Annotated in this window: 431 protein-coding genes, 6 tRNA genes, 1 pseudogene and 3 riboswitches (2 of these 441 only partly in view); of the genes and pseudogenes, 189 read left to right on the top strand and 249 right to left on the bottom strand. The window is 58.8% G+C overall.

Annotation, left to right across the window (positions count from 1 at the left end; translation table 11 throughout):
* The 8 genes from RAE21_RS06810 to RAE21_RS06775 all read right to left on the bottom strand — a co-directional run.
* Positions 1–87, bottom strand: partial view of an NAD(P)/FAD-dependent oxidoreductase gene (locus tag RAE21_RS06810; RefSeq protein ID WP_313880713.1) — the 5' portion only. The gene continues 987 nt to the left of window position 1, outside the view; 87 of the gene's 1,074 nt are visible here — the first part of the coding sequence; it begins with the start codon at positions 85–87; its stop codon lies off the left edge, out of view.
* Between the two features lie 13 nt (positions 88–100).
* Positions 101–430 carry a ferredoxin FdxA gene (gene fdxA / locus RAE21_RS06805; RefSeq protein WP_313876095.1) on the bottom strand — a complete coding sequence of 110 codons (330 nt, stop codon included), beginning with the start codon at positions 428–430 and terminating at the stop codon, positions 101–103.
* Positions 431–538: 108 nt separating this feature from the next.
* Positions 539–1,912: a sulfate adenylyltransferase subunit 1 gene (locus RAE21_RS06800; RefSeq protein ID WP_313880712.1), complete on the bottom strand. Its 1,374-nt coding sequence runs from the start codon at positions 1,910–1,912 to the stop codon at positions 539–541.
* Entirely contained in the window at positions 1,912–2,844 is a 933-nt protein-coding gene (gene cysD, locus RAE21_RS06795) for a sulfate adenylyltransferase subunit CysD (protein ID WP_087493768.1), read from the bottom strand. Before cysD ends, RAE21_RS06800 begins: the two co-directional genes overlap by 1 nt.
* Positions 2,841–3,641, bottom strand: coding sequence for a phosphoadenylyl-sulfate reductase (locus RAE21_RS06790; protein ID WP_428983989.1), 801 nt, complete (start codon positions 3,639–3,641; stop codon positions 2,841–2,843). Before RAE21_RS06790 ends, cysD begins: the two co-directional genes overlap by 4 nt.
* On the bottom strand, positions 3,638–4,027 hold the full coding sequence (locus RAE21_RS06785) for a DUF934 domain-containing protein (protein WP_313880711.1): 390 nt from the start codon (positions 4,025–4,027) through the stop codon (positions 3,638–3,640). The genes RAE21_RS06790 and RAE21_RS06785 overlap by 4 nt, the downstream gene beginning before the upstream one ends.
* Positions 4,028–4,057: 30 nt before the next feature.
* Entirely contained in the window at positions 4,058–5,875 is a 1,818-nt protein-coding gene (locus tag RAE21_RS06780; protein ID WP_313880710.1) for a nitrite/sulfite reductase, read from the bottom strand.
* A 20-nt stretch (positions 5,876–5,895) separates the two neighbouring features.
* Complete coding sequence (locus RAE21_RS06775; protein ID WP_313880709.1) at positions 5,896–6,687, bottom strand: sulfite exporter TauE/SafE family protein; 792 nt, start codon at positions 6,685–6,687, stop codon at positions 5,896–5,898.
* 335 nt (positions 6,688–7,022) lie between these two features.
* Between RAE21_RS06775 and RAE21_RS06770 the strand changes: the two genes are divergently transcribed.
* The 4 genes from RAE21_RS06770 to RAE21_RS06755 all read left to right on the top strand — a co-directional run bounded on the left by RAE21_RS06770 (position 7,023) and on the right by RAE21_RS06755 (position 9,766).
* The gene (locus RAE21_RS06770; protein WP_313880708.1) at positions 7,023–7,541 is read left to right on the top strand and encodes an Rrf2 family transcriptional regulator; all 519 of its coding nucleotides are present in this window, start codon (positions 7,023–7,025) and stop codon (positions 7,539–7,541) included.
* Between the two features lie 112 nt (positions 7,542–7,653).
* The gene (locus tag RAE21_RS06765; RefSeq protein WP_313880707.1) at positions 7,654–8,964 is read left to right on the top strand and encodes a hemolysin family protein; all 1,311 of its coding nucleotides are present in this window, start codon (positions 7,654–7,656) and stop codon (positions 8,962–8,964) included.
* A 75-nt stretch (positions 8,965–9,039) separates the two neighbouring features.
* Positions 9,040–9,456 (top strand): hypothetical protein, encoded by a 417-nt coding sequence (locus tag RAE21_RS06760; RefSeq protein ID WP_313880706.1) that lies wholly within the window; start codon positions 9,040–9,042, stop codon positions 9,454–9,456.
* Entirely contained in the window at positions 9,449–9,766 is a 318-nt protein-coding gene (locus RAE21_RS06755) for a hypothetical protein (RefSeq protein ID WP_313880705.1), read from the top strand. The genes RAE21_RS06760 and RAE21_RS06755 overlap by 8 nt, the downstream gene beginning before the upstream one ends.
* A gap of 318 nt (positions 9,767–10,084) precedes the next feature.
* On the opposite strand, the gene RAE21_RS06750 is transcribed toward RAE21_RS06755, so the two are convergent.
* Genes RAE21_RS06750 through RAE21_RS06740 form a run of 3 tightly spaced genes read right to left on the bottom strand, consistent with a single transcriptional unit; the run spans position 10,085 to position 12,924 of the window.
* Positions 10,085–10,930 (bottom strand): 2OG-Fe(II) oxygenase family protein, encoded by an 846-nt coding sequence (locus tag RAE21_RS06750; protein ID WP_313880704.1) that lies wholly within the window; start codon positions 10,928–10,930, stop codon positions 10,085–10,087.
* 26 nt (positions 10,931–10,956) lie between these two features.
* Positions 10,957–11,955: a nucleoside hydrolase gene (locus RAE21_RS06745; RefSeq protein ID WP_313876108.1), complete on the bottom strand. Its 999-nt coding sequence runs from the start codon at positions 11,953–11,955 to the stop codon at positions 10,957–10,959.
* 36 nt (positions 11,956–11,991) lie between these two features.
* The gene (locus tag RAE21_RS06740; RefSeq protein WP_313880703.1) at positions 11,992–12,924 is read right to left on the bottom strand and encodes a ribokinase; all 933 of its coding nucleotides are present in this window, start codon (positions 12,922–12,924) and stop codon (positions 11,992–11,994) included.
* Between the two features lie 82 nt (positions 12,925–13,006).
* On the opposite strand from RAE21_RS06740, the gene RAE21_RS06735 reads away from it, so the two are divergent.
* The 7 genes from RAE21_RS06735 (at position 13,007) to RAE21_RS06705 (ending at position 20,565) form a co-directional block, all read left to right on the top strand.
* Positions 13,007–13,948 carry a PfkB family carbohydrate kinase gene (locus RAE21_RS06735; RefSeq protein WP_313880702.1) on the top strand — a complete coding sequence of 314 codons (942 nt, stop codon included), beginning with the start codon at positions 13,007–13,009 and terminating at the stop codon, positions 13,946–13,948.
* 2 nt (positions 13,949–13,950) lie between these two features.
* Positions 13,951–14,874, top strand: coding sequence for a pseudouridine-5'-phosphate glycosidase (locus RAE21_RS06730; RefSeq protein ID WP_313882668.1), 924 nt, complete (start codon positions 13,951–13,953; stop codon positions 14,872–14,874).
* A 217-nt stretch (positions 14,875–15,091) separates the two neighbouring features.
* A complete protein-coding gene (locus RAE21_RS06725; protein ID WP_313876111.1) occupies positions 15,092–16,075 on the top strand; it encodes a BMP family lipoprotein in 984 nt (327 codons plus the stop codon).
* A 149-nt stretch (positions 16,076–16,224) separates the two neighbouring features.
* Positions 16,225–17,727: an ABC transporter ATP-binding protein gene (locus tag RAE21_RS06720; protein WP_313880701.1), complete on the top strand. Its 1,503-nt coding sequence runs from the start codon at positions 16,225–16,227 to the stop codon at positions 17,725–17,727.
* Positions 17,724–18,839: an ABC transporter permease gene (locus RAE21_RS06715; protein ID WP_313880700.1), complete on the top strand. Its 1,116-nt coding sequence runs from the start codon at positions 17,724–17,726 to the stop codon at positions 18,837–18,839. The genes RAE21_RS06720 and RAE21_RS06715 overlap by 4 nt, the downstream gene beginning before the upstream one ends.
* Complete coding sequence (locus tag RAE21_RS06710) at positions 18,832–19,800, top strand: ABC transporter permease (protein ID WP_313880699.1); 969 nt, start codon at positions 18,832–18,834, stop codon at positions 19,798–19,800. Before RAE21_RS06715 ends, RAE21_RS06710 begins: the two co-directional genes overlap by 8 nt.
* Before the next feature lie 24 nt (positions 19,801–19,824).
* Positions 19,825–20,565, top strand: coding sequence for a hypothetical protein (locus RAE21_RS06705; RefSeq protein WP_313880698.1), 741 nt, complete (start codon positions 19,825–19,827; stop codon positions 20,563–20,565).
* Positions 20,566–20,582: 17 nt separating this feature from the next.
* Here the strand turns inward: RAE21_RS06705 and RAE21_RS06700 are convergent, their stop codons facing one another.
* Complete coding sequence (locus RAE21_RS06700) at positions 20,583–22,349, bottom strand: FAD-dependent oxidoreductase (RefSeq protein WP_313880697.1); 1,767 nt, start codon at positions 22,347–22,349, stop codon at positions 20,583–20,585.
* A 1-nt stretch (position 22,350) separates the two neighbouring features.
* On the bottom strand, positions 22,351–22,623 hold the full coding sequence (locus RAE21_RS06695; RefSeq protein ID WP_296510743.1) for an oxidative damage protection protein: 273 nt from the start codon (positions 22,621–22,623) through the stop codon (positions 22,351–22,353).
* 171 nt (positions 22,624–22,794) lie between these two features.
* Here RAE21_RS06695 and RAE21_RS06690 point away from each other — a divergent pair, with 171 nt between their 5' ends.
* Complete coding sequence (locus RAE21_RS06690; RefSeq protein ID WP_313876281.1) at positions 22,795–23,286, top strand: disulfide bond formation protein B; 492 nt, start codon at positions 22,795–22,797, stop codon at positions 23,284–23,286.
* Here the strand turns inward: RAE21_RS06690 and argA are convergent.
* On the bottom strand, positions 23,273–24,619 hold the full coding sequence (argA, locus tag RAE21_RS06685) for an amino-acid N-acetyltransferase (protein ID WP_313880696.1): 1,347 nt from the start codon (positions 24,617–24,619) through the stop codon (positions 23,273–23,275). The genes RAE21_RS06690 and argA overlap by 14 nt on opposite strands.
* Positions 24,620–24,759: 140 nt before the next feature.
* Here argA and hrpA point away from each other — a divergent pair, with 140 nt between their 5' ends.
* On the top strand, positions 24,760–28,824 hold the full coding sequence (hrpA, locus tag RAE21_RS06680) for an ATP-dependent RNA helicase HrpA (protein WP_428984056.1): 4,065 nt from the start codon (positions 24,760–24,762) through the stop codon (positions 28,822–28,824).
* Positions 28,825–28,850: 26 nt separating this feature from the next.
* On the opposite strand, the gene RAE21_RS06675 is transcribed toward hrpA, so the two are convergent.
* From RAE21_RS06675 to lptF, 7 genes are all read right to left on the bottom strand, one after another.
* Positions 28,851–29,420: a hypothetical protein gene (locus tag RAE21_RS06675; protein WP_313880695.1), complete on the bottom strand. Its 570-nt coding sequence runs from the start codon at positions 29,418–29,420 to the stop codon at positions 28,851–28,853.
* Between the two features lie 78 nt (positions 29,421–29,498).
* Positions 29,499–30,674 carry a PQQ-dependent sugar dehydrogenase gene (locus RAE21_RS06670; protein WP_313880694.1) on the bottom strand — a complete coding sequence of 392 codons (1,176 nt, stop codon included), beginning with the start codon at positions 30,672–30,674 and terminating at the stop codon, positions 29,499–29,501.
* A gap of 76 nt (positions 30,675–30,750) precedes the next feature.
* Entirely contained in the window at positions 30,751–31,911 is a 1,161-nt protein-coding gene (locus tag RAE21_RS06665; protein ID WP_313880693.1) for a pyridoxal phosphate-dependent aminotransferase, read from the bottom strand.
* A 4-nt stretch (positions 31,912–31,915) separates the two neighbouring features.
* Positions 31,916–32,881, bottom strand: a complete 966-nt coding sequence (locus RAE21_RS06660; protein ID WP_313876121.1) for a CysB family HTH-type transcriptional regulator — start codon at positions 32,879–32,881, stop codon at positions 31,916–31,918.
* A gap of 44 nt (positions 32,882–32,925) precedes the next feature.
* On the bottom strand, positions 32,926–33,312 hold the full coding sequence (locus tag RAE21_RS06655) for a sirohydrochlorin chelatase (protein WP_313880692.1): 387 nt from the start codon (positions 33,310–33,312) through the stop codon (positions 32,926–32,928).
* The gene (gene lptG, locus RAE21_RS06650) at positions 33,309–34,415 is read right to left on the bottom strand and encodes an LPS export ABC transporter permease LptG (RefSeq protein WP_313880691.1); all 1,107 of its coding nucleotides are present in this window, start codon (positions 34,413–34,415) and stop codon (positions 33,309–33,311) included. Before lptG ends, RAE21_RS06655 begins: the two co-directional genes overlap by 4 nt.
* On the bottom strand, positions 34,412–35,515 hold the full coding sequence (gene lptF, locus RAE21_RS06645; protein WP_313880690.1) for an LPS export ABC transporter permease LptF: 1,104 nt from the start codon (positions 35,513–35,515) through the stop codon (positions 34,412–34,414). Before lptF ends, lptG begins: the two co-directional genes overlap by 4 nt.
* 23 nt (positions 35,516–35,538) lie before the next feature.
* Between lptF and RAE21_RS06640 the strand changes: the two genes are divergently transcribed.
* The 4 genes from RAE21_RS06640 to RAE21_RS06625 all read left to right on the top strand — a co-directional run bounded on the left by RAE21_RS06640 (position 35,539) and on the right by RAE21_RS06625 (position 37,962).
* Positions 35,539–36,984, top strand: a complete 1,446-nt coding sequence (locus tag RAE21_RS06640) for a leucyl aminopeptidase (protein WP_313880689.1) — start codon at positions 35,539–35,541, stop codon at positions 36,982–36,984.
* Positions 36,981–37,415, top strand: a complete 435-nt coding sequence (locus RAE21_RS06635) for a DNA polymerase III subunit chi (RefSeq protein WP_313880688.1) — start codon at positions 36,981–36,983, stop codon at positions 37,413–37,415. The genes RAE21_RS06640 and RAE21_RS06635 overlap by 4 nt, the downstream gene beginning before the upstream one ends.
* Positions 37,416–37,444: 29 nt before the next feature.
* Positions 37,445–37,780, top strand: a complete 336-nt coding sequence (locus RAE21_RS06630) for a hypothetical protein (protein ID WP_313880687.1) — start codon at positions 37,445–37,447, stop codon at positions 37,778–37,780.
* A gap of 92 nt (positions 37,781–37,872) precedes the next feature.
* Positions 37,873–37,962 (top strand) — tRNA-Ser (locus RAE21_RS06625).
* A 59-nt stretch (positions 37,963–38,021) separates the two neighbouring features.
* On the opposite strand, the gene RAE21_RS06620 is transcribed toward RAE21_RS06625, so the two are convergent.
* Together RAE21_RS06620 and RAE21_RS06615 are read right to left on the bottom strand one after the other, a co-directional pair.
* Positions 38,022–38,930 (bottom strand): SPFH domain-containing protein, encoded by a 909-nt coding sequence (locus RAE21_RS06620; RefSeq protein ID WP_313876128.1) that lies wholly within the window; start codon positions 38,928–38,930, stop codon positions 38,022–38,024.
* A 12-nt stretch (positions 38,931–38,942) separates the two neighbouring features.
* Positions 38,943–39,368 carry an NfeD family protein gene (locus tag RAE21_RS06615; protein ID WP_313880686.1) on the bottom strand — a complete coding sequence of 142 codons (426 nt, stop codon included), beginning with the start codon at positions 39,366–39,368 and terminating at the stop codon, positions 38,943–38,945.
* Between the two features lie 131 nt (positions 39,369–39,499).
* Between RAE21_RS06615 and RAE21_RS06610 the strand changes: the two genes are divergently transcribed.
* Positions 39,500–41,770, top strand: coding sequence for an arginine/lysine/ornithine decarboxylase (locus RAE21_RS06610; protein ID WP_313880685.1), 2,271 nt, complete (start codon positions 39,500–39,502; stop codon positions 41,768–41,770).
* A gap of 116 nt (positions 41,771–41,886) precedes the next feature.
* Here the strand turns inward: RAE21_RS06610 and fabI are convergent, their stop codons facing one another.
* Positions 41,887–42,672: an enoyl-ACP reductase FabI gene (fabI, locus tag RAE21_RS06605; RefSeq protein WP_313880684.1), complete on the bottom strand. Its 786-nt coding sequence runs from the start codon at positions 42,670–42,672 to the stop codon at positions 41,887–41,889.
* A gap of 42 nt (positions 42,673–42,714) precedes the next feature.
* On the opposite strand from fabI, the gene RAE21_RS06600 reads away from it, so the two are divergent.
* The 12 genes from RAE21_RS06600 to RAE21_RS06545 all read left to right on the top strand — a co-directional run bounded on the left by RAE21_RS06600 (position 42,715) and on the right by RAE21_RS06545 (position 58,735).
* Positions 42,715–44,517 carry an extracellular solute-binding protein gene (locus tag RAE21_RS06600; RefSeq protein WP_428983988.1) on the top strand — a complete coding sequence of 601 codons (1,803 nt, stop codon included), beginning with the start codon at positions 42,715–42,717 and terminating at the stop codon, positions 44,515–44,517.
* 2 nt (positions 44,518–44,519) lie between these two features.
* Entirely contained in the window at positions 44,520–45,545 is a 1,026-nt protein-coding gene (locus tag RAE21_RS06595) for a microcin C ABC transporter permease YejB (protein ID WP_313882666.1), read from the top strand.
* Complete coding sequence (locus RAE21_RS06590) at positions 45,523–46,566, top strand: ABC transporter permease (protein WP_428984055.1); 1,044 nt, start codon at positions 45,523–45,525, stop codon at positions 46,564–46,566. Before RAE21_RS06595 ends, RAE21_RS06590 begins: the two co-directional genes overlap by 23 nt.
* Positions 46,563–48,167: an ABC transporter ATP-binding protein gene (locus tag RAE21_RS06585; RefSeq protein ID WP_313880681.1), complete on the top strand. Its 1,605-nt coding sequence runs from the start codon at positions 46,563–46,565 to the stop codon at positions 48,165–48,167. Before RAE21_RS06590 ends, RAE21_RS06585 begins: the two co-directional genes overlap by 4 nt.
* A gap of 134 nt (positions 48,168–48,301) precedes the next feature.
* Positions 48,302–48,901 (top strand): ribosome maturation factor RimP, encoded by a 600-nt coding sequence (gene rimP / locus RAE21_RS06580; RefSeq protein WP_313880680.1) that lies wholly within the window; start codon positions 48,302–48,304, stop codon positions 48,899–48,901.
* Positions 48,902–48,960: 59 nt separating this feature from the next.
* Positions 48,961–50,457, top strand: a complete 1,497-nt coding sequence (gene nusA, locus RAE21_RS06575; protein ID WP_313876136.1) for a transcription termination factor NusA — start codon at positions 48,961–48,963, stop codon at positions 50,455–50,457.
* A 24-nt stretch (positions 50,458–50,481) separates the two neighbouring features.
* Complete coding sequence (gene infB / locus RAE21_RS06570) at positions 50,482–53,403, top strand: translation initiation factor IF-2 (protein WP_313880679.1); 2,922 nt, start codon at positions 50,482–50,484, stop codon at positions 53,401–53,403.
* A gap of 14 nt (positions 53,404–53,417) precedes the next feature.
* Positions 53,418–53,786, top strand: coding sequence for a 30S ribosome-binding factor RbfA (gene rbfA / locus RAE21_RS06565; RefSeq protein ID WP_293661605.1), 369 nt, complete (start codon positions 53,418–53,420; stop codon positions 53,784–53,786).
* A gap of 4 nt (positions 53,787–53,790) precedes the next feature.
* Positions 53,791–54,792, top strand: coding sequence for a tRNA pseudouridine(55) synthase TruB (gene truB, locus RAE21_RS06560; RefSeq protein WP_313880678.1), 1,002 nt, complete (start codon positions 53,791–53,793; stop codon positions 54,790–54,792).
* Between the two features lie 15 nt (positions 54,793–54,807).
* Positions 54,808–56,631: a translational GTPase TypA gene (gene typA / locus RAE21_RS06555; protein WP_313876139.1), complete on the top strand. Its 1,824-nt coding sequence runs from the start codon at positions 54,808–54,810 to the stop codon at positions 56,629–56,631.
* Between the two features lie 122 nt (positions 56,632–56,753).
* On the top strand, positions 56,754–57,626 hold the full coding sequence (locus RAE21_RS06550) for a DMT family transporter (RefSeq protein WP_313880677.1): 873 nt from the start codon (positions 56,754–56,756) through the stop codon (positions 57,624–57,626).
* Complete coding sequence (locus tag RAE21_RS06545; protein ID WP_313880676.1) at positions 57,623–58,735, top strand: enoyl-CoA hydratase/isomerase family protein; 1,113 nt, start codon at positions 57,623–57,625, stop codon at positions 58,733–58,735. The genes RAE21_RS06550 and RAE21_RS06545 overlap by 4 nt, the downstream gene beginning before the upstream one ends.
* A 73-nt stretch (positions 58,736–58,808) precedes the next feature.
* On the opposite strand, the gene smpB is transcribed toward RAE21_RS06545, so the two are convergent.
* Positions 58,809–59,282 (bottom strand): SsrA-binding protein SmpB, encoded by a 474-nt coding sequence (gene smpB / locus RAE21_RS06540; protein ID WP_313873007.1) that lies wholly within the window; start codon positions 59,280–59,282, stop codon positions 58,809–58,811.
* An 80-nt stretch (positions 59,283–59,362) separates the two neighbouring features.
* Between smpB and RAE21_RS06535 the strand changes: the two genes are divergently transcribed.
* Positions 59,363–59,806, top strand: a complete 444-nt coding sequence (locus RAE21_RS06535; protein WP_313880675.1) for a type II toxin-antitoxin system RatA family toxin — start codon at positions 59,363–59,365, stop codon at positions 59,804–59,806.
* On the top strand, positions 59,799–60,161 hold the full coding sequence (locus RAE21_RS06530) for an RnfH family protein (protein ID WP_313880674.1): 363 nt from the start codon (positions 59,799–59,801) through the stop codon (positions 60,159–60,161). The genes RAE21_RS06535 and RAE21_RS06530 overlap by 8 nt, the downstream gene beginning before the upstream one ends.
* Before the next feature lie 12 nt (positions 60,162–60,173).
* On the opposite strand, the gene RAE21_RS06525 is transcribed toward RAE21_RS06530, so the two are convergent.
* Positions 60,174–60,683: a DUF4124 domain-containing protein gene (locus RAE21_RS06525; protein ID WP_313880673.1), complete on the bottom strand. Its 510-nt coding sequence runs from the start codon at positions 60,681–60,683 to the stop codon at positions 60,174–60,176.
* 73 nt (positions 60,684–60,756) lie between these two features.
* Between RAE21_RS06525 and guaB the strand changes: the two genes are divergently transcribed.
* The 3 genes from guaB (at position 60,757) to RAE21_RS06510 (ending at position 65,361) form a co-directional block, all read left to right on the top strand.
* Positions 60,757–62,226 carry an IMP dehydrogenase gene (guaB, locus tag RAE21_RS06520; protein WP_313873010.1) on the top strand — a complete coding sequence of 490 codons (1,470 nt, stop codon included), beginning with the start codon at positions 60,757–60,759 and terminating at the stop codon, positions 62,224–62,226.
* Between the two features lie 13 nt (positions 62,227–62,239).
* A complete protein-coding gene (gene guaA / locus RAE21_RS06515; protein WP_313880672.1) occupies positions 62,240–63,886 on the top strand; it encodes a glutamine-hydrolyzing GMP synthase in 1,647 nt (548 codons plus the stop codon).
* Positions 63,887–64,143: 257 nt separating this feature from the next.
* Positions 64,144–65,361: a tyrosine-type recombinase/integrase gene (locus RAE21_RS06510; RefSeq protein ID WP_313880671.1), complete on the top strand. Its 1,218-nt coding sequence runs from the start codon at positions 64,144–64,146 to the stop codon at positions 65,359–65,361.
* 6 nt (positions 65,362–65,367) lie between these two features.
* On the opposite strand, the gene RAE21_RS06505 is transcribed toward RAE21_RS06510, so the two are convergent.
* Complete coding sequence (locus RAE21_RS06505; protein WP_313880670.1) at positions 65,368–65,937, bottom strand: tyrosine-type recombinase/integrase; 570 nt, start codon at positions 65,935–65,937, stop codon at positions 65,368–65,370.
* A gap of 758 nt (positions 65,938–66,695) precedes the next feature.
* Here RAE21_RS06505 and RAE21_RS06500 point away from each other — a divergent pair.
* The 9 genes from RAE21_RS06500 to RAE21_RS06460 all read left to right on the top strand — a co-directional run bounded on the left by RAE21_RS06500 (position 66,696) and on the right by RAE21_RS06460 (position 79,396).
* Positions 66,696–68,243: a class I SAM-dependent DNA methyltransferase gene (locus RAE21_RS06500; protein WP_313880669.1), complete on the top strand. Its 1,548-nt coding sequence runs from the start codon at positions 66,696–66,698 to the stop codon at positions 68,241–68,243.
* Positions 68,233–69,552, top strand: a complete 1,320-nt coding sequence (locus RAE21_RS06495) for a restriction endonuclease subunit S (protein WP_313880668.1) — start codon at positions 68,233–68,235, stop codon at positions 69,550–69,552. The genes RAE21_RS06500 and RAE21_RS06495 overlap by 11 nt, the downstream gene beginning before the upstream one ends.
* 2 nt (positions 69,553–69,554) lie before the next feature.
* Positions 69,555–72,650 (top strand): type I restriction endonuclease subunit R, encoded by a 3,096-nt coding sequence (locus tag RAE21_RS06490; RefSeq protein WP_313880667.1) that lies wholly within the window; start codon positions 69,555–69,557, stop codon positions 72,648–72,650.
* 44 nt (positions 72,651–72,694) lie between these two features.
* The gene (locus RAE21_RS06485; protein ID WP_313880666.1) at positions 72,695–73,981 is read left to right on the top strand and encodes a DUF6161 domain-containing protein; all 1,287 of its coding nucleotides are present in this window, start codon (positions 72,695–72,697) and stop codon (positions 73,979–73,981) included.
* Between the two features lie 65 nt (positions 73,982–74,046).
* The gene (locus tag RAE21_RS06480; protein WP_313880665.1) at positions 74,047–74,712 is read left to right on the top strand and encodes a hypothetical protein; all 666 of its coding nucleotides are present in this window, start codon (positions 74,047–74,049) and stop codon (positions 74,710–74,712) included.
* A 36-nt stretch (positions 74,713–74,748) separates the two neighbouring features.
* Complete coding sequence (gene istA, locus RAE21_RS06475; protein ID WP_428984048.1) at positions 74,749–75,822, top strand: IS21 family transposase; 1,074 nt, start codon at positions 74,749–74,751, stop codon at positions 75,820–75,822.
* Positions 75,819–76,646 (top strand): IS21-like element helper ATPase IstB, encoded by an 828-nt coding sequence (istB, locus tag RAE21_RS06470; protein ID WP_313879687.1) that lies wholly within the window; start codon positions 75,819–75,821, stop codon positions 76,644–76,646. Before istA (RAE21_RS06475) ends, istB (RAE21_RS06470) begins: the two co-directional genes overlap by 4 nt.
* A 151-nt stretch (positions 76,647–76,797) precedes the next feature.
* Positions 76,798–78,099: a hypothetical protein gene (locus tag RAE21_RS06465; protein WP_313880664.1), complete on the top strand. Its 1,302-nt coding sequence runs from the start codon at positions 76,798–76,800 to the stop codon at positions 78,097–78,099.
* Positions 78,092–79,396 (top strand): hypothetical protein, encoded by a 1,305-nt coding sequence (locus tag RAE21_RS06460; protein ID WP_313880663.1) that lies wholly within the window; start codon positions 78,092–78,094, stop codon positions 79,394–79,396. Before RAE21_RS06465 ends, RAE21_RS06460 begins: the two co-directional genes overlap by 8 nt.
* Before the next feature lie 9 nt (positions 79,397–79,405).
* On the opposite strand, the gene RAE21_RS06455 is transcribed toward RAE21_RS06460, so the two are convergent.
* Entirely contained in the window at positions 79,406–79,573 is a 168-nt protein-coding gene (locus RAE21_RS06455; protein ID WP_313880662.1) for a hypothetical protein, read from the bottom strand.
* Between the two features lie 118 nt (positions 79,574–79,691).
* Positions 79,692–80,267 carry a hypothetical protein gene (locus tag RAE21_RS06450; protein ID WP_313880661.1) on the bottom strand — a complete coding sequence of 192 codons (576 nt, stop codon included), beginning with the start codon at positions 80,265–80,267 and terminating at the stop codon, positions 79,692–79,694.
* Between the two features lie 137 nt (positions 80,268–80,404).
* Here RAE21_RS06450 and RAE21_RS06445 point away from each other — a divergent pair, with 137 nt between their 5' ends.
* The 3 genes from RAE21_RS06445 (at position 80,405) to RAE21_RS06435 (ending at position 81,431) form a co-directional block, all read left to right on the top strand.
* A complete protein-coding gene (locus tag RAE21_RS06445) occupies positions 80,405–80,842 on the top strand; it encodes a DUF6641 family protein (RefSeq protein WP_313880660.1) in 438 nt (145 codons plus the stop codon).
* A 65-nt stretch (positions 80,843–80,907) separates the two neighbouring features.
* Positions 80,908–81,066 carry a hypothetical protein gene (locus tag RAE21_RS06440; protein WP_313880659.1) on the top strand — a complete coding sequence of 53 codons (159 nt, stop codon included), beginning with the start codon at positions 80,908–80,910 and terminating at the stop codon, positions 81,064–81,066.
* Positions 81,063–81,431, top strand: a complete 369-nt coding sequence (locus RAE21_RS06435; protein ID WP_313880658.1) for a DUF6876 family protein — start codon at positions 81,063–81,065, stop codon at positions 81,429–81,431. The genes RAE21_RS06440 and RAE21_RS06435 overlap by 4 nt, the downstream gene beginning before the upstream one ends.
* 105 nt (positions 81,432–81,536) lie before the next feature.
* Here RAE21_RS06435 and RAE21_RS06430 read toward each other — a convergent pair whose 3' ends face one another.
* Positions 81,537–82,361, bottom strand: coding sequence for a hypothetical protein (locus RAE21_RS06430; protein ID WP_313880657.1), 825 nt, complete (start codon positions 82,359–82,361; stop codon positions 81,537–81,539).
* 413 nt (positions 82,362–82,774) lie between these two features.
* Here RAE21_RS06430 and RAE21_RS06425 point away from each other — a divergent pair, with 413 nt between their 5' ends.
* Genes RAE21_RS06425 through RAE21_RS06415 form a run of 3 tightly spaced genes read left to right on the top strand, consistent with a single transcriptional unit; the run spans position 82,775 to position 86,659 of the window.
* A complete protein-coding gene (locus RAE21_RS06425; RefSeq protein WP_313880656.1) occupies positions 82,775–84,532 on the top strand; it encodes a putative bifunctional diguanylate cyclase/phosphodiesterase in 1,758 nt (585 codons plus the stop codon).
* A 10-nt stretch (positions 84,533–84,542) separates the two neighbouring features.
* Positions 84,543–85,724, top strand: a complete 1,182-nt coding sequence (gene tadA, locus RAE21_RS06420; protein WP_313880655.1) for a tRNA adenosine(34) deaminase TadA — start codon at positions 84,543–84,545, stop codon at positions 85,722–85,724.
* A complete protein-coding gene (locus RAE21_RS06415; RefSeq protein WP_313880654.1) occupies positions 85,721–86,659 on the top strand; it encodes an LD-carboxypeptidase in 939 nt (312 codons plus the stop codon). The genes tadA and RAE21_RS06415 overlap by 4 nt, the downstream gene beginning before the upstream one ends.
* A 2-nt stretch (positions 86,660–86,661) precedes the next feature.
* On the opposite strand, the gene RAE21_RS06410 is transcribed toward RAE21_RS06415, so the two are convergent.
* Positions 86,662–87,006 carry a hypothetical protein gene (locus RAE21_RS06410; RefSeq protein WP_313880653.1) on the bottom strand — a complete coding sequence of 115 codons (345 nt, stop codon included), beginning with the start codon at positions 87,004–87,006 and terminating at the stop codon, positions 86,662–86,664.
* 213 nt (positions 87,007–87,219) lie between these two features.
* Here RAE21_RS06410 and RAE21_RS06405 point away from each other — a divergent pair, with 213 nt between their 5' ends.
* A complete protein-coding gene (locus RAE21_RS06405) occupies positions 87,220–88,134 on the top strand; it encodes an FHA domain-containing protein (protein WP_313880652.1) in 915 nt (304 codons plus the stop codon).
* A 196-nt stretch (positions 88,135–88,330) separates the two neighbouring features.
* A complete protein-coding gene (locus RAE21_RS06400; RefSeq protein WP_313880651.1) occupies positions 88,331–88,765 on the top strand; it encodes a hypothetical protein in 435 nt (144 codons plus the stop codon).
* On the opposite strand, the gene RAE21_RS06395 is transcribed toward RAE21_RS06400, so the two are convergent.
* The 19 genes from RAE21_RS06395 to RAE21_RS06305 form a co-directional block, all read right to left on the bottom strand.
* Complete coding sequence (locus RAE21_RS06395) at positions 88,762–88,914, bottom strand: hypothetical protein (protein WP_313880650.1); 153 nt, start codon at positions 88,912–88,914, stop codon at positions 88,762–88,764. The two genes, RAE21_RS06400 and RAE21_RS06395, sit on opposite strands and share 4 nt — an antisense overlap.
* Positions 88,911–89,096 (bottom strand): hypothetical protein, encoded by a 186-nt coding sequence (locus tag RAE21_RS06390; protein WP_313880649.1) that lies wholly within the window; start codon positions 89,094–89,096, stop codon positions 88,911–88,913. The genes RAE21_RS06395 and RAE21_RS06390 overlap by 4 nt, the downstream gene beginning before the upstream one ends.
* Positions 89,093–89,263, bottom strand: a complete 171-nt coding sequence (locus RAE21_RS06385; protein WP_313880648.1) for a hypothetical protein — start codon at positions 89,261–89,263, stop codon at positions 89,093–89,095. The genes RAE21_RS06390 and RAE21_RS06385 overlap by 4 nt, the downstream gene beginning before the upstream one ends.
* A gap of 14 nt (positions 89,264–89,277) precedes the next feature.
* The gene (locus RAE21_RS06380) at positions 89,278–89,685 is read right to left on the bottom strand and encodes a hypothetical protein (RefSeq protein WP_313880647.1); all 408 of its coding nucleotides are present in this window, start codon (positions 89,683–89,685) and stop codon (positions 89,278–89,280) included.
* A complete protein-coding gene (locus tag RAE21_RS06375; RefSeq protein WP_313880646.1) occupies positions 89,682–90,398 on the bottom strand; it encodes a glycoside hydrolase family 24 protein in 717 nt (238 codons plus the stop codon). The genes RAE21_RS06380 and RAE21_RS06375 overlap by 4 nt, the downstream gene beginning before the upstream one ends.
* Before the next feature lie 3 nt (positions 90,399–90,401).
* Positions 90,402–91,145, bottom strand: a complete 744-nt coding sequence (locus RAE21_RS06370) for a hypothetical protein (RefSeq protein ID WP_313880645.1) — start codon at positions 91,143–91,145, stop codon at positions 90,402–90,404.
* On the bottom strand, positions 91,142–91,624 hold the full coding sequence (locus RAE21_RS06365) for a hypothetical protein (protein ID WP_313880644.1): 483 nt from the start codon (positions 91,622–91,624) through the stop codon (positions 91,142–91,144). The genes RAE21_RS06370 and RAE21_RS06365 overlap by 4 nt, the downstream gene beginning before the upstream one ends.
* A 3-nt stretch (positions 91,625–91,627) precedes the next feature.
* Positions 91,628–91,996 carry a hypothetical protein gene (locus RAE21_RS06360; protein WP_313880643.1) on the bottom strand — a complete coding sequence of 123 codons (369 nt, stop codon included), beginning with the start codon at positions 91,994–91,996 and terminating at the stop codon, positions 91,628–91,630.
* On the bottom strand, positions 91,969–92,289 hold the full coding sequence (locus tag RAE21_RS06355) for a hypothetical protein (RefSeq protein WP_313880642.1): 321 nt from the start codon (positions 92,287–92,289) through the stop codon (positions 91,969–91,971). The genes RAE21_RS06360 and RAE21_RS06355 overlap by 28 nt, the downstream gene beginning before the upstream one ends.
* Before the next feature lies 1 nt (position 92,290).
* Positions 92,291–92,707: a hypothetical protein gene (locus tag RAE21_RS06350; protein WP_313880641.1), complete on the bottom strand. Its 417-nt coding sequence runs from the start codon at positions 92,705–92,707 to the stop codon at positions 92,291–92,293.
* Between the two features lie 76 nt (positions 92,708–92,783).
* Complete coding sequence (locus RAE21_RS06345) at positions 92,784–93,626, bottom strand: major capsid protein P2 (RefSeq protein ID WP_313880640.1); 843 nt, start codon at positions 93,624–93,626, stop codon at positions 92,784–92,786.
* 313 nt (positions 93,627–93,939) lie between these two features.
* On the bottom strand, positions 93,940–94,587 hold the full coding sequence (locus tag RAE21_RS06340) for a hypothetical protein (RefSeq protein WP_313880639.1): 648 nt from the start codon (positions 94,585–94,587) through the stop codon (positions 93,940–93,942).
* A gap of 3 nt (positions 94,588–94,590) precedes the next feature.
* The gene (locus RAE21_RS06335) at positions 94,591–94,998 is read right to left on the bottom strand and encodes a hypothetical protein (protein ID WP_313880638.1); all 408 of its coding nucleotides are present in this window, start codon (positions 94,996–94,998) and stop codon (positions 94,591–94,593) included.
* A 32-nt stretch (positions 94,999–95,030) separates the two neighbouring features.
* On the bottom strand, positions 95,031–95,324 hold the full coding sequence (locus RAE21_RS06330; RefSeq protein ID WP_313880637.1) for a hypothetical protein: 294 nt from the start codon (positions 95,322–95,324) through the stop codon (positions 95,031–95,033).
* A 2-nt stretch (positions 95,325–95,326) separates the two neighbouring features.
* A complete protein-coding gene (locus RAE21_RS06325) occupies positions 95,327–95,482 on the bottom strand; it encodes a hypothetical protein (RefSeq protein WP_313880636.1) in 156 nt (51 codons plus the stop codon).
* Positions 95,483–95,507: 25 nt separating this feature from the next.
* Complete coding sequence (locus tag RAE21_RS06320) at positions 95,508–97,070, bottom strand: replication endonuclease (RefSeq protein ID WP_313880635.1); 1,563 nt, start codon at positions 97,068–97,070, stop codon at positions 95,508–95,510.
* An 86-nt stretch (positions 97,071–97,156) separates the two neighbouring features.
* Complete coding sequence (locus tag RAE21_RS06315) at positions 97,157–97,369, bottom strand: hypothetical protein (protein WP_313880634.1); 213 nt, start codon at positions 97,367–97,369, stop codon at positions 97,157–97,159.
* Between the two features lie 86 nt (positions 97,370–97,455).
* Positions 97,456–97,911 carry a hypothetical protein gene (locus RAE21_RS06310; protein WP_313880633.1) on the bottom strand — a complete coding sequence of 152 codons (456 nt, stop codon included), beginning with the start codon at positions 97,909–97,911 and terminating at the stop codon, positions 97,456–97,458.
* 3 nt (positions 97,912–97,914) lie between these two features.
* On the bottom strand, positions 97,915–98,136 hold the full coding sequence (locus RAE21_RS06305) for a hypothetical protein (RefSeq protein WP_313880632.1): 222 nt from the start codon (positions 98,134–98,136) through the stop codon (positions 97,915–97,917).
* Positions 98,137–98,344: 208 nt separating this feature from the next.
* On the opposite strand from RAE21_RS06305, the gene RAE21_RS06300 reads away from it, so the two are divergent.
* Entirely contained in the window at positions 98,345–98,743 is a 399-nt protein-coding gene (locus tag RAE21_RS06300; protein WP_313880631.1) for a DUF3693 domain-containing protein, read from the top strand.
* Between the two features lie 130 nt (positions 98,744–98,873).
* Here the strand turns inward: RAE21_RS06300 and RAE21_RS06295 are convergent, their stop codons facing one another.
* From RAE21_RS06295 to mltG, 6 genes are all read right to left on the bottom strand, one after another.
* The gene (locus tag RAE21_RS06295; protein ID WP_313880630.1) at positions 98,874–99,542 is read right to left on the bottom strand and encodes an ankyrin repeat domain-containing protein; all 669 of its coding nucleotides are present in this window, start codon (positions 99,540–99,542) and stop codon (positions 98,874–98,876) included.
* 2 nt (positions 99,543–99,544) lie between these two features.
* On the bottom strand, positions 99,545–100,330 hold the full coding sequence (locus RAE21_RS06290; RefSeq protein ID WP_313880629.1) for a TatD family hydrolase: 786 nt from the start codon (positions 100,328–100,330) through the stop codon (positions 99,545–99,547).
* Positions 100,331–100,396: 66 nt separating this feature from the next.
* The gene (locus RAE21_RS06285) at positions 100,397–100,759 is read right to left on the bottom strand and encodes a PilZ domain-containing protein (protein ID WP_313873019.1); all 363 of its coding nucleotides are present in this window, start codon (positions 100,757–100,759) and stop codon (positions 100,397–100,399) included.
* Positions 100,756–101,763 carry a DNA polymerase III subunit delta' gene (locus RAE21_RS06280; protein ID WP_313880628.1) on the bottom strand — a complete coding sequence of 336 codons (1,008 nt, stop codon included), beginning with the start codon at positions 101,761–101,763 and terminating at the stop codon, positions 100,756–100,758. The genes RAE21_RS06285 and RAE21_RS06280 overlap by 4 nt, the downstream gene beginning before the upstream one ends.
* Positions 101,760–102,416, bottom strand: a complete 657-nt coding sequence (gene tmk / locus RAE21_RS06275; RefSeq protein WP_313880627.1) for a dTMP kinase — start codon at positions 102,414–102,416, stop codon at positions 101,760–101,762. The genes RAE21_RS06280 and tmk overlap by 4 nt, the downstream gene beginning before the upstream one ends.
* 10 nt (positions 102,417–102,426) lie before the next feature.
* A complete protein-coding gene (gene mltG, locus RAE21_RS06270; RefSeq protein WP_313880626.1) occupies positions 102,427–103,407 on the bottom strand; it encodes an endolytic transglycosylase MltG in 981 nt (326 codons plus the stop codon).
* Between the two features lie 46 nt (positions 103,408–103,453).
* On the opposite strand from mltG, the gene ygfZ reads away from it, so the two are divergent.
* Together ygfZ and RAE21_RS06260 are read left to right on the top strand one after the other, a co-directional pair.
* On the top strand, positions 103,454–104,383 hold the full coding sequence (ygfZ, locus tag RAE21_RS06265) for a CAF17-like 4Fe-4S cluster assembly/insertion protein YgfZ (protein ID WP_313880625.1): 930 nt from the start codon (positions 103,454–103,456) through the stop codon (positions 104,381–104,383).
* 104 nt (positions 104,384–104,487) lie between these two features.
* Positions 104,488–105,123, top strand: coding sequence for a protein phosphatase CheZ (locus RAE21_RS06260; protein WP_313873024.1), 636 nt, complete (start codon positions 104,488–104,490; stop codon positions 105,121–105,123).
* A 21-nt stretch (positions 105,124–105,144) separates the two neighbouring features.
* Here the strand turns inward: RAE21_RS06260 and RAE21_RS06255 are convergent, their stop codons facing one another.
* Positions 105,145–106,011: a YbgC/FadM family acyl-CoA thioesterase gene (locus tag RAE21_RS06255; protein ID WP_313880624.1), complete on the bottom strand. Its 867-nt coding sequence runs from the start codon at positions 106,009–106,011 to the stop codon at positions 105,145–105,147.
* 10 nt (positions 106,012–106,021) lie between these two features.
* Positions 106,022–107,017 carry an alpha/beta hydrolase gene (locus RAE21_RS06250; protein WP_313880623.1) on the bottom strand — a complete coding sequence of 332 codons (996 nt, stop codon included), beginning with the start codon at positions 107,015–107,017 and terminating at the stop codon, positions 106,022–106,024.
* A gap of 55 nt (positions 107,018–107,072) precedes the next feature.
* On the opposite strand from RAE21_RS06250, the gene RAE21_RS06245 reads away from it, so the two are divergent.
* Positions 107,073–108,209, top strand: a complete 1,137-nt coding sequence (locus RAE21_RS06245; RefSeq protein ID WP_313880622.1) for an iron-containing alcohol dehydrogenase — start codon at positions 107,073–107,075, stop codon at positions 108,207–108,209.
* Between the two features lie 187 nt (positions 108,210–108,396).
* Entirely contained in the window at positions 108,397–111,120 is a 2,724-nt protein-coding gene (locus tag RAE21_RS06240; RefSeq protein WP_313880621.1) for an EAL domain-containing protein, read from the top strand.
* Here RAE21_RS06240 and RAE21_RS06235 read toward each other — a convergent pair.
* Genes RAE21_RS06235 through RAE21_RS06225 form a run of 3 tightly spaced genes read right to left on the bottom strand, consistent with a single transcriptional unit; the run spans position 111,117 to position 114,065 of the window.
* Complete coding sequence (locus tag RAE21_RS06235; protein WP_313880620.1) at positions 111,117–112,103, bottom strand: alpha/beta hydrolase; 987 nt, start codon at positions 112,101–112,103, stop codon at positions 111,117–111,119. The genes RAE21_RS06240 and RAE21_RS06235 overlap by 4 nt on opposite strands.
* A complete protein-coding gene (locus RAE21_RS06230; RefSeq protein ID WP_313880619.1) occupies positions 112,100–113,251 on the bottom strand; it encodes a phospholipase in 1,152 nt (383 codons plus the stop codon). The genes RAE21_RS06235 and RAE21_RS06230 overlap by 4 nt, the downstream gene beginning before the upstream one ends.
* A gap of 7 nt (positions 113,252–113,258) precedes the next feature.
* Positions 113,259–114,065, bottom strand: a complete 807-nt coding sequence (locus RAE21_RS06225) for an HDOD domain-containing protein (RefSeq protein WP_313880618.1) — start codon at positions 114,063–114,065, stop codon at positions 113,259–113,261.
* Positions 114,066–114,241: 176 nt separating this feature from the next.
* On the opposite strand from RAE21_RS06225, the gene RAE21_RS06220 reads away from it, so the two are divergent.
* A complete protein-coding gene (locus RAE21_RS06220) occupies positions 114,242–115,858 on the top strand; it encodes a methyl-accepting chemotaxis protein (protein WP_313880617.1) in 1,617 nt (538 codons plus the stop codon).
* Positions 115,859–115,901: 43 nt separating this feature from the next.
* On the opposite strand, the gene RAE21_RS06215 is transcribed toward RAE21_RS06220, so the two are convergent.
* A complete protein-coding gene (locus tag RAE21_RS06215; RefSeq protein ID WP_313880616.1) occupies positions 115,902–118,343 on the bottom strand; it encodes a Tex family protein in 2,442 nt (813 codons plus the stop codon).
* An 80-nt stretch (positions 118,344–118,423) separates the two neighbouring features.
* On the opposite strand from RAE21_RS06215, the gene RAE21_RS06210 reads away from it, so the two are divergent.
* On the top strand, positions 118,424–119,164 hold the full coding sequence (locus RAE21_RS06210; protein ID WP_313880615.1) for a substrate-binding periplasmic protein: 741 nt from the start codon (positions 118,424–118,426) through the stop codon (positions 119,162–119,164).
* 85 nt (positions 119,165–119,249) lie between these two features.
* On the top strand, positions 119,250–120,512 hold the full coding sequence (locus RAE21_RS06205) for a methyltransferase (protein ID WP_313880614.1): 1,263 nt from the start codon (positions 119,250–119,252) through the stop codon (positions 120,510–120,512).
* 93 nt (positions 120,513–120,605) lie between these two features.
* Here RAE21_RS06205 and RAE21_RS06200 read toward each other — a convergent pair whose 3' ends face one another.
* Entirely contained in the window at positions 120,606–120,767 is a 162-nt protein-coding gene (locus RAE21_RS06200) for a hypothetical protein (protein WP_313880613.1), read from the bottom strand.
* Positions 120,768–120,892: 125 nt separating this feature from the next.
* Between RAE21_RS06200 and RAE21_RS06195 the strand changes: the two genes are divergently transcribed.
* Complete coding sequence (locus RAE21_RS06195) at positions 120,893–121,846, top strand: histone deacetylase family protein (RefSeq protein ID WP_313880612.1); 954 nt, start codon at positions 120,893–120,895, stop codon at positions 121,844–121,846.
* Here the strand turns inward: RAE21_RS06195 and RAE21_RS06190 are convergent.
* From RAE21_RS06190 to RAE21_RS06130, 13 genes are all read right to left on the bottom strand, one after another.
* On the bottom strand, positions 121,837–124,212 hold the full coding sequence (locus tag RAE21_RS06190; RefSeq protein ID WP_313880611.1) for a putative bifunctional diguanylate cyclase/phosphodiesterase: 2,376 nt from the start codon (positions 124,210–124,212) through the stop codon (positions 121,837–121,839). The two genes, RAE21_RS06195 and RAE21_RS06190, sit on opposite strands and share 10 nt — an antisense overlap.
* A complete protein-coding gene (locus RAE21_RS06185; protein ID WP_313880610.1) occupies positions 124,209–124,817 on the bottom strand; it encodes a methylamine utilization protein in 609 nt (202 codons plus the stop codon). Before RAE21_RS06185 ends, RAE21_RS06190 begins: the two co-directional genes overlap by 4 nt.
* A 72-nt stretch (positions 124,818–124,889) precedes the next feature.
* Positions 124,890–125,789: an SDR family oxidoreductase gene (locus tag RAE21_RS06180; RefSeq protein ID WP_313880609.1), complete on the bottom strand. Its 900-nt coding sequence runs from the start codon at positions 125,787–125,789 to the stop codon at positions 124,890–124,892.
* A 40-nt stretch (positions 125,790–125,829) separates the two neighbouring features.
* Positions 125,830–126,393 (bottom strand): GNAT family N-acetyltransferase, encoded by a 564-nt coding sequence (locus tag RAE21_RS06175; RefSeq protein ID WP_313880608.1) that lies wholly within the window; start codon positions 126,391–126,393, stop codon positions 125,830–125,832.
* Positions 126,390–127,328: a glutathione S-transferase family protein gene (locus RAE21_RS06170; protein WP_313880607.1), complete on the bottom strand. Its 939-nt coding sequence runs from the start codon at positions 127,326–127,328 to the stop codon at positions 126,390–126,392. Before RAE21_RS06170 ends, RAE21_RS06175 begins: the two co-directional genes overlap by 4 nt.
* Before the next feature lie 17 nt (positions 127,329–127,345).
* A complete protein-coding gene (locus RAE21_RS06165) occupies positions 127,346–129,028 on the bottom strand; it encodes an isovaleryl-CoA dehydrogenase (protein ID WP_313880606.1) in 1,683 nt (560 codons plus the stop codon).
* A gap of 82 nt (positions 129,029–129,110) precedes the next feature.
* On the bottom strand, positions 129,111–129,575 hold the full coding sequence (locus tag RAE21_RS06160) for a PaaI family thioesterase (RefSeq protein WP_313880605.1): 465 nt from the start codon (positions 129,573–129,575) through the stop codon (positions 129,111–129,113).
* Positions 129,572–130,393 (bottom strand): SDR family oxidoreductase, encoded by an 822-nt coding sequence (locus tag RAE21_RS06155; protein ID WP_313880604.1) that lies wholly within the window; start codon positions 130,391–130,393, stop codon positions 129,572–129,574. The genes RAE21_RS06160 and RAE21_RS06155 overlap by 4 nt, the downstream gene beginning before the upstream one ends.
* 96 nt (positions 130,394–130,489) lie before the next feature.
* Positions 130,490–130,714, bottom strand: coding sequence for a hypothetical protein (locus RAE21_RS06150; RefSeq protein ID WP_313880603.1), 225 nt, complete (start codon positions 130,712–130,714; stop codon positions 130,490–130,492).
* Positions 130,714–132,570, bottom strand: a complete 1,857-nt coding sequence (locus RAE21_RS06145; RefSeq protein ID WP_313880602.1) for an acyl-CoA dehydrogenase — start codon at positions 132,568–132,570, stop codon at positions 130,714–130,716. Before RAE21_RS06145 ends, RAE21_RS06150 begins: the two co-directional genes overlap by 1 nt.
* 86 nt (positions 132,571–132,656) lie before the next feature.
* Complete coding sequence (locus tag RAE21_RS06140) at positions 132,657–133,832, bottom strand: acetyl-CoA C-acyltransferase (RefSeq protein WP_313880601.1); 1,176 nt, start codon at positions 133,830–133,832, stop codon at positions 132,657–132,659.
* 35 nt (positions 133,833–133,867) lie between these two features.
* On the bottom strand, positions 133,868–135,967 hold the full coding sequence (locus RAE21_RS06135) for a 3-hydroxyacyl-CoA dehydrogenase NAD-binding domain-containing protein (protein ID WP_313880600.1): 2,100 nt from the start codon (positions 135,965–135,967) through the stop codon (positions 133,868–133,870).
* A 156-nt stretch (positions 135,968–136,123) separates the two neighbouring features.
* Positions 136,124–137,752, bottom strand: coding sequence for a 3-(methylthio)propionyl-CoA ligase (locus RAE21_RS06130; protein WP_313880599.1), 1,629 nt, complete (start codon positions 137,750–137,752; stop codon positions 136,124–136,126).
* A gap of 138 nt (positions 137,753–137,890) precedes the next feature.
* Here RAE21_RS06130 and RAE21_RS06125 point away from each other — a divergent pair, with 138 nt between their 5' ends.
* From RAE21_RS06125 to RAE21_RS06105, 5 genes are read left to right on the top strand one after another with little or no spacing between them, the layout of a single operon-like run.
* Positions 137,891–139,375, top strand: a complete 1,485-nt coding sequence (locus RAE21_RS06125; protein WP_313880598.1) for a protein adenylyltransferase SelO — start codon at positions 137,891–137,893, stop codon at positions 139,373–139,375.
* Positions 139,376–139,417: 42 nt separating this feature from the next.
* Positions 139,418–139,825: a peptide-methionine (R)-S-oxide reductase MsrB gene (gene msrB / locus RAE21_RS06120; RefSeq protein ID WP_313880597.1), complete on the top strand. Its 408-nt coding sequence runs from the start codon at positions 139,418–139,420 to the stop codon at positions 139,823–139,825.
* Complete coding sequence (locus tag RAE21_RS06115; RefSeq protein ID WP_313880596.1) at positions 139,822–140,403, top strand: septation protein A; 582 nt, start codon at positions 139,822–139,824, stop codon at positions 140,401–140,403. The genes msrB and RAE21_RS06115 overlap by 4 nt, the downstream gene beginning before the upstream one ends.
* Positions 140,400–140,696 carry a BolA family protein gene (locus RAE21_RS06110; RefSeq protein ID WP_313880595.1) on the top strand — a complete coding sequence of 99 codons (297 nt, stop codon included), beginning with the start codon at positions 140,400–140,402 and terminating at the stop codon, positions 140,694–140,696. The genes RAE21_RS06115 and RAE21_RS06110 overlap by 4 nt, the downstream gene beginning before the upstream one ends.
* A 20-nt stretch (positions 140,697–140,716) precedes the next feature.
* Positions 140,717–141,499: a foldase protein PrsA gene (locus RAE21_RS06105; RefSeq protein WP_313880593.1), complete on the top strand. Its 783-nt coding sequence runs from the start codon at positions 140,717–140,719 to the stop codon at positions 141,497–141,499.
* A gap of 108 nt (positions 141,500–141,607) precedes the next feature.
* On the opposite strand, the gene RAE21_RS06100 is transcribed toward RAE21_RS06105, so the two are convergent.
* Together RAE21_RS06100 and RAE21_RS06095 are read right to left on the bottom strand one after the other, a co-directional pair.
* Positions 141,608–142,351 (bottom strand): acetyltransferase domain-containing protein, encoded by a 744-nt coding sequence (locus RAE21_RS06100; protein ID WP_313880592.1) that lies wholly within the window; start codon positions 142,349–142,351, stop codon positions 141,608–141,610.
* Positions 142,352–142,358: 7 nt separating this feature from the next.
* Complete coding sequence (locus tag RAE21_RS06095; RefSeq protein ID WP_313880591.1) at positions 142,359–143,549, bottom strand: MFS transporter; 1,191 nt, start codon at positions 143,547–143,549, stop codon at positions 142,359–142,361.
* A 66-nt stretch (positions 143,550–143,615) separates the two neighbouring features.
* Here RAE21_RS06095 and RAE21_RS06090 point away from each other — a divergent pair, with 66 nt between their 5' ends.
* Positions 143,616–145,646, top strand: coding sequence for a peptidase U32 family protein (locus RAE21_RS06090; protein ID WP_313880590.1), 2,031 nt, complete (start codon positions 143,616–143,618; stop codon positions 145,644–145,646).
* A 4-nt stretch (positions 145,647–145,650) separates the two neighbouring features.
* On the opposite strand, the gene RAE21_RS06085 is transcribed toward RAE21_RS06090, so the two are convergent.
* From RAE21_RS06085 to RAE21_RS06005, 17 genes are all read right to left on the bottom strand, one after another.
* Entirely contained in the window at positions 145,651–145,887 is a 237-nt protein-coding gene (locus RAE21_RS06085) for a hypothetical protein (RefSeq protein ID WP_313873058.1), read from the bottom strand.
* Complete coding sequence (locus RAE21_RS06080) at positions 145,884–146,522, bottom strand: NAD(P)H-dependent oxidoreductase (protein ID WP_313880589.1); 639 nt, start codon at positions 146,520–146,522, stop codon at positions 145,884–145,886. The genes RAE21_RS06085 and RAE21_RS06080 overlap by 4 nt, the downstream gene beginning before the upstream one ends.
* 130 nt (positions 146,523–146,652) lie before the next feature.
* On the bottom strand, positions 146,653–150,699 hold the full coding sequence (gene purL, locus RAE21_RS06075) for a phosphoribosylformylglycinamidine synthase (RefSeq protein ID WP_313880588.1): 4,047 nt from the start codon (positions 150,697–150,699) through the stop codon (positions 146,653–146,655).
* 193 nt (positions 150,700–150,892) lie between these two features.
* Entirely contained in the window at positions 150,893–151,432 is a 540-nt protein-coding gene (locus tag RAE21_RS06070) for a glycosyltransferase (RefSeq protein ID WP_313880587.1), read from the bottom strand.
* Positions 151,433–151,460: 28 nt separating this feature from the next.
* Positions 151,461–151,985: a glycosyltransferase gene (locus RAE21_RS06065; RefSeq protein ID WP_313882665.1), complete on the bottom strand. Its 525-nt coding sequence runs from the start codon at positions 151,983–151,985 to the stop codon at positions 151,461–151,463.
* A gap of 19 nt (positions 151,986–152,004) precedes the next feature.
* Positions 152,005–153,150 carry a glycosyltransferase family 4 protein gene (locus RAE21_RS06060; protein ID WP_313880586.1) on the bottom strand — a complete coding sequence of 382 codons (1,146 nt, stop codon included), beginning with the start codon at positions 153,148–153,150 and terminating at the stop codon, positions 152,005–152,007.
* Positions 153,151–153,167: 17 nt separating this feature from the next.
* Positions 153,168–154,067 carry a lysylphosphatidylglycerol synthase transmembrane domain-containing protein gene (locus tag RAE21_RS06055; protein WP_313882664.1) on the bottom strand — a complete coding sequence of 300 codons (900 nt, stop codon included), beginning with the start codon at positions 154,065–154,067 and terminating at the stop codon, positions 153,168–153,170.
* A 77-nt stretch (positions 154,068–154,144) separates the two neighbouring features.
* Positions 154,145–154,555 carry a divergent PAP2 family protein gene (locus tag RAE21_RS06050; RefSeq protein ID WP_313880585.1) on the bottom strand — a complete coding sequence of 137 codons (411 nt, stop codon included), beginning with the start codon at positions 154,553–154,555 and terminating at the stop codon, positions 154,145–154,147.
* 2 nt (positions 154,556–154,557) lie between these two features.
* Entirely contained in the window at positions 154,558–155,448 is an 891-nt protein-coding gene (locus RAE21_RS06045) for a decaprenyl-phosphate phosphoribosyltransferase (protein WP_313880584.1), read from the bottom strand.
* 13 nt (positions 155,449–155,461) lie between these two features.
* Complete coding sequence (locus RAE21_RS06040) at positions 155,462–156,214, bottom strand: SDR family NAD(P)-dependent oxidoreductase (protein ID WP_313880583.1); 753 nt, start codon at positions 156,212–156,214, stop codon at positions 155,462–155,464.
* The gene (locus tag RAE21_RS06035; RefSeq protein ID WP_313880582.1) at positions 156,215–157,507 is read right to left on the bottom strand and encodes an FAD-binding oxidoreductase; all 1,293 of its coding nucleotides are present in this window, start codon (positions 157,505–157,507) and stop codon (positions 156,215–156,217) included.
* 5 nt (positions 157,508–157,512) lie between these two features.
* A complete protein-coding gene (locus tag RAE21_RS06030; protein ID WP_313880581.1) occupies positions 157,513–157,920 on the bottom strand; it encodes a GtrA family protein in 408 nt (135 codons plus the stop codon).
* A 36-nt stretch (positions 157,921–157,956) separates the two neighbouring features.
* Complete coding sequence (locus tag RAE21_RS06025) at positions 157,957–159,993, bottom strand: hypothetical protein (RefSeq protein ID WP_313880580.1); 2,037 nt, start codon at positions 159,991–159,993, stop codon at positions 157,957–157,959.
* Positions 159,993–162,071 (bottom strand): FkbM family methyltransferase, encoded by a 2,079-nt coding sequence (locus tag RAE21_RS06020; protein ID WP_313880579.1) that lies wholly within the window; start codon positions 162,069–162,071, stop codon positions 159,993–159,995. The genes RAE21_RS06025 and RAE21_RS06020 overlap by 1 nt, the downstream gene beginning before the upstream one ends.
* A complete protein-coding gene (locus tag RAE21_RS06015) occupies positions 162,068–163,291 on the bottom strand; it encodes an ABC transporter ATP-binding protein (protein WP_313880578.1) in 1,224 nt (407 codons plus the stop codon). The genes RAE21_RS06020 and RAE21_RS06015 overlap by 4 nt, the downstream gene beginning before the upstream one ends.
* Positions 163,291–164,088: an ABC transporter permease gene (locus RAE21_RS06010; RefSeq protein ID WP_313880577.1), complete on the bottom strand. Its 798-nt coding sequence runs from the start codon at positions 164,086–164,088 to the stop codon at positions 163,291–163,293. The genes RAE21_RS06015 and RAE21_RS06010 overlap by 1 nt, the downstream gene beginning before the upstream one ends.
* Positions 164,085–165,551: a mannose-1-phosphate guanylyltransferase/mannose-6-phosphate isomerase gene (locus RAE21_RS06005; RefSeq protein ID WP_313880576.1), complete on the bottom strand. Its 1,467-nt coding sequence runs from the start codon at positions 165,549–165,551 to the stop codon at positions 164,085–164,087. Before RAE21_RS06005 ends, RAE21_RS06010 begins: the two co-directional genes overlap by 4 nt.
* A gap of 120 nt (positions 165,552–165,671) precedes the next feature.
* Here RAE21_RS06005 and map point away from each other — a divergent pair, with 120 nt between their 5' ends.
* The 3 genes from map to RAE21_RS05990 are packed head-to-tail and all read left to right on the top strand — an operon-like array spanning position 165,672 to position 169,340.
* Positions 165,672–166,481 (top strand): type I methionyl aminopeptidase, encoded by an 810-nt coding sequence (map, locus tag RAE21_RS06000; protein WP_313880575.1) that lies wholly within the window; start codon positions 165,672–165,674, stop codon positions 166,479–166,481.
* A 10-nt stretch (positions 166,482–166,491) separates the two neighbouring features.
* A complete protein-coding gene (locus tag RAE21_RS05995) occupies positions 166,492–169,089 on the top strand; it encodes a [protein-PII] uridylyltransferase (protein ID WP_313880573.1) in 2,598 nt (865 codons plus the stop codon).
* A 5-nt stretch (positions 169,090–169,094) separates the two neighbouring features.
* Positions 169,095–169,340, top strand: coding sequence for a hypothetical protein (locus tag RAE21_RS05990; protein WP_313880572.1), 246 nt, complete (start codon positions 169,095–169,097; stop codon positions 169,338–169,340).
* Positions 169,341–169,370: 30 nt separating this feature from the next.
* On the opposite strand, the gene def is transcribed toward RAE21_RS05990, so the two are convergent.
* The 5 genes from def to RAE21_RS05965 all read right to left on the bottom strand — a co-directional run bounded on the left by def (position 169,371) and on the right by RAE21_RS05965 (position 177,074).
* On the bottom strand, positions 169,371–169,910 hold the full coding sequence (gene def, locus RAE21_RS05985) for a peptide deformylase (RefSeq protein ID WP_313880571.1): 540 nt from the start codon (positions 169,908–169,910) through the stop codon (positions 169,371–169,373).
* A complete protein-coding gene (ligA, locus tag RAE21_RS05980) occupies positions 169,907–171,997 on the bottom strand; it encodes an NAD-dependent DNA ligase LigA (protein WP_313880570.1) in 2,091 nt (696 codons plus the stop codon). Before ligA ends, def begins: the two co-directional genes overlap by 4 nt.
* A 14-nt stretch (positions 171,998–172,011) precedes the next feature.
* A complete protein-coding gene (locus tag RAE21_RS05975) occupies positions 172,012–173,049 on the bottom strand; it encodes a cell division protein ZipA C-terminal FtsZ-binding domain-containing protein (RefSeq protein WP_313880569.1) in 1,038 nt (345 codons plus the stop codon).
* Positions 173,050–173,066: 17 nt separating this feature from the next.
* Positions 173,067–176,582 carry a chromosome segregation protein SMC gene (gene smc / locus RAE21_RS05970; protein WP_313880568.1) on the bottom strand — a complete coding sequence of 1,172 codons (3,516 nt, stop codon included), beginning with the start codon at positions 176,580–176,582 and terminating at the stop codon, positions 173,067–173,069.
* Positions 176,583–176,702: 120 nt separating this feature from the next.
* The gene (locus tag RAE21_RS05965) at positions 176,703–177,074 is read right to left on the bottom strand and encodes an Hpt domain-containing protein (protein ID WP_313880567.1); all 372 of its coding nucleotides are present in this window, start codon (positions 177,072–177,074) and stop codon (positions 176,703–176,705) included.
* A gap of 85 nt (positions 177,075–177,159) precedes the next feature.
* On the opposite strand from RAE21_RS05965, the gene dapC reads away from it, so the two are divergent.
* The 6 genes from dapC to RAE21_RS05935 all read left to right on the top strand — a co-directional run bounded on the left by dapC (position 177,160) and on the right by RAE21_RS05935 (position 184,559).
* The gene (gene dapC, locus RAE21_RS05960; RefSeq protein WP_313880566.1) at positions 177,160–178,371 is read left to right on the top strand and encodes a succinyldiaminopimelate transaminase; all 1,212 of its coding nucleotides are present in this window, start codon (positions 177,160–177,162) and stop codon (positions 178,369–178,371) included.
* Between the two features lie 41 nt (positions 178,372–178,412).
* Positions 178,413–179,237: a 2,3,4,5-tetrahydropyridine-2,6-dicarboxylate N-succinyltransferase gene (gene dapD / locus RAE21_RS05955; RefSeq protein WP_313873071.1), complete on the top strand. Its 825-nt coding sequence runs from the start codon at positions 178,413–178,415 to the stop codon at positions 179,235–179,237.
* A gap of 22 nt (positions 179,238–179,259) precedes the next feature.
* Positions 179,260–180,429, top strand: coding sequence for a PilT/PilU family type 4a pilus ATPase (locus RAE21_RS05950; protein ID WP_313880565.1), 1,170 nt, complete (start codon positions 179,260–179,262; stop codon positions 180,427–180,429).
* Complete coding sequence (gene dapE, locus RAE21_RS05945; protein WP_313880564.1) at positions 180,429–181,616, top strand: succinyl-diaminopimelate desuccinylase; 1,188 nt, start codon at positions 180,429–180,431, stop codon at positions 181,614–181,616. Before RAE21_RS05950 ends, dapE begins: the two co-directional genes overlap by 1 nt.
* Positions 181,613–182,515 carry a 50S ribosomal protein L3 N(5)-glutamine methyltransferase gene (gene prmB / locus RAE21_RS05940; protein WP_313880563.1) on the top strand — a complete coding sequence of 301 codons (903 nt, stop codon included), beginning with the start codon at positions 181,613–181,615 and terminating at the stop codon, positions 182,513–182,515. The genes dapE and prmB overlap by 4 nt, the downstream gene beginning before the upstream one ends.
* A gap of 97 nt (positions 182,516–182,612) precedes the next feature.
* The gene (locus RAE21_RS05935) at positions 182,613–184,559 is read left to right on the top strand and encodes an ABC-F family ATP-binding cassette domain-containing protein (RefSeq protein ID WP_313880562.1); all 1,947 of its coding nucleotides are present in this window, start codon (positions 182,613–182,615) and stop codon (positions 184,557–184,559) included.
* Positions 184,560–184,683: 124 nt separating this feature from the next.
* Here RAE21_RS05935 and RAE21_RS05930 read toward each other — a convergent pair.
* The 7 genes from RAE21_RS05930 to RAE21_RS05900 all read right to left on the bottom strand — a co-directional run bounded on the left by RAE21_RS05930 (position 184,684) and on the right by RAE21_RS05900 (position 189,177).
* Positions 184,684–184,759, bottom strand: a tRNA-Lys gene (locus RAE21_RS05930).
* A 7-nt stretch (positions 184,760–184,766) separates the two neighbouring features.
* A tRNA-Lys gene (locus RAE21_RS05925) sits at positions 184,767–184,842 on the bottom strand.
* 44 nt (positions 184,843–184,886) lie between these two features.
* Positions 184,887–185,693: a tRNA threonylcarbamoyladenosine dehydratase gene (locus RAE21_RS05920; protein WP_313880561.1), complete on the bottom strand. Its 807-nt coding sequence runs from the start codon at positions 185,691–185,693 to the stop codon at positions 184,887–184,889.
* Positions 185,690–186,397: a tol-pal system protein YbgF gene (gene ybgF / locus RAE21_RS05915; RefSeq protein WP_313880560.1), complete on the bottom strand. Its 708-nt coding sequence runs from the start codon at positions 186,395–186,397 to the stop codon at positions 185,690–185,692. Before ybgF ends, RAE21_RS05920 begins: the two co-directional genes overlap by 4 nt.
* An 89-nt stretch (positions 186,398–186,486) precedes the next feature.
* Positions 186,487–187,029, bottom strand: coding sequence for a peptidoglycan-associated lipoprotein Pal (pal, locus tag RAE21_RS05910; protein WP_313880559.1), 543 nt, complete (start codon positions 187,027–187,029; stop codon positions 186,487–186,489).
* Positions 187,030–187,054: 25 nt separating this feature from the next.
* Positions 187,055–188,314: a Tol-Pal system beta propeller repeat protein TolB gene (gene tolB / locus RAE21_RS05905; protein WP_313880558.1), complete on the bottom strand. Its 1,260-nt coding sequence runs from the start codon at positions 188,312–188,314 to the stop codon at positions 187,055–187,057.
* Between the two features lie 8 nt (positions 188,315–188,322).
* On the bottom strand, positions 188,323–189,177 hold the full coding sequence (locus tag RAE21_RS05900; RefSeq protein ID WP_313880557.1) for a glycosyltransferase family 2 protein: 855 nt from the start codon (positions 189,175–189,177) through the stop codon (positions 188,323–188,325).
* A 94-nt stretch (positions 189,178–189,271) separates the two neighbouring features.
* Between RAE21_RS05900 and RAE21_RS05895 the strand changes: the two genes are divergently transcribed.
* Genes RAE21_RS05895 through RAE21_RS05875 form a run of 5 tightly spaced genes read left to right on the top strand, consistent with a single transcriptional unit; the run spans position 189,272 to position 194,765 of the window.
* Positions 189,272–190,066 carry a glycosyltransferase family 2 protein gene (locus tag RAE21_RS05895; protein WP_313880556.1) on the top strand — a complete coding sequence of 265 codons (795 nt, stop codon included), beginning with the start codon at positions 189,272–189,274 and terminating at the stop codon, positions 190,064–190,066.
* Positions 190,059–191,792, top strand: coding sequence for a lipid A export permease/ATP-binding protein MsbA (gene msbA, locus RAE21_RS05890; RefSeq protein ID WP_313880555.1), 1,734 nt, complete (start codon positions 190,059–190,061; stop codon positions 191,790–191,792). Before RAE21_RS05895 ends, msbA begins: the two co-directional genes overlap by 8 nt.
* A complete protein-coding gene (locus RAE21_RS05885; RefSeq protein WP_313880554.1) occupies positions 191,789–192,505 on the top strand; it encodes a polysaccharide deacetylase family protein in 717 nt (238 codons plus the stop codon). Before msbA ends, RAE21_RS05885 begins: the two co-directional genes overlap by 4 nt.
* Positions 192,502–193,389: a DUF6492 family protein gene (locus tag RAE21_RS05880; protein WP_313880553.1), complete on the top strand. Its 888-nt coding sequence runs from the start codon at positions 192,502–192,504 to the stop codon at positions 193,387–193,389. Before RAE21_RS05885 ends, RAE21_RS05880 begins: the two co-directional genes overlap by 4 nt.
* A gap of 8 nt (positions 193,390–193,397) precedes the next feature.
* Complete coding sequence (locus RAE21_RS05875) at positions 193,398–194,765, top strand: O-antigen ligase family protein (protein WP_313880552.1); 1,368 nt, start codon at positions 193,398–193,400, stop codon at positions 194,763–194,765.
* Here RAE21_RS05875 and RAE21_RS05870 read toward each other — a convergent pair.
* A complete protein-coding gene (locus tag RAE21_RS05870) occupies positions 194,710–195,765 on the bottom strand; it encodes a glycosyltransferase family 10 domain-containing protein (RefSeq protein ID WP_313880551.1) in 1,056 nt (351 codons plus the stop codon). The two genes, RAE21_RS05875 and RAE21_RS05870, sit on opposite strands and share 56 nt — an antisense overlap.
* Between RAE21_RS05870 and RAE21_RS05865 the strand changes: the two genes are divergently transcribed.
* Positions 195,746–196,669 carry a glycosyltransferase family 2 protein gene (locus tag RAE21_RS05865; RefSeq protein WP_313880550.1) on the top strand — a complete coding sequence of 308 codons (924 nt, stop codon included), beginning with the start codon at positions 195,746–195,748 and terminating at the stop codon, positions 196,667–196,669. The two genes, RAE21_RS05870 and RAE21_RS05865, sit on opposite strands and share 20 nt — an antisense overlap.
* A gap of 19 nt (positions 196,670–196,688) precedes the next feature.
* Here the strand turns inward: RAE21_RS05865 and RAE21_RS05860 are convergent, their stop codons facing one another.
* From RAE21_RS05860 to RAE21_RS05815, 10 genes are read right to left on the bottom strand one after another with little or no spacing between them, the layout of a single operon-like run.
* Positions 196,689–197,738: a hypothetical protein gene (locus RAE21_RS05860; RefSeq protein WP_313880549.1), complete on the bottom strand. Its 1,050-nt coding sequence runs from the start codon at positions 197,736–197,738 to the stop codon at positions 196,689–196,691.
* Positions 197,739–197,789: 51 nt separating this feature from the next.
* Positions 197,790–200,237, bottom strand: coding sequence for a glycosyltransferase family 4 protein (locus RAE21_RS05855; RefSeq protein ID WP_313880548.1), 2,448 nt, complete (start codon positions 200,235–200,237; stop codon positions 197,790–197,792).
* Positions 200,238–200,246: 9 nt separating this feature from the next.
* Positions 200,247–201,722 (bottom strand): ribonuclease G, encoded by a 1,476-nt coding sequence (gene rng, locus RAE21_RS05850; protein ID WP_313880547.1) that lies wholly within the window; start codon positions 201,720–201,722, stop codon positions 200,247–200,249.
* Complete coding sequence (locus RAE21_RS05845) at positions 201,704–202,324, bottom strand: Maf family protein (protein ID WP_313880546.1); 621 nt, start codon at positions 202,322–202,324, stop codon at positions 201,704–201,706. Before RAE21_RS05845 ends, rng begins: the two co-directional genes overlap by 19 nt.
* A 2-nt stretch (positions 202,325–202,326) precedes the next feature.
* The gene (gene rlmH, locus RAE21_RS05840) at positions 202,327–202,794 is read right to left on the bottom strand and encodes a 23S rRNA (pseudouridine(1915)-N(3))-methyltransferase RlmH (RefSeq protein WP_313880545.1); all 468 of its coding nucleotides are present in this window, start codon (positions 202,792–202,794) and stop codon (positions 202,327–202,329) included.
* An 8-nt stretch (positions 202,795–202,802) separates the two neighbouring features.
* Positions 202,803–203,534, bottom strand: coding sequence for a ribosome silencing factor (gene rsfS, locus RAE21_RS05835; protein WP_313880544.1), 732 nt, complete (start codon positions 203,532–203,534; stop codon positions 202,803–202,805).
* Positions 203,534–204,154 (bottom strand): nicotinate (nicotinamide) nucleotide adenylyltransferase, encoded by a 621-nt coding sequence (gene nadD, locus RAE21_RS05830; protein WP_428983986.1) that lies wholly within the window; start codon positions 204,152–204,154, stop codon positions 203,534–203,536. The genes rsfS and nadD overlap by 1 nt, the downstream gene beginning before the upstream one ends.
* Positions 204,145–205,068: an oxygen-dependent coproporphyrinogen oxidase gene (hemF, locus tag RAE21_RS05825; protein ID WP_313880542.1), complete on the bottom strand. Its 924-nt coding sequence runs from the start codon at positions 205,066–205,068 to the stop codon at positions 204,145–204,147. The genes nadD and hemF overlap by 10 nt, the downstream gene beginning before the upstream one ends.
* 41 nt (positions 205,069–205,109) lie before the next feature.
* On the bottom strand, positions 205,110–206,402 hold the full coding sequence (purD, locus tag RAE21_RS05820; RefSeq protein WP_313880541.1) for a phosphoribosylamine--glycine ligase: 1,293 nt from the start codon (positions 206,400–206,402) through the stop codon (positions 205,110–205,112).
* A 17-nt stretch (positions 206,403–206,419) separates the two neighbouring features.
* Positions 206,420–207,139, bottom strand: coding sequence for a YebC/PmpR family DNA-binding transcriptional regulator (locus RAE21_RS05815; protein WP_313880540.1), 720 nt, complete (start codon positions 207,137–207,139; stop codon positions 206,420–206,422).
* Between the two features lie 58 nt (positions 207,140–207,197).
* Here RAE21_RS05815 and RAE21_RS05810 point away from each other — a divergent pair, with 58 nt between their 5' ends.
* The 4 genes from RAE21_RS05810 to RAE21_RS05795 are packed head-to-tail and all read left to right on the top strand — an operon-like array spanning position 207,198 to position 211,500.
* Positions 207,198–208,775 carry a helicase HerA-like domain-containing protein gene (locus RAE21_RS05810; RefSeq protein ID WP_313880539.1) on the top strand — a complete coding sequence of 526 codons (1,578 nt, stop codon included), beginning with the start codon at positions 207,198–207,200 and terminating at the stop codon, positions 208,773–208,775.
* Positions 208,776–208,792: 17 nt separating this feature from the next.
* Positions 208,793–209,446, top strand: coding sequence for a uracil phosphoribosyltransferase (upp, locus tag RAE21_RS05805; protein WP_313873097.1), 654 nt, complete (start codon positions 208,793–208,795; stop codon positions 209,444–209,446).
* A gap of 10 nt (positions 209,447–209,456) precedes the next feature.
* Positions 209,457–210,743, top strand: a complete 1,287-nt coding sequence (locus RAE21_RS05800) for an amidohydrolase family protein (protein ID WP_313882663.1) — start codon at positions 209,457–209,459, stop codon at positions 210,741–210,743.
* Positions 210,744–210,756: 13 nt separating this feature from the next.
* A complete protein-coding gene (locus RAE21_RS05795) occupies positions 210,757–211,500 on the top strand; it encodes a carbon-nitrogen hydrolase family protein (protein WP_313880538.1) in 744 nt (247 codons plus the stop codon).
* 32 nt (positions 211,501–211,532) lie between these two features.
* Here RAE21_RS05795 and RAE21_RS05790 read toward each other — a convergent pair whose 3' ends face one another.
* From RAE21_RS05790 to RAE21_RS05780, 3 genes are all read right to left on the bottom strand, one after another.
* Positions 211,533–211,868 (bottom strand): bacteriocin, encoded by a 336-nt coding sequence (locus RAE21_RS05790; protein ID WP_313880537.1) that lies wholly within the window; start codon positions 211,866–211,868, stop codon positions 211,533–211,535.
* Between the two features lie 104 nt (positions 211,869–211,972).
* A complete protein-coding gene (locus RAE21_RS05785) occupies positions 211,973–213,295 on the bottom strand; it encodes a PQQ-dependent sugar dehydrogenase (protein ID WP_313880536.1) in 1,323 nt (440 codons plus the stop codon).
* Positions 213,292–213,588, bottom strand: a complete 297-nt coding sequence (locus RAE21_RS05780; protein WP_313880535.1) for a DUF2789 family protein — start codon at positions 213,586–213,588, stop codon at positions 213,292–213,294. The genes RAE21_RS05785 and RAE21_RS05780 overlap by 4 nt, the downstream gene beginning before the upstream one ends.
* Positions 213,589–213,675: 87 nt before the next feature.
* Between RAE21_RS05780 and RAE21_RS05775 the strand changes: the two genes are divergently transcribed.
* The gene (locus RAE21_RS05775; protein ID WP_313880534.1) at positions 213,676–214,221 is read left to right on the top strand and encodes a ferritin-like domain-containing protein; all 546 of its coding nucleotides are present in this window, start codon (positions 213,676–213,678) and stop codon (positions 214,219–214,221) included.
* A gap of 13 nt (positions 214,222–214,234) precedes the next feature.
* On the opposite strand, the gene fumC is transcribed toward RAE21_RS05775, so the two are convergent.
* Positions 214,235–215,617, bottom strand: coding sequence for a class II fumarate hydratase (fumC, locus tag RAE21_RS05770; protein ID WP_313882662.1), 1,383 nt, complete (start codon positions 215,615–215,617; stop codon positions 214,235–214,237).
* A gap of 207 nt (positions 215,618–215,824) precedes the next feature.
* On the opposite strand from fumC, the gene RAE21_RS05765 reads away from it, so the two are divergent.
* The 5 genes from RAE21_RS05765 to RAE21_RS05745 all read left to right on the top strand — a co-directional run bounded on the left by RAE21_RS05765 (position 215,825) and on the right by RAE21_RS05745 (position 219,378).
* Positions 215,825–216,298 (top strand): EVE domain-containing protein, encoded by a 474-nt coding sequence (locus tag RAE21_RS05765; RefSeq protein WP_313880533.1) that lies wholly within the window; start codon positions 215,825–215,827, stop codon positions 216,296–216,298.
* Positions 216,299–216,460: 162 nt separating this feature from the next.
* Positions 216,461–217,297, top strand: a complete 837-nt coding sequence (locus tag RAE21_RS05760; protein WP_313880532.1) for an oxidoreductase — start codon at positions 216,461–216,463, stop codon at positions 217,295–217,297.
* 26 nt (positions 217,298–217,323) lie between these two features.
* Positions 217,324–218,337 carry an AraC family transcriptional regulator gene (locus RAE21_RS05755; RefSeq protein ID WP_313880531.1) on the top strand — a complete coding sequence of 338 codons (1,014 nt, stop codon included), beginning with the start codon at positions 217,324–217,326 and terminating at the stop codon, positions 218,335–218,337.
* Positions 218,338–218,400: 63 nt separating this feature from the next.
* A complete protein-coding gene (locus tag RAE21_RS05750) occupies positions 218,401–218,808 on the top strand; it encodes an MAPEG family protein (protein ID WP_313880530.1) in 408 nt (135 codons plus the stop codon).
* Positions 218,809–218,886: 78 nt separating this feature from the next.
* On the top strand, positions 218,887–219,378 hold the full coding sequence (locus tag RAE21_RS05745) for a heme-degrading domain-containing protein (protein ID WP_313880529.1): 492 nt from the start codon (positions 218,887–218,889) through the stop codon (positions 219,376–219,378).
* Between the two features lie 11 nt (positions 219,379–219,389).
* Here the strand turns inward: RAE21_RS05745 and RAE21_RS05740 are convergent, their stop codons facing one another.
* Together RAE21_RS05740 and RAE21_RS05735 are read right to left on the bottom strand one after the other, a co-directional pair.
* Complete coding sequence (locus tag RAE21_RS05740) at positions 219,390–221,627, bottom strand: RelA/SpoT family protein (protein ID WP_313880528.1); 2,238 nt, start codon at positions 221,625–221,627, stop codon at positions 219,390–219,392.
* A gap of 24 nt (positions 221,628–221,651) precedes the next feature.
* The gene (locus tag RAE21_RS05735) at positions 221,652–222,539 is read right to left on the bottom strand and encodes an alpha/beta fold hydrolase (RefSeq protein WP_313880527.1); all 888 of its coding nucleotides are present in this window, start codon (positions 222,537–222,539) and stop codon (positions 221,652–221,654) included.
* Between the two features lie 70 nt (positions 222,540–222,609).
* Between RAE21_RS05735 and RAE21_RS05730 the strand changes: the two genes are divergently transcribed.
* Positions 222,610–223,380, top strand: coding sequence for a 3-hydroxybutyrate dehydrogenase (locus RAE21_RS05730; protein ID WP_313880526.1), 771 nt, complete (start codon positions 222,610–222,612; stop codon positions 223,378–223,380).
* Between the two features lie 115 nt (positions 223,381–223,495).
* On the opposite strand, the gene RAE21_RS05725 is transcribed toward RAE21_RS05730, so the two are convergent.
* From RAE21_RS05725 to RAE21_RS05715, 3 genes are all read right to left on the bottom strand, one after another.
* Positions 223,496–225,907, bottom strand: coding sequence for a protein kinase domain-containing protein (locus RAE21_RS05725; RefSeq protein ID WP_313880524.1), 2,412 nt, complete (start codon positions 225,905–225,907; stop codon positions 223,496–223,498).
* 26 nt (positions 225,908–225,933) lie between these two features.
* Positions 225,934–227,265, bottom strand: coding sequence for a putative bifunctional diguanylate cyclase/phosphodiesterase (locus tag RAE21_RS05720; RefSeq protein ID WP_313880523.1), 1,332 nt, complete (start codon positions 227,263–227,265; stop codon positions 225,934–225,936).
* A gap of 142 nt (positions 227,266–227,407) precedes the next feature.
* Positions 227,408–227,668 (bottom strand): hypothetical protein, encoded by a 261-nt coding sequence (locus RAE21_RS05715; RefSeq protein WP_313880522.1) that lies wholly within the window; start codon positions 227,666–227,668, stop codon positions 227,408–227,410.
* Positions 227,669–227,834: 166 nt separating this feature from the next.
* Between RAE21_RS05715 and ompR the strand changes: the two genes are divergently transcribed.
* Positions 227,835–228,569, top strand: coding sequence for an osmolarity response regulator transcription factor OmpR (ompR, locus tag RAE21_RS05710; RefSeq protein WP_313873116.1), 735 nt, complete (start codon positions 227,835–227,837; stop codon positions 228,567–228,569).
* 26 nt (positions 228,570–228,595) lie between these two features.
* Positions 228,596–230,005, top strand: coding sequence for an ATP-binding protein (locus tag RAE21_RS05705; RefSeq protein WP_428983985.1), 1,410 nt, complete (start codon positions 228,596–228,598; stop codon positions 230,003–230,005).
* A 17-nt stretch (positions 230,006–230,022) separates the two neighbouring features.
* Here the strand turns inward: RAE21_RS05705 and ispF are convergent, their stop codons facing one another.
* A complete protein-coding gene (ispF, locus tag RAE21_RS05700) occupies positions 230,023–230,502 on the bottom strand; it encodes a 2-C-methyl-D-erythritol 2,4-cyclodiphosphate synthase (protein WP_313880521.1) in 480 nt (159 codons plus the stop codon).
* A 66-nt stretch (positions 230,503–230,568) separates the two neighbouring features.
* A complete protein-coding gene (gene ispD / locus RAE21_RS05695; RefSeq protein WP_428983984.1) occupies positions 230,569–231,363 on the bottom strand; it encodes a 2-C-methyl-D-erythritol 4-phosphate cytidylyltransferase in 795 nt (264 codons plus the stop codon).
* Between the two features lie 107 nt (positions 231,364–231,470).
* Between ispD and mfd the strand changes: the two genes are divergently transcribed.
* The gene (gene mfd, locus RAE21_RS05690) at positions 231,471–234,950 is read left to right on the top strand and encodes a transcription-repair coupling factor (protein WP_313880520.1); all 3,480 of its coding nucleotides are present in this window, start codon (positions 231,471–231,473) and stop codon (positions 234,948–234,950) included.
* Between the two features lie 66 nt (positions 234,951–235,016).
* Positions 235,017–235,730 carry a phosphoserine phosphatase SerB gene (serB, locus tag RAE21_RS05685; protein WP_313873120.1) on the top strand — a complete coding sequence of 238 codons (714 nt, stop codon included), beginning with the start codon at positions 235,017–235,019 and terminating at the stop codon, positions 235,728–235,730.
* 31 nt (positions 235,731–235,761) lie between these two features.
* On the opposite strand, the gene RAE21_RS05680 is transcribed toward serB, so the two are convergent.
* Together RAE21_RS05680 and RAE21_RS05675 are read right to left on the bottom strand one after the other, a co-directional pair.
* A complete protein-coding gene (locus tag RAE21_RS05680; protein ID WP_313880519.1) occupies positions 235,762–237,348 on the bottom strand; it encodes an alkaline phosphatase D family protein in 1,587 nt (528 codons plus the stop codon).
* Between the two features lie 10 nt (positions 237,349–237,358).
* The gene (locus tag RAE21_RS05675; protein ID WP_313880518.1) at positions 237,359–238,006 is read right to left on the bottom strand and encodes a DsbA family oxidoreductase; all 648 of its coding nucleotides are present in this window, start codon (positions 238,004–238,006) and stop codon (positions 237,359–237,361) included.
* Positions 238,007–238,117: 111 nt separating this feature from the next.
* On the opposite strand from RAE21_RS05675, the gene RAE21_RS05670 reads away from it, so the two are divergent.
* A complete protein-coding gene (locus tag RAE21_RS05670) occupies positions 238,118–238,726 on the top strand; it encodes a response regulator (RefSeq protein ID WP_313880517.1) in 609 nt (202 codons plus the stop codon).
* Positions 238,727–238,794: 68 nt separating this feature from the next.
* Here RAE21_RS05670 and RAE21_RS05665 read toward each other — a convergent pair whose 3' ends face one another.
* Positions 238,795–239,982 (bottom strand): aminotransferase-like domain-containing protein, encoded by a 1,188-nt coding sequence (locus RAE21_RS05665; protein WP_313880516.1) that lies wholly within the window; start codon positions 239,980–239,982, stop codon positions 238,795–238,797.
* Positions 239,983–240,104: 122 nt separating this feature from the next.
* On the opposite strand from RAE21_RS05665, the gene RAE21_RS05660 reads away from it, so the two are divergent.
* Genes RAE21_RS05660 through RAE21_RS05650 form a run of 3 tightly spaced genes read left to right on the top strand, consistent with a single transcriptional unit; the run spans position 240,105 to position 242,403 of the window.
* Complete coding sequence (locus RAE21_RS05660; protein ID WP_313880515.1) at positions 240,105–240,911, top strand: HDOD domain-containing protein; 807 nt, start codon at positions 240,105–240,107, stop codon at positions 240,909–240,911.
* The gene (gene nth / locus RAE21_RS05655) at positions 240,908–241,537 is read left to right on the top strand and encodes an endonuclease III (RefSeq protein ID WP_313880514.1); all 630 of its coding nucleotides are present in this window, start codon (positions 240,908–240,910) and stop codon (positions 241,535–241,537) included. The genes RAE21_RS05660 and nth overlap by 4 nt, the downstream gene beginning before the upstream one ends.
* 44 nt (positions 241,538–241,581) lie before the next feature.
* Positions 241,582–242,403, top strand: coding sequence for an HDOD domain-containing protein (locus RAE21_RS05650; RefSeq protein ID WP_313880513.1), 822 nt, complete (start codon positions 241,582–241,584; stop codon positions 242,401–242,403).
* Positions 242,404–242,479: 76 nt separating this feature from the next.
* Here RAE21_RS05650 and RAE21_RS05645 read toward each other — a convergent pair whose 3' ends face one another.
* The 7 genes from RAE21_RS05645 to cbiB form a co-directional block, all read right to left on the bottom strand.
* Positions 242,480–242,926 (bottom strand): YidB family protein, encoded by a 447-nt coding sequence (locus RAE21_RS05645; RefSeq protein WP_313880512.1) that lies wholly within the window; start codon positions 242,924–242,926, stop codon positions 242,480–242,482.
* Positions 242,927–242,988: 62 nt separating this feature from the next.
* Entirely contained in the window at positions 242,989–243,537 is a 549-nt protein-coding gene (locus tag RAE21_RS05640; protein WP_313880511.1) for a histidine phosphatase family protein, read from the bottom strand.
* Positions 243,534–244,406 (bottom strand): adenosylcobinamide-GDP ribazoletransferase, encoded by an 873-nt coding sequence (locus tag RAE21_RS05635; RefSeq protein ID WP_313880510.1) that lies wholly within the window; start codon positions 244,404–244,406, stop codon positions 243,534–243,536. Before RAE21_RS05635 ends, RAE21_RS05640 begins: the two co-directional genes overlap by 4 nt.
* An 18-nt stretch (positions 244,407–244,424) precedes the next feature.
* Positions 244,425–245,597 (bottom strand): nicotinate-nucleotide--dimethylbenzimidazole phosphoribosyltransferase, encoded by a 1,173-nt coding sequence (cobT, locus tag RAE21_RS05630; protein ID WP_313880509.1) that lies wholly within the window; start codon positions 245,595–245,597, stop codon positions 244,425–244,427.
* Between the two features lie 45 nt (positions 245,598–245,642).
* Positions 245,643–245,832: riboswitch (cobalamin riboswitch) on the bottom strand.
* A 52-nt stretch (positions 245,833–245,884) separates the two neighbouring features.
* Positions 245,885–247,486, bottom strand: a complete 1,602-nt coding sequence (locus RAE21_RS05625; protein WP_428983983.1) for a cobyric acid synthase — start codon at positions 247,484–247,486, stop codon at positions 245,885–245,887.
* A 9-nt stretch (positions 247,487–247,495) separates the two neighbouring features.
* Positions 247,496–248,485, bottom strand: coding sequence for an aminotransferase class I/II-fold pyridoxal phosphate-dependent enzyme (locus RAE21_RS05620; protein ID WP_313880508.1), 990 nt, complete (start codon positions 248,483–248,485; stop codon positions 247,496–247,498).
* Between the two features lies 1 nt (position 248,486).
* Complete coding sequence (gene cbiB / locus RAE21_RS05615) at positions 248,487–249,473, bottom strand: adenosylcobinamide-phosphate synthase CbiB (protein ID WP_313880507.1); 987 nt, start codon at positions 249,471–249,473, stop codon at positions 248,487–248,489.
* 128 nt (positions 249,474–249,601) lie between these two features.
* Here cbiB and cobG point away from each other — a divergent pair, with 128 nt between their 5' ends.
* From cobG to cobJ, 4 genes are read left to right on the top strand one after another with little or no spacing between them, the layout of a single operon-like run.
* Positions 249,602–250,822 (top strand): precorrin-3B synthase, encoded by a 1,221-nt coding sequence (gene cobG / locus RAE21_RS05610; protein ID WP_313882659.1) that lies wholly within the window; start codon positions 249,602–249,604, stop codon positions 250,820–250,822.
* On the top strand, positions 250,806–251,438 hold the full coding sequence (locus tag RAE21_RS05605; RefSeq protein WP_313880506.1) for a precorrin-8X methylmutase: 633 nt from the start codon (positions 250,806–250,808) through the stop codon (positions 251,436–251,438). Before cobG ends, RAE21_RS05605 begins: the two co-directional genes overlap by 17 nt.
* A gap of 46 nt (positions 251,439–251,484) precedes the next feature.
* Entirely contained in the window at positions 251,485–252,168 is a 684-nt protein-coding gene (gene cobI, locus RAE21_RS05600) for a precorrin-2 C(20)-methyltransferase (protein WP_313880505.1), read from the top strand.
* On the top strand, positions 252,165–252,914 hold the full coding sequence (gene cobJ, locus RAE21_RS05595; protein WP_313880504.1) for a precorrin-3B C(17)-methyltransferase: 750 nt from the start codon (positions 252,165–252,167) through the stop codon (positions 252,912–252,914). Before cobI ends, cobJ begins: the two co-directional genes overlap by 4 nt.
* A gap of 5 nt (positions 252,915–252,919) precedes the next feature.
* Here the strand turns inward: cobJ and RAE21_RS05590 are convergent, their stop codons facing one another.
* Positions 252,920–253,669, bottom strand: coding sequence for a cobalt-precorrin-6A reductase (locus RAE21_RS05590; RefSeq protein WP_313880503.1), 750 nt, complete (start codon positions 253,667–253,669; stop codon positions 252,920–252,922).
* On the opposite strand from RAE21_RS05590, the gene cbiE reads away from it, so the two are divergent.
* Genes cbiE through cobF form a run of 4 tightly spaced genes read left to right on the top strand, consistent with a single transcriptional unit; the run spans position 253,668 to position 256,891 of the window.
* Positions 253,668–254,876, top strand: coding sequence for a precorrin-6y C5,15-methyltransferase (decarboxylating) subunit CbiE (cbiE, locus tag RAE21_RS05585; RefSeq protein ID WP_313880502.1), 1,209 nt, complete (start codon positions 253,668–253,670; stop codon positions 254,874–254,876). The genes RAE21_RS05590 and cbiE overlap by 2 nt on opposite strands.
* A gap of 43 nt (positions 254,877–254,919) precedes the next feature.
* Positions 254,920–255,327, top strand: a complete 408-nt coding sequence (locus tag RAE21_RS05580; protein WP_313880501.1) for a cobalamin biosynthesis protein — start codon at positions 254,920–254,922, stop codon at positions 255,325–255,327.
* Complete coding sequence (gene cobM / locus RAE21_RS05575) at positions 255,324–256,121, top strand: precorrin-4 C(11)-methyltransferase (RefSeq protein WP_313880500.1); 798 nt, start codon at positions 255,324–255,326, stop codon at positions 256,119–256,121. Before RAE21_RS05580 ends, cobM begins: the two co-directional genes overlap by 4 nt.
* A gap of 8 nt (positions 256,122–256,129) precedes the next feature.
* Complete coding sequence (cobF, locus tag RAE21_RS05570; protein ID WP_313880499.1) at positions 256,130–256,891, top strand: precorrin-6A synthase (deacetylating); 762 nt, start codon at positions 256,130–256,132, stop codon at positions 256,889–256,891.
* Positions 256,892–257,092: 201 nt separating this feature from the next.
* Here cobF and RAE21_RS05565 read toward each other — a convergent pair whose 3' ends face one another.
* Positions 257,093–258,211: a PEP-CTERM sorting domain-containing protein gene (locus RAE21_RS05565; protein ID WP_313880498.1), complete on the bottom strand. Its 1,119-nt coding sequence runs from the start codon at positions 258,209–258,211 to the stop codon at positions 257,093–257,095.
* A 1,006-nt stretch (positions 258,212–259,217) separates the two neighbouring features.
* Between RAE21_RS05565 and RAE21_RS05560 the strand changes: the two genes are divergently transcribed.
* A complete protein-coding gene (locus RAE21_RS05560; RefSeq protein ID WP_313880497.1) occupies positions 259,218–261,137 on the top strand; it encodes a beta strand repeat-containing protein in 1,920 nt (639 codons plus the stop codon).
* A 209-nt stretch (positions 261,138–261,346) separates the two neighbouring features.
* Here RAE21_RS05560 and RAE21_RS05555 read toward each other — a convergent pair whose 3' ends face one another.
* The 13 genes from RAE21_RS05555 to RAE21_RS05495 form a co-directional block, all read right to left on the bottom strand.
* Positions 261,347–262,102 (bottom strand): PEP-CTERM sorting domain-containing protein, encoded by a 756-nt coding sequence (locus RAE21_RS05555; RefSeq protein ID WP_313880496.1) that lies wholly within the window; start codon positions 262,100–262,102, stop codon positions 261,347–261,349.
* 403 nt (positions 262,103–262,505) lie between these two features.
* Positions 262,506–263,108, bottom strand: coding sequence for a vWA domain-containing protein (locus RAE21_RS05550; protein ID WP_313880495.1), 603 nt, complete (start codon positions 263,106–263,108; stop codon positions 262,506–262,508).
* Positions 263,109–263,200: 92 nt separating this feature from the next.
* Positions 263,201–264,301 carry a magnesium chelatase ATPase subunit I gene (locus tag RAE21_RS05545; RefSeq protein ID WP_428983982.1) on the bottom strand — a complete coding sequence of 367 codons (1,101 nt, stop codon included), beginning with the start codon at positions 264,299–264,301 and terminating at the stop codon, positions 263,201–263,203.
* A 2-nt stretch (positions 264,302–264,303) separates the two neighbouring features.
* Positions 264,304–268,110 carry a cobaltochelatase subunit CobN gene (gene cobN, locus RAE21_RS05540; RefSeq protein ID WP_313880494.1) on the bottom strand — a complete coding sequence of 1,269 codons (3,807 nt, stop codon included), beginning with the start codon at positions 268,108–268,110 and terminating at the stop codon, positions 264,304–264,306.
* Between the two features lie 26 nt (positions 268,111–268,136).
* The gene (gene cobW, locus RAE21_RS05535; protein ID WP_313880493.1) at positions 268,137–269,183 is read right to left on the bottom strand and encodes a cobalamin biosynthesis protein CobW; all 1,047 of its coding nucleotides are present in this window, start codon (positions 269,181–269,183) and stop codon (positions 268,137–268,139) included.
* A 42-nt stretch (positions 269,184–269,225) separates the two neighbouring features.
* Positions 269,226–270,257: a FecCD family ABC transporter permease gene (locus RAE21_RS05530; RefSeq protein WP_313880492.1), complete on the bottom strand. Its 1,032-nt coding sequence runs from the start codon at positions 270,255–270,257 to the stop codon at positions 269,226–269,228.
* Positions 270,258–270,274: 17 nt separating this feature from the next.
* Positions 270,275–271,246, bottom strand: coding sequence for an ABC transporter substrate-binding protein (locus RAE21_RS05525; protein ID WP_313880491.1), 972 nt, complete (start codon positions 271,244–271,246; stop codon positions 270,275–270,277).
* Positions 271,236–272,054, bottom strand: a complete 819-nt coding sequence (locus tag RAE21_RS05520; RefSeq protein WP_313880490.1) for an ABC transporter ATP-binding protein — start codon at positions 272,052–272,054, stop codon at positions 271,236–271,238. The genes RAE21_RS05525 and RAE21_RS05520 overlap by 11 nt, the downstream gene beginning before the upstream one ends.
* Complete coding sequence (gene cobO, locus RAE21_RS05515) at positions 272,054–272,623, bottom strand: cob(I)yrinic acid a,c-diamide adenosyltransferase (RefSeq protein WP_313880489.1); 570 nt, start codon at positions 272,621–272,623, stop codon at positions 272,054–272,056. The genes RAE21_RS05520 and cobO overlap by 1 nt, the downstream gene beginning before the upstream one ends.
* 28 nt (positions 272,624–272,651) lie before the next feature.
* A complete protein-coding gene (locus RAE21_RS05510) occupies positions 272,652–273,329 on the bottom strand; it encodes an energy-coupling factor ABC transporter permease (protein ID WP_313880488.1) in 678 nt (225 codons plus the stop codon).
* Positions 273,330–273,355: 26 nt separating this feature from the next.
* Positions 273,356–273,937 (bottom strand): bifunctional adenosylcobinamide kinase/adenosylcobinamide-phosphate guanylyltransferase, encoded by a 582-nt coding sequence (locus tag RAE21_RS05505; protein WP_313880487.1) that lies wholly within the window; start codon positions 273,935–273,937, stop codon positions 273,356–273,358.
* Positions 273,934–274,788 carry an ABC transporter substrate-binding protein gene (locus tag RAE21_RS05500; protein WP_313880486.1) on the bottom strand — a complete coding sequence of 285 codons (855 nt, stop codon included), beginning with the start codon at positions 274,786–274,788 and terminating at the stop codon, positions 273,934–273,936. The genes RAE21_RS05505 and RAE21_RS05500 overlap by 4 nt, the downstream gene beginning before the upstream one ends.
* Positions 274,785–276,254 carry a cobyrinic acid a,c-diamide synthase CobB gene (locus tag RAE21_RS05495; RefSeq protein WP_313880485.1) on the bottom strand — a complete coding sequence of 490 codons (1,470 nt, stop codon included), beginning with the start codon at positions 276,252–276,254 and terminating at the stop codon, positions 274,785–274,787. Before RAE21_RS05495 ends, RAE21_RS05500 begins: the two co-directional genes overlap by 4 nt.
* Before the next feature lie 84 nt (positions 276,255–276,338).
* A riboswitch (cobalamin riboswitch) is annotated at positions 276,339–276,575 on the bottom strand.
* A 37-nt stretch (positions 276,576–276,612) separates the two neighbouring features.
* Between RAE21_RS05495 and RAE21_RS05490 the strand changes: the two genes are divergently transcribed.
* Complete coding sequence (locus RAE21_RS05490) at positions 276,613–276,837, top strand: cell division protein ZapB (RefSeq protein WP_313873159.1); 225 nt, start codon at positions 276,613–276,615, stop codon at positions 276,835–276,837.
* Positions 276,834–277,163 carry a cell division protein ZapA gene (locus RAE21_RS05485; protein WP_313880484.1) on the top strand — a complete coding sequence of 110 codons (330 nt, stop codon included), beginning with the start codon at positions 276,834–276,836 and terminating at the stop codon, positions 277,161–277,163. Before RAE21_RS05490 ends, RAE21_RS05485 begins: the two co-directional genes overlap by 4 nt.
* Before the next feature lie 254 nt (positions 277,164–277,417).
* On the opposite strand, the gene RAE21_RS05480 is transcribed toward RAE21_RS05485, so the two are convergent.
* The 4 genes from RAE21_RS05480 to RAE21_RS05465 all read right to left on the bottom strand — a co-directional run bounded on the left by RAE21_RS05480 (position 277,418) and on the right by RAE21_RS05465 (position 282,626).
* Positions 277,418–278,719 (bottom strand): HD-GYP domain-containing protein, encoded by a 1,302-nt coding sequence (locus RAE21_RS05480; protein ID WP_313880483.1) that lies wholly within the window; start codon positions 278,717–278,719, stop codon positions 277,418–277,420.
* A gap of 170 nt (positions 278,720–278,889) precedes the next feature.
* The gene (phbB, locus tag RAE21_RS05475; protein WP_313880482.1) at positions 278,890–279,627 is read right to left on the bottom strand and encodes an acetoacetyl-CoA reductase; all 738 of its coding nucleotides are present in this window, start codon (positions 279,625–279,627) and stop codon (positions 278,890–278,892) included.
* Positions 279,628–279,716: 89 nt separating this feature from the next.
* Positions 279,717–280,895: an acetyl-CoA C-acetyltransferase gene (locus RAE21_RS05470; RefSeq protein ID WP_313880481.1), complete on the bottom strand. Its 1,179-nt coding sequence runs from the start codon at positions 280,893–280,895 to the stop codon at positions 279,717–279,719.
* A gap of 30 nt (positions 280,896–280,925) precedes the next feature.
* Positions 280,926–282,626, bottom strand: coding sequence for a PHA/PHB synthase family protein (locus RAE21_RS05465; RefSeq protein ID WP_313882657.1), 1,701 nt, complete (start codon positions 282,624–282,626; stop codon positions 280,926–280,928).
* Between the two features lie 119 nt (positions 282,627–282,745).
* Between RAE21_RS05465 and RAE21_RS05460 the strand changes: the two genes are divergently transcribed.
* Positions 282,746–283,057, top strand: coding sequence for a hypothetical protein (locus tag RAE21_RS05460; protein WP_313880480.1), 312 nt, complete (start codon positions 282,746–282,748; stop codon positions 283,055–283,057).
* On the opposite strand, the gene pgeF is transcribed toward RAE21_RS05460, so the two are convergent.
* Both pgeF and maiA read right to left on the bottom strand, forming a co-directional pair.
* On the bottom strand, positions 282,989–283,801 hold the full coding sequence (gene pgeF / locus RAE21_RS05455) for a peptidoglycan editing factor PgeF (protein ID WP_313880479.1): 813 nt from the start codon (positions 283,799–283,801) through the stop codon (positions 282,989–282,991). The genes RAE21_RS05460 and pgeF overlap by 69 nt on opposite strands.
* On the bottom strand, positions 283,788–284,456 hold the full coding sequence (gene maiA / locus RAE21_RS05450; RefSeq protein WP_313880478.1) for a maleylacetoacetate isomerase: 669 nt from the start codon (positions 284,454–284,456) through the stop codon (positions 283,788–283,790). The genes pgeF and maiA overlap by 14 nt, the downstream gene beginning before the upstream one ends.
* 62 nt (positions 284,457–284,518) lie before the next feature.
* On the opposite strand from maiA, the gene RAE21_RS05445 reads away from it, so the two are divergent.
* Together RAE21_RS05445 and RAE21_RS05440 are read left to right on the top strand one after the other, a co-directional pair.
* A complete protein-coding gene (locus tag RAE21_RS05445; protein WP_313873167.1) occupies positions 284,519–284,821 on the top strand; it encodes an antibiotic biosynthesis monooxygenase family protein in 303 nt (100 codons plus the stop codon).
* Positions 284,822–284,860: 39 nt separating this feature from the next.
* Positions 284,861–285,556 carry a fumarylacetoacetate hydrolase family protein gene (locus RAE21_RS05440; RefSeq protein ID WP_313880477.1) on the top strand — a complete coding sequence of 232 codons (696 nt, stop codon included), beginning with the start codon at positions 284,861–284,863 and terminating at the stop codon, positions 285,554–285,556.
* A 7-nt stretch (positions 285,557–285,563) separates the two neighbouring features.
* On the opposite strand, the gene RAE21_RS05435 is transcribed toward RAE21_RS05440, so the two are convergent.
* Positions 285,564–287,867: a S8 family peptidase gene (locus tag RAE21_RS05435; RefSeq protein ID WP_313880476.1), complete on the bottom strand. Its 2,304-nt coding sequence runs from the start codon at positions 287,865–287,867 to the stop codon at positions 285,564–285,566.
* 73 nt (positions 287,868–287,940) lie between these two features.
* A riboswitch (cyclic di-GMP riboswitch) is annotated at positions 287,941–288,032 on the bottom strand.
* A 146-nt stretch (positions 288,033–288,178) separates the two neighbouring features.
* Here RAE21_RS05435 and RAE21_RS05430 point away from each other — a divergent pair.
* The 4 genes from RAE21_RS05430 to RAE21_RS05415 all read left to right on the top strand — a co-directional run bounded on the left by RAE21_RS05430 (position 288,179) and on the right by RAE21_RS05415 (position 291,409).
* The gene (locus tag RAE21_RS05430) at positions 288,179–288,724 is read left to right on the top strand and encodes an NUDIX hydrolase (protein ID WP_313873170.1); all 546 of its coding nucleotides are present in this window, start codon (positions 288,179–288,181) and stop codon (positions 288,722–288,724) included.
* Entirely contained in the window at positions 288,724–290,154 is a 1,431-nt protein-coding gene (locus RAE21_RS05425; RefSeq protein ID WP_313880475.1) for an exonuclease domain-containing protein, read from the top strand. Before RAE21_RS05430 ends, RAE21_RS05425 begins: the two co-directional genes overlap by 1 nt.
* Positions 290,155–290,158: 4 nt before the next feature.
* Positions 290,159–290,722: a hypothetical protein gene (locus RAE21_RS05420; protein WP_313880474.1), complete on the top strand. Its 564-nt coding sequence runs from the start codon at positions 290,159–290,161 to the stop codon at positions 290,720–290,722.
* 117 nt (positions 290,723–290,839) lie between these two features.
* Complete coding sequence (locus RAE21_RS05415; protein ID WP_313880473.1) at positions 290,840–291,409, top strand: thymidine kinase; 570 nt, start codon at positions 290,840–290,842, stop codon at positions 291,407–291,409.
* A gap of 102 nt (positions 291,410–291,511) precedes the next feature.
* Here RAE21_RS05415 and RAE21_RS05410 read toward each other — a convergent pair.
* The 18 genes from RAE21_RS05410 to RAE21_RS05330 form a co-directional block, all read right to left on the bottom strand.
* Positions 291,512–291,588, bottom strand: a tRNA-Pro gene (locus RAE21_RS05410).
* Positions 291,589–291,624: 36 nt separating this feature from the next.
* Positions 291,625–292,077 carry a MerR family transcriptional regulator gene (locus RAE21_RS05405; protein WP_313880472.1) on the bottom strand — a complete coding sequence of 151 codons (453 nt, stop codon included), beginning with the start codon at positions 292,075–292,077 and terminating at the stop codon, positions 291,625–291,627.
* Positions 292,078–292,186: 109 nt separating this feature from the next.
* A complete protein-coding gene (locus tag RAE21_RS05400) occupies positions 292,187–292,516 on the bottom strand; it encodes an integration host factor subunit alpha (RefSeq protein WP_313873186.1) in 330 nt (109 codons plus the stop codon).
* 26 nt (positions 292,517–292,542) lie between these two features.
* Positions 292,543–294,978 (bottom strand): phenylalanine--tRNA ligase subunit beta, encoded by a 2,436-nt coding sequence (gene pheT, locus RAE21_RS05395; RefSeq protein WP_313880471.1) that lies wholly within the window; start codon positions 294,976–294,978, stop codon positions 292,543–292,545.
* A gap of 33 nt (positions 294,979–295,011) precedes the next feature.
* Positions 295,012–296,082, bottom strand: coding sequence for a phenylalanine--tRNA ligase subunit alpha (gene pheS / locus RAE21_RS05390; RefSeq protein ID WP_313880470.1), 1,071 nt, complete (start codon positions 296,080–296,082; stop codon positions 295,012–295,014).
* Between the two features lie 113 nt (positions 296,083–296,195).
* Positions 296,196–296,555, bottom strand: coding sequence for a 50S ribosomal protein L20 (gene rplT, locus RAE21_RS05385; protein WP_313873189.1), 360 nt, complete (start codon positions 296,553–296,555; stop codon positions 296,196–296,198).
* A 25-nt stretch (positions 296,556–296,580) separates the two neighbouring features.
* Positions 296,581–296,784: a 50S ribosomal protein L35 gene (gene rpmI / locus RAE21_RS05380; protein ID WP_094481090.1), complete on the bottom strand. Its 204-nt coding sequence runs from the start codon at positions 296,782–296,784 to the stop codon at positions 296,581–296,583.
* Between the two features lie 161 nt (positions 296,785–296,945).
* Positions 296,946–297,533, bottom strand: a complete 588-nt coding sequence (gene infC, locus RAE21_RS05375; RefSeq protein WP_313876151.1) for a translation initiation factor IF-3 — start codon at positions 297,531–297,533, stop codon at positions 296,946–296,948.
* An 89-nt stretch (positions 297,534–297,622) separates the two neighbouring features.
* Positions 297,623–299,533 carry a threonine--tRNA ligase gene (gene thrS / locus RAE21_RS05370; protein WP_313880469.1) on the bottom strand — a complete coding sequence of 637 codons (1,911 nt, stop codon included), beginning with the start codon at positions 299,531–299,533 and terminating at the stop codon, positions 297,623–297,625.
* A 255-nt stretch (positions 299,534–299,788) separates the two neighbouring features.
* Positions 299,789–301,120: an isocitrate lyase gene (gene aceA / locus RAE21_RS05365; RefSeq protein WP_313873191.1), complete on the bottom strand. Its 1,332-nt coding sequence runs from the start codon at positions 301,118–301,120 to the stop codon at positions 299,789–299,791.
* Between the two features lie 268 nt (positions 301,121–301,388).
* Positions 301,389–302,717 (bottom strand): type III glutamate--ammonia ligase, encoded by a 1,329-nt coding sequence (glnT, locus tag RAE21_RS05360; RefSeq protein ID WP_313880468.1) that lies wholly within the window; start codon positions 302,715–302,717, stop codon positions 301,389–301,391.
* Positions 302,718–302,784: 67 nt separating this feature from the next.
* A complete protein-coding gene (locus RAE21_RS05355) occupies positions 302,785–303,651 on the bottom strand; it encodes an ABC transporter permease (RefSeq protein WP_313880467.1) in 867 nt (288 codons plus the stop codon).
* Positions 303,652–303,659: 8 nt separating this feature from the next.
* Positions 303,660–304,283 carry an ABC transporter permease gene (locus tag RAE21_RS05350; protein WP_428983978.1) on the bottom strand — a complete coding sequence of 208 codons (624 nt, stop codon included), beginning with the start codon at positions 304,281–304,283 and terminating at the stop codon, positions 303,660–303,662.
* Complete coding sequence (locus tag RAE21_RS19335) at positions 304,268–304,570, bottom strand: hypothetical protein (RefSeq protein ID WP_428983977.1); 303 nt, start codon at positions 304,568–304,570, stop codon at positions 304,268–304,270. Before RAE21_RS19335 ends, RAE21_RS05350 begins: the two co-directional genes overlap by 16 nt.
* A gap of 14 nt (positions 304,571–304,584) precedes the next feature.
* Positions 304,585–305,685 carry an ABC transporter ATP-binding protein gene (locus tag RAE21_RS05345; RefSeq protein WP_313880466.1) on the bottom strand — a complete coding sequence of 367 codons (1,101 nt, stop codon included), beginning with the start codon at positions 305,683–305,685 and terminating at the stop codon, positions 304,585–304,587.
* An 89-nt stretch (positions 305,686–305,774) separates the two neighbouring features.
* The gene (locus tag RAE21_RS05340) at positions 305,775–306,935 is read right to left on the bottom strand and encodes an extracellular solute-binding protein (protein WP_313880463.1); all 1,161 of its coding nucleotides are present in this window, start codon (positions 306,933–306,935) and stop codon (positions 305,775–305,777) included.
* 92 nt (positions 306,936–307,027) lie between these two features.
* Positions 307,028–308,422: an aspartate aminotransferase family protein gene (locus RAE21_RS05335; protein WP_313880462.1), complete on the bottom strand. Its 1,395-nt coding sequence runs from the start codon at positions 308,420–308,422 to the stop codon at positions 307,028–307,030.
* A gap of 30 nt (positions 308,423–308,452) precedes the next feature.
* Positions 308,453–309,820: a glutamine synthetase family protein gene (locus RAE21_RS05330; protein ID WP_313873198.1), complete on the bottom strand. Its 1,368-nt coding sequence runs from the start codon at positions 309,818–309,820 to the stop codon at positions 308,453–308,455.
* Positions 309,821–309,960: 140 nt separating this feature from the next.
* Here RAE21_RS05330 and pdxR point away from each other — a divergent pair, with 140 nt between their 5' ends.
* Positions 309,961–311,424 (top strand): MocR-like pyridoxine biosynthesis transcription factor PdxR, encoded by a 1,464-nt coding sequence (pdxR, locus tag RAE21_RS05325; RefSeq protein WP_313880461.1) that lies wholly within the window; start codon positions 309,961–309,963, stop codon positions 311,422–311,424.
* Here the strand turns inward: pdxR and RAE21_RS05320 are convergent.
* Positions 311,411–312,712, bottom strand: a complete 1,302-nt coding sequence (locus RAE21_RS05320; RefSeq protein WP_313880460.1) for an NAD(P)/FAD-dependent oxidoreductase — start codon at positions 312,710–312,712, stop codon at positions 311,411–311,413. The two genes, pdxR and RAE21_RS05320, sit on opposite strands and share 14 nt — an antisense overlap.
* A 12-nt stretch (positions 312,713–312,724) precedes the next feature.
* On the bottom strand, positions 312,725–313,645 hold the full coding sequence (speB, locus tag RAE21_RS05315; protein ID WP_313880459.1) for an agmatinase: 921 nt from the start codon (positions 313,643–313,645) through the stop codon (positions 312,725–312,727).
* A 141-nt stretch (positions 313,646–313,786) separates the two neighbouring features.
* On the opposite strand from speB, the gene RAE21_RS05310 reads away from it, so the two are divergent.
* Positions 313,787–314,725, top strand: coding sequence for a DMT family transporter (locus RAE21_RS05310; RefSeq protein WP_313880458.1), 939 nt, complete (start codon positions 313,787–313,789; stop codon positions 314,723–314,725).
* Here the strand turns inward: RAE21_RS05310 and rraA are convergent.
* On the bottom strand, positions 314,717–315,250 hold the full coding sequence (gene rraA, locus RAE21_RS05305; RefSeq protein WP_313880457.1) for a ribonuclease E activity regulator RraA: 534 nt from the start codon (positions 315,248–315,250) through the stop codon (positions 314,717–314,719). The two genes, RAE21_RS05310 and rraA, sit on opposite strands and share 9 nt — an antisense overlap.
* Positions 315,251–315,427: 177 nt before the next feature.
* Between rraA and RAE21_RS05300 the strand changes: the two genes are divergently transcribed.
* The 6 genes from RAE21_RS05300 (at position 315,428) to RAE21_RS05275 (ending at position 321,578) form a co-directional block, all read left to right on the top strand.
* Positions 315,428–315,859 (top strand): SWIB/MDM2 domain-containing protein, encoded by a 432-nt coding sequence (locus tag RAE21_RS05300; protein WP_313873204.1) that lies wholly within the window; start codon positions 315,428–315,430, stop codon positions 315,857–315,859.
* Between the two features lie 168 nt (positions 315,860–316,027).
* Complete coding sequence (locus tag RAE21_RS05295) at positions 316,028–317,599, top strand: ABC transporter substrate-binding protein (protein WP_313880456.1); 1,572 nt, start codon at positions 316,028–316,030, stop codon at positions 317,597–317,599.
* Between the two features lie 65 nt (positions 317,600–317,664).
* Positions 317,665–318,645, top strand: a complete 981-nt coding sequence (locus RAE21_RS05290) for an ABC transporter permease (protein WP_313880455.1) — start codon at positions 317,665–317,667, stop codon at positions 318,643–318,645.
* A 42-nt stretch (positions 318,646–318,687) separates the two neighbouring features.
* Complete coding sequence (locus tag RAE21_RS05285; RefSeq protein ID WP_313880454.1) at positions 318,688–319,599, top strand: ABC transporter permease; 912 nt, start codon at positions 318,688–318,690, stop codon at positions 319,597–319,599.
* Positions 319,600–319,605: 6 nt separating this feature from the next.
* A complete protein-coding gene (locus RAE21_RS05280; RefSeq protein WP_313880453.1) occupies positions 319,606–320,577 on the top strand; it encodes an ABC transporter ATP-binding protein in 972 nt (323 codons plus the stop codon).
* Positions 320,574–321,578 (top strand): ABC transporter ATP-binding protein, encoded by a 1,005-nt coding sequence (locus RAE21_RS05275; protein WP_313880452.1) that lies wholly within the window; start codon positions 320,574–320,576, stop codon positions 321,576–321,578. Before RAE21_RS05280 ends, RAE21_RS05275 begins: the two co-directional genes overlap by 4 nt.
* Positions 321,579–321,639: 61 nt before the next feature.
* On the opposite strand, the gene RAE21_RS05270 is transcribed toward RAE21_RS05275, so the two are convergent.
* The gene (locus RAE21_RS05270) at positions 321,640–323,136 is read right to left on the bottom strand and encodes a tetratricopeptide repeat protein (RefSeq protein WP_313880451.1); all 1,497 of its coding nucleotides are present in this window, start codon (positions 323,134–323,136) and stop codon (positions 321,640–321,642) included.
* A 218-nt stretch (positions 323,137–323,354) separates the two neighbouring features.
* Between RAE21_RS05270 and RAE21_RS05265 the strand changes: the two genes are divergently transcribed.
* A complete protein-coding gene (locus RAE21_RS05265) occupies positions 323,355–323,963 on the top strand; it encodes a hypothetical protein (protein ID WP_313880450.1) in 609 nt (202 codons plus the stop codon).
* A gap of 57 nt (positions 323,964–324,020) precedes the next feature.
* Here RAE21_RS05265 and gloA2 read toward each other — a convergent pair whose 3' ends face one another.
* Genes gloA2 through RAE21_RS05250 form a run of 3 tightly spaced genes read right to left on the bottom strand, consistent with a single transcriptional unit; the run spans position 324,021 to position 327,828 of the window.
* Positions 324,021–324,413 (bottom strand): SMU1112c/YaeR family gloxylase I-like metalloprotein, encoded by a 393-nt coding sequence (gloA2, locus tag RAE21_RS05260; protein WP_313882656.1) that lies wholly within the window; start codon positions 324,411–324,413, stop codon positions 324,021–324,023.
* 14 nt (positions 324,414–324,427) lie between these two features.
* The gene (locus RAE21_RS05255; protein ID WP_313880449.1) at positions 324,428–326,215 is read right to left on the bottom strand and encodes a thiamine pyrophosphate-binding protein; all 1,788 of its coding nucleotides are present in this window, start codon (positions 326,213–326,215) and stop codon (positions 324,428–324,430) included.
* Between the two features lie 44 nt (positions 326,216–326,259).
* Positions 326,260–327,828 (bottom strand): aminotransferase class V-fold PLP-dependent enzyme, encoded by a 1,569-nt coding sequence (locus RAE21_RS05250; RefSeq protein WP_313880448.1) that lies wholly within the window; start codon positions 327,826–327,828, stop codon positions 326,260–326,262.
* A 130-nt stretch (positions 327,829–327,958) separates the two neighbouring features.
* Here RAE21_RS05250 and RAE21_RS05245 point away from each other — a divergent pair, with 130 nt between their 5' ends.
* Positions 327,959–328,426, top strand: a complete 468-nt coding sequence (locus RAE21_RS05245; RefSeq protein WP_313880447.1) for an Lrp/AsnC family transcriptional regulator — start codon at positions 327,959–327,961, stop codon at positions 328,424–328,426.
* 53 nt (positions 328,427–328,479) lie between these two features.
* On the opposite strand, the gene RAE21_RS05240 is transcribed toward RAE21_RS05245, so the two are convergent.
* Positions 328,480–329,370, bottom strand: a complete 891-nt coding sequence (locus tag RAE21_RS05240; RefSeq protein WP_313873222.1) for a LysR substrate-binding domain-containing protein — start codon at positions 329,368–329,370, stop codon at positions 328,480–328,482.
* Positions 329,371–329,483: 113 nt separating this feature from the next.
* On the opposite strand from RAE21_RS05240, the gene RAE21_RS05235 reads away from it, so the two are divergent.
* Genes RAE21_RS05235 through RAE21_RS05200 form a run of 8 tightly spaced genes read left to right on the top strand, consistent with a single transcriptional unit; the run spans position 329,484 to position 337,533 of the window.
* On the top strand, positions 329,484–330,461 hold the full coding sequence (locus RAE21_RS05235; RefSeq protein WP_313880446.1) for a Bug family tripartite tricarboxylate transporter substrate binding protein: 978 nt from the start codon (positions 329,484–329,486) through the stop codon (positions 330,459–330,461).
* Positions 330,462–330,500: 39 nt separating this feature from the next.
* The gene (locus RAE21_RS05230) at positions 330,501–331,262 is read left to right on the top strand and encodes an SDR family NAD(P)-dependent oxidoreductase (RefSeq protein WP_313880445.1); all 762 of its coding nucleotides are present in this window, start codon (positions 330,501–330,503) and stop codon (positions 331,260–331,262) included.
* 16 nt (positions 331,263–331,278) lie between these two features.
* Positions 331,279–332,931: a (2,3-dihydroxybenzoyl)adenylate synthase gene (locus tag RAE21_RS05225; protein ID WP_313880444.1), complete on the top strand. Its 1,653-nt coding sequence runs from the start codon at positions 331,279–331,281 to the stop codon at positions 332,929–332,931.
* A 35-nt stretch (positions 332,932–332,966) separates the two neighbouring features.
* On the top strand, positions 332,967–333,809 hold the full coding sequence (locus RAE21_RS05220; RefSeq protein WP_313873225.1) for an amidohydrolase family protein: 843 nt from the start codon (positions 332,967–332,969) through the stop codon (positions 333,807–333,809).
* Positions 333,809–335,017 (top strand): 3-oxoadipyl-CoA thiolase, encoded by a 1,209-nt coding sequence (pcaF, locus tag RAE21_RS05215; RefSeq protein ID WP_313880443.1) that lies wholly within the window; start codon positions 333,809–333,811, stop codon positions 335,015–335,017. Before RAE21_RS05220 ends, pcaF begins: the two co-directional genes overlap by 1 nt.
* Positions 335,018–335,025: 8 nt before the next feature.
* Complete coding sequence (locus tag RAE21_RS05210; RefSeq protein WP_313880442.1) at positions 335,026–335,856, top strand: crotonase/enoyl-CoA hydratase family protein; 831 nt, start codon at positions 335,026–335,028, stop codon at positions 335,854–335,856.
* Positions 335,853–336,629, top strand: coding sequence for an enoyl-CoA hydratase-related protein (locus RAE21_RS05205; protein ID WP_313880441.1), 777 nt, complete (start codon positions 335,853–335,855; stop codon positions 336,627–336,629). Before RAE21_RS05210 ends, RAE21_RS05205 begins: the two co-directional genes overlap by 4 nt.
* Complete coding sequence (locus RAE21_RS05200; protein ID WP_313880440.1) at positions 336,619–337,533, top strand: alpha/beta hydrolase; 915 nt, start codon at positions 336,619–336,621, stop codon at positions 337,531–337,533. Before RAE21_RS05205 ends, RAE21_RS05200 begins: the two co-directional genes overlap by 11 nt.
* A 915-nt stretch (positions 337,534–338,448) precedes the next feature.
* Here RAE21_RS05200 and phhA read toward each other — a convergent pair.
* From phhA to hppD, 4 genes are read right to left on the bottom strand one after another with little or no spacing between them, the layout of a single operon-like run.
* Entirely contained in the window at positions 338,449–339,303 is an 855-nt protein-coding gene (phhA, locus tag RAE21_RS05195; RefSeq protein ID WP_313880439.1) for a phenylalanine 4-monooxygenase, read from the bottom strand.
* A 12-nt stretch (positions 339,304–339,315) separates the two neighbouring features.
* Positions 339,316–340,596: a fumarylacetoacetase gene (fahA, locus tag RAE21_RS05190; RefSeq protein ID WP_313880438.1), complete on the bottom strand. Its 1,281-nt coding sequence runs from the start codon at positions 340,594–340,596 to the stop codon at positions 339,316–339,318.
* Positions 340,593–341,138, bottom strand: coding sequence for a VOC family protein (locus tag RAE21_RS05185; protein ID WP_313880437.1), 546 nt, complete (start codon positions 341,136–341,138; stop codon positions 340,593–340,595). The genes fahA and RAE21_RS05185 overlap by 4 nt, the downstream gene beginning before the upstream one ends.
* A 30-nt stretch (positions 341,139–341,168) precedes the next feature.
* Positions 341,169–342,272 carry a 4-hydroxyphenylpyruvate dioxygenase gene (gene hppD, locus RAE21_RS05180; protein WP_313880436.1) on the bottom strand — a complete coding sequence of 368 codons (1,104 nt, stop codon included), beginning with the start codon at positions 342,270–342,272 and terminating at the stop codon, positions 341,169–341,171.
* Positions 342,273–342,380: 108 nt separating this feature from the next.
* Between hppD and RAE21_RS05175 the strand changes: the two genes are divergently transcribed.
* Positions 342,381–342,887, top strand: coding sequence for an Lrp/AsnC family transcriptional regulator (locus tag RAE21_RS05175; RefSeq protein ID WP_428983975.1), 507 nt, complete (start codon positions 342,381–342,383; stop codon positions 342,885–342,887).
* 22 nt (positions 342,888–342,909) lie between these two features.
* Here RAE21_RS05175 and RAE21_RS05170 read toward each other — a convergent pair whose 3' ends face one another.
* Genes RAE21_RS05170 through RAE21_RS05155 form a run of 4 tightly spaced genes read right to left on the bottom strand, consistent with a single transcriptional unit; the run spans position 342,910 to position 352,608 of the window.
* Positions 342,910–343,617: an OmpA family protein gene (locus tag RAE21_RS05170; protein ID WP_313880435.1), complete on the bottom strand. Its 708-nt coding sequence runs from the start codon at positions 343,615–343,617 to the stop codon at positions 342,910–342,912.
* Positions 343,618–343,640: 23 nt separating this feature from the next.
* The gene (locus RAE21_RS05165) at positions 343,641–343,955 is read right to left on the bottom strand and encodes a BON domain-containing protein (RefSeq protein ID WP_313880434.1); all 315 of its coding nucleotides are present in this window, start codon (positions 343,953–343,955) and stop codon (positions 343,641–343,643) included.
* A 28-nt stretch (positions 343,956–343,983) separates the two neighbouring features.
* Positions 343,984–352,338, bottom strand: coding sequence for a GH36-type glycosyl hydrolase domain-containing protein (locus tag RAE21_RS05160; protein ID WP_313880433.1), 8,355 nt, complete (start codon positions 352,336–352,338; stop codon positions 343,984–343,986).
* A gap of 3 nt (positions 352,339–352,341) precedes the next feature.
* Positions 352,342–352,608 carry a hypothetical protein gene (locus RAE21_RS05155; protein ID WP_313880432.1) on the bottom strand — a complete coding sequence of 89 codons (267 nt, stop codon included), beginning with the start codon at positions 352,606–352,608 and terminating at the stop codon, positions 352,342–352,344.
* Between the two features lie 260 nt (positions 352,609–352,868).
* On the opposite strand from RAE21_RS05155, the gene RAE21_RS05150 reads away from it, so the two are divergent.
* Positions 352,869–353,588 (top strand): Crp/Fnr family transcriptional regulator, encoded by a 720-nt coding sequence (locus RAE21_RS05150; protein ID WP_313880431.1) that lies wholly within the window; start codon positions 352,869–352,871, stop codon positions 353,586–353,588.
* On the opposite strand, the gene RAE21_RS05145 is transcribed toward RAE21_RS05150, so the two are convergent.
* Positions 353,585–354,292, bottom strand: a complete 708-nt coding sequence (locus RAE21_RS05145; protein WP_313880430.1) for a Crp/Fnr family transcriptional regulator — start codon at positions 354,290–354,292, stop codon at positions 353,585–353,587. The two genes, RAE21_RS05150 and RAE21_RS05145, sit on opposite strands and share 4 nt — an antisense overlap.
* A gap of 146 nt (positions 354,293–354,438) precedes the next feature.
* Here RAE21_RS05145 and RAE21_RS05140 point away from each other — a divergent pair, with 146 nt between their 5' ends.
* Genes RAE21_RS05140 through RAE21_RS05130 form a run of 3 tightly spaced genes read left to right on the top strand, consistent with a single transcriptional unit; the run spans position 354,439 to position 355,565 of the window.
* Entirely contained in the window at positions 354,439–354,669 is a 231-nt protein-coding gene (locus RAE21_RS05140) for a hypothetical protein (protein ID WP_313880429.1), read from the top strand.
* Positions 354,666–355,376: a GGDEF domain-containing protein gene (locus RAE21_RS05135; RefSeq protein ID WP_313880428.1), complete on the top strand. Its 711-nt coding sequence runs from the start codon at positions 354,666–354,668 to the stop codon at positions 355,374–355,376. The genes RAE21_RS05140 and RAE21_RS05135 overlap by 4 nt, the downstream gene beginning before the upstream one ends.
* 36 nt (positions 355,377–355,412) lie before the next feature.
* On the top strand, positions 355,413–355,565 hold the full coding sequence (locus RAE21_RS05130; RefSeq protein WP_313880427.1) for a hypothetical protein: 153 nt from the start codon (positions 355,413–355,415) through the stop codon (positions 355,563–355,565).
* Between the two features lie 136 nt (positions 355,566–355,701).
* On the opposite strand, the gene RAE21_RS05125 is transcribed toward RAE21_RS05130, so the two are convergent.
* From RAE21_RS05125 to RAE21_RS05110, 4 genes are all read right to left on the bottom strand, one after another.
* Complete coding sequence (locus RAE21_RS05125) at positions 355,702–356,091, bottom strand: hypothetical protein (protein WP_313880426.1); 390 nt, start codon at positions 356,089–356,091, stop codon at positions 355,702–355,704.
* A gap of 3 nt (positions 356,092–356,094) precedes the next feature.
* Positions 356,095–356,385 carry a hypothetical protein gene (locus RAE21_RS05120; RefSeq protein WP_313880425.1) on the bottom strand — a complete coding sequence of 97 codons (291 nt, stop codon included), beginning with the start codon at positions 356,383–356,385 and terminating at the stop codon, positions 356,095–356,097.
* A gap of 50 nt (positions 356,386–356,435) precedes the next feature.
* Positions 356,436–356,651, bottom strand: coding sequence for a YMGG-like glycine zipper-containing protein (locus RAE21_RS05115; RefSeq protein WP_313880424.1), 216 nt, complete (start codon positions 356,649–356,651; stop codon positions 356,436–356,438).
* Between the two features lie 146 nt (positions 356,652–356,797).
* Positions 356,798–358,027 carry an MFS transporter gene (locus tag RAE21_RS05110; protein WP_313880423.1) on the bottom strand — a complete coding sequence of 410 codons (1,230 nt, stop codon included), beginning with the start codon at positions 358,025–358,027 and terminating at the stop codon, positions 356,798–356,800.
* A gap of 106 nt (positions 358,028–358,133) precedes the next feature.
* Here RAE21_RS05110 and RAE21_RS05105 point away from each other — a divergent pair, with 106 nt between their 5' ends.
* On the top strand, positions 358,134–358,964 hold the full coding sequence (locus RAE21_RS05105) for an AraC family transcriptional regulator (RefSeq protein WP_313880422.1): 831 nt from the start codon (positions 358,134–358,136) through the stop codon (positions 358,962–358,964).
* Between the two features lie 69 nt (positions 358,965–359,033).
* Here RAE21_RS05105 and RAE21_RS05100 read toward each other — a convergent pair whose 3' ends face one another.
* The gene (locus RAE21_RS05100; protein WP_313880421.1) at positions 359,034–359,453 is read right to left on the bottom strand and encodes a PACE efflux transporter; all 420 of its coding nucleotides are present in this window, start codon (positions 359,451–359,453) and stop codon (positions 359,034–359,036) included.
* A 46-nt stretch (positions 359,454–359,499) separates the two neighbouring features.
* On the opposite strand from RAE21_RS05100, the gene RAE21_RS05095 reads away from it, so the two are divergent.
* The gene (locus RAE21_RS05095) at positions 359,500–363,075 is read left to right on the top strand and encodes a class I SAM-dependent DNA methyltransferase (protein ID WP_313880420.1); all 3,576 of its coding nucleotides are present in this window, start codon (positions 359,500–359,502) and stop codon (positions 363,073–363,075) included.
* 18 nt (positions 363,076–363,093) lie between these two features.
* Positions 363,094–363,828: a hypothetical protein gene (locus RAE21_RS05090; protein WP_313880419.1), complete on the top strand. Its 735-nt coding sequence runs from the start codon at positions 363,094–363,096 to the stop codon at positions 363,826–363,828.
* A 200-nt stretch (positions 363,829–364,028) separates the two neighbouring features.
* On the opposite strand, the gene RAE21_RS05085 is transcribed toward RAE21_RS05090, so the two are convergent.
* Positions 364,029–364,505, bottom strand: a complete 477-nt coding sequence (locus tag RAE21_RS05085; RefSeq protein WP_313880418.1) for a glycine zipper 2TM domain-containing protein — start codon at positions 364,503–364,505, stop codon at positions 364,029–364,031.
* A gap of 173 nt (positions 364,506–364,678) precedes the next feature.
* Positions 364,679–364,960, bottom strand: coding sequence for a DUF427 domain-containing protein (locus RAE21_RS05080; protein WP_087494170.1), 282 nt, complete (start codon positions 364,958–364,960; stop codon positions 364,679–364,681).
* Positions 364,961–365,074: 114 nt separating this feature from the next.
* Here RAE21_RS05080 and osmF point away from each other — a divergent pair, with 114 nt between their 5' ends.
* From osmF to RAE21_RS05055, 5 genes are all read left to right on the top strand, one after another.
* Complete coding sequence (osmF, locus tag RAE21_RS05075) at positions 365,075–366,004, top strand: glycine betaine ABC transporter substrate-binding protein OsmF (protein WP_313880417.1); 930 nt, start codon at positions 365,075–365,077, stop codon at positions 366,002–366,004.
* A gap of 11 nt (positions 366,005–366,015) precedes the next feature.
* Positions 366,016–367,197: an ABC transporter permease gene (locus tag RAE21_RS05070; protein ID WP_313880416.1), complete on the top strand. Its 1,182-nt coding sequence runs from the start codon at positions 366,016–366,018 to the stop codon at positions 367,195–367,197.
* Positions 367,194–368,132, top strand: coding sequence for an ABC transporter ATP-binding protein (locus tag RAE21_RS05065; protein ID WP_313880415.1), 939 nt, complete (start codon positions 367,194–367,196; stop codon positions 368,130–368,132). The genes RAE21_RS05070 and RAE21_RS05065 overlap by 4 nt, the downstream gene beginning before the upstream one ends.
* Complete coding sequence (locus tag RAE21_RS05060; RefSeq protein WP_313880414.1) at positions 368,125–368,907, top strand: ABC transporter permease; 783 nt, start codon at positions 368,125–368,127, stop codon at positions 368,905–368,907. Before RAE21_RS05065 ends, RAE21_RS05060 begins: the two co-directional genes overlap by 8 nt.
* A 121-nt stretch (positions 368,908–369,028) precedes the next feature.
* Positions 369,029–369,382, top strand: a complete 354-nt coding sequence (locus tag RAE21_RS05055; protein WP_313880413.1) for a carboxymuconolactone decarboxylase family protein — start codon at positions 369,029–369,031, stop codon at positions 369,380–369,382.
* Here RAE21_RS05055 and clpB read toward each other — a convergent pair.
* Entirely contained in the window at positions 369,379–371,970 is a 2,592-nt protein-coding gene (gene clpB, locus RAE21_RS05050; protein ID WP_313880412.1) for an ATP-dependent chaperone ClpB, read from the bottom strand. The genes RAE21_RS05055 and clpB overlap by 4 nt on opposite strands.
* A 159-nt stretch (positions 371,971–372,129) precedes the next feature.
* Here clpB and RAE21_RS05045 point away from each other — a divergent pair, with 159 nt between their 5' ends.
* Entirely contained in the window at positions 372,130–372,720 is a 591-nt protein-coding gene (locus RAE21_RS05045) for a hypothetical protein (RefSeq protein ID WP_313880411.1), read from the top strand.
* 12 nt (positions 372,721–372,732) lie between these two features.
* On the opposite strand, the gene RAE21_RS05040 is transcribed toward RAE21_RS05045, so the two are convergent.
* The 6 genes from RAE21_RS05040 to RAE21_RS05015 form a co-directional block, all read right to left on the bottom strand.
* On the bottom strand, positions 372,733–373,242 hold the full coding sequence (locus RAE21_RS05040; RefSeq protein ID WP_313880410.1) for a molybdenum cofactor biosynthesis protein MoaE: 510 nt from the start codon (positions 373,240–373,242) through the stop codon (positions 372,733–372,735).
* A gap of 9 nt (positions 373,243–373,251) precedes the next feature.
* Complete coding sequence (gene moaD, locus RAE21_RS05035; protein WP_313880409.1) at positions 373,252–373,503, bottom strand: molybdopterin converting factor subunit 1; 252 nt, start codon at positions 373,501–373,503, stop codon at positions 373,252–373,254.
* Positions 373,500–374,759, bottom strand: coding sequence for a molybdopterin molybdotransferase MoeA (locus tag RAE21_RS05030; RefSeq protein WP_313880408.1), 1,260 nt, complete (start codon positions 374,757–374,759; stop codon positions 373,500–373,502). The genes moaD and RAE21_RS05030 overlap by 4 nt, the downstream gene beginning before the upstream one ends.
* Before the next feature lie 66 nt (positions 374,760–374,825).
* A complete protein-coding gene (gene thrC, locus RAE21_RS05025; RefSeq protein WP_313880407.1) occupies positions 374,826–376,253 on the bottom strand; it encodes a threonine synthase in 1,428 nt (475 codons plus the stop codon).
* Positions 376,254–376,268: 15 nt separating this feature from the next.
* Positions 376,269–377,591 (bottom strand): homoserine dehydrogenase, encoded by a 1,323-nt coding sequence (locus RAE21_RS05020; protein WP_313880406.1) that lies wholly within the window; start codon positions 377,589–377,591, stop codon positions 376,269–376,271.
* Positions 377,592–377,662: 71 nt separating this feature from the next.
* A complete protein-coding gene (locus RAE21_RS05015; protein ID WP_313880405.1) occupies positions 377,663–378,889 on the bottom strand; it encodes a pyridoxal phosphate-dependent aminotransferase in 1,227 nt (408 codons plus the stop codon).
* A gap of 94 nt (positions 378,890–378,983) precedes the next feature.
* On the opposite strand from RAE21_RS05015, the gene RAE21_RS05010 reads away from it, so the two are divergent.
* From RAE21_RS05010 to RAE21_RS05000, 3 genes are all read left to right on the top strand, one after another.
* Positions 378,984–379,349 (top strand): Mth938-like domain-containing protein, encoded by a 366-nt coding sequence (locus tag RAE21_RS05010; protein ID WP_313880404.1) that lies wholly within the window; start codon positions 378,984–378,986, stop codon positions 379,347–379,349.
* 153 nt (positions 379,350–379,502) lie between these two features.
* Positions 379,503–379,979 (top strand): peroxiredoxin, encoded by a 477-nt coding sequence (locus RAE21_RS05005; protein ID WP_313873264.1) that lies wholly within the window; start codon positions 379,503–379,505, stop codon positions 379,977–379,979.
* A gap of 176 nt (positions 379,980–380,155) precedes the next feature.
* Positions 380,156–381,877 (top strand): PhoH family protein, encoded by a 1,722-nt coding sequence (locus RAE21_RS05000; protein ID WP_313880403.1) that lies wholly within the window; start codon positions 380,156–380,158, stop codon positions 381,875–381,877.
* Positions 381,878–381,960: 83 nt separating this feature from the next.
* On the opposite strand, the gene dnaB is transcribed toward RAE21_RS05000, so the two are convergent.
* From dnaB to ppsA, 7 genes are all read right to left on the bottom strand, one after another.
* Positions 381,961–383,364, bottom strand: a complete 1,404-nt coding sequence (gene dnaB, locus RAE21_RS04995) for a replicative DNA helicase (RefSeq protein WP_313873266.1) — start codon at positions 383,362–383,364, stop codon at positions 381,961–381,963.
* 193 nt (positions 383,365–383,557) lie between these two features.
* Positions 383,558–384,010, bottom strand: a complete 453-nt coding sequence (rplI, locus tag RAE21_RS04990) for a 50S ribosomal protein L9 (RefSeq protein WP_313873267.1) — start codon at positions 384,008–384,010, stop codon at positions 383,558–383,560.
* A gap of 12 nt (positions 384,011–384,022) precedes the next feature.
* A complete protein-coding gene (rpsR, locus tag RAE21_RS04985) occupies positions 384,023–384,304 on the bottom strand; it encodes a 30S ribosomal protein S18 (protein ID WP_029708819.1) in 282 nt (93 codons plus the stop codon).
* A gap of 16 nt (positions 384,305–384,320) precedes the next feature.
* On the bottom strand, positions 384,321–384,614 hold the full coding sequence (priB, locus tag RAE21_RS04980) for a primosomal replication protein N (protein WP_313873268.1): 294 nt from the start codon (positions 384,612–384,614) through the stop codon (positions 384,321–384,323).
* A gap of 33 nt (positions 384,615–384,647) precedes the next feature.
* A complete protein-coding gene (gene rpsF, locus RAE21_RS04975; RefSeq protein WP_296507481.1) occupies positions 384,648–385,013 on the bottom strand; it encodes a 30S ribosomal protein S6 in 366 nt (121 codons plus the stop codon).
* A gap of 115 nt (positions 385,014–385,128) precedes the next feature.
* Positions 385,129–387,435, bottom strand: a complete 2,307-nt coding sequence (locus RAE21_RS04970; RefSeq protein ID WP_313880402.1) for a VC_2705 family sodium/solute symporter — start codon at positions 387,433–387,435, stop codon at positions 385,129–385,131.
* Positions 387,435–389,825 (bottom strand): phosphoenolpyruvate synthase, encoded by a 2,391-nt coding sequence (ppsA, locus tag RAE21_RS04965; RefSeq protein ID WP_313880401.1) that lies wholly within the window; start codon positions 389,823–389,825, stop codon positions 387,435–387,437. Before ppsA ends, RAE21_RS04970 begins: the two co-directional genes overlap by 1 nt.
* A 215-nt stretch (positions 389,826–390,040) precedes the next feature.
* On the opposite strand from ppsA, the gene ppsR reads away from it, so the two are divergent.
* The gene (gene ppsR / locus RAE21_RS04960; RefSeq protein WP_313882654.1) at positions 390,041–390,862 is read left to right on the top strand and encodes a posphoenolpyruvate synthetase regulatory kinase/phosphorylase PpsR; all 822 of its coding nucleotides are present in this window, start codon (positions 390,041–390,043) and stop codon (positions 390,860–390,862) included.
* On the opposite strand, the gene RAE21_RS04955 is transcribed toward ppsR, so the two are convergent.
* From RAE21_RS04955 to RAE21_RS04945, 3 genes are read right to left on the bottom strand one after another with little or no spacing between them, the layout of a single operon-like run.
* On the bottom strand, positions 390,816–392,084 hold the full coding sequence (locus RAE21_RS04955; RefSeq protein ID WP_313880400.1) for a DUF2325 domain-containing protein: 1,269 nt from the start codon (positions 392,082–392,084) through the stop codon (positions 390,816–390,818). The two genes, ppsR and RAE21_RS04955, sit on opposite strands and share 47 nt — an antisense overlap.
* A 2-nt stretch (positions 392,085–392,086) precedes the next feature.
* Entirely contained in the window at positions 392,087–392,284 is a 198-nt protein-coding gene (locus RAE21_RS04950) for a hypothetical protein (protein WP_313880399.1), read from the bottom strand.
* A complete protein-coding gene (locus RAE21_RS04945) occupies positions 392,281–392,592 on the bottom strand; it encodes a hypothetical protein (RefSeq protein WP_313880398.1) in 312 nt (103 codons plus the stop codon). Before RAE21_RS04945 ends, RAE21_RS04950 begins: the two co-directional genes overlap by 4 nt.
* Positions 392,593–392,765: 173 nt before the next feature.
* On the opposite strand from RAE21_RS04945, the gene bfr reads away from it, so the two are divergent.
* The 5 genes from bfr (at position 392,766) to RAE21_RS04920 (ending at position 398,192) form a co-directional block, all read left to right on the top strand.
* Positions 392,766–393,242 (top strand): bacterioferritin, encoded by a 477-nt coding sequence (gene bfr / locus RAE21_RS04940; RefSeq protein ID WP_313873275.1) that lies wholly within the window; start codon positions 392,766–392,768, stop codon positions 393,240–393,242.
* Between the two features lie 106 nt (positions 393,243–393,348).
* Complete coding sequence (locus tag RAE21_RS04935; protein WP_313880397.1) at positions 393,349–394,506, top strand: imelysin family protein; 1,158 nt, start codon at positions 393,349–393,351, stop codon at positions 394,504–394,506.
* Complete coding sequence (locus RAE21_RS04930; protein WP_313880396.1) at positions 394,503–395,951, top strand: di-heme oxidoreductase family protein; 1,449 nt, start codon at positions 394,503–394,505, stop codon at positions 395,949–395,951. Before RAE21_RS04935 ends, RAE21_RS04930 begins: the two co-directional genes overlap by 4 nt.
* Positions 395,948–397,027, top strand: a complete 1,080-nt coding sequence (locus tag RAE21_RS04925) for an imelysin family protein (RefSeq protein ID WP_313880395.1) — start codon at positions 395,948–395,950, stop codon at positions 397,025–397,027. Before RAE21_RS04930 ends, RAE21_RS04925 begins: the two co-directional genes overlap by 4 nt.
* Positions 397,017–398,192, top strand: a complete 1,176-nt coding sequence (locus tag RAE21_RS04920; protein ID WP_313880394.1) for a DUF1513 domain-containing protein — start codon at positions 397,017–397,019, stop codon at positions 398,190–398,192. Before RAE21_RS04925 ends, RAE21_RS04920 begins: the two co-directional genes overlap by 11 nt.
* 24 nt (positions 398,193–398,216) lie before the next feature.
* Here the strand turns inward: RAE21_RS04920 and RAE21_RS19330 are convergent.
* Positions 398,217–398,977, bottom strand: a pseudogene (locus RAE21_RS19330) (tetratricopeptide repeat protein).
* A 92-nt stretch (positions 398,978–399,069) separates the two neighbouring features.
* Between RAE21_RS19330 and RAE21_RS04910 the strand changes: the two are divergent.
* The 7 genes from RAE21_RS04910 (at position 399,070) to hemP (ending at position 404,587) form a co-directional block, all read left to right on the top strand.
* Complete coding sequence (locus tag RAE21_RS04910) at positions 399,070–399,285, top strand: (2Fe-2S)-binding protein (RefSeq protein ID WP_313880391.1); 216 nt, start codon at positions 399,070–399,072, stop codon at positions 399,283–399,285.
* Between the two features lie 126 nt (positions 399,286–399,411).
* A complete protein-coding gene (locus RAE21_RS04905) occupies positions 399,412–401,652 on the top strand; it encodes a TonB-dependent receptor (RefSeq protein ID WP_313880390.1) in 2,241 nt (746 codons plus the stop codon).
* Between the two features lie 29 nt (positions 401,653–401,681).
* Entirely contained in the window at positions 401,682–402,365 is a 684-nt protein-coding gene (locus RAE21_RS04900; protein WP_313873284.1) for a Fe2+-dependent dioxygenase, read from the top strand.
* Between the two features lie 43 nt (positions 402,366–402,408).
* The gene (locus tag RAE21_RS04895; RefSeq protein WP_313880389.1) at positions 402,409–403,134 is read left to right on the top strand and encodes an energy transducer TonB; all 726 of its coding nucleotides are present in this window, start codon (positions 402,409–402,411) and stop codon (positions 403,132–403,134) included.
* Between the two features lie 46 nt (positions 403,135–403,180).
* Complete coding sequence (locus RAE21_RS04890) at positions 403,181–403,900, top strand: MotA/TolQ/ExbB proton channel family protein (protein WP_313880388.1); 720 nt, start codon at positions 403,181–403,183, stop codon at positions 403,898–403,900.
* A gap of 18 nt (positions 403,901–403,918) precedes the next feature.
* On the top strand, positions 403,919–404,341 hold the full coding sequence (locus tag RAE21_RS04885; RefSeq protein ID WP_313880387.1) for an ExbD/TolR family protein: 423 nt from the start codon (positions 403,919–403,921) through the stop codon (positions 404,339–404,341).
* Positions 404,342–404,404: 63 nt separating this feature from the next.
* Entirely contained in the window at positions 404,405–404,587 is a 183-nt protein-coding gene (hemP, locus tag RAE21_RS04880; RefSeq protein WP_313880386.1) for a hemin uptake protein HemP, read from the top strand.
* A gap of 78 nt (positions 404,588–404,665) precedes the next feature.
* Here the strand turns inward: hemP and RAE21_RS04875 are convergent, their stop codons facing one another.
* The gene (locus tag RAE21_RS04875) at positions 404,666–405,073 is read right to left on the bottom strand and encodes a GlcG/HbpS family heme-binding protein (protein WP_313880385.1); all 408 of its coding nucleotides are present in this window, start codon (positions 405,071–405,073) and stop codon (positions 404,666–404,668) included.
* Positions 405,074–405,282: 209 nt separating this feature from the next.
* Between RAE21_RS04875 and RAE21_RS04870 the strand changes: the two genes are divergently transcribed.
* The gene (locus RAE21_RS04870) at positions 405,283–405,978 is read left to right on the top strand and encodes a Bax inhibitor-1/YccA family protein (protein WP_313880384.1); all 696 of its coding nucleotides are present in this window, start codon (positions 405,283–405,285) and stop codon (positions 405,976–405,978) included.
* A 118-nt stretch (positions 405,979–406,096) separates the two neighbouring features.
* Positions 406,097–406,471, top strand: coding sequence for a hypothetical protein (locus RAE21_RS04865; protein ID WP_313880383.1), 375 nt, complete (start codon positions 406,097–406,099; stop codon positions 406,469–406,471).
* A 17-nt stretch (positions 406,472–406,488) separates the two neighbouring features.
* Here the strand turns inward: RAE21_RS04865 and rlmD are convergent, their stop codons facing one another.
* The 4 genes from rlmD to surE all read right to left on the bottom strand — a co-directional run bounded on the left by rlmD (position 406,489) and on the right by surE (position 410,579).
* Positions 406,489–407,958, bottom strand: a complete 1,470-nt coding sequence (gene rlmD / locus RAE21_RS04860; RefSeq protein ID WP_313880382.1) for a 23S rRNA (uracil(1939)-C(5))-methyltransferase RlmD — start codon at positions 407,956–407,958, stop codon at positions 406,489–406,491.
* Between the two features lie 94 nt (positions 407,959–408,052).
* Positions 408,053–408,976, bottom strand: a complete 924-nt coding sequence (locus tag RAE21_RS04855) for a peptidoglycan DD-metalloendopeptidase family protein (protein ID WP_313880381.1) — start codon at positions 408,974–408,976, stop codon at positions 408,053–408,055.
* A 14-nt stretch (positions 408,977–408,990) separates the two neighbouring features.
* Positions 408,991–409,812, bottom strand: a complete 822-nt coding sequence (locus RAE21_RS04850; RefSeq protein WP_313880380.1) for a protein-L-isoaspartate(D-aspartate) O-methyltransferase — start codon at positions 409,810–409,812, stop codon at positions 408,991–408,993.
* On the bottom strand, positions 409,809–410,579 hold the full coding sequence (surE, locus tag RAE21_RS04845; protein ID WP_313880379.1) for a 5'/3'-nucleotidase SurE: 771 nt from the start codon (positions 410,577–410,579) through the stop codon (positions 409,809–409,811). The genes RAE21_RS04850 and surE overlap by 4 nt, the downstream gene beginning before the upstream one ends.
* Before the next feature lie 124 nt (positions 410,580–410,703).
* On the opposite strand from surE, the gene RAE21_RS04840 reads away from it, so the two are divergent.
* On the top strand, positions 410,704–411,681 hold the full coding sequence (locus RAE21_RS04840; RefSeq protein ID WP_313880377.1) for an NADPH:quinone oxidoreductase family protein: 978 nt from the start codon (positions 410,704–410,706) through the stop codon (positions 411,679–411,681).
* A gap of 73 nt (positions 411,682–411,754) precedes the next feature.
* Here RAE21_RS04840 and RAE21_RS04835 read toward each other — a convergent pair.
* The 6 genes from RAE21_RS04835 to uvrC all read right to left on the bottom strand — a co-directional run bounded on the left by RAE21_RS04835 (position 411,755) and on the right by uvrC (position 417,024).
* Positions 411,755–411,830: transfer RNA gene (locus RAE21_RS04835), tRNA-His, on the bottom strand.
* A gap of 61 nt (positions 411,831–411,891) precedes the next feature.
* Positions 411,892–413,790 carry a peptidylprolyl isomerase gene (locus RAE21_RS04830; protein WP_313880376.1) on the bottom strand — a complete coding sequence of 633 codons (1,899 nt, stop codon included), beginning with the start codon at positions 413,788–413,790 and terminating at the stop codon, positions 411,892–411,894.
* 64 nt (positions 413,791–413,854) lie between these two features.
* Positions 413,855–413,930 (bottom strand) — tRNA-Val (locus RAE21_RS04825).
* 16 nt (positions 413,931–413,946) lie between these two features.
* Positions 413,947–414,219 (bottom strand): HU family DNA-binding protein, encoded by a 273-nt coding sequence (locus tag RAE21_RS04820; RefSeq protein WP_142810653.1) that lies wholly within the window; start codon positions 414,217–414,219, stop codon positions 413,947–413,949.
* A 239-nt stretch (positions 414,220–414,458) separates the two neighbouring features.
* A complete protein-coding gene (gene pgsA, locus RAE21_RS04815; protein WP_313880375.1) occupies positions 414,459–415,034 on the bottom strand; it encodes a CDP-diacylglycerol--glycerol-3-phosphate 3-phosphatidyltransferase in 576 nt (191 codons plus the stop codon).
* Positions 415,035–415,053: 19 nt separating this feature from the next.
* Positions 415,054–417,024, bottom strand: a complete 1,971-nt coding sequence (gene uvrC, locus RAE21_RS04810) for an excinuclease ABC subunit UvrC (protein ID WP_313880374.1) — start codon at positions 417,022–417,024, stop codon at positions 415,054–415,056.
* 48 nt (positions 417,025–417,072) lie between these two features.
* Here uvrC and earP point away from each other — a divergent pair, with 48 nt between their 5' ends.
* The 3 genes from earP to RAE21_RS04795 all read left to right on the top strand — a co-directional run bounded on the left by earP (position 417,073) and on the right by RAE21_RS04795 (position 419,940).
* Positions 417,073–418,272 carry an elongation factor P maturation arginine rhamnosyltransferase EarP gene (earP, locus tag RAE21_RS04805; RefSeq protein ID WP_313880373.1) on the top strand — a complete coding sequence of 400 codons (1,200 nt, stop codon included), beginning with the start codon at positions 417,073–417,075 and terminating at the stop codon, positions 418,270–418,272.
* Between the two features lie 106 nt (positions 418,273–418,378).
* Positions 418,379–418,933, top strand: a complete 555-nt coding sequence (gene efp / locus RAE21_RS04800; protein ID WP_296507542.1) for an elongation factor P — start codon at positions 418,379–418,381, stop codon at positions 418,931–418,933.
* 137 nt (positions 418,934–419,070) lie between these two features.
* Entirely contained in the window at positions 419,071–419,940 is an 870-nt protein-coding gene (locus RAE21_RS04795) for an LOG family protein (RefSeq protein ID WP_313880372.1), read from the top strand.
* On the opposite strand, the gene RAE21_RS04790 is transcribed toward RAE21_RS04795, so the two are convergent.
* From RAE21_RS04790 to RAE21_RS04765, 6 genes are all read right to left on the bottom strand, one after another.
* A complete protein-coding gene (locus RAE21_RS04790; RefSeq protein WP_313880371.1) occupies positions 419,922–421,160 on the bottom strand; it encodes an MFS transporter in 1,239 nt (412 codons plus the stop codon). The two genes, RAE21_RS04795 and RAE21_RS04790, sit on opposite strands and share 19 nt — an antisense overlap.
* Positions 421,157–422,560: a DNA recombination protein RmuC gene (locus RAE21_RS04785; RefSeq protein WP_313880370.1), complete on the bottom strand. Its 1,404-nt coding sequence runs from the start codon at positions 422,558–422,560 to the stop codon at positions 421,157–421,159. The genes RAE21_RS04790 and RAE21_RS04785 overlap by 4 nt, the downstream gene beginning before the upstream one ends.
* 130 nt (positions 422,561–422,690) lie before the next feature.
* The gene (locus RAE21_RS04780; RefSeq protein WP_313880369.1) at positions 422,691–423,689 is read right to left on the bottom strand and encodes a 2-hydroxyacid dehydrogenase; all 999 of its coding nucleotides are present in this window, start codon (positions 423,687–423,689) and stop codon (positions 422,691–422,693) included.
* Entirely contained in the window at positions 423,686–424,936 is a 1,251-nt protein-coding gene (pncB, locus tag RAE21_RS04775) for a nicotinate phosphoribosyltransferase (RefSeq protein WP_313880368.1), read from the bottom strand. Before pncB ends, RAE21_RS04780 begins: the two co-directional genes overlap by 4 nt.
* Positions 424,937–425,043: 107 nt before the next feature.
* The gene (locus RAE21_RS04770) at positions 425,044–425,739 is read right to left on the bottom strand and encodes a nitroreductase (RefSeq protein ID WP_313880367.1); all 696 of its coding nucleotides are present in this window, start codon (positions 425,737–425,739) and stop codon (positions 425,044–425,046) included.
* Positions 425,736–426,179 (bottom strand): acyl-CoA thioesterase, encoded by a 444-nt coding sequence (locus RAE21_RS04765; RefSeq protein ID WP_428983973.1) that lies wholly within the window; start codon positions 426,177–426,179, stop codon positions 425,736–425,738. Before RAE21_RS04765 ends, RAE21_RS04770 begins: the two co-directional genes overlap by 4 nt.
* Before the next feature lie 295 nt (positions 426,180–426,474).
* Here RAE21_RS04765 and RAE21_RS04760 point away from each other — a divergent pair, with 295 nt between their 5' ends.
* Complete coding sequence (locus RAE21_RS04760) at positions 426,475–427,020, top strand: phasin family protein (RefSeq protein ID WP_313880365.1); 546 nt, start codon at positions 426,475–426,477, stop codon at positions 427,018–427,020.
* A 186-nt stretch (positions 427,021–427,206) separates the two neighbouring features.
* On the opposite strand, the gene RAE21_RS04755 is transcribed toward RAE21_RS04760, so the two are convergent.
* Positions 427,207–427,920 carry a patatin-like phospholipase family protein gene (locus tag RAE21_RS04755; protein WP_313880364.1) on the bottom strand — a complete coding sequence of 238 codons (714 nt, stop codon included), beginning with the start codon at positions 427,918–427,920 and terminating at the stop codon, positions 427,207–427,209.
* A gap of 91 nt (positions 427,921–428,011) precedes the next feature.
* On the opposite strand from RAE21_RS04755, the gene istA (RAE21_RS04750) reads away from it, so the two are divergent.
* Both istA (RAE21_RS04750) and istB (RAE21_RS04745) read left to right on the top strand, forming a co-directional pair.
* The gene (istA, locus tag RAE21_RS04750; protein ID WP_428984048.1) at positions 428,012–429,085 is read left to right on the top strand and encodes an IS21 family transposase; all 1,074 of its coding nucleotides are present in this window, start codon (positions 428,012–428,014) and stop codon (positions 429,083–429,085) included.
* The gene (istB, locus tag RAE21_RS04745; RefSeq protein WP_313879687.1) at positions 429,082–429,909 is read left to right on the top strand and encodes an IS21-like element helper ATPase IstB; all 828 of its coding nucleotides are present in this window, start codon (positions 429,082–429,084) and stop codon (positions 429,907–429,909) included. The genes istA (RAE21_RS04750) and istB (RAE21_RS04745) overlap by 4 nt, the downstream gene beginning before the upstream one ends.
* A 120-nt stretch (positions 429,910–430,029) precedes the next feature.
* Here the strand turns inward: istB (RAE21_RS04745) and RAE21_RS04740 are convergent, their stop codons facing one another.
* On the bottom strand, positions 430,030–430,275 hold the full coding sequence (locus RAE21_RS04740; protein WP_313880363.1) for a hypothetical protein: 246 nt from the start codon (positions 430,273–430,275) through the stop codon (positions 430,030–430,032).
* Positions 430,276–430,393: 118 nt separating this feature from the next.
* On the opposite strand from RAE21_RS04740, the gene RAE21_RS04735 reads away from it, so the two are divergent.
* Positions 430,394–430,882, top strand: coding sequence for a DUF1499 domain-containing protein (locus tag RAE21_RS04735; protein ID WP_313880362.1), 489 nt, complete (start codon positions 430,394–430,396; stop codon positions 430,880–430,882).
* A 52-nt stretch (positions 430,883–430,934) separates the two neighbouring features.
* On the opposite strand, the gene clpA is transcribed toward RAE21_RS04735, so the two are convergent.
* From clpA to icd, 3 genes are all read right to left on the bottom strand, one after another.
* Complete coding sequence (gene clpA, locus RAE21_RS04730) at positions 430,935–433,244, bottom strand: ATP-dependent Clp protease ATP-binding subunit ClpA (protein WP_313873311.1); 2,310 nt, start codon at positions 433,242–433,244, stop codon at positions 430,935–430,937.
* Between the two features lie 79 nt (positions 433,245–433,323).
* Complete coding sequence (clpS, locus tag RAE21_RS04725; RefSeq protein WP_313873312.1) at positions 433,324–433,680, bottom strand: ATP-dependent Clp protease adapter ClpS; 357 nt, start codon at positions 433,678–433,680, stop codon at positions 433,324–433,326.
* A gap of 146 nt (positions 433,681–433,826) precedes the next feature.
* The gene (icd, locus tag RAE21_RS04720; RefSeq protein WP_313880361.1) at positions 433,827–435,080 is read right to left on the bottom strand and encodes an NADP-dependent isocitrate dehydrogenase; all 1,254 of its coding nucleotides are present in this window, start codon (positions 435,078–435,080) and stop codon (positions 433,827–433,829) included.
* 167 nt (positions 435,081–435,247) lie between these two features.
* Between icd and RAE21_RS04715 the strand changes: the two genes are divergently transcribed.
* On the top strand, positions 435,248–435,703 hold the full coding sequence (locus RAE21_RS04715; RefSeq protein ID WP_313882653.1) for a DUF192 domain-containing protein: 456 nt from the start codon (positions 435,248–435,250) through the stop codon (positions 435,701–435,703).
* An 85-nt stretch (positions 435,704–435,788) separates the two neighbouring features.
* Here RAE21_RS04715 and RAE21_RS04710 read toward each other — a convergent pair whose 3' ends face one another.
* The 3 genes from RAE21_RS04710 to xseA form a co-directional block, all read right to left on the bottom strand.
* Entirely contained in the window at positions 435,789–438,026 is a 2,238-nt protein-coding gene (locus tag RAE21_RS04710) for an NADP-dependent isocitrate dehydrogenase (protein WP_313880360.1), read from the bottom strand.
* 239 nt (positions 438,027–438,265) lie between these two features.
* On the bottom strand, positions 438,266–438,847 hold the full coding sequence (locus RAE21_RS04705; protein ID WP_313873316.1) for a superoxide dismutase: 582 nt from the start codon (positions 438,845–438,847) through the stop codon (positions 438,266–438,268).
* 46 nt (positions 438,848–438,893) lie between these two features.
* Positions 438,894–440,195 (bottom strand): exodeoxyribonuclease VII large subunit, encoded by a 1,302-nt coding sequence (xseA, locus tag RAE21_RS04700; RefSeq protein ID WP_313880359.1) that lies wholly within the window; start codon positions 440,193–440,195, stop codon positions 438,894–438,896.
* 208 nt (positions 440,196–440,403) lie between these two features.
* Between xseA and RAE21_RS04695 the strand changes: the two genes are divergently transcribed.
* The 6 genes from RAE21_RS04695 to adk all read left to right on the top strand — a co-directional run bounded on the left by RAE21_RS04695 (position 440,404) and on the right by adk (position 444,256).
* The gene (locus tag RAE21_RS04695) at positions 440,404–441,030 is read left to right on the top strand and encodes a MotA/TolQ/ExbB proton channel family protein (protein WP_313873318.1); all 627 of its coding nucleotides are present in this window, start codon (positions 440,404–440,406) and stop codon (positions 441,028–441,030) included.
* 14 nt (positions 441,031–441,044) lie between these two features.
* Entirely contained in the window at positions 441,045–441,470 is a 426-nt protein-coding gene (locus tag RAE21_RS04690; protein WP_313873319.1) for an ExbD/TolR family protein, read from the top strand.
* Positions 441,471–441,473: 3 nt separating this feature from the next.
* Positions 441,474–442,529: a tetraacyldisaccharide 4'-kinase gene (lpxK, locus tag RAE21_RS04685; protein WP_313880358.1), complete on the top strand. Its 1,056-nt coding sequence runs from the start codon at positions 441,474–441,476 to the stop codon at positions 442,527–442,529.
* Positions 442,510–442,692 (top strand): Trm112 family protein, encoded by a 183-nt coding sequence (locus tag RAE21_RS04680; RefSeq protein ID WP_296507580.1) that lies wholly within the window; start codon positions 442,510–442,512, stop codon positions 442,690–442,692. Before lpxK ends, RAE21_RS04680 begins: the two co-directional genes overlap by 20 nt.
* A 1-nt stretch (position 442,693) precedes the next feature.
* A complete protein-coding gene (gene kdsB / locus RAE21_RS04675) occupies positions 442,694–443,458 on the top strand; it encodes a 3-deoxy-manno-octulosonate cytidylyltransferase (RefSeq protein WP_313880357.1) in 765 nt (254 codons plus the stop codon).
* Between the two features lie 141 nt (positions 443,459–443,599).
* A complete protein-coding gene (gene adk, locus RAE21_RS04670) occupies positions 443,600–444,256 on the top strand; it encodes an adenylate kinase (RefSeq protein WP_313880356.1) in 657 nt (218 codons plus the stop codon).
* Between the two features lie 41 nt (positions 444,257–444,297).
* Here adk and RAE21_RS04665 read toward each other — a convergent pair whose 3' ends face one another.
* Positions 444,298–445,275, bottom strand: coding sequence for an asparaginase (locus RAE21_RS04665; protein ID WP_313880355.1), 978 nt, complete (start codon positions 445,273–445,275; stop codon positions 444,298–444,300).
* A 105-nt stretch (positions 445,276–445,380) separates the two neighbouring features.
* On the opposite strand from RAE21_RS04665, the gene lexA reads away from it, so the two are divergent.
* Both lexA and RAE21_RS04655 read left to right on the top strand, forming a co-directional pair.
* Positions 445,381–446,055, top strand: a complete 675-nt coding sequence (gene lexA, locus RAE21_RS04660) for a transcriptional repressor LexA (protein WP_313880354.1) — start codon at positions 445,381–445,383, stop codon at positions 446,053–446,055.
* Positions 446,056–446,453: 398 nt separating this feature from the next.
* Positions 446,454–447,461, top strand: a complete 1,008-nt coding sequence (locus tag RAE21_RS04655; protein WP_313880353.1) for a D-2-hydroxyacid dehydrogenase family protein — start codon at positions 446,454–446,456, stop codon at positions 447,459–447,461.
* Positions 447,462–447,491: 30 nt separating this feature from the next.
* Here the strand turns inward: RAE21_RS04655 and RAE21_RS04650 are convergent, their stop codons facing one another.
* Positions 447,492–449,441, bottom strand: a complete 1,950-nt coding sequence (locus tag RAE21_RS04650; protein WP_313880352.1) for a type IV pilus assembly protein FimV — start codon at positions 449,439–449,441, stop codon at positions 447,492–447,494.
* A gap of 160 nt (positions 449,442–449,601) precedes the next feature.
* On the opposite strand from RAE21_RS04650, the gene RAE21_RS04645 reads away from it, so the two are divergent.
* The 3 genes from RAE21_RS04645 to RAE21_RS04635 are packed head-to-tail and all read left to right on the top strand — an operon-like array spanning position 449,602 to position 452,746.
* Positions 449,602–450,321, top strand: coding sequence for a Crp/Fnr family transcriptional regulator (locus RAE21_RS04645; protein WP_313873326.1), 720 nt, complete (start codon positions 449,602–449,604; stop codon positions 450,319–450,321).
* Positions 450,322–450,341: 20 nt separating this feature from the next.
* The gene (locus RAE21_RS04640) at positions 450,342–451,427 is read left to right on the top strand and encodes a phosphotransferase (protein WP_313880351.1); all 1,086 of its coding nucleotides are present in this window, start codon (positions 450,342–450,344) and stop codon (positions 451,425–451,427) included.
* A 44-nt stretch (positions 451,428–451,471) separates the two neighbouring features.
* On the top strand, positions 451,472–452,746 hold the full coding sequence (locus tag RAE21_RS04635) for an acyl-CoA dehydrogenase family protein (protein WP_313880350.1): 1,275 nt from the start codon (positions 451,472–451,474) through the stop codon (positions 452,744–452,746).
* A gap of 90 nt (positions 452,747–452,836) precedes the next feature.
* Here RAE21_RS04635 and RAE21_RS04630 read toward each other — a convergent pair whose 3' ends face one another.
* Positions 452,837–452,906 carry the 3' end of an HD-GYP domain-containing protein gene (locus RAE21_RS04630; protein WP_313880349.1) on the bottom strand. Its footprint extends 1,166 nt past the window's final position, so the window shows 70 of its 1,236 coding nt (coding positions 1,167–1,236); its start codon lies beyond the right edge, outside the window; it ends in the stop codon at positions 452,837–452,839.

Below are 452,906 nucleotides of genomic sequence, written 5' to 3'. Positions count from 1 at the left end.
GTGCAGGCCCAGTTGGAACACTTGGAACAGGCCTACCGGGCCCGCTCCGATGACGACGGCATCGGCTTCAATCACAGGGGCAGCCATGCCGAATTTGTGATCAGCGGATCAGCTGCGAGAGCTTGCCGGTCTTGTCCTTCCAGTCGTCGGCATCTGCCAGAGGTGCCTTGCGCTTGGTGATGCTTTTCCAGCCGGGCAAGCGGGCGAGTTCTGCGTTCAGGGCAATCATGTGCTGCTGGTCTTTGGGTGCGTCTTCTTCCGCGTAGATCGCGTTGGCGGGGCACTCGGGAATGCAGACGGCGCAGTCGATGCATTCATCGGGGTCGATCGTCAGGAAATTGGGGCCTTCGCGGAAGCAATCCACGGGGCACACGTCCACGCAGTCGGTGTATTTGCACTTGATACAGGCTTCGGTGACGATGTGTGTCATGTTGTTTGAGAGCAGTAAATAAGAGGGCGGGCACATAAATGCCAAGCCCTTGATTTTATTGGGTTTTGCAGACGCCCCTTGTCACGGGGGCATCTCCTTTGCGTTGTATCAACTCAGCAGCAGGGCGCCGGAGGTCTTGTGGGTGGCGGTATCCACCAGAATCAGCGAGCCCAGCACACGGCTTTGCGCGTAAGGAACGGCGGTGATTGCCTCTTGCAGCGCGAGCTCGATATGGCCAATGGCGTTGGGCGCAATCTCGGTCGCATCGTGCTCTTGCAAGGTGTTGATGTCCAGGCTGTGCACGATGCGCTTGACCTTGGCCTTGATCCAACGGTGGCCATGCAACGCAAGGTACACGCGGCCCGCAACCAAGGGCTCATCGTCCATCCAGGCCACCGTGGCCTTGATTTCGCGGGTGGCTTCGGCAAAAGCACGCGGTTTGGGGGTATCCGCGAATTCGTCGTCCGGGTCTGCGGCGGGCGTGACTTGGGCCAGCAACCAGTCGCCACGGGACACATCCACTTCGCGGTCCAGCGTGATGCCGGCGCCATGGCCTGCGGCAACGCTGCCGGGCACACGGGCGTGGTTCACCACTTGGGCCACCACGGCGGTCTGGCCGCTGGGGTGGATGCTGACGGTGTCGCCCACCTGCACGGTGCCAGTGGCCACACGGCCCCAGAACACGCGGCGGCCTTGGGTGGTGTCGGCCGAGTTGTGAAACTTTTCGACCCACTGCACCGGGAAAGCGAAGGGCACATCGGTCTCAGCTGCGGTGACAGGCAGCGTTTCCAGCAGTGCCAACAGGCTCGGGCCTTGGTAGCCGCACCATCCGGGCGTGGCTTCCACCACGTTGTGGCCCTTGAGCGCGGACATGGGGATGGTTGCCGTGACAGCAATGCCAGCTTGTTGGGCAAAGGCTTGCAGCGCTTCGCTGATCTTGGCAAACGCGGCGGTGGCATCGTCGCCCAAAGCGTCGAGCTTGTTCACGGCAAAGATGATGCCGGGCACGCGTAGCAGGTTGACCAGCAGGCTGTGGCGGCGGGTCTGGGGCAATAGGTCCACCAGGCCGTCCACATTCCACTTCAGTTTGGTGGCGTCCACCAGCACCACGGCAGCATGGGCACTGCTGGCGGCCGTGACCATGTTGCGGGTGTACTGCTCGTGGCCGGGCGCATCGCCAATGATGAACTTGCGGGTGGGGGTGGCGAAGTAGCGGTAGGCCACGTCGATGGTGATGCCTTGCTCGCGCTCGGCAGAGAGGCCGTCGGTAAACAGCGCCAGGTCGGCCTCGCCGCTCTTGGAGACGTTGGCTAACTGGTCTTGCAGCACCGCTTTGCTGTCCACCAACAGGCGGCCGATCAGTGTGCTCTTGCCATCGTCCACGCTGCCGCAAGTGATGAAGCGCAGGGCAGATGAAGTGTCATTTGTGCTGCCAGCGCCCGTGGAATATGCGGGAGCAGCTATCGTATTCGTAGCGGTCATCAGAAGTATCCGTCCTTTTTGCGCTTCTCCATGGAAGCCTCAGAAGTCTTGTCGTCCATGCGGGTGGCGCCGCGCTCGCTCACGTCGGCGGCCAGCGTTTCGATCACAATGTCGGCAGCGGTGGCGGCCAGGCTCTCCACCGGGCAGGTGCAGGTGATGTCGCCTACGGTGCGGAAGCGCACGTCGCGGCTCTCGATGGTTTCGCCTTCCTTCGGTGGCGTCAGCTCCGTCACCGGAACCAGCAGGCCCTTGCGCTCGACCACATCGCGTTTGTGCGTGTAGTACAGGCTTGGCAGCGCGATCTTTTCACGTTCGATGTATTGCCACACGTCCAGCTCGGTCCAGTTGCTGATGGGGAACACGCGGAAGTGTTCGCCGGGCTGCAGGCGGGTGTTGAACAGGGTCCACAACTCTGGGCGCTGGGCCTTGGGCTGCCATTGGCCGAAACTGTCGCGATGAGAAAAGATGCGCTCTTTGGCGCGGGCCTTCTCTTCGTCGCGGCGGGCGCCGCCGATCAGCGCGTCAAAGCGGAATTCGTCGATGGCTTCGAGCAGGGTGACCGACTGGTGCACATTGCGGCTCTCGCCGGGGTGGGCCAGGCGCACGGTGCCACGGGCCATGGAGTCTTCCACGCTGCGTACGATCAGCTCGGCACCCAGTTCCTTGGCGCGGAAGTCGCGGAAGTCGGTCACTTCATGGAAGTTGTGGCCAGTGTCGATCATCAAGAGCGGGTAAGGAATGCGGCCGACGCCGAACGCCTTCTCTGCGCACTTGAGCATCACCAGCGAGTCTTTGCCGCCCGAGAACAGCAGGGCGGGGCGCTCAAACGCAGCCGCCACCTCGCGCAGAATGAAGATGGTTTCTTCTTCCAGCGCATCGAGGTGCTGGTTGGAGAGGCGGTCGAAATGGGTGGGTTCAGTCATGGCGTTCATGCTTTGGCTTCTTCATGTTTCACGTGCAGGCCGCATTCTTTGGCAGCCTCGTCCTCCCACCACCAGCGGCCGGAGCGGAAGTCTTCACCCAGGCTGATGGCGCGGGTGCAAGGCTCGCAGCCGATGCTGGGGAAGAACTGGTCGTGCAGGGGGTTGTAGTCCAGCTTGTTGGTTTGGATGTAATGCCACACATCACCCCAAGTCCAGTTGGCCAGGGGGTTGATCTTGATGCGGGGCTCAGAGCTGTCCACCAAAGGCACATCGGCGCGGGCGCCGGACTGCTCGCGGCGCAAGCCGGTGATCCAAGCTTCTTTGCCCTTGAGCGCGCGCTCCAGTGGCTCCATCTTGCGGATGCCGCAGCAAGCTTTGCGCAGGGCAATGCTTTTGTACATCGCGTCTTTGCCTTCGCGGTCCACAAACTGCACCACCGATTCATTCACCGGCTGGTACACCGTGACCGTAGCACGGCTGGACGCCTTGAAGCGCTCCAGCAGGTCCAGGGTTTCTTGGTGCAGGGCACCAGTTTCCAGCACGAAGATGCCGATGTCCAGCTTCAAGCTGTTGATCAGGTGGCTGATGACCACGTCCTCAGCGCCCAGGCTGGACGCTTGGGTGACAGTGGCGGCATCGCCATCCGCACCCGCGTATTGGGCTGCGGCTTGGGACAGCACGCCTTGGGCTTCGGCCAGCTTGATGATGTACTCGCCGCTGGCTTCGGCGTTGCGAGCCATGGCGCTGCCTGCAGGCTGCACTTGCACCGCAAAACGGTTGCCTAAAGAGGATGTTTCGGCGCTCATGCTGCTTCGCCTTCGCGGGCAAAGTGCGGCTTCACGGTCACCGCGTCGCCTTGGTAGAAGCCGCGATAACGGTCGAACTGGCGTTGTGCGAAGTCGATGTTCTGGTCAGCGCGCAGCACGGCCACGTCAAAACCTGTGCGCTCCATTTGCACCAGCTGGTCGATCAGCACGTCGCCGGTAGCGCGCAGTTCGCCGGTGAAGCCCAGGCGCCGGCGCAGCAAAAAGGCCTGGCTGTACGCGCGGCCGTCGGTGAACTTGGGGAAGTTCAGGTCGATGCGGGCGACGCCTGCGAGGTCCAGCGCGCGGGGGTCTTCGGTGTTTGCCAGTTCGATGACTTTTAGGCCCTCAGCGCCCGTGGAATGTGCGGAAGCAGCTATCAATTTCATAGTGGTTTCTTTCTTTCGGCGTCCGGAGCTTCAGGCTTCTTGAGCGTCTTTGGCGTAGCCATCTTTTTTGGGCAGGGCGTGCAGGTCTTCGTGCTTGTCAGCCAGGCGGGCGCTGTTCGCAGCCGCCTTGAAGGGGTCCATGCCTACGCGCTTGAAACAGTCGATAAAGGTCTCGCTGCCCGCGCGCTGCTGGCGGAAGGTATCTAGCACGGCCTCAATCACGCCGGGCACTTCGAGCGCACCAAACGAGGGGCCCACGACCTTGCCGGGGACGGCTTCGCCGCTCAGTGCCGAGCCGTCGGAGCCGCCCAGGGACACCTGGTACCACTCCTTGCCGTCTTTATCCACGCCCAAGATGCCGATGTGGCCGCTGTGGTGGTGTCCGCAGGAGTTGATGCAACCGCTGATGTGCAGGTCGATCTCGCCCAGGTCGTGCAGCTCGTCCATGTCCTGGTAGCGCTCGGTGATTTGGGCGGCTATCGGGATGGAGCGGGCATTGGCGAGTGCACAGAAATCGCCGCCGGGGCAAGCAATCATGTCGGTCAGCAGGCGCACATTGCTGCGAGCCAAGCCGGCGTGGCTGGCAGCCACCCACAGGGCGGGCAGGTCTTCAGCGCGCACCCAAGGCAGTAGCAGGTTCTGGTCGTGGGTGACGCGGGTTTCACCGGCAGAGAACTCATCGGCCAAAGCGGCCGCGGTGTCGAGCTGGTCGGCATCCGCATCGCCGGGGGCTTGACCCAGGCGCTTGTACGACAGGGTGACTGCGCGCAGCGCAGGGTTCTTGTGCGGGGCCACGTTTTGCTGCAACCATCGGTCGTAGTCTTTCTGGCGCTCAGCTGGGATTGCTATAGTTTTAGTAGCTGCTGGCGCCCGCTCTGTGAGGGCTGGCGGCACAAAACATGCGGTAACCCGGTCCAGCTCAGCTTGGCTGATGGTGTGCGGCGCACCGTCGCGGGTAATGATTTGCTCGTATTCGGCTTCCACCTCGTCGATGTAGCGCTGGCCTTCGGCCTTCACCAGGATCTTGATACGCGCCTTGTACAGGTTGTCGCGGCGGCCCCAGCGGTTGTACACACGCACGACCGCCTCCAGGTAATTCATGATCTGGTTCCAGGGCAGGAAGGCGCGGATCTCGGTGCTGATGACCGGGGTGCGGCCCATGCCGCCGCCCACAAACACGCGGAAGCCCAGTTCGCCCGCATCGTTTTTGATGAGGTGCAGGCCAACGTCGTGCCAACGCACCGCAGCGCGGTCGTTGGTAGCGCCAGTGATGGCGATCTTGAACTTGCGAGGCAGGAAGGCGAACTCAGGGTGCAGCGTGCTCCACTGGCGCATGATTTCGGCAAACGGGCGGGGGTCGGCAATCTCATCCACCGCCACACCGGCCAATTCGTCGCTGGTGATGTTGCGGATGCAGTTGCCGCTGGTCTGGATACCGTGCATGTTCACGGTGGCCAGCAGGTCCATCACGTCGGCGCTCTTGGCTAATGGAATCCAGTTGAACTGCACGTTTTGGCGGGTGGTGAAGTGGCCGTAGCCCACGGGCAGGTGGGTGGTGCCCCAGGTGGCTTGGGTGCCGATGGCTTTGTCGAACACCTCTTTGCTGGGGTGGTCGTATTCGCGGGCAATGCGGGCCAGCACGCGCAATTGGGCGCTGGAGAGCTCGCCGTAAGGCACCGCTACGCGCAGCATGGGCGCGTAGCGCTGGATGTACCAGCCGTTTTGCAAGCGCAGGGGGCGGAATTCTTCGTCACTCAGAGTGCCGGCCTGGTTGCGCTCCAGTTGGTCGCGGTGCTGGGCCGCGCGGGCGCGGATGAACTGGCGGTCAAATTCAGTGTATTGGTACATAGACAGGGTTCAGCAAAAAATCAAAGTGCAATGAGTTTCAAACCGGCATAGGCCAGCAGCAGCGAGAGCAGGGCGCGAATCACCCGCTCCGGGGTCTTGAACATCAGGTGCGAGCCCACCCAAATGCCGGGGAGCGAGCCTGCCAACAGCTTGGCCAACAGAGGCCAATCTACTGAGCCGAGGGACGCGTGGCCCATGCCGGCCACCAAGGTCAGAGGCACTGCATAGGCAATGTCCGCCGCCACAATGCGGGGCAGGGGCAGCAGCGGGTACAGCAGCATCAACACCGTAACGCCAATGGCGCCCGCGCCGACGGACGTGAGTGTAACCAGCGTGCCAATGAGGGCGCCGAACAACAGCGGCAGGCTCCAGTGGCGCGGGCGTGCTGCAGCGGCTTCATGGCCGGCCGCAATGGATTTGGGGCCCGACTTGCCGCGCACGGCCTTAAAGAGGGTGGCTGCGGCAGTCAGCAACAGGGCCACGCCCAAGGTGCTGGTCATGATCTTTTGTACTTCTCCGCTGGTGGCGCCCAGTTGGTGCAGCACATAAAGCGTTGCCAGTGCCGCAGGGATGCTGCCGGCCGACAAATTGAGAACTACCGGCCAGTCGATATGGCCGGAGCGCGCCAGTTTGACCGTGCCGCCCATTTTGGTGAAAGCGGCAAACAACAGGTCGGTACCGACCGCCATGTAAGGCTTGACCCCAAAGAAGAAAATCAGGATGGGCGTCATCAATGAGCCACCGCCCACACCGGTCAGGCCCACAATCGTGCCCACAAAAAAGCCCGCCAGTACAAACGCCAAATCATGCATGGCGGCGAATGTAGGCGGGTCGGCTTAGATTGAAAACTACTTTTTAGCTATGGCGGTATGAGGTCTGGTTATATGGAGGCCGCGGGAATCGATCGGAAACGGGTTTAGCAATGCTAGCTTTCGACCCAAAGCGGATTTTTCACACTCCTGATACCTCGCCGGATAGCGGAAGTTCACACTCAGGAACTATGCGAGGGAAATCGCAGTCTTAGAAATGGGGCTTTGGTTCATACATCCACGTTTTGATTCAAGAGCCCTCAGGTCACTATCATTTCTATTTTTCCGATGTGTACCGGCAGCCTTGGTATGAATTGGATTCTTTTGGAGGTCTCGCGATGAGACTCAGCACTCGTGGTCGATTTGCAATTACTGCCCTCATTGACCTAGCCTTGAGGGACGTGAACGCTCCTGTTCCATTGTCCGAGGTAGCCGTGCGTCACAAGATTTCACTGTCTTACTTAGAGCAGGTTTTTGCCAAGCTCCGCGAGGCCGGGATAGTGATCAGCACACGAGGTCCCGGTGGGGGTTACACCCTTGGGCTTTCGGGCGATCAGATTTCAGTGGCCGACATATTCTTGGCACTCGAGGAGGACGATTCCAAATTGAAAGGTGTTGGCTCAGCTGCGGAAGTCACTGCTGATTTGTGGAAAAGCATGCAGAACGCTCTCCTAGCCCACATGCAGACTATTTCACTACGTAGTTTGGCCCAGGAGCAACACGACAAGGGCTTTAGGGTGGAAGTCCGTAAAGTTGATGTCAAAAGCCCATTGAAGTCCAAATCGCCGTCGAAGGTGACCACGAATGCTGCGAATTCTGTATTTGCTTGGAGCGGGGCATTCCCCGCACGCAAATAAATATGTTGGGCTGAGTCTGTTCGAAACACAAGCGGATAGGCCAAGACTCGCTCTCGGCTGAATCTTTACAATTCCAGCTTCTTTGTTATCGAGGGGGGTCATCTCCCGCCCTATGGAAATCGCCATACTTTTTACCCTCATCTTGATTAACGGCTTGTTCGCAATGTCCGAAATTGCCTTGGTAACCGCGCGCAAAACGCGACTCCAAAAGCTTATTGATGAGGGTGACCATGGCGCAGTAGCCGCCATCAAGCTGGGAGAAGACCCCACCCGCTTTCTCTCCACCATCCAAATCGGCATCACGTCTATTGGTGTACTCAACGGTATCGTGGGCGAGGCTGCTCTGGCGCAACCTTTGAGTCTGTGGTTGGTCGAACTGGGCATGGAACAGGTTTATGCCAACTACGCTGCCACCGGATTGGTGGTGGTGCTGATCACCTATTTCTCCATCGTGGTGGGCGAGTTGGTTCCGAAACGACTCGGACAAAGTAGCCCTGAAAACATTGCCCGCTTGGTAGCCAGACCCATTAACTTTCTTGCGCTGGCCACCAAGCCGTTTGTCCGCCTGCTGTCGATATCGACCCACACGCTGCTGCGGTTGATGGGTGTCAAAGACAACGGGAACAATGCCGTCACGGAAGCCGAAATCCATGCCGTGCTTGCCGAGGGTACGAGTGCAGGCGTGATCGACTCCCACGAACACACCATGGTGCGCAATGTGTTTTTGCTCGACGACCGGCAAATCGGCTCTTTGATGGTGCCCAGGGCTGACGTGAAATGCCTGGACATCGAGCTCAGCTTTGAAGAAAACATGGCGCTTATTGATAGCTCAGACCATGCGCGATTCCCTGTAGTGCGGGGTGACATGGGTGATTTGCTGGGAGTCATCAATGCCCGGCAGTGGTTGTCTCGCGCCCTGAAGGAGCCGAACTCCGATCTGGCTGCCCAACCCATGCAAACGGCACTTTATGTGCCTGAGACGATTACGGGCATGGAGCTGCTGGACAATTTCCGCTCTTCAGACGTGCATATGGCGTTCATCATTGACGAGTACGGAGAGGTGCAGGGCATCGTGACTTTGCAGGATTTGATTGAAGCTATCACTGGCGAATTTCATCCTAGGGACCCCAAAACCTCTTGGGCAGTGCAGCGGGAAGATGGAAGCTGGCTTCTGGATGGTCATATCCCCGTTCCTGAACTCAAAGATCGACTGGCGCTGGACACCGTGCCCGAGGAAGACCGGGGCCGTTACCACACCCTGAGCGGGATGATCATGCTGCTGACGGGCAAGCTACCCAAGGTTGCTGAAACCGTGATGTGGGAGGGCTGGAAGCTCGAAATCGTGGATATGGATGGTCGCACCATCGACAAGGTGCTGGCTACCAAGCAAGCCCCAGTCGCCGCGAGCGAAGAAGCATTTTGAAGCCCCATTCTTTTTATGCGCTTTAGTTTGATACCCCGTACCCTCAGGTCGGCAAGGATGGCGGTTGCGGTGTGTATGGCAGCCATCACATTGGCCGGCTGCGTTGAGGGATACCCCAACAACGTAGCGCCAGTGGCATCGGTAGAGAGCATGTCTCAGCAGCAGCGGATCGCTGCCCTGAACGTCGCTGGCAAATTGCATTACTTGGAAGAGCGGTGGCGCTACAAGCTAAACAAACAGTGCGAACTGCGAGTTACCCAAGGCGAATGGTGGTCCAAAAGTCACAGCGAGTGGATCCCGCTGGATGACGTCCGCATCGTGAGGGGCTTTGACCGCTCGGATAAAACCCACGACATCTTCTTGGAAACAACCCAAGACCGTGGCGGCCGGTCTGAACCTTTGACCTTGCTGGCGGGTGCCAATTGGGCCGACGTAGTGCACGTTTTTTCTCTGGCGCAGCATATCCAGCGAGATTGCACGCAAAGTGCCTGAAGTGCCCTCCCGGCTCGCATATGGCATGCGCTGGGTTCACCCGCTAACCGCCCGCTGGACCGGGCAGATTCCTATATCCACGCTCGTGTGGCGCGATACTTTGGCATTGAGTACTTTCGCGAACTTCCTGATGTCGTTTTTGGGGCTGATGTTGCTTGCGAAAGGACAAACCGTTGCTGCGGTTGTCATCCATCTAGCGCTGATGCCGATAAACATCTTTTTATGGCTTTGCATCAACAGATTGACTGGCGTTCCCGCCTGGATCCGATTTGGGGCAACGATCTGGCTGATGTTCGTGACATTCATTTGATGGGCAAGGTAGCGGGCCGACTCCACCATTTTTTTACCAGCACTTGCGCGTAGAGCCTGGAGGCGGCTGCGCGGCAATCTGGCCGATCTTTCGTAATGCCCTAAAGCTGACGTGCACGGAGGCCCGCAACTGGCCCGAAGCTGCCTTTCTGAGATCCATTTCGAACGCTTGTACGCTCTATCTGCTACAAAAAAAGTAGCTGCTCGCGCGTATTTTTGGGGCGCTAGCGGCCAATTTTGCCTAAAACAGCAGCGCCAAGCGTTGCGCTGCCAAAGTTCGCCAAGGCCGGAAGTCTGAACTTCAGGGCCTGGGCGCATCTCAGGCTTTCTTACCGCGCAACTCTTCCATACGCTCGTTGAAGTACTTTTCCACCGTGTAGCGCTCGGAGAGCACCACTTCGCGGCGGGGGTGCAGAAACAGCGGCAGCGAAATGCGCGACTTGGTCGCACCTTCGCCGGTGGGGTTGAGCACCCGGTGCACGGTGCTGGGGTAGTAGCCGCCGGAGGCTTCGGCCAGCATGTCGCCGATGTTGACGATCAGCAGACCAAAGTCACAGGGCACATCGTGCCAGGCTTCATCCTTACCCAACACTTGCAGGCCGGGCTCGGTAGCCGCCGGCAGGATGGTCAACAGGTTGATGTCACCATGAGCTGCGGCACGCACCGCGCCGGGTTCTTCATCGCCCCGCAGCGGCGGGTAGTGCAAAACGCGCAAGAGGGTGTGGTCGCTACCCTCAATCATGGCGGGCAGGGGCATGGAATACCGTGCCTTCACATCCGCGGGTGAGTTCGCTTCCACCCAGTTCAGCAACGTGGCAGCCAACGTGGCGCCTTCTTTGTAGTAGCGCTGGGCAGCGTCGCTCACCTCGGCCGGGTAGCGGCCCCAAGGGTAAATGTGAAAGAACTCTTTCAAATCCTTCTTGGTGAAGTTCTTGGCCGTTTCTGACACGCTGGGCGAGAAATAGCCGTCGTGCTTGACCGGGTCGTTGGGGTATTTGGCTTTTGCCTCGGTTTTGAAAAAGCCGAGCCATTCGGCGTAAATGCTCTCGACCAGATCCTGGCTCAAGGGGTGGTTCTTCAGGACGCCAAAGCCGGTTTCGTGCAGGCTTTTGCAAAACTCTTGTGGAGCTGTCGGGCTGGTGAAGTCAACGACGGGTAAGTGCATGACGGGACTCGCGCTTTCTGTGGGGCTTAGAGCCAGGAGGACATCAGGGTGGTTTCAATGAGCTGCAACGCTTCGTCGGCCTTGAGCTGCAGGCAGGCGTGGGTGTCGGGCACGTCGTCGCCCCAACCGGGCTGCGGATAGAAGATGTCCTTGCGGCGCATCATGGTCTGGCCGTTGGCGGGACCTTCAGTCGCCACGCGGATGCGGCCTGTCTGGATTTCAAACAGCTCAGGGTTGGTGAGCGCCACAAAAGCCAGCACGTCGTGACCGAAGCAGCCGTGAATTTTGGCCACATGCGGGTAGATGCCGCTGTAGAAGTCCGCGTAAAAGCTCACGGCGTGGTGCAGTGTGTCGGTAGCAATGTGCTTGTGGTGGTCTGCCACTTTTTTGAACAGGGCCAAGGGCACGATCAGCTGGTGGGTGACGTCGAGGCCCACCATGGTGAGCTTCCAGCCGGCGGTGAACACAAAGTCTGCAGAGTGGGGGTCGTTCCAGATGTTGGCTTCGGCGACAGGAGACACGTTGCCGGGCTCTACCACGGTGCCGCCCATGATGAAGACCTCTTTCAGCAGCTTGGGCAGGTTGGGCTCAAGCTTCAGCGCGGTGGCGAGGTTGCCCAAGGGGCCGACAGCGACCAGGGTGATTTCGCCGGGGTGGGCGCGGGCCATGTCCACAATGAACTGCGCCGATGGGCGGGGGTCCAGCACGCTGGTGGTCGCCACGCGGGAGGGCAGGTTGCCCAAGCCGTCACCGCCGTGGATGAAGTCAGGCGGTGTGCCGGGCGCTTTGAGCCAAGGTGTTTTTACGCCGAGGGTGACGGGGATCTTGCGGCCTGCGATCTCTGTCAGGTACAGACCGTTGGTGGCTGCCTGCTCCACGGTCACATTGCCGAAGGTGGTGGTGATGCCCACCACATCAATGCCGGGGTGTGCCAGCGCGTAGTACAGCGCCATGGCGTCATCGACACCGGGGTCCGTGTCGTAAATCACTTTGCGGGCGGTGCTGGCAGTGGTGGCGTTGCTCATGGGGTATGTCTCGGTTAAGAATCGGGTTGAGAGGGTTTAGTTCAGGCCGCAAAAGCTGCGCAAGGCACTTTCGCTGGCCGGATCGGAGATGGGGGACGAGTCGAGCAGGGCTTGCACCTCTGCAGTGTCCGGAATGCTGGACTGCGCGCCCCAGCGTGTGCAGGCCAAAGCGCTGGACGCGCTGGCAAACCGCAGGGCCGTGGGCAAGTCCTTCCCTTGGCTGAGGGCGGCCACCAGGCTGCCGCAGAAGGTGTCGCCTGCGCCAGTGGTGTCGACCGGAGTGATGGGGAATGCACTTTGCAGCACAAAACCGCCTAGGTGGCGGGCGCAGCTGCCGTGGTGGCCGAGGGTGACGACCACGGTGGGCACCGCCAAGCGCTCAACGCAGGCCGCAATGCTGCCTTGGTGGCCGGATACCACGGCAAGCTCCCCTTCGTTGACAACCAGCACGTCAACCAGGGCCAGCAATTCGGCAGGCAATGGCCGGGCAGGCGCCGCGTTTAGCACGACTTGCACACCTTTGGCGCGCGCCGCCTGTGCATAGGCAGTCACGGTGTCCAAGGGCGTTTCGAGTTGCAGAAGCAGGTGGGTGAACCCACCCAGCGACGGCAAATGGTCAGGGCGCAACTCGGCATTGGCGCCGGGTGCGACCGTGATGGCGTTTTCAGCATCATCGGACACGCAAATAAAGGCGGTTCCGGTCGGGTGGTCAGGGGTGCGCACGATGTGCATCGTGACTCCTGCTGATTGGAGCGAACTCTCTAAAGGCGATGCAAAAGCATCGTTCCCCAAACCCAGCAGCATGTGGGTGGGCGCGCCGCCAGCTTTGGCGGATGCAACGGCCTGATTGGCTCCCTTACCTCCGGGAAAGGTCTTGAAGTCGCGGCCGAGCACCGTTTCCCCCGGGGCAGGAATGTGAGGGGCGCGGACTACAAAGTCCAAATTGGCAGAGCCAGCCACAAGTATCATCGTTAGCACTCTCAGTTTGCGAAGCCGCTTATTTTGACGCTGAATTTAAGAGCGCCAGATAAGCCCTTCGATATAGACCTTAATGACCCCTGATCCGTCCGCAGCTTTTCTCTCGGTCACCGTGGTAGGTGGCTCCAATATGGACGTGAGCGCCAAAGCGCATAGCGCGGTTACCGCCGGGGATTCCACGCCCGGGAGCATTCAATATTCGCCCGGCGGAGTCGGCCGCAACTTGGCAGAGAACCTGGCTCGGCTCGGTGCGCGTGTGCAGTTGTTGTCGGTGGTGGGCGATGATGTTTTTGGCCGCCAAGTGGTGGCCAGCACCGCCGCAACCGGCGTGGGCGTTGACGCTATGTTGACGATTGCCGGTCAACGCACGGCGACCTATTTGTCCTTGCACCAGCCCGATGGCGAGGTGGCGATGGCCGTGAATGACATGGACATTCTGGAATCGCTCACGCCTGAGGTGTGTGCGGCTTCTCCCGCCTTGTCAGATGCCAATGCGTTGCTGCTGGTGGACTGCAATCTGGCGCAGCCAACGCTGGCCCACCTGCTGGGTCTGAAGCGAAAGGTGGTGGTGGATGGCGTGTCGGTGGCCAAGTGCCGGCGACTGGTAGGGCTCTTGGCAGGTGTGTATCTGCTCAAACTCAATCACCTCGAGGCCAGTGCGCTCAGCGGTTTGCCGGTAGACACACCGGAGCAATGCCCGGCCGCTGTGCAACACTTCCTGGATGGCGGTGTTGAGCGGGTGATCGTCAGTCACGGTGCATCCGGCCTTGCGTGGGGACAACTGGGAGCAGAGCCCTTTTTCAGGCAGTCCCGCAAGGTGCGGGTAGTGAGCAGCACAGGGGCGGGCGATGCCTTGTTGGCAGGGGCAGTGGCTGCCCTGCTGGCGGGTAAAGTGATGAAAGATGCGGTGGAGTACGGCGTTGCCTGCGCAGAGATCACGCTTTCAAGTACATTCGCCAACTCGCCGGATTTGACCGATGCCGCCGTCCGGCACCATATGAGCAAGAACGCATGACCCTGAATCCTTATCTCGATATCGCACCCGAAGTGCAACACGCCTTGCAAAACGGCGTACCCGTGGTGGCCTTGGAGTCCACCATCATTTCTCACGGCATGCCGTATCCGCAGAATGTGCAAACGGCCTTGATGGTCGAGGCAGAAGTCCGCGCCCATGGCGCGGTGCCAGCCACGATTGCGATTGTGAACGGGCGCCTGAAGGCGGGCCTCTCGGAGGCCGACATTGAGCAACTCGGCCGCTCCGGCCGCGATGTTGTGAAGGTCAGTCGCCGTGATGTGCCGTTTATTGTGGCGGCGGGTGCTACCGGCGCGACCACTGTGGCGTCGACCATGATCATCGCCGCGATGGCTGGGATCCGCGTGTTTGCAACGGGTGGCATTGGCGGAGTGCATCGGGGTGCCCAAGAAAGCTTTGATGTGTCTGCAGACTTGCAAGAGCTGGCACAGACCCCGGTGGCCGTGGTGTGCGCGGGCGCCAAATCCATTCTCGACTTGCGTTTGACCCTCGAGTACCTTGAAACGCACGGTGTGCCCGTCGTGGGGTACCAGACCAAGGCATTGCCCGCATTTTTTACCCGCGACAGTGCGTTTTCGGTGGACTACCGCCTGGATACGCCACTGGCTATCGCCCAAGTGTTGCACGCAAAGTGGGCTATGGGGCTGAGCGGTGGCATGGTTATTGCGAATCCCATCCCTGCGGAGTATGCAATGCCCAGCGAAGCGATTGACGCTGCAATTGAACAAGCATTGGCGGAAGCCCAAGCACAGAAAATCGGAGGGAAAGAATCCACTCCATTTTTGTTGGCGAGGGTTTGCGAAATCACGGGTGGTGACAGCTTGGCATCCAATATCCAGCTAGTGCTGAACAATGCGCGACTGGCCAGTGCCATCGGACAATCGTTGCAGACGCTGCGCAAGGCCTGAGAAGCATCTGCCGGGTTGCGGAGTTGAGTAAGAGGTATATAACGACCGAGTTATATACGGAGAAGCCCTGATGCGGACACTGGGGCACACTGTGATTCTTGAACTACAGTGTGGCGTTGTCTGCTGTGGGCGGCAAATGTGTGATTTGAGTGGCATCCGTGCCATTGGTGTGTTGAACAGACCGTTTTTTTAACTTGATTGAGAACTGAGAGAAGCTATGAACGTTAAATCTCCTGTGCGCATGACGCTGTTGGCCGCTACCCTGGCCGCCAGTTTCCAGGCTATCGCTGCTGACCCGGCGGTGGTGTTCGATATGGGCGGCAAGTTTGACAAGTCCTTCAACGAAGCGGCTTACAACGGCATCGAAAAGTGGAAAAAAGAGACCGGCAAGAAGTACTTGTCGTTCGAAATCACCAATGAATCCCAGCGCGAGCAAGCGATCCGCCGTATGGCTGAGCGCGGTGCCAGCCCGATCATCGGTATCGGTTTCGGCCAAGCCTCCAGCATTGAAAAAGTGGCCAAGGAATTCCCCAAGCTGCAATTCGCCATCATTGACATGGTCGTAGACCTGCCCAACGTGCAGTCCGTGGTGTTCAAAGAGCAAGAAGGCAGCTTCTTGGTTGGCACGATTGCAGCCATGGCCAGCAAGACCGGCAAGGTCGGCTTCGTCGGCGGTATGGACATCCCCCTGATCCGCAAGTTTGAGTGCGGCTACAAGCAAGGCGCTTTGTTCGCCAACCCCAAGGCGGAAGTCATCGGCAACATGACAGGCACCACCGGCGCGGCTTGGAACGACCCCGCACGCGGCGGCGAGCTGGCCAAGGCGCAGTTCTCGCAAGGTGTTGATGTCGTGTTTGCAGCAGCTGGCGGCACCGGTATCGGTGTGTACCAGGCAGCAAAAGACAGCAGCAAGCTGGCCATCGGTGTGGACAGCAACCAGAACCACCTGCACCCCGGCACGATGCTCACATCCATGCTCAAGCGCGTGGACACTGCGGTGTACAACGTGGCCAAGGGCCACAAGGCTGGCATGACTGTATTGGGTCTGAAAGAAGGCGGCGTGGATTACGCAGTGGATGCCAACAACGCCAAGCTGATCACCCCTGAAATCAAAAAGAAGGTGGAAGCCGCTAAGGCCGACATCATCAGCGGCAAGATCAAAGTTGCTGACTTCATGGCTGACAACGCCTGCAAGTTGTAATCTGAAAGGGGCCTCCGCGCACGGAGGTTCTCTTTCCTGGTTGTAAAGCCCGCGGTGCTTGCACGTACCGTGGGCTTTTCGCTTCAGGGCAAGAGCCCGATGAGGAGCAGGATTTGAGTGTAGAGAGTACAACGCCCCCGGCGATTCACATGCAAGGCATCAACAAACGGTTTGGGGCAGTAGCCGCCAATGCCGATGTGAACTTGCGGGTGACCAGTGGCACGGTGCACGGCATCGTGGGCGAGAACGGTGCGGGTAAAAGCACCTTGATGTCCATTCTGTACGGCTTCTATCAAGCGGACAGTGGCGAGATTTCGGTTCTCGGCAAGCCGGTAACGATCCGCAACGCAGATGATGCGATTGCACAAGGCATCGGTATGGTGCACCAGCACTTTATGCTGGTCGATACCCTGACCGCGCTTGAAAACGTCATGCTGGGTGCCGAGCCCCATTGGTTGTTGCACAAGGCCGATGCGACTGTGCGCAGCAAGCTCGAGACCTTGATGCAGGCGACCGGCCTGCAGGTGAAGCTGGATGCGGTAGTCGCCGATTTGCCGGTAGGCGACCGCCAACGCCTGGAAATCCTCAAAGCCTTGTACCGCGGCGCCAAGATTTTGATTTTGGACGAGCCCACCGCCGTTCTGACTCCGCAAGAGACCGAACACTTGTTCAAGGTGCTCCGGGTGCTGCGCGGGCAGGGCACCACGATTCTGTTGATCACCCACAAGCTTAAAGAAGTCATGGGCTTGTGTGACACCGTCACCGTGATGCGGGGCGGCAAAGTAGTGCAAGAGATGCCGATTGCGCAGGCTTCTGTAGAAAGCCTGGCCGAGGCCATGGTGGGTCGCAAAGTGCAAATGGGTCGGCTGGACGCTGATGCGCGCCCGGTGGGCGAGGTTTTGCTGTCGGTGCGAGATGTGGTGGTGAAAGATGCACTGCAAGTCATTCGTTTGCATGGGCTCAACCTCGACTTGCGGGCCGGTGAGATTGTGGGGGTTGCAGGTGTTTCCGGGAATGGTCAGAGCGAGTTGTTGGATGTGCTGTCCGGATTGCTGGCCCCCGACGCGGGCAGTTTGGCCACCGGTGGGCAAACATTCAGCGCTGCCCGTTGGCTGGATCCACAAACCGCCCGGGACTTGGGGGTTGCCCATGTACCGGAAGACCGGCATGCACGCGCCATGGTGATGGATTTTGTCGCTTGGGAGTCTGCCGTGCTTGGCTATGACGGTTTGCCCGCCTATTCGAGTGGCGGCTGGATGTCGCACGCTGCCATGCGTGAGGCGACTGCCGGCTTGATGGAGCGCTTTGATGTGCGCCCGCGCGACCCTGAGCTCAAGAGCAGCAAGTTCTCCGGCGGCAACCAGCAAAAACTCGTGCTGGCACGGGAGCTGGGGCAGTCACCAAAAGTGCTGCTGGTAGGGCAGCCGACGCGTGGGGTCGATATTGGCGCTATTGAATTTATTTACTCCCAGCTGCGCGCGATGCGCGATGCAGGGTGTGCGGTGCTGGTCGTATCCAGCGAATTGGACGAGATTTTGGCGCTGTCGGATCGGGTGATTGTGATGAATCAAGGACGCGTCAGCGGCGAGCTGGCCATTGAAGATTGCACAGAGGCGGGTATCGGCTTGCTGATGACCGGAGGGTCGCAATGAACGCAAACTATGCATTGCCGCGTTGGGCGGACTTGGTGCTGTTGCCTGCGGTCTGCCTTTTGGTGGCCTTGCTGGCCGCGGCCGGTGTGGTGGCCATGGTGGGGCAGGACCCTGTAGAGGTGATTTCGGTGCTGGTGCAGGGCGCTTTTGGTAGCGAGCGCGGTATCAGCTACACGCTGTACTACGCCACTACCTTTATCTTTACCGGGCTTGCAGTGGCAGTGGCCTTTCACGGCGGGCTTTTCAACATCGGTGGTGAAGGGCAGGCCATTCTGGGCGGCTTGGGTACCGGTTTGATGGGCTTGTGGCTGTCCCATGCGTTGCCTGCTTGGGTGATGCTGCCGCTGATGGTGCTCAGTGGTGCCTTGTTCGGGGCCGCCTGGGCTGCGGTACCTGCGTATTTGCAGGCGTACCGCGGCAGCCATGTGGTGATCACCACCATCATGTTCAACTTCATTGCCAGCAGCTTGTTGGTCTACTTGTTGGTGAATCACCTGCGCCCAGCCGGCTCGATGTCGGTTGAGAGTGCCGCATTTGCAGCATCGGCCAAGTTGCCCGGCATGCATGAAGCGCTGGCGGCAATTGGCATTGAGTGGGATGCATCACCCCTCAACATGAGCCTGGTCTTGGCCTTGCTCGCCTCGGCCGGGGTGTACCTGTTTTTGTGGCGTACCCGCGCAGGGTATCGCCTGCGGGCGGTGGGCTCCAGCCAAAGTGCGGCGGAGTATGCGGGCATCAACGTGCGGCACCAGATCGTGATTGCGATGGCGATTTCCGGCGCTTTGGCCGGCATGGTCGGCATGAACGAAATCGCCGGCGTCAATGGCAAATTGTTACTGGAGTTTGTGAGTGGTGCCGGCTTTACGGGTATCGCGGTGGCCTTGATGGGGCGCAACCACCCGGTGGGCATCATCTTTGCCAGTGTGTTGTTTGGCGCACTGTTTCAGGGCGGTGCTGAGGTGGCATTTGAGGTGTCAGGCTTCAGCCGTGAAATGGTGGTGATGTTGCAAGGGTTTATCGTGTTGTTCTCCGGGGCAATGGTCTATGTGATTGCGCCGATGCTGGCGTGGGTCTTGTCAAAGTTTGTGAAGTCGGGGGTGCAACATGGATGACACTTTGATCGCAGCCATGCTGGCCTCGACGCTGCGTGTGTCCACGCCGCTGATTTTGTGCGCGCTCGCGGGCATGTTTTCAGAGCGCTCTGGCGTGGTGGACATCGGCTTGGAGGGCAAGATGTTGTTTGCCGCCTTCGCGGCCGGCGCTGCAGGGGCGGCCTACCAGTCGACCGCGTTGGCTCTGGGCTTGGGCGTGCTGGTGGCGGTGGCCTTGTCCTGGATGCATGGCTTGGCCTGCGTCAGCCATAAAGGGGACCAAGTGGTGTCCGGGGTAGCGATCAACATCATCGCCGCCGGCATGACGGTGGTGCTCGGTATCGCCTGGTTCTCCCAGGGCGGACAGACGCCCCCGGTGGGCAGCGACGTCCGTATCCAGGCGCTGTTCCCGGGTCTGCCCGAAGCACTCAATGGCATCCCGCTGGTGGGCCGGATCGTGGGCGAGGGACTATTGAGCCACAACGCCATGGTCTACCTGGCGCTGGCGCTGGTGCCCGTGTGCTGGTGGGTACTGTTCCGCACCCGTTTCGGACTGCGTTTGCGGGCGGTGGGCGAGAACCCGCAAATGGTGGATGCTGCGGGTGTGTCGGTGAGCCGCCTGCGTTATGCCGCATTGACCATCAATGGGGTTTTGTGCGGACTGGCGGGTGCCTATTTGGTATTGGCGCAAAGTGCGAACTTCTCTGCCAACATGACCGCGGGGCGTGGCTTTATGGCCCTGGCTGCGTTGATTTTTGGCCGTTGGCATCCGGTGGGCGCATTCTGGGCTTGCTTGTTGTTCGGCTTTCTGGACGCAGCGGCCATCCGTTTGCAAGGAGTCCAAATCAGCGGATTCGGCGAGGTGCCCGTGCAATTTATTCAGGCATTGCCCTATGTCTTGACGGTGGTTTTGCTGGCCGGCTTCATCGGCAAGGCTGTAGCTCCCCAGGCACTGGGTCGGCCTTATTCCAAGGAGCGGTAAGCGCAACGTCGCTTGCAGATCACAATGGCAATCACCGTGTGGGTCAAAGTAGTGGGGTTCAGCGATGCCGAGCGGCATACGCTGAACACGCTGTTCCGGGTGTCCCGCACCGATGGGCCGAAATATGTGCTCTGGACCCCGCTGGACGGCACTTCGCCCAACGTGGCCTTGATTGATGTGGACAGTTATGAGGCGGGGCTGGACCTGGTGTCACCCGGCTTCAACCCGCACCTCAAAATCATTGCGGTGGGGGAGTCGGCACCCACGGGCGCTTGGCGCAGCCTGCAACGGCCTGTGGATTGGGGTGGGCTGGTGCAGTCGCTGGATGCGCTGTTTGCCAGCTCCCAAGAGGTGGACATTGATATTTTTGCGGACACCTCTGCCGCCCCATCCCCGCCACCGCCGGGAATCCGGTGTGCGCTGTTGGTCGGTATACCGCCTGTTGAGACCTACTACCTGAGGGCACGCTTGGCCCTGGCAGGGGTGTTGGTCGTAGACGAGGCGCAAACCCTGGAGGCCTGTGAACAGGGTTTGCAGTCCCGCCACTATGGCCTCGCCCTGGTGTTTGTAGATGCCCAAAAACCGGAACCCTGGGAGCTTGCCAAACACGTGGGGGGCTTGGCCGCCCGTCCGCCCAAGCTAATGGCGGTGATGGCATCGCCTGACTGGAGAGCCATCCGGCAGGCCGAGACCATGGGTTACTCCGATGTCTTGGAATTGCCATTCAACCCCCAGCAGGTGTTTAGCGCCTTCCAAAAGGTCTGAGTGGCCGAGGGCGGCGCTCAGGTGCTGTCACTCTCTACTTCCCGGACGGCACGTCGCTTGCGCAGGCGTTGAGAGTCCATAGATTTGGCCAAGGCACTTTCGACCGGCCAAGGCTCGTGACAGATGCGCGCGGCGATCATTTCGGCGCCCAGTGCTGAAAACGTCAAGCCGCGCGCCCCCATCCCCACATGCATCCACAGTCCGTTAAGGGCATTGGTGTCTACCGGCCCGGCCAAGGGCAATCGATCGTGAGTGACGCAGCGGGTTCCGGACCATCCGTTCACTTGGCCGCCTTGAAACAGGGGCGCCGTGGCTTCTGCAGCCTCAGGCAACAGGGTCTGCAAGCGCTCCAGATTAGCGCGGTGTTGTTCTGCCAACGGGGCCACACGGTGTTGTGCAAGGCTCTCCGGGGTTGGCGTGTTGTCGGGCTCAAAGCTGGAGCCCGCGAGCCAGAATTGGCCTGCCGGCCCCGGCACCGAGGGGATAAAACAACCATGGCCGTTATGCGGGTGGCTCCAAGCGGGGGACTCGGAGTGCGGTGGCATCGAGCCGGTGCTAGCGGTGCCGTGGACCGCTTGCAGGTCGCCCAGCGTCAAGTGCAGCGAGGGGGCCCGGTGGGCTTGCATGCCGTCGGCCTCCAGCAACGCGCGGCTGGCGAATGCCGTGGCCAGGACCACCACCTTCGCTTCTGCCAGCGGGCTGTCGTCTTGGCCCCGAAGAGACCAAAGGTCACCGTTACGCTGCAGTCGGGCTACTGGTTTTGCGTAGTGCACCGTAATGTTGGGGTGCTGCAGCCAGGCTTTCACCAAGGCCGCCGGCTTGACCCATGCAGCCGCATGGTGCAGGCGGTCTGGGCCTTCTGAAAAACGGTGCTCCAGCACACCGCTCAGTGCCCACTCTTCGCCGCCTTGCAGCAGATCTCTGCAGTGTTGCAGCATCAACTTGGCACCGACCCGCGAGAGCCGTGAGCGTGGGCTGTCATCGGCAGACACATGGGGCACCACCAAGCCGACCGGCAGGCCAGACGCCCCGGCAGCGGCGTGTGGCGCTGCCTCCAGCACCGTGACTTGCCAGCCCCGCCGGGCGAGGGCGTAAGCCACACTGGCGCCTGATATTCCGGCACCGACCACACAGCATGAGGGTGCCGTTGCCAGGGCCTCCGGCGCCAAAGGGGGCTCTTTGTTGCCCAAGGGCCAAGGCGGGTCGAAGGTGGCGTTCACCGTGCCCGTAACTGAAACGGGGCTGCAACGCACAAAACCGGCTTCTAGCAGCCATTCTGCGGGCGCATCTGCGGGAAGTTGCGCTTCTAGCGTTGCACCTCGGGCGCACAGACGGGACAAGGCCTTGGCCGTCCATTTGCTCCACAGGTGGGCGCCTGCGGAAAACCAGACGGTGTTGGCGAATAGCTTGTGGTCGCCCAAAAACGTGTGGCTGTCGCCGATACACAGCGTCAGTGACACTTGCCCCCGGTCGAGCAGGATGCGGTGGATGCCGGCGTCGCGGTCTTGCAGTTCATGCAAGAGCGCTAGGTACAAGTCATCCGCATCGGATTTGGTCGCCGCGAGCTCACGCCGCAGCAGAGCAAGTCCGTCGAGCGAGATGTGCCCAGCGTAATGCAGCATGACCGGGCGCGCCGGGTCGGCACGCCACGCACGCCAAGTGGCTACAAATTGCCTAGATTGCTGAAAGTCTGTGTCCAGAATAGTCCACGCCGCGCGGTGCGCCCAGGCACCGGGCAAGCCGCTATGGGCGGAGTGTGCCGCGCAGGCGTTGGAGTCAGGCACCTCAGGCGCTGGGGGGAACGTAGCCTTGCGCTGCGTCTGCACCGTCGCCGAAGAAATGGTTTTCCATCTGGCGGGCCAAGTACTGGCGAGCCCGGGCGTCGGCCAGGTTCAGGCGGTTTTCGTTGACCAGCATGGTTTGGTGCTTGAGCCAGGCAGCCCACGCCTCTTTGCTGACGCCTTCCCAGATGCGTTTGCCCAATTCACCGGGGTAGGGCGCGAAATCCAGGCCTTCAGCCTCTTTGCCCAGCTTGATACAGTTAACGGTGCGTGCCATGGGAAAACCTCTTAGTCGATGGTGTAAAAACGAAAGGCCGCATCTTATTCGCTTTGGCCTGACCTTTGCGGTTCAGGGAACTTCGGTCGCGCTAAGCGCATCAACCCACCACGGCGCTGCGCCGCTGTGCAACTCAATGAGGGATAGATTTTGAATTTGGTTTTTAGCTGGATGGATAAGGCGCCGCGTCGTGTGTTCAGTGCGGTCTTCCTCGCCTGCACCGCGATGTTGGCGTTTGGCATGTACCTGCAGCATGTGGTGGGCCTGGAGCCGTGCCCGATGTGCATTGTTCAGCGCTATGCTCTCATTTTGGTAGCTATCTGCGCAGCGTTGGCGGCGGCTAGCGGCCGAAAAGGCTTGCAAGTGGCCGGTTCTGTATTGCTCGTGGTGTTTGCAGTGGCCGGCGCCTATGTGGCCGCGCGCCAGAGCTGGCTGCAGTGGTACCCGCCCGAGGTGGTGTCCTGCGGGCGCGATCTCTACGGGATGATTGAAACCTTCCCCCTCAAGCGCGCATTGCCCATGATCTTCCGCGGCGGTGGCGACTGCAGCAAGATCGACTGGACATTCCTGGGTGGCACCATCGCCAACTGGTCGTTTATTTGCTTCAGTGCCTTTGCGGTATTTGGCGGTCTGATGACCTGGCGCCGGCTTAAAGCCGCTTGACCAAGACCTGACTCTTACGGTCCCAGTTGTATTTGCGCTTGCGGGCCTCGGGCAACCACTCGGGGTCTACTTGCGCAAAACCGCGCTTGATAAACCAATGCATGGTGCGGGTGGTCAGCACAAAAATACTGTCGAGCCCCGCCGCTTTGGCGCGCTGCTCAATGCGTTTCAAGATGCGCTCACCATCCCCTTGGCCTTGCACTTCCGGTGACACGGTGACCGCCGCCATTTCAGCGGTCTTGGCTTCGGGATAGGGGTAGAGTGCCGCGCATGCAAAAATCACACCGTCGTGCTCAATGATGGTGTAGTTGCCCGCATCGCGCTCGATCTCAGTGCGGCTGCGTTTGACCAGCGTGCCATCGCGCTCAAAGGGTTCAATCAGCTGCAAAATGCCGCCCACATCTTCCTCGGTGGCCTCGCGCAGACTTTCCAGCTTCTCGTCCACCACCATGGTTCCAATGCCGTCGTGCACATACACCTCCAGCAGGATGGCGCCATCCACAGCAAACGGAATGATGTGGCTGCGTTCCACGCCCGATTTGCAAGCCTTCACACAGTGCTGCAGGTAAAAGGCGACATCGGTAGGCTGGTTGGCGGCGGGCAGGGCCTTGAGCAGTTTTTCTGCTGCGGCCAGGGGGAGCTCGGTGTCAATCGGATTGTCTTCGCTGGCGGGCAGCTCCGGATCCATGCGGATGCCGGGCACCTCGGTCAGAAAAATCAATTTGTCGGCCTGCAGCGCGGTGGCCACACTGGTTGCCACCTCTTCCATGGCGAGGTTGAACGCCTCGCCGGTGGGCGAAAAGCCGAAGGGCGAGAGCAGCACCATGGCACCCATGTCGAGCGTTTTGGTGATGCCTGCGATATCCACCTTGCGCACCAGCCCGCTATGCTGAAAGTCCACCCCGTCCACGATGCCTACCGGGCGCGCGGTGATGAAGTTGCCTGAAATCACCCGCACCGTGGAGTCGGCCATGGGCGTGTTGGGCAGACCTTGGCTGAACGCCGCCTCAATCTCGTAGCGCAGTTGGCCGGCCGCCTCTTGGGCGCAATCCAGCGCCACCTCATCGGTGATGCGGATGCCATGGCTGTATTTGGGCGTGTGGCCCTTGGCCTTGAGCTGCTCGTTCACCTGGGGCCGGAAGCCGTGCACCAGCACAATTTTCACGCCCATGCTCTGGATCATGGCCAGGTCTTGCGCCAGGTTGTGCAGCTTGCCGGCAGCAATTGCTTCACCTGCAATACCCACCACAAAGGTCTGGTTGCGGAACTTGTGGATATAGGGCGCAACGGACCGGAACCAGGGAACGAAGGTGAAGTTGAAGACAGAGGTCATTGAAGGGCGGGTAGGCCGGTAAGGGTTTGTCAAGGCAGGGATAATCCGTGATTCTCTACGAAGACCACGCCTTGACTGCCAGCACCTTGAAAATCGAATTCCCAGAGTCGCTCCCGGTGTCGGGCAAACGCGACGAAATCATGGATGCCATTGCGGCGCACCAAGTGGTTATCGTCTGCGGCGAAACGGGCTCGGGCAAAACCACACAGCTGCCCAAAATTGCCTTGGCCATGGGCCGCGGCAAACTTAACTATCCCGCAGGCGAGCGCGGCAAACTCATCGGCCACACCCAGCCCCGCCGGATCGCGGCCAGCAGCGTGGCCAAGCGGATTGCTGAAGAGCTGCACACGCCCTTGGGCGATGTGGTGGGCTACAAGGTGCGTTTTAACGACCGGCTGGGCAAGGATGCGTCGGTCAAGCTGATGACGGACGGCATTTTGCTGGCCGAAACGCAAACCGACCCGCTGCTGAAGGCGTACGACACGATCATCATTGATGAGGCGCACGAGCGCTCGCTGAATATTGACTTCTTGCTGGGCTACTTGCGCCAGATCCTGCCGCGCCGCCCGGACCTGAAAATCATCGTCACCTCGGCCACGATCGACGCACAGCGCTTTGCGGATCACTTCAAGTCCGCCAAGGGCCCCGCGCCGGTCATCATGGTGTCAGGGCGCATGTTCCCGGTGGAGCAGCGCTACCGCCCGTTTGAAGAAAGCCGCGAATACGACCTGAACGACGCGATTGCCGATGGTGTGGACGAGCTCTGGCGCGACCCGCACAACCAGGGCGACATCCTCGTCTTTTTGCCCGGCGAGCGCGAAATCCGCGAAGCGGCGGACCACCTGCGCAAACACCTGAGCCACCAACCGGTGATGCGCAACGCCGAAGTGCTGCCCCTGTTTGCCCGCCTGAGCCCGGCTGAGCAGGACCGCATTTTCGACGGCCACACGGGCCGGCGCATCGTGCTGGCCACCAACGTAGCCGAGACCTCGCTCACAGTGCCAGGCACCCGATACGTGATTGACGCAGGCACTGCGCGCGTGAAGCGCTATAGTTTTCGTAGCAAGGTAGAGCAGTTGCTGGTAGAGCCTGTCAGCCAGGCAGCGGCCAACCAGCGGGCCGGCCGATGCGGACGGGTTGCCAACGGCATTTGCATCCGGCTCTACGATGAAAAAGACTTTGCCGGCCGCGAGCGCTTCACCACCCCGGAAATTCTGCGCAGCTCGCTGGCAGGCGTGATTCTGCGGATGAAGTCGCTCCACCTCGGTATCGTGGAAGACTTCCCGTTTCTGGAGCGGCCCACTGGCCGGGCCATCGCAGACGGCTACCAACTGCTCAACGAGCTGGGCGCGGTCGACGAGGCCAACGAACTCACGCCCTTGGGCCAAGAGCTCAGCCGGTTGCCGCTGGACCCACGCGTCGGCCGCATGCTGCTGGAAGCCCGCAGCCGTGAAGCGCTCGACGAGGCACTGGTCATCGCCAGCGCCCTGAGCGTGCAGGATGTCCGCGACCGGCCCATGGAGGCTCAGCAGCAGGCGGACACCGCCCACCAAAAGTTTGACGATGAGAAGAGCGAGTTCACCGGCTACCTGAAGCTGTGGAAGTGGATTCACGATGCGCGCGGTGGTGCTGCACCTGCAAACGCGGGAGTTGGGGCGTCCGGGCGTTCTGCGCAGGTCAAGGAGGAGCCCGCAAAGCGGGCGGGGGACACGGAGCAGAGCGCCCGGATGTCCCAACTCCAGACTCCAGCAGCCACCCACAAACTCACCAACCGCCAATACGAACAACTCCTGCGCCAGAACTTCGTCAACATCCGCCGCGTGCGCGAGTGGAAAGACATCTACAGCCAGCTCCACACCGTGGTGGCTGAGCACAAATGGCGCCTGAATACCCAGCCCGCGAGCTACGAGCAGTTGCACCTGTCCATGCTCTCAGGCCTGCTGGGCAACATCGGCTGCAAGCTCGAAGAAGGGCAAAACGGCGAATACCTGGGTGCCCGCAGCATCAAGTTTTTTGCCCACCCCGGCGCCCACCTGACCAAAAAACCGGGCAAATGGATCGTTGCCTCGGAGTTGGTGGAAACCACCCGCTTGTTCGGCCGAGGCATTGCCGCCATCGAACCCCACTGGCTGGAGCAAGTGGGCGGCCATTTGCTCAAGAAACAGCTGCTGGACCCGCACTGGGAAAAGAAAGCCGCCGAGGTTGTGGCACTGGAGCGCGCCACGTTGTATGGCATCGTGGTCTACAGCGGCCGCAAAGTGAACTACGGCCGGGTCGACGTGACCGGTGCGCGCGAAATCTTCATCCGTGAAGCCCTGGTCGGCAAAGAGTGGGAAACCACCTTGCCCTTCCTGGCCGCGAACCACAAGCTCATCAAGCAGGTCGAAGAGCTGGAGCACAAGGCCCGCCGCCAAGACGTGCTGGTGGACGACGAACTGATTTACGCCTTCTACGACCAGCAGCTGCCTGCCGACGTGTGCAGCGGCTACAGCTTCGAGCGCTGGTACCGCGAAGAGGTGAAGAAGCAGCCCGAGCTGCTCAAACTCACCCGCGAGGAGCTGATGCGCCACGAGGCGGCAGGCATTACCACCGCGTCCTTCCCCAAAACCATCCGCTTGGGCGGTGTCGATTGCGCAGCGACCTACCTGCACCAACCCGGTGACGCTAGAGACGGACTGACCGTGACCGTGCCCCTGTTTGTGCTGAACCAGGTGAATGATGAGCGCTGCGAATGGCTGGTGCCCGGCATGCTCAAGGACAAAGTGCAGGCCTTGCTCAAAACCCTGCACCAGCGGCCGCGCAGTCGCCTGGTGCCGCTGCCCGACACCGCCGCCAAGTTCGCCGAAGCCTTGAACGCCCCCGAAAAATTCGGCACCGGCGGGCTGGTGGAAGCCGTGCTCAAGCTGGTGCGAGACGCAACCTCGCTGGACATTGTCAAAGCCGACATCAAAGTCGACATGCTCAGCCCGCACTTCTTCATGAACTTCCGCGTAGTGGACGAACATGGCCGCCAACTCGGCCATGGACGCAACCTGGGTGCGTTGAAGGCGGAGCTAGGCAGCCAAGCCCGCGGCGCATTCCAAGCACTGGCCAGCTTAAAGCTGGCCCAAAACCAGTCGGCAAGTCAAGAAAGTAGCTCATCGCCAGGAGCTGGTTTGACCGGGCGTTCTGCGCAGGTCAAGGAGGAGCCCGCAAAGCGGGCGGGGGACACGGAGCAGAGCGCCCGGTCAAATCAGCGCCCAGCGCACGCCAGCTCTGCGCTACAAGCTACAAAAAACGTAGCAAATGGCAATCCATCCAAGAAAGCTGCCCCCAGCATCCTCGACGGCCGCTTCACCGCCTGGACCTTCGGCGAGCTGCCCGAGCTGCTGGAAATCCGCAAAGGCGGCCAGACACTCATCGGCTTCCCTGCACTCATCGACGCAGGCGAAGCGGTGACCGTGGAAGTGTTCGACGAACCCGAAGTGGCCGCCGCCAAACACCGTGCCGGTTTGCGACGCCTCTTTGCGTTGCAAATCAAAGACGCTCTCAAATACCTCGAGAAAAACATCCCCGACCTGCAAAAAATGGCGGTGGCCTTCATGCAGGTCGGCACCTTGGAGGGCGGCAAATCTGCCACCGGCGGCACCGTAGAAGAGTTGCGCGAACAAATCATTGCCGTGGCCCTGGACCGCGCATTTTTGCTCGACCCCTTGCCGACCGATGAGTTCGCTTTCAAGCGCCGGATCGACGAAGGCCGGGGGCGCCTCACCCTGATTGCCAACGAAGTGGCCCGCTTGGCGGGGACGGTGCTACAGGAATACGCAACGGCCGCCCGTAAAATCAAAGACACCAAAAACGCCCCGGATGCGGTGGCAGATGCGGCCCAGCAAATCACCCGCCTTATCCCCAAGCGGTTTTTGCAGGCCACGCCGTGGGACCGCCTACAACATCTGGCACGCTACCTCAAGGCCATCACCCTGCGCCTTGAGAAATACCGTGCCGATCCGGCCCGCGATACCGCACGGTTGACCGAATTGCGCCCGCAGGAGCAGCGCTACTGGCGCTTGGTGGCGGAACGCAAAGGCGTGCAGGACGAGCGGATGCAAGAGTTCCGTTGGTTGCTCGAAGAGTTGCGGGTCAGCTTCTTTGCCCAGGAGCTACGCACGCCCCAACCGGTGAGTGTGAAGCGCCTGGACAAGGCCTGGGCACAGCTGGGGAGCTAAGCAGGCGGGCGTGAGCGCCCCAGGGGTCAGCCTTCAGGGGGCAACAACATCGCGATGCGTTCGCTGATGGAATCCGCCCGTTCGTGGCCTGCTATTTCTTCTACCGCGTTGATCATGTCGCGTGCGGCAGCGAGCATGGTGTCTCGGTCCTTGGCGTTTCGGAGCGCCTCGCGGAATGCTTCGACACGTGCAGGGTCACGCCGCACAAACATGCGTTCACAGATGTCGAACAAGAACATCCGCGTGGTGGCTAGCGACCGCTTGCCCTCGAAACTATCCGCAGACGATGGGGCCGTGACAACCTCGGTCAGCACCTGCGGTGCGACTGGGTGTGGAGCAGGCGCCGGTGCAGGCGCGCTTTTGGGGGTGGCGCGAGGCGCTCTGACTGCTGATGCAGGTTCATCCTGCGGCACCAGATAGCCACTTTGCATCAGGTGGGTGGCCAGGCGCATCGCATCGCCGTGGAACAGGTGGTTGATGGTTTCGACCGTATTGCGGCCGTCCGCGAGGATCAACATCGCCCGTTCACGCTGTCCGAGCGTGCGATTCCCGATTTGCAATTCTGTCCGCGCTTTGTCGGTTTTGAGTAGTTGCATGGTCCTTCTCCAACGAAGGCCGCATTACAACCACACCAGATGACAAGCCGGTGAAGGTGCCAGGCTTGCCGCAGTGGCTTAGCGCGGCAGGACTCGCAGCAAGCGCCCGCGCGAGGCGTCGGTCAGCAGATAGAGCCAGCCGTCAGGGCCTTGGCGCACATCGCGTACCCGTTCTTTCAGGTCTTGCAAATAGGCTGTTTCGCGCACCACCCGGCCGCCAAAGGGCTCGCTGAGTTCGAGTCGGGCCAAGTAGCCGAATTTAAGGGAGCCGACCACCAGGCTACCGTGCCAACCGGGGCCGTAGCGCTGGCTACTCACAAAGGTCATGCCAGAGGGGGCGATGGACGGTGTCCAGTAATGCTCCGGTTGCTCCAGCCCGGGCTGTGTGGTGATGCCAGCGCCGATTTTTCCGCCCCCATAGTTTTCGCCATAGGTAATCAGGGGCCAGCCGTAGTTGCGCCCGCGTTGGACTTTGTTGATTTCGTCGCCGCCCTGGGGGCCATGCTCGAGTTCCCACAAGGTGCCATCGGGTGCTTGCACCATGCCTTGGGGATTGCGGTGGCCCAGGCTCCAGATTTCAGGCAGTGCTCCGTTGGCGCGCGCAGCGGTGGTGGCAAAAGGGTTGTCTGCAGGCACGGTGCCGTCTTTGCGGATGCGAATCACCTTGCCATGGTGGTTGTTCAGGGTCTGGGCGTCGTCTTTTTTGCTGAAGCGTTCGCCGAGGGCCAGGTACAGGATGCCGTCGGGTTTGCCATCGCGCTGTCCCTCGGTGATGCGGCACCCGAAGTGCGCGCTGCTGCTGAACTTGGGTTTCTGGCTGAACAAGACCTTCAGGTCCAGCAGGCGAGTGTTGTCCGGGCTGAGTGTGGCACGCGCCATGGCGGTGCTGTTGCCGGATTCGCCCGGCTCGGCGTAACAAAAATAGAGCTGGCGATTGCTGGCAAATGCACTGTCCAGCACCAGATCGAGCAGGCCGCCCTGACCGCGGGCATCGATGGCCGGGAGGCCGCCCACCGGTGGGCTGACCTGGCCTTTCGCGCTCACCACGCGCAAGCGCCCCGGCCGTTCGGTAACCAGAAAGCCGCCCTCGGGCAGAAACGCCAGGGCCCATGGATGCTCCAAGCCAGTAGCCACGGTCTCGGTGCGCAACGATTCGGTTTGTGCAGCCGCAAGGCCTGCCCACAGACCGGCGCTTGCGGCCAGACAGAGTGCCGCTTTGCGCAAGAGACGCATCACGGTGACAGTGCATGCCATGCGATATGTATGCATAAAATAGCCTTTAGCCCAGATGAGTATTGCGGGTGTAGCTATGAAATCAATAGCAACGTAATTACAAGGTCTTGAGGCGCTCCAGGGCGCTTTGGAGTGTGCTGTCTTGTTTGGCAAAGCAAAAGCGCACCACCCGCTGGTCAAAACCATTCCCATAAAAAGCCGAGAGCGGTATGGCGGCCACCCCGATCTCGCGGGTCAGCCATTGGCAAAAATCGGCCTCGTTCAAGTCGCTTACATCGGAGATGTCCACGCATTGGAAATAGCTGCCTTGGCTGGGCAAAAGCTTGAACCGGGTACCTGCGAGCCCCGCGCGGAAGAGGTCGCGCTTGTGTTGGTAGAACGCGGGCAGCTCGAGGTAGGGCGCCGGGTGGGCCAGATACGCGGCCAGCGCATGCTGGACCGGGGTGTTGACGGTGAACACATTGAACTGGTGCACCTTGCGGAACTCCGCCATCAAGGCCGCAGGCGCGGCGACCGTACCCACCTTCCACCCGGTCACGTGGAAGGTTTTGCCGAAGCTCGACACCACAAAGGCCCGAGCTGCGAGGCCGGGAAAGCGGGAAGCGCTCTCGTGGGCTTGGCCATCAAACACCATGTGCTCGTACACCTCATCGCTGATGAGGAGCACGTGGGTCGGTGCCAGCAGGTCCTGGAGGGCCAGCATGTCGGCCCGGCTCCAGACCGTTGCGCTGGGGTTGTGCGGCGAGTTGATGAGCAAGGCCCGTGTTTTGGGCGTGATGGCCGCGCCGATTTTGGCGAAGTCGGGCCGGAAGGTGCCTGGAGTCAGGGGCACACGCACCACGACGCCACCGGCCAGCTCGATGTTGGGGACATAGCTGTCGTAGCAGGGCTCCAGCACAATGACCTCGTCACCCGGATGCACCACGGCAAGGAGGGCGGTCAGGATGGCCTGCGTTGCACCGGCGGTGATGGTGATTTCGGTGTCGGGGTGATAGGCCTTGCCATGCAGGCCAGCGATCTTGGCTGACACGGCCTGCCGCAAAGCCGGCACACCGGCCATGGGCGGGTACTGGTTGTGTCCCGCTTGCATGGCTGCGGTCACGGCGTCGACCAACTTCGGGTCGCACGCAAAGTCCGGAAAGCCTTGCCCAAGGTTGACCGCTTTGTGCTCAGTGGCGAGCGCCGACATGACGGTGAAGATGGTGGTGCCCACATTCGGCAGGCGGCTGGAGAGCGGGGGTGTCAATGCAGTAGTCATGCTTTCACAACTCATAGTCGTTTACGTGGCCTTCCATGGCCTTGGCGATCAGCGCGCGGTTCAGGCGGCTGCTTAAAAATTCCGCAAACGTGAAGACAAAATTGCGTAAATAGGCGCTGCGCTTGAAGGCTACTCGGGTCACGTTCTGGCCGAACAGGTAGCCCGCAGGTCGCACCACCAAGCCGCCACGGGCGCCGTTTTTCTCCATGTCCTCCACCACATCGGTGACCGCCATTTCAGCCGCAATGCCGATGCCCAAGCCCAGGCGCACATAGGTCTTGATCACATCGGAGTCAATGGCTTCGAGCGAAATGCGGGGCTCGAGCTTGCGGGCCTCAAACGCCTGGTCAATTTTGGTGCGTCCGGTAAAGGACGGGTGGTAGGTGATGAGCGGCTCGGCGGCGACGTCTTCCAGCGTGACATGCTCTTTCAGGGCCAGAGGGTGGTCGGCGGGCAATACCAGCACGTGTTGCCACTCGTAGCAGGGTAGGGTGACCAGTTCGCTGTAGTTGGACAGGGATTCGGTGGCGATCCCGATTTCGGCCACATCGTCGATCAGCATGCGGGCGACCTGGTCAGGCGCGCCTTGGTGCAGGCTCACATTGACCTTGGGGAAGGCCGCGCGGAGTTGTGCCACCTTTTCCGGCAGCACATAACGGGCCTGGGTGTGGGTGGTGGCGATCGACAGCGTGCCGCTGTCCTGCGAGCTGTATTGTTCCCCGATGCGCTTGAGGTTGTTCACCTCGCGCAGGATCAACTCGATGCTTTTGAGCACATGCTGGCCTGGCTCGGTGATGCGCTTGAGGCGTTTGCCGTGGCGGGCAAAGATGTCGATGCCCAGCTCTTCTTCCAGCTCAATAATGGCTTTGGACACACCCGGCTGCGAGGTATGTAGTGCCTTCGCCGCCTCGGTCAGGTTGAGGTTGCGGCGCGCGGCTTCTTGCACGAAGCGGAATTGGTGAAGGTTCATATCGAATTCCAGCTAAAGAAGGAATTCATTATGCCTCAGGGGATTTATGCCTCGGTCGGATCCAACGCAATCGATGCCAACATCTGCACCAGGCGATCGTCTTCCCCCACCGCCTTCTGGAGGTGGAAATGCACCGCAGGATGGCTGGCACGCAATTGGGTTACCAATTCAGGCAAATCCTCGCGTGCATGGCGGCCTACGCCCAAAAACATGGGCACGATGGTGATGCTGTCAACGCCCGCACCAGTGAGTTGCGCCACGGTGTGGGGCAGGTCAGGCTGGCTGAGCTCCAGGTAGGCACAGGCTACTTCGACGTCTGCTGACTGGCTGCGAATGCGCGCGGCCACCGCCTCCATGGGCTTGTGCCACAGCGGGTCGCGGGAACCGTGGGCGAACAACACAATCGCGTGGCGGGGGGCGGGGCTTGTCATCTTCGGAGTACCAACCAGGTAAAGGCTGCAAGAGAAAAGAATGAGTAGATCATGCCCGGCAGGGCCGCTGTGATCCAGGGCTGCCAACCCTGTAAGTTCCCAAGGTCATTCACCACGTTGTTCAGCAACACAAAGCTGATGCCCGCCATCACGCCACCAAAGGTGTAGCTGGCGATGCCACCCGAGCGGAAATGCAAGTAGGCAAAGGGCAGGGACAGCACCACCATCACCAGGCAGCTCAGGGGATAGAAGACTTTTTTCCAGAATTGGATTTCATACTTCTGGGCGCTTTGGCCGTTGGCATTGAGATGGCGTATGTACTGGAACAAGTCAATCGTGCCCATGCGCTCGGGCCGCAGTACCGCTGCGGCCACCATTTCAGCGCTGATTTGGGTGGGCCAACGGAAGGTCTCGAACGCCGCGCGGTCTACCTTGGGGATCTGGTTTGGGCCCGACGTGAATTCGGTGCGCTCACCGTTGGCGAGCATCCAGGATTCATCGCTACCAAAGGTCCCAGTCTTCGCTTCGGTCAGGGAGACCACAAAGCCCTGGTTGTCGAATTCGTAGACCCGGATGTCTTTGAGGGTTGCATCTGACGCCAAGGAACCCACGTTCACCGAGTAGCTGCCGTAAGCCTGCTTTTCTTTCAGCCAGGCGCCGGTTTTACCCACACTGATTTTGCCCTGAAAGCGGGATTTGAGCAGTTGGGCTGTTTTGTCCGCCAAGGGGGCCACATAGTCGCCAACCGCAAAAGTAAACAAGACAAAGCCCAAGCCCAGCACCATCAAGGTCCGCAAGGCCTTCCAAGGGCCCAAGCCACTCGTACGCAGAATCGTGAACTCCGAACTCCGGGCCAAGCGGGCCATCACAAAAATGGTGCCGATGAGCACCGTGATGGGAAACAACTCATACACGTGGGCCGGGATCATCAGCGCGACATAAATCAGTGCCTGCGGCACTTGGTAACCACTCGCGCCCAGCCGGGTGACCTGCTGGAGTTCCTCCACCACGTCAAAGAAAAAAAACAGCGCGATGAATGCCAGCGTGACCAGCGCGACTGCGGTCACCACTTCTCCGTACAGGAGTTTGCGCAGCGTCTTCATGCGGAGCCCTCCCTACGGGCGTTGCGGCGTGGCAGTCGAAGCGCCCAGTGGTTGTGTCGCTTCAACAACCACAGCATGCTCACCACAAAGACACCGCCATGCAATTGGAGCAGCATGGGAATAAGCTCTGCCTTCCCGCTCTCGACCCAATTTTTGGCGAGCACCAAGAGATTGAAATACACCACAAAGGCCAGAAACGCGAAGATCAGGTTGGTGCTCCGCCCTGCGCGAGGGTTGGCCCCTGCGGCGGCCAAGCCAATCCAGATCAAGTTGAAGGCGGCAAGGGTCAATCCGGCTCGCCATGCGAGTTCTGCAAAGTGCTGAGGGTTTTGGGTCCGCAGCAACTCGAGGGTGGTTTTGGCATTGGACGGGGAGTAGTCGCGGCCGGAGTTGTCGTCAGCACCGACCCGGGCGCCGTAGCGCTCAAAGGTGCTGAGTGTCATGTCATTTTTGCCAGTGGTCCGCTCCAGACGTTGCCCCTCCTGGAGCACCAGAAACTTGTCGCCATTCATGACCTCGACGGTTCCAGAGCGCGCGCTGGTGATGGTTTGCTTGTTACCTTCTTGGGTGGAGATGAAAACGTTCTTGCCTGTTTGTTGGCCCTTGCTGTCTTTTTCAATAAAAAAGACGCGGTCACCATTGGCTGACTCTTGAAACTGCCCCGGCTCAATGCGCGCGATGTCGCCGCGCTTGTCGTACCGGTCGCGCAGGTCCTCAATTTTGCTGAATGACCAGGGCAAGATCACAAATGCCAACGTCAAAACCACCAGCAAAATAGGCCATGCGAACCGGAACAGAGGGCCGACCAAGCCCAATAACCCGCGCCCGCTGCCGAACCAGATCACCATTTCGCTGTCGCGGTACATCCGGGTAACAACCGTCAACACCGAAATAAACAGACTCATCGACAGGATGGTCGGCATATCCGAGAGCACGGTGTAGCCCATGATGATCAGCACGTCGGCCGGATTGAAGGTGCCGCGCGAGGCTTCGCCCAAGGTGCGCAGCAGCGTCATGGTCATGACGACGGTCACCAGAACGACCAGCGTCGCGCCGAAACTGCGGCCTAACTCTTTGCGAATGGAGGAATGGAATAACATTGTGCGAAACGAAAGAGCGAATTATGAACTTTGAACTGAAGCCTCTGAACCTCGTGGCCTTGGCCAATGAAAAAGCCGACCTGCTGGTGCTGCTCATTGCGCAGGATTTCAAGCCTGGCAAGGACGAACTGTCCATCTTGATCGGCAAGGCCTTGAAGCAGGGTGATTTCAGTGCCAAGCCAGGCACGGTGTTGGCGCTGCATCGGCCGGTGCAAGCCAATGCTGCGAAAGTTCTTTTGGTGGCCGTGGGGGAGGGTACAGCGCGCCAAGTGCGCTCTGCAATTGCAGCCTGTGCGGGCAGCCTGAAGGCGCCGGTCGTGAAAAAGGCAGTAATTGCGTTTGCAGGTCCTGCCCGGGAAGATGCGGTCCGTGCAGTGCCCCTTGCAGTTGCGGATGCCACTTACGTGTACACCCACACCAAATCCAAGCCAGAAGGGCGCCAGTTGCAAAAAGTGCTGGTCGGTGCGAGCAATGCATCTGAGATCGCAGTCTCATTTGCGGTGGCGGTAGGCACAGTGGCCGGCGTCGAGTTCGCCAAAGAGTGGGCCAATCGCCCAGCCAACTACGCAACGCCAACCTTGTTGGGGCAAGCCGCTCAAAGTCTGGCGGAGTTCGCCAAAATCAGCTGCGAAGTGCTAGGCCCCAAAGAAGTTGCCAAGCTGGGTATGGGCTCCTTCATGGCGGTCGCCCAGGGGTCTGATGAGCCTTTGCGCTTTATTGTGTTGAAGTACAGCGGCGCTACCAAAGCGCAGGCTCCGCTGGTGCTGGTGGGCAAGGGTATTACTTTTGATAGCGGCGGCATCTCCATCAAGCCTGCGGCGGAGATGGACGAGATGAAGTTCGACATGTCCGGAGCCGCCAGTGTGCTCGGAACCTTCAGGACGCTGGCGGAGCTGAAGCCCGCGATCAACGTGATCGGCTTGATCCCGGCTTGTGAGAACTTGCTGAACGGCAAAGCTGTGAAGCCTGGCGACGTGGTGACCAGCATGAGCGGCCAGACGATCGAAATTCTGAACACCGATGCCGAAGGCCGGCTGGTGCTGTGTGATGCACTGACCTACGCAGAGCGCTTTAAACCGACCGCAGTGGTCGATATTGCAACCTTGACCGGGGCATGCGTGGTCGCGCTTGGTGGGGTCCGAAGCGGCCTGTTTTCCAGCAAGCCGGCGCTGGCGGATGCGCTTTTCAAAGCCGGTGAGTCCAGTGGTGACTTGTGCTGGCAGCTGCCCCTCGATGAGGACTATGCGGATGGCTTGAAAACCAATTTTGCGGATGTGGCCAACGTGGCGGGTCGTGCAGGTGGTGCAATTACGGCTGCCAAGTTCCTCCAGCGCTTTACCGAGAAGTTTGACTGGGCGCATTTGGACATCGCGGGCACCGCCTGGAAAGGCGGGGCCGCCAAGGGCGCTACTGGACGGCCCGTGCCCCTGCTGGTGGAGTTTGTGCTGAGTCAGGTTGCCGGTAAGTGACAGACGTTGCCTTTCATTTCGGGGCCCCGAACAAGCTGGAGTACGTAGGGCGCCTTCTGAGAAAGGCCGTCGCCCGAGGGGCGCGTTTGACGGTGCTCGCCGTTCCTGCCCAAGTGCAATATCTGGATGCCAGTCTATGGGCAACCTCGCCGACCGATTTCTTGGTGCATGGTGTCGACAACGGTGCATCTCCGGATCTGCGTTGCCCGGTTGTGTTGACATCCAAAGTTCATCCTGCTTTGTCGAGTCACGGCGTGTTGGTCAACCTGACCCATGAAATGCCCGAGGGCTTTGATGTGTTTGACCGGGTAATCGAGGTCGTGTCTGTGGATGAGGAAGACCGCGCCACGGCCCGTCTTCGTTGGAAGCAATATGTGCAGCTGGGCTATGCGATCCAACGGCATGACCTGAAGCTGAAAGGCGCTGAGTGATGCAGGCACCCAAACACCCCCCCCGTTTTTTGCCTACCCTGACCGAGGTAGTGAAGCATCCCGCGCCAGCGATGGAGCCCGCTGAAATTCCTGTGCTACCTGAGGAAGACGCGCTGGCGCCAGTCGTCGCTTCAACGTTCGTGGAGCCGGTGGCTTACGTAACGACAGATGAAGAACTGATTGCCAAAGTGATGGTGCGGTTAACCCCTGTTTTGGAGCAGGTAGTGCAAGACGCTTTGCAGCAGAGTTTGCAGGCGCGTCTGCAGACATTGTTGCCCGGCGTCATGGAAGACGTTGAGGCAACCGTCAGCCGTGCGGTAGCGGATGCGTTGCAGGGCGTGCATGCGGCGCAAGAGCGCCAATGACGCCCAACCTTTCGGCTGAAAGACAGTTTTTTCTAAAAAGTTTCCTCGTTCAGCCGGAATGCCCGAAATAACGGGCTAGAATACGAGGCTCTGGAGCGGTGGATGAGCGGTTTAAGTCACACGCCTGGAAAGCGTGCGTGGGGTAATACCCACCGCGGGTTCGAATCCCGCCTGCTCCGCCAGAAACAGATAGCCCGTAGTGTTTTGCACTACGGGCTTTTTTGTTGCCCGTTAGTTTTGTTTACTTGCTGGATTGCACCATTTTCATGGCTGTCGCAATCAGGCCGGACACTTCGCTCATATTGCCGGGGATGATCAGCGTAGTGGTCGCGTCCGCAGCCACTTTGGCGTAGGCATCGACAGCTCGTTCGGCGACTTTCAACTGCACCGCTTGCTCGCCGCCCGGTTGACGAATGGCCGCGGCAATACGCTCGATGGCGTTCGCTGTCGCCTCGGCCACTGCAGTGATGGAGGCCGCTTCACCTTGGGCGCTGTTGATGGCAGCCTGCTTTTCACCCTCTGAGCGGGCAATGAATGCCTCGCGCTCGCCGGTTGCAATATTGATTTGCTCTTGGCGGCGGCCTTCGGAGGCGGCAATCAGCGCGCGTTTTTCACGTTCTGCGGTGATCTGTGCCTGCATGGCGTGCAAAATTTCTTTGGGTGGCGTGAGGTCTTTGATTTCATAGCGCAGCACCTTCACACCCCAGTTGAGAGCCGCCTCATCGATGGCTGCGACCACTTGGGCGTTGATGATGTCGCGCTCTTCGAATGTTTTGTCCAGCTCCAACTTGCCGATGACTGAGCGCAAGGATGTTTGAGCCAGTTGGGAAATGGCAATGATGTAATTGCTCGACCCATAACTGGCGCGCATGGCATCGGTGACTTGAAAGTACAGAATGCCGTCGACTTGCAGCTGGGTGTTGTCTTTGGTGATACAGACCTGGCTTGCGATGTCGAGCGGGATTTCTTTCAGCACATGCTTGTAGGCCACGCGATCAATGAACGGCACCAGAAAGTTCAGGCCGGGTGTCAGGGTGCCGTGGTATTTGCCCAGGCGTTCAATCACCCACGCATGCTGCTGGGGCACGACTTTGACAGACCGCGTCACAAAAATAATAGCGACGACCAGAAGAAGAATTGCGATTTCCATAAAGTTCCCTCGTTAAGCTTTATCTACCAGCAGGCGATTGCCCACCATTTCTGCTACCCGGTGCGCGCCGGGTATCGGGCTGATTCCCGTGCGATGGATTGCGGTCCATGCCGCGCCGCGGTAATGGACTTGGGCAGTGCCGTCGGGGTTCCAGGCGCCGATCTGCACTACTTCCCCGATATCCAGGTTTACATTGGGGTTGGCCTGCGCAGATGGCTCCGACCGGCCGCGTGAGCGGCGAAGGTGCCACACTGCCACCGCACCGCCACCCACCAAGGATGCCCATACGAGCTGCGCAGTGACGCTGGCGCCAGCATGGGCTGCCAGTGCCGCCGCGGCTGCGCCCAGCCCGAGCATCAGCAGATAAAACGTTCCGGTGAGCAGCTCCAGTGCGACCAACGCACCCACGGCCAGCCACCACAGGTTGGGTTCCGACATGACGGGGACTCCAGTTGTATTGATGACGCCACATTGTGGGCCAATTGCGGGACGCTGCCGCCGCGTTGCCACATTTAGTCCTTACACTTCGCGCCTGTTTGCCATTTTTAGCCCGCTGTTGGAGCCTGTAGATGAAGTTTCGTTTTCCCATCATCATCATTGACGAAGATTTCCGTTCGGAAAACACGTCGGGTCTTGGCATCCGTGCCCTGGCGCAGGCGATCGAATCCGAAGGATTTGAAGTACTGGGCGTCACTAGCTATGGTGATCTGAGCCAGTTCGCCCAGCAACAGAGCCGTGCGAGTGCTTTCATCTTGTCGATCGACGATGAGGAGTTCACGCCTGGTCCGGATCTGGACCCTGCGGTACTGAATTTGCGCCACTTCATTGAAGAAGTCCGCCGCAAGAACCTCGATGTCCCGATTTATGTGTACGGCGAGACAAAAACCAGCCGCCATATCCCTAACGACATCCTGCGCGAACTGCACGGCTTCATTCACATGTTTGAAGACACGCCTGAGTTTGTGGCGCGTCACATCATCCGCGAAGCCAAAGGCTACTTGGAGGGCGTGCAGCCGCCATTCTTTAAAGCGCTGCTCGATTACGCGGAAGACGGCTCCTACAGCTGGCACTGCCCCGGCCACTCAGGCGGCGTCGCCTTCTTGAAGAGCCCTGTAGGCCAGATGTACCACCAGTTTTATGGTGAGAACATGCTGCGCGCCGACGTGTGCAATGCGGTGGAAGAGTTGGGCCAGTTGCTGGACCACAACGGGGCCATTGGTGCCTCCGAGCGAAATGCAGCGCGCATTTTCAATGCCGACCACTGCTTCTTTGTGACCAACGGCACCAGCACCTCCAACAAGATGGTGTGGCACCACACGGTGGCGCCCGGTGACATCGTGATCGTGGACCGCAACTGCCACAAGTCCAACCTGCACGCCATCATCATGACCGGCGCGATTCCGGTCTTCTTGAAGCCCACACGCAACCACTTCGGCATCATTGGCCCGATTCCGCAGAGCGAGTTTGAGCCGGCCACTATCCAAGCCAAGATCAAGGCCAACCCGCTGCTCAAGGGCGTAGATGCCAAAAAGGCAAAGCCCCGTATCCTGACACTGACGCAAAGCACCTACGACGGCGTGCTCTACAACACCGAAACCATCAAGAGCATGCTCGATGGTTATGTGGAAAACATCCACTTCGACGAGGCCTGGCTGCCGCATGCGGCGTTCCACCCGTTCTATGGCACCTACCACGCCATGGGCAAGAACCGCGCGCGCCCCAAAGAAGCCGTGGTGTACAGCACGCAATCCATCCACAAGCTGCTGGCCGGTATCAGCCAAGCTAGCCACGTGCTGGTGCAAGACTCGCAGACCGTCAAGTTGGACAAGCACTTGTTCAACGAGGCCTACCTGATGCACACCAGCACCAGCCCGCAATACAGCATCATTGCCAGCTGCGACGTAGCCGCCGCCATGATGGAGCCACCCGGTGGGACCGCGCTGGTGGAAGAAAGCATTGCCGAGGCCCTGGACTTCCGCCGCGCCATGCGCAAGGTGGACGAAGAGTACGGTGACGACTGGTGGTTCAAGGTATGGGGACCGGACAAGCTGGCCGAAGAAGGCATCGGCCGCGCCAATGACTGGATCATCAAGGGTGAGAGCAAGACCGCCAAGGCCAACTGGCACGGCTTCGGCAAACTGGCCAGCGGCTTCAACATGCTGGACCCGATCAAGTCCACCATCGTGACGCCAGGTCTTGACCTGAACGGCAAGTTCGCCAAGACCGGTATTCCCGCTTCCATCGTGACCAAGTTTCTGGCCGAACACGGCGTGGTGGTCGAAAAGACCGGCTTGTACAGCTTCTTCATCATGTTCACCATTGGCATTACCAAGGGCCGCTGGAACAGCATGTTGACCGCGTTGCAGCAGTTCAAGGACGACTACGCCAAAAACCAGCCCATGTGGCGTGTGTTGCCTGAGTTCGTGCAGAAGTATCCGCGCTACGAGAAGATGGGCTTGGCAGACCTGTGCCACCACATCCACCAGCTGTACGCCAAGTTCGACATCGCCCGCCTGACGACCGAGGTGTATTTGAGCGATTTGGTGCCCGCCATGAAGCCTAGCGACGCTTACGCGCATATTGCCTTACGCAAAACCGAGCGCGTGGAGATTGACCACTTGGAGGGCCGCGTGTCGGTCGGCATGGTCACGCCTTATCCCCCCGGTATTCCTTTGCTGGTGCCCGGTGAAGTGTTCAACAAGAAAGTGGTGGACTACCTCAAGTTCTCCCGCGAGTTCAATGCCCAGTGCCCCGGTTTTGAGACCGATGTGCACGGTTTGGTGAGCGAAGTGGGTGAAGACGGCAAGGTCCGTTACTACGCTGACTGTGTGAAGGCTTGATTCGCCTCTGAGGGGCGTGAGCTCCAAAGAAAAGAGCGCCTGCAGATCACTCTGCAGGCGCTCTTTTTTTGATAGCTACCCGCGCACATTCCACGGGCGCGAGCGGCGTATTCGGCTTAAATGTCTGTGGTCACGCCCATGGTCTGGCTGTAACCACCGTCCACGTAGGTGATCTCTGCAGTCACACCGCCCGCCAGGTCGCTCAGCAAAAACGCCGCCACATTGCCCACGTCTTCCGTTGTTACGTTGCGGCGAATCGGGGACGCGCCGGCCACCGTGTTGAGTAGCTTGCTGAAGTCTTTAATGCCGCTAGCGGCCAGGGTCTTGATCGGGCCGGCGCTGATGCCGTTGACGCGGATGCCCTTCGGGCCCACGGCTTCAGCCAGGTAGCGCACGCTGGCTTCTAGGGATGCTTTGGCTAAGCCCATGGTGTTGTAGTTGGGAATGATGCGCTCAGCACCCAAGTACGACAGGGTCAGCAAAGCCGCTTTGGGCGACAGGTAGGGCAGGGCGGCTTTGGCCATGGCCGGGAAGCTGTAGGCGCTGATGTCGTGGGCGATTTTGAAATTTTCGCGGGACAGGCCGTCCAGGAAGTTGCCGGCAATCGCCTCACGGGGCGCGAAGCCGATGCTGTGCACAAAACCGTCAAAAGTGGGCCAGTGTGTCGATAGGTCTTTGAACAATTGGTCGATTTGCTCGTCATTACCGACATCACAGTCGAACACCAGCGTGGAGTCGAAGTCTGCGGCGAACTCGGTGATGCGGTCCTTGAAGCGCTCGCCCACATAACTGAAGGCCAATTCGGCGCCTTGTTCTTTGCACGCTTTGGCGATGCCATAGGCGATGGAGCGGTTCGACAGCACCCCGGTAATCAACAACTTCTTGCCTGCTAAAAAGCCCATATCGTCCTCTTAAAAATGCGTGGTCTAGTGCAGAATTGTCGCATGCGGAATTGGGCACTATTACTCTGGAGTTTCATGGCGGGCAGTGCGTGGGCAGCCCATGGCTATGCGCTTTGGGGCGACCTGCAGTACCCCACGGGTTTCGAGCACTTCAAGTATGTGAACCCGGATGCCCCCAAAGGCGGCGAACTGCGCTTGGTCAGTAACCTGCGGGTGTCCACCTTTGACAAGTACAACCCTTTCACTGTCAAAGGCTCTGCCCCGGCGTATTTGAGTAGCCTCATGTTCGACAGTTTGCTCGCAGGGGCGCTGGATGAAACTGCCGCGGGGTATGGCCTTTTGGCCAAGGACGTGTCTGTCGCACCAGACCGCTTGAGTGCGACCTTTATGCTCAGGGCAGAGGCACGCTTCCACAATGGGGACCCTGTGTTGGCGCGTGATGTCAAACACAGTTTTGACATGCTCAAAAGCGCGCAGGCAGCACCGGGGTATCGCAGCCTGCTCGAAGAGGTGTTGGGGGTAGAGGTGCTGGACAGTCGCACCGTGCGGTACCGTTTTGCCAAGCCGAATCGCGAATTGCCCCTCACGGTCGGTGGCCTGCCTGTGTTCAGCCACCGTTGGGGCGAGACCGCTGGCGTAGCAAAACCGTTTGATCAAATCGTGATGGACGTCCCGATTGGCAGCGGGCCCTACAAAATCGGGCCGGTCAATTTCGGCAAAGACATTACCTATGTGCGCGATCCGCAGTACTGGGCGCGAGGCCTGCCGGTGCGGCGTGGGACCGCCAACTTCGACCGCATCACCGTGAAGATCTACAAAGACAGCACGGCGAGGCTGGAGGCATTGAAGGCCGGTGAGTTCGATCTGATGCGGTTTTTCTCTGCCGGTGACTGGGCAAGGCGGGTCAACGGTCGCAAATTTGACAGTGGTGAACTGGTCAAGGAAGAGTTTCGCCATACCTTGCCTACCGGCTTCCAGAGCTATGTGCTGAACACCCGCTCGCCCAAGTTGCGAGACGTACGGGTGCGTCAGGCACTGGGCTTGGCGCTGGATTACGAGTGGATGAACCGGCAGATGTTTTACGGCGCCTACCAGCGTGTGCAAGGGCTGTTTGGCAATACGGCCTGCCAAGCCCAAGGATTGCCCACCGATGCCGAGTTGGCCCTGTTGACGCCTTTGCGCGGCCAGTTGCCAGAGCCTGTTTTTGGCCCCATGGCGCAAGCGCCCCGCACTGATGGCCCACGGAGTCTGCGGGACAACTTGCGTGAAGCCCAAGAACTCTTGCGGCAAGCGGGCTGGATCTACCGCGATGGCGCCTTGCGCAATGCCCAGGGGCAGGCGCTGGAGCTCGAATACCTCGACAGCAACGAAAGCGGCGTTCGGGTCGTCACCCCGTGGGCACGCAATTTGGAAAAGATCGGCGTGAAGCTGAATTTCCGCCCGGTGGACTTTGCGCTGTATCAGCAGCGCTTGCAAAAATTTGAGTTTGAGGTGACCTCTATCGCCTACGCAGGAACCCAAAACCCCGGACAGGAGTTTGTGGATCTTTTCGGCAGCAAGGCCGCGCTGCAAGAGGATTCCGGCAACCTGAGCGGTGTGCAAAGCCCCGCGGTAGACACGCTGATTCAACACATGACTTCTGCCACCTCGCGGGACGCGTTGTTGCCCGCCTGCCGTGCCCTGGACCGGGTCATTGCCCATAGCTACCTGTTAGTTCCTCAATGGTCAGCCAGCACACATCGGTTGGCGTACAACCGTTTGCGCTTGGACAAGCCTGCCGCCATGCCGCCGTTTGCCGCTGGCGAGGGTTGGGCGATTGACACTTGGTGGGCCAAGCAACCATGAACTTGTTGGCCTACACACTGAAGCGCTTGTTGTTGATGGTGCCGACTCTCTTCGGTTTGCTGCTGTTGACGTTTGCGGTGGTGCAGTTCGTGCCTGGCGGGCCGGTTGAGCAGTACCTTGCCGAGGCTAAGGCAGGCGCCAGCGTGGGTGCCGAAGGTGGCTTGAGTTACCGGGGAGCGCAGGGGGTGGATCCCAAGCGCCTGGAGCAAGCCAAGGCTTTGTACGGGTTCGACAAGCCAGCCCCGGAGCGTTTCTGGCAAATGCTCAAGCAGTTCGCGCGCTTCGACTTGGGAACCAGTTTTTTTCAGAACCGCAAGGTGTCTGAGCTGATCTGGGAGAAGTTGCCGGTCTCCATGAGCCTTGGGCTATGGACCTTTTTCATCAGCTACGGTATTGCGGTGCCTTTGGGCATTGCCAAAGCCGTCCGTGCAGGCACACGGTTTGACCTGGTGACCAGTACTCTTGTGCTGGTGGGGTTTGCGATCCCCGGCTTTGTCCTTGGTGTGGCTTTGTTGGTGGTGTTTGGCGGGCAACTGCAATGGTTTCCGCTGCGCGGACTCACCTCCTCGGATTGGGAGAGTCTGAGTTGGGGCGCGCGCATCGTGGACTACCTGTGGCATATCACCATGCCGGTGACCGCCATGGTGATGAGCAGTTTTGCAACCATCACTATCCTGACCAAAAACTCGTTTCTCGAGGAAATCCGTAAACAATATGTGTTGACGGCCCGGGCCAAAGGCTTGCCGGAGCGCATGGTGCTTTGGAAGCATGTAATGCGTAATGCGCTGATCCCCATCGTCACCGGATTTCCTGCGGCGTTTATCGGTGCGTTCTTTACCGGATCGCTGCTGATCGAAACCCAGTTCTCGCTGGATGGTCTGGGGCTTCTCAGTTACGAGAGTGTGATCCGGCGTGACTATCCCGTAGTCATGGGCACCCTCTACTTGTTCACTCTCATAGGTTTGGTCACCAAGCTGGTGTCCAACCTCTGTTACGCCTGGGTCGATCCCCGTGTCACATTCGAATAACCCCGGACCCGCCGCACGCGCATGGCGCCGCTTCCGCCGCAATCGGCTGGGCTTCGTCAGTTTGTGGGCCTTTGTTGCGCTGGTTTTGCTGAGCCTGTGTGCAGAATTGATCTCCAATGACCGCCCCTTGGTGGTGGTGTACCAGGGCCAAACTTATTGGCCACTGGTGCGCGATTACCCGGAAACCACCTTTGGTGGAGACTTTGCCACCCCCACGGACTATCTGGATCCCTTTATCCAACAGCGCTTGTCGCAAGAAGGCAATTGGGCCTTGTTCGCCCCCAATCGCTATGGCCCCAAGACCTTGAACTATTTCGCGACAGCGCCAAACCCGGCGCCGCCCAGTCGTGCCAACTGGCTAGGCACCGATGACCGGGGCCGCGACTTGCTGGCCCAGTTGATTTACGGGTTCCGGGTGAGTGTGCTGTTTGCTTTGGCGCTCACGCTGACCGGCGTGGTTTTAGGCGTGTTGGCAGGCGCGGTACAAGGGTTTTTCGCCGGTAAAACCGATTTGGTGATGCAGCGCGCCATTGAAATCTGGGGCTCCATGCCTGAGCTGTACTTGCTCATCATCTTCAGTGCGGTGTTTGCGCCCAGTGTGGGTTTGCTTTTGGTTTTGCTGAGTCTGTTTGGGTGGATGGGCCTGTCAGACTATGTGCGGGCCGAGTTTTTGCGCAACCGGCAGCTGGACTATGTGCGGGCGGCGCGGGCCTTGGGTGTTTCAGACCGGGTCATCATGACCCGCCATATCTTGCCCAACAGCTTGACGCCGGTGGTGACCTTTTTGCCATTCCGCATGAGCGGTGCCATCTTGGCGCTGACATCGCTTGATTTTCTAGGCTTGGGCGTGCCGCCGGGAACGCCTTCCTTGGGAGAATTACTGTCCCAGGGCAAAAACAACATCGATGCCTGGTGGATCTCGCTATCGACATTTGCAGTGCTCGTGGTGACCTTGCTTTTATTGACCCAAATGGGCGATGCCTTGCGTGATGCCTTGGATCCACGAAAGCAGGATCTATGAACCTATCACCGGTATTGCTACAAGTCGAGCAGCTCAGGGTGTCTTTTGACGGCAAGGACGTGGTCCAAGGTGTTGACTTCATGATCCGGGCCGGTGAAAAGCTGGCGTTGGTGGGGGAGTCCGGGTCCGGCAAAACGATAACCGCGCTGAGCCTTTTGGGCTTGGCGCAAGGGGCTCGCACTTCCGGGGCCGCGCGTTTCGCCACCGCGTCAGGGGCTGTCGATTTGTTGGCGCTGTCGGAGCAACAGCTCCGCGGCATCCGAGGGCAAGACATCGCGATGGTGTTTCAAGAGCCGATGACGGCTCTGAACCCGTTGTTCACCATTGGCGAGCAGATTGCTGAGGTCTTACAAGAAAAACAGGCTGTATCCCGCGCAGAAGCTGAGCAAATTGCTATCAATTTAATAGCGGATACCGGGATCGACGATCCCGCTCGCCGTGCTGGTGCTTACCCGCACCAGCTATCGGGCGGGCAGCGCCAGCGCGCCATGATCGCAATGGCCTTGGCCTGCTCACCCCGCTTATTGCTCGCTGATGAGCCGACTACTGCTCTGGATGTGAGCGTTCGCCAGCAGATCCTTGATTTGTTGGCAGAGCTGCAGGTGCGCAAAGGCATGGCGATTTTGCTGATTACCCATGATTTGCACTTGGTGCGCCGATTTGCAGACCGGGTGGCGGTCATGGAGCGGGGGCATATCGTGGAGCAGGGCAGCGTGGGTGAGGTGTTTGCCGCCCCCCAGCACCGCTATACCCGCGAGTTGCTGGATAGCTTGCCGGTGCGCGATGTGGCGCCGCTCCTGCCGGATGCGCCCGTGGTTTTGGAGCTGGCAGGTGTCGGTGTGGACTACCCGGTCGCCCGGCCTGGTTGGCGTGGATGGTTCTCCCGGGGTCGATTTGCTGCGGTGCAGCAGGTGGACTTTCAGCTGCACCGCGGCGAAACCTTGGGTGTGGTGGGCGAGTCGGGTTCGGGCAAATCGACATTGGCACTGGCCGCACTGGGCTTGGTGCCGTATGCGGGCGATGTGCGCGTCGGTGTGGCGGCTTGGACAGGGCGCTCTCGGGCAGACGTATCTCTTCGAAAAAAAGTACAAGTCGTTTTTCAAGATCCTTTTTCGTCCTTGTCGCCCCGGTTGACGGTCGAGGAGATGGTGGGAGAGGGTTTGGATGTTCATTGCCCGGGCATCGGCCGGGAGCAGCGGCAACAGCGAGTGGTCGATGCACTGGCAACCGTGGGCATCACAGAGACCCAGTTTCCCGGCATGCTGGAGCGGTACCCGCACCAGTTCTCGGGCGGACAGCGGCAACGTTTGGCTATTGCGCGGGCTCTGGTTTTGGAGCCAGAGGTTTTGGTGCTGGATGAGCCCACGAGTGCCTTGGATGTCACTTTGGCACAGCAGGTACTCCGCCTGCTGCAAGGGCTGCAAAAGTCCAGGGGGCTTTCTTATCTGCTGATTACCCATGATGTGGCGGTGGTGGAGGCCATGGCGCACCGGGTGGTGGTGATGCACCAAGGGCGGGCGGTAGAGGCGGGGCTCCTCTCGGATGTGTTCAGTGCGCCCCAGCACCCCTACACTGCAAAATTACTCGCTGCCAGCCGGTAATTTCCTTAAGAATCAAGGGCTTTGGGCCGCTTTTCAGGTACAATCCAAGCTTCACGACCAAACGGGCGGGTAATTACCGCCCGTTTTTTTTGGTCGATCGTTTTTCATCCTTACATCAGGCAGGCATTACAGACGTGGCATTACAGGACATCGTTGAACAAACCGTAGCAGGGCTGGGATATGACTTGATTGAGATCGAGCGCTCCGCCGGTGGCTTGCTGCGCATTACCATCGATTTGCCCTGGGTTGCCCCTGTTGAAGACCAGCCGATTGTGGAGCAGTTCATCAATGTCGAGGACTGCGAAAAAGTCAACCGCCAGTTGCAGTTTGCGCTGGAGGTGGATGGCATTGAATACAAGCGCCTAGAAATTTCGTCGCCGGGTATCGACCGGCCCTTGCGTCATGTGCAAGATTTCGAGCGTTTTGCTGGCCAAGTGATCGACATCACCCTGAAGGCACCCATGGGTGCGGCTGCCAATGGGCAGGTCAGTGCCAATCGCAAGAAATTTCGCGGCACGTTGGAGCGGGTTCCTGCTGCTGACGGCAGCACTGGTTGGCAAATCGTGTGGAGCGATGCGCCCGAGCCCAAGCCTGGTCAAAAAGTAAGTAAAAAGCGCGTTCCGCCACCTTTGCAGGCTCTGGGCTTTGCACTGGATGAACTGCGCGAGGCCCGTTTGGCGCCGATTGTGAATTTCAAAGGCCGTAACGGTCAGGCGCAAGTGGACGATGTCTGAGTTCCTTGCCCCGTATTCGATTTGTATTGGTTGATTAGAGTGTTCAGGAGAGTCATGGCATGAATCGCGAACTGTTGATGCTGGTTGAAGCAATTTCCCGTGAGAAAAACGTGGAGCGTGATGTGGTGCTGGGCGCCGTAGAGGCTGCTCTGGCGCAAGCCACCAAGAAGCTGTACGCCGGTGATGTGGATATCCGCGTCGCGTTGGATCGCGATAGCGGCAATTACGAGACGTTCCGCCGCTGGCACGTGGTTCCCGATGAAGCCGGTCTGCAATTGCCTGACCAGGAAATCCTTTTGTTCGAAGCCAAAGAGCAAATCGCCGACATCGAAGTCGATGAGTACATCGAAGAGCCTGTGGCGTCGGTGCCAATCGGCCGGATCGGTGCGATGGCTGCAAAGCAAGTGATCTTGCAAAAAATCCGCGATGCTGAGCGCGAGATGCTGCTAAACGACTTTATGTCGCGCGGCGAGAAGATTTTCGTAGGCACCGTCAAGCGCATGGACAAGGGCGACATCATTGTCGAATCCGGCCGTGTCGAAGGGCGCTTGCGTCGTGGCGAAATGATCCCCAAGGAAAACCTGCGCACAGGTGACCGGGTCCGCGCCATGATCATGGAAGTGGACCTGACCTTGCGTGGCGCACCCATTGTGTTGTCCCGCTCAGCGCCCGAGTTCATGATTGAGCTGTTCCGCCAGGAAGTGCCCGAAATCGAGCAAGGCCTGCTGGAGATCAAGTCGTGCGCACGTGATGCTGGCTCCCGCGCCAAGATCGCCGTTTTGTCCCATGACAAGCGCGTGGACCCCATCGGCACCTGTGTGGGTGTCCGTGGTACCCGCGTCAATGGCGTGACCAATGAATTGGCCGGCGAGCGCGTCGACATTGTGTTGTGGAGCGAAGATCCAGCGCAATTTGTGATTGGTGCTTTGGCCCCGGCCAACGTGTCATCCATCGTGGTGGACGAAGAGCGTCACGCCATGGATGTGGTGGTCGACGAAGAAAACCTCGCGATTGCGATTGGTCGTGGCGGTCAAAACGTGCGATTGGCGTCCGAACTGACCGGTTGGAAGATCAACATCATGGACGCTGCAGAGTCCGCCCAGAAATTGGCGAACGAAACAGACTCCGGTCGCAAGCTGTTCATGGAAAAGCTGGATGTTGACGAAGAAATCGCCGACATCCTGATTGCCGAAGGCTTTACCAGCTTGGAAGAGGTGGCCTACGTGCCGCTGCAGGAGATGTTGGAGATCGAGTCCTTCGACGAAGACACCGTGCATGAGTTGCGCAACCGTGCCAAAGACGCACTGTTGACCATGGAAATTGCACACGAAGAAAGTGTGGAAGAGGTCTCGCAGAACCTGCGTGACTTGCAGGGCTTGACCCCTGAATTGATCGGCAAATTGGCAGACGGCGGCGTGCATACCCGTGACGAACTGGCTGACCTTGCCGTTGACGAATTGACAGATATTACCGGCCAGTCTGCGGACGAGGCCAAGGCCCTGATCATGAAGGCGCGTGAGCATTGGTTTACCAATGACGGCGCTTCTCAAGAGTAATGGTCATGAAAGGTTTCACAGAATATGTCCAGTACGACCGTTGCCGAGTTTGCCAATGAACTCAAAAAATCTACCGATACCCTGCTTGAACAGCTGAAGTCCGCCGGAGTGCCCAAAGCCTCCGCCGCGGATCCGTTGACCGATGCAGACAAACACAGCTTGTTGAGCTACCTGCAGAATAGCCATGGCACTGCCAGCCCAGAGCGCAAAAAGATCACCTTGGTGAAAAAGCAAACAACTGAAATCAAGCAGGCCGATGCCACCGGCAAGGCCCGCACTATCCAGGTGGAAGTGCGTAAAAAGCGCACGTTTGTGCGCCGCGATGATGGCGTTGAATCCACGGTAGAAGTGGAAGAGCAAGACATGGCTGCGGCCAATGCTGCGCAAGCTGCTGAAGACGCCGAACTGGCGCGCCGCGAAGAAGAAGCCAGCCGTCAGGCTGAGCTGATTCGCCGTCAAGAGGAAGAGTTAGCTCAGCGTCGCCGCGAACGCGAAGAGCAGGAAGCGCGCGCCAAGGTTGCTGCAGAGCAAGCCGCTGCACAAGAGCGTGAAGCCCAAGCCGCTGCTGCCCGTAAAGCGCAAGAGCAAGTTCAGGCGACGGTGAAAGCCACGCCTGTGGCCGCTGCACCGGCAGTGGATGCCGCCGCAGCAGCACAGGCTGCGGAAGCTGCTGCGAAGATGGCTGCCCAAGAGCGTGCGAATGCTGCCGCCCTGGCATCCAAGGCCGCCGCTGCCGAAGAGGCTGCGCGTGCAGCCGATCTGGGTGAGCGTCGTCGCAAGGCAGAGGCCGAAGCCGCTGCAATTCGCTCAATGATGGCCGCTCCCAAGAAGGTCATGATTGCGCCCAAAAAGGTGGAAGAGCCCAAGCCGGCTGCTGACGCCAAGGCGGGCATGAAGGGCACGCTGCACAAACCCGCCAACGGTTCGGCAGTGGCCAAACCCGGCAAGCCAGCTCCCGGAGCAGCGACCACCGCTGCACCGGCTGGAAATGGCAAAGAGGTGAAGTCCGCCAAACTGTCCAGCAGCTGGGCTGGAGATCCTGCCAAGAAGAAAGAATTGAAAACCCGGGGTGATACGTCTGCCGGTGCTGGTCGTTCCAGCAACTGGCGTGCGGGTCCCAAGGGACGCCGTGGCAATGACCGTGACCGTGATGACCATCACAACCAGCAGGCTGCGCCTGTGGAAGCACGCGTCATTGAAGTCCACGTGCCGGAAACGATCACCGTGGCCGAGTTGGCGCACAAGATGGCGATCAAGGCCTCTGAAGTGATCAAGGCGCTCATGAAAATGGGCCAGATGGTCACGATCAACCAGCCGCTGGACCAAGACACCGCCATGATCATGGTGGAAGAAATGGGCCACAAGGCCATCGTGGCTGCGCTGGATGATCCGGAAGCGTTTACCGACGACGAAGTGCAAGGCCAAGAGTCTGTCTCGTTGCCGCGCGCGCCTGTGGTGACCGTGATGGGTCACGTTGACCACGGTAAGACATCCTTGCTGGACTACATCCGCCGCGCCAAGGTGGCTGCGGGCGAAGCCGGTGGGATTACGCAGCACATCGGTGCTTATCACGTGGAAACTCCGCGTGGCATGGTGTCCTTCCTGGATACTCCCGGTCACGAGGCCTTCACGGCCATGCGTGCCCGCGGTGCACAAGCGACTGACATTGTGATTTTGGTGGTGGCGGCCGATGACGGCGTGATGCCACAGACCAAAGAAGCGATCAAGCACGCCAAAGCGGCTGGCGTTCCTTTGGTGGTTGCGATCACCAAGGCGGACAAGCCCGATGCCAACCTGGAGCGCGTCAAGCAAGAGCTGGTGGTGGAAGAAGTGGTGCCGGAAGAATACGGTGGCGATTCGCCATTCGTTCCAGTGTCGTCCAAAACCGGCATGGGCATTGATGACTTGCTCGAGCAGGTGTTGTTGCAAGCCGAAGTCTTGGAGTTGAAGGCTCCTGTTGACGCCATGGCCAAGGGTCTGGTGATCGAAGCCAAGCTGGACAAGGGCCGCGGCCCGGTTGCCACGGTGTTGGTGCAGTCCGGCACTTTGAAGGCGGGCGATGTGGTGTTGGCAGGCCAGACTTATGGACGCGTGCGTGCCATGCTGGACGAGAACGGTCACAAGATCGAAACTGCCGGTCCTTCCATTCCTGTGGAAATCCAAGGCTTGACCGAAGTGCCTCAGGCTGGCGACGAGTTCATGGTGTTGTCCGACGAACGCCGGGCACGCGAGATCTCGACCTACCGTGCTGGTAAGTTCCGCAACACCAAGTTGGCCAAGCAACAAGCAGCCAAGTTGGAAAACATGTTTGCAGACATTGGTGGTGGCGACGTCAAGATGCTGCCAATCATTGTCAAGGCCGACGTGCAAGGCTCGCAAGAAGCATTGGCGCAGTCCCTGCTCAAGCTGTCGACCGACGAGGTCAAGGTGCAGATGGTCTACTCCGCCGTGGGTGGTATCAGCGAATCTGACATCAACTTGGCGATTGCATCCAAAGCTATCGTGATTGGTTTCAACACCCGTGCCGATGCCGGTGCCCGCAAGTTGGCGGAAGGCAATGGCGTTGACATCCGTTACTACAACATCATTTACGACGCCGTGGATGAGTTGAAAGCGGCCATGTCCGGCATGTTGGCGCCCGAGAAGCGTGAGGAAGTTATCGGTACCGCAGAAATCCGCACGGTGTTCGTGGCGTCCAAGATTGGTACGGTCGCGGGTTGTATGGTGACCAATGGTTATGTGACGCGCAGCGCCCATTTCCGTCTGTTGCGCGACAACGTTGTGATCTACACCGGCGAGTTGGACTCCTTGAAGCGTATGAAAGACGATGTACGCGAGGTCAAAGAAGGCTTCGAGTGCGGTATCAAGCTCAAGAACTACAACGACATCAAGGAAAGCGATCAGCTCGAGTTCTTTGAGATCAAAGAGATCGCCCGTACCCTGTAAGCGAGAGTCACTGCGTGCGTAAAAAGTCTTCTACCCCTAATCGGAGCTTTCAAGTAGCCGACCAGATCCAGCGTGATCTGGCGGAATTGATTGCTCGCGAATTGAAGGACCCCCGGGTCGGCATGGTCACCATTCAAGGCGTGGAAGTGACGCCGGACTATGCCCATGCCAAGGTGTTTTTCAGCCTGTTGGTGGGCGATCCTGTAGGTACGGCTGAAGGCCTGAACCAAGCAGCGGGCTTTTTGCGCGCGGGCTTGTTCAAGCGTCTTCATATCCACACGGTGCCGACACTGCATTTCATTTTTGACCAGACCACTGAACGGGCTGCAGACATGAACGCATTGATTGCCCGTGCGGTGTCTTCGCGCGCCAAAGAGGATTGACACCATGAATGCGCCGCGTGCACGGGTTGCAAGGCGCCCCGTTCACGGGGTGTTGTTGCTGGACAAGCCTTTGGGTTTGTCCAGTAATCAGGCGTTGCAGAAAGCCAAGTGGTTGCTCAGGGCCGAGAAGGCAGGGCATACCGGCACCTTGGACCCTTTGGCGACGGGTGTCTTGCCCTTGTGTTTTGGTGCGGCGACGAAATTCAGCCAGATGCATCTGGATGCCGACAAGGCTTACGAGACAACTGTACGCCTGGGCATCAAGACCAGCACCGCGGATGCCGAAGGTGAAATCTTGCTTGAGCGCCCTGTGGCATTCACCCAAGAACAACTGGATGAAGTGCTGCTGCGGTTTACAGGCCCGATTGCACAGGTCCCGCCGATGCACAGTGCCTTGAAGAAGGATGGCAAGGCCCTGTACGAGTATGCGCGGGCCGGTATCGAGATAGAGCGTGAGGCTCGCCATGTGGTGATTCATGGGCTTAAACAGCTTTCCGCCCATATGGATAGTGCGGAACCCGCTATCAAATTGGTAGTGGATTGCAGCAAGGGGACGTATATACGGACTCTTGGCGAAGACATTGGTGAAGCCTTGGGTTGCGGCGCGCATTTGAGCGCCTTGCGCCGTGTGCGGACGGGTGGATTTGACACCACGCACTGCATCACGCTGGAGGCACTCGAGGCCATGACCGAAGCTGAGCGCATGGCTTGCCTGCTGCCGGTGGACGCCTTGCTTGCGCAGCATGTCGCTGTCACATTGGACAGTGACAATGCGGCACGATTTTTGAGTGGAATGCGGCGGCGCGGGAGTTGGGCCGACGCAGAACAGGTCGCGGTGTACGCCGCTTCCCCCAAAGCCTTGTTGGGTACGGCGCAGGTCAAGGCCGGGGAGCTGATCCCGGTGCGGTTGTTGAGTCCGCTGGAAATCAGTGAAACCCTGGGGCAGCAAGCCGCCATGGAAACAAGTTTGAAACAGAGTAGCGAAAACTGGGCCCCTGTGGCTTAAGCAAGAAAGTGAACCATGAGTAAACAAATCCGAAACATCGCCATCATTGCGCACGTTGACCACGGTAAAACCACCATGGTGGACCAGTTGCTGCGTCAGTCCGGCACCTTCGCCGAACACGAAAAAGTGGTCGACACCGTGATGGACAACAACGCCATCGAAAAAGAACGTGGCATCACGATTCTGGCCAAAAACTGCGCAGTGAGCTGGGAAGGCACCCACATCAACATCGTGGACACTCCCGGACACGCGGACTTCGGCGGCGAAGTGGAACGTGCCTTGTCCATGGTCGACAGCGTGTTGTTGCTGATTGATGCGCAAGAAGGCCCCATGCCCCAGACCCGCTTCGTGACCAAGAAGGCCTTGGCCTTGGGTCTGAAGCCCATCGTGGTGGTCAACAAGGTGGACAAGCCCGGTGCGAACCCCGACAAGGTGGTGAACGCTGCGTTTGACTTGTTCGACAAGTTGGGTGCGACTGACGAGCAGTTGGACTTCCCCGTGGTGTACGCCTCCGGTATCAACGGCTGGTCTTCCCTCGAGGAAGGTGCTCCTGGTGAGCAGTGGGGCCCCGACATGTCGGCCCTGTTCAACACCATCTTGAAGCACGTTCCGCCGAACTCCGGTGATCCAGCGGCGCCTTTGCAGTTGCAAATCTCCGCACTGGACTTCTCCAGCTTCGTGGGCCGTATCGGTGTGGGCCGTATTAGCCAAGGTACGATCAAGCCCATGCAAGACGTGGTGGTCATGGAAGGCCCGGACGGCAAGGCTGTCAAAGGCCGTGTGAACCAGGTGTTGACCTTCCAAGGTTTGGATCGCATGCAGAGCCCCTTGGCGGGCCCGGGCGACATCGTGCTGATCAACGGTATCGAAGATATCGGTATCGGCGTGACAGTGACGGACCCTACCAACCCCCAGCCCCTGCCCATGCTGAAGGTGGACGAGCCTACCCTGACCATGAACTTCTGCGTGAACACCAGCCCCTTGGCCGGTCGTGAAGGCAAGTTTGTGACCAGCCGCCAGATCTGGGACCGCCTGCAAAAAGAACTGCAGCACAACGTGGCGCTGCGAGTCAACGAAACCGACGAAGAAGGTGTGTTTGAAGTGCTGGGTCGCGGTGAATTGCACCTGACCATCCTGCTGGAAAACATGCGCCGTGAAGGCTACGAAATGGCTGTAAGCAAGCCCCGCGTGATGTTCAAAGACATCAATGGCGAGAAGCACGAGCCTATCGAGTTGGTAACTGCCGACATCGAAGAACAGCACCAAGGCGGCGTGATGCAAGCCATGGGCGAGCGTAAGGGCGAGTTGATCAACATGGAACCGGACGGCCGTGGCCGTGTCCGTTTGGAATACCGCATTCCTGCCCGCGGCTTGATCGGCTTCTCCAACGAGTTCCTGAACTTGACCCGTGGTTCCGGCTTGATCTCCAACATCTTTGACAGCTACGAGCCGCACAAGGGTGACATCGGTGGCCGTAAGAACGGCGTATTGATCTCCATGGACGACGGTGAAATCTTCACCTACGCCTTGGGCAAGTTGGATGACCGTGGCCGCATGTTTGTGAAGGCGAACGATCCGGTGTACGAAGGCATGATTGTGGGTATCCACAACCGTGATAACGACTTGATCGTGAACGCCACCCGTACCAAGCAGCTGACGAACTTCCGCGTGTCCGGTAAGGAAGATGCCATCAAGATCACACCGCCGATTGAGCTGACCCTGGAGTACGGCGTGGAATTCATTGAGGACGACGAGTTGGTCGAAATCACGCCCAAGTCCGTGCGTCTGCGCAAGCGTTTCCTGAAAGAGCACGAGCGTAAGCGCGCTTCCCGCGACTGATACTGTTGCGCCGGACTTGTCCGGCGCGTGGCAGGTAAGCCCAAACGGCCGCGGCCCAGCCTTGCTGGTTCCGCGGCGTTTTTACGTCTGGGCTGCCTTTTCGAAACAAAAAGGGGAGGGTGATGAAGTTAAGCCATAACCGCGCTGTGCTTTTGATGGTCATGGTGACCTTGATGTGGTCCACCGCGGGTGTTGTGACGCGGCACTTGGAATCAGCGCGCAGTTTCGAGGTGACCTTCTGGCGCGCATTCTTTACGGTGGCGTCATTGAGTCTTTTGCTGCCTTGGGTGAGTGGCAAAGCAGTGTTTCGCAACTCCTTGAGGGCGGGCCGCAGCTTTTGGCTTAGCGCAGTGTGTTGGAGCGTCATGTTCACCGCCTTTATGGTGGCCCTCACGCTCACCACTGTGGGGAACGTGCTGGTGACCATGTCTATGGGGCCGCTCCTGACAGCGATCATTGCGCGAGTCTTCATCGGTCATACGATTCCGAAACGCACGTGGGTGGCCGTGTGGGTTGCGGGCGCAGGCATTGTGTACATGTATGCCTCGCAGCTCGGGAGCGTGTCCCTGGCCGGTACCTTGGTCGCCTTGTGTGTGCCGCTAGCCGGCGCCACCAATTGGACGGTGACCCAACATGCCCACGATCAAGGGCACGATGTGGACCTGATGCCGGCGGTGTGGGCAGGGGGCCTGATTTCATGTGTGGCCACCCTTCCCTTGGCCTTGCCGTTGCAAGCGACTGGCCATGATGTGCTGTTGCTCGGCTTTCTAGGCGTATTTCAACTCGCGGTGCCTTGTGTACTGAGTGTGCGCTGTGCCCAGATTCTGAAGGCCCCTGAAATATCATTACTTCAGTTGCTGGAGGTGATCTTCGGCATCCTGTTGGCGTGGTGGGGCGCAGGTGAAGAGCCGGGTGCTGCCGTGTTAACCGGAGGTGCACTGGTCATCGGTGCGCTGGTTGTCAATGAATGGATAGGATGGAGACAAAGAACATGACAGATTTTTCGCAGTGCGATGAGGTGTTGGCGGAGGTTCGCGGTGGCGTGGGCTTGGTTACTCTGAATCGGCCACGAGCCTTGAATGCATTGAGCTTGCCCATGGTGCGAGCGCTGACGGCGGCCTTGAAGCGCTGGAGCGACGACCCGTTGGTGCATGCGGTAGCTATACGCGGTATGGGCAAAGAGGGGCCTTTTGGTGCGTTTTGTGCTGGTGGGGACATCCGTTTTTTCCATACCGCTGCTTTGTCCGGTGATCCTGTGCTTGAAGATTTTTTCACCGAAGAGTACGCGCTGAACCACTTGATTCACACCTATCCCAAGCCCTACATCGCTTTTATGGACGGTATCGTGATGGGCGGCGGCATGGGGGTGAGCCAAGGTGCTTCGCACCGTATCGTGACGGGGCGAACCAAGATGGCAATGCCGGAAACTGGTATTGGCCTCTTTCCTGATGTGGGTGGGGGCTACTTTTTAAGCCGTTGCCCGGGGCGTGTCGGTGAATGGTTGGCACTGACGGGTGAGCTGCTGGACGGCGAGGGCGCGGTCGCTGCCGGCCTCGCCGACGTGATGATGGAGTCTGCATCACTACCCTCCGCATGGGATGCACTGTCGCAGATCGATTGGCAGTCACCGGCTTCGCTGGGCGAATGGGTTGCTACGTTTTCTATAGCTACAAGCGTTGGTTCTATAAGCGCCAGGCCCCTGATTGATGCTGTTTTTGCAGGTGAGGATGTATCGGCCATCATGAAGGCTCTGGAATCAGACGGCTCAGAGTGGGCGCAGTCGACCCTCGCGACGCTGCACAAGCGCTCGCCATTGATGCTGCAGGTGGTGCTGGAACAGATCCGCCGTGGGCGCAACATGAGTCTGGCCGACGAGCTGCGCATGGAGCGTGACATGGTCCGCCATTGCTTTACGACCCGCCATCTAGCGCGTAGCGGCGCAAGCAGTGAAACAGTGGAAGGCATTCGCGCCTTGGCGGTTGACAAAGACCACCACCCACGCTGGTCACCTGCTGCTATTGAAGAAGTAACACCGGAGATGGTCGCGCCGTTCTTTGAGAGCCCTTGGCCTGCTGCGGCGCATCCCTTGCGGCATCTGGCGTGATGTTCGGAGGCTGTCGTCGGCAAGCCAGACCGGGAGCACAGCGACCGGCCTGGCCCCAGCAAGTGGTTAAGGCCTAGCGGTTGCGGTCTTTCATTGCACGTTCTACCTCCCGCTTGCCCTCGCGGTCTTTGATGGTGTCGCGCTTGTCGTGCTCAGCTTTGCCCTTGGCCAGCGCGATATCGCATTTGACTTTGCCGCTTTTCCAGTGCAAGTTGATGGGTACAAGGGTGTAGCCTTTTTGCTCCACCTTGCCTGTCAGCCGCTTGATTTCTTCTTTGTGCAGCAGCAGCTTCTTGGTGCGAACCTTGTCCGGGCTTACGTGGCTTGAGGCTGTGTGCAAAGGATTGATCTGCAGCCCGATGATGAACATTTCGCCGTCCCGAATCACCACGTATCCGTCGGTGAGTTGCACTTTTCCCTCGCGCAAGGATTTCACTTCCCAACCTTCCAGTACCAGTCCTGCCTCGAACCTTTCTTCGAAGAAATAGTTGAATGCGGCTTTTTTGTTGTCAGCGATGCGCGATTGAGTTTCGGGTTTCTTGGCCATGAGGTGCAAATGGGGATAACGGGCAGGTTTGAAAGAGACGCATATGGGCTTGTCTACAATCCCGCGCAACCTCGCATTCTATGAAAACCGTTCACAAGTCCGTCCTTATTTGGTACAGCCCCGCAGAAATGTATGCTTTGGTGACTGATGTCGCTCAGTACCCACGCTTTTTGCCATGGTGTGACCATGCTCAAGTCTTAAGCCAAGAGGGGGGCGGAATGACGGCGGAGGTGGGTATTTCGTTCAGCGGAATCCGTCAGACTTTCGTGACCCAGAACAATCACACGCCCAATGAGCGTGTGGGGATGCAGTTGGTGAAAGGCCCCTTTTCCAAATTGGAGGGGGAGTGGGTATTTGCCCCCGTGGGGGATGGAAGCCAGCGTGCATGCAGAGTGAGCCTGGTGCTGAACTATGGTTTTGATAGTGGAACCCTCGCCAAGTTGGTAGGCCCGGTGTTTGACAAAATCGCGGCCAACTTGGTCGATGCGTTTGTCAAGCGTGCGCAGGATGTCTATGGTGAATGATTCACCTGAAATCGTGGTCGATCAGATCGAGGTGATCGTGGCCTTTGCCGTAGCGCCAAGACAGGTCGCAGAAATCAGAGTCAAACTACCAATCGGAGCAACAGCCGCACGCGCTGTTGCTGCAAGCGGCTTGCTCGCTAATGTTCCCGATGCGCAAGTCGACACACTGATTTTGGCGATTTGGGGTAAGAAAATTGCGCCCACGCATGTACTGAGCCAGGGTGACCGTCTGGAGCTGCTGTCTCCCTTGAGGGTAGACCCCAAGGTAGCCCGACGAGAGCGGTTTGCCCGGCAGGGATCCAAATCGGCAGGTCTGTTTGCCCAAGACAGGGGAGTGCGGCCCCCCCGCCGCTGAAAGCCACTCGCGCTATTTGCAATCCGCGTCGATCACGCCTTGGATTCGCTGAATCTCATTGGCGCGAGCCGCATCATCCAAAAATTCACGTTCGCCAGCTGAGTTGGCGCGTGCCAGCCGAATTCCGGATTCGAAGGTGGTTTTGGCTTGGCGCGCAAGTTTGCAGTTGTCCGCTTTCGCTTTGGCCACTTTTTCAGCCTCGGCTTTCTTTTGGGCCGCCTCTGCAGCTTCGGCTTGTTTCTTCTTTGCGTCCAGCGCTTTGTCTACGCCTGCATCCTTGGGGGCAGGTGCCACAGCACCATCCGCTTTGCTTCCTTCTTGGGTAGCTTGTGCGTTGGAATCTGCGGCAGGCGCTTTCGCGCCGGCTGGTCGTTTCAAGATGTTTTTTTCAGGCACTTCAGGCCCCGGAGCCCGATCGCTGAATATCTTTCTGCCGTCTTTGTCCAGCCATTGCCACTGTGCTGTGGCCATCGAGGCTGCGAGTGCCAAGGGGAGCGCAACAAGAAATTTAGAGAAATGCATGGGGCCAGTTTAGCGTTTCTCGCGGAAGGAAGCTGTGTTGTCACGGGTACAATCCAATTTTTGGAGCTTTGACATGCGCCTTCTCGGCAAAGCGCTGACCTTCGACGATGTGTTGTTGGTTCCAGCGTTCTCCCAAGTCCTTCCTAAGGACACCAGCCTCGCCACCCGTTTCTCCCGCAACATCGCACTGAACCTGCCACTGGTATCGGCTGCGATGGACACCGTCACCGAGGCGCGGCTTGCGATTGCAATCGCCCAAGAGGGCGGCATGGGCATCGTGCACAAAAACCTGACCGCCGCTGAGCAGGCTGCGCAGGTCTCCAAGGTCAAGCGCTATGAGTCTGGTCTGCTGCGCGACCCAGTGGTGATTACCCCAGATACAACAGTTCGCCAGGTCATTGCGCTCTCCGAGCAGCTGGGAGTTTCCGGCTTCCCGGTGTGCGATGGCGGCAAAGTCGTGGGTATCGTGACTGGCCGTGACCTCCGCTTCGAGACTCGCTATGACCAGCCAGTGCGCGAAATCATGACGCCTCGTGAGCGCTTGATCACCGTGCCTGACGGTACCACGCCTGAGGCTGCCAAGGCCCTGTTAAACAAGCACAAGCTGGAACGTCTGCTGGTGGTCAACGAGGCCTTTGAGCTCAAAGGCTTGATCACCGTGAAAGACATCACCAAGCAACTCAATTTCCCCAATGCTGCGCGTGATGTGACCGGCCGCCTGCGGGTTGGTGCGGCAGTGGGCGTCGGTGAAGGTACCGAGGCCCGTGTGGAGGCTTTGGTTCAGGCGGGTGTCGACGCGATCGTGGTCGACACGGCGCACGGCCACAGCAAAGGTGTGATTGACCGTGTGCGTTGGGTCAAGCAAAACTTTCCCCAGGTGGATGTGGTGGGCGGAAACATTGCCACCGGCGCAGCTGCGCTGGCGCTGGTGGAAGCGGGTGCCGACGCCGTCAAGGTGGGTATCGGCCCCGGTTCGATTTGCACAACACGTATTGTTGCTGGTGTGGGTGTACCCCAGATCATGGCTGTCGACAGCGTGGCCACGGCCTTGCGCGGCACAGGTGTCCCCTTGATCGCGGACGGCGGCATTCGGTACAGCGGTGATATCGCCAAGGCCATTGCCGCTGGTGCTGGCACTGTCATGATGGGCGGCATGTTCGCGGGTACCGAAGAGGCCCCCGGTGAGGTGATCTTGTATCAAGGTCGCAGCTATAAGAGCTACCGCGGAATGGGCAGTATCGGCGCGATGCAGCAAGGCAGCGCGGATCGCTATTTCCAAGAGTCGAGCACCGGAAACCCTAACGCAGACAAGCTGGTGCCAGAGGGTATCGAAGGTCGCGTTCCTTACAAAGGATCCATGGTGGCGATTGTGTTCCAGATGGCCGGTGGTATCCGCGCCAGCATGGGATATTGCGGATGCGCAACGATTGCAGAAATGCAAGAAAAAGCGGAGTTCGTCGAAATCACCACTGCGGGCATTCGTGAGAGCCACGTCCATGACGTGCAAATCACCAAAGAAGCACCGAATTACCGAGCCGATTGAACGTTAGCTGCCCATGCATCAAAAGATTCTGATTCTTGACTTCGGATCGCAAGTCACCCAGCTTATTGCTCGCCGAGTACGCGATGCCCACGTGTTCTGTGAAGTTCATCCCTGTGATGTTTCTGACGAGTGGGTACGAGCCTACGCTGCAGATGGCAACTTGAAGGGCATCATCTTGTCTGGTAGCCACGCCAGTGTCTATGAAGACGAGACGGACAAAGCCCCCGAAGCGGTCTTTAGCCTTGGCGTTCCTGTATTGGGCATTTGTTACGGCATGCAAACCATGGCGCAACAACTCGGCGGCAAAGTGGAAGCAGGGCGCACGCGGGAGTTTGGATCTGCACAGGTGCGTGCTCACGGCCATACCCGATTGCTGGATGGCTTGGAGGACCTTCGTACAGAAGAGGGGCACGGCATCCTTGATGTCTGGATGAGCCACGGGGACAAAGTGACGGAATTGCCCCCCGGCTTCTCTGTGATGGCCTCGAACGCTGCTTGCCCGATCGCGGGTATGGCTGACGAAGCGCGTCGCTTTTACGCGGTTCAGTTCCATCCCGAGGTGACCCACACCAAAAAAGGGCAAGAGCTGCTTGAGCGATTCGTTTTGCAAATCTGTGGCACCAAGCCAGATTGGATCATGGGCGACTACATTGCCGAGGCGGTGCAAAGGATCCGTGAGCAGGTGGGTGATGAAGAGGTGATCCTCGGTTTGAGCGGAGGGGTTGACTCCTCCGTCGCTGCTGCACTCATCCATCGTGCGATCGGTGACCAACTGACCTGTGTGTTTGTGGATCACGGCCTGCTTCGCCTCAATGAAGGTGACATGGTCATGGAGATGTTCGTCGGGAAATTACATGCGAAGGTCATTCGGGTGGATGCCTCCGAGCAGTTTTTGGGCCATTTGGCAGGTGTCAGCGATCCCGAGGCTAAGCGCAAGATCATCGGGCGCGAGTTCGTGGAGGTCTTCAAGTCCGAAGCCTCTCAGTTGACTGCGTCTGGTGCGTCGAAGGCGGGCGCCAAATGGCTCGCGCAAGGCACCATTTATCCGGACGTGATTGAATCGGGTGGCGCGAAAAGCAAGAAGGCTGTGACCATCAAGAGTCATCACAACGTGGGTGGACTGCCTGAGCAACTGGGGCTGAAGCTTTTGGAGCCTTTGCGGGAGTTGTTCAAGGATGAGGTTCGGGAGCTCGGCGTCGCGCTAGGGTTGCCGGCAGATATGGTGTACCGCCATCCTTTTCCCGGGCCTGGTCTCGGCGTTCGTATTCTGGGTGCGGTCAACAAGGAATTCGCAGACCTTTTGCGGCGTGCCGATGCTATTTTCATAGAGGAGCTACGCAACACGCCGTACACCGGGGGCAGTTTGGCCGGTGCGAATCCGCGTAAGCCTCCTAAGACGTGGTATGACGCCGTGTCTCAGGCGTTTACGGTGTTTTTGCCTGTCAAGAGTGTTGGTGTGATGGGTGATGGCCGGACATACGACTATGTCGTTGCACTTCGTGCGGTGCAAACGAGCGATTTCATGACCGCAGACTGGGCTGAGCTGCCGTACAGCTTACTCAAGACAGTATCTGGGCGGATCATCAACGAAGTACGGGGTATCAACCGTGTGACCTATGACGTCAGCAGTAAACCCCCCGCAACTATTGAGTGGGAGTAGTTTTTTCAACGTAAGTTGTTGATTTATATAGGTTTTTAACTTACACAAAAGTGACACACGCCAAAATAAGTTGTTGATTTTATTGGGCGCAGGTTTTACAGTTGCACGTAAACCTGCACAAAAAAGTGCTTATTGAAATTCGCAAGTGCTCCTAGCCCAAAAATGACACTCAAAAAAACTGCATACGCTGACGACGAAATTCCAATCTTCGATGAAGCTGTCATCTACAAACGTGGTGACTACTGGCAGATGCGTATGTGGCTGGGCAAAGAAAAAAGTACGCCCGCTTTAGCTTAAAAACTCGAAATCGTGACACCGCGATAGACAAAGCCAAAAAGCAATATCACATACTTGTTGGTATGGAGATGGCTGGCAAGACATACTACTCGCTCACTGCCAAGCAAGGTGTGCAACTGTACTTAGAGCAACGTAAAAAGGATATTGAAGTTGAGCTGATTACAGAGGGACGCTGGAAGACGATATACACACACTTGCAGCATTGGCTCAAATATATCGGCAAGGACACTAAGCTGAAAGAGTTGCACAGGACTGACTGTGAAAACTACTTTAGTGAACGTCGCCAAACTAAAAAGCGCAATGACATAAAAATCAGTCAAAGCACAATCGTTAATGAGCAAAGCACTATTAACGCAATGGTGTCTTGGCTTTTTAAGCGCAATGAAACGTATATTGAAGCGTTTGATTTCAAGAAACTTAAGCCTATCGACGCTGGGGATTTAGCTCTTAAACGTCCAATCTTTACTAAGGATGAGCTAAAGCGAATTGATGAAGTTCTTCGTGTCTATGTGCACGAACCTGCCGATGATAAAAACGATAAAAACAACGCTACAAAGGCAGTTTGTGGCTACTTTAACGCCATATCAATGCTTACTGGAATGCGGCGTGGAGAGATGTTGCAGCTTAAATGGAGGCACATTAGCTTCAAAGATAGCGCACAGGAAATGCGTAAAGCAGACGGAAGATTCGTTGATAACGTTTTTCACATTACCGTGCCAGGTGCAATAAGCAAAGTGAGGCGTACACGCCAATTTATGGTTGGTGATGATAGATACGTGTATGGGTTACTGCACTTAGCTGCAAAGCGCATCAAGTTCAAAGATTTGCCAGCAAAGTACACGGACAAAACAGAGCGATTTTTAGAAAAGAATCTAGCTGCTATTCAGCGGGAAATTGCCGAGGATTTAATTTTTAGCATTGATGGCGAGACTGCAATTACGCCACGTGCAATTTATGTGCACTTTGAAAACTTGCTTGAAAGAGCTGGGATTGATGATGCTGCCGTGCGAGGCATTGTTCACTACAGCTTTAGACACTCATTTATCACTCATAAAGTAAACAGCACAAAAGACATTGTTGCTGTTGCTGAAATGGCCGGTACCAGCGTATCTCAAATTGAAAAAACTTATTACCGTACAACGCCAGAAAAAATGCTTAAAAATGCGCTTGCTGAATAACGTAATTTAGACCAACTCAACGGCGTTACGCAGCACTCCGGGTCGCAAATCAATGTAGCGTTGCGTAGTAGCCATATTGCGGTGTCCTGCGAGAGCCATCATCACGCGAACGCTGACACCTTTTTCAGCTAAGTTTGTCAAAAATCCTCTGCGTCCGCTGTGGCTGCTAGCGCCATCAAGCCCAGCGTGTTTGTAAATGCCGTTTACAACTTGGGTGAGCGAGTTTGCTGTAAACGCTGCGCTGCGCTGTGTTGCAAACAATGCTTGCTTTGGGTCGCGCACACGTACTGTGCGGATGTATGCAGCAAGTTCTGCTTGCATCCGTTCGTTAAGCAATACGCTGCGGCTTTTGTTGCCCTTTGTTTGGGCTGCGCTCAAATTAATCTCTTCGCGAACAGTTCCATCGCTCGCGAGCACATCGCAAACGCGGACGGCAGCGACTTCGCCAATGCGCATTCCAGCTAAGTGCGTGAGCAGCAAGATTGCGCGATTGCGTGTTGCGCTCTTTGTCGTTTTTACAAAATCCAGCAAACGTTGCAGTTCGCGTTCGTTGAGTGTTTTGGCTTGCTTGGACATATGCACCTTTCGCTTTGATATGTTTAAAGTGCTATTAGTATGTTTTCGTATGTGCAGAATTCCTACCCCTTTTTTGCCTTGTGCAAGCCTCTTATAAATCAACGACTTAGCTGCACTGAGTACAAATTACACAATTTATGCTCAGTGGTATTTAGCCCAATCTCGTGGCTAAAGTGCCACATTTCGAGGGCTAACTTGCAAATTGCAAGTTAGACGCCCTACAAGCGTTTGAGCTGCATAGGGCTGGCGTGGGTAGCAGGGCTGGCATTTGAGCTGCTTGTAGGGCTTTTTAGACGGCTGATTTTTTGCCCAAAATGGTTTTGCAGCCCAAAAAATCAGCTGCGCAAAAAGTTGCTGGGGAGTACTTACGCTTTCAAGGTGGTGATTTTTGACCCCTATGCCCGCATTGTTCGCCGTCCGCGACTGTTCGCGAGCAATGAAGATGCAAAATCATTGTCAAATCCATACCATATGCTAGAGTGTGGATACACATTGTGTGCCTAATTGAGCCGAGGATGCTATGAAAGACGTTGGAATGCGTATAAGGGTAGAGCCCGAGCTGCGTGAACAGTTCATCAGCCTTTGCCACGAACATAACGTGCCAGCAGCACAGGTCTTGAGGTCGTTTATGCGCGACTTCGTACAGGGCGGTAATGCTAGCAAGAGCAATAAAAAAACACGCCCCCAACTTGCAGTGAGCAGTACTGCACAGTTGATGCCCAATAAAAAAACACGCTAACCACGACTGAAGACTAACAATGCTTGATGACATCAAAAAAACACTTTGGGCAACGGCTGACAAGCTGCGAGCGAATATGGATGCAGCAGAGTACAAACACCTTGTGCTGGGCTTGATTTTTGTGAAGTACATCTCCGACACCTTCGCTGCAAAGCAGCAAGAGTTGAATGTGCGGTTGCGTGACCCAAAAGATGAGTACTACTTCGGCGAGGCAAGTGATGCTGATGTTGCGGTTGAACTTGAAGAGCGTGACTACTACACAGCCGCGAACGTGTTTTGGGTTCCTGAATCTGCACGTTGGGAAGCTATCCGTGCAGCTGCCAAAGCCCCCGACATTGGCAAACGCATTGATGAAGCGTTGACTGTTATCGAGACAGAGAACCCTAAGCTAAAAGGCATTCTTGACAAGCGATATGCAAGGGCGCAACTACCCGATGGCAAGATGGGTGAGTTGGTGGACTTGGTTTCTACTATTGGCTTTGGAGACAATCCAAGTACTGCACGTGACGTTCTTGGGCAGGTCTACGAGTATTTCCTTGGTATGTTTGCCAATGCAGAGGGTAAACGTGGTGGACAGTTCTACACGCCAGCATCCATTGTTAAAACATTGGTAGCTGTCCTGTCGCCGCACGAAGGCAAGGTTTATGACCCTTGCTGTGGTTCGGGTGGTATGTTTGTGCAGAGTGAAAAATTTATCGAAGCACACGGTGGCAAGATTGGTGACGTAGCCATTTACGGGCAGGAAGCCAACCCAACAACGTGGCGACTTGCTGCGATGAACTTAGCAATACGCGGCATCGACTTCAATCTTGGTCGTGAGCCAGCTGACACATTTACTAAAAATCAGCACGCCGATCTTCGTGCTGATTACATCCTTGCTAATCCACCATTCAACATTAGCGATTGGTGGCACGGCAGCTTAATGGGCGACCCGCGTTGGGTATACGGCGATCCCCCGCAGGGCAATGCAAACTATGCGTGGTTGCAGCATATGCTGTATCACCTCAAGCCCACTGGACGTGCTGGCATCGTGCTTGCAAACGGCTCAATGAGTTCCAGTCAAAACAACGAAGGCGCAATACGTGCTGCAATGGTTGACGCAGACGTTGTGGAGGTAATGGTTGCATTGCCAAGCCAACTATTTTTTAATGTTCAAATACCTTGTTGTCTTTGGTTTTTATCCAAGCAGAAAACCAAACGCAAGGGCGAAGTCTTGTTCATTGATGCTCGCAAATTAGGTGGGATGATTAGCAGAACGCAAGCTGAGTTGAGCGACGAAGTAATTACAAGATTTGAAAAAACTGTTGCAGCTTGGCGCGGTGAAGATGGGGAATATCAGGACATTGCCGGTTTTTGTCGGAGCGTCTCTCTAGCTGAAATTGCATCTCACGGTCACGTACTCACTCCGGGTCGCTACGTTGGCGCTGAAGAGGTGGACGACGACGACGATGATTTTGCAGACAAGATGCAAAAGCTGACAGAAAAGTTGGGCGAACAAATGGCTAAGGGTACTGAGCTTGATGCGCTGATTAGGCAAAAACTTGGAGGTCTTGGTTATGACATCTGAGTGGGAATTAGTCGAGATTGGAAGTTTTGCAAAATTAAGGTCAGGATTTGCTTTTAAAAGTGCAGACTGGCAAGAGTGCGGTGTTCCAGTAATAAAAATTGCAAATATAAAAAACGGCCGAATTTTGGCGGAGGGATGTGGTTATGTCTCCTCTGAAGTTGCAAGTAAAGCTAAGGAGTGGGTTACAAAGCAAAATGATGTATTAATCGCAATGACAGGCTATGTTGGTGAGGTTGCACAAGTCCAAGCAAACGAAAATTATTTAATAAACCAGCGTGTTGGACGGTTTGAGTTTTATAAAAATACTGTAGTTGATCCAAAGTATTTTTTTTATCACCTTCAGCTACCAGTCACGCGGTCTGAAATAGAAGTTATGGCACGTGGCTCAGCGCAACCAAATTTAAGTGCGGCAGATGCTCACAAAATTAAAGTTTCTTTGCCACCATTACAGGTGCAACTGAGAATTTCAAGACTTCTAAGCACATTTGATGAGCGGATAACCCTCTTGCGGGAAACTAATCAAACCTTAGAAACCATTGCCCAAGCATTGTTCAAATCTTGGTTTGTAGACTTCGACCCTGTTCGTGCAAAGGCTGAAGGCAGGATGCCCGAGGGTATTGACGCTGCAACTGCTGCACTTTTTCCTGATGCGTTTGAAGAGACTAAGCTGGGGATGGTGCCGAAGGGTTGGTCAGCAGCGACCCTTTCAACCGTTGCAACTTTTCAAAATGGCTACGCATTTAAAGGTAGTGACTGGACTGAAGTTGGCCATCCTGTTGTAAAGATTGGAAACGTAAAGCCTTTGCATATTGATTTTGACGGTTGCTCATTTGTAAGTCCCCAAACAGTAGCAGGTCTGGAGCGATTCAAGCTTGGTGCTGGTGACTTATTGGTTGGGATGACTGGATACGTTGGTGAAACAGGATTGGTGCCACAAAACGATACAGCAAGCTATTTGAATCAACGTGTTGGTCGAATTTCGACAAACAATGGCTTGCAAGACCTAGGTTTTGTATTCTCAGCTGTTCGACAAAAAGAATTCAAAATTTACGCAGAAAGTCAGTCACACGGAAGTGCTCAAGCAAACGTGAGTGGTGCTGACTTGATGAAGTTTCCCGTCACTGTTCCAAGCGCAGACATTTTGGAAAAATATAACGATTTGACGCATCAGTTTATTGCCTCAATATTAAATAATCACAGCGTGGCAACGTCGCTCACAAGCCTTCGTGACACCTTGCTACCACGTTTAATCTCGGGACAGCTGCGCATTGCTGACGCTGAAGCAGAACTAGAAAAGGCAACGGCCTGACTATGACTGAAGACCAACTTGAACAAGAGGCATTAGGCTGGCTGAGTGACGTTGGTTACACGTTGCTCAATGGCTATGAGATTGCCGTAGATGGGACAACTCCTGAGCGTCCTGATTACAAGAACACGCTGCTGCCATTCCGCTTGCGTGAGGCAATCAACCGCTTAAACCCAAACATCCCACTAGTTGCACGTGAAGATGCGTGTAGGCAGGTGCAAGACCTTGGCATTCCATCGTTGCTCTCTGCTAACAGGCACTTCCACAAGCTGTTGGTTAATGGCGTTCCCGTGCAGTACCAAAAAGATGGTGAAACTCGCGGCGACTTCGTGCGCTTGGTTGATTGGGAAACGCCAGCTAAAAACGATTGGGTTGCAGTCAATCAGTTCACGATTAAAGGCGCACGACACACACGCCGCCCTGACATTATTTTGTTTGTGAACGGTTTGCCGTTGGTGTTGCTGGAGTTGAAGAACCCAGCCGATGAGAACGCTGACATTTGGAAAGCGTTTGACCAAATCCAAACCTACAAAGAGCAAATACCTGATGTGTTCCAGTTCAACGAGGTATTGGTCATATCCGATGGCACTGAGGCATTGCTTGGTTCGTTGTCCGCTGACGCTGAACGCTTTATGGCTTGGCGCACGATTGATGGCAAAACAATCGACCCGCTTGGACAGTTCCAAGAGCTTGAAACGTTAGTGCGTGGCTTGCTTGCCCCTGAGTACCTGCTTGACTACCTGCGCTACTTTGTTTTGTTTGAGGACGATGGCAAGCTAGTTAAGAAGATTGCTGGCTATCACCAGTTCCACGCTGTACGTGCAGCCATTGAACAAGTTGTACAGGCATCACGTCCCGATGGCTCACATAAGGGTGGCGTTGTTTGGCATACGCAGGGCAGTGGCAAGAGCATCACGATGACTTGCTTTGCTGCAAGGGTGATGCAGTCTGCTGCAATGGAAAACCCAACTGTTGTCGTCATCACTGACCGCAATGATTTGGATGGGCAGTTGTTTGGCGTGTTCAGTTTGTCCCAAGACTTGCTACGTGAACAGCCCGTTCAAGTTAGCACTCGCCAAGACTTACGTGCAAAACTTGCCAATCGTCCATCTGGCGGAATTGTGTTTGCCACCATTCAAAAATTTATGCTGGGAGAAGATGAGGACACGTTTCCTATACTGTCCGACCGCAGCAACATCGTGGTGATTGCAGACGAAGCACACCGCACTCAGTATGGATTTGATGCCAAGCTAAAGGGCAAGGCTGGAGAAGAGCGTTACCAAGCTGGGTATGCACAGCACTTGCGTGATGCTTTGCCAAATGCAACCTTTGTCGCTTTCACGGGCACTCCCGTGAGTAGCGAAGACCGTGACACTCGCGCAGTATTTGGTGACTACATCCACATTTACGATATGCAGCAAGCCAAAGAAGATGGCGCTACTGTTGCAATCTATTACGAATCACGGCTTGCTAAGTTGAAGCTCAACGAGCAGCAGATGCCCAGCATTGATGCCGAGGTGGATGAGCTTGCTGAGGATGAAGAGGAAAGCGCACAAAGCAAACTCAAAAGTCGCTGGGCTGCATTGGAGAGGGTTGTCGGTGCTGAACCTCGTGTAGCGCAAGTGGCTGCTGATTTGGTTGCGCACTTTGAAGAGCGCAACAAAGCAATGGCTGGCAAGGCAATGGTTGTTGCAATGAGCCGTGATATTTGCGTTCACCTCTACAACGAAATTGTCAAGCTGCGTCCCAATTGGCACGATGAAGACCCAGACAAAGGTGCAATCAAAATAGTGATGACTGGCTCGGCAAGTGACAAGGCATTGCTGCGTCCCCACATTTACGATGGCAAAACAAAAAAGCGTCTTGAAAAGCGGTTCAAAGACCCAAGCGACGAGTTGAAGCTAGTCATCGTTCGCGATATGTGGCTAACAGGCTTTGATGCGCCCTGTGTACATACGCTGTATGTCGATAAGCCGATGAAGGGGCACAACCTGATGCAAGCTATTGCACGGGTTAATCGCGTATTCAAAGACAAGCAAGGTGGCTTGGTCGTGGATTACATCGGCATTGGCAACGAGCTAAAAGCCGCGATGAAGGAATACACGAACAGCAACGGACGCGGCAGGACAACTGTTGATGCCAACGAAGCCTACAGCGTACTCGCTGAGAAGTTGGACATATTGCGTGGGATGCTGCACGGTTTTGACTACAGCAACTTTATGGCTGCTGGACACAAAACCTTGGCTGGTGCTGCTAACCACGTGCTTGGCTTAAAGGATGGCAAGAAACGCTTTGCAGATACGGCAGTTGCATTGAGCAAGGCGTTCACGTTGTGCTGCACATTAGACGAAGCTAAATCCGTGCGTGAAGAAGTTGCGTTTATGCAGGGCATCAAAGTCTTGCTGACAAAGCGTGACATTACTAAGCAGCGCAAGACTGACGAACAGCGTGACTTGGCTATACGGCAAATCATCAGCTCTGCGGTCGTCTCAGACTCTGTAGTTGATATTTTCGATGCTGTAGGCTTGGACAAGCCAAACATTGGACTGCTGGACGATGAGTTTTTGGCGCAAGTCAAAAACCTTCCCGAACGTAACCTAGCTGTGGAGCTGCTTGAACGCTTGTTGCAAGGCGAAATAAAAAGCCGCTTTAGCAGCAATGTGGTGCAGGAGAAAAAATTTAGCGACTTGCTTAGCAATGTGATTCAGCGTTACCAAAACCGTGCCATCGAGACTGCGCAGGTGATGGAAGAGCTGATTGAAATGGCTAAGAAGTTCCGCGATGCGTCCAACCGTGGTGTGCAGCTGGGACTTACTGACGATGAGGTTAAGTTTTATGACGCACTTGCTAACAACGAATCCGCTGTTCGCGAGCTGAACGACGAAATCTTGAAGAAGATTGCACACGAGCTGACTGAGAACCTGCGTAAAAACATCAAGGTAGATTGGGCTGAGCGTGAAAGCGTCCGTGCTAATTTGCGCTTAATGGTTAAGCGAATTCTGCGCAAATACAAATACCCGCCAGACCAGCAAGACGGTGCTGTGGAATTGGTATTGCAGCAGGTGCAAGCATTGGGTGAAGAGTGGGCTGATGTGGCCTGATATTTTCTACTTTGAGTAACTAGCTAGAAAGCGTTGAAACCTTTATGAGTGAATCAATTGCAACCCCGTACTTAGCTGTAAATTTTGGTGAAGAAGGCGGAAGTCAAAGCTGGAGCAATATTGAAGAGGTTAGAGCTTGGATGACATTGCAGCGCACAGATTGGCAATGGTTGTCTCAGCAAAATACAAACCCAACGAATAACGCTTGGGGGGTTATATCGAGTGCTTTGGAGGCTTGTAGAAACAGTTTGCAAAGCGCAGAACAGCACGCCGGTAACGAGCAGCACGTAACGCATATGAAGCGTGATGCTGGTCAGCATCTTGAAAGGCTGTTCACTAAATCGCCTTGGTTATTGCCAAACAGCTCGTACAGGAAATATATTTTTGAAGTCCGTGAAAGTGGTCGTCCTCTCGAGGCAGGACTGATTACAGCCCATCTTCTAGGGCAAGATATGAATGGTGCGCCTATTTCCAAAGTTGTTGCAGCACTTGTGGAGTTTGAGCTTTTTTCTCGCGGCATCAAAGACCGAGTGAGAACTGAGAGTGCTGCGCTTAAAAAACTTGTTGGCGAAATGACAACGCTACTTGACGAGCACAAGCAACTAAAAATCAATCAAGCAGCTGAATTTGAGACTTTGAATTCCGTAGTAGCAACCCAAACAACAAATCACGGTACCAGCTTTGATGAAGCACAAACTGCACGTGATGAAGCTTGGAAGAAGAAGCTTCAAGAAACAGAAGATGAGCTGAAGCAACTAAACGAAACATACGACACGCATATGGCATTAGCTGCCCCTGTTAGCTACTGGGTAGACAAGCGGGACAAGCATAGCAAATGGGCAAAATGGTCATTTATCGCGCTTACAGCTTGTATGCTTGTTTTTGGAGTCGTGCTGTTCTTGGAGTTGCGTGGCGTTGCGCAAATGATTGAGGACACCAAACTCGCCGCAATTGCTTCGAGTTCAGCTAATGCAAAACTAGGTGGCGCAGCAGCAACAGCGCCTGCTGCTAGTGCGTTGTCACCATTACTTGATGTATTGGCAACTTGGAAGATTGGGGCCTACATACTGCTTGTTACCTTAGCATTCTGGTTTATTCGTTTGCTTGTCCGAATTTTCCTCAGCAACATTCACCTAGAGAATGATGCCTCCGAGCGAGTGACTATGGCTAAAACCTATCTTGCCTTGATACGCGATGGCTCGTTTGAAGGCAAAGAGCACATTGGAACAATTCTCGCCGCGCTGTTCCGTCCAACAGGTGATGGCATCGTGAAGGATGAAGGTTTACCACCCACAGCGATGGAGTGGCTAACTAAATTGAGCGGTAAGTAATAGTGGATAACAAACCAATCTATCTACTTTTATACAAGCTGTGCTGGTAGATGAAGGGGCTGTAGATGGCAACTAAAAAACCAAGAAAATCAAAAAAACCAAAAAAGACAGCAGCAGAGATAAAACTTGATGACCAGTTAAACACATTGCAGGACAGCTGCGTTCAAGAGCTGCGGTTGCACTATGTAACGCAGCAACAAGAGCGTGAGAACCTTGCCAAAATTTATTACTGGTGGCAAGAAGCTCACCAGCTTACCGACTACTACAACGCAAAACTTGCTCATTTGCCGCAGGAGCAACTTAGAAAGACAAGTACAAAATTTAACTTTGCGCCAGTGCTACGTCTGTTTTATGGCGTGAATACTTTGAGTGACAGTAAACGAAGCAGGATGAGCAGCGCACTCAATGCAATACACGAAGAGTGGCAAGCAAAACCAAAACTATATAAGCAGGATGTTGCTAAGCTTGCAAACTACATTGACCAAAATAGTGGCGTAACAGGGCTCGCTAAGCAGCAAGCAAGGTTAGCGCCCCCTGCATCTGTCAGCAAAGCATTAAAAAGCGACCTTTGGCTTGATGAGATTGAAGCGGAAGAAGCAGCTGACAAGGCTGCGAATCCAAAAAACTATGTGTCAACACCAAATCGTGTAACAAAGCCTAGACCTGATAGTGTCACGCGCAGTATGAAAATGACACGCAAACGCGGTGAGGAATTGATACACCTCGACTAACGTGCCAAGCCATCCGAACCATGGATGGGACTGGCAATGATTACGAACGAGGAGTACATGGAACTCAAGGTTTTAAGGAAGCACAGGCTGAGCTTGCGCGAGATATCGGCGCAAACTGGAATGGCAGTCAACACGGTGCGTAAGTATTTGGAGGGCGGTCCGCCGGCCATGAAGAAACTGCCGGAACGTAAAAGCAAGCTCGATCCATTCAAGGACTACTTGGCTGGACGTATTCAGGCGGCCAAGCCTGATTGGATTCCCGCAACGGTGCTGCAGCGTGAGATTGCCGCACAGGGGTATACGGGCTCCGTGCGCATCCTGCAGGAGTACCTCAAGGAGTTGCGTCCACAGGCGCGCCCGGATCCGGTTGTGCGGTTCGAGACCCAGCCCGGTGAGCAAATGCAGATGGACTGGATCGAGTTCCGCAAGTCTGGGCATAAAGACGGCATGTTGGCGGCGTTTGTGGCAACGCTTGGCCACAGCCGGGCGACCTTCGCGGAGTTTGTCACAGACATGAAGCTGGAGACACTACTGGCGTGCCATGTCAGGGCGTTCGAGAGCTTTGGTGGAGTCACCCGTGAAGTGCTGTACGACAACATGAAGACCGTCATCCTCAAGCGTGACGCCTACGGCAAGAACCTGCACCAGTTCCAGGGTGCCTTTGCTGACTTTGCGCACCACCATGGCTTTGTGCCGCGGGTGTGCAAGCCCTATCGGGCCAAGACCAAGGGCAAAGTCGAACGCATGAATGGCTACATCCGGCGCAGCTTCTGGGTGCCATTGGTGGCGAGTATGAAGCAGCAATGCTTGGTGGTGGACGCGGACACAGCCAATCGGGAAATGCGCACCTGGCTGCGTGACGTTGCCAATGTGCGGATCCACGGAACCACTGGGTGTGTGCCGGCACTGGCTTTGCAACAGGAGCGCACACATCTGCTGGCCATCCCCAGCGCCTACAGTGGGCGAACAGTGCGTCAATTGCAAAAAGTCACCGGTAGCGGCGCAGCAGTCCGGCCAATTCCAGCCGCGGCATGGCGAGGCCTGCAGCATCCTCTGGCGATGTATGACACGCTGGTGCACAACCAAGCCTCAGCAGGAGGACGACCATGAGCCTGCAAATGGAAAGACTGCGTGAACTGTGTGATCAGCTGCGCCTGCTCAACTTACCCGATCAGCTTGCCCACTTGGGGCAAATGGCGGCCAAGAAAGAGCTGGGGTACCTGGAGTTCCTGGAGCAAGCCTTGCGTGGCGAGGCTCTAGCCAGAGTGGAGAGAACACGCGCCATGCTCACGCGCATAGCGGGCTTCCCCGCCATCAAGACGCTTGATGAGTTTGACTTCCAGTTTGCCAGCGGCGTGCCCAAACCCCTGGTACAGGAGCTTGGCAGTCTGGCCTTCGTGGAGCGCAGCGAGAACGTGGTCTTGCTGGGCGCCAGTGGGGTGGGCAAAACCCACTTGGCCATCGCCTTGGGCTACAGGGCAACCCAGGCTGGAATCAAGACGCGTTTCATCACGGCGGCAGATCTGCTGATGACACTGAGCACGGCACTACGGCAGAACACCCTGGAAGAGGCTATCAAACGCATCGTGCGTCCCTACCGGCTGTTGATCATTGACGAGGTCGGGTACCTTCCCATGAATCGGGAACAGGCGAATCTTCTGTTCCAAGTCATTGCCAAACGCTATGAAGTGGGAAGTCTCATCCTGACCTCCAATCTGCCGTTTGGGCAATGGGACCAGACGTTTGCAGACGATGCCACGCTGACAGCGGCGCTACTTGACCGACTGCTCCACCACGCCCATGTGGTCCCGATTTCAGGAGACTCCTATCGCCTGAAAGATAAGCGGCGTGCCGGTGTGATTGCCGCCAGCAGCAATACCCTACTCAAACGAAAACGCAGTCACCTTGATACACAGGAGGAACAGGCAGCCTAAGGGCGCCAAGCAGTCAGTGGCGAGCCACTGACTGCTTGAAAGACAAGCAAAGACAAAACAGACAATCGCCCCACACAACGGTGTATCAAATCCACGCCGCGTTTGCGTTCGACAGCTGTATCAAATCGAAACTGCGTTTGACAATAGGGCAGTGATTGTTGATGTGACGGATGTGCAGCGAAGAGAGGCTCTAGCTGAAGATGCAGAAGAGTACTGGCGCAAGGCAAGTGGCATTGCTAGTTTTGCATTGGATTTCGGGATAAATGCTAACAAGCGTAAATACTCGTTAGCGTTAGTTCGCGTTGATGGCAAGCAATTGGATTTCATCGACAGCAGCATTGACGAACAAGTGATTAAGTCGGCATTGCTTGCTTCATACCGTAAACAGTTCGTTCCAATCCCAAATAATTTACGCTGCATTCTCGAAGTTTTGCGCACTCAATTTGTTAATGGCAAGTTAATAGAGCAGCTCGATAAAGTCCCTGAGTTTGGGTTTGAAACTGATGCAAACGGTAAGCCCGTTGAAGCTCGCAAGAGGCTTGTTTTCATTCCAACCACAAACGAGCTACTACTTAGCCCTATTGCAAGTCGTTGTGGGGTTGTTACTTCTTCTGTCCCAGCTAAAAAATTGCTCAAGCTTGGCAGCAATGATTTTTATTTGCCAACGTACAGCAAGATTTACCTAGAAAAACGACTTCTCGGCAACGACGACATTAATCAGTTCAGCGTTAACAACGTTGGGAAAATTATGGCAATACACAAAGCGCCAAGCATTGTGTACGCAATGAAATTGACAAACAAGGCAATGCCAGCGGACTTTGCGTACATTGACATTGTCTCGTTCTCAGCAAGCGAAAACAAAGAGTTTTGCCAAGTTGCGTTGAATGATGAGTACATTGCCTCAATCAAGGCTAGATTTAAAGTCGAAGCAACCACGATGCACAAGCTTGCAAAACAATACGCGGACAAGTGGATTGAAAGCAAAGGCGACCACGCAAGTCGTCCTGAAAATGATTTGTGTAGCTTTGCTGTTGCAAGCGATGCCTTTGAGTTTGAAATTTTTGACAAAGCTGGTGACATTGGGGCAGACACAGTTTGCACTTTTAGTAAAAAACTGAAGCTGACTAACAAGCTCAAACATCTGTTCAAGTGCAGAGACTTGATGCCAGCTTTGAGCGGTATTGGAGCTTTGCAGCTGGAAGGGGATGTTGAGCTGATACTGGACAGCAATGTGCTAGTTTTCAAATACAACACCACGGCTGCAAGTTACGTCACTGCCATACCAACATTCAACAAGCAAACGAAGAAGCGCAATGAGAAGGCGTTTGTTGTCTACCAACCAAAAGCATATGCCAAGAAAAAGGCTGGCTCACAAACTGTTATGGGTAACTTTGACGAATTCAACGAGCCTATTGTTGAAGATGACTTGATGCCTGTGTACTGCTATGCGTAGTGACTTCAACATCACGGACTATGCTGTCTTTTTACCAGCAATCAACGACACCTATGCTCGTTGCTTGGTGACAGAAAAACTTGGAAATCGACCATTTCCAGCAGGTCTTAGCATTGAAGATTTGGAGTACTGGGACGAAAGCAATAAGCTTTGGCGTTACCCATACTTGCTGCACTCAATCGGGAATTACAAAGTAGGAGCTAATCCCGATAATGCTGTAACAAGGGCTGACAGGAAGACTGCTGTTGTTATTGGTGACAGCGGAGGCTATCAAATAGGGCAAGGCTCGTTAAAGGGCTATGACGCTTTAACGCCTCATATGCCAGCCAAAGATGCAATAGCCGCTTGGGATGCTGCTGACGATGTGCGTAATTGGATATTTGGGTGGCTTGAAGCAAATTCCAGTTATGCAATGAGCATTGATATGCCGTTGTGGGCGGCAGAAGAAAAAACAGAATCACCGTTCAGCAATTGCAGTCGTGAGCAGTTGTTGCAAATGACCGTGAACAATTTGCAGTTCATCGACGTGCGTAGGCAAGGGCACACGAAATGGCTAAACGTAGTGCAGGGCATTGACAACGCAGCCACAGAGCAATGGTGGAACGCTGTCAAAAAATATCGCTGGGGTGGTTGGGCACTGGCTGGTGGTGCTGGCAGCAAGGGCGGTCTTGCCCAATTGCTTTATGCCGTGTTGTTGATGCGTGATGAAGGTGCATTTGCTGAGGGCTTAGATTGGGTGCATACGCTTGGTGTCTCGGAACTCAAGTGGGCTGTAATCTTGACTGCAATTCAAAAAAATCTGCGCAACCTCAACCCCAAACTGACCATTAGCTTTGACACCAGCAGCGTTTTCCAGCAAGGGATGAGACGTGAAAACGCCTACGTTAGTCCTGTCCTCACAAATGATGCAAAGACTTGGGTTCTGCCCTCCGAATCAAGCCCTCAGTCCTACAACAAAATTGGTAGCACTGACCCGTTCCCATTCAGTTCAGCAATTGGCGACAAGATGACTGTTGGGCATTTGAACGTGCAAGATTGGGATGCATTTGACAAGCGGCAATATGACAATGTGAGCCTGTTACTGCTTTCAAACCACAACATTTGGGTGACACTTGATGCCGTTCAACGGGCTAATGAGTGTGCATTTGGTGCTAATCGCGAGGATACAACTCCAAAGCTGTACATCGACTGCATCGATTTGATTGGTGAGGCATTTGCTGCAAAAGATTGGCGTGGCTTCATCAAAAAAAATAAAAGCACCTTCGATGCTCACTCACGTAGCATCTACGACAAATAATTTATCGCCCTAGTACACGAATACAACTGCACTACGCTTATCTACGACACGCACCATCAAAGCACCACGTTTCTTCTTTTGCATTGCACTAGCAATTGCATTCGCTTCGCTGTTGTAAATCCCAAGTGTGCTCCACGATTCGTATGGGCTTCTTGATTTGTATTGGGCTTTGAACATCGTGTCTCCTGTATGTCTCACATCGTTTCGCCTACGTGTCTGTTTGTTTTTGTTTCACACATAGACAAGAACTATGGGCTACTTGCATAGCCCACAGCATCTTCTTCCCAACGTAACATCAGTTTGCGTTGAGGGCGGCGTGTGGAATCCAACAGTTTTCAGCGTCCCAAATTCCGTCAGTTTCCCAAGCCTTTTTGGGCGCTTGCTGCGCTTCTTTCAAAGCGTAGCCCACCCATTGTTTGTTTGTGCCTGCGTTGTATGTGTATGCCTTAACGTCTTTTGATTGACCTGCCATCGTGTGCCAAGCGTGTGCAAAAAGTACCTGCACATCCTCAGTTGTAAGTTGAGGTGGCAAGTTTCCTAGTGTGATGTTGAAGTGGATTGTTTGTGCCTTGTCTGTTGTTTCATTAGCGCCTTCAATAGTTACGAATGTAAGTGGCCTGTATAGCTCTGGTTGCCTTTTTGGTTTGTTTGTTGCAGCTGGGTAAAGGAGTTTGTTAAAGCAGTTCATTGCATAACGCAATTCTTTTTTTGCCTGTGCTGCTAATAGTTTTGTGCGAGCCTCAACGTTTTTGATATTTTTGTTTTTTGGGTTTACGTATGGGCGAAAGTGGGTGTGTGCAACGATGACGTGAGTGAAGTGTTTTTCGTATTGGCCTATGTATTTTTGAATGTCTTGTGCTGTGTAGTTCATAAAACTATTTAGCCGCACTGATATGAATAGCCATTAAATGTGGTGCAGACCAGTTCAGTCCTAATCTTTTCGGTTGTCCGCGCTTTACCCTGAAACTAAATTTGCGTTTCCACATTAACTTTTTGAAGGAAACGCAAATGGCAACACTTGCAAGTCTCAAGCTCGTAGCAGCTAAAAAACCATCCAATCAACCACCTGTTGTGCAGCGCCGCAACAAACTCAGCAGCAAGGTGTTTGAACAAATCCAATTAGCACGTGCGCAGAGTGCTGGCGAGACATATGCGCCAACAAAGAACAAAACAGTCACGAACACGGACGGCGAGCGTGTTGTTGTCAATGTGCCCAAACGCATCAAGCCGTGGTGGTTTGTTGCTGAAAACGGCAAGTGCTGCATTGCTGTGCGTTACGGCGCAAAGGTCATTGAGCTTGCAAAGGGCAAGACAGCAATCGAAGTTACAAGTCCTGACGCATTGATTGAAGCGTTGGAAGCAGTGAACGCAGCTGTTCTAGCAGGTGAGCTTGATGCGCAGATTGAATCTGTATCGGGTCAGTTACGGAGTGGTTTTGTTAAGTAACTGCGTGGGGTGTTGTCGTTTCAAGCGCCAGCACCCCCATCCATAAATACAGTAGGAGAAGAAATATGCGCATAAAAGAAGTTGTTGACGGAGCAACGCAGCAAGTGAACACACTTAAGCTCCAAGCAAAAACAGCACAGAAACGTGCAAAAGAAGCTGCCCTGCGTTTAAAGATGCAAAAGGCGCAGCAGTCGTTGGCTAAAGTTGCAGCAAAGCCGCTATGAAGCAGTCAAACGTTGAGCTGCTTAGCAATCTCAGCCAATTCATTGGCACTGAGCGTTACTACCGTCTACTGCCAACATTCGTTGTCACGGACGGGCTGAAATACTTGATGGACGAAGCTAACTGCTACTGGCTAGCGCAGCTTTATGGCTTGCACCTCGTTAGCGTTGATTTCAACCAAAACCCGTTCACTGTACTTGTGTTCACTCGCAAGAGCAGCGGCGGAATCGTTAACATCGAGGACGGAAACGGCAATTTGTTAGTGCAGCAACGACTGGACTACACGGATTTTCCGTTTGATGAGTACAGGCTTTACGCTTGTTGGGATGGTGAGCATTGGGTTGGTATGCTGACAAGCGAGTATTAAAAACTCCACCAAACGATTCAAAATCGCCGATTTTTGTCTCGTCCTGTCTCCGTTTGTATAAGCTACACCGCATTCGTGACAGGCATAGCTCAAATGCCTTCACGCCTAACTTGCAAATTGCAAGTTACCTTGCTCTTCCTCGGGGTAGGGGAGTGTCATTTTGTGCTTTCGCGCATATTGATTTCCCAATTTTCTCCCTTGAGCAAACAACTGCATTTCAGCTTGAAGGACGTTTGGGGCAAATCCTTGTTCAACTGCGCTGTTTAGCAGCGATGTGTACTCTCGATAGCCCATATACGAAAGCTTTTTACCTTCGAAATCAGCATTCACTTGTTCGCGAATTGTTCCAAATATTTCGTTTAGTGGCTTTGAAATCGATGGGGGCATAAAAAACTTGCGCTTGAAATTGACTTCATCAAGCAGAGCATTAAGTGACATTGCAACTCGCGCATCAAATATGCCGTACTTATCGCTGTCAGCGAAAGCCAGCACTTTGCTCCACGATGCAATGCGGTCAATTTTGTGTTTCACAACAAACTGCTTTACATCCTCATCCCCATAGTCTTTGAACTCTGCGCACATTTTGAAAAGTCGGTCTTCGTCTCCATCAGCTTTGGGTGGAATGTTTCCCCAGTCGTATACAACCCATTTGATAGCAGCATTTCGTCTTTTAACGTCTTTGCTGTGTAATGGTTCTCGCAACAGCGTTCTAAGTTGGATGTTTTGCAGTTGCGAATCTTCTATATCGTAAAAAGCATCAGCCTCTGCTTTGCCAACGATGCTTGCTAGTAGCTGCCTATCAACAGGCACCTCCCAATCTTGGTGTTGATATGTGCCCAGCAATGGCCAAATTTTGGCTACTACATCAGCGTCGATTGGGCGGTAAATGTGTACGGAGCCATTCTTGCGTACTTGGCGTTTCTTTTTCATTGTGACTAGGTTACCAGCATCATTGCTTTACACGCAATTTCTAGGTTAAATTTCCGCGCAGTGAAATAGCGCAACGTGCAACTTTTAGTTCACGTACAATGTGATTTGTCCATTCGATGCACGTAACTATGAGAGCAGAATAAAAAATGAAGTTACACAAAAGTTGCACACTTAAAAATCACGCTTGTAAGTTGTTGAAAATAAACAACAATTTACGAGGTGATTATTGAGTGGGAATAGCTTGATTAGCTAGTTCTGAGTGAGGCGCAAAAAGCTGAGGTAACGCTCCCGTTGCCTCAGCTTTTTTAATTTTTGAGCTATAGCGGCGTCAAATCATCATTCAATGGTTCACCATTATTCTTTGCTTGATGCACAATGTTTATATGAGTACTGGCAACTTGTTGGAACAGACCGTGGACACAGACGCCCTGCAGTTTTTAGACGATGAGGTGGCGGGAGACAGTGGCAAGCCACTTGTTTGGCGTCTGCTGGTTGTCGACGACGAACCTGATGTGCACAGAGCAACAACCTTTGCGCTGGCGGGCATCGAGATATTGGGACGTCAGTTGGAGTTTTTGCATGCCTACTCAGCAGCGGAAGCGGCCAGTATTCTTTCCACACAGTCTGATGTTGCGATTGTTTTGCTTGACGTGGTGATGGAGAGGGAAGACGCTGGGCTCGCCCTTGTCAAGACGATTCGCACTGAGCTTAACCTCACGGACCTTCGCATTATTCTACGAACGGGACAGCCTGGTTACGCGCCAGAAATCGAAACGATTCACGACTACGACATCAACGACTACAAGACCAAGTCGGAGTTAACCCGTACTAAGCTGTATGCGACGGTAACTGCTGCACTGCGCGCGTATGAACAAATTCGCAAACTGGATGAAATGGCTTTTTATGACCGCCTTTCCTGTTTGCCAAACCGTAACAAGTTCATTGACCTCAGCGAAGCTCGACTCGCTTGTGCTGCTAGTTGCAACGAAATCATCGCGATACTGGATATCGATGACTTTTCAGAGATCAATGATGCTCTCGGGCACCAGCAAGGTGACAGGTTGCTTCAGTCCGTTGCAGATCGCCTCAAATTTGAGTTGGGCCCTGATGCTGTTTTAGCACGAATCGGAAGCGATACATTCGGGCTGATGGGGCCACATGACGTGGTCGATCCGATCAGAATTCTTGCGCTTTTCCGCCGTCCTTTTGTGGTTCAAGACGACGCCATGGTTGTCACCGCGACCATGGGATTGACGAGCCTGATGAGCGGAAGTACCTCCGGCAGAGACGCGTTGAAGGATGCGAACATAGCCCTAAAGCGCGCCAAGAAGAGTCGTCGTGGAGGATTCGTGATGTTCTCCGCCGAGATGGGCTCAGACATTCGCGAGCGGGTTCGATTATTGCAAAGCCTGCGGAGCGCTGTGGAGAGCGAACGGCTTTTTATCGTTTATCAACCTCAAGTTGATCTGATCACAAACGCGGTCGTCGGTTTGGAAGCCCTTATACGTTGGCGCAACGAAGATGGAACTTTCGTTCCCCCCGATCGATTTATTCCTCTTGCAGAGGCTTCCGGGATGATCATTGCCATTGGTGATTGGGTATTGAGGATGGCCTGCCATGAGTTGGTTAGGCTGCAGGGGCAGGGCGCGAAGGACATCCGGATGTCGGTCAACGTGTCCCAGATTCAATTTCGAAATCCTGAGTTCATTGACAAGCTGAAGTCAGCTCTGTCAGACACATCAATTCAACCCGAGTGTCTGGAACTGGAGATTACAGAGTCCGTTGCAATGGAAGATGCGGACTTCATGCTGGAGACCCTGCACAGTGTGCGCGAGCTTGGAATATCGATCGCTATTGATGATTTTGGGACCGGATATTCATCACTCAGTCAGTTACGACAGTTGCCTATCGATAGGTTGAAAATTGATAGGGCCTTTGTTTCGGAGTTGAGTGACGATGTGATGGGGGGCCATATCGCGTCGATGGTGATCGAGTTAGGCAGAAACCTGCAGTTAAAAGTTATTGCCGAAGGTATTGAATCGGACGCACAAGCAGCGCGCTTAAAGCAGCTCGGCTGCCACGAAGGTCAGGGGTATTTGTATGCCAAGCCCATGACCTCAGTCTTGCTGAAAGACTGGCTGAGGGAGCGCGGGGCCATCGTTGGAATCTGATGACTTTTTTATGACACTGGCCTTGGAGGAGGCCGTGTTAGCAGAGTCTGCCGGTGAAGTCCCTGTGGGTGCCATAGTAGTTCACAAAGGACAGGTTATTGGCCGTGGACGGAATAGAACTCGAGAGTTGAACGACCCTAGTTCCCATGCAGAGATACTCGCGCTGAGGGAAGCCTCTCAGGCCGTTGGCAGTCATAGATTGAGTGGTGCTGAGCTGTTTGTCACCCTGGAGCCTTGCACCATGTGTAGTGGTGCAATTTTTCATAGTCGCCTCGCTCGAGTGGTTTTTGGTGCGCCAGATCCCAAAACCGGTACCGCGGGGTCTGTTCTGGATCTTTTCAGCCAGCGTCAACTCAACCATCACACCCTGGTAACCGGTGGCGTCCTCAAAGAAGAGTGTCAGCGTATTCTGCAATCATTTTTTGTGTCGGCGCGAAAGAGAAACCGCGATGAACAAATTTCACTTCGGGAAGATGCATTGCGATTAGATGCGCAGGCATTACCTTGCCCCGATGATTCGACAATCAGAAGCAGCTATTTTCATACCAGTGAAGGTTATCGAATTCGGTATCTGGATTCGAATACGGTGAATCCGAAATACACCTTGCTTTGTATTCATGAATTGGGTTTTTGGTCTTTTCAGGTGTGGTCCTTAGTGAGCCGTATGGCTCATCATGGTGTGCGCGTCATCGCTCCAGACCTGCTTGGCCATGGTTTGAGTGATAGACCGAAGAAAAGTGAATGGCATTCTGTGCGAGCGCACGTAAGTTCGCTCACCGCATTGACGAAATATATGGACCTTACCCCTTCGCATATCGTGGCCATAGGCAACGCAAAAGCTATTGGGACTGAATATTGCTCTGTTTTGAAATTAGATGCGTCTTCAGTTTTATCAATTGTTGCAGCCAGGCCGCCAGCGTTGACGGCTCTAGCTGAGTCGTCCCGCCATCAAAGCTGCAGGTCGATCGGTGGTTTGTCTAGAAAACAATTGAATCACCTGGTTGGTTTTCCAGACAATGTGGTGAAGGCGTTGATTGCGCACTTTCCTGATAAGGGTCATGCCGCCGTATTGGATGCCATAAGAAAACCTGATTTCTCACCCGAAAATTCGCTCAAATCACCGTCATTTTTTCCAGTCGTTGTGGATGAAACCCATCTCGATTTTCTTGAGCGTGAGTTGTTGATCAAATGAGCCTCGTTAAAAAAGTTATTTATCTATATTCCCCATCAGGCGCTGTTCGCGACCGTGCTGCTTTCAAAAGAGGAGTTCGACGTCTTACTGAGTTGGGATATGACGTGGAAGTCGACCAAGATGCCCTGACTCGTTTTGAGCGGTTCGCTGGAGATGATGCGACTCGAATTCGAGCTGTCGAGCGGGCTGCGAATAGTGGCGCAGATGTCGCCCTGATAACTAGAGGGGGTTACGGCATTACACGGGTCATAGATCGACTGCCCTACACCTCTATTGCTTCTGCCATTGAGAACGGAACTCAGTTTGTTGGAATCAGTGATTTCACTGCCTTGCAGCTAGCTTTGTTCGCGCAAACTGGAGCCCGCACTTGGGCAGGCCCTGCACTGTGTGAGGGGTTTGGTGTAGGTGGTGTCAGCGGTGAAATTCCAGACGACATTATGGAAGACTGCTTTGCTGACCTGTTGATGGGGCAAGGGGAGGGGACAGGTTGGCGACAGGATCGCAACGGTCATATTTTAGAAACTGATTTTGTGATCGAGGACGCTACCCTGTGGGGGGGCAATCTGACGGTCCTCGCGTCTCTGATAGGTACTCCTTACTTTCCGGATATTCGAGAAGGAATTCTATTTCTCGAGGACGTCGCAGAACATCCCTACCGTATTGAGCGTATGTTGACGCAGCTAATGAGGAGTGGCGTCCTGGCGCGTCAACGGGCAATAGTACTAGGCCAGTTTAGCGCTTACAAACTGACTTCTCATGACAGCGGTTTTGGCCTGCCAAAGGTAATTGGCTGGTTGCGTAATCAGCTCAATATTCCTGTCTATACCAACCTTCCGTACGGCCACGTACCGACCAAAGTACTCTTACCATTTGGCCTGAAGGTCGACTTAACCTCGACCGGCAAAGACGTACTCTTGTATTGGGGGCATCATTAGTTTTAAGACAGGCGTACTGAAAATTTGTTCGTTAGGTTGTGAGGCACTAGGCCTACAAACATGGTGCTAATTTGGTGAAGTTTCTCTTTAGCCACCGCTTCGCCACGTAAGGATGCAATTGCTGCCATAACATCCCCACGCAAATACCAAAGATCATCGATATCACTTGCGTAGGTAACTCGAAGCTGAACTAAGGGGAAGCGTTTTTCTGCCACATCGCCTAACGCCGCTAGCATCTCCATGCGAATCTCGTGCAACGTGGTCACCGAGGCTTTTTTTGAGGGTCCAGACAGTCCTTGCAACAAAGAACCAACGCGGCCAACCAAGTTTTCTGCAATCCAACTCATGTATATTTTCCTTGCTTTTGTGCGAACATAAAGCCATCAGGAGAGCGGTGCAATAGGGGTTTTGCGAATTGTTCCCGTTACGCAACAGCACCAAGTGGACTTAACCGCCGCGTAACAATGTTGGTGTTTAGATTCAGTTAGCTCGTAATTCGCATAAACGCCTTTTAATGCGCTTGTAACTTAAGTCACGCGAGGCCTTTCGGAATATCACGGATGGGTATTAAATCAACTGTCGTCTTTACAGATCTTCATGGAAGCACCGGTGCGTTCGGGGCATTAGGGAATGCACGCGCGACCGTTGTTATCACTCAAATTCTTGACCAGATCACAGCGCTGGTCTACGCGCATCAGGGGCAGCTCGTAAAGAAGCTCGGCGACGGCGTGATGGCGGTGTTTGGGCAGCCTGGCAAGGCGTTAGATTTCGCAGTTCAGGTGCAACGGGTCCATAGCCGCCATTTGTACAATTTTGAATTACGTGTGACTTTGCCCGTCAAGATCGGAATCGCATTTGGTGATACTGAATTCACCGCGGGTGATTACTACGGTGATGCGGTGAACGTAGCTGCTCGTCTATGTGATTTAGCTGGGCCTAGCCAGATTTGGGCGAGCAAAGGAAGTGTGGACGTGCGGTCCCTAAAAAAGGGGGTATCCGTCCGTGCCGTAGGCAACATTGCCATCCGGGGGCGTTCGGAAAACTGCGAAGTTTTACAGGTCGAGTGGAAAGAGGACGAGCAGTCTGATTTTTTGACGATGCAAGCGCAGATTATGGTGAGCACAACGTCCGGCAAAGATGTTCTAGGCAAGCAAGTCGATCTTAGGTATCGGGAAAAGCACATGACATTCCGCTCGTTCGAATTACCGGCACATATAGGCCGGGTGAAGAGTGCTGAGTTTGTCGTTGGCGACCCACGAGTCTCTCGGATGCACGCGCGGCTGGTTTGGCGTAACGGGGGGGTTCTGGTCGAGGACCTCAGTACTTATGGCACGTGGGTGCGGTTTGCTGATGATTCGTCTGGGGAAATCTTATTGCGTCGTGATGAGTGTGTCTTGCACGGGTCAGGTGAGCTTGGACTTGGGGCTTCCTTTGGCGACAGCAGTGCGCCTGTGGTGTCGTTCTCAGTAAGCTGAACCATCTCCATGCACATTAGTTAACATAATATACATCGTATCAAGTACGTTTTTATCAGTAGGTGACTTCCTCATGGTTCGGCTTCGACGTTGGGCCGGGGTCTTTCGGCTTGGGCTCTGCGCGTCTTGGTGAATTTTTAGACAATCCGCCCCCTGTCACACTTTCGGATACCCCGGACCATATCGGGGGCCCATCATGCTGAAAACCTATGCGCCCCGGCTCACTGGTGCCGATCTGCGCCCGCTTCTTGACGAGCTACACGCCACGCCCGCCCAGGCTTCTAAATTTCTCCAAGTCACTGAACGCAGCGTATGGCGCTGGCTGTCTGAAGGCTCCGCGCCGTTCCCGGTCTTGGCCGCACTTTGGCACGAAACGCCCACGGGGCGACACGTTACCGCCTTGGATGTTGGCAACGAGCTGGTGATTAATCGCGGGCTTGCCCAGGCCCACGAAAAGGCCCACGCCGCCGCCGTGGCCACCTTGGGCCGGTTGTTGGCGATTGGGGATTTTGGGGCCGCTAATGATCCAGTGATCCAGGGCCCGCCGCCCGGTGGTTCCGGGGGCTTTGCTGCGGGTCCGCGCTACTCGGCCCAGGTGATGCGCGCCCAGGCACGTGCGCTGCGGGGCTAGTTGCAGTTACAGCCGCCGCCCTTGGTGTTGGTGTCGATGTAGGCCCGCACCTTGGGAAACTTGCTCAGGATGAAGGCCGCGAGTAGTGCGCCGCCGATCAGAATCAGGGCCTCGCGGGCGAAGGCTTCGGGCCTTGGTAGGATTTTCATTGGTAGTCGGTTTTCCGCTTGAGCAGTTGGTCTATTCGATCCTGCGCGCGCTGCGCTTCCTTGAGTGCGTTTTGCACCCTTTCATGCAAGGTCGCAAGGTCCGCACGAATGGCCGCATAGGCCCCGAACCCTGAAGCCAAGGCCACGACGACCGACAACAAAAATTCGGGGCCGAAAATCATTCGGCTTTGGCTTCAGGCAACACGATTGCAGCAAGGCCCGCCACGCCTGCAACCACTTGACCGATCAGGTCCACGGTTCCGGGTGGAATGCCGAACATGGCCGCGATGATGCTCACGCCTGCCCAGGTGGAAGGTTCGCGCAAGCGTTGAATGATGATGTTTTTCATGGTGTGGCCTTTCTTCAGTAAATGCCGGGGGTGCTATCCCAATGGGTGCCGGGGTCGGTTTGCAGATCCAATCGCCGGGGGTCGCTGAGTGCGAAGTCTCGCCGCGCGTCCAGGGCTTCAGACGCTGATAGCGCCGTACTGCCGAAAACGCCTTTTTGAATCCAGGTTGTAGCGGGGCAACTGAAGGAAGCGTCCCACGTTCGCCCCGCTGCTAAGTCGCGCTCGCACTGGTTCATATTGGTGGCCGGGATTCCGAAGAGTTGCCCCACGCCCACCACTGCGCCGGTTGCCGCGTCTCCCACGGCGCCCACTGCGCCGGCCGCAAGTTTGCCGGCCGTACCGGGTCGGGTGGCCCACCAGATAAGGCCCGCGCCCGCCAGGATGGCAAGGCCCATGAGTTTCATGTCGTCGCTGAGTTTCATGCAAGCACCCCGCCCGCTTCCTTGAATTGGTTTTTCACCCAGGCAAGGGACCGCTCAGGCTGCTCGTATCCCGCGCCCGGTAGGCTTGCCCAGATGCGCCGCGCCTTGGACACGGCCCCGGCCACGTTGCCCACTTCGACCAGGGGCAAAGCGCCGCACTCGCGCAATAGCTCGATAGCCGCCGCGTCTTGCGATGCGGGTGAAAAGTCTTTCAGCTTCAGCTTGGCCTTGAGGCTCTTCCAGGTGGTGCGCGTGATCTGGTATTTGCCCGCCGCCGTCGACACGCAACCCGGACCCAGGCCCGCCGCGCTACAGAGCTTGTCTGATAGCTTTTCGCCTTTCCATTCGCCCAGGTTGGCCGGGTGGTCGGCATAGCTTTGGATGGTGTGCCGATAGCCGTAGCAGACGCGATACGGCTCCGCACGTTGGGCGGTGCCCTCGCATTTTGCGATGGCCTCCAAGAAGGCCCGCACGTTCTGATTTCCGTCGATCATGGTCAAGGCCTCTTCAATGTTCGCGGCTGTCTCCGCGCTGTTTTGTCCGGTCCAGTAGTCCAAGCTGGTGAAGTCGCCCAGGTTCTGCGCTGCGATATCCCACACGCCGCCCGCCTCTGGCTCTGGTGCCGCTGCGTTGTCCAGGCCCCGTGTCTGCCGGTACGCAATTGCCGCAACTGCGCCCGCTGCGATCAGGATGATTAGGGCCGCTTTTTTCATGTTTTAAATGGTTTCCTCAAACCATTCAAAGGTACTTTGTGCGTCACCATTTACGCCCGATACGTTTACTAATCCTTGCCCCGGTGGAATCACAAGCGGCTCGTCTAGCTTGTAGGTAACCGGGGCCGAGGCTTGGATAAAAAACCCTGCAAGAATTGGCGTCGCTAGTCCTGACGCCAAAGAATCTCGGCGCAGTTCTGCCGCCGATACGCCCCCGCCGATTCGTTTAGAAACGCCATTGCTAACTAAAACCGCCATGGGGGCGTTTGTTGCTCGATAGTTAGAAACGCCCGATACAGCAACCGTGCTGAATAGACTTTTCAAGATTAAGTTTTTTCCGCTTCCCGAAGGGTTCCACAATTGAACATGCGCAAAATTTGAGGCTGATGATGTTTGACTTATTGTTGATATAAATGCGGCCCCGGCAATCGTTCGTGCCCTTCCTCCGTCCACGACTTGCACCACGCCCGCTGTGCGCCGGGTGCCTGCCTCACCACTGCCAAACGCGATACGCACGGTTTGAGCCTTCGCGCTTTCGATGGTGATTGCCGTGTAAGGCGTATCCCGCAGAAAGTAGGAAGCCTCGGCCCCGCTCATGCGCCCGATTTGTGCGCCGTTGCGGTCCTCTAGCAAGACGGTCACCGGATATGCGCTGTCGATGATCTCGAAATAGTCCCCCGACAGTTCAAAGCGTGATTGCCCGCCCGCTGCAATGGGTACGGTGATTAGTTCTAAAAATTTGTTCATTTCATGCGCCCCAAAATGACGACCGCCGCCACGCCCGCCGCCGCGATCATTCCCAGCTTTAGTGATGTGTCGTTGGCTTTGTTTTCTGCCGGTTGAAAGCTGTTGATAGCCGCCTCCGCTGTGGTGGTGCTTTTGTCAATCAGTTTGTCTATCAGCTTCGCGCCTGCGTTGACCGTGTTGTCCCAACTGGTGGCCTGCGTTGCCGTGGTGGTCTTGTTCAATTCCACGATGGCCCCGCCGATGTTCTTCAGGGTGTCCGCGCCCATGTTCGCCACGGTCTGCACTGCGTCGGTGCTGTTCACGTTGACGGTGTTGCCGCTGCTGTTGCTCAGGCCTGCACCGTCTTGGACCGCCATACGCGAATCAATGTTTGTGGTTTCGGTCTTGTTCTCCGAACTTGACCCGCCGCCCCCGCCGCCGCCCATCAGGCGCGCGCTCAGGCCCGCACGGGCTTTTAGTTTTTCGCGTAGCAAGTCCATTTTTTAAACCTCTTTTTTGAGAATCCAGCCCACTACCTGAAAACCGTGCTGTTCTGCTTTTTTTACCAGTCCGCGCCGTGCGGTTTGAAAGCTCACCGAATCGCATCCGGTGTTCTGTGCGGTGCGCTGTGCTAACTCCAGGCCCAGGGCCGTGAAGTCCTGCGCGCCCTGCCCCTGCGCCGCTTCAATCCATAGGGCTTCTGCCCGCTTGGTGGCGACAAACACCAAAGCGCCCGACTCGGTGGTCACGCGCATGGGTTGCCCTGCTGCTGCCATGCTGGCCGGTGTGGCAATGCCTGCGGGGTCTTGGACCCTGCCCAGGCACTGCGCCGCCTCCGCGCGGTCTATCGGCGCGATTGCTTCAATTTCCATACGACGGCCCCCGCCAGGATTGCCCACGCCCACCAGGGGACCGCGCCCACACCGCCTGTGATGCCCAGGCCAGGGACTCCGCCGCTTTTGTCTTGGCTCTGCGTCACGTCTTGGACCCCGGCGAAATTGACATTCCAGCCGCTGGCGTCCAGGCCGTTACCGTAGACCGCTTGGTCTGCGCGCGATGGCCCCGCCGCTGGCGATGGCGATGCGATACCGCCGCCCACGCCGCCCAATAGTCGCGCCCCGCCCGCCGTGTTGGCAAAGGCCAGGGCAAAGGATGCCGGGTCCATATCAGGCCAGGGCGAAAAGTGCAACCGCCGCCGCGATCAACACGGGGACCATGCTGCCGCCCTGCTGTGGTGAACCGTCACCGCTGCCGCTGAGGTAGGTGCGCCCGTTTGCGCCTGCGTAGCTGGCCGGTGCGCTGGTCTTGTTGACTGCTGCCGGGCCAAAATTTGCGTCAATGGCACGGGTCAGGCCGTACTCTGCCGCACGTTCCCACCACTGGCGGTTATCTCCTGCTACGCGGGGGGTGTAGGCGTCGAGCTTTTGGGATTCCCGCGCGTCGGTCCAGTAGCCTGGGGATTGGAAGTAGTCCCCGTCCGCTTCCACTTTGTTGACTGCTACGCCCATCGTGTTGTATCCGATGGTCGTCCCATCGTCGAGGGTGTCGATGTAGCTCCCATCGTCAAAATACTGTCTTGCCATGTTGGCCCCTTTTTCAATTCACTGAAGCCCGGCGCACGGGTGAAGTGCGCCGGGTGCCTTACCTGCCGTGGCCGCTTTATGGGCGGTCGTTAGTGGTAATCGACTCGGTGTAAATGTTGAAGGTGCCCGCCGCGTTCACGTTCAAGCGGATATCCAAGTTTTGGATTGGCGTTGGCTTACCGTCAGGCCCCACGATTTGCGATGTGTTCAGCATGTGGCTCATCAAGTCATGTTCGGTGAAGTCCACCACGTACAGGCCGGCCTGTGGGGTCTTGCCGTAGGTACGTTGGAAAAACTCGTTTTGAGCTTGTGTCAACTGCTCGAATTCGTCCGCGCCTTCACGACGCACCCGCATATGGTTGATTTGTGTCAGGGTTCCGAAAATGTAAATCCGCTTCAGCAATTCGCCGTTCAAGCCGCTTGGCAAAATAATTTGCTCTTCGGTTGCACCGGAAAAAACGCGCTGAAAAAAGCGGTTTCGAACGATCAGCTTATTACGGCTCGGTACGTCCACCTCGGCCACGCCCGTGATAACGCTTGCGCCGGTTACCGTGTAGGTGCCCAGGTCAAATTCGATGGTGAAATCCTGAACGCCCGCTTCTGCCGTGGCCGCGATGGCTCCGATGGTTTGGGCCGCTTCGTCTTTGCCTTCACGCTCAATAAAGTCGAATTCGCAAACGTTGGCATCCGTCGCGCCGCGGTTGTAGGCGTTGCGGGCCTGCAATTGGGCGAAGGTGTTCCAGCGTTGGCGCTCTTGGCCGTTGATCTTCACCACGATGTTCGACATCAATGACGCGGTGATGTTGCCCGCCGTGAAGAGTGCAACCTTGTTATAGGTCACGCCCAGGGGCATACGGATGGTCACGCGCTGGTTAGGGCCTACGTTTTGAATCAGGGGTAGTTTGAGTTTACGGGTCATGGTGTCGCCTTCGGGCTTTTTGGTGGATGTGAAAAAGCCCCGGCATGGGGCTTGCTGTTCGCTGTGGCCGGTTTAGCCTGCGAGGGCTTTTTGCACGAGGCCCTTGGTCATGCTGACTTGATTCAGGCCATAGATAACGGCCAGGACAACTGCTGTAGTCATCAAGGCGTCTTTGATTTTTGCTGCGTTCATTTCGGGTTCTCCGGTTGGTTGAAAGTGTCAGGGTTCGACGGCCCCGATTCAACCCGCAAACCCCGTACTTACATAGCTTCGGGGGCTGTACGTAGGCGCTACGTAGCCCCGCCCGGTTTTGTCACTTTTTGCGCGTCAAAGTGATGGTTTTTGGCCCGCGCTGCCCCGTACGAAAATCCCGCTCGTAGCAATTAATCACGGTGGTCCCGTTGTCTTTTTCGACGGTGTACAGGTCTTGCACTTCGCTGTACGGGATTTCCAGCAATTCCGCCATAACCTGCTTGTCCTTTTTGAATCGCATGGTGAATACCCGCACGTATGTGACGCCCGACAAAAAGGCCTTATCGCAGTCTGCGGGCCGCTGGGTTCCCACGCATACGGATAAGCCTTGGTGCCGCCCCTGCTTGCTGATGCGCCGCCACGCCGGGGGCGCATGGGTGGGGGTGGTCACATCGTTTAGCTCTTCGATGTGTACAAAGCAGTTCCCGGCGCTGAATACCGCGCGGCAAAACAGGTCAAACTTGCCCGCGAACTCTTGTGCATTGGGCCCAGGCCAAAAGCAAACCGCGAACTTATCCGCCTTCAGGGCTTCGCATAGGGCCTTGATGGTGGTTACCGTCTTGCCGTAGTGCCCATATTCGCCCAGTGGATCCCAAAACACGCGCCGCGGTGGTTTGAGCTTGTCCAGGTGTTCCCGGATTGATACGCCCTTGCCGCTCCCCGTGGCTCCGATGTAGGCCCGCAAGTCCGGGCGGTTGCTGTTGTCCATTGCTTACCCCTGCGCCTGTTGCTGCGCCTGCTGTGGCGGGGGCATTTTGAGAATTTTGAGGGTGCCCAGGATAGGCATGCCCAGGGCCGCGAGAAGTTTCAGATAGGGGCCGTACTGGCTGAAGAATTCGCCCACGGTCCACCCGTGGAACTCGCACAATTCGACCACCGCCGCCGCGATGCGCTCTAACTGCTTGTCAGTCCAGATCATGGCCAGGGGGGCTTGTACATGGTCCGGGGCAAACGGTAGGGCCGCTGCGCGTAGCAGTTCAAGCGCCGCCGCAATTTCCAGTGTTGCCGCTTCGCTTGGGTCCGGGCCTGCGGGCAAATCCTTCACTTCCAGGGCTTCACCCATTCCGCCTATCTGGTCCAGGCTTTCTACGCCTAAGTGGGTGTCTTGGTCTGGTGGCATTGCGTTGGGCAATGGCGGGTTTTGTACGACTTTCACCATGATAAAAAGCTCTTTCTTTCTTCGGTTTTGGGGGCAATTTCCCGTACGGCTTTTTGCTCTTCCTGCTGTACGGGTTCCGGTTGCTGGGTGGCCGCTGGTGCCGGTGTTTCCGGTGCCTTTATGCGCGCTCTCAATAGCTCGTCCGAACGGTCAGAGCGCGCAAAAATTTGGGTGTTGCAGGTGTTGCAGGTCACGCAAACGAGCTGTTTTTTTGATACGGTGAAGTGCGCCCGGTTGCTGTTGCATACCGGGCACGAACCCACTCCAATACGGGCGGATTCGCTCACGATTAGGCCGCTTCGCCTTCTGGCGCTGGTGCCTCCGCTACCGGCTCCGCGTCCTCCAACAATGCCCCGATCAGTTCGCCCAGTTCACGGCCTGTGGTGTTGCTGTACGGTGCGCGCGCTGCCAGTTCTTCCAGCTTGGTTTTCGTTGCTTCTTTCATGGTGATTTACTCTCTGTTGTTGCCGCTAGTGCCGTAGCGGTGCCGGTTGCGGCGAATCGCCGCGATTCATGGATGCCATGTAGGCCTCAAAGCCTGCCAAATCGGCCCCGGACTCATCCGCTTCGGGCGAATCCGTACAGTTATTGACACCAGTCCAAGTGCGTTCGGCTTCGCCGATCCGCTCAAATTCATAGGCGCTATTGACGCCGAACGCCTTGCGCAACAGTTCGCGCATGTGCTTCCGGTCTGCCTCTATGTCGTCCACCGCCGCTAGGCCTTGCCGCTGCACCGTCCAGGTGTGCAAACGGGTTGTCAGTTCTTCGCCCTCGCCCTGAATGCCGGTTACCCGCTTGATGCTGTCGCCGTACTTGCCGCCCTCTTCTTCCGTGTAAAGGGGCTTCAATTTCAGGTCTTTTTTACGCGCACCGGGTCCGCCCTGAATCAGCCAGAAGGCCATCCAGTTGGCAGAGTCCGCGGCTTCCCGCGCACCCTCAAAAAGCCGGGTCTGCAATGGCTCTTCAATCTGGTTTGAAAGCCTACGAATCTCACGCCACACGGTGACCGATGGCCCGCCGATTGGTTGAAACTGACGGACTCCCCAGGTAGATGCCCAGGTGCGCACCCGCTTTGCCGCTTCTTCTGCCGGTGTACCGCTGGCGAAGTCCAGGCCCACGGCTTCGCCGTCTTCCTTCATGCCGTCAATGTTTTTGCAGATGTACTTAGCGATGTAGCCCGTTGCGCTGCCGCGCTCTGGTTCGATGACTTCCACGGTGAACCGGTGTTTTGCTGCGCCCGCTTCGTTGGGGCTGTCTTGCATGGCATAACGGCCGGCAATTCCCACCGCGCCCGCGCCGTAATCCCTGCGCCCTGCTTGGAAACGCTGGGGCACAAACCAACCGGCTTGATCCGCTGGAAAGAAAAGCAGAATGTGCCAATGCGGGCACCCGTCATGGTGCGGTTCACATACCCGGAACCCATACGGAAAAAAGCCACGGTTACCCCACGCCGCCCGTATTTTTTTCCAGATTCCGCACAGGTAGTTCTGCGCATCCTTTGGGGTTTCGCCCTGCCATTTCGGGTTTGTTTTGCCCGACTTGCTGAAACGGTGAAACCGGCTAGGGCATGTGATGGTCAAGAAAAGCGCGGTGTGCCCCATGAGTTCGGCGGTTTCCTCAAAGCCACGGCAACGCACCATCAATTCAGCGCGCCTCAAGGCCGGGTTGCTTACGCTACCGTCCGCCACCTCTGCCAGATTGAAGGCCTCGCCCACCTCGTTCACCACTTCCAGGCGCTCCAACACTTCCCGCGATGCCTTGGCCCGCACACGCTTGACCTTTACCGCGTAGTTGGAAACGTAGCATTGCTGACGCCTGCGCACATGGCCCGCCGCGTGCTCATAGCCCTCGTTTTCTCGCAGCAACTGCACACGCAGATTTCGACGCCACCAAGTCGGGTCGGTGTACCGCGCTATCGCCCCGTGCAGTGTCATTTTTCCGGGCAACGGCTTGGCGCCCATTGACAGCGCTATGCCGTTCAACGTGCCTTGCAGTTCCTGCCCGGTGTGCGGTGTGTTGATGCGGGTAAACATGGCGCTGATGTGGTTTCGCACACTGCGAACACCCCACAACGAATGCGCCGCTATTTCTGGCTCACTAGCCCGGCAATCCAGCAACATTAAACCGCCCAGATGCGCGAAGTGATGCGGAACGCCGCCGCCGCAAAGTGGCCCTCTATGGTCTGGCGCACTGCCTCTGCATCCATGCTCGGCAACCACTCAAACCATGCCTTTTCACGGGTCACCGTGTCCACAACGCAAAATTCCCCATCCTCTACGGGCGAGAAATAACGGCTGTCACCGGCCAAACAATGCACGGTGTTTAAGTCCATAAGCCGGGGCTTGCGAGACTTTAAATCCCGGTCTTTTTTGAGCGCGTTCGGGGTCATAAACCGGGCGCGGTACGGGTTCCCAATGCTCATGCTTCAACCCCGCAAGCCTTGGGGGATGGACAGGCAATTTGGCCCGCTGCGCACTGGTCGCCGTGGCAACGTGCGCCCGCCCCAATCTCTGCGGAGCTAAGTTCTATGGCCGTTGCCAATGCCGCCGCCGTATGTACGTCAACCTCGTTTGTTGCAAGGCTCATTCCCCAAATATCCACATTCAGGACCACACGCCCCGCCGATGGCCACACGGTGAAGTATTTGCCGGGTGCAACCTTCACGGATGCAACTCGTTCTGTTTCATAGGCGGGGTTTGCCTCTGCCATCCGCGCCGCTGCGCTCAGGGATGCCGCCGCCAGTAGTGCGGGCATACGCTCGATTTCTTGGCGCATGGCCTCCGCGCCGTTCAATGTGAAAACTACCAACACGCGCCCATTCAGGGCCTGCACGTCGATTGCTTTTGCCTTGGTGATTTTGATGGTGTTGCGCATGGCTCAGGCCTCCACCGCTTGCGCTTTGTCGGCTTCTGTGGCGTCCATAGCGTCAAAAAACGCCATGCCCATCATTCGCGCTTCTTTGGCCGTGATGCCTTGGCAAAACCGGAAGCCCCCGGCGTTGATGTGAATAAAGACGATGCCCGGATGCTCTGTGTTTGTGCTTACATCGAATTCGTTACCTTGCTTCTCAAGCAGGATGTGTGCTGTTCGTTCGCTCATGGATTCCACTCCGTAACCTTTCCCCCTGTACTGCTGAACCCGTAGGGCACCGGAAGCGGGTACAGAGTGGAAAGGTTTTGATCCGCTGAACCGGTGCGGATTGGAATGTACGACAGGACCACTAGCCTACGCTAGGGGCTCTGCAACTTGCAACGCTACAACCCCTGTCCTATACTGAATTTTCAACCCGTGGAAAGGTGGCCCCGCTATGTTTTCAATAGCAGACTTGTTAGAGCGCGCAAAGGCGAAAGCCAATATTGAATCCGACTATCGACTTGCAAAGGTGATAGGAATTACTCATGGCGCTATGACCCATTACCGACAGGGAAGAACCCTACCGAATGAGTCGGTTATTGAGCAACTATGCGCCCTGTCTGGTGATGACGCCGGGGTGATCGCGGCGCAGATTCAGGCCGAACGGAGCAAGACGCCCGAGGCTAAAAACATGTGGTTGATGGTCGCCGCCCGCCTACGTGGGGCCGCTCAGACTGCTATTTTGTCAGTCTGCTTCGCTATAGCTTTGATAGCATTACCCGCAAGCGATGCGCGGGCTGTGACCGTGGATGCTTACAAAAGCGGCTCGGTCAACTTGTTATACATCGTATGAAGTAAAGGCATTGCAACAGCAGCAAGAAGAATTCTCAGCGTGTCTTGTTGCTTGCGAATGCAGCGTTAGCAATTTACGGGGCGCGCTAAAGCAGCCGATTGGAAGTACCATGGTCACGCAGATGTAGCAGCTACCAAACGCCCTTGGGACGTAGAGCCCTCACGAAGGCGCCGATGATTTCCATGGACTCGTCTTTTTTTGCCTGTCGTGCAAAGTCCATGGCCGTTAGCCCTTTGCTATTTTTGAGACCGGGATCGGCACCAGCCTCGAGCAATAGCTTTACAACAGAACTGTTGCCGTACATCGCTGCCATCATCAGCGGTGTGGATCCATTTGGGGATGCAGCATCAATGTAGGCGAAGTTTTCCAACAGCAGCCGCACCACAGGAATATGGGCGTTAGTCGCTGCGTAGTGCAATGGAGTCCAGCCCGTTTTATTTACGTCTGCGTCTTTGGCAATCAATACTGCACACAAATCCACATCCCCCGCGAATGCTGCCAACATCAAGGGGCTCTCATCCTCTGGAGATCTGACTTCAACACGAAGGCTGGGTTGTTCTAAAAGTAGCTTCGTGGCCTTGTTTGCCGACAACTTAATGGCCAACAGTAGCGCAGGTAAGCCCTTGGGATTCACTGTGTTGGGGTCAAAGCCGCGACTCAAGAGACTCTGGATGACCAGGGGGTTGTCAGTCTCGATGGCTTTGAAGAAATCCTCATACGATCCCGCATGAGCGCCACCGCACCAAAGGGACAGAGCGCCTAAAACCAAGAGGAGACGTCTTTTAGGATGATTGCGCATGGTTACACCTTGAACAAAACATCGAAATTCACGCTTGTCTGCTCTGCAATCTTTTCAATAGTCACGTTCTTTACCCGGGCTAATTCTTGGGCTACATGAGGAACGTAGGAAGGATTGTTTAGCTTGCCACGGTATGGCACCGGTGCAAGGTATGGGCTATCGGTTTCAATCAATAAACGATCGAGTGGCACCATGGCGGCGACATTCCTGATGCTTTGAGCAGATTTAAAGGTAATGATTCCAGAAAATGAAATGTAGAAGCCCAAATCAAGAGCTTGGCGCGCGACATCCACGTCTTCCGTAAAGCAGTGGAAAACACCCCCCGCACTGCTTTGATCACCGCACTCCCCTGCTTCCTTAAGAATTGCCAAGGTGTCGTCCGAGGCGCTTCGTGTGTGAATCACCAGTGGCTTATTTAATTTTCGTGCTGCCTCGATATGCACACTGAAGCGCTCTCTTTGCCATTCCATATCGGAGATGCTTCTGGATCCGAGGCGGTAGTAGTCCAGGCCTGTTTCACCGATTGCCATGACTTTGGGTAGGCTGCCCCATTGCAAGAGACGCTCAAGATCTGGCTCTTGCACTCCTTCATTGTCTGGATGTACCCCAACCGTTGCCCAAATATGGGGCTGAGACACTGCAAACTCGTGGACCGTAGGAAACTCTTCGAGCGTCGTGCAGATGCACAGGGCGCGAGTTACCTGCGCTGTCTTCATCGCATCAGAAATATCTGGCCATTGGGAAGCGAGTTCGGGAAACGTAAGATGGCAGTGGGAATCAGTAAACATGCAAAGTCCGCAAGAAACTCGCGGCCGTCCTCAACACTACATCTGACGCCCTCCGAGTCGTGAGTTTTAAACCGTTTGAGTAGGGCGCTCAGAGGCCATATGCGCCCCCAAAATCTCTTCTATTTTCAACTTGAGTGCCCGTGACTTCTCGTCTTTGGGGAACAAAATACCCACCCCTTGGGTTCTCCCGCCAGCAGCTTTGGCGGGTGTAACCCAGGCAACTTTCCCTGCCACGGGGTAGCGCTGCATGTCTTCGGGCAACGAGAGCAGCACATAGACATCATCACCCAAGCTGTAGTCGCGCGTTGTCGGTATGAATACGCCGCCCTCAGTAAACATGGGTATGTACGCAGCATAAAGCGCAGCTTTCTCTTTGATCGAAAGCTGGATAACGCTGGGCCTTGCACTAGCGGTAGGGGTACTGGTCATGGTCTCTTGGGTTCCCCAGAGTTTAGGACGGTTTGCGCTTTGGATACAAGCGACTCGGTCAATAGGCCGGCGTTGAAAGGATGATCAATTGTCTTCATCGACTGTGACAACTCCTTTGACCATGCAGACAGAGAAAACATGGGCGCTCGCACGTCCTGTAGAGCTTGACGTGGAAAAAAGCGGGGATCTGCGCCTGTAGAAACCACCATAAGATCGTGGCAAACCTTCTGAATCGCGTCAATCTGAGAGGCCGCGCTCCAATCTTTGAAAATGCTCACATCGCCCATGCGCAAAGCATGGGGGATGGCGGACCACCGATTGAGTGCGCCTTCTGTTTGCGCCAGTGTCAAGGCGAACTCAGGTCTGCCTCCGGATGCCTTGAGCGCCAGATTCATTTGCTCAGCAGTGACTGCTTGACCAGCCAACCAACTCTCGGCTTCTTGAAGAGGCGGCCATTGCAATGTGTGAGAAATACATCGACTACGGATGGTGGGTAGCAACTGGTGGGCAGATTCAGTGGCAAGGACAAACCGCACATCACCCGGAGGTTCCTCTAGGGTCTTGAGCAAAGCGTTCGCGGTTATGTGATTCATCTGCTCCGCAGGGAACACCACAACCACCTTGCCTCGCCCTCTTGCACTGGTGCGTTGCGAGAACTCCACTGCATCGCGCATTGCATCGACTCTGATTTCTTTGCTCGGCTTGCGCTTTTTGTCATCGACCTCGGCTTGGGCCTTTTCACTCAACGGCCAACCGAGCTCGATCATGGTGGTTTCGGGCATCAGCATGCACAAATCCGCATGCGTTCGCACCTCGATAGCATGACAACTGCCGCAGGTGCCGCACGCCCCTGCCCCGCTCGGCGCTTCGCAAAGCCAGGCACGCGCAAGCTCCATCGCCAGAGCGTACTGCCCCAGTCCGGACGGACCTTGCAAAAGCCAAGCGTGACCGTTTTGGCTCAATAAGGCGCTTCGCTGGCGCTCAATCCATGGTGCAAGGTTCATGCTTTCAGCAGTCCTCGCGTCACAAGTGCTGCCAGTACATCAGAGCGCACGGCAGCCATTGTTTGATCAGCATTGATCCTGGCAAAACGTGTAGGGTCCTCTTGTGCTCGCCGTTCGTAGGCCTCTGCCACTTTTTCAAAGAACGCCTGAGGTTGCGATTCAAATTTATCCGGTATCCGCGCACCCGCGAGCCGCTGGGCCGCTACGGTGGCCGGCAACTCGAACCATATAGTCAACAGCGGCTTTATGGGTTGCGGCAAAGTAGCGTCGTTCTTCGCAACCGGCGGAGTTTGCACCCAAGCTTCAAGGGTCTCCAAGGTGCTCCAAGCGCAACCTCTGCCCCCGCCTTGATAGGCAAAGCTAGCATCAGAAAAGCGGTCACACAGAACCACATCGCCACGCGCTAATGCGGGCCAAATCACCTGTTTTAAGTGATCGCGCCTCGCGGCAAACACAATCAGTGCCTCAGTCATTGCGTCCATCGGGTCATTCAAGACCAAACCCCGCAGCTGCTCCGCCAACGGCGTGCCACCTGGCTCCCGCGTCAAGGTGACTCTGGCGCCCGAGGCTTCGAACGCTAGCCGGACAGCATCGATATGGGTCGATTTGCCCGCTCCATCGATACCCTCAAAACTTATAAACAGTCCCTGCATAACTTCTGGCTCAGCGCCCTCTTTGGTACTTGTCGACTGCCCTATTGTGCTCGTCCAACGATTCGCTGAAATAGCTGCTTCCATCTCCTCGGGCCACAAAATAAAGTGCCTTGGATGACACCGGTTGAATCGCGGCAATGAGTGCAGATTTCCCCGGTAAAGAAATCGGGGTCGGAGGCAGACCATTGCGGGTGTAGGTGTTGTAAGGGGTATCCGCCAGCAAATCGGAGCGTCGCAAGTTGCCGTCGAAACGTTCGCCTAAGCCATAAATCACCGTCGGATCGGTTTGCAAGCGCATTCCAATTTGCATCCGGTTGTGAAATACCGATGAAATCAACGTTTGGTCCGCCGTCTTGCCTGTTTCTTTTTCAATGATGCTGGCGAGAATCAAAGCCTGCTCGGGCGTTTGCAAATGCTGGTTTGCTCGGCGAAGGCTCCACGCGGCCTCGAGTTGCTTGTCCATTGCTTTGAGGGCCTGCCCGAGTACATCCATATCACTGCTGCCCTTGGCATAGGTGTAGGTGTCAGGAAAAAAGCGCCCTTCCGGATGTTGCCCGGGTCTCCCGAGGGCTGCCATGATGGCGTCGTCCGACAAACCCCGGCTGTCTTGTTTGAGTGCGTCGGCTTTGGCCAAGGCCTGTCTTGCTTGGCGAAATGTCCAGCCTTCCAGAATGGTGACGGACCTGAGCGCTTGGTCACCGCGTACAAACTTTTCCAGCAACGTCCGGGGCGTGATACCTGCATTCAGCTCGTAACTGCCAGCGCGGATTTGGCGCGATTTGCCAGAGAGCCGGAACCATGCATAGAGCAGGTCTTCCGACACATCCACTCCCGAGCCTGCCACCTGATGTGCCACTTCACGCGCACTACTTCCTGCGTCTATATGAATATCAACCACTGTTGATTCCAACTTCAGCGGTGACTGAACCCATGCAAAGCCCGAAGCCACCAAGGCGACAACTGCCAAAACGACGGCAATGAAAAAGCGCACGGCCCTACTCTCTGTCTGGATGAAACGAAGAATGATAATTCAGGCTATGACCGTACTGAACGCATCCACACCATTCGCCCTGCCTGCCGGGGTGGCAAGATTGACACATTGGGGCGTGATCCGACTTCACGGCGCCGACGCTGCCAAATTCATTCATGGCCAACTGACGCAGGATTTCTCCCTGCTGGGCTCAGATCAAGCTCGCTTGGCAGCTTTTTGCAATGCCAAAGGCCGCATGCAGGCCAGCTTCGTCGGATTTAAAGCATCAGATGGCGATATCTTTTTGCTTTGCAGCAAAGATCTGCTGGCTCCTACGCTCAAGCGTCTATCGATGTTTGTGATGCGCGCCAAGGTTCAGTTGAGTGACGTGTCGGACAGCTACGCCATCTGGGGACTCTCTGGAGACGCTACTAAAACCACAGCTGGGACGCATGACCAGGCTTGGTCCAAGGCTGACTTGGCGGACGGCACCGCCATTACGCTTTATCCCTCGGGCCCCACCAAGCGTCAACTCTGGGTGAGCCCGGTCAATGCACCTCAACCAGAAGGTGCGGAAATGAGTTTGCAGACCTGGCAATGGGGAGAAGTCATCAGCGGCATCGCCACCGTGACACAGCCGGTCTATGAGGCTTTTGTGCCGCAAATGTTGAACTACGAGTCTGTAGGCGGGGTCAACTTCAAAAAGGGCTGCTACCCGGGCCAAGAGGTGGTAGCTCGCAGTCAATTTCGGGGCACATTAAAGCGACGCACCTACCTCGCACACACAGCTGTCGAACTTTCGCCGGGCCAAGACGTCTGTGTGGCTGAAGACAGTGACAGCGTCGTTGGCCAAGTCGTGCAAGTTGCGGCCTGCCCTGCCGGGGGATATGACGCCTTGGTGGTGTTACAGACCTCTCACCAAGACGCTGAATTGGCAGTTGCCGAGGCTAGGCTCACGCTCCAACCTTTGCCTTATCCGTTGTTGGAAGACATTTGAGGCCTGTTTACCATCTGTTTATCGGGGTTGACGGGTTGCATGTGACGCAAGGCAGCCCATAATAAGCATTGAACGACACCGCGCCCGAAGGACTACGACCGCTTATGTCTACACCGCTTAGCAAAGAAGAAGCTTTTGCCCGATTGGGTTCTATCACCCGTGAAATGCACGAAGCACTCTCGGTATTGGGCGCGAACCAACTCCATAACATCGTCGAAGAAATTCCGAACGCCCGCGATCGCTTGGCCTATGTGGGCAAGATGACCGAAGACGCGGCCAACAAGGTGTTGAACCTGGTCGAAGAAGCCAAGCCCGCTTGCGATGACTTGGCGAAACGCGGCGACGAACTGGGTGCTGCGCTCACGCGCTTGGCGCAGAGTGCGGACTACAGCGATGAGAAAGCCAAGGGCCTTTTAGTGACTTGCGGAAAGTTTGCCCACTCCACGGCGCAGTTTTCATCCAAGCAGGCCGAGGTCTTGAGTGACATCATGATGGCCCAGGATTTCCAGGATCTGTCGGGCCAGGTGATCAAAAAGGTGATCGACATCATCACCCGGACCGAAATGCAATTGGTCCAGCTCCTGATCGACAGTAGCCCGGAGGCTGTGGTGAGCACAAAGGCTGCTGCAACCGAAGGCACCGTGTCCGTAGACGACCATGTGCTCGAGGGGCCGCAAACTGCGGACAACGCACTCAAGCAAGATGATGTGGATGACTTGCTGGCCTCGTTAGGCTTTTAACTTAAGCCCGGCGGCCGCTCTTCAGGGCCAGCGAATTTCCATCTCTTGGTGGGCAATGCCCGCCTCTTTGAATTCTGGCCCTACGGGCTCAAACCCTTCTTTTCGATAGAACCCGGCTGCGCTTGTTTGGGCGTGCAGCACGATGGCTCTATCCCCGCGCTGCTTGGATGCGTTCATCAAGGCGTGAAGTACTTCTCGTGCCAAACCCTGGCCGCGCAAGGCCGGGTCTGTGGCCATCCGGCCGATGCGGCCGGTTCCGGGTGCGTGCACCAGAAGCCGTCCGCTGGAAACCACTCGCCCTAAACCATTGACCACGGCCGCGTGTATCGCCGATTCATCGGCGTCGTCATAGACCAGAGTGGGCGATATCTTTTGTTCGTTCACAAACACGCTATTTCGCAAGGGCGTGATGCTTTCGCCCAGAGCCTGCCAAGACCCTGTAATCGTCTCGATCATGGGCGTGCCCGCTTCGAAATCCGTGAGAACCTTTCTTAGTACTGTGGGAACTTGGCGGGACGTGCGGCTTTCGGGATCAGCGAACACATAAATCAGCTCAGCGCTGACGAGTAGTGCGCCGTTGTGAAACACCGCACCTGCATACCGCAGTGAACTATTGCCGATGGACTCCAGCCGGAGCCCCACTTGCAGCAACTCGTCATAGAGCGCCGGAGCGTGGTATTCCAAGGTGGCTTTTTTGACGAACAAATCACCCTCCAACGACGCCATCGTGTCGCCGTAAGGGAGCGCCAATACACGCCAATAGGCACCCATGGCGGTGTCGAGGTACATCAGGTAATGCGCGTTGAATACGATCTTTTGCATATCCACCTCCGACCATCGCACCCGTAGCGGGTGCAAGAACCTGAAGTCTTGGAGCGAAGAATTCATGATGTCAGCCTCAGGTAGTGGTGTGGAGTGCCGCGCGCAGCGCGCGGGCGGCATCGGCATGCGCGTGGGCCGCCTCCGGGATGGCGCGGCCCATTTTGATGAACTCGTGGACAACGCCCCGGTAAATTTCCAGATCTACCGGCACACCCGCCATGCGCAGGCGGTCGGCATACTGCACCCCCTCGTCTACCAAGGGGTCGCATTCGGCAAGCCCTATCCATGCAGGCGCCGTACCGGCAAGATCGGCTTCCAGTCCGTCCGGGCGCACGCCGTCCAGCGGGGCAAAGCGCCAGTCATCCCGGTCAGCTGGTGTGCGTATGTAGTGATCGAAAAAGTAAGTGATATTGGTCTCGTCGAGAACAAAGCCTTTGGCATAGCGGCGGTGTGACGGCGTGTTTTGGTGACCGGCACAACCTGGATAAAAAAGCAACTGCAAGGCCAAAGGCAAGCCCTGATCCCGCGCTTCAATGGCGCATGCGGCAGACAAAGTGCCTCCGGCACTGTCCCCGCCAATGGCCATGCGCTGGCCATTCAACCCGCGTTCGGCACCATGGCGGGTGAGCCATTGCAGGGCATCCCAGCTGTCCTCATGCGCTGTCGGGAATTTGTACTCCGGGGCCAACCGGTAGTCGAGGGCGACCACGGCGCAACCTGCCAGGTGGGCCAAGCGGCGGCAAAGGCCGTCGTGGGTGGCGAGGCTCCCCACGGTAAAGCCACCACCATGCAGATACAGCAGCACCGGCAAAGCCGTGTGATCCGGTGCGTAGTGGCGGGCAGGAATCGCGTATCCATCGCGCGCCGGGATTGAAAAGTCTTCGACCCGCGCGAGCTTTTGTACCGGCAACTCCAGCACATTGGCCGCTGCCGCATAAGCCGCTTTGGCTTGGGTTGCTGAGAGTGCATGCATGGGCACGTGCCCTGCCCGGGCAATACTGTCCACCACCTTCAGCGTGGCCGGAGTGAGCAAGGCACGCGGGTTGGCGTGGCGGTCAAAATGGGGACTCATGGAACGTAGTGAATTGGGTACATTGGAAACCTGTTCAATCCTACACGGCGACACCATGGCTTTGATTCAATACCTGACCCAGATCCAGTTTGAATGTGGCGCACTGCGCCTGCTGCGCAGTGAGTGCGAGCGCGTCGGCATCAGCCGCCCGTTGATCGTGACAGATGCGGGCGTCAAGGCCGCCGGTATCTTGCAGCGGGCCTTGAATGCCTTGGGGGACATGCCCGCAGCCGTCTTTGACCAGACCCCTTCCAACCCCACCGAAGCCGCAGTGCGGTCGGCCGCTGCGCTTTACCGGGCACGAGGCTGTGATGGTTTGATTGCGGTGGGCGGCGGCTCCGCCATTGACTGCGCCAAAGGCGTTGCCATCGCGGCGACCCATGAAGGGCCGCTAACCCACTACGCCACCATCGAGGGCGGCTCTGCCCGCATCACCGACAAAGTCGCTCCCCTGATCGCGGTACCGACCACCAGCGGCACCGGCAGTGAAGTGGCGCGGGGTGCCATCATCATTGTGGATGACCATCGCAAGCTTGGTTTCCATAGCTGGTACCTGGTGCCCAAGTCGGCCATCTGCGACCCGGAGCTGACCCTGGGCTTGCCAGCGCGTCTGACCGCTGCAACCGGCATGGACGCGGTGGCACACTGCATGGAGACCTTTATGTCTGCCGCTTTTAATCCGCCGGCGGACGGCATCGCCCTCGACGGCTTGGAGCGGGCATGGGCCCATATCGAACGCGCCACTACCGATGGCACGGATATCGAGGCGCGCCGCCAACTGATGAGTGCCAGCATGCAAGGCGCCATGGCGTTTCAGAAAGGTCTGGGTTGTGTGCATTCGCTCAGCCACAGTCTGGGCGGCGTGGATCCGCGCTTGCACCATGGCACCCTCAACGCCATGTTTTTGCCGGCGGTCATTGCATTCAACGCAGAAGCTGATTCTGTGAAAGCAGACAAGCGCCTGCAGCGCATGGCCCATGCCATGGGTTTGAACTCCGCTGCTGATATCGGAGACGCTGTCAAAGACATGAGCGCCCGACTAGGCCTGCCCTCGGGTCTCGCCGCCATGGGCGTCACCGAAGATCTGTTCGACAAAATCATCGCGGGCGCCATGGCGGACCACTGTCACAAGACCAATCCACGCTTGGCCAATGAGGAGGACTACAGGGCCATGCTGGCCAAGGCGATGTAGGCTATCTTTACCCTCGTGAGCGCTATCCGGGGTCAGATAGCGCTATACACTGCGCAGCGCCTTCATCATCCGCGCTGCAGCGCTCCATTCCGCCGTCGCTATGCCCCAGGTAAAACAGAGAGCCACACAACGACTACCTTTTTTCCGCGGAAGCTATCCCCTGCTCTACTTCGCGATTCTGGTGATCATGGTCGCTGTGAGCCTGACGCGGTATCACTTGCTCATCAAAGACATTGTTGCCGAGGCCACGGAAGACCGGGCCTTGCAACTGGAGCTGCTGGGTGCGTATGTTCCAGACAATCTGCTGCGCAAAAGCCTAGTCTCCCATGGCACCGAGATCCAAGACTCCTTGGACGAGGAACTGGGCAGGCATCGCGGTGTGCAGTCCCTTCAATGGGAGTTTGACGGTCGCAGCTACACCAGCGACAGGTCCGGTACGTCGAGCGCCCAAGTCCCCCGCTGGTTTGCTGAGCTCGCCAACCTTGCGCCGTTGCAACAAGAGTTCGAGGCCCTCTCCCCTCAAGGCAGCAAGGCCCGCTTGACGGTCCGGATGCGAGGCGACACCACCCTGCAAAAGAGCTGGGTCACTGTGATGCGGCAGATCCCGGTGTCTCTGTTGATCATCGTGACGGTGTTCACCTTGTTGTCGCTGCTCTTAAGGGTCAATTCCCGCTTGCTGGAGCGTTTAAGTTTCGCTACCGACACGCTGCGTTCCGGGGAGTTGGGGGTGCGGATGGTGGAAACCGGCACTTCCGAAATGCGCGCGGTGGCCCAGACCTTTAATGCCATGGCGGCAGAAATCGAGTCCTTGGTGCACTCCTTGCGCCAGAGCAAAACAGATCACCATGAGCAGGTTCACTTCACACATCAATTCATCAATGCGCTGCCACTTCCTGTTTTTTTAAGAGATCAGGACGGCACCTGTCTTGGGGTCAACAAAGCCTGGGAAGAGTTTTTCAACCACCCTTCCGGCGCGGTGGTGGGCGGCCGCTTGCTCAGCGATTTCGCCAACTTTCCCCGCGGGACCAACCAGTATCAAAAGTTCGGTAAACCGCGGGAGGATCACGAGATCCAGATCCTGGTCGATGAACACCAGGTCCGTGACATGGGCTACTACAAGGCGCCGTTCACCCTCCGGGACGGTACCCAGGCTGGCACCATCGGCGCACTGGTAGACATTACCGACCGCAAGAACGCCCAAGCAGCGCTGTTGGCCGAGAAAGAGCGCGCAGTAGTCACGCTCTCGTCGATCGCAGACGGTGTCATCACGACCAATGCCGCCGGGCGCATTGAAACCATGAACGAGGCGGCCCAGTACCTGACAGGCCACCAGTTGGTGCAGGCTGTGGGGCTGCCACTAGCATCCGTTTTTCGCCGGGACCCCACCTCTCAACCACTGCCAGAGGGGCTCCAGGTGAATCAGTTGCACCTGGTGCAATCGCCGGTCCACGCCTTGAATCAGCTTCTGGTGCATCGCTCCGGCGAGCGCTACGCCATCGAATTCACGGCCTCTCCGATCCGTTATTCGGGGGGCGAGGTGTCCGGTTGCGTGCTGGTGTTCCGTGATGTCACCGAAACCAACGCGCTGAAGAATGAAATTTCATGGCAAGCACGCCACGACCCCCTCACCGGATTGAACAACCGCACCGCACTGGGTGAGCGGCTCACCCACGCGCTGTTTCAGGCCCGCGAATCCGGGCAGAGCCTGGCGCTTTGCCTGCTGGATCTGGACCATTTTCAGGCGATCAATGAATCCGAGGGGCAGCGAATCGGCGACCGTCTGCTCAAAGAAGTCGGTCTGCGCCTGCGGCGCTTTGTCAAAGACGAATCCGACATCGCAAGGCTGGGTGGCGATGAGTTTGTGGTGCTGTTTCACGAAAGTGCACAGGGGCCCCGGTTGTTTGCACGCGTGCGCGAGTTGCTGGGGGCTCTCGCCCAGCCCTTTGCCATTGACGATGTCACTGTGAGCTGCACGGCGAGTGCCGGCATTGCGGTATACCCGATGGACAACGCGAGCCCCGATACCCTGCTACGACACGCCGATCAGGCCATGTACCAAGCCAAGCAGGCAGGCAGAGGCAACCTCCATTTGTTCGATGCCTTGCAAGACCAGCAGGTTCAAACCACCCACACCCGCATGGCCCGGATCGGCGAGGCCCTGCAGTCCGAAGAATTCCGCTTGCACTACCAGCCCAAGGTGTATTTGCGCAGCGGCGACATCATCGGTTTCGAGGCCTTGCTCCGCTGGCAGCATCCGGAGGACGGCTTGGTGGGCCCGCAAGCCTTCCTGCCTTTGATTGAAGAGACCGACCTGATCGTCGACACCGGCAACTGGGTGCTCTCGCAGGCCATGCGGCAATTGCAGCAGTGGGTACAACAGGGGCACGCCTGGAAAGTCAGCGTGAATATTGCCGCGCGCCATTTCCACCGGCCGGATTTCGTGGACTCGCTGCGATCCCTGCTGTTGGACTACCCCTCCGTCCCCGCCGGGCTGCTGGAGCTCGAGATCTTGGAGTCCGCTGCGCTTCAGGACATTCAATACATGCGCCACATGATGCAGGAGTGTCAGGCCTTGGGCGTGAGCTTTTCGCTTGACGACTTCGGGACCGGCTTTTCGTCTTTGTCATACCTGAAACGACTGCCGGCGGAGACCATCAAAATTGACCGCATGTTTGTCGACGGCATTCTGACCGACCCGGAGGACAGCACCTTGGTGAGCGCGATCGTCGGTCTGGCCCGTGCGTTCGACCGCGCGGTGATTGCCGAAGGCGTAGAGACCGATCAGCAAGCAGAAAAGTTGTTGTCCTTGGGCTGCGAAATGGGCCAGGGGTATGGCATTGCCAAGCCCATGCCGGCGGATGCGGTGGTGCCGTGGGCTACGGCGCGCCGCACGGCGAAAGCCGTGCTCTAGCGCAATCGGCTGGAGAGCGCCGGGCTCAGCGTGGCCAGAAAACCCTCTACCGTGTCGGTGTAGTTGCCGGCCAGCCCGAGGTTCTTGTTGATCTCGCCATGGCTGAGGTCCTGGCCGGAGACCTGCACCTTTACCCCCATGACGAGGGCCTGTTGGCTGAATGCCTGGGCCTGGGCACAAGAGTCGCCCCTGCGGGTGGAGCACACCGCCAGCATCGGTTTGGCAGCGCCCTGCAGCTGGTGCAGTGGCGATACCGCACGCCAGAAATCTGGATCGGTGCCAAACGCCGGGTCATACAGCTTGTAGTGCCGCGCTTTCATGATGCCGGCCACATCGAGCGCCGCACTGTCGAGCAGCACCGAACCGAGCCAGCCTTGGGCACCTGCTTGAGGCCCATACACAGACGACGCCGACAGCAAAGCCACCAGATGGGCCCCGGCCGAATGACCCATGAGCACAAATTGCTTGGGGTCTGCACCCCAGCTACGCGCCTGGTTTTGCGCCACTGACAAGGCTTGCGCGACATCGCGCACCTGGTCGAGAGGATCGGCCTCGGGCAGCAGGCGGTTGTTGATCGAGACGAATACCAAACCCTTGGCAAGCCAGCGATGGGCTTTGTTGTCCACCACATTGCCATTGCGCTTGTCGCCGGTGCGCCAGGCCCCCCCGTGCACCATGAAAATCACCGGTGCCGGGCCCCCCGCCTGGGTGTCGGGCAGATAGACATCCATTTTTTGCAGGGCGTCGCTGCCATAAGGCACGTCGCGCAAGACCCTGAACCGCGCTTCGCTGGGAGTGCCGCCGTCCGGGGCCTCGAGTGACTCTTCGGCGCCGCGCCGGTCTCCGTTGTCCCGCCGCTCCATGATGCGCTGTTTGATCCGATCCAGCACATTGTCCGCATGGCTTGGCGTGGCGCTGGCCCAGAGGGCCGCACACAGCAAGGGGAGTAAGTATGTGCGGAAGCCGGAGCGCGGAAGATTCATAGCGGGTGTACCTGGTTCATGTCTGGCTTGTCCAGCCAGGCGATGAACTCGTCCACCATCTGCTGGCTTGCGCCCGTCGCGGCATTCCATGCCTTGACGCGCGCATCCAGATCATTGCCGTAGTGCGTAAAGTCTGTGCGGTCCGGAAGTTTGCTGTTCGGTAAAGTTTTCACCCAATCCGGGTTGGGAGCCAGCAAGACCATGGTGTCCAGAAACGGCGTGCTGCGGTGGCGCCATTTCAGCCCTTTGTCCAACCAACCCGGCACCACACTTTGCTGGAAATGCGGGTACAGCACCAAGCCTTTAGGGTCAAAAGTACCGGTAGCCCCCGTATTCATTGCGGGATTAGCTCCTGAATATGTAGCAAGCTCCGCCCCTGGGTAGTTGAGGTGCAGGTGGTAATCAGTGATGCCACCATCCCAATACGCGCCTTTGGGTGCGCCGGGGATATCTTGGATGGCCCGCAAAACAAACGGAATCGAGCAGCTGGCCTGCAGCGCAGGGTTGAAGTTGGTCTCGCTCAAGAGCACGCGCCGTGTGCGGTAGTCCTGGGTCGCAAATGGCAGGGGCGCCGGGCCCTCGCCTGCCCTGCCGCTTGAAAACACCACCCGCTCCAGCCAGGCACCCATGGCCTTGCGTTTCACGGTGTTCGTTAAAAAGGCGCCCAAATAACCCAGCGGGGTGCGCAGGCCATGCTCGGTGCCCAGCATGTGCCTGCCGCGGGAGGTCACGATGTGCAGCCGGTACCTTGGGTGGCTCAGCACCTCGGGGACGCGGCCTCCATAAAAAGCGAGCAGGTTGCGCCCGAAGGTTTCGCTCACCTGGTCTGCGCTGACCCGCTTTTGTCCGGGCGCAAGCTCGTAATGCTGGTGGATGTAGTCGTGCTCCAAGCGCTGAAAGGCAGACACCGGGTCATTCAGGCAGGCAGTCGCCATGCGCCACGCTCCGATGGAGGCGCCCACCAGATCCACCGGCTGGTTGGATCGCTGTAGCCAATCCCCAAACAAAAAGCGGTCCATCGGGCCAAGGATCAGCCCTTTGGGCCCGCCGGCAGCGCCGGGAATGGTGCGGATGTGTTCTGGTTGCAAGCCGTGCGCGGCCAATGACGCGCGGGCCGTCGGGCCCGCATAGATGTGAAGTGCTTTCATATCCGGTTCAGGTGTGGGCTGCCCAGTCAAACGGGTCTTGTTGCAGCACCATGTCGATGTTCAGGCCCAGCGCAATGCCGACGGCATCCGGGTAGGTCACGGCCAGCCCTTTTTCGCTCAAGCCCGCCTCCTTGGCGCGTGCCCGCCAGGCGGCGAGGTGAATCACGCCGGCCAGAGGCTCGTAAACATTGTTGTCAAACGGGGCGTATTGGTGCTCAATGGCATCCACCATCGGTTTGGGAAACTGCCACATCCGCGCATAGCCGGCGCCCACGCTGGCATAGCAGTAGCCCAGCACAGTGCGCTCTACAAAGGCGCGGTTCATGGCCAAGGGGGCGATTTCGTTGTCCAGCATGGCGCACACATCGGGCATCGCCAGGTGCATGGCGAGCTCGCCCACCGCATGGATCAGCCCGGTGGTAAACGCCGCCTGGGCGTTGAGCCGGACCAAGGTGGCCAGCGAGCGCGACACCTTGGCTACGTTGAGGCTGTAGTCCCAGAACTGCGGCAGCTGGATGCCTGGCACCGCTTTGGGCGACGCCACCTCGGCGGCGGCTTGCGCCATCATCCGGACGTGGCTCAAATCCAGCAGCGCAAGGGCCTCAGAGACCGTGCTGATCTTGCCCGACTGCTGAAAAAAGCTCGAATTGGCCAGCTGGAGCAGCCGGCTGGTCAGCGCAGGGTCAGTGCTGATCAGGCGGTTGATTTTGTGCAGGTCCGCCTCGGGTTGGCCCAGCTCGCTCAGCAGCAGCGCCACCACTTTCGGAATGCTGGGCAGGTGAAACTGCTGTTCCAGCAAGGCACTGAGAATCATGTAGGCAAGCTCCGCAAAATGGTCTATCCAACGGCCAATTATCACAGGGGGCTGTGGAGCCGCCGCCTTTTGCTTTATTCGTTCACTGACAACGTGTTTTAACTGAATCCAATGCCGCTGTTGCTGCGTAACCAACGTGGGCCATTTGATTTTTTGCGTTATCAGGGACTATTTTCATGAATTTTCATCAACAGTCGGTTGGAAAAAAGCTGTTCATTGCCTTTTCTATTCTGGTCACCATCCTCGTGGGGGTGTCGCTGATTGCCATTCAGAGCCTGAGCCAGGCGCAGCAAGACTTTGATGGCTTTGTCAGTGATGAATTCAGCCGTGGCAGCCTGGCCCGTGATATCCGGGCCGCCGCGAGCGCCCGGGCCATCTCGGCACGCAACCTCATTATTTTGAATGGCCCGGAAGACATCAAGGCAGAGTCCCTCGCGGTGCAAGTCGCCCACGACCGGGTGCAAGAGCGCCTGGCACTGCTCAAGAGCACGGTGGCCAAGGCGCAAGGCGTGGGTGCTGACGAGCGCGCCCTGCTCGACAAAATCGACAAACTCGAGCAGCAATACGGGCCGGTGGCCCTTGCCATCGTGGCGAAGGCGGTCTCGGGCCAAAAAGAAGCGGCCATTCTGCAGATGAATGAGCAATGCCAGCCCTTGCTCAAACAGCTGATCAGCTCCACCAGCGAGTATTCCAAGCTGATCGCAGCGGCCGGCGGCAACGAGATCAAACGCTCGGGCGAAAAATTCCGCACCAACCGGTTGATGTTGGTGGCGGGCTCCATTGCCTCCGTGGTGATTGCGATTCTCTTGGCCACACTGATTCACCGTAGCTTGATGCGCTCGCTGGGCGCAGATCCGGCCCAACTCAGTGCTGCAGCGCGGCGTGTGGCCTCGGGCAATTTGGGCCCCGTGGATGGCAGTGCCAACGCGCCCCACAACAGCGTGCTCGCCTCTCTGGGCGAGATGCAAATCGCGCTAGCCGGCATTGTGTCGGGCGTGCGCAGCTCGGCCACCTCGATCGAAGCAGGATCGCGGGAGATTGCCAGCGGGAACAACGACCTTTCGCAGCGCACCGAGCAACAGGCCCACAGCATCCAGCAAAGCGCCGCCTCGATGGAGGAGATGACGGTCAATGTGCAGCAAAGCTCAGAAACCGCCCTACAAGCCACCCGCTTGGCGACCAGCGCACGTGCTGCGGCAGAGCATGGCGGCACAGTGGTCTCGCAAGTGGTGAGCACCATGGAAGACATTTCCAGCAGCTCACGCCGCATCGGAGACATCATCAGCGTGATTGACGGCATTGCGTTTCAGACCAACATTCTGGCGCTCAATGCCGCCGTGGAAGCAGCCCGTGCCGGCGAGCAAGGGCGCGGCTTTGCAGTGGTGGCGACCGAGGTGCGCACCCTGGCCCAGCGCAGCGCGCAGGCCGCCAAAGAAATCAAAACCTTGATCGAAGCCAGTGTTCAACGGGTCGAGGCTGGAACCACCTTGGTGCACTCCGCCGGCACCGCCATGACGGGCATCGTCGTCGAGGTCAATCGGGTCGCGGATCTGATTGCCACCATCAGCAGCGCGACCCGCGAGCAGAGCACCGGCATCAGCCAGATCGGCAGCGCGGTGTCGCAAATTGACCAGACCACCCAGCAAAACGCCGCGCTGGTCGAAGAAATGGCCGCAGCTGCTGCCACGCTCAACGAGCAGGCCAATGCGCTGGTGGAGTCGGTGGCCGTGTTTCAGGTCGGCGAAGGGGCAGCCACGGGCTGGGGTCAAGCCCGGCCGCTGGCCCTGCGTTGAACAAGCACCCGCCCACCCAGCCAGTGGTGGGCGTGGATGGTGCTTAGCGCTTGAGCTTGGCGAATGCCGCTGCCATGGCGTTGCCGGCAGCCGGGGCGCTGTCTTGGTAGCGACCCACCTGGCGCTCGCCACGGGCGGGGCCCTGGTAGCGGTTATCACCGGCTCTTTGGCCTCCAGCGCCCTTGGCACCTGCGGGAGCAGCTCCTATTTTCATAGTAAGGCCGATGCGCTTGCGGGCCACATCCACTTCCACCACCTGCACTTTGACGATGTCGCCGGTTTTGACGACCTCGCGTGCATCGTTCACAAACTTGTGCGCCAGCTGGCTTACATGCACCAGACCATCCTGGTGCACGCCCAGGTCGATGAAGGCGCCGAACTGGGCCACGTTGCTCACGGTGCCTTCCAGAATCATGCCTTCCTTCAGGTCGGCAATGTCTTCCACGCCGTCGTTGAAGCGCGCCACCTTGAAGTCCGGGCGCGGGTCGCGGCCGGGCTTTTCCAGCTCGGTGAAGATGTCTTTGACAGTGATCACGCCGAATTGCTCGTTGGCGAACAGCTCAGGCTTGAGCGTCTTGAGCATGTCGGCCCGGCCCATGATCTCGGCCACCGGCTTGCCGGTTTTAGACATGATTTGCTCCACCACCGGGTAGGTTTCGGGGTGCACGCCAGTCATGTCCAGCGGGTTGCTGCCACCGCGGATGCGCAAAAAGCCTGCGCTTTGCTCAAAGGTTTTGGCACCCAAACCGGTCACCTTCATCAAGTCTTGGCGGCTACCGAAGGCGCCGTTGGACTCACGCCAGCGCACCACGGCCTTGGCCACGGTGCCTGAAAGGCCGGATACACGGGACAGCAACGGCACAGAGGCCGTATTCAGGTCCACGCCCACCGAGTTCACGCAGTCTTCCACCACCGCGTCCAGTGTTTTGGCGAGTTCGCTTTGGTTCACGTCGTGCTGGTACTGCCCCACCCCGATGCTCTTGGGGTCGATCTTCACCAGTTCAGCCAGCGGGTCTTGCAGGCGGCGGGCAATCGAGGCTGCGCCGCGCAGGCTCACGTCCACGTCAGGCATCTCTTGCGATGCATATTCGCTGGCGGAGTACACCGAAGCGCCTGCCTCGCTCACTACGACCTTGTCGACCTTGATCTCAGGCGCGCCGGCTTGGTCAGCCATCTTGGCCAAAAGCTTGATCAGGTCCGCGGCCAGCTTGTCCGTCTCGCGGCTGGCGGTACCGTTGCCGATGGCAATCAGGTTCACGCTGTGTTTGGCGCACAGCTTGCCCAGGGTGTGTAGCGAGCCTTCCCAGTCCTTGCGGGGCTCGTGGGGGAATACGGTGGCGGTTTCCACCAGCTTGCCCGTGGCATCGACCACCGCCACTTTCACACCGGTCCGGATGCCAGGGTCCAGGCCCATCACCACGCGCGGGCCGGCGGGGGCTGCCAGCAACAGGTCGCGCAGGTTGTCAGCAAACACCTTGATGGCCACCTTTTCGGCGTCTTCCCGCAGGCGGGCAAACAGGTCGCGTTCGGTGGACAGGTTGAGCTTGACTTTCCAAGTCCAGGCCACGCACTTGCGGATCAAATCGTCACCGGGGCGGCCCTGATGCCTCCAACCCAGCTTGAGCGCCAGGCGCCCTTCTGCCAATGACACCACCGCTGCAGGCCGCTTTGCTACAGAATTAGTAGCTGCTTGCGCAGATGCCGCGGGCGCTACAGCCACATTTGATGTAGAAACCGGCTCGGGCAACACCAGCTTGGCATCCAGAATATCCAGTGAGCGGCCCCGGAACACCGCCAGCGCACGGTGGCTGGGCACGCGGCCGATGGGCTCGTCGTAGTCAAAGTAATCGCGGAACTTGGACACGTCGACGTTGTTTTCGTCCTTGCCGTCCATCAGTTTGGAGCGGAACAGGCCCTCTTGCCAGAGCCACTCGCGCAGGTCTTGCACCAGCACCGGGTCTTCGGCCCAGCGCTCGCTCAAGATGTCGCGCACGCCGTCCAGCACCGCCAGCACGGTGGTGAAGTCGTCGCCGGCCTCGGTCTTTTCCTTGAGTACAAAGGCCTGTGCCTCGTCCATGGGCACCAACTGCGGGTTGGCATACAGCTTGTCCGCCAGCGGCTCAATGCCGGCTTCGCGGGCAATCATGCCCTTGGTGCGGCGCTTCGGCTTAAAGGGCAGATAAATGTCCTCTACTTCCTGCTTGGTCGCAGCCGCGTCAATGGCAGCCAACAGGGCGGGCGTGAGCTTGCCTTGTTCGTCAATGCTTTTGACCACCGCTTCTTTGCGGTCGCGCAGTTCGCGCAGGTAGCTCAGGCGGGCTTCCAGCTCGCGTAGCTGAATATCGTCCAGCCCGTCCGTCACTTCTTTGCGGTAGCGGGCGATGAAGGGCACGGTGGCGCCGCCATCCAACAAGGCCACGGCGGCCTCGACCTGCTGGGGGCGTACCCGGATTTCTTGCGCAATTTGCGCGATGATTTTCTGCATTGCGAAAAAGCCGGTCAAAACCGGTGATGGAATTCAATCAAGGGCGCGAGTGTGCCACAGAGAGGATCTACACTTTGCCGATGCCGCGTGTTCTCTCTTTCCTGCTAGGTGCCAGCCTGTTTGCCGCCTTTTGTGGCGCGGCATGGGCGCAGCCGCTCACGGTGGGAATGGGCCTGAACAAGCCGCCTTATGTGATGGACGGTGGGCAGGCCGGCCTCGAGGTGGAGATCGCCCGCCAGGCATTTCAGGCCGTGGGGCTCAACATGCAGGCGCAGCAGTTTCCGCCGTCCAGAGCGCTCATGGTCTACCGCGCTGGCCAGCTCGACGTGCTTTTGACAGTGGATGAAGGCATTGGCGGCGACGGCTTCTTTTCAGAGGTTTACATCTCCAATCAAAACGTGGCTATCACTTTGGCCTCCAATCGGTTCCCGATCAAACAAATAGAAGACCTGGCCGGTTATTCGGTGGCAGCTTTTCAAAATGCCAGTTTTTTGTTGGGCGAGCGGTTCAAGCGGGTCGCGGGCAGCCACACCCGGTACACCGAGTACCCCCAACAAATCACCCAAAACAACTTGTTGTTCGCCGGGCGGGTGGATGTAGTGGTGGGTGACAAGCGCATCCTGCACCACCTTCTGCGCGACCTGGACCCCAAGCTCGACCGCAGCAAGCCGCTCTCGATTCACCCCATTTTCCCGCTCAACCCGCGCAAAGCCGTGTTCAAAGATGCTGCAGTGCGCGACCAGTTCAATGCCGGCTTGAAGATCATCCAGAGCAACGGCGTGTGCGACGCGATCCTCAAAAAATACGCCCATTTGCAGTAGGCCGTTGGCTCCGGTGGTTTTATGGGGTACAAACTAGCCCCGCCCCCTTCCCTTTCCGCGTCCCCCCTTCTCAGCGAGCAAACCGATGCAGCCGATTACCCCCAGCGTCGGCACCCTGCCCGCCCGCGCCCCCACCCAGTATCTCCATTGGACCGAAGAGAGCCAAGCCTGCTCCGCCGTCTGGCGCTCTGAGCGCGGTGCGGCGCCGCCTGCGAAAGTGGTGCTGGCGGACGACACTTGGACTGCTGACGCGGCCTACCAGATGGCCTGTGGCGGTACAGCCCTGCTGTGGCGGGGCGACTTCCACAACGCGCGGCAACTGCTACAGGCCCTGCAACGCCGCATTGACACCCCGCCCAAACGCAAAAGCCGGGGGGTAAAAGGCCCGGGTGCAGCACCTACAGACGGCCCGATGGATCCCCAGGTTTTTCATTTGCACCGCCAAGCCCAAGCGCAGCGGGCCCGGATCCTGGCCATGGTGCTCGTGCCATTAGATGGCAATTACGACATCACGCTGCGCCGCGCGCCCGACTCGCGCCTTGCCTGCACAGAAGCTTGGGGACCGGTGGTCGAGCCGGCGCAAGCCAGCGTGGCCTCGCTGCGGGATGTTCTGGCGATGCGCAGTGCCAGCGAATGGCGCAAAAATGGCGTGGAGATTGCCGCTCTGGGCCCCGCACCCGGCAACAGAATCCACCCGCACTACGGCGTTTTTTCGCCGGTCCGCGGGGAGTACATCGACTTAGTGGCCGCGCAGCCCTTGCCTGCGCAAGACGCAGCAGGAGTGCAGGAGAGCGTCCCCTACCGGGCTTTTGACATCGGTACCGGCTCCGGCGTGCTGTCGGCGGTGCTGGTTCGCCGCCAGGTGGCCCAAGTGGTGGCTACCGATCAAGACGGTCGAGCCATGGCCTGCGCCGGCGACAACTTCGCCCGACTGGGGGTGGCTGCTTCGATTGAATTGCAGCAAACCGATATGTTTCCGGAGGGGCGCGCCAACCTGGTGATGTGCAACCCCCCGTGGCTTCCTGCCAGGCCGAGTGCACCGGTGGAATATGCGGTCTACGACGAAAACAGCCGGATGCTGCTGGCATTCTTGGCAGGCTTGCCGGGCCACCTGTTGCCCGGTGGCGAGGGGTGGCTGATTCTGTCGGATCTGGCCGAGCGCTTGGGGCTACGCAGTCCCACCATGTTGACGGACGCTATAGCGGCTGCTGGCTTGGTGGTACTCGGCCGCAGCGACGCCAAACCGGTCCACGCCAAAAGCCAGGCGCCAGTGGATGCGCTTCACCCGGCACGCAGCCGGGAAGTTACCAGCCTGTGGCGCTTGGGCGTAGCCCCGGTAGTGCATTGAGCCTTTGATGCGATTCACCAAAACAAAAGGCCCTGAAACAGGGCCTTTTGTTCGGCAAGTCTGCTGGCCATCGGCCGGCAGCGGTTGCAGGGCTTAGCGGTGACGCTTGCCTGGGTTCTTCTTGCTACGGGTAGCAACACCACGCTCCAAGCTCACGCGCTGGCCACGGCCGCCGGTAGGCAGGGTGAAGCCGGGCAGTGGCTGGGGAGCGGGAGTAGCTTTGCGGTCTGCTTCAGTAAAGATTTTGTTGCCCATGTGGCGATCCTGTTGAGGTTGGTGAGAAAACCAGTATTTTCTCATTTTTTTGGGCCGCTATCGGCACCGGTGTAAATCAAGGCCCCACAGCAGGGCGAAAAGCGCGGATTTGCCACAATCCGGACATGCTTGCCTACTACTCGGACCAGTTTGTTTTGCCCTTGCCGGACGGTCACCGCTTCCCGATGGCCAAGTACCGCATGTTGCGCGACCGGATCGCGGCGGAGCTCCCCGCTATTGCCCTGCACGAGGCACCGGCCGCCACGGAGGGCGAGTTGGCGCTGGTGCACACGCCAGCCTATATTGACTCCATCTTGCAAGGCACGGCTGAACCTGCGGTGCTCCGTGAAATCGGTTTTCCCTGGAGCCCGGCGATGGCCGAGCGGGCTCTACGCTCAGTTGGTGCGACGGTGGCTGCTGCCCGCTCCGCCCTCGTGGCGGGCGTTGCTGCGAACCTTGCGGGCGGCACCCACCACGCCTATGCCCACAAAGGCGGCGGCTTTTGCGTGTTCAATGACCTTGCCGTGGCCGCACGGGTCATGCAAGCGGAATGGGGCCGCAGCCGCAACCAGGATGGCAGTCGCCGCAGTCCTTTGCAAGTGGCGGTTATTGATTTGGATGTGCACCAAGGCAACGGCACCGCGAGCGTATTTCAAGGTGATGACACGGTGTTCACCCTCTCACTGCACGGCGAAAAAAACTTCCCCTTCCGCAAGGAAGCCAGTGACCTCGATATCGGGTTGCCCGACGGCTGCACCGATGATGAATACCTGAGCACTCTGGATCACGCCCTGCAAGAGTTGGAGCAGCGCTTCTCCGCCGATTTTGTGTTTTTTCTCGCAGGCGCTGACCCGCATGAGGGGGACCGTCTAGGGCGGCTCAAACTCACTGCAGCCGGCCTGCACGCCCGGGACCAAAGAGTGCTGGATTGGTGCTTGGACCGGAGGCTGCCTGTAGTGATCACCATGGGTGGTGGCTACGGCCATGACTTGGAGCAGACGGTCGCAGTGCAAATGCAAACCTATACGCTCGCCGCCGCCCATGCACAGCGCTGGGCAGAGTCCACCGTCTATATCTGAAAGGTCGGCGCGGTCTGGACCGCGGCGGTTTCAGAGAACTTCAAGCGCCAGGCGTTGAACTGCTCCAACGGCAGCGGTCTGCTCAAGTGGTAGCCCTGGGCTTCGTCGCACGACAAAGCACGCAGCTTGTCGGTGATCACCTGGTTCTCCACCCCTTCGGCCACCACGGTTTTGCCGAGGTTGTGGGCGAGTTCGATGGTCGACTTCACGATCAGGCTGTCGCTCTCGTCGCCGTCCATGCCCATGACAAAAGATTTGTCAATTTTGAGCTCATTGACTGGCAAGCGCTTCAGGTAAGCCAGTGAAGAGTAACCGGTACCGAAATCATCAATCGACAACTTGAAGCCGCGCTGCGAAAGGCGATTGAGCGTTGCCTCGGCCCGGTCCGGGTCGTCCATGATGGCACTTTCGGTGATCTCTAGGCAGAACGATTCTGTGGCCACACCGTGCTTACGCATCAGGTCTTCGAGCTTGTCAGGGAAATCCTGGTCCAGCAAGTCACGGGTCGACAAGTTCACCGACACACACAAGGGCCCGCCGCCAGCGTTCAGCAGCTGCATATTGCGGGCTACTTCTTCAAACATCCACAAGGTCATTTGCCGGATATAGCCCGTTTGCTCGGCAAAAGGGATGAACTGCATCGGCGGCACCAGGCCGCGCACAGGGTGCTGCCAACGCACCAAGGCCTCTGCAGACGAGACGGTGCCGCTGGCTATATGGAGTTTGGGCTGAAGGTAGACACGCAACTCGTTGTTTTCTACGGCGTGGCGCAGCTCCGAGAGCATCGAGAGCGTTTCAGGGCTGGAGGAGTCGAGGGCCGCGTGGTAAATCTGGATCCCGGTCGATTTGTTTTTCGCGACATACATGGCAATCACGGCGCGGCTCAGTAGGCGGTCTACATCTCCCGCATCACTCGGCCAGCTGGCAATGCCGATACCCGCGCTGATGTCGACCGTCTGGTCTTGCATCTTCATCGGGGCTTCAAACGCTTGCGCTACTTGTTTGGCAAACGGCAGCGCACCGGCGGAATCCACGCCCTCGAGCACGATGGCGAACTCATCGCCACCGACCCGGGCGATGTTTTCACGCACGACGCCGGGGATACTGATTAATCGCTCGGCCACCGCAATCAACAGTTGGTCGCCGAAGGCGTAACCCAGCACGTTGTTCACGAACTTGAAGCGGTCCAGGTTCAGCATCACGATGGTCACGGGTTGGCTGGTCCCTGACTCTTGGGTGTTGCGCTTGATGGCAGCTGAAATTGAATCGCGGAACTGAACACGATTGGGCAAGCCGGTCAGACGGTCCCAAAAGGCCAGCGCGCGGATTTCGTCTTGTTGGCTCTGGATGCTGGTCCGCATGTGGTTGAACGCGCGCGAAAGATCGCCGATCTCATCCCGGTGCCGCATCGCAGGCAAGGCCATAGAGTAATACCCTGCGCTCAGCTGATCTGACGCTTTGGCGAGCGACCGCAGGGGAATGGTGATGCGCCGTGCCAAGATGAAGCTGCCCGCGGTAAAGAGCACCAAGGCGATCGCGGCGAGTGCGAGCAGTGCCTGCTCTACCCGGGCAAACGGCTCCACAAACACATCAATCGGGCGCAGCATATAGACCTCGAGCCCCAAAGAGTGGCTGCGGTCGCTCGATTTGCGCACCACGTATTCGCGGCCGTCGAGAACAGCGTTGCCGCCGTCTTTGAGATTCAGCAGTGCCGGGTAAGTCCCCGAAGGCAAACTGCTGACGGTCACGCCGCCGGTCGGGCCAATGATGGCTAAATCAGCCCGGCTCACTTTGACCAACTCTTCCACCTGCTCGCGGGTAATGGGGAACGCCATCATCACCCAGCCCACCTGGACCGGGGCGTTCAGGGGCACCATAACAGTAACCAGCAGCTTATCGTCAAAATCGATGAGCGCATAGCCGTCACCGCCGGAGGCCAGTCGGCTTGCGGTTTGCTGGAAGAACCCGACCAAACCGGCTTCGGTGAACGCATCGATACTCGATGCTTGTAGCTTGTGGTCCACGGTCAGCAGGGCCGCGAAGGCAGCACCAACGCGACCAGCGCTGTTGTCCAACACCGAGCGGACGGTCTCTGTATCGCCACTCAGCACCGCATCGCGAAAGCCAAAATCGCTGGCGAGCACCAAAGCGCTCTGGCGCAAACTGGCTGCCCGCTGCTCCATCAAGGCCCACCAATTGGCATCGACCGTGATCAGCTCTTCTTTGACCTGCTGACGGACAATTTCATCAATGTTGCGCTCGGTGATCAGATAGGAAGCCGACTGAATCACCAAAAGAATAGCGATCGACATGGACACGAACTTGGTGCCCACCCCGAATCTGCGCATGAAACGAAACAACTTCAAGCCGTGCTCCCCGCGACTTTGACACTGAGAGTGTCATTACCCGGCGTTATTTTGACCGGCTGCTCGCTCAATGGGGCACCCGGCAAAACGGTGGAGTGCCACGCTTTGAGCTGGTAATTTCCGGCTGGGGCATCCAGGGTCAGACGGCCCCTGCCGTCGGTGACACCGAAATACGGGGTTTCAACGATCAACACCCACGCCACCATGTTGTCGTGGATGTTGCAGCCCAGCACGGCTACTCCGGGTTTGTCAAACACCACTGGAGCTGCCGGAACGCCGGAATACAGCTTCAATTCAAATTTTTTGGCCGGAGAGAATGAATAGACGTGGTGCCGGACCGTGTCTTTGTTGGGGAACAGGACCGAGGTATTGGGTGTCACCACGGCGATTTGTGGGGAAAACTGTTTCGCAATTTGAATGATTTCGACGCCGGACAGCGGCTTGGCTGCGGCCTTCGCGGCGGGAGACTCGAGGAAAATTACCGCATTTGCGAGGGGTTTGCCGTCTTTGTCGGTCACCGTCACTTGGGTGTTGGCGTAAGCCGTGCCCGCAGCGCAAAGGGTGACGAATGAAAGCAGTCGTAAGGGCAGTAATTTCCAACGCATCGAGCTCTCCAACCAAGTGTTCAGTCCGGGCTTTGATCTCATTTTGCCCGAAACTAACAGATGGTCAGTGATTTAGCGGAGTAATCTTTTCAATTCCTCACCTAGATGAGGCTTATGGGCGAATGGGTCGGTGGGGTTGCGCGCCAGCATCACGTCTTCCATGCGGGTTTGCACGGAAGCAATCGCCTTGGGATGGCTATAAATATAGAAGCGCCCTTCGGCCACCGCATCGAACACCATTTGTGCGACTTCGGCGGCGGTGACCTTGCCGCTAGTGACCGCCTTGTCGGTCATGGCCTGGCCGATCAGCTGGCTGCGGGTGGGTTGGGCTGGCGCCGCACCTGAGGGGCGGTTGCGCTCGCTCTGGCTGATGCCGGTCGGCACAAAGAAGGGGCACAACACGCTGGCAGACACCTGGTCGGTGACCAGCGCCAGGTCTTGGTACAGGGTCTCGCTCAGCGACACCACGGCGTGTTTGCTCACGTTGTAAACCCCCATGTTGGGGGCGTTCAACAGGCCCGCCATGCTGGCCGTGTTGACGATGTGGCCCTGCCAAGCAGGGTCTTGTTGGGCGGCCTCCAGCATCATGGGGGTGAATACCCGCACGCCGTGGGCCACGCCCATGAGGTTGACACCCAGCACCCATTCCCAGTCGCGGGCGTTGTTCTCCCAGATCAGGCCCCCTGCCCCCACGCCTGCGTTGTTGAACACCAGGTGCGGCGCGCCAAAGCGCTGCAGCGTGGCGGCCCCCAGCGCCTCTACCTGTTCGGCCTGCGACACATCGACCCGCATGCCTAGCACCTGAGCGCCTTCGGCCTCCATTTCGGCAACCGCCTTGTCCAGCGCGTCTTGCTGCACGTCGGCGAGTACCAAATTCATGCCCAGCCGGGCGCCTATGCGAGCGCATTCCAGCCCGAAGCCGGAGCCTGCGCCGGTCAGTACGGCGGTTTTGCCTTGAAAGTTTGCAATCACAGGGGTTCTCCTCGTTATAAGTGTTTGAAAACGGTACTTTTCAGGCGCCGCGCAGCATTTCCAGGTGCGGAATGCCGTCTTCGATGTAGGGCTTGCCCACATCCACAAAGCCGTGTCGCTCGTAAAAAGACTTGAGGTGGGCTTGCGCACCGATGCGAATCGGTTGTGCGCCCCACTCCGCTTGCAGTGCTTTGACGGCCTCAGCCATCAGCAGGTGGCCGAGACCACCACCGCGGGCGTCGGGCTTGGTCACCACGCGGCCGATGCTGGCCTCGTCAAAAGTCACACCGGCGGGGAAGCAGCGCACGTAGGCGACTAGTTCGGTCTTGGCTCGACCAACATGTTCGCCAAGGAGTTCGGGTGGCAGTGGGTTCTGCTCCGTACAAGGAGTAGCCCGCAACGCGGGCGGGGGACACGGAGCAGAGCCCGCCGCCGCCCGAACTCCCAGCAAGTGCATGGCCTTGTCGTCCAGCCCATCCATATCCAGGAACACGCAGTTCTGCTCCACCACAAACACCTCGCTGCGCAGTCGCAGCAATTCGTACAACTGGTCGCGGCTCAGTGCATCAAATGCGAGCCACTTCCATTGGATGTCCTGACTCATGCCTGCGCCGCCTTGAGCACATAGCCGATGCGCGGAAAGTGCACATGCACGGTGCCGGCGCGCTCGTCCACGCGCTTCAACGTAAAGCGGGTGCGGGTGGCAGCGACCAAGGTGCCGGCAGTCGCCTCCTGACCGAAGGTTTCAGCGGCGATGGTCACTTCGCTGCCCAGAGGGATACCGTGCTCGTCCTGGAAATACGTGTCCAATGGGGCTGTGGCGCCCACAGCTTGTGCGCAAGCTGCTATGGCTTCTGTAGCAGACAGCTTCTCGAAGCTGCCGTGGCCGATGGCCGCCATGCGAGCCATCCAGGCCTGTACCGAGGGGGTTGCGTTCAGGATGTCGGCCATCACCGGCACCCGTTTGGCGGTAAACCACAGCGGGTGGTAAGCGGCAAAGTCGGCCACGCAAGGGTTGCTGCCTAGCAAAAAGTCCTGGCCTTCGAGCATGCTGGCGATGCGGCGCAGGTAGCTCTTGTAGGCCGCAGCAGCGTCACCGGGGCGCAGGCGCGTCATGCCGCTGGACATGGCGGCGCGGTCGGCGCCGAAGGCCTTGGCGGCTTCCGGGGGCGCGCCTTCAAACATGCTGGCCGCCCCTTTGGGCTGCAGGTTGTAGGCCATGGCGGCCCAGAACAAAGTGCTGTCCGCCCACTGCGCAACGATGCGGCTCAGGCCCTTGTCGTCTTCGGGGTAGAGGGTGGGCGTGGGGCGCAGCTGCTCCAGCACTTCGCAAATCAGGGCGCTATCGCAATACACATCAGCGCCGACTTGCAGAAACGGCGTTTTGCGGTAGCCGCCGGTCAGGGCCACCACATCGGGTTTGGGCATGATGGCCGGAATGATGACCGACTTCCAAGCCAGCTGTTTGTAGCCCAGCACCAGGCGCACCTTTTCAGAAAAAGGCGAGGTGGGGTAGTGGTGAAGAATGAGATCTGTCATGGGTTTCTCCAGAAAAATCAATAGGGCATGGCGCGCAGCAGGATGGCGTCAAAGTCCACCGCAGCACCCAGAGTGCCGAAGCTGTAGCCCCAGTTGCCTCCGAGTCGTGAATCACAAAACGCCTCGAACACCGCAGTGGGCGCCGTTTGGTACAAGAGCGCAGCTTGTACGGCGAGTGCCACGTCTTGTGCGAGGCGGCGGGCTTCCATCTCGGTAGCCATGAGTTCCACCCGCGTGGGCAAGGACGCTGCCAGCCTGTCGAGTGCGGGGTGGGCTCCACGAGCGGGAGCAAGTTCACGGGCCAGGGCTGCGGCGGTATCGCCCTTGCGCAGGGCGCGCAGCAGGTCCAGCGCCATGATGTTGCCGGCGCCTTCCCAGATGGAGTTGAGCGGCATCTCGCGGTAAATGCGGGCCATGGTGCCTTCTCCGCCCTCTTCCACATAGCCGTTGCCGCCCAGGCATTCCATGGCTTCTTGGGCAAAAGCAGCGCCGCGCTTACAGATCCAGTATTTGGCCACCGGAGTCAGCAGGCGGCCCATCAGCAGTTCGTGCGGGTTAGATGCATGGTCAAAAGCGCTTGCAAGCCGCATGGAGAGTGCGCAAGCCGCTTCGCATTCGATAGCAAGGTCGGCCAGCACATTGCGCATCAGCGCTTGCTCGATCAGGGCCTTGCCGAAGGCCTGGCGCTGCGAGGTATGGTGCAGCGCGATGCTGAGCGCCTGGCGCATCAGGCCGGCGGTGCCCAAGGCACAGTCCAGCCGGGTCATGGTGCCCATTTCCAGAATCTGCGGCACACCGCGCCCCTCCACGCCCACCAGCCAGGCAGTGGCGTGCTGAAACTCGACTTCCGAGCTGGCATTGGCGTGGTTGCCCAGCTTGTCTTTCAGGCGCTGGATGCGGATGGCATTCACGGTGCCGGGTGATTGTGGATCCGCGAAGTCGGGCAGGATGCGCGGCACAAAAAAGCAGGACAAGCCCGCCGGGCTTTGCGCCAGCACCAGAAAGGCGTCGCACATGGGGGCCGAGAAAAACCACTTGTGCCCCAGCAGCTTGAAGCGCGGGCCCCACGCATCCTCACCGTCGGGGATGGCCTGCGTGGTGTTGGCCCGCACATCCGAGCCACCCTGCTTTTCGGTCATGCCCATGCCCATGGTCAGGCCGCGTTTGTGGCGGTAGAGCTTGAACCCGGGGTCATAGGCCCGCGCCATCAGGCCCGGTGCCCAGGCTTCAAACACGGCCGGGTTGCCCCGCAGCGCCGGCAGCACCGCGTAGGTCATGGAAATGGGGCACAGGATGGAAGGCTCGGCTTCGGTGAACAGCATGAATGCAGCCGCCCGCCGCAGGTGGGCGCCCTCACCTGCCGCCGGGTCCCAGGGGCTGCCATGCAGGCCGGCCTGGGCGGCGGCATCCATCAGCGCGTGGTAGCTGGGGTGGAACTCCACCTGGTCCACCCGGCGCCCCAGCCGGTCGTGGCTGTGCAGCACAGGTGGGTGGGTGTTGGCCAGGCGCGCATGGGTCTGCATAGCACGGCTGCCCATTTGCGCGCCCAAAGATTGCAGCGCAGTCGTGTCTAGCCCCGGCGTATGAAAAGCCAGTGCGCTCTCCAAGGCGCGGTTGCCCGCCAGCAGATCGGTATCTGCCAAGGGCTCGACCTGGTTGAACACCGTGTGGGTCGCCGGGAAATCGGTTTCGCTGTGCATGCTGTCTCCTCAAACGCTATTCTTTTGATAGCTGCTCGCGCATATTCAACGGGCGCCAGAGGCCCATTTGGCCCAAAAAGCGCTAGTCGGTGGCAATGCCGGTGCCCGGTGCGTTCAGTGCGTTCACGCTGCGTGCGCCGGTGGCCAGGCGTTTCATGTACTTGAAGGTGCCGGTGGCGTGGGCACAGGCTTTGCCGTTGGCATCAAACACCGTGGCCTGGGTAAAGGCCATAGTGGCGGTGCGGTGCATCAGCTCGCCCTTGGCGGTCAGGGCGCCGACGGCGGGTTGCATGAAGCTGGTTTTCATCTCAATGGTGACTACGCCCAACTCCGGCGTCTCACTACGTGCCGCGGTGGCCATCGTCACATCCAGCAGGGTCATTTGCGCGCCACCATGGGTGACGTTGAACGAGTTCAGGTGTTCAGGCCGTGGCGTGTAGAGGATCTCAGAGCGCCCGCCCTCAAACACCGTGAGCTCGAAGCCGAGGTGGGTGACGAAGGGAATCTCAACGCCGAAGCCCACCGCTTTTTCCCAGAGGCTGGTCATGCACCGGTAACCACGCTCACGCCGCCGTCCACCGCCAGCCATTGGCCGGTGATGTGTTTGCCGGCGTCGGATGCGTAGAGCACGCACAGGCCCTTCAGGTCTTCGTCGTCGCCCAGGCGCTTGAGCGGTGCGGCAGCGGCCAGGTTCTCTTCACCCATGGCTTGCAACAAACCGGCTGTCATCTTGCTGGGGAAAAAGCCCGGGCACACCGCGTTGACGGTGATGTTGTACTTGCCCCACTCGGCCGCCAAAGCGCGGGTGAAGTTGATCACCGCGCCCTTGGAGGTGTTGTAGGCAATGGTTTGCATGGCCGGCGGGTTGCCGTTCAGCCCCGCAATCGAGGCCAGGTTGATGATGCGACCACCGTACTGTTGACCCGCCGCTTGCGCGCTCTGGAAGCGCGGAATCATGCTCTTCTTGGCGATGATCTGGCTCAGCAAAAAGTAGCCACGCACATTGAGGTTCATCACCTTGTCCCAGGCGTCCAACGGGTGGTCTTCAGCGGGTGCGCCCCAGGAGGCGCCGGCGTTGTTGACCAGAATGTCCACATCGCCCAAGCGCTGCAGGGTTTCATCGGCCAAGCGCTGGATTTCGGATTCTTTGGCACAGTCGGCAGCCACCCAACGCGCGTCGATGCCTGCGGCTTGCAGCTCGGCACAGGCCTCTTCCAGGTCTGCCGCTTTGCGCGAGCTGATCAGCACTTTGGCGCCGGCTTCGCCCAAAGCGTGGGCCAGTTGCAGGCCCAGGCCGCGGGAGCCTCCGGTGATCAAGGCGGTCTTGCCAGTGAGGTCGAAAAGTTGTTGGATGGTGCGTGTCATGCGGTCAGCCCGGAGTTGCAAAAAAGATGGACGGAATTGTGCGCAGAAGCCTGCGCAAAAGCCTGTCCCCTCAGCGATAGAAACGGGTGCTTTGGCCTATTCGCCGCGCAAGCGGGAGCGGATAAACACCATCACCACGCCGCCCACAACCGCCAAGCCGCCAAGGTTGTAAAACAAGGCCGCGTCTTGCGCCTCTTGTTGGTCAATAAAGTAGCCCAACACCATGGCCAGCAGGCCGCCGTAAATCAGCGCCCAGATCAAGCGCTCCATGCGCACCAATTTGACGTTGGTGGTGCCGTTGTATTTTTTAAAAAATGCCATCAGAAAGCTCCTTCGGGGAATGTTGCACAAGTCAGATCCCTCGATTGCACCACACCCAGCCAGGCATTTATCTTTGGCAACTCATAGTGGAAGAAGAATTTGGCGCAACCCACATGGCCCTGTGTCTCCAGCGTCTCTTGTTGCGGGTCGTTATCCAGCGCGCAACCGGCCACGTCCAGCCAGATCCAGGCGAGCACTGTGTGGCCGAAAGCCTGCATGTAGGGCACTGCATTGGCCAAGGCCTCGCCGGGTACACCGGTAGACCAGGCCTTCTGGGTGGCAACACCCACATCCTGCAACGCGCGGGCCAGCGCCTTGGCGTGTGGCGCCAACGCAGGAATGCCGTTGCAGCGGTTGACGGTGGCCATGATGCGGTGGCTCAGCAGTGTCAGGCCTTTGCCCTCCTCCATCAGCACCTTGCGCCCCAGCAGGTCCATGGCTTGAATGCCATGGGTGCCTTCGTGGATCATGTTCAGGCGGTTGTCGCGCCAGTATTGCTCCACCGGGAAGTCGCGGGTGTAGCCATAGCCGCCGTGCACCTGGATGGCCAGGGAGTTGGCTTCCAGGCACCACTCGCTGGGCCAGCTTTTGGCAATCGGGGTGAGCACTTCTAGCAACAAGCGGGCATCTTCGGCGTCTTGCGCGGTGCCGGTATGCTGCTCGTCAATCAGGCGGGCACAGTACAGCTCCAAAGCCAATGCGCCTTCGCAATAGGCCTTTTGCGTGAGCAGCATGCGCTTCACATCGGCGTGCTCAATGATGCGGGTCTGCGGAGCGGCAGCGTCCTTGCCGGCACCGGTGATTGGGCGACCCTGCGGGCGATTTTTGGCGTAGTCCAGCGACGCGTAGTAGCCCGCCATCCCCAACATGGTTGCCGCAATGCCCACGCCGATGCGGGCCTCATTCATCATGTGGAACATGCAAGCTAGGCCTTTGCCCGGCTGCCCCACGAGGTAGCCCACGGCGCCTGCGCCGTTTCCAAAGGGTCCGCCGGCTTGGCCATCGACGGGGAACTTGCCCTCGCCAAAGTTCAGTAGTGTGTTCGTGGTGCCGCGCCAGCCCAGCTTGTGGTTCAGGCCGGCGAGCGCCACGTCGTTGCGCACACCGGTGAGCTGGCCCTCGGCGTTCACCAACTTCTTGGGCACGATAAAGAGCGAAATGCCGCGGGTGCCGGGCACCAGCTTGCCATCCGCATCCGGAATCTTGGCGAGCACCAAGTGAACGATGTTTTCGGTGAGTTCGTGCTCGCCGCTAGAGATCCACATCTTGTTGCCACGCAGGCGGTAACGCGCACCCAGCGGGTCAGACTCAAAGCCCTCGCCGTCCGGCACCGCACGGGTCGCCACATCACTCAGGGATGAACCCGCTTGCGGTTCACTCAGGCACATGGTGCCGGCCCAACGGCCGGAGAACTCGTTGTAGGCGAACACCTGCTTTTGCAATTCGGTGCCGTGTGCCATGAGCAAATTGGCATTGCCCACGGACAGCAGGCTGGAACCGATACTGACCGACGCACAGGCAAAAAACGCATTGGCCGCGGCCTCCACGCTGTAGGGCAGCTGCATGCCGCCGATGTCGTAGTCCTGCGCCGCGCTCAGCATGCCCGACTCGGCGTAGGCCTTGAACGCATCGTGGGTGGCCTGCGGCAAAGTGACCTGGTCGCCATCAAAGTGCGGCTCCTGCGTGTCCACCAGGCGGTTGAACGGCGCGTACTTCTCGCGCGCAATGCGCTCGCAGGTGTCCAGCACCGCGTCAAAAGTTTCGCGGTTGTGGTCCGCAAAGCGCTCGCGGCTGGTGAGGCCGGTAGTGTCCAGCCAGTCGTGGAGCAGGAAGTCGAGGGTGGTGCGCAGGGTCATGGACAAGGTCTCAAGAAAATAAAAAAGCCGGACTGCGGATTGTGCGCAGACCGGCTCGTTTCAGATGGCCAATGTTGTCGTGCGGGTTACAGCACTTCAAACACGCCCGCCGCGCCCATGCCGCCGCCGATACACATGGTGACGCAGACGCGCTTGGCGCCGCGGCGCTTGCCTTCTATCAGCGCGTGGCCGGTCAGGCGCTGGCCGGATACGCCGTAGGGATGGCCCACCGCGATCGCACCGCCGTTGACGTTGAGGCGGTCTGCGGGGATGCCCAGCTTGTCGCGGCAATAAAGCACTTGCACCGCAAAAGCCTCGTTGAGCTCCCACAGGTCGATGTCGTTCATGGTCAGGCCCAGGCGCTTCAAGACCTTGGGGATGGCGAATACGGGGCCAATGCCCATTTCGTCAGGCTCGCAACCGGCCACAGCAAAGCCGAGGAAGCGGCCCAAAGGTTGCAAACCTTTTTGCTCGGCCAGCTTTTCATGCATCAGAACCGCAGCGCCACCGCCATCGGAAAACTGGCTGGCGTTGCCCGCAGTGATGAGGCCGCCGGGCAACGCAGAGCGCAGTCCGCTGATGCCTTCTTTGGTGGTGCCGGCGCGAATGCCTTCGTCGTCGCTCACAGTTACTTGCTTGGTCATCAGGCCCATGACTTTATCTGCCACGCCCATGGTGACGGTGATCGGTGCAATTTCGGCTTTGAACAAACCAGCTTCCAGTGCGGCAGTGGCACGCTGCTGGCTGGCGGCGCCGTATTCGTCCATGGCGTCGCGGCTGATGTTGTAGCGCTTGGCCACGTTCTCCGCGGTTTGCAACATGTTCCAGTAGATCTCGGGCTTGTTTTTGCTCAGCCAGGGGTCGTTGAGCATGTGGATGTTCATTTCCTGCTGCACGCAAGAGATGGCTTCCACACCACCCGCGACATACACATCGCCTTCATTGGAGATGATGCGTTGCGCCGCGGTGGCAATGGTTTGCAGGCCGGAAGAGCAAAAGCGGTTGATGGTCATGCCCGACACCGTGACCGGGCAACCTGCCCGCAGGGCCACCTGGCGCGCGATGTTGGCACCGGTGGCACCCTCGGGGGTGGCACAGCCCATGATGACGTCGTCCACCTCGGCGGCGTCGATGCCGGCACGCGCAATCGCGTGCTCCACGGCGTGTCCGCCCAGCGTGGCGCCGTGGGTCATGTTGAAGGAGCCCTTCCAGCTCTTGGCCAGAGGGGTGCGTGCGGTAGAAACAATAACTGCAGATGTCATGGTGATTCCTTGATTGGTGTGAACGGCGCGAACGCTCAGTTGAAGGTTTTGCCTTCAGCGGCCAGACGGGCCAGCAGCGGCGCGGGTTGCCAGAACTTGGCATCGTCCAGAGGGTTCTTGGCAAAACGGTTCATGGCTTGCACCACGTTGAACAGGCCGACTTCATCGGCGTAGTTCATCGGGCCACCGCGGTGTGCGGGGAAGCCGTAGCCGAAGATGTACACAATGTCGATATCGCTGGCCTTGGCGGCAATGCCCTCTTCCAGAATGTGGGCGGCCTCGTTCACCAGGCTGAACACCAGGCGTTGCACGATTTCTTCGTCCGAAATCTTGCGGGGCGTGATGCCCAGCGCCTTGCGGTGCTCTTCAATCATGGCTACCACTTCCGCATTCGGGATGGCGTCGCGCTTGCCGGGCACATAGTCGTACCAGCCGGCACCGGTCTTCTGGCCGAAGCGGCCTTTTTCGCACAGCAAGTCAGCCGTTTTGCTGTACTTCATGTCTGGTTTTTCTGTGTAACGGCGCTTGCGGATGGCCCAGCCGATGTCGTTGCCTGCCAGATCGCCCATGCGGAAGGGGCCCATCGCCATGCCGAATTTCTCCATGGCCTTGTCCACTTGCTCGGGTGTGCAGCCTTCATCCAGCAGGAAACCGCCCTGGCGGCCGTATTGCTCGATCATGCGGTTGCCGATGAAGCCGTCGCACACGCCAGACACCACTGCCGTCTTTTTGATCTTTTTTGCGACCGACATGACGGTGGCCATCACGTCTTTGGCGGTCTTTTCGCCGCGCACCACTTCCAGCAGCTTCATCACGTTGGCAGGGCTGAAGAAGTGCAGGCCCACCACGTCTTCTGGGCGTTTGGTGAAGCTGGCGATTTTGTTGACGTCTAGGGTGGAGGTGTTGGAGGCGAGGATGGCGCCAGGCTTCATCACGCGGTCCAGCTCTTTGAACACGGCTTCTTTAACGCCAATCTCTTCAAACACCGCTTCGATCACCATGTCGGTGCCGGCGAGGTCGTCGTAGCTCAGGGTGGTGGTCAGCAGGCTCATGCGCTGCTCGTACTTGTCTTGCTTGAGTTTCTTCTTGACGACTTGGGCTTCGTAGTTCTTGCGGATGGTGGCAATGCCGCGGTCCAAGGCTTCTTGCTTCATTTCCAGCATCTTGACGGGGATGCCCGCATTCAAGAAGTTCATGGCAATGCCGCCACCCATGGTGCCGGCGCCGATGACTGCTACAGAGTTGATAGCGCGTTGCGCAGTATCCGAGGGCACATCCGCTATTTTGGATGCTGCACGCTCCGCCAGAAACAGGTGGCGCAGGGACTTGCTCTCCGCAGTAAACATCAAGTTGATGAAGGCCTCGCGCTCGACCTGCATGCCTTCGTCAAACTTCTTTTTGGTAGCGGCTTCCACCACATCCACGCACTTGGCGGGAGCCGGGAAGTTCTTGCTCATGCCCTTGACCATGTTGCGGGCGAACTGGAAGTACGCATCGCCTTGCGGGTGTTTGCACTTCAGGTCGCGCACGAGTGGCAGGGGGCGCACATCTGCCACCGAGCGGGCGAAGGCCAAGGCTTCTTCAGCCAGGCTTTCGGCGGAAGCGGAAAGCTTGTCGAACAGCTTCTGGCCCGGCAGCATGGCCAGCATTTCGCTCTTGATGGGCTCGCCACTCACGATCATGTTGAGTGCTGGCTCCACACCGAGCACGCGGGGCAGGCGCTGGGTGCCGCCGGCACCGGGAACGAGGCCGAGTTTGACTTCCGGAAGCGCAATGCTGGTGCCGGGTGCTGCAATACGGTAGTGGCAACCCAAGGCCAGTTCCAAACCGCCGCCCATGGCCACGGTGTGGATCGCCGCGACCACTGGCTTTTCAGAGTTTTCCAACACCTTGATGACGCTGATCAGGTTGGGTTCTTGCAGCGCCTTGGGGCTACCGAATTCGGTGATGTCCGCACCGCCGGAAAACGCCTTGCCGGCGCCGGTGATCACGATGGCTTTGACCGCGGCATCGGCATTGGCCTGGGCCATGCCGTCTGCAATTCCCTGGCGGGTGGAAAGGCCCAAGCCGTTGACCGGCGGGTTGTTCAGGGTGATGACGGCGATATCGCCATGGACTTGGTACTGGGCGGTCATGCAGGCTCCGTGGGTGAGGTTAATCTCAAAATAGAACGATCGTTCTTTTTTTCGATTGTAGGAGCTTTACCCCCCTCACCAAGCCCCTTTGTCACCGCTGGGACAAAGGGTTTTCCCGAATCTCAGCGTTAAAAAAGCGAGTGCTGAGAGGCCAGCTTACGCGCCGGGGAGCTTGTAGTCCTTGAGCAGCTCCCGCAATTTGGTTTTCTGCATTTTGCCGGTGCCGCCCAGGGGAATCGCCTCGACAAACACTACATCGTCCGGCACCTGCCATTTCGCGGTCTTGCCGTCGTAAAAGGCGATGAGCTCATCGCGGCTCACTTCGCTGCCCGGCTTTTTAACCACCGCAATGATGGGGCGCTCGTCCCATTTGGGGTGCTTCATGCCGATGCAAGCCGCCATCGCCACAGCGGGGTGGGCCATGGCGATGTTTTCGACATCGATAGAGCTGATCCACTCGCCGCCGGACTTGATCACGTCCTTGCTGCGGTCGGTGATTTGCATGAAGCCATCAGAGTCGATAGTGGCCACATCGCCGGTGGGGAACCAACCATCGACCAAGGGTGAACCGCCCTCGCCCTTGAAGTATTCGCTGATGACCCACGGTCCTTTAACCAGCAGGTCGCCATAGGCTTTGCCATCCCAGGGCAACTCGGCGCCCTCGCCGTCCACGATCTTCATGTCCACGCCATAAATGCCGCGGCCTTGCTTCAGGCGGACCTTCATCTTGTCGGCGGAGTCCATGGCGAGGTGCTTGTTCTTCAGGGTGCACACCGTGCCCAGGGGCGACATTTCCGTCATGCCCCAGGCATGGAGCACTTCCACGCCGTACACATCGTTAAACGCGGTAATCATGGCGGGCGGGCACGCCGAGCCACCGATCACGGTCCGTTTCAGGGTCGAGAAGCGCAGGCCGCCTGCTTGCATATGACCCAGCATCATTTGCCACACGGTCGGTACACCGGCCGCGAAGCTGACTTTCTCGGACTCAATCAACTCAAAAATGGATTTGCCATCCATCGCAGGGCCGGGGAACACCAACTTGGCGCCAGTCATGGCAGCCGAATACGGCAAGCCCCAAGCGTTGACATGAAACATGGGCACCACCGGCAGGACCGCATCACGGGCGCTCATGTTGAGCGCATCGGGCAAAGCGCCGGAGAACGCGTGCAATATCGTGGAGCGGTGGCTGTAAAGCGCCGCTTTGGGGTTGCCGGTAGTGCCGCTGGTGTAGCACATGCTGGAGGCCGAGTTTTCGTCAAACTCGGGCCAGGTGTAGGTGGCGGGCTGCTGGCCGATCCAAGCCTCGTAGCTTTGCAGATCGGGAATGCCGGAGTCGGCGGGCAGCTTGTCCGCATCGCAGAGAGCGATGAAATGTTTGATGGTGGTGCAGCGGCTGTGCACGGCTTGCACGATGGGCAAAAAGCTCATGTCGAAACACAACACCTGGTCCTCGGCATGATTGGCGATCCAAACAATCTGGTCGGGGTGCAAACGCGGGTTCAGGGTGTGCAGCACGCGACCCGAACCACTTACCCCGAAATACAGCTCCAAGTGGCGGTAGCCGTTCCAAGCCAATGTGGCTACGCGGTCGCTAAACGCGAGGTTCAGGCCATCGAGGGCATTGGCCACTTTGCGGGAACGGACGGCCACCTCTTTGTAATTGGTGCGGTGGATATCGCCCTCTACCCGGCGGGAAATCACTTCGCCTTCGCCATGGTGGCGCTCGGCAAAGTCAATCAAGGTGGAGATCAGCAACTGCTGGCTTTGCATCAGACCTAACATCAAGTCACCTCTGTCTAAATTTTTGTAACAAACACACCAACACCGGAAACAAGCTGTTGCAATTTCGGCGACTCACATAGTACTGCGAGCAAGTCCCCTCGGAGACGCTGAATTAGTCATATGCGGGACAATTCACCCATGCCCCATTTGCCCCCTGCGCCCGACGCTCTGGACCTCCCCCTCCGCTGGAATAACCGATTTGCCACGCTGGGAGACGCGTTCTTTGCGCCGCTCTCCCCTACCCCGCTTCCGGCACCGTATTGGGTGGGCACCAGCGCAGCTGCCGCGCGCAGCGCCGGGTGGGATGAGGTTTTGCTGCGCGACCCGGAGGTGTTGCAGGCACTGACCGGCAACCGCCCGCTGAACGGCAGCATGCCCTTGGCTAGCGTGTACAGCGGCCACCAGTTCGGCCAATGGGCCGGCCAGTTGGGCGACGGCCGAGCGATCCTGTTGGGCGAAGTCGATGGCTTGGAGGTGCAGCTCAAGGGCGCGGGCTTGACCCCCTTCTCCCGCATGGGTGATGGCCGTGCTGTGTTGCGCAGCAGCATTCGCGAGTTTCTGGCGAGCGAGGCGATGCATGGTCTGGGCGTGCCCACCTCACGCGCGCTGTGTGTCACCGGGTCCGATGCACCGGTGCGGCGCGAGACGATAGAAACAGCCGCGGTGGTGACGCGCATGGCCCCGAGCTTTATCCGCTTCGGGCACTTTGAGCATTTCTGCCACCACGGCATGCCCGGCGAGCTGAAAACCTTGGCCGATTTTGTAATCGACCACTACTACCCCGAGTGCCGCACCGACGCGCGCTGGAACGGCAACCCCTATGTGGCGCTACTGGCCGCAGTGACGGCGCGCACCGCCGAGATGGTGGCACACTGGCAGGCAGTGGGCTTTTGCCATGGGGTGATGAACACTGACAACATGAGTATCTTGGGCCTGACCATCGATTACGGGCCTTTCCAGTTCATGGACGCTTACGACCCCGGCCACATCTGCAACCACTCGGACACGGGCGGCCGCTACGCTTTTTACAAGCAGCCGAATGTGGCGTACTGGAACCTGTTTTGTTTGGGCCAGGCCATGATGCCGCTGATTGACGAGCAGGAACACGCCATTGCCGCCCTCGAAACTTTTAAGGACCTGTACCCGCAGGCGTTTGCCCGCCGCATGGCGGCCAAGCTCGGTTTTACCGAGGTGCAAGAGGCCCAGAAGCCGGTCATTGAAGGCATCCTGAATTTGCTGGCAGCCGACAAAGTCGACTTCACCATCTTTTGGCGGCGCCTCAGCTATTGGGGCGCTGACTCGGCGGCAGCTGCTGATTCGGTGCGCGACCTGTTCCTGGACAGAGCCGGCTTTGACGCATGGTTGCTATCTTATTCGGAGCTGCTCGCGCAACATCCACGAGCGCTCGCAGCGGATTTGATGCTCAAAACCAACCCCAAATATGTGCTGCGCAACCACTTGGGAGAGCAAGCCATCCAAGCGGCCCGGCAAAAGGATTTCAGCGTGGTCGCTGAGTTGCTGAAAGTGTTGGAGACGCCGCACGACGAACATCCGGAGTTCGAGGCCTGGGCCGGCTTTCCGCCCGACTGGGCCGCGCAGATTTCCATCAGCTGCAGCTCCTGAACTTTCAGCGCTGCCTTGCATTCATCTACCCTAGGAGCCCCCATGACCTTCCCTATCCAAAAAACCGACGTTGAGTGGAAAGCCCTGCTCGCAGAAAAAGGCGCGGAGCCGGTCGCGTTTCAGGTGACTCGCCACGCCGCCACCGAGCGGCCTTTCACCGGCAAGTTTGAGGCCCACTGGGCGGACGGCAGCTACCACTGCATGTGCTGCAGCGCCAAGCTGTTTGACTCCGGCACTAAGTTTGACGCGCATTGCGGCTGGCCCAGCTTTTCGCTCGCGATTCCGGGCGCGATCACCGAAATCACCGACCGCAGTCACGGCATGGTGCGGGTTGAGACGGTGTGCAGCCAGTGCGGCGCTCACTTGGGGCATGTGTTCCCCGATGGCCCTACCGACACCGGTTTGCGCTACTGCATGAACTCGGCCTCGCTACACTTCACGCCCAAATGAAAACACTTCTCGACTTCATCCCCATCCTCTTGTTCTTTGCGGCTTACAAGCTGCATGACACCTTCGGCATCAGCAAAGACGAAGCGATTTATTTCGCCACGCCGGTGCTGATGGCTGCCACCGTGGCGCAAATGGCGATCATTTATTGGATCGACAAAAAGCTCACCACCATGCACAAGATCACCTTGGGCATGATTCTTGTGTTCGGCGGCATCACGCTGCTCTTGCACGACAAGCGCTTCATCATGTGGAAGCCCACCGTGCTGTACGCGGGCATGGCGATTGCGCTGGCTGTGGCGGTATGGGGCATGAAGATCAACTTCTTGAAGTCCATGTTGGGCAGCCAGTTGGAGCTCCCCGACCCGGTGTGGCACAAGCTCAATATCGCCTGGATCGGATACACCCTGTTCATGGCGATCAGCAATGGGTATGTCGCCGCGTATTTCAGCGAAGACGCGTGGGCCAATTTCAAACTCTGGGGTTATGTGTTCCCTCTGGCCTTTTTGATTGGCCAGGGCCTCTACATTTCGCCTTATCTCAAGGGCGATAGCGCACCCGAGGAGCCCCCCAAGCCATGAGCGCCCTGGATCCTACTGCCCACAACCTGGAGCAGCGGTTGCAGGCCAAATTGCAGCCGCTGCGCCTCGAAGTGATCGATGAAAGCTACCAGCATGCCGGCCATGTGGGTGCCAATGACAGCGGTGTCGGCACCCATTTCCGGGTGCGGATTGCTTCACCTTTATTTACCGGTTTGAGCCGCGTAGCACGGCATCGCCTTGTGTATGATTCGTTGCAAGATTTCATTGATCAAGGCCTTCATGCCTTGGCCATTGAGGCCGAAGCCTCGCCCTCTGGCAACACTAAGATTTAAGCATTCCTGAAGGAAACGGTATGAAGAAGCACATTTTGTCCTCCTTGGCTGTAGCCAGCCTGATGGCGGTCTCCCAAGGCGCTGTGGCGCAGAACATTGCCATCGTGAACGGCAAGGCAGTTCCCACTGCGCGCATGGAAGCCCTGGCCCAACAGGTCGCCCGCTCCGGCCGCCCTGTGACGCCTGAAATGCAAGGCCAGATGCGCGAGGAAATCATCGCTCGCGAAATTTTTGTGCAAGAAGCGCAAGCACGCGGCCTGGACGCGACGGATGACTACAAAAATCAGCTCGACCTGACCCGCCAGTCCATCCTGATCCGCGAGTTGTTTGCCGATTTCCAGAAAAAGAACCCGGTCACCGACGAAGAAACCAAGGCTGAGTACGACAAATTTGCCTCGGCCAACGCAGGCAAAGAGTACCGCGCCCGCCATATCCTGGTGGAAAAAGAAGACCAGGCCAAGGCCCTGATTGCGCAGCTGAAAAAAGGCGCCAAGTTTGAAGATCTGGCCAAAAAGAACTCCAAAGACCCAGGCTCCGGTGCCAATGGTGGTGACCTCGATTGGGCCAACGCCAGCAGCTACGTGAAAGAGTTCTCGGACGCTCTGGTGGCCTTGTCCAAGGGCAAGATGACCGACACTCCGGTCAAGACCCAGTTCGGTTTCCACATCATCCGTTTGGATGACCTGCGCGAAGCCCAGTTGCCCAAGTACGAAGATGTGAAGCCGCAAATCGCCCAGCAACTGCAGCAACAAAAGATCGCCAAGTTCCAGGAAGACCTGCGCGCTAAAGCCAAGGTCGAATAAGCCTCTACAGGCTGATTCCCATCAAGCGGCTTCGGCCGCTTTTTTATTGCCTGTGACTCGCCTGCTCCCAAAGGCCGCTGCACCCGGCAAAGGGCCGCAGCTGTAGAGCTAGCGGCCGATTCCGGCCAGCCAAAGCAGGCCCAACAAGACCGGCTGGTGCAGCAGGTAGTAACTCAAACTCCACTGCCCCAGTGCTGCCAGCCGCCGCGTCAGGGCTGCCGGCAGTGGCAGCCGCCCTGTGCGGGGTTGGTGCTGCCACCCGTGCATGAACGCGAAACCCAGCAACATGACGCCCAGCCAGGGAAACAGGGGCACATAGTCCTCGGTGCGTGGCAGGCGGGTAACCCACCCGATCCAGTTCAAGGCGCGGCCGTTCATATCCACGCCAAACTGAGCGCTAGCCCAGTTAGATATTGCGCTACCTGCTATGAAATGTGTAGCAATGATCGCAAGACCCAGCAAACCGCACCCAAGCCCCAGTGGTGCCACAAGGCGGGTGATGAGCAGCATCACCGCCATGGCGTGCAACACCCCGAAATAGATATAGCTGCCGGGGAACATGAACCACGACCCCAAAGACACCAACGCCGCGGCGGCAGCAATCTGGAGCCAACGCCGTGCGAACTGCCACCCGCTTTGGCCGCGGGCATGCGCCAGCGCCTGACCGGCGCCCGCACAGCACAAAAACAGGCTGAGGATGACAGTGCGCTGCCACGTCCAGACGGGGTCTTGCAAAAAGTTTTGTTGGATAACGCCGGCGTTGTTCAGGTCGAAGCAAAAGTGAAACACCGTCATCCACACCATGGCTAAGCCACGCAATGCATCCAGAGTGTCCAAGCGCCGGGTGTTCATGGCCGTTTCAAGGGTTTTGTGGCTTACCGGTGGCAGACCGTTGCATGATGCTGCCCCATTGGGTGAGCACAGCGCCGGTAGACGCCAACAAAAGCACCGGTATTGCAAGCCCCCAGGCGCTGTGCATGGCGGTGGACCATGCAAAAAGGGGCGGCCCCAACGTAGCGCCCAAATTGCCCATTTGGGCAACCGCGCCGTTGGCACGGGCCTGTTGGGCGCTGTCGTGGTTGAGGTGGGGAATCAGGGCAAAGGCACTGCCCCCGGCCAGGCCGGAGATCAGCATCAAAGCGATGGATGCCTCGACGTAGCCCCAGCCGGTCATGGCGCTCCATGCACACAACACGCCCGCCAAGCCAAGGCTGGGATACAGCATTCGCAGCAAGCGCAAGGGGCTGCTCCGCTGGGTGAGCCAACCCGCACCAAAGGTACCGGCGATGCCCATCAAGGGCAAAACCGTGGCGGCCCAGCGGTCTGTGTCGGTCAGGCCCCGGGGTAAAAACGTCAACAGCGCCACAGCCATACCGGTGTAACAAAAGAAACACAGGCCCGGCAGTGCGGTGCGCCAGTCGGTATAGGTGCGCACATGGCGCGCGAGCAAGCCGGCTCCGTGGGCGGCGCTAGCGGGCGGCGGCTGGTCCAGGGGCAGTGCGACCCAAGCCAGTACCGCGGCAATGAGCAGCAGCACCGCATGCAGTGCAAACATCGAGGGCACACCGGCATACGCCAAAAACTGGTGGCCTCCTGCGGCGGTGAGCGCGAACGCGGTGCCCACAAAGGTGCTCCACAAGCCCATGGCAATCGACCGGTGACGCGCAGCAGTGGTACCTGACATGAGCGTGGGCGCAGCCACCACCACGGCTAGGTGTGACGCTCCTTCCAGCACCCGGGTCACTACAAACCAGTGAAACGGCAAGCTCAATGCTTGCACCGCCGCGAGCACCGCGCCCAGCAGCATGCCACCGCACAGCAGACGCCGGTAACCGATGCGCGGAGCCAACAAACCCATGCTGACACCCAGACTCAAGCCCACGACGCCTACGACCGACAAGGCCCATCCCATCTGGGTCGCACTCACGCCAAACTGCTGCTGCAACAAAGCAAACGCGAGGGACACCTTGGCGAACTGCATGGCCGCCAAAATGCCGCAGACCCACAGCAGCAAAACGCGGGGCCAATGAGTAATGAGTGTGTGAGGCATGGGAGCCGGTGAGTGTAGCGGCAGCCCGCGCGCCGGCGGGGTCGTGCTGCGGGATAATGCGGCCCCATGTCTTTGCAAGATTTTCAACTCGAATTGCTGGCTCCCGCCCGTACCGCCGAGATCGGCATCGAAGCGGTGAACCATGGTGCCGATGCGGTTTACATCGGCGGGCCCGGCTTTGGCGCGCGGTCCAGCGCCGACAACAGCATTGCCGATATTGAGCGTCTGGTCGCTAACGCTCATCGCTTCAACAGCCGCATTTTTGTCACGATGAACACCATCCTGCGGGATGACGAGCTCGAGCCCGCCCGCAAGCAGGCCTGGCAGTTGTACGAAGCCGGTGTGGATGCGCTGATCGTGCAGGACATGGGCTTGCTGGCGATCGACATGCCGCCGCTGCAGCTCCACGCCAGTACCCAGACAGACATCCGCACGCCCGAGAAAGCGCGCTTTTTGCAGGATGTGGGCCTGTCCCAGATCGTGCTGGCGCGCGAACTAACCGCCCGGCAGATTGCCGCCATCCGCGCGGCAACGGACCCTGAAAAATGCACGCTGGAGTTTTTTATCCACGGTGCGCTGTGCGTGGCCTACAGCGGCCAGTGTTACATCAGCGCAGCCCACACCGGCCGCAGTGCCAACCGGGGTGAATGCAGCCAAGCCTGTCGCCTGCCCTACCAGGTGGTCGACGACAAAGGCCGCTTCGTCGCCCATGACAAGCATGTGCTCTCAATGAAAGACAACAACCAGAGCGAGAACCTGGCCGCTTTGGTGGATGCGGGCATCCGCAGCTTCAAAATTGAGGGGCGCTACAAGGACATGGGTTATGTGAAGAACATCACCGCCCACTACCGCAAGCTACTCGACCGCTTGATCGAAGATCGCCAGTACTCGGATCAGCCCCACCATTTCCCGCTTTCGCGCAGCAGCAGCGGTAGCACCAGCTTCACGTTTGAGCCTGACCCCAATCAGAACTTCAACCGCGAGTTCACCGATTACTTTGTACAGGGCCGGCAAATCGACATCGGGGCTTTTGACAGCCCCAAAAACCCGGGCCAGCCGATTGGCTATGTGACCAAGGTCAACCCTGAAAGTGTGGAGCTGGAACTGAGCGACCGCAGCAAGGCTTTGAGCAATGGCGACGGCCTGTGTTACTACGACTTGCAAAAGGAGCTGGTGGGCCTGGCCATCAACCGGGCCGAAGCTATCAACTCAGCCAAGGGTTTGTGGCGGGTGTTCCCCAAAGATCCCCTCCCCGGCCTCAAGGACCTGCGCAAGGGGGTAGAGGTTAACCGCAACCGGGATGTGAACTGGACCCGAGTGCTCGATAAAAAGAGCAGCGACCGGCGCATCGGTGTTTGGGCGGTGTTGGCGGAAACCGATGGCGGCATGGCGTTGACCTTGACTGACGAAGATGGCTTTACCGCAACCTCCCGCACCAGCCTGCCCTTGGAGCTGGCCAAAGACCCGGCCACTGCGCTCGACACCTTGCGCGCGAACCTAAGCAAAATGGGCACCACGATTTTTGCCACACTCGATGTGCAAGTGCAGTTCAGCCAGCCGTGGTTTGTGCCCGCGTCAGTGCTGAACCCTTTGCGGCGCGAAGCTGTCGAGGCGCTGGAGCGTGCCCGCACGCGGGGCTTTGTGCGTTTAGCACCCGGCCATGTGGTGGAGCCGCCGGTGGCGTATCCGGAAGACACGCTCAGCTACCTGGCCAACGTGTTTAACCAGGCAGCGCACGGTTTTTACGCCAAGCACGGGGTGAAAGTCATTGCACCCGCCTATGAGGCGATTGAAGAGTTGGGTGAAGTGAGCCTGATGATCACCAAGCACTGCGTGCGCTTTTCGCTCAGCCTGTGCCCCAAGCAAGCCAAGGGCGTGACGGGGGTCCAAGGGCAGGTCAAAGCCGAGCCACTGCAACTGATCAATGGCAAAGAGAAGCTCACCCTGCGGTTTGACTGCAAACCCTGCGAAATGCATGTGGTGGGCAAGATGAAAACGGGTGTTGCCAACCAAAGCCGCCAGGAGCTCCTGGAGGCCGCAAAGGGCGTGCCGATGACTTTCCACAAAACCCGCCCGAAACAAGAGTTCGGGCACTGACCGCTTAGTGGGGGCGCTGGGGCGGGCGCTCTTCAGGCGCCTGCGTCTGCAGCAGCTGGCGCATGAAGTACAGCCCCAGCACCATATTGCCCACGGCAAACACCACCACCGCGATGGCCGCTGCGGGCTGCAGTGTGTGGTGTTGCACGATCCAAACCAGCGCCGTCGACAGTGCGTTCAACACCAGCATGAGCCAGAAGGCCGGCTTGCGGGGTTGAAGCAAACGGCGCAGGTACTTCACTTCAGCTCAGTGACAAAGTTTTCACGGCTGCGGCGCACCTTTTTCAGGTTCACCAACCAGTCGCCTTCGTCGGCGCGATAGCCCAAAGGCATGATCACCACGCTGCGCAAGCCGCGCTTGTCCAGGCCCAAGATTTCGTCCACGGCTTTGGGGTCAAAACCTTCCATGGGGGTAGCGTCGACTTTCTCTTCAGCAGCCGCAATCAGGGCGGTGCCCACGCCAATATAGGCTTGGCGGGCAGCGTGCTGGTAGTTCACTTCGGCCTCGCGGGGCACGTAAGCGCCCAAAATCATCTTGCGGTAGTTTTCCCAACCTTCGTTCACGAAACCGCGCTCGGTGTTGACCAAGTCGAAAGACGCATTGATGCGCTCCGCGGTGTAGTTGTCCCAAGCGGCGAATACCAACAGGTGCGAGCCATCGGTGATCTGCGCTTGGTTCCAAGCTACGGGCACGATCTTTTCACGCAACTCTTTGTTGCTCACCACGATCAGCTCATAGGGCTGCAAGCCGCTGGAGGTGGCCGTCAGGCGCACGGCCTCCAAGATGCGGTCCAGCTTGTCCTGGGGGACTGCTTTGGCGGGGTTAAATTTCTTGGCGGCGTAGCGCCACTGGAGTGTGCTGATGAGGTCGGACATCAAATGCTTTCTAAAGTTGGGAGGCCGCAACCAGGTTGGCTACCGCCGGAAATCGACATCTGGGGACTGTAGTGGCAAAAACAAGGGGCCTGTAGGCCCCTTGTGTCAAACCGGCGTCCCCGACGGGGAATTAACCCACCCACTTGCGCGCATTGCGCCACAGCTGCATCCAAGGGCTGAATTCGCTCTTGTCCAGGCTGGTCCAGCTCATCTGCACGTTACGGAACACACGCTCGGGGTGCGGCATCATGGCGGTGAAGCGGCCGTCGGCCGTCGTTACCGCAGTCAAGCCACCTGCGCTGCCGTTAGGGTTGAACGGGTAGGCCTCGGTCGCGGCGCCGGTGTTGTCCACATAGCGCATGGCGGCGATGGCCTTGTCGGCGTTGCCACGGTATTTGAAGTTGGCGTAGCCCTCGCCGTGTGCCACCGCAATCGGCAGGCGCATGCCGGCCAGATCGGTAAAGAACAAGGACGGTGACTCCAGTACTTCCACCAGCGAGAGGCGCGCTTCAAAGCGCTCGCTCTGGTTGGTGGTGAAGCGTGGCCAGTCTTGCGCGCCGGGGATGATGTCGGCCAGCTCGGCAAACATCTGGCAACCATTGCACACGCCCAAGCCGAAGGTGTCCTGGCGGGCAAAGAAAGCCTTGAACTGCTCAGACAGCACGTCGTTGAACGTGATGCTGCGCGCCCAGCCGATGCCGGCACCCAAAGTGTCGCCGTAGCTAAAACCACCGCAAGCGACCACTCCTTTGAAGTCTGCGAGCTTGGCGCGGCCGGTCTGCAAGTCAGTCATGTGCACGTCATAGGCCTCAAAGCCGGCTTCGGTGAAAGCGTAGGCCATTTCCACATGGGAGTTGACGCCCTGCTCGCGCAGCACCGCCACCTTGGGGCGGCTCGTGAGGATGGCGGGCGCTCCTGATTTGATAGCTGCTTGCGCAGATTCCACGAGCGCCAGAGCCTTATTTGGCATGTAAACATGCATGCCGGGGTCTTGCTCGGCGCCGGCAGCGGCGTGTTCGGCATCTGCGCAGGTTGGGTTGTCGCGCTGCTGGGCAATTTTCCAGCTCACGGCATCCCACACCTGGTGCAGGTCGGCCAGCTTGGCGCTAAAAATGCTCTTGGCATCGCGCCAGATTTGCAGCTCGCCCTTGCCAGCGGTGGACACGGAAGCCCCTCCGGTAGCGGCATCAGCAGCCGGCCGTGTTTTACCCACGAAGTGACTGAACTTGGACAGGCCGTGCTCACGCAAAGTAGCCATCACCTCCGAGCGCTCTGAGGTGCGCACCTGCAACACTACGCCCAGCTCTTCGCTGAACAGGGCCTTGAGTGTGGCTTCTTCACGGCGGGCACCCACCTGCCCTGCCCAGTTTTTGCTGTCGCCCACGTCCATGCGGCTGTCGGAGATGCCGTCGCCTTCGGTGACCAGCATGTCCACGTTCAGGGCCACACCCACGCGGCCGGCAAATGCCATCTCGGCCACGGTCGCCAGCAGACCACCATCGCCACGGTCGTGGTAGGCCAGCACTTGGCCCTTGGCGCGCAATGCATTCACCGCGTTGACCAGGTTCACCAGGTCTTTGGCGTCGTCCAGATCGGGCACCTTGTCGCCGACTTGGTCCAGGGTCTGCGCCAGGATGCTGGCGGCCATGCGGTGCTGACCCTTGCCCAAGTCCACCAACACCAGGGTGGTGTCCTCGGTCGCGTTGAGCTGGGGCGTCAGCGTGCCGCGCACGTCTTGCAAGGTGGCAAAACCGCTCACGATCAGAGACACGGGAGAAGTCACCTTCTTGTCGGTGCCGGCGTCTTTCCATTGGGTGCGCATGGACAGGCTGTCCTTGCCCACAGGAATGGAGATACCCAAAGCCGGGCACAGCTCCATGCCCACGGCCTTGACGGTAGCGTACAGCGCCGCGTCTTCGCCGGGTTCGCCGCAGGCGGCCATCCAGTTGGCGGACAGTTTTACGCGCGGCAAGTCGATGGGGGCTGCCAGCAGGTTGGTAATGGCTTCTGCCACCGCCATGCGGCCGGAAGCGGGTGCATCCAAAGCTGCCAGCGGCGTGCGCTCGCCCATGGACATGGCTTCTCCGGCAAAGCCCTTGAAGTCGGCGAGTGTCACGGCACAGTCCGCCACCGGCACCTGCCAGGGGCCGACCATTTGGTCGCGGTGGGTCAAGCCACCGACGGTGCGGTCGCCGATGGTGATCAGGAAGCGCTTAGAGGCGACGGTGGGGTGCGCCAGCACGTCGATCACGGCTTTTTGCAGATCCACGCCAGTGAGGTCCAGCGGCTTGAATTGGCGAGCCACGGTCTTCACATCGCGGTGCATCTTGGGCGGCTTGCCCAAGAGCACGTTCATCGGCATGTCCACGGGGGACTCTGCGCCCTCGTCCACCAGTTGCAACTGGCGCTCTTCGGTCGCCACACCAATCACCGCGAACGGGCAACGCTCGCGCTCGCACAGCGCTTCAAACTGCGCCAGCGACTCGGGGGCGATAGCCAAGACGTAACGTTCCTGGCTCTCGTTACACCAGATTTCCTTGGGTGCCATACCGGATTCTTCGAGCTTGACGGCGCGCAGGTCAAAGCGCGCACCACGGCCGGCATCGTTGGTCAGCTCGGGGAAGGCGTTGGACAAACCACCCGCACCCACGTCGTGGATGGCAAGGATGGGATTGTGCTCGCCTTGCATCCAGCACTGGTTGATCACCTCTTGCGCGCGACGCTCGATCTCGGGGTTGCCGCGCTGCACCGAGTCAAAGTCCAACTCGGCCGCGTTGGCGCCAGTGGCCATGGAGCTGGCCGCGCTGCCGCCCATGCCGATGCGCATGCCGGGGCCGCCCAGCTGGATCAGCAGGCTGCCAGCGGGGAATTCAATCTTGTGGGTCTGGTCGGCATCGATGATGCCCAGACCACCCGCGATCATGATGGGCTTGTGGTAGCCACGTGCCACGGTGTCCACATCGCTAGCCACTGTTTGCTCGTATTCGCGGAAATAGCCCAGCAGGTTGGGCCGGCCGAATTCGTTGTTGAACGCCGCACCGCCCAAAGGGCCTTCGACCATGATTTGCAGCGGGCTAGCAATGTGCTCGGGCTTGCCCAGGGTGCTGCCCCAGAGCTTGGAGACGGTAAAGCCAGTCAGGCCCGCCTTGGGCTTGGAGCCGCGGCCGGTGGCACCTTCGTCACGGATTTCGCCGCCCGCGCCGGTGGAGGCACCGGGGAATGGGGAGATCGCAGTCGGGTGGTTGTGGGTTTCCACCTTCATCAGAATGTGGTTGGTTTTGCTATGTTTTTCATAGCTAGGTGCGCTGACATCACCTGCGCCAGTGGCCGATTTGGCTGTAAAGCGCTCGACCTGCACTCCTTCCATCACCGAGGCGTTGTCCGAGTAGGCCACCAACATGTACTGAGGGTTCAGCTGGTGCGTGTTGCGGATCATGCCGAACATGCTCTTGTCCTGCTCCACGCCATCGATGGTGAACTGGGCGTTGAAGATTTTGTGGCGGCAGTGCTCGCTGTTGGCCTGCGCAAACATCATCAGTTCCACGTCGGTGGGGTTGCGGCCCAGCGTGGTGAAGGCGTTCACCAAATAGTCAATCTCGTCAGCAGCTAAGGCCAAGCCGAACTGGGTGTTGGCCTTTACCAGCGCATCCTTGCCGCCGGCCAACACGTCCACATGGTCCATGGGCGCGGGTTGCAGGGCGTTGAACAGCTCTTGCGCCTGGCCACGGTCCAGCATGGCGCTCTCGGTCATGCGGTCGTGCAGCAAAGCGGCCACGGGCTGCAACTGTTCGGGCGTCAACACGGTTTTGTTGAGCAAGCCATTTTTCAGGGTCAGGCGGTACTCCACCAAGCGCTCGACCCGCTTCACGGCCAGGCCGCAGTTGTGGGCAATGTCGGTCGCTTTGGAGGCCCAGGGGCTCACGGTGCCGAAACGCGGGCTCACCACAATGGCGGGGCCCTCTACCGGGCCGGTGTACGGGTCGCCATAGGTCAACAGCGCGGCCAGTTTGTCAGCCAGGGGCTTGTCCAGAGCCGCTTCGGTGGCGGCCAGGTGCACAAAACGGGCTGCAATGCCGGTAATCTTGTCGCTCACGCCGTGCAGGGCGGGCAGAAGTTGTTGGACGCGGAAATTGCTCAGGGCGTTGCCGCCCTCGAAAGAGGTGATGTGCAGGGTCACGGGGGGCCTTGAGGTGGGCGAGTTACTGGGGCGCTTGCGAGAGCCAGTATTTTAGCTGTCGCAATGATGTGGATACGAAGGGTCGGTGAGCTCGCAGAGGCGGCGCGAACGCTGCCTGATTCGGAGGCCGCGTCGCAAGCTGCGCTTTATCGCGAGAGGGAAAAACCGGTTGTTTCAGGTATGCCTGGTGAGTCTATCCCCGCTTGCGTGTATGAAATTCACCGATGACTCTGCCGTAAAGGTCGACGTAAGCATCCACCATCTGGCCCGCAGTAAAGTGGCTCTCAAACCTGCGCTGCGCCGCAGCGCCCATCTGCTTGGCAGTCTCCGGCGAATGTTGCAATTTGAGCATCGCTTCCCGTAGCGCATTCGGATCGCTGGGTGGTACGACCAGACCTGTTTCGTTGGAGATATTGATAAACGATGTACCTGTGCCAATTTCGCTGGAGATCATGGGCTTGCCGTACATCGCACCCTCAAGCAAGGTGATTCCAAAAGCCTCGGACCGGAGATGCGAGGGAAACACCACAGCCTGGCAAAGGTGCAAAAGCGCGGTCTTGTCGCCCTCGTCCACTTGCCCCAAAAAGTGCATGTTTGTGAGCCCCAGCGCGTTCGCCTGCGCTTTCAACTCTTCTTCGATCGGGCCCGCTCCTGCGATGGCGATCGTGAGGTCGGTACCCTTGGCCGCCTCAAGCAGGATATGCAGGCCTTTGTAATACCGCAACACACCCACAAATAGAAATAACCTTGTTCCCAGCCTGTCAGCGCCAGTACTGCAGCCGCCCTGCATCCGGAGAGGGGTAGCTTGCCCTGTCCAGCCCGATCGGGATGACTTCAACCCGGCCTTGGTGCTTAGCCAAGACCTCACTGGTGGCGAGGTAGTTGGGCGACGTCGCGATAATCCGGTCCGTGCTGCCCAGGAAGCGGTTTTTCAGAGGGCGGTAAAGTTTCAGCAGGTTTTGCTGTCGAACAATGTCAGAGTGATAAGTCACCACTGAGGGCTTGCGGATACGCGTTGCAAAGTGCACCAAGTCCATGAATGGCCACGGGAAGTGGTAGTGCACCACGTCAGCGTCACGCGCTAATGCGGCGAAGCGTTTAAAGGCAGAAAGTGAGAAACCGGTCGATGCCAAGTGCATATCCAACCTGGCCCGGTGCAAGTGGTACCCGAATACCTCTTGCTGGCGCGGCATATTCTTGGCAGTCAACGAGAGAACATGCATGTCCAAGCCCCTAGCTATCCCCCCACAAGCGAGCTGGTGAATCACCTGCTCCACCCCCCCCATGGAATCCGGGTAGGCCGTTTTAAAAAATTGCAGAACGCGCATTGCGCAATTTACCTTTTCGTTCTTCTATTGCCTCTGCAAAAACTTGCATTGTTTGATCTGCAGCCCTGTCCCACGTGAACTTTGATGCCTGATGCTTTGCTATTTCAGCCCAAGAGGTCTTATCAAATTTTGGATCCAACACCTGGCAAATGCCGGTGCGAATCGAATCAACGTCATTGGGGTCTACAAGAAAGCCAGCGGGTCCCACGACTTCTGGCATGGAGGAGGTTGTGGATGCAATAACAGGCGTGCCGCAAGACATCGCCTCCACGAGGGGTAAGCCAAAGCCCTCGTACAACGACGGCATGGCCAAGCATAATGCATGTGTATATAGGGTGGTCAATTCTTCGTCGGAAACATATCCGCAAATAACAACGTGCTGGCTCAGCCCCAGCTCTTCCACAACGTCGGGCAAACTAACGCCTCCCCAGCCTTTACCCCCTACCAGGACCAGTTGGTGGGTGATACGCAGTGCCTCGGGAATTGCTGCGAAGGCATGGAGTAAACGTACCAGATTTTTACGTGGCTCAAGGGTTCCCACAGCCAAAAGGTAGGGAAGCTTTATAGACCATTTTGCCAACGACTCCCATGCCTGTGATCGTGCCAATTTCTTGGCACCTAACAGCACCACTCGTACTTTTCCACGAGCAAATGGAAACTCCGCCTCGATGTCATTCGCAGTGCTTTGCGATACAGCTACAACCACATCTGCCATTTGAATCGCTTGAGGCATTAAGCGGGCATCCATAATGCGACTGATAAAACGCATGGTTTGAGGCGCGTGCCGCCACACTAAGTCGTGGATGGTTACCACTCTCGCAACATGTTTTGGCAATGCAAAAGGTAAGCGGTGTGTGGCGCCCCAGAAAACATCAAGTTCATCATCGGACGCCCACTTAGGGAGGCTGGTTTGAGACCAGATCATGCGTGCAATCCGAGAATCTGCAACGCCATACCGCAGACAGGTTTTTTCATTCCATGTGTTAATGCACAGCGGTGGCATAGGGGAATAGAGACGCCACTCGGCATCTTTTAATTGCAGTGCATGCAACATTTCTACCGTATATCTCCCGATGCCAGTCAACGGCAACGACAAAAGCCGTGCATCAACACCAATGCGCATTATTTTTCCCTCAACACTCAATTTCGCTCACTGGCCCGAAGGCTCTTCGTGATGTTTGCGCCGATACCGATTGCAATCGCAAGCCACAGCGTAATCCCTCGACCGATTACCGCCGCCGTGATCGCAACGGTATCCTCCACACCTGAAGCAATTAGAAGGAGAACGATTGCCCCCTCCGTCACGCCGATGCCACCCGGAATGAAAGAAAACGCACCGGCGAGAATACTCAAACAATATATTGCAACAGCACTGCCAAGCGGTATATCAAATCCAAGCGCACGGACTACCACGTAGAGAGATACGCCCTGAATCAACCAAGCCATAACGCTCAACAGCGCCGCAATCGTGAGTCCTTTGCCCGCTAGCAGAAATTTAATCGTTGCGATAAGACTTGCCGGGTGGTCAATGAGGGATATTTTCGTGAAACGGATAGCAAGTACATGCAGTAGTCGAGTGCGCATGCAAAAAAATAGAGCAAATACAAGGGATGCCGCGACAAGCACATACGACCGCTGCTCCGGAAACACCAATATTACTAGTGTGGCGAACATACTTACCGCCATTAAGTCCAAAAGTCTCTCCGACACGAATGCCCCGAGACTATGGGTATAACTTACGCCATAGGGACGGAGATACACCGACCGGATGACCTCCCCCACTTTTCCTGGCGTAAGCGTTAACGCAAACGCCGTTAGATAAATTTCGAGATTAACAAATATTGGAACCGTGTAACTTAATGCAGAAATGAAATAGTGCCAACGCAAAAATCGGAGTAGGTAAGAAGTTAAAGACAGAGCAGTGAGTTGCAGCCACAGCTGGCCAGTAAGACCAGTCACCACAGTCATTATTCTTTCCCAATTTGCTAGTCCTATTATTACCGCGTATGCAGCCACTGCGGCAGCGACACATATGGCCATTAAACGTGCTGATATGAGGGATCCTTTGGCCGGGCTTATGGCATGAGCGTCTGCCGCCTTTAACTCGTACATCAGGCTCACATCGTACTCATTAAAGTAGCAACCAAAATGCCCACGACAATACCAGCAGCAATTTCCAATCGCGTATGCCCCATACGCTCACGAAGGGTTTGGTGATTCGCTTCTGCGTGTGCTATTTTGTTGATGGCCTCAGCGTGCTTGCCCACCTGTCTCCGCAGACTGCTCGCGTCAAGCATAACGATAAAGGCCAAAGTAATGGCAACGCCAAAGGCGGGGTGCCCAATACCTTCCTTGAGGGCAATCAGCGCGGCCATACTGCTGACAATTGCGCTATGGTTGCTGGGAAGCCCCCCGTAACCGACGAGGCCGAACGCCAGCTGCTTTGCCTTGATGCTGTTAATAATGAACTTTGAGACTCCAGCGACAAGCCAGGCCAAAAAGGGAGTTAAAGCGTAGGAAAAGTCCATACTCACCCCTGCACTGGCCACAAAGCCCAACCGCAGGCAGCTACCCACAGTACAACGGTAAGCAACAGTTGCCAGTCAGCTAACAACGCATCAGTGGGTGACTCGCCACCATCGAGGGCTTCCACCACGAACCAATATCGAAATAAGCCGAACAACACCAACGGAACCGTGATGACCAATTCTAGCTTGGCGGACATAACGAACATACTGTAGAAAAGCAGCGCCCCAGTTGCCGACATTTCGGCATAGCGGTCCACCAACGAAACAGAGTACCTCTCCAGAACCTTGCGGCCTTCGGTACCGCTTTGGCTGAGTTCCTGACGACGTTTGACAGCTGCCAAATAGAGCGCGAGGCAAAGAGTCGTGATGAACATCCATGAAGACACCGGCACGTCGAGGGCCATGGCGCCTGCATACACCCGTAAAACAAAACCAATAGCGATAGTAAAGATGTCGACCACCGGCTGGTGCTTTAGCACAAAGGTATAGGCCAAGTTCAGCACTAGATAGGCTCCGATCACCCCCAATACCTTCGGGGCGACGAACCAGCCCCATAACAGCACTCCGTAGAGGACTACGAGCAAGCTCAGGGCAGCAGGCACCGAGACAATGCCGGATGCCAAAGGGCGGGTTTTTGACTTCTTAGGGTGACGACGATCACGCTCGATGTCGTACATGTCATTGATGATATAGGTCGCCGAAGAGGCAACACAAAAGAACAAAGCAGCCATAACAGCATGCCTGATGGCACTGACATCCAGAAAAGCAGCAGAAAATACCAATGGCGCAAGCACAAAGCCGTTCTTCACCCACTGCTTTGGGCGCATTAATTTCAAAAGTGCAAGAAACCTCCCATGTGGACTAATAGCACTTCGAGTTTTAAATTGATTCATAAATATGCTCACATTAGATATTAATCTTATTAAATATGAATGTGGGTAAATGCCTGATAATCATCATGATGGTCCACCACTTCCTCGGAGCATAAATCACCGGTTTAGCTGAATCGATACCGTCTACAATCTGACGAGCAACAGTTTCAACTGGAGCAAGTTTTGCGCCAGTTGATTTTAAGTGGGCGGTCATGGGAGTATCGGTAGGTCCTGGCTTAATGAAAACTACCTTAACATTAGTACCAGAAAAACGATGGTTTAAGCCTTGGGCATATCGGTTGACAAGACCTTTTGCCGCCCCGTAAACATAATTAGACCTACGCCCCCTGTCACCAGCAACTGACCCGATTATCGCGATGGTGCCGTGATTAACTTTTTCCATCTCCTTGGCAAAAGCCTCGGCATATAGTGCCGGTGACACACCATTGATACAAAGTGCATCTTGGCAAAGGTGCAGGTTTGCTTGACACTCGACCTGATCAGGAAGCGACCCATGCGCGATCAAGGCTATATCAACAACGCCAGACTTGAATAGGCTGTTAACTGTGGTGTCTATCGCTTCTGAACTAAGGAATTCAGTTTCAATAACCTGTATGTCTGATCTCGGACTACGCACTTTCAGGTCCGCCGCTACCCGATTTACGCGCGCTGCATCTCGGCCAATTAGAATCAAATGTGATGGGTGCGGCGAGATCCATAGTCGTGCGCAATGTTCGGCGATAGCCGAGGTTGCGCCTACGATAACAATTTTTTTCTTGATATCCATTTAACTCCCCATTAAGCGACGTGAAAGACCGGAACTGATGCCAGGGTCTCGAAACTTCATAAATTCATTCAGGCGTGGAAAGCCAGCCTCAAAGACATCGCGCGGCATCCTCGCATCCTTCGCAGGGTAGATGCGGCCACTAGCTTCACACACAATAGCATCAAGCCGCTCAAACAACTTGTGCGTCCGATTCCCATGATTGGGAAAGTCTAGTGCCAAAGTCGCACCCGACATGGGAAAGCTCATCATCCCCAGAGACTGGCGATTACCAAAAGTTTTCAATACAGCAAGGAACGAACCATCTCCTGACCTAGCAATTTCTTTCAACATTTCTTCAATTGCGTCATAGGCAAATCGACGCGGGATTACACTTTGGTATTGATAAAAGCCCTTTGGACCATACATCCGGTTCCACTCGAGAAGGTTATCTAATGGGCAAAAAAAAGATTCATAATATGCTGAGCCTTTACCTGCCTTCCATTTGTTAAGATGAAAATATGCCATATTAAAAGGACGAAGCGACAGTTTATTAACGAGAGAAACAGGAGGGACGAAAGGTATCGTTAATTTTGAGCTCTTTGGCACTTTCCTGCCGCCGCCATCAGCATGATTGCCCCGCATAAATAAACCTCGGCCTCCTACTCCGGAAATACAATCAATCCAAGAAACTGTATATTCACAATGAGTCTCTGAATCATCCGCAAGTTGAAAAAACTCAGACAGGTTGGCAAAAGCAATGGTCTCAGTATCTAGCCACGGGCTAGCAACTCGCCGCAATTGGATTTCTGCCTGTGTAATTACTCCGGTGAGTCCCATCCCACCCACAGTGGCCGCAAACCAATCGGGCTCATTCTCAGGTCCACATGAAATAACTTCTCCATCAGTACGCACGAGACAGATTTTCTTAACATGATTTCCGAAAGAACCATGTACATGGTGGTTTTTGCCATGAACATCATTAGCAATCGCCCCTCCAACTGAAACCACTTGAGTTCCCGGCGTCACTGGTAACGCCCAGCCATATGGTATGACCATTCGCTGAATATCTCTTAAGAGTACGCCGGCTTCACACCGCAGTCTACCGTTGTTTGTATTAAAAGATATGAATTTATTGAGTTTCTCCGTGGTCCATAAGGTTCCACCCGGATTTAGACAAACATCGCCATAACTTCGCCCCATTCCTCGCGCAACTCCCCGGTGATTCTGGTGGCTGATTGCAAAACGCGTGTCAACCGGATCTCGCAACGGGACCACATTGTGCGGGGTTGCTCCCAACCGGCCCCAAGATGTCATTGGTATCAAACAACCTCCCCGGAAAAGACATATCGCTTATCCAAATGATATTTAACAAGATATCCAACACCAAGCCCAATCACGCCTCCAACATAACGCATCTCCTTGGTGTCAAACATGAGATAAAAACCCATCTCAATACTCCAAAAAACCAAAGTAGTGAATATCCCCATGGTTGTATATAAAACAAAAACTTTAGAGTCGTGAACTTTATTCACTGGCATAAAACCAAAAATAAAATGTTTATCTAAAAAGTATTTTAATAGAAGCCCAACTATAGTTCCCGCCAAAATCGATAAAAAAACAAAATCACCCAAAACAGGCAAGCCCAAAAAGGCTTCCTGTGTTAGCAAATTAACTACAGTTGCAAAACCAGAGAATAGTATATATTTAATAACTAAAATTTTGTTCATAATCAAACAATCTCAACTCCCTTTAGTGCTGGCGCTTTAATCATCTTCTCTTTTGAATTCAATGCCCTTAAGCAAAAACTGGCCGTTAAAGTTCTCCGCGTAAACTTTAAATTCTTTTGGGTAATAAGGGGTTTCATTATTAAAACATAAGACCGGATTAAATTCTTGAGAATCAAGTGGGCGCGTAATTTCATCCATTATGTACAGCTTGCCTGTTATTCCATCTGCAACATACCATTTGAGCTTCGTGTAGCTGCCACGGATGGATGATTGAACTTTAGCGCAAAACCTTCCAGACGAAATGTAAACGTAGGGTCCAAACAGAATATCAGTTGATCTAGAGACGTCTGTAGAAAAAACTCTGAGTTCGTGGTTTCCTGACCAAGCCAAGTTGCTTTGCATGCGCATTGGATCAATCTTTAGATCATGATTGTGTTCTGCGATTCTTGTACTGACCAGCAATGATAGAAAACCAACTGCCAAAACAGAACCCAGAGCACCAATATTATTTTTAACGTTTAAATAATGGAAAAATGAAAGAACAAAAATCCAAACAAACGTCAATAGTAAATTTTCAAGAACGTAATTAAATGAAAGCAAATTTGGTATGAAATGCACCAATGGCTCAGAAATAAATGTGTAATGCGGCGCAAAACCCTCGAAATTTGCATTTGGTCGGAACAAAGTGTGGGGTAAGCTAAAAAGCTGTACAAAACTAATCGCCAATGTGGTCAGAAATAAGCCGCCAATAATAAGTCTTGAGGCTGTTCCTTTATTAATTTCCTTTGACAAAACACCACTCAAAAGAAGAGCAAAAATAGAAATAATGGGGAAAATAAATCTTGATATTGGCGTTTGAAACCACATTGGTACAGTGCTTGCCTCGGTAAATAGCGAGTTAATAAAGTCAAACTTCCCTGCCATAAATAAATTACTTTGCTTAAGCACGTGCAAACTTGCAAGTACAATAGTTGGAACACCAACTATAAAGAAAAAATTAACATACCGCTTCGTCAATGCACTGGCTCGCCACGATAGTCCGTAAACAATCAACAAAGAAAATATGGGTGCAGAGAAGAATAGGCCAGTATGTCCATCCAAAAACTGCCCAAGGATGCCTTGAAAAAGATACTTGCCGGATAGTGCACCCTCAGAATATTGGGCATTGAGTGCGTAAGAGTTATACATCTGCTTATTTGCAATACACAAATACGCTACACAACTTACAAAAACCAAAAAGCCAACAGTGAGTTTCTTGAGGCCTATTTCTTTTCTATAAACCAAGAGGATAGATAAAAGCGCAGATGCAGTGATAACCAAAAATTTGATATGGACAAATAACAATAAGCCGCTCCATACGGGTGCTAGAAGCCAATGCACCCAGTCGAATGAGCGACGAGAAATAGTCCATGCAATGAAGGATATGTAAAGAAACGCAAGGAGTTCAACTGAAATAAACTTGGTGTAGATGAGGATTGGATTAACGCAAAAAAGCCCGAGCAATATTGGCCACGACGGGCATGATGATTTTTTCCAGACCTCTTCCGAGCTTTCTATTTCGAGAAGAGTTAACACCAAGAAAATAAAAGATAAAACCATGAACGTTGACAGCGTGACGCTCACAGAAATTTTCAGCAGATAATCGGCGCTCGCGTCGCTTTGGAGTAACAAGTCTCTTTTAGAGGTCATGCATACTGAAAAATCTTTTTTTGCTAGTACCAGAAGCTTATCTGTTATCCAAAAAGATGGCACCAGTATATATGACAAGCCATATCCATGAATGGAAAACCAACCATCTTTTGAGTTCGGTGAAACATGTGGATCGAGTTGACCCGCATAGTAAAAAGTGTAAGTCTTGTCGCTATAGTTATTTTCTAAATCTAGATCTCTGTCACAGTAGATTGACTGCGCGCCCAAAAGATAGTGAGGTTCATCGTAGGAAAAGTTACTTTTATCAAAATAGAAAACAGAAGTTAGCTGATAAAAAATAAAAAGAATAACGGAAACCGGTATAAGCCATTTTTTTACGGAGTGCTTTCCTGTGGGCACCTGATGTTCTTTATGTTTCGACATTATGGACCTGCAAAAACCTGCAAGAGCTTAGCCACAGTTCGATCCCAAGTGTAGTTCTTTTCAATGAACACGCTTAATTCCGTAACGTCAGCCTTACCTGCTGTTGCTTTAGCCGTTTTAACCATGGCCCGAGCCCAATCACCGGGGTTATCAGGAGCGCAAAATACATTACCAGTGGGTATCAATTCTGTCATCGCGGGCCGGCTGCTGCAAATACTCGGCACACCGATAAGCGCCGCCTCAAGCGGTGGAAGCCCAAAACCTTCGTACAGACTTGGGAATACCAAGCCTGCTGAACGCGTCAACACGTAGCCAACTTCCGCGTCAGAGAGAGCGCCAAGGAAATGCACTCGTTTCTGTAAGCCTAATTGAGTAACTCTTGCCAAGCACTGGTGGTTCTTTCCAATCATAACCAGATGCAAATCAGCAGCCTCGTCATGCAAAAGCGCTTGGAAAACAACTTCTAAATTTTTGTGCCAGTCATTGGCACCTAAAAATACGAAAAATTTCGCAACAGGCAACGGCAAATCAAGATTATCCGCTACCGGTAATTTACTAACGCCATTGTGTACAACAGATACGTTTTCTGGCGGTACATTGAGTAACTTAACAATGGACTCAGCGCTTGCCTGACTGATCGTCACAATCTTGCTGGCAGATTGCGCAATTGATTTAAATCTACCTCGCCATTCCTTAACTATCCCCTCAGGAAATTCTTCCGGAAAAAGCAGGGGTATTACATCATGTATAAGTACAACAGAGTTTGAAGGCAAAACGTCCGGGCACCAATGTATTGACGTAAAAAAATGAATCTCCTTTTTTTCCGCGTCTGCTTCCTTGGGGCTAGCCGATGCAGTAAGGTGTTTTAGAAGTTCTCGCGATACGCGCCCAATGCCACGTGAATCACTTAACGGCCCTTTAGCAAAGTTAAGGCTAAAGTCATCGAAACTAAGGGTAATGTAGTCCGTCGAGGGGGAGTGACTCTCTAGAGCTATGGCTTCAAGGCGACGCCAAAAATTTGGCGCAACGCTATCAAGCCAAGACAGTTTTTTGACCAACTTCTTGTTTTTTCTTAAAAGCGAGATTAATTTATACTTTGGATTCAAGTCTCTCAGTGGTTTCGTAATTCGCCAGGACAGAGAATTGAGCACTTTTTGAATTTCTCTTTGATAATTTGCGCTCAGTTCCACGGCCAGTTGAGCCTTTTCTTCTGCCTGTTGTGCTCTTACCCGGGCTTGTTGGGCTTCCTCTTCGGCCTGTTGTGCTCTTACCCGGGCTTGTTGGGCTTCCTCTTCGGCCTGTTGTGCTCTTACCCGGGCTTGTTGGGCTTCCTCTTCGGCCTGTTGTGCTCTTACCCGGGCTTGTTGGGCTTCCTCTTCAGCAATCACCGCGGTGCACAAGGAAAATTCATCAAATACATTCGGTGGATATTTAAATGCGGATGCCAACTCCAAATGCTCTTCTGAAACATAAAATCTGTTCAACCCGTCTGCGTACACAAAAGTGTATTTGGCAGCAAACAGAATTGATTCCCAAGATGCAAATGACTCGACCTGTGACATAGGGAGCGTCGCCTCCACCACTACTATCCAAGGCCTGTACTGACTCCAATCATTGCCACGAATGACGCTTTCTTCAAAGCCTTCGACATCGATTTTTAGGAAGTTGATTTCCTGCTTCTTTGGTAAGTGGTCTTTGCATATCTCCGCTAGTGTCTTGAGCTCAACCAGTTGAGGACTCACCTGCCAACCTGCCGCAACATGCATTGCAGCGATTTCACTGGACGCAGTAGAAAGACCGGTATCTTTAATGAAGTTCATTGATACCTGACCCGCTTTGTCACTTACTGCAACAGGCAAATTTATATCTTTGGTTCGGACTGAATTTAATTTAACGTGAAACTGCGGATTCGGCTCTACATTTATGCCGGTCCATCCTGCTAAATAAAAAAGCTTTGTTACCGAATGTTCATCCGGCCAAGCTGCGCCAACATCGATATAAAAACCATTTTCGATATGCTTAAGCGCACGCCAGAGCATCACGTCTTCAAAGTTTTGTGCGTATGAAATAAGTTTCATAGTGCTGATATATGTATAGTTGGATCCATCCAAGCACATCCAGAAAAGTGAGTCTTGTTAATATTGATCACATTGAAAACTAGCGCCAAGTCGCGCCATTCGTAGTTGTTAGAAACGTGAGTATCGTCGCTTACTAAAGCGGTCTGCACTGAATAAGTACCAACTCCAAGATTGGCTCCGAATGCAATATCAAATTGGAACTGATCACCCGCTGCAGAATTCAACAAGGGCAGTTCTTTCAGGTGTGTATTGGTTCCGTACATTACTTGGCCTAAGCGATCCTTAATCCCGTAACCTAAAACAAGCTTATCGATTGATGCATGTACTTTTACATTTATCCGTAAGCACACGGCCTGTCCAACTTCCACCACCTCTACCGGCCGATCTTGAGCATCGAGCAAGGTAATGGAGGTAACGGTAGCCTCACCCGTACCTGAGATTGTCTGAACCTTGCCATCCTCACGCAGTACTTGTTTTACTTCTTGGTTCTGGTGGTCAGCCAGCATAGCGTTGTAGTAGTCCATGACAGCCTCCGGCTCGCCCTCCATAGCCAAACGTCCCGCGTTGAGCAAAATGGCGCGATCGCAGATGCTCTGTATAGCGCCTTTGTCGTGGCTCACGATCAGCAGCGTAGTACCCAGCTTTCTGAACGCGCGGATGCGGTCAAAGCTTTTGTGCTGGAAATATGCGTCACCTACTGACAATGCCTCGTCCACAATCAAGATATCTGGGCGGACAGCGGTAGCTACGCTGAAAGCCAACCGCATTTGCATACCGCTGCTGTAAACGCGGACCGGCTGGTCGATGTAGCTGCCAATATCCGCAAAAGCCTCTATCTCCGGCATGAGCCTGGCGATGTCATTCCCGGACATACCGAGTAACTGGCCGGCCATGAATGCATTTTGCCGACCAGTAAAGTCGGGGTGGAAGCCCATGCCCAACTCAAGCATGGCAGCCACGCGGCCCTGCATATGGACACTCCCCGTGGTGGGCTGGGTAGTCCCGGTAATGAGTTTCAGCAGTGTACTTTTACCTGCACCATTAATGCCAATGATGCCTACGGCCTCGCCAGGGTTAACGGTAAAATTGATATCTTGCAGTACCCACTTCGTGTGATGGTACTGCCGATTTCCGGGGGTTAGCCATTCTCGCAACCGCGCACTGCGACTAGGGTATTGCTTATAAGCTTTCCCCAAATTACTAACTATTATTGAGCCCATCAAAGTTCATCCACCATTTCGCCCGCGTGCTTGCGGAATAGGCGCAGGCCAAGCCCGCATAGGAGCAGGGCAAGAACCGCTGGATATGCCAAATTCTCCCAATGCGGCCATTCAGATCGCACTAACACACCCTGTAAGGCACCCAATATGGGGGCCATAGGATTCCAATCCATTGCATCCTTTATGCGGTTCGGGAGAATGTTGGCAGGGTACACAATGGGCGTAAACCAAAACCAAAATGTGATAAAAATCCCGAAAAATTGCCCCACATCCCTAAAGAATACGTTTAGAACACCCAGTACCATACCCAAACCAACAGCAAACAACACTAAAAGTCCAATCAACGGGATTGTGGCAATAAACGGCAAGCCTGGGAAATTATTCGTTAGCAATAGAAACGCCACAAACAACCCGAACACCAAGCCAAAATTGACAAGCGCGTTAGCTACCACTGCAACGGGAAGACAAAGTCGTGGAAAGCTAATCTTTTTGAGTAAATTTGCGTTGTCCAAAAACATGGTTTGCCCGCGATTTACTATCTCGGTAAACAAACCCCAGGCCAATGTTCCCGCACACAAATAAATGCTGTAAGCAAAAGTGCCGTCAACACCCGGGAGCTTTGCGCGCATTAACTCAGCGAAGATGACTGTATAAACCACAATCATCGCCAGCGGATTAATTACGTTCCACGCCGCACCTAAAATGGAGTTCCGGTATTTGATTTGGAATTCGCGCTTGACGTTTCCCAAAACAAATCCGCGATAAGCCCAAACCGGGCTGAGAAGACTCAGAATCATGCGCGTCCGTAGTTGTCTTGCAGCCTGACGATATCGTCTTCACCCAAATAGTCACCGACCTGGACTTCAATCAAAACGAGCTCTTCTTCCCCGGTGTTGGACAAGCGATGCGTCTCCTTGAGGGGGATGTACCGGTATTCGCCAGGCCCTGTAGGGTATTTTTCATCCCCGATTTGGACTAAGCCGTGGCCGCGCACCACTGTCCAATGCTCCGCGCGGTGGTGGTGATACTGCAGGCTCAGTCTTTGGCCTGGTTTCACTGTGATACGTTTGACTTTGTAGCCGCCCTCTTCTTTAAGCGTCGTGTAGGTCCCCCAGGGCCGATTCACCGAAGAAGGCAAGATGGTGCTTTGGTACTGGGCACTGTCGATGTGTCGCTGCTTGAGCGCTTCAACCACCTTCTTGACGTCCTGCGCTTGTGCTTTGTCCGCGACCAGCAATGCATCTGGGGTATGAACAATCACGGCATTGTGAATGCCAATGGTTGCAACCACTTGTTTGTGCCCTTGTGTGTCAATATGCACGTGGGTGTTGGAGGTGTTTACGTCCACCCAATCGATATGGCTATCGCACGCCATGGTGTTGCCATTGCCATTGGCAGTATGCGCATCCGCCACAGCAGGCCAAGCACCCACATCGCTCCAGCCAAACTTTGCAGGAACAAGCGAGACATTTCTGGCCCGCTCCATGATGGCGTAATCGATGCTGATATCGGGTTGCAGACCGAATGCGTGGGGATCAAAGCGAGTGACCTTTTCGGTGGCGCCTTGCCCGGACTCAACGCTGCTGGTAGCAGCTGCTGCCTGTGCTGCCGCAAACACTTGCGGCGCATGCGCGGCCAGCGCATCCAACATCGCCCCAGCGGTGAAGCAGAACATTCCACTGTTCCAAAAAAATCTGCCGGTTGCCAAATATCCTTGCGCAGTTTCAAGATTTGGCTTTTCAACAAACTTGATCACGGCTTGGGCTTGATCACCAACTTCGGCGACTTCGACATAACCGAATCCAGTTTCAGGGCCTGAGGGGCGGATGCCAAAAACCACGAGTTGCCCTTGAAGTGCAAGACGCGCAGCCTCCAGCGAGTTAGCAACAAACGCAGCAGTATCGGGAATCAAATGGTCTGCCGCCAATACGAGCATTACAGCGTCGCGGCCATGTTGCTCGGCAACTGCGAGTGCAGCCAAAGCAATTGCCGGCGCTGTGTTGCGGCCTTTGGGCTCCAGCAGGTAACTCACCTTGGGTGGCTGGGCCATTTCGGCAATCAAGCCTTGGGTGAGGAAAAGGTGATCTTGGTTGGTAACAATGAAAAGGTCTTCTGTACCACATGACTGGCCTCGGGAAATTGCCTGTTCAAGCAGCGCCTTTCCGCCCAGCTTCATAAATGGCTTTGGGAACGCCTGGCGTGAGGCTGGCCACAGGCGGGTTCCGGCCCCTCCTGATAAAACGACCGAAACAAGCTTCATTTTTTTGTTGCCCTGAAGATAAACCAGCAAGTTTAACAGGAGCAATTTGAGTCCAGAGTCCAGAGTGCAGATAACTCGAAGCTACAGCCCGCCCGGCGTTTGCACGGATAATCTCTGCCCATGACTATCACTTACAAAGACGCCCAAGGCATTGCCGGCATGCGCATCGCGGGCAGACTTGCCTCTGAAGTTCTGGATTACCTCACGCCCTTCGTGCAGCCCGGCGTGACGACCAACGAGCTCGACAAGCTGGCCCACGACTACATCACCCAAGTGCAAGGCGCCATTCCTGCGCCCTTGAACTACACCGGTGGCGGCAACACGCCCTACCCCAAGTCCATCTGCACCTCGGTCAACCAGCAGGTGTGCCACGGCATCCCCAATGACAAGCAATTGAAAAAAGGCGACATCGTCAACATCGACGTCACCGTCATCAAAGACGGCTGGCACGGCGACACCAGCCGCATGTTCCCGGTGGGCAACTGCTCGATCGCGGCCAAGCGCCTGTGCTCTGTCACCTATGAAGCCATGTGGGTCGGCATCCAGATGGTCAAGCCCGGCATCCATCTCGGTGATATCGGTCACGCGATCCAGCGTTTTGCCGAGGGCAAGGGCTTCAGCGTGGTGCGCGAGTTTTGCGGCCACGGCATCGGCCAAGTGTTCCATGAAGAGCCCCAAGTGTTGCACTACGGCAAGCCCGGCACCCTTGAAAAACTCAAGGAAGGCATGACCTTCACCATCGAGCCCATGATCAACGCCGGCGGCAAAGACATCAAAGACGGCCCCGAGAAAGACGGCTGGAGCATCGTGACCAAAGACCGCTCCTTGTCCGCGCAATGGGAGCACACCGTGCTCGTGACCTCCACCGGCTATGAAGTGTTGACCTTGTCCGCCGGCAGCCCCGCCACCCCTGACTTTGTGACCGCCTGACCGCCCCACGATGACCGAGCTGCAAGCACTGCGCACTGATTACCGGGCCCGCAAGGGCCAGTTGCTGGATCAAGTGGCCTCGCCTCAGGCGACCGGCCGCCAAGTGCGCAGGGTGTTGCAGCACATGGCCGACCTGACCGACGAGGTGCTGCGCAAACTGTGGCTGGCCGCGGGTCTGGGCGAACCGTTTGCCTTGCTGGCCGTGGGCGGCTACGGCCGTGCAGAGCTGTTTCCGCACTCTGATGTAGATGTGCTGGTGCTATTGCCCGATGGCCAGTCGGCAGACACCGACAGCGAACTCAAAAAGCGCATAGAAGCCTTCATCGGCACCTGCTGGGATGTGGGTCTGGAAATCGGATCCAGCGTGCGCACGCTTTCCGACTGTTTATCGGAGGCTGAAAAAGACGTCACCGTGCAAACCGCTCTGCTGGAGTGCCGCCTGATCACCGGCAGCGCAGAACTGGTGGCGACCTTCCAAGAGGCCTACCGGCAGGCCATGGACCCCAAGGCGTTCTTTGTGGCCAAGACCCTGGAGCTGCGCCAACGCCACACCAAATTTGAAGACACGCCCTACTCGCTCGAGCCCAATTGCAAAGAGTCCCCTGGCGGTCTGCGTGACCTGCAGGTGATTTTGTGGGTGGCCAAGGCCGCCGGTTATGGCGAGCACTGGAGCGATCTGGCCCTGGGCGGCCTGGCCACCGCGTTTGAGGTCAAGCAGATTGAACGCAACGAAACCTTGCTGCTGCTGATTCGCGCCAAGCTGCATTTCATCGCCAAACGCCGCGAAGACCGCTTGATTTTTGACCTGCAAAACGCAGTTGCCGAGTCGTTTGGGTTTGTGCCGGTGCAAGCCGACAAAGACCGCAAGCAAATGGTGCGCGCCAGCGAAGCGCTGATGAAGCGCTACTACTGGGCCGCCAAGGCGGTGACCCAGCTGAACCAGATTTTGTTGATGAATATCGAAGAGCGGCTCAACCCCTCCACCCATGCGCCACGCCGCATCAACGAGCACTTCAATGACAAGGCGGGCATGATCGATGTGGCCTGCGACGACCTGTACCGCAACAACCCGCATGCGATTCTGGAGACCTTTCTCGTCTACCAGACCACGGTCGGGGTGAAGGGCTTGTCTGCCCGGACCTTGCGCGCGCTTTACAACGCCCGCGACCTGATGGACGCCCGGTTCCGCAAAGACCCGGTCAACCGCGCGACCTTCCTGAAGATCATGCAAGCGCCTGAAGGCATTACCCACGCCATGCGCCTGATGAACCAGACCTCGGTGCTGGGACGCTACCTGTGGGTGTTTCGCAAAATCGTGGGCCAGATGCAGCACGACCTGTTCCATGTGTACACCGTGGATCAGCACATCCTGATGGTGCTGCGCAATGCGCGCCGCTTCTTCATGGTGGAACACGCGCACGAGTACCCGTTTTGCTCCCAACTGGCCTCCGGCTGGGACAAGCCGTGGATTTTGTACATCGCATCGCTCTTCCATGACATTGCCAAGGGCCGGGGTGGCGACCATTCGGAACTGGGCATCGTCGAGGCGCGCCGCTTCTGCAAAGACCACGGAGTCCCGGCTGAAGATGCCAAGCTGATCGAGTTTCTGGTCGGCGAACACCTGACCATGAGTCGCATCGCCCAAAAGTCGGACCTCTCGGACCCTGATGTGATCCAGGCATTTGCGCAACGCGTGGGCAACGAGCGCTACCTGACGGCGCTGTATCTCCTCACCGTGGCCGATATCCGCGGCACCAGCCCTAAGGTCTGGAATGCCTGGAAGGGCAAGCTCCTCGAAGACCTGTACCGCTACACGGCGCGCGCTTTGGGGGGCCGCGCCCCCGATGCAGATGCCGAGGTGGAGCAGCGCAAACGCGAGGCGCTGGTCATTGTGGCCCTCTACGCCCTGCCCTTTGAGGCGCACAAGCCGCTGTGGGACACGCTGGATGTGGGCTATTTCATGCGCCACGACGCCACCGACATTGCCTGGCACACCAAGCAGTTGTCACGCCTGGTGGGGACCGAGCAGCCGATTGTCCGGGTGCGCCGTTCGCCTGTGGGCGAAGGCCTGCAGGTCTTGGTCTACACCCAGGACCAGCCGGACTTGTTTGCCCGCATTTGCGGCTATTTCGACCAGGGCGGTTTCAGCATTCTGGATGCCCGCATCCACACCACCAAAAAGGGCTACGCGCTGGACACTTTCCAGGTGGTGACCTCGGCCGATATGGACGAGCATTACCGCGAGATGACCAGCTTGCTGGAAAACGGGCTGGCCCACGCGATTGCCCAAGCGGGCCCCTTGCCGGCGCCTAGCCGTGGCCGGGTGTCACGCCGGGTTAAAAGCTTTCCGATTGCGCCCCGCGTGTCCCTCAAACCCGATGAGAAAGCCCAGCGCTGGCTACTCAATATTTCTGCCAGCGACCGCTTGGGCCTGCTCTACTGCATCGCTCGGGTGTTGGCCAAGCACCAGATCGTGGTGCAACTGGCCAAGGTCGCGACGCTGGGCGAGCGGGTTGAAGACACCTTTTTGATCCATGGCTCGCAGCTTCAGCACAACCGGGCCCAGATCGATATTGAGACCGAAATACTGGACGCCCTCGCGTCCTGACACCTATGCCCGCTACCGAAATTACCGTCACCGCAGCTGGCTCCGTGGCCGGAAAAGAACTGCTGATCCCCACCGGCCAACAGGCCGAAACCCTGCCCCACATCCAGGACTGGGTCACGGCCCAGTTGAGCGCAAAAAAGCCGGTCAAAGACGTGAGCAACCAGGTCTTGGTGAAAGGCATCAAGCAGTGGGCCGCTTACGAGCGCAAGGTGAGCGGCAAGCGGCAACTCACCGTTTTCAAAATCACCTGAGCCGCTCAAGGGTCGGGGCGCCCGCTTTGATCAGTCGTCTTCGGCAGCAGCAATGCCCGGGAACAACACCTCGGTAAAGCCGAATTGGCTGAAGTCGCGCATGCGCATCGGGTACAGCTTGCCCCATAAATGGTCGCACTCGTGCTGCACCACACGCGCGTGGAAACCCTCTACCGTGCGGTCGATGGCGTCGCCGTATTGGTCAAATCCGGTGTAGCGGATATGGGTCCAACGCGGCACTTGGCCCCGCAGGCCGGGTACCGACAGACAGCCCTCCCAGTCGCTCTCTTCGGCCTCGCCCATCGGGGTGATGACCGGATTGCACAGCACCGTGGGTGGCACCACCGGGCGGTCCGGGTAGCGCGGGTTGCGGTCGTTGCTGCCAAAAATCACCACCTGCAGGTCGACCCCGATTTGCGGGGCTGCCAAACCGGCGCCATTCGCAGCCCGCATCGTGTCCAGCAGGTCGGTGATCAAGAGGTGAAGCGCATCGCTGTCAAAGGCGGTGACGGGTTGCGCGGTGCGCAGTAAGCGGGCATCGCCCATTTTGAGAATATCGTGGACCGTCATTTCAACAACTCCAATAAACCGGCTTCATCCAGCACCGCCAGGCCCAGCTCGCGGGCTTTGTCCAGCTTGCTTCCGGCCTCGGTGCCAGCCACCACATAACTTGTCTTTTTACTCACGGAGCCGCTGACTTTGCCGCCTGCGGCCTCGATCAGGTCTTTGGCGGCATCCCGCCCCAAAGTTGGCAAGGTGCCGGTGAGCACCAGTGTCATGCCGGCCAAGGGCTTGGGGCCGGCGTCAGCAGGTGCGCCCTCAGGCCAAGTCACGCCGCAGGCGCGTAGTTGCTCGACCACCGCACGATTGTGGGGCTGCTCAAAGAAGGTGCGAATACTTTTGGCCACGATAGGCCCGACATCGGACACACAGAGCAGAGTTTCTTCAGTGGCGCTCATCACGGCATCCAAGGTGCCAAAGTGCCGGGCCAGCTCTTTGGCAGTGGCTTCGCCCACATGGCGAATGCCCAGCCCGAACAAAAAGCGAGGCAAGGTGGTGCGCTTGGATTTCTCCAGCGCTTCGAGGATGTTGAGGGCGGACCGGTCGGCCATGCGGTCCAGGCTCGCCAGCGCGTTCAGGCCGAGCCGGTACAGGTCGGGCAGATTGCGGATGACGTTGGCGTCCACCAGCTGCTCGACCAGCTTGTCGCCCAAGCCTTCGACTTCTACTGCGCGACGCTGGGCGAAATGCAGGATGGCCTGCTTGCGCTGGGCGCTGCAAAACAGGCCACCGGTACAGCGATAGTCCGCTTCGCCCTCTTCCCGCACGGCCGCCGATTGGCACACCGGGCAGATATGCGGCATGGTGAACTGCGGGGCATCGGCCACCCGCTTTTCGGCCACCACCGAGACCACTTCAGGAATGACATCGCCGGCACGGCGAACAATCACGGTGTCGCCCACCCGCACGTCTTTGCGGCGGGCCTCGTCCTCGTTGTGCAGGGTGGCATTGGTGACAGTGACCCCGCCCACAAACACCGGGGCCAACTTGGCAACTGGTGTGAGCTTGCCGGTGCGGCCGACCTGCACATCGATCGCCAGCACGGTAGTGAGCTGTTCTTGGGCCGGATATTTGTGCGCGACCGCCCAGCGCGGCTCCCGGGTCACAAAACCCAGGCGTTGCTGGAGGGCGAGGCTGTTGACCTTGTAGACCACGCCGTCAATGTCAAACGGCAAGGTATCGCGCCGTGCACCGATGTGCTGGTGATACGCTATCAATTCAGTAGCGCCTTGCGCAATATCCACCTCGGCTGCGACCGGAAAACCCCATGATTTGAGGGTTTGGAGCATGGCGAAATGGGTGCCGAACTGCGGGCCGCCTGCGGTAGCGGGTGTGACTTCACCAAGCCCGTAGGCGAAAAAGCTCAAGGGGCGTTGCGCTGCAATGCCCGGATCGAGCTGCCGTACGGCGCCAGCAGCGGCGTTGCGCGGGTTCACAAAGGTCTTTTCCCCTTTTTCGCCGGCCGCAATCCGGTTGCGCTGGCGCTCATTCAGCGCTTCAAAGTCATCACGACGCATGTACACCTCGCCACGCACTTCCAGCACTGGCGGCACACCCTCGGGCAAGCGCAAGGGGATCTGGCCGATGGTGCGGATATTTTGGGTTACGTCTTCGCCGTATTCGCCATCGCCACGAGTGGTTGCTTGAACTAATACACCCTGCTGGTAACGCAGGTTCATGGCCAGCCCGTCGAACTTGAGCTCTGCCACATACTCCACCGCGGCATCCGAATCGCTGAGCTCCAGCTCCTTGCGTACCCGGGCATCAAAGGCCTGGGCACCGGTCGATTCGGTGTCAGTTTCGGTCCGGATGCTCAGCATAGGCACCGCGTGTCGCACGCTGGTGAAGGCATCGAGAGGTTTGCCGCCTACCCGTTGCGTCGGGGAGTCCGCGCTCGCCCATTCCGGGTGAGCTGCTTCCAGGGACTGGAGCTCCCGGAACAGCCGGTCGTATTCCGCATCCGGCACCGTGGGGGCGTCGAGGACGTAATACGCGTGGCCATGGGCGTGCAGTTGCTCGCGCAGGGCCAGGAGGCGTTGGTGGGCAGCGGTATCCGGCTGTGCCGGCTCTAGTGAAAACAAGTCCAGCGTAGCCATAAAGAAGAAAAAACTTAGCTGAAGAGGCGGCGCGCAATCGGCGAGCCGGCGGCTATATCGCGCTGCTCCAGCGTGTCATAGAGCACCTGCAGGTCGGCAGCGATCATGTCCATGGTTTGGGGCGCCAACGGTTGACCGTGGTCGTCGGTGACCACGCCTTCCATGGCCTGTGCCAGAGCATTGGCGGTTTCCCGCATCCGGACAAACGGCTGCTCGCCGCGGTCCACCTGCGCTACATCAAGGTGCAGGGAGAGCTCGCGGATCGCGCTTTGGGCCGGGTCGTCTGCGAGCGCGGCTTGGGAATCAAAACCCAGCACCAACACCGGTGGCAAGCCCTCGGCCGCTGCCGGCAGCACCATGCGGCCGGGTATTGCACCGGCCACAAAACCAAGGCGTGCAGCATTTTGATGAATGTAGCCGGGGCTCCAGGACGCATTGCGGGCGCGGATGGTGAAGCCGAGCTGCGCATCGTGCGCGCTGGCAAAGTGGTCGAGCTCGCGGGCGCGGGCCACTTCGTCGATCATTTCAGGGAACTCAGGCGTGGCGTTGATGGCGTCCGCAAAGGCCTGGGTTTTGACCACATATTCGGAATACTCGATGTCGTTGAGCGCGCCGGAGCGGTTTGCCAGCTGAACACCTGCTTGAAAGCCCCCGTAGCGCTGCCCCGCAGCGGGCACTTCCCAGACCTGGGTGTTCAGGTTGAAGCCTTCCACCGAGAAAGGCTTGGTGCCCGCACGCCGGGTGGCAGGCATGGCGGCCAAAGCGGCGTCGCCAGAGACTGCCGGTGTTGCCGGGTCCAGGGCGATGGTGGCAATCACATCGATCAGGGAGTCCATGGCGGGCCGCGCCGGTGGCCGGGGCAAGTTGAAGGCGGGGGTATCTGCGTCCACCTCAGTCAGGCCCGGCTCTATGGCCGAGGTGTCGTCAGTAGGCTCCTGGGGTGGCTGGGCCTGGCGGGGCGCACTGCGGCGCGAGGACCAGGCACCGTGGGCCACGACTCCGGCCAACACGATGCCGCCCGCGATGGCCAAACCGATTTGTAAGTTGCTCATAGTGATGTGGTTACCGTTCAGGCGAGCTCAGCAAGGTGTACTGCAGACTCCATGTCCACCGCGACGATGCGCGAGACGCCTTGCTCCTGCATCGTGACGCCGATGAGTTGCTCTGCCATTTCCATGGCGATTTTGTTGTGACTGATAAACAGGAATTGGGTTCCCTTGCTCATGGCGGACACCAGCTTGGCGTAACGCTCGGTGTTGGCGTCATCCAGCGGCGCATCCACCTCGTCGAGCAAACAAAAGGGTGCGGGGTTAAGTTGGAAGATCGCAAACACCAGCGCAATCGCAGTGAGTGCTTTTTCACCGCCCGACAGTAAGTGAATGGTCTGGTTCTTCTTGCCCGGCGGCTGTGCGATCACCTGCACACCGGAGTCCAGAATTTCGTCACCCGTGATGACGAGGCGCGCATTACCACCACCGAAAAGCTCGGGGAACATCCGGCGGAAATGGGCGTTCACCTGGTCAAAGGTGCCTGACAAGAGTTCGCGGGTTTCGGCGTCGATTTTGCGGATCGCGTCTTCCAGGGTGTTCATGGCCTGGGTCAAATCGACGTTTTGCATATCGAGGAACTGCTTGCGCTCGCGGGCGGCAGCCAGTTCTTCCAGCGCTGCCAGGTTCACGGCACCCAAGGCTGTGATTTCGCGGTTCAAGCGGTCGATGTCGCCTTGCATGCCAAACAGCCGCACATTGCCATCTTTGATGCTCTGCTCGATCGCAACGAGGTCGGCTTGCGCGTCGGTAAGTTGGTTCTCGTATTGCTCAAAGCCCAAGCGCGCTGCTTGCTCCTTGAGCTGGAATTCGGTGATGCGCTGGCGCAAGGGGTCGAGTTCACGCTCGAGTTGCAAGCGGCGCTCGTCGCTGGCGCGCAGCTTGGCGGTCAGGTCGTCGTATTCGCTGCGCTTGGCGCCAAGGGCCTGTTCCCGTTCGAGCTTCAAGGCCAAGGCGTTTTGCAGCCCGGCTTGCGCAGCGGCGTCGGTCAGGCGATTCAGCTCATCTTGCGCCCGCTGCTCTTCGGCCTGGATACTCTGGTTTTGCTGGATGGCAGTTTCAATGGCGCGCGAGAGTTCGGCATTGCGGGCTTGCAAACTGCGTTGGGCAAACACTGCTTCTTGCGCCTGCCGCTCCAGGCTGCGCTGTTGTTCGCGGCACTGGTTTAACTTACCTTGTAGCTCAATGACCCGCTCGTCCAGTTGGGCGTGGCGCTCCTGGCTATCGGCCAGCTGCATGTCCAGGGACTCGAAGCGGGCCTCTGCCTCGACCCGGCGCTCCTGCAAATCGTCGAGCTGGGCTTCCACCTCGGCCATGTCGGCCGCGATTTGCGCACTGCGGGCACGGGTTTGCTCCAACATCTGCGACAAGCGCAGCGTCTCCACCTGCAGCTCGTGCGCGCGACTCTGGGTTTCCGCGGCTTCGCGGCGGGCACTCACCAGGCGCTGGGCGCTCTCGGCATAGGCGCTCTCGGCGCGGCTCAGCGCGACCCGCGATTCATCGGCGATCAGGACCTGGGCGCGGACTTGCTTTTCGAGGTTTTCAATCTCTTGCGCGCGCGCCAACAAGCCTGCCTGCTCCGAGTCTTGGGCGTAAAAACTCACGCTGTGGGCGGTGACCACATGACCTGATTTGACGAAGATGCTTTCGCCGGCCGTCAATTGGTCACGCTGGCCCAGCGCTTCTTCAAAGCTGCTGGCGGTGTAACAGCCGTGCAGCCAGTCGGTGAGCACCGCTTTTTGGCCCGCGTCGTGGACGCGCAGCAAGTCTGACAAGCGCGGCAAGCGGCCTGAGGGCTCGGAAACCTGCGCCGAAGGCGGGCTGTAAAACGCGAGTTTTGCGGGGGGACCTTCGTGGGCAAAGGCTTTGAGCATGTCGAGGCGGGACACTTCCAGTCCGCCCAGTCGCTCGCGCAGAGCGGCCTCGAGCGCGTTTTCCCAGCCTTGTTCGATATGGATGCGGCTCCACAGTCCCTGTAAATGGTCCAGACCGTGTTTGGCCAGCCAGGGCTGCAACTTGCCGTCCGTCTTGACTTTTTCTTGCAGGGCTTTGAGGGCCTCGAGCCGGGCGGAAAGGTCTGATTGGCGCGAAGACTCGGCGTTGACTCGGCTTTGCTGCTCTTTGCGGGCTTCGTCCAACTGGGGCACGGCTTCTTGCAACTCTTGCAGGCGGGCATCCGCAATCTGATGGCTTTCCTGTGCCACTTCCAACTGCTCTTGAAGCCCCTGCAAGCGAGACTCGTCCGGAGCAGACAGGGCATTGCGGTCGGTTGAAAGCCGGTCACGGCGACTACCCAGCTGGCGGCTTTGCTCTTCAATGCCGCGCTGCTCGGCAGCCAGCACCTGGATCTGCTGTTGCACCTGAGTGACCGCGCCGCGCTGATCATTGGCGGCACCCTGGGCTTTGGCCAGTGCCTCTTCCACGTCCGGTAGCTGCTGCGCCTGCTCTTCGACCTGGGCGGCCAACAACTCGGTTTGCTCTTCACCCATGGCAGCCAGCTCGGCAAGCCGCTCCATTTCGTTATGGGCATCGTCCTTGCGGGTGGCCCACTGGGCGATTTGCTCTTTCAAAGTGATCAGGCGCTGCTCGACCCGCTGACGCCCTTCCACCACAAAACGGATTTCGGCCTCCAGGCGGCCGACATCGGTGCTGGCCTCGTACAGCAAGCCTTGGGCTTGGTTCACCTGATCGCCCGCTGCGTAATGCGCTTGGCGCACGGTTTCCAGATCGGCTTCAATATGGCGCAGATCGGCCATGCGCGCTTCGAGCGCATTGACTGCGGCAAGCCCTTCGGTTTGCACTTTGGCTTTGTCGGCCAAGGCCTCAGCCCGCTTCAAAAACCACTGCTGATGTTGCTTCAGCGTGACTTCGGACTGCAAGGCGTTGTATTTTTGCGCGACTTCGGCCTGCTTTTCGAGACGGTCGAGGTTGCTCCCCAACTCGCGCAAGATATCTTCCACCCGGGTCAGGTTTTCGCGGGTATCGGACAGGCGATTTTCGGTTTCGCGACGGCGCTCTTTGTATTTGGAGACCCCGGCCGCCTCTTCCAGGAAAAGGCGCAGCTCTTCGGGCTTGGATTCAATGATCCGGCTGATCGTGCCCTGGCCGATGATGGCGTAGGCGCGCGGCCCCAAGCCTGTGCCAAGGAACACGTCTTGCACATCGCGGCGGCGCACCGGCTGGTTATTAATGAAATAGCTGCTGGTCCCGTCCCGGGTCAACACCCGTTTGACCGCAATTTCACCGAACTGGCCCCACTGGCCGCCGGCGCGGTGGTCGGCATTGTCAAACACCAACTCCACACTGGATCGGCTGGCAGGTTTGCGGGTCGTGGTGCCGTTGAAGATCACGTCCTGCATCGACTCGCCGCGCAATTCGCTGGCTTTGCTTTCACCGAGCACCCACCGCACCGCATCCATGATGTTGGATTTGCCGCAGCCATTCGGCCCCACCACCCCTACCAGTTGCCCGGGGAGCAGGAAGTTCGTGGGTTCAGCAAATGACTTGAAGCCCGAGAGCTTGATGGAATTGAGTCGCACGGTGGAGCTTGATTGACGCTAAGTATTTGATTTTATTGAGCTTTGCCGGTCTCACACCGACACAGCCGAGCCGCGGATGATACCTCGCGGTGCCCTCAACACCTGAAAGCGGCAGGCGGCCTAAGCAGCAAGTCCGAGGTACTGGGCGACTTCAGCCTTCAAACGGAGCAGTTCAGGCGCCAACTCGGCGTAAGCGGCAGACACCGCAGCAACGTCTCCCTTTTTGCTCATGAGCTCGACCTCGGACACACGGCCATACAGCTCGGTGGTGCAAAAAATCGGGATAAAACCCTTCAAGGGGTGGAGCAAGTGGTTGGCGCCTTTGATATCACCCTGGGCCAACAGCTCGCTGATGGCAGGCACATCGTTCGTCAAAGACTCGAGCACCATGGGCAGCATCTCTCGCAACGCGCCTTCATCGCCGATTTGCTCCATGGCACCCGCAATATTCAGGTAGCGTGGGGCATCACCGTGGGATGGGATTGCTGACATGGCTCACTCCTCAAATTCAAAGCTGGGCTAACCCGATGGCCAGCAGCCCCTGAGTTTAACGATGACTCAGGGATAATGCCGCCCCATGAATCCGAATTTGTCCCGCCTGCAGGCCTACCCCTTTGAACGCCTGCGCCAATTGTTTGCCGCAGTCACGCCTAACGCGGCCTTCAGCCCGATCAGCCTGGGCATCGGCGAGCCCCGCCACCCGACGCCACAGTTGATCAAGGACGCTTATTGCCACGCGATCCAGTCCGGTGAAAGCGGGCTCGCCGCCTACCCCGCGACGGCCGGTGACCCCAAGCTCCGGCAATCCATGGTGAACTGGATTCAGCGCCGCTATGGGCTCGCGCTCAACCCGGCCACCCAAGTGCTGCCGGTTAATGGATCGCGGGAGGCTTTGTTCGCTTTTGCCCAGGTGGTCATCAACCCCTCGGGTTGCGATGGCACGGTCCAGGTGGTGTGCCCCAATCCGTTTTACCAAATCTACGAAGGTGCGGCCCTGTTGAGTGGCGCGCAGCCTTACTTTGTACCGTCCGTCGCCGATCGCAATTTCGCCCAGGACTGGGACAGCGTGCCAGCGTCCGTCTGGCAAAACACCCAACTGATGTTCGTGTGTTCCCCGGGCAACCCTGCGGGCGCCGTGATGCCGCTCTCCGAGTGGGAGAAGCTGTTTGCCCTGAGTGATCAATACGGGTTTGTGATTGCGTCGGACGAGTGCTACAGCGAGATCTATTTCCGGGACGAGGCGCCTTTGGGCGGCCTCGAAGCCGCAGCACGCCTGGGACGAACCGACTTCAAGAATCTGGTTTCGTTCACCAGCCTGTCCAAGCGCAGCAACGTTCCCGGCATGCGAAGCGGCTTCTGCGCGGGCGATGCGCAATGGATTCAGAAATTCTTGCTCTACCGCACTTACCATGGCAGCGCGATGAGTCCGGTGGTGCAGGCGGCCAGCATTGCCGCATGGGACGACGAGGCCCACGTCATTGATAACCGGGCGAAGTACCGCACCAAGTTTGCAGAGGTCACACCACTCCTGGCCGAGGTCATGGATGTGGCTTTGCCGGACGCCGGCTTTTATTTGTGGGCGGATGTCAAAGGCAGCGACACCGAGTTCGCCCGTGACTTGCTCGCTCAATACAATGTGACCGTGTTGCCGGGTAGCTACCTGGCACGTGAAGCCCACGGTTTCAACCCGGGCGCAGGCCGTATCCGCATGGCGCTGGTGGCTGAGACCGCAGAGTGTGTCGAAGCTGCCCAACGCATCGTGCAATTTGTGAAAAACCGGGCGGCCTGAGCACCGCGCGGCCCCCTCCCCCTTTAACTCCTGAAAACACCATGACACAACAACTCCAAACCGTGATCGAAGCTGCGTGGGAAGACCGCGCGAATATCTCTGTGGCCTCTGCCCCTGCTGAAGTCCGCGATGCCGTGGAACATGTCCTGAATGAACTCGATGCGGGTCGCCTGCGTGTGGCTACCCGTGAAGGCGTGGGCCAGTGGACCACCCACCAGTGGATCAAAAAGGCGGTGTTGCTGAGCTTCCGCCTCAAAGACAACGAAATTGTCCAATCCGGCGACCTCGGCTTCTATGACAAGGTACCTACCAAATTCGCCGGCATGAGCGCTGAAGCCATGAAGGCGACCGGTGTCCGCGTGGTGCCTCCAGCGGTCGCACGTCGCGGCAGTTTCCAGGGCAAGGGCGTGATCCTGATGCCGTCGTATTGCAACATCGGCTCTTATGTGGATGAGGGCACCATGGTCGATACATGGGCCACGGTGGGCTCTTGTGCTCAGATCGGTAAAAACGTGCACCTGTCCGGTGGTGTCGGCATTGGTGGCGTTTTGGAACCGATGCAAGCGGGCCCGACGATCATTGAAGACAATTGCTTTGTGGGCGCGCGCTCCGAGGTGGTCGAGGGCGTGATCGTCGAGGAAAACTCGGTGATCTCGATGGGCGTGTACATCGGCCAAAGCACTCCGATTTATGACCGCGCCACAGACACTGTGAGCTACGGCCGCGTGCCTGCCGGCTCGGTGGTGGTGAGCGGCAACCTGCCCAAGGGTGACGGCAAATACAGCATGTATGCCGCGATTATTGTGAAAAAGGTCGATGCCAAAACACGCTCCACGACCAGCTTGAACGACCTGTTGCGCGACTAAGCGCATTCCACGGAAGGCAACTATGGCCACGACCGGCACCGCGCAACCCGTTGGCACGATGGAGCGCATCCTGCGCCTGATGAGTGAGAAGAAGGCGTCCGACGTCTACCTCTCGGCGCATGCGCCGGCGCTCATCAAAATCAACGGGCAATGCGTCCCGATCAATAGCCAAACCTTGCCTTCTGATGCGCCCAAAAACCTGCTGGCGGAAGTGTTGCAACCGCAGCAGATTGCTGAATTGGAGCGAACCGGCGAGCTCAACATCGGTTTCCCGATTCCCGGAGTGGGTCGGTTCCGCGTAAGTGCCATGCGCCAGCGCGGCACCATTGCGGCAGTCATCCGCTACATCAGCGTGGATGTGCCCCCGCTGCACAGCCTGCAACTGCCGCCGGTTTTGGCCGACTTGATCATGGAAAAGCGGGGCTTGTTGCTGATGGTGGGTGCCACCGGTGCCGGCAAAAGCACCACCCTCGCCTCCATGCTGGATCACCGCAATGAAAATGTGTCAGGCCATATTCTGACGATTGAAGACCCAGTGGAGTTTTTGTTCCGAAACAAGAAGTCGGTGGTCAACCAGCGGGAGGTTGGAACCGATACCGAGTCTTTGCAAGTTGCCCTGAAGAATGCGCTGCGCCAGGCGCCGGACGTGATTTTGATCGGTGAAATCCGCGACCAGGAAACCATGTCAGCTGCGATTGCCTACGCGCAGTCGGGGCACTTGTGCCTGGCCACGATGCATGCCAACAACAGCTACCAAGCGCTGAACCGAATTTTGAGCTTCTACCCGGTAGAAGTCCGCCCCACCATGCTGGGTGATCTGGCCACAGCCTTGCGCGCGATTGTGTCTCAGCGCTTGATGCGCACGACCTCGGGCTTACGCGCGCCCGCAGCAGAGGTATTGCTCAATACCAAGCTGGTAGCCGAAATGATTGAAAAAGGTGACTTCTCGGCGGTGCGCGAAGCGATGGAGCAGTCGATGGCCGAGGGCTCTCAAACCTTCGAAGCAGACATTGCGCGCTTGATCCAAGACGGCGTGGTAGATCGCAAAGAAGGCTTGGCCCATGCCGACTCGCCCACCAACCTGATGTGGCGTTTGCAAAACGACTTCACCAAGGCCGCGCAGAGCGCCGCCTTGCCGGAGGAAGACGATGAAGCGTCTTTCACCGAAATTACCCTGGATGTAAAACACTGATGACGAGAACCCTGCAGCTCACCGAGCAACTGATATCCATGGCGTCGGTGACGCCTTCCGACGGTGGCTGCCAGGCCTTGATCGCCGAACGACTGCGCCCATTGGGCTTTGTGTGTGAAACCGTAGAGAGCGGCCCCGATGACTTCCGGGTCACCAATTTATGGGCAAAACGACCTGCAGGCCCCACAGCTAAAGTGCAAGCAGCTAGCAAAACTATAGCAAAAACGCTGGTGTTCGCCGGGCACACGGACGTGGTTCCCACCGGGCCGCAAACCCAATGGGACAGCCCCGCCTTTGTACCCAGCCACCGCGATGGCAAGTTGTTCGGCCGTGGCGCGAGCGACATGAAAACCTCGCTGGCAGCCTTCGTGGTGTCGATTGAAGAGTTTTTGGCGGAGCACCCGGCGCCAGACCTCAATATCGCGTTGCTGTTAACCAGCGACGAAGAAGGCCCTGCGCTCGACGGCACCGTGGTGATGTGCCAATTGCTGCAAGCGCGCGGTGAGGTGCTGGACTACTGCATCGTGGGTGAACCCACCTCGGTCGAGCGCACCGGTGACATGATCAAAAATGGTCGCCGTGGGACCATGAGCGGCAAGCTCACGGTCAAAGGCGTGCAAGGTCATATTGCCTACCCGCATTTGGCAAAAAATCCCATCCATTTGGCAGCCCCTGCCCTGGCCGAGTTGGTAGGCATCGAATGGGACAAGGGCAATGACTACTTCCCGGCCACAACCTGGCAGGTGAGCAATATTCACGGCGGAACTGGCGCGAGCAATGTCATCCCCGGTCATGTGGTGATTGACTTCAATTTCCGTTTTTCGACTGAATCCACGCCGGAGAGCTTGCAAAAGCGATTAGCCAGCGTGTTGGCCAAGCACGAGCTCGACTACAACCTCGTCTGGACCATAGGCGGCCTGCCATTCCTGACGACACCCGGCCCGCTGGTGGATGCGGTGCGTGATGCCATCCGGGCGGAGACCGGTATCGAGACCCAACTCTCAACCACCGGCGGCACCAGTGACGGGCGGTTCATCGCCCAGGTGTGCGCCCAAGTCGTCGAAGTCGGCCCGCCAAACGCCACCATCCACAAAATCAACGAGCATGTGAAGGTTGCAGATATCGAGCCGCTTAAAAACATTTACCGCCGTGTGCTCGAGAACCTGAACAAGGCGGGTGCGGCATGAACTTGTTAGCACTGGTTGCGGAATCCAAGCAGCGACTTGAGGAGGCCGGCGTGTCCTTCGGGCATGGCACTACCAACGCGGCAGACGAAGCAGCTTGGCTGGTGTTGCATGCCCTGAACCTGCCGCTGGATACCCCGCTGGGACCCGATGATGAAGCATCAAAACGGCCGGTAGCCCCCGAAGAATATGCGCAAGCCGCTACGCTTTTAGGAGCGCGCATCAGCACGCGCAAGCCTGCTGCCTACCTGACCCGCGAGGCGTGGTTGCAGGGTGTGCCGTTTTACGTCGACGAGCGCGTGATTGTTCCGCGCTCGCTGATTGCAGAGCTGCTGGTGGACGGCGGTATCGACTACTGGCTTTTGGAAAGCACTCACAAAGTGCTGGATTTGTGCACCGGCAATGGCAGCCTAGGTATTCTGGCGGCGATGGTGTACCCCGATGTGGTGGTAACCGCCGCCGACATTTCGGCAGATGCCTTGGCAGTCGCACGCATCAATGTCGACAAACACGCAATGCAAGAGCGCATCACACTGGTGCAGTCCGACGGTTTGGACGCGGTGCACGACACGTTTGACCTGATTCTGTGCAACCCACCGTATGTCAATGCCCAAAGCATGGCCGCGCTGCCTGCCGAATACAAAGCCGAGCCCTTTATTGCCCTGGACGGTAACCAAGCCGGTGGTAGTGGTGATGGCATGGACTTTGTCCGCACTCTTTTGAGCAGCGTGTGCGCGAAATTGTCTGAGGATGGGGTGCTGGTACTGGAAATCGGCAATGAGCGGGAGTTTTTTGAAGCCGCTTTCCCGGATCTTGAAGTCGTCTGGCTCGAAACAAGCGCAGGTGAAGACCAGGTGTTACTGGTGACCTATGACGCTTTGCAGCGCATGCAGACACACTGAACTTTTTCTCTGAATTGATCAGCCCCGTGTCGGGGCTGACAAACCATTGCCCGCCACAAGCGGGGCCACTATCTGCGGCTAGCGCCGCGTTCACATCATGATTACTCTTAAAAATGTCACCTTGCGCCGCAGCGCCAAGGTGTTGCTCGAAGGCGCCTCTGTCGCCCTGAATCCGGGCGAGAAAGTCGGCCTGGTCGGTCGCAATGGGGCCGGTAAGTCGAGCCTGTTTGCCCTGCTCAATGGCAACCTGCATGAGGATGCCGGCGAGTACTACATTCCTGCCCAGTGGCGCATGGGTCAGGTGGCGCAGGACATGCCTGAAACCGAACAAGGCGCCACCGACTTTGTGATCGAGGGTGACACGCAACTGGGGGCTGCACGCGCTGAGGTGACGGCTGCTGAGGCAACCGATGATTACGAGCGCATGGCAAATGCCTACACAGCGCTCCACGATGCGGGTGAGTACGATGCGGCGGCCCGCGCACAAGCATTGATTTTGGGCCTCGGCTTCAAAACGACCGAACTCGACAAGCCGGTGAACAGCTTTTCGGGTGGCTGGCGGATGCGGTTGCAGTTGGCACGCGCACTGATGTGCCCGAGTGACCTGTTGCTGCTGGACGAGCCTACCAACCACTTGGATTTGGATGCCTTGGTATGGCTGGAAGCATGGCTTAAAAAGTACGAAGGCACCATGGTCGTTATCAGCCACGATCGGGAGTTTTTGGATGCGGTGACCAATGTCACGCTGCACATCGACATGGGCAAGCTGGTGCGTTACGGTGGCAACTACAGCAAGTTTGAAGATATGCGCGCCGAACAAATGGAACTGCAGCAAAACGCCTTCTCCAAACAGCAAGACAAGATTGCCCACCTGCAGAAGTTCATTGCCCGTTTCAAGGCCAAGGCCAGCAAAGCCAAGCAGGCCCAGAGCCGGGTCAAGGCCTTGGACCGGATGGAGAAAATCGCACCCTTGCTCTCGGAGGCGGACTTCAGTTTTGAGTTCAAAGAGCCGGCGAATCTGCCTAACCCCATGCTGTCCATGCAGGGGGTGAATTTCGGCTACCCGCCCCCTGAAGATGCCCCCAAAGGCACGCCCTCCACGGTGATCGTGCATAACGTCAGCAAATCGGTGCTCGCGGGCCAACGTATTGGTATCTTGGGCGCAAACGGCCAAGGCAAGTCGACCTTGGTAAAAACGGTTGCGCGGGACCTTAAAACCCTTGGCGGTGAAGTCACTGAAGGCAAAGGCCTGAATATTGGCTACTTTGCGCAGCAGGAACTGGATGTGTTGCGGCCGGACGAGACGCCACTGGAACACATGATCCGCTTGGTCAAAGATATGACGGCCGCCGGAAAAATTGCCGGCCAACAAACCCGTGAGCAGGATCTGCGCAGCTTTCTCGGTACCTTCAATTTCAGCGGCGACATGGTGAAACAGTCGGTCGGCAGCATGAGCGGGGGCGAAAAAGCGCGCCTTGTGCTGTGCATGATCGTTTGGCAGCGCCCCAACCTCTTGTTGCTGGATGAGCCAACCAACCACTTGGATCTGGCGACCCGTGAAGCGCTTGCGATGGCACTGAATGAGTTTGAAGGCACTGTGATGCTGGTCAGCCACGACCGTGCGCTTCTTCGATCGGTTTGCGATGAGTTTTGGATGGTGTCGCGCGGTGGTGTGGAGCCGTTTGACGGCGACCTGGACGATTACCAGCGCTATTTGCTGGACGAAGCCAAGCGCCAGCGCGAGCTTGCCAAAGAGGAAGCTAAGGCAGGAGCTATTGCCCCCTCACCTGCTACCTCTGCCCTGCCCGTGGCTCCCGCCGGCCCCAGCGCAGATAGCATCAAGAAATGGAAGAAAGAGTTGGCGCAGGTAGAAGCCCAAATGGCGACTCTTAATACCGAAGGGGCCGAATTGGAGGCCAAGCTTTCTACCAACCCCCACCCTTCCGTGATTGCTGAGGCTGGGAAACGCTTGAAAGCAGTCAATGCCGAGCTGCAAACCCTCGAAGAGCAGTGGTTGGAGCTGACAACGCAACTCGAAGCGTAAAGGCTTCTGCACGCGGGGGAGGCCTGAACACCCTCTCCCGTGCGTTACCACGCTCACGAATGACATTTCGCAAACGTAAAAAACCCGCCATTTCGCAATGGCGGGTTTTTATCCACTTGTAGCGTGGTGGGAACTGAGAGATTCGAACTCTCGACCTACGGATTAAGAGTCCGCTGCTCTACCAGCTGAGCTAAATTCCCAATAAATTGGTGGGACCAGCGGGGGTCGAACCCACGACAAACGGATTAAAAGTCCGCTGCTCTACCAACTGAGCTATGGTCCCGACAGTGTTCTTTAATTACTTATTGAACCCTGCGAAGCCTCAAATTATAGCGCGGTTTTTTGGGTCAAAACGCTGTTTGAGGATAATTTATCAATAATCCATCCGGCAGCACACATGCCGAAGGTTGCAGTCACGCTGACCATGGAGCCATACCCGTGGCAATTGAGCGTGCCATCGCCTTCTAGGGCGCAGGAGGCATCTGGGCCGCGCACGGCCTCTTTGCTGTAAACACAAGAAACGCCGATGGACTTTCCTTCTTTCGGCGCTCCATGCTCTTTCCGGAGGCGGTACCGGAGTTGTGCGAGCAAGGGGTCGTGGGTGCAGACACTCAAGTCTCCAATTTCCACCAAATGCGCAGCCCGCTTGCCTCCCGCGGCACCCACCGAAATCATCAGTTTTTTATGGCGGCGGGCCCATGCCGCGATCGCTGTCTTGGCGCGAACCTGATCGCAAGCATCAATCACCGCATCCACCTCGGATCCAAGAATGCCGGGCCAGTTGTCTTGCGTCACGAAATCATCGACCAAGTGCAATTTGCAGGCTGGATTGATCTGCCCGATGCGCTTTGCCATGGCGTAAATCTTTGACTGGCCAACGGTATCAGTGAGTGCATGCAATTGCCGGTTGATGTTCGACTCAGACACATGGTCCATATCCACCAGCGTGAGCTCTGCAATACCGCTACGAGCAAGCGCCTCCGCAGCCCAGGACCCTACCCCACCGATTCCAATGACCGCGACGTGCGCGCTTCGGATGCTGCGAGCGGGCTCTTGGCCATAGAGACGCGCCAGTCCTGAAAACCGACGCTCACCATCCACGGCTGACGGATATAAATCGACCGACACCGTCACTTCAACCGAGCCAAACGATCTTTAGCAGCAGATGCAGCTTCGGACGAAGGGTAAGTGCTGAGCAACTCTTCGAGAGTCTTCTTACCGCCCTTGGCATCTTTTAGCTCAAGAAGACAATTGGCAAGTGCCAAAAGTGCCTCAGGCGCACGCTGGTGGTCTGGCGACTGTTGGACCAGCAAGCGGAAGTTGGTCAGGGCGTTCTTGTAGTCCTTGGTCGCGTACTGAGCACTACCCGTCCAATAAAGAGCCGACGGACGGAAGCCGGAGTTCGTGTATCGAATTAAAAAATCCGAAAACAAAGACTCGGCAACCGCGAAGTCGCCTTTTCTAAAGACGGCCAGTGCGGCGTCAAAGTCCCGTTTTTCCGCTACCTCCACCAGAAAATCACGGCCTTCCCAGCTGATTTTCATCGGCTCCAGCTTGCGCAAACGGTCTTCCCAAGACTGGGCAGAGTCCTTTTGCTTGCGCTGGACATCAGCCACATCCTTGGTGAGCTGCTCGACCTGCCCGCGCAGACGGGCATTTTCTACCCGGCTTGTCTCTAGCTGATTCTGCAACTCCACCAGAGACCGGCGAAGTTGAGCAGACTCTTCGGCCATCAGTCTTTGGAGGTCCGCTGACTTTTGCTCTGAGTCGGCGCGCACGGCCTCGATTTTTTGTCGCAAATCGAGGATGGCGCGGCGCGCTTCATCATCGTCAAACAAGCCCGCTGCAGCAGGACCTACGCCACAAACAATCGTCAGGGCCAGGGCTGTTGCTCGCAATCGGTGAACCGGTAAACGCATGGTCGGCATTAACGGTAGCTGAATTCAGCGCGGCGGTTCTTCTCGAGGGCAGCCTCTGTATTGCCGGTCACAGCAGGTTTCTCTTTGCCGAAACTGACGGATTCCATCTGGGATTCCGCAACGCCCAGCAGGGACAGCGCTTTGCGCACTGCGTCCGCCCGCTTTTGCCCCAATGCGAGGTTGTATTCACGTCCACCGCGCTCATCGGTATGGCCTTCCAGGTTCACTTTGCGTGACTTGTCGGCTTTCAAATAGCGAGCGTGTGATTCCAATGTGGACTGAAATTCAGCGCGGATCACGAAGCTGTCATAGTCAAAGTAGACGGTTCTTTGCGCTGCGCTCAAGGCCGGGTCTTGTTTGGATTTGTCGAGCTCAACACTGGCAACTGCGCTCTTTGACACACCAGAGCCATCGCCGGCTTGTGCTGCCATGCCACCCGCATTAACCGCCTGACCGCTTTTGTCTTCCACGGGAACGTTGTCCAGCTTCACGGATGAACCGCAAGCACTCAAAACTGCGGCCACGGAAACTACCAATACAAACTTCTTCATCTGCTCTCTCCAAGTAAATTAATGTTTATTTCTGTGCGGGACCCCAATCGGGCTCCCGTATGTCACCGGATTGACCGGCAAGTCGAGCCTTGATACGGCCGTCCAAAGACGCTGTCATCAAGGCCTCTTTTCCTTGCATAAGGGTGGCGTAAATCACCATCCTGCTATTCGGCGAAAAGCTAGGACTCTCGTCGGCGGTCGTATCGGTGATGGCCACTGCGGTGCCGGACGCAAGGTCCATGACGTGCAGCTTGAAGGCACCGCTTACCCGCGAAATATAGGCAAGCCACTTTCCATCAGGACTCACCGCCGGCGAGATGTTGTAATTGCCGGAGAAAGTAATCCGCTCGGCATTGCCGCCGGTCACACCCACCCTGTAGATCTGAGGGGCACCGCCACGGTCGCTGACGAAATAAATGCTTTTGCCATCCGGGGAGTAAACCGGCTCCGTATCGATGGCCGAAGACTGCATCAGGCGGCGTGGCTCTCCGCCACGGGCATCCATAACGAACAGTTGCGAGCCGCCGTCACGACTGAGCGTTAATGCGATGGAGCTCCCATCAGGAGCCCATGCCGGTGCACTGTTGGAGCCCTTGAAGCTTGCTACCAACCTGCGTTTGCCGGAATCTATATCTTGTACGTAAACCACTGGCTTCCGGGCTTCGAATGAAACATAGGCAAGTTGATTTCCATTAGGCGCCCAAGCCGGGGAAATGATTGGCTCTGGGCTACTGAATGCAGGTTGCGCATTCTCTCCGTCGGCATCAGCAACCCACAGGCGATAGTTAGACCCAGCTTTGGTTACGTATGTCAGTCGTGTGGAAAAAATCCCTTTATCGCCTGTGAGCCGTTCGTAAACAAAGTCGGCAATCCGGTGGGCTGTCAGTCGCAGATCTCCCGCGGGGACTGCATGACTCTGGCCACCGAGATCCTGATTCCGAACCGTGTCCCACAGCCTGAACCTCACGTCGTACCGGCCGTCGGCCAATCGGGAGACGCTTCCGGCGACTAACGCATCAGCGCCTCGAAGACGGATGGCGGACAGATCAGGTCTTGCAGTCTCATCCAGCCCGGGTGCTGTATCGAGCGGTTTGAATTGCCCGCTACGCTCCAGGTCCGCCTGAACAATGGCAGCAATCTTTTGGGGCGACTGATCGTCACCCCGGAAACTGGAAATCGCAACCGGTATCTGAGTCAGACCAACTCCGGATACTTCAACTCTAAACTGGGCTTGCGCTTGCAAAGCCAGCAAACCCAACATACAGGACGCCAAAAATTTTTTCATTACGTAGATTATCGTTGCTGTGTCACACGGACTTCAGAGGCGCCTAGGCTCTCTTGGTAACCAATGGATGCTCTGATTTGTTTTGTTGAAATTCGTTCCCGAACCAAGCGGGCATTCACGTTTTCCATGTCCCGACTGCTCTCTCGATGCCATAGGTGATAGACCTCAGTCGACCAGAAGCCGTTTTTGCGGCACAAGCCCGCGTTATGGAGACGAAGAACGAAATCGGCGTCTTCGTGCCCCCACCCTACAAATGTTTCATCAAAGCCATTGACCGCAATGTAGTCAGACTTAGATAGTGCCATGTTGCAACTGCGGATTGCTTTCCACTTGAACGAGCGCTGGAGTCTTGATGGAAAATCCGGCAAACGGAGTTTGGCACCAAGCTTGCTGCTCTCACCCCGGACACGCCGGCCCATCCAAGTAGGCCAAGACTGGTCGATCACTGCGGCTTCGCTGCTTAGGACCTTGCGCGTGAATGCCTCACTTAGCAGAACCCTGCTTCCATTTACAAAGCAATTCTTTTGCGCGAGAGATCGGTGCCGGGCGACGAAATCCACTTCGGGCACGCAGTCTCCGTCGAGAAGTATCAAATAACTTCCTGAAGAAGCTGCGACACCCAAGTTGCGGGCCTTGGCAGCTGTGAAGCCCACATCAGGGTGCCATACGTGGGTCAAAGGGAAAGACGCGCTTGCTTGCAGCTCATGGATTCGCGCTTGATGGCCGGGAGTTGATCCATCGTCGGCGATGATCACTTCAAAGTTTTTATCAAACTGATGCTCTAGAGCGCCAACAACACAGGCGAGCGCGTCGCTCCGGTTGTAGGTGGTGATGACGATAGAGATAAGGTCTGCGCAGGACATTTTCGACTAGACTAAGCCGCCCTCTCGTACAGCCGCAAACAGACCGCATGTCGATGCTCAGGAGAGGGCCGAACCTTTTGGATGTTATCACCCCATGCCGACCATCTCCGTCTACATCATTGCCTACAACGAAGTGGCAAAAGTGCAACCAGCGATAGAGAGTGTTTCTTGGGCAGATGAGGTCATCCTAGTGGACTCAAATAGTACCGACGGTACCGCCGAGTTGGCCCAGAGTCTGGGCGCGCGGGTGGTCCAAGTCGAATTCAAGGGATTTGGCGACCTGCGCAACCAAGCCATTGCAGCGTGTACCAAGGACTGGATTTTCAGCCTGGATGCTGATGAACGTTGCACACCACAAGCCGCCCAAGAAATTCATTCGCTCATCAATAGCCCCCAAGCGCTCGACGTTTATCACACGCCCCGCCGCAATTACTTTATGGGAAAGTGGATCAAGCACTCGGGCTGGTATCCCAATTACCGTCAGCCGCAGTTGTTCCGTCGAGGAACCATGAGTTACGACATGAAGCCTGTTCATGAAGGATATGTGCTTCATTCGAATAAGCCCATTGGACATATGGTGCAAGAAATTTGGCAGTTCCCATTCAAGAACATGGCGGAGGTAATGCACAAGGCCAATCGATACTCAAGCCTAGGTGCTGAGAAGATCAAGCACAAGAAGATCACCATGTTTACCGCACTCAGTCATGGAATTTGGGCATTCGTAAAGCACTTCTTCTTTAAAAAGGGCTTTCTGGATGGTTGGGCGGGTTTCGTCATTGCGCTTGGCAATTTTGAGGGCACATTCTTTAGGTACGTGAAAGCGATTGAACTTCAGCAAGGTGAACGTTGGAAGGCGCCTGCGGCAAGCGATCGGACTAGCAATGAATAAGGAAGACCGGGCGCTCTACATCCGGCTGATGGGCTTTCTGAAGCCCTACTGGAAAGCCTTTTCGATCGCTGTAGCTTGCATGGTGTGCACTGCGGCAACGGAGCCAATGTTTCCCGCCATCATGAAGTACCTGCTGGACTCAGGGTTTCAAACAGCAGACAAAAAAATGGTGTGGCTTATTCCGGCGAGCATTGTGCTGCTGTTCGTCGTACGTGGCCTTTTGTCTTTTGTTACGAACTACCTGATGACGTGGGTGTCGACGCGTTTGGTTGTCGATCTGCGACGCGCCATGTTTGACAAGCTCTTGAGTGCGCCAACGCAGGTTTTCCAGTCTGAGCCGGCGTCTCGCTGGATATCGCGTTTGCTCTACGACGTGGACAACATCAACCAAGCGGCAACCAATGTTTTGGTGACTGCATTGAGAGAGTCGTTAACCGCCATCGCGCTTCTCAGCTACCTGCTTTACCTAGACTGGAGGCTCACTCTGGTTACCTTGACGGTTGGCCCCATCATCGCGATCCTCATTCAAAGCTTTGGAAAGCGCATCAGGAAAGCGAGCAAGGCCAGTCTCGAGTCCTTACGTGCGATCGCCCATACCGTGGAAGAAACAACTGCTGCCAACAGAGTAATCAAGGTGTACGGCGGGCAAGAGCAACAAAGAGCCAGATTCCATCGTGTCACCGAAAGCTTCCGGCGGAGCATGATGCGCGAAGCTGTGCCGGCATCTGCTCTGACACCTATTACCCATATCGCCGCGTCGTTCGCCATAGCTTTCATCATTTTTATGGCGCTTAGCCGGTCTATGGGGCAGGCAGGGGATTCAGCGGGTGGCTTTGTCTCATTTATCACCGCGATGTTGTTATTGATTTCACCTATTAAGCAACTCACAACCATCAGTCCTATCTTGCAACGAGGCCTTGCCGCGTGTGAGAGCGTGTTCGGAGTACTTGATGCAGAACCAGAACCCGACTCTGGAAAGCAATCGCTTGCAGCCGCCAGAGGCGAATTGGCGTTCGAGAATGTAAGCTTTCAATACCCGGGAAGCGAAAGAAATGCATTGGAAAATATCAGCTTCACCGCAAAGCCGGGCCAGACAGTCGCATTGGTTGGAGCCTCTGGAGGGGGTAAGAGCTCGCTAGCTGCTTTGATTCCGCGCTTTTTCAGTCCAATATCGGGGCGAATCACCATCGACGGCGTGGACATAGCAAATTTGACGTTGCCGAATCTGCGAAAGAATATTGCCTTGGTTAGCCAAGATATTGTCTTACTCAATGACACGATACGAGCCAATATTAGCTTCGGGGAGGCATCTGAGGCTAGTGATGCGCAAGTGCGTGAGGCTGCGACAGCTGCACATGCCTGGGAATTTATTTCAAAGCTTCCCTACGGCTTGGATACTCCCGTAGGGGAAAACGGAGCGATACTTTCTGGCGGACAGCGGCAGCGGATTGCGATCGCACGCGCGCTCTTGAAGAATGCGGCCATACTTATTCTTGACGAGGCGACATCAGCGCTGGACACGGAATCAGAACGAATGGTCCAAGAGGCCTTGGCGTCACTAATGCTCAACAGAACGACATTGGTGGTTGCCCACAGACTGAGCACGATTGAAGGTGCTGATTTGATTCTTGTAATGGATCAAGGGCGTATTGTGGAACGCGGCAATCACTCCAGCCTAGTGCAAGCGAACGGTTATTACGCCAGTCTCCAGAGGTTGCAAACATGAAGATACCTATTTTGATGTATCACCAAATCGATGCGCCTCCCCCTCGCGGAACTATGTTGCGAGGGTTGATCGTGGCACCATCCTCATTTAATTGGCAAATGAAGATGCTGCGTTTGATGGGATACACCGGTCTTTCCATGCGGGACCTAGAGCCCTATTTACGAGGTGAGAAAAAGGGCAAAGTGGTTGGTATAACCTTTGACGATGGATACCAAAATAACCTGACCTACGCTTTACCCATTTTAAAAGCCAATGGTTTCACGGGAACATGCTACGGCGTGAGTCGCATGATTGGCGGTACTAATTCATGGGACTCTGGGAAGGTTGCTGAAAAATCTCTCATGACCCAACAAGATTGGCGTTCATGGCATGCGGCAGGCATGGATGTAGGCTCGCACACGCAGAACCATGCCAAGCTAACCGAGCTTCCGAAAGATGAGGCGCGTAAACAGATTACGCAATCCAAATTGGAGTTAGAGCACATGTTGGGAACGGAAGTCAGACATTTCTGCTATCCCTACGGCTGGTTCCAAACAGAGCACGAAAAAATGGTGCGAGAGGCTGGCTATATATCCGCTACAAGCACACGTCGTGGTCGTGTTCAAGCGGGAGACAACCCTTATACGCTCAAGCGAATCATGATTGCGAGAGCTACCAATCCCTTGCAGTTTCTCATGAAAATCGCCACATCTTACGAGGACCGCCGCTCGTGATTACATTTGCTCTCTACTGCAAGAGTTACCGAGTCGATGTCAAGCGTGCAAAGCGTTTGGCGCTGACAGTGGAGAAATATAACGTAGATAAAATTCAATTTTATATTTCTTGCCCGCAAGCAGACCTGCCGATATTTAGGGAATACCTCTCTGGTTTGAGTGTCAAACTCATCACTGACGAGGAGATAATTCTGAGCAATCCAGTGCACAGCCTGGACAAGGTGAATGCCATCCCGGGGCATCTGTCACAACAAATTATTAAATCAGAGTTTTGGCGCCTAGGACTTGCAGAAGCCTATTTGTGTTTGGACTCGGATTGTCAATTCATCAGACCATTCCATCTGAGTGAATTTCTGAACACTTCAGACACCCCATACACGATAGTCGACGAATGTCGCGAGATACTTCTACCCGCTGCATCCTTGCGCAAGCAAAAAATCATTGACGACTTTAATAAAGAATCTGTTCAAGTTCAGCGGGCTTTTGAAAGAGCTGGCAAGCATTACAACTTTGGGCCCAATTGCCCTGTATGGCATCGTGATGTCTGGATGAGTCTCGACGAGAATTTTATTAAACCGCGCGGTACGAGTTTTGCTCAGCTCATCGTGGAGCATCCAATTGAAATGCGTTGGTATGGTGAGGCACTACTCAAGTATGGTGCGATCAAGCTTTTGCCTTCACAGCCGTTCTTTAAGATGTACGCCTATGCTTGGCAGCTGCGGAGAGACCGCGCTGAAGGCTTGGTAGAAGAAGACCTGGCCCAATTTTATTGTGGAGTGACTTATCAGTCCGCCTGGGAACGGGAAATGGATTGGCCAAGCGAAGGGGGCAATCTGGCATCCAGACTTGGCCGTCGTTTAAGGCGATCACTGGGACGCACGTAAACCGCATCATGACTATGATCACCACAAAAAAATCAGGGACAGTATTAGTTTTTTCGGCAGCTATTCTTTTAGCAATTTGGCCCTTGCCGAATACTATGGGGGCTCGTCATTTAATGCTGCTTACGGGTTTTATTGCTGCAGCATTCATATTACTGCCAAATCGTCATATCTTCAATTCACGCCAAGCTTGGCCGATTTATTTTTTCTTTTATTTTTTCATTTGGCTCTTATTTCACTTGTTGATACCGAGTAATCACTTGGCCGAGCAATGGAAAGAACTAACGGGAGACTGGTTAAGAAATTTCTTGGCTTCGATAATAGGTCTCGCTCTTGGCATTGTGCTCAGTGCCCCTAAGATACACCTCTCTCCGAAGTTACAGAAGATACAGGAACCGGTTCTCATATGGGGCATAGCTGGTACGACCGGCATATTTTGCGTCCGATATATTTTTGAAGGCTTTCAGACGGGGCAGTGGATCCATTCGGATTTTTACATGACGCCCTATCTTGGCAAAACACCATTGGTCATTTTTGGTGGGCTTCTAATTTCCGTCATGCTCATCAAAGCACTGGACGCGCTACAAGGCAAAGAGCGGCAAGTCTGGTATGCGTATAGCTTTATTGGGTTACTAGCAACTCTACTAATGTTTTATTTCGCGAACACAAAAAACGGTTTCGCGATGTTTGCCTTGCTGCTCGGTGTTGCTTTCTTTGCGGCCCTCAAGAATCTGGCAAGAGTTAGAGTTTCTCTCCCTAAGTTGGGGGCTTTTACTTTAGTAAGTGTATTGATATTTGGTTACGTCATCAACAAGCACCTTGATACAAATCCGGCTTGGTCAAATTTGGTGGCTGATTACAAGACCAGCGTCAAAATTGAAGAGCATGACAACTGGAAAGACAAGACCTCGCCACTCCCAGTCAATGGAAACGGCATAGCTGTGAACGGTAGCACCTATGAAAGAGTAGCTTGGGCACGAGCCGGACTCGAACTACTGATTGATCATCCCCTGGGCTACGGGCTCATTGACCACTCATTCGGGGCCCTGGCAATCCAAAAGTGGAGCGACTTTCACAAGCCTGACGGCAACAATAGAGGTTCAACCCACAGTGGATGGCTGGATTTCGCACTGGGTTTCGGAATTCCAGGGCTGTTAATGGTTTGTGTTCCCCTTGTGGCAAGCTACTTCAGGGCAAGAAAAAGGACAGATTTTTGGGGAGCATACGCAGTTTGGACAATTCCCTTGCTCGGAATCAGTTATCTGACCACCGAAGTATGTACCGGCCATTTTATTGAGCTTTTGTTTTTCTTAACGGCAATGTTCAGCGGCTTGACGCTCCAAAACAGCCGCGGGCCCATTGGCGAAGACGTCGGCTGAGTTTAAAGTCTTTGGCCTCGTGATCTGAATAGAGCCGAGTTTGAGTGCGCGAGTTATCAAGCGTTCGCGTGTCCTCCGATAGCTCTAAAGTCGGATACAGCTTTTCCAATTCAGAAAAAATATTGTATTCATACATTACACGACGCTTAGCCTCTCGACGCATCTCCACACTCTTTTGATCAAAGTCGCTTCGTAAGACCTCTTGAATTATCTTGAATGCTTCTCGTGGGCGATCAATATCGATGCGGGCATAGCTCCCTTTCGGAAAATACTCGGCCACGTTGGTACAACCGCTATAAATCGGGAAACAATCTCTCAGAAACGGATCTGCTAGCTTTTCTGTCCAATAGTTGTGGTGAATGGAGTTTTCGAGGGCTATGTGAAAACGATACTCGGCTAAGGCCTCGTCTTTGTCGGCCATGGTTCGACTACCTCGTCCGAAGTAATCAATCTGATCTCCAAACTCCTCCTTTAACTGCTCGACAAACTTGATTCTCTGTCGGTGACCGCTTGTCACTGCATTGTTTGAGCAAATCACAGAGCAAAGCTTTGTTTTTACTGGACTCTGTTTTTCTAGCGAAGAGAAATCCAACTCCGCACGAAAGCGCTCAATCCCGTCAACAAACTTGACACCCGCGAACCAATTAATGCCTGGTTGCATCAGAATGGCTCCAGGGTGTTTTGTGTTGCTCTGGGTGGTAATCACCGTACCGAATTGTTCAAGGAATCGCGGTTGATAGCGGTGAAAACTCTCAGGCTCACCAGCCACAAAGATGCGACGATGCAAGGGCACGGAAGTCACAAGTGGCATATCTGGCCATGCTGAATACACCACCAACCAGTCATACCCCCCCGTACAATCGGTGCCAAAAGAATAGTCGGTCTGTCCCCACGAGTCACCGACTTCTTGCATCTGCCTGCTCCAGGGCCACGCGCCACCAGACTCATCGACGAATAGCACTTTACGTTTTTTCACTGTTATGTCGCCTGTTTTTTCCATCGTGCTTTGCACCTATAACGCTCAACCTTATCTTGATGAATGCATTCAGAGCTTGCTCCAACAGACATTCCGCGATTTTGAACTGATTATCGTGGACGATGGGTCCCAAGACGGAACTCTTGCCTATTTGAATGCCCTGACGGATCCACGCATTCGCGTTATTCCTCTAGATACAAATCAAGGTTTGATCTTTGCGAGAACAACGGGGTTTGATGCGGCGAAAGGCCGCTACACCGCCATCATGGACGCGGACGACATTGCTCACCCCCGCAGACTGGAAGAGCAACTTCAGGCAATGGATTCGGGAGAGGCTGATGTGTGCGGTTCTTTCCACATCACTCTGGATACAAAAAGTGGAAGGCGTCGCTCCCGACGATCTGCGTTTTCGGACAGCGATATCAGGGCTTTGCTGACCATCTACTGTCCGCTCTGCAATCCTAGCACGAGTGTGGCCACTGAACTACTTCGCCAACACCGCTACGACCCGAGCTACCCACATGCTGAAGACTATGGTCTATGGTGTGATATTGCCTCACAAGGTGGGCGGTTTAAAAATATCACAAGCCCCTTGTTGACGTACCGTTTGCACCCCGGCCAAATTAGTATTGTTAAAAGAGAGACTGCCAACAACTCATTCAAGGCGATTCAAGCCAAATATGTAAAGGCTGTCACGGGCAACAGCTTAGTCCCTCACTCCATGCCGGTTAAGCAGCGGTGGGAAGACGCAATAGTCTTCATGAAGAAGATTAACCAAAAAATACCTGGCATCTCGTTTCGTGCTAACTACGAGCTGTATGCAGAATTTCAGTATCGCAGTAACGGCTGGCTAACGCCCCTACTACGCATAGAACGCCTGGTAATCGCTTTATGGGCGACTCGACGAGGTCGCTACAAAAAATCCTGAGCCACAGGCTCATGAAGGACTAGTTCGAAAGACATAAGGCCGAAGTTAAGCGGGCTATCTCTTGGAGATCTTCCTGCCCAAGAGCATCCCCCAGCTCAAGCACACCATCAGCCCCGCGATAAGAATGCCACATTGAAGGAACAAATTTAGTTTGTCCGCCGAGCATTCCGGCTAAATGCGTCATACCGCTTTTAGAGCCCACAAGGATATCTGCTCCGGTCAACACCCGGAAGGACTCAATGAACGGACTATCAATCAACTCAATAACCTTGCATCGTCCAGGGGGCAACAACTCATGCCAATTCACTGGAACGCCATTTTCAGAACAGTAGCCACCGTTAAGACCTTCACTCACCACATAGACGGAGAGAGCTCTATTGCCACTGGATTGCAAAATAGTCGTCAAAATTTGAAGGTACCACGCGTCAGGTAGCATACGTTTTGAGAGATCTGCGAATTGCCGACCAGGCAGTAGGTCACCTCTTCGAACATGAACTGCGACCTTCAGGGTATCCGATAGCTGGGGGGCATATTGCTCTGGGAAGCCGCCTTGCCCCGCTGCGTCATAGCAACGTTTGAACCAAGCTCTGGTGGCTGCATATTCAAAATCGCCTGTTCGTTTCTCAGGTAAAAGAAAAACGATGCCATCCTCTGGGTTGGCTCGTACCGCTTCATCAACAGTGCGATAGGCTTCGTCGTCGTCTTGACAATTGGAGGGGATACTAATCGCTGTTGCTGGAAGCTGAACGAGCCTCAGCTTTTTATTACGCAAAAGTAGCTCAATCTCACTGCGATTTTTGGTGTGCGTGGAAAATCCAAACAGTGCATTGATATCGTCGCCAATATTATGTGTTTCGTAGACTTGCCTAAATGTTATTCGACGTATCCACTGCTTTATCCGCCATACCCACTGGGTGCTGCTTGATTTCCGGACTTGAGAGTCCGAATAAGCAAAGGTAAGCCCATGGCGCAGGCATATTTTCACCGCGTTGTTAACATGTCCAAGTGAGTGACCAATACCTGCGTCTGGATTCTCATAGTCGACTAGATAACGCCCTAACTCACTCATAGTTCAACCCTCAGCGTACAAAAATATATTGCACTAAGCAACATCCCTGCTTTATTTTTGCGCATTAGTCCAGCCAATCATTGCGGCAACAGCTGCACTGGTGGTGTGGGGACTGTGAAACCCGTTATCAGATAACGTGCAATGCGACCATCGAACAGATAACTCTCGAACCGATTCCGCAAGATCCCAAGAGGCTGGAGCATCGGGTACAGCCTCGACAGCACGTTGGCCCGCGCACCCAATTAACTCGGACATTTGAGGATTGCCATATACCGTCGCCAAAATCGGCCGTTGCATCCAAAGATACTCATACAGTTTGGACGGAATGTACTCGGCACAAATGGGCTCCGTACCATGCAATAACAGCAATACATCCGTATTGCGCATGCGGCGCAAAATCTGCGCCCGCCCGGAGAGACAAGTGTCTAGGTCGGCCTCGATCCGCCCAAGGTGTCGCACGATATCTCTGATCGGCGATTTGTGTAGGGCCGCTTCAGACACTTCATCCAGTGGCCCACCAGTGAGTTGCAGCTCAATCTGCTCTCTCAACTCGGGGCTCTCGGACACCAAGGTTTCTAACGCGCCGATGATGGGGGTGAGGTTACGGGTCGCAGACAGGGACCCGAAATGCCCGATCACCATCTTCGGGCCCGGCACATACGGAGGCATTACTTTGAATGGCGCATCAATTCCCGGCAACATCATCTTACCGCGCTCACCCAATTGGGGGTGACGGCGCCTAGCACTTGCTAATGCCTGATCCGTGAACCAAATCGCCACATCCGCGTGGGTACAAATAATGCGCTCTACTTCGGCCTGCATCAACTCTTGCTTGCTCACAGGCTCACTGCCCGGCATGACCAATGGATCGTGCACCTCAGCCAACCAGCGCACGCCTAGCGTTCGCTTTAGGGCGTTACCGGCCAAATGGGCTGCAAACGCACCGCCCGTCGAATAAATAAGATCGAACTTCCGGTCACGAGCCAACAGCCGGCCCTTCACATAGGCTGATAGCCACCAAGACCAAGAGCTCTCCACCGGACGTAGAACCTTTTCGACCAACATGAAAGGCAACAAAGGCAGCGAGAGCAGCAACATCACCAGCCGGTACATCAACGGAGAACCTAGATGCTTGCGTAAGACGTGACGCAACTCAAAGCGAATTCCTGCCGGCCCTGCCGGCCAGAGTTGGTAATGCTCGTAGTGACGATCACGGCTACCCGAGACACCGCTCAAAACAACCAGCTCTATGCCTGCAGCCTCTAGGTGCGGTAACTTATCGGTAATCGTTTGACTTGCAGCACGCCCATCCATATTGAAGGCATGGGAGAGCACCAACCAGCGCTGGCTGTACCGACGCGTCACACCGGAAAAAAGCGTGCTGTAGCGCCGCCCGGCCTCGGTCCAAGAGTTCGCGGTAGCGAAGTTCACCCCACCCGTGGCCAGTGCAGTGGCCTTCTCTCTATCACCCAAAAGAGCCTGTATCTTTGAAGCAAGGTCTATGACATCGGTCGGTGTTGACAGCAAGGTGGCGTTCAAACCCTGCGTCAAATCCTTGGCGATTCCGCTGAATGGCGCGTCGCTCACCACCACGGGCAAACCATGCGCCATGGCCTCCAACACAACCATGCCGTAAGAGTCTTCCAAGGTAGGATGCACCAACATGTCCGCAGCGCTATAGGCCACAGACATATCTCTCAAGCTGCCCCTAAAGTGCACCCGCGAGCGTAAGCCCAGAGCCGTGGCCTGTTGCTTATAGTCGCTGATGCGCTCAGACCGGCCTATCACCAAAAGCTGTACCTCACTGTCAAGCTTGGTCAGCGAGTCCAAAAGGGTTTTGAGCCCCTTCTTGCCAAAATCATTGCCCACAAAAAGGAGTACTGGAACATCATCAGGCAACTCCAAGGCGCGACGTGCTTCGGCCTTGACCACTGCAGTGGCCGGTCCAGGCACTGCATCCACACCCGGTCTAATGACTTCCAGCATTCCGCGTGAATCAGGGAACGCTCGCTCCACTACCTCTTTCAATGTGGCGGAAGCGCAGACCACTTTCTTCTTGTACGCAAATGCAAAGCGCCGCTCTTCCAGCCACAAATAGGCTAGCAAGCGTGGGCTGGTCACCACTTTCAACCAGCGCAGAGCCAAGCCAAAGCCTCGCTTCCCGGTAAACAGCGTGTGCTTAACCGGCAACACATGCACAGTCTGCACATTCCCATGCCAGGTGTTCTCGTGAGAGTGAACGATATCGAAGCCACTGCGCGTGGCCCGCCAGGTTTCCCAGGCGAAGTAGAGTTGGTTGATCCAGCGTGGGCGCTCCATCGGCATGGGCACCTGGTGGTAGGTCACTCCGGGAAAATCATGCGAAATGGTCTGCGCGAACACATGCACTTCATGCTGTTGCGCGAGCTGCTCCACCACCGAGATGGAATAGCGCTCTGCCCCACCTCCGGTCACTGAAAAATTGCGGCTCAACACCGCGATACGCAAACGCTCAGTCACAGACCACCATCACAGCAACACAATGTCGTATTGCTCTTGGGCCATGCCTGCTTCGCTCTGCAGCGACACCGGTTTGCCGATGAACTCCGAAAGCCCTGCCAAATGCTGGCTTTCTTCATCTAACAAGAGCTCAATCACCTTGGGTGACGCAACGACCCGGAATTCACGGGGGGTGAACTGGCGGGCTTCCCGCAAAATTTCACGCAAGATGTCGTAGGCGACACTGCGCGGCGTTTTGACGATGCCCTTGCCTTCACAGGTAGGGCAAGGTTCACACAACATGTGAGCCAGGGATTCACGGGTGCGTTTGCGTGTCATCTCGACCAGACCCAGCTGTGAGAATCCGCCCGCCATCGTCTTCACCCGATCGCGACCCAGCTGCTTGCGGAATTCCGCCAACACGGCATCACGATGGTCCTCGCGCACCATGTCAATGAAGTCGACAATGATGATGCCACCCAGATTGCGCAGTCGCAGTTGGCGTGCAATCGCTTGCGAAGCCTCCAGGTTGGTTTTGAAGATGGTGTCGTCAAAGTTGCGCGCACCGACAAAGCCGCCCGTGTTCACATCCACCGTCGTGAGTGCCTCGGTCTGATCCACGATCAGGTAGCCGCCCGATTTGAGCTCCACCCGTCGCGCCAGCGCTTTGGCGATTTCCTCGTCAATCGAATACAAGTCAAAGATAGGTCGCTCACCCTTGTAGTGCTGCAACTTCTCGGCTGCTGCGGGCATGAACTCCGCGCCAAAAGTTTTAAGCGCATCAAACTGCTCGCGCGAATCCACGCGAATGGTCTGCGTCGTTTCACCCACCAAGTCGCGCAGCACGCGCTGCAACAAGTTCAGGTCTTGGTGCAGCAAACTCTGCGGCGGCAGACGCAGAGAAGCGTCCTTGATACGCGCCCATGCCTTGCGCAGGTAAGCGATATCGTCACCCAGCTCTTTGTCAGACGCATCTTCGCCATTGGTGCGCAAGATGAAGCCGCCACCTTCTTTGCCAGCAAGCGCTTGCATACGGCTGCGCAGCTCATCACGCTGGGCGGTAGGAATCTTTTGGGACACGCCGATATGGTCGTCCTGCGGCAGAAACACCAGCAGGCGGCCGGCAATGCTGATTTGCGTGGACAGGCGGGCGCCCTTGGTGCCAATCGGATCCTTGATGACCTGCACCATGAGGGACTGGCCCTCAAACACCTGCTTCTCAATCGGAATCTGGGGCTGTGATGCGCGGGAGGCACTCAGCGACTCGCCCTCTGCGGGCGGATGCCACACATCGGCCACATGTAAAAAGGCAGCCCGCTCCAAGCCGATATCAATAAACGCTGACTGCATGCCCGGCAGCACCCTGGCCACTTTGCCGAGGTACACATTGCCCACCAGCCCGCGCTCCAGCGTGCGCTCCACGTGCAGTTCCTGCACCGCACCGTGCTCCACGATGGCCACCCGCGTTTCTTGCGGGGACCAGTTGATCAGGATGTCTTGTTGCATGCAAAGCCCACCTCGCGCAAGGCCTGCGCTGTTTCAAACAAAGGGAGGCCCATGATGCCAGAGTAAGAGCCCTCAATGCGCGCAATAAACGCGGCCGCCCTGCCCTGCACACCGTACGCGCCGGCCTTGCCCATGGGCTCGCCACTGGCCACGTAGGCGGCAATGTCGTCTTCGCTCATTGCAGAGAAAGTCACTACCGATTCCGAACACGCTTGGGCGGTCTTTTCGCCCCATGCCACCGCCACTGCGGTAAACACGCGGTGGGTTCCGCCTGCCAAGGCGCGCAACATGCGCTTGGCATCCTCTGCATCCGCTGGCTTGCCAAGGATGGTGTCACCCAAGGCGACAGTGGTGTCAGCACAAAGAATAGGACGATTTCGACCGCTAGCGCCCGCTAAACGTGCGCGAGCAGCTATCAATTTAAGAGCAGTCACCCGCTGCACATATGCCGAAGGCGTGTCGCCTTCGAGCACCACTTCCAAGCTTTCGGCGTCTTCATCCGGGGTGGGCAAGAGCAACTCATGGGCGACACCAATCTGGGTCAGCAACTCGCGACGACGCGGGCTCTGGGATGCGAGATAAATGAAATCCGGAGCACTCATGGTCATTCCCTGTGGTACGGGTGATTGGCGTTGACCGACCAAGCCCGGTAGAGCTGCTCAATCAGCAGCACCCGCACCATGGCGTGGGGCAAAGTCAGGTCAGAAAGGCGTATGCGTTCGTGCGCTGCCTGGCGAAACTCGGGGTCCAGACCGTCTGGGCCGCCGATAACCAGGGCCACATCGGTGCCGCCCAACTGCCATTCTTTGAGGCGATCGGCCAATGCTGTTGTGCGCATGCTGGTGCCCCGCTCATCCAGAGCCACAATGCGGGCACCCTTTGGAATCGCTTCCTCAATACGCTTGCGCTCAGCGGCGTAAAGCTGCTCCACCGTTTTAGAGCCGCGCGGCTCCGTTTTGATGGCCTTGAGCTCTACCTTGAGTTCATGCGGAAAGCGCTTGGCGTAGTCGTCCCACGCGGTTTGCGCCCAGTCCGGTACCCGCTGACCGACAGCGACGATGACCAACCTCACGCAGGACCTCAGGCTTTACGAGGAGCGGCTTTCTTCGCAGGCGCCTTTTTGGCGGCAGCGGGCTTGGCTGCTGCTTTTTTGGCGACGGTCTTCTTGACTTCGGGCTTGACCACGACCGTCTTCACCGCCGCCTTGGCTGCGGGTTTTGCGGCAGGCTTTGCAGCGCTGGTCTTAGAGGCGGCTTTCTTGGCAGGTGCTTTTACGCCAGCGGCTTTGTCTGCAGCCTTCTTCAGTGCAGCTTTGGACGGGAAAGCTTCTTCCACGCCCTTCTTGGCTGCGCTGGAACGGCGCATGCTCGGCTCCACGGCCTTTGCAGCGGCTTTCTTGGTGGCGGGCTTGGCTTCTTCGCTGGCCTTGGCCACCACCGGCTTGGCGGCACCCAGCTTCAATCGCACCGGCTTCTCGCCCCACAGCTCTTCCAGATGGTAGTACTGGCGGAAATTGGGCTGCATGATGTGCACCACCACCTGGTTGCAATCCACAATGATCCATTCGCCGTTGCCTTCGCCTTCGATTCGGGGCTTGGCAAAACCGGCTTCGCGCACCGCATCGCGCACGCTGGCAGCCAAGGCTTTGGTCTGGCGGTTGCTGGTGCCCGAGGCGATGATCACGCGCTCAAATAAGGCAGACAGGTGCTCAGTGTCGAACACCACAATATCTTGGGCCTTCACATCTTCCAGACCATCGACGACGGCACGTTGGAGTTTTTGGGTGTTTTTGGCAACGGTGGAAGTAGTCATCAGTCGGATCGGTAAAGAAGGTGTTGGTCAATATAACGCGCAACCGGCTCAAAAACCAGTGGAGCAATGCTTTTGCCCGAGGCGACGCGTTGTCGGATGTCGGTGGCGCTGACTGCCATGGGAGGCATTTGCAGCACAGTCAGGCAGGGGATGTCGTTGGCGAGGTCATCAAAACGGCCATAGGCGCCCGATGAATCTGCGCGAGCAGCTACACAAATTATAGCAAGTGCCGGCAGTTGCTCCCAATGGTGCCAAGTTCTGAGCCGCTGGGCCTGGTCCTCCCCGATCAGCAAGTACAGCTGGGCACCCGGGTTTTCTGCTTGGAGCTCGCGCAGGGTGTCCACCGTATAACTCGGCCCGTCGCGCAAGGTTTCGCGTGGGTCTACGTCCGTGCCGGGCACTGAGCTGAACGCCAATTTCGCCATTCGCAGCCGGTGCTTGGCGTCGGTGAGCGGCCGTGCCTTGTGCCACGCAAACCCCGTTGGAACCACGACCAAGCGCTGCAAGCCCAGCTGGCTAATGGCACTTTGTGCAAGGGCCGTATGCCCCGGGTGTGGCGGATCAAACGCCCCACCGAAAACACCGATTCGCAGCGGAGCGCCTTCACCCGTCAAACCCACTCCCGTGCGGTAAGAAAATGGCGGGTCAACGCCTCTTCGGGCGACCCGGCTTCCGGCACTTGCTGGTAAGCCCAGGTTGCGTGTGGAGGCATGGACAGCAGAATCGACTCGGTGCGTCCCCCCGATTGCAAGCCGAAATGGGTGCCGCGGTCCCATACCAAATTGAACTCGACATAGCGGCCCCTGCGATACAGCTGGAAATCACGCTGACGCTGGGTGTACGCCATGTGCCTGCGACGCTCCACGATGGGCAAATACGCCTTCAGGAAAGCGTCACCTACCGACTGCAAGAGCTCAAAACTGCGAACCGGGCCCAGTTCGGAGAAGTCATCAAAAAACACCCCACCAATTCCGCGTGGCTCGTTGCGGTGCTTCAGGAAGAAATAGTCATCACACCACTTTTTGAAGCGCGGGTATTTGTCGTCTCCAAAATCCGCCAATGACACTTTACAGGTGCGGTGGAAATGCACCGCATCGTCCTCAAAACCGTAATAGGGCGTGAGATCCATACCGCCGCCAAACCAGCACACCTCTTCGCCTTGGGGATTTTTGGCTGCAATCATGCGCACGTTCATGTGCACGGTGGGCACATAGGGGTTGCGCGGGTGAAACACCAAAGACACGCCCATGGCCTCAAACGGGGCGCCAGCCAACTCCGGCCGGTGCTGGGTGGCGCTGGGCGGGAGTTTCGGCCCTCGCACATGCGAAAACCCGCAACCGCCGCGCTCTAACAGTGCCCCACCCTCGATGATCCGTGTGATGCCTTGCCCCTGCAGGGGCTCGCCAGGGGCCTTCTCCCACGAATCAGAGATGAAATGGCCGCCATCCGCCGCCTCCATGGCTTCCACGATGCGGGTTTGCAGACCCATCAAATAGGCGCGCACCTGGATGGAGCCCGCTGGTGAATCACTCATCTTTGAGCTTCCTTAAAACCTGACTTGGGGCATGCGGCTAATCACCCTTTGACCGCGCGGTAACCGATATCGGTGCGGTACTGCATGCCGTCAAAAGCGATCTCGTCAATTACCTGATAAGCCCGCTGCTGGGCTTGTTTGACGCTGTCTGCCAGCGCCGTCACACACAGCACCCGGCCGCCGGAGGTACTCAACACACCGTCTTGCAATTGGGTACCCGCGTGGAACACGGCTGCGTCTTCGGCCTCTTTGGGAATGCCGGTGATCACATCGCCTTTGCGCGGATTCATCGGGTATCCGCGCGCTGCCAGCACCACGCCCAGCGCGGTACGGCGATCCCATTGCAGTTCGACTTCATCGAGCTTGCCGTGCGGGCCGGGCTCGGTGGCTGCCATCAACACGTCCACAAGATCGGTCTTGAGGCGCATCATGATCGGTTGGGTCTCAGGGTCACCCATACGGCAGTTGAACTCCAGCGTCTTAGGCTGGCCGTTTTTGTCGATCATCAGACCGGCGTACAAAAAGCCGCTGAAGGGAATGCCGTCAGCCTCCATACCCTTGACCGTGGGCAGAATAATTTCGCGCATCGCCTTGGCATGTACATCCGGTGTGACCACCGGTGCTGGCGAATAGGCGCCCATGCCGCCCGTGTTCGGGCCTTGGTCGCCATCCTGCAAGCGCTTGTGGTCTTGGCTGGTGGCCAAGGGCAGCACGTTCTTGCCATCCACCATAACGATGAAGCTGGCTTCTTCGCCTTCCAAAAATTCCTCAATCACCACGCGGGCGCCGCCATCGTTATGTGCCACGCCCAGGGTGTTGTCCACCAGCATGAAGTCAATGGCTTCATGGGCTTCCGCTACGGTCATGGCGACCACCACGCCCTTGCCGGCAGCCAGGCCGTCGGCCTTGACCACGGTGGGGGCGCCCATCTTGTCTACATACGCATGAGCAGCTACGGGATCAGAAAAAGTAGCGTACTCAGCGGTGGGAATGCCGTGGCGGCGCATAAACGCCTTGCTGAATGCCTTGGAGCTCTCCAACTGAGCGGCGGCTTTAGTCGGCCCGAAAATGCGCATGCCGTGGGCGCGGAATTCGTCCACCACGCCGGCTGCCAGCGGGACTTCTGGCCCGACCAGGGTCAACAGAATTTTGTTGTCCTGAGCCCACTGGCGCAACTGCACCACATCGGTAATGGGAATGTTCTTCAAGCGGCTGTCGGTTGCAGTGCCGCCGTTGCCGGGTGCGACATAAACCATCTGCACCTTGGGAGACTGGGCCAACTTCCAGGCTAAAGCATGTTCACGGCCACCGCCGCCGATTACGAGTACGTTCATAAGTGACTTCTTAAAAATTAAAGGGCAGCGTTGTGGAAGATGTCTTGGGCGTCGTCCAAGTCTTCCAGTACATCCAGCAGTTTTTGCATGCGCTCGGCATCTTCGCCGGAGAGCTCAATCGTGTTTTCAGCGCGCATGGTCACCGTGGCGATTTCAGCGGTCAGGCCACCAGCCTCCAGCGCGGCCTTCACCGCTTCAAAGTCAGCCGGCGCGGTCAGCACCTCAATCGCGCCTTCGTCGTCGGTAATCACGTCCTCGGCGCCGGCCTCCAGGGCCACTTCCATCACCTTGTCTTCGCTGGTGCCGGGGGCAAAAATCATCTGGCCCACATGTTTGAACTGAAAGGCCACCGAGCCTTCGGTGCCCATGTTGCCGCCATGTTTGCTGAACGCATGGCGCACTTCGGCCACGGTGCGCACCTTGTTGTCCGTCATGGTGTCAATGATGATGGCTGCACCACCAATGCCATAGCCCTCGTAACGGATTTCTTCGTAGGTGATGCCGTCGAGCGAACCGGTGGCCTTGTCGACGTTGTATTTCACCCGGTCAGCCGGCATGTTGGCGGCTTTGGCTTTCTCAATGGCCAGGCGCAAACGCGGGTTCATGGCCGGGTCGCCCCCACCTTGTCGGGCCGCTACCGTGATTTCACGGACGATGCGGGTCCAAATCTTGCCTCGCTTCTCGTCCTGACGCCCCTTGCGGTGCTGAATATTGGCCCATTTGCTATGTCCTGCCACACGAAACCCTTCAAAAATTCGTTACGCTACTCGTTCAATTGTACTTTTTGAGACACCTATGGCTTCCATCCAAGACGAAGGCATCCTGATTGCCCAACACGCGGGCAAGTCCGCAGTCCAATGTTTCTTGCGCCCCGACAAGGCCAACCGCCACGGCCTCATCACCGGCGCCACCGGCACCGGCAAGACCATCACGCTGCAAAGCCTGGCGGAAGGCTTCTCTGCCTTGGGCGTGCCGGTGTTCATGGCGGACGTCAAAGGCGACCTGACCGGTATCTCCCAAAAAGGTGTATTGACCGAAAAGCTCGGAAAAATCATCAAAGAACGGGGATTCGACGAACCCGCGTTCTCTGCCTTCCCCACCACCCTGTGGGACGTGTTCGGCAAACAAGGCCACCCGGTGCGCGCCACCGTGAGCGACTTGGGCCCCCTGCTGCTGGCCCGCATGCTCAATTTGAATGAAACCCAGGCCGGCGTGCTGCAACTGGTGTTCAAGATCGCGGACGACGACGGCCTGCTGCTGCTCGACATGAAGGACCTGCGCGCCATGTGCCAGGACGTGGGCGACAACGCCGCCAGCTACACCACCGAATACGGCAACATCAGCGCCGCCAGCATTGGCGCTATCCAGCGCGGCCTGATGCAGATTGAAGAGCAAGGCGGCGACCAGTTCTTCGGCGAGCCCATGCTCAACATCGAAGATTTCATGCAGACCGACGGCTCGGGCAAAGGCGTGGTCAACATTCTCGCGGCCGACAAGCTCATGCAGTCGCCCCGCTTGTATGCGACCTTTTTGCTCTGGATGCTGAGCGAACTCTTCGAGGCTTTGCCCGAGGTAGGCGATCTCGACAAGCCCAAGCTGGTGTTCTTCTTTGACGAGGCCCACCTGCTGTTCGCCGATGCGCCCAAGGTGCTGATCGAGCGCATTGAGCTGGTGGTGCGCCTGGTGCGCTCCAAGGGCGTGGGCGTGTACTTTGTGACCCAAAACCCTCTGGACATTCCCGACAGCGTGCTCGCCCAGTTGGGTAACCGGGTGCAGCACGCCTTGCGCGCCTTCACTCCGCGCGACCAGAAGGCCGTCAAGAGCGCTGCCGACACCATGCGCGCCAACCCCGGTCTGGACGTAGCCAGCGCTATCACTGAGCTAGGCGTGGGCGAAGCCTTGGTGAGTCTGATGGACGAAAAAGGCCGCCCTGCTCTCACCGAGCGCGTGTTCGTCATTCCCCCGGCCAGCCAGATCGGCCCCATCACCCCCGAGCAACGCAAGACGCTGATCATTGAATCCATCGTGGCCGGCGTGTATGAACAAGCGGTAGACCGCGAATCTGCGTTCGAAGCACTCAAAGGCCGCACACAAAACCGTGCGCCGGCCGCTACTGATGCTGAAGGCGAGGCCACCCCTGCCGCTCCGCGTGCCCGCGCAGGTCGCGCAGCGCCTGCTGCCGAGCCGGAGGCTGCGTCCGGCGGCGGCCTCCTGGACAGCTTGGGCGACATGTTGGGCGGTGGCGCCCGCCGTTCGCGTGCCAGTGTGGGCGAGCAACTCATCAAGAGTGCCGCGAGCTCCATCGGCCGCGAAGTGGGACGCCAAATCATCCGCGGGGTGCTGGGCAGCATTCTCGGCGGCAGCAAGCGATAAGCACAAGGAACTCAAACATGGTCACCATCGATCCCGCAGCACGTGCCAACGTCACCCTCATTGACCACCCTCTGGTGCAGCACAAGCTCACCCTGATGCGCAAAAAAGAAGCCAGCACCAGCAGCTTTCGCCGCCTGCTCAACGAGTTGGCTGGCCTGATGATTTACGAGGTCTGCCGCGACATGCCGCTGCAAGACCTGGAAATCGAAACCCCGCTGGAAAAAACGACTGGCAAGGTCATCGACGGCAAAAAGCTGGTGTTTGCCAGCGTGCTGCGCGCCGGCAACGGCATTCTGGACGGTGTACTTGGCGTAGTGCCCGGTGCCCGCGTGGGCCATGTGGGCCTATACCGCGACCCCAAAACCCTGCAGGCGGTGGAGTACTACTTCAAGATGCCCAGCAACATGGAGGAGCGCGATGTGGTGGTGGTGGACCCCATGCTGGCCACTGGCAACTCAGCCGCCGCTGCGGTGACCCGCCTGAAAGCCTGCAACCCCAAGTCCATCAAGTTCTTGTGCCTGTTGACCTGCCCCGAGGGCATCAACACCTTGTACCGCGAGCACCCCGATGTGCGCGTTTTTACGGCGGCCATCGACCGCGGCCTGAACGACCATGGCTACATCATGCCGGGCCTGGGTGATGCGGGCGATCGCATCTTCGGCACCCAATAAGTCATTCACCATGCTCGATCTGCTCATCCACAACGCCACTCTGCCCGACGGGCGCAGCCACATGTCAGTGGCGGTGCAAGGCGGCAGCATCACCGAAGTCACCCAAGGGCTCACACCTGAGGCCGCTCCGGCGGCTGAGGTGGTGGACGCAGGCGGCATGCTTCTTAGCCCCCCTTTTGTGGATGCGCACTTCCACATGGACGCCACTCTCAGTCTGGGCCTGCCACGGCTCAACCAGAGCGGCACCTTGCTGGAGGGTATTGCGCTGTGGGGCGAGCTCAAGCCCCACCTCACCTTTGATGCGCTGGTCGACCGCGCGTTGGCCTACTGCGACTGGGCAGTCGCCAACGGCCTGCTGGCCATTCGCAGCCATGTGGACACGAGCGACCCGAGCATGCTGGCAGTGGAAGCCCTGTTGGCGGTCAAGAAAAAGGTCGCGCCCTATATCGACTTGCAGCTGGTGGCCTTCCCACAGGATGGGGTTTTAAGAAGCAAGGGCGGCGTGGACAACCTGAAAAAGGCGCTGAGGCTGGGCGTAGACGTGGTGGGCGGCATTCCCCACTTCGAGCGGACCATGGCCGATGGGGCAGCCAGCGTGAAACTGCTCTGCGAGCTGGCTGCTGAGCAAGGCAAGTTGGTCGACATGCACTGCGACGAGTCAGACGACCCGCTCTCGCGCCACGTCGAAACCTTGGCTTTTGAGGCCAATCGCCTGGGCCTGCACGGCCGCGTGACCGGCTCGCACCTCACCTCCATGCACAGCATGGACAACTACTACGTGAGCAAACTACTGCCGCTCATGGCGGAGGCGCAATTGAGTGTGGTGAGCAACCCGCTCATCAACATCACCCTGCAGGGCCGGCACGACACCTACCCCAAGCGCCGGGGTATGACCCGCGTGCCTGAAATCATGGCAGCCGGCATGACGGTGGCCTTTGGTCAGGACTGCTGCATGGACCCTTGGTACAGCATGGGAAGCGGCGATATGTTGGAGGTGGCCAGCATGGGCCTGCACGTGGCGCAAATGACCAGCCAGCCGGCCATGCAGCAGTGCTTTGACGCCGTCACCACCAACCCCGCCCGCATCTTGCACTTGGAGGGCTATGGCCTGGAAAAAGGCTGCCATGCCGACCTGGTGCTGCTGCAGGCGCAAAACCCCATCGAGGCCATCCGCCTCAAAGCCACCCGCCTCAAGGTCTGGCGCCGGGGGGCGCTAGTGGCACAAACGCCAGCGCGCACTGCAGCCTTGGCGTTGCCGGGGCGCCCTGCGAACACGTCTTTTTTACATACCAAATAGGTCGCTAGCGCTCATGGATATTGCGCGAGCCGCTAGCAAAAGCATAGCATTCACGATAGCTGCGGCGCAAAGCACCTCAGTCCCGCTGGACGTGGCGGCCAATGTACAAAACCACCTGCGCTTTGTGGAAGCTGCTGCGAAGCATGGCGTGCAGTGGCTGGTCTTCCCGGAACTGTCCCTCACTGGCTACGAGCTGGCCGCCATGCCCAGCTTGGTGCTCCACCCCCAGCACACGCTCTTAGCCCCCTTGCGCGAAGCAGCCCGGCGCACCGGAATGGCCATCACCGTCGGAGCTCCGGTGGACAGTGGCAGCGCCCTGCCCTTTATTGGTGCCATCACGCTGGGGCCGGATGGTCGCCATGCTGTGTATGCCAAGCACCACTTGCACGGCAGCGAAACCCAGTTCGCCACGGCCGGCTTTTTGCCGGTGCACTTGCAAACATTGAACGGCCACCAGATCGCCAGCGCCATTTGTGCAGATACCAACCACCCGAGCCACGCGGCCAAGGCGGCACAGGCAGGGGCAAGGGTTTATGCGGCGGGCATTCTGACTTCGGCCACGGGCTATGCCGCAGAGGCCCCTCTGTGGGCCAGGTATGCCCGTGAACATGCAATGACGGTCCTGATCGCCAACCACGGCGGGCCATCCGGCGGCTATGTATCCGCAGGCAGAAGCGGCATCTGGGACTCCGATGGCTCCTTGCTGGTGGCAGCCCCCGGGACCGGGGATTGCCTGGTGGTAGCGCAGACCGCTTGAACGGATCGCCATCTGCCCACTATCTGCGGAGCCTACCTGCCTGGGTCTTGTAGGGTTTGTTGATCGGATGCAGCGGTGTTCACGGCACCCGCTGCACCTGCCACAGCACCGATACCTGCGCCCACGACCACGCCAACCGGCCCGGAGACCATGACTCCAATGGCGGCGCCCACCGCCGCGCCTGCAATAAGGCCACCGCCCACCAGCACGGATTGCGCCTCTCTCTCGCTGTTTTCCAGCGGCAGGGGCAATTGCGCTGCGGGATCAGGATCTTGAGAGGGAATCCCATGCCCTGGCACAGCTTGCACCTGCAAGTCGCTATCAGCAGGCAGCTTTTCTTCTGGGGAACGCGGTTCTGGCAGGCTCATGGTGTGCTTCTCCTATAGGGGTTTGTTGGACGGTAAGGTCTCTGCACACCGGTGACTGTGCGCTGGGCCGCAGACCCGACATTTCGCCCTCGTGACCCGCATCCCTACAGCGCGCTAACCCGCCATACAGCGTTACCCACGTCGTCAGCCACCAGCAATGCACCTTGTAGGTCAATGGCCAAACCCACCGGCCTGCCCCAGGCGCGGCCCTCGGGGCTCAAGAAACCACCCAACACGTCGAGGGGCTGAACATCCATGGGCCTGCCCCCTGCAAACGGTACAAAAACCACCTTGTAGCCACTGTGCGGCTGCCGATTCCACGAGCCGTGCTGACCAATGAACATGCCATTTTGAAAGCCCGGCAGATGACTCCCTTGCGCATTCACCAAGCCGAGCGATGCGGTGTGCGGGCCCAGCGCGTAATCAGGCACCCGCGCCTTGGCCACCAGATCCGGGCGCGATGGCGACATCCGCACATCGACATGCAAGCCGTAGTAGCTGTAGGGCCACCCGTAAAAGCCATCTGCCACGACCGACGTAAGGTAGTCCGGAACCAGGTCACTCCCCAGTTCGTCACGCTCGTTCACCACCGCCCACAACACACCACTGGCGGGCTCCCATGCCATGCCCACGGGATTGCGCAGGCCCGAGGCAAACACCCGGTTGGCACCGGTTTGCGTATCCACTTGCCAAATGGCCGCGCGTCCGGCCTCGACCTCCATGCCCCGCTCTGCCACATTGCTGTTGGACCCCACCGCAACATACAGAGTGCGCCCGTCCTTGCTGGCAATCAAATTCTTGGTCCAGTGGTGGTTGATAGGCCCCGCGGGCAACTCCACCAAGCGGGTGCCCTCCGCGGTAATGGTCGTGTCACCCGTCTCGTACGGAAAGCGCCAAATAGCGTCGGAGTTGGCCACAAAGAGTTGCTTGTCGATCAGCGTCATCCCTAAAGGCGAATGTAGCCCGGAGAGCAGCACCGAGCGGAAATCCGCCACGCCATCTCCATTGGTGTCGCGGAGCAAGGTGATGCGGTCAGCGCTGGGGGTTGCGGCGCCCGCCCGTTTCATGACCAAGCCCATGAGCCAGCCCTTGATGCCCTTACCGTCGTCCGGCTTTGGCGGTGCATTGGTTTCAGCCACCAGCACATCACCATTGGGCAACACATACAGCCAGCGCGGGTGGTCTAGTTCAGCCGCGAAGGCGGCCACCCGGGTACCCGGAGCCGCTACCGGCGTGGCGCCAGACGCCCACCCCACCGCGGGCGCAATATTCACTGTCGGCAACACGGTGTGCACCGGTTGCGGCAACACAGGGGCGGTGCCGGAGCCGTTAGACACTGCCAGCGTGGCAGTCTCCCCGCAGGCCGATAAAAGAAGTGCCCCTGTCAACCATAACAAGGGACGGTGTTGCCGCTGCGGGCCGGTCATGGGGCACCTTCTGCCACCGGGGCAAGCCGCAGTGCAAGGCTGAGCTGGTCGACCATATCGCTCCAGTCAGAGTCTTGCGTCAAAGACTCCCGCAAAAACGCGGCTTGCGACGCCGTCCAATACGGTGCGTCCGGCAAGCGCATGCCCTCTGCCATGGCCGAGTGCAGCGTGATGAAGCGCTGAATCTCCTCCGGATGGTTGGGCAGGCCGAGCTGGGCAAAAAGTTGGTGGAAGTGGTGCATGCAGCCCATGGTGAAACCAGGTGGATGCGCTGACTGTGCTGTGGCGTACATAGCAATAGCCGGGGGGAGTGTGAGCCTTCGCACAGACGATCAGGCACAGAGCGCGCAAGGTTCAGCCCTTCACAACGGAAAGCCACCATGCACTCCAAGCACGCCCCCACCGACATTGACGCCCTTCGCCACGATGCCCTGCAACACTTGGAGTTAGGTGCGGTAACCACCGACTACAGCGCGGACCGGAAGGCGGTGATTGAGCGTTTAAACCAGGCGCTGGCCACCGAGCTGGTGTGTGTGCTCCGCTACCGCCGCCACCATTTCATGGCCCGTGGCATCCATGCACGCGGCGTCGCTACCGAGTTTTTGGTGCATTCCAATGAAGAGCAAGGCCATGCCGATCTGTTGGCGGCGCGCATTGTGCAGCTGGGGGGTGAGCCCGACTTCGACCCGGACACCCTGACCCGCCGAAGCCATGCCCAGTACATTGCGGGGAGCTCATTGCGCGACATGATCCGCGAAGACCTAGTGTCAGAGCGGGTGGCCATCCACAGCTACCGCGAGTTGGTGCGCTACCTCGGCGCGGATGACCCGACGACCAGTGACCTGATCAAAACCATTCTGGCCGTCGAAGAGCAACACGCCAATGAACTGGCTGACTATTTGGAGGACTTTCCTCACTCGGCCTGAACGCAGGCTCGGGCTAGACCATCTTGGGATACTGAACCCACGCGTCAAACTCAGGCGCGGTCAGCGCGTTGGAAGCCAGAGCTTCCTCGCGCAGGCTGGTCCCGTGGGCTTGGGCCGCTTTGGCAATGGCTGCAGCGCGGTCATAGCCGATATGGGGGGTGAGCGCGGTTACCAGCATCAGCGAGCGCTCCAGCAGGCTTGTCATCCGGTCCGCATCAGCCACCATCCCCTGCATGCAATGGGTGTCAAAGCTGCGCATTGCATCGCTCAACAAACGGACGCTTTGCATGAAGTTGTGGGCCATCAGGGGCTTGAAGGCATTGAGCTCAAAATTCCCCATCGCTCCGCCCAGTCCCAAGGCCACGTCATTCCCGATCACTTGGCAACAGACCATCGTCAACGCTTCGCACTGCGTCGGGTTCACCTTGCCGGGCATGATGGAACTCCCCGGCTCGTTTTCCGGGAGGTGAATCTCGCCCAAGCCGGCGCGTGGGCCACTGGCCAGCCAGCGGACATCGTTGGCAATTTTCATGAGTGCCACCGCAAGCGTTTTAAGGGCGCCGTGCGCACTGACCAATCCATCGTGCGCGGCGATGGCCGCGAACCGGTTCTGGGCGCACCGCAGGGGAAAGTCGCACTCCGCGGACAAACGGGACGCCACGCGCGAACCGAATTCGGGGTGGGTGTTCAGGCCGGTCCCGACCGCAGTGCCGCCTACCGCAAGCTCCATCAGCGGCACAAGCGATTGATCAAGACACGCTTTCGCATGGTCGAGCTGCGCGGCCCAGCCCGATATTTCTTGCCCGAAGGTGATGGGCGTTGCATCCTGCAAATGGGTACGCCCCAGCTTGATCAGCCCCGCATATTGTTGTGCTTGAAGATGCAACGTGCTGCGCAGTTGATTCAGCGAGGGCAGCAGCTTCTGCGACACCCCCTGCACTGCCGCCAGGTGCATGGCAGTCGGGAAAATGTCATTTGTCGAATGACCAAGGTTCACATGGTCATTGGGATGCACCGTCCGGTCCAGGCCCCGCGACCCGCCCAGAATTTCTGACGCCCGGTTGGCCAGCACCTCGTTCATGTTCATATTGGTTTGGGTGCCCGAACCGGTCTGCCAGATCGACAGCGGGAAGTCTGCCCAGTGCGCACCCGCCAGAACTTCCTCAGCGGCTTGCGCAATGGCCGCTGCCATGGCGGGATTCAACAGCCCCAGCTCACGATTCACCTGCGCACATACCTTTTTGATGTGTGCCAACGCGGCAAGCAATTCGCGCGGCATGCGCTCGGTCGAAATCGCAAAAAAGGTCAACGAGCGCTGTGTCGTAGCGCCCCATAGCGCGCCACTGGGCACGTCGACAACGCCCATTGAATCGCGCTCTTTCCTGAAAGTCGGCATGTCCATCTCGAGCCCCTGACCATTTAGTTTGGGGGGAACCGTCAACGAATGCAGACTCCCCGATTAGCCCGTTCACGATAGGTGCATACCAAGGGGCGGTCTGTTCGCTGGCTAGCGGTTCGCAGGGCTGATCCCGTACTAAAAAAGCGTGCCGACCTTTATCCGCGCGATACTCTTGGGCACTCTTCCACTGTCGCCCCCCAGCCCATGCCCCACTACTGGCTCATGAAAGCCGAGCCCGCCGAGGCTTCGATCGATGATGTTTTGGCCATGCCCGATGCCACCGTAGGGTGGACCGGTGTGCGCAATTACCAGGCTCGCAACTTCATGCGCGACCAGATGCAGCTAGGCGATGGCGTGCTTTTCTACCACTCCAGCTGTGCGCAGCCGGGCATTGTGGGGATCGCGCGGGTGGCATCGGGTACCAAGGTGGATCCGACGCAATTCGACCCCGCGTCGCCCTACTTTGATGCGGCGAGCAAGCCTGAAGCACCACGATGGCTCCTGGTCGATGTGCAGGTCGTGCACAAGACGCGCAACCTCACATTGCCGGCGCTGCGGGCTGATGCGGCACTCGCCGATCTCCTTATTCTCAAAAAAGGCAACCGGCTATCTATCACGCCAGTAGCGCCAGCGCATTGGCAGCACATTACCCAGACTCTGGACTTTGAAACACTATAGCCCCGCGGGTGATCCTTCGCGCCGCAGTGCAGGCGCGATTTGCATGTGCCTTGGCGCGAATCGCGAGTGACGTGGCGCGAATCGCGAGTGACGTGGCGCGTCTTGCCACCTACGATTCAGCTATTCCGTCAACAACCCACACTGCATTCACAGGAAAACGCCATGTCTACGTCTTCACGCCCCCAAGTCGTCCTCATCACCGGTGCTTCTTCCGGCATGGGCAAAGAAGCCGCCAAGCTGCTGCTTCGCCAAGGCCATGTGGTCTACACCGCTGCGCGCCGCATCGAGTTGATGCAAGACCTGCAGGCTCTGGGCGCACATCCCCTCAAAATGGATGTCACTGATGAAGCCCAGATGCAAGCCGGTATCGCGCAAATCACCGCAGCCCATGGCGGCGTGGACGTGCTGGTGAACAACGCTGGCTTCGGCATCTACGGTGCCATGGAAGACACCACCATGGCCGATGCGCGCTACCAGTTCGATGTGAACTTTTTCGGCCTGGCCCGCATGACCCAATTGGTGCTGCCCCATATGCGCGGCCAACAGCGCGGGCGCATCATCAACATCTCGTCCATGGGCGGAAAGATGTACACCCCGCTGGGTAGCTGGTACCACGCCACCAAGCACGCCCTGGAGGGCTGGAGCGATTGCCTGCGCCTGGAGCTCGCACCCTTCGGCATTCAGGTGGTGATTGTGGAGCCCGGCATCATTGCCACCGAGTTCGGCGACGTGATGACCGGCCCGCTGCTGGAACGCTCCGGCAAAGGCCCCTACGCCAAGCTGGCACACATCGTGGCCAAGGCCACTGGCGACGCTTACAGCAAGCCCAATGCTGCGTCCCCTGCTTCCGTGATTGCGGACGTGATCGCCGAAGCCATTGCCACACACAAGCCCAAAACCCGTTATGTGGCGGGCAAAATGGCCAAACCACTGATGTTCATCCGCAAATGGTTCGGTGACCGCTTCTTTGACATGGCGGTCATGAGCCAGATGAAGTAATCATCGCCACCTGACAGGAGCACCCGGTGAAACACGCCAGCAAATTTGCTATCCAACGCGGCTGGAAGCTGCTTCTGGCCGACATGGCGCTCCCCGTGGGTGAGGTGCTCGCGTGGGCAGGCCTGCCGGGCGACATGTTTTCGCGCCCGGATGCCAGCCTGAGCCCGGCAGACTTCTTCAAGCTCTGGAACGGCATGGAGCAAGTGGCCGGTGGCGACGACTTGCCCCTGCGCTTCGGCCGGGCCATTTCGGTCGAGGCGTTTGATCCGCCCATCTTCGCCAGCCTGTGTGCCCCCAACATGAATGTGGCACTGCAGCGGCTCTCCAGCTTCAAGCGCCTTATCGGGCCCATGATTCTGGAAGTGCAAGTCACCTCCAACGGCACCTCGGCAAACTTGAGCTGCTACGGCTATGAGGGGCATCTGCCCCGCAGCCTTGCGGCCACTGAAATGGTGTTTTTTACCCAGCTGGCGCGCCTGGCCACCCGCAAACAGGTGGTGCCCCTGCGGGTGGAGCTGGTGCAATTACCAGATGACTGCGCCCCGCTGGAGGCCTTCTTCGGCTGTGCCTTGCAAGCCGCTGACCGTAACCGCATTACCTTCAGCCCTCAAGACGCAGCACACCCGTTTTTGACCGAAGACAACGCCATGTGGGAGAGCTTTGAGCCCGCCTTGATGAAGCGGATCACCGATCAGGACCACACGGCCAAAGCCTCTGAGCGGGTGCACAGCGCCTTGCTGGAGCTACTGCCCGGCGGGCGCAGCGGCATTGACGATGTGGCCACCAAACTGCTCACCAGCCGGCGGACCTTGCAACGGCAGTTGCTGGCAGAAGGCCTGAGCTTTCAGGATGTACTCAACCGCACCCGCCGGGAGCTGGCCGAGCACTACCTGCGCCAGGATGCCATCACGCCCGGAGAGGTATCGTGGCTGCTGGGCTTTCAGGATGGCAACTCATTCATTCGCGCCTTCAAGGGCTGGACCGGCAGCACACCTGGTCAGTACCGCAGCAACATGCCACGCCAGCCTGCCCCCATGTAATGCGAGTTGCCCCTAGGGGGCGGTCTGCTATGGTTTCACATCACAACAAAGGAGACATGTTTCATGACCGCATTGCAAGCATTGGTGGGTTTTGCACTTTGGACGCTGGCCTTGATCACGCTGGTGTTTTTGTACCGCGGGCTGCGCTTTCTGCGGGGCACGCCCATCAACCACTGGCCGCGGGGCAACAAACCGCAGGACGATGCCAGCGTGGTCAAACGCCTCGAAGACGCCCACGCCAACTGCATGGAAAACCTGCCGGTTTTTGCAGTGCTGGTGCTTGCGGCCAGCCTCATGGACAAGTCCAACACCATTCAAACGATCGCGCCCTTCGTGCTTTACGCCCGCATCGGCCAGACCTTGGCGCATCTGTGGGGCACAGGCCCGCTGCAGGTGTTTGTACGAGCCAGTTTCTGGAGCGTACAGCTGGTGATTTGCCTCTGGATGGCCATTCAACTGCTGGCGGCCTGAGAGGCCAGTCCATCATCCAACAAGCACCTGGCGCCCATGGAATATGCGCAAGCAGCTCTTGAATTGATAGCAAACACCATGACCATAGACACTGACCTCGCCCGCCTCGCCCACCAGGAAGAGCGCCTGCAGTTCGACGCCTTTGACCAGCGCACCGCATGGGCGCTGGGCAGCCGCATCAAGGCCCTTAGCGAAGAGGCCGGCGTAGCGCTGGCGATAGAAATCCGACTGGGCAAGGACACCGTGTTCTTTTACAGCATGCCCGGAACCGGCCCCACCAACGCGGACTGGGCGCGGCGCAAGCGCAACTCGGTGGAGTTGCTGCACACCAGCTCCTACGCGCTGCACCTGAAGCTGCAGAAAGAGGGCAGCACCCTGGAGGCCAAACAAGGTCTGCCCCTGCGCGACTACGCCTCGCACGGTGGCAGCGTGCCCATACGGGTGCGCGGCGTGGGTGTGGTCGGGGTGGTGACCGTTTCAGGCATCCCGCAGCGGGACGACCACGCCATGGCCATCCATGCAATGGCCGAGCTTTGTGGTGTCCCTTTGCACGAGGTGGCGCTGGATTAGCGCGGAACCGGCTAGCGCCGCCGCGCCGAACGGACACCGGCCAGCTCATTCACGATTTTGAGCACCCGCGCCAAGCGACCAGACTCCGTCACTTCCACGGTAAACGTCATCCACGCCGTACCCTTGACGGATTGGGTCTGCACCCCGATGACGTTCATCTTTTCTTTGGCAAACACCTCCGAAATATCGCGCAGCAGGCCTTGGCGATCGATCGCTTCCACCGCCACATCCACCGGGTAGACATTGCCGTCTTTGCCACTCGGGGCGCCCCACTCCACCTCGATCAGGCGGTCGCCACTGCGTTGCACCATGTTGCGCAAGTTAGAGCAGTCCGACCGGTGCACGCTCACGCCCTTGCCGCGAGTCACAAAGCCGCTGATCAAATCCGGCGGTGCCGGCTTGCAGCACTTGGCCAACTGGGTCATCAGCGAATCGATACCCACCACCAGCACCCCGCCCTTGCCGCCGGACAGGGCCCGTGGCTTTTTGAGCGGCATGTAGTCGTCCTGCGTGCCGGCCGGTTCTGGCGGGCGCAGCAGAAGCTCGATATTTCGCAGCGAAAACTCGTCTTTACCCACCACTTCAAACAAAGCATCTGCGTTGTTGAAGCCCAGCTGGCTGGCCAGGTCATCGAGCTTGATAGCGGTTTTGCCTTCACGCTGCAGCAACTTTTCTACCGCCTCGCGGCCCTTGGCCATGGTTTCGCCCATGGCCAGCGCATTGAACCAGGCCCGCACCTTGGCGCGCGCCCGGTGGCTGACCAGGTAGCCCAGCTCGGGGTTGAGCCAGTCGCGCGAGGGGCCGCCTTCTTTCATGGCGGTCACTTCTACCGTCTGGCCGTTTTTGAGGGGCGTGTTCAGCGGCACCATGGCGCCGTCTACCTTGGCGCCCCGGCAGCGGTGGCCCAAATTAGTGTGCACGCTGTAGGCAAAGTCGACGGCCGTGGCGCCTTGGGGCAGTTCCACAATGGCGGCATCTGGCGTCAGCACATAAATGCGGTCGTCAAACATGCCCTGGCCGTCAGGCGTGGCGTGGGCGCCAGAGAGGTCGCGCTCCCAGGCCAGCAACTGGCGCAGCACGGCAATCTTGGCGTCGTACTCGCCAGCGGCCGTCACACTGCCGCCGTAACCCTTGGCGCCCGCCTCTTTGTAGGCCCAGTGGGCCGCCACGCCGTGCTCGGCATGGTCGTGCATCGGCTGGGTGCGGATCTGCACCTCAATCGGCTGGCCACCGGCGTCGCGCACCACGGTGTGCAGCGACTGGTAGCCGTTGGGCTTGGGTCGGGCAATGTAGTCGTCAAACTCTTCGGTGATGGGCGTGAAACCGGTGTGCACTAGGCTGAGCGCCGCATAGCAGTCCGGCACCGTGGGCACCACGATGCGCAGCGCCCGGATGTCATACACCTGATCAAAACCCAGCGATTTGCCCCGCATCTTTTTAACGATGCTGTAGATGTGCTTCGGCCGGCCCTGCACCGTGGCTGTCACGCCCTGAGCGGCCAGGTCATCGGCGAGTTGCTGGCGCAGGCGCTCCACCGAGGCTTCCCGCTCCACGCGCTTTTCGTCCAAGAGCTTCGCCACCTGCTTATAGGTGTCGGGCTCCAGAAAGCGGAAGGACAAGTCCTCCATCTCCCACTTGATTTCCCAGATGCCCAGCCGGTTTGCCAAGGGCGCAAACACCTGCAAGCCCTCAGAGGCCAAGCCGGGCGGCACCGGCAGCTTGGTCGCAGCAAAGTGCCGCAAGGTCTGCAGGCGCGAGGCCAAGCGCAGCATGACCACGCGCAAATCCTTGCTGAAGGCCAGCAGCATCTTGCGCACACTCTCGGTCTGCGCCGCTGCGGTTTGCGCCATGGGTGCGGCGCTGATGCTTTGGCCCGCCGACTGGTGAGTCAGGCGCGCCATGCGCTGCAAACGCACCAGCTTGGTGGTCTCCATCGCGAGATCGGCAAAGTTGTCGCCAAAGGCTTTGGCAATCACCTCGTGCGGCTTATTCAAGTGGTCGCAGGCATAGACCAGATAGCTGGCGGCCTGCATGGCCTCCGAGCCGCCGATGGTGCGCAAAATGGCGGCCACCGCGTCAGCGTGTTGCAGCACGTTTTCGCCAGTGTCCAGCGACTCCGTCGCCAACAAAGGCTCAGCAAAAGCGCGGGCGCGCTGCAGGGCGCCAGCCTGCTCGGGCAGGCTGTCTGCGGTAGCCGCAATCACTTGCGGGGTGGCCGAGGCAATGTCCCCGGCGTACAAACTTTTCATGGAAGGCTCACAAGGCGGGGGACGTTACCCCAGCAAAAAAGAAGTCACGGCGTCCTGTTGGTCTTGGGCGATCAGCGTGGGGGCATGGCCCACGCCGGCAAACCCCACCAAGCGGGCTTTGGGCCCACGCTGTGTCATGGCCTGCGCAGTTTCGGGTGACAAGAGGTCAGAGTCCGCCCCGCGCAGCAGCAAGGTGTCTGCCGTGATGGCGTCATACAGCTGCCACAGCTGCGCCTGGCCGGCCAGCGCCAATTCTTCCGTGACTGCCCGGAAGGGAATGGCAATCGCAGGGTCGTAGTGCAGGCCCACTTTGCCGTCGGGCAGGGTCTTGACCATATGGCGCGACAACTCCAGCCACTGTGCCGGGGTGTGCGGGCCGAAGCTGCTCGAAATAGCCCACATGGCATCAGCCGCTTGTTGCAAATTGTCAAAGCTCACCGAACGGCCCAGATAGGTGCCGATGCGCTGCAGCGACGACCACTGGATCACCGGGCCCACATCGTTGAGCACGAGCTTGCGCACCTGCACACCCACCGAAGCTGCATGCGCGGTCACCGCCAAACCGATCAAGCCGCCCATGCTGGTGCCCACCCAGTCCAGCGTGGCTGGTTTCAAATGCGCCAGCAGACCCAACATGTCGACCGCATACACGGGTACGCCATAGCCGGCAGGGTCCTGGATCCAATCACTCTGGCCACGGCCGGCCACGTCGGGGCACACCACGCGGATCGGTTGGGATGAGCGAGCGACCAGCGCCCGGGCCAGCACATCGAAGTCGCGCCCCTGGCGCGAGAGGCCATGCACACACACCACCGTGTGCGCAGCATCCGCAGCGCCCCATTGCCAATACGCCATGCGGCGCGGGCCGTTGGCGTCAGCGCAGGATACGTAATTCAGCGTAGGTTCAGACATGGTGCAATCACTCGTTTGATAATGACCACATCCTAATGGAATCCCCCCACCACTTTGTGAAGGAAGACGCATGTTGAAAGGTAAAACCGCCCTCGTTACCGGCTCCACCAGCGGTATCGGTTTGGGTATCGCCAAGGCACTGGCCGCACAAGGCGCCAACATCGTGCTCAACGGCTTTGGCGACGTGGAAGGCCCCAAGGCGGAAATCGCGGCGCTGGGCGTGCAGGTGACGTACCACGGCGCGGACATGAGCAAGCCTGCCGAGATCGAAGCCATGATCGAACATGCCAAGGCCACTTTTGGCGGCGTGGACATTCTGGTCAACAACGCAGGCATTCAACATGTGGCGCGGGTCGAAAACTTCCCCATCGAAAAGTGGGACGCCATCATCGCCATCAACATGAGCAGCGCCTTCCACGCGACCCGCCTGGCACTGCCCGGCATGCAAGCGAAGAACTGGGGCCGCATCATTAACGTGGCGTCCGTCCACGGGCTGGTGGGCTCTGCCGAAAAATCGGCCTATGTGGCGGCCAAACACGGTGTGGTGGGCCTGACCAAGGTGACGGCGCTGGAAAACGCCACCACCGGCGTGACCTGCAACGCCATCTGCCCCGGCTGGGTGCTGACCCCGCTGGTGCAAAAGCAGGTGGATGCCAAGGCAGCCGCACAAGGCATCAGCAATGCAGACGCTACCAAACAGCTATTGGGTGAAAAAGAGCCTTCAATGCAATTCACCACCCCAGAAGAGCTGGGCGCCTTGGCGGTATTCTTCTGCTCCCCCGCTGGCGACAACGTGCGCGGGGTGGCGTGGAACATGGATGGTGGCTGGACGGCCCAGTAATTTGGATGAAATCGGGCTCTAGCGCAGGTAAATATTGCGCCTACAGCTACAAAAATCATAGCAAAAAGCCTCGGCAGTTGTCTGCCGGGGCTTTTTTTGATGGAGCCTCGCGAGGCTAGCTCGACTGTTTGAACGCCATGACCGCTTGGTTGCGCAAGGTGCGCAGCAAGGCCAGCTCTTTTTCGTCCAGCTCCAGCGCGCCGTACTGGAGTTTGTCGGCATAAATCAGCCCGAAAGGCGCCCCTTTGATCTGCAGCGGCAGCAGCAAAAAGGCCGGCGCGTTCAAACCTTGGCGGTACCAGAGTGGCAGGCGCTGGGCAATGCGCAGTTCAGTGGCGTCGCTGATCATGGTGTCCGCCCCTTTCGCACACACGACGCCAAACAAATCGGGGCTCGTGGCCCGGAGATGGGTTTTGAAACCTTTGATATGCGCCTCGACGCCATGCCCCAAGCCGAAACGGGCGGTCATCATTTCGGTACGGGCATCGCGCATGCAAAAAATCACCCGGTCGAAACCCAAGGCGCGGAACATGGTCTCCAAAATCATGCGCAATATATCGGTGAGCTTGGAGTCCTCCACCATCGCGTCCGTGATGTCTTGAATACCTGCCGACAAAAGGCTCACCACCTCGGCCCGGGGCATGACGGGCGCTTGAACAGGGGGCATGCTGATCCGGACAGTGGGCGTGGCCTGCAAAGCGAGCCCCCCTAAAGAGTCTTCGGTCGTCGCAGGCGCGTCCGGCGCGGTACCCAGCGCATCGGCAGGCAGCTGTAAAAGTTTGGCCGCGACGGACCCCGGCACCACATGGATATCCATCGCGTGCACCAGATCCACCAACTTGTTGCGGGCCTTGGCAGTCGCCTCCTGCAGCTGCGGAAGGCTGCCACCTAGCACCGGGGCGTATTTCTTGAGCACCGTGGCAACCCGGGGTGCTACGTCGTTGGCTTCGGCTTCCAGCAAAACATCCGCAATCTCGTTGGATGCCATCGCAATCCAGCGAACCCGCTCTGCGGGGTCGACCGGCAGCATGGCAGGCGGTGTACCGGCAGGTTTGCGCATGCAACGCTGGATACCGGCGGGCAAGCCCCAGCTTTTGGCGATCCCGATGCCAAGGTCTTCATAGCTCAGACCCAGCACACTCACGGCGGCTGGCGTTTCGGTCTGCGTCTCGCGGCTGCCGCAGGTCAAGGTGCGGATGTTCGCCACCTCTTCCGGAAAATAAAACTGCGCCAGCAAGCGCCCCAGGTTCTGAAACATCGAGCCGATAAACGCCTCTTCGCTCCCACGGGCGATCGGGCTGAGCTCGCCACCAATCGCACCGGCCATCAAAGACCGCAAAAACTCCTCTTTGAGCAGCGCTGCGTGGGCCTTGTCTTGCATGTGCTCCAGCAACACCAGGCTCAAGGCCATGTTGCGGATGCCGTTAAACCCCACCAAATGCACCGCACGTGACACCGTGCTGATGCTTCCACTCCGGGCAAAGTGGGCGCTGTTAACAAGCCGCAGCAGCTTGTTGGTTAAGGCCACGTCTTTGAGAATCTCGTTGGTAACGCTGCTCACACTTTCTTTTTCAGAAAGGGCCATGCTCTGGATGCGCGAGATCGAGTCTGACAAGGCCGGAAAATCGCTCTTGTGCCGCATCCGGCGCAACAAAAACTCCAGGGTCGCGTCTGCGCCCGTGGCCTGCTCGGCTGCTGGCGCCTTGAGTGAATCGGTCCACTCCACCAACTCGCTACGGAACAAGCTGGCACTCGCAAAACGCTGCTGGGCATCGAGCGCCAGCGCCCGCTGAACGATGGCGCGCAACCGGTCGTCCACGCCAGCAGGCACCGACGCCGGCAACACCAGCTGCTCGTGGGTGACGCGGTAAATGGCGCTGTACACATCCGATTCCGCCAGCAGGCGACGACCCGTCAACATCTCGGCCAACACCAGGCCGGCCGAAAAAATGTCCATGGCCGGGCTGGGTGCGGCTCCGCTGGCCAACTCAGGCGACAAGTAGCCGATGGTTCCCATCAAATCTTCTTCGGGGGCGGGGCTGCCGGCATCGCGCATACGGGCAGCAATGCCAAAGTCCATGATCAGCGCCCTGCCCTCGGTATCCAGCACGATGTTGGAGGGCTTCAGGTCCCTATGGATAACCCCGGCTGCGTGAGCCGCTGCCACCGCCGACAACACATCGGCCATGACCGCCACCGCCTGGCTGGCCGGCATCGCGCCATGCCGCTGGAGATGCTGATCAAGGGGGAGCCCCGCCACGTACTTGAAGACCAGGTAAGGCCGGGTTTCGTGGATATCCGCCTCATACACCGGAACAATCTGTGGGTGGGTCACGCGGCCCACACTGCGCGCCTCTTCCAGCCAGCGGCTCACAGCCTGCCCGTCGGCAGTACCGGCGGGCCGCAAGAGCTTCAGCGCAACATCCCGCTCCAGCCGCGGATCGAACGCCAGCCACACGGTGCTTTGTCCGCCTTCCCCGAGGATTTTGACAAGTTGAAACCGACCAACGTAATCATTTGCTTTCAAGACTCAGCCCTTTGCATGGTGTTTTTTTAGCTGGAGCGGTACTTCCCTGCATAGGTCTCAAAGTCCACCAACGACAAGGGGCGGCTGAACAGGTAGCCCTGAAAAAACCGGCAGTGGTTCTCCAGAAGGAAATCCCTCTGGCCGGGGGTCTCCACCCCTTCTGCAATCACCGACAAGCCCAAGCTCTCACCCAATTGCAACACAGTCCGTGCAATGGCCGCGTCACTCGGGTCGGTGAGCACGTCGCGCACAAAGGTCTGGTCAATTTTCAACTGATCGAGCGGGAGCTTCTTCAAATACCCGAGTGATGAAAAGCCGGTACCAAAATCATCCAGGGCGCACCCCACGCCCAAGGCGCGCAGTTGCTGCATTTTCTGGACGATATCGTTCATGTCGTGAATCAGGGTGCTTTCCGTCAGCTCAAGCTTGAGGCGAGAAGGGTTCAGGCCGAACTCATGGACCACTGCTGCCACCTGATCCACAAAATCCGCCTGCAAAAACTGCCGCGCACTGACATTGACCGACAAAGTCAGCCGCGCCAAAGCAGGCACCTTCAACCAATGGGCCAAGGTCTGCCCTGCGGTCGACAGCACCCATGCACCCACAGGCAATATCTGCCCCGACTGCTCTGCCACCGGAATAAAGTCCGCCGGAGAGACCAGGCCAAATTTAGGGTGCCGCCAGCGCAGCAAAGCCTCGGCCCCGATGACACTGCCATCCGCCTGCACTTGGGGCTGGTACAGCAAAAAGAACTCACCGCGCGATAAGCCCTGGTCAATATCCCGCTCCAGCGAGTTGGCGGGCATTCCTTCGCTGAGCATGATGTGCACGAGAGCAATCAAACCCACCATGGCAGTCGCGGTATTGATCCAAGCGCCAACTAGGCGAATCGGCGGGGGAATGAAGAGTTCGGAGGAATGGGGCCAGTTGGAGCTGGCGAACACCACAAAAGTTGCCATCAGGACGGCAACGGTGCTCCAACGCAAAAGGGGCGACTCGTTGCGGAACACCAGCATGCTGGCCAGTGTCAAAACCAAAAAGTAGAGGTGAGAGGTCCTCGGCGACACCCCATCGTGCCCGTCAAAAAACATGGCGAACAGGCAGAGCGTGACGTAGCCTATGACCAGCACCAGGCCCCACGCCAAGCGGGTGCGCCGGCGGTGGGTAAGCCAGGCCACCGCGCCAGCGGTCACCAAGAGCACCACCTCCAAGCCCACAAGGTCCCAGCGACCCATGAGCGAAAACACTAGCGACCAGGCACTGCCCAGCCCTGCCAACAGGGCCACACAGACCCACAACAGACTTACCACCCGTCGTTGGTGTACCTTTTTAAAAAGCGCAGATTGTTGGATGTTCATCACACACTCCCGTTGCCCCACCGGCGCGCTATCGACCCGCGAGGCCTCGCTTTTGGTTCTTACGGACGCTTCTCTCGGGCTGACGATGGCATAGGCCGTGCACCACGTCAAGGCATGGGGCCGTGGGTAGTGGTAAACCCCTCTACAAACCCGGTTGGGTTTTGAGTTGCCCTCTTAGCTCGTCTCTGGCGTTAGGGGTCATGCGCTGGGTGCCCACGGGGGCGACCGGCGGTGTTTGCTGCAAGGCCGCTCTGAGTGTTTCGCGCTTGTTTGCCCGGCTTTGCACCGGGGGCTTGGATTCCTGCAGGGGCTGCGCCGCCGGGTTTGCAGCTGGAACTTGCGCCACGGCGGCGCCGGACACACACCCTGCCAACGCGATGAGCCAAACCATCCGATGCACCATGAACTCAGCCTCCGTCTTTATAAGATTCCAATGGTGGCGTGAGCCCCAGCGGAAATACGTGAGAATCCGTCCTTATTTGTAACACGGTGTCAAAGAGGGCCGCATCTGCGCGGTTTTCCAAAAAGTCAACGCGCAAAATCTGCTCTGTTACAAATTTGAGGACGTCATGCAAACCCAAACCAACCGACCCAACAAAATCCTGGTGGTGGACGACGATGCCCGTATCCGTGACCTGTTGCGCCGCTACTTAACGCAAGAAGGCTTCGAAGTGCTGACCGCCGAAGACGGCAAGGCCTTGACGCGGGTGATGCTGCGCGAAACCGCAGACCTGATCGTGTTGGACCTGATGATGCCCGGCGAAGACGGTTTGTCGATCTGCCGGCGCCTGCGCGCGGCCAACGACCAGACACCGGTGATCATGCTCACCGCTAAAGGCGAAGATATCGACCGGATTGTGGGGCTCGAAGTCGGTGCAGACGACTACCTTGGCAAGCCATTCAACCCGCGTGAGCTGCTGGCCCGCATCCATGCGGTGCTGCGCCGCCGGCCTGCCCAAGAGGCGCCGGGTGCACCTTCGAGTGACAACGAGATCGTCCGCTTCGGCCTGTTTGTGTTTGACCTGGGCGCCCGCACCCTGAAAAAAGTCGACCAGGAAATCATGCTCACCACCGGCGAATTCGCGATGCTCAAGGCCTTGGTGCGGCACCCGCGCATCCCGCTCTCGCGCGAAAAGCTGGCCCAGCTGTCACGGGGGCGCGAGTTTGAGCCCTTTGACCGCAGCCTCGATGTGCAAGTGTCCCGCCTGCGTAAATTGCTGGAAAACGACCCCTCCACCCCCCGTTTCATCCAAACCGTGTGGGGCGTGGGCTATGTCTTTGTGCCGGAAGAAACCACGACCTAACGGCCCCACCACCCCGGAACCCCGCTTTGCAATCCACCCAGATCCCCGACTTTGATGCAAGTGCCCCCGCTGAGCTGGGGGAGGCACCGTCCAGCGGTTGGCGCAAGCCTTTCTCATCGGTCAGTCTGTTCTGGCGCACGTTTTTCCTGCTGTCGATTTTGCTGATCGGCAGCATCCTCGCCTGGTTACAGACGCTGCGCTCACTGGAGTTTGAGCCCCGGGCCGTGCAGACGGCGCAGCTTTTGGCGTCGCAAGTGAACCTGAGCCGGGCAGCGCTGGTCTATGCGGATGGGATCGCCCGTATCTCCCTCATCAAAACCATGAAGGATGAAGAAGGCTTGCGGATCGTGCCCCGCGAAACCACTGACAGTTTTGAGTCGCGGGACAACGATGCCTTCAGCCGCCGCGTGATCGCGGAACTGGGCAGCCGATTGGGCAAAGGCACCATCGTGGCCAGCCGCATGAACGGGCAGCCCGGGCTGTGGGTGAGCTTTGTGATCGATGGTGACGACTACTGGCTGCAAACCGACCAGACCAAGTTCAACCCCGCAGGCGGCACCACCTGGCTGATCTGGCTCGGCGTAGCGGCTGTGCTGTCGCTCGCCGGTGCGGCCCTGATCGCAGGCCTGATTAACCGGCCGCTCAAAGAACTTTCTTTTGCGGCCAGCCGCATGCGGGATGGGGACTTTGAAGCCAGTCAGCTCGACGAGCATGTCAACACCAGCGAAATCCGCGAGGTCAACATCGGCTTCAACCGCATGGCCCAAAAGCTCGCCAAGATCGAACAAGACCGCGCCCTGATGCTCGCGGGCATCTCCCACGACCTGCGCACTCCGCTGGCCCGCTTGCGCCTCGAGACCGAGATGAGCGTGAGCAACCTGGAGGCCCGCGCCCACATGGCCTCGGACATCACCCAGCTCGACGCCATCATTGACAAATTTTTGGACTACGCGCGACCCGACCGGGTGAAGCTGACCCCGGTCGTACTGGGCGATGTGATTGACAGCTGCATCTACTCGATGCGCAAGCTCCCGGACGTCAAAATCGAGGTCGACCTTGAAGAGGACTTGCTCGTCTTGGCCGATGAGGTCGAGCTTGGCCGTGTGATTACCAACCTGCTGGAGAACGCGCGGCGTTACGGTAAATCGGTGAACACCGGCATCGCCGATATCCGTATCTCTGCTTTGTCCCGGGACAAATGGGTGCTGATGAAAGTGCGGGACCGCGGCATCGGCGTCGCCCCGTCGCAGCTGTATCAGCTCACCCAGCCGTTTTTTCGCGGCGAGGCAGCGCGCACTGCCGCCAACGGGGCGGGCTTGGGCTTGGCGATTGTCGAGAAAACCATGCAGCGCATGGGCGGCACTTTTCAGCTGGCCAACTCGAACACCGGCGGCCTCTCCGCCCACTTGCGCCTGCAGCGCGCGACCCGCTTTTAGCTTGGGCGGCGCCTCGCTCAGGACTTGCTGAGCAGCACCACCGCGCGGGCTTCCATCGCCCGGCCTTCACCAACAGGCCCCATTTTTTCGGCCGTTTTGGCCTTGACGTTGACGCACGCAATATCAAGCGCCAGCACTTCAGCAATCCGCGCGCGCATTGCCTGGATATGAGGCGCGAGCTTGGGGGCTTGGGCGATTACGGTGCTGTCGAGGTTGATGATCTGGTACCCCAGCGCCCGCACATCGGCCGCCACTTTGGCCAGCAACACGGTGGAGTCCGCGCCCTTGTACTGCGCATCGGTGTCGGGAAAGTGCGATCCAATATCGCCCAAGGCGGCGGCGCCCAGCAAGGCATCGGTAATGGCGTGCAACAAGGCATCGGCATCGGAATGGCCCAGCAGGCCCTTGGTGTGCGGAATCTCCACTCCCCCCAAAATGAGTTTGCGGCCTTCGACCAGTTGGTGGGTGTCCCAACCTTCACCGATGCGGATGTTCATGGTTTGCTCTTTCGTAGTCAAAAGCGCTACTAGCGCAGGTGTAGATTGCGCTGGTAGCTATTATTTTTATAGTGAATGCCCAGCGCGCGCAGCGAGTACCGCAGCGGCCAACGCGAAGTCTTGCGGGTAGGTCACTTTGAAATTCTGGGCGCTGCCGTCCACCAGTCGGGGCGATTGGCCCACAAATTCGAGGGCGCTGGCTTCGTCGGTGACGGCGTCGCCAGCCGCCACATAGGCCGCCTGGAGCGCGCCGATGTGGAACATCTGCGGCGTTTGTGCCAGCCATTTGTCGCTCCGGTCCAGGGTGGCAGCCACCCGGCCGCCCTGCTCTTGCTTAAGGGTGTCGGGCAGCTTCAAGGCCAAGAGGCCGCCTACCGGATCGTCCTTGCAGGTGTCGATCAGGCGATTCACATCCGCTGGGGTGATCAGGCAACGCGCGGCGTCGTGCACCAGCACCCAATCCAGAGGCTGTGCGCCTTGTGCCAGCAGGGCAGATAGACCATTCAACACACTGGCCGCCCTTGTAGAGCCTCCGCAGTCCGCTACAAAAACAGGAGCGCCCTGCGGCTGCGGTGCAGTGTCAAAAAACGGGTCACCTGCCGACACCACCACCTGAATGCCTGCCAAGCGGTCTACCGCCGCCAAGGCCTCTAGGGTGTGCAGCACCAAGGCCTTTTGGCCCAACACGGTGTACTGCTTGGGCCCCGCGGCTCCGGAGCGGCTGCCATTGCCCGCGCAGGGCACCAGAGCCCACAAACGGGGTGTCACTGCCATAGGCTCAGGGGTGGACGGGGACTGCGGGCTGGCCTTGGAGGCCGGGTCGCTGTGCGGCGCGGGGGATATTGGCGTGGTGTGGGTCATGGTGCAGCCTGCCATTCTAAAATCACGGCTGTTGCGCGCAGCCCTGTCAGGGTGATCGTGCCCCGGCTGCCGTTGGATGGCTGCCCTCTCCCGCACACTTTGGACCCATGGACCTCCCCAAGCTCACCCCCGGCAAACGATTCACCCTGCCCCGCCCTACCGGCTCTGCCGATGCCATGTTGCTGGCGCGCCTCGGTGCCCGCGACAAGGCCGCGGGCAAGCCGATGACGGTGATTACCGCCGATGCGAGTGACGCCCAGCGGCTGCTGGAGGAAATTGCGTTTTTTGCGCCCGACCTGCGCTGCGCCCTCTTCCCCGATTGGGAAACGTTGCCCTACGACACTTTCTCGCCGCACCAAGACCTGATCAGCGAGCGCCTAGCAACCCTGTGGCGCATCAGCCAGCGCGACAAGGACAACGGGGCCGATGTGGTCATCGTGCCTGCCACCACCGCGCTCTACCGGCTGGCGCCGCCGAGCTTTCTGGCGGGCTACACCTTTGAGTTCAAGGTCAAGCAAAAGCTCGACGAGGCCAAGCTCAAAAGCCAGCTCACCCTGGCCGGCTACAGCCACGTGACCCAGGTGGTGAGCCCCGGCGAATATGCGGTACGCGGTGGGTTGATCGACCTGTTCCCCATGGGCAGTTTGGTGCCCTACCGGGTGGATTTGTTTGACGACGAGATCGACAGCATCCGCACCTTCGACCCCGACAGCCAACGCAGCCTGTACCCGGTGCCTGAAGTGCGCCTGCTGCCCGGCCGCGAGTTCCCCATGGACGACGACGCTCGTGCCAAGTTCCGCAGCCGCTGGCGCGAGCTGCTCGAGGGGGACCCGACCAAGAGCCGTATCTACAAAGACATCGGCGCGGGTGTGGCAACCGCCGGTATTGAGTACTACCTGCCCCTGTTTTTTGATGACACGGCCACCGTGTTCGACTACGTGGGGGCAGACGCCACCGTGGTCTTGCATGGCGATCTGGAGCCGGCCTTCCAGCGTTTCTGGCAAGACACCAAAGACCGCTACCGCCTGGTGCACGGCGACCCCGAGCGCCCGGTGCTGCCGCCCGAGAGCCTGTTTCTGGCGACCGAGCAGTTTTATGCCAAGGCCAATGCCCACGCCCAGCTAGCGATTCGCCCGCAAGCGGACGGCACCGAGTTTGCAGAGCTCGGCCCCTTGCCCGAGCTGGGTGTCCAGCGCGGTACCGAAGACCCCTTGGCCCTGCTCAAGCAGCATGCCCGCAACACCCCGCAGCGCCTGCTGGTGTTGGCCGAGAGCGATGGCCGGCGCGAAAGCCTGCTGGACTTTTTGCGGGCCTCGCAATTCAGCCCGCCGGCTTTTGACAGCCTGCAAGGGTTTCTGGACAGCAAGGAGCCCATCGGCATCGCCACCTCGGGCCTGACCAAGGGCTTCAGCTGGTTGGAGATGGGCATCGACCTCATCACCGAGACCGAGCTATTTGCCGCCGGGCCCACCACCCGCCGCCGCAAAAAGCAGGAGCAGGTCAGCGATGTGGAGGCGCTGATCAAAGACCTCTCCGAGCTTAATGTCGGCGACCCGGTGGTCCACAGCGCCCACGGCATCGGCCGCTACCGCGGTCTGATCCATATGGACATGGGCAACAAAAACGCCGCGGGCGAACCGGAGCTGCAAGAATTTTTGCACCTCGAATATGCCGACAAGGCCACGCTCTATGTGCCGGTGAGCCAGCTGCAAATGATCAGCCGCTACACCGGCGTGAGCGCCGACGAGGCGCCCCTGCACCGCTTGGGCAGCGGCCAATGGGAAAAAGCCAAACGCAAAGCCGCCGAACAGGTGCGCGACAGTGCGGCCGAGCTGCTCAACATCTACGCCCGCCGAGCGGCACGCGAGGGGCATGCGTTCCGCTACAGCGCGGGCGACTACGAGACGTTTGCCAACGACTTCGGCTTTGAAGAGACCGCCGACCAGAAGGCCGCTATCCACTGCGTGATTCAAGACATGATCTCCCCCCGCCCGATGGACCGTTTGGTCTGCGGCGATGTGGGCTTTGGCAAGACCGAGGTGGCGCTGCGCGCCGCATTTGTGGCCGTCACCGGCGGCAAGCAGGTCGCCTTTTTGGCGCCGACCACCCTGTTGGCGGAGCAGCACTTCCAGACACTGGTGGACCGCTTCGGCAAATGGCCGGTCAAGATCGCCGAGATGAGCCGTTTCCGCAGTGCCAAAGAAATCACTGCTGCCCTCAAAGGCGTGGCCGATGGCACGGTGGACATCGTGGTGGGCACCCACAAGCTGCTGTCTGAGAGCACCCAGTTCAAAAACCTGGGCCTCTTGATCATCGACGAAGAGCACCGTTTCGGCGTGCGCCACAAAGAGCAAATGAAGGCGCTGCGCGCCGAGGTGGACGTGCTCACCCTGACCGCCACCCCGATTCCGCGCACCTTGGGCATGGCGCTCGAAGGCCTGCGCGATTTGAGCGTGATTGCTACCGCCCCCCAACGGCGCCTGGCGATCAAGACCTTTGTGCGCACCGAGGGCAATGGCGTGATCCGCGAGGCGGTGCTGCGCGAACTCAAGCGCGGCGGACAGGTCTATTTCCTGCACAACGAAGTGGAGACCATCGAGAACCGCCGCCAAAAGCTCGAGGAGCTGCTGCCCGAGGCGCGCATCGCCGTGGCCCACGGCCAGATGCCCGAGCGCCAGCTCGAAGCGGTGATGCGCGACTTTGTAGCCCAGCGCTTCAACCTGCTGCTGTGCTCCACCATTATTGAGACCGGTATTGACGTGCCGAGTGCCAACACGATTGTGATGAGCCGCGCCGACAAGTTCGGGCTGGCCCAGCTGCACCAATTGCGCGGCCGCGTCGGGCGCAGCCACCACCAAGCCTATGCCTATTTGATGGTGCCCGACCTGGAAGGCCTGACCAAACACGCCCAACAACGCCTGGACGCCATCCAACAGATGGAAGAGCTGGGCAGCGGCTTTTATCTGGCGATGCACGACCTCGAGATCCGCGGTGCCGGCGAGGTGCTGGGCGAAAACCAAAGCGGCAACATGCTGGAAGTGGGCTTTCAGCTCTACAACGAGATGCTGTCCGAGGCGGTGCGCTGCCTCAAAAACGGCCAGGAGCCGGACCTGCTGAGCCCGCTCAATGTCACGACCGACATCAACTTGCACGCCCCTGCCCTGCTGCCCGACGACTACTGCGGCGATGTGCACTTGCGCCTGTCGTTCTACAAAAAGCTGGCTACCGCCAAAAACACCGACCAGGTGGATGCGTTGCTGGAAGAAATTGTGGACCGCTTCGGCAAACTGCCCGCGCAAGCGCAAACCTTGATCGATGTGCACCGCCTGCGGGTGATTGCCAAGCCCTACGGCGTGCTCAAGGTCGATGCGGCACCGGGTGTGATCAACATCACTTTCAAAAAGAACCCGCCGATCGAGATGATCAAGATCATCGAGTTGATCCAGAAAAACAAGCACATCAAGCTGGCCGGCAACGAGAAGCTGCGCATTGAGCGCGAGCTGCCCGAAGTCAAAGACCGGGCCCAGATGGTGCGCGATATCCTGCGCGCCCTGGGTCAGCCCAAGGTGGAAACGGCAGCCGCTTAAAGACCAAATTTGCCTCTAGCGCCCGACTACATTGCGCAAGAAGCTCCTCTATTGATAGCAAAAACAATGTCCAGCACCGAACCTACTCCCGGCCTCGTCGTTCAAAACCTGCCTGCCAAACTGCGCTTGAGCGACTACAAGCTCATCGCGTTTGACATGGATTCGACCCTGATCAACATCGAATGCATCGACGAAATCGCCGATGCCGTGGGTCGCAAAGCCGAGGTGGCCGCCATCACCGAAGCTGCCATGCGCGGCGAAATCACCGACTTCAAAGACAGCCTGCGCCGCCGATTGGCCCTGTTGCAAGGCGTGACAGTGGCCGATCTGGAAGGCGTCAAAACCCAGCGACTCCGACTCAACCCGGGCGCGGCTGCCTTGGTCGCGGCCTGCCAGAAGGCCGGCTTGAAAGTGCTGCTAGTCAGCGGCGGATTCACCTACTTTGCGGAACACGTGTGTGCGCTGCTGGCTATCGACTTCATGCGCTCCAACGCGCTGGAAATTGAGGGCGGCGCGCTCACCGGGGGCTTGATCCAGCAAAGCTGGGGCGAGATTTGCGACGGCGCAGAGAAGCGCCGCACGCTGCTCGAGGTAGCGTCCCTGATGAACATTCGCCCCGAGCAGTGCATTGCCATGGGCGATGGTGCCAACGACCTGCCAATGATGGGGGCGGCCGGCCTCTCCGTGGCCTACCACGCCAAGCCTGCAGTGCGCGCGCAAGCCCAGGTGGCCATCAACGAGGGTGGGCTGGATCGCCTGCTGGAAGTGTTGGCTGACTGACCACTGCCTTGGTGGCAAAGCTTTTAGATGCCTAAGCGTTGTGAAGCTTGGCTTGTCCCTGTTCCACCGCAAAGCGAGCCAGTGTGCTGATGCCGCTGTCCACGCGGGTCACGTCATCCACCACCCGCAAACTCACCTCTAACTGCCGGGCCGTGAATTCGGCGACCCCGTAACCCCGCCGCTCTCGGTCGGTGAACACAAAGTGCGGGTTCTCGGCGAGCACCGTAGCAGCTCCGTCGTTGCTGCCCCCGCGCGAGGTGATGCTGGTGCCGCAAAACTCGACGCCCACCGCTGCACTGTCGGGGCGGCTGTAGTCCGCCTTGACGTGCCCGACCCAGTTGGCATGCACATCGCCCCCCAGAAACACCGGGTTGCTGACGCGGTATTTTTGAAGTGCTTGGGTGAGCCGGCTGCGGGCAGGCGCATAGCCATCCCAGCCGTCGTTGCTGAGTACTTGCCCCTCACCGGGGCGGAAATCGCGCTGCCCGAACACGGTTTGCTGGGCTAATACGCTCCAGGTCGCACCACCTGCTTTTAACGATTGGTCCAGCCAGCGCTCTTGCACCGCGCCCAGCAAGCTGCGGGACGGGTCACTCCACGAGGCGCATTGCGCGGGGTTCACGGTGCTGGAGCCCGGAGCACCCGCCTTGGTACAGGCCTGCCGGTCCCGGTATTGGCGGTCATCCAGCGTGTGCAGCACGGCCAGATTGCCGAAGGCCACACGGTCATAGAGCCGCAGTTCGCTGCCCGGCTGCATCACGCCCTGCAGGGCTTTTTGCAGCGTAATGGCCCGCAAGGGCATGTGCTCGTAATACGCCTGGTAGGCGGCAGCACGGCGGGCCGCGAAATCCACACCTTCCGGCCCGTGGGTGCCTTGGTTAAGGCCCGCGTAGTCGTTTTGCACTTCGTGGTCGTCCCAGGTGAATATCCACGGACAATCCGCATGCATGGCTTGCAGGTCTGGGTCGCTTTTGTACAGGGCATAGCGGGCGCGGTAATCGTCCAGCGTCACCGTGGCGGCGCTCGGCACCTTGCGCACCGCTTTGCTGCTGCCCCCGTATTCGTAGATGTAATCGCCCAAAAACACCACCGCATCGAGCGACTCCGCGCGCATATGCCGGTAGGCGCTGTAAAAGCCATGCTCCCAATGCTGGCACGAGGCGTAGCCCAGCCGCAGCCGGGAGGCCACAGCCACCGGTGCCGGGAAGGTGCGGGTGTGCCCGACAGCGCTGCTGGCCTGCCCCACCTGAAACCGGTAAAAGTACCACCGATCCGGCTCCAGCCCTTGGAGCTCCACGTGCACCGCATGCCCCAACTCGGGCAATGCCATTGCGGTACCGCTCTGCACCATGCGCTTAAAGCCCTCGTCGTGGGCAAGCTCCCAGCGCACTGCCACAGACTCCCGCAAACTGCCGGGCTGGGCAGGGTCCGCTGCCAACCGGGTCCAGAGCACAACGCCGTCGTGCCGGGGCGACCCGCTGGCAACTCCGAGCGCAAAAGGGTCACCGCTGGTTCTCCATTGGCTCCGGGCGCTGCCTGGCAACCAAAGGCCGGCAGCACTCGCACCTGCAAGGGCCAGCAGGCGGCGGCGATCGGCGGTGAATAAGTGGCTGCCCATAGCGCGCAGATCAGCCGGCCGCGATCTGCCGAAGGGCTTGCTCAAACACTTCGGGCGGCTGGCCACCCGAGATCAAATGCTTGTCATTGATGACCACGGCCGGCACCGAGTTGATGCCCGCGCTGAGATAAAACTGCTCCTGCTCGCGCACCAAGTCTGCATAGTCGTCTCCCGCCAGAATAGCGCGGGCCTCCTCACCGGAGAGGCCAACCGACTCGGCCGCTTCGACCAGCACCGCGTGCTGACTTGGGTCTTTGCCATCGGTGAAATAGGCCTTGAACAGTGCTTTTTTCAGCGCGGTTTGCAAGCCGGTGTCTTCAGCCCAGTGCAGCAGGCGGTGGGCATCAAAGGTGTTGTAGATGCGGGCGCGCTTGTCCATGTTGAAGGTGAACCCCAGTGCCTCGCCACGAACGCGGATGTTCTCGCGGGCGGCGGCGGCTTGCTCGGGGGTAGAACCGTACTTTTTACTCAAGTGTTCAGTGATGTCTTCACCTTCGGGCACCATGTTCGGGTTGAGCTCAAAAGGCTGGAAGTGCATCTGTACCGCCACTTCGCCATCAAGGCGCTGTAGCGCGGTTTCAAGGGATTGCAGCCCGATGGCGCACCAGGGGCAAGACACATCGGAAACAAAGTCGATTTTGAGGGTGGTTGGGGTCATAGCAAATGGGTGCGTTGGGCAATGGGGTAAGAAAGAAACAGCGATGTTCCAGAGAAATGGTGCAGCGCCACATAAAATCAAGGCCGCTGCATTTTTTTACCCCCCGACTGTATGTCCGCCGTACGCTTTTTGGTTGCTGACAGCAGCCCCGCCCTCCACACTTTCGCCAGAAAAATGATCGTGGGTTATGGGTTTGAAGCCAATTGGATCCATACCGCAGCCTCCGCAGAGTCCGCATTGGCGCTAGCCAATGACATCGAGCCCCACTTTGTGCTCACTGACTGCTTCAGCCGCGAGGCAACTACCGGCCTTCAACTGGTGGAGACCTTGCGAGCGCGCCTGCCCGGCCTGCGTTGGGCCCTGATGAGTATGGAGCTCAGCAGCGCACTCGGCAGTCGCGCGGCGACGCTCGGTGCCATGTTTCAGCTGCGCAAGCCATTCACCGCGCCGGAAATGCAAACCGCCATGGGCAAAGCGCTCGAAACCTGGGGCCAGGAGTTTGATGAAGTCGGCCGTCGCATGCCGGGCTACCGACGCCCGCGCTATAGCGGTGCGCCCTATCTGCCAAGCAACACACCCACTTTCAAGGCGGGCGACTTGGTCGAATACAACGGGGTGCGCCAGACGGTGAAAAGCGTGATCATCAGCCGCGGGGAGCTCAGCGTTCAGCTCAGTGACTACCCCGGCGTTGTTGCGGTCCACAAGCTCTTCAAGTACTGACCCGGCGGCTGACACCGCAGCGCGGCGTCAGCGTCAGCATCTTCGTGAACCGGGCGCCTCAAAGCGTCTTACAGCGCCTGGCCCAAGCGGGCAATACCCTCTTCAATCTTGGCAACATCAGCTGTGGCAAAGCTCAAGCGCAGCGTCGTCATATCCGGGTCATGGGCATAAAACGGGGCCCCGGGTACAAAAGCCACCAGCTTGTCGATCGCCCGTTTGGCAAAGTCGCCTGCGTGGGTCGGCTTGCTGTTGGCTCCGGTCAGCCGCGCCCAGAAAAACATGCCGCCTTGTGGCGCATCGAAAGCAATCGCATCGCCCAACTCGGCTTGCAGGCGGGCTGCCATCACGCGGGCGCGCTCGGCGTAGGTGGCTCGCACAGCAGCCAGCGCGGTCGGCAGGCGGTTGAGCGTCAGGTAATGGGCGGCGGTGGCCTGGGTCAGGTTGCTGGTGTGCGCGTCGCTGAATTGTTTGCACATGGTGGCGCGGCCCAACAAAGCCGGCGGCGCAATCAACCAGCCCACCCGTAGACCCGGGCTCAGCACCTTGCTGAACGAGCCGCAATGCGCCAGCCACTCGCGGCTGCCGGGGACCGAGTCACTCAAGGCCAACAGGCTGGGCGGGGGCGCCTGGTCGAAGAACAATTCGCCATAGGGGTCGTCTTCCACCACCAGGGTTTGGGTGCGAGCCGCGATTTCGAGAATGCGTTTGCGGCGCTCCAGGCTCAGCATGGCGCCACTCGGGTTGCCGAAAGACGGAATCAAGTACACCAGCTTGGGCTTGTGTTCCTCGATCAGGGCTTCGAGCTTGTCGACATCCACCCCATGGGCATCGATCGGAGCACCGATCACCTGCGCGCCGTAGAGCCTGAAACATTGGATCGTGGCCAGAAACGTTGGCGCCTCCATGATGACCTTGTCGCCGGGGGAAATCATGGTCTTGCCGATCAGGTCCAGCGCTTGCTGGCTACCGGTGGTGACGATCAGGCCATCCGGCGCAACGGTGGCGCCTTTGCCGGCCATGTGCAGGCTGATGCCTTCGCGCAGCGGTTGGTAGCCTTCAGTGGCACCGTATTGCAAAACCGGGCCGGGGTTGTTTTTCAATACCGCGTCGGTGGACTCGCGAATGCCTTCCACATCGAACAGGGCCGGATCCGGAAAGCCACCGGCAAAACTGATGATGCCGGGCTTGCCCAAAAGCTTGAAAAGCTCGCGAATGGCAGACGTTTCGACATTGTTCAGGCGATCAGCGAATAGCATATTTAAATTCACATTTCAAACAAAAAATTATTAAAAATTAGCAAGAAACCAGATTTTCAAACCACCAGAAAACAGGTAGATTGTGTCTGTGTCCCGGTCATTTATTCATTTCAGGAGCCACCATGACGCAGCTTGCAGCCTTTTTTGAATCCGTCAAATTACCTTCGATGTCTGAGGTTGCACACGCCCTCATTCAGTCACTCAATGACGACGATGTGGGGATACCGGAGATCCGCGACCTGATCAGCCAGGATCCGGCACTCTCGGCCAAACTTCTGCGACTGGCCAATTGTGCCCAGTTTGGCCTGCCGCGCGGCGTCTCCTCGCTGGACGACGCCATCACCATGGTCGGTATGCAGAAAGTCCGTACTTTAGCGCTGGGCGCCTGCCTTTCTGAGTCGTTTCCGATCATCGAAGGCTTGGACCGCAAAGAATTCTGGCGCACCAGCATGGCGTGCGCCGGTTACTCCCAGTGGCTGGCCGTGGGCCTGGGCATGGACGGCCAGGAAGCCTGGTTGACCGGCATGATGCTGCGCTTGGGCGAGCTGCTCATCGTGCAGGCGGAGCCCGCAGTGTTGCAAGAGATCGAAAAACTCCCGCATATCCCCGGTGTACGCTGGCAACGCGAGGCCCGCCTGGTCGGCTTTACCGAAGGCCAGATCACCTCGGAGTTGGCACGGCGCTGGAATTTCCCGCCCCAGATTGTTCAGGCGCTGGCCCAGTCTGCCGACCCGGTCACCCCCAATGGTTTCTCACGACTGGCGGGCGTGGTGCACCTCGCGGGCTTGATGGCCGAGACCGACCACAACGGCCCGGAAGTCATCGACACACTGCCGCCCGAGGTGGTCACTGCCTTGATGCTGGACAATGAATGGCTGCACGCCAAATTCCCGGCGCAAGAAAACTTCATCAATGTGACCAGTCTGTGAAACCTGCCCAGATCGAACAATTTTTTTCCACGCTACAAGCTGCCAACCCTCACCCCCAGACTGAACTGGAGTTCAGTTCGGTGTTTGAGTTGTTGGCAGCTGTTCTTTTGTCGGCGCAGGCCACGGATGTGGGGGTGAACAAGGCCACCCGACGGCTCTTTGCCTTGGCCAACACACCCCAGAAAATAATCGATCTGGGTATTGCGGGTCTTGAAGACCACATCAAAACGATAGGCCTGTTCCGCAGCAAAGCCAAACACCTGATGGAGGCCTGCCGCATGTTGGTCGAACAACATGGCGGCGAGGTGCCTGCCGACCGCGAGTCACTGGAAGCCCTGCCCGGCGTGGGCCGAAAAACGGCCAATGTGGTGCTCAACGTGGCATTCGGGCAACCCACCATGGCGGTTGACACCCATTTGTTCCGGCTCGGCAACCGCACTGGCCTTGCACCGGGCAAAATGCCTTTGGCAGTCGAGCTCAAGCTCCTCAAGCGTATTCCGGCCCGCTATTTGGTCGATGCGCACCACTGGCTGATTTTGCACGGCCGCTACGTGTGCCAAGCACGCAAACCTTTATGCCAGTCATGCTCCGTTCATGCGTATTGCGGATATAAACTGAAGGGGTGAACCGCGATTCCCTCGCGGAGGGCAGCCCACTACAAAAAGCTTTCATGGCGGACATCAACACCTTTATCCAAGCGGTCAAACTTCCGGTGATGCCGGAGGTCGCGCAAGCGCTGATCCGCACCCTCACCGACGACGATGCCGATGTGGTCACCGTGCGTGACATCATCGCCAAAGACCCTGCACTCACCACTACCCTGCTGCGCATGGCGAATAGTGCGCTGTTCGGCCTGTCCCGCAGCGTGACCACCCTCGACAACGCGGTCAGCGTGGTTGGCATGGCGCAGATCCGGGCGCGCGCATTGGGCATTTGCATGTCGCAGGTTTTCAAGTTGCCGGATGGCATTAACCGGCTGGAATTCTGGCGCTACAGCATGGTGAGCGCGGGGTACTCCAAATTTTTGGCCCATCAACTCAAGCTGGACGAGCAGCAAGCCTGGCTGACTGCGACCATGTTGCGGCTCGGCGAGCTCCTGGTGGCTTTGCACACCCCAGCGGTGATCGCTGATTTAGAAGCCAAACCTTGCGAGCCCGGTGAGCGTTGGGCCCGCGAACAGCGCTTGGTCGGGCACCACGAAGGTGAAATCACTGGCGAAATCGCCCGTCGCTGGGACTTCCCCGACGAGGTGGTGCACGCCCTGACCCATTGCGCTGCCCCATTGGCTGCGGCGGCCCCGTCGAAACTCTGTGCCGTAGTGCACTTGGGCGCGTTGTGGGCCGACCAAAGCAAAACGCTGGCGGAGGTGCAGGCGGCCATCGCAGCCTCGCCACAAGATGTCATGAACTTTCTGGGACTGGACGCCCAACAACTCATCGACACCGCGCCGGACCCCGAGCAGTTCAGCGATATCTCGGCTCTGCTTCACTGAGACATCTGCGCGAGGCGGCTACCGCCCACAAAAAAGGCTCCCCAACAGGGAGCCTTTTTTCTTGTGTTGCTGCGAATCAGCCCTTGAGCAGTGCGCCCAAAGAGCCCAGCAAATCACCCGCGTTGCCCAGGCCTCCGGTTGGCAATGTGCCTCCGGGTGTGAGCTTGTCCACCAAGCCGGGCAGCATGGTGGAGAGCTGGCCTGCCACATCGCCGGAATTCAAACCCAACTGCTGCGCGAAGCCAGACAGGGCGTCGCCCCCTAACACTTGGGTCAACTGGTCTGCAGAGACCGGCTGGTTGGCACCGCTGCCAATCCACGAGGCCACCACATCGCCGAGGCCCGCTTCCTGGAATTTGCTGACCAAACCCTGCAAACCGCCAAGGCTGCCATCATTTGCAAGCAACTGGCTGGCCAACTGCATGAGCTGCGGGTTGCCTTGCACCATTCCCATGATGTCTTGCAGGCCGCCGGAGCCACCGTTTTGCGCCACGGCGCTCAGTACGGAATCAAATAGTCCCATCCCCATCTCCTAGAGTGAATTGAAAAACCGGTGGCAGTGTGACACAAGCCCGTGAACGTTGGTTAAAGACAGACCCACTCGCCAAATGCCGGGCCGGCCACCGGCCACTCGGAGGCGTGCGCGATCGTGCGTCGGCCCTCGCTCAGCAACTGCGCAGCCCGGGCCACACCCGCATGGCTGATCCACACCTCGTGATCCCCGGTGTTACTGCGATAAGCGCCCCAGGCGTCAGCTACCCGCGCCATAAACCCGGCCACCGTTTCACCGCCGCCAAATGCGTGGTGCGCAAAATCATCGGTCCAGGCTGCCATCTGCTGCGCGGAGATATCTGCCCACAGCGTGCCCTCGTGGGTGCCAAAGCCCATTTCCATGAGCCGCGCATCCGGCTGGCAATCAAGAGCCAAATCAGGCCGCAGCGCACACAGCGCTTGCATGAGGCGCTCACATCTTTGTAGCGGAGAATAGCGCAGGCGGGCACTCATGGGCAGCACTTGGGCCGCTGCAAGGGCCGCAGACTCGGTGAGCGCCGCATCGGCCGGAATGTCTAGTTGGCCATAGCAGCTACCGGGCGCAATCAGGGGCACAGCATGGCGCACGATCCACAAGCTCATGGCGTGGCACCCGCGGGCCACAACCCCCAAGCCAGCGCCAGACCCAGGTAAAACGCAATTTCACTGACCTGCTGCGCTGCGCCAAGGCAGTCGCCGGTGAAGCCTTGCAAACGCTTGGCAAACCAGCGGTGCATCCAGGCCCACGCCAACATGCTGAATCCAGTCGCCAAGCCCCAGAGAGGCCACAGGTTGATTGAGGATGACACATTTTTTGCTACCAAATGCATAGCATCAGGCGCAAACCCTACGAGAGCTAGAGCCATAAAACACCATAAATGGGCCACCCCCAAGGCGGGCAGACTGATCTGCGCCGCCAGCGGTTTGGACTTGGAGACTGCACTATCCCCCACATGCGGCAGCAGCCGGATGGTGAGCAGCGGCCAGGTGCGCGACACCACATGCGCAGCAAACACGCCTGCCACCATCAAGCCCATGCTGAGCGAACCCAGCATGGTCAACAAGGCCACTTTGCACAGCAGTGCCATCATGACCGCAATCGCCCCGAAGGCACCCACGCGCGAGTCCTTCATGATCTCCAGCGCCCGCTCGCGGTTGTAGCTACCACCTAAGCCATCAGCCACATCAGCCAAGCCGTCCTCGTGGAAGGCACCAGTCATCACCACGCTCAGGGCAGTGCCCAAGGTGGCAGCCACTAAGGGGGCAAAAGGGCCTGCGGGCAACAGCGCCAACAAGCCCCACGTCAGCAGCGCCACCACGCCGCCTACCAGCCAGCCCACGCCGGGAAAGTGCGCCGCACTGGCGCGCAGCATGGCCGGGCTGAAGCCCACCCAGTCAGCCAAGCGGCCAGTCACCGGCACGCGGCTGAAAAACTGCAGGGCCAGCAGGTAGTGGCGGATGAAGCTACGCATGGCTACCGCGCGCCGGGCTCAACCCACCGCTACCGAGGCGTCTGACTTTTCAGACACGCCGGCTGACGCAAAACTCGCCATGTCGCGCAGAACCGTGCAGGCTGACTGCAGTAGCGGCCAAGCCAGTGCCGCGCCCGAGCCTTCGCCCAAGCGCAAGCCCAGGTCGAGCAAAGCCTGCACGCCCAGGTGCTGCAACATGAATTCATGGCCCCGCTCGCCCGAGCGGTGCGCAAACACACAGCGCTGCAACACATGGGGCTGCAAGGCATGCGCCACCACAATCGCGCTGGTGGCAATAAAGCCGTCCACCACGATCACCCGCCGCTCCTGGGCCGCCTGCAACACCGCGCCCACCATGGTCGCGATCTCAAACCCACCGAAGGCCGCCAATGCATCCAGCGGCGATGTCGCTTTGGAATGCAAGGCCAGCACCTCGCGCAACACCTCGGTTTTGCGCTGGACCGCAGGTGCATCCAGGCCGGTTCCGGCACCAGTGCACACGGCAATACCCAACCCACCCAGCCGCGCCAGCAATAGAGACGCGGCGGACGTGTTGCCGATACCCATTTCCCCCAACAAAAGCGCATTGCCAGGCAAATCCTTCACCAGCTCCATGCCATGTTGCAAAGCCTGATCGCGTTGAGCTGAAGTCATGGCAGGCTGTGCAGAGGAATCTGCCGTTCCCTGCTCGGCACCTTGTGCCTTGCGAACCTGCAGCCCAGAACGGGTGGCCCCCGTTGGCAAACCGGCCAGAAAGTCGTGCTTCACACCACAGTCCACCACCGTCAAGGCAATACCGTTCTGTTTGGAAAGCACGCTCACCGCAGCGCCACCGGCCAGAAAGTTCTCCACCATCTGCCAGGTCACGTCACTCGGAAACGCCGAGATGCCCCGGGCGGTCAACCCGTGGTCACCCGCAAACACCACCATTTGCGGCTGCTCCAGCACCGGCGCGGTGCTGCCCAAAATCTGGCCGATCTTGAGCGCCACATCCTCCAGGCGCCCGAGCGAGCCTAGCGGCTTGGTTTTGTTGTTGAGCGTCTCTTGCAGTGCTTGCGTCAATGCCGGATCGGCAATATCGGCCAAGGCAGTCCGCCCGAGAGCGAGGTCCCAAGCGGCTGCAATGTCGTGGTGAATTTCGGAAGTTTGGGCGTACGAGCCCGATGCGGCGTGCGCCGGCGATGTATTCATGGCATTCCCCTGTGCTGAATCAAAAAAGCACAGCCCGGCCTTGCTGTGCATAAACAACATCAGGCCGGTCTTCTGGCTCGGAATCACCTGACCCCACGCACCTTCCCGGCCTTGGCGGCCAGTGGCATACAGCGCGGGTCATCCTCCTTACAGCGTTGGGCACGCGACGGATTCACACCGTCTTCCCGATTCTCCCCAAGCCGTGGCAAGGGGCACCTGAAGCGGTCAATGATAGCAGCGGCGCACCGCTGGAATAACCGCCAGCGACACCCGCCCAGAACGCAGTTTCAGCGCCCGACCAGCCCATCCAACACGCCGGGCCCAAAGTGATTGCCGATGTAATCCGCGAGCCCGTCAAACACCTTGTCCAAGGTGGGCACCTCGCCCTGCAGACGCTCGCCAAATAAGGCTTGCAAGACGGCTGCATCCTCCAAGATGCCGTGCAAATACACACCCATGACGTTGCCAGCCGTGTTGCACCAACCCAAGTCGTCCGGCAACACCGCGTGGGCCACATTACCCGCCGCCGCCATGGCCACATGCTGCGCCGTTTGCCCGTGATGAATCTCGTATCCAGCGACAGGCACGCCAGCTAACGCTGCCCAAGGAGAGGCTGTCCCGACATCGCTGCCGCCCACACCCGCGCCGGAGGGGGCATGGCCGGGGGCCGATTTCTGCGCGTTTGGCAGCATGAGGCCCCCGGCCGTGCCCCCTTCGGCGCGCGCCTGCCAAGAAGCCAAAAACCGCGTCGAGGTGTGCCGAACCGTCTTGTCCTCCGCAAACACCGTCACCAGCGGCAACAGCCCCAACCCCGGCGCATTCCCATCAATCCCGTGCGGATCAATCAAGGCCTCGCCCAGCATCTGCAAGCCCCCGCACACCCCCAGCACCGCCCCACCCTGCCCCGCATGCCGAGCCACCGCAGCATCCAGACCCTGCGCACGCAACCACGCTAGGTCGCCACTCGTGTGCTTGGAGCCAGGCAGGATGATCCAGTCGGTAGGCTTTAGCCCTGCCAGCTCGCTGGGGCTGCGCACCCATTGCAACTTGAGCCCGGGAATGTTCTTGAGCGGCTGGAACTCGTCCAAGTTACTCATGCGCGGATAGGCAATCACCGCCACCGTCAGGTCCACCGAACCGCGCGCCACGCTGCGGTCGTCAAACACGCCATCTTCTTCAGGCAGCCCATGCTGCCACCACATGGGCAACACTGCCACCGTGGGCACGCCGGTCAGTTCCTGCAAGCGCTCTGGCGCTGGCGACAACAGGCTGGCATCGCCCCGGAACTTGTTCAGCACAAAGCCCTTGATCAGCCGCCGCTCGTCCTCAGGTAGCAAAGCCCAGGTGCCATACAAGTGGGCAAACGCGCCGCCCTTATCGATATCGCTCACCAGCAAACATGCCGCATCGGCATGCTTGGCCACCCGCATGTTGACCACATCGCTGCTAGAGAGGTTGATCTCGGCGGGTGATCCGGCGCCCTCAATCACCACTACATCGTTTTCCGCACGCAGCTCGTCCAGCGCGGCGGCAATCTGCGGCCACACCTTCAGGCTGCGGCCGCGCCAGGGCAAGGCGCTCAGCTCGAGGCTCACCTGCCCCATGAGCACCACCTGGCTGTGGGTGTCGCGCTCGGGCTTCAAGAGCAAGGGGTTCATGCGCACTTCCGGCACGGTGCGGGCTGCCAGTGCCTGAAAGTACTGCGCGCTGCCGATCTCGCCCTGCCCGCTGGCCGAGGACACGACCCGCGCGTTGTTGCTCATGTTCTGCGCCTTGAAGGGCACTACTTTGAGGCCCTGCCGCGCGTAGTAACGGCACAGGGCCGTGGTCACCCAGCTCTTGCCAGCGCCACTGGTGGTGCCCAGCACCATGATGCATTTAGCGGTCATATTTCAAAGTTATCGGTTGGTAGCTTGTGCAGTTACCTGCAACAAATCAGTCACTGCTGGCACTGGCAACACACCCAGCCGCACCCAGCCGGGTAGGCCGAAAGAGGTCGCGTCGCGCAGCTTGATGCCGTGGGTTCGCAAGGTTGCCAACAGGGTAGGCAAATCGATACCCTCAGGCGCGCGGGCGCAGAAAAAATTGGCATTGCTGGGCATCACCGTCCAGCCGGCGTTTTCGAGCATGTCCACTTGGTGCTGCTTCCACTGGCGCAAGGTGCCCAGACTCTCGGTTACCCACGCCTGCGTGTCCGCTTGCGCCCAAGCGCTCAACATGGCCACGCCATGCGCGCCCAGCACCCACGAGGGCGCCATTGCGTCCAGCGCAAGTGCAGCCGCCCGCGCATGTACGGGTGCAATCGCGTAGGCGGCGCGTACACCCGTCAGGCCCAGCGCCTTGTTGGGGGAAAACAATTGCCACACGGTATCGCGCTGCTTTGCGCCCAACGCTGACTCGCCGCTCAAACGCAAGGGCGCATACGCCCCATCCAGCACCAGCGTGCTGCGCTCCAGCACTTGGGGCCAGCCGGTGTGGTTCTGGCCCGTCGGGCTGGCGGGGTCGCAGGCCCAGACCAGATCGGCGGCATCTGCATCGGCGCAGGGCGCCAAGCCCCAAGCCTGCGCCGCATGTGCGTAGTCGCCATAGGCGTGCTGTGGCAGGTGCACCCTGCTCCCGCCTCCTTGGCGCACCCAGGCACTGATACGAAAGATAAATTCACTGGCGCTGCCCGCCAGCACCACTCGCCAGGGCTCCACACTGTGGTGGGCAGCCAAGGCCGCTTTCAAGGCGATGTATTGCGGGTCTGGGTAGCGGGTCGCGTCGGCGGACTGCACTGCGGCCTGGGCGATGGGGCACGGGCCGCAGGCGTTGCTGTTGGTTGAGAAGTCGTGCAGCGCCACCCCGCCCGCGTCGGGCCCGCCGTGGATTCGTATTACCGCGTCCAACTCAAACCCCGATTGCTATCAAAAGAAGAGCTACCAGCGCAATCACTACCTGCGCCAGCACTGCTTTTGATGCATAAACCTGTGCCGCTTTGGTGTCAGCCGCCTGTGCCGCGCGCCCCTCGGGGTTGAGCACATACACCGCCGGTTTGTGCAAGGCCACACCCAGCACCAAGGCCATGGCGGCCATGGGCCAGCCGCTGTTGGGTGACGGGGTTTTGCGGGCCTCGGCGCGAAGTGGGCTGCGCAGGGCCCAGCCGCGCCGGCCGGCGACCAGCAAGAGCAGCACGGCCGTAATGCGCGCTGGTACCCAGCTCAGCACGTCGTCGGCGCGGGCGGCCCACTTGCCGGCCCAGGCCCAGTTTTGCCCCTTGTACACACCCGGGTAGCCCCACATGGCATCGGCCGTGTTGGCAAAGCGGTAGAGCACGGCGCCCGGCAAACCCAGCAGCAAAAACCAGAACATGGGCGCCACCACCGAATCGTTGAGGTTCTCGGCCAGGGTTTCGATAGCGCTCTCGCGCACCTGCACTTCGGTGAGCTGCGTCACATCCCGGCTCACCAGCCAGCGCAGGCGTTCCCGCCCGGCGTCCAGCGATACGGAGAGCGCCGCCTCCACGGCCTGCACCTCGCTTTTGAGCATGGCCAGTGCGAGCATGGGCTTGAGCAGCAGACCCATCAGCACGCCGGCAGCCCACCAGGGCAGCTCTAAAGTAGCCCCTTGCAGTAGCAAAGCCGCTATCAAAAACAGAGCAGCACCCGCAATCCACATGAGCGCAGCGAGCACAAAAGCCCTTAAATCCCGGGCCTCCGGGTCTTGCAGTGCCAGCCGCTGCACCCGATCACCCGCACGGCCCAAGAAGTTACCCATCCACACCACCGGGTGCATGCGCACCGGGGGCTCGCCCCAGCGGCGGTCTACCCACAGGGCAACGATCAGGGCGACGCCCACGGCGCCGGCCCAATGCTGGGGGGTGAATTCAGTAGTCATGGAGAGAACGAATCTGGTAACGGTGCCGAAACGGGGCTTGCAACAGGGCTGGGCGCACGATCATACGTGCGTCAAGCTGCATTAAGGTTGGTCATGCATAGTGAGGTTTTTAGAGAGGGGATAGTGAGATACTTGAGAGTTACCGACGCGTTTCCCCTCGTGCAAAGCCATCTTTCCCCCCCACTGCCAGCGAGCCCCGCATTCAGGGCTGGTGCCCCGGCGCGCTGCGGCCCATGCCGTCCGGCGACGGGCTGGTGGTGCGAGTCCGGCCGACCTTGGGGTGCCTCACGCCCATGCAGGCGCAAGGACTGGCCGGATTGGCGCAGCAATACGCATCACCCGTGCTGGAACTCACCAGCCGGGCCAACCTGCAGCTGCGCGGCGTTTGCCCCGACAGCTACCCCGCCTTGATCAACGGCCTGCGCTCTTTGGGCTTGCTCGATGAGCGTGCTGACATCGAAGCTCGCCGCAACCTGTTAATTAGTCCTTTCTGGACTGACTCTGACGGCACGCCCGCCATTTGCGAGGCGCTAACCATCGCACTGGCAGCGCCCGACGCACCCACCCTGCCCAGCAAATTCGGCTTCGCCATCGACTTGGGCGCACAGCCGGTGCTGCGGGCGGGCTCTGCCGACATCCGTCTGGAGCGCATGGGCGATCAGGTGCTGGTCTATGCCGATGGCGCTAACACCGGCGCCTGCGTGGATCCAGCGCAAGCAGCCCAAAGCGCCATAGAGTTGGCCCGCTGGTTTGTAGCGTCTGGTGGTGTGGTCAACGGCCGTGGCCGCATGGCCAGCCTGCTACAACGCCAGGCCCTGCCCGCCAAATTCACCGGTACACTAGTGCCAAAAGCCACAGCACAAGCATTCACGGTTGGCCCCTCCGCCACCGGCAGGGTGGTCGGCCTGGAATTCGGCCAATTGCCCGCCGAAACCCTGCACCAGCTCGCAGCCCTCGCCCCACTCCGCATCACCCCCTGGCGCAGTTTGGTGCTCGAAGGCCTGAACACCGCGCCGAACCTGCCCGAGCTGATCAGCCGCCCTGACGATGCCCGACTGCGCGTCATGGCCTGCACCGGTGCCCCCGGTTGCACCCAGGCGCTGGGCCCCACCCGCGCGCTGGCCCGCCTTCTTGCCCCTTTGTTGCCCGCCGGCCGCACGGCCCATGTGTCGGGCTGTACCAAGGGCTGCGCCCACCACGGCGCCACCCTCACATTGGTGGCGAGTGATGCGGGCTACCACCTGATTGACCACGGCACCGCCCAAAGCACGCCCGACGCCACCGGCCTCGACGCAGCAGGCATTGCCGCCTACCTAGAACAACAACGATTGCATGCGCCATACGTATGAAACCGATGGCGACGCCATCTACCGACAGTCATTTGCCATCATCCGCTCCGAAGCGGATCTGGCTCGCTTCAACCCTATCGAAGAGCTGGCCGTCGTCCGCATGATCCATGCTGCCGGCATGGTCGGGCTGGAAGCCCATGTGCGCTTCTCTGAAGGCATGGCCGATGCCGCCCGCACGGCACTGGAAGCCGGTGCACCCATCTTGTGCGACGTGCGCATGGTGAGCGAAGGCATTACCCGCACCCGCCTACCGGCCGACAACCAGGTGATATCGACCCTGCAAGACCCTTCAGTGCGCGAGCTCGCCAAGTCCATGGGTACCACCCGCAGCGCCGCTGCGCTGGAGCTATGGCGCCCCCATCTGGCAGGCGCCGTGGTGGCCATCGGCAATGCGCCGACCGCACTCTTTCATTTGCTCAATATGTTGCAAGACCCAGCCTGCCCGCGCCCCGCGGCCATCATCGGCTGCCCGGTGGGCTTTGTGGGTGCCGCCGAATCCAAGGTCGCGCTCATGGCCGACCTGCCCGCCCCCAGCATGGTGGTGCACGGGCGCCTGGGCGGCAGCGCCATCACCGTGGCAGCAGTGAATGCACTCGCCAGCCGGAGGGAAATTTGATGGGACGCATCCTCTGCGCGGGCCTGGGCCCGGTGACCCCGATTTGATGAGCGTGCGCTCCGACCGCGCCATCCGAGCGGCCGGCCACGTGGCCTATTTCCGCAAAAAAGGCCGGCCCGGCCAGGCGCGCCGCATTGTCGAAGGCATGTTGCTGCCCGGCGCCACCGAGTACCCCATGGAATACCCGGTGACCACCGAGCTGCCTTTTGACAGCCCTGAATACATCCACTGCCTGGCCACGTTTTACGACGACTGGGCGGACCGCCTGGCCACACTTGCCCAAACTGAAGACGTGCTGGTGCTCTGCGAAGGCGACCCGTTTTTTTATGGCTCCTTCATGCACCTCTACACCCGGCTGCAAGGTCGCGCCACGGTGGAGGTGATCCCCGGCATCCCCGGCATGGTGGGCTGCTGGTCCGCCACCGGCGTGCCCATCACCTGGGGCGACGACGTGATGACCGTGCTCATGGGCACCCTGCCTGAAGACGAGCTGGTGCGCCACATGCAAACCGCCGACGCACTCGTGGTCATGAAAACCGGCCGCAACCTGCCCCGCGTGCGCAGCGCGCTGGCCAAAGCCGGCCGCTTGGACCAAGCCTGGTTGGTCGAGCGCGGCACCATGCCCGGAGAGCGCGTCATGAAGCTGGCCGACGTGGACGGCACCGACTGCCCCTACTTCGCCATCGTGCTGGTGCACGGCAGCGGCCGCCGCCCCGAGGTGCAGGAATGACCACACCACTGGCAGCAGGCACGCTGTGCATCGCCGGCCTGGGCCCGGGCGACGCGCAACTGGTCACGCCCGAAGTGACTGCCGCCATAGACGCTGCCACCGACATCGTGGGCTACATCCCCTACGTGGCGCGCATTGCGCCGCGCCCCGGCCTGACGCTGCACGCATCTGACAACCGGGTCGAGATGGACCGCGCCCGCGCCGCCCTACAAATGGCGGCTGAGGGCAAGCAGGTGGTGATCGTGTCTTCTGGCGACCCCGGCGTGTTTGCCATGGCGGCTGCCGTGTTTGAAGCGCTGGAAGGCCGGCCCGACTGGCAGGCGCTCGATATTCGCGTGCTGCCCGGCATCACCGCCATGCTGGCCGCTGCAGCCAAAGCCGGTGCGCCCCTGGGCCACGACTTTTGCGCCATCAACCTCAGCGACAACCTCAAACCTGCCGAGCTGATTGAAGCCCGGGTGCGCGCCGCCGCCGGGGCCGACTTTGCGATGGCGTTTTACAACCCCCGCTCCACTAGCCGCCCGCATACCTTTGGCCGCGTGCTGCAGGTGCTGCTGGAAGCCTGCGGCCCGGACCGCCTGATCACCTTTGCCCGCGCTGTGAGCACCCCGGAAGAAAAGCTGCTCACCGTGCGACTGGGTGACGCCACCCCCGAAATGGCGGACATGCGCACTGTGGTCATCGTGGGCAACAGCACCACCCGCCACGTGGGCCGCTTTGTTTACACCCCGCGCTCGGCGCTATGAAAGTTTCAACCGCCCGCCACGCCCAGCCAGCGCAGCACCTCGGGCACGCTGCCCACGGTGTGGCGGCTAGGAATGTGCGGCCGGTCTATCAGGATGACGGGCAAGCCCAATTCACGGGCGGCTGTCAGCTTGGCCTCTGCACCCGCGCCGCCGGAGTTTTTGGCGACGATGTGCGTGATGCCATGCGCCTGCAGCAAGGCGCGGTCGCCCTGCAGCGTGAAGGGGCCGCGGTCCAGCACCACATGGCCGCGCGCGGCGGGCAAGTCCAGCACCGGGTCCACCAAGCGCAACAGGTACCAGTGCTGACTACATGCCAAAAACGGCGCCAGGTTCTGCTTGCCAATGGCCAAAAACACGCGGGCGGGCTCATCAGGCAAGGCTTGCACGGCGGCTGCGATATTCGCCACATGCGTCCACACATCGCCACCCTGCGCCTGCCAGGCGGGCCGCTCGAGTGCCAGCAGGGGCACGCCAGCGGCTGCACAGGCCTGCACCGCGTTGCTGCTCATTTGGGCGGCAAAAGGGTGGGTGGCGTCCACCACATGGCTGATGCGCGCGGCTTGCAAAAAGGCCTGCAGCCCCGCCACCCCACCAAAGCCGCCCACGCGGGTGGGCAGCGGCTGGGCGATGGGCGCGTCGGTACGGCCTGCGTAAGAAAACACCGCATCCACCCCGGCCTGCGCCAAGGCCTGTGCCAGGCGACTGGCCTCGGTGGTACCGCCCAGCAACAACACCCGCAAGGAGCCGCGCGCCATGTCTGAACCTTGGCTCTCTAAACCCTGGTTATCAATCATTGGTATTGGTGAAGATGGCTTGCATGGTCTTGGCGATGGTAGCCGCTCGGCACTGGCGCGCGCGCAGCACGTGTTCGGCGGGCCACGCCACTTGGCGCTGGCAGACGTGGGCAGCCGGGGCATTGAATGGCCCGTGCCTTTTGACGTGGCGCCTGTGCTCGCCCTGCGCGGCCAGCCGGTCGTGGTGCTGGCCTCGGGCGACCCGTTCTGGTTTGGGGCGGGTGGTAGCCTGGCGGCGCATTTGCAAGCGGGCGAATGGGTGGCTCACCCAGCACCTTCCACCCTTTCCCTGGCAGCCGCGCGTCTGGCCTGGCGGCTGGAGGCGGTGCACTGCTTCGGCCTGCACGCCGCGCCCTTTGCCCGCACCCGCAGTAGCCTGCACCCCGGCGCGCAGTTGATCTGCCTGTTGCGCGATGCGGCGGCGGTGGGTGAATTTGCCCAGTGGCTCACAACCCAACGCTGCGGTGCTTCTAACGTGTGGGTGCTGGAAGCCTTGGGCGGCACGCGTGAACGCATCAGCCACACCACTGCGGATGCACTCGACTTTGCCAACATCCAAGCCCCGGTGGCCGTGGCCGTGCAAGTGGCGAGCACGGACACCGCATTCAAAGGCCTGCCCCGCAGCCCCGGCCTGCCAGACGCGGGCTTTGCCAGCGACGGGCAAATCACCAAATTACCCATACGCGCCTTGACGCTGGCCGCACTCGCGCCCCGCCCCGGCGAACACCTGTGGGACCTGGGCGCGGGCTCGGGCTCGGTGTCGGTGGAGTGGTGCCTGGCAGGTGGCAGCTCCAGCGCGGTGGAGCAGCACGCCGAGCGCGTCACCAACATCCGCAGCAATGCGGCGAACTTCGGCATAGACCACCGCCTGACGGTGCACCACGGCCACACGCCCGACATGCTGGCGAGCTTGCCCAAACCCAACGCCATTTTTGTGGGTGGCGGGTTTGACTTGGCGCTGTTTGCCCAGCTGCAAGCCACTGCACCGCTAGGCACCCGCTTGGTGGTGAACGCGGTAACGCTGGAAACCGAGTCTGCCCTGCTGCACCTGCACGCCCAGCATGGCGGCGAGCTGCTGCGCATCGAGTTGGCGCAAGCCGCGCCCCTAGGCCGCATGCGAGGCTGGCAGCCCAGCCGACCGGTGGTGCAGTGGAGCGTGACGCTGTGAACTGCGCTCGCTTGGCGTCCCCCCACCTTAATGAATTACCCGCATGAAGCTGGTCGCGGGCTTGGGCTTCAGAGTCGGGAGCGAAGTGGAGTCTCTTCGCAGCGCCTTGCAGACCGCGCTGGACGCTGCCTCTAAAGCGCACGGCAAGCCCATCACCCTAGCCCAACTCAGCGCGCTCGCCACTGCAGCAGACAAAGCCCATCACCCCGCCCTGCTGCAACTGGCGGCCGAATTGCAAGTCTCCATCCACCCCATCCCCCTGCCCGCGCTGGCCGAGCAGTCTGCTGCGCCCAGTGCCCATGTGCCTGAACGCTACGGCGCCCACAGCGTAGCCGAGGCGGCGGCACTCGCAGCAGCTGGCCCCGGCGCAACACTGCTGGGCCGCCGCAGCATCAGCCCCGACCGCATGGCCACTGCGGCACTGGCTTCCATAGAAAATACCTCCCCATGACTGTTCACTTCATTGGCGCCGGCCCCGGCGCACCCGACCTTTTGACCCTGCGCGGGCGTGACCTGATTGCCGCCAGCCCTGTCTGCCTGTACGCCGGCTCGCTGGTGCCCGAGGGCGTGTTGGCCCACTGCCCACCAGGTGCGCGCATCGTCAACACCGCGCCACTGTCGTTGGAGCAAATTTTTGAGGAAATCAGCACCGCGCACGCCGCCGGGCACGACGTGGCCCGCTTGCATTCGGGTGATTTGTCGGTGTGGTCGGCCATGGGCGAGCAGCTGCGCGGCTTGCGCGCGCTGGGCATCCCCTACACAGTGACTCCGGGTGTGCCCTCTTTTGCCGCCGCCGCCGCCACGCTAGAAGCCGAGCTGACGCTGCCAGGCCTGAGCCAATCGGTGGTGCTCACCCGCACCTCGGGCCGCGCATCGGCCATGCCCGACACCGAGTCGCTGGCCAACTTTGCGGCCACGCAGGCGGTGCTGGCGATCCACCTGTCTATTCATGTGTTGCCGCGCGTGGTGGCCGAGCTGTCGCCTCACTACGGCGCAGACTGTCCAGTGGCCGTGGTCTGGCGCGCCAGCTGGCCGGACGAACGCGTGGTGCGCGCCACGCTTGCCACCATCGAAGCCGCGATTGGCGAGGGCATGGAGCGCACCGCGCTGATCCTAGTGGGCCACACACTCGGCCAAAACTTAGGCGAAGCAGACTTTGCCCACAGCCGCCTCTACGCCGGCGACTACGACCGCCGCTACCGCCCGCTGGGCACCGCGCCCCGCTTCCCGGCAGGCACTGAATGACAGCGGACATGAAGGTAGATCTTTGCCTGGTCGGCATTGGCACCGGCAACCCTGACCACGTCACCCGCCAGGGCGTGAAAGCGCTGAACGCGGCGGACCTCATCCTCGTGCCGCACAAAGGCGAAGGCAAGGCGGACCTGGCCGAGCTGCGGCTGGAGTTATGCCAAGAGCTGGTCACCAACCCCGCCACGCAGGTGGTGCAGTTCGACATGCCAGTGCGCGACGCGCACGACCCGGACTACCCCGGCGCCGTCAACCGCTGGCACGACGCCATTGCGGAGGTCTGGCTGGCAAAAATCCGCGCCCATTTGCCCGAAGGTGGAAGCGTGGCCCTGCTAGTGTGGGGCGACCCGTCTTTGTATGACAGCACCCTGCGCATTGCAGACCGGCTGGCGCTGCAACTGCCGCTGACGGTGTCGGTGGTGCCCGGCATCACCGCACTGCAAGCGCTGACCGCCGCCCACGCCATTGCGCTCAACGACATCAACGCCCCGGTCACCATCACCACAGGCCGCCAACTGCGCGACCACGGCTGGCCCGAGAGCGCCGACACCATTGCTGTGATGCTGGACGGCCACTGCGCCTTCCAGCACCTGCCGCCCGAGGGCATCACCATCTGGTGGGGCGCCTACCTGGGCATGCCCCAACAAATCTGCATCGCCGGGCCGCTGGCAGAAGTGAGCGAGCGGATTCAGGCGGAGCGCCAATCCGCGCGCGCGGCGCATGGATGGGTGATGGATATATATTTGATGAGGCGAGTGATCGACTGAAGCGTGCACTCAAGAGTGCAACGGCGAATTCCGCTTTGGGCCAGAAGCAGACTTTGGTGAATGACCGCTTTGGGGCGGCGTGATCCGGGCGGTAGCTTCCCAAGGGCAGTATTAGCGGGTGTCAGAGTCGGGGCTGCTTACGGTCGAACGCCACAAAGCAAAACGGAGGCCGAAGCCCCCGCAGGTTAGCGCATGTGGCCCTTAGCCTTGTTTGCGTGCACGGCGCTTAAAGGCGGCACCGATCAAACCCAAGCCCGCAAGCAACATTGCGTAGGTTTCAGGCTCGGGAACTGGGGTGAGCAGAAAAGCATGCTCAACACCTTGAGGATTCGTCCCGTAGCCCACGATCTGGCCCACATCGTTGATCGCTGTTGCACGCTCCAAGGTCCACCCCATGCCCGCCACGCCAGCAAACGTATTCAAGTCAGCCATGACGCCGTTCTGCCACATAAAGGCACGTCCGCCAGTACCATTCCAGCTGTTTCCTACCACTTGCCCTGAGTTGTTTATACCAGAGGCATAGCTCCAGCCGAAATCTGCGCCCCCCGCTAGGTCACCCAAATCGGTCATACTGCCGTTTTGCCACAAGAAGGCATGATCGCCTCTAGCATTTCTGCTGTTGCCCACAACCTGCCCAGCGTTGTTGATGCCATAGGCCTCGCTGTTATCGTAACCCCCTGGCAAGTCACCCAAGTTGGTCATGATGCCGTTTTGCCACAAAAAGGCACGTCGACTAGTATTAGCACCAGCGCCGCTGTAGCCCACCACCTGGCCAGAGTCGTTAATGCTACTGGCAACGCTGAAATCACCCCCCCCCGGCAGGTCACCCAAGTCGGTCATGCTGCCGTTTTGCCACAAGAAGGCACGAACACCAGTAGCAGCCCCGCTGCCACCTACAACTTGCCCAGAGTTGTTGATGCCATAGGCAGTACTGCTATCAGCCCCCCCTGGCAAGTCACCCAAGTTGGTCATGCTGCCGTTCTGCCACACGAAGGCACGAGTACCAGAAGCGGTGAAGCCGTAGCCCACCACCTGCCCAGAGTTGTTGATGCTATGGGCCCGTCTCGGACTGACCTCTTCCCCCGGCACGTCACCCAAGTTGGTCATGATGCCGTTTTGCCACAAGAAGACACGGTTGCCTGTAGCAGCGCTGCTGTAGCCCACCACCTGCCCAGTGTTGTTGATGCCAAAGGCCTGACTCAGATTGCTGCCCCCAGGCAAGTCACCTAAGTCGGTAATAGACCACTGAGCGTTTGCTGTTTGTGCCCCTAGTCCAGCGATCGCGGCGACCACCGCAACAACAAAATTATTGAATTTCATATCTCCCCCTGACTGTTAATTTACTTTGATAAAAATTTTCACTGTCGCGGCATTCCATCCCCATCGTGACACTTGGAAAATTTAGAAAAGTGTCCTGTTGAACATACATTCGCACAATAGTCCGATCAGACAATTGCTTGGTGAGTGATAAAGCTGGGGTGACTCCGCACGACGCATGTCTCGATTCACATGGCGAGTAAAAGGGCAAGACCATTACACAACTCGCTTTGCCCTGATTACAGGCTTCTATTGCTTGTGATCAGCAGAGACAAGGCGGACGCAATTAAGCCGAGGCTCGATGCGGTGTGAAAGCAAGTTGCGATTTGAGAAAGTCTCGACGTTTGGGATTGCGCTCGACCGACATGGTGAGACCGCAATCGCTGTAACACAGCTCTATGCAAAGACGACTGCAGATATCTTCAATGCGACGTCTGCTTTAGTGCTACGACGTCGATGGTCCGTACAACCGCTTTGGGTCGTTAGCCACCTTAGTCATGAGTTGATTTGGATGAATGCTCGCTTTTCAGCAGTCGCATCGATCGGCCGTGAGGCGGTAACACCTGGACGTGCAAGTCAGTGTTACTACCCCTCAGTTTGCTCTGTCATTTCTGCGATGAGTGGGCAAAGTAGCGTTCGGTAATGGCAAAGGAATACAGCCAGCATTAGTCCGAAAGAACTACTGAAGCTCCTGCTCTCAATTTGTAAAATTTCTACCTTTCTTGATGGCGCTGTAAATACAGTTCCGCTTATTTTTTCAGTGATGACAAATCTCCAGAGCCCGATCTTCCGTCGCCATCCATTGTGGACAGCAGTTTCAGCAGTAATCGCCCTAGGCTTTGCAACGCACGCAGGCGCCGCCACAAAGGTATGGAGAGCTACTCCGACTGGTGATACTTGGACCTCCAGTGGCAATTGGGAGGGGGGCGCAGCTCCTGTCAACGGAGACGCACTTGTTTTTCAAGCATCTACAAAGACTGCCAGTAGCAACAACTTCTCGAGTTTGTCCGTGAGCGGCATCACCTTTGCTTCCGGTGCAGGCGCGTACAACATTGGTGGTAACACGATTACTTCTACAGGCGACATCATCAATAACAGCAGCAGAGTACAGAAACTCTACGCGCCCACTATTGTTAACGCTAATCAGACTTGGGATGGTGGCGCCGAAGGCCTTAATGTCTACGGCGCGATCACATTGCGTGGCTACGGACTCACATTGACAAATAAAACGAATTTGAACAACACAGCGTTCAATGTGAATATTGGCTCTTCAAATGCTGCTTCGCTCATCGTTCAAAATGCTAGCGTGGTTAACACAGCTAGCGCCTTTTTGGGCACCAACACCGGAGGTGTTGGCAATGTGACAGTTACCGGTGCCGGCTCACAATGGAAAAGCTCCTCAAACCTGATTGTCGGAAATAACGCTAAGGGAATAGGAACGTTGAATGTTGAAAATGCCGCTGTTGTAAATAGTGCGCAGGGGTACGTGGGTCACTCGGGTGGAAGTACTGGTAGTGCCAAAGTCACTGGTGCAGGTTCGCAATGGAAAACTACCAGCACCTTGTATGTCGGTAACTCAGGGAACGGCACTCTGGATGTTGAAAACGGCGGCGTTGTAAACAGCCTGATTGGTGCGATTGGTTTTTCTACCGGAGGTGTAGGTACCGCTACCGTCACGGGGGCAGGCTCGCAGTGGAACAACTCCACAACGATATCCGTTGGTAGCAGCGGCACGGGCACACTCAACATCAGTAACTCTGGAACAGTGACTACGTCTGAACTCTCCGTAGGTAACAAAGGGCGCGTAAACCTAGATGGCGGCACACTGCAAACGAGCAGCGCTATCCTAAAGACTGGTAGCGTCTTCAACTGGCTCAAAGGAACTTTAAATCTAACTGGAGCTGGTGGCGCGAGTGTTGGTACAGGCCTTTTGGGTTCGACCACTACACTCGACTCCGGGCAGACACTCAATGTGACCAACACTTTGACGGTTGGTAGCGGCAAAGAGTTGGTGTTGAATGGGGGGCAAGTCAATGCTAACGCGACAACCCTTACCAACGGCATTATTCGCAGCACAGGCACAATCGATGTTTCTCGTACAGGCAACATCACGGGCTCCGGCTCGCTGGATGGCGCAGTCACCGGTGGAGCTGGTAAAACAATAACAGCCAGTGGTGGCAACCTGAATCTTGGTAATGTAGCGTCGACAAATGGCTACGCTTTTGCCGGTAACCTGGTTGTTGGGTCCCGGCAAGTTGATTTACTGTCCGCAAATCAAGCTCAATTGGGTACGGATACGTTCCTCTCCAGATCGGGCAAACTCAAGGCGGTCAACGGCATCAATTTGGGCGCAGGAAACACTCTCACCTATCTTGGAGACAGCACTGTTGAAGGCAACTTCACGAACAACGGTAGCGTAGGCGGAAATGAGGGCACGCTTAACTTCTTGAACGATGTGAACGGTGCCGGAAGCTATGCGGGCAATGTGGCGTTCAAAGCTGCATTCAACCCTGGCAGCAGCCTTGCAGCAGTCAGCTTTAATGGTGGCAACGTCAGCTTTGAGAGCGGCTCGGTGTTGAACATGGAAATCTTCGGCAGTACACCAGGCGCCCAGTATGACCAGCTGGTGAATATCAACACACTGACATTCAACGGAACGCTCAACCTGGTGTTCTCGAATGGTTATGTGCCCTTGGCGGGCAGCAGCTTTGCATTGTTCGGGTTCAACACCTTCAATGGCTCTTTGACGCAAGACAACATCACGGTCACCGGCTATGACCGCAGCCGACTCGATTTTTCCCAGTTGGCTACAAACGGCAGTGTGAGTGTTACTGCGGTACCAGAACCAGAAACCTATGCCATGTTGTTGGCTGGCTTGGGGCTGATGGGAGCAATAGTTCGCCGCCGCAGAGCCAGCCTGTCTGCATAAGAAGCGCTAGACAATTCAAACTCGCGGGAGCTTCGGCTCCCGTTTTACTTTCTGAATTGAATTTTCAGAGCAAATTAGGGTGTCTTAGCGCACCCCTTCCGGCGGGTACTGCAGTCTTTATAAAGCAGAGGCTCAATGATGCTGTCAGAGATCGAGCCCCACAAAGAAAAACGGAGGCCTAAGCCCCCGTTGGTTTGGGTGAACGTTGATTACGCTTGCATTGCCTTACGGCGTTTTACAGCAGCGCCAATGATTCCCAAACCTGCCAGCAGCAGGGCATAGGTTTCGGGTTCCGGAACGGGTGCCAAAGGAGATGCAAGTGAGGCCACTTGAATGGCGCTCAAAGCAGTGTCGTAGGTACGGATGTAATTCACTTTACCGGTCCCTGACTCCGATTGTCCGGTGGGGAAATCGTCTATAAAGAAGCTTGCTGTGCGTCCAGTCAAATCTGCAGCTGATTGGTCACTGAAACTTGTGAGCAGAGTGCCGTTTGAGTAGATGCTTAACAAACTTGAAGCGTCGCGCGTTAATGTCAAGCGGCCCGCTACACCAACTGCAGGTGCGGCACCGATATCTGATGTCAAATTGAAAAATTGGTACTGTGTGCCGAGGGTGTACATACCGATGTCAGACGATAAATTGCTGAAGTCAACAATTTTTTGCCATCCACCATGAGAATCAAAGCTGAAGCTCAAATCGATGGTGTAAACCGAACCCAGTGACTCTGTCAGTGTGAGCCCTTGATTTCTCCCAAAAACATAATCGGTCGAATTCAAAGTACCGCCGCTAGCCACAAGCGCTGGCCCACCGAAGTCGTCACTAAGCGTACCGTCTAAGCGATATTGGTGCTTTGCGGTTTGTGCGGAAGCACCTGCACCAGCTAGCAAAGCTGCAACTGCAACGCAGACGAAATGTTTCTTTATTGAGGCCATCTTTCTTACTCCCTCGGTTGGTTTTACATCCATTCCTAGGCCAATTTAGTGCGGGGCCTGAGATCGTTCAATAGTCCATTAGGCTCACGCTCCCGATCAACGCAGCTTCCGTATCAACAGTAAAGCGCCGGTGAAGGGTTCCCGCAGACTGAGATCCATTCGAGTGTCCGCTGACGGGTTAAGAATCCGAGAGGCCAGAAGTCCGCTTTGGGTCGAATCGCGACTCACACCCAGGCCCTACTAAGCAACACAAGCGTAATCGTCTACTGATGTTCAGCGATTAACGGAAAGTGCTTATGAACTTAGAACAGCTTCAATAACTATATTTCTAGCCTAAAGAGTGGGGCACAGCGCTACTTTCCAACGAAAATTTGTGACTAAAAACAGGCCTTAGCGCCTGTGGAATATGCGCGAGCAGCTCCTAATTCCATAGCATCTAGTCACCGTGCCGGTACTCTGCCCCCCAGCGCACAGCCCAGTCTGCACAGCGCCCTACCTTGACCTTGGCGTCGTCGAAGTCCACCACCACCAATTGATCGGCGCCTTGTGGTGTGCGCGGTTGATCCAGGGTACGACCGTCGGTCAGCAACCAAAGCACGGTGTTGGCACTGCCCAGGGTGCCGCGTACCCGGCGGTGTTGGGCCATGAGGTTGTCGGCAGCCGCCATAGCCTGCGCCATGGGCGTGCCGCCACCACCGCCGCGCTGTTGCACGCGCACTGCAGCCGCGCGGCGTGCGGGGCCGGGGGGCACCAGCACTTCTACGCCCTGCCCGCCAAAGCACAACAGCGCCACATGGTCGCCCGCGCGGGCGGCTTGCTCCAGCACTTGGGCGGCGTAGCCTTTGGCCCGCGCCAGGCGGCCGCCTTGGCGCATGGAGCCGGAGGTGTCCAGCAGCAGCAAATGCAAGGTAGACGGCTTGCCCTTGGGCTCGCGCCAGCGCAGGTGCTGTGCGACCAGGGGATTGCGGCCTTTGGCTTGCAGGGTGGGCAGCCAGGCGATGGCGCCCCGTTGTGTTGCCGGGCCGGATGGCGCGCGCACAGCTACCGCCGGTGCTTGGGCACCGGCTGGTAGAGCCGCTGTGCGCCACCGCCCGCCGCGCGCCGCACTCTGGGGCGCAGGGCCGGGGTGGCTCAGGCTTTTTTTGGCGGAAGCACTCCTGCTGCCGCTTGTCGCACGGTGCCCACGGGCACAGGGGGCATGGCGCCCCAATCGCCATCGGCACTACCGGCACCGGCCGATTCCGTCTGGGGGGCGCTGGCGTCTTGGCTTTGGTTGGGGGGTTGTGACTTCTGTGAGACTTGTGGTGTGGGTTGCTGGGCAAAAGCCTGCCGGCGATGGTGCAAGGCCAGCTCGGCCACAGCGTCCACATCAGCCACGGTTACCGCATCGCGCCCGTCAAGCGCTGCAGATGCGCGGGCAGCGCGCAGCATCACCAAATCGGCCCGCACACCGTCGACTCCGGCAGCTAGCGCCAACGCACCGGCGTGGGCCAGTGCGTCGTCCGGCCACTGCACGCGGGGTAACAGGGCTTGCGCGTCCAGCACGCTGGCGGCCAGGTTTTGCAATGCGTCGGCATGGCTCTCGGCTACCGCAGTAGGGTCAGCGTCAAACAGCAAGCGGCTGCGCACGATCTGTTGGCGCTGCGCTGCGTCAGTAGGGTTGTGCAGCCACACCGAGAGGCCAAAGCGGTCCAGCAGTTGGGGGCGCAGCTCGCCCTCCTCCGGGTTCATGGTGCCCACCAGCACAAAGCGCGCGGCGTGGCGCTGCGAAATGCCGTCGCGCTCCACGGTGTTGACGCCGCTGGCGGCTACGTCCAGCAAGGCGTCGACCAGCGCGTCGGGCAGCAAATTCACCTCGTCCACATACAGCACGCCCTGATGCGCCCGCGCCACCAGCCCAGGCGAGAGGCGCACGGCGCCGCTTTGCAAGGCGTCTTCAATGCTCAGCGTGCCCACCAGCTGCTCCAGGCTGGCAGCAAGTGGCAGCGTGACAAACGGAGCCTGCGGCAGCAAGGCGGCCAAGGCGCGCGCAGCGGTGGACTTGGCGGTGCCGCGCGGCCCGCCAATGAGCACCCCACCAATGCCGGGGTCTACCGCCACCAGCAGCAAAGCGCGCTGCAGTGCCTGCTGGCCCACCAGCGCGGTGAAGGGGAAAGGCACGGGCTCAGGCGCGCTCGCGGATGCCGGGGCGCCGGTGTGCATGTCTGGACGGACGTCAGGATTAAGGGGCATGGTCAGGATGCTTCCAATTGGTTTTCGAGCGCCAGCACATGGTCTTGGATGCGTTCGCGGTGGTCGCCGGGCTCGGCCCACAGGCCGCGCTGCATGGCTTCGAGCAGGCGCTCACCAATGCTGCGCAAAGCGCCGGGGTTGTGTTGTTGCAAGAAAGCGCGGGTGTCGTCGTCGTGCATATAGGCGTCGGCCACCAGCGCGTACTGGTGGTCGGCCACCACGCCGGTAGTGGCGTCAAAGGCAAACAAAAAGTCGACGGTGGCCGCCATTTCAAACGCACCCTTGTAGCCGTGGCGCTTGATGCCGTCTATCCACTTGGGGTTGACGGCGCGCGAGCGCACCACGCGGGCCACTTCTTCGCCCAAGCTGCGGATTTGCGGTGCGCCGGGCACGCTGAAGTCGCCGTGGTACAGGGCGGCTGTTTTGCCGCTCAGATGCTCCACCGCCGCGGCCATGCCGCCCATGAACTGGTAGTAGTCGCCGGAGTCGAGGATGTCGTGCTCGCGGTTGTCCTGGTTGTGCAGCACCGCGTCCAACCCGGCCATGCGCTGGGCAAAAGCCTCGGGGGCGGCTGTACCGTCGCTGTCCTGGCCGTAGGCAAAGGCACCGGCGCGAAGGTAAGCCTCGGCCAACTCGGAGCGCTCAGTCCAGTTGCCACTGGCAATCGACGCTTGCAAGCCCGCGCCATAGCCACCGGGCCGGGGGCCGAACACACGCCAGGTGGAAGCGCGCTCGGCGTCCGCATCGCTATGGCCGGCGGCTTGGGCCTGCGCGGCTTCGGCCTGCACCCGCACGCGGATGGGGTTGACATCGTCCGCCTCGTCCTCGGGCGAGATGGCGGCCACGGCGCGCACGGCGGTGTCAAACAAATCGATCACATTGGGGAAGGCATCGCGGAAGAAGCCGGACACGCGCAGCGTCACATCCACGCGCGGGCGGCCCAGCACGGTCATGGGCATGACTTCGATGTCGGTGACGCGGTTGCTGCCGGCTGCCCACTTGGGCCGCACGCCCAAGAGCGAAAAGGCCTGGGCCACATCCTCACCACCGGTGCGCATGGTGCTGGTGCCCCACACCGACAGGCCCATGGCCGTGGGGTAGGCGCCGTGGTCTTGCAAGTGGCGCTCGACCACGCGGTCTGCGCCCTTGGCGCCCATGGCGTAGGCGGTTTGGGTGGGGATGGCGCGGGTGTCCACCGAGTAAAAATTGCGCCCGGTGGGCAACACATCGGGCCGACCGCGTGACGGCGCGCCACTGGGGCCGGGCGGGATGAAACGGCCATCCAAGCCGCGCAGCAGATGGGTGATCTCATTAGGGCCACAAGCATCGAGGCGCGGGGCCAGCACCGTTTGCAGGCGCTGCAGTACTTGGGTGGTGTGGGGCCAAGATTCAGGTGAGTCTGCCGGGCCACTGGGCAGCGCACTGCCCTGCTCTGCCATGTCTTGCACCACGCGGGAGGCCAACAGTTCCACCCGCTCGCGGGTGTGGCCGGCGTGACGCCAGGGGTCATCGCTCAAGGCTTGCAGCACGGCGGGGCGTGCGCCGGTCCACGGGGCGGCCCAGTCGGGGCTCAGGGCGTCAAAGTCCGTCAGGCCCAAGTCTTGCGCCAAGGCTACCGTCAGGCTGGCCTGCGCAGCACCCGAGCCGCCGGGGTAACGGGCCAGCGCCACCAGCGTGTCCACCCGCTGGCGCCCTGTGGGCGACTGGCCGAAGGTGTGCAGCCCGTCGCGGATTTGGGACTCTTTGATCTCGCACAGGTAGGCGTCCAGCCGGCGCAACAGCGCTTCGCGCTCAGCATCATCGGCCGGCTTCGTAAAACCCAGCTCAATGTGCAAGCCATCGGCCAGCACCTGCTCCAAGATGCTGTTGCGCAGCAGCTTGGCGCGGCGCGGGTCCAGCGACAGGGCTTCGTAATACTCGTCCATGCGGCCTTCGAGCTGCTGCAGGGGCCCATAGGTCTCGGCCCGCGTCATGGCGGGCATGAGGTGGTCGATGATGACGGCCTGCGTGCGGCGCTTGGCCTGCGCGCCCTCGCCGGGGTCGTTCACGATGAAGGGGTACAGGTGCGGCAACGGGCCCAAGATGGCGTCGGGCCAGCAGGCCGCACCCAGCGCCACACTCTTGCCGGGCAGCCACTCCAGGTTGCCGTGCTTGCCGACGTGCACCACGGCATCCACCGCATAAACGCGGCGCATCCAAAAGTAAAAGGCCAGGTAGTTGTGCGTGGGCACCAGGTCAGCATCGTGGTAGGTGGCGACCAAATCCAGGTCGCGCCCGCGGGCGGGCTGATTGCCCACGAATACATTGCCATAGCGCTGGCCGGAAATCATGAAGCGGCCATGACGCACCAGCGGGTCCTGCTCCGGCAGGCCCCACAGCGTGTTGATGGCGGATTGGCTGTCAGCCGGCAGCGCGTGAAAGTCTTGCAGGTAGTCGGCCATGGCGAGGCTCTGGCCTGCGGGGCGGGCGTCGTTGGCGTCCAGGTTGTTGGTGATGCCGCGGGTCAGGTCGGACATCAGGGCGTCGCTGTCCGCCGGCACATCGCCCGTCGCATAGCCAGCGGCTTGCAGAGCTTGGAGGATGACCACCGTGGAAGCCGGTGTATCTAGCCCCACGCCGTTGGCGAGCCGCGAGTCGTCGTTCGGGTAGTTGGCCAGCACCAACGCCACGCGCTTGTCGCTACTCTTTTTATAGCGCAATGCGCACCATTTACGGGCGAGAGCGGCCACATAGGCCATGCGCTCTGTCTCAGGCTGGTAGCGCACCACATCAATCTCGGCGCGCTCGCAGCGCCAAGCCAAGCCCTTAAAACTGATGGGCCGGGTACCGATGCGGCCATCCACCTCAGGCAGCACAATTTGCATGGCCAGGTCGCGCGGGGTGAGGCCGTGCGGGTCGTCTTGCCACTGCTCTTGCGAACAACCCGCGGTGATGAGCTGCAGCACCGGCGCATCCCCCGCCAGCAACACGGGCTGTACCTCGGCGCCGCTGTCGTTGCCGTCGATGGAGCCCACGGCGAAACTGGTGGCGTTGAGCACCACATCGACGTGGTGCTCTGTTGCCATGGTCTGCAGCAACGCCATGCTCTCGGGGTTTTTGAGCGAGTCCAGCGCCAGCGCCAGGGTGTTGAGGCCCTCCCCTGCCAGCGCGGCCAGCATGGCGTCAAACGCGGCGGTGTTGCCGGCTTGCAAGTGGGCTTTGTAAAACACCAGCAGGGCTGTGGGCGCACCTTCGCGCCAAGGCGCCACTTGATTCAAGGGCTCGTAGCGCACCGCGCCGGGCAGCACCTGCGCAGGCGCAGGCCGCTCGCCCCGGCCAAAGGCGGCATGGGCAATCAGCTGGTAGAAGTTGTTGGCGTTGTCGCGCCCACCTTCGCGCAGGCAGCGCCACAGGTGGGTGCAGTCGTCTTTCGCAGCGGTGCTGCGCAAGAGCAGCTGCGCGTCTTCCACACATTCGCCCGACACCATCACCAGCCACTGGCCGCGCGCGGCGGCAGATTCGCACACCTGGTCGACGATATAGGCCCAGTCGCTGGGGGCGCCCAGGTGTTCGATGACGATGGCCTTGGCGTGGCGCAGCACATCGTCCATGTACAAGTCGGTGGACGCGGGCTGGCGCAGCCACATCAGGTTGGCTAGGCGCACACTCGGAAAATCGGCGGGCAGGTTGCTGGCCACCTCGGCTAGGAGCGACAAGGTAGTGTCCGCCACGGTGAGCACCACGATGTCACCGGGCGTTTGCTCCACGCGCACGATGCCATTGCCATCGTCTTCGACATGGCCGCCAGGGCGGGTGGAAAGCAAATGCATGGTGAACTGCCTTTAATGAACGGCCTTTAGGCCAACGCGGCTTGCAATTCAGCCTGCAGGGTGGCCGCGTCTAGGTGGTCGCCAATGAACACCAGGCGGGTGGCACGGGTTTCATCGGCGCGCCAGGCGCGGTCGAAGTAGCTGTCAAAGCGCTGGCCCACGCCCTGCACTACCAAGCGCATGGCCGCACCGGGCAAGGACACAAAGCCCTTGATGCGGTAAATCTCGTGGCGCTGCACCAGCGCGGTCAGGGCCGGAATCACCTTGGCGCGGTCGGCCACTTGCAGGGTCAGGGACACGGAGTCGAACTCGTCGTGGTCGTGGTCTTCTTCCTCGTCGTGGTGGGTTTTGCGGGAGTCGATCACGTCTTCCACCGCGCGCTCCAGGCCCAACAAAACATCCATCGGCACATTGCCGTGCGAGGCGCGCACCAGTTTCACACCGGCAGGCGCTTCTGCGCGGATGGTGGCTTCTACCGCTTCCAAAGCCGCGGCGTCCATGCCGTCCACCTTGTGCACGATGACCAAGTCGGCTGTAGCCAGCTGGTCTTCAAACAGCTCGGCCAGCGGGGATTCGTGGTCGAGGTTGTCGTCCGAGCGGCGCAGGGCGTCGACCGCCACCGGGTCTTCGGCGAAAGTGCCAGCGGCGACCGCAGGCGCGTCCACCACGGTAATGACCGAGTCCACGGTAAAGGCGTTGCGCAGCGCAGGCCACTGGAAGGCTTGCACCAGCGGCTTGGGCAAAGCCAGGCCAGAGGTTTCGATGACCAGATAGTCGATCTGGTCGCGGCGGGCGGCCAGCTGCTCCATGACCGGGGCAAACTCTTCTTGCACGGTGCAGCACAGGCAGCCGTTGGCCAGCTCAAACAGCTGGCCGTTTTCTTCACCGTTCTCGTCACAGCCGATGCCGCAGCCGCGCAGCAGCTCGCCATCAATGCCCAGCTCGCCAAACTCGTTGACGATGACCGCAATGCGGCGGCCCTGTGCATTGGTGAGCAGGTTACGCAAGAGCGTGGTTTTGCCACTGCCCAAAAAGCCGGTGACGATGGTGGCGGGGATTTTGCGGGTTTGCATGGTGTGGAAATGAACGTAAAAAATGAATAAAACAGGTAGCAATCAGGCGCCGTCAGACTGGTGCAGCAAGGTGTACATGACAAACAAGGCGCCCACGCTGGCAGTCACGATGCCCACCGGCAGCTCTTGCGGGGCCAAAATAGACCGGCTCACCACATCGCTGAGCAACAGCAGCAAGGCGCCAATCAGCATGGCAATGTGCAGCATGTGGCGGTGCAGAGCGCCAGCCAGCGCACGGGCGAGGTGCGGAACCATGAGCCCAACAAAACCAATCACCCCGGAGACTGCCACAAAACACGCGGTGGCAAAGGCGCACACCACAAAGGCCTGCACCCGCAGCCGCTCGGGCGCGATGCCCAGGCTGTGCGCGGTGTGGTCGCCACTGAGCATGGCGTCCAGGGCGTGGCGCCTGTGCCACGAGAAAAGCGACAGCACCGCCAAACCAGTCAGGGGAATAAACAGGTTGTCCCAGCGGGCGGAACCCAGGCCGCCCATGGTCCAGAACATGACCGACTGGGCGGCACGCTGGTCGCCCAGAAAGGTGAAGTAATAGGTCAGTGCGGTGAACAAAAACGAGACGGACAGGCCCGCCAGAATCATGCGCTCCGGCGTGTGGCTGCGATAGCGGCGCAACAGCAGCAGCACGACCACCACCGACGCCATGCCGCCGACAAAGGCAGCAAGCGGCAGTGTCCAGACGCCCAGCACCTCGCCGGTGAGCGTAATCACCGCCACGGCCCCGGCCGCAGAGCCCGAGGACAGGCCAAAGAGGTAGGGGTCTGACAAATCGTTACGGGTGGTGGTTTGCAACAGCGCACCCACCAAGGCCAGACCGGCTCCCACCACAATCGCCAACAACATGCGGGGCACGCGCAGATCCACCACGATGCGGTCGACCATGGTGTAGTCCGCGTCAGGCGCGCCGCGCAACCAAAGACCCAAGCCATGCCCAACCTGCGACCACGCCACCTCGGTAGCACCCGACACCACCGACAGCAAACTCACGCACGCCAGCAACAGCAGCAGACACACGGTCAGCAGGCTGGTGGATCGCACAGCAGGTGCCAGGCGCATGGGGGCGGACCCAGGCATCAGCGGTTGACGGCCCGGGCCATTTTTTCAATGGCTGCCACGTTGGCCGGGCCGGGGGTGAGCTCTTCGTAGCGCAAAGCGACAAAACGCTTGTTTTTGACGGCCGTGGTGTGCTGCATCAGCGGATGCTTTTGCAGGAACTGGAGAAGCTTTTCAGCGCCGCCGTCGTTTTGATAGTCGAGCAACACCAGGAACTCGGGGTTGCGGGCGGCCACCGCCTCCCAGGCCACGGTGCCCCAGCTGGCGTCCACATCGTCCATGATGTTGCGGCCGCCCACGGCTGCCATCATCGCGGTGGGGATGGCGAATTTGCCGGCAGTGAAAGGCTTGTCTTCGCCCGAGTCAAACAAGAACATGCGCAGCGGCTCTTTGCCGGTGGCTTTGGGCAGAGCTGCCAGGCGCTGCTTCCACTGGGCAATTTGTGCCTTGGCCTGGGCTTCTTTGCCGAAGATGGTGCCTAGCTTGAGGTAGTCGGCATACAGCAGCTCCATGCTGGCGGGCGGGCGGGCCTTGTCCACATGGATGCAGCTTTCGCTCAGCACCAGCGTGGGGATTTTGTATTTTTTGAGCGTGGTGGGCGTGACCTCGCCGCCCACGGCCATGCCGTAGTTCCAGCCTGCAAAAAAGAAATCGGGCTTGAGCGCCAAGATGTTTTCCAGGCTGGGCTGCTTGGGCGCTATTTCTTTGATGCTGCCCAGGGCCTGCTTGAACTCGGGGCTCATCTTGTACCAGCCGGTAATGCCGCTCACGCCGGCCATCTGGCCTTGCAGCCCCAGTGACAAGGCCATGTCGGTCATGTTGATGTCGTGGATCAGCGCGGCCTTTGGAGGTGCTGTGAACGTGAGCTTTTCGCCGCAGCTGTCCACCGTCACTGGGAAGGTTTGGGCGTGTGCTGCCAAAGACAGCACCGAGAGGCCGCAAGCGGCAAGCCAGGAGCGGCAGGAAAAAGTGAGATTAGGTTTAGTTTTCATATTCACGAATCGAATGGCGGGGCCCGGGGGATTCAAACACGGCGACCGGTTGGTCGCGGTGGGGCAACGGCAGATAAAAAACATCCATCCCGAAATTGCCCAGCACCAGCTCGGGCGTGAGCACCCGGGCGGGCACATCGTCAGCCACCACCCTGCCCTCGCCCAGTAACACGGCGCGGTGGGCAAAGCGCTGCACCAGACTCAACTCGTGGAGTGCGGCCACCACCGTGATCTCCAGGCTGGCCAGCAAGTCCAGCACATCAGAGCGGGTGCGCAAGTCCAAATGGTTGGTGGGCTCATCGAGCAACAAAATGCGGGGCTCTTGGGCCAAGGCACGGGCGATGGCGCTGCGCTGCTGCTCTCCGCCGGAGAGTGTGCCCATGGCCCGGTCTTGCAGGTCTTGCAGGCGGCAACGGCTGAGTGCAGTGTCGATGGCGTGCACATGTGCAGCGCGGCTAGCACCGCTGTGGGGGGTGCGGCCCAGTGCTACGTAGTCGCGCACCCGGAGCTGGGCGTGGATAAATTCATGCTGATGCACCACGGCCATCTGCCGCGCCCGGTCGGGGCCGGGCATCTGCTGCAAATCGGTGCCGCCGAGCAACACCTGCCCTGATTCAGGCCGCAAGCGACCGGCCATCAGGTGCAACAGGCTGGACTTGCCCGCGCCGTTGGGCCCGAGTAGTGCAATGTGCTGGCCAAACGGAATGTCCAGCGACACCTGCGCCAGCACCGCCCGCCCCTGCCGCTGGTACGACACGGCAGCCAGGGACAAAGCAGGCTCAGCGGACGCGACCCGTGGCAAGGTCATCAGTCTTCAATCCCGCGCTGGGCGGGCACACCGGCTTTGAAGTGGTGTTTGACGAGCGTCATCTCGGTCACGGTGTCGGCGACCTCAATCAGCTCCGCTGGGGCATTGCGACCGGTGAGCACCACGTGCACATGCGGCGGGCGCTCGCGCAGGCAGGACAAGATGGATTCGAGAGGAATCCAGCCGTAGCGCAGGGGGTACATAATTTCATCCAGCACCACCATGAAGTGCTCGCCCGCCATCACCGTGGCTTTGGCTTGCTCCCAACCGGCCTGGGCCAGCTCGGCGGAGTGGTCCAGGTCTTTGCTCTTCCAGGTGAAGCCGTCGCCCAAGCCGGTGATAGGAATGCCCAGCTGCTCAAACAGGCGGTGCTCGCCGAAACGCGCGGTGGGCACTTTCATGAACTGGTAGACCTTGACCGCCTTGCCCCGGCCATGGGCGCGCAGCGCCAGCCCAAAGGCGGCGGTGCTCTTGCCTTTGCCGGTGCCGGTGTGCACCAATATCAAACCACGCCGCTCGCCTTGCGGACGGGGCGTGTCACGGTCTACGGGGGGGGCGATCAAATCCACAACAACAGTCCTTCAGTTCAGCAAATGCTCAGGCCGCGGTGTACACGCGCTGGTTCACCAGCGGGTTGCCTTGCAAACGACGCATAGCCTTGGCAGCCGCCAGCACACCCAGGTCCACCAGGGGCTCTACCAGCACCACGGTCATGTAAGCCGCGCCGAAAGTGGCAATCTGGCTCATGTTCTCCATACCCACGCCACGGCCGTAAATAGCCCAGAAGGCGACCCAAGCCACGATGCCACCTTGGTAGGCTGCAGACAGCTTGAAAGCCTGGCCGTAAGTCAGGTCTACATAGGCCACATTTGCAGGCACGATGCGGCGGGCCAAGGCGGCGGTGGCAAACAAGGGCACCAGCAAGGTGGTGACGTTCATGCCGTACTGGGGCAAGTCTTGCTGCGCGAAAAACACGCTCTGGATCAACAAGCCGCCCATCAGGCCGATGGCTGCAGGCGCCACGCCGAAGATCAGCATCAGGGTGGTGCCCAGAATCAGATGCACCTCGGACACGCCCACGGGGTGGTGCGGCGCCACTTCAAAAAAGCAAAACACCAAGCCTACGCACAGCAAGGCACGGGCGATCAGGGCCAGGGGGCCGTCTTTTTTGACGGCATCGACCGCCAGTTTGGTGGCGTACAGGGCCGCGGTGGTGGCAGTGGCGTAGCTCAGGAAAATTTTGGTGGTGTCTACCAGACCGGGTTCGATGTGCATGATTTTGCTCCTTGGTAAAAAATGTTTCAGGGTGCCTTCAGGGTCAGCGGCAAGCCGGCAGCCATGAGGGTGACGCGTTCGCAGGTGGCAGCCACCTGTTGGTTGAGCCGGCCCAGCGCATCCACAAAGGCGCGCACTTCGCGCCCCATGGGGATTACGCCCAGGCCGATCTCGTTGCCCACCAGCACCACAGGGCCAGGGGCCTGCGCGATTGCTATCAAAAAAGAAGCTACCCGCGCAGGATCTACTTGGGCTGGAGGGCTATTGGGCTCAAAATCGACCGGCATCAGCTGGTTGGTGAGCCACAGCGTCAGGCAGTCCACCACCACCAATGTTGCCGGGGTGCTGTGCTGCTCAATGGCCTCAGCCAACGCCAGCGGCTCTTCCACAGTCTTCATGCCGGGCACGCGCTCAGCGCGCTCCTGCTGATGGCGGGCGATGCGCAGGCGCATTTCGTCATCCCAAGGCTGGGCGGTGGCGATCATGACGGCGTGGTGGTCCGGCGACTGCTGCACCCACTCGCGGGCCAGCAATTCGGCGCGGCGGGACTTGCCACTTTTCTGGCCACCCAGAATGAGCTCGCTGCGGGCGATGGTGAAGTCTGTCATGCGGGTGCTCCATCGGTGGGCAAAGTCTTGTCCATCCACTGCATGAAGATGCGGTGCATCTGCTGCACGCCGTCGGTCAACGCAGCGGGGCCGGGTTGGAGAATGTCGGCAGACTTGATTTCAAACAACTGGCCGCCCCGCACCGCAGGCACATCGGCCCAACCTTCGCGAGCAGCCACCTTTTCAGGGCGGAATTTCTTGCCACACCAGGAGCCGAGCACGATATCTGGCGCGCGCTGCACGATAGTCGCCCCGTCGGCAATGATGCGCTGCTTGCCCATGGGCTCAAGAGAGAGCTCGGGAAAGCAGTCGTCTCCGCCCGCAATCGTCATCAGCTCTGACACCCAGCGGATGCAGCTGATATGGGGTTCGTCCCACTCTTCAAAAAACACCTTGGGCCTGCGCGCGCCAGCCGCGAGGCGGGCAGCGACCGCGGCTTGCATGGCCCGCAAGTCGGCTTGCATCTGTGCAATGCGCCGGGCGCCCAGCTCGGCCTCACCCACCATGGCCGCGACTTGGTAGAGCATGGAAAAAATGTCGGCCACGCTGCGTTGGTTGAAGATGGTGACCTGCACACCGCGCTTGACCAGATCGGCCGCAATGTCAGCTTGCAGGTCCGAGAAGCCGAACACGCAGTCCGGCTGCAGCGCCATGATTTTGTCGGTCTTGGCGCTCAGGAAAGCGCTGACCTTGGGCTTTTCGTCCCGTGCCCGCCGAGGGCGGACGGTGTAGCCCGAGATGCCTACGATGCGGTGCTCTTGGCCCAACAGGTACAGCCACTCGGTGGTCTCTTCGGTCAAGCAGACGATGCGCTGCGGGCCGGGGCTGAAATGCAAGAGGTCTTGCGTCATGCAGGCCCCTCATGCGCCGGGGTGAACAGCTCAACCACCGCCTCGGGGCAGGATGGAAACCAAGCGTGAAAGTAGCTGGCCCGCACAGAACCTTGCTGCCATACCGCCTCGCCTGCATCGGGCATGGGGTCGTGATCGGGGCGCGCGGTGCGGGCGACTGGCACCAGCGTGCTGGCGCTGGTGGAGTAGTGAAAGGTGTGGCCGCGCAGGGTACCCGTCTGCAGTTTGAGCTGTTGCGGGCCCAGAGCCGATAAGCGCTTGTGCATGGTGACCTCGCCGGGCAGCAGGCCCCAAAGGGTGTGTTGTGCACCGTCGGTGGTCGTGATCGTATCGAACAAAACCATCATGCCGCCGCACTCGGCCCACACGGGTTTGCCGGCCTGCACGTGGGCGGCAAGACTGTCGCGCAAACGGGTGTTGGCAGAAAGGGTGTTGGCGTGCAGTTCGGGATAGCCACCGGGAATCCAGACTGCGTCGCAGGTGGGCAAGGCAGTGTCTTTAAGCGGCGAGAAGAACACCAACTCGGCGCCCAAGGACTGCAGGCAATCGAGGTTGGCGGTGTAGATGAAGCAGAAGGCGGTGTCTCTCGCTACTGCGATAGTTTTGCCTTTGAGGTTTGGGCTTGCGGTCTTTTGGTTGCGCGACTCTTGGAGGGACGAGCGAAGCGGCAGAGCGCTCTGCTCCGTGTCCCCCGCCCGCTTCGCGGGCTCCTCCTTGACCTGCGCAGAGCGCTCTGCCGCTTCGCCCTGGCGGGCTGGCTCTAGCTCTGACACTTGGTCTTGGAATTCCACTGACCACTGTTGGAGGTCTTCGACGCTCATTTGCCCCAGCGGAGTTGCTGCCAATGCATCGGCGGCTGCGTCCAGGCGGGCTTGGGCGTCGGCGACTTCGCTCGCCACCGTCAGGCCCAAGTGGCGTTCGGGCAGTGTCATCGCAGCGTTGCGCATCACTGCACCCAGCCACGGACTGTCGCTGCGCAGGCTGCGTTGCAACATGGCGGCGTGGCGCTCGGTGGCAACGCGGTTGGCCAGGGCACCGGCCCAGCGCAGGCCGGGGCGGAAGGTTTGCAGGCCGTAGGCCAGCGCGCCAAAGGTGCCGGCCATGGAGCCGGAATCCATCACGGCCATGACGTGCAGGCCAAAGCGTTGGGCGAGGTCGGCAGCGCTGGGATCGCCATCAAACAAGCCCATGACGCCTTCCACCAGAATCAGGTCGGCCTCCTCGGCGGCCCGGCTCAGGCGCTGGCGGCAATCGTCCTCACCGGTCATCCACAAATCGAGCTGGTACACCGGTGCGCCACTGGCGAGCTGGTGCCAGTAGGGGTCTAGGAAATCAGGCCCGCATTTGAAGACGCGCACTCGCCGTCCCTGGCGCGTATGCAGACGCGCCAACGCGGAAGTGACCGTTGTCTTCCCTTGTCCGGAGGACGGGGCGGTAATCAATAGTGCCGGGCAGGAACGTGACATTACAGGCGCTGTCTCATGCCTTGTGTTGCTTCACTCTCCCCGGCTTCCCCGCCAGAGCTTGAGCGTTACGGAAATGCGCCTTGGCGCATATCCACCTTATTGGCCGGTATCCGGGCTGATGGAGGCAACCTTCATCGTCTTCCCAAGCGCGTGTTCAAAGCGTTCAGTGACTTTGATGAAAGCAGTGTCAAGGCGACACGTCCACTTACCGTTGCGGGGGCAGCGCAGGTTAAGGACCGCCGCGTGCGGCACCCTCTCCTGCTTCCCGTTGAACTGCGGCATGCGAACCACACCGCGAGCACCAACACCGCGCATTTTACGCAGGGAATGCTTGCGCCACCCCTACAATGAAACACTTATGGCGAATCAGACTCCCATCGACCAAATTGCCGAGCGTGTAGAACGCTTGTTGCTCCGCTACGAGGAGCTTCAGCGGACCAACGCGTTACTCACCAGCCAAGTGGAAACACTCAGCCACGAGCGGGACTCCCTCAAATCAAGATTGAGTGCAGCGCGAGCGCGGGTCGATGCGCTTTTGGAGCGCATTCCCGATCACCTGCTGACCCATAAAGATCCGACATGAAACAGCTGGAAGTTCAAATCATGGGGCAGAGCTACCTGCTTGGCTGCCCCGAAGGCGGTGAATCCCGCTTGCTGGAAGCCGTGGAGCGCGTAGACACGGCCATGTGCAAAATCCGCGATGCAGGCAAGGTGCGGGCCCGTGACCGGATTGCCGTGTTAGCAGCGCTAAACCTGGCGTTCGACCTTTCTGACAAGTCTGCAGCCCCTGCCGCCGTGGCTACAGGCACCGGCACGCCGCTAGCCATTGAGGGCGACAGCGCCCTGCTGCTGACTTCGCTGCTGGAGCGACTCGACGTCGCGCTGAGCGACGATGGCCGCTTGCTCTAAGCACTGCAAATAAGCTCCTGATGCCCACTCAAGCTCAGGGTTGACCCCTACAATGCAGGTGTCTGCGAACCTGCCGGGCTTTATATTTCCTTGAACCAATGCTCATTGAGCCAGGGCTTGGAACATTGCTCCGCTAGCGTGATCATCTCGCGTCAGATGAACCCAAAGTGGCAGCTGACCTCGCCCACCTGAACCCCGGTTCAGGATGCGGGTCCGGTGGAGTTTCGCAGACACCCTTCTCCGGGCGAACGCCCTCACTCTTCGGCACTAGCCGTATCCGGCTCCGAAGCCTGCTCAAAGAAATACGCAATTCGCTGGCGCGGCGCCAGATAGTCCAGCGCCGCAGCCGGCAAGTTGCCGGGCTTCAAGCTGCGCCGGATGCCCAGTTGCGGCATTTTCTCCAAATCCAAAATCAACGCTTCAGCCCGCGCCACACCCGGTTCGTGAAGAATGATGCGCGGCTTGAGCGGCCGCGCCGAGTTGACTGAGACCACAATCCCGAAGCGGTCGTCGATCAGCTGCACCACGGAACCCGGGGGGTACACCCCCATCATGCGGATGAATGCACTCAAGGTCACCGCGTCGAAACGGGCTTTGAACTGCGCAAATATCAGCGAGAGCGCCTCATGCGGCGTCAGCGCAGAGCCCGGCCGGCTAGGGTTGCACAGGTTGTCATACCGGTTTACCAAGGCCAGTATCCGCCCACTGGTGCCCAAAGCATCGCCACGCAAGCGTGACGGGAAACCGCTACCGTCCACCATCTCGTGGTGCTGGAGCATGGCCAGCAACACGGGGGAACGCAGCTCCATGCCCTTTCCAATAGCGAGACCCTGGGGCACGTGCTCCTGATAGAGACGGTACTCCGCGCTTGAAAAGTTGTCTTCCAACCAGCGCACCCGGTCCGGCAATTTCACTTTGCCGATGTCGTGCAAAAAAGCCGCCATACCGAGGTCGATCAACTCCGATTTGTTCAGTCCCATCGCCTTGCCGAGTAGCAAAGAAATCACGGTGACGTTGACAGGGTGCATGGCCGATTTGTCACCCGCCGCCTCGGAGAGCAAGCGGATGGCCGCCTCTCCGTTGTCCATCAGCTCGGTGACATAGGTGTTGACCATCCCGAGACAGGGCTCAGTCGCCAACTTGGGCTGCGACTGCACCATGTCCATCGTTTTGCGATACAGGCGCACCGACTCTGCGAATCTGCGCTCACAAGCGATCAGACTGCGCTCCTGGGCGGTGAGCATGGCGGCGCGAAGTCTGCGCTGCTCGGCGTCTGCCTGCTCTTGGGTCAAAAGGCTGGCAGCTTCAGGCGGAATGGGTGCTGCCGATTCAGAGGGGACATCAGCGGCCTCCTCCGAAGAGGGCTCATCACTCTTGCGAGGAACCACACGCACTTGCTTTTTACCCAAGCCTTTGATGACTTCGATTTGCTTGGCGGAGCTGATTTTGAAGCTGCCGGTCGGAAATGGGTGTGCCATCCACCCCACGTCCAATTCCACGTAGTGGCCCACACGCAAAAGCGCAACATCGATCCAGACAGACTCTTCAGATTTCATAGGTTCCGGGGGTTAGCCCTTGGTGATTGCGGGCCAACAAAACACACCGTAATGAGGATACCCCAGCGCCCGCCAACGATCGCAGAACGCACCTACTTTCTTGTGGTGCTGTCTCACTACAGACGCAAAAAAACCCGCCGAAGCGGGTTTTTGGGATGCGCAGGGCGAAATTAGCCCATGTGCAAGCCGCCGTTGACCGAGAAGTCGGCGCCTGTAGCGTAGCCGCCTTCTTCAGACGCCAGCCACGCGATGATGGAGGCGATTTCCGAAGGTTCGCCCAAACGCTTGACCGGCACAGTTGCCACGATCTTGGCCAGCACGTCTTCACGGATAGCCTTGACCATGTCGGTCCCGATATAGCCCGGGCTCACGGTGTTGACCGTCACGCCCTTGGTGGCCAGCTCCTGGGCCAGAGCCATGGAGAAACCGTGCATGCCGGCTTTGGCAGCGGAGTAGTTGGTTTGACCGGCCTGGCCTTTTTCACCGTTCACGCTCGAGATGTTGATGATGCGGCCCCAGCCTTTTTCCACCATGTCAGGCACCACTTGCTTGGTGACGTTGAACATGGAGTCGAGGTTGGTGCTCATCACCGCTTGCCAGTCTTCGCGGCTCATTTTCAGGAACATGCGGTCGCGGGTGATGCCGGCGTTGTTCACCAGCACGTCAATGCTGCCGTGCTCGGCCTTGGTCTTGCTGAAAGCTTCGACGGTGGAATCCCAATCACCCACGTTGCCGACCGAGGCGTAGAAGCTGTAGCCCAGCTCTTTTTGCTCGGCCAGCCACTTGGCGTGGTCGCGTGTGGGGCCGCAACCGGCGATCACTTTGAAGCCGTCTTTGTGCAAACGCTGGCAGATGGCGGTCCCGATGCCACCCATGCCACCGGTTACATACGCTACTTTTTGACTCATTTTGTTTCCTCTTTTTAAATCAGTTTGCTATTCAATTTATAGCTACCAGCGCTTATCCTCTGAGCGCGAGTAGCCAAAAACACTTCAAATCAACGCTCAACGGCCAGGGCTACGCCCATGCCGCCGCCGATACACAGGGACGCAACCCCCTTCTTGGCGCCGCTACGCTGCATTTCGTGCAACAGAGTCACCAAGATACGGGCGCCGGACGCGCCGATGGGGTGGCCGATGGCGATGGCGCCACCGTTCACGTTGACCTTGGCAGGATCGATATCGAGCAGCTTGTTCACCGCGCAGGCTTGTGCGGCGAACGCTTCGTTCAACTCAAACAAATCAACGTCAGCGGCCTTCCAGCCGGCGCGCGCCAGCGCGCGCTGGGTCGCAGACACCGGGCCTAAGCCCATCAAGGCAGGATCCAGACCGGTGGTGCCGAAGCTGGCAATACGCGCCAAAGGTGTCAGGCCCAGAGCCGCAGCCTTCTTGGCGGTCATGACCATCACGCCAGCAGCGCCGTCATTGATACCGGAGGCATTGCCCGCGGTGACGCTGCCAGCCTTGTCGAATGCGGGGCGCAGACCGGCCAACGCTTCGGCATTGGTTTTCTTGTTAATGAATTCGTCAGCGTCAAACACCACGGGGTCGCCCTTGCGCTGGGGAATCACCACCGGCACGATTTCGGACTTGAATTTACCCGCGTCTTGTGCCGCAGCAGCTTTCTGCTGGCTGCCGAGCGCCAAAGCGTCTTGCATGTCGCGGGTGATGTCGTTGGCCTTGGCCACGTTTTCAGCGGTGATGCCCATGTGGTATTGGTTGTACACGTCCCACAGGCCATCGGTGATCATGGTGTCGGCCATTTTCCACTCGCCCATGCGCTGGCCGTCACGGCTGCCCAGCAGCACGTGGGGGGATGCGCTCATGTTTTCCTGGCCACCGGCAATCACGATTTCGCTGTCGCCCCAAGCCACAGCCTGAGCGGCCAGCATCACGGCCTTCAGGCCGGAGCCGCAGACGGCGTTGATGGTGAGAGCGGGAGTTTCTTTAGCCAAACCGGACTTGATACCGGCCTGGCGCGCAGGGTTCTGGCCTACGCCAGCAGCCAGCACTTGGCCGAGGATGACCTCGCCCACTGCGTCCACCGGCAGCCCGCTGCGCTCGAGCAGGCTCTTGATCACAATGCTTCCCAACTCGGTCGCGGGCACTTTGGCCAAAGAGCCACCAAACTTTCCAACTGCAGTTCGGGCTGCAGCAACGATCACGATATCTTCCATCAGGTGTCTCCTTCTTGATAAATCGAAAACTCAGGCCTTCGCCTGTACATAGCGCCCTGGAGCCGCCTCTATGGCCTTGTACTTCCCTTTGCCATATGTCTTGGGGGCAGCAATTTGCTTGCCAGCATGGCTTTTGAGCCAGTGGGACCAGTCAGTCCACCAGCTACCTGCATGCTCGGTCGCCCCTTCCAGCCACTGCGCATGCGTTTTGGGCAACTTGCCGTCGGCGCGGATCCAGTGGCTGCGTTTGTTTTTGGAGGGTGGATTGATCACACCCGCAATGTGACCGGACGCGCCTTGCACAAAGCGTTTTTTGCCCGGTAGCAGCTGGGTGGACGCATACGCACCGCCGATTGGCACGATATGGTCTTCACGCGAGCCGTAGATGTAGACCGGAATATCGAGTGCGCTCAAATCAAGCTTTTCGCCGCACACGGTGAGCTTGCCCGGCTTCTTGAGGTTGTTTTCCAGGTAGGTATTGCGCAGGTACCAGGCGTAATACGGGCCGGGCAGATTGGTGCTGTCGCTGTTCCAGTACAACAAATCAAAGGGCGGAGGTGTCTCGCCCTTGAGGTAGTTGCCTACCACGTAGTTCCACACCAGGTCGTTCGGGCGCAGGAAACTGAAGGTGCTGGCCAAGTCTTGGCCCTTCATCAGGCCGCCCTTGCCTAGCTCTGCCTCGCGGAACTTGACCATGGCCTCGTCGATGAACACATCGAGAATCCCGGTGTCTGAAAAATCGAGGAAGGTGGTGAGGAAAGTCGCGCTGTCCACCGGCTTTTCGCCCCGTGCAGCCAACACGCCGAGCGCGGTACCCAGCATGGTGCCCCCGACGCAAAAGCCCAGCGCATTGATGGTGGGCCAGCCGCTGATATCGCGGGTCACGCCAATCGCGCGGATCACCGCGTGCTCGATGTAGTCGTCCCAGGTCTTGTTGGCCAAGGTTTCATCAGGATTGCGCCAGCTCACCACAAAGGTGCGGTGGCCTTGCTCCACCGCGTAGCGGATCAGCGAGTTATCCGGCTGCAAGTCGAGGATGTAAAACTTGTTGATGCAAGGCGGCACCAGCAGGAACGGCTTTTCATAAACCTTGGCGGTGAGCGGTTTGTATTCTATAAGCTGGAACAGCTCGTTTTCGAACACTACCGCACCTTCGGTGGTCGCCACGTTTTTGCCCACTTCAAACAGACTCTCGTCGGTCATCGAGACATGGCCTTGCTGCAAGTCGTGCACCAGGTTTTTGACGCCCTTGGCAATGCTCTCGCCCTTGGTTTCAATGGCTTTTTTCTGGGCCTCGGCATTGAACGCCAAATAGTTGCTCGGGGAAGCGGCGGCCATCCACTGCTCTACCGCGAAGCGGATGCGATTTTTGGTTTTGCTGTCTGTCTCGACCGCCTCGGCCAAGCCCATCATGGTGCGGGCATTGAGGAGATAAGCCGCAGCAGCATAGGCCGCCACAGGGTTGTCACCCCATGCGGGTGCCGCAAACCGGCGGTCCGGCAGGGGCGGCGTGTGGCCCATGCCCTGGCTGAAGAGCTTGATGGCCTCTTCCACGTAGGACTTTTGCAAGGCTTGCAAACGGTCCTGAGAAAACTTGATGTCCGGCACCGCCTCGCCCATGGCCGGAAACCCTGCCCCGGCGACACCTGCGTCCAGCCCTTTGAAGGACTCCAGCGCTTTGGCAAAGCTTTGGGCCAATGCCTGTTGGAACTGCTCGGCCGCTTGGGCCATAAAGTCAGAGGAGGGTTGCGTCACGCCATCACCTTCAAAATTAGTGGGTCTAGTCTAACGTGCAAGTATGGCAGTCTTAAGCTGCGATATCCTGACACATCGCACCCTCCGAAACCCTTATGTACATCGTCCCCATCGCTTGGATTTACGTGGCGCTCATGATGAGCGTTGCCGAGGCCACCAACACTAACGGTTCGGTGCTGGGTGCGATCTTCACCTTTGTGCTGTACGGCGTGTTGCCCGTCGCCTTGATGATGTATTTCATGGGCACGCCCGCCCGCAAGCGGGCCTTGCGGGCCCAAGAGCTGGCGGAGCGCAACGCGGCCATCGCAGCCCACCAGGCCGCTGCCGGAGACAGCCCGTCACTCCAGCCAGATGCAAGCCGCGAAGCGGCCGCTGACCCGGTCGCGCCGGTGGCTGAAAAACCGTGAAGGGTTGTTGACGGTGCACCACGCGGTGCTGCCGTCATTGCCAAAAATCTGCCGTACCCCGGCCGCGTGTAAGCGGTAGCCCGCAAGCCCCGGCAAATCGGCCCACCACTTGCCAGCCGTGTGGGGGGCAAAAAACGCAGCGGTATCCGGGTGCGCCTCCACAAAAGCCGCGCGCACCTCGTCACCGACTTCAAAAGCCGATGGACCGATGCAAGGGCCTAGCCACGCTATCACTTCAGGAGCATCCCCCGCAGCATTTACGTGGGCTAGAGGCCCAAATGACTCTAAAGTCTCCTCCAGCACGCCTTTACCGCCCTGCCCTAGCAAGCCACGCCAGCCCGCGTGTGCTGCGGCTACCCGACTTCCATCACTGGCAGCAATCAGCACCGGCAGGCAATCTGCCACCATGACGGTGCACACCGCACCGGGCTGGGCCGTAGTGCAGGCGTCGGCCTCGGTGCCATCGGGCGTGGAGGCATTAATCGCCACACAGGCGGTACCGTGTACCTGGTTCAAAAATACCGGCCTGCTGCCAAGACCTGCGGCGAGGCGCTGCCGGTTGATGGCCACGTGAGCGGCATCGTCTGCCACATGCAGGCCCAGATTCAAGCCGGCATACGGCCCTTGCGACACGCCACCTTGGCGCGTGGTGCACAGGGCCCGCACCTGCGCGGGGACCGGCCAATCGGGAATCAGCCAGTCGGGCGCAAGCCCTTCCTGCGTGGGGGTGTTACTGCGGGGCATCAGGGCACGCCTCCGGTCTGGCTGCTTGAAAGGCAGGCAGTGCCATACAGGCATCAAAAGCTGCCATGGTGCGGGGCAAGCCGTCCAGCGACACCCCAAAGCGGCGGGCATTGAAGATCAAGGGGACCAGACAGCAATCAGCCAATGTGGGCGTGTCGCCGAAGCAAAAAATGGCGGGTGCGGAGCGCCCATGTTCACGCTGCCAGGTGTCCAGACGAAGCAGCTGCTCTTCAAAACTGTCAAGGCCCTGCCGCGTCCAGTGGTGGTACCACTGATCTTTGGCGGAATCGGCAAGCCCCATGTCGTCTTTCAAAAACCTGAGCACGCGCAAATTGTTCAAGGGATGGATTTCACACGCAATCGCCAGCGCCAGCGCCCGCACTTTGGCTTTGGCAAGCGGACTTGCCGGCAACAAGGCGGGCGCCGGATGTGTCTCGTCCAGGTACTCCATAATGGCCAGCGACTGGGTCAGCAGCTCGCCCCCGTCGTCCAACACCGGAACCAAGCCATCAGCATGGGTGGCGCGGTAATCGGGGCGGAGCTGTTCACCGTGGGCGAGGTGGACCGCTGCGTAGTCAAAGGGCAGGCCCTTGAGGCCCAGAGCGATGCGCACCCGGAAGGCGGCGGACGAGCGGAAATAGCTGTACAACTTCATGCCGGCGAGCATAAACCGATGCCGTTACTATTCCCGCTTACCCCGATTTTTTTGGAGACCCCATGATTCTTGAGCTTGCAGACATCCGCATTCACCCCGGCCAGAACGCCGCTTTTGACGAAGCCATTGCCCGCGGTTTGCGCGACGTGATCAGCAAAGCTAAGGGTTGCCAGGGCTACAAAGTCAACAAGGGCATCGAGAGCCCGGAGCGCTATGTGCTGCAAATTTTTTGGGACACCCTGGAAGACCACACGGTGGGCTTTCGCGAAAGTGAACTGTTTACCCAGTGGCGTGGGATCGTCGGCCCGTTTTTTGCACAACCACCGGTGGTGGAACACTTTGACCTGGTGGTGAAGTCCGCCTGATCACCGAACCAGCCCAACGCTGATCTACAGGAGTTGCTGATGAGTTTTGTATTGCCACCACCTGCCGTACCCAGCATTGCGGTGACCGGAGCGGCCGGCCGCTTTGCGGTGCACCGCATCTACTGCGTGGGCCGTAACTACGAGGAACATGCCAAAGAAATGGGGCACAGCGGTCGGGAGCCGCCTTTCTTTTTCATGAAGCCCGCAGACGCCGTGCTTGCGGCGGATGCCGGACAAGCGGTCGACATGCCCTACCCCACCCTCACCTCCAACCTGCACCATGAGGTGGAGCTGGTGGTGGCCATCGGTACAGGAGGCAGCAACATCCGTGCAGAGGACGCGCATCGCCATATTTACGGCTACGCCGTGGGCTTGGACATGACCCGCCGAGACCTCCAGAACGACATGAAAAAGCAAGGTCGCCCCTGGTGCATCGGCAAGGGCTTTGAGCACTCGGCACCCATCGGCCCGATCACCCCTGCTGCACAAGTGCCGGGGGTGGAGGCAGCCGACATTGCACTGACCGTCAACGCTTTGGGCCGCCAACGCAGCAGCGTGGCCAAGCTGATCTGGAACATTGCTGAAACCATTGAACAGCTGTCGGCCGCGTGGACCCTGCAGCCCGGCGACCTGATCTTTACCGGCACCCCCGAGGGTGTGGGCGCGGTGGTGCGCGGTGATGTGCTCTACGCCACGGTCGAAGGGCTGGAGCCCTTGACCGTGCGGGTGGTCTGAACCGTTTTCAGAACTTGCGCTGGTAGCGCACGCCGAGTCCCAGCTGGGGTTCGGCGTTTGCTTCATGGCCGGGCTCGAGCTTCAGCAGGGCTTGAGCGGCGACGGTGCCGCCCCACACCTTGGGGCTTTGGTACGAGAGCGCCACATCCTTTTGCATGCCGCTCGGCGCCAGGTTCAGGGTCTGCTGGGCGTAACGCAGGCTGCCGTCTTCCTGGCTTTGCTCTACGGCGGTGGTGAGCTGCATCTCGCCGGACATGGTGCGCAAAGGCATGGAAACGCTGAAACCCAGCTTGTCGCCGGTGCGCCACAAGCTCTCACGCGCCAAACCCAAACTCCAGGCCATTTGCCGCACCGCGCTGGTTCCGTCGATCAGTGACGCACTTTCATTGCGGAAGGCATCGGCCTGCCCCAAGGTCAACATGGCCGAGGCAGACACATTGGCTGCGACCGGCTTGGAGGCTGCCAAGGTGACAAAGCGTGTGCTGGCTTTGCCTTCCATGGCCCAGGCCTCGGTGCCGCTGGCGCCCAGCAGGGAGTTGTTTTCGAGGAGCTGACCCGCGGAGATGACGGTAGTCGCATCACCCCAGCGGCTTTGGTACTCCAACACCGCGACGGAGCGCTGCGTGTCCGCAAAAGGTGCCGATTGCCACGGCGAGCTGTTCAAGGGATTGCCTTGCACCACGGAGCCCATGCGCAAAACATCGCCGCTAGCAAGCTTCCACGAAGTGCCGGCATGGGTGGCGTTCTGCGCCAGGCTGAAATACGGCGCATTGAAGCGGCTCGCCTCGTCGGCCAGGCTCAAAGGCGCGCTGCCCGTGGCCTGCAGGCCGAAAAATGCATCGCTGCTGCCACCGGTACCAACGCCCCAGGCAAAGCCCGCATTTGACGGGCTGGAGAAGCTCATGCGGGCCAAGGTCAGGGGCGTCTGCTCTGCCGCCAAACCCAGCATGGTTTGCTCGGTTACCAAGGCGGTGTACTCCGCGCTGAATTTGGCGCCGGTGGTCGTTGTGGTCGTGGTCTTGCTGATGGGCAAAGCGGATGTCGCTGTCGACGTGCTGCTCACACTGGCGCCCACATTGACCTGAAAGGCCCGGTTGAACTTGTCGACTGCCAGGGTATTGACCGTTTTGAGCCCTGTGGCGAGCCCGCTTTTGGGCGTGGCGAGGCTGGCGCCCGCAAAGCTAATCACTGCGCCTGTTTTGGTACCCAAGTTAAGACCGCCAATAGGCTGCAAAGAAGCACCGACGTTCACCAAGCCCCACCCGTACACAGCGTCCGCCTTGTTGCGAGAGAGGCAGACAGAGGCGGCCACGTTATCGCTGCACAAACGGGTGGCGGATTGAAAGATGATTTGCGCAATGTCTGTGGCAGGCAGGAAGTTCCAGTTACTTTTGATCAATGCCGCTTGGCCCGCCACAATCGGCGTTGCCATGGAGGTGCCCGACATATAGACGTAGCTGCCGGGCATGGCAGGTGTGGAGTAGCTGGAGGCGATGTTGACCCCGGGCGCAAACACAGTCCAGTTGGCCAAGGTGGCGTCGTAATTGCTGAAGCTGGCGCGCTTGTTGTTGGCGTCGAGTGCGCCCACCGCGATGATTTGCCCCTTTGCCCACGTTTGCTTGGCGTAAGCGGCAGGCCAGCTGCCGCTGGCGCGTCCGTCATTGCCCAAAGCGGCCGTGATCAGAACCTCCTTGTTGACAGCGTTTTGGATGTTGGACTGCATGGCCGCAGCGTTACTGCCCAGACTGAGCGTGACGATGGGCGCCTTTTGTACATTCACCGCCCAGTCAATACCCCGGCCGATCGTGAGGCTGTCAGAACCACCGGTGGTGAACACCTTGGCGACTACCAGCTTCGCACCGGGCGCAACGCCCTCGAGCAGAGACCCGTTCGCCAGACTTCCTGCGACCAAGCCACTCACGTGGGTGCCGTGGCCCATTTGGTCGGTGACATCGGTGCCGCCATTGAAGGCGTTGTAAGTCGCAATCACTTGACCGCGCAACTCAGGGTGGCTGACTTGCACCCCGGAGTCCACAACCCCGACAACGACACCGCTGCCATTGCCGCTACCCAGCTGATTGGCATAGGGCTTGTTGACTTGATTCAAGAAGGTCTGGTAACTGCGCGCACGGGCTTCTGCCGCCGTGGGCGCTGCCTTCGCCAAGGTAGATGCGCTCAGCTTGGGTGCTGCAGCAGCCGCAAGGGCCTCCCAGCCGCTATCAGCGTCTTCATGCACTTCCAGAACTTGGGCATAGGCTCCGGAGGCAAAGGCAGTGATCAATGCCGCAAAAAGGGGGGAAGGCTGAAACATGGTGCGATTCCTTGTTAACAAATACACAAGGGCTACGCAATCCAATCACGGGCGCTGGCAAACAGCCCCATGAACCGGCAACCCCGCTGGCATGGCACTCTGAAAAAGTGCGACAGCCCGGTGGCTTTGCGTCCCGACCTTTCGACCGGTTTGCCCAAAAAACTCAACAGATATGCTGAGTCGGCCACAATCATATCTCAAATTGTTATTTGTGTGTTATTCGATTCAATCAGTGCAATGCAAGCTTGCGACACTTGCATTACAGTGAAGCACTGTTTATCCCGACTCAACGTCACTTCCACCAGGGTTTCATGCAGCGCGCTCCCCTCAAACATTGCAAAGAATGCGGTACCGCAGTGGTCTACCGCGTGCCGGATGACGGCGACACCAAGCCTCGTGCGGTGTGCCCTGCCTGCCACACCATCCACTACGAAAACCCCCTCAACGTGGTGGGCACCGTCCCGTATTGGGGCGATCAAGTGTTGCTGTGCAAACGCAACATCGAGCCACGCTTTGGCAAATGGACATTGCCAGCCGGTTTTATGGAGCTCAACGAGACTACCGCGGAAGGTGCTGCCCGCGAAACCGTAGAAGAAGCAGGCGCCCAATTTGAACTCGAAGGCCTTTTCAGCCTGCTCAACGTGGCGCGCGTGGGGCAAGTGCACTTGTTTTACCGGGCCCGGCTAACCAGCGATCAATTTGAGCCGGGAACCGAAACCATAGAAGCCAAGCTCTTCCGCGAGGACGAAATCCCTTGGGATGAAATCGCGTTCCGCACTGTCAAAGAGACGCTGGACTGCTATTTCGCGGACCGTAAGGCGGGCCATTACGGCATTCACACCCTCGACATCACGTGATGCCGGCCATGCTCCCCAGCTATGTGGTCCTCGACCTTGAGACCACCGGCGGGAATGCCGTCAACGACCGCATCACCGAAATAGCCGCGGTGCGGATCGACAACGGGGTTGAAACTGCGCGCTGGTCAAGTCTGGTGAATCCGGGCGTCCGTATCCCGCCTTTTATCCAGAGCCTCACCGGCATTACCGATGCGATGGTGGAGGATGCCCCCACCTTCGAGCAGCTGGCCAAGCCGCTGCTGGCCTTGTTGGAGGGCGCCGTCTTCGTGGCCCACAACGTGCGCTTTGACCATGGGTTCGTTCTGAACGAATTAGCACGGCTAGACATCGCGCTGAAGGTCAAAACCCTGTGCACCGTGCGCTTGTCGCGGCGCTTGTATCCGCAGCATAAGGGACACGGGCTCGACGCTATCTTGCAGCGCCACGGCTTGCACACCCAGGCACGACACCGGGCCATGGGCGATGTGGACGTGGTGCTGGCCTGGCTGGATGTGGCAAACCGCGAGTTAGGCGCGGAGGCCTTGGCGCGCGAGGCGCAAGGGCTTATGCAAGGGAGTGCCGCCGTACCGCCCATGCTGGAAACACCGGTGTCTGACATTCCCGACACACCGGGTGTGTATCTCTTTTACGGCGAAAGCAGCATCCCGCTGTATGTGGGCAAGAGTGTGACCATGCGCAGCCGGGTGATGTCGCACTTTCAGGCGTCTACCAAGGTTGCACGCGAGATGCGCATCCTGCAAGAAATCCGGCGCGTCGAATGGCGCGAGACGGCTGGCGAACTCGGGGCCCTGTTGCTGGAGTCGCGCCTCGTGAAAGAACTGCAACCCATCCACAACCGGCTGCTGCGGCGCGAGAAACAACTCACCGCTTGGAAACTTCACGACGACCCCGCCACCCGACCCCTTGTGCAACTGGTGCGGCTCGATCAGGTAGACCCGTCTGACATGGGCCAGCTCTACGGGGCTTACCGCTCCAAACGACAAGCGATGGAGGCGCTGCGCAGCCTTGCCGACATGCACCAGTTCTGCCCGCTGGTGCTCGGACTGGAGTCCGGCAAAGGCGCTTGTTTTGCCAGCCAGATTGGGCGTTGCAAAGGGGTGTGCGCCGGGCGGGAGCCAGCGCCACTGCACCGGGTGCGCCTGCAAATAGCGCTGGCCGAGCATCGCTTGCAATCGTGGCCCCATGCCGGACGTATGGGTATCCGCGAGCACAACCCCATCACCGGCCGCACAGATATCCATGTGTTTGACCAATGGTGCCATGTGGCCACTGTGCATGACGAGGCGGAGCTGCAAGAGGCTATTGCCCAGCGGCAGGTGCTGGCCTTTGACCTCGACACCTATCGCCTGTTGGTGAAGCGGCTCACAGGCACAGGACTGCGTTCGCGCGAGGTTTTGCACTTGGGAGGACACCCTGTCTCAGCCGCCTAGCCCTGTGCGCGCACAGATCGCCCATGCGCTCCTAGAACTCGTCGTGCAAGTGCCCGAGAGCTCCGAGAAGGTAGGTGTCGACGTCGCACTGCGCGTGCATGCCATCTCGCGCAAGGCGGCGCGACAGGCCAGCATGGTGGCGGCTGGCCTGTCGCTACCACCGGGCTGGATGGGATGGCTTACCGTGCTGCCGGAGATGATCAGTGTCTGGAAGATCCAGGCGCAAATGGTTTCTGACATTGCAGCCCTGCACGGCCAGCAGAGCCGACTCGGCAAAGAACAGATGCTGTATTGCTTGTTCAAACATGTATCGGCCCAGCTGTTCCGCGACTTTGCCGTGCGTGCGGGTGAGCGTGTAGTCGTCCGTTCTAGCACGATGAAAGCACTGGAAGCGCTGGCCCTGCAGATCAGCGGCAAGCTCTTGGGCACTGCGCTGCGCAAAGGCGCCTCGCGCTGGGTTCCATTGGTGGGTGCCGTCGGCGTGGGGGCGTATGCGTACTACGACACCCTGCAGGTGGCAAAAAATGCGCACTATCTCTTCCAAACTCAGGGGCCAACTGGCGGGTAGATTTATATCAAATCTGCCCTGAGCCCACCAAGTAACTGCGCAGACTGCTATTTATTTGATAGCAAATCAAATCCAGTCACAATAGCCCCCTTTTAGCCCGCCCCGACTTTCGCTCTCATGGCCAAACTTTTCTTCCGCTACTCGGCCATGAACGCCGGCAAATCCACCTCCTTGTTGCAGATTGCGTACAACTACGAAGAGCAAGGCCAGCAGGTAGCCTTGTTCACCGCACAGATTGACGACCGTTGCGGCGTTGGAAGTATTGCATCACGCCTCGGTATTCAGCGGGCTGCGGAAACCTTTGATGAACATACCGATTTTGAAACGCTGCTGACGCAGCGCCGCGGTTTGGCCTGTGTGTTGATTGACGAGTCTCAGTTTCTCCAACCGGAGCAGGTGCGCCAACTCCACCGGGTTGCCCACATGGCCAATATCCCGACGATTTGTTTTGGCCTGCGTTCAGACTTCCAGGGCAAGCCATTCCCCGGCTCTGCCCATTTGCTCACGTTGGCCGATGACATTGAAGAGATCAAAACCATCTGTGCATGCGGCCGCAAAGCCACCATGAATGTGCGTGTGGACGATAACGGCCAAAGAGTCCGTGAGGGCGAACAGGTCGTGATCGGCGGAAACGACCGCTACCACCAAGCGTGCGCGCGTTGCTTTTATGAAGGTGCCGCCACCTGATAGGCCGTTAGGCCTGGGGCTTTGCGATACTAGGCTCCTGCAAAACCAGACAGGCAAGAAAAAAGCCGTTAAGCATTAGTGCTTAACGGCTTTATCTTATTTTGGTCGGTGTGAAAGGATTCGAACCTTCGACCCCTTGCACCCCATGCAAGTGCGCTACCAGGCTGCGCCACACACCGATCGAGCCTCAAATTATAGCGTGAGTTTCAGGTGCTTCAGGCTTCGATCATCAGAAGTTCACGAATATCGAGCAATTCCTTTTTTACCTGCTGCCATTCCATGGAGACCTCGGCAACCACCGGAATATCTTCAGCAGACTCTTCCAAGTCGTCCAACTCCATGTCGCCGAGTTCAAGAACCTCGACACCATCGAGCATGACTTCGCCGTGACGTTTTTTGTCGCGTTCGGTTTGCAGGATTTCCTGCATCTTGTTTCTCGCACCGCTGATCGTGAAACCTTGGTCGTACAGCAAATCGCGAATACGGCGAATCATCAAGACCTCGTGGTGTTGATAGTACCTGCGATTGCCGCGCCGCTTCATTGGGCGCAACTGCGTGAACTCCTGCTCCCAATAACGTAGCACGTGAGGTTTGACACCGCACAGGTCACCTACTTCACCGATCGTGAAATAGCGCTTTGCAGGGATGGGTGGGAGCGTTTTCTCCATTGAAATCAATGCTGTACGAGACAAAGCGTAGAGGTTACTCTAAGTTTTACCTGTCTGCAAAGTTTCGATGGAGATGTGGCGAGAAATAAACCTGACGCCACGTCAAGGCTCAAGAACCGGACTTGCCTTCGTCCTGAATTTGCTCTTTGAGCTTATGGCTGGCGTGAAAAGTGACCACGCGTCGAGCCTGAATTGGAATCGCCTCACCGGTCCGTGGATTGCGACCAGGCCGGGGCGCTTTGGTTCGGATCTGAAAGTTGCCAAAACCGGAAATCTTGACGTCAGTGCCTTCGACAAGACTGCTGGCAATCAGATCAAAAAAGGCGTCAATCATGTCTTTCGACTCACGCTTGTTCAGTCCGATCTGCTCAAAGAGCAGATCGGAAAGTTGAGCCTTGGTCAGCGCCGGGGTTTCCAGACTTTCTACAGAAAATTCCATCACTGTACCGTTCTGTTTTGCAAAGATCAGGCGCGCTGGCGGGCACCCACCGAGGCAACCAATTGCTCAACCACCGCTTTCATGGCGGATTCGATTTGGTCTTCGGTGAGGGTGGACTCGTCGCTGTTCAATGTCACGCGCAATGCCAAGCTGCGATCGGTGCTGCCGGCAATGACTTCGGCATCCTTGGCCAGCTTGGGGCGGTAAACGTCGAACAACTGAACATCACGCAACAAGCCTTGAGTTGGTGCGCTTTTGACAGCAGCGATCAGGTCGGCATGGGTGACCTGATCTGCCACCACCACAGCGATATCCCGTTGAACCGCTTGGAACTTGGCAACGCTTTGGAAAGCAGGCACTTGGCGCGCCAACACCGCATCCAGCTCCAACTCAAACACCACCGGGGCTGCGGCCAACTCATACGATTGACGCCACTTGGGGTGCAACTCCCCCACAAAGCCGATCGAACGCCCTTGGATCTTGACCTCTGCGGTACGACCGGGATGCAATGCGGGATGGGTTGCAGGCACGAACGCGGCTTTGAGTGGCGCGAGCAAGGCTTCCACATCGCCCTTCACGTCGAAGAAATCAACGGATTGCTCTTTGCGTCCCCATTGCAAGGTGTCTGCCCCACCGCTGGCCAAGCCGGAAACCCGCATGGGCTGATCGAAACCTTCTACGGTCGTATCCGTGCTCTTCACTGTGGCGTCGCGCAGAAATACGCGTCCGATTTCAAACACCCGCACACGCGGCGCTTTGCGGGCGAGGTTGAACCTCAGCACTTGCAACAAGGAGCCAATCAAGCTACTGCGCATCACACTCATTTGGCTGGCGATCGGGTTCAGCAACTTGATCGGATTGAGGTTACCCGCCAGCTCGTGTTCCCAGCGCTCTTCCACAAAACTGAAGTTGATGGTTTCCTGGTAGCCCAAAGCGGCCAGCGAGCGGCGCACTGCGAACGCGCTACGCTCGGCCTCCTGTCGGATCTTGGCAGTAATGGGCGCTTGGGGTGGTGTGTGCGGCAGGTTGTTGTAACCCACCATGCGGGCGACCTCTTCAATCAGGTCTTCTTCAATTTGCAAATCGAAGCGGAAAGATGGGGGTGTCACCGTGATCAACCCGGGCTCTTCTTGCACCGGCAAACCGAGGCGGCGCAGCGCATCCGCACATTGCGCTTGGGTCAGCGGCATGCCGATCACTTTGACCGCGCGTGCAACGCGCAAGGTCACCGGAGTTGCAGCAGGCAAGGCTGCCACTACATCGTCCACCGCACCGCATTGAGTCTCGGGCGTGCCGCAAATCTCGATGATGAGCTGGGTGATGCGCTCAATGTGCTCCACCGTCTGCTGGGGATCTACACCGCGCTCAAACCGGTGGCCAGCATCGGTCGAAAAATTGAAACGGCGTGAACGACCCGCGATGGACTTGGGCCACCAGAAAGCTGCTTCGAGGTAGATGTGACGGGTGTCGTCAGACACTGCGGTAGCGTCCCCGCCCATGATGCCGGCCAGCGATTCGACTTGCTGGTCATCCGCAATGACGCCCACCTTTTCATCGAGGGTTACCGTATTGCCATTGAGGAGTTTGAGCTGCTCGCCGGGCTTGGCCCAGCGGACGTCGAGACCACCGTGGATTTTGTCGAGGTCAAAAATGTGGCTGGGGCGGCCGAGCTCGAACATGACGTAGTTCGAAATATCGACCAATGGACTGACACTGCGTTGGCCACAGCGAGCCAAACGATCCACCATCCATTGCGGTGTACTTGCCTTGGTATTGACGTTGCGGATCACCCGGCCGGAGAACCGCCCACAGAGGTCGGGTGCGCTGATCTTGACCGCCACTTTATCTTGGATTGCGACAGATGCTTGCGGGAACTCGGGCGTCAGCAAGGGGGCACCGGTCAATGCGGACACCTCACGCGCCACCCCGTACACGCTCAGGCAGTGTGCAAGGTTGGGCGTCAGTTTGAGGGTGAACAAGGTATCATCCAAGTCCAGATATTCGCGAATGTTTGTGCCCAACGGTGCATCCAATGGCAGCTCCATCAAGCCACCATGGTCTTCAGAAAGCTTGAGCTCGCGTGCAGAGCACAACATTCCTTGGCTTTCCACACCGCGCAGCTTGCCGACCTTGATCAGGAAAGGCTTGCCATCTTCGCCTGGGGGCAGCTCTGCACCCACCATGGCACATGGAATACGGATACCAACGCGTGCATTGGGTGCACCACAAACAATATTCAGCAGCTCGGTCTGGCCTACATCGACCTTGCAAACGCGCAAGCGGTCGGCATTAGGGTGTTGCTCGGCTTCCTTGATTTCACCGACGACTATATGGGTAAAAGGTGGTGCAACTGGCTTGAGTTCTTCTACCTCGAGCCCTGCCATGGTCAGGGTTTCGGCGAGTTGGGCAGTAGAAATGGCGGGGTTGCAGAAAGTGCGCAACCAGGATTCTGAGAATTGCATGTTCGGGACCGGCGTGTGTGTTGTTCTTGTGGATTACTGGAATTGCGACAGGAAACGGACGTCACCGTCAAAGAACAGGCGCAGGTCGTTCACGCCATAGCGCAACATCGTCAAGCGATCAGGCCCCATACCGAAGGCAAATCCGATGAATTTTTCAGGGTCGAGACCCATGTTGCGGATCACATTGGGGTGCACTTGGCCAGAGCCTGCGACTTCCAGCCAGCGACCAGCGAGCGGGCCGGTTTGGAACTGGATGTCAATTTCTGCGCTGGGCTCGGTGAACGGGAAGAAGCTGGGGCGGAAGCGCAACACAAGATCGTCCGATTCAAAGAAGGTACGGCAAAAGTCGGTAAAGACGAACTTCAAGTCTTTGAAACTCACATTCTCACCCACCCACAGGCCTTCACACTGGTGGAACATGGGTGAATGTGTCGCATCGCTGTCCACACGGTAGGTGCGGCCTGGAGCAATAACACGGATCTCTGGCATATTGCCGGAGTAGAGGCCTTCCGCTGAAGCGCCAGCGGCCGCGCGGTGGGCTTTGACGTGCTGCACCGCGTAGCGGATTTGCATCGGGCTGGTATGGGTGCGGAGCAGGTTCGGCGCTGCCTCGGAGCCACCTTCTACATAGAAGGTGTCGTGCATCGAGCGAGCCGGATGGTCTTCGGGCGTATTGAGGGCTGTGAAGTTGAACCAGTCGGATTCAATTTCGGGGCCTTGGGCCACATCAAATCCCATCGAACCAAAGATGGCTTCAATCCGCTCTAGTGTCAGGGACACCGGGTGCAAACCGCCCTGCCCGCGCTGACGACCTGGCAATGTGACGTCCAGCGCTTCCGCTTGGAGCTGGGTCTGCAACTCGGCGTCGGCCAGTGCTTGGCGACGTTCTGTGAGCGCGCTCTCGATGGCTTGCTTGGCCAAGTTGATAGCGGCACCGCGGGATTTCTTCTCCTCCACGCTGAGGGCAGCCATGCCCTTCATCAGCTCGGTGATCTTGCCGGATTTTCCCAAAAACAGGGCTTTGGCATTTTCCAGATCAGCCGGCGTGAGAGCTTGCAGGAATGCAGCTTTAGCGGTGTCAACGATGTCGTTCAACTCGGTCATAAATAGGTACTTGACGATTCAGATCAATGAAAAAGGGCTAGTGCTTTTTCAAGCGCTAGCCCTTGTTTCTGGTGCGCGGAGTGCTACTGAATCAATAGCACTCTGCTGCGGACTCAAGCAGCCAGTTTGGCTTTCACTTGTTCCACGATGCCAGCAAAAGCAGCCATGTCATGGATTGCGATATCGGACAAAACCTTACGGTCGATCTCGATACTGGCTTTCTTCAGACCATTGGCAAACTGGCTGTATGTCATGCCACATTGACGGGCTGCAGCGTTGATACGCGCAATCCACAACTGACGGAACACACGTTTCTTGGTACGGCGGTCGCGGTAGGCATATTGCCCAGCCTTCATTACCGCTTGTTTAGCGATACGGTAGACATTACCGCGGCGACCGCGGAAACCCTTAGCAAGGGCCAGAACTTTTTTATGGCGGGCGCGAGCCGTTACACCACGTTTGACGCGAGGCATGTGATTACTCCTTGTACGTCGTTAATTAAATACCACGACCGGGCAGCATCTGTGCCATGTGACCCATATTGGTCTCATGAACTCCAGTGGAGCCGCGCAAGTGGCGTTTATTTTTAGTGGTCTTCTTGGTCAAGATGTGACGCTTGAAGGCTTGACCGCGTTTCACGGTACCACCTGGACGGACGCGGAAGCGTTTCTTCGCCGCGCTCTTGGTCTTCATTTTGGGCATATTCATGCTCCTTTTCATTTGTGCTCGTGAGGCGTCTGAGAAACTTTCCCAGCCTTGTTGGCCCCGAGCCACTTGTGCGAGGCTATTTCAGACCTCGCTTTGCAAGGCCGCTTACGCAACCCTGCTCATCACAAACAGGTGACCAGACCTGTCTGCAAAATTTAACCTGCTGCTTCGGCAGCAGGCTTTGGTGAACCACCCGGCTTTTTACGGCCTGGTGCGATCATCATGATCATCTGGCGACCTTCGAGCTTCGGAAACTGCTCAACGAGGATGGTGTCACCCAACTCATCACGCATCCGCTGCAACATCGCCAAACCGATTTCCTGGTGGGTGATTTCACGACCACGGAAACGCAAAGTGATCTTGCACTTATCGCCATCCGCCAAGAAACGCCTGATGTTGCGCATCTTGATGTTGTAGTCGCCGTCATCGGTACCCGGGCGGAACTTGATTTCTTTGATCTCAATGACCGTCTGCTTGGCTTTCGCTTCCGCTGCCTTCTTTTGCTCTTGGTACTTGAACTTGCCATAGTCCATCAACCGGCACACAGGCGGGTTGGCAGTAGCGGCAATTTCAACCAAGTCAACGTCGAGGTCGCCCGCCATGCGGAGCGCCTCCATCAGGCTGACGACACCCAAAGGCTCGTTCTCAGGCCCGGAGAGGCGAACCTCGGGGGCCATGATTTCACGGTTCAAACGGTGTTTACGTTCTTCGCGCTGGCGGCGGTCACGAAATTCAGTAGCGATGGCTCAATCCTTCACAATATCTGCTACACAAACTGTAGCGGTTGCCGCACAGCGCGCGCCAACAAACCAGTCAATCCTTGGAAATATCTTCAGGAAGTTTTGTTGGCAATGTCTGAGGTGATACGTTCAATGAACGACTCCAGAGGCATTGCACCGAGGTCTTGACCACCCCGGGCACGCACTGCGACAGCGCCTGCTGCCATCTCTTTGTCACCAATAACAATCAGGTACGGCAGCTTCTGCATCGAATGCTCTCGTATTTTATAGGTTATTTTCTCGTTGCGCAGATCTAAATGGACCCTAAGCCCTTGATCCTGCAGCGTTTTCGCGACGTTCCGGGCATATTCAGCCTGTGCATCCGTGATATTGAGCACGGCAATTTGCACTGGCGCCAACCAAGCAGGCAACGCTCCCGCGCTTTCCTCGATCAAGATTCCGATGAACCGCTCTAGGCTTCCGACGATCGCGCGGTGCAGCATCACAGGGCGATGGCGGCTGCCGTCCTCCCCGACAAATTCGGCATCCAAGCGCTCTGGGAGGTTAGGATCCACTTGGATGGTGCCGCATTGCCACGGCCGACCCAACGCGTCTTTCAATGTGTACTCAATTTTGGGGCCGTAAAAAGCGCCCTCGCCCGGCAAATACTCAAAGTCGCAGCCGGAGGCGCGCAAGCCCTCTGCCAAAGCGTTTTCCGCACGATCCCAGCTCTCTTCGGTCCCGATACGCTTCTCGGGGCGAGTCGACAATTTGTAAATGATGTTGGTGAAACCGAAGTCTTTGTAAACCTTTTGCAGCAGCGTAGTGAAGGTTTTCACCTCCTCCTGAATCTGAGCTTCCGTACAAAAAATATGTCCATCGTCTTGGGTGAATGCGCGGACACGCATGATCCCGTGCAAGCCACCCGAAGGCTCGTTACGGTGGCACTGGCCGAATTCACCAAAGCGCAGTGGCAAATCTCGGTAGCTCTTGATGCCCTGCTTGTAGATCAGGATGTGGCCCGGGCAGTTCATGGGCTTCAGGGCGTAGTCGCGCTTTTCACTCTCTGTCGTGAACATGTTCTCGCGGTACTTGTCCCAATGGCCTGTTTTCTCCCACAAGCTTTTGTCAATGATCTGCGGCCCCTTGACCTCCTGGTAGCCATTGTCCTGGTACACCTTGCGCATGTACTGCTCAACACCCTGCCATAGCGTCCAGCCCTTGGGATGCCAAAACACGGTGCCGGGCGAGTGCTCGTCAATATGGAACAAGTCGAGCTCGCGGCCGAGCTTGCGGTGATCTCGCTTCTCGGCCTCTTCCAGCATGGTCAAGTACTGCTGCAGCTCATCTTTGGTGGCCCACGCAGTACCGTAAATCCGCTGCAACATTTCATTTTTGTGATCACCGCGCCAGTAGGCGCCTGCCACCTTCATCAGTTTGAAGTGCTTGAGCTTGCCGGTGCTGGGCACGTGGGGACCACGGCACAGATCCTCGAACTTACCTTCTCGGTAAAGAGAGACATCTTCGTTTGCGGGAATACTGGCAATGATCTCCGCTTTGTACTGCTCACCCAAGCTCTTGAAGTACTCCACCGCCTCGTCACGCGGCAATACGCGGCGAACTACCGGTTCATCTTTGCTCGCCAGCTCAGTCATCTTCTTTTCGATGGCCACCAAATCTTCGGGGGTGAAGGGTCGCTTGTACGAGAAGTCGTAAAAGAATCCATGCTCAATCACAGGGCCGATCGTCACTTGCGCATCAGGAAACAACTCCTTGACGGCATAAGCCAACAAGTGGGCAGTGGAATGTCGAATGACCTCCAGCCCATCTGCATCTTTGGCGGTGATGATAGACAACGCACTGTCCGCTGACATCTGAAAACTGGTGTCGACCACCTTGCCGTCCACTTTGCCCGCCAGCGCGGCCTTTGCCAATCCGGCACCAATAGAGGCCGCGACCTCAGCGACAGTTACCGGGCCGGGGAATTCACGTTTGGAACCGTCAGGAAGTGTGATGTTGATCATGGTGGTGTCTAAAAAGAGGATTCAGAAAAACAAAAAGCGCGGAACGGTCCGCGCTTTACTATGAATTTGGTAGCAGATTGCGCACAAGGCGCGCGGACTACGGCCTTATTGCACAGTGAATGTTGCCGGGGTAGTTCGCGGTGTCATAACCAAACTGCCTTTCTCGCTCTTATACAAAGTTGAGCCTCTATTTTACCCAATAAAAAAGGCCGGGCGCCTTGTGAGCTGCCCGGCCTTCGCTCCACAGCGGGTCGCTTAGTGGAACTGCTCTTCTTCAGTGGAACCAGTCAGCGCCTTCACTGAGGAGGACCCCCCCTGGATCACGGTGGTGACGTCGTCAAAGTAGCCGACACCCACTTCTTGCTGGTGGGACACGAAGGTGTAACCCTTTTCACGTGCGGCGAATTCAGGCTCTTGCACCATTTCGGTGTAGTGCTTCATGCCTTCGCCCTGGGCGTAAGCGTGGGCAAACTGGAAGGTGTTGAACCAGTTGATGTGAATGCCGGCCAAGGTGATGAACTGATACTTGTAACCCAGTGCGGACAGGTCTTCCTGGAAGGAAGCGATCTGGCTGTCGCTGAGGTTCTTCTTCCAGTTGAAAGAAGGCGAGCAGTTGTAAGACAGCAACTTGCCGGGGCATGCCGCGTGAACCGCTTGGGCAAATTCACGGGCAAAGCCGATGTCAGGCACGCCGGTTTCGCACCACACGAGATCCGCATACGGTGCGTATGCAACACCACGGCTGATGGACTGCTCCAAGCCGTTTTTGACACGGTAGAAGCCTTCTTGCGTACGCTCACCGGTGATGAACGGCTTATCGTTTTCATCGTAGTCGCTGGTGATCAGGTTGGCTGCTTCAGCGTCCGTACGAGCCAGAATGATCGTGGGCACACCCATGGTGTCCGCTGCAAAACGCGCTGCGATTAGCTTCTCGATCGCTTCGCGGGTAGGTACCAGAACCTTGCCGCCCATGTGACCGCACTTTTTCACAGCCGCCAATTGATCTTCGAAGTGCACACCGGCTGCACCCGATGCAATCATGTTCTTCATCAGCTCAAAAGCGTTCAACACGCCGCCAAAGCCTGCTTCAGCATCCGCCACTATTGGCAAGAAGAAATCAATGAACTCTTTGTCGCCGGGGTTGATACCGCGACCCCATTGGATTTCGTCAGCGCGCTTGAACGTGTTGTTGATGCGACGCACCATGGTCGGCACCGAGTCGTAGGCGTACAAGGACTGGTCGGGGTACATCGTCTCGGATGTGTTGCCGTCAGCAGCCACTTGCCAACCAGACAGGTACACGGCTTCCAAGCCGGCCTTGGCTTGCTGCATGGCCTGGCCTGCAGAGATGGCGCCAAACGCGTTCACGTAGCCCTTCTTGGCGCCACCGTTGACTTTTTCCCACAATTTTTCGGCACCGCGCTGAGCCAAGGTGTATTCAGGCTGCACGCTGCCACGCAAGCGAACCACGTCTGCAGCGGAGTAACCGCGCTTGACGCCCTTCCAGCGGGGATTGGTCGCCCAGTCTTTTTCCAGGGCTGCGATTTGCTGTTCGCGGCTCAATTGTTCTTTGATGGATTGCGGCATGTGAACACTCCTAGGTTGATTGAATGGTTCGGCAGCCTTAACGCTGTCGATGAGTGAATTCTAAGTCTTATATAAGACAGAAGTCCAATCTTATGTCTTATATAAGACATAAATTTTCTCATTAAAAATCAATGACTTAACTGAGATGTACTGCAATATGAAATGACTTCATACGATCTGAAAATCAAACACGTCGAATCAAGCAGAAGATTTCCACAATGCGACATTGAAATGTAAGTCGCAAAAAATCGAAGAACACTACACGCCGTTAATACGCATCAGCGTAGCGATTTAATTCCCAATCACTGACAGCTTGATGAAACTCGCTCCACTCCTGCCGCTTGACGACCAGAAACTGCTCGACGAACTCATGACCCAATGCCTCAGCCAAAACGGTGTCATTCGCCAAGCAGTCAAGTGCATCAATCAAGGTACGCGGAAGAGCTGGCGGTAAAGCGGCACCGCTGGCCGCCACCGCATAAAGATCTACATCGCAAAGCTCCGGAGGCACTAAAGCCTTGTCGATACCGTCTAGACCTGCCAATAAAGTGGCAGCTATCGCTACATACACATTGCAAGACGGGTCAGGCAGCCGCCATTCCAGGCGCCCCGCCACTGTGCGCACCAGACAGGTCCGGTTGTTGTTGCCATAGGATTTCCATACAGGCGACCAAGTCGTCCCGGATGCACTGGCACTACTCGCCAACCGCTTGTAACTGTTAACGGTCGGTGCGCAAATCGCCGAAAGCGCATCTGCATGCGCCAGCAAACCAGCTGCAAACTGGTGCCCCAAAGGGCTCAGCCCCAAAGCGTCCTGCTCACTACTAAACACCGCCTCCCCCTGGGCATTGGTAATGCTCACATGAAAATGCAATCCACTGCCGGGTGCGTGGGCCAGTGGCTTGGGCATGCCGCTAAACACCATTCCGTGCCGCTCGGCCACCGCATGGGCCGCGATCTTGAACAGCATGAATCGATCTGCGGCGGCAAGTGCGTCGTCGAATCGGTAGTTCACCTCGTACTGCCCTGTCGCATCTTCATGGTCGATTTGCTGGAGATCAAAACCCAAACTCACCAAAGTCTGGCGCATGTCATCCAAATAGGCCGCGTTGCGGTGTATCGACTTCAGGTCGTAAGACGGTTTGGACAACTGGTCGCCGTCATCGGCAATCACCCAACGGCCATTTCGCTTATTCAGCAAAAAGAACTCAGGCTCTATGCCAACCCACATGGTCCAACCGCGCGAGCGCAGCCGCTCAACGGCTTTCAGGAGCAACTGCCGCGAGCACGTTTCCAGCGGAACGCCGCCGGCATAGCCATCACAGACGGCGTGCGCCACTCCGGGCATGAAAGGCAAAGGGCGTATGGTTTCCGGAATGATGCGCCCGTAGTACTCGCTACGCGGACCAAAACGAGGCAAACCCGTACCCCAGATGCTAGGCCCGGCGAAGCCAGCGCCGACCTCCACCCACTCCTTCAAGTTCGCCACAGGTACCAACTTGCCTTTGGCGACCCCGTGGATATCTGTGAACTGAGCTAGTAGCGAATGAATGCCTTGCGCTTGCAAGGCCCCAATCAGCGCCGGGTAATCATGCATAAAAATCCCTATGGCGCTCACCAACAAAGCGGATCGCGCTACAAAAACAATAGCAAATCAACAGCCTTTAAGCGGTGGGCGACTGCAGTGCACCTGTCACAGCCCTTGAGGCTGCAGCAATCTCACGCTCACGTTTACGCGTCTGGCGTGCCACCCAGATGCTGTAGCCCACAATCACAGTGGTCACTGTAACGATCAGCAAAGTGGCGGCTGCATAGATCGTAGGGTTGATACCGCGGCGGGCATAGCCAAAGATGACCTGAGGCAAGGTATTCACCCCCGGACCCGACAGAAACTCTGAGATCACCACATCGTCAAACGACAAAGTAAAGCTCAGCAAAAAGGCCGCCAAAATGCCTTGTGCGATGTTGGGGAGCGTGACCAGAAAGAACACCTCATGGGGTCGTGCACCCAAGTCCATGGCGGCCTCTTCCAGCGAACGATTCACCTCCAGCAAGCGGGACTGAATCACCACCATGCCATAGGCCATTCCCAACAGGGTGTGGCCCAAAATAATGGTGAACATGCCGCGTTCGGGCCACCCGAACACATTCTGGGCGCCGACCATCAACAACAAAAGCGACAAACCGATCACCACCTCTGGCATCACCAAAGGTGCGTTGACCATGCCGGAGAAGGCGGTACGGCCGAGAAAGCGGCGGTATCGCACCAGAACAAATGCGGCAAAAGTGCCCAATACAGCGGACAGCACGCCTGTGACCAGTGCCACTTGTATGGACAACCAAAACCCTTCCACAATTTTGGTATCCCGCGTCAGGGCTTCGTACCAGCGAAGGGAAAATCCCGTGAAGTTGGCATCCTGACGGGTACTGTTAAACGAGAACACCACCATAAACAACAGCGGCATGTAGAGGAACAGATACACCAAAGCCAACCAAGCTTTGCCGAAATGTTTTTCTATCCAGGCTTTCATGGCGATCCTTAATGCTTGGGCTCAGCGGCTTCGCCGGTGTAGCGGTAGTACAGAGCCAACGGCACCACAATCAGGCCAATCATCACAACGGCCAAGGCGCTGGCACGGGGCCAGTTGTTGCTGGTGAACATCTCATCCCAGACCACCCGGCCAATCATGATGTTCTCTGGCCCACCCAAGAGCGAGGGAATCACAAATTCACCGACCGAAGGGATGAACACCAACATGAAACCGGCCACGATACCCGCTTTGGACAATGGCACCGTCACCAACCAAAAGGCTTTGAACGGCGAGGTTCCCAAGTCGTAGGCCGCCTCCAGAAGGCGGAAGTCCATCTTCACCAAGTTGGCGTAAAGCGGCAAGATCATGAAGGGCAGGTAGACATAGGTCATACCGACCAACATCGACACATTGGTATAGAGCATCTGAATCGGCTCCGACGTCAGCCCCACCGCCATCAGCAGTTGGTTGATGACCCCCTGATCCGCCAAGATCCCTTTCCATGCGTAGACCCGCAGCAAAAAGGATGTCCAAAACGGCAACATCACCATCATCAACAGCGCGGGCCGCACACTCGGCTTGGAACGGGCGATGAAATACGCAAACGGGTAGCCAATCAACAGACACAGCACCGCCGTGCACAGCGCATACCAAATGGAGCGCAGATAGGCCTCAATGTAGAGCGTCTGGAAAAGCGCCCCCCCTCTCCGGTGCGGAAGATGGACCAGTAATTCTCGTACTTCAACTTCAACAGGCCCGTTCCCGAATCCCAGATCGGCTTGAACGGGTTGATGTCATTGCCCATGTCTACAAAGCTGATGTAGACCAGAATCAGAAAAGGCAACAAAAAGAAAATCAGCAACCAACTGAATGGCACACCGATCACAAATCGGCGTCCGGGGGAAGGAAGAGAGTTCATGGACATAAGCGACCTCAATCCCGCAACACGATGCCGGAACGATCGCCCCACCAGAAAAACACATCGTCCTCCCAGGTGATGTCACTCAGGTCTTGGCGCGAGGTGTTGGCCTCGGTGATCTTGACCCGGGTTCCGTCCGTTGCGACCACGATGAAGGTGTTGTACGAGCCGAAATAAGCGATCTCTTTCACCTTCCCGGTGAACACGTTTACATTGACAGGCGGGCGCGTCTTGCTGATTTCTATTTTTTCAGGCCGCACAGCGATGCCGACCGGCATGTTGAGCGTGCCGCTCACACCATGGCCGACTTGTATCTCGCCGATACCGGTGACTGCGGCACAGCGGTCAACTTCGTCTACGCTGAGGCGACCTTCAAACACATTCACATTGCCAATAAAACCCGCTACAAACCGGTTGGCCGGATGTTCATAGACTTCTTCAGGCGTCCCCACTTGCAGGACACGGCCTTTGCTCATTACCGCAATCCGGCTTGCCATGGTCATGGCCTCCTCCTGGTCATGGGTCACCATGACACACGTAACGCCCACCTTTTCGATGATGTTGACCAACTCGAATTGGGTTTGCTCGCGCAGCTTTTTGTCGAGCGCGCCCAAGGGTTCATCCAACAACAACAGTTTGGGTCGCTTGGCCAAACTGCGCGCCAACGCCACCCGCTGCTGCTGCCCGCCTGACAGTTGGTGGGGCTTGCGCTTGGCATAGGCGCCCAGCTGAACCAAATCCAGCATCTCGCCTACACGCTGCTTGATTTCATCTTTGGGCAAGCCTTCCCGCTTCAAACCGAAAGCGACGTTCTCCCAGATATCCAAGTGGGGAAACAACGCGTAGCTCTGAAACATCATGTTGATCGGCCGGTCATAGGGTGCCAACTTGGCGACATCTTGCCCACCGAGCAGGATGCGCCCCGAGGTAGGCGACTCAAAACCAGCCAACATGCGCAGCAAGGTCGATTTGCCACAGCCCGAGCTCCCCAAGAGGGCAAAGATTTCACCTTGGGCGATGGATAGCGAGACTTCGTCGACAGCAACAGCTTCGTCAAAGCGCTTTACCAGTTTCTCGGTGACAAGATATCCCACTTTGTCGGGTTGCACTGCCATGTGATTGACCTTTGATGATGTCTCTAGATACAAAAAGGGCTGTTCATACCGGGGGTACAAACAGCCCTGAGGTACGTCGAATACGGGGCTTACTTACCTTTTTTGAACGCGTTGTAGGCGTTCGCCATTGATTCACGAGCTTCGTTGGTGAAGCTGCTTGGTGGGATCATTTTGGAGAAGTAATCTGCCTCGACAAAAATGCTCTTGTTGGCAGTCATCTCTGGTTTGATTTTCTCAACCGAAGCCTTGTTGCCGGTGTTGTAGTTCATCTCATTGGTCATGGATGCACCGCTCTCAGCGCGAAGATAGAAGTCAATGAATGCGTGGGCATTGTTAGGGTGCTTGGCGTCCTTGGTCAGTCCCATCGCATCAATGAAAATCAGAGCGCCTGTGCTGGGCAACATCGCTTCGATCACGTCTTTGGAGCCGTTCTCCTTGGCGCGAACTGCTGCAATGTTGATGTCGCCAGCCCAGCCGATGGATGCACAAGCCTTGCCGCCTGCGAGATCGTCAATCATGGTAGAGCTGAACAAACGCACGTCTTTGCGGACTTTCGCCAACATGGCGCCTGCTTCTTTGTAGTCATCGGCGCTATTGGAATACGCGTCTTTACCGATGTAATGCAAGGCCACAGGCAGAATTTCAGTGGGTGAATCAAGGTAAGCAATACCGCAAGACTTCAGCTTGGCAGTGTATTTAGGGTTGAATACCAGATCCCACGCGTTTTCGGGCATGGGCATGCCTCCCAAGGCTTTCTCGACTTTGGTCTTGTTGATACCCACGGTGGTAAAGCTCCAAGCCCACGGCACGAGGTGCTTGTTATCCGGATCTGCCTTGGTCATGGTGGCCATCAGGGCCGGATCCAGATTGGCCAAGTTTTTGATCTTTGATTTGTCCAGGGGCTGCAGCAAGCCGCCTTCAATTTGTGGCTTGGCGAAAACGGTGCCGGGCACCACCAAGTCGTATCCTGTGTTGCCTGCCACCAGTTTTGCATGCAGCGCTTCGTTGGTCTCAAAGGTGTCGTAGTTAACCTTGATACCGGTTTCTTTCTCAAAGGCGGCGATCATTCCTTCGGGAATGTAGTCCGGCCAGTTGTAAATATTCAGTACCTTTTCTTCGGTGTTCACCGGCTCAGCCGGGGCACTCGCCACAGGCGCAGGTGTTGCGGCAGCCGCGGGTGCTTCCTCTTTTTTGCCGCATGCGGCCAAAACCAGCGCAGAGAGCGCAAACGTGCAAAGGTACTTATTCATGGTGAGCTGATTCCCGTAGAAATGAAGGTGTTGAACTACGAACGACTAGCCTGACTCAAGCAATATTCAGACCAAAAAAGATTATAGAAGTGCTATGCCAGCCCTTTGGCCCTCAGTTCCGCGTGGGTAAGGTCCAATGCCAAATAAATCAAGCGCATCATTTCATCAATGTCAGCGCGGGACATGGTCAGCGGCGGGGCAATGATCATCCGGTCACCGACTGCGCGCGTCACCAATCCACTGCGGAAGCAATGGGCCCGGCACACCATACCCACCGCATCTTGCTCAGCAAACCGGGTACCCGCGCGCTTGTCTTTGATCAGCACCATGCCAGCTACGAATCCACAGGTTTCGGCAGCGGTGACCAAGGGATGCTCGTTAAGCTCTGCAAAGCGCTGCGCAAAGTACGCCCCTATATCGCTATGCACCCTTTGAGGGAGCTGCTCACGCTCCATCAAGGCGACGTTGGCTAGCCCTACAGCGCACGCCACGGGGTGGCCGCTATAAGTGTAGCCATGGTTGAACTCACCACCTTGTTCAATCAGGACCTTGGCGACACGGTTGCCCACCATCACGCCGCCCAGGGGGATATATCCGCTAGTGATGGCTTTGGCAAAAGTGACCAAGTCGGGCTTGTAGCCAAATTTCTCGTACCCGAACCAGTGCCCTAAACGACCGAACGCACAAATTACTTCGTCACTGATCAGCAAGATGCCGTATTTATCCACAATCCGCTGGATCTCAGGCCAATAGCTGTCCGGCGGAATAATCACGCCGCCCGCGCCCTGCACAGGCTCTGCAATAAATGCCGCGACCTTGTCGGGGCCCACGGACAGAATTTTTTCCTCGAGCCACCCCGCTGCCCGCACCCCGAACTCCTCGGCCGACTCGCCGGGCAAGCCGTTCTCGAAGAAATAAGGCTGTCCGATGTGGGTGATGTTGGGAATCGGCAAGTCGCCCTGCGCGTGCATTCCACTCATGCCCCCCAAAGAGGCGCCCGCCATCGTGCTGCCGTGGTAAGCATTGAGGCGGCTGATGATGACCTTGCGCTGGGGCTGCCCCAACAAATCCCAATAGCGACGCACCATGCGCACATTCGAATCATTGCTTTCACTGCCGCTTGACGAGTAAAAGACATGCTGAAAACTACGGTCGCCCACATCCGGCGCCAAAGACGCCAATTTGGCGGCCAGTTGCACGGCAGGCACATTGGTCGTCTGGAAAAAGCTGTTGTAGTAGGGCAGCGTCATCATTTGTTGATGGGCTGCATCTGCCAGCTCGCGGCGCCCGTATCCGGCATTCACGCACCACAAACCACTCATGCCGTCCAAGATGCGGTGACCTTCGGAGTCCCAAACATAAATGCCATCCGCATGGCTGATGACCCGGGCACCGCGGCCCTGCAGGTCTTTAAAGTCGGTAAACGGATGCAAAAAGTGCGCGCTGTCGAGCGCCTGAATGTGTGCGGTATCGATGGATGCGTTCATGACAAATCAAATCAAGGGTGGGCGAAGGCGTTACACGTGGAGCAACAAGTGCTCGCGCTCCCAAGGCGAAATCACCTTCATGAACTCGTCAAACTCCAGCTCCTTGATTTCTGAGTAGACAGTGACAAACTCTTTGCCCAAGACCTCATGCAAATCGGTTTCTTTGCGCAACCAATCCAGCGCCTCCCCGAGGCTCCGAGGCAAGGCATACGGAGACAAATAGGCATCCCCCCGCATTTCCGGCTTGGGTTTGATTTTGTTCTTCAGGCCGAGGTAGCCACACGCCAAGGTCATGGCCATCGCCACGTAGGGGTTGGCATCGGCGCCGATCACCCGGTTTTCTACCCGGCGGGCTGCCGGCGAGGAGATGGGCGAACGGATACCAACCGTGCGGTTGTCATAGCCCCACTCGATATTGATAGGTGCCGCCGTGTTGCGAGACAGGCGCCGATAGCTGTTCACATACGGTGCCACCAACACCATGGCGGCCGGAATGTAGCGCTGTAATCCGCCGATGTAGTGCATAAAGGCTTCGGACGGCGTGCCATCTTCATTGCTGAACACATTCTTGCCCGACTCCACATCCACCAAGCTCTGGTGCACGTGCATGGCACTGCCGGGTTCGCCTGCAATTGGCTTGGCCATAAAGGTGGCGTACATGTCATGGCGCAGTGCAGCCTCGCGCACCGTGCGCTTGAAGAAAAACACCTCATCCGCCAAGCCCAGCGGCTTATTGTGGAAGAAGTTGATCTCCATCTGCCCTGCCCCGACCTCGTGGATCAGCGTGTCCACGTTGAGCTCCATCTTGTCGGAGTAGTCGTAGATTTCTTCAAACAAGGGGTCAAACTCGTTCACCGCATCGATGCTGTAGGCCTGGCGGGAGGTCTCTGCCCGACCGCTGCGGCCCACCGGTGCACGCAACAGGGTGTTGGGATCGGTGTTACGAGCGGTAAGGTAAAACTCCAACTCGGGAGCCACGATCGGCTGAAGCCCCTCCGCGGCGTAAAGATCCAGGACCCGGCGCAACACGCTGCGAGGCGCAAAAGGCACCAGCTTGCCTTCATGGTCAAAGCAGTCGTGAATGACCTGAGCCGTAGGATCTGTAGCCCACGGGACGATACGCACCGAAGACGGATCGGGCCTCAGCTGCATGTCTTTGTCGGTGGGGTCAATGACGTCGTAATACGGGCCACTTTCAGGAAACTCCCCTGTCACCCCCATGGCCACAATCGCTTGCGGAAGCCGCATGCCACGGTCTTCGGTGAACTTGGCGCGTGGCAGGATTTTTCCGCGAGCGACTCCGGTCAAGTCGGGCACCAAACACTCCACCTCCGTGACCCGGCGCTCGTTGAGCCATTGCTCCAGATCGTTGAAATTCATGTTTTTGTTTTCCGTCATGTTGTATCTCCTTGGGGTGCTGCACCGCCATCATGCCTGCAGTGCGGCGCTGTAGATCAAATCATTCTGGTGCAAAATTGGTTGCAAACCGGAGCCATTTAAAAGGCCTCCATGGTGCCACTTTAACCATTTGCATCCTCATGCTGTCAGAACTCATCCTCAGTGAAATGCACCAGCTCAGCAACAAAGGGCAGATGCCGCTGCACCGCCAACTGTATGAAGCCCTGCGCCGGGCAGTGCTGCAAGGCAAGCTCCATGCCGGAGACAAGCTCCCCTCCAGCCGCGAACTCACCCAGGATCTGAACTTGTCGCGCAACACGGTGGTGGCCGCCATCAACCAGCTGGTCACTGAGGGCTACCTCGTCAGCCGGGTGGGCAGTGGCACCTACGTCAACGAGCAGTCACGCCCGGTGACGCGCCTCCAGCCTGCGCGAGAAGACAAGGGTTCCGGGCTGTCGAGCCGGGGAATTGCTGTGGCCACCCAGTTCACCTCCGCCCAACTCGAAGTGCAGCCGTTTACCCCGGGTGTCGCCGACTTCAGCGCTTTCCCAGTGGCCCTTTGGCAACGCCTGCAAAACAAGCATTGGCGTATGACTTACCCCGAGATGCTGGACTACTCGTACGGCGGCGGCCACACTCCTTTGAGGCGTGCAGTGGCCGACTACCTCCGGGTATCGCGCAGTGTGCCGGTCGATATGGATCAGGTACTGATCACCAATGGAACCCAACAGTCTCTCGATTTGTGCGCCCACATGCTCGCGGACCACGGGCAATGTGTATGGATGGAAGATCCCGCGTACTGGGGTGCCGTCAAGGCATTCACTGCTGCCGGCTTACAGCTTCACCCTGTTTCCGTCGACCCACACGGGATGGCGCCCGGCCCTCTGGACGACCAGCACCCGCCCCGGCTGATTTACACCACGCCATCGCACCAGTACCCGACCGGTGCCGTCATGTCGCTCGCCCGCCGGCAACAATTGCTAGCCTTGGGCCGGCAACACAACGCCTGGATCCTGGAGGACGACTACGACAGCGAGTTCCGTTTCAGCGGCCCTCCCCTCTCGTCCTTGGCCGGGCTCGATCACAGCGGCCGGGTGATTTACCTCGGGTCCTTTTCCAAGGTGCTCTACCCGGGCCTCAAGCTGGGGTATCTGGTCGTCCCCAAAACCGTAGCTGCGGCTTTCAAGCAAGCCCACTACGACCTCAACCGGCCGGGGCAACTCCCCCTGCAGGCAGCACTCGCGGAATTCATAGAGCTGGGCCATTTTGCGGCGGCCTTGCGAAAGGCGCGACAAAGCTATGCACAGCGCCGGAAATGCTTGCTGGACGCGCTTCAGCCCATATTGGGACCGAACGCGAGCATCAGTGGCGCTGAGCAGGGCTTGCACTTGTGCCTGCAGCTTCCCACAAGGCTGGACGACGAATCGCTGGCCCGCCGGATCGGACAAGCCGGCATGGTGGTTCGCCCCCTGTCCGCCTACTGTCTCGCACGGCGCGACGCCAAAGGCCTCGTGATCGGCTACGGATACGCCACCTTGCAGGACATTGCGCATTGGGGCCCGCAGCTCGCCCGCTTGGTTGCTGGCGCGCTCAAAGATCTCTGAGCTGGTGATACGCCATGCCCAGCACCAAACTGGGTGTGCGCAACCAGCGCCCGCCCGGAAAGCCGCGATGCTGGATGCGCGCAAACACATCCAAGCGCTCGGCCTGACCGGCAATGGCTTGCGCGACCAAACGCCCCGCCAAGCCGGTTAAGGCCACTCCGTGCCCGCTGAAGCCCTGCAAGTAATACACATTGCCATCGATGCGGCCGAAATCAGGTGCACGGTTCATGCTGATATCGACAAAGCCGCCCCACACAAACTCCAAGCGCGCCTTGGCGAGTTGCGGGAACACCCGGGTCACTCGCTGCTGCATGGTGGCCGCCAGATTGCGCGGCGTAGCGGTGGAGTAGCTCACCCCGCCACCGAACAAGAGACGGTGATCTGCACTCCGGCGGAAATAGTCCACCGCAAAATTGTTGTCGCACACCGCCGCGTTTGCGGGCAGCAAGCTGCTGGCTAGTGTCTCAGGCAGTGGCTCGGTGCCCACCATGTAAGTGCCCACCGGCATGATGCGGCTGCGAATCTCCGGCGCCACCCGGGGGCCGAATTCCGGCAAGGTGCAATTGCCCGCCAGGACGGCAAAATCCGCATGTACCTCACCGGTGGCTGTTTTGGCCGTCACCCTCGCTCCCCGCTCCAGCGCGGTCACCGGTGAAGACTCAAACACCTGCACCCCTGCCGCTAATGCTGCACGCATGAGACCCAGGCCGTACTTCAAGGGATGCAAATGTCCCGAGATGGGCTCCCACGTCGCGGCAACATAGCGCTCGCTCTGAATCTGCTGCTGCAGGGCAGCCCCCTCTAGCCAGCGGGTGCTGAACCCGTAGTCACGTTCCAGTGCCTCGGCATCGGCTTCTAGGGCACGCGCTTTGCGGGGGCGGTCGGCCACCGTCAGGTACCCGGTGGCCAGATCACACGCGATCTGGTGCTCTGCCACTCGTTCTTTGAGCAGGGCTACGGCTTCCAAAGACATGTCCCACACGCTCCGCGCGAGCGTCTTGCCACCCTGCTGCTCCAGCGGTTCCTGCCCACTGGCCACGCCCACGATAAATTGCCCGCCATTGCGCCCCGACGCTCCGCTGACTACCCGATCCGCCTCCAGCAGCACGACCGAGTAGCCCGCTGCGCGCAAATCCAGCGCACAACACAAGCCGGCAAAGCCACCACCCACCACCACCACATCCGCCCGGTGCGGGCCCTCCAGCACCGCAGTGGCCGGGGGACGGGTCACACTCGCTTCGTAATAGCTGTTGCGATGGAGTTGGGTGTCGGACTTCAGCAGAGACATGACAATTGCGTGTTACTTGGCCAATTTGGCGGCCTGCCCGCTCAGGTAAGTCCAGACAAATGTCGCCGCGGCATTGCTGGTGAGTTCGGCATGGTCATACGCGGGGGCGACCTCGACACAGTCCATCCCGATGAACGACAGCGGCGCTAACTCCTCCAACAAGGTCAGCACTTGAGAGCTGCTCATGCCACCCGGCTCGGGGGTTCCGGTGCCGGGGGCAAATGCAGGATCCAGACAATCGATGTCCAGCGTCAAATACACCGGCGTGTCGCCGATTCGCTCACGGATGGCCGCGACCACACCTGCAAGTCCATCGCCATCGCGCCCGCGCAGGTCGCGGGCAGTAAAGATCAGCCCGCCTTGGTCCTGCACGTATTCCCGGGCGGCACGGGTGCCACTGGATCGCAGCCCGATCTGAATGGTTTTTTCAGGCTGCACCAGTCCTTCTTGCAGCGCCTCGTAGGTCCAGGTGCCATGGCCTGAGGGCTCACCGAAATGGTCCTCCCAGGTGTCACAGTGCGCATCAAAATGGATCAGCGCCACCGCACCATGGCGGCGCTTGATCGCGCGCAGCAACGGCAAGGTGACGGAATGGTCGCCCCCTAGAAATACGCAGTGATGCTGGGCCAGCAGAGCGTCTGCTTGAGCCTCAATCGCAGCCCGAACATTCACCAAGGGCGATGCATTCGGCAAAGCAAACTCGCCCGCGTCACCCAGCACATCGATCGGGGTCACACCAAAAAGCGGATGCAGCCCATCACACAACATCAACGATGCGCGCCGGATCTCCTGGGGGCCGAATCGTGCACCCGGGCGGTTGGTCACCGCGCCGTCAAACGGGATGCCCGCCAGGGCAAACGCCTGGTGCTGAAGCGGCTCGCAAGCCAAAAAGCGATTGCTGTTGCTCGCGTAAGCGAAGGTACCTGCACCCATGAAGCATCCTTTAGTCAAAAAGTCGATTGATTGGTATGGGCGTGACCTTACCTGAGCGACATCCCGTGCATGGAGCCACTTGGCGCCAGTGACTTGGTGTAGGCTCTTCGGGTCCTTGTTAGTCCGATTCACAGTGCCCCCATGAACACCACGCCCCGGCTCCTTTCCTACGCTTTGCTGGCCTCCAGCATGGCACTCGTCGGCAGTTATGTCGCACTCTCCAAGCCGCTGGTGATGGTGCTCCCGGTGTTTTTGCTGGCGTGGCTGCGCTTTGGTATCGGCGGCTTGGCCACCATCCATTGGCTCAAGCGACCCGCAGACGAAATGCCGATGAGTCCCGCCACCCGCAAGTTTTTGTTCTTGGAGTCCTTCTTCGGAAACTTTCTGTTTTCGATCTGCATGTTGTACGGCGTAAGCATGACCACCGCAGTGTCTGCCGGCGTCATCATGGCGGCCATTCCGGCAGTCGTGGCGCTGATGAGCTGGGTGTTTCTCAAGGAAAAAATCAGTGGCCGCACGTGGCTTGCTGTCGCGTGCAGCGCCTTGGGTATCGGCTTGCTCGCACTATCAAAAAGTGAGCACTCTGCGCACGGATCATCTGCGCCAAGCGGCGATTTGAATCAGAACAACCATCTTTTGGGCAACGCTCTGGTGTTTGCCGCAGTGCTCTGCGAAGCCGCTTATGCAGTGATTGCCAAAAAGCTCACCGGTGCCCTGACTCCGCGCCGCATCACCGCGCTCATTAATTTGTGGGGCTTTGCGTTGATGACACCTCTGGGCGCTTACGTCGCCTGGTCGTTTGACTTCGGCGCAGTGACGGCAGGCTCCTGGCTGCTGCTGCTGTTTTACTCTTTGGCCGCCAGCGTCTGGACCGTGTGGCTGTGGATGAGCGGCCTGAAAAACGTGCCCGCTTCGCGCGCCGGGGTGTTCACTGTGATGCTGCCGATATCGGCCGCTGTGGTGGGCGTTTTGGTTCTGGGCGAACCACTGGGTGGCCTTCAGATGGTGGCGTTCGGCATCGCTCTATTGAGCGTTGTACTGGCTACGCTGCCGGGGCGCGGCAGCGCACCCTCACACTAAGGGGCGGGGTGCGATCACTATGCCGTCCCGGTCGGCATACAACCAGTCACCCGGGCGCACCCACACGCCCTGCACCCGCACCGGGAGCTGCACCAAACCCTGTTGACGTTTTTCGGTAGGCAATGGCATGGGCGCCAGAGCCCGTATGCCCACAGGCTGCTGCTCCAGCTCTGCAAGATCGCGGACACACCCGTTGACCACAATACCGGCCCACCCATTGCGGGCCGCTGCTGCGGCCAAATTGCCTCCGACCAACGCGCGCTGCATCGAGGCGCCGCCATCGACCACCAGCACCTGCGCCACGCGGCCCGCTGGCGTATCGAGCCACCCCTGAGAATCTACCGCCTGCTTCACAAAGCTGTTGTCTTCCAAACACTGCACGGTATACACCGGCCCACAGAAGGCTGACAGTCCGCCGAACTCTCTAAAGACAGGGGGCAACACCCTGAAATCACCGCTGCTGTCACCCTTGTAGAGATCGCAAAAGTCACAGGTGGAAAACGAAGGAAACACGAAACCGGACATCAGGGCACTCCTTGAGGACTCAATTGCATGAATTCTCCAATGAAAAAAACAACATTCACGCAGGAAAATTGACCATGCTCCCTTGGAAAGCCGCTTTTTTGCCATTAGCATGTGTGCCACCAGTGAAGAAGCTTTTTTTTGCTGGGCTAAAACCAACTTCAAAAAGGACAATTCACCATGGCAACTGCGAAAAAAGCGCCGGCTAAGAAGGCCGCTGCACCAGCAAAGAAAGCTGCTCCTGCAACCAAGGCTGCAGCACCTGCGAAGAAAGTAGCCGTCAAGGCTGCGGCTCCTGCAAAGAAAGCCGCTGCACCCGCCAAGAAAGCTGCAGCACCTGCGAAGAAGGCCCCCGCCAAAAAGCGCACTGTGAACGCCGCGTTCATGAAAGCCCTGACCCCCAGCTCCGCACTGGCTGCAGTGGTCGGTTCAGCTGCATTGCCACGCACCGAAGTGGTGAGCAAGCTCTGGACATACATCAAAAAGCACGGCCTGCAAGACGCGGCTAACAAGCGCAACATCAACGCCGATGCCAAGCTCAAAGAAATCTTCGGCAAAGCCCAAGTCACCATGTTTGAATTGGCTGGCCTGATCGGCAAGCACCTGAAGTAAGTCGCCTGCGTGACTACCAAAAAAGGCCGGACTCTCCGGCCTTTTTTTATTCGTGGTAAGGGTGAAAAAAGCCGCGATCTGGACCCCGGAACACCTAGGGTTTTCCGCCAATTTTTATTGGTATGGTTTATGCATAATCGCCACCTTTAAACCAAGGGATTTTTACCCATGAAACTCCAGGTACTCGCTCTCGCCGCAACCATGGCATTCGGAGCAACCGCATTGCAGGCCAAGACATTCAAATGGTCCAGCTCCAGTGATATTGCAACTTGGGACATCCACTCCCAAAACAACGCACTCCAAAACGGCATTCACGCCGCGGTCTACGAAAGCCTCGTTTACTACAACAGCAAGACTTTCAAGATCGAACCCGTACTGGCAACTGCCTGGAAAGACATCTCCCCTACCCAGATGCGCTTCACTCTGCGCAGTGGCGTGAAGTTCCATGACGGCAGCCCGTTGACTGTGGATGACGCTGTGTTCTCCATCCAGCGCGCCATGATGCCGACATCGAACTTCACCCCCTACATCCAAGGCGTGGACAAGGTCGTCAAGGTCAACGAAACCACCTTCGACGTCTACAGCAAGACACCCAACCCCGTGTTGCTGAACCAGATGACCGAGCTGCGTGTGATGAGCAAAGCTTGGGCCGAGAAGAACAAGTCTGTGGCCCCCAAGGACATCAAGACCCAAGAAGAGAATTTTGCCCACCGCAATGCCAACGGCACCGGCCCTTACATGCTCAAAGAGTGGTTGCCGGACCAAAAGCTGGTTCTCACCCAAAACAAAGGCTGGTGGGGCAAGAGTGAATCGAATGTGACAGAAATCGTCTACACCCCCGTCAAGGCAGTGGCTACCCGTATGGCGGCCTTGCTCTCCGGCGAAGTGGACCTAGTGCTGGACCCCAGCCCGCAAGACTTGCCACGCGTGCGCTCTAACGCCGATTTGAAGGTGATGGACGGCATTGAAAACCGCACCATTTTCTTCGGCATGGACCAGTTCCGCGACGAGCTAGTGGGCAGCAACATCAAAGGCAAAAACCCGCTGAAAGATGTGCGCGTCCGCAAGGCGCTCTACCAGGCAATCGACGCAGACGCCATCACCCGCGTCACCATGCGTGGACTGGGTCAAGCCACCGGCGCCATCGTGGCTCCTCAGGTCACTGGCTGGACCGAAGCCGTGCACAAGCGTTACCCGTTCGACGTGGCTGCTGCTCAAAAACTGTTGGCCGATGCTGGCTACAAAGACGGTTTTGAAGTGGATTTGGCTTGCCCGAACAACCGTTACATCAACGACGAACAGATCTGCCAGGCAGTGACTGCCATGTGGTCGCGTATCGGCGTGAAGGCGAAGCTGCGCACCCTGCCATTGGTGACCTACTTCCCCATGATCCAGCGCAACGAAGCCAGCATTTACATGCTGGGCTGGGGCGTGCCCACATTTGATGCGTTGTACAGCCTGCAATCGCTGGTTCGCACCGTGGGCGCCGGCGGTGACGGCAACTACAACGTAGGCCGTTACAGCAACCCTCAGATGGACGCTTTGATCGAGCGCACCAAAAAAGAAACTGACCTGAAGCTGCGCACCGAATTGCTCACCAAAGCACTTCAACTGCACAACGACGACGTTGCCAATATTCCTTTGCATAACCAAGTCATTCCTTGGGCCATGAAGAAGAACATTGACGTGGTCCACCGCGCAGACAACCGCCTCGACTGGCGCTTGGTCAAAGTTAAGTAAGACCGCACTTCTTTAGTAAACGGGGTCGCGGCAGCATATGCCGCGGCCCTCATTTTTTTGAATCTATGTTTGCATTCATAGTGCGGCGCTTGGCGCAAGCGGCATTGGTGATGGTCACCGTTGCCCTCATATCGTTCATGCTGTTTCAATACGTTGGCGACCCCGTCGTCTTCTTGCTGGGACAAGATGCAACGCAAGAGCAAATCAAGGAACTGCGTCAGGCCCTGGGCCTTGACCAACCTTTTATTGTTCAGTTCTGGCATTTCCTCAGGAATGCTGCCCAGGGTGAGTTCGGTTTCAGTTTGCGCCAGGGGACCCAGGTCTCCGCGCTGATTGCTGAGCGCTTCCCTGCCACCCTTGAGCTCGCTTTGGTCGCTGGTTTTCTGGCACTTGCGGTCGGGATCCCCATGGGGGTTTATGCCGCGCTCAAACGCGGCTCGTTCTTGAGCCAAGTGTTTATGACGCTGTCGCTTCTGGGCGTCTCGCTTCCCACCTTCTTGATCGGCATTTTGCTGATTCTGGTGTTCGCCGTGACGCTGGGCTGGTTCCCGAGCTTCGGCCGCGGAGAAGTGGTGAAGATCGGCTGGTGGACCAGCGGTTTGCTGACGGCTAAAGGCTGGCACCACATCGTGTTACCGGCAGTCACTTTGGCCATTTTTCAGCTCACCCTGATCATGCGACTGGTGCGTGCGGAAATGTTGGAAGTCTTGCGGACCGACTACATCAAGTTCGCGCGCGCGCGGGGTCTGACGACACGCGCTGTTCACTTCGGGCATGCGCTGAAAAACACACTGGTACCTGTGATGACGATCACCGGCTTGCAGCTCGGCGGTTTGATTGCCTTCGCCATCATCACGGAAACTGTGTTTCAGTGGCCGGGCATGGGCCTCTTGTTCATTCAGGCGGTGACGTTTGCAGACATTCCGGTCATGGCCGCTTACCTCTGCCTGATTGCCTTGATCTTTGTGGTCATCAATCTGATCGTGGACCTGCTGTATTTCGCGGTGGACCCGCGGCTGCGTGCCGGCAAGTCCGGCGGGCATTGAGCCACAGAACCCAACCTTATTTCCCTCACAGAGGAACATCAATTGAACTCTCTATTTCACCGGTGGTGGGATGGCGATGTGGGCTATAGCTTCCGCACGTCCCCCACTGCCATCTTCGCTGCGCTGATTGCACTCACCTGTCTGGTGTGTGCGATCTTTGCGCCCTGGATTGCACCCCACAACCCGTTTGACTTGTCCACCCTCCAGCTGGACAACGCCCGACTCCCTCCCGCCTGGAGTGAAGGCGGCAAAGCCGGCTACCTGCTGGGCACCGACGATCAGGGCCGCGACATTTTGTCCGCCTTGATGTACGGCGCCCGCATCTCGCTGGCAGTGGGGCTCGCCTCCGTGGTGTTGTCACTGCTGGTCGGGGTCAGTTTTGGCCTGCTGGCGGGCTTCCTGGGTGGTTGGGTTGACGCCTTGCTGATGCGCTTGTGCGACGTGATGCTCTCCTTCCCCGCAATCCTGGTCGCTTTGCTGATTGCGGGTGTGGGACGCGCGCTCTTCCCCAATGCGCATGAGTCCCTCGCCTTTGGCGTGCTGATCATCTCGATCTCGTTAACGGGTTGGGTGCAATACGCCCGCACCGTGCGCGGCAGTACCCTCGTCGAGCGCAACAAGGAATATGTGCAAGCCGCACGGGTCACCGGTGTGGCACCGCTTCGCATCATGCGCAAGCATGTGCTGCCCAACGTGCTCGGCCCCGTGCTGGTGCTGGCCACGATTCAGGTAGCCACGGCCATCATTACCGAAGCCACCCTCTCCTTCCTTGGCGTTGGTGCGCCACCCACCTCGCCGTCGCTAGGCACCCTGATCCGGGTCGGCAACGACTACCTGTTCTCCGGCGAATGGTGGATCACCATTTTCCCGGGCGCGATGCTGGTCTTGATTGCCCTTAGCGTTAATTTGCTGGGTGATTGGTTGCGCGATGCCCTGAACCCCCGCTTGAGATAACCACCTATGAGTTTGTTACAAGTTAAAAATCTGGTGGTGGAGTTCCCATCACGCAAGGGCACGCTGCGTGCGCTCGATCAAGTCTCATTCGACATTGCACCCGGAGAAATTCTGGGCGTTGTCGGTGAATCCGGCGCCGGCAAATCGCTGACCGGGGCGGCGATCATCGGCCTATTGGAGCCACCGGGCCGAATCGGCAGCGGCGAGATCCTGCTGGAAGGCCAGCGTATCGACAACCTGCCGCAAGACCGCATGCGTGCGATACGGGGCCGCAAGATCGGCGCGATCTTTCAGGATCCGCTGACCTCGCTGAACCCGCTCTACTCGGTCGGCCGGCAACTGATTGAAACCATCACCACCCACCTGCCACTGAACCAGGCACAGGCGCGTGAACGGGCGATTCAGCTGCTCAAAGACACCGGCATTCCGGCAGCAGAACAGCGGATCGACCACTATCCGCACCAGTTCTCTGGCGGCATGCGCCAGCGCGTCGTGATCGCTTTGGCCTTGGCCGCAGAGCCCAAGCTGATCGTGGCCGACGAACCCACCACGGCACTGGACGTCTCCATCCAGGCGCAAATCATCACCTTGCTCAAGACCATTTGCAAAGAGCGTGGTGCTGCGGTCATGCTGATTACCCACGACATGGGCGTCATTGCCGAGACCTGCGATCGCGTGGCTGTGATGTATGCGGGCCGGGTGGCAGAAATCGGCCCCGTGCACGATGTGATCAACCGTCCGTCACACCCCTATACGGCGGGCCTGATGGCCTGTATCCCCGACATGAGCCAAGATCGCGAAAACCTCCACCAGATTGATGGTGCCATGCCACGACTGAATGCCATTCCACAAGGCTGCGCATTCAACCCCCGCTGCACCCGCACCATCGCCAAGTGCACCCAACAACGCCCCGACCTGATGCAGGCAGGCAACACCCAAGCAGCCTGCTGGCTGCACGAGGCTGGAGGTGCCGCATGAGCCAAGATGCACAACCGCTGGTAAGGGCGACTGACCTCGCCAAGACCTTTGACGTCTCTGCCCCCTGGCTGAACCGGGTGATCGAGCGCAAACCCAAGATGCTGCTGAAGGCAGTGAATGGCGTGAGCTTCGATATCGAACGCGGCACCACCCTCGCACTCGTGGGCGAGTCCGGATGCGGCAAAAGCACGGTCGCGCGTTTGCTGGTCGGTTTGTATGAACCCACCCGTGGCGGCTTTGAATTCGATGGGCAAGATGCCCATGCCGCATTCAAAACCCCAGAGGGACGCAAACTGCGCCGCCGGGTGCAGATGGTGTTCCAAGACCCTTATGCCAGCCTGAATCCGCGCTGGACGGTGGGTGACATCATTGCCGAGCCCCTGATCGAGCATGAAATCCTGAGTGAACAAGCTGCCCTGGACCAACGCGTGGGCGAGCTGCTGGAGTCTGTCGGACTCTCGGCACAAGACCGCATCAAGTTTCCGCACCAGTTCTCGGGTGGCCAGCGTCAGCGTATTTCCATTGCACGGGCTTTGGCTACCCAGCCGGAGTTTCTGGTGTGCGATGAACCCACGTCCGCCCTGGACGTGAGTGTGCAGGCGCAAGTGCTCAACATCATGAAAGACCTGCAACGCAAGCAGGGCCTGACCTACCTGTTCATCTCGCACAACCTCGCGGTAGTACGGCATGTCAGCGACCAGGTCGGGGTCATGTACTTGGGTGGCTTGGTGGAGTTGGCTGACAAACACACACTGTTCGACAGCCCGCGTCACCCTTACACCCGCATGTTGCTGGACGCTATTCCCAAAATGCACGACACCGGGCGCGCACGGACGGCGGTGGCAGGCGAAGTGCCGAACCCGCTCAACCCGCCATCGGGTTGTGCGTTTCACCCGCGCTGCCCGCATGCCAATGCACGCTGCAAGAGTGAAAAGCCAGAAATGAAAAATATCGATGGCATTCGCGTCGCATGCCATGCGGTGGAGGAAGGCCGGATCTGATGCCCCTCGGCGGAACCGTTTGCGGTTCCGCCACTAGAAAGGCCTTGTGAAAGTGGCCTTTCTAGGCCTCCCACCCCGCGGCCACCAGCGCGTTCAAAAACTTGTCGCGCTGATCCGCATGCACAAACGGATGACCGAACTGCACCGCCTGCAGGTTGTAGCCCCGGCCACCCATGGCTTGCTTTAAACTGGTTTGGGCCGCCGCCAAATCCCCGGCAGCAGACAAACAGGCCGCCAACAGCAAGTGGTTGAAATACCAGTCAGGCCGTTTGGCCGTGGCCTCGCGGGCATAGCGCACCGCATCTCCGTAGCGGCCCTCGATAAAGCAGGCGATCGCCCGGCTACGGATCCAGAGGCTCAGGTGCGGATCATGCGGGCTCGCATCAATGGCCTGCAAAATGAACTCTTCCGCTTCCTCGGTTCTGCCGGAAAACACCAGCAAGCGACCCAGCTCACCGGCCGCAGCGGCGGCTTGGGGATACAAGCTCAGAGAACACTCCAACTCGGCAATGGCCGCCGCCATTTGCCCTGCACAAGACAAGGCAGTGCCTAGCGTGAAATGGGCAAAGGCATCACGCTCGTCATTGCGCACCGCAACCAGCGCCAAGCGATTGGCTTCGGCTACTGCAGCGCGCGGATCTTCGGCCCACGCACCCCAGAGCTTGGCCATGTGCACAAATGCCATCAGCGAAAGACAGGCCGAGTCACCCGGCTTGATTTCCAGGGCCCGGGTCAGCAAGCTTTGGGCTTGCAGCACATGGTCAGGCGTGGTGCGCCAGAAATGCCAACGGGCGCGCATCAGCAAGTCCCAGTGCTCCATGTCTTTGGGCGCCACCAGGGCGGAGACCCGCTCCTCGCTGTGCAGATACACCGGCTCAATCGCACTCACAATGTGTGCAGAAATCTCGGCTTGCAGTGCAAACATGTCGTTCAGCGGGCGGTCAAAACGGTCTGACCACAGCGTTTCACCGGTCGTCGTATCCACCAGTTCGGCGGTCATGCGCAGCATCGCCCCGGCACGGCGCACACTGCCCAACACCAGGTAACGGGCCCGCAAAGCAACGCCCACGGCCTGATTGCTCTCCGTGGTGTTGCGATAGGCAAACGACGAGTTCCTGGACACCACCAGCAACCAAGGCGATTTGGTCAGGTAGCTGATGATGTCTTCCGCAAGACCGTCTGAAAAATACTCCTGGTCAGGGTCTGCATTGAGGTTCACAAACGGCAACACCGCAATCGTCCGCCGGTAGGCCTGAACATCGGCCGCAAGGGTTTTGGGCAGCACCGGCGCCACCGCATTGGTTTGCGTCTGGCTTGTCACAAGTCGCAAGGTAAAGCGGTAGCCACGGCTAGGCACTGTTGCAATCGCGTCAGCGCCCAAGATGCGGCGCAAGCTGGAAACGTGGACTTGGAGGTTGTTTTCCTCCACCACCAAACCCGGCCAGACCACATCGAACAACTTCTTTTTGGTGACCAGTTCACCGGCATGGTCCAGCAGCACACACAACACATCGAAGGCCCGGGCCCCGACCATCACGGTCTGGCCGTGGCGGAGCAACCTGCGCTCATGCCGCTGAAGAACAAAATCACCAAAGGCACTGATTCCGGGGTCTGCGACAGCGGAAGTGGGGTTAACGAGCAATGTGCACTTTCTGTTTTTGAGTAGAGCAGGCAGTCGGCGGCCCAACGAATTCAGGAATTTTAAGGAGTCATTAAATACTTTTGGGGGGTTGTCGAACCAAACTCACCACAGTCGTTGTTACAAAACCATATTCCATGCCCAACCCCATCCACCCTGCCGAGCCAGCGGCATCGCTCTGGACCCAAACCATCGTGCTGCGCAATGCGCAAAACCAGGAAGAAGCGATCAGTATCGGGCCAGACCGCAAGGTTTGGAGCTTTATTGCGGACACGGGCGACAGCCGCTTTGAGGCCAGCGGCCAGCGACTGGAAAACCTGGGGCTTTCGGCAGACTTTGTCACCGTTGGACGCAATTCGGTGGGCGCCTTGGTGGTCATCGCCGCCAAAGGTTTGACCCTGCACTACCGCACAGAAAGGCCGCTCACCGCCCTGGACATGGCCGATGGCCTGCGCCATCGCTGGACACCGGCAAAACCGATTCAACTCCCACGGATTGAGGGTGCCGTTGGCGTTCGCCGCCTGTACACACAGTCCAGCTTCAGCGGCCTGCGGATCGCCCTGATTGTGGACACCGAAACGCCTGAGTATGGCGCCAGTTACATGATGGTTTGCTCGCAATGGGGCGAAACAGGCCCTGGCCCGTTCATCTTGCTGCCCCCCTTGGGCGCCCACAAGCCCGCGCCCCATAAACCCGCCGGCCCTACCCTGCGCAACCGCATTTTCGGATCGACACAAATCGCATGATTTAAGCCGCTAGCGCAGGTATATGCTGAGCCACCAGCTATTCATTTGATAGCAAATTTACTGGCCAGCCTCGTAGATTTCGAGTGGCAGCCCATCCGGATCGGCAAAGAACGTGAACCGCTTGCCGGTGTACTCGTCAACCCGCACTGCTTCCACCGCCACGCCTAGTGCCTCGAGTTGCTGTTTGGCAAGCTCCACATCGGCCACCGCAAAACACAGGTGCCGCAAGCCACACGCCTCCGGGCGTGAAGGGCGCGGTGGCGGGTTCGGGAACGAAAACAACTCGATCTGCGAGCCATCCGGCAAGGCCAGATCCAGCTTCCAGGAGTCGCGCGCGCTGCGGTAGTTCTCCGCCAGCACGCGCAAACCCAAAACCTCGACATAAAAGTGCTTGGAGCGGGCGTAGTCCGACGCAATCACCGCCACATGGTGCACACCTTGTAACTGCAGCGCAGGTATGGCGCTCATCGCTTGAGGGCGTTTTGGGTCAGGCTCTGCAGGGTTCCGCGGGTGCTGATGAGCTCAGGCTCCAGCACCACCTCAATCACGGTGCCCTGCGGCCGGGCCAAGGCGGCAAGCAGCTCGGCCTCAAAATCTGCACTCTTGCGGATCGTGACACCGGCATAGCCATAGGCCCTCGCCAGCGCACCGAAGTCGGGGTTCGCCAGCGCAGTACCCGCCACATGCTCCGGATATTCGCGCTCCTGGTGCATGCGGATGGTGCCGTACATGCCGTTGTTCAACAGCAAAATAATGCTCTTGGCACCATGCTGCACCGCGGTGGCGAGCTCCTGCCCGTTCATCAGGAAATCGCCATCCCCGGCAATCGTGAATGCCACCCGGCTCTGGCCGCTACCAGTCGCTTCTTGGCTCAAAATCGCCGCCGCAATCCCTGCGGGCACGCCATAACCCATGGCGCCGTTGGTAGGCGCCAGCTGGGTTTTGTGACCGGCGGCCAGGCCGGTGTAGCGGTAGAAACGGTGCAGCCAGCTTGCAAAGTTGCCGGCACCGTTTGTCAGCACCGCATCGGCAGGCAAGTGCTTTTGCAAACACGCGATCACATGGGGCATGTCCACCAAACCGCGCTCGTTGTCGGCCGGCAAATCGGCAATCACCGAGGGCACCAAATTCGCCTGGTAGTCGGCGTTGCAGGCCTGTGTCCAGGATTCCCACGGCACATTCACCGGTGCGGTCAACACCTCCAGAGAGCGGGCCGCGGCGCGCATGCTGGCGTGAATGGCTAGATCCGCTTGGTACACCCGGTTGAGCTCTTCTGCACTGGCGTGGATGTGCACCAGCGTCTGCGCCGCTTTGGGCGCTTGCAGCAGGGTGTAGCCACCGGTGGTCATTTCACCCAAACGGGGGCCGATGGCGATGATCAAGTCACTGTCGCGGACCCGCTTGGCAAGCGCCGGGTTGATGCCGATGCCCACATCGCCCGCGTACTGCGGGTGGTGGTTGTCAAAGGTGTCTTGAAAGCGGAACGCATTGCCGACCGGCAAGCGCCAGTTTTCAGCGAAGCGCTGCAGCGCTTGCGCGGCCTGCGGCGTCCACCCACCGCCCCCGGCAATCACTAAGGGGCGCTCTGCTTTCAGGAGCAGCTGGCGCAGATCCCGCAGGGCACCGGGATCGCTCCAGGCCTCGACGTGCTCGATGCGGGCCAGCGGCTGGGGAAGTTGCCCCGCCGCATCAGGCACCAACACTTGCGTCAACATGTCTTCCGGCAACACCAGCACCACCGGGCCGGGGCGGCCATTCATGGCGGTGGCAAAAGCGCGCGCCACATATTCGGGAATGCGTTTCGCATCATCAATCCGCTCGACCCGCTTGGCCATGCCCAAGGCACTGGGGCCGAACATGACCCGGTAATCCATCTCCTGAAAAGCCTCGCGGTCGCGCTGGTCGCTAGCCACATCCCCGATGAAAAGCACCATCGGCGTGGAATCCTGAAACGCGGTGTGCACCCCAATGCTGGCATTCGTTGCCCCCGGGCCGCGGGTCACAAAACAAATACCGGGGCGGCCGGTCAGCTTGCCCTGGGCTTCCGCCATGAACGCAGCACCGCCCTCTTGCCGGTTGATGATGAAGCGAATCTGATCCCGGTAGCGGTGAAAGCCATCGAGCACCGCCAAATAGCTTTCGCCCGGCACACCAAAAGCGTGGGTAACGCCCTGTGCAATCAGGCACTGGACCAAGAGGTGCCCGGCGAGTGCGGGGGTGGAGGTGTCAAGAGTGGGTGTGGATGTCTGCATGCCCGACATTGTGCCGCCAGGTGCCATGCGCAGGGCGCACAGACCTATGCCATTTCCGCCAGTGCTACCCCACCCTCCAGGTGCCACACCTGTGTGTGCCCCCGCGCCCGCAAGAGCGCCGCGGCCTGTCGACTGCGTGCGCCGCTGCGGCAGAACATGACCACCGGGCCCAAGGCTTGCGAAAGGTCCGCAGGCATGCTGTGGCGAAGAGCCTCCAAGGGCACATTCAGGGTGCTGGCTTGCGTCCACGGCAGCAAGTTGTGGCTGGCCTGGTGCTCAGCCACATCGCGAACATCGACCATCCGGGCGTCCGGGTGGCGTTGAAAGAAATCACCCAGAGCATCAGCAGGCAGGCCGCCCTCGCTAGGGCACTCGATGGCCATGGCAGGCCCGCCATTGACTGGGGCAGCGCCCGTACAGCAGGCCCGCAGCACTTGGCCGCAGACGGCGATGCGGGCACATGCCTCGTCGATGAAGGCTGCGTCTACCGTGGCCCCTATCGAGAGGCGCACCGCGCCCTCGGTCTGCCATGCTGGCAGGCCCATGGCCTGCAGCACATAGCTGGGTTCAGCTTTGGCCGCACTGCAAGCACTGCCAGCGCTGATGCGCATGCCAGCCGCGTCAAACACATTGAGCAGTGTTTTGCTGTCCATGCCGGGAACCGAAAAGTTGAGCGTGGTTGGCAAGCTGCATTCAAAAGGCATGTTGAACACCACGCCGGGCAAGGCCGCGCGCAGCGCCTCGGCCAGACGCACACGGTAGTGCGCCAGATGCGCGTGGCTGCGGAACACCGAGTCGCCCCCGTCTTCCAGCACCTGCAACACGGCGCCCAGGGCGGCAATGCCGGGCATGTTTTCGGTGCCGGCCCGGTGCCCGCCCTCTTGGCCACCACCAGCCAGGAGCGCGGTGTAGGGGCTGCCCTCCCGCACATAGAGCATGCCGATGCCTTTGGGCGCATAAAGCTTGTGGCCGGAGAACGGCGCGTAGTCGATGCGGGTGGCCGCCAAATTCAACTCGAGCTTGCCCAGCGCCTGCACGCAGTCGACCAGCCACAGGGCGCGGGAGCCGGTAGTCTGCAACACGGCCTCTATGCCGGCAATGTCAGACACCACGCCCGTCTCGTTGTTGGCTGCCATGGTGCACAGCAAGGTCGCGCCCGGCAAGTGTTGCTGCAGGAATGCCAGATCGTGCAAGCCGTGTGTGTTGACCGGCACGGTGAGCACCGGCAGGTTCAGGCCCAACAGCTGGTTCCAGTGCGCCACCGCTTGCGGCACCGCTTTGTGCTCGGTGGCACCCAGCAAAATCGGCCCGTTTACCGCTTCGCCGGCATCACGGCGTGCGCGCGCGGCACACAAGGCCGACAGCACGGCGGTTTGAATGCCTTCGGTAGCCCCGCTCCCGAACACCAACTGCCCATTCCCGGTACCCAGCACCCGGGCGGCCTGCGCACGCACCCGATCGAGCACGGCCTTGGCGCGCAAACCGGTGCTGTGGCTGCTGCTGGGGTTCCCGAATTGGCCGGACAAGGCCCGCACCCCGGCATCCCGAGCGGCGGGCAACACCGGTGTGGTCGCGTTGCAATCCAGGTAAATCTCGTGGGCAGGTGCGTGCATGGAGGTCGTCGTAAGGTGGTGAAAACAAGCCCTCGATGGTAGGCAGGCACCCACGAACAAACATCTTATTTTTTACCCATATTCAGCGATACATAGAATATTCATTCTCCAATACCGCCCCATTGAAGCAATGAACGCCCATAAAGAACTGGATCGCACTGACCGTGCCATCTTGAGTGAACTGCAAAAAGACGGCACCCTGTCGGTGGCGCAGCTGAGTGAAAAGATCGGCCTGTCCACCACCCCGTGCTGGAAGCGGGTGAAGGCGATGGAAGAGTCCGGCCTGATCGAAAAGCGCGTGGCCATCGTCAACCGCGAACAAGCCGGCCTGCCGGTCACCGTGTTTGTAAGCCTGCGCACCAACCGGCACGACGAAGCCTGGCTGCGCGAATTCGCAGCCGCAGTGGCCGGCATGCCCGAGGTGCAAGAGTTCCACCGCATGAGCGGCGATGTGGACTACTTGCTCAAGGTGGTGGCTGCCGACATCGCCGGCTACGACCGGTTTTACAAGCGCCTGATCCAACTCGCAGAGCTCTCCGGCGTGTCATCGGCCTTCTCGATGGAGCAGATCAAAAGCACCACGGCGCTACCATTGTGATAGCAGCTTGCGCATATTAAATGGGGGCTAGAGGCCGATTTTGATCATGTCTATCAGGTGGGTCCATAGCGACTCAACACGTCCGACAGGTACTCAGCCGCCGGAGTGAGCGGAAAGTCCGGGCGCTGGACCATCACAATCGCGGGCGCCGGTAGGGGCTCGCGGATCCGGATGACCTGCAGTGCATCCCGGGTCATCGGGAATTCTTCCCACTGAACGGGCAACATCGCCAGCAAGTCGCTGTGGGCCAAGCTCACCATGATGGACATGGCGGAGCTGGCCTGCAACACCACATGGGGTGCAGTGAGTCCATGGCTCTCGAACAGACGGGCGATGTCGTCTTCCACGTTGTAGTCCACGCCCGTAATCGCCCAATCCGCCGCTTGCAAGGCCTTCAGTGAGCGCACGTTGGCCAGTGGATGGCCCTTGCGGCAGACCACGGCGCGCCGGTTCTCAAACATTTTGCGCATCGCCAAGCCCGGGGCCGGGGGTGTCCGCGGCGCAGCCCCTAGATAAAAATCCACCGTGCCATCGCGCAAAGGGCCTTCCGCATCTGGGAACAGTCCCTCGATGATTTGCAGCTTCACGCCGGGGTAGCGCGCCCGGAAGGTTTTGAGCGCAAACGGCAACATGCCCACGTGCGGCATGATCGACAGCGCCACGACCACCGCCCCCCGGTCATCGCCCCGGTGCTGGGCGATTTCGTCTTGGGCCCGGCGGGCTTCATGCACGATATTGCTGGCTCGGATATGAAAGCGCCGCCCGGTGTCGGTGAGCGTCATGCCAGTGGTTTCGCGTGTGAACAGCGAGCCCCCCAACTCCTTCTCCAAGGCACGGATACTGCGTGTGAGCGCAGGCTGCGGCACGCCCAATCGTCGGGCTGCAGAGCGCAGGCTGCCATGTTCCACGATGGCGACAAAGTACTGGAGTTGATCTAGCTTCATGGGAGATGCGAAATATGAATCACGATTTGCAATTTGCCATCTTATGTGAATCACAGGCCACTTCTACAGTCACGGCTAGATCGACATATTCGTCGACGACCACAGGAGACACCATGAAACCCCTATCGCGTCAACGGCGCGCCGTGATTGCGGCCGCCTGCTTGCTGGCCGGTGCCGCCGGAGCCTTTGCACAAAACTGGCCCGCCAAGCCCATTCGCATGATTGTTCCCGCCCAAGCCGGTGCTGCACCGGACGTGGTGGCCCGCCTGATCGGAGACCGCTTGAGCACTGCGCTCGGCCAAGGCGTGGTGGTGGACAACCGGCCCGGTGCAGGTGGCATCCCCGGCATGTCCGCACTGGCCCGCTCCGCCAACGACGGCTACACGATTGGCTTTGTGCCGGCCGCCATGGGCACCATCACGCCCTTGGTGTACAAAAACCCGCAGTTCAACCCCGATACCGATTTGCAATCGGTCGCCACCGTCGGCATCAGCCCGCTGATTCTGGTCACCCAGTCTGGCAACAACATCAAGTCCCTGGCGGATCTGGCCAAGGCCTCCAAGGCCCAACCCGGCAAGCTCAACTTTGCAGCTCCGCAAACCAACTCCCTGCCCCACCTCGCAGGGGAGCTGGTCAACAAGTCCGGCAACATGGGCTTGTTCACCGTGCCCTACGCCGGCCCACCCGCTGCCATCGTGGCGGTCATGACGGGTGAAGTCACCATGACGGCGGACGGCATTCCGGGCCTGCTGCAACACATCAAAGCCAAAAAACTCCATGCGCTGGCGGTCACCTCGTCCAAACGCCTGCCGGGTTTTGAGGATATCCCCACGGTGGCTGAGACCTATCCCGGCTTTGAAGCGGTCGGTTGGTTCCAGATCATGGTGCCCGAGGGCACACCGCCCAAAGTGATCGAGACCCTGAACAAAGAGATCAACAAGATCACCCAGTCGGCCGACATCACCGCCCGCCTGTCGGACCTGGGCGTGTACCCGCGCCAAGACAGCGTAGAAGGCGCCCGCGAGTTTTTCGTCAGCCAACAAAAAGCGATGAAAAAGATCGTCGCGGATCTTGGCATCCAGGCCCAGTAAGCCCTGGCACCCCTCTCACCTATCCACAGAAAGACTCCCATGAGTGAACGTAAAAAAGCGCTGGTGACCGGCGGAGCCACCGGCATCGGGCGCAGCGCCGTGCTGGCCTTGGCCAAGGCCGGCTATGACATTGCCATCAACTACGCCTCCAGCGCCAAAGGCGCAGCAGCCACCGCCGCAGAAGCCCAAGCCCTGGGCGCCAAGACCCTGCTGCTGCAGTGCGACGTGTCCGACGACAGCGCGGTGCGCGCCATGATGGCCACGATTGACGCCGAGTTCGGCCACCTCGACGCCCTGATCAACAACGCCGGCACCACCGCGACCTGGAAGGTCAAGGACCTGGAAAGTCTCGACATGGCCGAGTGGGACCGCACTTTTGCCGTGAATGTGCGCGGGACCTTCCAAGTGACCCGCGCAGCCGTGCCGCTGCTCAAAAAGGGAAGCAACCCGGCGGTGGTCAATAGCGCCAGCATTGTGGGCCTGCGCCCGGGGCCACAACCCCTGCCTTACGCAGCCAGCAAAGCAGCGGTGGTCAACCTCACAAAAACACTGGCATGGAACCTCGGGCCCGATATCCGGGTGAACGCGGTGGCACCGGGCTGGATGGAAGGCGACTGGATGCAACGCATGCTGGGCGACAAATACGACGACCTCATGGGCAAGCGCGCCAAGGCCACACCGCTCAAGCGGTGTGTGACCTCTGACGATGTCGCTGAAACCATGCTGAACCTGCTCACCGCCAACCGCTTTGTGACCGGCGAGATTGTGGTGATTGATGGTGGCTTCACCAGTTCGACCTGAGACACGGAGGCCCGCCATGTTGCAAGGATTCGTTCCCTACCCCCCTGAATTTGCGGCCCGCTACCGCGCCCGCGGCTACTGGCAAGACAAGTCGCTGGCCCAGGAGTTCAACGCGGTGTATGCGCGCTTTAGCGACCGCACCGCACTCGTCGATGGCGATGTGAGCTTGAGCTATGCCGACCTCGACCGGCTGAGCACCAACCTCGCGCTCAACCTGCTGGAGATCGGACTCCAGCCGCTGGACCGGGTGGTACCCACCCTGCCCAATGTGCATGAGTTTGTGGTGCTGTACTTCGCGCTACAAAAAATCGGCGCTATCCCGATTGCTGCGCTGGTGACCCACCGCTATGCAGAGATCAGCCAGTTTGTGAATCTCTCAGGCGCCACCACCTGCGTGTACCCGGATGTGATGGGCGAGTTTCACTTTTCGCCGGTCATCGACCGTGTGGCCGCTGAAAACACCGCCCTGCGCATACGCATCGTGCTGGGGCGGGCCAAGCCCGGCGAACACTCTCTGCGGGAGTTGATCGACCGCCCTGCGCACCTGCCGGCGTCCCGCTTGGCCGAAATTGCCATCGACCCTACCGACCCCTGCATATTCCAGCTCTCGGGCGGCACCACAGGCATTCCCAAACTCATTCCCCGCACCAACAACGACTACGCCTACAACTCCAAAGTGGCAGCCAGCGTGTGCGAGGTGGATGCCGAGTCCGTGCTACTCCTGGTACTGCCGATCGCCCACAACCTGCCCTTGGCCTGCCCGGGTATTCAAGGCTTTATGTTCAACGGCGCCAAGGTCGTGGTGCACGCCAACACCCGGCCGGCGGAGATGTTTGCGCTGATCCAAAAACACAAGGTCACGCACTTGAAGGTGGTGCCGGCGTTGCTGATTCGCCTGATCAATGACCCGTCGGTGGGTGACTACGACCTCTCAAGCCTCAAGCTCATCCAGAGTGGCGGCCAGCGCATGCAGCCCGAAGTGCGTGCCAAAACCCGCGCCTTGATTCCCGGTGTGTTTGTTCAAGAAAACTTCGGCATGTCCGAGGGCACCCTGATGTTTGTGCGCTCCAGCGATCCTGAAGAGGTCAAGCTGGAAACCTGCGGCCGACCGGTCTGCGAAGACGATGAGGTCAAGCTCTTGGATGAAGATGACCGGGAAGTGGCCCCCGGCGAGGTGGGTGAATTCACGGTGCGTGGCCCTTACACCCTGCGCGGCTATTTCGGCGTGCCGGAGTACAACGCCAAGCAGTTCACCACCGACGGCTTCTATCGTTCCGGCGATTTGATGCGCAAACATCCGTCCGGTAACTATGTAGTCGAAGGGCGCAAAAAAGACCTGATCAACCGCGGCGGCGAAAAGATCAGCGCCGAGGAAGTTGAAAACCTCATCCTCATGCACCCGGCCGTGCAAAACGTAGCCTGCGTGCCCATGCCCGATGCCCACATGGGCGAAAAGATGTGTGCGTTTGTCATCTTGCGAGCAGGCCAACACCTGGAGCTGAAAACGCTAGTCGACTTTTTGCTGACCAAGGAAATCGCCAAGTTCAAACTGCCCGAACGCCTGGAGGTGTTGGCCGACTTTCCGGTATCCACCTTCGGCAAGGTGTCCAAAAAGGCATTGGGCGAAATGGTCGCAAATATGCTCAAAAACAGCCTTCAGCCCTCTTAAATATTGCGCAATTAGCTATAAAAACAGGAGCAACCATGAGAATTATCGATCTGCACTGCTACCCCGGCACCCAAACCTGGATTGATGCCCAGGGCCCCTACCCGGAAGCCTTGGCCACCTACTGGAAACGCGACTGGGTTGCCAAGTCGGAAGACGACGTCATTGCCGAGTTCACAAGCGCCGGCGTCGAGGCCTGCCTAGTGGCGCTAGACCTGGAAACCACTGTGGCCACCCCGCCCTGCACCAATGAGTATGTGCACGGCATGTGGAAGCGCCATCCGCAACGGGTGATCCAGTGCTGGGGAGCCGTGGAGCCTGCCAAGGGCGAAATCGCGATACGCCAAGTTGAGAAAGCGGTGAAAGAGCTGGGCTTTGTGGGCTTTCACTTTCACCCGATCATGCAGCACTTTGCAGTGAACGACCGGCGCCACTACGACCTCTTTGAGGTCATCAATGGCCTGGGCGCTGCGGTAATGATCGATGTGGGCACCACCGGCATGGGCGCCGGCATGCCCGGGGGACACGGCGCGCGCATCAACCATGCGCACCCGTCCGCCATCGACGACCTGGCGGCAGATTTCCCGAACCTGAAGATCATCATGGCGCACCCCGGTTGGCCGTGGGTGGAAGAGACCACCGCCGTTGCGCTGCACAAGGGCAATGTGTACTGGGAAATGTCGGGCTGGGCACCCAAGCACTTTCCGGGCAATCTGAAAGTCGATATTCGCGGCCGGCTGCAAGACAAAATCATGTTCGGTAGCGACTACCCCAGCCTCCCTTACGAGCGCATCTTGCGCGAGTGGGCAGAGCTCGGCTACAAGCCCGAGGTGATGGAAAAAATCATGCACGGCAACGCTGAACGGGTGCTGGGGCTGTGATGGCGCAGGCCTACCTGTGCGATGGGGTTCGCACCCCTATCGGCCGTTACGGCGGCGGCCTCTCCGGTATCCGCACCGATGACCTAGGTGCACTCCCCCTTCAAGCGCTGATGGCACGGCACCCCGGCCTAGACTGGGCGCAGTTGGAAGAGGTGTACTACGGCTGCGTCAACCAAGCCGGCGAGGACAACCGCAATGTGGCCCGCATGAGCGCCCTGCTTGCAGGCCTGCCGCCCACGGTGGCCGCCGCCACCGTCAACCGCCTGTGTGGCTCCGGCCTGGAGGCGGTTGCCAGCGCTGCCCGCGGCATCGGGTGCGGCCAGCTGGATCTGGCCATCGCGGGCGGGGTCGAGAGCATGAGCCGCGCCCCCATGGTCATACCCAAAGCCACCACCGCGTTTTCACGACAGGCCGAAATCTACGACTCCACCATCGGCTGGCGATTTGTCAACCCGGCAATGCAGCGCCTCTATGGCATCGATGCCATGGGCGAAACCGCGGAAAACGTGGCCGAGGAACACGGCATCAGCCGTGCCGACCAGGACGCTTTTGCCCTGCGCAGCCAACAGCGCGCCGCCGAGGCGCAGCGCAGTGGCGTGCTAGTGGAAGAAATCATCCCGGTCACCGTGCCCGGCAGCAAGCGGGGCACAACCCAGCAGATCACCGAAGACGAGCACCCGCGTGCGGACACCACCCTGGAGAGTCTTGCCCGCCTCAAACCGGCATTTCGGGAAGGTGGCAGCGTCACCGCCGGCAACGCATCCGGGGTGAATGATGGTGCCGCGGCACTTCTGCTGGCCAGCGAAGCAGGGGTAGCGCGCCACTGCCTGCAGCCCCTGGCCCGAATCACCGGCTTCGCCACCGCGGGCGTGCTCCCTCGTGTGATGGGTATCGGGCCGGTGCCCGCAGTTCAAAAATTGCTGGCCCAGACCGACTTGCAGATCTCTGATTTTGATGTGATTGAACTCAACGAAGCCTTTGCCGCACAGGGCCTGGCCGTATTGCGCAGTCTGAGCTTGCCTGACGACGCAGAGCACATCAATCCGCATGGCGGTGCCATCGCGTACGGCCATCCGCTGGGCATGTCGGGTGTGCGGCTGACGCTGACGGCAGCTCGGCAACTGAAGCGCACCGGTGGTCGCCGGGCACTGGTGACCATGTGTATCGGCGTGGGCCAAGGCATTGCGCTGGCCCTAGAACGCGTTTGAAAGCAAAGATGAGCACAGACCCTATTCAATTCACCCGCCATGGCCATCTGGCCCTGCTCACCCTGAACCGCCCCGACACCCGCAACGCCTTGAGTGGTGAAGAGATGTTCGCAGCCTTCGAGCAGCTGTTTGCAGACATGAACGCTGACCTCTCCATCCGCGGAGCTGTGCTGACCGGCGCGGGCAGTGCCTTTTGCTCGGGGGGCAATGTGGCGGAAATGCGGGACCGCACCGGCATGTTTGGCGGCTCGCCCGCGCAAATTGCGGCCAATTACCGGGCAGGTATCCAGCGCATACCGCGGGCCTTTCAAACCTTGCAAGTGCCCATCATTGCTGCGGTCAATGGTGCAGCCATCGGTGCGGGCAACGATCTGGCTTGCATGTGCGATATCCGGATTGCCGCAGACACTGCGCGCTTTGCGGAGAGCTTTGTTAAAGTCGGCATCGTCCCGGGAGACGGGGGCTGCTGGTTGCTGCCACGGGTGGTCGGCTGGTCCAAAGCGGCCGAATTGGCCCTGACCGGCGACACCATCGACGCGGCCGAGGCGCTGCGCATCGGACTGGTGAGCCAGGTTGTGCCTGCCAGCCAACTGCTGGAGGCGGCCATGGCCCTTGGCCAGCGGATTGCGGCTAACCCGCCGCAGGTATTGCGCTGGACCAAGCAATTACTCCAAGAAGGACGCGACAGCACCCTCGACCAGGCGCTGGACTCTGCAGGCCAATTTCAGGGCCTGGCACACCACACCGCAGACCACGCAGAGGCCGTATCTGCATTTTTTGAAAAGCGCGCCCCGGTTTTCGGTAACGACAGCGCATCACAACCGGGCACCCCTGCATGAGCCCCTTGCTCCGTGAAAACGTAGCACCCGGTGTGGTGCTGTTGCGACTGCACCGACCGGAGGTGCTCAACGCTCTGAACCTGACCCTGCGGCAGGCACTGGCAGATGCCTTTCACGCACTCGACCAAGACCCAGGGGTCTATGCGATCGTGATTGCCGGGAGTGAACGGGCCTTTTGCGCGGGTGCCGACTTGCAGGAGTATGTAGATGCCACCCCCACCGACATCCTGGCCAGGCAGATGGACCAGCTCTGGGGTGCCATCAGCGGGTGCAGCAAGCCGGTGATTGCAGCGGTACGCGGCCATGCCCTTGGCGGCGGCTGCGAGCTGGCCATGCACGCCGACATCATCGTCGCCGGTCAGGGTGCCCGCTTTGGCCAACCGGAAGTCAAAATCGGCATCATGCCCGGCGGAGGTGCCACCCAGCGGCTCACCCGGGCGGTGGGCAAATTTGCCGCCATGAAAATTTTGCTTAGCGGAGAGCCCTTCACGGCCACCGAGGCCTTGGGGATGGGCCAAGCCAGTGAAGTCGTGCCTGACGCCGAGGTGGAGCAGCGTGCAATAGAGCTCGCCAGTCACTTGGCCAGCCTGCCGGTGCAAGCCTTGAAATTCATCAAAGAGGCCGTGCTGGAGGGCATGAATCTTCCCCTGGCCCAAGCTTTGGCGTGGGAGCGCAAATCGTTTCAGTTATTGTTTGCCACCCCTGACAAGACAGAGGGCATTCGCGCGCGTTTGGAAAAGCGCCCTGCGGTATTTGCACACCATGACCACTGACCTCACCTTCGCCCCAACGCACATTCCCGCACAGTTGCCTGCGGCAGTGCAGGCCGAGCTCCAAGCCATGGGGCCTGTCGTCGCACCGCAGCCCACGGAGGCACTGTTTGCGCCCCTGCACTCCAAAGCAGTGCCGCAAGACATCCGGATCGAGCGTGACGTGCCCTACGGACCCGATGCCCGGAACCGGCTGGACATTTTTACGCCACTTACTGGCACCGGGCCGCTACCTGTCTTGCTGTTTGTGCATGGCGGCGCCTTTATGCGGGGTGACCGCCGTATCGGCGACGGCACGTTTCACGACAACATGGGTCTGTGGGCAGCGCGCCACGGCATGGTGGGGGTCAACATGTCGTACCGGCTTGCGCCAGAGCACGGCTGGCCCTGCGCGCAGCGCGATATTCAATCCGCCATCCAGCACTTGCGCTCGGCCTCCGCAGCCAGCAACCGGCTTGGCGGCCCCCTTGTACTCATAGGGCACTCCGCCGGAGCAGCACATGTGGCCCAGTACGTAGCCATGCCAGAGTTCCATCAACAAGTTGGAGTCGGGGTGCGGGCTGCTGTTTTGTTGTCCGGCCTGTTCGACCCGGTGACGGCAGAGCACAACCCGCCACTCAAGGCCTATTTCGGGGCCGATGCGGCCCGCTACAGCGAGCGCTCAGCCGTGCCCGGCCTGCTGAAATCGGCCGTACCGCTGTGGATTGGTTATGCAGAACTCGACCCGCCGGATTTTGTACAACAGGCCCACCAGTTAGGGGCCGCCCTGCAACGCGCCGGCAAACCCACTCCGGTGCACCAGTTGAATGGGCATAGCCACATGTCGGAGCTATACGCCATCGGCACCGCAGACACCTCCCTCTCGGAGACGCTGATTCGCTTCATGCGAGGCGCCATCTCGCTATAAATTCAATAGCTACCTGCGCCTGTCAAATCAGGGCTAGAGGCTGATTCGGCTTAAATTTTTGAGACTTGATTGCATTGGGAGGCGTCATATTCCCTGTTGCCGAAACAGGCCGAGCGAATCACCCGCTTGGGGGATGTTTGCTGGCTGCCAACAGAATTACACTGAACATCAACCGCTGCGGGGTTTTGCGGTTTTTTAATCGCGATTGAGGGCATTGAAATATGCCGAAAATCCAGTGCCCATGGGGCTTTCAAGGGAGATCAGATGTCCAGTTTATGGAGCACGGGCCTACTTATAGAGCAAGATTTGCTCTGGACATTACGTTAGCCTGCACAAATGACCGGTGATCTGTTCGTCCTCGTCGCATTGGGTTCTCTGCTCCTTTTTATTCTTTGGGAGATTTGGGGTAATCGGCGCAGTGCTTTGAAGCGGCGTGCCAAGGCCCCTGATGGGCTTGTGCCAAGCGGTGCTCCGCACGAGGGGGGGCTATTCGTTCTGGCTGCCGCATTTGTGGCCTGTAGCGTACTTGTCCTAGTCTCTCCTGAACTGGCAACCTCCGGACGTCATGCGTACCTGTTCAACATTCTCATTTCTAGGGTCGGAACATTCGCGCCGCCACTTCTATTTCTGGGCACGGCGGCGGGGGTCTTTGTCTTTGGACTCGCTGTGCGAAAGCGGCGCCTTGAGCAGACGAGAGGTGACCATGCGGGCTAACAGGTTGCTCGTCACGGTCAATCACCAGTAGGTGGCCGCTTCGCCGCGTGTGGTAATCGCCGTTCAGCGCCAACGTCACCCACAGCCTGCTACTGCATCCATCGCACGCCTAGCAACGCTCTCCGACTTCACTGAACCACTCCTATTTTTGTAGCTGCACGCGCACTATCTACAAGCGCTAGAGGCAGATTTCTCTATCAATCAGACCGACGCAGCTACCTGTGTCCGCACATAAGCCCCATCCCCCCGCTGAAACACCTTGTCGCCAAGCAGCACATCCCCCGGCGCATAGGTGGGGCCGCTGTTGAGGCGTTCGTAGATCGGGTCAAAGTCAATGCGGGCAAGGTCCAGCAGGTTGCTCAGGCTGTCTAGTACGAAGTAGCACTCTTGGAAATCGTCAATCCGATAGCGGGTGCGCATGACGCGCTCCAGGTCAAAGCCGATGCGGTGGGGCGATGCGCTGTGCACCGCGAAGCCGCTCTCGGTGAATGACGAGGCAATGCCTGCACCGTAGATGCGTAAAGCATCCTCAGCGCCGCTTGCGCCCTGCACCTGTTCTTTGACCAGACCGAACTCCACCGTGTACCAGTACACCCGCGCCAACTCGGTCAGTTTGCCGATGCGCTGTGCACGCAAGCCGGCCTGCCCGTAGAGCTGGATGAAGTCCGCCATGACCGGGTGCATGAGCATGGGCACATGGCCGAACACGTCGTGAAACACGTCGGGCTCTTGCAGGTAGTCCAGCTGGTCAGCACCGCGAATGAAGTTGCCGCTCGGAAAGCGCCGGTTCGCCAGGTGATTAAAAAACACCTCGTCCGGCACCAGACCCGGCACGGCCACCACCTGCCAGCCGGTGCGGGGCATCAATACTTCGTTCAGTGCATCAAAGTCGGGAATGGCGTCTGCACTCAAGGGCAAGGCGTGCATGCCTTCGACAAACTCGCGGCAAGCCAGTTGCGGCAACAGTGCTGTCTGGCGCTCAAAAAGCGTCTTCCAGACCGCGTGGTCTGCGGCGCTGTAGTGCGCCCAGTGTTGGGGGATGGTGTAGTCGTCCACCGGCCACCCCTCTTAACGCACCGCCAGCAATGTGCCTCGGCAGTCGCCAAAGCCGATACGCCGCGCACCCGCTGCTGTGCAAGCGCCACGCAGGATGATGCTGTCGCCATCTTGCAGGAAGGTGCGCACTTCGCCGTTGGGCAAGGTGATGGGTTGCTTGCCACCCTGGGTCAACTCCAACAGCGAGCCGCCTTGCTCTGGCGCCGGACCGGACAAGGTGCCGGTGCCCAGCAGATCGCCCGCACGCAGGTTGCAGCCATTGACGGTGTGGTGGGCCACCAGTTGCGCCAGCGTCCAGTACGCGTCCCGCATGTTCGATTGCGACAGGCGCACGCCGCCTTCGCCTGCAGCGCGCATGGCGGGCGTTTGCAGCCAGACTTCAAGCTGCACATCCAGCGCACCCCGCGTGCGGTTGGCCTCACCATCCAGATAGGGCAAGGGCTGCGGGTCCGCCGCGTCGCGCACGAAGGGGGTGCGAAACGGCGCCAGCGCCTCCATGGTCACCAACCAGGGCGACACGGTGGTGGCAAAGTTTTTGGCCAGAAACGGGCCCAGGGGTTGGTATTCCCAGGCCTGCACATCGCGCGCGCTCCAGTCGTTAAGCAGCGTGAGGCCGAAGACATACTCTTCTGCATCCGCTATAGAAACAGGAGCACCCAGCGCATTACCCATGCCGACCCAAGCCGCAACTTCTAACTCATAGTCCAGCCGTGCGCTGGGCCCGAAATCCGGCACCGTGGCACCCGGCTTGAGCGTTTGGCCCTGGGGGCGGTGGAACTGCTGGCCGCTGGCACCGATGCTGCTGGCCCGGCCGTGGTAACCGATGGGTACCCATTTGTAGTTGGGTAGCAGCGGGTTGTCGGGGCGGAACAGCTTGCCTACCGTGGTGGCATGGTGGATGCCGGTGTAGAAGTCGGTGTAGTCCCCCACTTCGCAGGGCAAGCCCAGCTCGACTTCGGTCTGGCGTAAGAGTGCATCGGCCCAGACTTTTTGCAGGGCAGAGCCCTCGCGCAGGCCTTCCCAGATCGCCAGCCGCAAAGCGCGGCGCTGGGCCACCGGTGCGGCCATCAGGCGGTACATGTCGTTGTGGTCGATCAGGCCGGTGGCGTGCAGGTCTAGCACGCGGTCGCCAATGGCCACGCCGATTTGCCAAGGCTCCAACTCATTGTGGCGGAAGCGGCCGAAGGGCAGGTTCTGGATCGGAAAGTCGTTGTCCGGCGCATTGGCGGACTCGACCCAGCTTTGCGTGTCGGGTGCGTGGGTGGCATCCAAGCCGTGGGGCGCTGCGCTCATGCTTTCGCTCCAAATTCGTTGGCGTGCAAAAAAGCGGCGTGTTTGGGCGCGCGCTTGGTCACGCTCCACTCTTCCAACATGGCCCATTTCACCTGGTCCATTTGCGCAAGCTTGGCCTGTTCGTCGGGGTCCGGGCAAGACAGCTCCAGTCGGTGGCCGTTGGGGTCAAAGAAGTAAATGCTGTGGAACATGCCGTGGTCGGTCACGCCCAACACTTCCACGCCTTGGGCTTCGAGGTGCGCTTTGAACTCCAGCAGCTCAGCCCGGTCTTTCACCTTGAAGGCGATGTGCTGCACCCAGACGGGCGTATTCGGGTCGCGGCCCATGGGGGGTTGGGTAGGCAGCTCAAAGAAAGCCAGCACATTGCCCTGCCCTGCATCCAAAAAGACGTGCATGTAGGGATCGGGCGCTTTGGTGCTGGGCACCAGGTCTTCGGCAATCGCCAGCACAAAGTCCATGTGCAGCATCTTCTGGTACCAGAGCACGGTTTCTTTGGCGTCTTTGCAGCGGTAGGCCACGTGGTGGATGCGTTCTATTTTCATGGGGTCTCCTCGGGTCGCGTGCTGTCGAACTTATGCCACTTCGATTGCGCCACGGCGCATCTGGTCGCGCTCCAGTGACTCAAACAAGGCCTTGAAGTTGCCTTCGCCAAAGCCCTCATCGCCACGGCGCTGGATGAACTCAAAAAACACCGGGCCGAGCTGAGTCTGCGAAAAGATTTGCAGCAGCAGGCGCGGTTGTCCGCCCTCAGTGCTGCCATCCAGCAAAATACCGCGGCTCTGCAACTCTGCCACCGGCTGGCCGTGCCCGGGCAGGCGGCCTTCCAGCATTTCGTAGTACACGTTGTTGGGCGCGGTCATCAAGGGCACGCCAGCCATGGCCAGCTTGTCCACGGTGCCCACCAGGTCGTCACAGATCAGCGCAATGTGCTGAATGCCCTCGCCGTTGAACTGCATCAGGTATTCCTCGATCTGGCCGCCGCCCTGGCGTGACTCTTCGTTCAGCGGAATGCGGATCTTGCCGTCCGGCGCGGTCATGGCCTTGGAGGTCAGACCGGTGTATTCGCCCTTGATGTCGAAGTAACGGATCTCGCGGAAGTTGAATAAGCGCTCATAAAAATCAGCCCAGAAAGCCATGCGGCCGCGGTACACGTTGTGGGTCAGGTGGTCGATCAGCTTCAAGCCATGGCCCACCGGGTGGCGGTCCACGCCCGCGATGAATTCAAAGTCGATGTCATAAATCGACTTGCCGTCTTCAAACCGGTCAATCAGATACAGGGGCGCGCCGCCAATGCCTTTGATGGCGGGCAGATTCAGTTCCATAGGGCCAGGGCGCAGCTCCACCGGCTGGGCACCCAGTTCGAGCGCGCGGTTGTAAGCGTGGTGCGAGTCTTTCACGCGGAATGCCATGCCGCAGGCGCTCGGGCCATGCTCAGCGGCAAAGTAACCGGCCACGCTCTTGGGCTCGCGGTTCACGATGAAATTGATATCGCCCTGGCGGTACAGCACCACGTCTTTGGAGCGGTGCTTGGCGACCAGCGTAAAGCCCATGCGCTCAAACACCGGCTCGATCACGCCCGCTACCGGAGAGGCGAATTCCACAAATTCGAAACCCATCAGGCCCATCGGGTTCTCGAACAAATCTCCGCTCGCTCCGTTGGTGTTGGTAGTGGTCATGGTGTTGCTCCTCGAACGCTGTTTTGAAAGCGTTAATTGTGGTCAAACCTGCCTGCAAAGGGTATGCAAATTAGCGGGACTACACCCAGCCACATGCATAATTTGTGCATGAAGATGATTAAAGACGAAGATTCGTTGCTTGATAGCTTTGATATCAGCCTTCTTGCTGCACTGCAGCGAGATTCGCACGCCACCCACCAGCAAATCGGGGAACAGGTGCATTTGTCGGCGTCCCAAGTCAGCCGGCGGGTGCAGCGGCTGCAGGCGGCCGGCATCATCCGGCGCTATGTGGCGCTGCTGGAGCCGCAGGCCATTGGCCTGGGCGTCCGGGCGATCAGCTACGTGACACTGACCCGGCACAGCGGTGATGAGGGTCTGGCCTTTGAGCGGGAGATTGCCGCTTTCCCCGAAGTGTTGGAGTGTTACTCGGTCGCGGGTGAGTCGGACTACATCCTGCAGATCGTGGCTGCCGATCTGGGCGTGCTCTCCGAGCAGGTGTTGCGCCGCCTGACCAGGATTCAGGGAGTCGGCAGCATCCGGTCCAATATTGTGCTGGGGCGCATCAAGAGCAGCACCGAGCTGCCCTTGGGCCACTTAAAGCGCAGCGCGGCATAAAACCTCCGGTGCACGGGCTGCCTTAACGCACTGCGGCCTTGGTGCCTTGCACGTCAACCTCGACCCGGCGATCCCGCTGCAGGCAGGCAATTAAAGCCGCCCGCTTTCCACCGGGGCAATCGGCCAAGGCGGTCAGCGGGTTGGACTCGCCTTCACCATAAGCCTGAATGCTGGCAGGTGCCACGCCCTTGCTCACCAGGTAGTCGCTGACTGCAGTGGCGCGGCGCAATGACAGCTTCTGGTTATACGCCGTGCTGCCAATGCGATCGGTATAGCCCCGCACGTGGATAGCATCAAACGTGCTGCCACTGAGCTCTACGGCCAAGCCGTCCAGCATGGCGGTGCCATTCGGCCCGAGAACCGATTGATCGAAACCAAACAGCGCGTCTGCCGAAAAGTTCAGGCGTTGCGCCGGCATCGGAATCAAAGCCGGAGCCGCTGGCGGCGCAGCCCGTGCCGGCTCTACAGGGGCAGGCGCTGGTGCCGGCACCACGACCGGCGCAGCGGCCATGATGACCGCGTCGCAGGGCGCTACTGCCAGTGCGGGCGTCCACGCCCCGTTGCGCCAGCACTGACCGGGGGTGGCACTGCCCACGAAGCTGCCAGCCCCGTCCAGCAAGTACCCCCGGGTATCTGGCGCCTGCGCCAAGCCAAGCCCGGACGACATCGCCAGTGCCAGCCCCACGACCAGCGGGGCCCTGCGAAATGCACCTTGTTGGATGTGCGTCATACGTTACTCCTTAGACAGGTGGTTCAAGGACGCACCGACACTTCGTTTTTCACCGCCCGAACCCCGCTCACACCCCGTGCAATGCGCTCTGCCGAGTTCTTTTCAAGAACGCTTTTCGCAAAGCCGGAGAGCATCACGGTGCCCTTCATGGTCTCTACGCTGATGGCGCCGGCGTCCACTTCCTTGCTTTCGACAAAGCGGCTCTTCACCTGGGTGGTGATCGTGGCGTCATCCACATAGGCGCCCATCGTTTCCTGCCCCCGCTGCACTGCGCAACCTGACAAGAGGCCAGAGGCCAGCGCGATAACGGTCACAAGGATGCGCATTGAATTTTTCATGGAGAACTCCTAAACGGTGAATGAACACCTAGACAGTAGTTCTGACGGCTCCGGATGTCGGTACGCTATCGAACTGTCGGTGCGCCGGCATCTGCAGCTCCACCCGGTGAACACCCCGCAAGGCCGCGTAGTTCAGCCATTCGCCGATAGCCAGCGTTGTCACACGCCGCACTGACACCATGTGCGTTTCTTCGACCAGCGGCTTGGCAAATCTCACCTCCAACACACACTCGGGCAACCGCAGTTGCATGTGCGCTTGGTCCCAGTGCGCGGGAAAACAGGGCCTGAAACACAGCCGCTGCGGCCCGAACTCGAGCCCGAAGATCGACTCAGTGGCCGCCCGGTACATCCACGCGGCCGAGCCGGTGTACCAACTCCACCCGCCCCGGCCCGCATAGGGTGGCGCGCCGTACACATCGCCAGCCATGGCATAGGGCTCTAAGCCATAGACAGGTCCTTGCACCGGGTCAGCACTCCGGTGGGCCGGGCTGAGGTCGCAAAAATAGCGGTAAGGCAAATCGCTCCCCGCCTCCCGGTGCAGCTGCGCCATCGCCATCAGCGCCCACACACCCGCATGGCTGTACTGCCCCCCGTTTTCGCGCACCCCGGGCGGGTAGCTCTGGATATAGCCCGCGCTGGGCACCTGATGCTGCAAGGGCGGAGCCAAGAGCTTGATCAAACCCAGCGCAGGGTCTGTCAACTCCTGGTGCGCAGCCTGCATGGCCTGTGCTGCGCGCTCCGGGGGCGCCGCTTGGCTGAGCACCGCCCAGGCTTGTGCAATCAGGTCGATCCGGCACTCCTGCAAGGTGTGGCTACCCAAAGGGCTGCCGTCGTCAAAAAAGGCGCGGGCATACCACTGGCCATCCCAAGCCGGGCCGGCCAACGCTGCGTGCCAGCCGTCGGCGGCCAGCTCCCAGCGCTGCGCACGCGCCTGCTCCTCCCTGGCCCTTGCCACAGGTGCCCAGTTGCGCACCAATTGCACCAAAAACCACGCCAACCACACCGACTCACCTTTGCCCAGTGGGCCGACGGCGTTCATGCCGTCGTTCCAGTCGCCGGTGCCTATCAATGGCAAACCATGGGCACCGACCTGAAGGCTGTGGTCGAGGGCACGGGCTGCGTGCTCGTACACCGTGGCGGTGTCTGCAGTGGCAGGTGGCGCAAAGTAAGCGTCTTCTTGCTCGGGCACCAGCAGCGGCCCCTCGAGAAATGGCACCTGCTCGTCCAACACGGTGTCATCACCCGTGGCCTGCACATAGCGGGTCAAGGCCTGCGGCAACCACAGCAGATCGTCTGACATGCGGGTGCGCACACCCGCCCCACCTGGGTCATGCCACCAGTGCTGTACATCCCCGGCTACAAATTGACGGGATGCACACAACTTGATGTGGGCCCGCAGAGTAGCAGGCTCTGTGTGCACCAGCGCCATCGCGTCTTGCAGTTGATCGCGAAAACCTGTCGCGCCGCCCGCTTGGTAAAAGCCGGCCTTGGCTGCCATGCGGCACGCGAGGGTCTGGTAAAGCAACCAGCGGTTCACCAGTGCATCCATCAGCGGGTCGGGCGTGGTGATCGTGATCTGGCCCAGGCGCCAATTCCAGTGGGCGGTGACCTCGTGGATGCGCTGTGCCGGCAACACCGTGAGCGCCTGACGCGCCAAAGCCAAAGCGGCATCGGCATCAGCGGCGTAACCCATCAAAAACACGTGACTGCGACTCTGGCCCGCTGGCACATCCAGAGGGATCGAGAATGCAGCACATGGGTCACTGCCTGACGCCTCGGGAGCGGTGGTGCCTTCGTCGCCGGCCATGAGGTCAGGCACCGAGAGCGCACCGGTGGAGTCAAAAAACTGCCGGCGGTCCGTGGTCCACTGCAAACGCCCCGCCTTGGAGCTGCTGTCATGCGGGGTCAAACACGCCCAAAAAGCCGTGCCCCCGCCCAATCCCGCCGCCTGCTCACGCTGGCTGCACATGAGCACCGCATCGGTGGCAGAAATGTGGGTTGTACTTGCGGTGGACATGCGATCGCGCAAGGCCGCACCCAGCACCCACTCCACCATCCCGGTGCAGCGCAGGCGCACGTCAGCCGCCCCCTGGTTGTGCACAAGCACTTGCACCTGTTTGAGTTGCCGGGCCACATCGACCAGCCACAGCACTTCCACCTCCAAGTAGCCCCGCCGGTGGCGAATCCGGGTCATGCCCTGGGTGTGGCTGACGGTGTATTCCACGCCGGGCAGTGCCCAGGCGTCCGGGCTCAAGGACCACACCGCCTTGGGTGATGCGTCCAGATCCTGCAGCCACAACCATTCGCCCGGCGGGTCCGCCACAGGGTCGTTGGACCACGGGGTCAGTTGGTTCAAGCGGCTGTTACCGGCCCATGTGAAGCCGCCACCCGCCTCGCTGAGCACAGTGCCAAAGGCGTCGTTGGCCAACACATTGACCCACGGCCGCAGGGGCCGCGACTCCCGGCTCACCAAAAAGCGGAACGCTTCACCGTGGGCGGCAAACGCCCCGGTAGACACGCGCACCGCTGCTGGCAAGGCACTAGCTGCGGCACCGGGCGCGCGCCTGGGGTGCGCAGCCCGATGTTGGGCATCGAGGTCATGGCTGGCAGACCACGCCTGCACATGGTGCAGCAAGGGCCGGCCATCCGCATCCAGAAACATGCGGGCCAGCGCATGCAGCGTGCTGCGCTCGTCATCACTGACCGCGTCATCCCGCAGCACCCACATGCCGATGCTGGTGTTTGCATCTTCTTTCGGGTGCTCTGAGTTCAAGCGGTCGCACAGCACCGTGAGCTCCCGTTGCAAAGACAGGTGGTAGGAGGCAGGCTCGGCATTCAAGACCACCAGGTCGCAGCCGAGTCCGGCCCAGGCCCACATACGCATGGTCTGGCTGAGCGCGCGCACTAGCCCCAGGCCTTGCAATACCGATATCGACACCAACAATATCGGCCGGTCGCCCGACAAGCCCATCCGCCACAGCAAGCGCTTGTCACACACCTTGCTCTGGATGGGTAATGCCGCCCTGCGCAGAGCGGAAGGCTTGCTCAGCACAAATAGCAACGCGGTAGTGATGCTCTGCATCGCAGTCAAGGTATCCGGGCTAATTTGTAGCGACCGCAAACGGATACCGGCCAAGGTGGACGACATCGACGATGCGCGCAGCACATGGCTGCTTTGCTGGTACTTGTCGATCAGGGCGTGCAAGAGTGCCGTGCCTGCCGCCGCCGCGCTTGCAAAGGTCAACTGTGCTTTGGCAAAAGGCGCCAGCCGGATCCGCACCGACAGCGCTGCCACCGGGTCCAAACCGCTGCTCCCCGGCCCTGCGCCCTGGAAATACGCCTCCCCATGGCGCATGCCCTGCGACCAGCCGCTGTCCCGACCCGGTTTGCAGTTGCGCCCCAACCAAACTTGCCGGTCCGCACAGGCCTGCACCGAGAGCACGGTGGCATCGGTGTGCGCCAAAAAATGCACCGCACACACCGCGGGCTCGGTGGGCACCCGTGGATTGCGCTGAAACAAAAGCGCACGTTGCGCCTCGAGCCATTCGCTGTGCACAAACAACTTGGAAAACGCCGGGTGCGCCTCATCGGCACCTTGGGCATTGAGCGCCACTTCCCAGCAGCAGCTCAGCTCCAGCTCCAGGACCTCATCCCCGGTGTTGTGCAGCTCCACTTGCCGGAACTCGATATCGTCTTCCGGGCTCACCCAGACCGTTATCCGGCTTTCCCAGCGCGGGGTGTTGCAATGAAAAATCGCCCGGTCCGGCTGAAAGCTGCAGCGGTAGTCGGCCGCAGGGTCCGGCGCCGGGCTGCGGGTGATGGAAAACCGGGGCAAGCCCGCACTCCCCAATTCGCGGCAAAACACAAAGTGACCAAAGGCGTCGCGCAGTGCGTCATCGCGAAAGCGGCTGATCGCGGTCGTGCCCCAATGGCTGGCGCCCGCCCCGTTGGCGCGCACCACCGTGCCGTAGCGGCCGTTGGATAACAGTTGACTCGGCTCCACCGCGTGCTGCCCCGGCACCAGCTGCCGCACCAGGCCCGGTGGGCGTGTTTGCAAGCGCTGCTCCACCACCGGCTGCGGCAGTCCGGTGGGTTTGCGTATCTCCTTGGGCACCCGCTCATGCAGCAAGCTGCTGACCGCCTCCATGTGCGGATCGGCCATCCCCCACCGTTTGACAATGTCGCGGTGCAACAGGTTGGTCAATGAGGCCAGCGCCATCCCCTGGTGGTGAGCCATGAAAGTACCTACCGGCGTGAAAAGCTCCACCCCGGTTTGCCGCACCGGCGTGTAGTCCAAGGCCTCCATAAAGCCCCACTCACGCCGCATCCCCAGGCCTTCAAGGCGCTGCAGGTTCGCGATGGCCGCATGCGGGCTCACCATCAAGGCCATCAAGGTGGCATAGGGCGCAACGACCAGTTCATCCAGTGGCGTTCTGCGCAGGGCCAGCGACGGCACCCCTTGCGGCGCATATTGGTAGGCCATGGAGCTATCTCGCCCGGCATAGGCGGACTCCGACACGCCCCAGGGCACGCCTTGCTGTTCGCCAAACGCCCGCTGTGCCCCTACCGCGTGTTCACAAGCACTTTGCAACAAGCTGCCCCGGGGCTCGTCGAGCATCAGGGACGGCATCAGGTACTCAAACATCGAGCCGGACCACGATTTAAGCCCCGGCTGCACGCCATAAAGGCAAACAATCCGCCCCAAGGCGCCCCAATGCGCGGCGTCTACATCGCCCTTGGCAATCGCCAGCAAGCTGGTCAGCCGGGATTCGGAGGCCAACAGGTCATAAAAGGAGTTGTCCAGCTCTTGCTCACGCACCCGGTAGCCGATATGAAACAGGCGCCTGCGGGTGCTATACAAAAACCGGTAGTCCGGTGCCAGCGCCAGGGCCTGCATGCGCCGGGCCAACACTTGGAGCTCGGCGCTTTGTGCATCACACGCCACCGACACACCGTCGCGCCCCTCAGTACAAAAATCAAGACAGGCTTGTGCGGTGGTGAGCAAGTGGCCGCTCAAGTTGCCGCTGTCTACGGTAGACACATAGGCGGGCAGCAGCACTGCCAAGGTCTGGGTGTCGTACCAGTTCAGAAAATGCCCCTCGTGCCGGGGTAACTTGTCCAGCGTGTCCAGCGTTGCTTTCAAGCGGGTAGCCAGATCTGCCATGCTGATCCAGCCCGCCTGTGCTGCGCAGGCGCAGCTCAACAGATACAGGCCGATATTGGTCGGCGAGGTGCGGTGGGCCAGCATTTCAAAAGGCAAGACCTGCAAGTTGTCGGGCGGCAAACAGTGGTCTTGCGCCGTCACACAGCGCTCAAAAAAGCGCCAGGTGTCTTGCGCCACACCTTGTAGGTAGGCCACTCCGGCGGCGTCCGGCATGTCGATGCGGCGGCTCCACTGGCTCTGGCAGGCCAGCCACAAGGCCAGCGGTGACAAAAACCACAAGACCGCCCACGCTGTAGCCCAAGCTGGCAGCGTGATCCATGGGGCCAAAGCCGCTGCACCCGCCAGTGTCAACACCACCAAACCAGCATGGGTTCGCAGCATGGCAGCCAGGCGTGTGCTGCTGCCGGCTTGCACGCTGGCGGCCGTGGTCCACTCCAGCAAACCACTCCTGCTGATGGCAAGGCGGTACAGCGAGCGCCAGACGGCGTCCACCGCCAACATACTCTGGCGCAGCAACTGCATGCATTGCCACACTCCTAACGCCAGCACCCGCGCAAAGTCGACGCCGGCACAGGCATAAAAGTAGCGCAGCTCTAAATTGGGTCGCCCCGGCACCAGCCCCGCCAGCGCCCCGATGAACGGACCCGCGGTATAGGCCAGCAAGACAAGTAGCAAGGCAAACACCGGCTCCAGTCCGATGCCGCTGACCGACATCAACAAGAGTGCCAGACAAGCCGGTGCCACCAGCGAGCGCCGCAGGTTGTCCAGCATCTTCCACAAGTTCAGGAATGAAATGCCGTACTGGCGATAACGCAGCATGAACGGAATCAACTGCCAGTCGCCCCGCGTCCAGCGGTGGATGCGGGCGTTGGCCGTTTCGGGGTGGTGCGGGCCGTCTTCCAGCACCGTTACATCGGTAACCGTGGCGCAGCGCACCAATGCGCCCTCCAGCAAGTCATGGCTCAACACCTGCCCATCGGGAAAGCGCCCGCTCAACACCTGGTGCACCGCCGCCACATTGAACAAGCCCTTGCCGGTAAAAGTGCCCTGCCCGAATACGTCCTGGTACACCTCAGAACTGGTGGCGCTGTAAGTGTCAATGCCGAACTGTCCGGCAAACAGCCAGTGATAGAAGGTGCGCGCATGTTCCCCCGGCAAAGGTGCCGAGACCCTAGGCTGCAACACGCCGTACCCCTTCACGATGGTGCGGGTCGCCGGGTCAAAGACCGGCTGATTGCTGGGGTGGGCCGCAATACCCACCAGCGAGCGGAGTCGTCCGGGCGGCAACTGGGTGTCCGCATCCAGCGTGACCACGTAGGGTGTACCGGGCACGACGTGGCTCAGGGTGCCTAAGTCGACAAAATCACCTTGGCCGGTTCCTGTCAGTCTGGCGACCAGGGCCTCCAGCTTGCCGCGCTTGCGCTCCCAACCGATCCAGGCGTTTTCAGACCGGCTGAAACGCCGCTCCCGGTGCAGCAGCGCAAAGCGCGGGGCCGCTAGAGCTTGCCCCGGTGCAGCGTCTGCTGCTGCTGGCACAGGGTAACGCTGGTTCAAGGCCTCGAGGCCGCGCACCGCATGGGCCAGCAACACCGGGTCGGTGGGCGTGGTCGGGGTGGCAGCGTCCAGATGGTCGGTCAACAACACAAACTGGGCCAGAGGCTCCGGATTGGCCAGGTAGTGCAAATGGAGCCTGCGGGCCAAGGCCTCAATGCCCGGCGCATCCACCAACATGCACGGGATCACCACCGCCACCCGGTGCTCAGCGGGCAGCCCCTCTTTGAATGCCAGTCGTGGCAGGCGCCGTGGCTCCAAGGACTCGCTGGCCAAGCGGTTGACCAAGGCCACCATCGCCTCGGAGGCCGGCACCATCACCAACAACCACAGCGCCACACGGAGCCAGGCAGAGTCGAGCGCGCGTGGGGCGCCGTGCCAGAGCACCAGCCACGCCATCAGCGCCGCAGTGGCCAAGCCAATGGCGCCCAGATAAAGGGGCAAGGCCCATACGCGGCGCACACGGGCCCCGTCAAACCGCAAGTGCGCGGGCAAGCCCAGTGCCACCCGCAAGGCACCGCCGCCCGCCCCGCCCAGCCAATACGCAGGGACCTGGGCCTCCATCTCGCTGACTGGCGCTTTTTCCATCAGGTCGAGCAGGGTCTCGGTCACATGGGCCTCGGGCTTGCCGCTGCGCTTGGCCAGCTGCTCAATGCCGTGCAATGTGGTCTCACGGGTCATGGAGTGCTCTGCCTGGAACACCGCATTGCCCAGCAGCAGGCGGGTACACACATTGGTGCGCATCACCACTTCCGGCCAATCGGCATCCCCGATCGTGCGCAGCGAGGTCACCGAGTTGCTCACACTCAGGTTGTCGGCAGCTTGCTCTGCGCGCTGCTGCAGCAGCACCGCGGGCAAGAGGGGCAACATGGTTTGCAGCCAGGTTTTGACCATCACCCGGCTGTCCGGCAGAGTGGTTTGCAGGCGCCGGCTCATTTGCGCCAAGAACACGCCCTCCACACCCCGTAGCCGCATGCGGGCTGCCAACTCCCCCAAGAGGCTGATGCTGTAGTGCTCCAGGTCATCACAGCAGCGGTTGGCCAACTCGCGTGCGGCCTTGTTGGCCGCCACCCGATCTGCCAAGCGCCGCAGGTTCTCCATCAGCACCACGCGCAAGGTGGTGGGCAATGCCCACAGCTCGCTCAAGCGCAGCTCGCAGCTCTGCTGATAGGCGTTGAGAAAATGCACCAGCAAAGACTCATCGAACGCGCCATCGGTGTGCGCCACAAACGCCCAGGCCACGCCGTAGACCCGCGGCAAGCCCGCCAGAGGTGGCTGCACCAGTACCGGCAGGCCCTTGAAATAGTTGGACGGCAGGCCCTCATCGACTTCTTTGAACTGCGCCTCCAGCAAATGGAAGTTCTCCAACAGCCATTCGGCAGCCGGGCTGATGTCATACCCGGTGCGCGCTTGGCTTCCGATATACGCATTCACGCTGCGCAAGCGTTGGATGTTGTCTTGCAAGCGGGGGGTAAAACTCTCCCGGTGGCTGCGCTCCCTGACGACCTTGTGGGTCAGCCCGAGGCTGATGCCGTGCCGCTCAAAGCGCTCCATCCCGAACACCTCGGACCGGATCGGCGCGTCCAGCGGGCCGGCGTCCAAGCCGAGCGCAGACCACAGGCCATCCGGTACCTGATCCAGTATCTCGTTCCAACGGGCCGGCGGCATGCCCTACGCCGCCAGGGCGAAACCCGCCCCGAGCACCAACACCGCGACCACCACAAATGTCATCAGGCGCACGCGCACCATGCCACCAGCCCAGCCCGCAGCGCGGTGCAAGCGTTCGGTATGGCTCACCCGGCCACTGCAATGTTGCACATGGGAGGACAGGCTCCAAAGGTCAAAAGACGAGGTTTCTGCCGCATCCGGGTAGGCAGCAGTGCTCCAGCGCGCCAAACACTGCGAAATGGGACACGGTAAATCAGTCGAATGGGTCATACGGGTACTCCTTGGGATGGGCGATGCCAACAGCAGCAGCGGGGCAATCTGAGAGCGCTTGCTCGCCCCGTGCACAGGGAGCCCATGCTGCGCTTGGCAGCCCGCAAGGTCTGTTCGGAAGCGAACGGTTTGCCATCGCCCGGCCTCCGCAAAGGTGCGCTATCGCACAGACCAATGAACACAGAGGCATACACTGATCTGCAGCACGGGCCATCGATCTGGTGAGTCTGGCCGACAGGGAAAACACAACAGAGGTATTTATGCCCGCCAACACCGACTCGCGCCGCAACCAGTTGATTGCCTCTTTACCGGATGCCGAATGGGTCCGATGGCAGCCCCACCTGGAGCTTGTGGAGCTTCCCTTGGGCAAGGTTCTTTATGAGTCGGGCGCCGTCCAGCGCCATGTGTACTTTCCGACCAGCGCCATCGTCTCGCTGTTGTATGTGCTCGAAAACGGTGCCTCGGCTGAGATCGCTGTTGTGGGACTCGAGGGAGTGGTGGGTGTCTCGCTTTTCATGGGCGGTGGCTCGACCCCCAGCCGGGCCGTGGTGCAAAGCGCCGGGCAAGGCTTCCGGCTGAGCTCGCAGATGATGAAAGAAGAGTTCAACCGCTCTGGCCCTGTGATGCACCTGATGCTGCGCTACACCCAGGCGCTCATCACCCAAATGGCCCAAACAGCGGTCTGTAACCGGCACCACTCTCTCGACCAGCAACTCTGCCGCTGGCTGCTCTTGAGCCTGGACCGCTTGCGCGGCAACGAGCTGATCATGACCCAGGAGCTCATCGCCAACATGCTCGGCGTGCGGCGAGAGGGGGTCACCGAGGCCGCGCTCAAGCTGCAGCGCGCCGGCCTTATCAGCTATGCCCGCGGGCACATCAGCGTGCAGGACCGCCCCGGCCTAGAAAAGCGGACCTGCGAATGCTACGAGGTGGTCAAAAAGGAATACGACCGGCTCTTGCCGGCGACCGTGGCGGTTTAAAGGTCCCCCTGCACCGGCCGGTGAAAGATGGCCTCGTAAATCGAAGAGTCTCGGGCGTAACACAGGCACGAGACGGCTTTGAGGCCGCGGCGATCCACTACCGTCAATATGCCGCGGTGGTAGTGGATCAGCCCTTGTGCCTGCAGCTCGCTGGCCGCGTTGGTGACACTAACCCGGCGCACCCCGAGCATCGTGGATAAAAACTCCTGGGTCATCGGGAAGGTGTTCGCCGGTGAGCGGTCCTGGCACATCAGCAGCCACCGGGCGAGCCGGGGCAACACCTCATGGAAGCGGATGCACGCACTCGCCTGCGACAGCTGGGCCTGCACCACATAGGCGTAAGAGAACAACACCTTGCGCAGGCCGACGGAGTCCGCCAGTACCGCCCTGAATGCCCGGCCATCCACACGCCAGGCCCACCCGCCCTCTTGCACCAGCGCCTTCACCACCGCCACAGGCACGCCTTGGGCAACCCCAAGGCCCAACATGCCCTCGGGCCCGACCATGCCGACCTCCACCACATGCGCATCACCCGCATCGGCCAGCAGCGACACATAGCCCTCTAGGGGAAAGTACACATGGGCCTGGTGCCCGCCGGGCGTCCACAGCACGTCCTTGAATGCGAGCGGCACGCAGGTACCCGCCACCCTGATTTTTCGCTGGTCTATTTGCGACAAACTGGCGAGTAGGCGGTTGCGTTGCATCGGGGGACCTTGCTTCAAAAACTGCAGGCTAACCCCCGCTCGACACCGGGTCTGTACGGTGGGCGCAGGTGCTTGTTCGGTCGCGCACAGACCCTGCAGGCACCAGGGTTTACAACCCCTTACATCCCCACCACAAGGAGTGCGCCATGACTTGCATCACTACCAGCAAACGGCACCGTCAACCGGTGTTTGACACCGACCCGGACCGCCAAACGAGCGTCTTTCCTGAAGGCACTGCAAGCACCAGCGCGCGCCCCGCCCGCAAAGCCACACTGACCCTGCACCTCAGCCACCGCGCACCTGCGGAAGATGCAAATCAGGCAGCAGCCCAAGGGCCCACCCAGCTCTCGCTGTTAGACACGGAATCCACGGTATGAGCGCCCGCCCCAACCCGGCCAACTTCAAGTTGCATGTGCCGGACGGCGCATTCAGCAACGGCCACCATGCAGAGCCTTCTGCCCTTGAGGGTGCGCTGCTCTCCAACGCGCAACTGCGTGAGCAAGTCACCCAGCTGCGCAATGCCCTGGTCAGAACCCAGCGTGACCTTGCAGGCACCCGTGCGGGCGAGCGCAGCGCGCGTCACCTTGCGCGGCACGATGGCCTGACCCGGCTACCGAACCGGGCGTACTTTGAGGCGTGCCTGCAAGAGTCGCTCAACGAGCAATTGGCCCACCAGCGCGGCCTGGCCTTGTTCTTTCTGGATCTCGACGATTTCAAGCACATCAACGACACCCATGGCCATGCGATGGGCGACAACCTGCTGCAAATTGTGGCGGCGCGCCTCAACCAGTCGGTGCGCAAAGAAGACATGGTGTGCCGCTTGGGCGGAGACGAGTTTGCCTGTTTGTTGCGCGGCTCAAACCAGGTCCGGCAACTGATGCAGTTGGCCGCCAAATTGTTTGACTCGGTTGCGGCACCCTGCCAGTTACAGGCCTGTGAACTGACGGTGCGGCCGAGTATTGGGATTGCGATTTGCCCACCGTGCGACATCACTGGCAGCGAGCTGCTGGCCCGCGCGGATGCCGCCATGTACCGCGCCAAGCGGGAACAAACGGGTTATGCCTTCTTTGAGGCTCCAGCCTGAGGCGTGCGCCCCGGCTGCCGGGGGTTGCGCGGCTGCATGGCCGCCAACACGGCACCACCCACCATGCGACACACCGATTGCGCGACCGCCACCTTCACAGCCGTGCTCGGCTGGAACCAGCGCCATGGCTTGACCGACGCCACCACCACGACCCCGGCGACCACCATCAGTACCATTGCCAAAGGGTAATGTTGCGCCAGTTCCCTGGCAGCCTGGCGCGCCATGACCAGCTCGGGCCAAGTATCCGCTCTTAACACCTGTTGCATGATGAGGCGGCTCGCCTCCAGGCGCTGCGCGGGTGTGGCAACTGCGGTGCTGGCGATCGTCATAACCCGCCCGGCGACAACATGTTGCGGTCAGCCTCCCATTGCACCCGCATTTCATCGAGGCCCGGAGCAGCAGGCCCCCGCACCACAGCCCATCCGCACAACAGCGCACCCAACAATGCGACGGAGGGCACCACTATCAACACTGCCCACCCCACAGGCAACACGCTGGCCAACATCACCGCCACCCCTGCGAGGGTGAGACCTACAAACGCCAGCAACACTGCGCCAACCAACCACAAGCCTTTGACAAGCCAAAAAGCCGCCCATGTGGTGCTTTCATCGCGCAACAGGTCGGCATAGGCTTGGGCATGTTCCAGCAACAAATCCGGACGCTGTTGTAACAGCGCCCAGACTGCACCAGCCGCACGGGTAGTTTGTGCGGCCATAGTTCAATGGCTGTGGTGTGAACGACCACGCAACATCAGGCCCACCACGCCCATGAGCACGGCGCCGGCTGCGGCTGCCATCAGCAGCGACTTGAGCGGCTCTTCACGCACATAGGTGTTAACTTGCGCTTGCGTGCGCTCTGCACCTTCTTGAAGAAAGGTACGGTTTTCGCGCAAGGCATCGGCGCCGCGTTGCAACAAGCCATCGGCTTGCTGGGCGGCGTGGTTGAGCACGGGCATGACATCTGACTCGAGGGGGCCGTTGGCGTTGGAAAGCGGATTGGAATAGCTCATGGGAATGTCCTTCTCAGTGGTATCGATGAAGAGAGGCGGCAGATGCCGTCTCACGGTTTGGTGACCTCGTGGCCGATCACGCCGCCGACGGCTGCGCCGCCCAGGGTGCCCAAAGTGCCGCCCCCCAGGACCGCACCGCCCACGGCGCCTACACCAGCACCGATGGCGGTGCCTTTTTCTTGCGATGACATGCCTGCACAGCCGGCCAGGCTGGCCAGGGTGACTGCATAAATGGCCGCAAAGGCCTTGGATTTTTGGAGTTGCATAGTGCTTCCTGGTTGGCGTCACAAAAATCGGGACGCAACTCCAGAGAAGGCACTGCGTCACGCTTCTTCCCTCTTGCACCTGCGTTGTCAGGGGCGAGAGATCCGATGCATGAAGCTTAGGCAGCAGGGGCGCTGCGGTCTGTCTGCTATGGCACGGAAGTGCGGCGGCCCACCCCCAGCGCAGCACCCACGCTCAGCAGTAGCACCAGCGCCGCACCGAGCAAGGTAGCGCCATACCAGCCCCGGTCCATGAACGCCCCGAACACCAAAGGCGAGATGGCAAAACCCGTGTCGAGGCCCGAGTACACCAAGCCATACACCCGGCCGGTTGCCCCCTTGGGGGTGGCTTTTTTGATCATCATGTCGCGCGAGGGGCCGCCGATACCCACTGCAAAACCCGTGATCGCCAACACCACCATGGTGCCGGTGGCGCCCAGCCAACCGGTGCCGCACAGCGCAAGCAAAACCGCACCCGCTGCCATGGCCATGGCGACCACGCGGTCTGAGTGCTTGGACTTGGCCGCAACAAAACCGCCGATAAACATGCCCACCGCTCCAAACAGCATGTACGACGAGATGGTGTAAGTAGCCGCCTCAAAGCTGACCCCGTGCATCGCCTTCAGGATGGAGACCGCATAACTCTGCACAACGGCCAGCGTCATGGTCGAGAGCAAAAAGAAGCCAAAACACCACCACACCACCGGCAGTTTCATGAACGCCATGTCGTGCTCTGCCTTGGGGCCACCGGCCACGGGGGCGACTTTTCGGGCCACTGTGGTGTGCAGGTGCTGCCGCTGGCTCGCGAGCACGCCAATCACCACCACAAACAGCAAAGCCGCGGCCAGATACGTTTGGCGCCAGCCGATGACAGCACCCAGGCTGGCAAAAAACACTGGCGCCAGTGCCCAGCCCAAATTGCCACTCAGCCCGTGGGCGCTGAAGGCGTAGCCCAGCCGCGGTGCAGACACCCGCTGGTTCAGAATGGTGAAGTCCACCGGATGGAACGTGGCATTGCCCAAGCCCGCCAACACTGCCACCAGCATCAGGCCGGCATAGCTGCTCGCAAACGAGGCCAGCACACAGGCCACCACAAACAGGCTCAGCGCCATGAACAGCAGCGGCCGTGCCCCGAAACGGTCCACCACGAACCCGGCGCACGCCTGCCCCACGCCAGACACCACAAAAAACGCCGTCATCAGCAAACCCAGCTGCGAGTAATTGAGGCCGAACTCCTGCATAAACACCGGGAACAGCAGCGGCAGTATCAAGTGCCCGAAGTGCGAGCTGCCGTGGGCCAGGCCGATCAGGCCGATCACGGTGGCGTCTTGTTTGAAAGGGGCCGCAACGGCGGCGGCAGGCATGGTGGCAGTAGTCATGCACTCATCCTACGACTGGGCAGGTTTTCTGAAATGCGACAAAAAGACAATAATCATCGAAAACCCGCCAAACCTTCCCCACTGGACAAGTCCGCCCCAAACACCCATGACCCGCGCCACCAAACCCGCCCGCCTGCACCCGGTGCAGAGCGACACCTCGCCCCACCGCCCGCCCACCGCCCAGCGCCCGGTGCGCAGCCGCGGCCGTGCGCTGGCCATGAACGCGCACATCGAGCCGCATCAACACGCGTGGTCGCAGTTCACCTACTGCGCCAGTGGCCTGATGCAGGTCACCGTGACCCAAGGCGCGTGCGAAACCACCTTCATCGTGCCGCCCAGCCGCGCGGTGTGGATTCCGCCCCAAGTGCAGCACACCGTGGTGGTGCTGGAGAGCGCCAAACTGCGCACCGTAGACATCGCCCCCGCCGCCCTGCCCGCCAGCTGGGCGGACTGCCGGGTACTGGTGGTCAGCCCGCTGCTGCGCGAGCTGATAGGCGCGCTGCAGGGCAGCGAACCCGGCCCGCGCGAAAACGCTGTGATGGCCCTGGCGCTGGACGAGATTCAACACGCCGACACCCAGGCACTTGGCGTGCCCATGCCGCACCCGGTGCTGGGTGACAAGCGCCTGCGCGCCCTGTGCGAAGCCGTGCTGCGCGACCCGGCCGAGAAAAACCAGCTGCGCGAATGGGTGGCCGAGGTGGGCGCCAGTGAGCGCACCGTGGCCCGCTTGTTCCGCGACGAGCTGGGCACCAGCTACCAGCAATGGCGCACCCAGGCGGTGCTGGCCCACGCCCTGCCCCAGCTCGCCCGTGGCGTGCCGATTGCCCAAGTGGCAGCCGCCAGCGGCTACGCCAGCGACAGCGCGTTCTCGGCCATGTTCAAGCAGGCCATGGGCAAGGCGCCGAGTTACTTCCAAAGTAAAACGCTATCAAAATAATAGCTATAGGCGCAATATCTATGTGGGCTAGCGGCAGATTTAGTTCAAAAAAGCGCCCCAAAGTGCAAATTAGCGCGCCGATGCGGGCAAACCAAAAATCCGGTCAAACGCCCAGGTGAATCCGACGGTGTAGAAAAAGAAAAACGCCAGCAGCCCCAAGTCCGCCACAAAGGCAGCCCAGAGCGAAATATCCAGCCAATACGCCATCACCGGCATGAGGATGATGGCCAAGCCCCCCTCGAAGCCCAGGCCGTGCACCAACCGGCGTTTGGGTGAGCGACCCCGCACGGTCTGGCGCGCTTCCCAGCGCTCAAACAGCGCGTTGAACACATAGTTCCAGACGAGGGCAATGCTCGACATCACCGCCGCCAGCACAAAAGCAGATCCCGGCGGATGAGAAAACGCCAGCGCCAACGTAGGCGTGACCACGGCAATGGCTATGCCCTCGTACAGGCAAGCTTGAAGAATTCGACGTTGGAATGGAGACATGGCGGCATGGTAACGGCAGCCCCGGGGGCAAGCTAACATCCCCCGCATGGGAGAACACAACACCAACCACGCCGCAGCTGAAGCGTTCATCGCCCGCTGGACCGGCAAAACCGCCTCTGAGCTATCCACCGCGCAGAGCTTCGTCATCGAGCTGTGCGCCTTGCTCGGTGTGGCCCCGCCCACGCATGAGCTGGACTACATGTTTGAGCGGCCTATCACCTTCAGCCATGGCGACGGCAGCACAAGCGCAGGCCGCATCGACTGCTATTTGCGCGGCCACTTTGTGCTGGAGGCCAAAAAGGTCAAAGCCGGCCCTGCCACCAAAGGGTTTGACGACGCGCTCTTGCGCGCCCGCGCCCAGGCCGAGGGCTACGCCCGCGCCCTGCCCGCCGCCGAAGGGCGCCCGCCTTTTGTGCTGGTGGTGGATGTGGGCAACGTCATCGAGCTGTATTCGGAGTTCAGCCGCAGCGGCGCCACCTACACGCCATTCCCCGACCCGCGCAGCCACCGGATCAAGCTTGCCGATTTGGCCAAGCCAGCGGTGCAAGCCACCCTGCGCAGCATTTGGACGGAGCCGCTTTCCCTAGACCCCTCTCGAATTAGCGCTCGGGTTACGCGCAAAGTGGCAGCCGAGTTAGCGGACCTTGCCAAGAGCTTGGAAGCCGCAGGCCATGCACCGCAAACCGTGGCGGCGTTCCTCACACGCTGCCTGTTCAGCATGTTTGCTGAAGATGTCGGCCTACTGCCCCAAGCCAACCCCACCACCGGGGCTGAATCGCAAGGCAGCTTTGTTCACCTATTGCGCCAATACCGCGAGCAACCTGCCACATTGGTGCAAATGTTGAAGGTGTTCTGGCAGGCCATGGACGCCGGAGGCTTCAACGCGGCAATTGCACAAAACGTACTGCGCTTCAACGGCAAACTCTTCAAAGGCGCGGGAACTGATGGCTACGTTCTGCCGCTCAGCACCACACAAATCGACGGACTGCTACGCGCTGCCAGTGCCAACTGGCAAGAGGTGGAGCCCGCGATCTTCGGGACCTTGCTAGAGCGCGCCCTGGATCCCACCGAGCGCCACGCCTTGGGTGCCCACTACACGCCCCGCGCCTATGTGGAGCGGCTGGTCCTGCCCACCGTGGTAGAGCCTATGCGCGCAGACTGGGCCAACGCGCAAGCTGCCGCAATGGTGCTCACTCGTGAGGCTGAGGAACTAGACGGCAAAAAGCGCGATGCCAAGCTCGAAGAAGCCCGCGCTGAGCTGCGCCGCTTCCACCACTATCTTTGCACCATCCGAGTGCTGGACCCGGCCTGCGGCAGCGGTAACTTTCTGTATGTCACGCTGGAGCACCTTAAGCGCCTGGAGGGCGAAGTGATGAACCAGCTTGAAGCGCTGGGCGAAACGCAGGACCGCCTGGGCTTAGAGGGCGAAACCGTCACCCTGCAGCAGTTGCGTGGCATAGAACTTAACCAGCGCGCCGCCGCCCTGGCCGAACTGGTGTTGTGGATCGGCTGGCTCCAGTGGCATGTGCGCACCCGCGGCCTTGGCAGCGTGGCCGAACCGGTGGTACATGACTACGGCAATATCGAAAATCGCGATGCCGTGCTCGGCTACGACCGCGCCGAACCCGCTCTGGATGCGGACGGCAACACCATTACCCGCTGGGACGGCAACACGTTCAAGAAACACCCTGTCACCGGGGAGGATGTGCCTGACGAAGCTGCACAAGTGGCTCAGTGGGCCTACACGAATCCGCGAATGGCCGAATGGCCAGAGGCTGATTTCATCGTGGGAAATCCGCCGTTCATTGGCAAGCTGAAGATGCGCGAAGCACTGGGCGATGGCTATGTCGTTTCATTGCGCGACGTTTACGTGGATGTGCCAGATAGTGCCGACTTCGTCATGTACTGGTGGCACAAGGCTGCGAACCTTGTTGCCTCTGATCGAGCCCGACAATTCGGGCTGATCACCACAAACAGCTTGACCATGACCTACAACCGTCGATTGGTCGAAGCGCATCTGCTCGCCAAGAGTCCAATTTCTCTGCGATTCGCGATCCCCGATCACCCGTGGGTGGATAGCGCTCAAGGTGCAGCTGTTCGCATTGCAATGACAGTGGGTGCCGCAGGCGCAGATGATGGTGCTTTGTTCAGCGTTGTTGCGGAGCGAGAGGGCGAGGTTGATGCACTTGATGTCGAGTTGTCATCGCAGGTAGGCGTCATTCACGCAAACCTCAAGGTCGGAGCCAACGTTACCAAGGTACAGCGACTACGGGCCAACACTGAGATCTCTGCGATGGGAATGATTCTGGTGGGTTCCGGTTTCATCGTTGAACCAGGCGATCCACTCTTGGTGTTGGAGCCTGAACGGATCAAACCGTACCTGAACGGCAAAGACCTGACCCAGAGGTCACGAGGTGTCTACGTGATCGACATGTACGGGCTCAGCGCGGACGAGGTACGCAACAGATACCCAGCGTGCTATCAGCGACTGTATGAGCGCGTCAAACCAGAACGCGATGTCAGCAATGACAAAACGCTCCGCGAGCAGTGGTGGCTCTTTCGAAGAACCAACATCCAGCTCCGCAGCGCGATTGCTGGACTGAATCGGTACATCGGAACGACGGAGACAGCCAAGCACCGCCTGTTCAGTTTCATCCCTGGCACGGTAACGCCTGATCAAAAGATTCGCGTCATCGGTAGCGACGATGCGTTGCTACTTGGGGTCGTGAGCAGCACTCTTCATGTTGATTGGTCATTAGCGGTTGGCGGGACGCTCGAAGATCGACCGGTTTACAACAACACCACTTGCTTCGAGCCCTTCCCCTTCCCCAGCGACGACACTGGCCTCACGCCCGCGCTGGCCGAGCGCATCCGCCAGCTGGCCGAGCAGCTGGACGCGCACCGCAAGGCGCGGCAGGCGGCGCACGAGGCGGTGACGCTGACGGGCCTGTACAACGTGCTGGACAAGCTGCGCCGCGGTGAAGCGCTCAATGCCAAAGACAAACAGCTGCACGAACAGGGCCTGGTGAGCGTGCTGCAGAGCCTGCACGACGAGCTGGACGCAGCAGTCTTGGCAGCCTACGGCTGGAGTGACCTGGGCGCTGTACCGTGGGCCGACGAGGCCGCCCACGCCGCATGGACAGAGACATTGCTCACTCGCCTGGTCGCCCTGAACGCAAAGCGCGCTGCGGAAGAGGCTACTGGCACCGTGCGCTGGCTGCGCCCAGAATTTCAAGACCCCGCGCTGCGCGCTGCCGCAGCAGCACAAACTGACAGCGAAGCTAATGCGCTACAAAAAGGTGAGCTGCTCGCGCACATTCCACGAGCGCTACAGCCCGATTTGGCTATGGAAATGCCCCTACCAGCCCCTGCACCGGCCACCGACGCCGCACCTGCTGCCCCCGCAAGCAGCACCGACGCCCAGGCCTGGCCCGCCGCCCTACCCGATCAGGTGCGTGCCGTGGCCGCCGTGCTGGCCGCCAGCCCCACCGCCATGCCGCTGCCCGCCATCGAAGCCCGCTTCAAAGGCCGCGGTCCTTGGAAGAAAGGCCTGCCCCGCATTCTGGAAACCTTGGAAGCTCTGGGCCGCGCCCGGCGCGAGAGTTCGGACTGGCGGGCGTAATCGTCCCAGGCGCAAGCAATGACCGCAATCACCCCCCCTCTGCCGCCTCTTTATGACAAGCAGCCTTCTGCGGCTGCGGACGGCGTATCTATCGGGGGCAAAGCGCCTGACCAACACCAAGAAGACACCGAGCAAGGCCAAGCGCGGTTCGGTGGTTTTTGGCGCCAGCCCCAATACGAAGCTGCCTATGTGCAAGCGGCCAGGGTATTGGTAGCGCATGGGCAAGTCAGCGGCACCTTGGACGAGATTGCACTACCAGCCCTGTTTCTGCAACGGCACGCTTTGGAGCTGCGCTTGAAGGTGCTGCTGGGGATGGTTTTTGACATTGGCAAATTGAAATGCGGTGTACATCCGACCAAGGACCAGAAAAAACTACTGGACACAAACCATTGGATTGAAAAGCTACTTAAGCAACTGGAGTGCTCTTGCGCCGAATTTGACCTGCCGCCCCCGCCGCACCAGCTAATTGAATTCTGCAAAGCTCTCGCCGCCATAGAGACAGACCCCTTTATGGCCCGCTACCCCGACTTCCAGCAAGCGGGAAAGGCTACTCACCGCTTTGTCGATGAAGTGGTCATTCCCATCGCGAAGCTACAAGCGCAGCTGGAGAAAACTGTGTCAGCGACCAGCTACATGCATGACGGTGAGGGAGATGCGCCGTATGGCGAGGTGCTCCATGCGATTTGGCACACCTATTTCAGTCATGCAGAGCATGAGGCCGACAGCGTTGACGGTACGCCCGCCGCCAACTAGCAGTCTCAGCGGTCCACCTTTGCTACCAAAACAGTAGCTGCTTGCGCATGATGTATGTGGGCTAGCTGCCCATTTAGACTAAAAATAAGCCAAATTTTCTTGCTGCCTGTAACGATGCTCACGATGCATCGTGAATAAGAGGCTGCCACTTATTGCCACTTGAATCGCTAATGGCAAGCCGCTTAACGGCGGCGAATGTTTTACGGGGCAGCGTTCTTCTTGGCAATTTCATTGCCAACGTAGCCGCCACCGACTGCACCGGCGATAGTGGCAAGGGTTTTGCCATCGCCGCTGCCGAACTGGTTGCCGACCAGGCCACCCACAACCGCACCAATACCGATTCCTACCGCGCTGTTTTTCTCGGCCGCAGGAGCGGGAGTCGCAGCAGCTTGTGCGGGGGGCGTGGAGTTCGATGCCACTTGCCCAGAGGTTTTGGGGGTAGCAGGCTTTTGGCTCACAACTTTGGGCGCAGGCGCTTTTGCAGCCTGTGCTGACACATTGGCCGGCGTGCTGGCGGTCAGGCTCGCGGGAGCAGTGGCACTGGAGTTAGGGAGCAGGCCTGTAAGCGCAGCCGCGCCCAAAAGGCTCACGACGATGACGGAGCCTGCAGCGATCGCAATCACTGGATGCAAGCGCCACGCGCTGGGTTGCTGGAGAGTGTTGGGGTATGTGTTCATCGGGTGTCCTTATGTGGTGACTTGATACACCGCCAGTGTGGCGGCGCCCTGCTTTTCTCACCAGAGGACCTGATCCCGAATCGGCGTAGGAAGCCGCCTACAAAAAGCGCGCGTTACCAGCCCCAGATCCCGAGCTCACTTCTCAGAAGCTACGGGGCTTTAGCGCGCTCGCCTCAAGCAGTAACCTGCACACCCTTCCAGAACGCCACACGGTCGCGCACCATGGCGGCTTCGGGTTTGGGGTCGGCGTAATACCAAACGGCGTCGATGTTCATTTCGCCGTTCACCATCAGCGAGTAGTAGCTGGCTTGGCCTTTCCAGGCGCAGCTGGTTTTGTGGTTGCTGAACTGCACATAGTCGCGGTTCAGGCTGCTGGCGGGAAAGTAATGGTTGCCTTCTACGAGCACGGTGTCGTCGCTCTGGGCAATCACGGTGCCGTTCCAAATGGCTTTCATGGCGATTTCCTTGGGGTGTTGAGGGTGCCATTGCAACACAGCTGCCTGTGCTGCGGGCCAACCGGGGGCAATCGGTTTCGCTTATCCTGTGGCCTCACTTTAAAGGCTCGCCCCATGCTACCCACCACCCCTTTTATGCGCCGTCACCTTCTTGTATTGGCCACCGGCCTGCTAGCCAGCTTTGCCAGCCATGCCCAAAGCCCGGTGCGTGTGGGCTCCAAGATCGATACCGAAGGCAAGCTGCTCGGCAACATCGTGGTGCTGGCGCTGGAGGCCAATGGCATCAAAACAGAAAACAAGGTGGCCCTGGGCAACACCAAGGTAGTGCGCACTGCCCTGCTGGCCGGTGAGATTGACCTGTACCCCGAGTACACCGGCAACGGCGCCTTCATGCTGGGTGACGAAAGCAACAAGGCCTGGAAAGACCTGCGCGCCGGCTACGAGCTAGCCAAAAAGATGGACCTTGAGAAAAACAAGGTCGTCTGGCTGGAGCCGGCCAATGCCAACAACACCTGGGCGATTGCAGTTCGCCGCGATGTCGCTGTAGCCAACAAGCTGCGCACCCTGGACGACATGGGCCAATACATCGCCAAGGGCGGCGCCTTTAAGCTGGCTGCCTCGGCCGAGTTCATGGAGCGTGCTGACGCCATGCCTGCCTTCCAGGCCGCCTACGGCTTCAAACTGCGCGCGGACCAAGCGCTGGTGCTGGCAGGTGGCGACACCGCAGCCACCATCAAGGCCGCGGCCGAAAAAACATCGGGCGTGAACGCCGCCATGGCCTACGGCACCGACGGCCCCGTGGCGGCCTTGGGTCTGGTCGTGATGGACGACCCCAAGGGCGTGCAACCGGTGTATGCCCCGGCGCCGCTGGTGCGTGAAGAGGTGCTCAAGCGCTACCCCGCCATTGCCACCGTGTTGGCACCCATCTTCAAATCACTGGATGGCCCCACCCTGCAAATGCTGAATGCACGCATTCAACTTGAGGGCCAAGACCCGCGCAAAGTGGCCACGACTTACCTGCAAAGCAAGGGCTTTCTGAAATAAGCGCCGCCGTGATGGACGCGCGCCCCCAGCGCTGGAACCCGGTGCTGGCGCTGTGTATGGCGCTCGCGCTTGGGGCCGCATGGGGCCTGCCCTTTGTGCGGGTCGCACCGAACCGGCTGCTGTCTGGCGAGCCGGTTTTTTTATGGCAATGGCTGCCGGGCACCAGTGCGTGGATGGCTACTGCTCTGGCGCTCGGGCTAGGCGTGTTGTGCCTAGCGCTTGTGCAAGCCCACCGCCGGGCCGTGCAGGCCTCAGCGGCGCTGGTGATGTCGGCAGGCTTGGCCGCACTGTGGCTGGCGGCTGGCCACCACGCCAGCAGCGTCAGCCTAGCTAGCCAGGCAGACAACCCGCTGGCCCGCACTTCTTTGGGTGCCGGTTTTTGGACGCTGGCGGCGCTCGCCTGGATGGCGGCACTCGACGCAGTCGCCCGCATGCAGCTGACAACCCTGCCACGCTTGCTGCTGCAAAGTGCCTTGTTCGCGCCCCTTTTGCTGTCCTTGAGTGCGGGGCAGGACTTGTCCATCGCTAAGGAGTACGCCAACCACAGTGATGTGTTCGGCCCCGCCATCCTGCGCCATTTGCAGATCGTGCTACTGGCTATTGCGCCAGCGGTAGCCATCGGCGTGCCGCTGGCCTGGCGCATGACCCGTGCGCCGCGCCTGCGCAAGACGCTGTTGCCGGTGCTGAATGTGATTCAAACCATCCCGTCCATCGCCCTGTTCGGCTTGTTGATGGCGCCGCTGGCGTGGCTGGCCGCCCAAGCCCCTGCGCTGGCCCGGCTGGGCATTAGCGGTGTGGGCCTGGCGCCTGCGGTGCTGGCGCTGCTGCTGTATGCGTTGCTGCCCATCGTGCGCTCGGCCTTGGCCGGGCTGGAGCAGGTGCCGGAGGCTACTGTCACCGCGGCGCGCGCCATGGGCATGACACCGCGGCAAGTGCTCTGGCATGTGGAGCTGCCGCTGGCCTTGCCGGTGCTACTGATCGGTCTGCGCACGGCAGTCGTGCAAACCACGGGCCTGGCTGCAGTGACCGCACTGGTGGGTGCGGGTGGATTGGGCAGCATCATGTTTGACGGCTTGTTCAGCGCGGCCAACGAGCTGGTGATGCTGGGTGTGATTCCCATCGTGCTGCTGGCATTGCTGGTAGACCATTTTTTCAAGGCGCTCGGCACCTTGCTGGAGACGCCCGCCGCATGATTACTTTTGACCACACCTGCAAGTCTTACGACGGCACACCGGCCATCACCGACCTGAACCTGCACATCGCCCAAGGCGAACTGGTAGTGCTGCTAGGGCCCTCGGGCTCCGGCAAATCGACTGCGCTGAAGATGATCAACCGCATGGTCGACCACGATGGCGGCCGCATCCTGCTGGGCGGCGAAGAAATTTACAGCTTCAATGTGCAGGACTTGCGCCGCCGCATGGGCTACACCATTCAGTCGGTGGGCCTGTTCCCGCACTGGACGGTGGCGCGCAACATTGCCACCGTGCCCACGCTGCTGGGCTGGGATGCCGCCCGCGTGCAAGCCCGGGTCACCGAACTGCTGCAACTGCTGGACTTGGCCCCCGAGCAATACGCGAGCCGCTACCCGCACCAGCTCTCGGGCGGGCAACAGCAGCGGGTGGGCGTGGCGCGCGCGCTGGCCGCTGACCCCGATGTGCTGCTGATGGACGAACCCTTTGGCGCGCTAGACCCTGTGACCCGCGCTACCCTGCAGCTGGAGCTCAAGCGCATTCACCGCGCCACCGGCAAAACCATTGTGCTGGTCACCCACGACATTGACGAAGCCTTGCTCTTAGCCACCCGCATCGTGCTGCTGAACCAGGGCCGAATCGCGCAGGTGGGCACACCGCTGGAACTGCTGCAGCAACCTGCGAGCGACTTTGTGGCCGACTTTATGGGGCGCGCAGACTTGGGACTCAAGCAGCTCTCGCTGCGGCCGATTGCGCCCTTGGTGCAAGCGCTGCAGGGGGCCACGCCAGCCCACGCAATTGCCGATACCGCCACGGTGCGGGAGGCTATTTCTCAGATGGCGGCACTGGGCGTGTCGTGCCTGGGCGTCCTCAACTCGAGCGGCGCGGTGCTGGGCCGGGTGAGCGCCGCCGATTTGCTGGAAGCACGGCATGGCTGAGGCACGGGGGCACGCACCCCGCTGGTGGAGCGATCGGCTGTTGTGGACGCTGGCCGCGCTGCTCGCGCTGGCCTACGGACTGCCACACAGCACGCCTGTGTTTGCCGCGCTTTTCCCGGCCCTGCCTCGCCCGGTGTATTTGCAAGAGCCATTGGCTCAATTGCTCTGGCAGCACTTGGGGCTGGTGCTGTTGTCCAGCGCAATCGCTATTCTGCTGGGCACAGCCGCTGGCGTAGCGGCCACGCGGCCTGCAGGCCGAGCCTTCCGGCCCCTGCTGGAGGCACTAGCCGCCATGGGCCAAACTTTTCCACCAGTGGCGATATTGGCGGTGGCAGTGCCGGCGGTCGGTTTCGGCGAGCTACCGGCCCTGATTGCTTTGTCACTCTTCGGGCTACTGCCAGTGTTGCAAGGCACGCTGGCCGGGCTGGAGTCGGTGCCGCGCCCGGTGCTGGAATCCGCCCGCGCCATGGGCCTGTCGCCGCGGCACATCCTCACCCAAGTGCAGATTCCGCTAGCACTGCCGCTGTGGCTGGCGGGGGTGCGCACCTCGGTCATCGTCAATATCGGCACCGCGGCTATTGCCTCTACCGTGGGGGCTAAAACGCTGGGCTCGCCGATCATCGTCGGGCTCTCGGGGTTCAACACCGCTTATGTGTTGCAAGGGGCGGTGCTGGTAGGCCTGTTGGCGATCTCGGCGGACCTCGCGTTTGATCGCCTGGCACGACGACTGCAGTGGGACGCCACTGACACTGCTGGCAAAACGCTCCTGAATTGATAGCTAATCGCGCATATTTGACGAGCGCTATAGCACTGTTTGATCTGAAATTGCGGCGTATCAAGATGCCAGCGTGTCGTTGTATCTACAGTGGACTTTTCCCTATTCCACGGTACAACCCATGAGCTCTTTCGACCACAGCACCCTCATCAAGCAGATCAACGAAAACCTGGGTCCCTTGCGCAAGACGCAACCCGAGGCCATGCAAGGCTTTGGGCTGTTGGCCAAGGCATCGATGGCGGAAGGCGCCCTGAGCGCAAAACACAAAGAGTTGATGGCGCTGGCCATAGGCATCACCCAGCGTTGCTCGGGCTGCATCGGCTTTCATGTGAAGGCCTTGCACAAACTGGGCTGCACCCGTGCTGAGCTGGACGAGATGTTGGCCGTGTGCGTCTACATGGGCGGCGGCCCTGCCCTGATGTACGCCGCAGAAGCCGCTGCAGCCTGGGACGCCATGGCGCCCCAGACGGCTTAACTGAAGCTGAACTGCCCCGGCGCCAGGATGGGGTCCACCCCCACCTGAATCGTCGATTTGGGCAGGAACTTGCCTTCGAGCAGCAGCTTGGAGAGCGGGTTCTCAATGCGCTGCTGGATAGCGCGCTTCAAGGGCCGCGCACCGAACACCGGGTCGAAGCCCACCTTGGCCAGCTCGGCCACCGCCGCGTCGCTCACCGACAGCGTCAAGTCCATCTTGGCCAGACGCGCCATCAGCGTGGCCAGCTGGATCTTGGCAATGGAGGCGATGTTGGCAGCATCCAGCGAGTGGAAGACCACGGTCTCGTCGATCCGGTTCAGGAACTCGGGGCGGAAGTGGTTCTTCAGCTCGCCGGTCACTGCTTCTTTCACGTCTTCGTAGTCCTGCCCCACCATGCTCTGGATGAGCTGGCTGCCGATGTTGCTGGTCATCACGATCACGGTGTTTTTAAAGTCCACGGTGCGGCCCTGGCCGTCGGTCAGGCGGCCATCGTCCAGCACTTGCAGCAGCACGTTGAACACGTCGGGGTGGGCTTTTTCCACCTCATCGAGCAGCAGCACGGCATAGGGCTTGCGGCGCACGGCTTCAGTCAGGTAACCGCCTTCCTCGTAACCCACGTAACCGGGGGGTGCGCCGATCAGACGGGCGACCGAATGCTTCTCCATGAACTCGCTCATGTCGATGCGTACCAGATGCTCTTCGCTGTCAAACAAGAAACCGGCCAGCGCCTTGCACAGCTCGGTCTTGCCCACGCCCGTAGGGCCGAGGAACAAAAAGGAACCGGTAGGCCGGTTCGGGTCCGACAGGCCCGAGCGGGAACGGCGGATGGCGTTGGACACGGCGGCAATGGCTTCTTCTTGCCCCACCACGCGGTCGCGCAGCTTGCCTTCCATTTGCAGCAGCTTGTCCCGCTCGCCCTGCATCATCTTGGCCACCGGTATACCGGTAGCGCGGCTCACCACCTCGGCAATTTCCTCCGCCCCCACTTGGGTGCGCAGAAGCCTGTTGGGCCCGCCCTTGGCCGCTTTGCCGGCTTCCTGGTCCTGGGCTTCCTTGAGGCGCTTTTCCAGCTCGGGCAGTTTGCCGTATTGCAGCTCGGCCACTTTGGCCAAGTCGCCCTTGCGGGTCAGGCTCTCGATCTGGGTGCGCAGCTTGTCGATCTCTTCACGCACCTGTGCGCTGCCCTGGGCAGTGGCTTTCTCAGCCTTCCAGATTTCGTCCAGATCGGCGATCTCTTTTTGCAGGCTATTGATCTCTTCATTGATCAGCTCAAAGCGCTTGAGCGAGGCTTCGTCTTTCTCTTTCTTGACAGCTTCACGCTCGATCTGCAGCTGGATCAAACGGCGGTCCAGCTTGTCCATGACCTCGGGCTTGGAGTCCAGCTCAATCTTGATTTTGCTGGCCGCTTCGTCAATCAGATCAATGGCTTTGTCCGGCAAAAAACGATCGGTGATGTAGCGGTGGCTCAGCTCGGCCGCAGCCACGATGGCCGGGTCAGTGATGTCCACACCGTGGTGCACTTCATAGCGCTCTTTGAGGCCGCGCAGGATGGCGATGGTGGCTTCCACCGTGGGCTCGCCCACCAGAATTTTCTGGAAGCGGCGTTCCAGCGCAGCGTCTTTTTCAATGTATTTGCGGTACTCGTCCAGCGTGGTGGCGCCCACGCAGTGCAGTTCGCCACGGGCTAGCGCCGGCTTGAGCATGTTGCCGGCATCCATGGCGCCCTCGCCCTTGCCAGCGCCCACCATGGTGTGCAGCTCGTCGATGAAGACGATGGTCTGGCCTTCGTCCTTGGCCAGGTCCTTGAGCACGTTCTTCAACCGTTCTTCAAACTCGCCGCGGAACTTGGCACCCGCCAACAGTGCAGCCATGTCCAGCGAAAGCACGCGTTTGCCTTTCAGGCTGTCGGGCACTTCGCCCTCCACGATGCGCTGGGCCAGTCCTTCGACGATGGCGGTTTTGCCCACACCGGGCTCGCCGATCAAGACGGGGTTGTTTTTGGTGCGGCGCTGCAGCACCTGGATGGCGCGGCGGATTTCATCGTCCCGCCCGATCACCGGGTCCAGCTTGCCCATGCGGGCGCGCTCGGTCAGGTCGATGCAGTATTTCTTGAGGGATTCGCGCTGGTCTTCCGCGTCCGAACTGTCCACCTTCTGGCCGCCACGCACGGCGTCAATCGCGGATTCCAGGCTCTTGCGGGTCAGGCCGTTGGTGCGGGCCATTTGGCCGGCGTCGCCCTTGTGGTCGGCCACGGCCAGCAAAAACAGTTCGCCGGCAATGAACTGGTCGCCACGCTTGATGGCTTCTTTCTCGGCCGCCTGCAGCAGCGACACCATGTCGCGCCCCACGGTGACCTGCTCATGGCCTTGCACCTGCGGCAGGCGCTTGATGCCGGCCTCGGCAGACGCCAGCAAGCCCGCCACATTGACGCCGGCCCGGTTCATCAAGGCCTTGGGCGCATCGTCGGTGCGGATCATGGCCGCGAGGACGTGCACAGGCTCGATAAAGGCGTTGTCATGGGTCAGCGCAAGCGTTTGCGCCTCTGCCAGGGCTTCTTGAAATTTGGTGGTCAGTTTGTCGATTCGCATGGGGTTACTCCTCACGGTTCATCCGTTGATGCATCAGCTTGGGCCCTGCCGATGGTTTTCAAGTCACCGGCAGTGGTGATGTTTGACCTAGCGCAAACTCTGGGCTGAAAGACCCCGGAGCCCGATAATGCGTGCTGGCCATTTTGTCGTTGAGTCCGCATGCAAGTCCACCAGTTTCAAGTCAGCTATGTCGCCGAGCAAGACCGCCTGCTGGTGCGGATGAACTCGACCGCGGGCGATGAGCAAGGCTTGTGGCTGACCCGCCGTTTGATGCTGGACCTGTTTCCCCATCTCGACAAGGCGGTGCACGAGCTCAGCCTGAGCGATCCGCAGACCGTGGGCCACGACGGTGCGGCCGAAGGTGCCGTTAGGGCCCACCAGCAGGCAGAGACATTGGGCCAGTCCGATTTCCAGACCCCGTATCAAGAGGCATCGCCCGACGCAGGCGGGCCGCTACTGGTGACCGCAGCCCACTACCAGCTGCTGAACAAACACGAAATGAGCTTGCGCTTTGACGAAGCGTGCCAGGGACAAACCGAGACCCGTACCGTCGAAATTCACATGGTGAGCGAAACGGCGCTAGCCCTGCTCCATGTGTTGCGCCTCGGTCTGCAAGCCAGCGGATGGGGAATCAGCGGCGCAAATCAAGCGGATAACCAGTCCGCGTTGCCCACCCAAGCTTCTATGGACGCGGACACCAGCGACTGGGATGCATTTGCCCTCGCTGAACGCCCCAAGTACCTGAACTGAGCCCTTGCCCGGTCAGGCGTTGCGGGCGGCAATGCCCCAGCGAGCCAAGGCCTCATCGTCGCTCACCCGCGCATCCACCCAGTGCGCGCCTTCGGGCGTGGTCTCTTTTTTCCAGAACGGTGCTTGGGTCTTGAGGTAATCCATGATGAATTCACAGGCCTGAAAACTCTGGCCCCGGTGGGCCGAGCTGACGGCGACCAGCACCACCCCCTCGGTGGGTTGCAGCACACCCACCCGGTGTACCACCCGCGCGCCCAGGATATCGAAGCGGGCAAACGCGGAGTCCACCATGGCTTCAATCGACTTCTCAGTCATGCCGGGGTAGTGTTCCAGCTCCAGGGTCTGGACCGAGCCTGCAGCGCCCGGCGCATTGCGGTCACGCACCGTGCCGACAAAACTGCACACCGCACCGACGCGGGGGTCACCCGCCTGCAGCGCACCGAGTTCGGCAGCGACGTCGAACGCTGCCTCTTGGATTCGTACCCGCGCGCCAGCGCCGGGGAGCATGTTCGGAGCCACCATGGGTCTCAATCAACCGCCGGTCACCGGCGGGAAAAACGCAACCTCGCAGCCTTCGTGCAAAGAGTCGCCGGGCGCACTCATCACCTGGTTGAGCGCCATCCGCACAGAGCGGTCAGTACCCAAGGCCTCGGCGCCGGATCCGCCGCGGGCTATCAGCTCCGCGCGCAACTGCGCCAAGGTGGTGGCTGCCGTGTCAAGCACTTCGCTGGAAGTGCCCATGGCCTCTCGCATGGAGGCGAAGTACCGCACAGTGACTCTCATGCCAGCAGGCCTTGAAAAGGAATGAAGCGCACGGCTTGGCCGTACAGAATCGGCTCGCCCGGGGCGACATCGACCAAGCCATCCCCCCAAACTGCGGATGTCAACACCCCGGAGCTCTGGTTGCTGAACAGATCGAGGCCACCGTTTGCGTTGTGGCGCACCCGCAAAAATTCTCGGCGTTTATCGGCTTTGGGCCAATCAAAATCTGCGCGGACAGCTATGCTTTTCATAGCGGACTCCTGCACGCCTTGCAGGCGCATCAAGAACGGCCGCACCAGCACCAGAAAGGTCACGAAGCTGGACACCGGATTGCCGGGCAGCCCGATGAAGTGCGCCGCACCAATGCGCCCGTGGGCAAAGGGCTTGCCAGGCTTGATGGCGATTTGCCACAAATCCAGCGTACCCAGGCTTTGCACCGCGGGCTTGATATGGTCTTCCTCGCCCACCGACACGCCACCACTGGTGAGGATGACGTCGTTGTCAGCCGCCGCGCGTTGGAGCGCTGCAATGGTGGCTTCACGGTTGTCAGGCACGATACCCAGATCGGCCACCTCGCAACCCATGCGGCGCAGCAGGTTTAGCAAGAAAAAGCGGTTGGAGTTGTAAATAGCGCCCGGCGGCATGTCTTGTGGAGCCACCGTGCCGGGCATTACCAGCTCGTCGCCGGTGGAAAACAAGGCTACCCGCGGCTTGCGCACCACTTTCAGCTGCGCCATGCCGATGCTGGCAGCCAGGCCCAACTCAGCCGGGCTCAGGCGGGTGCCAGCAGGCAACACGCAGTCCCCACGCTGCACGTCTTCACCCGCATGGCGGATGTGCTGGCCCGGCAAGGGCGTGGTGTTGACGCGGATGGTCTCGGGCTCCCCATCGCGCTCGTCATGGATGCGGGTGCAGTCTTCTTGCATGACCACTGCATCGGCGCCGGGGGGTACCGGTGCGCCGGTGAAAATGCGGCCTGCCGTGCCGGCTTGCAATTGCTCACCGACCGCGCCAGCGGCAATCCGCTGCGTGACCCGGAGCTCGTTGGAGCCGAACATCAGGTCCTCAGCCCGCACCGCATAGCCGTCCATCGCACTGTTATCAAAGGCCGGCACTTGCAACTCAGACACCACGTTAGCCGCCAGCACCCGGCCGTCTGCATCGAAGGTGGAAACCTGTTCGGTCGCTGTCAGGGGGCTAACAGCAGCAAGCAACTGCGCCAGCGCATCGTCCAAAGGCAATAAAGGCTTACGGGGGGCGCCGGGTGCAGAAGTCATTTGCTATCGATTCAGGAGCTGCTCGCGCACTATTGACGGGCGCAAAGCAGCGTTTTCATACACAAATCAAACACACTCACGCTCAATGAGCGCTTTGATGGCGGGCACATCTGCATCCATGACCAGCACGCGCTTGGGCAGGGCTTCGATGCCCTCGAACTGCGGCGGGCGGACGGGATCACGACCCAAAGCCTCGACCACGGTAGCCGCGAACTTGATGGGCAATGCGGTTTCCAACACCACCATGGGCACGCTGGCGGTCAGGTGCTCCAAGGCTACCTTTAGGCCATCGGCGGTGTGGGTGTCAATCATCATGCCGTGCTGCTCGTAAGTGGCACGGATGGTGTCCAGGCGGTTGGCGTGGGTGCTCTTGCCACTCACAAATCCATACTTGGTGGCCGCTTGCGCGAACACAGGGTCTGCACTCAGGTCGAACTGACCGGTCTTGGACAGGCCTTCGCCGAACAGCGCCTTGACCCGCGCACCGTCGCGGCCCAGCAGGTCAAACACAAAGCGTTCGAAGTTGCTGGCCTTGGAAATGTCCATGGACGGGCTGGAAGTCTCGTGGGTGTCGGCCGTGCCGCGCACCCGGTACACGCCAGTGCGGAAGAACTCGTCGAGCACATCGTTTTCGTTGGTGGCAACCACCAGCTTGTCGACCGGCAGACCCATCATGCGGGCCACATGGCCGGCACACACGTTGCCGAAGTTGCCACTTGGCACGCTGAACGACACCTTCTGGGCGTTCGACTCGGTCGCCTGGATGTAGCCGGCAAAGTAGTACACCACTTGGGCCAGCAGACGCGCCCAGTTGATGGAGTTGACCGTGCCGATTTTGTATTTGCGCTTGAACTCGAGGTCGTTGGACACGGCCTTGACGATGTCCTGGCAGTCATCGAACACGCCTTTGATGGCGATGTTGTAGATGTTGGCGTCCTGCAGGCTGAACATTTGTGCCTGCTGGAAGGGGCTCATGCGGCCATGCGGGCTGGTCATGAAGACGCGCACGCCCTTTTTGCCACGCATGGCATGTTCCGCGGCGCTGCCGGTGTCGCCACTGGTGGCGCCGAGAATGTTGAGCTCTTCGCCGCGGCGGGCCAGTTCGTATTCGAACAGGTTGCCCAGCAGTTGCATCGCCATGTCTTTGAACGCCAGCGTCGGGCCGTTGGACAGCGCTTCGATCCAGACACCGTCCTGCAGGTGGCGCAAAGGCACGATCTCGCCGGTGCCGAACACTTCAGCGGTGTAGGTCTTGGCGCACAGGGCGCGCAGATCGTCGGCGGGAATGTCGTCGATGTACAGCGACAGGATTTCAAACGCGAGCGTGGCGTAGCCCTGCTCGTGGTAGACCTTGCGCCAGCGGGTCAGCGTGGCGTCGTCTACTTGCGGATAGGCCACCGGCATGTACAGGCCGCCGTCCGGCGCCAGGCCTTCAAGCAGGATTTCGCAGAACCGTTTGCGGTCTTGATTGCCGCGGGTAGAGATGTATTGCATGGGGCAGTGTCCTGATTACGCCAGCTCTTCCTTGCGGATGCGGGTGATGGGCTGCAACACGGTGGGCAGCGCTTGCATCTGGGCGAGCGCCGCGTTCATCTTAGCTTCTGCGCAGTCGTGGGTCAGGATGATGACGTCGGTCTGGGTCGCAGCTTCGCCGCTGATTTCATCCGCTTCACGCTGCAGCACTGCATCGATGCTTATACCGGCTTCGGCCAGCAAACCGGTGACCTTGGCCAACACACCGGCCTCGTCGGCCACGCGCAAGCGCAGGTAGTAGCTGGTCACGACTTCGCTCATGGCCAACACCGGGGTGTTGCTGATGGCGTCGGGCTGGAAAGCCAGGTGCGGCACGCGCTGGGCGGCGTCTGCGGTGTGCAGACGGGTAATGTCTACCAAGTCGGCAATCACGGCGCTGGCAGTGGGCTCTGAGCCCGCGCCCTTGCCGTAGTACAGCGTGGTGCCTACGGCGTCGCCGTGGGCCATGACTGCGTTCATCGCGCCTTCCACATTGGCGATCAGGCGCTTGGCCGGTACCAGTGTGGGGTGCACGCGCAGCTCAATGCCGGCGGCCGTGCGCTTGGTAATGCCCAACAACTTGATGCGGTAGCCCAGTTGCTCGGCGTATTTGATGTCGGCAGCGCCCAGCTTGGTGATGCCTTCCACATAGGCCTTGTCGAACTGCACCGGAATACCAAATGCAATCGCGCTCATCAAGGTGACTTTGTGCGCTGCATCCACGCCTTCGATGTCGAAGGTCGGGTCGGCTTCGGCATAACCTAGGCGCTGTGCTTCTTTGAGCACCACGTCAAAGTCCAGGCCCTTGTCGCGCATTTCGGACAGGATGAAATTGGTGGTGCCGTTGATGATGCCGGCAATCCACTGAATGCGGTTGGCCGTCAGGCCTTCGCGCAGCGCCTTGATGATGGGGATACCACCGGCCACAGCGGCTTCGAATGCAACCATCACGCCCTTGGCGGAAGCGGCAGCAAAAATTTCGGTGCCGTGCACTGCGAGCAAGGCCTTATTGGCAGTGACGACATGCTTTCCGGCGGCAATGGCTTCCAGCACCAGCGCCTTGGCAATGCCGTAGCCACCGATCAGCTCGATGACGATATCGATGTCGGGGTTGGCAATGATGGCGCGCGCGTCGTTCACCACCTTCACGTCGGGACCGACGACGCTTTGGGCACGCGCCACATCGAGGTCAGCCACCATGGTGATTTCGATACCTCGGCCGGCACGGCCCTGGATTTCTTGCTGGTTGCGCTTGAGCACATTGAATGTGCCGCTTCCCACGGTGCCAATGCCGAGCAGGCCTACTTGTATCGGTTTCATATCGTTCTTACGTTAAAAGTGCGTCTAGCCCTTGCAAACAGTGCGTGGGCAGCTATCAAAATCAGAGTGAGTCAGTTCCCGTTGCGCTTGCGATAGCTCTCGAGGAACTTGGCAATGCGGCCAATGGCTTCACGCAAATCGTCCTCATGCGGGAGGAACACGATGCGGAAGTGGTCGGGCGCATGCCAGTTAAAGCCGGTTCCCTGCACCAGCATGACGCGGGTCTCGCGCAGCAGCTCCAGGAAAAATTGCCGGTCGTCCGAGATGGGGTACACCTTGGGGTCCAGCTTGGGGAACATGTACAGCGCGGCCTGCGGCTTCACACAGGTCACGCCGGGGATGGCGGTAATCAGCTCATAGGCCAGATCGCGCTGGCGGCGCAAACGCCCGCCTTCGCACACCAGATCGTTGATGCTCTGGTAACCGCCCAAAGCGGTCTGGATCGCCCACTGGCCGGGCACGTTGGAGCACAGCTTCATGTTCGAGAGCATGTTCAAGCCCTCGATGTAATCGGTCGCCGACTTTTTGTTGCCTGACACCACCAGCCAGCCAGCACGGTAACCGCAGGAGCGGTAGCTTTTGGACAGGGAATTGAAGGTGAGCGTCAACACGTCGGTCGACAGGCTGGCCATGGCCGTGTGGTGGATACCGTCGTACAAGACCTTGTCGTACACCTCGTCCGCCAGAATCACCAAGCCGTGCTGGCGGGCGATTTCGATGATGCCTTGCAGCAGCTCGGTGGAATACAACACGCCGGTCGGGTTATTGGGGTTGATCACCACAATGCCCTTGGTGCGTGGCGTGATCTTGGCGCGGATGTCGTCCAGGTCGGGCATCCAGCCATTGTTCTCATCGCACAGGTAATGCACCGGTGTGCCGCCGGACAGGCTGGTTGCTGCGGTCCACAAGGGGTAGTCAGGCATCGGCAGCAACAACTCGTCGCCGTTGTCCAGCAAGGCGTTGGTGGCCATGGTGATCAGCTCACTGGCGCCGTTGCCCAGATAAATATCATCCAAGGTAACGCCGGCAATGCCCTGCTTCTGGGTCTCATGCATGACCGCTTTGCGGGCAGCAAAAATGCCTTTGCTGTCGGAGTAGCCTGCCGAGTTGGGCAGGTTGCGGATCATGTCTTGCTGGATTTCTTCGGGTGCATCAAAACCGAACACCGCCAAGTTGCCCAGATTGAGCTTGATGATCTTCTGGCCCTCGTCCTCCATTTGACGCGCCGCGTCCATGATGGGACCGCGAATGTCGTAGAGCACGTTAGCCAGCTTGGCAGATTTCTGAATGGTTTTCAAAGTCCCTCCGGGAGGTGTCAGCACAGGGCGAAACCTATAATTTGACCACAGTTCGGCAGGCACTCCGCTTGCGTCTTCCGGTATCACCCTCCCCATGAAATTCATCCCCGACGCAACACAAGGCCCCTCCATCACCGGCTACGGCCCCGACTGGGTCGAAGTCAACGGTGAAAAACACCACAGCAGCATCATCGTGAGCAGCCAAGGCATCTGCCGCCCATGGGCTTGCGCCCGATTTGAAGACCTGACGGAAGCGCTCTTTCAAGAATTGGCTGCACTCGCGCCGGAATTGGTGCTCTTCGGGAGCGGCAGCAAGATCCGGTTTCCGCATCCGAAATGGATATCGCCCCTCTACAGCGCCCGCATCGGCATAGAAACCATGGACACCCAGGCCGCCTGCCGCACCTATAACTTTCTGTCGGGTGAAGGTCGCAAGGTGGTAGCGGCCCTCATGGTCTGAGAAAGCAACTCACCGCCCGACGCTTGGTGGGGGCATTTCAGAGTAAAATAGCGGGTTGCGGTCCAGAGCGAAGAATTGCTGTCACGTTCGACGCTGTCCCCTATGACTGACATGTCCGGCTAGCCGGTCAACACACCGAGATTGAAATTCCATATGGCGATTGTTGTCAACAAACCCCTTCCCGAATTCGAAGCCAACGCCACCGGCGGCATCAAGGTGACCAACACCACCCACGTCGGGAAAACCATGGTGCTGTACTTTTACCCGAAAGACAATACCCCTGGTTGTACTACCGAAGCCATGCAATTCAGGGACAAGTACAAAGATTTCGTCAAAGCAGGCGCCGAAGTGTTCGGTGTTTCCCGCGACAACATGAAGTCCCACGACGAATTCAAGGCCAAGCTCGAGCTGCCTTTTGAGCTGATTGCTGATACCGAAGAAAAAATGTGCCACATGTTCGGTGTGGTCAAAAACAAAATCATGTACGGCAAAAAGGTCAAAGGCATCGAGCGCAGTACCTTCCTGATCGGCGCGGATGGCCTGGTGAAAGAAGAGTGGCGTGGCCTGAAGGTTCCTGGGCATGTCGACGACGTTTTGAAAGCCGTTAAGGTTCTCAAAAAAGCCGCCTGATCCCCTTGTTGTTTTGATGCACCCGTTGCCGATTGGCGTCACGGGGCTCATGCATAATGGTTCGTATGCCGTTGAAGCTTGCAACCGCGATCACACAAAAAGCCGCCTTGGCTCAAGGCGGCTTTTTCGCTTTTTCGGCATAGTTTTTTCACTCTCAACTTCTGCGAATCCACTCCATGCCACTGCCCACTGCCCCGTCCAAGCGTGCTGATCGATTGACCGCCAAAGACTTTGAGGCTCCCGCGCGTGCCAAACCCCGCGCAGCCCGCAAGGCTCCGACAGAAGTTATCGCCGAACCTGTAAGCGCCGTCGCAGTCAAGCGCAGCACTGAGCGGGAATCCAAGCGCTCCACCCAATCTGCGGCCTTGACCCATAGCCCGGTTATGGCCCCTACGGCCGCGAACGTGCCCACACCCAGCTCCAAGCCCCTACCAGTCGCAGCACATGTGGCTGCGGCTGTGACAACTACAGCGCCAGTCACCAAACGCAGCAAACGCGCCAAAACCAGCGGCCCGAAAAAGCTGTTTGTGCTGGATACCAATGTGTTGTTGCACGATCCCATGTGCTTGTTCCGGTTCGAAGAACACGACATCTACCTGCCCATGATCGTGCTCGAAGAGCTCGACGGCCATAAAAAGGGGATGACAGAGGTCGCCCGCAATGCCCGCCAAACCAGCCGCACACTGGACACTCTGGCAGGCGCACCGGGCGCAGACATTACCGCCGGCTTCTTGCTCGACAGCACCGGGCACAAAGATGCCAACGGTAAGCTGATGTTTCAGACGCAGCCCCTGAACTACACACTGCCCACCAGCTTGCCCCAAGGCAAGGCAGACAACCAGATTCTGGGTGTGGTGGAGGCCCTGCGCCAGCACTATGCGCCCCGCGAAGTGGTGCTGGTCTCCAAAGACATCAACATGCGCGTCAAGGCGCGCGCTCTGGGCTTGGCCACCGACGATTACCAGAACGACAAAACCCTGGAAGACGGTGACTTGCTGTATTCCGGCTCGCTCGCCCTGCCCTCTGACTTTTGGGCCACCCATGGCCAGAGCGTGGAAAGCTGGCAGCAAGGCCCACACACCTTCTACAAGGTGGACGGCCCGTCTGTGCCCAGCATGCTGATCAATCAGTTTGTGTATTTTGAGTCGCCCGGTGAGCCCAGCCTTTACGCCCGGGTGACAGAGATCCGCGGAACAACCGCAGTGCTGAAGACACTCAAGGACTTCAACCACCTGAAAAATGCAGTCTGGGGAGTGACCACCCGCAATCGCGAACAAAACTTTGCGATGAACTTGTTGACCGATCCTGAAGTGGACTTTGTGACCCTCACAGGCACGGCCGGTACCGGCAAAACACTGATGGCACTGGCAGCAGGCTTGACGCAGGTGCTGGACGATCGCCGGTATACCGAGATCATCGTGACCCGCGCCACGGTAAGCGTGGGCGAAGACATCGGCTTTCTACCTGGCACCGAGGAAGAAAAGATGGGCCCCTGGATGGGCGCCTTGGATGACAACCTTGAAGTGTTGGGCAAGACCGATACCAATGCCGGCGAATGGGGCCGTGCGGCTACCAACGAACTGATCCGTAGCCGGGTGAAGATCAAGAGCATGAACTTCATGCGGGGCCGCACGTTCCTGAACAAATACGTGATCATCGACGAAGCCCAGAACCTAACACCCAAGCAAATGAAAACGCTGATCACCCGTGCGGGGCCGGGAACCAAAATCATCTGCATGGGTAACCTCGCGCAGATCGACACGCCTTACCTGACCGAAGGCTCTTCGGGCCTGACGTTTGCCGTCGACAAGTTCAAGGGCTGGCCACACGGCGGACATATCACCTTGGCGCGCGGTGAGCGTTCCCGCCTTGCTGACTTCGCCAGCGAAGTGCTATAAAAATAATAGCTACTCGCGCAGATGTAAAAAGGGCTGGAAGCCGATTTGGCTTCCAGCCCTTTTTCTATGTCTATCGTTGATGCTCAGTAGTCGTCACCACCGCTGTGGGCCAGGTTTTCGAACTTGGTGAAGCGGTTCATGAAAGCGAGCTTGACGGTGCCAGTCGGGCCGTTACGTTGCTTGGCAATGATGACTTCCGCCACACCAGGCTCTTTGCATTGATCCTTGGTGTAGTACTCGTCACGATAAATAAACATGATGATGTCCGCATCCTGCTCAATAGCGCCGGATTCACGCAAGTCACTCATCATGGGGCGCTTGTCAGGCCGCTGCTCCACCGAACGGTTCAGCTGAGACAGCGCGATCACAGGGCACTTCAGCTCACGGGCTAGCATTTTCAAGCCCCGGGAAATTTCACCCAGCTCAGTCGCCCGGTTTTCCCCATCGCCGCCGCTACCGCTCATGAGCTGCAAATAGTCCACCACAATCAGGCCGAGCTGCCCGCACTGGCGCGCCAAGCGACGAGCATTCGCACGCACTTCGCTGGAGTTCAGGCCTGCGCTCTCATCGATGTGCAGGGAAATGGTCCGCAGCTTCTCAATCGCCTCTGACAAACGGGGCCACTCTTCGTCGGTCAGCTTACCGGTACGCAAATGCCCTTGGTCCACACGACCGATGGAGCCGACGATACGCACCGCCAATTGGGCGGCGCCCATTTCCATCGAGAAGATGGCAACCGGCAAGCCTTCATTCAGGGCAACGTGCTCAGCAATATTGATCGCCAAGGCGGTTTTACCCATGGAGGGACGCGCCGCCAACACGATCAGATCACCGGCTTGCAAACCAGCTGTCATGCGGTCAAAGTCGATGAAGCCCGTAGGCACGCCGGTCACGTCATTCGGGTTGTCCGCCATCTCCTGCACGCGATCCAGCAGGTTGACGACCAAGCTGTCCATCGACTGGAAGCCCTGCTTGTTGCGCTTGCCTGCTTCGCCGATGTTGAAGATCTTCTGCTCAGACTCGTCGACAATTTCAGAGACCGGGCGGCCTTTGGGATTGAACGCGTTGGTCGCGATCTCATCACTGGCGCTGACCAGTTTGCGCAAAATCGAGCGATCGCGCACGATCTCGGCGTAGCGGCGAATGTTGCTCGCACTCGGCACGTACTGGGCCAGCGAGTTCAGATAGGTGAGCCCCCCCACCTCCTCTGCCTTGCCCTGGTTCTGCAGATGCTCAAAAACGGTAATGACGTCAGCCGGCTTATTGCCGTTGATCAACACACCGATCGAGGCGTAGATAAGACGATGCTCGTGGCGGTAAAAGTCTGCATCCATCAGGATGTCACTCACCCGGTCCCAGGCTTCGTTGTCAAGAAGCAGGCCACCGATCACGCTGGACTCGCCCTCAATCGAATGCGGGGGCACCCTGAGCTGGGCAATCTGGCGGTCGGATTCAAATCCTTCGGTAGCGAACGGTACTGCAGACATGTGGTTTCCTATGAGCTCCTCATCCTAAGGCGCACCGCGCACCGCGTCGAGTGAGAAGCTGGGGGCAACTTGTGGAAAAACTGTGTACACCAAGGGATAAACCTGGTCCCCAAATACAAAAGCCGCAAGGGCGGAGACCCTGGCGGCTTTTGTAGGTGTTCAGCCTGCAAGCAGGCTGCGCACGGAATGCTGATTAAGCAGTTTCGCCGTACACGGACACGGTGATGTCCACCACCACGTCAGTATGCAGAGCCACGCTCACAGTGCTGTCGCTCACGACCTTGATAGGACCGTTAGGCATGCGCACTTGAGACTTAGCCACCTTGTAACCGGTTTTCACCAATTCTTCAGCGATGTCGTAGTTGGTGACGGAACCGAACAAACGGCCATCCACACCAGCCTTTTGGGTCAGCTTGATGGTAGTACCACCGAGCTTTTCGCCCAAAGCTTGGCACTCAGCCAACTTGGCTGCTGCGGCCTTTTCCAACTCAGCGCGCTTGGCTTCGAACTCTGCCTTGGCAGATTCGGTAGCACGGCGTGCACGGCCGGATGGGATCAAGAAGTTACGAGCGTAGCCGTCTTTCACCTTGACGATTTCGCCCAGGTTGCCGAGGTTCACGACCTTGTCGAGCAGAATGATTTGCATGGTCGGGACTCCTTAGATCTTGTGCTGGTCGCTGTAAGGCAGCATCGCCAAGAAGCGAGCGCGTTTAATAGCGGTGTTCAGTTGGCGCTGGAAAATAGCGCGGGTGCCAGTCAGGCGTGCGGGAATGATCTTGCCGTTTTCAGCAATGAAATCACGCAATGTGTCGATGTCTTTGTAGTCGATCTCTTCGACGCCAGTGACGGTGAAGCGGCAGAAGCGTTTGCGCTTGAACAACAACGATTGCGTGTTGCGCTTGGGGCGCTTGTCTTTATTGAAACGTTTTGGTCCGGGCATGATGGACTCCTAAAAATTAATTTTGCAAAAATTCTTGAATGTGGAAAACGACTGACTTTCCTTGGCGTGCATTTGCCATGAATCCGGAGAACTGCCACACACTGCCAACTGCTTGCTTTGCAAGCCGCTCAGCCAGCGTGCCGAAGGCCACCGCTTTCATCACAAGCTTCACGGTTCGTACAGATCCGGCTTCTGATACCTGAGACTCGTGTTCGAGCCGGAGATTCAGGGCCGGGAGACCTGATGGTGTGTAGCGCATCGTTTCAAACTCTGCGATACAAGCACCTAAAACCAATGAATTCGCCTGCACTCCTTTAGGGGAAAGGTTCGTAGACCCGTTCAATTAGGCTTGGTACTCGGCCTGCTGGGCCTTGCGTGCGTCTTCGCGCTCGACAGTCTTCATCATGGAAGAAGGACCGGTTTCGGCTTTCTTCTTGGACACTGTCAGGTGACGCAACACTGCATCGTTGAACTTGAACGCGTGTTCGAGTTCAGACATCACAGCCTGGTCAGCTTCGATGTTGACGCACAGGTAGTGAGCCTTGGCCAGCTTGTTGATCAGGTAAACCATCTGACGACGGCCCCAATCTTCAACGCGGTGCACCTTGCCACCGCCAGCGGTGATCATGCCCTTGTAACGCTCCAGCATTGCAGGAACTTGCTCGCTCTGATCCGGGTGGATCATGAGGATGATTTCGTAATGACGCATTGATACTCCTTGAGGATTTCCCAGCATCTGGGTTTTCCGGCACTCTCGTGCCGGCTATAAAAGCTGCCCCCGGCGTCTAGACAGGGTGCAGCAAGGCGAAGCCCACGATTATAGCCTAACCCAAGGGGGGTGACAAATTGCGATCTTCGGCAGAGTCAGGCGATGTCAACAAGCTGACCAAAATAGCCATCAGCAGACCCACCGGGACACCGAAAACACCGGCAGAGACGGGCTGTATGCCAAACCACAAATGCTCTTCCGAAAAACCAAACCATTGCCGCAATACTGGAAAGTTCACCACCATGTAACCCACCGTGGTGCCCAAGCCTGCCAACATGCCAGCGACCGCGCCTGCCCTGGTCATGCGCTTCCAGAAAATACCCAGCACCATGGCCGGCACGAATGCAGCGCCTGCCAATGAAAACGAGGCTGACACCAGATACAAGATGCCCGCGGGTCGCTGCGCAGCGGCATAGGCGGCCATCAACGCCACCACCAAGAGCGCGAACTTGGACAGCATCACACGGCGCATGGCTTCGGCCTTGTTGCTATTGCCTTCAAAATAAACATCGTGGGCCAGCGCGTTGCCTATGGTGAGCAGCAAACCGTCAGCGGTGGAGAGCGCCGCCGCCAAGCCACCGGCTGCCACCAACACAAACACCACATACGGCAAACCGCCAATATCTGGGGAGGCCAACATCACCAGATCCGCACCGACCCGCAACTCGGCAAATTGCAAGACGCCATCCGCATTCACGTCGCTGAACGATAGCAAATTGGGGTCGCGCGACCACTGCAGCATCCAGGCGGGAAGCGCATCAAACGGCTGCCCGACCAAATTTGCCATCACCTCGTACTTCACCAAAACAGCCAAAGCAGGTGCAGACAGATACAACAAGGTTATAAAGATCAAAGACCATGCTACGGAGCGCCTGGCTTGCGCGACCCCCGGAGTGGTGTAGTAACGGGTTAAGAGGTGAGGCAAACCGGCGGTGCCCACCATCAAACAAAACATCAAAGCCAAAAAGTTGGCGCGCGACGTCGAAAACTCCGCCTGCTCCGACGCAGAACCCTCCGGATCCCCCGCAAAGGGCCGCGTCTGCGGCGCCATGCCACCCAGTGCTTTGGCTTTTTCGGTGTTTTCGAGCCAATTTTTGGTCCACAGCTCACGGGCCGCATTCACATCTTTAGGAAGTGAAGCCAAGGCCTTGCGCGTCGCCTGAACCTGAGAATCTGGCGCCTTGCTGTCGCCAAGGATCCGCAACTGTCGGCGCAATTCCTCGCGCTCAATCGCGAGCGAAGACTCCACATCCACCAACTTGCGCTTGAACTCTTCTGCGCGCTGCGCATAGATGGCGATCACCTCTTGCTCTTGGGGGGACACCGCAAAGGCTTGCTCCATTTGGGTAATTTTCCCCAGTTGCTGCCCGTAAGCCAATGGCGCCAAAGGATTGCCAGTCTGCTGGTAAGAGAGCCAGGACACGGGAATCAGAAAAGCCAGAATGACCACCACATATTGCGTGACCTGCGTCCAGGTCACCGCGCGCATGCCCCCCAAGAAGGAACACACCAGCACACCGCCCAACGCCAAGAGGATCCCGATTTCGAAATGCACACCCGTCAGGCGGGAGGTAATCAAGCCCACACCGTACAACTGGGCTACCACATAGGTAAATGAGCACAGCACGGCAGACCAGGCGGCAATACGGCGGGGCCAATGCCCTCCGAACCGCACCCGAAAATAATCCGGAACGGTATACAAATTCATGCTGCGCAAATAGGGAGCCACCAGCAATGCGACCAGACAAAAGCCCCCGGTCCACCCCAGCACATAGGCCAAGCCGCCGGGCTGGCTTCCAGAACCACTAAAACCTTGGGTATACAAACCACCCGCCAAGCTGATGAACGAGGCAGCACTCATCCAGTCTGCCGCTGTCGCCATGCCGTTGTAAACGCCGGGGATGCGTCGCCCGGCCACGTAGTACTCGTTGGCGTCAGCGGTGCGCGCAAACACGCCAATCACCGCATAAAGCACCAAGGTGACAGACAGAAAAATGCCGGCTACCCACGCCTTGGGCAAGCCGTACTGCTCCGCCACCCCCAAAGCCACCAAAAAAACCAACAAACCGACCACAAAACCGAAAAACCGCCTGCGCAACGAGGCGGTGTAAGAGCCATATTCAACAGCGTCGAACTGGAAGACTTCGGGCGAACGCCGGTTGGCCACCAAGGCAAAGACCACGACGATCGCGATAAATACCAACAATGCCCCTTGGGCAGTCAGCCAGTAAGCAAGCGGCCACGAAAAAAACGTACCGCTCAGGTCCCGGGCGAAAAAAACGATGCCGAAAGAAAAGACAAACCACAGCGCAAGCAGCACTGCGTGCAGGTGCCAATTGCGCTGGGCCGTCTTGTCGGGCATCAGACCGCGAGTTGCTGCCAGGTGGCGATCACCGAGTCGGGGTTCAGGGAGATAGAAGAAATCCCTTGTTGCTCCAGCCACTTGGCGAAGTCAGGGTGGTCGCTAGGCCCTTGGCCGCAGATACCCACATACTTGCCCTGGCGCTTGCAAGCGTCGATCGCCATCGTGATGAGGGCCTTGACAGCGGGGTCGCGCTCATCGAAGTCAGCCGCCAGCAATTCAAGGCCGGAATCGCGATCCAGCCCCAAGGAGAGCTGAGTCAGATCGTTAGAACCGATGGAGAAGCCGTCGAAGTACTCCAGGAACTGGTCCGCCAGAATGGCATTGCTCGGAATCTCGCACATCATGATGAGCTTGAGACCGGCCTCGCCCCGACGCAGCCCGTGGCGCCCTAGCAGTTCGGTGACCCGCTTGGCTTGGCCCAAGGTACGAACGAAAGGCACCATCACCTGCACATTGGTGAGTCCCATTTCATTGCGAACCCGTTTGAGGGCTTCACATTCCATGGCAAAGGCTTCGCCAAACTCGGTGCTGATATAGCGCGCAGCACCACGGAAGCCGAGCATCGGGTTCTCTTCTTCAGGCTCGTAGCGGCTGCCACCAATCAGTTTGCGGTACTCGTTGCTCTTGAAGTCGCTCAAACGCACGATCACCGGCTTGGGCCAGAACGCTGCTGCAATGGTGGCAACCCCTTCTGCCACCCGATCCACATAAAACGCGCGAGGCGATGCATGTCCACGTGCCACCGACTCCACCGCCTTTTTAAGATCGGCATCTACATTCGGGTAGTCCAGAATGGCTTTGGGGTGCACTCCGATGTTGTTGTTGATGATGAACTCCAACCGCGCCAAGCCCACACCTTCGTTAGGCAACTGGCAAAAGTCGAAAGCCAGTTGGGGGTTGCCCACGTTCATCATGATCTTCACCGGAATCTCCGGCATCACACCGCGCTGTACTTCAGAGATTTCTGTCTCCAGCAGTCCATCGTAGATAAAGCCGGTATCACCCTCTGCACAGCTCACGGTGACCAGCATGCCCTCCTTGAGAAGGTCGGTGGCGTTGCCGCAACCCACCACGGCTGGGATACCCAACTCGCGCGCAATGATGGCCGCGTGGCAGGTACGACCACCCCGGTTGGTCACAATTGCGCTGGCGCGCTTCATCACCGGTTCCCAATTGGGGTCCGTCATGTCGGTCACCAGCACATCGCCCGCCTGCACCCGGTCCATCTCGCTGATGTTGTGAACAATCCGCACCGGCCCGGTGCCGATCTTTTGACCGATGGCACGGCCTTCGGCCACCACATTGCCCTTGCCTTTGAGCTTGTAGCGGTACTCAGCGGCTGTGCCGGCCTGGCTTTTCACGGTTTCAGGGCGCGCCTGCAGGATGTAAAGCTGGCCGTCAATACCGTCTTTGCCCCATTCGATGTCCATCGGACGGCCGTAATGCTCTTCAATCACCAAGGCGTATTTGGCCAATTGCTCCACATCCACATCGGTCAGGGAATAGCGGTTACGCAGTTCGGTGGGTACATCGGTCGTCTTAACCAGCTTGCCGCCAGCTGCCTTCTCTTCGGCACTGGTGAACACCATCTGCAAAAGTTTGGAGCCCAAATTGCGGCGAATCACTGCACGGTTGCCCGCTTTGAGCATGGGCTTGTGCACATAGAACTCGTCAGGGTTCACAGCGCCCTGCACCACGGTCTCCCCCAGACCGTAGCTGGAGGTAATGAACACCACTTGGTTAAAGCCGGATTCCGTGTCGATAGTGAACATCACACCGGCCGCGCCCAAGTCTGAGCGCACCATGCGCTGCACACCGGCACTCAAAGCCACTACATCATGGGCAAAGCCCTTGTGGACGCGATAGCTGATCGCGCGATCGTTGTACAGGGAGGCAAACACCTCTTTCATTTTGTGAAGCACGTCTTCAATGCCCACCACATTCAAGAAAGTCTCTTGCTGACCGGCAAAAGACGCGTCAGGCAAGTCTTCGGCAGTAGCAGATGAGCGCACCGCAAAGCTGGCTTGGTCATTACCCGCAGACAACGTCACAAAAGCTTCGCGAATCGCCTGCTCTAAATCAGCAGGGAAAGGCTGAGCTTCAACCAAGGAGCGGATTTCGGCTCCGACGACTGCCAAAGCGCGCACGTCTTCGGTATCCAGTGTCTTCAGCTTGGCGCTGATCTTGTCGGCCAGGCCGTCGTGGGCCAGGAATTGGCGAAATGCGTGGGCGGTCGTCGCAAAGCCCGTTGGGACCCGGACGCCTTGCGGAAGCTGGGAAATCATCTCCCCCAAGCTGGCGTTTTTGCCGCCTACGGACTCGACGTCCGTCATGCGCAAGCGCTCGAAAGGCACGACCAGGTCGGTCGCATTGAAAAGTTCAGACATAGGATGCTCCAGAAGTTAAAACCTTTCTTTGACCCGCCGGCCAAGCCTTGGGCGGGTCGCGCGACCTGTCACTTTCCTGTTGTTGGTGTTGTGGGAAACGTAACTGGTACCTAAATGCGCTAAATTGCAATCATTGTAGGTGGGCACATCGTGTAACCCGATTACGAAACCCCGCCATGCCCTTGCATCTGACTGACACCACCAACGACCTCCATATGCCCCAACGCACCGTATTCTTTATTTCTGACGGCACCGGCATTACCGCTGAAACATTCGGCAATGCGATCCTGGCCCAATTTGAGACCAAAGCACGGCATGTGCGCTTGCCTTTCGTGGATACGGTGGACAAAGCGCACCAAGCGGTCCGGCAGATCAACCATACAGGCGTGGTCGACGGCAACAAGCCGATTGTGTTTACGACTTTGGTAAACATGGATGTGCTGAGAGTCATCCAAGAAGGCTGCCAAGGCATGTTGCTCGACATGTTCGGTATGTTCGTACACCCGCTGGAGCAAGAGTTGGGCTTGAAATCCAACCACCGGATCGGCCGCTTCAGCGACGCCAGCAAGAGCAAGGAATACCACGACCGGATCGAGGCCATCAACTTCTCATTGGCCCACGACGACGGGCAAAGCAACCGCGACCTGGAGCAAAGCGATGTGATCCTGGTCGGGGTCAGCCGCAGCGGCAAAACCCCGACATCGCTATATCTAGCCATGCAATATGGCCTGAAAGCGTCTAACTATCCTTTGATTCCCGAAGACTTTGAGCGCCGCCAGCTACCGCCGGCCCTGGTGCCGCACCGCGGGAAGATTTTCGGCCTCACCATCCAGCCCGAGCGCCTGTCAGAGATCCGCAATGAACGGCGGCCCCACTCCAAATACGCCTCACTCGAGAACTGCCGCATGGAAGTCAGCGAGGCCGAGGCCATGATGCGCCGCACCGGGATCCGGTGGCTGTCCACCACGACCAAGTCCATCGAAGAGATCGCTACGACGATTCTTCAGGAAATTCATCCTGAACGACTGGTGTACTGAGCGTCTGCAATTTGCGCTCTAGGGAGGAGGCGCTGGCGCTCTCCACGTAGACACACTGCTTGCCGGTGCGCTTGCAGAAGTCTTTGACCCGCCAGTAGGCGTTGTGGCTGATGCAGCCGGTCTGGCAAATGACCAGATCAGCCGCCGCCAGGTTGGCATCCAAAACCGCAGCGTTGTCCTCCACGCCACCGTCGTGGTGCGCAAAGCGCCCTCCTACCCGCTCAACAACATCACGGTAGTTGGCCACATTGCCGGTGCGCCCGCCTACACACAAGACGACTTTGTGATCAAAGCGCACCGGTACTTGTTGCCCCTCGACTCCCATGACCGCGCTCGTATCCATGCGCTCCGGGCGCGCCCTCTCCAGCAAACTGCGTTCTGCCACTTGTAGTTTGCGACGGCAATCGGCGAGCAATTGGTCTTGCTCCTCTTGGCGTAGCAGAAGTTGCTCAATGCGCTTTTGCAATCGTTGACGCTCATCGAGCTGCGGAATCGAGGCTTGCAACTCCGCGTAGTCCTGCGCCCAGAACGCAAGTCGACTGTCCTTGGCGATGCTCTCCGCCCTGAGGCGCAGCAGCTCCGCTTGCACACGATCGAGCTCTGCCGTTTTCTGCACCATCACACGGGAGATGCGCTCCTGCACCTTGCCGAGCTCACGCGTCAACACCGCGTTTTCATGAGCCAAGGCATTGAAACGCGCGATTTCAAGCCGCACGCCGGCCCCAGCCTGGTGTTGAAACATGTGCAGGTCTTTGCACATGGCATCTTGTAGCGCGGCATCACAACGAGGGTGCGTCAAGGCCGCCCAGAAGGCGCCCGCCACATCGCCTGCTTTCAGGTGATTGACCCACAACTCGGCCACCGCCAAACTGCTTTTCGCCGCCTTGAAGGCTTGGATCTCGCGCACATACCGGGATTCGAGCTCGGCCTGCATCAGCTCCGAGAGCTTGCAGCGGCGCGCAGCCTCGGCAACCGCACCCGCATGCACCTCGTAGTCATTGGCAACCGCTTGCGCGCCTAGCGACTTGTTGACCAGCCGCCGAAGCACCTCCATTGGCAAACTCACCCCCACCAGAGGGCAATGGCAATGGGTCCCCAAGTCCCACAGGCGCTTGCGGCGCGAACCTGTGGCGCCGGCAGGCAACAAATGGGCGGGTGGGCAGATGTCGGGGTTGTCCATCGTAGCGCTGACGGCCACAGGGTCCTGATTTGCAATTGGCATGGTTAAGCCTCTCCGGTTTCTGTGGCTTGCTGAACGACTTGCTCCAGGCCATTTGCCAAGCGAACACGCCATGCCATCACGGGGCGGCGGGGGGCTTGCTTGGTCGGGCGGCCACGCACGGGTTCAGCCTCTGGCTCGCAGCAAGGGCACATCGACCGGTAGCGCCCGGCTGCGCGGTGTTTGCTGGCGAACTCGCTCATTGAATCGCCTCAGGACTGGCATGCCAGAAGCCCCCATCTGCCGCAGCGGGGCGCGGCCACGTTTCAGGCGAACCCTGGCGCGACCACCGCTGTCGCAAGGACCACAACAAAGTTTGGAAGCCGGGCGACAACAAAGGGTCGGCCGACAGGCGGGTCAGGTTACTCACAATTTTTGCGACCATGGCCTCCCGGTGTTCCGGGCAAGCTGTCTGCACATGTCCCGTCATCAGGGCCATGGTGCTGGCCATCAAGGCTTCGGCGGTTGGAATGAGGTATTCCTCGTCTTGCGGCTTCCAATGCGTGGGCATCGTCATCTCCTTGTGGAAACAGGTATCACAGCGAGACCTGAAATCAAAGTATATGCGAATCATTCTCATTAACTTCAAAATCCCGCGCTGCTATTGCGGGATTTTTTAGGCCCACTCCATTTGCTTCGACAACCCCCAAAGGGATAATGACCGTTTCAAAAAGGAGTACCCCCATGAAAGGCGACGCCCAAGTCATCGGCCACCTGCAGGCCCAGCTCAAGAACGAACTCACCGCCATCAACCAGTACTTTTTGCACTACCGCATGTACAAGCACTGGGGCTTCGAGAAGCTGGCGAAAAAGGAGTACAGCGAATCCATTGGTGAAATGAAGCACGCCGACATGTTGATGGACCGCATCTTCATGCTCGACGGCCTGCCCAACCTGCAAGACATGGCAAAAATCATGGTCGGCGAAACCGTGCCCGAGGCTTTGGAGTGCGATCTGAAGGCAGAAATGGGTGCACAAATCACCATCAAAGCTGGCATTGCCCACTGCGAGTCGGTGCGCGACTATGTGTCCCGTGATCTGCTCCAAAAAATTCTGGATGACACTGAAGAGCACATCGACTTTCTGGAAACCCAGATCGACCTGATCGACAAAGTGGGCCTTCCCAACTATCTGCAGTCGCAAATGGGCGAACTCTCCTAAATCGCTCCCCTTCAACGCTGATGACCTCAGCGTTTTTTTGCGTAATTTATTGAGAACGATTTGCATTAAGATGTGCGTTTAGATTTGCACTTCGCAGAAAGACTCCATGCATAAACGCAGCTTCCTCCAAGGGACCCTTCTCGCAGCCACCCTCTTGAGCGGACTCCCCTTGCGGGCGCAGACCGTTGATACCGCCAGCGTCGTGCGCAACTACGCAGAATTGGTCTCGGCCAACTACCAAGACGTGTTGACCAGCGCACGGGGCCTGCAAAAGGCCATAAAGGCCTTGACCGCGGCCCCGAGCGCCCAAGGCTTGGACGACGCGAAAAAAGCATGGCTGGCTGCCCGCGAGTTTTACGGCCAGACCGAAGCCTTTCGCTTCTACAGCGGCCCGATCGATGACGACAAGGGCCCCGAGGGACGACTCAACGCCTGGCCTCTGGATGAGTCCTACATTGACAGCGTGGCCGGCAAGCCCAAGGCCGGCATCGTCAACAACCGGAAGATCACGATCAACAAAGCTACGCTCGCCAAGCTGAACGAGCGCGGCGGCGAAGAGAACATTGCCGCCGGTTGGCACGCCATTGAGTTCCTGCTGTGGGGTCAGGACCAAAGCGACACCGGCCCGGGCAACCGCTCTTTTGAAGACTTTGTGGATGGCAAAACCGCCAACGCAGATCGCCGCCGCACCTACCTAATGGTGGTGACCGAGCTGCTGATAGATGACCTGGGCTTCCTCGTCAAAGCCTGGGCACCTGCCAGCAAGAACTACCGTGCGCGATTTGAGCAAGGCGGCATCCAGTCGGTGCACAAAATGATCGTCGGCCTCGGCTCACTGTCCCGTGGCGAGCTGGCCGGAGAGCGACTGGAAGTCGCGATGAACACCCAGGACAAAGAAGACGAACACTCCTGCTTCTCTGACAACACCCACCGCGATGCTGCCACCAACGCGCAGGGCATCCAAAACGTCTGGCTCGGCAGCTACCAGCGCCTGGACGGCACTTCGCTGCAAGGCCCCTCGCTCAAAGACTTGGTAGCACTCAAAAACCCGGCCCTTGCAGACAAAGTGAGTCAACAAATCGCCCGGAGCGTGGCGTTCGCCAACGCGATCCAGGCTCCCTTTGACCGGGAGATCCTGGGTGCCAAAGACGCGCCGGGGCGCATCCGGTTGCAAAAGACGATCGACAGCTTGGTCCAGCAATCCAAAGACTTGACCGAAGCAGCCGCCGCTTTGGGCATCCACAAGCTGGCCCAAGCGCAATGAAGCTGCGCGCCCGTCAAAAACTGGGGCTGCTGATCGCGGCGGCCGGCGCGGCTGCCGCATTGCTCTGGCCCGTATGGGGTCACAGCAACAATGACACCGCCGGCCGCAGTCAAGGCGAACTGACCGCGGACCAAGCGACTGCATTTGTCACCGGGCGCAATGCATTCTCGATGCCACTGCCCACCCTAGACGACGAGGAGCGGGCCCGGTTTGCCGTGGGTAATTCTTTCTTCCGCCGCAATTGGGTGGAGGCCCCCGCCTCCACCACCGCCCGCGACGGCTTGGGCCCCCACTTTATTGCCCGCTCCTGCGGCGGCTGCCATGTACAAGACGGCCGCGGCGCACCGCCCGAATTCCGCAAGGGCCTGAGCGAGCCGCCCGTTGCCTTGCTGATACGGCTCTCGATTCCAGGCACTGGCGCCCATGGCGGCGTAGTGCCCGACCCGGTCTATGGCGACCAGCTCAACAATGCCGCCATTCAAGGGGTGCAAGCCGAGGGGCAAGTGCAGATTCGCCACCAGCCGGTACATGGCCGCTTTGCGGATGGCACACCCTACACACTGCGCAAGCCGCTCTACCGCCTGACCCAACTGGCCTATGGCCCCTTGGCGCCCGGCGCCATGATCAGCCCCCGCATTGCGCCCCAGATGGCCGGGCTCGGGCTGATAGAGGCTATTACTGATAGCGACATCCTTGCCAACGCCAGCGCCCAAGCCGCCCTGGCCGGCCCCATCAAGGGCGTGCCTAATCGGGTCTGGGACGACGTTGCCCGCGCAGAGCGCATCGGCCGCTTCGGCTGGAAGGCCAACCAAGCCAGTCTGGCCAGCCAAACGGCCGGCGCGTTTTTGGGCGATATCGGCATTACCTCCACCACACACCCTGAAGAAGCCTGCACCCCCACCCAAAAAGATTGTTTGGCGGCACCCCGGGGTGCACAGGGCCAGGCACCGGAAATTGACGACCGCACGCTGGGCGATGTGGTGTTCTACCAGGCCACCCTCGCCCCGGCAGCGCGACGCCATAGCAACCGGGCGGACGTGGTCCGGGGGGAATCGCTGTTTGTGCAAGCCCAATGCGCCACCTGCCACCGCCCCAGCTACACCACGGGCGCAGCACCCTTCCCCCGCTTGTCCAGCCCCAAGGTTGAGGGCGTGAAAATCTGGCCGTATACCGACCTCTTGCTGCACGACATGGGCCCCGCGCTGGCCGATGGCCGCCCGGACTCCGCTGCCAATGGCCGGCAGTGGAAAACACCGCCTCTCTGGGGCGTGGGTCTGATTCACGATGTCAACGGCCACCGCCGGCTCCTCCATGACGGGCGGGCCAACGGGGTGCTCGAAGCCATACTCTGGCATGGTGGCGAGGCCCTAGCTGCGCAACAGCAGGTGCTCAAGTTCAGTGCACGCGACCGCCAGGCGCTGGTCGCGTTTGTGGAATCTTTATGAAGCGGCGCACCCTTCTCAAAACATGGTCTTTGAGTGCTCTAGCGCTCATACAAACTGCGCATGCAGCTACAAAAACCATAGCATCCAGCTGCGCAGCGCCCACCGGGACGGCGACGCCGTTTTACCGCGCGAGCGAACTGGCGATGGGCGGTCTACAAAGCCACTGGCTGCCACGCGCCCATGCATTCGCCCAAACCGCCAGCGCACTTCAACAGACCCTGCAAACCACGCCTGCAGACCTGCCCGCCCAACGCGCAGCCTGGGTGCGCTGCATGTTGGCGTGGGAGCAACTGGCGGCGGTGCCTGCAGGGGCCCTGCTGGAGCGCCGCTCGGTGCGCACCCTGGACTTTTGGCCGACCCGCACCGCACAGGTACAAGCGCTGGCGCAAGTCGCAAAGGATGCCAGCGCGGAGGTCTTAGCCGCCCGGGTGCGCGCTGCCGGGGTCGGCGCCAAAGGGCTGCCCGCTTTGGAGTGGCTGCTCTGGCCCCAGGCGACCCAGCCTGGTGCGCAGGCGCTCGCTGCGGCTATTAGCAGCGAGGTATCTGCAGAGGCAGGCACCCTGCTGCAGGCCTACCAGACTGCAACACAGGCGCCTGACAGCGGCTCGGTGGATGAAGCACAAGCCTGGACCGACTACGGCGAATGGTTCACCCAATGCATGGGCAGCCTCGACCAATTACGCCTGAAGAAAATGCGGGTCAACACCCGGGGCAAAGACAGCACCATTTGGGTGCGGGGCCTGAGCGGGCAAACCGCCGCCGCGTGGCAGGCGCAGTGGGAGAGCATCGCAAACTTTCTGGCGGGCGACCCTGCAGGCAACTGCGCACCCTCCAACGACGCAGCGGCCCGGTGCTTTACCGACCTGTTGCGCTCGCGCGGCCACCTCGCGCCTGCCACCCAACTGGCGCAGCAACTGGCAACGACCCGCCTTGCAGTGCACGCGGCCCGCCCGCAAGCACCAAGTAGCGTATTGCGCGCACAGAACAGCATCGCGGCGCTGCACACCTTGGCCAGTGACATGGGGGCCCGACTCTTCGATTTCAGCCAAGGGTTTACGGATGCCGATGGCGATTGACCCTGCGCCAGACGCTCAGCCGCTGACGCGCCGGCAAACACTGAGCACACTGGCCACCATGGGCCTCGCAGTTTGGGGTGCAGGGCAGCCCCGCACAGCTTTTGCCACAACAAATGCGCGCGTCAAAGAGACACAAGTGCTCACCGCCTGGCAAGACCGGGGGCAAACCTACGCCGGTGTCTGGACCCCACAGGGCGCCCGCTGGGCCACCGCCCTGCCCGACCGGGCGCACCAACTGCTGCCCCTCACCGCCTCACGCGCCGGCCAAGCGCCAGTGGCGCTGGTGGTCGCACGCCGGCCCGGTGAATACCTGGCCCGGGTGGACACGCGCAACGGCCGCCTGCTGCACCTACACCCCATGGAGCCGGACCGCTACTTGGAGGGCCACGCTGTGCAGTCGCCGGACGGGAAATTCATTTTCACCACCGAGAGCGATGGCGACACCGGCCAAGGGCTGATTGCGCAGCGGCATGCAGGTTCGTTGGAAACGATTCGCGAATTCCCCAGCGGGGGCATCGGCCCCCACGCCTTGATGTGGGAGCCTGGTGGGCACCTGATCGTGGCGAATGGCGGAATTTTGACCCTGCCCGAAACAGGTCGCCGCAAACGCAACCTGCCGCAAATGGCCTCTTACCTGACGCGGCTGGACAGCACCAGCGGCCGCATCGTCGCGCAGTTCGCGTTAGAAGACCCGTATTTGAGCCTGCGCCACCTCGCGCTGGCACCCGATGGCACCTTGGCGGTAGCCTTGCAAGCCGAGCATTCAGACCCTGCGCTGCGGCAAGCGGCGCCGGCGTTGGCCTTATTGGGCTCCGAGGGGCTGCACACAGTGGCGTGGCCCGCCGAGGGCGCAGCGCCCGACGGGTGGCAGGGCTACGCGGGCGACGTGTGCTGGGCGGCCGATACGTTTTGGGTGAGCGCAACCTTTGCCGGCCAGGTAATGGGTTGGTCCGCAACTGGCGAGTGGAGAGGCATGCTGCCATTGGCAGGCGCCGGCGCGCTAATGCCTGTAGGTAACAGCGCTGATGGCTTTATCGCGGGCGGTAGCCGCGAGGCACTACTTGCGCCTACAGACACCAGCGCCACTGGCAGTGCCAGCCCCCACAAGCGCTACAGCTTGGCCAGAGGCTGGGACAACCACGGCACTCTGCTATCTTATTTATAGCTATTCGCACAATATCGGTGCGCGCTAGGCGGCTTTTTGAAGCATGGATTCGCCAATACTACGAATTTCGGGGTAGCTGGAATCCAGCAGCCGCTGGCCTGCTTGGCGCAGATAAGCGGCCGTGGCAGTGGCAGGCACCTTGCGCAACCAGTGCAATGCCGCTTGCAAATCACCGCGCTGTGCCAGCAAGGTGGCGTAGTTGAATTGCCCGCGGAAGTCGCCGCCTGTGGCCCCGGCTTCAAACCAGACAAAGGCCGCATTGAGGTCACGGGCCACGACCCTGCCATCCTCGTAAAAATAGCCGATCTTGGTCATGGACTTGGCATGCCCGCGCGCTGCGGCGTGGCGGTACCACTCCAGTGCGGCGGCTTCGTCCTGTGCAACCCCCATGCCGGCTGCCAGCAGATTGGCGTAGTTGTACATCGCCGCATCCAGCCCCGCGTGCGCTGCCTGGCGGTACCAGTTGGCGGCCGCAAAGTAGTCCACGTCCCCCCCCAACCGTTTTCAAAACAACGACCGGCCATATTCATGCCCATGGGGTGTGCCTGCTGCGCCGCTTTCAAAAAACTGGCCCTTGCGGCATCTGGATTCCGGGGTTGTCCGTGGCCATCGAGCAGCCATTGCCCGGCGATGGCTTGTGCATCCGCACTGCCAAGCGCGGCTGCGGCTTCCATCCAGCGGGCTGCGGCAAGCGGCTCGGCTTGTGTCACTGCTTGCCAGTCTTGCGGTGTCATGGATTTGAGAATATCGGGAGAAGGAGGCAAATGAAGTTTTAGCGCGGGCATGGTAAACAAAAGTAAATTTTTTTAAGAACTATAAATGCAAATGCGACAACTTCTCATTTACAATTCAATTTTTCCACAGCACCGGACCACCCATGATTGTTTGTGTCTGCCACCGCGTATCCGACAAAGAGATTCACCTTCACGCCAGTGAAGGCAAGAGCTTTGAAGACATCCAGATCGATCTGGGCGTGGCAACTCAATGTGGCCGCTGTGAAGACTGTGCCCGCGAGGTCGTTGAGCGCTGCCACGCCAACGCCACTATGGTGCACGGCGCCTGGAAAACCATCACCATGACCCGCCATCTGTAGGTCATTTTTTAAAACTAAACAGGAATGCTTCTTGTTTAGTTGACACGTTAGCAAGCCACGTCCAAGACCGCACTGCCGGTGGGAGACATAGCCAGCAAATTCTTTTCATTGAACGTTGAGAGCGCTATGCCCACTACTCGCCCCTTCCCTTCCCCGACGCCTTTGGCGGCCAACCCTGCGACCTTGCTCCCTCTGGGCGCGATGCTGCTGGCAGGATCTTTTTCTGCGGTAGCCCAAGACACCGGGACGGAAGCCGTCAAAACACTCAAACCCGTCACGATCACCGAAAAGGCCGAAGAGGCACAGGGCAAAGACTCCGTGCGCGCCACCACAACATCAATCGGCAAAGGCAAACAAGAGCTGCGCGACATTCCCCAGTCCATCACCGTAGTGACTGAAAAGCTGGTCGACGACCGTAACCTTGACACCCTGAAAGACGTGCTGCACAACACCGCTGGCGTCACATTCCTGGCTGCAGAGGGTGGAGAAGAAGACATCCGCCTGCGCGGCTTCTCGCTGGCGCAAACCGGCGACATTTTTGTAGACGGCATGCGCGACCCTGCGTTCTACGACCGCGACACCTTCAACAGCGACAAAATCGAACTGCTGCGCGGCTCCGCATCCATGCTGTTCGGCCGCGGTTCCACCGGGGGCGCTGTCAACCAAAGCAGCAAGCAAGGTCGTGCCATTGACGACCATGAAATCAGCACCACCGTTGGCATGTACAACTACCGCCGGGTGACAGGCGATTTCAACATCCAAACCGGTGAAGACTCGGGCCTGCGTATCAATGCCATGGTTACCAAAGCGGACAACAACGCCGCGGGCAGCAGCATCGACAAACGCGGTATCGCCGCTAACTACCGCTGGGGCATCGGCACCAAGGACGAGTTCTCGGTGGGACTCATGTCACTGGACAACGACAACGGGATCAACTACGGCGTGCGCTGGATCCGCCCCACTTCCGCAACAGCAACCACGAGCTCGGTCCTGAACAGCGCTATCGCCCCCCAAACCTATTACGGCATGGCCAGCGACTACAACAAGGGGACCGCAGACTACATCACCGCTAGCCACACCCACCGCTTTGACGACGACAGCGAGCTGAAAACCTCGGTGCGCCGTGGCGTTTACACCCGCGACCAGCGTGCCACCCTTTGGAACTACGCCACAGGCACCGGCATCAACAACTTCACTGATGCCACCGTTTTAACCCGCGGCGCTCAAAACAAGATCCAAGACCTGAACTCGGTGTATCTGCAAACGGATTACACCAAGAAGTTCTCGGCCTTTGGCGTGAAGCATGAGTTGTTCACTGGCGTGGATTTTGGCCAAGAGAACAAAAACGTATTCCGCGCCACTGGCGGCGTATCCCGCCCCGCGACCACCGTCGGCACTCCTAACGACGGAGCTTCGGTGGACGAGTCGGCCCGAATCGTGACGCGCTCCGGTGCGTTCCAGGCAGATAACCTCGGCCTGTACGCCATGGACTTGGTGCAAGTGGCCGAGCATTGGAAAGTACTGGGTGGATTGCGCTTTGATCGCATGCGCGGCAACTACATCACGGAAGACGCAGCTGGCGTGAAAACGGCAGCCTTTGAGCAGAATATTGCCAATTGGAGTCAGCGGGTTGGCGTGATGTACCAGCCCACTGAGCTGAGCTCGTTCCACTTTTCTTGGGGAACATCCTTCAACACCTCCGGTGACACCTATTCCTACAGCGCCGGTAACTCCAATGCGAAACCGGAACAAAGCCGAAACGTGGAAATCGGTGCCAAGCTGGACTCCGCAGACAAGCGCTACACCACGCGTCTGGCGATCTTCCAGTCAGTGAAGTTCAACGAACGCAACACCGACCCTGACAATGCCGCAGCAACACCGGTGCTGTCCGGTCAGCGCCATGCCACCGGGCTTGAAATTGACGCCTCAGGCATGTTGACCCCCAAGTGGGAGATTTACGGCTCCTACATGTGGATGCCCGACGCCATGGTGGATGCGGCAGCCCCGTGCCCTGCTACAGGAACCTGCTCTCAGAACACAGCGGGTGACCGTGTCGGCGATCGACCTTCCTTGACTCCCGTCCATAGCGGAACAGTGTGGACCACCTATCAGTTCACCCCCCAATTCCGTGCAGGCACTGGCGTGAACTTCCGCAGCGAGCAGTCACCTAACCGCAATCCCGGCTTCTTTGCACCCGGCTACGCCACCCTCGACCTGATGGGCGAGTACAAGTTCAACGAAAAAGCAGTGCTCAAAGTCAACCTGACCAACGCACTGGACAAGTTGTACGCAGATGGTCTGTACACCAGCTTCTACACACCTGGCCCCGGCCGGAATCTGCAAGCCACTTTAAACCTGAAGTTCTAAGCCAGCGTCCTTACCTGCCAACCACTGCCATGCTTTTGCACCTGCCCGATCTGCTGACCTCTGACGAGGTCGCCCATGCCCAGCACCTGTTGAAGGAGGCTCCTTGGACGGATGGGCGCAAAGGCACCGGTGAGTTGGCCAGGCAGGTCAAAAACAACGAGCAACTGGACCACGAGGGTGACATTGCCCGCAGCATCCGCGAACTGGTGCTGCGGGGTCTGGACCGCAACACCACCTTCTTTTCTGCGGCACTGCCTAAAAAAGTGTTTCCACCCCGTGTCAACCGGTACGGGGGTGACAGTAACTTCTACGGCAACCACATCGATGGCGCCATTCGCTACATGCCCGGCAACGGGCAGCGATTGCGAACGGATGTGTCGTGCACCGTGTTCCTCAATGACCCTGAGGACTATGACGGCGGCGAACTCACGATCGCCGACACCTACGGCGAAAAGACCGTCAAGCTGCCGGCGGGTCACGCGGTGCTCTACCCCGGCACCAGCCTGCACCAGGTCAAACCCGTGACCCGCGGGCACCGCATCGCCTGCTTTTTCTGGATTGAGAGCCTGGTTCGCAGCGACGAGCAACGCCGCATGCTCTACGAGCTCGACATGAATTTGCTGGCCATGCGTCGCCGGCACGGCGATTCGGAAGAAACCACAGCACTCACGGGCGTCTACCACAACATGCTGCGCATGTGGGCCGACACCTGAGGCCACTGGCCACGCTCAACGCCCTTGATGATTTTTACTGCCTATGTCTACTTTTGCACTTCCACGTTTTGGCGCACTTCCCGCCTTCAGTCGTAACACCAGCATCGTCCTGACGGTGGTTGCCTTCCACGTGGCGGTTTTGTGGGCCGTGCAGAGTGGCTTGCTCAAGCGCGTCGTAGAGGTGGTCGTACCCGCCGAAATCCTGGTGGAGTTTGTCACCCCCGCATCGCCACCACCCGCACCGCGTGCCACCCCACAGCCCAAAACACCCACCAAAACAGTCACCACCAAACAAACGACACCTCCAGTGCCTGCACCCACACCCACGGTGGCACCTCAACCCGCGCCCTTGGCGATTGCACCCTCTGCCAATACACCGGCACCGTCAGCGGCAACCCCTGCAGCAACGGCGGCTACGCAAAGCAATGCCACTGGCAGTAGCAATGCACCTGCAGCCCCGCCCGCACCACCGGCTCCGCCAAAGATCGAATTGCCTTCCAGCGATGCCGATTACCTGAACAACACCAAGCCTGCCTACCCCGCAATCAGCAAGCGTTTGGGTGAGCAAGGCCGCGTCGTGGTGAGGGTATTCATCGATGCTGACGGGCAACCCAGCCAGGCCAGTGTCAAGCAAAGCAGCGGATTTGACCGCTTGGATCAAGCCTCGGTAGAGACCGCTCTGAAATGGCGCTATGCACCGGGCAAGCGCGCTGGTGTCGCACAGGGCATGTGGTTTGACGTACCCCTTAACTGGCAGCTCACACGCTAGTCCACGCTTTCTCTTTTATTCAATTCGTTTTTCTTCGGAGCTATTTATGGAATCTCAACTCGGCCTCATCACCCTCTGGAACCAAGGCGACTGGGTCACCAAATCGGTAGCAGTTTTGCTGCTCGGCATGTCCTTGGCATCGTGGATCGTGATCCTGATCAAGGCCCTCGACATCTTCAAGTTCAAGTCGCTCGCAGGCCGCACCGAAAGTTTCTGGCATAGCGCTGACTTTGAATCGGGCATGACGACCCTGGGCAACCCGGTCGACAACCCGTTTGTTCAATTGGCGCGCTCGGGGCAAGAAGCCACCGCCCACCACCGCCACACCCAAACCCAATTGCATGACGCCCTGGACATCAGCGACTGGATCAGCCGCGCCTTGCGCAACAGCATTGATGACAGCACCGCACGCTTCCAGAGCGGCTTGGCTGTGTTGGCGTCGGTCGGCTCGACGGCACCTTTCGTAGGGTTGTTTGGAACCGTTTGGGGCATCTACCACGCACTCATGGGCATTGGCGCATCAGGCCAAGCCACTATCGACAAGGTCGCCGGTCCGATCGGCGAGGCGTTGATCATGACCGCCTTGGGCTTGGCTGTGGCCATCCCGGCAGTGCTGGGCTACAACGCGCTGGTGCGTGGCAACAAGTCCATCCTGACCAAGCTCAACCGTTTCGCCCACGATTTGCACGCCTACTTTGTGACAGGCGCACGGGTCACCCACGTCCAAAGCGGTGACAGCAAAGTCGTCGCCATGAAAAAAGCCTGATCCGCCCAAGGAGCCCCCATGTCATTTGGAATGCAAGACGCTGGCTCAGACAGCGACGCCGAGGTCATGAACGAGATCAATATGACACCGCTGGTCGATGTGATGTTGGTGCTGCTCATCATCTTCATCATTACCGTGCCGGTGATGAAACACGCTGTCAATGTAGAGCTACCAACCGCCACGAGCCAGCCTGAACAAGTCAAGCCGGAAACACTGCAACTGAGTGTGGACGCGCAAGGCGCTTATTTTCTGAACCAATCGCTGGTTGCCAGCGATGCCCTGAGCGGGGTACTGCAAGCCGAGGCCGGCAAGGATCCGCAACCGGAATTGCATATCCGCGGGGACAAAGCTGTGCGCTACGAATTCGTGGCACAAGCCATGGCGTCCGCCCAACAGGCGGGGCTGCGCAAAATCGGGTTCATCTCCGAGCCGACACGCTGAGCGCAACGCATATCGACTTGACGTATGGAATCCCCTCAGACACTACCCGGCACCCTTGCCCCCATGCCCAGCCCGCTCGTGTCCGGGGAGCGGCGCAACGCTTCCAAGCCGGTCGATAGCGCTGGCAACCGGGTTGTCAAGGCGAGCACACTGCTCGGCGAGCGCCAGAGTGTGGACATTGAATACAACGGCCAGCGCTACCGCCTGCAAACCACGAAGGCAGGTAAATTGATTCTGACCAAATAGCAGCATCACTATAAAAATAGCGGGTAGCGCACATAGAACGTGCACTACCCGCTATCTTTTTAATAGCAATCGGTCGACTTACAGACCAATAGCAGCAATACCGGCTTTGGCGATCTGGGCGTCTTCGTTCGACTTCACGCCGCTCACACCCACCGCGCCCAAACATTGGCCATCCTTCATGATCGGCACGCCGCCTTCCAGCAGGGCATCGAGGTTGGGCGCGCTCAAAAAGGACACGCGGCCGCCGTTGATCATGTCTTCATACACTTTGCTCTCGCGGCGCCCCAAAGCGGCGGTGCGCGCTTTTCCGGGTGCAATGTGAGAAGAGATGGGAGCCGCGCCATCCAGGCGCTGGAATGACAACAAATGACCACCATCGTCCACGATGGCAATACTCACGGCCCAGCTGTGTTTCGCAGCTTCTGCCTGAGCGGCGGCGGCGATGGCGGTGACGTCGGCAAATTCGAGAACGGCTTTGGTTTTCATAGGATGTGCAAGTGATAAGGGTGAAAACCCTGAGCATAACCAAACGCGGAGTCCTTTTACCCCGCTTGCACTCAGATCACCCCTACCCGAATTGACAAGAATAAGCATACAAACCGTGGGGGTGGCAGCACGAAGGCCTAGAATGTTTGCACTGCTTGCTGTAACCGTGCATGTGCGCGACTCAGGCAGTCAACAACTGGAGTTACACCATGACCGATCGCACTACTACCTTTGGCCAGAGCCTGGGCTATGGCGCATCAACCGCGCAACGCAACAAGGTGCTGCGCAACACATATTGGCTGCTCTCACTGAGCATGATTCCCACCGTGGTGGGCGCTTGGGTCGGTGTGGCGATGAACTTGGGCCCTATTTTCAGCGGCATCCTTGGCTTCGTGCTGTTCATGGCCATCGCCTTCGGCTTCATTTTCGCCATCGAAAAGACCAAGAATTCTGCTGCTGGCGTCCCTGTGCTGCTGGGCTTCACTTTCTTCATGGGGCTGATGATGTCTCCCCTGATCCAGCGCACCCTGGGCTTTAGCAATGGCCCTCAACTCATCATGACCGCATTTGCCGGCACCGCAGGTGTGTTCTTCGCCATGGCCAGCTTGGCCACCGTGATCAAGCGCGACCTGAGCGGTATGGGTAAATGGTTGTTTGTAGGCACTATCGTGTTGATCGTGGGCGGCTTGGTAAACGCTTTCGTGGGCTCTACTGCCGGCATGATGGCCTTGTCCATGGCTGCCATCGGCATCTTCAGCTTCTGGATGCTGTACGACGTAAAGCGCATCGTGGACGGCGGCGAAACCAACTACATCACCGCGACTCTAAGCCTGTACCTGAACATCGTGAACGTGTTCCAGAACTTGCTTGCTCTGTTGGGCATTTTCGGCGGCGAACGCGACTAAGCGGGATAGCTGCCGCAGATGGCAGCATGCGCTCAACAAAAAAGGCCCCGAGGGGCCTTTTTTGTTGTCAATATCAACACCGGAATGCCGATAACACCAGTAGCACTTCATCCGCCCTATGACACTACGCCCTCTTCTGTTGCTACTCCCCTTGCTGCTCTCAGGTTGCGATCTGCAATCGATTCAGGCAGCAATGGCCGACCCGAAGATCGCCCAACGCGAAGCGGAGGCCAAAGCCATCGGCAGCGCCTGCCGGCACGGGCTGCGCAGTATTGAAGACTGCTACTCGCTCAACGAGAAAGCATCCAAATCCGCCATTTTCAACGGCTGGAAAGAGATGGATCTCTACATGCGCGAAAACAAAATCGAAGGTGTTGCACCCCAAGGCTTGAAACCTCCTCCACCTCCGCCACCAGCACAGCCAGCCGAGGCCGTGATCACGGAGGAAGAGGAAGATCCCAAAGCAAAATCCAAGGCCAAACCCAAAGGTTAGTGCTTAGCGCCAAGGGCTCAGTCGTTCCGCTCGAACACGGCAATGCTCTCCACGTGCGCCGTGTGGGGGAACATGTTCACCACGCCAGCCTTAGAGCAGGTGTAACCGGCCTCATTGACCAGCACTCCAGCGTCCCGGGCCAAAGTGGCAGGCGCGCAGCTCACATACACAATGCGCTTGGGCGGTGTCCAGCCCTTGCGCAGCTCGGGCTGCTGGCACAGCGCTGCCAAGGCTTGCACCAGCGCATAGGCACCCTCACGCGGGGGGTCTATCAGCCACTTGTCGGCGGAGCCATCCGCAATCAACAGCTCAGGCGTCATTTCAAACAGGTTGCGCGCTACAAATTCAGTAGCTGCGAGCGGAGATTCTGCGGGCGCTGCAGCCGCTTTTCGCTTGGAATTAAAGACCAGGTTTTCACGCGAACGGGCCACTAGGGCTTCAGCCCCTTCAATACCCAACACTTCGCGCGCTTGGGTAGCCAGTGGCAGGGTGAAGTTGCCCAAGCCGCAGAACCAATCAATCACACGTTCAGTCTTCTCCACCTGCAAAAGACCCAGCGCCCTTGAGACCAGCACCCGGTTGATGTGGGGGTTGACCTGCGTGAAATCGGTCGGGCGGAACGGCATGGTGATGCCAAAGTCAGGCAGGCTGTAGGCCAACTCTCCGGTCTCATGGCCCGGCAACTCGTCAAGGCGGTGAATGGTTTCAGGGCCCTTGGGCTGCAACCACCATTGCAAACCCGCCTGGGTCGCTGCAAAGGCCCGCAGGCGGGCTTTGTCAGCCTCCGACAGCGGCTCCATATGGCGCAGGACCAACGCAATAACGCCAGCCTGATTGTCTTGTTGGTCGCTGATGTCGCCCATGGCGAGCTCAAGTTGCGGAATGGTTTCCACGGCGTCCATGGATTCGATCAGCTGACGCAAGGGTATCAGCATCGCGCTGACCCTCGGAGCCAGCACGTGGCAGACCTTCATATCCGCCACATAGCGGCTCTTGCGCTCATGGAAGCCGATCAGCACCGCACCCTTTTTCCGAACAAAACGCACGGACAAACGACCACGGTAGCGGTAGCCCCACGAGGGCCCCTCGATAGGCCGCACCACATTGTCCGGCTTGAGTTTGCCGATGTGATGCAGGTTGTCTTCCAATACACGTTGCTTCACGGCCACTTGGGCCCCTACGTGCAAGTGCTGCATCTTGCAGCCGCCGCAGGCGCCTTCATGCAGACCAAAGTGCGGGCACGCAGGCTGCACCCGCTGGGAAGACTCGATGTGGATCTCAGTCAGAGTGCCCTTCTCGAAACTGGCCTTGCTGCGGTGCATCTGAGCACTCACCACTTCAAATGGGAGCGCCCCTTCGATAAACACCACTTTGCCGTCAGGCCGGTGGGCGACCCCCTGAGCTTCGAGGTCTAGAGATTTCACTGCCAGCCAGCCATCAGGCAGCTGCGGCGTGGCCGCTGTGTCATTGTTGTGTTCGTCAGTCATCCCTGAATTGTCTCAGGTCCGACCGCATCACCTCCACAACTCCGCGCCGATCTCGCTGCGGGCTGTGTACCCGATAGAAAAAAGCCTCAGCGGCCTAACGAGCGGGGAGGTATTTCATCGGATCCACCGGTTTGCCTTGGCGGCGAACCTCGAAATGCAACTTGACGCGATCTGCATCGGTGCTGCCCATTTCGGCGATCTTTTGACCCTTCTTCACCGTCTGGTCTTCTTTCACCAGCAAGGTCTGGTTATGGGCATAGGCCGTCAAGAAGGTGTTGTTGTGCTTAAGGATGATCAGGTTGCCATAGCCGCGCAATCCGGCGCCGGCGTACACGACTTTCCCCTCACCCGCTGCCAAAACGGGGTCACCGGCATTCCCGCCGATGTCCAAGCCTTTGTTTTTGACTTCATCAAAGCCAGCTAGCACTGCTCCATTGCCCGGCCACATCCAAGCGACTGCATCGTCGCTCGCGGCAGCGGGGGTAACTGCCGCAACCGCAGGCGCACTGGCAGGAGCAGATGCTGCCTTGGCCGGTGCACTCGCTGCTGCGGTGGTGGCGGAGGCCGCTCTGGCCGGCGCACTCGCCGCCGAAGACTGCCCGCTAGCGGGTGGCAGCGCCGTCACAGTGCTGCTACTGCTTGCCACAGGCTTGGTACCTGCAGCTTCTGTAACCGCTACCGGCTGCACGATCCGCAGTACTTGGCCCACTTCAATTTTGTTGGGGTTGTCCAGCGCGTTCCAGCGTGCGATGTCTTTATGACTTTGGCCGCTTTCCAAGCCAATACGAATCAGCGTATCGCCGGGCTTGACGGTGTAATAGCCCGGTTTGCCTGCATTCTCAAAGCCAGGAGGCTGCTTGACCGCTTGGGTGCGCGGGTCGGTGCTCACCGTTTGTTGCGGCGCTTGGCTGGAGCGATCCTCGACAGGCGCACGGGTAATGGGCTTGGAGCCACAACCCGCCACCACCAGTACCGCGGCACCCGCAACACCAAACCACAAACTACGCATACCAACCATATTGATTTTTCCCTTCAGGCAACGCCCGATTTTAGGGGTACAAAATGCACCGCCTCCAGAATGCTCTGGCGCAGGCCCTGGGCTGTTTTGTCAACGACCAGGAGCGCCTGTCCGCCGGCGTGCACCACGGGAGCGACCAAGCGTCCACCCACTGCTAATTGATCAATCCACGCTTGCGGCAAAGCATCGCCTCCGGCGGCCGAAATAATTCCTGCATAAGGCCCACCCTTGGGATAACCCGCCATGCCATCCCCGAACAGTAAATGCACATTGGGCAAGCGCAAAGGCCTCAAATTGTCTCGGGCTTTGTCGTGCAAACCCTTCAAGCGCTCAATGCTGTAGACCTCTGTGGCCACACGGCTCAGCACTGCGGCCTGGTAGCCGCAACCGGTGCCGATTTCCAATACGCGGCCCATGGGCCCGGTCGCTCCATTACGCAACAGCTCGATCATGCGAGACACCACTCCCGGCTTGGAAATGGTCTGCCCCAGCCCGATGGGCAGGCTGGTGTCTTCGTAGGCCTGGTTCACTAAGCCACTGTCCACAAACCGGTGTCGCTCAATCGAACCCATGGCAGACAAAACCAAGGGGTCTGTAACACCCTGCCCGGCCAGCTTTTGCACCATACGTTGCCGCACCGCCAGCGAATCCATCCCCAAACCCTGGGGAATAGGTACGCCGGAGGCTCCACTTTTGGGAGCCACCGTTTTAGCAGCGCCTGTTACCGAGCCAGCTTGGCCCCGCGGTGCCAATGGCATTACCGTACCTGACGGATGCGGCCGGTTTTTCGCAAGGGTGGTGTCGAGCCGCGCCGGAAAGGAGGGCCGCTCCTTCATACCTTGGGTGATGAGGTCAAACGGTTCATCGACTGAGCCCAATAGCCCAGATTGTCATGGTCAGTGAGATCGACTTTGAGCGGAGTCACGGCAACATGGCCTTGAGCTGTGGCATGGAAATCAGTGCCATCAGCATCGTCCTTCACCGGACCCGCGGCACCGATCCAGAACATGGTTTCTCCGCGGGGGCTCAGCTGCTTGATCACTTTCTCGGCAGCGTGTCGCTTACCCAGGCGACACAGCTTGGCGGCGCCGATCATCTCAAAAGGCAAGTTGGGAATATTGACATTGAGCAGCCAAGGCGCAGTGGTGATCATGTGCTGCTGCTGCATTGCAAGCACCATCTCACGGGCTTTTTGCGCGGCAGATTGCAAGTGAACCCAGTCCCGCTCCACTTGGGAAAATGCAATCGCTGGAATGCCGAACAAAAAGCCTTCCATTGCGGCACCGACAGTGCCCGAGTAGATAGTGTCATCCCCCATATTGGCACCGTTGTTGATACCTGATACCACCAAATCTGGGCGGTAATCCAGCAAACCGGTAAGCGCGATGTGCACACAATCTGCAGGTGTGCCATTCACGTAGCGAAAACCGTTCGCGGCCTGGTGCACATACAAGGGCGAATGCAGCGTCAGTGCATTGGATTTAGCGCTGTTATTTTGCTCAGGAGCAATGACCTCCACTTCAGCAACATCTTTGAGCGCTTCGTAAAGCGCCACGATACCGGGGGCTTGATAACCGTCGTCGTTGGAAATGAGAATTTTCATAGCAAGAAATAGTGTGGAGGCATTGTAGGGGGCAGTACTGCAGCCGGTCGCCGTCGGGACAATTGGACGCAGACACTCCGCGTACGGGTTCTATGATTTGAGGAATTATCTTTGGAGAAACACCATGCATGCCTGGCTATGTGAAGACCCCACAGGCGTTGACGCCTTGAATTGGAAGGAGCTACCAACGCCTGAGCCCCGGGCGGGAGAAGTCCAGTTGGAGATTCACGCAGCAAGTCTGAACTTTCCAGACCTGCTGATTATTCAAAACAAGTACCAAATGAAGCCCGCACTGCCCTTCGTGCCGGGGTCTGAGTATGCAGGAGTCGTGGTTGCAGTCGGTGAAGGCGTCACCCATTTGAAGGTTGGCCAAGCAGTCGCATGCCTCAGCGGTACTGGCGGTTTTGCGACCCATACGATCGCACCCGCTGCCATGTGTATGCCGCTTCCTGCAGGGTTCCCGATGGTGGATGCCGCGGCATTCATCATGACCTATGCCACCTCACACCATGCATTGCTGGACCGTGGGCAACTGAAGGCAGGTGAAACGGTCTTGATTTTGGGTGCCGCTGGCGGCGTGGGCACTGCAGCCATCCAGATCGCGAAAGCCGCAGGGGCCAAGGTGATTGCCGCGGCCTCGAGCGCAGAAAAATGCGAACTTTGTACCCGTATCGGCGCCGATGCCACGATCAACTACAGCACCGAGAACCTGCGCGATGCCCTGAAGGCACTGACGCAAGGACGCGGACCAGATGTGATCTACGACCCTGTGGGTGGGGATCTTGCGGAACCGGCATTCCGCTCCATCGCATGGCGCGGCCGCTACTTGGTCGTAGGCTTTGCCGCTGGTCCCATTCCGGCGCTTCCCTTCAACTTGGCACTCCTGAAAGGCGCTTCTATCGTAGGCGTCTTCTGGGGCGACTTTGCCAAGAAAGAGCCGGGTGCCAACGCCAAAATGATGCAAGAACTTGCCGGCTGGTACATGCAGGGAAAAATCAAGCCAGTGATTGACCGCACACTGCCGATGGGCGAAGCCAAAGCCGCTTACGCGCACATGGGTTCACGCAAAGTAATGGGCAAAGTGGTCCTGGTGAATAGTTGAAATCCGCCGGCCGCTACTTTTCAAACCTACAAAAACAAAAACCCGCTAACTTGCGTTAGCGGGTTTTTTTAACTGGGGTGGCTGATGGGGCTCGAACCCACGACAACAGGAATCACAATCCTGGACTCTACCAACTGAGCTACAGCCACCGTAGAAGTAAATTATAACCCGAATTTCCGGCTCTTTTTCAATTCACGCCGGTTTTGGGTCTCAAGGTGCAGGTACCTTCATCTGCACTTTGAAACGCTGCTTCAAGCCTTCATAGTAGGCAGCGCTCTCAGCTGCAGCCACCCATTGGGCGTATTGCGCTTGTTCCTGCTTGGATTTTGCCTCTTCCACTGCAGTGCGCTGCAGAACCTTGTTAACTCGCACAATGGCGTAGCCCTGTGTCCCCAAGTCAACGCCCACGAATGCCGGGAGCTTGGCAGGGCTGGCACGCAGAGCAGCGTCTACTATTGCGCCTTGCAAGCCTTGGCTCGCGTCACGCGACATCGTCACTGCGGCAGCGAAGCTGACACTTGACGGGTCTTTTTGCACCGAGGCTAATTTCTCAGCCCCTTCTTTTTTCGCCTGCTCCAGCGCCCGGCTAGCGATCAAACGATCCCGCACCAGAGGCTTGACTTCTGCCAACGACAGGGCACGCGCAGGGCTGTAGGAGAGGACCCGTGCAGATACCAATTGATTGGCGCCAAGTTCAAGGGCTTCCGTATTGCGCTTGTTCTCCAGCGAGTCAGCGCTAAAAATAGCCTCTAAAAAGCGGCTGTTGGCGAGGGGGCCAGTAGCACCCGGCTGCACCGCACGCTGAACACCGTTCGCTGTCTTCACTACGAGCTTCAGACGATCGGCGACAGGCGCCAAGCTGTCCGATTGCTCGTAAACACCATTGGTAAATGATTCAGCCGCTTCGGCAAATTTCCGTTGCGCCAGTTGCGCTCGCAGTTCTGGTTCGAGACTGGCTTTGACCTCATCAAAAGACGGCTGTTTAGCGCTCTTGACATCCGCCAATTTGATGATGTGGAAGCCAAAATCAGACTCCACCAGATCGCTGATGTCACCCTTTTTCAGGGAGAAAGCTGCTTCTTCAAAAGGCTTCACCATGGCGCCACGACCGAAGTAGTCCAAATCGCCTCCGCGGACAGCAGATCCGGCATCTTGCGAATTCTTTTTAGCGACCTCTGCAAAGGTCTCGGGTGCTTTGCGAACTTGGGCGAGCAGCGCAGCTGCGCGTTCTTGAGCCTTGGAACGCTCAGCCGCAGGCATGTCCTTCGGCGCATTGATCAAGATGTGGCTCGCACGTCGCTCTTCCTGGGCACTAAAACGGCTTGCGTTTTGATCGAAGTAAGACTTCAAATCAGCGTCGCTCACCACAACCGATTTCTTCAGCGCTTCAATATCAAGCAGCACATATTCAATGTTGGCAGTTTCAGTGGACTGAAACTGCGCAGTGTTCGCCTGAAAGTAGGCTTCAATATCGGCCTCTGAAGGATTTACCTTCGCAACAAAATCTGCCGGACCGAAGCGGGTTACTTGAATTTCGCGGCGCTCGAAAAAAGCGTTGAGCGCAATGTCAGCCAGTGCTTTCGGTGAAAAAGCAGTAGACGAAATGGCAGACTCCACTTGCATCAACGAGAGATCGCGGCGCACACGCGCCTCAAAACCCTCGGGAGTCAGCCCTTGGCTTGCCGCCAATTGCCGGTAACGCTCCATGTCCATGGTGCCATCGGGTTTACGCAGACCTGCAATGGTCGGGTTTTGCTGCAACTCTCGCGCCAGGCGGGCGTTGCTCATGGTGAGGTGCGACGCTTGAACAGCCTCGGCCATCACCTTGTCACGCACTAAACGCTCAAGTGTCGCGTAACGTGCTTGGGGGGAATCCAGGAGCTTGGGATCCAAATTGGGTACGGAGGTGCGCAGTCTGTCGACTTCGTTTTTGTGAGCAAAGTCCCATTCTTCTTGGGTAATCTTTGCTTTGCCAACGGTCGCTACCGTTGCGCCCTGATCTGCCATGCTTTTGTAACCATCAACCCCCACCAACACAAAGGCGGGAATGAGTAGCAAGAACATCAAGAACATCAACACCTTGGTGTGCTTGCGAACAAAATCGAACATGCGCTAACTCTCCATTTGAACAACAAAAAAGGCGAACAAACTGTTCGCCTTTGCTGGGTAGGGGTGGTGGGTGATGACGGGCTCGAACCGCCGACATTCTGCGTGTAAGGCAGACGCTCTACCAACTGAGCTAATCACCCTCCCGAAAACCGATTTTCAGTTCAGGGCATCTTTCAATGCTTTGCCTGGACGGAATTTTGGAACTTTTGCTGCCTTGATTTTAATCGCATCGCCGGTACGGGGATTGCGACCAGTGCGCGCAGCGCGCTTGCCAACTGCAAATGTACCAAAACCTACGAGAGACACTGTACCGCCTTTTTTCAAGGTCGTCTTCACTGCACCGATGGTGGACTCCAAAGCGCGTGTAGCAGCAGCCTTCGAAATATCTGCGTGCTTGGCAATGTGCTCGATCAATTCTGTTTTGTTCACAAGGGCCCCTTAATCGGAAACGGAGTTAGACAATGTCTCTTCAAATTTCTGGTGATTCGCCTCTGGGCACCGCAGCTTAACCGGGCACCGCGAATCACGCTTTTCTGCGACTGATTTCGATCAGCGCGGAGGCGAATTCTAGACTGAATTCCGGGCCCTTCTCATCAACGCACAAGTTTTTTATTGTGAGCTTTTGTCAGCGGCTCGAAAGCAAGATGCGCAACTCGAATCCGCAGCGATTACGAAGCACGGGCCCGAATCTCAGGGATTGCCTTTTGCAAGTAGTACACCATGGACCAGACGGTCAAGACGGCCGCACCCCACATCAACCAAACGCCCCACAAGTGGGTATCAATCACCCCGAATAACATGCCGTTGAAAAGCAGAAAGGGGATCGCCACCATCTGGACCACCGTTTTGAGTTTGCCGATCATGTGGACAGCCACGCTCTTGCTTGCTCCGATTTGCGCCATCCACTCACGCAGGGCAGAAATCGCGATCTCCCGCCCGATGATGATCAATGCGACAAAAACATCCGCACGCTGCAAGTGCACCAGCACGAGCACACATGCACACACTAAAAACTTGTCGGCTACCGGATCCAGAAAGGCTCCGAATGAAGAGGTTTGATTAAGCTTGCGAGCCAGGTAGCCATCAAGCCAATCGGTCAAAGCGAACAGCACAAACATTACTGTTGCGGCCAGGTTTTTTTCGTAATCGCTGGCCATGCTACCGGGCAGGTAGAACACGCCCACAATGAGGGGAATCGCGAAGATCCGCGCCCAAGTCATGATGGTGGGGATGGTGGTAAACATGTCAGGATTGTGGCACGGCTTAATGCAGCGCCCGGTAGATTTCCTCCGCCAATTCACGCGAGATACCTTCGACCGATGCAATGTCTTGCGCACTGGCCTGCTCCACGCCCCGAACCCCACCGAAACGCTGCAACAAGCGGGCCCGCCGCTTGGGGCCAATGCCGGGTATTTCCTCCAGCTTGCTGCCACCCGTTCGCACCTTGGCGCGGGCTGCCCGCATTCCCGTAATGGCGAAGCGGTGGGCTTCGTCGCGGATTTGAGCGACCAACATCAGGGCAGCCGAGTCAGCACCGAGGTACACCTTGTCTCGGCCGTCGGCAAACACCAATTCCTCAAGACCTACTTTGCGGCCCTCGCCTTTTTCGACACCGACGATCAGCGACAAATCCAGGCCCAGGCTCTCGAAGACCTCCCTCGCCATGGACACTTGCCCCTTGCCGCCGTCCACCAGCACGAGGTCCGGCAACCGCGCATTACTAGCCAAGGTGGTTCCGCTGTGCTTGGCTTCACGCACAGCCTCGGCGATCTTGCTGTAACGCCGGGTGAGCACCTGACGCATCGCTGCGTAATCATCGCCACCGGTGATGCCATCGATGTTGAATCGCCGGTACTCAGCGTTCTGCATCTTGTGCTGCTGAAACACCACGCACGAAGCCTGTGTAGCCTCCCCTGCCGTGTGTGAAATATCGAAACATTCGATCCGCAGATCATCCAGGTTGTCCATGGCGAGATCCAAAGCATCCGCCAAGGCGCGAGTGCGCGCCTGCTGCGAGCCCTCTTCAGATAACAAGCGCGCCAATTGAAGCGCTGCATTGGTTTGGGCCATTTCCAACCAAGCCCGGCGCTGCTCCCGGGGTTGGTGCACTGCCGCAGCCTTGACGCCGGTTTGCTCTGCCAGTGCCTGCATGAGCGCTTTGCTCACCGGCTCACTCACCACGAGCACCGAGGGCATGGGTACTTGCAAGTAGTGCTGAGCGATAAAGGCCTCCAACACTTGCACTTCGACGGGCGGCGCGCTCGCCCCCTCGTCCGTCACATCCATGACCGAGGCATCTTCCACATGCACCGGGAAATAAGGCCGGTCGCCCAAATGGCGCCCGCCCCGCACCATCGCTAGGTTCACACAGGCTTTGCCGCCCTGCACCTTGACGGCCAATATGTCCACATCCCGGTCCGACACGTTGTCCACCGATTGCTGGTGCAAAACATTGGAGAGCGCAGCGACTTGATTGCGCAACTCGGCGGCTTTCTCAAACTCCAGCTTGTCCGAGTGCGCCATCATGCGGGTCTCCAGCCCCCGCATGACGTCTTGCGCCTCCCCCTTCAGAAAGCGCTCGGCATTTGCCACATCCTGCGCATAGTCCAGCGGCTGAATATGGCCGACACACGGTCCTGAGCAGCGCTTGATCTGGTACAGCAAACATGGGCGGGTGCGGTTGGCGAATATCGAGTCTTCACAGGTGCGCAAGCGGAACACCTTTTGCATCAACAGAATGGCCTCTTTGACCGCCCACGCGCTGGGGTACGGGCCAAAATAACGGTGCTTTTTCTCGACCGCGCCCCGGTAATACGAGACCCGCGCAAATTCCACCGGTTGCGGGGCCCGTGCTGCCACCGGGGGCTCGGCTGGAGCCATTTTTTTGGGCACGGGAGGCGTACCCGTCATCTTCAAATAGGGGTAGCTCTTGTCATCCCTGAACAGAATGTTGTACTTAGGGTTCAGGGTTTTGATGAGGTTGTTTTCCAGCAGCAGCGCTTCCGCTTCAGAGCGGACCACCGTGGTCTCCATACGCACAATCTTGCTGACCATGTGCCCGATACGGGTGCCGCCATGGTTCTTCTGAAAATAGCTGCTCACCCGCTTCTTTAAGCTGATGGCTTTGCCGACATACAAGACTTGGCCATCGGCATCGAAATAACGATAGACGCCGGGCAAAGACGGCAATGCCGCTACTTCACGCAGTAGCTCTTCAGGATGGGTATCACTCATGGGGCGCTATTGTCCGCCCAGTGGCTCCCCTTGTGCACAATCGGGCGCATGTCCCTAGTCACCTCTACACCGACGTCCCGCCACGACTCCGCACCACCATGGCAATGGGATGTGTTCTGCCGCGTGATCGATAACTTCGGCGACATCGGCGTGTGCTGGCGCTTGTGCGCAGACCTCGCGAGCCGGGGTCACCACGTCCGTTTGTGGGCCGACGATAGCAGCCCATTGACCTGGATGGCTCCCGGTGCGCGTGAGGGCCTATGGCCAGGTGTTCAAGTACTGGACTGGGCGCAGTCGCAAGACGCTGCCTTTGTCGCACAACTCCCTCCTGCAACCGTGTGGATTGAGGGATTCGGATGCGATATCGCTCCTGAATTCATAGCGTCGCATGCAAGCTACTTGAGCGCAAGCGCCTCAGAAGGCATCAAAACCCCAGTGTGGATCAACCTAGAATACCTGTCCGCAGAGAGTTATGTTGAGCGTTGCCACGCCCTGCCCTCGCCGGTGATGCAGGGTCCCGCCAAAGGTTGGACCAAACATTTTTACTACCCCGGCTTTACCGCGGGCACGGGCGGCTTGCTGCGGGAATCCAAGCTGCTGGAAACCGCAGCGCAATGGGACCACACAAAGCGCTCCGACTGGCTGCGCAGCCATGGAGTCACTTGGCAAGGCGAGCGGCTGATCAGCCTGTTTTGCTACGAGCCCGAGGGCTTGAGTGCCGCACTTGCACATTGGATGCGCGGCCCCGAGCAGACACAGCTATTGGTTACCCCGGGCCGGGCTGCCCGGGCCGTGCAAGCGGCATGGAGCACTGCCGTAGAGGCTTCTGGTGTCCCTGAGGGTGAAAGCAAACTGCGTCTCCACCACCTTCCCGCGCTGACGCAGGCCGAGTTTGACGATCTGCTGCGCAGCTGCGATGTCAACCTGGTTCGGGGCGAAGACTCGCTGGTGCGCGCACTGTGGGCCGGCAAGCCTTTCCTGTGGCACATCTACCCCCAAGACGACGGGGCACACCTCGACAAGCTCAACGCCTTTCTGGACTGCCTGCAAGTCCCCGCCGGCTTACGCACGCTCTTTGCCGCCTGGAATGGCCTCCCCTTGCCGAGCGGCGCCGAAAGCACGCCCATAGACTGGGCTCTGCTGCACGCCGAAGAATCTCGCATGGCAGCGCACCGCTGGCGCCTTCAGCTGGCTGCTCAAGAGGACCTGGTCACAGCGCTGGTCAATTTCGTGGAGAAAAAGCGATAAAATACGAGGCTTTGCTGAATTTGCCGCCCGAGTTTTGGGGCGATTCATGCCCCGCCGCAGACTGCGGCCTACAGTCGCACTTAGTGACACTCGCTCAAGCAACCCTATGAAAATCGCACAAGAAATCCGCGCCGGCAACGTGATCATGCACGGCAAAGACCCCATGGTCGTCCTGAAAACCGAATACAGCCGCGGCGGCCGCAACTCTGCCACCGTGCGCATGAAACTCAAGAGCCTGATCGCCAACTTCGGTACCGAAGTCGTGTTCAAGGCCGACGACAAGATGGACCAGATCATCTTGGACAAGAAGGATTGCACTTACTCCTACTTCGCTGACCCCCTGTATGTCTGGATGGACGCTGACTACAACCAGTACGAAGTGGAATCGGAAAACATGGGCGATGCCCTGAACTACCTCGAAGACGGCATGACCGCTGAAGTGGTGTTCTACGAAGGCAAGGCCATTTCTGTCGAATTGCCCACCAGCGTGGTTCGCGAAATCACCTGGACTGAACCTGCAGTCAAGGGCGACACATCCGGGAAGGTGCTCAAGCCTGCCAAGATTGCAACCGGCTTCGAAATCGGCGTACCAATTTTCGTGGCTCAAAACGACAAGGTCGAAATCGACACCCGCACCGGCGAATACCGTAAGCGCGTTTAATCCACGCGGTGCACAGGCCTTACCGGGCCTGCTCAAAAAAGCTCCTTCGGGAGCTTTTTTTATGCCTGCGATTAAGTAGCAAAAAACGGCACGTCTCTTGCCTTCAGAGTGCCACGAAACTGCCGCACAATGAAGCCATGGAAAACACGCAAAACCTCAACGAAAGCCGTATCGCCAACGCCTGGGCGGACCTGCAAAACCACTCTGACCAGGGTGGTGCCCTCGACCAGGACGCCTACCGCCTGGCCTTCGCCGATCCCGAATTCCTGCTACGCCGCGAGACCCGTGGCATCCGCATCCAGCTCGAGATGCTCAAACCCGACCTCGACCAAGCCGCACAGGGTGTGGACAACACCGTGGTGGTCTTTGGTAGCGCGCGCTTCCCGTCACCCGAAGATGCCGAGGCGTTTGCACAAGCCGCCGAATTGTCGGGGGATGCCCAACAAATCGCGGTGGCCAAGCGCCACTTGCGCAACGCCAAGCACTACGACAACGCACGTTTGTTTGCCCGCTTGGTAGCCGGACACAGCGCCCGCAAACCCAAAGACCAGCGCTTGTTCATTTGCACCGGCGGTGGCCCCGGCATCATGGAGGCGGCCAACCGCGGCGCCCACGAAATGGATGCACTCACCCCCGGCCTGAACATCACCCTGCCGCATGAGCAACGTGCCAATCCTTACGTGACACCGTCCTTGAGCTTCAAGTTTCACTACTTTGCCACCCGCAAGATGCATTTCATGATGCGGGCCAAAGCGCTGGTGGCGTTTCCCGGCGGCTTCGGCACCCTGGACGAGCTGTTTGAAGTCATCACCTTGGTGCAAACCAAGAAGGCCAAGCCGGTCCCCATCATCCTGTTCGGCACCGACTACTGGAAACGCCTGATCAACATGGATGTGCTGGTGGAAGAAGGCGCCATCTCGCCCGAAGACCTGAAGCTGCTCCACTACACCGACGACCCGCAAGACGCCTGGGACGTGATCCGTAACTTCTACGGACTGCCGGTGTGAGGCCCCACACGCAGCCCCCACGCTGCGTGTGAACCCAGCCCCACCAAGGCACCCACGGTCCAGAACACCACCGACACCCCCACCACCACGCCCGCCGTGCCAAAGAGCATGGGCATGAGCACACTGGAAAGGTTGATGGTCATTAGCCGCAAGGCAATTGCCTGTCCGTGCAAGGCATGGGGCGTGATCTGGTGCAGCATGCTCATGATCATCGGTTGCACCGTGCCCAGCGCCAGCCCCAGCAATACCGAGCACACGCCCATCGCCCACGCGCTGGGCATCAAGGGGTAGACCGCAAACAACACAGCGGTCACCACCATGGCCGCGGTAACCACGGCCCACTCGCGCAGCCGGGCCGCCAACATGGGCAAGAAAACCCGCACCACCGCAGCGGCCACCGCAAAGGCCCCCAGAATCGTGCCGATCACAGAGGCGCTGTAGCCCCGTTCATGGCCGAGCACCGGCACCACAAAGGTGTGCACATCCCAGCAACTGGAAAGCAACCAATTCACCAACAGCAGCCGGCGCATGATCGGCTCTTTGAGCAGCGGCCACGCGCTGGGTGCGACTCCTCCCTCGTGCACGATGGGCTCCAGCTCACGGGTAGAGCGCACGCACAGCCACGCTAACGAGGGCAACAAGGCAGTGAGTGCAAATGCCGCCACAAAACCGTTGTGGTCTGCCGCACTGCCACCCAGCCAGATACCCGCATAGTCAATCAGCAAACCCGCACACACAGGCCCCAAAAAGTTGGAGATCGCTGGGCCGATGGACAGCCAGCTGAACACACGGCGCAAATCAGTCGCATCGGCCGCCGCACGCCCGACATGGCGTTGTAGAGCAATCGAAGCCGCGCCGGTGGCGCCGCCCATCATCAGGGCGGCAAAACACAGCACGACAAAATGAGGAAAAACCACCGCCGCGCTGGCGCCTATCGTGGCGGCCACCACTGCCCGGGAAACCGGCTTGCGCAGACCATGGCGGTCTGCAAAGCGACCCGCCGGCAGGGCTAAAAACACCTGCGACAAAGAGAACAAAGCCAGCAAAAAACCCACCGCCAAAGGGCCATACCCGTGTTGCAAGGCCCACAAGGGCGCAACCAGTCGCATGCCGGCCATACTGGCATGCAGGCAGACGTGTCCGCTGATCAAGCGCAGCAGCGCCCTGGGTCCCTGCTGTGGGTCAGCTGCGGATGGCGCGGAAGGGTGAAGGCCGCTCATAGGCCCGCACCGTCCGCATCCCGGTCCAAATCGCGGTCTATGGGCAACAGGGCTTGCGCCTGAGTGTCCGGCAGAGCCTCCACCTTTTTGAGTGCCCGCCCCATGGCGCGGCTGCGCACTTCGGCGCTGTCCAGGGTTTTGAGCACAGTCTCGGTTTGCGACTTGACCTTGGCCAGCACATCGCCGAACTTGCTGAACTCGGTTTTGACAGCACCCAGCACCTGCCACACCTCGCTGGAGCGCTTTTCCAAGGCCAGCGTCCGGAAGCCCATCTGCAGCGAGCTGAGCATGGCCAGCAAGGTAGTGGGCCCGGCCAGGGTAATGCGGTGTTCGCGCTGCAAGACTTCCATCAGACCGGGGCGACGCAGCACTTCGGCGTACAGACCTTCAGTCGGCAAAAACAGAATGGCGAAGTCGGTGGTGTGCGGGGGCTCCACATACTTCTCGGAAATCGACTTGGCCTCCAGCCGGATGTGCATTTCCAGCGCCTTGCCTGCCGCCTCGGCAGCGGCAGCATCCGCCCTGCCCTGGGCGTCCAGCAGGCGCTCGTAGTCTTCGTTGGGGAACTTGGCGTCAATCGGCAGCCACAGCGGCTCGCCGTTGTCCGACTTGCCGGGCAGCTTGATGGCGAAATCGACCACGTTTTTGCTACCCGGCCGGGTGGCGACTTGCGTGGCGTATTGGTCGGGCACGAACACCTGCTCCAAGAGCGATGCCAGTTGGGCCTCGCCGAACATGCCGCGGGTTTTGACATTGGTGAGCAGGTGCTTCAAGTCGCCCACACCCTGCGCGAGCGACTGCATTTCGCCCAGCCCTTTGTGCACCTGCTCTAGTCGCTCGGCCACCTGTTTGAAACTTTCGCCCAAGCGGGCTTGCAAAGTGGTCTGCAATTTCTCGTCCACCGTGGCGCGCATTTCGTCGAGCTTGGCGGAGTTGGTGGTTTGTAGCTGGGCCAGTTGGGCTTCCAGGGTTTGGCGCACTTCGGCCATGCGGCGGGCGTTGGATTCACTCAGGGCACTGAGCTGGTTGGCCAGCGTGTCGGACAGGGTCTTTTGCAACAACGCGAGTTGCTGGCCGAAGGCGTCGATCTGCGTGTTCTGGGTGCGGGTGGCCTCGGCGGCTTGCTGCACCAAGCTTTTTTGAAACATGGCCAGGTTTTGCGCTAACTCTTGGCGACCACTGCGCGCGCTCTCTTGCACCTCGCGGCGCAGCTCGCGCTCCACGCGCTCGCTGCTGCTTTGCAAGCGGGCCAACAGCTCCTGGCGCTGGGCCTCCAGTTGCGCCAGCTCTTGGGCTCGGGCCTGCGGATCGTTAGCCGTGCGACTGCGCAAAAGTAAAACCAGCAATACCAGTTGCAACAGCCCAAAAACCACTCCTGCCACGACCATCCACTCCGTCATAGATTCCTTCTAGTTATGCATCATTTAGGCCGCTAGCGCTCCAATATACGCAAGCAGCTATGAATTCAATAGCAAAACGTCACACAAGACCTGTTACGCACTTGTGTGAACATGCCCCTCCCGGAGCTATTTAACGTCGCACTGCGCCCAGTGTGTTCACTGGGGTGAGCACCTCGCCTGTCGCAAAAAAGCGCAGCAGGTTGTCCGCAGCCAGTTGGGCCATGGCAAGTCGCGTGGCGAGCGTCGCGCTGGCAATGTGCGGGGTCAGCACCACGTTGGGCACCGTCAGCAGGTCCGCGTGCACTTGCGGTTCGCCCTCAAACACGTCCAGCCCGGCCGCAGCAATCTGCCCGCTGCGTAGGGCATGGGCCAGTGCCGCATCGTCCACAATGCCGCCGCGCGCAATGTTGGTCAGGGTGGCGGTGGGCTTCATAAGCGCCAACTCTGCAGCACCGATGGTGTGGTGCGACTCCGCCGAGTACGGCACCACCAACACCAGATGGTCGGCTTGTGCGAGCAGCGTCGCTTTGTCTACATACTGCGCGCCACACGCGGCTTCCAGCCCGGCATCGAGGCGGCTGCGGTTGTGATAGATCACCTTCATGCCGAAGCCATGAAAGCCGCGCCGCGCTATGCCCTGCCCGATGCGCCCCATGCCCAGAATGCCGAGCGTGGCGCCGTGGATGTCGCTGCCGCAAAACATGTCGTAACTCCAGCGCTTCCACAAGCCGGCACGCAAAAAGTGCTCGCTCTCGGCCATGCGGCGGGCGGCGGCCATCATCAGCGCGAAGCCGAAATCGGCGGTGGTCTCGGTCAGCACATCCGGTGCATTGGTGCCCTGCACGCCGCTAGCGGTCATGGCCGGCACATCGAAGTTGTTAAAGCCCACGGCCATGTTGGCGCAGATTTTGAGTTGCGGACAAGCCTGCAGCAGCTCAACGCTGATGCGCTCGCCGCCGGTGGTGAGCACGCCGTCTTTGCCTTGCAGGCGGGAGGTCAACTCTTGGGGTGACCAGACGGCATCCGCTTGGTTGTGCTCGACCTCGAAGGCCGCCTCCAGCTGAGCGATCACCTCGGGGAAGATGGCCCGGCTGACCAGTATGCGAGGTTTGCTAGTTGGTGTTGTCATGCTGAAGCCGAGGGTTGGGTGGCGGGCACGGCGGGTGTTTCCGCCGGGGTCGGTATTTCAAACACTTGGCGCAGGTAGGCCAGGTATTTCTCGTCATCACACATGTTCTTGGACGGTGTGTCGGAGAGCTTGGCCACCGGTTGGCCGTTGCAACGCACCATCTTGATGACGATTTGCAACGGCGTGTAGCCCAAGTCGTTGGTCAGATTCGTGCCGATGCCGAAGGCCAGCTGGCAGCGCCCGCGGAACTGCTGGTACAGCTCGATGGTGCGCGGAATGGTCAGCCCGTCGCTGAAGATCAGTGTTTTTGTGCTCGGGTTCACCCGGTTGCTGAGGTAGTGCGCAATCATGCGCTCACCCCAGGTGAACGGGTCGCCGCTGTCGTGCCGCGCGCCATCGAACAGCTTACAAAAGTACATGTCGAAGTCGCGCAGAAACGCGTTCATGCCATACACATCGCTGAGCGCGATGCCGAGGTCGCCTCGGTATTCCCGGGCCCATGACTCAAAAGCAAAAATCTGGCTGTCCCGCAGCCTCGGGCCCAAGGCCTGAGAGGCTTGCAGGTATTCGTGGGCCATGGTGCCCAGTGGCGTGAGCCCCAGCTTCATGGCCAGCAACACATTGCTGGTACCCGCCAGTTGGCCGGGGCGGCCCGCAGCGTTGCCCGGGCTTTGTACCGTGCCGAGCTTGGCACTGAGTACGCGCAGCACCTCGTCGTGCCACGCACGAGAAAACCTGCGGCGGGTGCCGTAATCGGCAATCTTCAGGTCTTGCAAGCCCTCTGCGCGCAGCTGCTCGATCTTGGTTTCCAGGCGCTTGCGCCCTTCCACAAAGTCCGGCACCCGCTGAGTGTTGCGGAAGTACACCTCGTTCACGATGGCAAGCACCGGGATCTCAAACAAGATGGTGTGCAGCCAAGGGCCGACGATGCTGATATCGAGCTCGCCATTGGCCAAGGGCGTGACGGTGATGTACTTTTCGTTCAGGCGGAACAGCCCCAGAAAATCCACAAAGTCGCTCTTGATAAAGCGCATGGACCGCAGATAAGCCAGCTCGCTCTCCTGGAACTGAAGGCTGCACAGGGAACGGATTTCCTCGCGGATCTCAGCCGCATGCGCCGCTAGATTCATGCCCGGGTTGCGGCACTTGAAGCGGTACTCCACCTGCGCCCCCGGAAACTGATGCAGCACCACTTGCATCATGGTGAATTTGTAGAGGTCGGTGTCCAGCAAACTGGTGATGATCATGAGGCGTTCAGGCTGCCATGAAAGGCCGCCCAGGAAATTGCTATCAATTCAGGAGCTACTCGCGCTTATTTATAGAACGCTAGCAGCCGCTTTCGTTCAAATGACGGTCACTCCACCCAGCGGGTGAAATCGGCGACGGGCACACGGGGCGTGTGGAACGTGTTGACCGGCGCATCAGGGTCGGCATAACCGAGCGACATGCCGCAGACCAGCATTTCGCCCTCGCCCGCGCCGATGTGCGGAAGGATGATGCTGGAGAAGCCATTCCACGCCGCCTGCGGGCAGGTGTGGAGACCACGGCCCCGCGCGGCCACCATGATGTTTTGCAAAAACGCACCGTAATCCACCAGCGAGCCGCGCCCCATGACCTTGTCGACGGTGAACATCAGGCCGACCGGCGCATCAAAGAAACGGAAGTTGCGCTGATGCTGCGCGTGCATTTTGTCCTTGTCGGCCTTGCCGATGCCCAACAAGCCATAGAGCCCCCAGCCGTTTTCGCGCCGGCGGTCTACATAGGGGCTGACCCACTCGGCAGGGTAGTAGTCGTATTCCTCTTGGTACTGCGCGGCCAGCTCGGGGTTGGCGCGGATGGCGTCATGGGCGGCACAGGTTTTGTCCACCAGCGCATCGCGGCTCGCACCTTGTAGCACATAGACCTTCCAAGGTTGGCAATTGGTACCGGAAGGGGCGCGGCTGGCTACGTCCAGAATGGCTTCAATATCTTCCCGGGCGACTGCCTGGGGCAGAAAGGCCCGGGCGGACATGCGGGAGCGGATGGCGTCATCGACGATAGCTGCGGTCATTGCAAGGTCTCCAGTAGTTGTCTCAAAGCATCAGGGAGCGGGACTGGCTTGCGGGTGAGCCTGTCCACATAAACATGGATGAAGTGGCCTTTGGCGGCGGTGGTCTCACCCTCGCCAAAAATGCCGATCTCGTAGCGCACACTGGAGGTACCGAGTTTGGCAACCCGAATGCCGGCCTGCACCACCTCGGGGAAGGACACAGAGGCGAAGTAGTTGCACTGGGTTTCCACCACCAGTCCAATGGTGCCGCCCGCATGGATGTCGAGCACGCCCTGCTCCATCAGGTAAGCGTTGACGGCTGTGTCGAACCAGCTGTAATAGACCACGTTGTTGACGTGACCGTAGACATCGTTGTCGCTCCAGCGGGTGGGAATGGTGCGCAGTACCCGGTAGGCACTTCGCGGCTCGGCGTGGGGCTTCAAGGGCACGTTCTGCTGCATGCGAACCATTTTGCCAGCGATAGTGACACGGGCTGCCGTTGCGCCCGATATTGGGGTGTGCGAAGTGGATTTATCTAAAAGGCTCCACTTGCGGTCGATGACACGCCTGTGAAAAACGGCCGGCAATCGCTGAATTAGGAAAAATGCCCTAATTTGTTGCACCGCAACAAAAAGTGCTTGCATTGATACAGGGGCTGCCTATAATCCGATCCATGCTGCACTGCAACATAACGTCCACAGGGACAGATGATGACGGCGCAGATGGTGATTTTTACCTTAACTCTTGGAGATCTCTATGCTGACCGTTGAACAAGTTATCGCTTCCCACAAAGCCAACATCGAAACCCTGTTTGGTTTGACTACCAAGGCCTTCGAAGGCGTGGAAAAGATTGTCGAGCTGAACCTGACTGCCTCCAAAGCAGCCATGGCCGAAGCCGCTACCCACACACAAACTTTGTTGAGCGTGAAAGACGCCCAAGAGCTGTTGGCCCTGCAATCCGGCCTGCTGCAGCCTTTGGCAGAGAAAACTGCTGCTTACAGCCGTCACCTCTATGACATCGCGACCTCCACTGGCGCTGAATTCACCAAAAACGCTGAAGCCCAAGCTGCTGAAGCCCAGAAGAAGTTTTCTGGTCTGGTCGACAGCGCTGCCAAGAACGCTCCTGCAGGTTCCGAATCTGTGGTCGCCATCATGAAGAGCTCTGTGGCTGCTGCCAACAATGCACTGGAATCTGTGCAAAAAGCAGTGAAGCAAGCGACTGAAGTTGCCGAAGCTAACTTCAACGCTGTGGCTGCTACTGCAACCAACGCCACCAAGGCTGCGACTGCGAAAAAGCGCTAATTTGGGTACGGGGCACTAAAACAATTGAGGTTTTTTTGTCCCTACCACTAGCTACCAAGGGAAAACCCTGAGATAATTCAGTTATCAGAAACTTACTTGTTTCTACCGCTTGTCTCCTCGGGTCCTTTCGAAACCTTCAGGTTCAGGGATCCCTTCAAGGCCTCGTTGTAAAACGGGGCCTTTTTTTTATCTGTCTCTCGCGGCAAGTGCCGCTTTGAGCTCGGGAATCATCTTCAGCATGGCTTGCCGGCCTGCCTCGATAGAGCGTTTGCGGGCACTGAAATCTGAACTTCCAATCCCTTGTAACGCTGGGCGCACCACGACCTCAGCGTCCCGCAGTTCATAGCGGTTGATACTCTTGCCCATGATCGAGAATGTCTGCATCAGGATATCCAGGGTGCCCCCAGTCAGACTGCCTTCAGGCGGACTGGAAATGTCGACCGCGATCACAAAATCAGCCCCCATGCGACGCGCTGCCCCCACAGGCACCGGAGACACGAGACCGCCATCGACATACTCGCGCCCTGCGATTTTTACCGGCTGAAACACGGCCGGCACCGCGCTAGAGGCCCGCACCGCAGTGCCGGTATCCCCTCTTTGGAACAACACGTCATTCCCGGTGTTGAGATCGGTAGCCACGATGCCCAAGGGCATGGGCAGGTCCTCGATCAGTTTGCTGCTGACCTGCGCGTTGACGTAACGCGCCAAGGCATCACCACGCAACATGCCACGGCTGAAGATGGGTAAGGTCCAGTCGGCAATCGCTGCTTCCTCCATCGTTTCCGCCACACGCTGCAACTGGGCTCCATTCTTGCCACTTGCGTAAATCGCCGCCACCAGACTACCGGCGGAGGTGCCAGTCACCAAATTGGGTTTGATCCCGTTTTCTTCTAATGTCACGCGCAGTATGAAAATGACACGCAAACGCGGTGAGGAATTGATACACCTCGACTAACGTGCCAAGCCATCCGAACCATGGATGGGACTGGCAATGATTACGAACGAGGAGTACATGGAACTCAAGGTTTTAAGGAAGCACAGGCTGAGCTTGCGCGAGATATCGGCGCAAACTGGAATGGCAGTCAACACGGTGCGTAAGTATTTGGAGGGCGGTCCGCCGGCCATGAAGAAACTGCCGGAACGTAAAAGCAAGCTCGATCCATTCAAGGACTACTTGGCTGGACGTATTCAGGCGGCCAAGCCTGATTGGATTCCCGCAACGGTGCTGCAGCGTGAGATTGCCGCACAGGGGTATACGGGCTCCGTGCGCATCCTGCAGGAGTACCTCAAGGAGTTGCGTCCACAGGCGCGCCCGGATCCGGTTGTGCGGTTCGAGACCCAGCCCGGTGAGCAAATGCAGATGGACTGGATCGAGTTCCGCAAGTCTGGGCATAAAGACGGCATGTTGGCGGCGTTTGTGGCAACGCTTGGCCACAGCCGGGCGACCTTCGCGGAGTTTGTCACAGACATGAAGCTGGAGACACTACTGGCGTGCCATGTCAGGGCGTTCGAGAGCTTTGGTGGAGTCACCCGTGAAGTGCTGTACGACAACATGAAGACCGTCATCCTCAAGCGTGACGCCTACGGCAAGAACCTGCACCAGTTCCAGGGTGCCTTTGCTGACTTTGCGCACCACCATGGCTTTGTGCCGCGGGTGTGCAAGCCCTATCGGGCCAAGACCAAGGGCAAAGTCGAACGCATGAATGGCTACATCCGGCGCAGCTTCTGGGTGCCATTGGTGGCGAGTATGAAGCAGCAATGCTTGGTGGTGGACGCGGACACAGCCAATCGGGAAATGCGCACCTGGCTGCGTGACGTTGCCAATGTGCGGATCCACGGAACCACTGGGTGTGTGCCGGCACTGGCTTTGCAACAGGAGCGCACACATCTGCTGGCCATCCCCAGCGCCTACAGTGGGCGAACAGTGCGTCAATTGCAAAAAGTCACCGGTAGCGGCGCAGCAGTCCGGCCAATTCCAGCCGCGGCATGGCGAGGCCTGCAGCATCCTCTGGCGATGTATGACACGCTGGTGCACAACCAAGCCTCAGCAGGAGGACGACCATGAGCCTGCAAATGGAAAGACTGCGTGAACTGTGTGATCAGCTGCGCCTGCTCAACTTACCCGATCAGCTTGCCCACTTGGGGCAAATGGCGGCCAAGAAAGAGCTGGGGTACCTGGAGTTCCTGGAGCAAGCCTTGCGTGGCGAGGCTCTAGCCAGAGTGGAGAGAACACGCGCCATGCTCACGCGCATAGCGGGCTTCCCCGCCATCAAGACGCTTGATGAGTTTGACTTCCAGTTTGCCAGCGGCGTGCCCAAACCCCTGGTACAGGAGCTTGGCAGTCTGGCCTTCGTGGAGCGCAGCGAGAACGTGGTCTTGCTGGGCGCCAGTGGGGTGGGCAAAACCCACTTGGCCATCGCCTTGGGCTACAGGGCAACCCAGGCTGGAATCAAGACGCGTTTCATCACGGCGGCAGATCTGCTGATGACACTGAGCACGGCACTACGGCAGAACACCCTGGAAGAGGCTATCAAACGCATCGTGCGTCCCTACCGGCTGTTGATCATTGACGAGGTCGGGTACCTTCCCATGAATCGGGAACAGGCGAATCTTCTGTTCCAAGTCATTGCCAAACGCTATGAAGTGGGAAGTCTCATCCTGACCTCCAATCTGCCGTTTGGGCAATGGGACCAGACGTTTGCAGACGATGCCACGCTGACAGCGGCGCTACTTGACCGACTGCTCCACCACGCCCATGTGGTCCCGATTTCAGGAGACTCCTATCGCCTGAAAGATAAGCGGCGTGCCGGTGTGATTGCCGCCAGCAGCAATACCCTACTCAAACGAAAACGCAGTCACCTTGATACACAGGAGGAACAGGCAGCCTAAGGGCGCCAAGCAGTCAGTGGCGAGCCACTGACTGCTTGAAAGACAAGCAAAGACAAAACAGACAATCGCCCCACACAACGGTGTATCAAATCCACGCCGCGTTTGCGTTCGACAGCTGTATCAAATCGAAACTGCGTTTGACACTAACACTTGAATCACGCCAACATGGGCAAAGCCACGCGCAGCTCCACCACCCAAGGCCAAGCCGATTTTGGGGGGTGGCTTGGGTGTTGCGACCATCGGCGGCACGGACTCCAGAGCACTGGAGCCACTGTTTTTCGGCACGCCAGGTGCTGTGGAGCACGCCGTGATCAGCGCGGCTACGGCGAGCACCAGTGGTCCGCGCAATACATTCAAAAACTTCATCACCATCCCTATCAATAAACTGTTTGCTGTCAATGTCGCCTGGCTGTCACGCACACTTCAATCACTCCAAACTTTGACCTACCATCTCCGCATGCAACATTCGCCCAAAGGAACATTCATGAAAACTTTATGGTTCGTCGGCCTGGTAGTGATCCTGCTGCCTGCGGTGGTCTTCTTCGCAGGACAGTTCGGCATGCTCAAAGGCAAAGCACCGGGTGACCTCGGCGTTCACAATGGTCGCCTCAAGCCCCCCTCCAACACGCCGAATAGTGTCAGCAGCCAAGCCGGGCTATACCCCGAACACCCTCAGCGCGGGTACGCCGATATTTCTCCCCTGCACTACCAAGGCGACGGCGCGTCTGCGCTGCGCAAGCTAGCCGATATTGTCCGCGCTTTGCCAGCGACGACAGTAGTCACGGAGACCAGCGATTACCTGTACGCTCAGAGTACAACTCCAACGCTGAAGTTCACAGACGACGTTGAGTTTTGGTTGAACCCTGCAGAACAGGTCATCCATGTCCGCTCAGCTAGTCGTATCGGACGCAAGGACTTCGCAGTCAACCGGGCCCGTGTAGAAAGCATAAGGGCCCAGTTCGAGAAGAACTGAGCCCTTGAAGGCCTGCAACACTCAGGGGTTGCAGGATTGGTAGGCATTTCAATCAGCCTGCCGTGGCCTCTTCAGGCTTGGACTTACCTTCCTTTTTGGGGATAGGCTGGATATCCAAAGACACCTCATCCTTGTCATCCAGGTCCACCGTCAGGCGACCACCGTCGACCAAGCGCCCGAACAACAATTCGTCGGCCAGTGCACGACGAATCGTGTCTTGGATCAAACGCTGCATGGGTCGGGCGCCCATCAAGGGGTCGAAGCCTTTCTTGCCCAGATGCTTGCGCAGCTTGTCAGTGAAAGTCACCTCGACCTTCTTCTCGGCCAATTGGGTTTCCAGCTGCAAGAGGAACTTGTCAACCACCCGCAAGATCACCACCTCGTCCAAGGCCTTGAAGCCGACGATGGCATCCAGACGGTTACGGAACTCCGGCGTGAACAGACGCTTGATGTCGGTCATTTCATCGCCAGCCTCACGCGGATTGGTGAAACCGATCGTGGCCTTATTCATCGTCTCGGCGCCGGCGTTAGTGGTCATGATGATGATCACGTTGCGGAAGTCGGCCTTGCGTCCGTTGTTGTCGGTCAAGGACCCGTGGTCCATCACCTGCAACAGCACATTGAAGATGTCCGGATGCGCTTTTTCGATCTCATCCAGCAACAACACGGCATGGGGCTTCTTGGTGATCGCCTCGGTCAGCAACCCGCCTTGGTCAAAGCCCACATAGCCCGGAGGCGCACCAATCATGCGGCTCACCGCATGGCGCTCCATGTACTCGCTCATATCGAAGCGAATCAGGTCAATGCCCATGATGTAAGCCAGTTGCTTGGCTGCCTCCGTCTTACCGACACCCGTGGGACCGCTGAACAGGAAGGAGCCAATTGGCTTGTCGCCCTTGCCCAAGCCTGAGCGAGCCATTTTGACCGCAGAGGCGAGCACATCGAGCGCTTTATCCTGACCAAAGACCACGCTCTTGAGATCGCGCTCCAGCGTTTTCAACTTGCTGCGGTCATCGTTGGAGACGTTGGCCGGAGGAATGCGTGCGATCTTCGCCACGATTTCCTCCACCTCGGTCTTGCTGATGGTCTTTTTGCGTTTGCTAGGCGCCAAGATGCGCTGTGCAGCACCGGCCTCATCAATCACATCGATCGCCTTATCCGGCAGCTGCCGATCGTTGATGTACTTGGCACTCAGCTCTGCTGCGGCCTGAAGTGCAGCCACCGCGTATTTGACGTTGTGGTGCTCTTCAAAGCGTGACTTCAATCCTTTCAGGATCTCAACCGTCTGGTCAATGGTGGGCTCCACCACATCCACTTTTTGGAAGCGCCGTGACAGCGCAGCGTCTTTTTCAAAAATGCCGCGATATTCGGTAAATGTCGTAGCACCAATGCATTTCAACTGGCCGGAGCTCAGGCTTGGCTTGAGCAAGTTTGACGCATCCAAGGTGCCCCCAGAGGCTGCACCTGCTCCGATGAGCGTATGAATTTCGTCGATGAACAAGACCGCATTGGGCTTTTCCTTCAAGGACTTGAGAACCGCTTTCAGGCGCTGCTCAAAGTCTCCGCGGTACTTGGTACCTGCCAAGAGGGCGCCCATGTCGAGCGAATACACCACCGAGTCGGCCAGAATCTCGGGCACGTTATTTTGAGAAATGCGCCATGCCAATCCCTCCGCGATTGCGGTCTTGCCCACACCAGCTTCACCAACCAGCAAGGGATTGTTCTTGCGCCGGCGGCACAGGATTTGAATGACCCGCTCCACCTCGTAATCACGACCAATCAGCGGATCGATCTTGCCCTCTTTGGCCAACTGATTCAGGTTCTGCGTGTACTGCTCCAGCGGAGACGCTTTTTCGTTCTTCTCGCTCACGCCCTCTTCGCCATCCGAAGGCGCTTCATTCGATTTGGCAGCTTCGGGCGGGTCGGTTTTCTTGATGCCATGCGCGATGAAGTTCACCACATCCAAACGGGTCACGCCTTGCTGGTGGAGATAGTAGACCGCGTGAGAATCTTTTTCGCCAAAGATGGCTACCAGCACGTTGGCGCCAGTCACTTCTTTCTTGCCACTGCCTGTGCTCTGCACATGCATGATAGCGCGCTGGATCACGCGCTGGAAACCCAGCGTCGGCTGCGTATCGACTTCATCGGACCCCGCCACTTGCGGCGTGTTGTCCTTGATAAAGTTGGTAAGAGATTTGCGCAGATCGTCGATGTTGGCGGCGCAAGCCCTGAGCACTTCTGCCGCACTGGGGTTGTCCAACAGAGCCAACAACAAGTGCTCTACGGTGATGAATTCATGGCGCTGCTGACGGGCTTCCACGAATGCCATGTGCAAGCTGACTTCCAATTCTTGGGCAATCATGTGAATTCCTTTTTCTGCCTTGGTGTTGATTAACTGTAATCCGATTTGATTGCTGAGTGACCGAAGTTTCAGCTTTCCCCTACAGATCTACGGGCTCACTGACACATTTCAATGGGTGACCTGCCTTGTGTGCTGCGTCCAGCACTTGGTCCACTTTGGTCGCGGCAATATCTTTCGGGTAAACGCCACACACTCCACGCCCATCCAAATGGATTTTGAGCATGATGGCTGTGGCAGCCTCCAGGTCTTTTCCAAAGAACTCCTGAATCACGACCACCACAAACTCCATCGGTGTGTAGTCGTCATTGAGCATGACGACCTGGTACATCGAAGGGGGTTGTACCTTCTGCGCCAGGCGTTCAAGGACGACAGTGCCGTCGTCGCTGCCTGTAGGCGGTGGCTTGATTGCGGGTGGTTTGGGAGTATTTGTAGCCATGAAATGATTCTATCGGGAGGCACAAAGCCGCAAATGCAAAGATCAACTGGGGGGAGATGCCTGAATTTCAAGCACCGCATAGAAAAAGCCGCACGAGCTTTCGCTTAGGTGCGGCTGGTTAACTCAAAACACGGGTTTTCAAGCGGCTACATGTTGTCGATCATGATCTGCCCAAAGCGTGAACAGCTGACCTGCTGAGCGCCATCCATCAGTCGCGCAAAGTCATAAGTGACTTTTTTACTCGCGATCGACTTTTCCAAAGAGCGGATGATCAGGTCGGCCGCCTCTTTCCAGCCCATGTGACGCAACATCATTTCTGCGGACAATATTTCTGAACCAGGGTTGACGTAGTCTTTGCCGGCGTATTTGGGTGCCGTGCCATGGGTCGCCTCGAACATGGCAACCGTATCCGACAGGTTGGCTCCGGGCGCTATACCGATGCCGCCCACTTGGGCAGCCAAGGCATCAGAAATATAGTCCCCGTTCAAGTTCAAAGTGGCGATCACGCTGTACTCCATCGGGCGCAGGAGGATTTGCTGCAAAAACGCATCCGCGATGCTGTCTTTGATGATGATGTAGCGGCCCGTGTTGGGGTTTTTGAACTTGCACCATGGCCCACCGTCGATCAGCTCGGCCCCGAACTCTGCCATTGCCAAGTTATAGGCCCAATCACGGAAGCTGCCTTCCGTGAACTTCATGATGTTGCCCTTGTGCACGATGGTGACATTGGGCTTGTCATTGTCGATAGCGTATTGAATGGCCTTGCGCACCAAACGCTCAGTGCCTTCGCGCGAAACGGGCTTGATACCCAGACCGGAGGTCTCCGGGAACCGGATTTTCTGAATCCCAAAATCGTCACGCAGCACCTGGATCAGGCGCATCGCTTTTTCAGAGCCGGCCTCAAACTCAATGCCAGCATAAATGTCTTCAGAGTTCTCGCGGAAAACGACCATGTTGGTCTTTTCCGGTTCCTTCAACGGGCTGGGAACGCCTTTGAAATACTGGATCGGCCGCAAACAAACATAGAGGTCCAACTCCTGCCGAAGCGCCACATTCAAAGAGCGAATACCGCCACCTACCGGCGTCGTGAGAGGACCTTTGATGGATACCAGATAGTCGCGTACCACATCCAGAGTTTCTTGTGGCAACCAGACATCAGGGCCGTACACCCGGGTGGCTTTTTCACCTGCAAAAATTTCCATCCATTGGATTTTTCGGGCGCCGCCGTAGGCTTTCTCCACGGCTGCGTCAACGACCTTCAACATCACCGGCGTAATGTCTTCGCCAACGCCATCGCCTTCAATGAAAGGGATGATGGGCTGATCCGGAACATTCAATGATTTGTCCGGGTTGGCCGTGATTTTTTGGCCCTGCTGAGGTATTTGAATGTGCTGGTACATAGAAAAACAAAACTCCAATATCCAAAACGCACGACCGCAGAGTGTTGAAAAACTCTGGGCTCCGGCGGTGTCTGCCTTGGAATCATTCTAGTTGTAAAGTCACAGGCTCCTTCTTGCGAAGCGGTGACAATGCGCCTCGCAACCCGTTATCCCGTAAAGCTGTCCGCATGACTTATTTCAAAACACTGTTTCTTTCTGTTGTGCTCTTGGGAGCCCCTTGGGCACACGCCCAGGAAAGCGCCCAGATGGACTTACCCAGGATCAAGATGAGTGCTGGCATGCACCAAATCGAAGCGCAGGTAGCCCGCACCCCCGACCAGCGATCCATCGGCTTGATGTTCCGCAGGGAAATGCCGACCCATGAAGGCATGCTGTTTGTGTTTGAACAACCTTCCGGCTTGTGCTTTTGGATGAAAAACACACTCATCCCGCTGACTGCCGCCTTCATCAGCGACGATGGCACGGTTGTGAACCTTGCCGACATGAAACCACAAACGACCGACTCACACTGTGCGTTGCGCCCGGTTCGATACGTACTGGAAATGAACCGGGGGTGGTTTGAAAAGCGAGGAATCAAGGCAGGCTCCAAGATCAGTGGAGCGCCTTTTGATTCGGCAAAATAAATACACTTGAACCATGTAAAAAGGGTTGCCGGAATCTCCGGCAACCCTTTTTTATGGGTCACAGCCCGAAGGCTGCGGTGCGTCCTCAGACAGCAACAGATCCCAAGGCAGCGTTCAAAGTTGCACTCGGGCGCATGATGGCATCCAGCTTAGCGGTGTCTGGCAAGTAGTACCCACCGATATCCACTGGCGCACCCTGCACTGCAGCGAGCTCGGCCACAATGGTTTGCTCTTTGGCAGCCAACTCTTTGGCCAATGGTGAAAACTGGGACGCCAACTGGGCGTCTTCTGTCTGAGCTGCGAGCGCTTCGGCCCAATACAAGGACAGGTAGAACTGGCTGCCACGGTTGTCGAGCTGACCTGTTTTTGGAGATGGGTTCTTGTTGTTATCCAACAATTTTCCGGTCGCCGCATCCAATGTCTTCGCCAACACCTTGGCTTTGGCATTGCCGGTCTTCAGGCCCAGGTCTTCCAACGACACTGCCAAAGCGAGGAACTCGCCCAACGAATCCCAACGCAAGTGGTTCTCCTCCACCAGCTGTTGAACGTGCTTCGGGGCAGAGCCGCCGGCACCGGTTTCGTACATGCCCCCACCGGCCATCAAAGGCACGATGGACAGCATCTTGGCAGAGGTGCCGAGTTCCATGATCGGGAACAAGTCCGTCAGGTAGTCGCGCAGAATGTTGCCCGTGGCGCTGATCGTGTCTTGGCCGCGAATCACTCGCTCCAAGGTGTAGCGCATGGCGCGAACCTGGCTCATGATCTGGATATCCAAGCCAGTCGTGTCATGCTCGTGCAAGTACATTTTGACTTTGGTGATCAGCTGCGCCTCGTGGGGGCGATAGGCGTCGAGCCAGAACACAACAGGCATTCCGGAGTTGCGGGCGCGGTTCACCGCCAGCTTCACCCAATCGCGAATCGCGGCATCCTTGACTTGGCACATGCGCCAGATGTCGCCCGCTTCCACGTTCTGGCTCAACAGCACTTCACCTGTGGCCAGATCAGTAATGTTCGCAACGCCGTCTTCGGAAATTTCGAAGGTCTTGTCGTGCGATCCGTATTCCTCGGCCTGCTGAGCCATCAAACCCACGTTGGGCACGGTGCCCATGGTCTTGGGGTCAAAGTTGCCGTGCCATTTGCAGAAGTTGATCATCTCCTGGTAGATGCGGGCGAAAGTGGACTCAGGCATCACTGCCTTCACGTCTTTCAGACGACCGTTGGCATCCCACATCTTGCCGCCGTTACGGATCATGGCGGGCATGGATGCGTCCACAATGATGTCGTTGGGGGAGTGGAAGTTGGTAATGCCCTTGGCAGAGTCGACCATGGCCAACTCAGGACGGTGCTCATGGCAGGCGTGCAGGTCACGCTTGATCTCGTCTTGTTTGGACTGGGGCAACGTCGCGATCTTGCCGTACAGATCAGCCATGCCGTTGTTCACGTTGACGCCCAATTCCTTGAACAAGGCACCGTGCTTTGCAAACGCGTCTTTGTAGAAAATCTTGACGCAGTGACCGAACACGATAGGGTGCGACACCTTCATCATGGTGGCCTTGACGTGCAGGGAGAACATCACGCCCGTTTTGCGAGCGTCTTCAATTTCCTTCTCGTAGAACTCGAGCAAGGCCTTTTTGCTCATGAACATGCTGTCGATCACTTCGCGGTCGAGCAAAGAAACCTTGGGCTTGAGCACCAGAGTCTGGCCGCTCTTGGTGATCAACTCCATCTTGACATCGCGCGCACGGTCCAATGTGATGGACTTTTCGCCATGGTAGAAGTCACCGGCATGCATGTGAGACACATGTGAGCGAGAGGCTTGGCTCCACTCGGCCATGCTGTGCGGGTTCTTGCGGGCGTATTCCTTCACTGCCTTGGGTGCACGACGATCCGAGTTACCTTCGCGCAAAACCGGGTTGACCGCGCTACCTGTGCACTTGGAGTAACGGACGCGAATCGCCTTCTCTTCGTCAGTTTTGGGAGTCTCAGGATAGTCAGGGATCGCGTAGCCTTTGCTCTGCAGCTCTTTGATACAGGCAACCAACTGGCCTACCGAAGCACTGATGTTGGGCAACTTGATGATGTTGGCGTCCGCTTGAAGCGTCTTTTTACCCAGCTCAGCCAAGGTATTGGGGACCTTTTGGTCTTCTGTGAGGAAGTCAGAAAACTCGCCCAAAACACGCGCAGCCACCGAAATATCCGACTCCACTACGTTGATGCCTGCAGGCGCAGTGAATGTGCGGATCAAAGGCAGGAACGAAGCGGTGGCCAAACGGGGGGCTTCGTCGGTCAGTGTGTAAATAATCGTCGGTTGCTGGGTACTCATCGCTTATCTCCAAAAATGAGGTGTTGTTGACGCAGAACTGTTTCACGCACAGGCAGCGGTCTCCGGATAGTGCGTAATTGTGCTTTCAGTGGTCTGACCCGAAATGCATTTTTCGCAATGCATTACCGCAATATGAAATTTAAAACCACTTCAAGGAAATATTTTTATAGGTGCAGTGCAGCAAACGCATAAAAAAAGGCCCGGAGGTTGCCCGCCGAGCCTTTTTATTGCACCAAAACTCAGGCGAAGTTTGCTGCAGCGAAATCCCAGTTCACCAATTTATCGAGGAAGGTTTCCACGAACTTGGGGCGCATGTTGCGGTAGTCGATGTAGTACGCGTGCTCCCAGACGTCCACGGTCAACAAAGCCTTGTCAGCGGTTGTCAAAGGGGTACCTGCAGCGCCGGTGTTGACGATGTCGACAGAACCGTCAGCCTTCTTAACCAACCATGTCCATCCGGAACCAAAGTTGCCGACTGCCGACTTGACGAAGGCTTCTTTGAACGCTGCGTAAGAACCCCATTTCGCATTGATGGCATCAGCCAAAGCACCAGTTGGCTCGCCGCCGCCTTGTGGCTTCATGCAGTTCCAGAAAAAGGTGTGGTTCCAGATCTGGGCTGCGTTGTTGTAAACGCCACCGCTGGACTTTTTGATGATTTCTTCGAGCGTCATGCTCTCGAACTCTGTGCCCTTTTGCAGGTTGTTCAGGTTCACCACATAAGCGTTGTGATGCTTGCCATGGTGAAACTCCAGGGTTTCCTGAGAGTATGCGGGGGCCAATGCATCAATGGCGTAGGGCAGCGCGGGCAGGGTATGTTCCATGAGATCCTCGTAGTGGGTGGGTTGTTAACAAAACTTATTGTAGAAACTAATTTTCGTGGACTGCGCGTACGGCCATATCAACCGTACCGTCTGCGAGGGTGGCCGTGATCACATCCCCGGGCCCGGCTTGTCGAACCGAGGTCACCGTGGCGCCTCGGGGATCCGCAAGCCAAGCGTAGCCCCGTTGCAGCACCAAAGTGGGGTCAAGTAGCCGCAGTCTCAGGGCGGATTGATCCAAGCGTTCATGCGCTTGCCGCCCCAAGGTGTGAACCCCATCCGAAAATTTAAGCGCCAATGCCTCGTGCTGGCGGCGAGCCTCCAGCAAGCGGGCTTGTTGAGCCACCTGGAGCTGGTGCGCCATTTGCTGCAGCCGCAGGGAGTGCCCGACCACCACCCCAGATGGGCGACCGGCTCTGGTGGCCACGCGGTCCAAGCGCTGCGCCTGGGTATCCAACTGACGCTGGACAGCGGCGCTCAGCCGATCTTGCATCAAATCGATAGCGGCCAAGCAGGTGGTAGTAGGTGTCGCTACCAATTCAGCAGCGGCGGTAGGCGTCGGGGCGCGAACATCCGCCACAAAATCAGCAATCGTGAAGTCGGTCTCATGCCCGACGCCAGACACCACCGGAATGGGCGACCCACTCAACGCAATGGCCAGTGCCTCGTCATTGAAAGCCCACAGGTCCTCCATAGAACCGCCGCCGCGCACCAACAAAATTACATCCAGAGGGGTGCCCGCGCCATCCATGTCAGCGGAGCGGGCCAGCAAGGCTTGCAAAGCGCGGGTGAGCTCGGCCGGCGCATTGCCACCCTGTACCGAAGCAGGAGCCAGCACCACTGGAATATGCGGCACACGTCGGCGCAGCGCGGTAGCCACATCATGCAGCGCAGCCGCCCCCAAAGACGTAATCAGGCCAATTCCGCGGGGCATCAGGGGAAGCGCTCTTTTGCGTTCCTGCGCAAAGAGGCCGCGGGATTCAAGCCGGTTCTTGAGGCGAACAAACTCTTCAAATAGATTGCCCTGCCCTTGCTTGCGCATGCTCTCCACAATCAGCTGCAGATCTCCGCGCGGGCCATAAATATCCAGGCGCCCCGACACCTCCACCAACTCGCCGTCACGGGGAGCAAAGTCCAGCTGAGAGGCCGAGCGCTTAAACATGGCGCACCGGATCTGGGCATCTTGGTCTTTGAGCGAAAAGTAGCAATGGCCGCTCGCAGCCCTGGAAAAGCCAGACAGCTCGCCAGTCACCCGCACGGGGTTGAAGCGGGCATTCAGGGTGTCTGCCAGCGCTCGGCAGAGCGCGTCTACCCGCCAGACGCGGGGTGCTGCCTCGTCATGGTTGATCATGGGGCTGTCCGGCTTGCAATGCTGCAAACACTGCCAAAATTTGCGGGGAAATCATGCGGTATCCAATCCTTTGGGGCGGAGTATGCCTCTTGCAAACGCCCCATGCGGGGCTAACGGTTTGAAACGATTCCAGAGACGCCCGCGCGCCACTGGATAACCGGCAGTGGGCCATAATCCCCCAGCTTTTTAACTGCGCGGAGATCTGCATTTGTTTTCCATCATCCAAGCCGCCGGCTGGCCCATCTGGCCCCTGATTGCATGCTCCATTGTGGCTCTGGCCATTGTCATTGAGCGGTTTATCAGCCTCAAGACCGCCAAAGTGGCGCCACCCCGCCTGCTGGATGAAGTCTTGAGCGTGACAAAGAGCACGGTCCCCGGCCCCGATGTGGTTGCGCAGCTCGAAAAGAACTCTGCCCTGGGGCAGGTTTTGGCCTCCGGACTGCGTGCTGTGAATGCAAACCCGCATTGCACCGAAGATGATCTTCGCGCCACGATGGAGGGCAGCGGTCGCTTGGTTGCCCAGCGGCTCGAACAGTACTTAAGTGCACTGGGCACCATCGCCTCAGCCGCGCCCATGTTGGGCTTGTTTGGCACCGTGGTCGGCATGATTGAAATTTTTGGCTCCCAAGCCCCTGGCAGCACAGGCGGAGGCAACCCGGCACAACTGGCCCACGGCATCTCGATTGCGCTGTACAACACGGCCTTCGGCCTGGTGGTCGCCATCCCCGCATTGATTTTCTGGCGTTACTTCCGGGGCCGGGTCGACGCCTATCTGCTGACACTGGAGCTGAGCTCTGAGCATCTGGTGCGCCACCTCAAAGCACTGCGCAAGTGAAGAAGGACGCATCCATGAACTTCCGGCGCCGCCATCAGGAAGAGCCTGAGATCAACCTGATCCCCTTCATTGACGTGTTGTTGGTGATCCTTATTTTCTTGATGTTGTCGACCACCTACAGCAAGTTCACCGAGCTCCAACTCAAGCTGCCGGTCGCGGATGCGGATGCGCAGCGCGATTACCCCAAAGAACTGATCGTAGCGGTCAGCGCAGATGGCGCCTACAGCATCAACAAACAGGTGGTAGCAGGCCGCAGCACAGAGGCCCTATCCATGGCCCTCATCGAGAATGCAAAGGCGGGCAAAGACACCGTCATCATCATCAGTGCGGATGCAAGTGCACGGCACCAAGCCGTGGTGACTGTCATGGAAGCCGCCCGCCGCTCGGGAATGAATCAGATCACCTTCGCGACCCAGTCCTCCGGAAACGGCGGCAAATAAACCATGCTGCCCGCAGTCCAGGCGGCCATCACCCGGGCCTGGGTTTCCGGTGGATGGGTGCGTGGGGCCTTGACCCCTATCTCCCTGATTTATGGCGCCCTCACTGGCCTGCAACGCGCCGCCTACCGCGCAGGACTGCTCCAGAGCAGCGCGCTGCCCGTGCCGGTGATCGTGGTGGGTAACGTGATTGCGGGTGGCGCAGGCAAAACCCCCACCGTGCTCGGAGTGATAGCCCACCTACTGGCGCAAGGGCACCGGCCCGGCATTATTTCGCGGGGCTATGGTGGAAGCCATCAGGAGCCAACGCCTGTCACCCAAGACAGCCCAGCCGCGCTCGTGGGCGACGAGCCTTTGCTGATGCACCGCAAAAGCGGCGTGCCAGTGGTGGTGGGCCGCGATCGCGTGGCGGCCGGGCGCCGCTTGCTCGACCTGTACCCCGGCACGACCCACGTGGTGTGTGACGACGGATTGCAGCATTACCGCCTGCGCCGGGATATCGAGATCTGCGTGTTTGATGCCCGCGGCCTCGGAAACGGTGGCCTGTTGCCAGCGGGCCCGCTACGCCAAGCCTGGCCTCGCGCGCTGGTAGCCACTGCAGGTCAAGCCGAGAGCCAGACATTGACGCTCCACACCGGCCCCAACACACTGCCAGGTTTTTTGGCCCAGCGGTCTTTGGCGACCACGGCCATCAACGCCGCCGGGCAGACGATGCCCCTGTCTTCGCTGCAGCGCAGCCAGCTGCCATTACATGCAGTAGCAGGCATTGCCCAACCTGAGAATTTTTTCAGCATGCTGCGTGCCCAAGGGCTCACGCTGGCAAGTACCGACGCTCTGCCGGATCACTATGATTTTCATAGCTACTCGCGCAATAAATACGAGGGCAAAGTGCTTATTTGCACAGAAAAAGACGCCACCAAACTCTGGCAGCACTGGCCGGACGCATGGTCTGTCCCGCTGATTCAAACCTTGCCTCCTGATTTTCTGGTTGCGCTGGACACAGCGCTTCAAGACATAACCCACGCCTCGGTATCATTCCCCCATGGACACAAGACTCATTGAACTGCTGGTTTGCCCCGTCACCAAAGGGCCCCTCGAATTCGACCGCGATAAGCAAGAGCTGATTTCCCGGAGCGCTCGCCTAGCCTACCCCGTGCGGGACGGCATTCCGGTGTTGCTGGAGAACGAAGCCCGGGTATTGAGCGACGCAGAACTGGAGGGGTGATATGGCCTACACAGTGCTGATCCCGGCGCGTCTGGCTTCCACCCGTCTGCCCAACAAACCCTTGGTAGACATCGGCGGGCTGCCGATGGTGGTCCGCGTTGCGGAACGGGTAAAGGCCGGGTTATCGGCCGACGTGCGCGTGGTCGTTGCGGCTGACGACACCAGCATCCTGAGTGCCTGTCAGGCGCATAGCATCGAGTGCCTGCTCACCCGGGTCGACCACCCCTCGGGCAGTGACCGACTGGCAGAAGCCTGCAGCCTCCTGGGTCTGGCGGATGACGATATTGTGGTCAATGTGCAAGGGGATGAGCCCTTGATTGACACCTCGCTGGTGTCTGCAGTTGCAAGCCTGCTGGAAACCCACCCGGTTGCCACGATGGGCACCGCCGCACATCCCATCCATGAGGTTGCGGACTTTACGAACCCCAATGTGGTCAAAGTGGTCACCGATGCCGCCGGATTGGCAATGTACTTCAGCCGCGCACCAATCGCCTGGTGGAGGGATGGATTTGCCCAAGGCATCCACACCCTGCCCGACCCGGCGCCGCTGCGCCACGTCGGCATCTACTCTTACCGGGTAGGCTTCTTGCGGACCTTCCCGTCCCTGCCGCAAGCCCCCGTAGAAGTTACCGAGGCCCTAGAGCAGCTCCGCGCCATGTGGCACGGTCACCGTATCGCGGTGCATGTCAGCCAAACCGCGCCAGGCCCCGGTGTGGACACCCCGGAAGACCTTGAACGGGTAAGACGCATCATCCTCGCCAACTGACCGCCCGATACTGCGGCGCGCTGTAAGTTCCGCACCGGTTAGGGCGTGATATTCTCCAAGGCTAATTGCCCGTCCATAAAAAGCGCGCTGAAGCAAGCGCCCACGGAGACGCGCTGGCTTTTCTTTCAATCCGAGGTATTCATGAGACTGATTCTGTTGGGCGCACCAGGCGCTGGTAAAGGTACGCAAGCGACTTTCATCTGCCAAAAGTACGGAATTCCCCAAATTTCCACCGGCGACATGCTGCGTGCTGCCGTGAAGGCCGGCACACCTTTGGGCCTGCAAGCCCAAGCGGTCATGGCATCCGGCGGACTGGTCAGCGACGAGCTCATCATCAACCTGGTGAAAGAGCGCCTGACCCAGCCCGATTGCGCCAACGGTTTCTTGTTTGACGGATTCCCGCGGACCATCCCCCAGGCAGATGCCATGAAGGCCGCGGGTGTTGCTTTGGACTATGTGGTGGAAATCGATGTACCGTTCGAGGCCATCATTGAGCGCATGAGCGGTCGCCGCTCGCACCCCGCCTCCGGACGCACCTACCACGTGAAGTTCAATCCGCCCAAAGTCGAAGGCCAGGACGATGTCACCGGCGAGCCATTGATCCAACGGGACGATGACAAGGAAGAAACAGTCAAAAAGCGCCTGGAGGTCTACAGCGCCCAAACCCGTCCATTGGTGGAGTACTACTCAACCTGGGCACAGAACGAACCCGCTACCGCGCCCCGCTACCGTGCCATCAGCGGCATGGGCGATGTGTCCGACATCACCTCACGGGTGCTGGAAGCATTGTCCAAATAAGGGCCGCAAACCTCACGGAAAAGCCGCTTCAGCGGCTTTTTTTACGCCAGTAAGTCGCACATCAGTTGCACGCGCGCCTTCACCGCAGAAAGCCCGGGATAGACGCGCAAACCAATGCCCGGCGCTTCGCTGCGCACCACGCCACCCCTCGCACAGCGACTGGCCAGTACAACCTGCACGCCCAAGCCTGCAGCGCGCACCAGCGCGGCCTGTAGGGCTTCGTTCACTGTCCCATTGCCAGTTCCCGCCACCACCAAGCCTGCCAAGGGCAGTGGATCGCTGTCACGGGCATTCAGCACCGCTTGAATCACATGCGCGCCAGCACCTGCATAGTTCATCACTACCTCCACTCGGGGGGGAATGGCATCAACCCACGCAGGCAAAGGCTGAGCCAGCAAGCTGGACGAGATATCGGGTGCGAAATTCCAACGCACGGCGCCCTCCTCCATCCATCCCATGGGGCCAGCATCGCCTGAGTCAAAGGCATCGACGCGGTAGGTGTGTGCTTTTTGCACATGTTGGGCCGCATGCACAGCTCCCGCACACACCACAATCACACCCCTGGCCGTTGGATGAAGGGCGACCGACACCGCATCCAAGACGTTCTGCGGACCATCGGGTGTCAAGGCACTGGCAGGGCGCATGGCACACGTCAGCACGACAGGCTTGCCATTAAGGCAATCGGCCAGCGCGAGTTGCAAAAAGTACGCCGTCTCCTCGATCGTATCGGTGCCATGGGTAATGACAATGCCCGCCACCTCTTCGTCTTGAAGGTTGCGTTGGCACGCATGGGCCAGTGATTGCCAAACACTCCAGTCCATATCCTTGCTATCGACTTGCGCAATCTGTTCGCTGCACAACGCGGCCCCTTGGAGTCGCTCAGGCATACCGGCAATTGCAGCCAAGATATCTGCCACAGGAACCTCACCGGCACGGTACCCCACGTTATCGTTTGCATTGCCTGCGCGCCCTGCAATCGTTCCACCTGTGCCCAAAAAAACGACTCGCTTTGTTGCCATTTCCAATGCCCTTGCCAAATTCAAAAAACTGGTTGAAAATACAGTTACTGGATAAGAAAACAGTGTGTATGCACACACAGCCTCTACAGTTACCAAGGAGTCAGTATGCTCGAAAGTCCTAAACTCACAGCCCGGCAACAACAGATTTTTGATCTGATTCAAAGTGCCATTGCGCGCACAGGCGCGCCACCCACACGGGCAGAAATCGCCAGTGAGTTGGGCTTCAAGTCTGCCAACGCAGCGGAAGAGCATCTGCAGGCCTTGGCCCGCAAAGGGGTGATCGAGCTGGTGAGCGGCACCTCCCGCGGCATCCGCCTCAAAAGCGACGCCCTTCGGTCTATTCAAGAGTCACGCATCAAGCAGTTCTCCCTCCCCCTGCCCGGCCTCGCACAGCTAGCCCTGCCCTTGGTCGGGCGTGTTGCCGCAGGCTCCCCGATCCTGGCGCAGGAACACGTGGACCAAACCTATTACGTAGAAAACAGCCTCTTTCAGCGGCAACCGGATTACTTGCTGAAAGTGCGCGGCATGTCGATGCGGGATGCAGGCATCATGGATGGGGACCTACTGGCGGTCCAGGCGACCAAAGATGCAAAAAATGGTCAGATCATCGTGGCCCGCTTGGGCGAAGAAGTCACCGTCAAACGCTTTCGCCGTAACAAGCACCTGATCGAGTTGCATGCAGAGAACCCGGATTACCAGACCATCGTGGTGGAGCCCGGTGAGCCTTTCGAAGTCGAAGGTCTTGCCGTGGGCCTGATTCGTAACACGATGTTGATGTGAACAGGAGCACCGTATGACCATTAGCACGCTTGCACTCAGTCTCCTGAGCCAATGGGCTCCGCATCACTGGTTTTCTGCTCCCTCCACGTCACGCTGCATTACCAGCACAAGACGCCCCTTCGCGGCGTCATCCAAGGTGGCCAACACTATCAATTCGATAGCATCCACCGCAACCATAGCGTGCGCTAGGGCTCCAAAACCTGCACAAACTAGGCCATTGCGAATCGTGCGATTGGTCGAACAAGGTCAACCGAGAGCACATGTCGGAAGAATGGTGATTTCGGGACGCATGGCAGACGTGTGCGCTGAACTAGATCGGCTAGCCGCCGCTGAAGCTCCATAGATCACACGCTCAGCCGATCGACTTGGCGGCGTGTCAACAAGGCACAATGTTGGATATGAACATTGTGATTCTTGACGATTACCAAGATGCGGTTCGCAAATTGGATTGCGCTGCCAAGCTGGATGCCTATCAAGCAAAGGTTTACACCAACACCGTCAAAGGAATTGGCCAGCTCTCAGTGCGCCTCAAGGATGCAGATGTCATTGTTCTGGTGAGAGAACGCACCCAGATCACGCGTGCCCTGGTGGAGAAACTGCCTAGGCTGAAGCTCATTGCCCAAACGGGCCGCGTAGGCGCGCACATCGATGTCCAAGCTTGCACTGAGAGAGGCATCGCTGTATGCGAGGGTGTGGGCTCACCCGTTGCTCCTGCCGAGTTGACCTGGGCCTTGATCATGGCCTCGATGCGGCGCCTGCCCCAGTACATCGGTAACCTCAAACATGGCGCGTGGCAACAATCGGGGCTCAAGGCCGGATCGATGCCACCAAACTTTGGGCTCGGGAACGTATTGCGCGGCAAGACTTTGGGAATTTGGGGCTACGGACGCATCGGCCAACTGGTCGCCGATTTCGGCAAAGCGTTTGGAATGCAAGTAAGCGTCTGGGGAAGCCAAGAGTCTCGAGATAAGGCTGTTCAAAATGGTTACGCGGCTGCACCAGACAAAGAGTCGTTCTTTGCTAACAGCGACGTTTTGTCTATTCACCTCCGGCTGTCTGATGCGACTCGGAACATTGTCACAGCGTCAGACTTGGCGAACATGAAGCCCACCGCATTGTTCGTGAACACCTCCAGGGCTGAGCTGCTTGAAACTGACGCGCTCATTGGTGCGTTGAATCGAGGACGTCCCGGCCTGGCGGCGGTTGATGTTTTTGAGGCGGAACCCATTCTGCAGGGCCACGCATTGCTTCGTCTGGAAAACTGCATCTGTACCCCCCACATCGGGTATGTGGAGCAAGACAGCTACGAAATGTATTTCAGTGCGGCTTTTGACAATGTAATCAATTACATCAAAGGCACACCCAGTAATATCGTCAACCCGGGCGCCCTTCAAGTGAGACGCTAGATACCGCCCCTCACCACCCGGTGAGGGAAATCACGGACCGGCTTTTTTGCTATCCAGCGGAGGCAGATCGAAGTCGATCAAGTTATCGACCTCAGAAGGAGCTGCCTTCTGAAAGTCCTCTGTGATGTCGAGCTCGAAATCTACAGAGTTGCCCGATTGATACGCCGAAGGAATGCCGAAAGAAACGGGGCCCGGGCCCGTGGGAACTTCGAACGCATTTTCGGACGACAACCTGTTCGCGCTGAATGACAGTGGAGCGCCATCCAGCGCATGCACCAAGCGATTGCAGACAGCATGCAAGAGCAAGAGTTCCTTAAAGGCTTCCAGCTCAAACCGCATATCCGCCGTTGAACCAGGCGTGCGTACGAGGTACGACTCGATGAGCGACAGTGCCTCTTTCGACGGCCAGAGCTTTACAAGTTGATCACAAATTTCCGGGAAGTTTTCTAAACTGCCTTCGCCCTGATTAAATGACTGGAACTCGGGCACATAGCCTGTAAACACCGCATTGAATTCCCGTCGATAGTGATCGAATTTATCCTTGCGGCTCAAGGTGTGGAATATCTTCAGCAGGTCGATATGAACCATGGGGTTCAAATCAATCGAGTCATTGACGTGCCCCTCCAGCAGGGAGATGGCCTCCTCGTACTGCCCCAGAGCCATGAAAAACTCCGCCTGCTGACGAACATCGATCATTTCATGACTGTTCACCGCCCGGAGACTGGACGGCATACTGACCGAGAAATCACGTGAATCCGCATAAGCAGATGTTTGGTCTTTCTGACCATAAGCGCTCACAGGCTCGCTGGAGGCAGAGGGGTGAGCTCCAATGTCCAGATCAATATCCACGCTGCTGACAGCGCCCTGAGAGGTCTGGCCTTCGCTCTTTGGCAAATTGGACTCGGCACGCTCTTGTTCCGACAAGGATTGCAGGAAGGACGGGGACACCTCCACCGTTTCAGGAACAGCCTCAGTCGTACCGCTGCCGCTCCACCATGCGCTACCAGCGTTCGCTCGCTGTGCCTGCCGGCGGAAAAACCATCCGCCCCCTACCAATAAAAGAAGCAACAGGCCAGAGAGTCCAATCACCAGCGGGTTGAAGTATTTTTCACTCTCAGCTCGCTCGACTCGCATCACCAAATCTCGCATCTGTTTTTGATTTTCCCCAGATGCGTTGCGCAGACTGAGAATGTCAGCCTCCATGCTTTTGAAGCGCGCAGCGTCCTTCAGGATATCTTCAGGCGTCAGATTTAGGGCGCGCCACAGAGCTACCGCCTCACCCCTCTTTTGGGCATCTTCAGTGGGTGTGCTTAGAAGCTCCTGCGAAGAGACAAGCACCGGATCACGCTCAACCGTGAGATCCAAGGGTGCTAATTTCAATCGCGGTTTGCTCTTTACAACAGGAGGCTCAAAGACCTGTTTGGCTTGAACAGACGGAGACGTTCGCGGCGCCTTTACAGGGCCATCTGTCTTTTTTTCTCTGCTCGGAACTGATCTGACGCTATCCGCATCTGGGATAGAAGCGAGCGCTCCTGGTCGGTTTAAAGCGGGGGGGACAACCGGCGTCACTTGTGCAGCAACTGCCTTGCTGGTGTCACTCACTATGTCGGCGAGCAATACATAGCGGCGTGATGTCTTGGCGCTACATACTGAACGCAAGTAGACCGTCACGACAGGCTCATCTACAGGCAAACGCGCCCCAATACGAACCTGCCATGTGCGGCCAGCCGCAGGCTCCTCGGAGACCAGCGTTACCCTGCTTTGCTCAACCTTGTTATCGCCATAGAAAACATCGGCCTCAAAGCAGACGTCGCTGACGTCTTCATCAGCGGCCGCCGAAACCGAAATTGACAAATTGAATGGCTGCGAAATCAGCGCTGTACCACTCGCGCGGCCCAACGTCAGAGCCTCGGAGCCCAGCGATGCCACAAGCAACATGGCGCCAAGCGCACAGCTTTTAATTTTGAAAACAGATTTCATTGTTACAAATGATTCTCGCACAAGTCATACAAACGACTGAGGCCCGCCCCCACCTGTTAAGTCGCCAGACACACAGGAGACAACAGCCCCTCTGGCGAACGCAATGACAAACGACAATCTGACCCTCGGCATTCGCTCCCCTGCCCACTCAAGACACCTTATGGACGAACCCATTCTTACGATTGAAGAACGATCTGCCATCAATGCAGGCCGGTGGTTTTCGAGCCTCTCGCCTTCGCTCAAGCATGATATTTTGCGGTGTGCCTATGTAAAGCGCTACCGCGATGGGGATCTGATCGCAGCGCGCGGTGAGCCGCCCGAAGAGTGGATCGCATGCGCTAAAGGCGCAGTGCGGGTCAGCTCCACATCTATTTCCGGAAAGCAAATAACACTCACCTATGTTGAGCCGGGCATCTGGTTTGGTGACGTTGCTATTTTTGATGGCGACCGCCGCACGCATGATGCCTATGCCCATGGAGACAGCACCGTACTGTGCGTTGCCAAAGCGGATTTCAAGAAGATATTGGCAAGCCATGTCGAGCTTTATGAGGCAATGCTTCGCCTGCATGCCCGCCGCATCCGCCAACTCTACGGGCTTGTCGAAGACCTCAACACCCTGCCACTCCGCGCTCGCCTAGCTAAACAGCTGCTGCACCTCGTGCGAAGCTACGGAGTTCCTTCGTTGAGCGATGGCAGCGAAGTTCGAATTGGCCTGCAACTGGCGCAAGAAGAGTTGGCCCAATTGCTTGGGGCATCCCGTCAGCGCGTTAACCAGGAACTCAAGGCCATGGAGCGTGAGGAGGCGATTCGCATTGAACCGGGTGGGTTGGTTATTCGCGACCGTGCTGCACTGATGCGCATCATTGAATCCGACCTATAGCCCGAGAGGAGCCATCCACCATGACCCAATTTGACCAATTTGTGGGAACGCGAAGTGTAGGTGCAGCCCATGCCATCGACGAAGTTGCGCTGGAACAGTGGCTGATAGGCCATGTGGGTGGCTACCAAGGCCCCCTGCGCGTGGAGATGTTCAAAGGTGGGCAGTCCAACCCGACCTATAAACTGATCACGCCATTGCGAAGCTACGTGATGCGGGCCAAACCGGGGCCGGTGGCCAAACTCCTTCCCTCCGCCCATGCCATAGAGCGCGAGTTCGCCGTGATGCAGGGACTACGGGGTAGTGAAGTCCCTGTTCCCGAGATGATCTGTCTGTGCGAGGACGAAAGCATCATCGGCCGAGCTTTCTATGTCATGGAGTTCATGCAGGGCCGGGTCATGTGGGACCAGTCATTACCCGGAATGACACCCAGCGAGCGGGCCGACATTTACGACGAAATGAACCGGGTGATTTCTGCCCTGCACACCGTCAAATTTCAAGAGCGCGGCTTGGCCGCGTACGGAAAGCCCGGTAATTACTTCGAGCGACAAATAGGACGCTGGAGCAAGCAATACATCGCCTCCGTTACCCAAGCAATTCCTGAAATGGATCGTCTGATGGAGTGGTTGCCAGCCAACATCCCAGCGATGGCGCGAAACGACAATCTGGTGAGCGTGGTGCATGGAGACTATCGGCTGGACAACCTGATGTTCGCAAGCGACGCGCCCAAGGTCATTGGCGTACTCGACTGGGAACTGTCCACGCTCGGCCACCCCTTGGCGGACTTCAGTTACCACTGCATGGCTTGGCATATCCCACCAGGCGACTTCCGGGGAATCGGAGGTCTCGACTTACAGGCCTTGGGCATCCCCTCTGAGCATGATTACATCGCCAGGTACTGTGAGCGAACGGGGTTGGCCACGCCTGCGCAGTTGCAGGAAGACTGGAGCTTCTACATGGCCTACAACATGTTCCGCATTGCGGCCATCCTCCAAGGCATTGCCAAACGGGTCGAAGCGGGTACCGCATCCAGCCCTCAGGCCATGGCTTCTGCAGCGGGTGCGAGGCCCCTTGCACAAATGGCCTGGAAATTTGCGACTCGCGCCTGATACCTACCTCCAACTCACTCAGCCACAACTCAACGGAGAACCCCATGGACTTTGACTACTCGCCAAAAACTCAAGCGCTGCAAAAACGTCTGCTTCAGTTCATGGAGGACCACATCTATCCTGCTGAGACCGCGTACCACGAAGAAATCGCAGCCAATACTGCGGCAGGCAAGCGATGGACGCCCTTACAAACGATAGAGGCGCTGAAGGTCAAGGCTCAAGAGGCAGGCCTTTGGAATCTTTTCATGCCGGTTGACAGTGCCGAGGCGGCCGGATTCCACGGCGCAGGCCTGACCAACCAGGAATACGCACCACTTGCTGAGATCATGGGTCGGGTGATGTGGTCCAGTGAAGTCTTTAACTGCTCAGCGCCCGACACCGGCAATATGGAAACGATTGCACGCTATGGATCGGAGGAAGCCAAGCAACGGTGGCTTAAGCCGCTCATGGCAGGACACATCCGGTCCGCCTTTGCGATGACAGAACCCGCTGTTGCCTCGAGTGATGCTACCAACATTGAAACAAGCATCACACGGGATGGCGATGATTACGTCATCAACGGCCGCAAATGGTGGATTTCCGGCGCTGGTGACCCACGTTGCGCGGTCTACATCACCATGGGCAAGACTGACACCACAGCGCCGCGCCATTCACAACAAAGCATGATTTTGGTACCGGCGGACACCCCCGGCATCAAAATCATCAGGCCTTTGAACGTATTTGGCTACGACGATGCGCCACACGGGCACATGGAGATGGTTTTCGACAATGTGCGTGTGCCGACAAGCAGCATTCTCTTGGGTGAAGGTCGCGGATTCGAAATCGCACAAGGTCGCCTCGGCCCCGGCCGCATCCACCACTGCATGCGCCTCATTGGCCTTGCGGAGCGCGCCTTGGAGTTGATGTGCAAGCGGGCCAGTTCACGCATTGCATTTGGCAAACCCGTCGCTGCCCAAACGGTGACGCAAGAACGTATCGCGGAAGCCCGCTGCAAGATCGATATGGCGCGCTTGCTGACACTCAAAGCCGCATGGATGATGGATATGGGCGGAAACAAGTTCGCCAAAACAGAAATCGCCATGATCAAAGTGGTGGCACCCAATATGGCCTGCGAAGTCATCGATTGGGCCATGCAAGCCCATGGCGGCGGCGGCATGTGCGACGATTTTCCGTTGGCTTACTCTTACACCTGTGCGCGTACGCTGCGGTTTGCCGATGGCCCAGATGAAGTCCACCGCAACGCCATCGCAAAAATGGAGCTGGGCAAGTACTCGGTTGCGAGCGCCCCCGTAGAAATGCCGATCACTCGCGGCTGCTGATAACAACAGAGCGCGGCAACCGCCGCGCTCTGTTATTGATAGCAAGACCCGCAATATTTGCCAGCGCTAGGCATCGAAACTACGTAATTCTCAGTAGTTCCCTGATGTTCCCGACCAGAGCTCATCCAGATCAGCGAACTTCCATTTGGCAGGCTCTTCT

Origin of the sequence: Rhodoferax potami, from assembly GCF_032193765.1 — a bacterium.
GTDB lineage: Bacteria > Pseudomonadota > Gammaproteobacteria > Burkholderiales > Burkholderiaceae_C > Allorhodoferax > Allorhodoferax potami.
Note: the sequence above shows the minus strand (reverse complement) of the source record. Positions and strands in the feature narration are given on the sequence as shown.

Excerpts from the sequence above, each read along its gene's own strand:
- fdxA (WP_313876095.1), bottom strand. The coding sequence starts at position 430 with ATGACACACATCGTCACCGAAGCCTGTATCAAGTGCAAATACACCGAC.
- RAE21_RS06800 (WP_313880712.1), bottom strand. The coding sequence starts at position 1,912 with ATGACCGCTACGAATACGATAGCTGCTCCCGCATATTCCACGGGCGCT.
- cysD (WP_087493768.1), bottom strand. The coding sequence starts at position 2,844 with ATGAACGCCATGACTGAACCCACCCATTTCGACCGCCTCTCCAACCAG.
- RAE21_RS06790 (WP_428983989.1), bottom strand. The coding sequence starts at position 3,641 with ATGAGCGCCGAAACATCCTCTTTAGGCAACCGTTTTGCGGTGCAAGTG.
- RAE21_RS06785 (WP_313880711.1), bottom strand. The coding sequence starts at position 4,027 with ATGAAATTGATAGCTGCTTCCGCACATTCCACGGGCGCTGAGGGCCTA.
- RAE21_RS06780 (WP_313880710.1), bottom strand. The coding sequence starts at position 5,875 with ATGTACCAATACACTGAATTTGACCGCCAGTTCATCCGCGCCCGCGCG.
- RAE21_RS06775 (WP_313880709.1), bottom strand. The coding sequence starts at position 6,687 with ATGCATGATTTGGCGTTTGTACTGGCGGGCTTTTTTGTGGGCACGATT.
- RAE21_RS06770 (WP_313880708.1), top strand. The coding sequence starts at position 7,023 with ATGAGACTCAGCACTCGTGGTCGATTTGCAATTACTGCCCTCATTGAC.
- RAE21_RS06765 (WP_313880707.1), top strand. The coding sequence starts at position 7,654 with ATGGAAATCGCCATACTTTTTACCCTCATCTTGATTAACGGCTTGTTC.
- RAE21_RS06760 (WP_313880706.1), top strand. The coding sequence starts at position 9,040 with ATGGCAGCCATCACATTGGCCGGCTGCGTTGAGGGATACCCCAACAAC.
- RAE21_RS06750 (WP_313880704.1), bottom strand. The coding sequence starts at position 10,930 with ATGCACTTACCCGTCGTTGACTTCACCAGCCCGACAGCTCCACAAGAG.
- RAE21_RS06745 (WP_313876108.1), bottom strand. The coding sequence starts at position 11,955 with ATGAGCAACGCCACCACTGCCAGCACCGCCCGCAAAGTGATTTACGAC.
- RAE21_RS06740 (WP_313880703.1), bottom strand. The coding sequence starts at position 12,924 with ATGATACTTGTGGCTGGCTCTGCCAATTTGGACTTTGTAGTCCGCGCC.
- RAE21_RS06735 (WP_313880702.1), top strand. The coding sequence starts at position 13,007 with ATGACCCCTGATCCGTCCGCAGCTTTTCTCTCGGTCACCGTGGTAGGT.
- RAE21_RS06725 (WP_313876111.1), top strand. The coding sequence starts at position 15,092 with ATGAACGTTAAATCTCCTGTGCGCATGACGCTGTTGGCCGCTACCCTG.
- RAE21_RS06720 (WP_313880701.1), top strand. The coding sequence starts at position 16,225 with ATGCAAGGCATCAACAAACGGTTTGGGGCAGTAGCCGCCAATGCCGAT.
- RAE21_RS06715 (WP_313880700.1), top strand. The coding sequence starts at position 17,724 with ATGAACGCAAACTATGCATTGCCGCGTTGGGCGGACTTGGTGCTGTTG.
- RAE21_RS06710 (WP_313880699.1), top strand. The coding sequence starts at position 18,832 with ATGGATGACACTTTGATCGCAGCCATGCTGGCCTCGACGCTGCGTGTG.
- RAE21_RS06705 (WP_313880698.1), top strand. The coding sequence starts at position 19,825 with ATGGCAATCACCGTGTGGGTCAAAGTAGTGGGGTTCAGCGATGCCGAG.
- RAE21_RS06695 (WP_296510743.1), bottom strand. The coding sequence starts at position 22,623 with ATGGCACGCACCGTTAACTGTATCAAGCTGGGCAAAGAGGCTGAAGGC.
- RAE21_RS06690 (WP_313876281.1), top strand. The coding sequence starts at position 22,795 with ATGGATAAGGCGCCGCGTCGTGTGTTCAGTGCGGTCTTCCTCGCCTGC.
- argA (WP_313880696.1), bottom strand. The coding sequence starts at position 24,619 with ATGACCTCTGTCTTCAACTTCACCTTCGTTCCCTGGTTCCGGTCCGTT.
- hrpA (WP_428984056.1), top strand. The coding sequence starts at position 24,760 with ATGGATGCCATTGCGGCGCACCAAGTGGTTATCGTCTGCGGCGAAACG.
- RAE21_RS06675 (WP_313880695.1), bottom strand. The coding sequence starts at position 29,420 with ATGCAACTACTCAAAACCGACAAAGCGCGGACAGAATTGCAAATCGGG.
- RAE21_RS06670 (WP_313880694.1), bottom strand. The coding sequence starts at position 30,674 with ATGGCATGCACTGTCACCGTGATGCGTCTCTTGCGCAAAGCGGCACTC.
- RAE21_RS06665 (WP_313880693.1), bottom strand. The coding sequence starts at position 31,911 with ATGACTACTGCATTGACACCCCCGCTCTCCAGCCGCCTGCCGAATGTG.
- RAE21_RS06660 (WP_313876121.1), bottom strand. The coding sequence starts at position 32,881 with ATGAACCTTCACCAATTCCGCTTCGTGCAAGAAGCCGCGCGCCGCAAC.
- RAE21_RS06655 (WP_313880692.1), bottom strand. The coding sequence starts at position 33,312 with ATGACAAGCCCCGCCCCCCGCCACGCGATTGTGTTGTTCGCCCACGGT.
- lptG (WP_313880691.1), bottom strand. The coding sequence starts at position 34,415 with ATGAAGACGCTGCGCAAACTCCTGTACGGAGAAGTGGTGACCGCAGTC.
- lptF (WP_313880690.1), bottom strand. The coding sequence starts at position 35,515 with ATGTTATTCCATTCCTCCATTCGCAAAGAGTTAGGCCGCAGTTTCGGC.
- RAE21_RS06640 (WP_313880689.1), top strand. The coding sequence starts at position 35,539 with ATGAACTTTGAACTGAAGCCTCTGAACCTCGTGGCCTTGGCCAATGAA.
- RAE21_RS06620 (WP_313876128.1), bottom strand. The coding sequence starts at position 38,930 with ATGGAAATCGCAATTCTTCTTCTGGTCGTCGCTATTATTTTTGTGACG.
- RAE21_RS06615 (WP_313880686.1), bottom strand. The coding sequence starts at position 39,368 with ATGTCGGAACCCAACCTGTGGTGGCTGGCCGTGGGTGCGTTGGTCGCA.
- RAE21_RS06610 (WP_313880685.1), top strand. The coding sequence starts at position 39,500 with ATGAAGTTTCGTTTTCCCATCATCATCATTGACGAAGATTTCCGTTCG.
- fabI (WP_313880684.1), bottom strand. The coding sequence starts at position 42,672 with ATGGGCTTTTTAGCAGGCAAGAAGTTGTTGATTACCGGGGTGCTGTCG.
- RAE21_RS06600 (WP_428983988.1), top strand. The coding sequence starts at position 42,715 with ATGCGGAATTGGGCACTATTACTCTGGAGTTTCATGGCGGGCAGTGCG.
- RAE21_RS06585 (WP_313880681.1), top strand. The coding sequence starts at position 46,563 with ATGAACCTATCACCGGTATTGCTACAAGTCGAGCAGCTCAGGGTGTCT.
- nusA (WP_313876136.1), top strand. The coding sequence starts at position 48,961 with ATGAATCGCGAACTGTTGATGCTGGTTGAAGCAATTTCCCGTGAGAAA.
- infB (WP_313880679.1), top strand. The coding sequence starts at position 50,482 with ATGTCCAGTACGACCGTTGCCGAGTTTGCCAATGAACTCAAAAAATCT.
- truB (WP_313880678.1), top strand. The coding sequence starts at position 53,791 with ATGAATGCGCCGCGTGCACGGGTTGCAAGGCGCCCCGTTCACGGGGTG.
- typA (WP_313876139.1), top strand. The coding sequence starts at position 54,808 with ATGAGTAAACAAATCCGAAACATCGCCATCATTGCGCACGTTGACCAC.
- RAE21_RS06550 (WP_313880677.1), top strand. The coding sequence starts at position 56,754 with ATGAAGTTAAGCCATAACCGCGCTGTGCTTTTGATGGTCATGGTGACC.
- RAE21_RS06545 (WP_313880676.1), top strand. The coding sequence starts at position 57,623 with ATGACAGATTTTTCGCAGTGCGATGAGGTGTTGGCGGAGGTTCGCGGT.
- smpB (WP_313873007.1), bottom strand. The coding sequence starts at position 59,282 with ATGGCCAAGAAACCCGAAACTCAATCGCGCATCGCTGACAACAAAAAA.
- RAE21_RS06535 (WP_313880675.1), top strand. The coding sequence starts at position 59,363 with ATGAAAACCGTTCACAAGTCCGTCCTTATTTGGTACAGCCCCGCAGAA.
- RAE21_RS06525 (WP_313880673.1), bottom strand. The coding sequence starts at position 60,683 with ATGCATTTCTCTAAATTTCTTGTTGCGCTCCCCTTGGCACTCGCAGCC.
- guaB (WP_313873010.1), top strand. The coding sequence starts at position 60,757 with ATGCGCCTTCTCGGCAAAGCGCTGACCTTCGACGATGTGTTGTTGGTT.
- guaA (WP_313880672.1), top strand. The coding sequence starts at position 62,240 with ATGCATCAAAAGATTCTGATTCTTGACTTCGGATCGCAAGTCACCCAG.
- RAE21_RS06505 (WP_313880670.1), bottom strand. The coding sequence starts at position 65,937 with ATGTCCAAGCAAGCCAAAACACTCAACGAACGCGAACTGCAACGTTTG.
- RAE21_RS06500 (WP_313880669.1), top strand. The coding sequence starts at position 66,696 with ATGCTTGATGACATCAAAAAAACACTTTGGGCAACGGCTGACAAGCTG.
- RAE21_RS06495 (WP_313880668.1), top strand. The coding sequence starts at position 68,233 with ATGACATCTGAGTGGGAATTAGTCGAGATTGGAAGTTTTGCAAAATTA.
- RAE21_RS06490 (WP_313880667.1), top strand. The coding sequence starts at position 69,555 with ATGACTGAAGACCAACTTGAACAAGAGGCATTAGGCTGGCTGAGTGAC.
- RAE21_RS06485 (WP_313880666.1), top strand. The coding sequence starts at position 72,695 with ATGAGTGAATCAATTGCAACCCCGTACTTAGCTGTAAATTTTGGTGAA.
- RAE21_RS06480 (WP_313880665.1), top strand. The coding sequence starts at position 74,047 with ATGGCAACTAAAAAACCAAGAAAATCAAAAAAACCAAAAAAGACAGCA.
- istA (WP_428984048.1), top strand. The coding sequence starts at position 74,749 with ATGATTACGAACGAGGAGTACATGGAACTCAAGGTTTTAAGGAAGCAC.
- istB (WP_313879687.1), top strand. The coding sequence starts at position 75,819 with ATGAGCCTGCAAATGGAAAGACTGCGTGAACTGTGTGATCAGCTGCGC.
- RAE21_RS06460 (WP_313880663.1), top strand. The coding sequence starts at position 78,092 with ATGCGTAGTGACTTCAACATCACGGACTATGCTGTCTTTTTACCAGCA.
- RAE21_RS06455 (WP_313880662.1), bottom strand. The coding sequence starts at position 79,573 with ATGTTCAAAGCCCAATACAAATCAAGAAGCCCATACGAATCGTGGAGC.
- RAE21_RS06450 (WP_313880661.1), bottom strand. The coding sequence starts at position 80,267 with ATGAACTACACAGCACAAGACATTCAAAAATACATAGGCCAATACGAA.
- RAE21_RS06445 (WP_313880660.1), top strand. The coding sequence starts at position 80,405 with ATGGCAACACTTGCAAGTCTCAAGCTCGTAGCAGCTAAAAAACCATCC.
- RAE21_RS06440 (WP_313880659.1), top strand. The coding sequence starts at position 80,908 with ATGCGCATAAAAGAAGTTGTTGACGGAGCAACGCAGCAAGTGAACACA.
- RAE21_RS06435 (WP_313880658.1), top strand. The coding sequence starts at position 81,063 with ATGAAGCAGTCAAACGTTGAGCTGCTTAGCAATCTCAGCCAATTCATT.
- RAE21_RS06430 (WP_313880657.1), bottom strand. The coding sequence starts at position 82,361 with ATGAAAAAGAAACGCCAAGTACGCAAGAATGGCTCCGTACACATTTAC.
- tadA (WP_313880655.1), top strand. The coding sequence starts at position 84,543 with ATGACACTGGCCTTGGAGGAGGCCGTGTTAGCAGAGTCTGCCGGTGAA.
- RAE21_RS06415 (WP_313880654.1), top strand. The coding sequence starts at position 85,721 with ATGAGCCTCGTTAAAAAAGTTATTTATCTATATTCCCCATCAGGCGCT.
- RAE21_RS06410 (WP_313880653.1), bottom strand. The coding sequence starts at position 87,006 with ATGAGTTGGATTGCAGAAAACTTGGTTGGCCGCGTTGGTTCTTTGTTG.
- RAE21_RS06405 (WP_313880652.1), top strand. The coding sequence starts at position 87,220 with ATGGGTATTAAATCAACTGTCGTCTTTACAGATCTTCATGGAAGCACC.
- RAE21_RS06400 (WP_313880651.1), top strand. The coding sequence starts at position 88,331 with ATGCTGAAAACCTATGCGCCCCGGCTCACTGGTGCCGATCTGCGCCCG.
- RAE21_RS06395 (WP_313880650.1), bottom strand. The coding sequence starts at position 88,914 with ATGAAAATCCTACCAAGGCCCGAAGCCTTCGCCCGCGAGGCCCTGATT.
- RAE21_RS06390 (WP_313880649.1), bottom strand. The coding sequence starts at position 89,096 with ATGATTTTCGGCCCCGAATTTTTGTTGTCGGTCGTCGTGGCCTTGGCT.
- RAE21_RS06385 (WP_313880648.1), bottom strand. The coding sequence starts at position 89,263 with ATGAAAAACATCATCATTCAACGCTTGCGCGAACCTTCCACCTGGGCA.
- RAE21_RS06380 (WP_313880647.1), bottom strand. The coding sequence starts at position 89,685 with ATGAAACTCAGCGACGACATGAAACTCATGGGCCTTGCCATCCTGGCG.
- RAE21_RS06375 (WP_313880646.1), bottom strand. The coding sequence starts at position 90,398 with ATGAAAAAAGCGGCCCTAATCATCCTGATCGCAGCGGGCGCAGTTGCG.
- RAE21_RS06370 (WP_313880645.1), bottom strand. The coding sequence starts at position 91,145 with ATGAACAAATTTTTAGAACTAATCACCGTACCCATTGCAGCGGGCGGG.
- RAE21_RS06365 (WP_313880644.1), bottom strand. The coding sequence starts at position 91,624 with ATGGACTTGCTACGCGAAAAACTAAAAGCCCGTGCGGGCCTGAGCGCG.
- RAE21_RS06360 (WP_313880643.1), bottom strand. The coding sequence starts at position 91,996 with ATGGAAATTGAAGCAATCGCGCCGATAGACCGCGCGGAGGCGGCGCAG.
- RAE21_RS06355 (WP_313880642.1), bottom strand. The coding sequence starts at position 92,289 with ATGGACCCGGCATCCTTTGCCCTGGCCTTTGCCAACACGGCGGGCGGG.
- RAE21_RS06350 (WP_313880641.1), bottom strand. The coding sequence starts at position 92,707 with ATGGCAAGACAGTATTTTGACGATGGGAGCTACATCGACACCCTCGAC.
- RAE21_RS06345 (WP_313880640.1), bottom strand. The coding sequence starts at position 93,626 with ATGACCCGTAAACTCAAACTACCCCTGATTCAAAACGTAGGCCCTAAC.
- RAE21_RS06340 (WP_313880639.1), bottom strand. The coding sequence starts at position 94,587 with ATGGACAACAGCAACCGCCCGGACTTGCGGGCCTACATCGGAGCCACG.
- RAE21_RS06335 (WP_313880638.1), bottom strand. The coding sequence starts at position 94,998 with ATGCCACCAGACCAAGACACCCACTTAGGCGTAGAAAGCCTGGACCAG.
- RAE21_RS06325 (WP_313880636.1), bottom strand. The coding sequence starts at position 95,482 with ATGAAAGAAGCAACGAAAACCAAGCTGGAAGAACTGGCAGCGCGCGCA.
- RAE21_RS06320 (WP_313880635.1), bottom strand. The coding sequence starts at position 97,070 with ATGTTTACCCGCATCAACACACCGCACACCGGGCAGGAACTGCAAGGC.
- RAE21_RS06315 (WP_313880634.1), bottom strand. The coding sequence starts at position 97,369 with ATGGACTTAAACACCGTGCATTGTTTGGCCGGTGACAGCCGTTATTTC.
- RAE21_RS06310 (WP_313880633.1), bottom strand. The coding sequence starts at position 97,911 with ATGCGCAACACCATCAAAATCACCAAGGCAAAAGCAATCGACGTGCAG.
- RAE21_RS06305 (WP_313880632.1), bottom strand. The coding sequence starts at position 98,136 with ATGAGCGAACGAACAGCACACATCCTGCTTGAGAAGCAAGGTAACGAA.
- RAE21_RS06300 (WP_313880631.1), top strand. The coding sequence starts at position 98,345 with ATGTTTTCAATAGCAGACTTGTTAGAGCGCGCAAAGGCGAAAGCCAAT.
- RAE21_RS06295 (WP_313880630.1), bottom strand. The coding sequence starts at position 99,542 with ATGCGCAATCATCCTAAAAGACGTCTCCTCTTGGTTTTAGGCGCTCTG.
- RAE21_RS06290 (WP_313880629.1), bottom strand. The coding sequence starts at position 100,330 with ATGTTTACTGATTCCCACTGCCATCTTACGTTTCCCGAACTCGCTTCC.
- RAE21_RS06285 (WP_313873019.1), bottom strand. The coding sequence starts at position 100,759 with ATGACCAGTACCCCTACCGCTAGTGCAAGGCCCAGCGTTATCCAGCTT.
- RAE21_RS06280 (WP_313880628.1), bottom strand. The coding sequence starts at position 101,763 with ATGAACCTTGCACCATGGATTGAGCGCCAGCGAAGCGCCTTATTGAGC.
- tmk (WP_313880627.1), bottom strand. The coding sequence starts at position 102,416 with ATGCAGGGACTGTTTATAAGTTTTGAGGGTATCGATGGAGCGGGCAAA.
- ygfZ (WP_313880625.1), top strand. The coding sequence starts at position 103,454 with ATGACCGTACTGAACGCATCCACACCATTCGCCCTGCCTGCCGGGGTG.
- RAE21_RS06260 (WP_313873024.1), top strand. The coding sequence starts at position 104,488 with ATGTCTACACCGCTTAGCAAAGAAGAAGCTTTTGCCCGATTGGGTTCT.
- RAE21_RS06255 (WP_313880624.1), bottom strand. The coding sequence starts at position 106,011 with ATGAATTCTTCGCTCCAAGACTTCAGGTTCTTGCACCCGCTACGGGTG.
- RAE21_RS06250 (WP_313880623.1), bottom strand. The coding sequence starts at position 107,017 with ATGAGTCCCCATTTTGACCGCCACGCCAACCCGCGTGCCTTGCTCACT.
- RAE21_RS06245 (WP_313880622.1), top strand. The coding sequence starts at position 107,073 with ATGGCTTTGATTCAATACCTGACCCAGATCCAGTTTGAATGTGGCGCA.
- RAE21_RS06240 (WP_313880621.1), top strand. The coding sequence starts at position 108,397 with ATGGTCGCTGTGAGCCTGACGCGGTATCACTTGCTCATCAAAGACATT.
- RAE21_RS06235 (WP_313880620.1), bottom strand. The coding sequence starts at position 112,103 with ATGAATCTTCCGCGCTCCGGCTTCCGCACATACTTACTCCCCTTGCTG.
- RAE21_RS06230 (WP_313880619.1), bottom strand. The coding sequence starts at position 113,251 with ATGAAAGCACTTCACATCTATGCGGGCCCGACGGCCCGCGCGTCATTG.
- RAE21_RS06225 (WP_313880618.1), bottom strand. The coding sequence starts at position 114,065 with ATGATTCTCAGTGCCTTGCTGGAACAGCAGTTTCACCTGCCCAGCATT.
- RAE21_RS06220 (WP_313880617.1), top strand. The coding sequence starts at position 114,242 with ATGAATTTTCATCAACAGTCGGTTGGAAAAAAGCTGTTCATTGCCTTT.
- RAE21_RS06215 (WP_313880616.1), bottom strand. The coding sequence starts at position 118,343 with ATGCAGAAAATCATCGCGCAAATTGCGCAAGAAATCCGGGTACGCCCC.
- RAE21_RS06210 (WP_313880615.1), top strand. The coding sequence starts at position 118,424 with ATGCCGCGTGTTCTCTCTTTCCTGCTAGGTGCCAGCCTGTTTGCCGCC.
- RAE21_RS06205 (WP_313880614.1), top strand. The coding sequence starts at position 119,250 with ATGCAGCCGATTACCCCCAGCGTCGGCACCCTGCCCGCCCGCGCCCCC.
- RAE21_RS06200 (WP_313880613.1), bottom strand. The coding sequence starts at position 120,767 with ATGGGCAACAAAATCTTTACTGAAGCAGACCGCAAAGCTACTCCCGCT.
- RAE21_RS06195 (WP_313880612.1), top strand. The coding sequence starts at position 120,893 with ATGCTTGCCTACTACTCGGACCAGTTTGTTTTGCCCTTGCCGGACGGT.
- RAE21_RS06185 (WP_313880610.1), bottom strand. The coding sequence starts at position 124,817 with ATGCGTTGGAAATTACTGCCCTTACGACTGCTTTCATTCGTCACCCTT.
- RAE21_RS06175 (WP_313880608.1), bottom strand. The coding sequence starts at position 126,393 with ATGAGTCAGGACATCCAATGGAAGTGGCTCGCATTTGATGCACTGAGC.
- RAE21_RS06170 (WP_313880607.1), bottom strand. The coding sequence starts at position 127,328 with ATGACAGATCTCATTCTTCACCACTACCCCACCTCGCCTTTTTCTGAA.
- RAE21_RS06165 (WP_313880606.1), bottom strand. The coding sequence starts at position 129,028 with ATGCACAGCGAAACCGATTTCCCGGCGACCCACACGGTGTTCAACCAG.
- RAE21_RS06160 (WP_313880605.1), bottom strand. The coding sequence starts at position 129,575 with ATGACCAGCCTCTGGGAAAAAGCGGTGGGCTTCGGCGTTGAGATTCCC.
- RAE21_RS06155 (WP_313880604.1), bottom strand. The coding sequence starts at position 130,393 with ATGACACGCACCATCCAACAACTTTTCGACCTCACTGGCAAGACCGCC.
- RAE21_RS06150 (WP_313880603.1), bottom strand. The coding sequence starts at position 130,714 with ATGGCATTTTTTAAAAAATACAACGGCACCACCAACGTCAAATTGGTG.
- RAE21_RS06145 (WP_313880602.1), bottom strand. The coding sequence starts at position 132,570 with ATGACCCTGCGCACCACCCTCGACTTCCTGCTCCACGACTGGCTGGAC.
- RAE21_RS06140 (WP_313880601.1), bottom strand. The coding sequence starts at position 133,832 with ATGACATCTGCAGTTATTGTTTCTACCGCACGCACCCCTCTGGCCAAG.
- RAE21_RS06135 (WP_313880600.1), bottom strand. The coding sequence starts at position 135,967 with ATGACCGCCCAGTACCAAGTCCATGGCGATATCGCCGTCATCACCCTG.
- RAE21_RS06130 (WP_313880599.1), bottom strand. The coding sequence starts at position 137,752 with ATGTTAGGTCTGATGCAAAGCCAGCAGTTGCTGATCTCCACCTTGATT.
- RAE21_RS06125 (WP_313880598.1), top strand. The coding sequence starts at position 137,891 with ATGCCCCATTTGCCCCCTGCGCCCGACGCTCTGGACCTCCCCCTCCGC.
- msrB (WP_313880597.1), top strand. The coding sequence starts at position 139,418 with ATGACCTTCCCTATCCAAAAAACCGACGTTGAGTGGAAAGCCCTGCTC.
- RAE21_RS06115 (WP_313880596.1), top strand. The coding sequence starts at position 139,822 with ATGAAAACACTTCTCGACTTCATCCCCATCCTCTTGTTCTTTGCGGCT.
- RAE21_RS06110 (WP_313880595.1), top strand. The coding sequence starts at position 140,400 with ATGAGCGCCCTGGATCCTACTGCCCACAACCTGGAGCAGCGGTTGCAG.
- RAE21_RS06105 (WP_313880593.1), top strand. The coding sequence starts at position 140,717 with ATGAAGAAGCACATTTTGTCCTCCTTGGCTGTAGCCAGCCTGATGGCG.
- RAE21_RS06100 (WP_313880592.1), bottom strand. The coding sequence starts at position 142,351 with ATGAACACCCGGCGCTTGGACACTCTGGATGCATTGCGTGGCTTAGCC.
- RAE21_RS06095 (WP_313880591.1), bottom strand. The coding sequence starts at position 143,549 with ATGCCTCACACACTCATTACTCATTGGCCCCGCGTTTTGCTGCTGTGG.
- RAE21_RS06090 (WP_313880590.1), top strand. The coding sequence starts at position 143,616 with ATGTCTTTGCAAGATTTTCAACTCGAATTGCTGGCTCCCGCCCGTACC.
- RAE21_RS06080 (WP_313880589.1), bottom strand. The coding sequence starts at position 146,522 with ATGTCCGACCTCATCAGCACACTCCAGTGGCGCTACGCCGCCAAGAAA.
- RAE21_RS06065 (WP_313882665.1), bottom strand. The coding sequence starts at position 151,985 with ATGGGGGGGGTGGAGCAGGTGATTCACCAGCTCGCTTGTGGGGGGATA.
- RAE21_RS06060 (WP_313880586.1), bottom strand. The coding sequence starts at position 153,150 with ATGCGCATTGGTGTTGATGCACGGCTTTTGTCGTTGCCGTTGACTGGC.
- RAE21_RS06055 (WP_313882664.1), bottom strand. The coding sequence starts at position 154,067 with ATGGCCATATGTGTCGCTGCCGCAGTGGCTGCATACGCGGTAATAATA.
- RAE21_RS06050 (WP_313880585.1), bottom strand. The coding sequence starts at position 154,555 with ATGGACTTTTCCTACGCTTTAACTCCCTTTTTGGCCTGGCTTGTCGCT.
- RAE21_RS06045 (WP_313880584.1), bottom strand. The coding sequence starts at position 155,448 with ATGAATCAATTTAAAACTCGAAGTGCTATTAGTCCACATGGGAGGTTT.
- RAE21_RS06040 (WP_313880583.1), bottom strand. The coding sequence starts at position 156,214 with ATGGATATCAAGAAAAAAATTGTTATCGTAGGCGCAACCTCGGCTATC.
- RAE21_RS06035 (WP_313880582.1), bottom strand. The coding sequence starts at position 157,507 with ATGACATCTTGGGGCCGGTTGGGAGCAACCCCGCACAATGTGGTCCCG.
- RAE21_RS06030 (WP_313880581.1), bottom strand. The coding sequence starts at position 157,920 with ATGAACAAAATTTTAGTTATTAAATATATACTATTCTCTGGTTTTGCA.
- RAE21_RS06025 (WP_313880580.1), bottom strand. The coding sequence starts at position 159,993 with ATGTCGAAACATAAAGAACATCAGGTGCCCACAGGAAAGCACTCCGTA.
- RAE21_RS06020 (WP_313880579.1), bottom strand. The coding sequence starts at position 162,071 with ATGAAACTTATTTCATACGCACAAAACTTTGAAGACGTGATGCTCTGG.
- RAE21_RS06015 (WP_313880578.1), bottom strand. The coding sequence starts at position 163,291 with ATGGGCTCAATAATAGTTAGTAATTTGGGGAAAGCTTATAAGCAATAC.
- RAE21_RS06010 (WP_313880577.1), bottom strand. The coding sequence starts at position 164,088 with ATGATTCTGAGTCTTCTCAGCCCGGTTTGGGCTTATCGCGGATTTGTT.
- RAE21_RS06005 (WP_313880576.1), bottom strand. The coding sequence starts at position 165,551 with ATGAAGCTTGTTTCGGTCGTTTTATCAGGAGGGGCCGGAACCCGCCTG.
- map (WP_313880575.1), top strand. The coding sequence starts at position 165,672 with ATGACTATCACTTACAAAGACGCCCAAGGCATTGCCGGCATGCGCATC.
- RAE21_RS05995 (WP_313880573.1), top strand. The coding sequence starts at position 166,492 with ATGACCGAGCTGCAAGCACTGCGCACTGATTACCGGGCCCGCAAGGGC.
- RAE21_RS05990 (WP_313880572.1), top strand. The coding sequence starts at position 169,095 with ATGCCCGCTACCGAAATTACCGTCACCGCAGCTGGCTCCGTGGCCGGA.
- def (WP_313880571.1), bottom strand. The coding sequence starts at position 169,910 with ATGACGGTCCACGATATTCTCAAAATGGGCGATGCCCGCTTACTGCGC.
- ligA (WP_313880570.1), bottom strand. The coding sequence starts at position 171,997 with ATGGCTACGCTGGACTTGTTTTCACTAGAGCCGGCACAGCCGGATACC.
- RAE21_RS05975 (WP_313880569.1), bottom strand. The coding sequence starts at position 173,049 with ATGAGCAACTTACAAATCGGTTTGGCCATCGCGGGCGGCATCGTGTTG.
- RAE21_RS05965 (WP_313880567.1), bottom strand. The coding sequence starts at position 177,074 with ATGTCAGCAATCCCATCCCACGGTGATGCCCCACGCTACCTGAATATT.
- dapC (WP_313880566.1), top strand. The coding sequence starts at position 177,160 with ATGAATCCGAATTTGTCCCGCCTGCAGGCCTACCCCTTTGAACGCCTG.
- dapD (WP_313873071.1), top strand. The coding sequence starts at position 178,413 with ATGACACAACAACTCCAAACCGTGATCGAAGCTGCGTGGGAAGACCGC.
- RAE21_RS05950 (WP_313880565.1), top strand. The coding sequence starts at position 179,260 with ATGGCCACGACCGGCACCGCGCAACCCGTTGGCACGATGGAGCGCATC.
- dapE (WP_313880564.1), top strand. The coding sequence starts at position 180,429 with ATGACGAGAACCCTGCAGCTCACCGAGCAACTGATATCCATGGCGTCG.
- prmB (WP_313880563.1), top strand. The coding sequence starts at position 181,613 with ATGAACTTGTTAGCACTGGTTGCGGAATCCAAGCAGCGACTTGAGGAG.
- RAE21_RS05935 (WP_313880562.1), top strand. The coding sequence starts at position 182,613 with ATGATTACTCTTAAAAATGTCACCTTGCGCCGCAGCGCCAAGGTGTTG.
- pal (WP_313880559.1), bottom strand. The coding sequence starts at position 187,029 with ATGAAGAAGTTTGTATTGGTAGTTTCCGTGGCCGCAGTTTTGAGTGCT.
- tolB (WP_313880558.1), bottom strand. The coding sequence starts at position 188,314 with ATGAAAAAATTTTTGGCGTCCTGTATGTTGGGTTTGCTGGCTTTGCAA.
- RAE21_RS05900 (WP_313880557.1), bottom strand. The coding sequence starts at position 189,177 with ATGTCCTGCGCAGACCTTATCTCTATCGTCATCACCACCTACAACCGG.
- RAE21_RS05895 (WP_313880556.1), top strand. The coding sequence starts at position 189,272 with ATGCCGACCATCTCCGTCTACATCATTGCCTACAACGAAGTGGCAAAA.
- msbA (WP_313880555.1), top strand. The coding sequence starts at position 190,059 with ATGAATAAGGAAGACCGGGCGCTCTACATCCGGCTGATGGGCTTTCTG.
- RAE21_RS05885 (WP_313880554.1), top strand. The coding sequence starts at position 191,789 with ATGAAGATACCTATTTTGATGTATCACCAAATCGATGCGCCTCCCCCT.
- RAE21_RS05875 (WP_313880552.1), top strand. The coding sequence starts at position 193,398 with ATGACTATGATCACCACAAAAAAATCAGGGACAGTATTAGTTTTTTCG.
- RAE21_RS05865 (WP_313880550.1), top strand. The coding sequence starts at position 195,746 with ATGTCGCCTGTTTTTTCCATCGTGCTTTGCACCTATAACGCTCAACCT.
- RAE21_RS05870 (WP_313880551.1), bottom strand. The coding sequence starts at position 195,765 with ATGGAAAAAACAGGCGACATAACAGTGAAAAAACGTAAAGTGCTATTC.
- RAE21_RS05860 (WP_313880549.1), bottom strand. The coding sequence starts at position 197,738 with ATGAGTGAGTTAGGGCGTTATCTAGTCGACTATGAGAATCCAGACGCA.
- rng (WP_313880547.1), bottom strand. The coding sequence starts at position 201,722 with ATGCAACAAGACATCCTGATCAACTGGTCCCCGCAAGAAACGCGGGTG.
- RAE21_RS05845 (WP_313880546.1), bottom strand. The coding sequence starts at position 202,324 with ATGAGTGCTCCGGATTTCATTTATCTCGCATCCCAGAGCCCGCGTCGT.
- rsfS (WP_313880544.1), bottom strand. The coding sequence starts at position 203,534 with ATGACTACTTCCACCGTTGCCAAAAACACCCAAAAACTCCAACGTGCC.
- hemF (WP_313880542.1), bottom strand. The coding sequence starts at position 205,068 with ATGAGTGATTCACCAGCGGGCTCCATCCAGGTGCGCGCCTATTTGATG.
- purD (WP_313880541.1), bottom strand. The coding sequence starts at position 206,402 with ATGAACGTACTCGTAATCGGCGGCGGTGGCCGTGAACATGCTTTAGCC.
- RAE21_RS05810 (WP_313880539.1), top strand. The coding sequence starts at position 207,198 with ATGGCTTCCATCCAAGACGAAGGCATCCTGATTGCCCAACACGCGGGC.
- upp (WP_313873097.1), top strand. The coding sequence starts at position 208,793 with ATGGTCACCATCGATCCCGCAGCACGTGCCAACGTCACCCTCATTGAC.
- RAE21_RS05800 (WP_313882663.1), top strand. The coding sequence starts at position 209,457 with ATGCTCGATCTGCTCATCCACAACGCCACTCTGCCCGACGGGCGCAGC.
- RAE21_RS05795 (WP_313880538.1), top strand. The coding sequence starts at position 210,757 with ATGGATATTGCGCGAGCCGCTAGCAAAAGCATAGCATTCACGATAGCT.
- RAE21_RS05790 (WP_313880537.1), bottom strand. The coding sequence starts at position 211,868 with ATGAGCCTGCCAGAACCGCGTTCCCCAGAAGAAAAGCTGCCTGCTGAT.
- RAE21_RS05785 (WP_313880536.1), bottom strand. The coding sequence starts at position 213,295 with ATGACCGGCCCGCAGCGGCAACACCGTCCCTTGTTATGGTTGACAGGG.
- RAE21_RS05780 (WP_313880535.1), bottom strand. The coding sequence starts at position 213,588 with ATGTACGCCACAGCACAGTCAGCGCATCCACCTGGTTTCACCATGGGC.
- RAE21_RS05775 (WP_313880534.1), top strand. The coding sequence starts at position 213,676 with ATGCACTCCAAGCACGCCCCCACCGACATTGACGCCCTTCGCCACGAT.
- fumC (WP_313882662.1), bottom strand. The coding sequence starts at position 215,617 with ATGCCGACTTTCAGGAAAGAGCGCGATTCAATGGGCGTTGTCGACGTG.
- RAE21_RS05765 (WP_313880533.1), top strand. The coding sequence starts at position 215,825 with ATGCCCCACTACTGGCTCATGAAAGCCGAGCCCGCCGAGGCTTCGATC.
- RAE21_RS05760 (WP_313880532.1), top strand. The coding sequence starts at position 216,461 with ATGTCTACGTCTTCACGCCCCCAAGTCGTCCTCATCACCGGTGCTTCT.
- RAE21_RS05750 (WP_313880530.1), top strand. The coding sequence starts at position 218,401 with ATGACCGCATTGCAAGCATTGGTGGGTTTTGCACTTTGGACGCTGGCC.
- RAE21_RS05745 (WP_313880529.1), top strand. The coding sequence starts at position 218,887 with ATGACCATAGACACTGACCTCGCCCGCCTCGCCCACCAGGAAGAGCGC.
- RAE21_RS05740 (WP_313880528.1), bottom strand. The coding sequence starts at position 221,627 with ATGAAAAGTTTGTACGCCGGGGACATTGCCTCGGCCACCCCGCAAGTG.
- RAE21_RS05735 (WP_313880527.1), bottom strand. The coding sequence starts at position 222,539 with ATGTCTGAACCTACGCTGAATTACGTATCCTGCGCTGACGCCAACGGC.
- RAE21_RS05730 (WP_313880526.1), top strand. The coding sequence starts at position 222,610 with ATGTTGAAAGGTAAAACCGCCCTCGTTACCGGCTCCACCAGCGGTATC.
- RAE21_RS05720 (WP_313880523.1), bottom strand. The coding sequence starts at position 227,265 with ATGAACATCCAACAATCTGCGCTTTTTAAAAAGGTACACCAACGACGG.
- RAE21_RS05715 (WP_313880522.1), bottom strand. The coding sequence starts at position 227,668 with ATGGTGCATCGGATGGTTTGGCTCATCGCGTTGGCAGGGTGTGTGTCC.
- ompR (WP_313873116.1), top strand. The coding sequence starts at position 227,835 with ATGCAAACCCAAACCAACCGACCCAACAAAATCCTGGTGGTGGACGAC.
- ispF (WP_313880521.1), bottom strand. The coding sequence starts at position 230,502 with ATGAACATCCGCATCGGTGAAGGTTGGGACACCCACCAACTGGTCGAA.
- ispD (WP_428983984.1), bottom strand. The coding sequence starts at position 231,363 with ATGACCCACACCACGCCAATATCCCCCGCGCCGCACAGCGACCCGGCC.
- mfd (WP_313880520.1), top strand. The coding sequence starts at position 231,471 with ATGGACCTCCCCAAGCTCACCCCCGGCAAACGATTCACCCTGCCCCGC.
- serB (WP_313873120.1), top strand. The coding sequence starts at position 235,017 with ATGTCCAGCACCGAACCTACTCCCGGCCTCGTCGTTCAAAACCTGCCT.
- RAE21_RS05680 (WP_313880519.1), bottom strand. The coding sequence starts at position 237,348 with ATGGGCAGCCACTTATTCACCGCCGATCGCCGCCGCCTGCTGGCCCTT.
- RAE21_RS05675 (WP_313880518.1), bottom strand. The coding sequence starts at position 238,006 with ATGACCCCAACCACCCTCAAAATCGACTTTGTTTCCGATGTGTCTTGC.
- RAE21_RS05670 (WP_313880517.1), top strand. The coding sequence starts at position 238,118 with ATGTCCGCCGTACGCTTTTTGGTTGCTGACAGCAGCCCCGCCCTCCAC.
- RAE21_RS05665 (WP_313880516.1), bottom strand. The coding sequence starts at position 239,982 with ATGCTATTCGCTGATCGCCTGAACAATGTCGAAACGTCTGCCATTCGC.
- RAE21_RS05660 (WP_313880515.1), top strand. The coding sequence starts at position 240,105 with ATGACGCAGCTTGCAGCCTTTTTTGAATCCGTCAAATTACCTTCGATG.
- RAE21_RS05650 (WP_313880513.1), top strand. The coding sequence starts at position 241,582 with ATGGCGGACATCAACACCTTTATCCAAGCGGTCAAACTTCCGGTGATG.
- RAE21_RS05645 (WP_313880512.1), bottom strand. The coding sequence starts at position 242,926 with ATGGGACTATTTGATTCCGTACTGAGCGCCGTGGCGCAAAACGGTGGC.
- RAE21_RS05640 (WP_313880511.1), bottom strand. The coding sequence starts at position 243,537 with ATGAGCTTGTGGATCGTGCGCCATGCTGTGCCCCTGATTGCGCCCGGT.
- RAE21_RS05635 (WP_313880510.1), bottom strand. The coding sequence starts at position 244,406 with ATGCGTAGCTTCATCCGCCACTACCTGCTGGCCCTGCAGTTTTTCAGC.
- cobT (WP_313880509.1), bottom strand. The coding sequence starts at position 245,597 with ATGAATACATCGCCGGCGCACGCCGCATCGGGCTCGTACGCCCAAACT.
- RAE21_RS05625 (WP_428983983.1), bottom strand. The coding sequence starts at position 247,486 with ATGACCGCTAAATGCATCATGGTGCTGGGCACCACCAGTGGCGCTGGC.
- cbiB (WP_313880507.1), bottom strand. The coding sequence starts at position 249,473 with ATGACTACTGAATTCACCCCCCAGCATTGGGCCGGCGCCGTGGGCGTC.
- RAE21_RS05605 (WP_313880506.1), top strand. The coding sequence starts at position 250,806 with ATGCGCCATACGTATGAAACCGATGGCGACGCCATCTACCGACAGTCA.
- cobI (WP_313880505.1), top strand. The coding sequence starts at position 251,485 with ATGAGCGTGCGCTCCGACCGCGCCATCCGAGCGGCCGGCCACGTGGCC.
- cobJ (WP_313880504.1), top strand. The coding sequence starts at position 252,165 with ATGACCACACCACTGGCAGCAGGCACGCTGTGCATCGCCGGCCTGGGC.
- cbiE (WP_313880502.1), top strand. The coding sequence starts at position 253,668 with ATGTCTGAACCTTGGCTCTCTAAACCCTGGTTATCAATCATTGGTATT.
- RAE21_RS05590 (WP_313880503.1), bottom strand. The coding sequence starts at position 253,669 with ATGGCGCGCGGCTCCTTGCGGGTGTTGTTGCTGGGCGGTACCACCGAG.
- RAE21_RS05580 (WP_313880501.1), top strand. The coding sequence starts at position 254,920 with ATGAAGCTGGTCGCGGGCTTGGGCTTCAGAGTCGGGAGCGAAGTGGAG.
- cobM (WP_313880500.1), top strand. The coding sequence starts at position 255,324 with ATGACTGTTCACTTCATTGGCGCCGGCCCCGGCGCACCCGACCTTTTG.
- cobF (WP_313880499.1), top strand. The coding sequence starts at position 256,130 with ATGAAGGTAGATCTTTGCCTGGTCGGCATTGGCACCGGCAACCCTGAC.
- RAE21_RS05565 (WP_313880498.1), bottom strand. The coding sequence starts at position 258,211 with ATGAAATTCAATAATTTTGTTGTTGCGGTGGTCGCCGCGATCGCTGGA.
- RAE21_RS05555 (WP_313880496.1), bottom strand. The coding sequence starts at position 262,102 with ATGGATGTAAAACCAACCGAGGGAGTAAGAAAGATGGCCTCAATAAAG.
- RAE21_RS05545 (WP_428983982.1), bottom strand. The coding sequence starts at position 264,301 with ATGCCCCTTAATCCTGACGTCCGTCCAGACATGCACACCGGCGCCCCG.
- cobN (WP_313880494.1), bottom strand. The coding sequence starts at position 268,110 with ATGCATTTGCTTTCCACCCGCCCTGGCGGCCATGTCGAAGACGATGGC.
- cobW (WP_313880493.1), bottom strand. The coding sequence starts at position 269,183 with ATGCAAACCCGCAAAATCCCCGCCACCATCGTCACCGGCTTTTTGGGC.
- RAE21_RS05530 (WP_313880492.1), bottom strand. The coding sequence starts at position 270,257 with ATGCGCCTGGCACCTGCTGTGCGATCCACCAGCCTGCTGACCGTGTGT.
- RAE21_RS05525 (WP_313880491.1), bottom strand. The coding sequence starts at position 271,246 with ATGAAAACTAAACCTAATCTCACTTTTTCCTGCCGCTCCTGGCTTGCC.
- RAE21_RS05520 (WP_313880490.1), bottom strand. The coding sequence starts at position 272,054 with ATGACCTTGCCACGGGTCGCGTCCGCTGAGCCTGCTTTGTCCCTGGCT.
- RAE21_RS05510 (WP_313880488.1), bottom strand. The coding sequence starts at position 273,329 with ATGCACATCGAACCCGGTCTGGTAGACACCACCAAAATTTTCCTGAGC.
- RAE21_RS05505 (WP_313880487.1), bottom strand. The coding sequence starts at position 273,937 with ATGACAGACTTCACCATCGCCCGCAGCGAGCTCATTCTGGGTGGCCAG.
- RAE21_RS05500 (WP_313880486.1), bottom strand. The coding sequence starts at position 274,788 with ATGACGCAAGACCTCTTGCATTTCAGCCCCGGCCCGCAGCGCATCGTC.
- RAE21_RS05495 (WP_313880485.1), bottom strand. The coding sequence starts at position 276,254 with ATGTCACGTTCCTGCCCGGCACTATTGATTACCGCCCCGTCCTCCGGA.
- RAE21_RS05490 (WP_313873159.1), top strand. The coding sequence starts at position 276,613 with ATGGCGAATCAGACTCCCATCGACCAAATTGCCGAGCGTGTAGAACGC.
- RAE21_RS05485 (WP_313880484.1), top strand. The coding sequence starts at position 276,834 with ATGAAACAGCTGGAAGTTCAAATCATGGGGCAGAGCTACCTGCTTGGC.
- RAE21_RS05480 (WP_313880483.1), bottom strand. The coding sequence starts at position 278,719 with ATGAAATCTGAAGAGTCTGTCTGGATCGATGTTGCGCTTTTGCGTGTG.
- phbB (WP_313880482.1), bottom strand. The coding sequence starts at position 279,627 with ATGAGTCAAAAAGTAGCGTATGTAACCGGTGGCATGGGTGGCATCGGG.
- RAE21_RS05470 (WP_313880481.1), bottom strand. The coding sequence starts at position 280,895 with ATGGAAGATATCGTGATCGTTGCTGCAGCCCGAACTGCAGTTGGAAAG.
- RAE21_RS05465 (WP_313882657.1), bottom strand. The coding sequence starts at position 282,626 with ATGGCCCAAGCGGCCGAGCAGTTCCAACAGGCATTGGCCCAAAGCTTT.
- RAE21_RS05460 (WP_313880480.1), top strand. The coding sequence starts at position 282,746 with ATGTACATCGTCCCCATCGCTTGGATTTACGTGGCGCTCATGATGAGC.
- pgeF (WP_313880479.1), bottom strand. The coding sequence starts at position 283,801 with ATGCCCCGCAGTAACACCCCCACGCAGGAAGGGCTTGCGCCCGACTGG.
- maiA (WP_313880478.1), bottom strand. The coding sequence starts at position 284,456 with ATGAAGTTGTACAGCTATTTCCGCTCGTCCGCCGCCTTCCGGGTGCGC.
- RAE21_RS05445 (WP_313873167.1), top strand. The coding sequence starts at position 284,519 with ATGATTCTTGAGCTTGCAGACATCCGCATTCACCCCGGCCAGAACGCC.
- RAE21_RS05440 (WP_313880477.1), top strand. The coding sequence starts at position 284,861 with ATGAGTTTTGTATTGCCACCACCTGCCGTACCCAGCATTGCGGTGACC.
- RAE21_RS05435 (WP_313880476.1), bottom strand. The coding sequence starts at position 287,867 with ATGTTTCAGCCTTCCCCCCTTTTTGCGGCATTGATCACTGCCTTTGCC.
- RAE21_RS05430 (WP_313873170.1), top strand. The coding sequence starts at position 288,179 with ATGCAGCGCGCTCCCCTCAAACATTGCAAAGAATGCGGTACCGCAGTG.
- RAE21_RS05425 (WP_313880475.1), top strand. The coding sequence starts at position 288,724 with ATGCCGGCCATGCTCCCCAGCTATGTGGTCCTCGACCTTGAGACCACC.
- RAE21_RS05415 (WP_313880473.1), top strand. The coding sequence starts at position 290,840 with ATGGCCAAACTTTTCTTCCGCTACTCGGCCATGAACGCCGGCAAATCC.
- RAE21_RS05405 (WP_313880472.1), bottom strand. The coding sequence starts at position 292,077 with ATGGAGAAAACGCTCCCACCCATCCCTGCAAAGCGCTATTTCACGATC.
- RAE21_RS05400 (WP_313873186.1), bottom strand. The coding sequence starts at position 292,516 with ATGGAATTTTCTGTAGAAAGTCTGGAAACCCCGGCGCTGACCAAGGCT.
- pheT (WP_313880471.1), bottom strand. The coding sequence starts at position 294,978 with ATGCAATTCTCAGAATCCTGGTTGCGCACTTTCTGCAACCCCGCCATT.
- pheS (WP_313880470.1), bottom strand. The coding sequence starts at position 296,082 with ATGACCGAGTTGAACGACATCGTTGACACCGCTAAAGCTGCATTCCTG.
- rplT (WP_313873189.1), bottom strand. The coding sequence starts at position 296,555 with ATGCCTCGCGTCAAACGTGGTGTAACGGCTCGCGCCCGCCATAAAAAA.
- rpmI (WP_094481090.1), bottom strand. The coding sequence starts at position 296,784 with ATGCCCAAAATGAAGACCAAGAGCGCGGCGAAGAAACGCTTCCGCGTC.
- thrS (WP_313880469.1), bottom strand. The coding sequence starts at position 299,533 with ATGATCAACATCACACTTCCTGACGGTTCCAAACGTGAATTCCCCGGC.
- aceA (WP_313873191.1), bottom strand. The coding sequence starts at position 301,120 with ATGCCGCAATCCATCAAAGAACAATTGAGCCGCGAACAGCAAATCGCA.
- glnT (WP_313880468.1), bottom strand. The coding sequence starts at position 302,717 with ATGCATGATTACCCGGCGCTGATTGGGGCCTTGCAAGCGCAAGGCATT.
- RAE21_RS05355 (WP_313880467.1), bottom strand. The coding sequence starts at position 303,651 with ATGAAAGCCTGGATAGAAAAACATTTCGGCAAAGCTTGGTTGGCTTTG.
- RAE21_RS19335 (WP_428983977.1), bottom strand. The coding sequence starts at position 304,570 with ATGAACTCTCTTCCTTCCCCCGGACGCCGATTTGTGATCGGTGTGCCA.
- RAE21_RS05345 (WP_313880466.1), bottom strand. The coding sequence starts at position 305,685 with ATGGCAGTGCAACCCGACAAAGTGGGATATCTTGTCACCGAGAAACTG.
- RAE21_RS05340 (WP_313880463.1), bottom strand. The coding sequence starts at position 306,935 with ATGAATAAGTACCTTTGCACGTTTGCGCTCTCTGCGCTGGTTTTGGCC.
- RAE21_RS05335 (WP_313880462.1), bottom strand. The coding sequence starts at position 308,422 with ATGAACGCATCCATCGATACCGCACACATTCAGGCGCTCGACAGCGCG.
- RAE21_RS05330 (WP_313873198.1), bottom strand. The coding sequence starts at position 309,820 with ATGACGGAAAACAAAAACATGAATTTCAACGATCTGGAGCAATGGCTC.
- pdxR (WP_313880461.1), top strand. The coding sequence starts at position 309,961 with ATGCTGTCAGAACTCATCCTCAGTGAAATGCACCAGCTCAGCAACAAA.
- RAE21_RS05320 (WP_313880460.1), bottom strand. The coding sequence starts at position 312,712 with ATGTCTCTGCTGAAGTCCGACACCCAACTCCATCGCAACAGCTATTAC.
- speB (WP_313880459.1), bottom strand. The coding sequence starts at position 313,645 with ATGGGTGCAGGTACCTTCGCTTACGCGAGCAACAGCAATCGCTTTTTG.
- RAE21_RS05310 (WP_313880458.1), top strand. The coding sequence starts at position 313,787 with ATGAACACCACGCCCCGGCTCCTTTCCTACGCTTTGCTGGCCTCCAGC.
- rraA (WP_313880457.1), bottom strand. The coding sequence starts at position 315,250 with ATGTCCGGTTTCGTGTTTCCTTCGTTTTCCACCTGTGACTTTTGCGAT.
- RAE21_RS05300 (WP_313873204.1), top strand. The coding sequence starts at position 315,428 with ATGGCAACTGCGAAAAAAGCGCCGGCTAAGAAGGCCGCTGCACCAGCA.
- RAE21_RS05295 (WP_313880456.1), top strand. The coding sequence starts at position 316,028 with ATGAAACTCCAGGTACTCGCTCTCGCCGCAACCATGGCATTCGGAGCA.
- RAE21_RS05290 (WP_313880455.1), top strand. The coding sequence starts at position 317,665 with ATGTTTGCATTCATAGTGCGGCGCTTGGCGCAAGCGGCATTGGTGATG.
- RAE21_RS05280 (WP_313880453.1), top strand. The coding sequence starts at position 319,606 with ATGAGTTTGTTACAAGTTAAAAATCTGGTGGTGGAGTTCCCATCACGC.
- RAE21_RS05275 (WP_313880452.1), top strand. The coding sequence starts at position 320,574 with ATGAGCCAAGATGCACAACCGCTGGTAAGGGCGACTGACCTCGCCAAG.
- RAE21_RS05265 (WP_313880450.1), top strand. The coding sequence starts at position 323,355 with ATGCCCAACCCCATCCACCCTGCCGAGCCAGCGGCATCGCTCTGGACC.
- RAE21_RS05255 (WP_313880449.1), bottom strand. The coding sequence starts at position 326,215 with ATGCAGACATCCACACCCACTCTTGACACCTCCACCCCCGCACTCGCC.
- RAE21_RS05250 (WP_313880448.1), bottom strand. The coding sequence starts at position 327,828 with ATGCACGCACCTGCCCACGAGATTTACCTGGATTGCAACGCGACCACA.
- RAE21_RS05245 (WP_313880447.1), top strand. The coding sequence starts at position 327,959 with ATGAACGCCCATAAAGAACTGGATCGCACTGACCGTGCCATCTTGAGT.
- RAE21_RS05240 (WP_313873222.1), bottom strand. The coding sequence starts at position 329,370 with ATGAAGCTAGATCAACTCCAGTACTTTGTCGCCATCGTGGAACATGGC.
- RAE21_RS05235 (WP_313880446.1), top strand. The coding sequence starts at position 329,484 with ATGAAACCCCTATCGCGTCAACGGCGCGCCGTGATTGCGGCCGCCTGC.
- RAE21_RS05230 (WP_313880445.1), top strand. The coding sequence starts at position 330,501 with ATGAGTGAACGTAAAAAAGCGCTGGTGACCGGCGGAGCCACCGGCATC.
- RAE21_RS05225 (WP_313880444.1), top strand. The coding sequence starts at position 331,279 with ATGTTGCAAGGATTCGTTCCCTACCCCCCTGAATTTGCGGCCCGCTAC.
- RAE21_RS05220 (WP_313873225.1), top strand. The coding sequence starts at position 332,967 with ATGAGAATTATCGATCTGCACTGCTACCCCGGCACCCAAACCTGGATT.
- pcaF (WP_313880443.1), top strand. The coding sequence starts at position 333,809 with ATGGCGCAGGCCTACCTGTGCGATGGGGTTCGCACCCCTATCGGCCGT.
- RAE21_RS05210 (WP_313880442.1), top strand. The coding sequence starts at position 335,026 with ATGAGCACAGACCCTATTCAATTCACCCGCCATGGCCATCTGGCCCTG.
- RAE21_RS05205 (WP_313880441.1), top strand. The coding sequence starts at position 335,853 with ATGAGCCCCTTGCTCCGTGAAAACGTAGCACCCGGTGTGGTGCTGTTG.
- RAE21_RS05200 (WP_313880440.1), top strand. The coding sequence starts at position 336,619 with ATGACCACTGACCTCACCTTCGCCCCAACGCACATTCCCGCACAGTTG.
- fahA (WP_313880438.1), bottom strand. The coding sequence starts at position 340,596 with ATGAGCGCAGCGCCCCACGGCTTGGATGCCACCCACGCACCCGACACG.
- RAE21_RS05185 (WP_313880437.1), bottom strand. The coding sequence starts at position 341,138 with ATGAAAATAGAACGCATCCACCACGTGGCCTACCGCTGCAAAGACGCC.
- hppD (WP_313880436.1), bottom strand. The coding sequence starts at position 342,272 with ATGACCACTACCAACACCAACGGAGCGAGCGGAGATTTGTTCGAGAAC.
- RAE21_RS05175 (WP_428983975.1), top strand. The coding sequence starts at position 342,381 with ATGAAGATGATTAAAGACGAAGATTCGTTGCTTGATAGCTTTGATATC.
- RAE21_RS05170 (WP_313880435.1), bottom strand. The coding sequence starts at position 343,617 with ATGACGCACATCCAACAAGGTGCATTTCGCAGGGCCCCGCTGGTCGTG.
- RAE21_RS05165 (WP_313880434.1), bottom strand. The coding sequence starts at position 343,955 with ATGAAAAATTCAATGCGCATCCTTGTGACCGTTATCGCGCTGGCCTCT.
- RAE21_RS05160 (WP_313880433.1), bottom strand. The coding sequence starts at position 352,338 with ATGCCGCCGGCCCGTTGGAACGAGATACTGGATCAGGTACCGGATGGC.
- RAE21_RS05155 (WP_313880432.1), bottom strand. The coding sequence starts at position 352,608 with ATGACCCATTCGACTGATTTACCGTGTCCCATTTCGCAGTGTTTGGCG.
- RAE21_RS05150 (WP_313880431.1), top strand. The coding sequence starts at position 352,869 with ATGCCCGCCAACACCGACTCGCGCCGCAACCAGTTGATTGCCTCTTTA.
- RAE21_RS05145 (WP_313880430.1), bottom strand. The coding sequence starts at position 354,292 with ATGCAACGCAACCGCCTACTCGCCAGTTTGTCGCAAATAGACCAGCGA.
- RAE21_RS05140 (WP_313880429.1), top strand. The coding sequence starts at position 354,439 with ATGACTTGCATCACTACCAGCAAACGGCACCGTCAACCGGTGTTTGAC.
- RAE21_RS05135 (WP_313880428.1), top strand. The coding sequence starts at position 354,666 with ATGAGCGCCCGCCCCAACCCGGCCAACTTCAAGTTGCATGTGCCGGAC.
- RAE21_RS05130 (WP_313880427.1), top strand. The coding sequence starts at position 355,413 with ATGGCCGCCAACACGGCACCACCCACCATGCGACACACCGATTGCGCG.
- RAE21_RS05125 (WP_313880426.1), bottom strand. The coding sequence starts at position 356,091 with ATGGCCGCACAAACTACCCGTGCGGCTGGTGCAGTCTGGGCGCTGTTA.
- RAE21_RS05120 (WP_313880425.1), bottom strand. The coding sequence starts at position 356,385 with ATGAGCTATTCCAATCCGCTTTCCAACGCCAACGGCCCCCTCGAGTCA.
- RAE21_RS05115 (WP_313880424.1), bottom strand. The coding sequence starts at position 356,651 with ATGCAACTCCAAAAATCCAAGGCCTTTGCGGCCATTTATGCAGTCACC.
- RAE21_RS05110 (WP_313880423.1), bottom strand. The coding sequence starts at position 358,027 with ATGACTACTGCCACCATGCCTGCCGCCGCCGTTGCGGCCCCTTTCAAA.
- RAE21_RS05105 (WP_313880422.1), top strand. The coding sequence starts at position 358,134 with ATGACCCGCGCCACCAAACCCGCCCGCCTGCACCCGGTGCAGAGCGAC.
- RAE21_RS05100 (WP_313880421.1), bottom strand. The coding sequence starts at position 359,453 with ATGTCTCCATTCCAACGTCGAATTCTTCAAGCTTGCCTGTACGAGGGC.
- RAE21_RS05095 (WP_313880420.1), top strand. The coding sequence starts at position 359,500 with ATGGGAGAACACAACACCAACCACGCCGCAGCTGAAGCGTTCATCGCC.
- RAE21_RS05090 (WP_313880419.1), top strand. The coding sequence starts at position 363,094 with ATGACCGCAATCACCCCCCCTCTGCCGCCTCTTTATGACAAGCAGCCT.
- RAE21_RS05085 (WP_313880418.1), bottom strand. The coding sequence starts at position 364,505 with ATGAACACATACCCCAACACTCTCCAGCAACCCAGCGCGTGGCGCTTG.
- RAE21_RS05080 (WP_087494170.1), bottom strand. The coding sequence starts at position 364,960 with ATGAAAGCCATTTGGAACGGCACCGTGATTGCCCAGAGCGACGACACC.
- osmF (WP_313880417.1), top strand. The coding sequence starts at position 365,075 with ATGCTACCCACCACCCCTTTTATGCGCCGTCACCTTCTTGTATTGGCC.
- RAE21_RS05070 (WP_313880416.1), top strand. The coding sequence starts at position 366,016 with ATGGACGCGCGCCCCCAGCGCTGGAACCCGGTGCTGGCGCTGTGTATG.
- RAE21_RS05065 (WP_313880415.1), top strand. The coding sequence starts at position 367,194 with ATGATTACTTTTGACCACACCTGCAAGTCTTACGACGGCACACCGGCC.
- RAE21_RS05060 (WP_313880414.1), top strand. The coding sequence starts at position 368,125 with ATGGCTGAGGCACGGGGGCACGCACCCCGCTGGTGGAGCGATCGGCTG.
- RAE21_RS05055 (WP_313880413.1), top strand. The coding sequence starts at position 369,029 with ATGAGCTCTTTCGACCACAGCACCCTCATCAAGCAGATCAACGAAAAC.
- clpB (WP_313880412.1), bottom strand. The coding sequence starts at position 371,970 with ATGCGAATCGACAAACTGACCACCAAATTTCAAGAAGCCCTGGCAGAG.
- RAE21_RS05045 (WP_313880411.1), top strand. The coding sequence starts at position 372,130 with ATGCAAGTCCACCAGTTTCAAGTCAGCTATGTCGCCGAGCAAGACCGC.
- RAE21_RS05040 (WP_313880410.1), bottom strand. The coding sequence starts at position 373,242 with ATGGTGGCTCCGAACATGCTCCCCGGCGCTGGCGCGCGGGTACGAATC.
- moaD (WP_313880409.1), bottom strand. The coding sequence starts at position 373,503 with ATGAGAGTCACTGTGCGGTACTTCGCCTCCATGCGAGAGGCCATGGGC.
- RAE21_RS05030 (WP_313880408.1), bottom strand. The coding sequence starts at position 374,759 with ATGACTTCTGCACCCGGCGCCCCCCGTAAGCCTTTATTGCCTTTGGAC.
- thrC (WP_313880407.1), bottom strand. The coding sequence starts at position 376,253 with ATGCAATACATCTCTACCCGCGGCAATCAAGACCGCAAACGGTTCTGC.
- RAE21_RS05020 (WP_313880406.1), bottom strand. The coding sequence starts at position 377,591 with ATGAAACCGATACAAGTAGGCCTGCTCGGCATTGGCACCGTGGGAAGC.
- RAE21_RS05010 (WP_313880404.1), top strand. The coding sequence starts at position 378,984 with ATGAAATTCATCCCCGACGCAACACAAGGCCCCTCCATCACCGGCTAC.
- RAE21_RS05005 (WP_313873264.1), top strand. The coding sequence starts at position 379,503 with ATGGCGATTGTTGTCAACAAACCCCTTCCCGAATTCGAAGCCAACGCC.
- RAE21_RS05000 (WP_313880403.1), top strand. The coding sequence starts at position 380,156 with ATGCCACTGCCCACTGCCCCGTCCAAGCGTGCTGATCGATTGACCGCC.
- dnaB (WP_313873266.1), bottom strand. The coding sequence starts at position 383,364 with ATGTCTGCAGTACCGTTCGCTACCGAAGGATTTGAATCCGACCGCCAG.
- rplI (WP_313873267.1), bottom strand. The coding sequence starts at position 384,010 with ATGCAAATCATTCTGCTCGACAAGGTCGTGAACCTCGGCAACCTGGGC.
- rpsR (WP_029708819.1), bottom strand. The coding sequence starts at position 384,304 with ATGCCCGGACCAAAACGTTTCAATAAAGACAAGCGCCCCAAGCGCAAC.
- rpsF (WP_296507481.1), bottom strand. The coding sequence starts at position 385,013 with ATGCGTCATTACGAAATCATCCTCATGATCCACCCGGATCAGAGCGAG.
- RAE21_RS04970 (WP_313880402.1), bottom strand. The coding sequence starts at position 387,435 with ATGCCCGACAAGACGGCCCAGCGCAATTGGCACCTGCACGCAGTGCTG.
- ppsA (WP_313880401.1), bottom strand. The coding sequence starts at position 389,825 with ATGTCTGAACTTTTCAATGCGACCGACCTGGTCGTGCCTTTCGAGCGC.
- ppsR (WP_313882654.1), top strand. The coding sequence starts at position 390,041 with ATGCCCCAACGCACCGTATTCTTTATTTCTGACGGCACCGGCATTACC.
- RAE21_RS04955 (WP_313880400.1), bottom strand. The coding sequence starts at position 392,084 with ATGCCAATTGCAAATCAGGACCCTGTGGCCGTCAGCGCTACGATGGAC.
- RAE21_RS04950 (WP_313880399.1), bottom strand. The coding sequence starts at position 392,284 with ATGAGCGAGTTCGCCAGCAAACACCGCGCAGCCGGGCGCTACCGGTCG.
- RAE21_RS04945 (WP_313880398.1), bottom strand. The coding sequence starts at position 392,592 with ATGCCCACGCATTGGAAGCCGCAAGACGAGGAATACCTCATTCCAACC.
- bfr (WP_313873275.1), top strand. The coding sequence starts at position 392,766 with ATGAAAGGCGACGCCCAAGTCATCGGCCACCTGCAGGCCCAGCTCAAG.
- RAE21_RS04935 (WP_313880397.1), top strand. The coding sequence starts at position 393,349 with ATGCATAAACGCAGCTTCCTCCAAGGGACCCTTCTCGCAGCCACCCTC.
- RAE21_RS04930 (WP_313880396.1), top strand. The coding sequence starts at position 394,503 with ATGAAGCTGCGCGCCCGTCAAAAACTGGGGCTGCTGATCGCGGCGGCC.
- RAE21_RS04925 (WP_313880395.1), top strand. The coding sequence starts at position 395,948 with ATGAAGCGGCGCACCCTTCTCAAAACATGGTCTTTGAGTGCTCTAGCG.
- RAE21_RS04920 (WP_313880394.1), top strand. The coding sequence starts at position 397,017 with ATGGCGATTGACCCTGCGCCAGACGCTCAGCCGCTGACGCGCCGGCAA.
- RAE21_RS04910 (WP_313880391.1), top strand. The coding sequence starts at position 399,070 with ATGATTGTTTGTGTCTGCCACCGCGTATCCGACAAAGAGATTCACCTT.
- RAE21_RS04905 (WP_313880390.1), top strand. The coding sequence starts at position 399,412 with ATGCCCACTACTCGCCCCTTCCCTTCCCCGACGCCTTTGGCGGCCAAC.
- RAE21_RS04900 (WP_313873284.1), top strand. The coding sequence starts at position 401,682 with ATGCTTTTGCACCTGCCCGATCTGCTGACCTCTGACGAGGTCGCCCAT.
- RAE21_RS04895 (WP_313880389.1), top strand. The coding sequence starts at position 402,409 with ATGTCTACTTTTGCACTTCCACGTTTTGGCGCACTTCCCGCCTTCAGT.
- RAE21_RS04890 (WP_313880388.1), top strand. The coding sequence starts at position 403,181 with ATGGAATCTCAACTCGGCCTCATCACCCTCTGGAACCAAGGCGACTGG.
- RAE21_RS04885 (WP_313880387.1), top strand. The coding sequence starts at position 403,919 with ATGTCATTTGGAATGCAAGACGCTGGCTCAGACAGCGACGCCGAGGTC.
- hemP (WP_313880386.1), top strand. The coding sequence starts at position 404,405 with ATGCCCAGCCCGCTCGTGTCCGGGGAGCGGCGCAACGCTTCCAAGCCG.
- RAE21_RS04875 (WP_313880385.1), bottom strand. The coding sequence starts at position 405,073 with ATGAAAACCAAAGCCGTTCTCGAATTTGCCGACGTCACCGCCATCGCC.
- RAE21_RS04870 (WP_313880384.1), top strand. The coding sequence starts at position 405,283 with ATGACCGATCGCACTACTACCTTTGGCCAGAGCCTGGGCTATGGCGCA.
- RAE21_RS04865 (WP_313880383.1), top strand. The coding sequence starts at position 406,097 with ATGACACTACGCCCTCTTCTGTTGCTACTCCCCTTGCTGCTCTCAGGT.
- rlmD (WP_313880382.1), bottom strand. The coding sequence starts at position 407,958 with ATGACTGACGAACACAACAATGACACAGCGGCCACGCCGCAGCTGCCT.
- RAE21_RS04855 (WP_313880381.1), bottom strand. The coding sequence starts at position 408,976 with ATGGTTGGTATGCGTAGTTTGTGGTTTGGTGTTGCGGGTGCCGCGGTA.
- RAE21_RS04850 (WP_313880380.1), bottom strand. The coding sequence starts at position 409,812 with ATGAAGGAGCGGCCCTCCTTTCCGGCGCGGCTCGACACCACCCTTGCG.
- surE (WP_313880379.1), bottom strand. The coding sequence starts at position 410,579 with ATGAAAATTCTCATTTCCAACGACGACGGTTATCAAGCCCCCGGTATC.
- RAE21_RS04840 (WP_313880377.1), top strand. The coding sequence starts at position 410,704 with ATGCATGCCTGGCTATGTGAAGACCCCACAGGCGTTGACGCCTTGAAT.
- RAE21_RS04830 (WP_313880376.1), bottom strand. The coding sequence starts at position 413,790 with ATGTTCGATTTTGTTCGCAAGCACACCAAGGTGTTGATGTTCTTGATG.
- pgsA (WP_313880375.1), bottom strand. The coding sequence starts at position 415,034 with ATGTTTACCACCATCCCCACCATCATGACTTGGGCGCGGATCTTCGCG.
- uvrC (WP_313880374.1), bottom strand. The coding sequence starts at position 417,024 with ATGAGTGATACCCATCCTGAAGAGCTACTGCGTGAAGTAGCGGCATTG.
- earP (WP_313880373.1), top strand. The coding sequence starts at position 417,073 with ATGTCCCTAGTCACCTCTACACCGACGTCCCGCCACGACTCCGCACCA.
- efp (WP_296507542.1), top strand. The coding sequence starts at position 418,379 with ATGAAAATCGCACAAGAAATCCGCGCCGGCAACGTGATCATGCACGGC.
- RAE21_RS04795 (WP_313880372.1), top strand. The coding sequence starts at position 419,071 with ATGGAAAACACGCAAAACCTCAACGAAAGCCGTATCGCCAACGCCTGG.
- RAE21_RS04790 (WP_313880371.1), bottom strand. The coding sequence starts at position 421,160 with ATGAGCGGCCTTCACCCTTCCGCGCCATCCGCAGCTGACCCACAGCAG.
- RAE21_RS04785 (WP_313880370.1), bottom strand. The coding sequence starts at position 422,560 with ATGACGGAGTGGATGGTCGTGGCAGGAGTGGTTTTTGGGCTGTTGCAA.
- RAE21_RS04780 (WP_313880369.1), bottom strand. The coding sequence starts at position 423,689 with ATGACAACACCAACTAGCAAACCTCGCATACTGGTCAGCCGGGCCATC.
- pncB (WP_313880368.1), bottom strand. The coding sequence starts at position 424,936 with ATGATCATCACCAGTTTGCTGGACACCGACCTCTACAAATTCACCATG.
- RAE21_RS04770 (WP_313880367.1), bottom strand. The coding sequence starts at position 425,739 with ATGACCGCAGCTATCGTCGATGACGCCATCCGCTCCCGCATGTCCGCC.
- RAE21_RS04765 (WP_428983973.1), bottom strand. The coding sequence starts at position 426,179 with ATGCAGCAGAACGTGCCCTTGAAGCCCCACGCCGAGCCGCGAAGTGCC.
- RAE21_RS04760 (WP_313880365.1), top strand. The coding sequence starts at position 426,475 with ATGCTGACCGTTGAACAAGTTATCGCTTCCCACAAAGCCAACATCGAA.
- istA (WP_428984048.1), top strand. The coding sequence starts at position 428,012 with ATGATTACGAACGAGGAGTACATGGAACTCAAGGTTTTAAGGAAGCAC.
- istB (WP_313879687.1), top strand. The coding sequence starts at position 429,082 with ATGAGCCTGCAAATGGAAAGACTGCGTGAACTGTGTGATCAGCTGCGC.
- RAE21_RS04740 (WP_313880363.1), bottom strand. The coding sequence starts at position 430,275 with ATGAAGTTTTTGAATGTATTGCGCGGACCACTGGTGCTCGCCGTAGCC.
- RAE21_RS04735 (WP_313880362.1), top strand. The coding sequence starts at position 430,394 with ATGAAAACTTTATGGTTCGTCGGCCTGGTAGTGATCCTGCTGCCTGCG.
- clpA (WP_313873311.1), bottom strand. The coding sequence starts at position 433,244 with ATGATTGCCCAAGAATTGGAAGTCAGCTTGCACATGGCATTCGTGGAA.
- clpS (WP_313873312.1), bottom strand. The coding sequence starts at position 433,680 with ATGGCTACAAATACTCCCAAACCACCCGCAATCAAGCCACCGCCTACA.
- icd (WP_313880361.1), bottom strand. The coding sequence starts at position 435,080 with ATGTACCAGCACATTCAAATACCTCAGCAGGGCCAAAAAATCACGGCC.
- RAE21_RS04715 (WP_313882653.1), top strand. The coding sequence starts at position 435,248 with ATGACTTATTTCAAAACACTGTTTCTTTCTGTTGTGCTCTTGGGAGCC.
- RAE21_RS04710 (WP_313880360.1), bottom strand. The coding sequence starts at position 438,026 with ATGAGTACCCAGCAACCGACGATTATTTACACACTGACCGACGAAGCC.
- RAE21_RS04705 (WP_313873316.1), bottom strand. The coding sequence starts at position 438,847 with ATGGAACATACCCTGCCCGCGCTGCCCTACGCCATTGATGCATTGGCC.
- xseA (WP_313880359.1), bottom strand. The coding sequence starts at position 440,195 with ATGATCAACCATGACGAGGCAGCACCCCGCGTCTGGCGGGTAGACGCG.
- RAE21_RS04690 (WP_313873319.1), top strand. The coding sequence starts at position 441,045 with ATGAACTTCCGGCGCCGCCATCAGGAAGAGCCTGAGATCAACCTGATC.
- lpxK (WP_313880358.1), top strand. The coding sequence starts at position 441,474 with ATGCTGCCCGCAGTCCAGGCGGCCATCACCCGGGCCTGGGTTTCCGGT.
- RAE21_RS04680 (WP_296507580.1), top strand. The coding sequence starts at position 442,510 with ATGGACACAAGACTCATTGAACTGCTGGTTTGCCCCGTCACCAAAGGG.
- kdsB (WP_313880357.1), top strand. The coding sequence starts at position 442,694 with ATGGCCTACACAGTGCTGATCCCGGCGCGTCTGGCTTCCACCCGTCTG.
- adk (WP_313880356.1), top strand. The coding sequence starts at position 443,600 with ATGAGACTGATTCTGTTGGGCGCACCAGGCGCTGGTAAAGGTACGCAA.
- RAE21_RS04665 (WP_313880355.1), bottom strand. The coding sequence starts at position 445,275 with ATGGCAACAAAGCGAGTCGTTTTTTTGGGCACAGGTGGAACGATTGCA.
- lexA (WP_313880354.1), top strand. The coding sequence starts at position 445,381 with ATGCTCGAAAGTCCTAAACTCACAGCCCGGCAACAACAGATTTTTGAT.
- RAE21_RS04655 (WP_313880353.1), top strand. The coding sequence starts at position 446,454 with ATGAACATTGTGATTCTTGACGATTACCAAGATGCGGTTCGCAAATTG.
- RAE21_RS04650 (WP_313880352.1), bottom strand. The coding sequence starts at position 449,441 with ATGAAATCTGTTTTCAAAATTAAAAGCTGTGCGCTTGGCGCCATGTTG.
- RAE21_RS04645 (WP_313873326.1), top strand. The coding sequence starts at position 449,602 with ATGGACGAACCCATTCTTACGATTGAAGAACGATCTGCCATCAATGCA.
- RAE21_RS04640 (WP_313880351.1), top strand. The coding sequence starts at position 450,342 with ATGACCCAATTTGACCAATTTGTGGGAACGCGAAGTGTAGGTGCAGCC.
- RAE21_RS04635 (WP_313880350.1), top strand. The coding sequence starts at position 451,472 with ATGGACTTTGACTACTCGCCAAAAACTCAAGCGCTGCAAAAACGTCTG.